The 461,373-nt window shown below is 59.5% G+C and carries 394 protein-coding genes, 2 tRNA genes and 2 pseudogenes (2 of these 398 only partly in view); 182 read left to right on the forward strand and 216 right to left on the reverse strand.

All coding sequences use genetic code 11. The annotated features are described in order from the left end of the window. Both P8K07_13060 and clpB read right to left on the reverse strand, forming a co-directional pair. Positions 1 to 529, reverse strand: partial view of a MerR family transcriptional regulator gene (locus P8K07_13060; GenBank protein MDG1959445.1) — the 5' portion only. Its footprint begins 218 nt before the window's first position; only the first 529 of its 747 coding nucleotides appear in the window; the start codon lies at positions 527 to 529; its stop codon lies beyond the left edge, outside the window. A gap of 84 nt (positions 530 to 613) precedes the next feature. Beyond that, positions 614 to 3,238: an ATP-dependent chaperone ClpB gene (gene clpB / locus P8K07_13065; GenBank protein MDG1959446.1), complete on the reverse strand. Its 2,625-nt coding sequence runs from the start codon at positions 3,236 to 3,238 to the stop codon at positions 614 to 616. Between the two features lie 111 nt (positions 3,239 to 3,349). Here clpB and P8K07_13070 point away from each other — a divergent pair, with 111 nt between their 5' ends. Next, positions 3,350 to 3,538 carry a hypothetical protein gene (locus P8K07_13070; GenBank protein ID MDG1959447.1) on the forward strand — a complete coding sequence of 63 codons (189 nt, stop codon included), beginning with the start codon at positions 3,350 to 3,352 and terminating at the stop codon, positions 3,536 to 3,538. 66 nt (positions 3,539 to 3,604) lie between these two features. Here P8K07_13070 and P8K07_13075 read toward each other — a convergent pair whose 3' ends face one another. Continuing rightward, a complete protein-coding gene (locus P8K07_13075) occupies positions 3,605 to 4,123 on the reverse strand; it encodes a hypothetical protein (protein ID MDG1959448.1) in 519 nt (172 codons plus the stop codon). Positions 4,124 to 4,284: 161 nt separating this feature from the next. On the opposite strand from P8K07_13075, the gene P8K07_13080 reads away from it, so the two are divergent. Further along, positions 4,285 to 4,716 (forward strand): hypothetical protein, encoded by a 432-nt coding sequence (locus tag P8K07_13080; protein ID MDG1959449.1) that lies wholly within the window; start codon positions 4,285 to 4,287, stop codon positions 4,714 to 4,716. 42 nt (positions 4,717 to 4,758) lie between these two features. Here the strand turns inward: P8K07_13080 and P8K07_13085 are convergent, their stop codons facing one another. From P8K07_13085 to hemL, 8 genes are all read right to left on the reverse strand, one after another. Then, positions 4,759 to 5,712 carry an alcohol dehydrogenase catalytic domain-containing protein gene (locus P8K07_13085; protein MDG1959450.1) on the reverse strand — a complete coding sequence of 318 codons (954 nt, stop codon included), beginning with the start codon at positions 5,710 to 5,712 and terminating at the stop codon, positions 4,759 to 4,761. A 26-nt stretch (positions 5,713 to 5,738) separates the two neighbouring features. Further along, complete coding sequence (locus P8K07_13090) at positions 5,739 to 6,299, reverse strand: hypothetical protein (protein MDG1959451.1); 561 nt, start codon at positions 6,297 to 6,299, stop codon at positions 5,739 to 5,741. A gap of 77 nt (positions 6,300 to 6,376) precedes the next feature. Beyond that, positions 6,377 to 7,390 carry a ParB/RepB/Spo0J family partition protein gene (locus tag P8K07_13095; GenBank protein MDG1959452.1) on the reverse strand — a complete coding sequence of 338 codons (1,014 nt, stop codon included), beginning with the start codon at positions 7,388 to 7,390 and terminating at the stop codon, positions 6,377 to 6,379. Positions 7,391 to 7,595: 205 nt separating this feature from the next. Beyond that, positions 7,596 to 7,922: an ATP synthase F0 subunit C gene (atpE, locus tag P8K07_13100; GenBank protein ID MDG1959453.1), complete on the reverse strand. Its 327-nt coding sequence runs from the start codon at positions 7,920 to 7,922 to the stop codon at positions 7,596 to 7,598. A 118-nt stretch (positions 7,923 to 8,040) separates the two neighbouring features. Further along, complete coding sequence (gene atpB / locus P8K07_13105; GenBank protein MDG1959454.1) at positions 8,041 to 8,754, reverse strand: F0F1 ATP synthase subunit A; 714 nt, start codon at positions 8,752 to 8,754, stop codon at positions 8,041 to 8,043. Positions 8,755 to 8,788: 34 nt separating this feature from the next. Beyond that, positions 8,789 to 9,211, reverse strand: a complete 423-nt coding sequence (locus P8K07_13110; protein ID MDG1959455.1) for a hypothetical protein — start codon at positions 9,209 to 9,211, stop codon at positions 8,789 to 8,791. Then, complete coding sequence (locus P8K07_13115; GenBank protein ID MDG1959456.1) at positions 9,195 to 9,455, reverse strand: AtpZ/AtpI family protein; 261 nt, start codon at positions 9,453 to 9,455, stop codon at positions 9,195 to 9,197. The genes P8K07_13110 and P8K07_13115 overlap by 17 nt, the downstream gene beginning before the upstream one ends. A 7-nt stretch (positions 9,456 to 9,462) precedes the next feature. Continuing rightward, positions 9,463 to 10,740, reverse strand: coding sequence for a glutamate-1-semialdehyde 2,1-aminomutase (hemL, locus tag P8K07_13120; protein MDG1959457.1), 1,278 nt, complete (start codon positions 10,738 to 10,740; stop codon positions 9,463 to 9,465). A gap of 328 nt (positions 10,741 to 11,068) precedes the next feature. On the opposite strand from hemL, the gene dnaA reads away from it, so the two are divergent. The 4 genes from dnaA to gyrA all read left to right on the forward strand — a co-directional run bounded on the left by dnaA (position 11,069) and on the right by gyrA (position 18,962). Then, positions 11,069 to 12,418 carry a chromosomal replication initiator protein DnaA gene (dnaA, locus tag P8K07_13125; GenBank protein MDG1959458.1) on the forward strand — a complete coding sequence of 450 codons (1,350 nt, stop codon included), beginning with the start codon at positions 11,069 to 11,071 and terminating at the stop codon, positions 12,416 to 12,418. Between the two features lie 313 nt (positions 12,419 to 12,731). Further along, on the forward strand, positions 12,732 to 13,847 hold the full coding sequence (dnaN, locus tag P8K07_13130) for a DNA polymerase III subunit beta (protein MDG1959459.1): 1,116 nt from the start codon (positions 12,732 to 12,734) through the stop codon (positions 13,845 to 13,847). 164 nt (positions 13,848 to 14,011) lie between these two features. After that, positions 14,012 to 16,450 carry a DNA topoisomerase (ATP-hydrolyzing) subunit B gene (gyrB, locus tag P8K07_13135; GenBank protein MDG1959460.1) on the forward strand — a complete coding sequence of 813 codons (2,439 nt, stop codon included), beginning with the start codon at positions 14,012 to 14,014 and terminating at the stop codon, positions 16,448 to 16,450. Positions 16,451 to 16,460: 10 nt separating this feature from the next. Next, a complete protein-coding gene (gene gyrA, locus P8K07_13140) occupies positions 16,461 to 18,962 on the forward strand; it encodes a DNA gyrase subunit A (GenBank protein MDG1959461.1) in 2,502 nt (833 codons plus the stop codon). 3 nt (positions 18,963 to 18,965) lie between these two features. Here gyrA and P8K07_13145 read toward each other — a convergent pair whose 3' ends face one another. Continuing rightward, entirely contained in the window at positions 18,966 to 20,033 is a 1,068-nt protein-coding gene (locus P8K07_13145; GenBank protein ID MDG1959462.1) for a tRNA-dihydrouridine synthase family protein, read from the reverse strand. A 120-nt stretch (positions 20,034 to 20,153) separates the two neighbouring features. On the opposite strand from P8K07_13145, the gene gloB reads away from it, so the two are divergent. After that, positions 20,154 to 20,921, forward strand: a complete 768-nt coding sequence (gene gloB / locus P8K07_13150; protein ID MDG1959463.1) for a hydroxyacylglutathione hydrolase — start codon at positions 20,154 to 20,156, stop codon at positions 20,919 to 20,921. A gap of 18 nt (positions 20,922 to 20,939) precedes the next feature. Here the strand turns inward: gloB and P8K07_13155 are convergent, their stop codons facing one another. After that, positions 20,940 to 23,006, reverse strand: coding sequence for a thioredoxin domain-containing protein (locus tag P8K07_13155; GenBank protein MDG1959464.1), 2,067 nt, complete (start codon positions 23,004 to 23,006; stop codon positions 20,940 to 20,942). 149 nt (positions 23,007 to 23,155) lie between these two features. Then, positions 23,156 to 23,395, reverse strand: a complete 240-nt coding sequence (locus tag P8K07_13160) for a hypothetical protein (GenBank protein ID MDG1959465.1) — start codon at positions 23,393 to 23,395, stop codon at positions 23,156 to 23,158. On the opposite strand from P8K07_13160, the gene P8K07_13165 reads away from it, so the two are divergent. The 3 genes from P8K07_13165 to P8K07_13175 all read left to right on the forward strand — a co-directional run bounded on the left by P8K07_13165 (position 23,394) and on the right by P8K07_13175 (position 27,407). After that, positions 23,394 to 23,729 (forward strand): hypothetical protein, encoded by a 336-nt coding sequence (locus tag P8K07_13165; GenBank protein ID MDG1959466.1) that lies wholly within the window; start codon positions 23,394 to 23,396, stop codon positions 23,727 to 23,729. The two genes, P8K07_13160 and P8K07_13165, sit on opposite strands and share 2 nt — an antisense overlap. A gap of 125 nt (positions 23,730 to 23,854) precedes the next feature. Further along, positions 23,855 to 25,030, forward strand: a complete 1,176-nt coding sequence (locus P8K07_13170; protein MDG1959467.1) for an amidohydrolase family protein — start codon at positions 23,855 to 23,857, stop codon at positions 25,028 to 25,030. A 1-nt stretch (position 25,031) separates the two neighbouring features. Then, positions 25,032 to 27,407, forward strand: coding sequence for a CoA transferase (locus P8K07_13175; protein ID MDG1959468.1), 2,376 nt, complete (start codon positions 25,032 to 25,034; stop codon positions 27,405 to 27,407). 58 nt (positions 27,408 to 27,465) lie between these two features. Here P8K07_13175 and P8K07_13180 read toward each other — a convergent pair whose 3' ends face one another. The 3 genes from P8K07_13180 to P8K07_13190 are packed head-to-tail and all read right to left on the reverse strand — an operon-like array spanning position 27,466 to position 30,438. Beyond that, positions 27,466 to 28,683: an acyl-CoA dehydrogenase family protein gene (locus tag P8K07_13180; protein MDG1959469.1), complete on the reverse strand. Its 1,218-nt coding sequence runs from the start codon at positions 28,681 to 28,683 to the stop codon at positions 27,466 to 27,468. 14 nt (positions 28,684 to 28,697) lie between these two features. Then, positions 28,698 to 29,789, reverse strand: coding sequence for an acyl-CoA dehydrogenase family protein (locus P8K07_13185; protein ID MDG1959470.1), 1,092 nt, complete (start codon positions 29,787 to 29,789; stop codon positions 28,698 to 28,700). A 1-nt stretch (position 29,790) separates the two neighbouring features. Further along, on the reverse strand, positions 29,791 to 30,438 hold the full coding sequence (locus P8K07_13190; protein ID MDG1959471.1) for a TetR/AcrR family transcriptional regulator: 648 nt from the start codon (positions 30,436 to 30,438) through the stop codon (positions 29,791 to 29,793). 75 nt (positions 30,439 to 30,513) lie between these two features. On the opposite strand from P8K07_13190, the gene P8K07_13195 reads away from it, so the two are divergent. Further along, complete coding sequence (locus tag P8K07_13195; protein MDG1959472.1) at positions 30,514 to 31,629, forward strand: AAA family ATPase; 1,116 nt, start codon at positions 30,514 to 30,516, stop codon at positions 31,627 to 31,629. Here P8K07_13195 and P8K07_13200 read toward each other — a convergent pair. From P8K07_13200 to P8K07_13290, 19 genes and pseudogenes are all read right to left on the reverse strand, one after another. Continuing rightward, the gene (locus P8K07_13200; protein ID MDG1959473.1) at positions 31,600 to 33,303 is read right to left on the reverse strand and encodes a S8 family serine peptidase; all 1,704 of its coding nucleotides are present in this window, start codon (positions 33,301 to 33,303) and stop codon (positions 31,600 to 31,602) included. The two genes, P8K07_13195 and P8K07_13200, sit on opposite strands and share 30 nt — an antisense overlap. A 57-nt stretch (positions 33,304 to 33,360) precedes the next feature. Beyond that, positions 33,361 to 33,762, reverse strand: coding sequence for a F0F1 ATP synthase subunit epsilon (locus tag P8K07_13205; GenBank protein MDG1959474.1), 402 nt, complete (start codon positions 33,760 to 33,762; stop codon positions 33,361 to 33,363). A gap of 12 nt (positions 33,763 to 33,774) precedes the next feature. Further along, entirely contained in the window at positions 33,775 to 35,190 is a 1,416-nt protein-coding gene (gene atpD / locus P8K07_13210; protein MDG1959475.1) for a F0F1 ATP synthase subunit beta, read from the reverse strand. 16 nt (positions 35,191 to 35,206) lie between these two features. Continuing rightward, positions 35,207 to 36,076 carry an ATP synthase F1 subunit gamma gene (gene atpG / locus P8K07_13215; protein MDG1959476.1) on the reverse strand — a complete coding sequence of 290 codons (870 nt, stop codon included), beginning with the start codon at positions 36,074 to 36,076 and terminating at the stop codon, positions 35,207 to 35,209. Next, positions 36,077 to 37,585 carry a F0F1 ATP synthase subunit alpha gene (atpA, locus tag P8K07_13220; GenBank protein ID MDG1959477.1) on the reverse strand — a complete coding sequence of 503 codons (1,509 nt, stop codon included), beginning with the start codon at positions 37,583 to 37,585 and terminating at the stop codon, positions 36,077 to 36,079. It lies immediately after the preceding gene. Positions 37,586 to 37,657: 72 nt separating this feature from the next. Continuing rightward, positions 37,658 to 38,206 carry an ATP synthase F1 subunit delta gene (gene atpH / locus P8K07_13225; GenBank protein MDG1959478.1) on the reverse strand — a complete coding sequence of 183 codons (549 nt, stop codon included), beginning with the start codon at positions 38,204 to 38,206 and terminating at the stop codon, positions 37,658 to 37,660. Further along, positions 38,203 to 38,781, reverse strand: coding sequence for an ATP synthase F0 subunit B (locus P8K07_13230; protein MDG1959479.1), 579 nt, complete (start codon positions 38,779 to 38,781; stop codon positions 38,203 to 38,205). The genes atpH and P8K07_13230 overlap by 4 nt, the downstream gene beginning before the upstream one ends. After that, a complete protein-coding gene (locus P8K07_13235) occupies positions 38,778 to 39,215 on the reverse strand; it encodes an ATP synthase F0 subunit B (protein MDG1959480.1) in 438 nt (145 codons plus the stop codon). The genes P8K07_13230 and P8K07_13235 overlap by 4 nt, the downstream gene beginning before the upstream one ends. Positions 39,216 to 39,254: 39 nt before the next feature. Continuing rightward, on the reverse strand, positions 39,255 to 39,704 hold the full coding sequence (locus P8K07_13240) for a polymer-forming cytoskeletal protein (protein ID MDG1959481.1): 450 nt from the start codon (positions 39,702 to 39,704) through the stop codon (positions 39,255 to 39,257). A 316-nt stretch (positions 39,705 to 40,020) separates the two neighbouring features. Continuing rightward, positions 40,021 to 40,962: a ParB/RepB/Spo0J family partition protein gene (locus tag P8K07_13245; protein MDG1959482.1), complete on the reverse strand. Its 942-nt coding sequence runs from the start codon at positions 40,960 to 40,962 to the stop codon at positions 40,021 to 40,023. A gap of 259 nt (positions 40,963 to 41,221) precedes the next feature. Next, positions 41,222 to 41,989 (reverse strand): annotated as a pseudogene (locus P8K07_13250) (ParA family protein). Between the two features lie 114 nt (positions 41,990 to 42,103). Beyond that, positions 42,104 to 42,817, reverse strand: a complete 714-nt coding sequence (locus P8K07_13255; protein ID MDG1959483.1) for a class I SAM-dependent methyltransferase — start codon at positions 42,815 to 42,817, stop codon at positions 42,104 to 42,106. A gap of 20 nt (positions 42,818 to 42,837) precedes the next feature. Further along, the gene (gene mnmG / locus P8K07_13260; GenBank protein MDG1959484.1) at positions 42,838 to 44,703 is read right to left on the reverse strand and encodes a tRNA uridine-5-carboxymethylaminomethyl(34) synthesis enzyme MnmG; all 1,866 of its coding nucleotides are present in this window, start codon (positions 44,701 to 44,703) and stop codon (positions 42,838 to 42,840) included. A 16-nt stretch (positions 44,704 to 44,719) separates the two neighbouring features. Further along, the gene (mnmE, locus tag P8K07_13265) at positions 44,720 to 46,102 is read right to left on the reverse strand and encodes a tRNA uridine-5-carboxymethylaminomethyl(34) synthesis GTPase MnmE (protein ID MDG1959485.1); all 1,383 of its coding nucleotides are present in this window, start codon (positions 46,100 to 46,102) and stop codon (positions 44,720 to 44,722) included. A gap of 25 nt (positions 46,103 to 46,127) precedes the next feature. Continuing rightward, positions 46,128 to 47,801 carry a membrane protein insertase YidC gene (yidC, locus tag P8K07_13270; protein MDG1959486.1) on the reverse strand — a complete coding sequence of 558 codons (1,674 nt, stop codon included), beginning with the start codon at positions 47,799 to 47,801 and terminating at the stop codon, positions 46,128 to 46,130. Positions 47,802 to 47,813: 12 nt separating this feature from the next. Next, positions 47,814 to 48,020, reverse strand: a complete 207-nt coding sequence (gene yidD, locus P8K07_13275) for a membrane protein insertion efficiency factor YidD (GenBank protein ID MDG1959487.1) — start codon at positions 48,018 to 48,020, stop codon at positions 47,814 to 47,816. 41 nt (positions 48,021 to 48,061) lie between these two features. Further along, entirely contained in the window at positions 48,062 to 48,439 is a 378-nt protein-coding gene (gene rnpA, locus P8K07_13280) for a ribonuclease P protein component (GenBank protein ID MDG1959488.1), read from the reverse strand. Between the two features lie 8 nt (positions 48,440 to 48,447). Continuing rightward, on the reverse strand, positions 48,448 to 48,606 hold the full coding sequence (gene rpmH, locus P8K07_13285) for a 50S ribosomal protein L34 (protein MDG1959489.1): 159 nt from the start codon (positions 48,604 to 48,606) through the stop codon (positions 48,448 to 48,450). Positions 48,607 to 48,763: 157 nt separating this feature from the next. Then, positions 48,764 to 49,762, reverse strand: a complete 999-nt coding sequence (locus P8K07_13290; GenBank protein ID MDG1959490.1) for an NAD(P)-dependent glycerol-3-phosphate dehydrogenase — start codon at positions 49,760 to 49,762, stop codon at positions 48,764 to 48,766. A 75-nt stretch (positions 49,763 to 49,837) separates the two neighbouring features. On the opposite strand from P8K07_13290, the gene P8K07_13295 reads away from it, so the two are divergent. Then, positions 49,838 to 50,761 (forward strand): GNAT family N-acetyltransferase, encoded by a 924-nt coding sequence (locus P8K07_13295; protein ID MDG1959491.1) that lies wholly within the window; start codon positions 49,838 to 49,840, stop codon positions 50,759 to 50,761. A gap of 63 nt (positions 50,762 to 50,824) precedes the next feature. Continuing rightward, entirely contained in the window at positions 50,825 to 51,310 is a 486-nt protein-coding gene (locus P8K07_13300; protein MDG1959492.1) for a hypothetical protein, read from the forward strand. A 13-nt stretch (positions 51,311 to 51,323) separates the two neighbouring features. On the opposite strand, the gene P8K07_13305 is transcribed toward P8K07_13300, so the two are convergent. The 3 genes from P8K07_13305 to ribB form a co-directional block, all read right to left on the reverse strand. After that, positions 51,324 to 53,171 carry a cytochrome c biogenesis protein CcdA gene (locus P8K07_13305; GenBank protein MDG1959493.1) on the reverse strand — a complete coding sequence of 616 codons (1,848 nt, stop codon included), beginning with the start codon at positions 53,169 to 53,171 and terminating at the stop codon, positions 51,324 to 51,326. After that, positions 53,168 to 53,785 (reverse strand): TetR/AcrR family transcriptional regulator, encoded by a 618-nt coding sequence (locus tag P8K07_13310; protein ID MDG1959494.1) that lies wholly within the window; start codon positions 53,783 to 53,785, stop codon positions 53,168 to 53,170. The genes P8K07_13305 and P8K07_13310 overlap by 4 nt, the downstream gene beginning before the upstream one ends. Before the next feature lie 129 nt (positions 53,786 to 53,914). Then, complete coding sequence (ribB, locus tag P8K07_13315) at positions 53,915 to 55,111, reverse strand: 3,4-dihydroxy-2-butanone-4-phosphate synthase (protein ID MDG1959495.1); 1,197 nt, start codon at positions 55,109 to 55,111, stop codon at positions 53,915 to 53,917. A gap of 102 nt (positions 55,112 to 55,213) precedes the next feature. On the opposite strand from ribB, the gene P8K07_13320 reads away from it, so the two are divergent. After that, a complete protein-coding gene (locus P8K07_13320; protein MDG1959496.1) occupies positions 55,214 to 56,416 on the forward strand; it encodes a CoA transferase in 1,203 nt (400 codons plus the stop codon). Between the two features lie 66 nt (positions 56,417 to 56,482). On the opposite strand, the gene P8K07_13325 is transcribed toward P8K07_13320, so the two are convergent. From P8K07_13325 to P8K07_13340, 4 genes are all read right to left on the reverse strand, one after another. Further along, positions 56,483 to 57,529 carry a nucleoside monophosphate kinase gene (locus tag P8K07_13325; protein MDG1959497.1) on the reverse strand — a complete coding sequence of 349 codons (1,047 nt, stop codon included), beginning with the start codon at positions 57,527 to 57,529 and terminating at the stop codon, positions 56,483 to 56,485. A gap of 378 nt (positions 57,530 to 57,907) precedes the next feature. Beyond that, the gene (gene glmS / locus P8K07_13330; GenBank protein MDG1959498.1) at positions 57,908 to 59,740 is read right to left on the reverse strand and encodes a glutamine--fructose-6-phosphate transaminase (isomerizing); all 1,833 of its coding nucleotides are present in this window, start codon (positions 59,738 to 59,740) and stop codon (positions 57,908 to 57,910) included. Between the two features lie 136 nt (positions 59,741 to 59,876). Continuing rightward, complete coding sequence (gene glmU, locus P8K07_13335; GenBank protein MDG1959499.1) at positions 59,877 to 61,271, reverse strand: bifunctional UDP-N-acetylglucosamine diphosphorylase/glucosamine-1-phosphate N-acetyltransferase GlmU; 1,395 nt, start codon at positions 61,269 to 61,271, stop codon at positions 59,877 to 59,879. Between the two features lie 139 nt (positions 61,272 to 61,410). Next, positions 61,411 to 61,887: a flavin reductase family protein gene (locus P8K07_13340; GenBank protein MDG1959500.1), complete on the reverse strand. Its 477-nt coding sequence runs from the start codon at positions 61,885 to 61,887 to the stop codon at positions 61,411 to 61,413. A 95-nt stretch (positions 61,888 to 61,982) separates the two neighbouring features. Here P8K07_13340 and P8K07_13345 point away from each other — a divergent pair, with 95 nt between their 5' ends. The 3 genes from P8K07_13345 (at position 61,983) to P8K07_13355 (ending at position 64,660) form a co-directional block, all read left to right on the forward strand. Continuing rightward, a complete protein-coding gene (locus P8K07_13345; GenBank protein MDG1959501.1) occupies positions 61,983 to 62,543 on the forward strand; it encodes a L,D-transpeptidase in 561 nt (186 codons plus the stop codon). Between the two features lie 55 nt (positions 62,544 to 62,598). Next, on the forward strand, positions 62,599 to 63,996 hold the full coding sequence (locus P8K07_13350; protein ID MDG1959502.1) for a glutamate-cysteine ligase family protein: 1,398 nt from the start codon (positions 62,599 to 62,601) through the stop codon (positions 63,994 to 63,996). Between the two features lie 295 nt (positions 63,997 to 64,291). Then, a complete protein-coding gene (locus tag P8K07_13355; GenBank protein ID MDG1959503.1) occupies positions 64,292 to 64,660 on the forward strand; it encodes a hypothetical protein in 369 nt (122 codons plus the stop codon). Between the two features lie 17 nt (positions 64,661 to 64,677). Here the strand turns inward: P8K07_13355 and P8K07_13360 are convergent, their stop codons facing one another. Further along, entirely contained in the window at positions 64,678 to 65,697 is a 1,020-nt protein-coding gene (locus tag P8K07_13360; protein MDG1959504.1) for a L,D-transpeptidase family protein, read from the reverse strand. A 125-nt stretch (positions 65,698 to 65,822) separates the two neighbouring features. On the opposite strand from P8K07_13360, the gene P8K07_13365 reads away from it, so the two are divergent. Further along, positions 65,823 to 66,956, forward strand: a complete 1,134-nt coding sequence (locus P8K07_13365) for a D-alanyl-D-alanine carboxypeptidase (protein MDG1959505.1) — start codon at positions 65,823 to 65,825, stop codon at positions 66,954 to 66,956. Here P8K07_13365 and P8K07_13370 read toward each other — a convergent pair. From P8K07_13370 to P8K07_13380, 3 genes are read right to left on the reverse strand one after another with little or no spacing between them, the layout of a single operon-like run. Further along, entirely contained in the window at positions 66,946 to 67,488 is a 543-nt protein-coding gene (locus P8K07_13370) for a periplasmic heavy metal sensor (protein MDG1959506.1), read from the reverse strand. The genes P8K07_13365 and P8K07_13370 overlap by 11 nt on opposite strands. Next, complete coding sequence (locus P8K07_13375; GenBank protein ID MDG1959507.1) at positions 67,485 to 68,051, reverse strand: hypothetical protein; 567 nt, start codon at positions 68,049 to 68,051, stop codon at positions 67,485 to 67,487. Before P8K07_13375 ends, P8K07_13370 begins: the two co-directional genes overlap by 4 nt. Continuing rightward, positions 68,048 to 68,608, reverse strand: coding sequence for an RNA polymerase sigma factor (locus P8K07_13380; protein ID MDG1959508.1), 561 nt, complete (start codon positions 68,606 to 68,608; stop codon positions 68,048 to 68,050). The genes P8K07_13375 and P8K07_13380 overlap by 4 nt, the downstream gene beginning before the upstream one ends. Positions 68,609 to 68,627: 19 nt before the next feature. Between P8K07_13380 and P8K07_13385 the strand changes: the two genes are divergently transcribed. The 3 genes from P8K07_13385 to P8K07_13395 all read left to right on the forward strand — a co-directional run bounded on the left by P8K07_13385 (position 68,628) and on the right by P8K07_13395 (position 70,511). Next, entirely contained in the window at positions 68,628 to 68,759 is a 132-nt protein-coding gene (locus P8K07_13385; protein MDG1959509.1) for a hypothetical protein, read from the forward strand. Between the two features lie 305 nt (positions 68,760 to 69,064). Beyond that, the gene (locus tag P8K07_13390) at positions 69,065 to 69,643 is read left to right on the forward strand and encodes a YqgE/AlgH family protein (protein MDG1959510.1); all 579 of its coding nucleotides are present in this window, start codon (positions 69,065 to 69,067) and stop codon (positions 69,641 to 69,643) included. Positions 69,644 to 69,698: 55 nt separating this feature from the next. Continuing rightward, positions 69,699 to 70,511, forward strand: a complete 813-nt coding sequence (locus P8K07_13395) for a CbbQ/NirQ/NorQ/GpvN family protein (GenBank protein MDG1959511.1) — start codon at positions 69,699 to 69,701, stop codon at positions 70,509 to 70,511. 15 nt (positions 70,512 to 70,526) lie between these two features. On the opposite strand, the gene P8K07_13400 is transcribed toward P8K07_13395, so the two are convergent. Next, complete coding sequence (locus P8K07_13400) at positions 70,527 to 71,057, reverse strand: hypothetical protein (GenBank protein ID MDG1959512.1); 531 nt, start codon at positions 71,055 to 71,057, stop codon at positions 70,527 to 70,529. Positions 71,058 to 71,172: 115 nt separating this feature from the next. Between P8K07_13400 and P8K07_13405 the strand changes: the two genes are divergently transcribed. After that, positions 71,173 to 71,925, forward strand: a complete 753-nt coding sequence (locus tag P8K07_13405; protein ID MDG1959513.1) for an SDR family NAD(P)-dependent oxidoreductase — start codon at positions 71,173 to 71,175, stop codon at positions 71,923 to 71,925. 39 nt (positions 71,926 to 71,964) lie between these two features. After that, the gene (locus P8K07_13410) at positions 71,965 to 75,018 is read left to right on the forward strand and encodes a VWA domain-containing protein (GenBank protein ID MDG1959514.1); all 3,054 of its coding nucleotides are present in this window, start codon (positions 71,965 to 71,967) and stop codon (positions 75,016 to 75,018) included. Here the strand turns inward: P8K07_13410 and P8K07_13415 are convergent. Then, entirely contained in the window at positions 74,991 to 76,574 is a 1,584-nt protein-coding gene (locus P8K07_13415) for a carboxylesterase family protein (protein ID MDG1959515.1), read from the reverse strand. The two genes, P8K07_13410 and P8K07_13415, sit on opposite strands and share 28 nt — an antisense overlap. Positions 76,575 to 76,620: 46 nt before the next feature. After that, a complete protein-coding gene (locus P8K07_13420) occupies positions 76,621 to 76,974 on the reverse strand; it encodes a ferredoxin family protein (GenBank protein ID MDG1959516.1) in 354 nt (117 codons plus the stop codon). 140 nt (positions 76,975 to 77,114) lie between these two features. On the opposite strand from P8K07_13420, the gene P8K07_13425 reads away from it, so the two are divergent. Beyond that, entirely contained in the window at positions 77,115 to 78,563 is a 1,449-nt protein-coding gene (locus P8K07_13425; protein ID MDG1959517.1) for an amidase, read from the forward strand. Then, entirely contained in the window at positions 78,560 to 79,849 is a 1,290-nt protein-coding gene (gene bioA, locus P8K07_13430; GenBank protein MDG1959518.1) for an adenosylmethionine--8-amino-7-oxononanoate transaminase, read from the forward strand. Before P8K07_13425 ends, bioA begins: the two co-directional genes overlap by 4 nt. Positions 79,850 to 79,851: 2 nt before the next feature. Here the strand turns inward: bioA and P8K07_13435 are convergent, their stop codons facing one another. Next, positions 79,852 to 81,039: a VWA domain-containing protein gene (locus tag P8K07_13435; protein ID MDG1959519.1), complete on the reverse strand. Its 1,188-nt coding sequence runs from the start codon at positions 81,037 to 81,039 to the stop codon at positions 79,852 to 79,854. A gap of 15 nt (positions 81,040 to 81,054) precedes the next feature. Further along, positions 81,055 to 81,936, reverse strand: coding sequence for a MoxR family ATPase (locus P8K07_13440; protein MDG1959520.1), 882 nt, complete (start codon positions 81,934 to 81,936; stop codon positions 81,055 to 81,057). Positions 81,937 to 82,118: 182 nt separating this feature from the next. On the opposite strand from P8K07_13440, the gene pyrE reads away from it, so the two are divergent. After that, complete coding sequence (pyrE, locus tag P8K07_13445; GenBank protein MDG1959521.1) at positions 82,119 to 82,793, forward strand: orotate phosphoribosyltransferase; 675 nt, start codon at positions 82,119 to 82,121, stop codon at positions 82,791 to 82,793. Here the strand turns inward: pyrE and P8K07_13450 are convergent. After that, positions 82,790 to 83,536 carry a fused MFS/spermidine synthase gene (locus P8K07_13450; GenBank protein MDG1959522.1) on the reverse strand — a complete coding sequence of 249 codons (747 nt, stop codon included), beginning with the start codon at positions 83,534 to 83,536 and terminating at the stop codon, positions 82,790 to 82,792. The genes pyrE and P8K07_13450 overlap by 4 nt on opposite strands. Positions 83,537 to 83,691: 155 nt before the next feature. On the opposite strand from P8K07_13450, the gene P8K07_13455 reads away from it, so the two are divergent. From P8K07_13455 to yghU, 3 genes are all read left to right on the forward strand, one after another. Then, positions 83,692 to 85,122 (forward strand): amidase, encoded by a 1,431-nt coding sequence (locus P8K07_13455; GenBank protein ID MDG1959523.1) that lies wholly within the window; start codon positions 83,692 to 83,694, stop codon positions 85,120 to 85,122. 37 nt (positions 85,123 to 85,159) lie between these two features. Then, positions 85,160 to 85,630: a PaaI family thioesterase gene (locus tag P8K07_13460; protein ID MDG1959524.1), complete on the forward strand. Its 471-nt coding sequence runs from the start codon at positions 85,160 to 85,162 to the stop codon at positions 85,628 to 85,630. A 62-nt stretch (positions 85,631 to 85,692) separates the two neighbouring features. Continuing rightward, positions 85,693 to 86,532, forward strand: coding sequence for a glutathione-dependent disulfide-bond oxidoreductase (gene yghU / locus P8K07_13465; GenBank protein MDG1959525.1), 840 nt, complete (start codon positions 85,693 to 85,695; stop codon positions 86,530 to 86,532). On the opposite strand, the gene P8K07_13470 is transcribed toward yghU, so the two are convergent. After that, a complete protein-coding gene (locus tag P8K07_13470; protein MDG1959526.1) occupies positions 86,529 to 88,253 on the reverse strand; it encodes a D-aminoacylase in 1,725 nt (574 codons plus the stop codon). The two genes, yghU and P8K07_13470, sit on opposite strands and share 4 nt — an antisense overlap. Positions 88,254 to 88,357: 104 nt before the next feature. Here P8K07_13470 and P8K07_13475 point away from each other — a divergent pair, with 104 nt between their 5' ends. The 3 genes from P8K07_13475 to P8K07_13485 all read left to right on the forward strand — a co-directional run bounded on the left by P8K07_13475 (position 88,358) and on the right by P8K07_13485 (position 95,998). Further along, a complete protein-coding gene (locus P8K07_13475) occupies positions 88,358 to 88,873 on the forward strand; it encodes a peptidylprolyl isomerase (protein MDG1959527.1) in 516 nt (171 codons plus the stop codon). A 121-nt stretch (positions 88,874 to 88,994) separates the two neighbouring features. After that, positions 88,995 to 93,869, forward strand: coding sequence for a carboxyl transferase domain-containing protein (locus P8K07_13480; protein ID MDG1959528.1), 4,875 nt, complete (start codon positions 88,995 to 88,997; stop codon positions 93,867 to 93,869). Between the two features lie 38 nt (positions 93,870 to 93,907). Continuing rightward, entirely contained in the window at positions 93,908 to 95,998 is a 2,091-nt protein-coding gene (locus P8K07_13485; GenBank protein MDG1959529.1) for a CehA/McbA family metallohydrolase, read from the forward strand. A gap of 2 nt (positions 95,999 to 96,000) precedes the next feature. Here the strand turns inward: P8K07_13485 and P8K07_13490 are convergent, their stop codons facing one another. The 4 genes from P8K07_13490 to P8K07_13505 form a co-directional block, all read right to left on the reverse strand. After that, positions 96,001 to 96,279, reverse strand: coding sequence for a hypothetical protein (locus P8K07_13490; GenBank protein MDG1959530.1), 279 nt, complete (start codon positions 96,277 to 96,279; stop codon positions 96,001 to 96,003). 83 nt (positions 96,280 to 96,362) lie between these two features. Further along, entirely contained in the window at positions 96,363 to 97,508 is a 1,146-nt protein-coding gene (locus P8K07_13495) for an acyl-CoA dehydrogenase family protein (GenBank protein ID MDG1959531.1), read from the reverse strand. 18 nt (positions 97,509 to 97,526) lie between these two features. Further along, positions 97,527 to 98,156: a cysteine hydrolase gene (locus tag P8K07_13500; protein MDG1959532.1), complete on the reverse strand. Its 630-nt coding sequence runs from the start codon at positions 98,154 to 98,156 to the stop codon at positions 97,527 to 97,529. Positions 98,157 to 98,172: 16 nt separating this feature from the next. Further along, positions 98,173 to 99,366 carry an acyl-CoA dehydrogenase family protein gene (locus P8K07_13505; GenBank protein MDG1959533.1) on the reverse strand — a complete coding sequence of 398 codons (1,194 nt, stop codon included), beginning with the start codon at positions 99,364 to 99,366 and terminating at the stop codon, positions 98,173 to 98,175. 148 nt (positions 99,367 to 99,514) lie between these two features. On the opposite strand from P8K07_13505, the gene P8K07_13510 reads away from it, so the two are divergent. Both P8K07_13510 and P8K07_13515 read left to right on the forward strand, forming a co-directional pair. Further along, positions 99,515 to 100,957, forward strand: a complete 1,443-nt coding sequence (locus P8K07_13510; GenBank protein MDG1959534.1) for an FGGY family carbohydrate kinase — start codon at positions 99,515 to 99,517, stop codon at positions 100,955 to 100,957. Positions 100,958 to 100,993: 36 nt separating this feature from the next. Next, a complete protein-coding gene (locus tag P8K07_13515) occupies positions 100,994 to 102,298 on the forward strand; it encodes a carbohydrate porin (protein ID MDG1959535.1) in 1,305 nt (434 codons plus the stop codon). Between the two features lie 390 nt (positions 102,299 to 102,688). Here P8K07_13515 and P8K07_13520 read toward each other — a convergent pair whose 3' ends face one another. From P8K07_13520 to P8K07_13530, 3 genes are all read right to left on the reverse strand, one after another. Then, positions 102,689 to 104,086 (reverse strand): sigma-54 dependent transcriptional regulator, encoded by a 1,398-nt coding sequence (locus P8K07_13520; protein ID MDG1959536.1) that lies wholly within the window; start codon positions 104,084 to 104,086, stop codon positions 102,689 to 102,691. Next, entirely contained in the window at positions 104,083 to 106,164 is a 2,082-nt protein-coding gene (locus P8K07_13525) for an ATP-binding protein (GenBank protein ID MDG1959537.1), read from the reverse strand. Before P8K07_13525 ends, P8K07_13520 begins: the two co-directional genes overlap by 4 nt. 147 nt (positions 106,165 to 106,311) lie before the next feature. After that, positions 106,312 to 107,295, reverse strand: a complete 984-nt coding sequence (locus P8K07_13530) for an NAD(P)-dependent oxidoreductase (protein MDG1959538.1) — start codon at positions 107,293 to 107,295, stop codon at positions 106,312 to 106,314. Positions 107,296 to 107,332: 37 nt separating this feature from the next. Here P8K07_13530 and P8K07_13535 point away from each other — a divergent pair, with 37 nt between their 5' ends. Both P8K07_13535 and P8K07_13540 read left to right on the forward strand, forming a co-directional pair. Next, positions 107,333 to 107,791, forward strand: a complete 459-nt coding sequence (locus P8K07_13535) for a nitroreductase/quinone reductase family protein (GenBank protein MDG1959539.1) — start codon at positions 107,333 to 107,335, stop codon at positions 107,789 to 107,791. Continuing rightward, positions 107,788 to 109,770, forward strand: a complete 1,983-nt coding sequence (locus tag P8K07_13540) for a DUF3604 domain-containing protein (GenBank protein MDG1959540.1) — start codon at positions 107,788 to 107,790, stop codon at positions 109,768 to 109,770. The genes P8K07_13535 and P8K07_13540 overlap by 4 nt, the downstream gene beginning before the upstream one ends. Before the next feature lie 31 nt (positions 109,771 to 109,801). Here the strand turns inward: P8K07_13540 and P8K07_13545 are convergent, their stop codons facing one another. From P8K07_13545 to P8K07_13575, 7 genes are all read right to left on the reverse strand, one after another. Further along, positions 109,802 to 110,578, reverse strand: coding sequence for an SDR family oxidoreductase (locus P8K07_13545; protein ID MDG1959541.1), 777 nt, complete (start codon positions 110,576 to 110,578; stop codon positions 109,802 to 109,804). A gap of 44 nt (positions 110,579 to 110,622) precedes the next feature. Beyond that, positions 110,623 to 111,519, reverse strand: coding sequence for a DUF922 domain-containing protein (locus P8K07_13550; GenBank protein MDG1959542.1), 897 nt, complete (start codon positions 111,517 to 111,519; stop codon positions 110,623 to 110,625). A gap of 110 nt (positions 111,520 to 111,629) precedes the next feature. Continuing rightward, the gene (rpe, locus tag P8K07_13555) at positions 111,630 to 112,301 is read right to left on the reverse strand and encodes a ribulose-phosphate 3-epimerase (protein ID MDG1959543.1); all 672 of its coding nucleotides are present in this window, start codon (positions 112,299 to 112,301) and stop codon (positions 111,630 to 111,632) included. Positions 112,302 to 112,310: 9 nt separating this feature from the next. Next, a complete protein-coding gene (locus P8K07_13560) occupies positions 112,311 to 113,741 on the reverse strand; it encodes an MATE family efflux transporter (GenBank protein ID MDG1959544.1) in 1,431 nt (476 codons plus the stop codon). A 41-nt stretch (positions 113,742 to 113,782) separates the two neighbouring features. Beyond that, positions 113,783 to 113,879: transfer RNA gene (locus tag P8K07_13565), tRNA-Sec, on the reverse strand. Between the two features lie 54 nt (positions 113,880 to 113,933). Continuing rightward, on the reverse strand, positions 113,934 to 114,773 hold the full coding sequence (locus P8K07_13570; GenBank protein MDG1959545.1) for an SMP-30/gluconolactonase/LRE family protein: 840 nt from the start codon (positions 114,771 to 114,773) through the stop codon (positions 113,934 to 113,936). Positions 114,774 to 114,822: 49 nt separating this feature from the next. Then, entirely contained in the window at positions 114,823 to 116,010 is a 1,188-nt protein-coding gene (locus P8K07_13575) for a cytochrome P450 (GenBank protein ID MDG1959546.1), read from the reverse strand. A gap of 128 nt (positions 116,011 to 116,138) precedes the next feature. Between P8K07_13575 and P8K07_13580 the strand changes: the two genes are divergently transcribed. The 4 genes from P8K07_13580 to P8K07_13595 all read left to right on the forward strand — a co-directional run bounded on the left by P8K07_13580 (position 116,139) and on the right by P8K07_13595 (position 120,175). Then, positions 116,139 to 116,591: a hypothetical protein gene (locus P8K07_13580; GenBank protein MDG1959547.1), complete on the forward strand. Its 453-nt coding sequence runs from the start codon at positions 116,139 to 116,141 to the stop codon at positions 116,589 to 116,591. A 246-nt stretch (positions 116,592 to 116,837) separates the two neighbouring features. Then, the gene (locus P8K07_13585) at positions 116,838 to 117,233 is read left to right on the forward strand and encodes a metallopeptidase family protein (protein ID MDG1959548.1); all 396 of its coding nucleotides are present in this window, start codon (positions 116,838 to 116,840) and stop codon (positions 117,231 to 117,233) included. After that, complete coding sequence (locus P8K07_13590) at positions 117,230 to 118,756, forward strand: glycerol-3-phosphate dehydrogenase/oxidase (GenBank protein MDG1959549.1); 1,527 nt, start codon at positions 117,230 to 117,232, stop codon at positions 118,754 to 118,756. The genes P8K07_13585 and P8K07_13590 overlap by 4 nt, the downstream gene beginning before the upstream one ends. 6 nt (positions 118,757 to 118,762) lie before the next feature. Beyond that, positions 118,763 to 120,175: an FAD-binding oxidoreductase gene (locus P8K07_13595; GenBank protein ID MDG1959550.1), complete on the forward strand. Its 1,413-nt coding sequence runs from the start codon at positions 118,763 to 118,765 to the stop codon at positions 120,173 to 120,175. Positions 120,176 to 120,201: 26 nt separating this feature from the next. Here P8K07_13595 and P8K07_13600 read toward each other — a convergent pair whose 3' ends face one another. The 5 genes from P8K07_13600 to asd form a co-directional block, all read right to left on the reverse strand. Then, positions 120,202 to 121,437: a hypothetical protein gene (locus P8K07_13600; GenBank protein MDG1959551.1), complete on the reverse strand. Its 1,236-nt coding sequence runs from the start codon at positions 121,435 to 121,437 to the stop codon at positions 120,202 to 120,204. Between the two features lie 108 nt (positions 121,438 to 121,545). After that, complete coding sequence (locus tag P8K07_13605; GenBank protein MDG1959552.1) at positions 121,546 to 122,214, reverse strand: hypothetical protein; 669 nt, start codon at positions 122,212 to 122,214, stop codon at positions 121,546 to 121,548. A 44-nt stretch (positions 122,215 to 122,258) separates the two neighbouring features. Continuing rightward, positions 122,259 to 124,535, reverse strand: a complete 2,277-nt coding sequence (clpA, locus tag P8K07_13610; protein ID MDG1959553.1) for an ATP-dependent Clp protease ATP-binding subunit ClpA — start codon at positions 124,533 to 124,535, stop codon at positions 122,259 to 122,261. Further along, complete coding sequence (locus P8K07_13615) at positions 124,532 to 124,846, reverse strand: ATP-dependent Clp protease adaptor ClpS (GenBank protein MDG1959554.1); 315 nt, start codon at positions 124,844 to 124,846, stop codon at positions 124,532 to 124,534. The genes clpA and P8K07_13615 overlap by 4 nt, the downstream gene beginning before the upstream one ends. Before the next feature lie 73 nt (positions 124,847 to 124,919). Continuing rightward, entirely contained in the window at positions 124,920 to 125,999 is a 1,080-nt protein-coding gene (gene asd, locus P8K07_13620; GenBank protein MDG1959555.1) for an aspartate-semialdehyde dehydrogenase, read from the reverse strand. A gap of 209 nt (positions 126,000 to 126,208) precedes the next feature. On the opposite strand from asd, the gene P8K07_13625 reads away from it, so the two are divergent. Further along, entirely contained in the window at positions 126,209 to 126,661 is a 453-nt protein-coding gene (locus P8K07_13625; GenBank protein ID MDG1959556.1) for a hypothetical protein, read from the forward strand. Here the strand turns inward: P8K07_13625 and P8K07_13630 are convergent. The 7 genes from P8K07_13630 to P8K07_13660 form a co-directional block, all read right to left on the reverse strand. Next, positions 126,630 to 127,514, reverse strand: coding sequence for a LysR family transcriptional regulator (locus P8K07_13630; protein MDG1959557.1), 885 nt, complete (start codon positions 127,512 to 127,514; stop codon positions 126,630 to 126,632). The two genes, P8K07_13625 and P8K07_13630, sit on opposite strands and share 32 nt — an antisense overlap. Before the next feature lie 253 nt (positions 127,515 to 127,767). Next, complete coding sequence (locus P8K07_13635) at positions 127,768 to 127,977, reverse strand: hypothetical protein (GenBank protein MDG1959558.1); 210 nt, start codon at positions 127,975 to 127,977, stop codon at positions 127,768 to 127,770. Between the two features lie 163 nt (positions 127,978 to 128,140). After that, positions 128,141 to 130,255, reverse strand: a complete 2,115-nt coding sequence (rpoD, locus tag P8K07_13640; protein MDG1959559.1) for an RNA polymerase sigma factor RpoD — start codon at positions 130,253 to 130,255, stop codon at positions 128,141 to 128,143. A gap of 151 nt (positions 130,256 to 130,406) precedes the next feature. Continuing rightward, complete coding sequence (locus P8K07_13645) at positions 130,407 to 131,735, reverse strand: pitrilysin family protein (GenBank protein MDG1959560.1); 1,329 nt, start codon at positions 131,733 to 131,735, stop codon at positions 130,407 to 130,409. Next, positions 131,732 to 133,090: a pitrilysin family protein gene (locus P8K07_13650; GenBank protein MDG1959561.1), complete on the reverse strand. Its 1,359-nt coding sequence runs from the start codon at positions 133,088 to 133,090 to the stop codon at positions 131,732 to 131,734. The genes P8K07_13645 and P8K07_13650 overlap by 4 nt, the downstream gene beginning before the upstream one ends. Further along, positions 133,087 to 133,848 carry an orotidine-5'-phosphate decarboxylase gene (gene pyrF, locus P8K07_13655; protein ID MDG1959562.1) on the reverse strand — a complete coding sequence of 254 codons (762 nt, stop codon included), beginning with the start codon at positions 133,846 to 133,848 and terminating at the stop codon, positions 133,087 to 133,089. The genes P8K07_13650 and pyrF overlap by 4 nt, the downstream gene beginning before the upstream one ends. Beyond that, positions 133,845 to 135,566, reverse strand: a complete 1,722-nt coding sequence (locus P8K07_13660; GenBank protein ID MDG1959563.1) for a proline--tRNA ligase — start codon at positions 135,564 to 135,566, stop codon at positions 133,845 to 133,847. The genes pyrF and P8K07_13660 overlap by 4 nt, the downstream gene beginning before the upstream one ends. 131 nt (positions 135,567 to 135,697) lie before the next feature. Between P8K07_13660 and P8K07_13665 the strand changes: the two genes are divergently transcribed. Both P8K07_13665 and P8K07_13670 read left to right on the forward strand, forming a co-directional pair. Beyond that, positions 135,698 to 135,976 (forward strand): hypothetical protein, encoded by a 279-nt coding sequence (locus tag P8K07_13665; GenBank protein MDG1959564.1) that lies wholly within the window; start codon positions 135,698 to 135,700, stop codon positions 135,974 to 135,976. A gap of 93 nt (positions 135,977 to 136,069) precedes the next feature. After that, positions 136,070 to 136,951: a thioredoxin domain-containing protein gene (locus P8K07_13670; protein MDG1959565.1), complete on the forward strand. Its 882-nt coding sequence runs from the start codon at positions 136,070 to 136,072 to the stop codon at positions 136,949 to 136,951. Here P8K07_13670 and P8K07_13675 read toward each other — a convergent pair. The 3 genes from P8K07_13675 to P8K07_13685 are packed head-to-tail and all read right to left on the reverse strand — an operon-like array spanning position 136,872 to position 139,623. Beyond that, positions 136,872 to 137,657 carry a class I SAM-dependent methyltransferase gene (locus P8K07_13675; protein MDG1959566.1) on the reverse strand — a complete coding sequence of 262 codons (786 nt, stop codon included), beginning with the start codon at positions 137,655 to 137,657 and terminating at the stop codon, positions 136,872 to 136,874. The genes P8K07_13670 and P8K07_13675 overlap by 80 nt on opposite strands. Before the next feature lie 8 nt (positions 137,658 to 137,665). Next, a complete protein-coding gene (locus P8K07_13680; GenBank protein MDG1959567.1) occupies positions 137,666 to 138,364 on the reverse strand; it encodes a glycosyltransferase family 2 protein in 699 nt (232 codons plus the stop codon). A 53-nt stretch (positions 138,365 to 138,417) separates the two neighbouring features. Continuing rightward, positions 138,418 to 139,623: a hypothetical protein gene (locus P8K07_13685; GenBank protein MDG1959568.1), complete on the reverse strand. Its 1,206-nt coding sequence runs from the start codon at positions 139,621 to 139,623 to the stop codon at positions 138,418 to 138,420. 44 nt (positions 139,624 to 139,667) lie between these two features. On the opposite strand from P8K07_13685, the gene P8K07_13690 reads away from it, so the two are divergent. From P8K07_13690 to P8K07_13700, 3 genes are read left to right on the forward strand one after another with little or no spacing between them, the layout of a single operon-like run. Continuing rightward, positions 139,668 to 140,396, forward strand: a complete 729-nt coding sequence (locus P8K07_13690) for a glycosyltransferase family 2 protein (protein MDG1959569.1) — start codon at positions 139,668 to 139,670, stop codon at positions 140,394 to 140,396. 31 nt (positions 140,397 to 140,427) lie between these two features. Continuing rightward, positions 140,428 to 141,231: a glycerophosphodiester phosphodiesterase gene (locus tag P8K07_13695; GenBank protein MDG1959570.1), complete on the forward strand. Its 804-nt coding sequence runs from the start codon at positions 140,428 to 140,430 to the stop codon at positions 141,229 to 141,231. Between the two features lie 14 nt (positions 141,232 to 141,245). After that, positions 141,246 to 142,364 carry a ferritin-like domain-containing protein gene (locus P8K07_13700; protein MDG1959571.1) on the forward strand — a complete coding sequence of 373 codons (1,119 nt, stop codon included), beginning with the start codon at positions 141,246 to 141,248 and terminating at the stop codon, positions 142,362 to 142,364. Positions 142,365 to 142,388: 24 nt separating this feature from the next. On the opposite strand, the gene P8K07_13705 is transcribed toward P8K07_13700, so the two are convergent. Both P8K07_13705 and P8K07_13710 read right to left on the reverse strand, forming a co-directional pair. Beyond that, positions 142,389 to 143,078, reverse strand: coding sequence for an HAD-IA family hydrolase (locus P8K07_13705; GenBank protein MDG1959572.1), 690 nt, complete (start codon positions 143,076 to 143,078; stop codon positions 142,389 to 142,391). A 125-nt stretch (positions 143,079 to 143,203) separates the two neighbouring features. After that, positions 143,204 to 144,286: a hypothetical protein gene (locus tag P8K07_13710; GenBank protein MDG1959573.1), complete on the reverse strand. Its 1,083-nt coding sequence runs from the start codon at positions 144,284 to 144,286 to the stop codon at positions 143,204 to 143,206. A 193-nt stretch (positions 144,287 to 144,479) separates the two neighbouring features. Here P8K07_13710 and P8K07_13715 point away from each other — a divergent pair, with 193 nt between their 5' ends. The 6 genes from P8K07_13715 to P8K07_13740 all read left to right on the forward strand — a co-directional run bounded on the left by P8K07_13715 (position 144,480) and on the right by P8K07_13740 (position 154,608). Further along, entirely contained in the window at positions 144,480 to 145,445 is a 966-nt protein-coding gene (locus P8K07_13715) for a peptidylprolyl isomerase (protein ID MDG1959574.1), read from the forward strand. Next, complete coding sequence (pdxA, locus tag P8K07_13720; GenBank protein ID MDG1959575.1) at positions 145,423 to 146,466, forward strand: 4-hydroxythreonine-4-phosphate dehydrogenase PdxA; 1,044 nt, start codon at positions 145,423 to 145,425, stop codon at positions 146,464 to 146,466. Before P8K07_13715 ends, pdxA begins: the two co-directional genes overlap by 23 nt. A 21-nt stretch (positions 146,467 to 146,487) precedes the next feature. Next, on the forward strand, positions 146,488 to 147,855 hold the full coding sequence (locus tag P8K07_13725; GenBank protein MDG1959576.1) for a phosphomannomutase/phosphoglucomutase: 1,368 nt from the start codon (positions 146,488 to 146,490) through the stop codon (positions 147,853 to 147,855). Between the two features lie 84 nt (positions 147,856 to 147,939). After that, the gene (locus P8K07_13730) at positions 147,940 to 148,539 is read left to right on the forward strand and encodes an Lrp/AsnC family transcriptional regulator (protein ID MDG1959577.1); all 600 of its coding nucleotides are present in this window, start codon (positions 147,940 to 147,942) and stop codon (positions 148,537 to 148,539) included. A gap of 43 nt (positions 148,540 to 148,582) precedes the next feature. Continuing rightward, positions 148,583 to 153,142 carry a glutamate synthase large subunit gene (gene gltB, locus P8K07_13735; protein MDG1959578.1) on the forward strand — a complete coding sequence of 1,520 codons (4,560 nt, stop codon included), beginning with the start codon at positions 148,583 to 148,585 and terminating at the stop codon, positions 153,140 to 153,142. Positions 153,143 to 153,153: 11 nt separating this feature from the next. Next, positions 153,154 to 154,608, forward strand: a complete 1,455-nt coding sequence (locus P8K07_13740) for a glutamate synthase subunit beta (GenBank protein MDG1959579.1) — start codon at positions 153,154 to 153,156, stop codon at positions 154,606 to 154,608. A 38-nt stretch (positions 154,609 to 154,646) separates the two neighbouring features. On the opposite strand, the gene P8K07_13745 is transcribed toward P8K07_13740, so the two are convergent. Both P8K07_13745 and P8K07_13750 read right to left on the reverse strand, forming a co-directional pair. Then, on the reverse strand, positions 154,647 to 155,657 hold the full coding sequence (locus P8K07_13745) for a zinc-binding dehydrogenase (protein MDG1959580.1): 1,011 nt from the start codon (positions 155,655 to 155,657) through the stop codon (positions 154,647 to 154,649). Between the two features lie 50 nt (positions 155,658 to 155,707). Then, complete coding sequence (locus P8K07_13750) at positions 155,708 to 156,184, reverse strand: nitroreductase/quinone reductase family protein (protein MDG1959581.1); 477 nt, start codon at positions 156,182 to 156,184, stop codon at positions 155,708 to 155,710. A gap of 90 nt (positions 156,185 to 156,274) precedes the next feature. Here P8K07_13750 and P8K07_13755 point away from each other — a divergent pair, with 90 nt between their 5' ends. Continuing rightward, positions 156,275 to 156,961 carry a haloacid dehalogenase-like hydrolase gene (locus P8K07_13755; protein MDG1959582.1) on the forward strand — a complete coding sequence of 229 codons (687 nt, stop codon included), beginning with the start codon at positions 156,275 to 156,277 and terminating at the stop codon, positions 156,959 to 156,961. A gap of 6 nt (positions 156,962 to 156,967) precedes the next feature. Here the strand turns inward: P8K07_13755 and P8K07_13760 are convergent, their stop codons facing one another. Continuing rightward, entirely contained in the window at positions 156,968 to 157,495 is a 528-nt protein-coding gene (locus P8K07_13760) for a hypothetical protein (GenBank protein ID MDG1959583.1), read from the reverse strand. Beyond that, positions 157,492 to 158,760, reverse strand: a complete 1,269-nt coding sequence (locus tag P8K07_13765) for an alkyl sulfatase dimerization domain-containing protein (protein ID MDG1959584.1) — start codon at positions 158,758 to 158,760, stop codon at positions 157,492 to 157,494. Before P8K07_13765 ends, P8K07_13760 begins: the two co-directional genes overlap by 4 nt. Before the next feature lie 221 nt (positions 158,761 to 158,981). Between P8K07_13765 and P8K07_13770 the strand changes: the two genes are divergently transcribed. The 3 genes from P8K07_13770 to P8K07_13780 are packed head-to-tail and all read left to right on the forward strand — an operon-like array spanning position 158,982 to position 161,418. Next, positions 158,982 to 159,863 (forward strand): CoA-transferase, encoded by an 882-nt coding sequence (locus tag P8K07_13770; GenBank protein ID MDG1959585.1) that lies wholly within the window; start codon positions 158,982 to 158,984, stop codon positions 159,861 to 159,863. 2 nt (positions 159,864 to 159,865) lie between these two features. After that, entirely contained in the window at positions 159,866 to 160,648 is a 783-nt protein-coding gene (locus P8K07_13775; protein ID MDG1959586.1) for a ketoacid CoA transferase, read from the forward strand. Positions 160,649 to 160,662: 14 nt separating this feature from the next. Continuing rightward, on the forward strand, positions 160,663 to 161,418 hold the full coding sequence (locus tag P8K07_13780; GenBank protein MDG1959587.1) for an enoyl-CoA hydratase family protein: 756 nt from the start codon (positions 160,663 to 160,665) through the stop codon (positions 161,416 to 161,418). Between the two features lie 6 nt (positions 161,419 to 161,424). Here the strand turns inward: P8K07_13780 and P8K07_13785 are convergent, their stop codons facing one another. Further along, on the reverse strand, positions 161,425 to 162,297 hold the full coding sequence (locus P8K07_13785; GenBank protein MDG1959588.1) for an MYG1 family protein: 873 nt from the start codon (positions 162,295 to 162,297) through the stop codon (positions 161,425 to 161,427). 145 nt (positions 162,298 to 162,442) lie between these two features. Then, positions 162,443 to 163,504 (reverse strand): hypothetical protein, encoded by a 1,062-nt coding sequence (locus tag P8K07_13790; GenBank protein MDG1959589.1) that lies wholly within the window; start codon positions 163,502 to 163,504, stop codon positions 162,443 to 162,445. Positions 163,505 to 163,721: 217 nt separating this feature from the next. On the opposite strand from P8K07_13790, the gene P8K07_13795 reads away from it, so the two are divergent. From P8K07_13795 to P8K07_13835, 9 genes are all read left to right on the forward strand, one after another. Then, positions 163,722 to 164,888: an acyl-CoA dehydrogenase family protein gene (locus tag P8K07_13795; GenBank protein MDG1959590.1), complete on the forward strand. Its 1,167-nt coding sequence runs from the start codon at positions 163,722 to 163,724 to the stop codon at positions 164,886 to 164,888. Continuing rightward, entirely contained in the window at positions 164,885 to 165,946 is a 1,062-nt protein-coding gene (locus P8K07_13800; protein MDG1959591.1) for an acyl-CoA/acyl-ACP dehydrogenase, read from the forward strand. Before P8K07_13795 ends, P8K07_13800 begins: the two co-directional genes overlap by 4 nt. A 14-nt stretch (positions 165,947 to 165,960) precedes the next feature. Continuing rightward, entirely contained in the window at positions 165,961 to 166,398 is a 438-nt protein-coding gene (locus tag P8K07_13805) for an OB-fold domain-containing protein (protein MDG1959592.1), read from the forward strand. Positions 166,399 to 166,410: 12 nt separating this feature from the next. Then, the gene (locus P8K07_13810) at positions 166,411 to 167,601 is read left to right on the forward strand and encodes a lipid-transfer protein (GenBank protein ID MDG1959593.1); all 1,191 of its coding nucleotides are present in this window, start codon (positions 166,411 to 166,413) and stop codon (positions 167,599 to 167,601) included. An 11-nt stretch (positions 167,602 to 167,612) separates the two neighbouring features. Further along, positions 167,613 to 168,764: an acetyl-CoA C-acetyltransferase gene (locus P8K07_13815; GenBank protein ID MDG1959594.1), complete on the forward strand. Its 1,152-nt coding sequence runs from the start codon at positions 167,613 to 167,615 to the stop codon at positions 168,762 to 168,764. Between the two features lie 9 nt (positions 168,765 to 168,773). Next, a complete protein-coding gene (locus P8K07_13820) occupies positions 168,774 to 169,679 on the forward strand; it encodes an SDR family oxidoreductase (protein MDG1959595.1) in 906 nt (301 codons plus the stop codon). An 8-nt stretch (positions 169,680 to 169,687) separates the two neighbouring features. Then, on the forward strand, positions 169,688 to 170,845 hold the full coding sequence (locus tag P8K07_13825; protein MDG1959596.1) for an acyl-CoA/acyl-ACP dehydrogenase: 1,158 nt from the start codon (positions 169,688 to 169,690) through the stop codon (positions 170,843 to 170,845). After that, complete coding sequence (locus P8K07_13830; GenBank protein MDG1959597.1) at positions 170,842 to 171,216, forward strand: glutathione S-transferase N-terminal domain-containing protein; 375 nt, start codon at positions 170,842 to 170,844, stop codon at positions 171,214 to 171,216. The genes P8K07_13825 and P8K07_13830 overlap by 4 nt, the downstream gene beginning before the upstream one ends. 69 nt (positions 171,217 to 171,285) lie before the next feature. After that, a complete protein-coding gene (locus P8K07_13835; GenBank protein MDG1959598.1) occupies positions 171,286 to 171,693 on the forward strand; it encodes a PPOX class F420-dependent oxidoreductase in 408 nt (135 codons plus the stop codon). Here the strand turns inward: P8K07_13835 and P8K07_13840 are convergent. Beyond that, positions 171,690 to 172,973, reverse strand: a complete 1,284-nt coding sequence (locus tag P8K07_13840) for an amidohydrolase family protein (GenBank protein ID MDG1959599.1) — start codon at positions 172,971 to 172,973, stop codon at positions 171,690 to 171,692. The genes P8K07_13835 and P8K07_13840 overlap by 4 nt on opposite strands. A 40-nt stretch (positions 172,974 to 173,013) precedes the next feature. Continuing rightward, positions 173,014 to 173,901 (reverse strand): hypothetical protein, encoded by an 888-nt coding sequence (locus P8K07_13845; protein ID MDG1959600.1) that lies wholly within the window; start codon positions 173,899 to 173,901, stop codon positions 173,014 to 173,016. A gap of 77 nt (positions 173,902 to 173,978) precedes the next feature. Between P8K07_13845 and P8K07_13850 the strand changes: the two genes are divergently transcribed. Beyond that, complete coding sequence (locus P8K07_13850; GenBank protein ID MDG1959601.1) at positions 173,979 to 175,319, forward strand: class I adenylate-forming enzyme family protein; 1,341 nt, start codon at positions 173,979 to 173,981, stop codon at positions 175,317 to 175,319. Positions 175,320 to 175,323: 4 nt separating this feature from the next. Here P8K07_13850 and P8K07_13855 read toward each other — a convergent pair whose 3' ends face one another. After that, positions 175,324 to 176,607 (reverse strand): tryptophan 7-halogenase, encoded by a 1,284-nt coding sequence (locus P8K07_13855; protein MDG1959602.1) that lies wholly within the window; start codon positions 176,605 to 176,607, stop codon positions 175,324 to 175,326. A gap of 107 nt (positions 176,608 to 176,714) precedes the next feature. On the opposite strand from P8K07_13855, the gene P8K07_13860 reads away from it, so the two are divergent. Together P8K07_13860 and P8K07_13865 are read left to right on the forward strand one after the other, a co-directional pair. Next, positions 176,715 to 177,497 carry an SDR family oxidoreductase gene (locus P8K07_13860; protein ID MDG1959603.1) on the forward strand — a complete coding sequence of 261 codons (783 nt, stop codon included), beginning with the start codon at positions 176,715 to 176,717 and terminating at the stop codon, positions 177,495 to 177,497. A gap of 2 nt (positions 177,498 to 177,499) precedes the next feature. Continuing rightward, complete coding sequence (locus P8K07_13865) at positions 177,500 to 177,961, forward strand: MaoC family dehydratase (GenBank protein MDG1959604.1); 462 nt, start codon at positions 177,500 to 177,502, stop codon at positions 177,959 to 177,961. A gap of 36 nt (positions 177,962 to 177,997) precedes the next feature. On the opposite strand, the gene P8K07_13870 is transcribed toward P8K07_13865, so the two are convergent. The 13 genes from P8K07_13870 to P8K07_13930 all read right to left on the reverse strand — a co-directional run bounded on the left by P8K07_13870 (position 177,998) and on the right by P8K07_13930 (position 192,624). Continuing rightward, entirely contained in the window at positions 177,998 to 179,320 is a 1,323-nt protein-coding gene (locus P8K07_13870; protein ID MDG1959605.1) for a PQQ-binding-like beta-propeller repeat protein, read from the reverse strand. Between the two features lie 253 nt (positions 179,321 to 179,573). After that, positions 179,574 to 180,356 (reverse strand): SDR family oxidoreductase, encoded by a 783-nt coding sequence (locus tag P8K07_13875; GenBank protein ID MDG1959606.1) that lies wholly within the window; start codon positions 180,354 to 180,356, stop codon positions 179,574 to 179,576. Positions 180,357 to 180,364: 8 nt separating this feature from the next. After that, a complete protein-coding gene (locus tag P8K07_13880) occupies positions 180,365 to 181,552 on the reverse strand; it encodes an acyl-CoA dehydrogenase family protein (GenBank protein ID MDG1959607.1) in 1,188 nt (395 codons plus the stop codon). An 81-nt stretch (positions 181,553 to 181,633) separates the two neighbouring features. Further along, positions 181,634 to 183,190: a class I adenylate-forming enzyme family protein gene (locus tag P8K07_13885; GenBank protein ID MDG1959608.1), complete on the reverse strand. Its 1,557-nt coding sequence runs from the start codon at positions 183,188 to 183,190 to the stop codon at positions 181,634 to 181,636. Between the two features lie 9 nt (positions 183,191 to 183,199). After that, positions 183,200 to 184,075: an SDR family oxidoreductase gene (locus P8K07_13890; protein ID MDG1959609.1), complete on the reverse strand. Its 876-nt coding sequence runs from the start codon at positions 184,073 to 184,075 to the stop codon at positions 183,200 to 183,202. 14 nt (positions 184,076 to 184,089) lie between these two features. Continuing rightward, on the reverse strand, positions 184,090 to 184,872 hold the full coding sequence (locus P8K07_13895) for an enoyl-CoA hydratase/isomerase family protein (protein ID MDG1959610.1): 783 nt from the start codon (positions 184,870 to 184,872) through the stop codon (positions 184,090 to 184,092). Positions 184,873 to 184,940: 68 nt separating this feature from the next. Beyond that, positions 184,941 to 185,606 carry a MarC family protein gene (locus P8K07_13900; GenBank protein MDG1959611.1) on the reverse strand — a complete coding sequence of 222 codons (666 nt, stop codon included), beginning with the start codon at positions 185,604 to 185,606 and terminating at the stop codon, positions 184,941 to 184,943. 93 nt (positions 185,607 to 185,699) lie between these two features. Further along, positions 185,700 to 187,415 carry a BatD family protein gene (locus tag P8K07_13905; GenBank protein ID MDG1959612.1) on the reverse strand — a complete coding sequence of 572 codons (1,716 nt, stop codon included), beginning with the start codon at positions 187,413 to 187,415 and terminating at the stop codon, positions 185,700 to 185,702. Between the two features lie 2 nt (positions 187,416 to 187,417). Continuing rightward, on the reverse strand, positions 187,418 to 189,172 hold the full coding sequence (locus tag P8K07_13910) for a VWA domain-containing protein (GenBank protein ID MDG1959613.1): 1,755 nt from the start codon (positions 189,170 to 189,172) through the stop codon (positions 187,418 to 187,420). After that, entirely contained in the window at positions 189,163 to 190,194 is a 1,032-nt protein-coding gene (locus P8K07_13915; protein ID MDG1959614.1) for a VWA domain-containing protein, read from the reverse strand. Before P8K07_13915 ends, P8K07_13910 begins: the two co-directional genes overlap by 10 nt. Next, positions 190,191 to 190,667, reverse strand: coding sequence for a DUF4381 domain-containing protein (locus P8K07_13920; protein MDG1959615.1), 477 nt, complete (start codon positions 190,665 to 190,667; stop codon positions 190,191 to 190,193). The genes P8K07_13915 and P8K07_13920 overlap by 4 nt, the downstream gene beginning before the upstream one ends. Further along, positions 190,664 to 191,611, reverse strand: coding sequence for a DUF58 domain-containing protein (locus P8K07_13925; GenBank protein MDG1959616.1), 948 nt, complete (start codon positions 191,609 to 191,611; stop codon positions 190,664 to 190,666). The genes P8K07_13920 and P8K07_13925 overlap by 4 nt, the downstream gene beginning before the upstream one ends. A gap of 17 nt (positions 191,612 to 191,628) precedes the next feature. After that, positions 191,629 to 192,624 carry an AAA family ATPase gene (locus tag P8K07_13930; protein MDG1959617.1) on the reverse strand — a complete coding sequence of 332 codons (996 nt, stop codon included), beginning with the start codon at positions 192,622 to 192,624 and terminating at the stop codon, positions 191,629 to 191,631. Positions 192,625 to 192,801: 177 nt separating this feature from the next. Between P8K07_13930 and P8K07_13935 the strand changes: the two genes are divergently transcribed. The 11 genes from P8K07_13935 to P8K07_13985 all read left to right on the forward strand — a co-directional run bounded on the left by P8K07_13935 (position 192,802) and on the right by P8K07_13985 (position 208,974). Further along, complete coding sequence (locus P8K07_13935) at positions 192,802 to 195,006, forward strand: hypothetical protein (GenBank protein MDG1959618.1); 2,205 nt, start codon at positions 192,802 to 192,804, stop codon at positions 195,004 to 195,006. 55 nt (positions 195,007 to 195,061) lie between these two features. Beyond that, complete coding sequence (locus tag P8K07_13940; GenBank protein ID MDG1959619.1) at positions 195,062 to 195,283, forward strand: FeoA family protein; 222 nt, start codon at positions 195,062 to 195,064, stop codon at positions 195,281 to 195,283. Then, the gene (locus tag P8K07_13945) at positions 195,280 to 197,196 is read left to right on the forward strand and encodes a ferrous iron transporter B (protein ID MDG1959620.1); all 1,917 of its coding nucleotides are present in this window, start codon (positions 195,280 to 195,282) and stop codon (positions 197,194 to 197,196) included. The genes P8K07_13940 and P8K07_13945 overlap by 4 nt, the downstream gene beginning before the upstream one ends. A gap of 3 nt (positions 197,197 to 197,199) precedes the next feature. Further along, positions 197,200 to 198,900 carry a radical SAM protein gene (locus P8K07_13950; GenBank protein ID MDG1959621.1) on the forward strand — a complete coding sequence of 567 codons (1,701 nt, stop codon included), beginning with the start codon at positions 197,200 to 197,202 and terminating at the stop codon, positions 198,898 to 198,900. Between the two features lie 73 nt (positions 198,901 to 198,973). After that, positions 198,974 to 199,351, forward strand: a complete 378-nt coding sequence (locus P8K07_13955; GenBank protein MDG1959622.1) for a hypothetical protein — start codon at positions 198,974 to 198,976, stop codon at positions 199,349 to 199,351. Positions 199,352 to 199,358: 7 nt separating this feature from the next. After that, entirely contained in the window at positions 199,359 to 200,927 is a 1,569-nt protein-coding gene (gene lnt, locus P8K07_13960) for an apolipoprotein N-acyltransferase (GenBank protein MDG1959623.1), read from the forward strand. 115 nt (positions 200,928 to 201,042) lie between these two features. Further along, positions 201,043 to 202,770: an amidohydrolase gene (locus tag P8K07_13965; GenBank protein ID MDG1959624.1), complete on the forward strand. Its 1,728-nt coding sequence runs from the start codon at positions 201,043 to 201,045 to the stop codon at positions 202,768 to 202,770. Beyond that, positions 202,770 to 205,208 carry a glycoside hydrolase family 3 C-terminal domain-containing protein gene (locus tag P8K07_13970; protein ID MDG1959625.1) on the forward strand — a complete coding sequence of 813 codons (2,439 nt, stop codon included), beginning with the start codon at positions 202,770 to 202,772 and terminating at the stop codon, positions 205,206 to 205,208. The genes P8K07_13965 and P8K07_13970 overlap by 1 nt, the downstream gene beginning before the upstream one ends. An 85-nt stretch (positions 205,209 to 205,293) precedes the next feature. After that, the gene (locus P8K07_13975) at positions 205,294 to 205,929 is read left to right on the forward strand and encodes a peroxiredoxin (GenBank protein MDG1959626.1); all 636 of its coding nucleotides are present in this window, start codon (positions 205,294 to 205,296) and stop codon (positions 205,927 to 205,929) included. A 14-nt stretch (positions 205,930 to 205,943) separates the two neighbouring features. Continuing rightward, complete coding sequence (locus P8K07_13980) at positions 205,944 to 207,998, forward strand: M3 family metallopeptidase (protein MDG1959627.1); 2,055 nt, start codon at positions 205,944 to 205,946, stop codon at positions 207,996 to 207,998. Positions 207,999 to 208,059: 61 nt separating this feature from the next. Next, positions 208,060 to 208,974 carry a sigma factor gene (locus P8K07_13985; GenBank protein MDG1959628.1) on the forward strand — a complete coding sequence of 305 codons (915 nt, stop codon included), beginning with the start codon at positions 208,060 to 208,062 and terminating at the stop codon, positions 208,972 to 208,974. Positions 208,975 to 208,977: 3 nt separating this feature from the next. Here P8K07_13985 and P8K07_13990 read toward each other — a convergent pair whose 3' ends face one another. Beyond that, positions 208,978 to 209,733 (reverse strand): SDR family oxidoreductase, encoded by a 756-nt coding sequence (locus P8K07_13990; GenBank protein ID MDG1959629.1) that lies wholly within the window; start codon positions 209,731 to 209,733, stop codon positions 208,978 to 208,980. A gap of 102 nt (positions 209,734 to 209,835) precedes the next feature. Here P8K07_13990 and P8K07_13995 point away from each other — a divergent pair, with 102 nt between their 5' ends. The 3 genes from P8K07_13995 (at position 209,836) to P8K07_14005 (ending at position 212,522) form a co-directional block, all read left to right on the forward strand. Then, a complete protein-coding gene (locus P8K07_13995; GenBank protein ID MDG1959630.1) occupies positions 209,836 to 210,561 on the forward strand; it encodes an acyltransferase in 726 nt (241 codons plus the stop codon). A gap of 63 nt (positions 210,562 to 210,624) precedes the next feature. Further along, entirely contained in the window at positions 210,625 to 211,698 is a 1,074-nt protein-coding gene (locus P8K07_14000) for a Zn-dependent alcohol dehydrogenase (GenBank protein MDG1959631.1), read from the forward strand. Positions 211,699 to 211,733: 35 nt separating this feature from the next. Further along, on the forward strand, positions 211,734 to 212,522 hold the full coding sequence (locus P8K07_14005; protein MDG1959632.1) for an SDR family NAD(P)-dependent oxidoreductase: 789 nt from the start codon (positions 211,734 to 211,736) through the stop codon (positions 212,520 to 212,522). On the opposite strand, the gene P8K07_14010 is transcribed toward P8K07_14005, so the two are convergent. The 5 genes from P8K07_14010 to P8K07_14030 form a co-directional block, all read right to left on the reverse strand. After that, the gene (locus P8K07_14010; protein ID MDG1959633.1) at positions 212,514 to 213,335 is read right to left on the reverse strand and encodes a rhomboid family intramembrane serine protease; all 822 of its coding nucleotides are present in this window, start codon (positions 213,333 to 213,335) and stop codon (positions 212,514 to 212,516) included. The two genes, P8K07_14005 and P8K07_14010, sit on opposite strands and share 9 nt — an antisense overlap. 61 nt (positions 213,336 to 213,396) lie before the next feature. Continuing rightward, positions 213,397 to 213,807, reverse strand: a complete 411-nt coding sequence (locus P8K07_14015; GenBank protein ID MDG1959634.1) for a zinc ribbon domain-containing protein — start codon at positions 213,805 to 213,807, stop codon at positions 213,397 to 213,399. A 12-nt stretch (positions 213,808 to 213,819) separates the two neighbouring features. Next, positions 213,820 to 214,332 carry a cytochrome c-type biogenesis protein CcmH gene (locus tag P8K07_14020; GenBank protein ID MDG1959635.1) on the reverse strand — a complete coding sequence of 171 codons (513 nt, stop codon included), beginning with the start codon at positions 214,330 to 214,332 and terminating at the stop codon, positions 213,820 to 213,822. Next, the gene (locus tag P8K07_14025) at positions 214,329 to 216,335 is read right to left on the reverse strand and encodes a heme lyase CcmF/NrfE family subunit (protein ID MDG1959636.1); all 2,007 of its coding nucleotides are present in this window, start codon (positions 216,333 to 216,335) and stop codon (positions 214,329 to 214,331) included. The genes P8K07_14020 and P8K07_14025 overlap by 4 nt, the downstream gene beginning before the upstream one ends. Positions 216,336 to 216,344: 9 nt before the next feature. After that, entirely contained in the window at positions 216,345 to 216,839 is a 495-nt protein-coding gene (locus tag P8K07_14030) for a cytochrome c maturation protein CcmE (protein ID MDG1959637.1), read from the reverse strand. Between the two features lie 59 nt (positions 216,840 to 216,898). Between P8K07_14030 and P8K07_14035 the strand changes: the two genes are divergently transcribed. Then, complete coding sequence (locus P8K07_14035; protein ID MDG1959638.1) at positions 216,899 to 217,708, forward strand: undecaprenyl-diphosphate phosphatase; 810 nt, start codon at positions 216,899 to 216,901, stop codon at positions 217,706 to 217,708. Positions 217,709 to 217,821: 113 nt separating this feature from the next. Beyond that, positions 217,822 to 218,199 carry a carboxymuconolactone decarboxylase family protein gene (locus tag P8K07_14040; GenBank protein ID MDG1959639.1) on the forward strand — a complete coding sequence of 126 codons (378 nt, stop codon included), beginning with the start codon at positions 217,822 to 217,824 and terminating at the stop codon, positions 218,197 to 218,199. Between the two features lie 47 nt (positions 218,200 to 218,246). Here P8K07_14040 and P8K07_14045 read toward each other — a convergent pair whose 3' ends face one another. Next, positions 218,247 to 220,019 (reverse strand): long-chain-acyl-CoA synthetase, encoded by a 1,773-nt coding sequence (locus P8K07_14045; protein MDG1959640.1) that lies wholly within the window; start codon positions 220,017 to 220,019, stop codon positions 218,247 to 218,249. Positions 220,020 to 220,135: 116 nt separating this feature from the next. Between P8K07_14045 and P8K07_14050 the strand changes: the two genes are divergently transcribed. Both P8K07_14050 and P8K07_14055 read left to right on the forward strand, forming a co-directional pair. Beyond that, the gene (locus P8K07_14050) at positions 220,136 to 220,981 is read left to right on the forward strand and encodes an inositol monophosphatase family protein (GenBank protein MDG1959641.1); all 846 of its coding nucleotides are present in this window, start codon (positions 220,136 to 220,138) and stop codon (positions 220,979 to 220,981) included. Further along, entirely contained in the window at positions 220,978 to 221,685 is a 708-nt protein-coding gene (locus tag P8K07_14055) for an enoyl-CoA hydratase/isomerase family protein (GenBank protein ID MDG1959642.1), read from the forward strand. Before P8K07_14050 ends, P8K07_14055 begins: the two co-directional genes overlap by 4 nt. 25 nt (positions 221,686 to 221,710) lie before the next feature. Here the strand turns inward: P8K07_14055 and murF are convergent, their stop codons facing one another. Further along, positions 221,711 to 223,015, reverse strand: a complete 1,305-nt coding sequence (gene murF / locus P8K07_14060; GenBank protein ID MDG1959643.1) for a UDP-N-acetylmuramoyl-tripeptide--D-alanyl-D-alanine ligase — start codon at positions 223,013 to 223,015, stop codon at positions 221,711 to 221,713. Positions 223,016 to 223,272: 257 nt separating this feature from the next. On the opposite strand from murF, the gene P8K07_14065 reads away from it, so the two are divergent. Together P8K07_14065 and P8K07_14070 are read left to right on the forward strand one after the other, a co-directional pair. Continuing rightward, the gene (locus P8K07_14065; protein MDG1959644.1) at positions 223,273 to 224,418 is read left to right on the forward strand and encodes a histidine kinase; all 1,146 of its coding nucleotides are present in this window, start codon (positions 223,273 to 223,275) and stop codon (positions 224,416 to 224,418) included. 2 nt (positions 224,419 to 224,420) lie between these two features. After that, positions 224,421 to 225,161, forward strand: a complete 741-nt coding sequence (locus P8K07_14070; protein ID MDG1959645.1) for a LytTR family DNA-binding domain-containing protein — start codon at positions 224,421 to 224,423, stop codon at positions 225,159 to 225,161. A 6-nt stretch (positions 225,162 to 225,167) separates the two neighbouring features. On the opposite strand, the gene nhaA is transcribed toward P8K07_14070, so the two are convergent. Continuing rightward, complete coding sequence (gene nhaA / locus P8K07_14075) at positions 225,168 to 226,514, reverse strand: Na+/H+ antiporter NhaA (GenBank protein MDG1959646.1); 1,347 nt, start codon at positions 226,512 to 226,514, stop codon at positions 225,168 to 225,170. A 7-nt stretch (positions 226,515 to 226,521) separates the two neighbouring features. Beyond that, a complete protein-coding gene (locus P8K07_14080; GenBank protein ID MDG1959647.1) occupies positions 226,522 to 227,736 on the reverse strand; it encodes a tetratricopeptide repeat protein in 1,215 nt (404 codons plus the stop codon). Positions 227,737 to 227,842: 106 nt separating this feature from the next. Between P8K07_14080 and P8K07_14085 the strand changes: the two genes are divergently transcribed. Further along, a complete protein-coding gene (locus P8K07_14085; GenBank protein ID MDG1959648.1) occupies positions 227,843 to 228,370 on the forward strand; it encodes a CDP-alcohol phosphatidyltransferase family protein in 528 nt (175 codons plus the stop codon). Here the strand turns inward: P8K07_14085 and P8K07_14090 are convergent. Further along, entirely contained in the window at positions 228,321 to 229,283 is a 963-nt protein-coding gene (locus tag P8K07_14090) for a hypothetical protein (protein ID MDG1959649.1), read from the reverse strand. The genes P8K07_14085 and P8K07_14090 overlap by 50 nt on opposite strands. 320 nt (positions 229,284 to 229,603) lie before the next feature. On the opposite strand from P8K07_14090, the gene P8K07_14095 reads away from it, so the two are divergent. Continuing rightward, a complete protein-coding gene (locus P8K07_14095) occupies positions 229,604 to 230,353 on the forward strand; it encodes a fatty acid desaturase (GenBank protein MDG1959650.1) in 750 nt (249 codons plus the stop codon). Between the two features lie 609 nt (positions 230,354 to 230,962). Here the strand turns inward: P8K07_14095 and P8K07_14100 are convergent. Next, a pseudogene (locus P8K07_14100) lies at positions 230,963 to 231,337 on the reverse strand (4Fe-4S dicluster domain-containing protein). Positions 231,338 to 231,356: 19 nt separating this feature from the next. Here P8K07_14100 and P8K07_14105 point away from each other — a divergent pair. Next, positions 231,357 to 234,299, forward strand: coding sequence for an alpha/beta fold hydrolase (locus P8K07_14105; protein ID MDG1959651.1), 2,943 nt, complete (start codon positions 231,357 to 231,359; stop codon positions 234,297 to 234,299). Next, positions 234,299 to 235,024 carry a phosphocholine cytidylyltransferase family protein gene (locus P8K07_14110; protein MDG1959652.1) on the forward strand — a complete coding sequence of 242 codons (726 nt, stop codon included), beginning with the start codon at positions 234,299 to 234,301 and terminating at the stop codon, positions 235,022 to 235,024. Before P8K07_14105 ends, P8K07_14110 begins: the two co-directional genes overlap by 1 nt. Here P8K07_14110 and P8K07_14115 read toward each other — a convergent pair. Beyond that, complete coding sequence (locus tag P8K07_14115) at positions 235,021 to 236,568, reverse strand: carboxyl transferase domain-containing protein (protein MDG1959653.1); 1,548 nt, start codon at positions 236,566 to 236,568, stop codon at positions 235,021 to 235,023. The genes P8K07_14110 and P8K07_14115 overlap by 4 nt on opposite strands. 115 nt (positions 236,569 to 236,683) lie before the next feature. On the opposite strand from P8K07_14115, the gene purL reads away from it, so the two are divergent. The 10 genes from purL (at position 236,684) to purB (ending at position 251,376) form a co-directional block, all read left to right on the forward strand. Continuing rightward, complete coding sequence (gene purL / locus P8K07_14120; protein ID MDG1959654.1) at positions 236,684 to 240,610, forward strand: phosphoribosylformylglycinamidine synthase; 3,927 nt, start codon at positions 236,684 to 236,686, stop codon at positions 240,608 to 240,610. 18 nt (positions 240,611 to 240,628) lie between these two features. Next, positions 240,629 to 241,078 carry a hypothetical protein gene (locus P8K07_14125; GenBank protein MDG1959655.1) on the forward strand — a complete coding sequence of 150 codons (450 nt, stop codon included), beginning with the start codon at positions 240,629 to 240,631 and terminating at the stop codon, positions 241,076 to 241,078. 4 nt (positions 241,079 to 241,082) lie between these two features. Then, on the forward strand, positions 241,083 to 242,213 hold the full coding sequence (locus P8K07_14130; GenBank protein ID MDG1959656.1) for a glycosyltransferase: 1,131 nt from the start codon (positions 241,083 to 241,085) through the stop codon (positions 242,211 to 242,213). A gap of 147 nt (positions 242,214 to 242,360) precedes the next feature. Next, positions 242,361 to 243,428 (forward strand): ATP-grasp domain-containing protein, encoded by a 1,068-nt coding sequence (locus tag P8K07_14135; GenBank protein ID MDG1959657.1) that lies wholly within the window; start codon positions 242,361 to 242,363, stop codon positions 243,426 to 243,428. 9 nt (positions 243,429 to 243,437) lie between these two features. Then, positions 243,438 to 244,157, forward strand: coding sequence for an HAD family hydrolase (locus tag P8K07_14140; GenBank protein ID MDG1959658.1), 720 nt, complete (start codon positions 243,438 to 243,440; stop codon positions 244,155 to 244,157). Positions 244,158 to 244,224: 67 nt separating this feature from the next. After that, a complete protein-coding gene (locus tag P8K07_14145; GenBank protein MDG1959659.1) occupies positions 244,225 to 245,649 on the forward strand; it encodes a glycosyltransferase in 1,425 nt (474 codons plus the stop codon). Then, the gene (locus tag P8K07_14150; GenBank protein ID MDG1959660.1) at positions 245,646 to 246,575 is read left to right on the forward strand and encodes an NAD(P)-dependent oxidoreductase; all 930 of its coding nucleotides are present in this window, start codon (positions 245,646 to 245,648) and stop codon (positions 246,573 to 246,575) included. Before P8K07_14145 ends, P8K07_14150 begins: the two co-directional genes overlap by 4 nt. Before the next feature lie 12 nt (positions 246,576 to 246,587). Continuing rightward, positions 246,588 to 247,709 (forward strand): DegT/DnrJ/EryC1/StrS aminotransferase family protein, encoded by a 1,122-nt coding sequence (locus P8K07_14155; GenBank protein ID MDG1959661.1) that lies wholly within the window; start codon positions 246,588 to 246,590, stop codon positions 247,707 to 247,709. A gap of 11 nt (positions 247,710 to 247,720) precedes the next feature. Then, positions 247,721 to 249,874 (forward strand): sulfatase, encoded by a 2,154-nt coding sequence (locus P8K07_14160; GenBank protein MDG1959662.1) that lies wholly within the window; start codon positions 247,721 to 247,723, stop codon positions 249,872 to 249,874. Positions 249,875 to 250,008: 134 nt separating this feature from the next. Continuing rightward, positions 250,009 to 251,376: an adenylosuccinate lyase gene (gene purB, locus P8K07_14165; GenBank protein ID MDG1959663.1), complete on the forward strand. Its 1,368-nt coding sequence runs from the start codon at positions 250,009 to 250,011 to the stop codon at positions 251,374 to 251,376. On the opposite strand, the gene P8K07_14170 is transcribed toward purB, so the two are convergent. Both P8K07_14170 and P8K07_14175 read right to left on the reverse strand, forming a co-directional pair. Further along, positions 251,373 to 252,563, reverse strand: a complete 1,191-nt coding sequence (locus P8K07_14170; protein MDG1959664.1) for a hypothetical protein — start codon at positions 252,561 to 252,563, stop codon at positions 251,373 to 251,375. The genes purB and P8K07_14170 overlap by 4 nt on opposite strands. Further along, complete coding sequence (locus P8K07_14175) at positions 252,560 to 254,602, reverse strand: TonB-dependent receptor (GenBank protein MDG1959665.1); 2,043 nt, start codon at positions 254,600 to 254,602, stop codon at positions 252,560 to 252,562. The genes P8K07_14170 and P8K07_14175 overlap by 4 nt, the downstream gene beginning before the upstream one ends. Before the next feature lie 81 nt (positions 254,603 to 254,683). Between P8K07_14175 and uvrA the strand changes: the two genes are divergently transcribed. Continuing rightward, positions 254,684 to 257,566 carry an excinuclease ABC subunit UvrA gene (gene uvrA / locus P8K07_14180; protein MDG1959666.1) on the forward strand — a complete coding sequence of 961 codons (2,883 nt, stop codon included), beginning with the start codon at positions 254,684 to 254,686 and terminating at the stop codon, positions 257,564 to 257,566. 39 nt (positions 257,567 to 257,605) lie between these two features. Continuing rightward, positions 257,606 to 258,010, forward strand: a complete 405-nt coding sequence (locus P8K07_14185; protein ID MDG1959667.1) for a hypothetical protein — start codon at positions 257,606 to 257,608, stop codon at positions 258,008 to 258,010. A 52-nt stretch (positions 258,011 to 258,062) separates the two neighbouring features. On the opposite strand, the gene P8K07_14190 is transcribed toward P8K07_14185, so the two are convergent. Further along, on the reverse strand, positions 258,063 to 259,508 hold the full coding sequence (locus tag P8K07_14190) for an amino acid carrier protein (GenBank protein ID MDG1959668.1): 1,446 nt from the start codon (positions 259,506 to 259,508) through the stop codon (positions 258,063 to 258,065). Positions 259,509 to 259,573: 65 nt separating this feature from the next. On the opposite strand from P8K07_14190, the gene P8K07_14195 reads away from it, so the two are divergent. Beyond that, positions 259,574 to 260,347 (forward strand): class II aldolase/adducin family protein, encoded by a 774-nt coding sequence (locus tag P8K07_14195; protein MDG1959669.1) that lies wholly within the window; start codon positions 259,574 to 259,576, stop codon positions 260,345 to 260,347. A 53-nt stretch (positions 260,348 to 260,400) separates the two neighbouring features. Here P8K07_14195 and P8K07_14200 read toward each other — a convergent pair whose 3' ends face one another. Genes P8K07_14200 through P8K07_14210 form a run of 3 tightly spaced genes read right to left on the reverse strand, consistent with a single transcriptional unit; the run spans position 260,401 to position 264,608 of the window. Further along, entirely contained in the window at positions 260,401 to 262,323 is a 1,923-nt protein-coding gene (locus P8K07_14200; protein MDG1959670.1) for an ABC-F family ATP-binding cassette domain-containing protein, read from the reverse strand. A 6-nt stretch (positions 262,324 to 262,329) separates the two neighbouring features. Beyond that, on the reverse strand, positions 262,330 to 263,217 hold the full coding sequence (locus tag P8K07_14205) for an aminotransferase class IV (GenBank protein ID MDG1959671.1): 888 nt from the start codon (positions 263,215 to 263,217) through the stop codon (positions 262,330 to 262,332). Further along, positions 263,214 to 264,608, reverse strand: a complete 1,395-nt coding sequence (locus P8K07_14210; protein ID MDG1959672.1) for an anthranilate synthase component I family protein — start codon at positions 264,606 to 264,608, stop codon at positions 263,214 to 263,216. The genes P8K07_14205 and P8K07_14210 overlap by 4 nt, the downstream gene beginning before the upstream one ends. A gap of 57 nt (positions 264,609 to 264,665) precedes the next feature. Between P8K07_14210 and P8K07_14215 the strand changes: the two genes are divergently transcribed. Beyond that, positions 264,666 to 265,565, forward strand: coding sequence for a S1C family serine protease (locus P8K07_14215; GenBank protein ID MDG1959673.1), 900 nt, complete (start codon positions 264,666 to 264,668; stop codon positions 265,563 to 265,565). A gap of 8 nt (positions 265,566 to 265,573) precedes the next feature. On the opposite strand, the gene P8K07_14220 is transcribed toward P8K07_14215, so the two are convergent. Then, the gene (locus P8K07_14220) at positions 265,574 to 266,674 is read right to left on the reverse strand and encodes a transglycosylase SLT domain-containing protein (protein ID MDG1959674.1); all 1,101 of its coding nucleotides are present in this window, start codon (positions 266,672 to 266,674) and stop codon (positions 265,574 to 265,576) included. Then, on the reverse strand, positions 266,674 to 267,900 hold the full coding sequence (locus tag P8K07_14225; GenBank protein ID MDG1959675.1) for a hypothetical protein: 1,227 nt from the start codon (positions 267,898 to 267,900) through the stop codon (positions 266,674 to 266,676). Before P8K07_14225 ends, P8K07_14220 begins: the two co-directional genes overlap by 1 nt. A gap of 187 nt (positions 267,901 to 268,087) precedes the next feature. On the opposite strand from P8K07_14225, the gene P8K07_14230 reads away from it, so the two are divergent. Together P8K07_14230 and aroC are read left to right on the forward strand one after the other, a co-directional pair. After that, entirely contained in the window at positions 268,088 to 268,438 is a 351-nt protein-coding gene (locus tag P8K07_14230) for a hypothetical protein (GenBank protein MDG1959676.1), read from the forward strand. Positions 268,439 to 268,462: 24 nt separating this feature from the next. Then, positions 268,463 to 269,542 (forward strand): chorismate synthase, encoded by a 1,080-nt coding sequence (gene aroC, locus P8K07_14235; protein MDG1959677.1) that lies wholly within the window; start codon positions 268,463 to 268,465, stop codon positions 269,540 to 269,542. Positions 269,543 to 269,548: 6 nt separating this feature from the next. On the opposite strand, the gene P8K07_14240 is transcribed toward aroC, so the two are convergent. After that, the gene (locus tag P8K07_14240) at positions 269,549 to 270,637 is read right to left on the reverse strand and encodes a P-loop NTPase (GenBank protein MDG1959678.1); all 1,089 of its coding nucleotides are present in this window, start codon (positions 270,635 to 270,637) and stop codon (positions 269,549 to 269,551) included. A gap of 289 nt (positions 270,638 to 270,926) precedes the next feature. Between P8K07_14240 and P8K07_14245 the strand changes: the two genes are divergently transcribed. Next, positions 270,927 to 271,193: a helix-turn-helix transcriptional regulator gene (locus P8K07_14245; protein ID MDG1959679.1), complete on the forward strand. Its 267-nt coding sequence runs from the start codon at positions 270,927 to 270,929 to the stop codon at positions 271,191 to 271,193. A 213-nt stretch (positions 271,194 to 271,406) separates the two neighbouring features. On the opposite strand, the gene P8K07_14250 is transcribed toward P8K07_14245, so the two are convergent. Beyond that, a complete protein-coding gene (locus P8K07_14250; protein ID MDG1959680.1) occupies positions 271,407 to 271,649 on the reverse strand; it encodes a helix-turn-helix transcriptional regulator in 243 nt (80 codons plus the stop codon). Positions 271,650 to 271,781: 132 nt separating this feature from the next. Next, the gene (locus P8K07_14255) at positions 271,782 to 271,982 is read right to left on the reverse strand and encodes a hypothetical protein (GenBank protein MDG1959681.1); all 201 of its coding nucleotides are present in this window, start codon (positions 271,980 to 271,982) and stop codon (positions 271,782 to 271,784) included. Positions 271,983 to 272,116: 134 nt separating this feature from the next. On the opposite strand from P8K07_14255, the gene P8K07_14260 reads away from it, so the two are divergent. Beyond that, positions 272,117 to 272,800, forward strand: coding sequence for an EthD domain-containing protein (locus tag P8K07_14260; protein ID MDG1959682.1), 684 nt, complete (start codon positions 272,117 to 272,119; stop codon positions 272,798 to 272,800). A gap of 27 nt (positions 272,801 to 272,827) precedes the next feature. Here the strand turns inward: P8K07_14260 and P8K07_14265 are convergent, their stop codons facing one another. After that, positions 272,828 to 273,448 carry an HAD family phosphatase gene (locus P8K07_14265; GenBank protein MDG1959683.1) on the reverse strand — a complete coding sequence of 207 codons (621 nt, stop codon included), beginning with the start codon at positions 273,446 to 273,448 and terminating at the stop codon, positions 272,828 to 272,830. A 118-nt stretch (positions 273,449 to 273,566) separates the two neighbouring features. Here P8K07_14265 and P8K07_14270 point away from each other — a divergent pair, with 118 nt between their 5' ends. Genes P8K07_14270 through P8K07_14280 form a run of 3 tightly spaced genes read left to right on the forward strand, consistent with a single transcriptional unit; the run spans position 273,567 to position 277,266 of the window. Next, positions 273,567 to 275,192 carry a glycosyltransferase gene (locus P8K07_14270; protein MDG1959684.1) on the forward strand — a complete coding sequence of 542 codons (1,626 nt, stop codon included), beginning with the start codon at positions 273,567 to 273,569 and terminating at the stop codon, positions 275,190 to 275,192. Beyond that, positions 275,170 to 275,781 (forward strand): NUDIX hydrolase, encoded by a 612-nt coding sequence (locus P8K07_14275; GenBank protein ID MDG1959685.1) that lies wholly within the window; start codon positions 275,170 to 275,172, stop codon positions 275,779 to 275,781. Before P8K07_14270 ends, P8K07_14275 begins: the two co-directional genes overlap by 23 nt. 9 nt (positions 275,782 to 275,790) lie before the next feature. Beyond that, entirely contained in the window at positions 275,791 to 277,266 is a 1,476-nt protein-coding gene (locus P8K07_14280) for an acetyl-CoA acetyltransferase (protein MDG1959686.1), read from the forward strand. A 42-nt stretch (positions 277,267 to 277,308) separates the two neighbouring features. Here the strand turns inward: P8K07_14280 and P8K07_14285 are convergent, their stop codons facing one another. The 7 genes from P8K07_14285 to P8K07_14315 all read right to left on the reverse strand — a co-directional run bounded on the left by P8K07_14285 (position 277,309) and on the right by P8K07_14315 (position 282,806). Then, positions 277,309 to 277,605 (reverse strand): hypothetical protein, encoded by a 297-nt coding sequence (locus P8K07_14285; protein ID MDG1959687.1) that lies wholly within the window; start codon positions 277,603 to 277,605, stop codon positions 277,309 to 277,311. Between the two features lie 70 nt (positions 277,606 to 277,675). Next, positions 277,676 to 279,067, reverse strand: coding sequence for a TIGR01777 family oxidoreductase (locus P8K07_14290; protein MDG1959688.1), 1,392 nt, complete (start codon positions 279,065 to 279,067; stop codon positions 277,676 to 277,678). A 47-nt stretch (positions 279,068 to 279,114) separates the two neighbouring features. Continuing rightward, a complete protein-coding gene (locus tag P8K07_14295) occupies positions 279,115 to 279,417 on the reverse strand; it encodes a hypothetical protein (GenBank protein MDG1959689.1) in 303 nt (100 codons plus the stop codon). A gap of 16 nt (positions 279,418 to 279,433) precedes the next feature. Continuing rightward, positions 279,434 to 279,994 (reverse strand): hypothetical protein, encoded by a 561-nt coding sequence (locus P8K07_14300; GenBank protein ID MDG1959690.1) that lies wholly within the window; start codon positions 279,992 to 279,994, stop codon positions 279,434 to 279,436. Continuing rightward, positions 279,991 to 280,566, reverse strand: coding sequence for a chalcone isomerase family protein (locus P8K07_14305; GenBank protein MDG1959691.1), 576 nt, complete (start codon positions 280,564 to 280,566; stop codon positions 279,991 to 279,993). The genes P8K07_14300 and P8K07_14305 overlap by 4 nt, the downstream gene beginning before the upstream one ends. A 112-nt stretch (positions 280,567 to 280,678) precedes the next feature. Further along, a complete protein-coding gene (locus P8K07_14310; protein MDG1959692.1) occupies positions 280,679 to 281,770 on the reverse strand; it encodes a ferrochelatase in 1,092 nt (363 codons plus the stop codon). After that, a complete protein-coding gene (locus P8K07_14315; protein ID MDG1959693.1) occupies positions 281,763 to 282,806 on the reverse strand; it encodes a 1-acyl-sn-glycerol-3-phosphate acyltransferase in 1,044 nt (347 codons plus the stop codon). The genes P8K07_14310 and P8K07_14315 overlap by 8 nt, the downstream gene beginning before the upstream one ends. A gap of 134 nt (positions 282,807 to 282,940) precedes the next feature. On the opposite strand from P8K07_14315, the gene P8K07_14320 reads away from it, so the two are divergent. Further along, positions 282,941 to 283,807, forward strand: coding sequence for a DUF1295 domain-containing protein (locus P8K07_14320; protein ID MDG1959694.1), 867 nt, complete (start codon positions 282,941 to 282,943; stop codon positions 283,805 to 283,807). 18 nt (positions 283,808 to 283,825) lie between these two features. Here the strand turns inward: P8K07_14320 and P8K07_14325 are convergent, their stop codons facing one another. After that, a complete protein-coding gene (locus P8K07_14325; protein ID MDG1959695.1) occupies positions 283,826 to 284,242 on the reverse strand; it encodes an SRPBCC family protein in 417 nt (138 codons plus the stop codon). Positions 284,243 to 284,356: 114 nt separating this feature from the next. On the opposite strand from P8K07_14325, the gene P8K07_14330 reads away from it, so the two are divergent. From P8K07_14330 to P8K07_14345, 4 genes are all read left to right on the forward strand, one after another. Continuing rightward, positions 284,357 to 285,394 (forward strand): Gfo/Idh/MocA family oxidoreductase, encoded by a 1,038-nt coding sequence (locus P8K07_14330; GenBank protein MDG1959696.1) that lies wholly within the window; start codon positions 284,357 to 284,359, stop codon positions 285,392 to 285,394. Further along, positions 285,357 to 285,650 carry a YciI family protein gene (locus tag P8K07_14335; protein MDG1959697.1) on the forward strand — a complete coding sequence of 98 codons (294 nt, stop codon included), beginning with the start codon at positions 285,357 to 285,359 and terminating at the stop codon, positions 285,648 to 285,650. Before P8K07_14330 ends, P8K07_14335 begins: the two co-directional genes overlap by 38 nt. Positions 285,651 to 285,656: 6 nt before the next feature. After that, the gene (locus tag P8K07_14340) at positions 285,657 to 286,601 is read left to right on the forward strand and encodes a hypothetical protein (protein MDG1959698.1); all 945 of its coding nucleotides are present in this window, start codon (positions 285,657 to 285,659) and stop codon (positions 286,599 to 286,601) included. 112 nt (positions 286,602 to 286,713) lie between these two features. Beyond that, positions 286,714 to 287,382, forward strand: coding sequence for a PadR family transcriptional regulator (locus P8K07_14345; GenBank protein MDG1959699.1), 669 nt, complete (start codon positions 286,714 to 286,716; stop codon positions 287,380 to 287,382). On the opposite strand, the gene P8K07_14350 is transcribed toward P8K07_14345, so the two are convergent. Continuing rightward, on the reverse strand, positions 287,321 to 287,662 hold the full coding sequence (locus P8K07_14350; protein ID MDG1959700.1) for a hypothetical protein: 342 nt from the start codon (positions 287,660 to 287,662) through the stop codon (positions 287,321 to 287,323). The two genes, P8K07_14345 and P8K07_14350, sit on opposite strands and share 62 nt — an antisense overlap. A gap of 68 nt (positions 287,663 to 287,730) precedes the next feature. Further along, on the reverse strand, positions 287,731 to 289,065 hold the full coding sequence (locus tag P8K07_14355) for a DsbA family protein (GenBank protein ID MDG1959701.1): 1,335 nt from the start codon (positions 289,063 to 289,065) through the stop codon (positions 287,731 to 287,733). Between the two features lie 64 nt (positions 289,066 to 289,129). Between P8K07_14355 and galK the strand changes: the two genes are divergently transcribed. From galK to P8K07_14370, 3 genes are all read left to right on the forward strand, one after another. Further along, the gene (gene galK / locus P8K07_14360) at positions 289,130 to 290,281 is read left to right on the forward strand and encodes a galactokinase (GenBank protein ID MDG1959702.1); all 1,152 of its coding nucleotides are present in this window, start codon (positions 289,130 to 289,132) and stop codon (positions 290,279 to 290,281) included. 156 nt (positions 290,282 to 290,437) lie between these two features. Continuing rightward, positions 290,438 to 290,560 carry a hypothetical protein gene (locus P8K07_14365; GenBank protein MDG1959703.1) on the forward strand — a complete coding sequence of 41 codons (123 nt, stop codon included), beginning with the start codon at positions 290,438 to 290,440 and terminating at the stop codon, positions 290,558 to 290,560. A gap of 59 nt (positions 290,561 to 290,619) precedes the next feature. Next, the gene (locus tag P8K07_14370; GenBank protein MDG1959704.1) at positions 290,620 to 291,540 is read left to right on the forward strand and encodes a TIGR03564 family F420-dependent LLM class oxidoreductase; all 921 of its coding nucleotides are present in this window, start codon (positions 290,620 to 290,622) and stop codon (positions 291,538 to 291,540) included. Here P8K07_14370 and P8K07_14375 read toward each other — a convergent pair. After that, positions 291,537 to 292,136, reverse strand: coding sequence for a shikimate kinase (locus P8K07_14375; protein ID MDG1959705.1), 600 nt, complete (start codon positions 292,134 to 292,136; stop codon positions 291,537 to 291,539). The genes P8K07_14370 and P8K07_14375 overlap by 4 nt on opposite strands. 126 nt (positions 292,137 to 292,262) lie before the next feature. On the opposite strand from P8K07_14375, the gene P8K07_14380 reads away from it, so the two are divergent. Next, positions 292,263 to 293,189, forward strand: coding sequence for an oxygenase MpaB family protein (locus tag P8K07_14380; protein MDG1959706.1), 927 nt, complete (start codon positions 292,263 to 292,265; stop codon positions 293,187 to 293,189). Positions 293,190 to 293,288: 99 nt separating this feature from the next. Beyond that, complete coding sequence (locus P8K07_14385) at positions 293,289 to 294,833, forward strand: acyl-CoA synthetase (GenBank protein ID MDG1959707.1); 1,545 nt, start codon at positions 293,289 to 293,291, stop codon at positions 294,831 to 294,833. A 10-nt stretch (positions 294,834 to 294,843) separates the two neighbouring features. Here P8K07_14385 and P8K07_14390 read toward each other — a convergent pair whose 3' ends face one another. The 4 genes from P8K07_14390 to acnA all read right to left on the reverse strand — a co-directional run bounded on the left by P8K07_14390 (position 294,844) and on the right by acnA (position 301,784). Continuing rightward, positions 294,844 to 296,010 carry a sulfotransferase gene (locus tag P8K07_14390; GenBank protein ID MDG1959708.1) on the reverse strand — a complete coding sequence of 389 codons (1,167 nt, stop codon included), beginning with the start codon at positions 296,008 to 296,010 and terminating at the stop codon, positions 294,844 to 294,846. Positions 296,011 to 296,023: 13 nt separating this feature from the next. Beyond that, positions 296,024 to 296,650, reverse strand: a complete 627-nt coding sequence (locus P8K07_14395) for a TetR/AcrR family transcriptional regulator (GenBank protein ID MDG1959709.1) — start codon at positions 296,648 to 296,650, stop codon at positions 296,024 to 296,026. Positions 296,651 to 296,752: 102 nt separating this feature from the next. Then, a complete protein-coding gene (locus P8K07_14400; GenBank protein MDG1959710.1) occupies positions 296,753 to 298,981 on the reverse strand; it encodes a DUF3604 domain-containing protein in 2,229 nt (742 codons plus the stop codon). Positions 298,982 to 299,081: 100 nt separating this feature from the next. After that, on the reverse strand, positions 299,082 to 301,784 hold the full coding sequence (gene acnA / locus P8K07_14405; GenBank protein MDG1959711.1) for an aconitate hydratase AcnA: 2,703 nt from the start codon (positions 301,782 to 301,784) through the stop codon (positions 299,082 to 299,084). 124 nt (positions 301,785 to 301,908) lie between these two features. On the opposite strand from acnA, the gene P8K07_14410 reads away from it, so the two are divergent. Genes P8K07_14410 through dinB form a run of 3 tightly spaced genes read left to right on the forward strand, consistent with a single transcriptional unit; the run spans position 301,909 to position 304,788 of the window. Next, a complete protein-coding gene (locus P8K07_14410; protein MDG1959712.1) occupies positions 301,909 to 302,373 on the forward strand; it encodes a cytochrome c in 465 nt (154 codons plus the stop codon). Positions 302,374 to 302,376: 3 nt separating this feature from the next. Then, positions 302,377 to 303,555, forward strand: coding sequence for a PatB family C-S lyase (locus P8K07_14415; GenBank protein ID MDG1959713.1), 1,179 nt, complete (start codon positions 302,377 to 302,379; stop codon positions 303,553 to 303,555). A 6-nt stretch (positions 303,556 to 303,561) separates the two neighbouring features. Next, positions 303,562 to 304,788, forward strand: a complete 1,227-nt coding sequence (gene dinB, locus P8K07_14420) for a DNA polymerase IV (GenBank protein ID MDG1959714.1) — start codon at positions 303,562 to 303,564, stop codon at positions 304,786 to 304,788. 37 nt (positions 304,789 to 304,825) lie between these two features. Here dinB and P8K07_14425 read toward each other — a convergent pair whose 3' ends face one another. From P8K07_14425 to P8K07_14455, 7 genes are all read right to left on the reverse strand, one after another. Beyond that, the gene (locus tag P8K07_14425) at positions 304,826 to 306,688 is read right to left on the reverse strand and encodes a hypothetical protein (protein ID MDG1959715.1); all 1,863 of its coding nucleotides are present in this window, start codon (positions 306,686 to 306,688) and stop codon (positions 304,826 to 304,828) included. A 33-nt stretch (positions 306,689 to 306,721) separates the two neighbouring features. Next, a complete protein-coding gene (locus P8K07_14430; protein MDG1959716.1) occupies positions 306,722 to 307,582 on the reverse strand; it encodes an SAM-dependent chlorinase/fluorinase in 861 nt (286 codons plus the stop codon). Between the two features lie 27 nt (positions 307,583 to 307,609). Then, the gene (locus tag P8K07_14435; GenBank protein MDG1959717.1) at positions 307,610 to 310,069 is read right to left on the reverse strand and encodes a TonB-dependent receptor; all 2,460 of its coding nucleotides are present in this window, start codon (positions 310,067 to 310,069) and stop codon (positions 307,610 to 307,612) included. Between the two features lie 85 nt (positions 310,070 to 310,154). Then, entirely contained in the window at positions 310,155 to 312,134 is a 1,980-nt protein-coding gene (locus P8K07_14440; GenBank protein MDG1959718.1) for an ATP-binding cassette domain-containing protein, read from the reverse strand. Continuing rightward, positions 312,131 to 314,146, reverse strand: coding sequence for a DUF3604 domain-containing protein (locus P8K07_14445; protein MDG1959719.1), 2,016 nt, complete (start codon positions 314,144 to 314,146; stop codon positions 312,131 to 312,133). Before P8K07_14445 ends, P8K07_14440 begins: the two co-directional genes overlap by 4 nt. 69 nt (positions 314,147 to 314,215) lie before the next feature. Further along, entirely contained in the window at positions 314,216 to 315,277 is a 1,062-nt protein-coding gene (locus P8K07_14450) for a biotin/lipoyl-binding protein (GenBank protein ID MDG1959720.1), read from the reverse strand. Positions 315,278 to 315,280: 3 nt separating this feature from the next. After that, complete coding sequence (locus P8K07_14455) at positions 315,281 to 315,571, reverse strand: YtcA family lipoprotein (protein MDG1959721.1); 291 nt, start codon at positions 315,569 to 315,571, stop codon at positions 315,281 to 315,283. 24 nt (positions 315,572 to 315,595) lie between these two features. Between P8K07_14455 and P8K07_14460 the strand changes: the two genes are divergently transcribed. Beyond that, positions 315,596 to 317,056 carry a TolC family protein gene (locus P8K07_14460; GenBank protein MDG1959722.1) on the forward strand — a complete coding sequence of 487 codons (1,461 nt, stop codon included), beginning with the start codon at positions 315,596 to 315,598 and terminating at the stop codon, positions 317,054 to 317,056. Between the two features lie 9 nt (positions 317,057 to 317,065). On the opposite strand, the gene P8K07_14465 is transcribed toward P8K07_14460, so the two are convergent. Beyond that, positions 317,066 to 318,076, reverse strand: a complete 1,011-nt coding sequence (locus tag P8K07_14465; GenBank protein ID MDG1959723.1) for an alcohol dehydrogenase catalytic domain-containing protein — start codon at positions 318,074 to 318,076, stop codon at positions 317,066 to 317,068. Between the two features lie 595 nt (positions 318,077 to 318,671). On the opposite strand from P8K07_14465, the gene P8K07_14470 reads away from it, so the two are divergent. The 5 genes from P8K07_14470 (at position 318,672) to P8K07_14490 (ending at position 324,174) form a co-directional block, all read left to right on the forward strand. Next, positions 318,672 to 319,556 (forward strand): FliA/WhiG family RNA polymerase sigma factor, encoded by an 885-nt coding sequence (locus P8K07_14470; protein ID MDG1959724.1) that lies wholly within the window; start codon positions 318,672 to 318,674, stop codon positions 319,554 to 319,556. Between the two features lie 141 nt (positions 319,557 to 319,697). Continuing rightward, complete coding sequence (locus P8K07_14475; GenBank protein ID MDG1959725.1) at positions 319,698 to 319,922, forward strand: flagellar biosynthesis anti-sigma factor FlgM; 225 nt, start codon at positions 319,698 to 319,700, stop codon at positions 319,920 to 319,922. 42 nt (positions 319,923 to 319,964) lie between these two features. Further along, entirely contained in the window at positions 319,965 to 320,804 is an 840-nt protein-coding gene (locus P8K07_14480) for a carbon-nitrogen hydrolase family protein (protein MDG1959726.1), read from the forward strand. Beyond that, positions 320,801 to 322,078, forward strand: coding sequence for a molybdopterin molybdotransferase MoeA (locus P8K07_14485; GenBank protein MDG1959727.1), 1,278 nt, complete (start codon positions 320,801 to 320,803; stop codon positions 322,076 to 322,078). The genes P8K07_14480 and P8K07_14485 overlap by 4 nt, the downstream gene beginning before the upstream one ends. Then, positions 322,078 to 324,174 carry a molybdopterin biosynthesis protein gene (locus P8K07_14490; protein ID MDG1959728.1) on the forward strand — a complete coding sequence of 699 codons (2,097 nt, stop codon included), beginning with the start codon at positions 322,078 to 322,080 and terminating at the stop codon, positions 324,172 to 324,174. Before P8K07_14485 ends, P8K07_14490 begins: the two co-directional genes overlap by 1 nt. A gap of 62 nt (positions 324,175 to 324,236) precedes the next feature. On the opposite strand, the gene P8K07_14495 is transcribed toward P8K07_14490, so the two are convergent. The 8 genes from P8K07_14495 to P8K07_14530 form a co-directional block, all read right to left on the reverse strand. Further along, positions 324,237 to 327,095, reverse strand: a complete 2,859-nt coding sequence (locus P8K07_14495; GenBank protein ID MDG1959729.1) for a DUF4215 domain-containing protein — start codon at positions 327,093 to 327,095, stop codon at positions 324,237 to 324,239. A gap of 174 nt (positions 327,096 to 327,269) precedes the next feature. After that, positions 327,270 to 327,848, reverse strand: a complete 579-nt coding sequence (miaE, locus tag P8K07_14500; protein ID MDG1959730.1) for a tRNA isopentenyl-2-thiomethyl-A-37 hydroxylase MiaE — start codon at positions 327,846 to 327,848, stop codon at positions 327,270 to 327,272. 29 nt (positions 327,849 to 327,877) lie between these two features. Further along, positions 327,878 to 328,591, reverse strand: a complete 714-nt coding sequence (locus tag P8K07_14505; protein MDG1959731.1) for an FKBP-type peptidyl-prolyl cis-trans isomerase — start codon at positions 328,589 to 328,591, stop codon at positions 327,878 to 327,880. A 279-nt stretch (positions 328,592 to 328,870) separates the two neighbouring features. Then, complete coding sequence (locus P8K07_14510; protein ID MDG1959732.1) at positions 328,871 to 329,968, reverse strand: hypothetical protein; 1,098 nt, start codon at positions 329,966 to 329,968, stop codon at positions 328,871 to 328,873. Positions 329,969 to 330,244: 276 nt separating this feature from the next. Continuing rightward, the gene (locus P8K07_14515; protein ID MDG1959733.1) at positions 330,245 to 331,831 is read right to left on the reverse strand and encodes a hypothetical protein; all 1,587 of its coding nucleotides are present in this window, start codon (positions 331,829 to 331,831) and stop codon (positions 330,245 to 330,247) included. Between the two features lie 186 nt (positions 331,832 to 332,017). Continuing rightward, positions 332,018 to 333,142 (reverse strand): cyclic nucleotide-binding domain-containing protein, encoded by a 1,125-nt coding sequence (locus P8K07_14520; GenBank protein ID MDG1959734.1) that lies wholly within the window; start codon positions 333,140 to 333,142, stop codon positions 332,018 to 332,020. After that, entirely contained in the window at positions 333,127 to 333,909 is a 783-nt protein-coding gene (locus P8K07_14525; protein MDG1959735.1) for an iron-containing redox enzyme family protein, read from the reverse strand. The genes P8K07_14520 and P8K07_14525 overlap by 16 nt, the downstream gene beginning before the upstream one ends. A 127-nt stretch (positions 333,910 to 334,036) precedes the next feature. Next, entirely contained in the window at positions 334,037 to 336,121 is a 2,085-nt protein-coding gene (locus P8K07_14530) for a TonB-dependent receptor (GenBank protein MDG1959736.1), read from the reverse strand. Between the two features lie 309 nt (positions 336,122 to 336,430). Between P8K07_14530 and P8K07_14535 the strand changes: the two genes are divergently transcribed. Further along, positions 336,431 to 337,600: a serine hydrolase gene (locus tag P8K07_14535; GenBank protein MDG1959737.1), complete on the forward strand. Its 1,170-nt coding sequence runs from the start codon at positions 336,431 to 336,433 to the stop codon at positions 337,598 to 337,600. A gap of 50 nt (positions 337,601 to 337,650) precedes the next feature. Here the strand turns inward: P8K07_14535 and P8K07_14540 are convergent, their stop codons facing one another. Continuing rightward, positions 337,651 to 338,103, reverse strand: coding sequence for a hypothetical protein (locus P8K07_14540; GenBank protein ID MDG1959738.1), 453 nt, complete (start codon positions 338,101 to 338,103; stop codon positions 337,651 to 337,653). A gap of 150 nt (positions 338,104 to 338,253) precedes the next feature. Between P8K07_14540 and P8K07_14545 the strand changes: the two genes are divergently transcribed. Then, the gene (locus P8K07_14545; GenBank protein MDG1959739.1) at positions 338,254 to 338,730 is read left to right on the forward strand and encodes a hypothetical protein; all 477 of its coding nucleotides are present in this window, start codon (positions 338,254 to 338,256) and stop codon (positions 338,728 to 338,730) included. A gap of 49 nt (positions 338,731 to 338,779) precedes the next feature. Here the strand turns inward: P8K07_14545 and P8K07_14550 are convergent, their stop codons facing one another. Further along, the gene (locus P8K07_14550; protein MDG1959740.1) at positions 338,780 to 339,871 is read right to left on the reverse strand and encodes a DUF2855 family protein; all 1,092 of its coding nucleotides are present in this window, start codon (positions 339,869 to 339,871) and stop codon (positions 338,780 to 338,782) included. A 168-nt stretch (positions 339,872 to 340,039) separates the two neighbouring features. Here P8K07_14550 and P8K07_14555 point away from each other — a divergent pair, with 168 nt between their 5' ends. From P8K07_14555 to P8K07_14585, 7 genes are all read left to right on the forward strand, one after another. Further along, on the forward strand, positions 340,040 to 340,684 hold the full coding sequence (locus P8K07_14555; protein ID MDG1959741.1) for a hypothetical protein: 645 nt from the start codon (positions 340,040 to 340,042) through the stop codon (positions 340,682 to 340,684). Positions 340,685 to 340,729: 45 nt separating this feature from the next. Next, on the forward strand, positions 340,730 to 342,412 hold the full coding sequence (locus P8K07_14560; GenBank protein MDG1959742.1) for a class I adenylate-forming enzyme family protein: 1,683 nt from the start codon (positions 340,730 to 340,732) through the stop codon (positions 342,410 to 342,412). Between the two features lie 33 nt (positions 342,413 to 342,445). Continuing rightward, the gene (locus tag P8K07_14565) at positions 342,446 to 343,327 is read left to right on the forward strand and encodes a VOC family protein (GenBank protein MDG1959743.1); all 882 of its coding nucleotides are present in this window, start codon (positions 342,446 to 342,448) and stop codon (positions 343,325 to 343,327) included. Positions 343,328 to 343,537: 210 nt separating this feature from the next. Next, positions 343,538 to 344,713, forward strand: a complete 1,176-nt coding sequence (locus tag P8K07_14570; protein MDG1959744.1) for a glycosyltransferase family 4 protein — start codon at positions 343,538 to 343,540, stop codon at positions 344,711 to 344,713. A gap of 31 nt (positions 344,714 to 344,744) precedes the next feature. Continuing rightward, entirely contained in the window at positions 344,745 to 345,527 is a 783-nt protein-coding gene (locus P8K07_14575; GenBank protein MDG1959745.1) for a class I SAM-dependent methyltransferase, read from the forward strand. 58 nt (positions 345,528 to 345,585) lie between these two features. Further along, on the forward strand, positions 345,586 to 346,812 hold the full coding sequence (locus tag P8K07_14580; GenBank protein ID MDG1959746.1) for a serine hydrolase: 1,227 nt from the start codon (positions 345,586 to 345,588) through the stop codon (positions 346,810 to 346,812). Positions 346,813 to 346,858: 46 nt separating this feature from the next. Beyond that, positions 346,859 to 347,785, forward strand: a complete 927-nt coding sequence (locus P8K07_14585; protein MDG1959747.1) for a hypothetical protein — start codon at positions 346,859 to 346,861, stop codon at positions 347,783 to 347,785. A 38-nt stretch (positions 347,786 to 347,823) separates the two neighbouring features. Here the strand turns inward: P8K07_14585 and P8K07_14590 are convergent, their stop codons facing one another. Further along, positions 347,824 to 348,381: a VTT domain-containing protein gene (locus tag P8K07_14590; GenBank protein ID MDG1959748.1), complete on the reverse strand. Its 558-nt coding sequence runs from the start codon at positions 348,379 to 348,381 to the stop codon at positions 347,824 to 347,826. 24 nt (positions 348,382 to 348,405) lie between these two features. Between P8K07_14590 and P8K07_14595 the strand changes: the two genes are divergently transcribed. Beyond that, entirely contained in the window at positions 348,406 to 349,287 is an 882-nt protein-coding gene (locus P8K07_14595; GenBank protein MDG1959749.1) for a DsbA family protein, read from the forward strand. After that, positions 349,284 to 349,661: a YceK/YidQ family lipoprotein gene (locus tag P8K07_14600; GenBank protein ID MDG1959750.1), complete on the forward strand. Its 378-nt coding sequence runs from the start codon at positions 349,284 to 349,286 to the stop codon at positions 349,659 to 349,661. Before P8K07_14595 ends, P8K07_14600 begins: the two co-directional genes overlap by 4 nt. On the opposite strand, the gene P8K07_14605 is transcribed toward P8K07_14600, so the two are convergent. Then, on the reverse strand, positions 349,658 to 350,959 hold the full coding sequence (locus P8K07_14605; GenBank protein ID MDG1959751.1) for a WS/DGAT domain-containing protein: 1,302 nt from the start codon (positions 350,957 to 350,959) through the stop codon (positions 349,658 to 349,660). The two genes, P8K07_14600 and P8K07_14605, sit on opposite strands and share 4 nt — an antisense overlap. After that, a complete protein-coding gene (locus tag P8K07_14610) occupies positions 350,956 to 352,617 on the reverse strand; it encodes a class I adenylate-forming enzyme family protein (protein MDG1959752.1) in 1,662 nt (553 codons plus the stop codon). Before P8K07_14610 ends, P8K07_14605 begins: the two co-directional genes overlap by 4 nt. 146 nt (positions 352,618 to 352,763) lie before the next feature. Between P8K07_14610 and P8K07_14615 the strand changes: the two genes are divergently transcribed. The 9 genes from P8K07_14615 to recD all read left to right on the forward strand — a co-directional run bounded on the left by P8K07_14615 (position 352,764) and on the right by recD (position 367,304). Continuing rightward, complete coding sequence (locus P8K07_14615) at positions 352,764 to 353,546, forward strand: SDR family oxidoreductase (protein ID MDG1959753.1); 783 nt, start codon at positions 352,764 to 352,766, stop codon at positions 353,544 to 353,546. Beyond that, the gene (locus tag P8K07_14620) at positions 353,543 to 354,763 is read left to right on the forward strand and encodes a sulfotransferase (GenBank protein MDG1959754.1); all 1,221 of its coding nucleotides are present in this window, start codon (positions 353,543 to 353,545) and stop codon (positions 354,761 to 354,763) included. The genes P8K07_14615 and P8K07_14620 overlap by 4 nt, the downstream gene beginning before the upstream one ends. A gap of 56 nt (positions 354,764 to 354,819) precedes the next feature. Further along, positions 354,820 to 355,917 (forward strand): hypothetical protein, encoded by a 1,098-nt coding sequence (locus tag P8K07_14625; protein MDG1959755.1) that lies wholly within the window; start codon positions 354,820 to 354,822, stop codon positions 355,915 to 355,917. A gap of 37 nt (positions 355,918 to 355,954) precedes the next feature. Then, positions 355,955 to 356,506 carry a rhodanese-like domain-containing protein gene (locus tag P8K07_14630; GenBank protein ID MDG1959756.1) on the forward strand — a complete coding sequence of 184 codons (552 nt, stop codon included), beginning with the start codon at positions 355,955 to 355,957 and terminating at the stop codon, positions 356,504 to 356,506. Between the two features lie 75 nt (positions 356,507 to 356,581). Next, positions 356,582 to 356,989, forward strand: a complete 408-nt coding sequence (locus tag P8K07_14635; protein MDG1959757.1) for an MmcQ/YjbR family DNA-binding protein — start codon at positions 356,582 to 356,584, stop codon at positions 356,987 to 356,989. Next, complete coding sequence (locus P8K07_14640; GenBank protein ID MDG1959758.1) at positions 356,989 to 358,500, forward strand: PQQ-dependent sugar dehydrogenase; 1,512 nt, start codon at positions 356,989 to 356,991, stop codon at positions 358,498 to 358,500. Before P8K07_14635 ends, P8K07_14640 begins: the two co-directional genes overlap by 1 nt. Positions 358,501 to 358,895: 395 nt before the next feature. Beyond that, positions 358,896 to 362,126: an exodeoxyribonuclease V subunit gamma gene (recC, locus tag P8K07_14645; GenBank protein MDG1959759.1), complete on the forward strand. Its 3,231-nt coding sequence runs from the start codon at positions 358,896 to 358,898 to the stop codon at positions 362,124 to 362,126. Continuing rightward, positions 362,123 to 365,416, forward strand: coding sequence for an exodeoxyribonuclease V subunit beta (gene recB / locus P8K07_14650; GenBank protein MDG1959760.1), 3,294 nt, complete (start codon positions 362,123 to 362,125; stop codon positions 365,414 to 365,416). Before recC ends, recB begins: the two co-directional genes overlap by 4 nt. Beyond that, positions 365,397 to 367,304 (forward strand): exodeoxyribonuclease V subunit alpha, encoded by a 1,908-nt coding sequence (gene recD, locus P8K07_14655; protein ID MDG1959761.1) that lies wholly within the window; start codon positions 365,397 to 365,399, stop codon positions 367,302 to 367,304. The genes recB and recD overlap by 20 nt, the downstream gene beginning before the upstream one ends. Here recD and P8K07_14660 read toward each other — a convergent pair. From P8K07_14660 to ychF, 3 genes are read right to left on the reverse strand one after another with little or no spacing between them, the layout of a single operon-like run. After that, a complete protein-coding gene (locus P8K07_14660) occupies positions 367,301 to 367,990 on the reverse strand; it encodes an alpha/beta hydrolase (protein ID MDG1959762.1) in 690 nt (229 codons plus the stop codon). The genes recD and P8K07_14660 overlap by 4 nt on opposite strands. Next, entirely contained in the window at positions 367,987 to 368,889 is a 903-nt protein-coding gene (locus P8K07_14665; GenBank protein MDG1959763.1) for an alpha/beta hydrolase, read from the reverse strand. The genes P8K07_14660 and P8K07_14665 overlap by 4 nt, the downstream gene beginning before the upstream one ends. Before the next feature lie 59 nt (positions 368,890 to 368,948). Next, positions 368,949 to 370,049: a redox-regulated ATPase YchF gene (ychF, locus tag P8K07_14670; GenBank protein ID MDG1959764.1), complete on the reverse strand. Its 1,101-nt coding sequence runs from the start codon at positions 370,047 to 370,049 to the stop codon at positions 368,949 to 368,951. 84 nt (positions 370,050 to 370,133) lie between these two features. On the opposite strand from ychF, the gene P8K07_14675 reads away from it, so the two are divergent. Beyond that, positions 370,134 to 372,506 carry an ATP-dependent RNA helicase gene (locus P8K07_14675; protein MDG1959765.1) on the forward strand — a complete coding sequence of 791 codons (2,373 nt, stop codon included), beginning with the start codon at positions 370,134 to 370,136 and terminating at the stop codon, positions 372,504 to 372,506. A 3-nt stretch (positions 372,507 to 372,509) separates the two neighbouring features. Here the strand turns inward: P8K07_14675 and P8K07_14680 are convergent, their stop codons facing one another. Then, positions 372,510 to 373,397 (reverse strand): SDR family oxidoreductase, encoded by an 888-nt coding sequence (locus P8K07_14680; protein MDG1959766.1) that lies wholly within the window; start codon positions 373,395 to 373,397, stop codon positions 372,510 to 372,512. A 156-nt stretch (positions 373,398 to 373,553) separates the two neighbouring features. On the opposite strand from P8K07_14680, the gene P8K07_14685 reads away from it, so the two are divergent. Beyond that, positions 373,554 to 374,327, forward strand: a complete 774-nt coding sequence (locus P8K07_14685; GenBank protein ID MDG1959767.1) for an enoyl-CoA hydratase-related protein — start codon at positions 373,554 to 373,556, stop codon at positions 374,325 to 374,327. 5 nt (positions 374,328 to 374,332) lie between these two features. Here the strand turns inward: P8K07_14685 and P8K07_14690 are convergent, their stop codons facing one another. Further along, positions 374,333 to 374,980, reverse strand: a complete 648-nt coding sequence (locus P8K07_14690) for a glutathione S-transferase family protein (protein MDG1959768.1) — start codon at positions 374,978 to 374,980, stop codon at positions 374,333 to 374,335. A 72-nt stretch (positions 374,981 to 375,052) separates the two neighbouring features. On the opposite strand from P8K07_14690, the gene P8K07_14695 reads away from it, so the two are divergent. Continuing rightward, a complete protein-coding gene (locus tag P8K07_14695) occupies positions 375,053 to 375,610 on the forward strand; it encodes a nuclear transport factor 2 family protein (protein MDG1959769.1) in 558 nt (185 codons plus the stop codon). 25 nt (positions 375,611 to 375,635) lie between these two features. Here P8K07_14695 and P8K07_14700 read toward each other — a convergent pair whose 3' ends face one another. Next, complete coding sequence (locus tag P8K07_14700) at positions 375,636 to 376,439, reverse strand: enoyl-CoA hydratase-related protein (protein ID MDG1959770.1); 804 nt, start codon at positions 376,437 to 376,439, stop codon at positions 375,636 to 375,638. A gap of 77 nt (positions 376,440 to 376,516) precedes the next feature. Between P8K07_14700 and P8K07_14705 the strand changes: the two genes are divergently transcribed. The 5 genes from P8K07_14705 to P8K07_14725 all read left to right on the forward strand — a co-directional run bounded on the left by P8K07_14705 (position 376,517) and on the right by P8K07_14725 (position 383,360). After that, positions 376,517 to 377,320 (forward strand): alpha/beta hydrolase, encoded by an 804-nt coding sequence (locus tag P8K07_14705; GenBank protein ID MDG1959771.1) that lies wholly within the window; start codon positions 376,517 to 376,519, stop codon positions 377,318 to 377,320. 135 nt (positions 377,321 to 377,455) lie between these two features. Continuing rightward, entirely contained in the window at positions 377,456 to 379,963 is a 2,508-nt protein-coding gene (locus P8K07_14710) for a DUF4215 domain-containing protein (protein ID MDG1959772.1), read from the forward strand. A gap of 237 nt (positions 379,964 to 380,200) precedes the next feature. Further along, entirely contained in the window at positions 380,201 to 381,313 is a 1,113-nt protein-coding gene (locus tag P8K07_14715; protein MDG1959773.1) for an acyl-CoA/acyl-ACP dehydrogenase, read from the forward strand. Positions 381,314 to 381,326: 13 nt separating this feature from the next. Then, a complete protein-coding gene (locus tag P8K07_14720; GenBank protein MDG1959774.1) occupies positions 381,327 to 382,562 on the forward strand; it encodes an acyl-CoA dehydrogenase family protein in 1,236 nt (411 codons plus the stop codon). An 84-nt stretch (positions 382,563 to 382,646) separates the two neighbouring features. Then, positions 382,647 to 383,360, forward strand: a complete 714-nt coding sequence (locus tag P8K07_14725; protein ID MDG1959775.1) for an ion channel — start codon at positions 382,647 to 382,649, stop codon at positions 383,358 to 383,360. Here P8K07_14725 and P8K07_14730 read toward each other — a convergent pair. Beyond that, on the reverse strand, positions 383,350 to 384,075 hold the full coding sequence (locus P8K07_14730) for a tetratricopeptide repeat protein (GenBank protein ID MDG1959776.1): 726 nt from the start codon (positions 384,073 to 384,075) through the stop codon (positions 383,350 to 383,352). The two genes, P8K07_14725 and P8K07_14730, sit on opposite strands and share 11 nt — an antisense overlap. A gap of 187 nt (positions 384,076 to 384,262) precedes the next feature. On the opposite strand from P8K07_14730, the gene ppk1 reads away from it, so the two are divergent. From ppk1 to P8K07_14750, 4 genes are all read left to right on the forward strand, one after another. Continuing rightward, positions 384,263 to 386,515 carry a polyphosphate kinase 1 gene (gene ppk1 / locus P8K07_14735; GenBank protein MDG1959777.1) on the forward strand — a complete coding sequence of 751 codons (2,253 nt, stop codon included), beginning with the start codon at positions 384,263 to 384,265 and terminating at the stop codon, positions 386,513 to 386,515. Between the two features lie 15 nt (positions 386,516 to 386,530). Next, the gene (gene mgtE, locus P8K07_14740) at positions 386,531 to 387,910 is read left to right on the forward strand and encodes a magnesium transporter (protein MDG1959778.1); all 1,380 of its coding nucleotides are present in this window, start codon (positions 386,531 to 386,533) and stop codon (positions 387,908 to 387,910) included. Between the two features lie 78 nt (positions 387,911 to 387,988). Beyond that, positions 387,989 to 388,969 (forward strand): hypothetical protein, encoded by a 981-nt coding sequence (locus P8K07_14745; protein ID MDG1959779.1) that lies wholly within the window; start codon positions 387,989 to 387,991, stop codon positions 388,967 to 388,969. Between the two features lie 67 nt (positions 388,970 to 389,036). Beyond that, positions 389,037 to 389,336: a hypothetical protein gene (locus P8K07_14750; GenBank protein ID MDG1959780.1), complete on the forward strand. Its 300-nt coding sequence runs from the start codon at positions 389,037 to 389,039 to the stop codon at positions 389,334 to 389,336. 6 nt (positions 389,337 to 389,342) lie between these two features. Here P8K07_14750 and P8K07_14755 read toward each other — a convergent pair whose 3' ends face one another. Continuing rightward, a complete protein-coding gene (locus P8K07_14755) occupies positions 389,343 to 390,653 on the reverse strand; it encodes a glycosyltransferase (protein ID MDG1959781.1) in 1,311 nt (436 codons plus the stop codon). 4 nt (positions 390,654 to 390,657) lie between these two features. Beyond that, positions 390,658 to 391,557 (reverse strand): glycosyltransferase, encoded by a 900-nt coding sequence (locus P8K07_14760; protein ID MDG1959782.1) that lies wholly within the window; start codon positions 391,555 to 391,557, stop codon positions 390,658 to 390,660. A gap of 118 nt (positions 391,558 to 391,675) precedes the next feature. Here P8K07_14760 and P8K07_14765 point away from each other — a divergent pair, with 118 nt between their 5' ends. The 3 genes from P8K07_14765 (at position 391,676) to P8K07_14775 (ending at position 397,496) form a co-directional block, all read left to right on the forward strand. Continuing rightward, on the forward strand, positions 391,676 to 392,626 hold the full coding sequence (locus P8K07_14765; GenBank protein ID MDG1959783.1) for a DMT family transporter: 951 nt from the start codon (positions 391,676 to 391,678) through the stop codon (positions 392,624 to 392,626). Between the two features lie 89 nt (positions 392,627 to 392,715). Further along, positions 392,716 to 394,326, forward strand: coding sequence for a long-chain fatty acid--CoA ligase (locus P8K07_14770; GenBank protein MDG1959784.1), 1,611 nt, complete (start codon positions 392,716 to 392,718; stop codon positions 394,324 to 394,326). Between the two features lie 389 nt (positions 394,327 to 394,715). Next, positions 394,716 to 397,496, forward strand: a complete 2,781-nt coding sequence (locus P8K07_14775; GenBank protein ID MDG1959785.1) for a sigma 54-interacting transcriptional regulator — start codon at positions 394,716 to 394,718, stop codon at positions 397,494 to 397,496. A gap of 35 nt (positions 397,497 to 397,531) precedes the next feature. On the opposite strand, the gene P8K07_14780 is transcribed toward P8K07_14775, so the two are convergent. The 11 genes from P8K07_14780 to P8K07_14830 form a co-directional block, all read right to left on the reverse strand. Further along, positions 397,532 to 397,870 (reverse strand): P-II family nitrogen regulator, encoded by a 339-nt coding sequence (locus P8K07_14780; GenBank protein MDG1959786.1) that lies wholly within the window; start codon positions 397,868 to 397,870, stop codon positions 397,532 to 397,534. 93 nt (positions 397,871 to 397,963) lie between these two features. Next, positions 397,964 to 399,136: an ammonium transporter gene (locus P8K07_14785; protein ID MDG1959787.1), complete on the reverse strand. Its 1,173-nt coding sequence runs from the start codon at positions 399,134 to 399,136 to the stop codon at positions 397,964 to 397,966. Between the two features lie 270 nt (positions 399,137 to 399,406). Continuing rightward, on the reverse strand, positions 399,407 to 400,009 hold the full coding sequence (gene plsY, locus P8K07_14790; protein ID MDG1959788.1) for a glycerol-3-phosphate 1-O-acyltransferase PlsY: 603 nt from the start codon (positions 400,007 to 400,009) through the stop codon (positions 399,407 to 399,409). A 16-nt stretch (positions 400,010 to 400,025) separates the two neighbouring features. Beyond that, on the reverse strand, positions 400,026 to 400,457 hold the full coding sequence (locus P8K07_14795; protein ID MDG1959789.1) for a hypothetical protein: 432 nt from the start codon (positions 400,455 to 400,457) through the stop codon (positions 400,026 to 400,028). Positions 400,458 to 400,538: 81 nt separating this feature from the next. Further along, positions 400,539 to 400,612 (reverse strand) — tRNA-Pro (locus P8K07_14800). 105 nt (positions 400,613 to 400,717) lie between these two features. Beyond that, entirely contained in the window at positions 400,718 to 402,055 is a 1,338-nt protein-coding gene (gene rsmB / locus P8K07_14805) for a 16S rRNA (cytosine(967)-C(5))-methyltransferase RsmB (protein MDG1959790.1), read from the reverse strand. Between the two features lie 3 nt (positions 402,056 to 402,058). Next, positions 402,059 to 403,021, reverse strand: coding sequence for a methionyl-tRNA formyltransferase (fmt, locus tag P8K07_14810; GenBank protein MDG1959791.1), 963 nt, complete (start codon positions 403,019 to 403,021; stop codon positions 402,059 to 402,061). Then, positions 403,018 to 403,563, reverse strand: a complete 546-nt coding sequence (gene def / locus P8K07_14815; GenBank protein MDG1959792.1) for a peptide deformylase — start codon at positions 403,561 to 403,563, stop codon at positions 403,018 to 403,020. Before def ends, fmt begins: the two co-directional genes overlap by 4 nt. Positions 403,564 to 403,681: 118 nt before the next feature. Continuing rightward, positions 403,682 to 406,144 (reverse strand): primosomal protein N', encoded by a 2,463-nt coding sequence (gene priA / locus P8K07_14820; protein ID MDG1959793.1) that lies wholly within the window; start codon positions 406,142 to 406,144, stop codon positions 403,682 to 403,684. A gap of 12 nt (positions 406,145 to 406,156) precedes the next feature. Beyond that, a complete protein-coding gene (locus tag P8K07_14825; protein ID MDG1959794.1) occupies positions 406,157 to 406,915 on the reverse strand; it encodes a nucleotidyltransferase family protein in 759 nt (252 codons plus the stop codon). Beyond that, a complete protein-coding gene (locus tag P8K07_14830) occupies positions 406,912 to 408,048 on the reverse strand; it encodes a galactokinase family protein (protein MDG1959795.1) in 1,137 nt (378 codons plus the stop codon). Before P8K07_14830 ends, P8K07_14825 begins: the two co-directional genes overlap by 4 nt. Before the next feature lie 79 nt (positions 408,049 to 408,127). Here P8K07_14830 and P8K07_14835 point away from each other — a divergent pair, with 79 nt between their 5' ends. Further along, positions 408,128 to 408,868 (forward strand): pyridoxine 5'-phosphate synthase, encoded by a 741-nt coding sequence (locus P8K07_14835; GenBank protein ID MDG1959796.1) that lies wholly within the window; start codon positions 408,128 to 408,130, stop codon positions 408,866 to 408,868. Positions 408,869 to 408,948: 80 nt separating this feature from the next. After that, positions 408,949 to 409,572: a hypothetical protein gene (locus P8K07_14840; protein MDG1959797.1), complete on the forward strand. Its 624-nt coding sequence runs from the start codon at positions 408,949 to 408,951 to the stop codon at positions 409,570 to 409,572. On the opposite strand, the gene P8K07_14845 is transcribed toward P8K07_14840, so the two are convergent. Continuing rightward, entirely contained in the window at positions 409,569 to 411,851 is a 2,283-nt protein-coding gene (locus P8K07_14845; protein MDG1959798.1) for a DUF3604 domain-containing protein, read from the reverse strand. The two genes, P8K07_14840 and P8K07_14845, sit on opposite strands and share 4 nt — an antisense overlap. 321 nt (positions 411,852 to 412,172) lie before the next feature. Here P8K07_14845 and pilM point away from each other — a divergent pair, with 321 nt between their 5' ends. The 6 genes from pilM (at position 412,173) to P8K07_14875 (ending at position 417,897) form a co-directional block, all read left to right on the forward strand. Further along, a complete protein-coding gene (gene pilM, locus P8K07_14850) occupies positions 412,173 to 413,234 on the forward strand; it encodes a type IV pilus assembly protein PilM (GenBank protein MDG1959799.1) in 1,062 nt (353 codons plus the stop codon). 14 nt (positions 413,235 to 413,248) lie between these two features. Then, positions 413,249 to 413,821: a PilN domain-containing protein gene (locus P8K07_14855; protein ID MDG1959800.1), complete on the forward strand. Its 573-nt coding sequence runs from the start codon at positions 413,249 to 413,251 to the stop codon at positions 413,819 to 413,821. After that, the gene (pilO, locus tag P8K07_14860) at positions 413,818 to 414,450 is read left to right on the forward strand and encodes a type 4a pilus biogenesis protein PilO (GenBank protein MDG1959801.1); all 633 of its coding nucleotides are present in this window, start codon (positions 413,818 to 413,820) and stop codon (positions 414,448 to 414,450) included. The genes P8K07_14855 and pilO overlap by 4 nt, the downstream gene beginning before the upstream one ends. Next, positions 414,447 to 414,872, forward strand: a complete 426-nt coding sequence (locus P8K07_14865; protein ID MDG1959802.1) for a pilus assembly protein PilP — start codon at positions 414,447 to 414,449, stop codon at positions 414,870 to 414,872. Before pilO ends, P8K07_14865 begins: the two co-directional genes overlap by 4 nt. Beyond that, a complete protein-coding gene (pilQ, locus tag P8K07_14870) occupies positions 414,869 to 417,172 on the forward strand; it encodes a type IV pilus secretin PilQ (protein ID MDG1959803.1) in 2,304 nt (767 codons plus the stop codon). The genes P8K07_14865 and pilQ overlap by 4 nt, the downstream gene beginning before the upstream one ends. 68 nt (positions 417,173 to 417,240) lie before the next feature. After that, a complete protein-coding gene (locus tag P8K07_14875) occupies positions 417,241 to 417,897 on the forward strand; it encodes a hypothetical protein (protein MDG1959804.1) in 657 nt (218 codons plus the stop codon). A 12-nt stretch (positions 417,898 to 417,909) separates the two neighbouring features. Here P8K07_14875 and P8K07_14880 read toward each other — a convergent pair whose 3' ends face one another. After that, a complete protein-coding gene (locus P8K07_14880; protein MDG1959805.1) occupies positions 417,910 to 419,418 on the reverse strand; it encodes a glutamate-5-semialdehyde dehydrogenase in 1,509 nt (502 codons plus the stop codon). Between the two features lie 82 nt (positions 419,419 to 419,500). Between P8K07_14880 and fghA the strand changes: the two genes are divergently transcribed. Then, entirely contained in the window at positions 419,501 to 420,346 is an 846-nt protein-coding gene (fghA, locus tag P8K07_14885; protein MDG1959806.1) for an S-formylglutathione hydrolase, read from the forward strand. 134 nt (positions 420,347 to 420,480) lie between these two features. Beyond that, complete coding sequence (locus P8K07_14890; GenBank protein ID MDG1959807.1) at positions 420,481 to 421,206, forward strand: SIMPL domain-containing protein; 726 nt, start codon at positions 420,481 to 420,483, stop codon at positions 421,204 to 421,206. A 128-nt stretch (positions 421,207 to 421,334) separates the two neighbouring features. On the opposite strand, the gene P8K07_14895 is transcribed toward P8K07_14890, so the two are convergent. After that, complete coding sequence (locus tag P8K07_14895) at positions 421,335 to 421,763, reverse strand: hypothetical protein (protein ID MDG1959808.1); 429 nt, start codon at positions 421,761 to 421,763, stop codon at positions 421,335 to 421,337. A 159-nt stretch (positions 421,764 to 421,922) separates the two neighbouring features. Here P8K07_14895 and P8K07_14900 point away from each other — a divergent pair, with 159 nt between their 5' ends. Both P8K07_14900 and P8K07_14905 read left to right on the forward strand, forming a co-directional pair. Continuing rightward, on the forward strand, positions 421,923 to 426,710 hold the full coding sequence (locus P8K07_14900; protein ID MDG1959809.1) for a choice-of-anchor B family protein: 4,788 nt from the start codon (positions 421,923 to 421,925) through the stop codon (positions 426,708 to 426,710). Next, positions 426,707 to 427,171, forward strand: a complete 465-nt coding sequence (locus tag P8K07_14905) for a hypothetical protein (protein ID MDG1959810.1) — start codon at positions 426,707 to 426,709, stop codon at positions 427,169 to 427,171. The genes P8K07_14900 and P8K07_14905 overlap by 4 nt, the downstream gene beginning before the upstream one ends. A gap of 15 nt (positions 427,172 to 427,186) precedes the next feature. Here the strand turns inward: P8K07_14905 and P8K07_14910 are convergent, their stop codons facing one another. The 14 genes from P8K07_14910 to P8K07_14975 form a co-directional block, all read right to left on the reverse strand. After that, positions 427,187 to 429,406, reverse strand: a complete 2,220-nt coding sequence (locus tag P8K07_14910) for an AAA family ATPase (protein ID MDG1959811.1) — start codon at positions 429,404 to 429,406, stop codon at positions 427,187 to 427,189. Continuing rightward, positions 429,403 to 430,515 (reverse strand): metallophosphoesterase, encoded by a 1,113-nt coding sequence (locus P8K07_14915; GenBank protein MDG1959812.1) that lies wholly within the window; start codon positions 430,513 to 430,515, stop codon positions 429,403 to 429,405. The genes P8K07_14910 and P8K07_14915 overlap by 4 nt, the downstream gene beginning before the upstream one ends. An 18-nt stretch (positions 430,516 to 430,533) precedes the next feature. Further along, positions 430,534 to 432,243 (reverse strand): ABC transporter substrate-binding protein, encoded by a 1,710-nt coding sequence (locus tag P8K07_14920; protein MDG1959813.1) that lies wholly within the window; start codon positions 432,241 to 432,243, stop codon positions 430,534 to 430,536. Next, on the reverse strand, positions 432,240 to 433,004 hold the full coding sequence (locus P8K07_14925) for a DUF4292 domain-containing protein (GenBank protein ID MDG1959814.1): 765 nt from the start codon (positions 433,002 to 433,004) through the stop codon (positions 432,240 to 432,242). The genes P8K07_14920 and P8K07_14925 overlap by 4 nt, the downstream gene beginning before the upstream one ends. A gap of 94 nt (positions 433,005 to 433,098) precedes the next feature. After that, entirely contained in the window at positions 433,099 to 434,838 is a 1,740-nt protein-coding gene (locus tag P8K07_14930; protein MDG1959815.1) for a tetratricopeptide repeat protein, read from the reverse strand. Between the two features lie 85 nt (positions 434,839 to 434,923). Next, positions 434,924 to 436,186 carry a nickel pincer cofactor biosynthesis protein LarC gene (gene larC, locus P8K07_14935; protein MDG1959816.1) on the reverse strand — a complete coding sequence of 421 codons (1,263 nt, stop codon included), beginning with the start codon at positions 436,184 to 436,186 and terminating at the stop codon, positions 434,924 to 434,926. Between the two features lie 33 nt (positions 436,187 to 436,219). Continuing rightward, positions 436,220 to 437,569: an AarF/ABC1/UbiB kinase family protein gene (locus tag P8K07_14940; GenBank protein ID MDG1959817.1), complete on the reverse strand. Its 1,350-nt coding sequence runs from the start codon at positions 437,567 to 437,569 to the stop codon at positions 436,220 to 436,222. Further along, positions 437,550 to 438,323 (reverse strand): nickel pincer cofactor biosynthesis protein LarB, encoded by a 774-nt coding sequence (gene larB / locus P8K07_14945; protein ID MDG1959818.1) that lies wholly within the window; start codon positions 438,321 to 438,323, stop codon positions 437,550 to 437,552. Before larB ends, P8K07_14940 begins: the two co-directional genes overlap by 20 nt. Continuing rightward, a complete protein-coding gene (locus P8K07_14950; GenBank protein ID MDG1959819.1) occupies positions 438,320 to 439,432 on the reverse strand; it encodes a hemolysin family protein in 1,113 nt (370 codons plus the stop codon). Before P8K07_14950 ends, larB begins: the two co-directional genes overlap by 4 nt. Continuing rightward, positions 439,429 to 440,616 carry a hemolysin family protein gene (locus P8K07_14955; GenBank protein MDG1959820.1) on the reverse strand — a complete coding sequence of 396 codons (1,188 nt, stop codon included), beginning with the start codon at positions 440,614 to 440,616 and terminating at the stop codon, positions 439,429 to 439,431. Before P8K07_14955 ends, P8K07_14950 begins: the two co-directional genes overlap by 4 nt. Continuing rightward, on the reverse strand, positions 440,613 to 441,611 hold the full coding sequence (gene thiL / locus P8K07_14960; protein MDG1959821.1) for a thiamine-phosphate kinase: 999 nt from the start codon (positions 441,609 to 441,611) through the stop codon (positions 440,613 to 440,615). Before thiL ends, P8K07_14955 begins: the two co-directional genes overlap by 4 nt. Continuing rightward, the gene (dnaJ, locus tag P8K07_14965) at positions 441,604 to 442,707 is read right to left on the reverse strand and encodes a molecular chaperone DnaJ (GenBank protein MDG1959822.1); all 1,104 of its coding nucleotides are present in this window, start codon (positions 442,705 to 442,707) and stop codon (positions 441,604 to 441,606) included. Before dnaJ ends, thiL begins: the two co-directional genes overlap by 8 nt. Positions 442,708 to 442,775: 68 nt before the next feature. Then, positions 442,776 to 444,707, reverse strand: a complete 1,932-nt coding sequence (dnaK, locus tag P8K07_14970) for a molecular chaperone DnaK (GenBank protein MDG1959823.1) — start codon at positions 444,705 to 444,707, stop codon at positions 442,776 to 442,778. Between the two features lie 149 nt (positions 444,708 to 444,856). Beyond that, complete coding sequence (locus P8K07_14975; GenBank protein MDG1959824.1) at positions 444,857 to 445,474, reverse strand: nucleotide exchange factor GrpE; 618 nt, start codon at positions 445,472 to 445,474, stop codon at positions 444,857 to 444,859. A gap of 167 nt (positions 445,475 to 445,641) precedes the next feature. Between P8K07_14975 and recO the strand changes: the two genes are divergently transcribed. After that, positions 445,642 to 446,454, forward strand: coding sequence for a DNA repair protein RecO (gene recO / locus P8K07_14980; protein ID MDG1959825.1), 813 nt, complete (start codon positions 445,642 to 445,644; stop codon positions 446,452 to 446,454). Here recO and P8K07_14985 read toward each other — a convergent pair. From P8K07_14985 to P8K07_15030, 10 genes are all read right to left on the reverse strand, one after another. After that, positions 446,437 to 447,318, reverse strand: coding sequence for a polysaccharide deacetylase family protein (locus P8K07_14985; protein MDG1959826.1), 882 nt, complete (start codon positions 447,316 to 447,318; stop codon positions 446,437 to 446,439). The two genes, recO and P8K07_14985, sit on opposite strands and share 18 nt — an antisense overlap. A 51-nt stretch (positions 447,319 to 447,369) precedes the next feature. Further along, positions 447,370 to 448,011 carry an isoprenylcysteine carboxylmethyltransferase family protein gene (locus P8K07_14990; GenBank protein MDG1959827.1) on the reverse strand — a complete coding sequence of 214 codons (642 nt, stop codon included), beginning with the start codon at positions 448,009 to 448,011 and terminating at the stop codon, positions 447,370 to 447,372. A gap of 40 nt (positions 448,012 to 448,051) precedes the next feature. Then, positions 448,052 to 449,053, reverse strand: a complete 1,002-nt coding sequence (locus tag P8K07_14995; GenBank protein MDG1959828.1) for a glycosyltransferase family 2 protein — start codon at positions 449,051 to 449,053, stop codon at positions 448,052 to 448,054. Continuing rightward, positions 449,041 to 450,060 (reverse strand): glycosyltransferase family 2 protein, encoded by a 1,020-nt coding sequence (locus P8K07_15000; protein MDG1959829.1) that lies wholly within the window; start codon positions 450,058 to 450,060, stop codon positions 449,041 to 449,043. The genes P8K07_14995 and P8K07_15000 overlap by 13 nt, the downstream gene beginning before the upstream one ends. After that, on the reverse strand, positions 450,057 to 451,259 hold the full coding sequence (locus tag P8K07_15005; protein ID MDG1959830.1) for a glycosyltransferase: 1,203 nt from the start codon (positions 451,257 to 451,259) through the stop codon (positions 450,057 to 450,059). The genes P8K07_15000 and P8K07_15005 overlap by 4 nt, the downstream gene beginning before the upstream one ends. A 77-nt stretch (positions 451,260 to 451,336) precedes the next feature. After that, entirely contained in the window at positions 451,337 to 454,120 is a 2,784-nt protein-coding gene (locus tag P8K07_15010; protein MDG1959831.1) for a response regulator, read from the reverse strand. Between the two features lie 22 nt (positions 454,121 to 454,142). Beyond that, on the reverse strand, positions 454,143 to 455,567 hold the full coding sequence (locus P8K07_15015; protein ID MDG1959832.1) for a methyl-accepting chemotaxis protein: 1,425 nt from the start codon (positions 455,565 to 455,567) through the stop codon (positions 454,143 to 454,145). Next, positions 455,546 to 456,049, reverse strand: a complete 504-nt coding sequence (locus tag P8K07_15020) for a chemotaxis protein CheW (GenBank protein MDG1959833.1) — start codon at positions 456,047 to 456,049, stop codon at positions 455,546 to 455,548. The genes P8K07_15015 and P8K07_15020 overlap by 22 nt, the downstream gene beginning before the upstream one ends. Beyond that, positions 456,046 to 457,146: a response regulator gene (locus tag P8K07_15025; GenBank protein ID MDG1959834.1), complete on the reverse strand. Its 1,101-nt coding sequence runs from the start codon at positions 457,144 to 457,146 to the stop codon at positions 456,046 to 456,048. Before P8K07_15025 ends, P8K07_15020 begins: the two co-directional genes overlap by 4 nt. Continuing rightward, positions 457,143 to 457,577: a hypothetical protein gene (locus P8K07_15030; GenBank protein ID MDG1959835.1), complete on the reverse strand. Its 435-nt coding sequence runs from the start codon at positions 457,575 to 457,577 to the stop codon at positions 457,143 to 457,145. The genes P8K07_15025 and P8K07_15030 overlap by 4 nt, the downstream gene beginning before the upstream one ends. Positions 457,578 to 457,764: 187 nt before the next feature. Between P8K07_15030 and P8K07_15035 the strand changes: the two genes are divergently transcribed. Both P8K07_15035 and P8K07_15040 read left to right on the forward strand, forming a co-directional pair. Then, entirely contained in the window at positions 457,765 to 459,546 is a 1,782-nt protein-coding gene (locus tag P8K07_15035) for a hypothetical protein (protein MDG1959836.1), read from the forward strand. A gap of 111 nt (positions 459,547 to 459,657) precedes the next feature. After that, on the forward strand, positions 459,658 to 461,001 hold the full coding sequence (locus P8K07_15040; protein MDG1959837.1) for a glycine--tRNA ligase: 1,344 nt from the start codon (positions 459,658 to 459,660) through the stop codon (positions 460,999 to 461,001). Here the strand turns inward: P8K07_15040 and P8K07_15045 are convergent. Continuing rightward, a protein-coding gene (locus tag P8K07_15045) for a UDP-N-acetylmuramate dehydrogenase (protein ID MDG1959838.1) crosses the window boundary here: on the reverse strand, positions 460,998 to 461,373 show its 3' end. 737 nt of this gene lie beyond the right edge of the window; 376 of the gene's 1,113 nt are visible here — the last part of the coding sequence; the start codon falls outside the window, past its right edge; it ends in the stop codon at positions 460,998 to 461,000. The genes P8K07_15040 and P8K07_15045 overlap by 4 nt on opposite strands.

The following is a 461,373-nucleotide window of genomic DNA, read 5'->3' on the forward strand; positions in this document are numbered from 1 at the left end:
GTTGGTCAAAGACATCGGCCGCACGTTCGCAGAGCCCATCGACATGTTTGGCATGGCCGAGAGCCAGGCCAATCAGTTCGCCGAGCGGCAGACCTTCCTGCAAAAGGGCCAACGCAGCTCGGCCCAATTCGATATCCTCTTCGGTATAGGGGCCCTGCTGATTGCCGGCGCCGGCACCCACAAGACCCACCTCTTCGACGGCGTGAATCAGTTCCTCGGAGACTCCGGACTCGGCGGCCACCTCTGCACGGCTGAGATTGGCCCGGCCAGTCCCCGCCGTGAGGGCTTCGATCAACGCCTTGTCAGCCTTTTTGCGAACGGGGCTGACCAGGCGCCGAATGACCTTGAGTGTATGACCCTCATCCTGCAATCGGCGAATCTGGTCGAGGCGTTCGAGATGCCCTTCCCCATAGATCGCATTGCGGCCTACCCGTCGAGGCGGCGGGAGCAGCCCCTGATTCTGATAATAGCGGATCGTATCGACCGGCAGCGTTGCCTCGGCCGCGAGCTCCTCTACACGATAATCCATGTGAATACTCTATGAGTGATTACTCACAAAGTACAAGGGGCAGCTCAGGAAATAAAACGCAAAGTATTGTTTTTACTTAGTTAATTATGCAGCCCGCTCGGCTGCCTCAACCCCGAAAACCAACTCTCCGTCTCGATAATCGACGACAACAGCGGAGCCATCGGTCACCTCAGCGGCCAGGATCCGCCGGCCAAGTTGCGTTTCCAGCTCTCGTTGCAGAACGCGCTTGAGTGGTCGGGCGCCGTAGACCGGATCATAACCCACCTCGGTCAGATGACGCCGGGCCGCCTCGGTAAGCTGCAGTGTGATTTCGCGATCGGCCAGACGGTTTCGCAAGCGCCCAAGCAAAATTTCCACAATCTCGCCGAGATGCTCCTCCGAGAGACCATGGAAGACAACGATATCGTCGACCCGGTTGAGAAACTCCGGGCGAAATTGCTCGCGCAAATCCTCGAGAACGCCCTCGCGCATGAGTGCATGCGCCGGCGCCTCGCGATCCCCGAGGCCGACGGTCTGGCTGAGAATGCGGCTGCTGCCAACGTTTGAGGTCATGATCACGACAACATTCTTGAAATCGACCGTTCTCCCATGACTGTCGGTCAGTCGGCCATCATCCAGAATCTGCAGCAACAGGTTGAACACATCCGGGTGGGCCTTCTCGATCTCGTCGAAGAGCACAACCGAAAAGGGCTTGCGGCGCACCGCTTCGGTCAACTGGCCACCTTCTTCAAAGCCAACATAGCCGGGAGGGGCGCCGATCAGTCGGGCAACCGCATGTTTCTCCATATACTCGGACATATCGATCCGGACCATCGCCTGTTCGTCGTCGAACAGGAACTCTGCCAGAGCTCTCGCCAGCTCGGTTTTACCGACACCTGTAGGTCCGAGAAAAATGAAGGAACCCACGGGCCGCTCCGGGTCGCCAAGCCCCGAACGGGCTCGAATCACAGCGTCCGAGACCGCGGCAACGGCCTCATTCTGGCCGATCACCCGCTGATGAAGTTGTTCTTCGAGTTGCAAAAGCTTCTCGGCTTCGCCTTCCATCAACTTGGCCACCGGGATTCCGGTCCAACGCGCAATAATCGCTGCGATATCGTCGGCATCGACATGATCCTTGATCAAGCAGCCGACCCCCGCGTCTGTAGCCTCCATCGTGGCCTCCTCCAGCGCAGGAATACTGCTGTACTGGAGTTCACTTGCGCGAGCGGGGTCGTAATCCGGGCCCGGTCGGGAGACTCTCTCAAATTCCAGCCGCGCAGCTTCAAGCTCCTGCTGCTTTTCGGCAACCCCGCTGAGTGCGAGTTTCTCCTGTTCCCACTGCGCCCGGAGGCGGGTTTCCTCTTCCTTGAGATCCGCCAGTTCCCGTTCCAGACGCTCCAGCCGGTCTCGAGAGGCCCGATCGGTTTCCTTGCGCAGTGCCTCGCGCTCGATCTCCAACTGCAGCGTGCGGCGGGCAGCCTCGTCGAGCTCGACGGGCATCGAGTCGATCTCGGTGCGCAGCCGAGCGGCGGCCTCATCCATGAGATCGATTGCCTTGTCCGGAAGAAAGCGATCGGAAATATAGCGATTGGAGAGAGTCGCCGCGCTGACCAAGGCCGCATCCTTGATGCGCACCTTGTGGTGCACTTCATAACGCTCGCGCAGCCCGCGCAGGATCGAGATGGTATCTTCCACCCCTGGTTGATCGACCATTACTGGCTGGAAACGTCTCTCCAATGCTGCGTCTTTTTCGATATAATTGCGGTACTCGTTGAGCGTCGTCGCACCCACACAATGCAGTTCACCGCGGGCCAACATGGGCTTGAGTAGGTTGGAGGCGTCCATCGCACCTTCGGTGGCACCCGCACCGACGACCGTATGAAGTTCGTCGATAAAGAGAATGATATTCCCCTCGGCGCGCTGCACTTCGCTCAGCACAGCCTTGAGGCGCTCCTCGAATTCGCCTCGGAATTTGGCTCCGGCGATCAGCGCACCCATATCCAGAGAAACGACCCGGCGGTGCAGCAAACCATCGGGGACATCACCATTGGCAATCCGTTGCGCCAGCCCCTCGGCGATCGCCGTCTTGCCTACGCCAGGCTCACCGATGAGCACGGGGTTATTCTTCGTCCGGCGCGAAAGCACCTGAATCACGCGCCGAATTTCGTCATCGCGACCGATGACCGGATCCAGTTGCCCTCCCCGGGCCGCCTCGGTCAAATCACGCCCGAACTTTTCGAGCGATTCATAGGTATCTTCCGGGTTCGGACCGGTCACGCGCTGGTGACCTCGGACCGCTTGCAGGGCAGACAGGAGGGCAGGGCGATCCAAACCGGCGCCCCGCAGACAGGTGCCTGCAGCTCCCTCGTCAGCGAGCAGAGCCAGAAGGAGATGCTCCACGCTGACGTAGTCGTCCTTGAGCGCTTCTGCCTCGCCCTCGGCCACCGAGAGCAACCGCAACAGCCTCTGGGTCAAATAGGAACGGGAGGCATCGTGGCCGGGGCCGCGGACCTCGGGAATCAACTCCAGGGCTTTTTGCAAAGCTCCGCCGAGCGAACTTTGGTCGATTTCCGCGCGAGCCAACAAGGCCACCGCCAGACCGTCCCCGTCCGCGAGCAGGGCCTGCAGCAAATGTTCCGCATCGACCCCTTGGTGGCCGCGCTCGGCGGCAATTTTCTGCGCATCTGCGAGCGCCTTTTGAGATTTTTCGGTCAGTTTTTGAGCATCCATATGATCACTTCCTCAGCATTGAGATAACCACGATTGCTGCTCTGACAAGGGTTTTCCCTGACATGGCAAGTGCCCTTGGCGGTGCCGTGCCCAAAATGGTAGAAGCGATGTATGGTCTTTATCCGCACATTCACCTCCGTAGCGATTCTCGCATGGGGGCTGATGACGCTCCTGATCGGTCTGGTGGCGTTCAACCTGACCTGGATCGGGATCGGTGGAATCCTTATGCTGGTCGGCCTGCCGTTCCTGGCCGGATTGCCCGCGGCAGCAAAATACCTCTACCCGCCGGCCGAGGGCTGACAACAGATCCGATTGGGTCGGCGTCAAACCGCACGCGGCGCAAAACCGGCCTTCGGCTTCCCCGCTTCAGACGATCTGGGCGAGGCTGCAAGCCCCGAACGTGAGGAAGTAGCTGGCCGTTTGTTTGACGGTGGCGCCATAGACAGGCCCGGTTCCCCCATCCTCGCGGCCCGCGATCCGGATCGTGTTGCGGAACGCCTTGCCCCGCAAATGCTCTGCATATTCAGGCGCATCGGGAACGATATAGCCCTCGGGGTAACTCCAACCCGAAGCGAGTTCGGTGCCTTCCTCGACCGATTCCGCGGCGATCGGTGACCCGTCGGCAGCGACGAAAAGATGATCGTGCCCGACTCGAAGGGTCTGCCCTTCTTCGTTTCGGAACTGCACGAGCGGGGCCTCGGCTGCGAGTTCGCGAATATTGATCATCATGCGAAATCCGATGGTGCCGTCGGCTAGTCGCGTCGTCACGGGCATGACTTTTCCAACCAGTGTCAAGATCTCGACAGGACCGTCGATAGTCTCGACAAGAGCGCTTCCGGAGAGTCGGCTATTGGTCGGGGGTGGCGGTTTTTTGGGTTTTTCCATCAGCTTTTAAAAGATCGGATGATCGTCCTATGTCGCAGAACAGCAACTCATCGCAATCCAGCATGTCCCCTGTGGGGATTCAACTGAATCGGCCGCAAAGTGCGCCGAAGCGGACGGCACGTGGCTTGCAGCGGTCTCCCTCCAGAAAGGGAGACTCGCCCATGGATACCTTGCGCCATTACAGCACCAGAGACTCGATAACGGATCTTTTTGCTCCGGATATGATCACGCCCGAGCAGCATCGCGATCAAGTCAGGCCCGAGCCGACAGATCAGCCGGAAATAAGGCTGATGCTGGCGGTGATGGAGGATGCAGTAGCCACTTTCCAACGCTACCTGAAGGAGCCTTCACGCGGGAATGAACGCGAGTATCAGGAGACTCGCGCCTGGTTGGAATCCGAGGATCTCGAATGGCCTTATTCCTTCTCGAATCTCTGCGAAGCTCTGGGAATGGACCCACAGTTGGTGCGCGAGAAAATGCTCAGTTGGGAAACCCGACCAGAGCAACTCCAAAGCGGTCTCTATCGCTTTCCCTTCCGTCGGGTGAATGGCAAGCGTCATTCGATCAGCTTGCGGGATCGGGAGTCGGCCTGAGCAAAAAGCACTCGACGGGCAGTCGACGCCGACGGATGACGATCAGAGGGACGGATCCAGAGCAATCTTGAGCGCACCGGGCAGGCTAGCCTCGCGGATGCCCCTTGCGGCTTCGGAGAGAGGTAGAACGGCGGCAAGCAGGGGAGCGACCTGCACCTGGCCTTTGGCCAAGGCCTCGATTGCCGGGGCAAATGGCCCACAGCGCGAACCGATCAACGACACTTCATGGATCACCAATGGTGCGATATCGATTTCGTGCCGAGCAGCGATCGTCGTTTTTTGCACAATGGCCCCCTCGGGACGCACGAGCTGCATGGCTGTCGCCAGACCATCCGGATGCCCCGTAGCCTCGACGACCAGAGCGTAGTTCCTCCCGACATCATCCATCGTGACCGCTTCGAGACCCACCGCCCGTGCCTTCGCCATCGCTTCATCGTGACGACAAAGAACAACCACATCGTCGCCCCGCAGAGCCAAAACCTGTCCACACAGAAGGCCGAGTTTACCCGCACCCAAGATCAAGGTGCGGCCCCCGCGATAAGCTCTCGACTGCACATCTGCCTCGAAGGCTGCGGCCAGGGGTTCAACAAAGACGGCCTCCCTGTCGCTGACCGTATCCGGTATGCGATGCAGGTTCTTCCAGGGGACTCGGACCCTCTGGGCAAAGGCACCATCGGATCCCAAAATCCCCATGACCGTCCGGTTCGGACAATGCCGTGTCTGCCCGCGCGCACAAAAGGAACATCGATGGCAGGCAAAGTTGATCTCGCCGGAGACTCGACTGCCGATCCATTCCGGTGGGCCTTCGAGAACCACACCCACGAACTCGTGCCCGAGAACGCCTCGGAAATCCATATAGCCCTGAAGGATCTGCAAGTCGGTTGAGCAGATCCCCGCGAGCTGGACCTCGACCAGAGCCATCGTATCGCTGGCCACCGGGTCAGGGTGGTCGGTTACGACCGAAGCTCCCCTGCCGTCCCATAGAAAGGCACGCATGCTTGCACCCGCCGCTTGAGCGCGGACTATTTCTTCATCAGACGCCGGGGAAATTGCTCACCGGCATCGTCCGCCAAGGCTTCTGCGAGCTGCGCTGTGCGCTCGGCCGCGGCTGCCGAACGCTCGGCAGCGGCCGCGGCCCGCTCGGCAGCCCCCTGAGCCGCGCGATCTGCGGCGGTTCCTCCGCCGCGAGCCATCTGCGTCCGGGGTATCCGCGACTCGTGGCGAAGAATCGTGATCACCGGCGACCCGAGAATATAGGCCCTGCCGTAGATGAACATCCGATCGAGGTCCTCATAATAGGTTCGCACCTCCCATGGAGACCAGGGTTCCCGAACGCGGACTTTCTGAATTTCGGCCCGATCGGGTTTTCCGAGCCGCGTCACGGTTTCACGGAGGGCCGAGTTTTTATCCAGTACTTCGGCAAATTCCCGCTTGGAGAGAACTCGCGGTGATCCGATATCGCAGACGTAAGGGCGCTCGGGGCTATTCTGGCACCCCTCACCCAAGTCTGTGGATGCCGCAAAAAGCGGGGGCACCGGTCCGAGAATCAGACATAAAAGTGCAATCCAGCTTGTTCTAAACATTCCCTATCTCCCCCTTCGGGCCGGACCCGCAGAATACGAGGCCCCCTCTGGAGTCTTCGGACATTCCGACCCCGGACTCAAGTCCCCGATGAATCGGATTGTGTCGCCGTCCCGGACGCACCGGCCGCAGCCTCTCGAGCCATCGGGGGCGCGGGCTTTGGCATGGATTCTTCCTCTGCGGGAAGAGATTCAAGGACTTTCTCGATTCGATTGCGCATCCGGACCAGACTGCGGCGCAGCGGTGCCACCTCGTCGGTGGCGAGCGCAAGGGGGTCGGAAAATCCCCGAATTGCTCGACTCAGACGACGCACGGCCCGCAGTACGGGCCGAGAACTTGCCTCGGGGTTCGCCGCCCGCTGCTCGTTGCGGAAACTGCGCACCGAGATCGCATCCAGCTTGACTCTGGTCCAGAGGGTCCGCATGGCCTCCTCGGAGCTCTGGCGGGCGATACTGATCATGATTTCCCGGGAGGCCGGAGCCTCCATCGCGAAATACTCTTTCTTGATATCATCCGGCAAACGCGTGAGGGCGAGCGTATTCGAGACATAAGGCCGACTTTTATTGATCACGGCTGCAAGGTCACCGTGCGAAAGGCCGCGCTCCGACGCGAGCAGCGAGAGCGCCTCGGCTTCTTCGAGCGGCGAAAGATCCTCGCGCTGAACATTCTCTTCCAGGGCGACTTCGAGAAGATCGTCCTCGCTCATCATCGCCGGGATCTGCTCCACACCAGCTCTCTGCGATGCGCGCAAACGCCGCTCGCCAGCAATCAGAGTATAACCGCCGTCTGGCTCGGGGCGAACGATTACCGGCTGGAGAACACCGCGCTTACGGATCGACTCCGCGAGATCCTCGAGTGCTTTTTCCTCGAAATGCTGTCGTGGCTGCTTCGGGTTGGTGCGAATATCCACGATCGGTATCGAGCTGAAGACCGTTCTTCTCTTCCCGAAAATACGGCCGGCCATCGCCAATGTCGGTGGTTTTGCCTGCGCTGCGGCTGCTGCGGCTGCGGCTGCCGATACGGCGGCAACGGATGGGCCTTCCAAATCCTCTTCAGTGGAACCTTTCGGCTCGACCCGTGGTTCGTTCTCCACGATTCCACCCCCTTCGACGAGTGTCCCTCGACACTCTTCGGGCAAATGCTCCCATCTGCCCATCCAGCCCGTGCTGGATGAATCCCACCTATCGACAAAAAGCGCCGCGAGTCAATCAGGAACTCCCAAACGGCCCCCGCTCCCCGGGCACAAAAAAACCCCATCCGCCGAGGCAGATGGGGTTTTTCGCCACAAAAAGCGTGGGTCAGGCCGGGATCTTGCCTTGCAGCAAGAAGGCGATGACCAGAGCGTAAATGGCCAAAGCTTCAATGAAGGCGAGACCCAGAATCATCGGGGTCTGGATCCGGTCAGCCGAATTCGGATTGCGGCCGATGGACTCCATCGCAGCCGTGAGGCCGCGACCCTGTCCGAGGGCGGCACCGATAGCAGCACCGGAAATCGCGATAGCCGAAGCCAGAGCGATCATGCCGTATTCACCTGCAGCAGCACCATCGGCTGCGAGAGCAGCTTCCGGGAAGACGACGGCCAAGGCCGTGACGATCACTGTAAGAATAGCAACTTGGATTTTCATTTGGATTGTTCTCCTCTCCCGCCGGGCTTGCTGATCCTGATGGACCCGATCCTCTATCTTCATCCTCACCACAGCGTGTGGGTCCGGACGCAAGCCTGCGTAAATTCCGAAGGGCGGCTTAATGCCCTTCGCCGTGCCCGTGGTCTGCAGACTGCACACCGAGGGCAATATAAATCATGCTCAGAAGCATGAAGACGAATGCCTGAATTACCGAAACCAGAGTTCCGAGGAAGTAGAATACGACCGGCACAACGACCTTGGTGAGATCGGTGAAGATCTCGAGGACCAGATGATCGCCGAACATATTGCCGAAAAGGCGCAAGCCCAGAGAAGCGGGGCGAACAAAGACGCCAATCATCTCGAGGGGGAAAATCAGCCAGGCCAGCCACCAGAATGGGCCGGCCATATGCTTGAGGTAACCGATACCGGCGACCTTGAATCCGTAATAGTTGAAAACGATGAATGAACAGACGCCCAGCGCGAAGGTGATATCGAAATCGCTTGTCGGGGGTCCGAACCCGGGCACCAAACCGAGCAGGTTGCACGAAATAATGAACAAGAAAAAGGTAGCGAGAATAGGGACATAGGTCGCTGAACCTTTGCCGATCACGGATTCGCACATACTGGCGATGAACTCGACGATGACCTCGAAGAAGTTCCGTGCCGACAGATTCTCGTCGGGAATCAGGACCTGATCGCCCCCAGTTGTGATCGCGCTTCTCGCGCGGGCGGCCAACAGCACCAGCAACCCCATGACAAAGAGGCCGGTGACAACAGATTTCCAAAGATCGGGGACGCCGAGAAGTCCTACCCAGGTGACCGGATGTTCCATTTTTTTCCTTTTCGCGAATAAGCAGCTTTTGCCACTACTGCCGCCCGATTGGGTAACATGTGTCAGCTACAATCGCCATGGGGAGCGTGGTTGCACCAGCCGCGAACGACATGGGACCGAGGAGCTGTCCGGAGAGGCCGAAGATTGCCAGACCGAGAAAAAGCGCGAGTTTCAGAAAAAAGAAAAACATCGCCAAAACAGGGCGCTTTTGGTTGCGGGTGGCGTAGGAGAACGCCTGACGGCTCAACACGAGGCTTCCTGTCATCAAAAAGGCGCCCAGAAACAGGCTCAGGGGCGCACCGCGAGCGACAGCGAGCTGGAACCCGACTCCGCAAAGGATCGCGAATACCTGCCACAGAAGGATGGATTGCAGGCGCAGAGGAGCCCCCGGAACCGTCGGTTCTTCGAGCAAAACCGGGTCCTCTGTGAATGCAGGTTCGTCAGGGCCCCTCGTCACGGGCCCTCTCGAATTGCCTGGAGAGTTGGATAATGCGGATGAACGAAGTAATCAGGCCCGCGAAAGTCCCGATCATGAAGAGCCAGGGACCGGTGTCGAAATAATTATCTGCGTACCAGCCCACGGCCATGCCCCCCAGAGTGGACGCCGAGAACTCCAGACCGAGTGCGGTCATCTGCACCCCGACCTGGCGCTTGGTCTGTCCGCGGCCCTCGGGGGCCGATTTCGGATTGGGTTCCTCCATGGTCAGCCTAGGCCCCGAAGGAAACTTCCGCGGCATCGAGCACCCGCTCAATCTGAGCCTCGCCGTGTGCCAGAGACACAAACCAGGCCTCGAACGAGGACGGGGGCAGATTCACTCCGGCGGCCGACATGGCCCGGAAGAAACGGGCGAAGGCTTCCGTGTCGTTGGACCGCGCCTGCGCAAAATTCCGGACCTCGGTCACACCGAAGAAAAGCGTGAGCAGGGAGCCGACTCGCTGAACGCATCCCGTCACACCCGCGGCTTGCATGCGCTCACGCAAGCCGGCTTCCAGTTGCGCGCCACTCTTTTCGAGACGTGCGTAGGCATCGGGCGTGAGCAACTTCATGGTCTCCTTGCCGGAGGTGCAGGCGACCGGATTTCCGGACAAGGTACCCGCCTGATAAACAGGTCCCTCGGGTGCGAGATAATCCATCAAGTCCGCGCGTCCACCCAAGGCTGCCAGCGGTAATCCTCCACCGATCACCTTGCCGAGTGCGGTCAGGTCAGCCTTGATCCCGAAGAGCTCCTGAGCGCCACCCCGAGCCACGCGCAAGCCCGTAATCACCTCATCGAAAATGACCAGACCACCAGCAGCGTGGGTCGCTGCCACCACCGCCTCGAGGTAACCGGGGTCGGGAGGAACCACCCCCATATTGGCAGCGATGGGCTCGATTATCACCGCAGCTACAGGGTTTTCTTCGGCCAGGGAGGCCTGCAGTGCCTCGAGGTCATTGTAGGGGACGACGCTGGTCAGAGCACCAATATCCGGTGGGACACCCGCGCTATCCGGTACGCCGAGTGTCGCCGCACCCGAACCGGCCTTCACCAGGAGGCCGTCGCTATGCCCGTGATAGCAGCCGTCCATCTTTATGATGCGATCCCGTCCCGTAGCCCCCCGGGCGAGTCGGATGGCGGTCATGGTTGCTTCCGTTCCGGAAGTGACCAGACGCACTTTCTCGATCGAGGGAAATGCTTCCACGATGCGCTCGCCCAATTCGATTTCAGGAGGCGTTGGCGCCCCGAAGCCTGTCCCTCGTTTCGCCACATGCAGCACCGCGTTGACCACATCGGGGTGGGCATGACCCGCGATCAACGGGCCCCAGGCGCAGACCATGTCGAGATAGCCATTCCCATCGGCATCGAAGACCTCGGCTCCACGCCCTCGAACCAGAACGAGCGGATCTCCACCAACCGCGTTCCAAGCCCGAACGGGACTGTTCACACCCGCGGGCGCGACCTTGCGCGCTCGCTCCATCAGCTTCTTCGATGTCTCCTGCAAACCAATTCTGACAATATCGAAATTTTTTCCTTTGCAAAATTGGTGGCCTAAGGAATTCATCGGAACGAGGTCTTGAATCTTCTCCAAGGTCGGCTTAAAAAGCGCCTTCCGCGGCAAACCGACGCGGTTCCAACATTCATTTTTTTGCTTTACATTTTCGACAGACTTCAGCTGTTTTCAGCAGATGAAGTGGGTCGGAAACACCTACGTTATACCCCAGTGGAAAACTTTGCGTCGGGAAACCTGTAACATCCCGAATCTTCTGCGGAATTTATACTTTCCCACACCCCCTGTGCGGCTGTGGAGAAGTAGGAGAAAGGTCGTTGGTATAGGCATGGAGAGCTGGCAAAGAGCTCAGCGGATACTCCGCCAGAACGTTGGTGAAGAGCACTACGATGCTTGGATCAAACCCCTGCGTTTGGGAAGCCTGGTGGCCGGTCGTGCGGTGATCCATGTACCAAGTAAATTTTACCGCGATTGGGTGAGCCGGAACTATCTCGAGCTCCTCCAGGCGTCACTTCGAGAAGGTGACGGGCCGGATCCCGAAATTGTTTTCGAGATCGACGGCGGCAAACAACACGAACTCTTCGCGGCCCGGCAGGCCGATCAACCGGCACCCGCACGCAAGCGTGCGCCCCGATCCCGCGCCCGCCGCGGCAATTTGGTCGAACGCTATACCTTTGAATCGTTTGTCGTCGGGCCGAGTAACCAATTCGCCCATGCGGCCGCGCTCGCTGTCGCCTCCAAACCCGGTGAACTTTATAATCCGCTCTTCATTTATGGATCCGTCGGCATCGGAAAGACTCATTTGGTCAATGCGATCGGGCATCGCGTTCTAGAAAAAAACCCGATGGCCAAAATCGCCTACCTGTCCAGTGAGTCCTTCGTAAATGATCTGATCACTTCGTTGCGACAGGACAAGATGGCAGATTTCAAGACTCGGTTCCGGAAGGTGGACCTCCTGATCCTCGACGACGCCCAGTTCCTGGCGGGCCGCGAGAGGACACAGGAAGAATTCTTCCATACCTTCAATTCCCTGCACGAATCTCATAAACAAATCGTCCTGACATCCGATAAATTCCCCAAGGATATTCCTGACTTGGAAGAACGTCTGCGAAATCGATTCGAATGGGGCCTCACCGCAGATATCCAGGCGCCCGAGATCGAGACCCGAGTCGCCATTGTGCAGGCCAAGGCGATTCAGGCCGGTCTCAAGCTCCCCAACGACGTCGGTGATTTTGTCGCCGAGTGCGTCGGTGACAACGTCCGAGAGATCGAAGGTGCCATCACCCGCCTCGGTGCCATGGCCTCCCTCACGGACCAGACAATCAATCTCGCGTTCGCGCGCGAAGTCCTTTCCCGCCAGACGCGCCGCGCGGTCACGCCGACCAGTATCGCTGAAATTCAGGATGCGGTTGCCAGTCATTTTCGTCTCTCGGTATCCGAAATTTGCTCCAAGAGGCGCACGCAGCATATCGCCCTGGCCCGCCAGATTGCGATGTATCTGGCCCGGGAGATCATCGGAACCTCCTACCCGGCGATCGGCGACGCTTTCGGCGGACGAGACCATTCCACGGTGATTCACGCCTGCGACAAGATTCGCAAGGGAATCCATCGGGATACGGGTTTGAGCCAGACGGTTCAGACGCTCGATCAAGCTGTCCGCCGTCCCGCGACCAACTGATTCCGGATTATCGGCCTTTTGGATGGTGCAGGGGCGATCCCGGGAAGGGCTTCGTGTTATCCCCTATGTGGAAAATCTGTTTGAAAGTTGAGTGCTACCCGGGGAAAGATTCTTCGGTTTGCTTCTGGACGCAATTCCGGGGATTTTCATGAACGGATTATGGACAGCCCTTTCCCCTTGGCAGTCTAGGTGATTCGTTAGTTTTCCACCGAATCCACAGCCTCTACTACTACTAGTTAATTAATTTAGACTCATAAGTAGTTTAGAGGGTGCAGGAGCTGAGGGAGCTTCCGACAAAGGAAATTACAAGATCATGGAATTCACAATCGACAGATCAGATCTCATGCAAAGTCTGGGACTCGCGCAGGGTGTCGTCGAGAGACGCAACACGATGCCGATTTTGGCTAACGTCCTTCTCGAAGCTGAAGGAGACAGCCTCTCGATCTCTGCCACCGACCTTGAGGTTCATTTAAAGCGAACCTGTGGAGCCAAGATCAAGAAGCCGGGATCGGCAACGGTAGGCGCTCGGAAACTTTTCGAGTTGATCCGCGAACTCGGTGCCGGCGAAGTAACAATCCGTTCGCTTGATAATGACTTCGTTGAGGTGACGTCCAATCGGTCGAAAGTAAAATTGGTTGGTCTCGCGCCGGCTGATTTCCCGACATTTCCAACCGGTAGCGCAAAGGGTGGAACCACCATCGAACTCGCCGTTGAGAGCCTTCAGTCGGCCATAGACAGGACTTTATTCGCTGTTTCGACCGACGATACACGATCACATTTAGGAGGCGTTCTCCTGACCCCGATCGATGGAGGATTCCGGTTTGTGGGGACAGACGGGCATCGATTGGCTCTAGCTGATGTCCAAACCGGGAAAAGCGAGAAGGATTCGGTTGAAAAAGGAATTATTCTGCCGCGAAAAGGTCTCGCGGAACTGCGAAAACTTCTCGATGAAGCCGAAGGGAAGGCGAATATTCGCTTGCTTGGAAACGCGATCCGCGTTGAGCAGAGCAACGTGGACCTGGTGATGCGGTTGGTGGACGGAGAATTTCCGAATTACGAACAGGTTGTCCCGGAAAGCACGAAGATATCGGTCGCTGTCGACAAGGGAGAGCTTTTTGCAGCGCTGAAACGCGTATCGGTCGTTGCCAGTGATCGGGCGCGCGGGGTTCGTCTGAATCTGGAAAAGGGAATGATGCAAGTTTCCGCCAGCAGTCCGGATTTCGGCGAGGCCAGTGAAGAACTGGCCGTTGAATACCAGGGAAGTGCTGTCGAGGTCGGTTTCAATGCCCGGTACCTCACAGATGTGCTTGGTGTTCTGGCTGAGGATCAGAGAGTTGTTCTGGGGCTTTCCGATGAAACCAGCGCCGGTGTCATTTCGACCGAAGAAGACGATTCCTACCGTTATGTCGTGATGCCGATGCGTCTCTGATGCTCTGAATTACGCCGGAAAAAGAAGATCCGGGAAGATCGGGGAGGATCCTCGGAGCGGAGCTTTGGAAACCCCGTAAAACCAGGCTCAATTCCCTTTGGATCGGGCTCTTCTTCTGCTAAGATTCGCTATGGAGAAGAACTCTCCAAGTAGCTGATTTTACTATGGAATCTAATCAAGTTGAAGCGAAGCCTGGCACCGAATACGGAGCCGACCAAATTAAAGTCCTGGAAGGGCTGGAAGCTGTGCGAAAGCGCCCCGGAATGTACATCGGGGATACAGCGGAAAGAGGCCTGCACCATCTCGTCTATGAGGTGGTCGACAATTCAGTCGACGAGGCCCTCGCAGGCCATTGCAGCCAGATTCAGGTAACGATCCATAGTGACGGTACGGTGCGCGTTACTGACGATGGACGCGGTATCCCGACAGAGATGCACCCCACGGAGGGTGTCTCGGCAGCAGAAGTCGTCCTGACCAAGCTTCACGCCGGCGGAAAGTTCGAAAAAGACGCCTACAAGGTTTCGGGCGGTCTGCACGGTGTCGGAATATCGGTCGTGAATGCCCTTTCCGAAAGCTTGGAGATGGAAATCAGTCGCGGTGGTAACCTTTACGTCCAACGCTACAGCCGCGGCGCACCTCTCGACAGTTTGACTGAAATCGGCAAGACGCAAAGCCGCGGGACACAGATCACTTTCAAGCCGGATTCTCTGATCTTTCCCTCAACCGAATTCAGTTTCGAGATTCTTTCTCAAAGGTTGCGAGAACTTGCGTTTCTCAATCGTGGTCTGAAGATCCACATCGAAGACAAGCGCTCCGACAAGGAGCATCACTTCCATTACCCGGGCGGGATCGCCTCGTTTGTCGAGCATCTGGGAAAAACCAAAAATACCATCCATCCAGAAGTGATCTTCATTGAAGGAGCTCGCGAGGGCGTCACGATGGAGATCGCCCTCCAATGGAATGAGAGCTACAGCGAGACGATTTTCAGCTTCGCCAACAACATCAATACGCACGAAGGTGGAACCCATCTGTCCGGATTCCGTGCTGCACTCACGCGAACGGTTAATTCTTATGCCTCGAAAAACGGCTTTCTGAAAAAAGAGGGCGATACGCTGGATGGTGAAGATGTCCGCGAGGGGATCACTGCCGTAATCGCAACTAAAATTCCCGAACCGCAGTTTGAAGGGCAAACCAAGACAAAGTTGGGCAATAGCGAGGTCAAGGGTTACGTCGAGTCCCTCATCAATGAAGGTCTGGCAACTTACCTGGAAGAACATCCCTCCGAAGCAAAGAAGATCATTACCAAATGTGTCGAAGCCTCTCGCGTACGTGAAGCTACCCGCAAGGCTAAAGATCTTGCACGCCGAAAGGGCGCTCTCGACTCGGGCGCTCTCCCCGGGAAGCTTGCCGATTGCCAGGAAAAAGACCCTGCGAAGTCCGAGATCTTTATTGTCGAGGGAGAGTCAGCAGGTGGGTCCGCCAAGCAGGGTCGCGAACGAAAGTTCCAGGCGATCTTGCCCCTCAAAGGGAAAATTCTGAACGTCGAGAAAGCACGATTCGATAAAATGCTTTCGTCTCAGGAAATCAAACTCCTGATCACGGCCATGGGAATGGGCATCGGCAGTGAAGAGAAGGATATCGAAAAACTCCGCTATCATCGGCTGATCATCATGACCGACGCCGACGTGGATGGAAGCCATATCCGAACACTGATCCTGACTTTCTTCTATCGCCAATACCCCGAGCTGATCGAGAACGGACACATCCTGATCGCACAACCGCCGTTGTTCAAGGTCAGGAAGGGAAAGAAGGAAATTTATCTCAAGGATGAGGCAGCTCTCGAAGATCATCTGATCCAGATCGGCAGTGATCAGACCGAAGTTGTCGGCACCGGGAGTTCCGTTGCTCTTCAGGGTGAGGCTCTCGCTAACGTGATTCGCCGTCACTCCCATCTCGAGAGAATGATCGAAGTCATCGAGCGCAGTCGTCGCAGCAGAGATGTTGTCGTGGCTGCGTCCCGTGACGATCGGCTTGATGCCGAGGCCTTCGGTGAACCGGATCGGCTGAGAGAAATCGCAGCCAGTCTGCAATCGGAACTTGAGAGTATGGAAAACGTCGAAGAAATTTCCATACAGGTGATCGAGAAGACCCCCGGGGAAATGCCGGTGATTCTTGTCGAGAATATCAACGAACAAAAAATGAAAATCAAGACAGAGTTGTCTCTCGATTTTTGCACCTCGCCCGAATTTATCGAAGTCCGCCGACTGGGACGCGAATTGGCGGATGCGGGTACCGCTCCTTTCGCCATCGTCAACGGTGACGAGCGTATGGAAAAGTCCTCACTCCCGGAAGCAGTCCGGAAGATCATGTCGGACGCTCGAAAGGGTCTCGATATCCAACGCTACAAAGGGTTGGGCGAGATGAACCCGGAGCAACTTTGGGAAACGACAATGGATCCCGAGAAGCGCACGCTGCTCGAAGTCCGGGTCGAGGATGTACCCGAGGCCGATCTCATTTTCTCGACATTGATGGGCGATGCGGTTGAACCACGTAAAGAATTTATCCAGTCTCATGCTTCCAGCGTGAAGAACCTGGACATCTAGGGGAATCTCGATGGCGCAGCGCATACCGGTAAGCATCGAAGACGAAATGCGTCAGTCCTATATGGACTACGCGATGAGCGTGATCATTGGGCGCGCACTGCCCGATGCACGCGATGGACTGAAACCGGTCCATCGACGTGTTCTCTTCGCGATGAACGAACTGGGCGTGCAGTGGAATCGCTCCTATAAAAAGTCCGCGCGAATCGTGGGCGATGTGATCGGCAAATATCACCCCCACGGGGATGCTGCGGCCTACGCAACATTGGTGCGAATGACTCAGGATTTCGCGATGCGTTATCCATTGGTCGATGGTCAGGGAAACTTTGGCTCCGTCGACGGAGACTCGGCAGCAGCCCAGCGTTATACCGAAGCTCGTCTTGAGCGAATCGCAAGTGAAATGCTCGAAGATATCGATCGGGAGACGGTCGATTTCATCGCGAACTACGATGAGAGCGAACATGAGCCAGCGGTTCTCCCGGCAAAAATCCCGAACCTTTTGCTCAACGGCGCCTCGGGGATCGCGGTCGGTATGGCGACCAATATCCCTCCCCATAATCTCAACGAGGTGGTGGATGGATGCGTAGCTCTCCTCGCGCAACCAGAGTTGAGCTCGCTCGATTTGATGGAGTATATTCCGGGCCCGGATTTTCCGACAGGCGGGTTTATCTGTGGGCGCGCGCCCATTCGTGAAGCCTATGCGACCGGCCGAGGAATTCTGCAGGTCCGTGCGAGCGCGGAGATCGAGGAAAACGAGAAGACCGGACGCGAGAAGATCGTCGTCGATGCCATTCCTTATCAGGTGAACAAGGCTCGCCTGATCGAGCGCATCGCCGAACTGGTCAACGACAAGAAGATCGAGGGGATTTCGGACCTTCGTGATGAGTCGGATCGCAGCGGGATGCGGATTGTTGTCGAACTGAAGCGCGACGCGAACTCGCAGGTCGTTCTGAACCAACTCTATCGTCACACTGCGATGCAGGATTCCTTTGGTGTGAATCTTCTTGCGATTGTCGAAGGGCGTCCCAAGCTTCTGAATTTACGAGAGGCACTGGTTGTCTTCCTCGATCACCGGCGTGAAGTCGTTACGCGGCGAACACTTTTTGATTTGCGCAAGGCAGAGGAACGGCTTCATATTCTCGAGGGTCTGAAAATTGCGCTGGATAATCTTGATGCCGTGATTGCCTTGATTCGAGCATCCAAAAGCCCGGTCGAAGCCAAGAACGATCTGATCGGGACCTTCGCTCTTTCCGACCGTCAAGCGCAGGCAATTCTGGATATGCGTCTGCAGCGTTTGACCAACCTCGAACGCGACAAGATTCTCGAAGAGCACCAGGAAATGGTCGAATTGATCGGCCGTCTCAAGCATATCCTCGCAACGCCATCCGAGATCGACGGCATCATTCGCGGCGAGCTCGAAGGCATCAAGGAGCGCTACGGGGACGAACGAAGGTGTACCATCATCGAGGCCGCCGGCGATCTCTCGATGGAAGATCTTACGCCGCGCGAAGACGTGGTCGTGACGGTCTCACACGCAGGCTATGTGAAGCGAATTGAGGCAACAGAGTATCGAGCCCAGAAACGAGGCGGGCGCGGGAAGAAGGGCGCGACCGCGCGAGACGAAGACTTCATCGAGCAGGTTTTTGTTGCCTCGACACATGATATCCTGCTGTTCCTCACCAACTCGGGAAAACTTCATTGGCGCAAGGTGTATGAGATCCCACCCGGAAGTCGAATCGCTCGCGGCAAGGCGATCGTCAATTTGTTGCAGTTGGAGTCTGGCGAGAAGGTCTCGACATTCCTTCCCATTCACGAGTTCAGCGAGGGCCCGCACGTTTTGTTTGCGACTCGAAAAGGGACGGTCAAGAAGACGCCCCTGATGGCTTATTCGAGGCGACGGACAGCCGGCATCATCGCAATCAACCTCGATGAGGACGACGAACTGATTGGTGCGTCCCTGGTCGATCCGGGGCAAGAGGTTCTGCTCTCGAGTCGCAACGGGATGGCTATTCGCTTCCCGCAGGAAGGCGTGCGCTCGATGGGTCGCTCGGCTGGTGGCGTTCGCGGTATTCATCTGAGCACGGGCGACCAGGTGGTCAGTCTCGAGATTCTTGCAGCCGAAGCTCGTCTTCTGACGGTTTCGGAGAAGGGGCAGGGAAAACGCAGCGCTCTGGAGGATTATCGAAGTCAGTCGCGCGGTGGCAAGGGCATCCGCACGATGAAGGTCGGTACCAAGACGGGTGACGTTGTCGCTGTCGTGCAAGTTTCGGACGATGACGAATTGATGCTGGTCACGGATCGTGGCCGCCTGATCCGCCTTCGTGTTGAAGATATTCGTGTGGTCGGAAGAAACACTCAGGGTGTGAAGCTGATTGAAATCGATGATGGCGAGAGGCTGGTAAGTCTCGCACGGGTCGATGACTCGAACGAATCCGAGGAGTCTTCCGAGAGTGGCACGGATGTCGAACCCGGGCCGACGAGCACAGGTCCGTCGACCGAGACATCCGGGGATTAAGTCCTAGCTGCGCAAGGTCGTTCTCTCGGTCATATGTTGGGGCTTGGCAAAGAAGTCGTCAGAGATTTCAGCCATGCTGTCGAGGTCCGGAGCCGAATTGACCCGACGCCAAAATTCGTGGCCGAAGGCGAGCCAACGTCCACCCCAATGAACAAAAAACCTCGATCGCCGACGAGCATCTTCGGGGGAGAAGAACTCCTCGGCGACCTCGCGAAATTTACGAAAGGCCTCGGGGTACTCCGCACCTTCAGCATACCGCCCCTTCGGGGCGCCACCGTCGCGTCCCGGGGGTGGCGCGAACCCTGCCATCTCGCCGATTTGCCATAAAATCCAGGGACGGGCTACCGCTGCGCGGCCGATCATCACGCCATCGCATCCGGTCCGGCGCAAGAGATCGAGAGCGTCATCGGCTGTCTGTACGTCGCCGTTACCGATGACGGGGATTTGCACAGCGTCGCGCACTCGAGCCAGATAGTCCCAACGGGCGAAGCCGCGTCTTTTTTGGGAGGCGATACGTGGATGGACAGTTAGCCACGACGCACCAGCACTCTCGAGCATGCGCGCGAAGTCCAATAGATAATCAGGGTCGTCTTTCAAGCCGGTTCTCAACTTGACGGACACCGGTCTCGTGGAGTGGCGAACGGTGGCGCGAACGACTTCCTCTGCGTATTTTGGGTCGCCCATCAGGGCGACTCCCCAGTTATGCTTCAGTGCCTTGTCCACGGGACAACCCATATTGATATCAATAGCCGCGGGTCGCATGGCCTCGAGTTTCTCGAGCGCGATTTCAATGAAGCGCTCTTCGTTGGCGAGCAACTGAGGAACCAGATTGGTCTCCTCGGCAGTATGGCGAGTTTCGGGTCGATCGCCCACACGCTCGGCTGACAGGCGTCTCGAAGAGAGCATTTCGGTGAACACCAATGATTTGGCGCCTTCAGGAGTATAGGAGCGCAGGGTCTCACGAAGCGCAACATGAGAAAGCCCAACCATCGGGGCGAGAAAGAAGGGAAAGTTGACCTGAATTCCCGAGTTCTCAAGCGCAGCCCAGCGTTCGCGCGGAAAGAGCGTCATTGGATCAAGTGTCGCGATCGCGGGCTACAGGCGCAAGACCTCGGTTGAAGCGGCTGCTTCGGTGGTGCAAGATGGCGGAGGTTCTTTGCAGAGACTCCAAGGAGGGAAAAGATCTTGCGAGTGATCCCGGTCCCCGTTCTTCAAGACAATTATAGCTACCTCATCGTTCCACCGGACGAACCGATCGCGGCGGTGGTCGACTGTGTTGAAGTTGCACCGGTCGTGGAGGCCGCCAGGGAGATCGGCGTCGAGATCACCGCCATCCTGTCGACGCACCATCACTGGGATCACGTAGGCGGTAACGCGGAGCTTGCCGAGGCGCGGAGTGTCGAGGTTTACGGTAGCGCCGACGATGCGGACCGTATCCCGGCAATTACGCATCAAGTTCGGGAGGGCGACCAGCTGCATATCGGTTCGCTGACGGCCGAGATTCTCTTGATACCGGCACATACCAGCGGGCATATCGCTTATTATTTTCCACAGGAGAGAACCGTGTTTACCGGCGATACGCTCTTCGCAGGGGGTTGTGGACGCTTGTTCGAGGGGGACGCCGGGCAGATGATGCGATCGCTCGAGAAGCTGAATCAGCTGCCGTCGGACACCAAGGTTTATTGTGGTCACGAATATACGATCCGAAATCTGGAGTTTGCCGAGACACTGGAACCGCGCAGCAAGGCAATCCAGGATAAACTTGTGTGGTCGCGAGCCCGCCGCCGGGAGGGGCAACCAACCGTACCGACCACCTTGGCCTCGGAGCGTGAGACGAACCCTTTTTTGCGCACAGGGAGTCCGGAACTACGCGCGACTCTCGAACGCCTTTTTCCCGATACCGAGGATCAGGATGAGACGCGCTTTGCACAAGCTCGACTTCTGAAAGACGAGTTCTGAGCGGGTCGGGCCAATCGGTCAAGAACTTCCGCGGAGAATCTCTTCCAGAGTCTCGGCTTGGGCAATAGGTGCTGAGCAGGTCTGATTCTGGCAGACGTAGGCAACGGGGGCCTCGGAAAGTTTTCCGCGAAGAATTTCAACAGGCTCACCTTCCGTTTTCTCCTGGCGGGCAACAATCACAACCTCGCCAGGTTGGGAGTGGGTAAAAGCAGCAAGGCGAAGATCTCTGGTTTCGTCGCGTTCGCCAACAATGACGATTTCTCTTGGTGCTTCGAGTTGGTCCTCGAGGACATTGATCATGGCTGCTGTTCCGAAGGGCTGTTTCTCCATCGGGTAGCCATGCGCTTCGAGGGTTTTTTGAGCCGCGTCCGTATATCGGCTGGAGCCGGTGAACCTTCCCAAACGCAAAAGAACTTCGGCCGCGACGGCGTTTCCGGAGGGCAGGGATCCGTCGAGGAACGATTTCGAACGATCGACGAGAACCTCATGGCGGGTGCCGGTGAGAAAGAAACCGCCATTTTCATCGTCCGGGAATTCCGAAAGTATCTCGTCAGCCAGCTTGCCCGCCTGGGTGATAAATCGAGAGGCACCCGTAGCTTGCCACAGGTCCAGGTTTGCGGCTGCCAGGTATGCGTAATCGTCGAGACACGCTTGGTGGCGCGCCAGGCCCTTCATCCAGGACCGCAGCAAACCGTCGGGTTGTCGCATTGCTTCATTGATGAAGTCGGCGCAGCCAATCGCTGTCTCCAACCACTCCTCGCGGTCGAAAATATTTGCGGCGTGAACAAATGCGCGGATGGTGAGAGCGTTCCACGAGGTCAGAACCTTTTCGTCTCGTCCCGGTTGCACTCGCCGTTCGCGAGTTTCGAGGAGGCTTTCGTCGGCGAGTCGGACTGATTCATGAACTTGATCCTGAGTCCGCCCGAAACCCTCGGCCAAAGCGCTGGCGCTTTCGCCGCGGTGGAGGATATTGCGCCGGATCGGGTCGTCAGGCTCGGCGAAATTCCCGGCCTCGGTGACGCCATAATATCGGCAGAGCAGTTCGGCGTCCTTGTCACCAACGACCTTCCGGAACTCCTCGGCCTCCCAGAGGTAGGTCATTCCCTCGGCACCTTCGGTATCCGCGTCCTGCGTCGAATAGAAACCGCCGGCCGGATCTCTCATTTCCCGCTCGAGATAGTCAAGGGTCTCATGCACGACGCGGGAGTATTCGGCTGATTGTGTCAGTCGGTAGCCATCAGCGTATAACGGGATGAGTTGCGCGTTATCGTAAAGCATTTTTTCAAAATGGGGAACGAGCCATCGGGCGTCCACTGAGTAGCGATGGAAGCCTCCACCGATCTGGTCATAGAGGCCACCTTTGCTCATCGCATCCAAAGCCTGAAGGAATGCTTCCCGAAAGCGCTCGCGCCCGCTGGCATGGTATCGGCGATGCAATAACTGGAGTGCGGGAACATTCGGGAACTTTGGTTTGTCTCCGAAGCCACCGTTCTCATCATCGATTTGCCCGAGGAGTTTTTCACCGGCTCGAGCGACCGTATCGGTATGTAGGGCGTCTGGTGCCGGCGGAATTGCCCTGAGTTGGGCAAACCCGTCAATGACTTTTCCGGCAGACTCTTCGATTTCGTCACGACTCTCTGCCCACGCCTTGGCAAGGGTCTCCAGGACTCGAGCGAAACCGGGCCGTCCGTAACGATCCTCCGGGGGAAAGTAGGTTCCCGTGTAGAAAGGTCGCCCGTTGGTGTCGAGGAATGCTGTGAGAGGCCAGCCTCCCGAGCCAGTCATCATCTGGAGAGCATTCATGTAGACGGCGTCGACGTCGGGGCGTTCCTCGCGGTCCACTTTGATGTTCACAAAGTGGGCGTTCATCAAGGCGGCGATTGCCTCGTTCTCAAACGATTCCCGCTCCATCACGTGGCACCAATGGCAGGCGGAATAGCCAACCGAGAGCAGAATGGGGCGGTCTTCGCGTCGGGCGAGGCTGAGAGCCTCGTCGCCCCATGGGTACCAGTCGACGGGGTTTCCCGCGTGCTGGAGAAGGTAGGGGCTTTGCTCCCGAGAGAGTCTGTTTCCGCTCGTATCCATCAGCGAAGGATACTGGACGGGGCGCCGAGAACCTAAATTCGGATTCAGGTTCTCGCGGCGGCATTCGGTGGAAGGAATATTTAGTTGGGTGAATGTTCCGTTGTTAGCGTTCGTCGCCGGTACTTTCGGAACGCTCCGGCGAGGCCTGTTCAGGCCTCCGTGGAGTGTTCGAGCGTGGCAGAGAGGACGAGCGCGTTGAAAAGAGATTCCCAGTCGCCGGAAGAGGCATATTCTTCGAGTTCTTCCTCGGACCACCCGAAGGGGATTTCCGCATTTTCCCACAACTCGACGGGTTCGCCCGAGACGTAGTAGAATTTGCGATCCTTGCGGGCCGACGAAAGGAGAGCCTGAAGATTCGGCGATAATTTACGGTTTTCAGGCGTACGCATGAGCTTGCTCCATGGGTTGGGCCTGTATTTCCGACCGGATCTCGACCTGACCGCTTTTGATCAGGTGAATGACGGTCGCGATGAGTTCGCTCTCTGTCTGAGCGAATTCGGATACGATCTCCACGAGATCGACGAGTGTGACGTATGGTTTCATGATTTTCTCCTTGCGCTGTTGCAAGAAGTTAATTGCAAGCCTCATGCCATTTGCGGCTGCTGGGGAGCGTCAGGCATGGCTATCCATAAGGCACGAAAAAAACTAAGGATTCTGGAAATGGACGAAACCAATATCAGAACGCATGTCGCGTGCGGTACAAAAATGGCGTTCGAGAAGTGACACTTGTGTACATTTGCACATAGGGGAATACCCCTATTCAGGGTCTGGCGGAGCATCGGTTCCGGTGGGAATTTCCCCAGCGACTGGTAGGTTCCCTGCATCCCTCTGACCGACAGGAGTGCTCATTGGAAACACCGCAGACACCACTTTTCGACCAATATCGCGTGATCGACATCGATACGCATGTGACCGAGCCGCCCGATGTCTGGGAGGGGCGCGTGGCCAAGCGTTGGGGGAATCGCGTTCCTCATATTCAACGGGTGGGTGACCTGGATTTATGGATGATCGGCGATCAGCCAATCGGGATGCCCGGTGCCTACTCGGCTGCCGGGTATCACGGGACTTTTCCGGACTTTCGGAAAACTTACGATGATATTCCGAACTCCATGTACGAAGCTTCGGCGCGTCTGGCGTTTTTGGATGAGGAAAAGATTCAGGCCTGCGTCCTCTATCCCAATGTCGGCGGTTTCGGGATGGGTGGTTTCCTCAAGATGGGGGAACCCGAGTTGATGCTGGATTGCGTTCGCGCCTATAACGATTGGCTGCTGGAGTGGTGCTCTGCGGATGGTTCCCGACTGGTCCCGGTTATGGCGAGCCCTTTCTGGGATGTTCCGGAAGCTGTTCGGGAGATCCAGAGGTGCGCTCTCCTCGGGTACCGCGCGGTTTTGATGTGTAACCAGCCTCAGGATCATGGCCAGCCGCTTTTGCGCGACAGGCATTGGGATCCAATCTGGGCGGCGGCCGAAGAAGCCGGGATGTCGATCAGTTTCCATGTCGGCGGTGGTGATATCTCCGATGTCTCAAACGATGTCGCCGGGATCGGCGCCAAGACCAATTTCGCGCGCGCGTCCGCAATGGCATTTCTGGACAACGGTCGTTGTCTCGCGGATATCATCATGGGTGGGATTCCCCATCGTTTTCCCCGACTGAAAATGGTTTCGGTGGAAAGCGGTGTGAGTTGGTTGCCCTTTGTCATCGAAGCTCTGGATTGGCAGTGGAAAAATAACGGGGTCGCCAAAGAGCACCCGGAATACGACCTTCTGCCAAGCGAATATTTCCGGCGCCAGATTTACGGCAGCTTCTGGTTCGAGGAGCGCGGGATCGCGACAGCCTTGGAAATGTTTCCGGACAATATCCTGTATGAAACCGATTTCCCCCACCCCACCTGTCAGGCACCCGGTCCGGCCAGCGCCGGCACCCACCCCCACCTCTATGCCAGTCGCGTTCTCGCGGATATTCCGTCCCCGACCGTGAGCAAAGTCCTGCACGATACGGCGGCTGAGCTTTACGGGCTTGCCTGAGATGCCGTTCGATAGTCTAGCCAAATTCCGAGTCATTGATTTCTCATCCAATATCGCTGGACCGTATGCCACAAAACTTTTTGCCGATGCGGGTGCGGATGTCATCAAGGTCGAGACTGCGTCTGGCGATCCGCTTCGCCGTTGGTCGTCGACCGGCGGTGATCTGGCAGGGCGCGACAGCGCGCTTTTTCGCTTCCTGAATGCATCCAAACGTTCGGTGGATGATGCGCCAACGACCGTTGACGAGTTGATTGCTTCTGCGGACCTCGTCGTCGAGGACCAGGTGGAGAGCTTTGGTTTTGATCGTGCGGGACTTTGCGCGCGCCATCCGCAACTAGTCATCCTCTCGATTTCACCTTTTGGTTTGACCGGACCTCTGGCCGAGCGAGCGAGTACGGAATTCACAATTCAGGCGGAAGCTGGCAGCCTGGCGATTCGTGGCTTGCCCGGAGCGGAGCCTTACCAGGCGGGCGCACGAACGACTGAGTGGATGGGGGGCACCTTCGCCGGCGTTGCCGCTTTGGGTGCACTGCGCCGCGCTCGGAGGACCGGTCTTGGCGAGCATATCGACTTCTCTTTGCAGGAAGTCATGGCTCTCGCTTCGACGACCTATCTGGATTTGATGTGGGGCCTCCTCGGGCGACCACCTGTCACCGGTTCGGTGCAGAATGTAGAAACGCCATCCATCCACCGCACCCGGGATGGCTTCGTTGGTTTCAATACGAATACCCAACAGCAGATTCAGGACTTTCTCGTGATGATCGAACGAGCGGATTTGATGGCGACGGGTGAATTCAACCAGGTGCCGGATCGCATGGCGCGGCTGGAGGAGTGGGAAGGTATCGTGAATGCCTGGACCGCGACCAGAGACACGGCCGAGATTGTCGAATTGGCTTCGGCCTTGCGGGTGCCGGTAGCACCCGTAGCCAATGGCAAGACCGTGCTCGAGCACGAGCATCTCGTGGCGCGCGGAATCTATACAGAAGATCCGTCGGGAGGGTTTCTTCGGCCGAGGCCGCCATACCGCGTCGACGGTGAAGAATTGCCGCCCGCACGGCCGGCACCGCGTCTTCACGAACACTCCGGCAAGATCGACGCGCGCATGCCCAAAAGGTCCGACGGTCAGGCAGTGGATGATCTTCCCTTGCGGGGGGTTCGCGTGCTCGATGTCTCCAACTGGTGGGCAGGCCCCTCGGCCAGCCATTTCCTTGGTTGCCTTGGTGCCGAGGTGATTCATGTCGAATCGACTCGCAAGCCGGATGGTGCGCGAATGATCGGTGGGATGTTTGCCGGACAACATGAGAAGTGGTGGGAGTGCAGCACCTTCTTCCTGTCGGCCAATACGAACAAGCAGGATCTTGCGTTGAACTTGAACGAGCCCCGTGGGCGCGAGATCTTTGGCGCATTGGTCGGCGAAGCGGACATCCTCCTCGAGAATTACAGTCCCCGCGTGATGGACGGTTTTGGTTTCTCTCGGGGAGAGGTCGCGGAGCTCAACCCGAGTTGTATTTACGCGCGAATGCCGGCGTTTGGTCTCGATGGTCCGTGGCGGGACCATGTGGGTTTTGCCCAGACGATGGAGCAGTTGGCGGGGTTGGCGTGGCTGACGGGTCATCAGGAGGATCAGCCCCGTATCCAGCGCGGACCTTGCGATCCGCTGGCTGGCGTTCACGCGGCGTTTGCGATTCTGGCGGCTTTGGAACGTCGCTCCGACACGGGGAGAGGCGCGTTTCTGGAGTGCGCGATGATCGAGGGTGCCCTGAATGTGGCTGCCGAGCAGGTGATCGAGTTCACGGCTTATGGAAACTTGATGGAACGTCAGGGCAACCAAACGGCGGAGGCAGCACCACAAGGCCTTTTCCGAACTCTTGAAGAAGAAGGTGCGACAGCCCCGAGTTGGATGGCGCTATCGATCGAAACAGTGGCGCAATGGGACGCGTTGCTCGATTTGCTTGGTGATTCGCGTTTGTCGCGCGGTTGGAAAGGGGCCGATCTGCCGCGCCGGAAGGCCGACGAGAAGGCGCTGGTGGGGTTGCTCGCGGATTTATTTGCCGAGCGCGACCGAGAATCGCTGGTGGAGCAATTACAGCAAGCAGGTGTCCCGGCTGCGGTGCCGGCAGATCCGAGATGCTTGTCTTCCCATCCGCAATTTATGCATCGCGGCACCTATGAGGAACTCGTTCATTCCGTTGTAGGGCAACAGAAATTTATCGGAATGCCGTTTCGTTTCGCCGGCGTCGAGCGTTGGCTGCGTGAACCTGCGCCCTTGTTGGGCGAGCATAATGAGTTGATTTTAAAAGATCTCGGCAGGAGCTCCGAGGAAATAGACGAGCTGGCGGCAAGTGGCGTGATCGGCAATTTGCCAGACGGTCTCTAGACCGCAGACGAGAAAAAGGGGGCCACGCCCTGAGGCGGGGCCCCCCGATCGATCACCCTCAGGAGAGTTCTTTGCTCGAATAACCGAGGATGCGTCTGGCAACGATCAGCATATTGATCTGCTGCGTGCCCTCAAAGATATCGTTGATTTTTGCGTCTCGCATCCATTTCTCGAGAAGCAGTTCTCTCGAGTACCCCTGCGGTCCGAGAAATTCGACCGCTTTTTGTGTGGCGCGAGTCACAGCCAGGCCCGCCTTGGCCTTGGACATGGAAGCTTCCAGACTGTTTCTTTTGCCACGGTCCATCATCCAGGCTGCGCGCCAGGTGAGGAGGCGTGCCGCATGAAGGTCGCTTTCGGCCTGCATGAAATCAGATTCCAGAACAGTCAATTGCGAGTCGGCCAGACCATAACGGATCTTGACGCCCCGCTTTTCGAGTTCTTCGCGCGCCATATCCAACGCGGCCTGCCCGATTCCCAGAGCACTCGCAGCGACTAGAGGTCGAGTGGCATCGAAGGTGGCCATCGCCCCCTTGAAGCCTTCGGTGGTCTTGGCGACCGCGGGATCACCAAGGACGTTGTCCGCCGGTATTCGACAGTCCTCGAAAACAATCATTGCGGTATCCGATGCACGGATCCCCATCTTGTCCTCGATCTTGATGACCTTCATGCCCGGTGTGTTGTTTTCGACGACAAACGATTTGATCCCGGCGCGGCCGGCTGTCTTGTCGACGGTCGCCCATACCACGACAAAGCCGTCAGATTTTTCACCGGCCATCAGTCCGGCGGTGCAATAGATCTTGGTACCGTTGATGATCCACTCGTCGCCCTCTCGGGTGGCGGTGGTGCGCAGAGCAGCCGAATCAGAACCGCAATGTGGCTCCGTAATGGCCATGGCCGCCCATTTGGGATCGCCACCGCTGAAGCGAGCGAGGAAACGTTTTTTCTGCTCGGGAGTACCGGCGGCTGCGACGGCTGCGCCCCCGAGGCCGGGATTTGGCACCGAGAGGTAGAGCCCGGCGTCACCCCAGGAAAGTTCTTCTACGGTAATACAGGCAGCGACGTTGCTTTCCTTGGGTCCACTTTTGGCATCGCCGGAATCATCGATTCCCATCGGCTTGCCCCCGCTAACTTGCCACATGAATTTCCAGAATTCCTCCGGCATGGCGTGCTCGTTTTCATCGTACTCACGGGAAATCGGGCGCATGGCATCGACAGCGACGCTGTGAATCAGTTCTTTTGAAGCTTTGACTTTATCGGAGTGTTGAAAGCTGATCATGAGATGAATCCTTTCTAAACGAGAGCCATGCCTTCGAAGCTGGAGAAACCGCGCGCGTTGCGCAGCCACAGTTCGACGGGAAAGTCGCGGATATAGCCATGGCCGCCAAGGACCTGAACCGCGTTATCAGTAATTTTCAGACAGGCCTGCGCGGCATAGCGTTTGGCGAGAAAGCATTCTCGGGAGGCGTCTTCGCCGCTATCGAGTTTATGCGCGGCTTCCCAAAGAAGGAGTCGTGCAGCATCGACTTCGATCGCCATGTCGGCGAGCATGAAGGCCACGGCCTGCTTCTGTGCGATTGCGACGCCAAATGCCGTGCGATCCTTGGCATAGTCGAGCGCAAATTCGTACGCGCCTCGTGAGACACCAACGGCCAACGCGGCGAGTGCCAGACGAGCCTGATTCGTCATACGCTGCAAGTCAAAATTCGATCCCTCGCCCAGCTCGGCACTCAGAGGGACCTGAACATTTTCGAGGAGGACTTCATGAGTGGCCAGCGCCTTGATCCCCATGTTTTTCTCGCGTTCCCGAACGGTCACGCCGGGAGTATCGCGGTTGACCAGAAACGCGGCGACACGGCCACCAGCGTTCGCGGTAACCAGCAGGACGTCGGCGTCCGCGGCAAGGGGTACGAAACATTTTTCACCGTTGATGACCCACGACCCGTCTTCCTGGCGGGCTGTGGTGTCCGGGCATGCAGGGTCGAAGTCGAAGCGTGGTTCGACGACAGCCGCTGTAGCGGCGCGAAATTTTTCGCTGAACCCGGGAAGGTATTGCGCCTGCTGGGCATCGGTGCCGCCGTCGATCAAGGGGTAGGCCACGAGACGAGGGCTGAGCAGGTGAAGTGCGATCGAAAGGTCTCCGCACGCGAGCTCTTCGGCAACGATACAGCCGGTGACGGCGGAGCGTTCTTCGCCGAACCCGCCGTGTTGCTCGGGGATTGCTGATTGGATCAATCCCAGCTCGAAGCCCTTTTGCACAACGGCGTCGGGGATTGAACCGTTTTCATCGCAGTCTCGTGCAATCGGGCGAATTTGCTCGCTGGCAAAGCTTGAGACAGTTTCGCGGATGAGCTCTTGCTCTTCCGTCAGTCCGAGGTCGAACATTTTAGGAACCTCCCTTATGGCTCGCGGCTTTCACGCCCGAAGTGGGGCGCAACCAGGCGAGCTGCTGGTCGACCAGCGTGGCGAGAGCTCGATCCAGATCGAAGTTCTCGCGGTCCTGGTAAAATTGAACTTCTGCACCGAGGATGCTGCCGACCATCAGTTCGGCGCCGGCTTGTGCATCGCAGTCGTCGCGAAACGTGCCAGCCTCCTGACCGGTGCGGATCAGGTACTTCAGAAAGCTGCGGAAGCGCCGCAGCATTGCTTCGAACTCTTGAGATAGTTCGTCGTTGGTATCGATGGCTTCGACCATCATGGTGAGGATAAATTGTCGCTGGCTATCGGTCTGCGCATTGCTTGCGCAGAGGGCGGCCACCTGACGAAGCGCGTCGGCTGGGTCGTCGGCCGGGTCGATGCGATCGGCGACAGAAGTCTCGAAGTCCTGAATCCGCTCCTTGACGGCGGCAAACAGGAGTTCGTCCTTGTCGCGAAAATGATAATAGAGCGCCCCCTTGGTGACGCCGGCTGCGCGCGCAATTCGATCGATCGATGTGCCCGCGAAACCGTACCGGGCAAAGCAGTCGATGGCGGTGCGTAGAAGCCCCTCCTTTCCGGGTACATTCCGGCGAGAGACGGTGGCGGCCGTGGACATACTAAACGTTTAGTACCCGGCGTGATCGACCGCAACCGGCTAAGGCTACCAAGGGATCGGTCGATAATTCCTCTGATGAATGATCAGGGATCCATGACAGGCACCGCTCCGGCGGTGGAGCAGGATAAGCGTGCGGACGTTTCGCCGCAGACGTCGACAGCCAAGGTTCTCCGTCCAGATCGTCTCGGGCCGGAAATCGAAGGTTTTCGGGCTTCTTTGGCGGAAATGGTCATTGGCCAGGAGCCAGCGGTCGAGGCCGTAACGCAAGCCTTCCAGATTTATCGGGCGGGTTTGGCAAGCTCGGAGCGACCCTTGGGATCGTTTCTCTTTCTGGGACCTACCGGCACAGGCAAGACCAATCTGGTGGAGTCGATCGTGGAAACTTGCTTCGGAGATCGCAAAGCGATGCTCAAGATTGATTGTGCCGAGTTCAGCCACAGTCACGAAGTCGCCCGACTGATCGGCTCACCGCCGGGGTATCTGGGGCATCAGGAGACGAACCCCTACCTTTCGACGGCGAATATTACCCGGAATCAGACGCCGGAATGTCCGTTTACGGTGATCCTTTTTGATGAGATCGAAAAGGCGAACGATTCTCTCTGGCAATTGCTCCTGGGCATTCTCGACAAGGGTCGTCTGACGCTTGGAACCAACAAGGAAGTCGACCTCTCGCGATGTTTCATTTTCCTGACCAGCAATATTGGTAGTCGTTCGGTCAGCGATATTCTGGCACCCGGAATGGGTTTCGTGAGCGAGGCCAAAGAGCCGGATGAAAAGATTCACCAAAGAATCGAGGATGCGGTTCTTTGGAGCGCGAAGCGGACCTTCGCACCGGAGTTCCTGAACCGTCTTGATCATAAAGTGGTCTTTCAGAGACTGACGACTCCCGAAATGCGGAAGATTCTCGATCTGGAACTCTGCAAGATCGAGAACCGGCTGGGCCAACGCGGTGAAGCGATCCAGTTCATATACTCGGATCGGGCGATCGACCGTTTGATGGAAGCGGGCACGGACCCCGAATTGGGGGCGCGACCGATGAAGCGAATCCTCGAACAGCACCTCGTGTTTCCGCTCGCCCGACTTTATGCCTCAGAGCAGCTTCTCGGCGGAGAGACGGTTTGTGTTGATTGGCCGGAAGGCGGCGAAGAAATCGAGTTTTCGCTAGCGGAACCGACGAGAGCGACTGGTTGATCCCGGCTCGATCGATCGAAGGGCACGGCCGGCGTCCAGAATTCCCGCTCCGCAAGAATGAGGTCCGAAGTTCGTGCACGCAGCGACTGCGTCTGCAGGGAAGTCACGGGCCGAGAGAGTTAATACGTTGAAAAGCTCTCCGGGTTCCAGGTCGGGGCTTGCCGCCAGAATTAACGCTGCAACGCCGCTCACATGGGGCGCCGCCATACTGGTTCCCAGTTTGTATCCGTAATGATCCTTCATCGGGCGAGTGACGCCCTCATTGATTGTGGAAAGGATCGCATTCTCTGGCGCTCCGCCGGCGCTTCCGCCGGGCGCGGCGAGATGAACCCGTCCGTAGTTGGAGTATGCTGATCGAGCGCCGCGTCGGTTGGTCGCATAGACCGAGAGGACGCCGGAACAATTCGCCGGATAGTATTGCTCGGCTGACGTCGCGTGGTTTCCGGCGGCAGCAACGACCAAGGCGCCGGCTGCCAGCGCGTCACTGATCGCATCCTGAACGTAGGGTGGGCACGCTCCGGCGAAGCCGATGCTGAGATTGATGATATCCGCCGGGTAAGGGTTGGCAGGGAGACTTTCATGCGAGGGTACCGTGCCGGCGGCCCAGCGAATGCCGTCTGCCAGATCGATTGGGTCAATCCCACATTTGCCACCGATTCGTATGGGAAGCAGCCTTGCCGACCAGTCCACACCTGTGATTCCGAGCTGATTATCGGCTGCAGCGCCGATCGTTCCGGCGACATGAGTGCCGTGCCAACTCGAAGGGGAGGGCGGGGCTCCGGGAGCACACTCGGCATTTCGCGCGGCGTCTCCGGGGTCGGCGGCATCGGGGTCGCGACCGTCATAGTCGCCCGACCGCCAGACATCACTCACGAAGTCGTACCCCGGCAAAACGCGCGACTTCAGGTCGGGGTGTTGGGCGCGCAAGCCGGAGTCCAGAACGGCGACGGTGATATCAGACGATCCAGTCGTGATTTCCCATGCTTGAGGCGCTTGAATTCCGGCGACAGGATCATGCAGCGGCCATTGGTCGGCGTAGAGCGGATCGTCGGGATCGTTTTGAAATCGGCCCCGAACAGCGGGCACGACCCAACTCACGGAATCGTCAGCCCCGATTCGTTCGGCGATTGCCTGGACGGAAGCAACGGGCATCCGCTGGAAGAGTCGGATCACCCAGGCACCTCCCGACATCGGTCGTTCGATATAGAGAGGAACCCCGGCTCGACGGATCAGAGATTTTTTATCTTGAGCGGGGAAGTCGTTGTTGCGGTCGGAAAGGTCCCGCAGTCGGGGGCTTCGGAAGAGGATGACCAGCCTGTCGAGAGTCTGGCTGCCCTCGGTTGTCGGGTCGTAAATGGATGGTGGTGGCCGGTCGACGTACAAGACGTCCGGGTGCGCGCGGAGTCTGGTCAGAATCGTTTCGCGTGTCGGTCCATCGTCGGCGCTCTCGGGAAGGTGGATCAGGTGAGAGCCATCGCGTTGTATCGGACCGGCGACGAGTCTGACGCCGGCGGTCGTCTGGAGAGCTTCCAGCTGCTCGGGGTCAAGTGCGATCCGTCGCAGGTCGGCGTCGCGATGGGAATGGCCTCGCATCAGCAGAACAATGCTGTCTTCGTCTGCGGCAGAAGCTGGCGCGGCGCAAAGAAGGAAGCACAAAAAGAAAAGGATCCACACAAGTGAATCCTTCCTCTTCCGGCGCTGCTTGTCGAGTTGGCTTTTTCGAAGCCGCGATCAGTTTGCGGAAATACCCGCCACGCTTGCGCGGTTTTGGGCCCTTCTCAGCGAGGCCAGGCAGTCATCGTGCTCCGGTGTTCCCGGAAGCAATTCTTCGATTCCTTCCAGAGCGGCTTCCTCGGCGACCCGGGCGCGGTCGACATCAATATCGTCGCGACGCTCGGCTGCATCGGCGAGAACGGTTATGGAATCGTCCAGAACTTCGGTGAGCCCGCCGGAAATCGCCACAAAATCATCCTTGCCCTCGGCACGATAGCGCAGGACGCCGACGTCGAGCGAGGTGAGGAAAGTAATATGTTGCGGAAGAATGCCGAATTCCCCATTGGTGCCCGGCGCATAGACCTCCTCGACTTCCTGATCGAGAACGGCCCTGTCCGGTGTGACGATCTGCAAACGCATGATGATTTCCGGTTACCCTTCGGTGAGAGTTTTTGCCTTCTCGATGGCTTCTTCGATGGTACCAACCATGTAGAAGGCCTGTTCGGGGATATCGTCGTACTTGCCCGAGCAGAGCTCCTTGAAGCCGGAGATGGTATCGGCCAGCTTGACGTATTTGCCACCGAAGCCAGTGAAGCTTTCCGCGACAAAGAAGGGCTGGGAAAGAAAACGCTCGACCTTGCGAGCACGAGAAACGACAAGCTTGTCTTCCTCGGAGAGCTCGTCCATTCCCAAAATGGCGATGATGTCCTGGAGATCCTTGTAACGCTGCAGGATTTCCTGAACATCACGTGCGACCTGATAGTGCTCTTCGCCGAGAATATTGGGGTCGAGAATTCGTGAGGTGGAATCGAGAGGATCGACGGCCGGATAAATTCCACGCTCGGAGATGGCACGCGAGAGAACGGTTGTTGCGTCGAGGTGAGCGAAAGTGGTCGCCGGCGCCGGGTCGGTCAGATCATCGGCGGGGACGTAAATCGCCTGCACGGAAGTGATCGAGCCTTTACGGGTCGTGGTGATTCGTTCCTGCAGTTCACCCAAATCGGTGGCGAGAGTCGGCTGGTAGCCGACGGCGCTGGGCATGCGACCGAGCAGGGCCGATACCTCGGAGTTGGCCTGGGTGAAACGGAAGATATTATCAATGAAGAGAAGTACGTCCTTGCCTTCTTCGTCACGGAAATGCTCGGCCACGGTGAGGGCCGAGAGTGCGACACGGGCGCGAGCACCCGGAGGCTCGTTCATCTGGCCGTAGACCAAAGCGGTTCGGTCGATGACTCCGGACTCCTTCATCTCCAGCCAGAGGTCGTTACCTTCGCGAGTTCTTTCGCCGACGCCGCCAAACACGGAGTAACCACCGTGTTGCTTGGCAACGTTGTTGATGAGCTCCATGATCAGAACGGTCTTGCCGACTCCAGCGCCACCAAACAATCCGATCTTTCCGCCTCGTGAGTAAGGTGCGAGAAGGTCGACAACCTTGATGCCGGTTTCAAAAGCCTGCACCTCGGTGGCCTGATCGATGAACTCGGGGGCGGGTTGGTGAATGTCGCGGTGGATGGTTGCCGCGACAGGGCCAGCCTCGTCCACGGGCTTTCCGAGGACGTTCAGAATGCGACCGAGGGTACCCTCGCCTACGGGAACCGAAATCCCCGAGCCGGTATCCTTGGCCTCAATGCCTCGAGTCAGACCTTCCGTCTCGTCCATCGCAATGCAGCGGACGGTGCGTTCGCCCAAATGCTGTGCGACTTCGACAATGAGGTTCCCCTCTTCATCACCGAGAGCCGGGTTGGTAATGGCCAGAGCGTTGAAGATTTGGGGCAAGGTGCCCTCGGGGAACTCAACGTCCACCACGGGACCGACGACCTGTGTAATGCGACCAATGTTGTTCGACATTTGTTTTTCCTGATTCCTAACCGTTTAGAGCCTCGGCTCCGCTGATGATCTCCATGAGTTCGGTTGTGATCTGCGCCTGACGCGCACGGTTCATTTCCAGAGTGAGCCGTTCGATCACTTCCGAGGCGTTTCGGGTGGCCGAGTCCATCGCCGTCATTCTCGCGGCGAGTTCACTGGCACCCGCTTCGAGGAGTGCGTGGAGAACACGCACTTCAATCAAGCGGGGGAGAAGAGTTGCGATGATTTCCAGAGGGTTGGGTTCGAAGATGTAATCGTGTCCACTCTGTGAACCGGGTTCGTCTTCTGCTGCAGCCCGCAAGGGAAGAAGTTCTTCCACTGCAGGTGTTTGGGTCATCGTCGATTTAAAAGCTGAGTAGACAATGCGGACATCGTCTATCTCGCCTTCGAGAAACATTCGTTGTGCTTGCCGGGCGATATCGCGAGCGACGGTCGGTGCGTCCTGGACGGCGGGCATCCCCACGGACTCGCGAGCCGTCACCCCGGTATTCTTCAATGCGTCCACACCTTTGCGGCCCACCACATAGTACGAGAGCTCTTCCTCTCGGGTTGCGGTGAACTTTTCCAGATCGCGAAACAAGTTGGCGTTGTAGCCGCCGCATAAACCGCGGTCGCTCGTCACAAAAATGATCATCAGCCGCTTGCTCTGCTCGGGAAGCTGCATCAAGGGATGCTGGGTCTCTCCCGCTGCCCGACCGAGAAGGTGGTGCACCATCCCCTCCAACTTTTCCCCGTAGGGTCGGGAAGAGAGAGCGGCAGCCTGAGCGCGACGCAGCTTGGCCGCCGCAACCATCTTCATGGCCTTGGTGATCTTCTGCGTGTTCTTGACCGTAGCTACGCGCTTACGGATGGCCTTCAGATTCGCCATTTATTTCACGAAAACGTTCTTGAAGTCAGCGATGACTTTTTCGAGGCGACCCTCGAGCGCATCATCGAGTTTGCTCTGTTCCCGAATATCATTCAGGAGCGACTCGTCCTTGGTCTCCGTGTAGGCGTAGAGCTCGCTTTCGAATGCAGCCAGATCCGATTCGTTGATATCATCGAGGAAACCGCCGTTGGCGGCGAAGATGATCATGATCTGTTTCTCGACCGGGAGAGGCTCGTATTGCTTTTGCTTCAGGATCTCGATCAGTCGGCTACCACGCACCAATTGTTGCTGCGTGGCTGCGTCGAGATCGGATCCGAATTGCGCAAAGGATTCCAACTCACGAAACTGGGCCAGATCGAGTCGCAGGGAGCCGGCGACTTGCCGCATACCCTTCACCTGCGCCGAACCACCGACGCGAGAAACCGAGATACCCGGGTTCACAGCGGGTCGCACGCCTGAGTTGAAGAGATCAGTTTCGAGGAAGATCTGACCATCGGTGATCGAAATCACGTTGGTCGGGATATAGGCAGCGACATCACCTTCCTGGGTTTCAATAATCGGAAGAGCTGTCAGCGAGCCACCGCCCTCGGCGTCGGACATTTTGGCGGCGCGTTCGAGGAGACGGGAGTGAAGATAGAACACATCTCCCGGGTAGGCTTCGCGGCCCGGAGGACGTCGGAGCAGAAGGGAGAGCTGGCGGTAGGCAACGGCCTGCTTGGAGAGATCATCGTAAATGACCAGTGCGTGCTGACCATTGTCTCGGAAGTATTCGCCCATCGTGCATCCCGTATAGGGTGCGATGAACTGAAGTGGTGCTGACTCCGAGGCGGTGGCGGCGACAACGATGGTGTACTCCATCGCGCCTTCTTTGGTCAGACGGTCCACAACCTGCGCTACGGTGGACCGTTTCTGGCCGACAGCAACGTAGATACAGGTAACGTCTCCACCCTTCTGGTTCAGAATGGTGTCGATCGCGACAGCGGTCTTGCCGGTCTGGCGATCGCCAATGATCAGCTCGCGCTGGCCCCGACCGATGGGAATCAAGGCATCGATTGCCTTCAAGCCGGTCTGCATGGGCTCGGTTACAGGCTGGCGCTTGACGATGCCTGGCGCCTTGATTTCAATTCGGCGATTCTGGCCCGAAGAGATCTCGCCCTTGCCATCGATGGGTTGACCGAGAGCATTGACCACACGGCCACGCAGCTCCGGACCGACGGGTACCTCGGCAATGCGGCCGGTTCGTTTGACTTCATTGCCCTCCCCGACTTCGTGAGCTTCTCCAAAGAGAGCGGCACCGACGTTGTCTTCGTCAAGGTTCAGAACCATGCCGTAGATATTGTTGGGGAATTCCAGCAGCTCACCCACAGCTGCGCGTTCGAGCCCGTAAATACGAGCAATGCCGTCACCGGTCGAGAGAACGGTTCCGGTTTCCCGCACTTCGAGGGACTTTCCGTATTCCTCAAGCTGCTGGCGGAGGATGTCGCTGATTTCTGCGGCGCGAATCGCCATCTCGTGATTCTCCTTAACTTGTCCTGAATTCAGGCTTCCCGGCAAATTGCTCCGGGACCCCATGCATTTGGTTCAGCTGGCGCCCTCTCCTCGGGTGAGGGCACGTGCGAGCTCGACAAGCTGCGTGCGTACGCTGCCGTCATAGACTCGACCTTCGATTTCTACCGTAAGTCCGCCGACCAGGGATGCATCGGTTTCGGTGTTGAGGAGGACCTCCAGGCCGTGTGCCTTGGAGAGTCCGGAACGAATTTCTTCTGTACTCGCATCGGGAAGCGGGCGAGCGGTTCGAAGCTCACCGCGGACGCGACCGAGCTCCTTGTCGACAAGGTCTCGATAGGAACGATCGATGCCGACAATTTCATTGATGCGATGGTTCGCGACCAGCAGGGCGAGAAAATTTTGCGTCAGTTCCGAGAGCTTCAGGGAAGCAGAGAGCTCGGCGAGAAGTTTGTCTCGGGCATCGGCGGCGATAATCGGGGATGCGAGAGCCGCTCCGAGTTCCGGATCCTGAAGCCATTCAGAGGCGGACGCGAGTTCTCCGGCGACTTCCTCGAGGCGATTCGCGCTCCGGGCTGCCCCGGCCAGTGCGCGCGCATAGCGCTTGTCGAGAGCACCATTCATGATCCGGCCTCCGTGTCCTTCAGGAATTCGCCAACGAAGCGCTTCTGGTCGTCGTCGGACATTTCGCGGGTCACGATTTCGCCGGCAACCTTGGTGATGAGATGCGCGCTTTCTTCTTGCAGGGATCGCTTTGCTCGCGCGACCTCCTGGTCGGCCAGGAGGCGGGCATCCTTCCGCAGGCGATCTGCCGTTGCCTCTGCGTGAGCGAGAGCCTTGGCTGCCTCGCGTCGGGCGATTTCCAGAAGCTCCTCACGGGCCTTGGCTGCTTCGGTCTCGAGTGAGGCCATCTTGCTTTCGAAGTCGGCCTTCAAGGCTTCGGCCTCGCTCTTGGCGGTTGCTGCTGCTTCCAGCGCCTGAATCGTTTCCAGGCGGCGGGTCTGCAGGTACTCGACAACGAAGGGCCAGGCGAACTTCCAGAGAATGAGTACGAAGATCCCGAAGTTGGCGAAGCCCCAAAGGGTCATCGACCAGCTGGCTTCGTGGCCCCCGCCCCCACCGGCAGCGCCTGCCGACGAGACCCAACTCGAGTCCAGGCTGGCCTGAAGGGCAAGGAATCCTGCGATCAGCTTTTTCATGCGCTCACCTGACGTCCGAGGATCTTGTTTGCGGCGACTTTGGCGAGGTCGTTTGATTGTGAATTCAGGGAGTTGCGCGCTTCGTCGGTCTCGGACGCGATCTCGGCGCGAATGGATTCCAGAGTTTGCAGGGCATCCTTGCGAGCAGCATCGAGCATTTGCCGTTCCGAGGCTTCGGCTTCGCGACGGATCTGATCTCCGCCACTGGCGCCAGCGAGTCGAGCATCATTCAATGATTTCTCGAAGGCCTCTCCCATCGCCGTGACCTCGTCGCGCATGGCGAGAGCTTCGGCCTGCGCGCCGCTGGTCTTTTCGGCCCGGCGGGCAAGGACTTCAAGCGTCGGGCGGAGAATCAGCGGAATCATGATCCAGGCGAAGGCGAAGAAGACTACGATTTCGACGTAGAACCCAAGCTTTGGGGGTAGTTCGAGCATTTCTTCGGTTGCCTCCTGTCGCTTCCTGAACCGGGAGCCCTAGCTCTGTCCCTTGGCGCGCGCGGTTTCTGTCGCGGCGGGTTTGTCGTCGCCTGCGAGGAGAGTGACCTTCTTGCCACGTTCCTCGGCGGCACCCATCGAGCAATGTCCCTCGAACACGACACCTTCTTCGATAACCACACTGGGGGTGATCACGTTTCCGAAAAGCTTCCCGGGGGAGCGGATCTCGAGTTTCTTGGTGGCACGGATATCCCCGGTCACATTGCCGTGAATGACGACGTGGGTGGCCGAGATCTGGGCGTTTACAACCGCCGAGGCCCCGATCATCAGGGTGCCGTTGGCGATGATCTCACCCTCGACCTCCCCCTCGATGCGCGCCATTCCTTCAAACGAGAGCTTGCCGGAAATACGCGTGCCCTTGCCCAAAAGGGCGGTTTCGCGCCCTCCTCCGAGCTCGGATCTCTGTTCTGCCGCGCCTGTTCCTGCCATTCCGTCCCTCTCTCGACCCGAAGACTCCTGATTTTTCTGGGGAATTTGGTCCCCGCCGTTTCGAGAAGGCAATGCAGGATCGTTTTCTGCGTTGCTACGGTCCTTCTTGAAGAGAGCCATCGGGTTCCGTTTCCAGTTCGATATCTTTGGGTGTTGCTCTGGCCGGGAGCCTATCAAGCAACCTCCACGACGTTTAAAAGCCGCAGGAAGAGTGCTTTTCCCGACCCAAAGTTGGTACCAATCAGCAGAAGTGATGTCAAAAACCGTCCATGGTTATTAGGACTTCGCATACTGCCTTGGATTCAGGCGGGAAAAATCAGGTCAAGGGTTGGGAGCGGCGACCGGCGGCCAGCAGGATATCGCTCAAGCGGCCGAGGTCGTCATTCGAGAAAAACGCAATCTCGACCCGGCCTTTACCGGCATCGCCACGCAGTTGAATCCCGACTTTCGTGCCCAGGGTCCGGCTCAGATCCTCTTCGAGCCGGACGACGTCTGGGTCGCGCCGTTGGCTGGTTTTGGTTCCGCGGGCTGTTTTGGCTGCTTTCTCCGTGTCGCGGACCGAGAGGTTCCGGCGCAGAATTTCAGCTGTCAGTGATTCGCGGGCCTGCTCGCTTTCCAAAGCGAGGATCGCGCGCGCATGGCCGGCGCTGATTCGACCTGCAGTGATCTCGGTTTGGGTGCTCTCGGGCAGGTTCAGGAGCCGGAGAGTGTTGGCGATCGCCGAGCGACTCTTGCCGACCCGATCGGAAACCTCTTCCTGAGTCAGGGCGAATTCAGCGATCAGCGCACGGAAAGCTCGAGCCTCCTCGATCGGACCGAGGTCGGCACGCTGCACGTTCTCGACCAGAGCCACGACGAGGCTTTCCTCATCGGCGAACTCTCGCACGAGCGCCGGGATTTCGGTCTTCCCGGCACGCTGGCTTGCGCGCCATCGACGTTCACCCGCAATCAGCTCATAGGTGCCATTGGTGCCGGTCCGGACGAGAATTGGCTGCAGCACACCCTGTTCGCGGATGGATCGGGTGAGGTCCTCGAGGTGCTCTTCGGTAAAGAGTGTCCGTGGCTGCCTTGGGTTGGGTACGATCCGCTCAATGGAGATCGATCGCACTTGATCCTGAGGATCGCTTTCGGCGACCGTCGCAGGCGCTGTCGCCACCGCCGCGGCTGCACCCGAGGCCGTGGGGAGACCATCGGTCGAACCCCTTGTCCCTGCTGTCGGAATCAATGCTCCGATTCCCTTTCCTAAAGCCCTTCGCATGTTCGTACGCTCCGATGAAACTCAGTCAGTTCTATTTTTCTGTATTGACGTTGCCGGTGGCATTGCCGGCGGCGGCCGCAGCCACTGCCGTTCCTGTCTCGGTGCCTGTCTCGGTGCCTGTCTCGGTGCTTGTCTCGGTGCTCGCCTCGAGCGGCGCGGGTGAGGACTGGGGGTAGGCTTCAGCGACGGTCGCTTCTTTCGTGTCGATCGAGGGTGCGGGAGCCGCTGGAGTTGAGGGGGTCTCGGCCGCGGCTTCTGCGCTGCCTTCGAGACGTTTGATCAGTTCTTTCGCGATGGCTGCGTAGGCCTGCGCACCTTTGGAGGATGGGTCGTAGAGCAGAGCGGGCAAGCCGTGACTGGGGCTTTCGCTCAAGCGCACATTCCGAGGAACGACGGCGTCAAATACCTTGTCGGGGAAATGTGTCTTGACGTCGTCAGCGACCTGCCGGCAGAGGGTATTGCGACCATCGAACATGGTGAGAATCAGGCCGTCAATCGCGAGAGCTCCGTTCAGGTTGTCGCGAACAAGAGATACTGTCGAGAGAAGCGAGCTGAGTCCCTCGAGGGCGTAATATTCGCACTGCAGAGGGATCAGCAGGGAGTCGCAGGCGGTGAGCGCGTTCAGAGTCACCAAGCCGAGCGAAGGTGGGCAATCCATGATGATGAAATCGTAGCGATAACGAAGGGTTGCGAGAGCATCGCGGAGACGACTCTCGCGATTTTCCAATTGCACGAGCTCAATCTCTGCTCCGATGAGGTCCTGGCTGGCACCGATGACCTGCAGCTTTGGCAGCATGGTGCGGCGCAGCGCCCGGTCGGCCGTCGAATTGCCCAGAAGAACGTCATAGGTAGAAGCCTCAGTACTTGTAAGGCGAATCCCTAATCCGCTGGTGCCGCTGCACTGCGGGTCCATATCGATCATCAGCGTTGAACGATTGTTCATCGCGAGTCCGGCGCTGAGGTTTACGGCCGTGGTCGTTTTCCCCACGCCGCCCTTCTGGTTTACGATCGCAATCACCCGTCCCATGAGACTTTTTCCTAACAGATGAATGCTCGCGGGTTAAACGTTGCCAGCGAAATAAGGGCGCTTTTTGCGTTTTAATCGTAAAATCGGGCGACATGTTTCACGTGAAACAATCGCCTATGCGGAATCCGGGAACCTTCGCCAAAACCGCAACTCATGTTCCCGGTCGCTTTCGGGCAGTACGTAACGAAACGGCGACAGATCCTCGAAATGCTCGAGCCCCGCTCGCAGTTCGACTTTCGGCGCGGATGCCGAGCAGAGGACCATGACCAGGCCTCCAGGGCGGAGGAGGGGCAGGCTGCCCTCGAGAAGATCGCCGACGTCCGAGAAGGTGGCGCGGGAGACGAGAACATCCACGTTCATCAAGCCGGCGGTCGCCTCAAGTCGGAGATTTTCCACGCGGACGTCGTCACGCTTCCATCGCCGTAAAACCGACCTGAGAAAATGCGCCCTGCGCTGGCGGGGCTCGACGAGCACCGTCTCCTCAGGACGAAGTGCTGCGGCCAGAGGCAGGCCCGGGAAACCCGCCCCGCTGCCGATATCCATCAAGCGACCGATCGAGCTGCCAAACCGCTCGCGTAGCGGCTCGACAGCCAAAAGACTGTCGAGGAAGTGGCGGCGCAGCCATTCATCTCGAGTCCCCTCGCCCACCAGATTCAGTCGCGGTGCCCACAGCGAGAGCTCGTCGAGGTGATGTGAAAGCAGTGGAGCGATCTGGGTGAGGTCCGCGTTGAGGGATGCCGGAAGGTGCCGGGCGAGGAAATCCCGCTCTGAGAGCGAGAATCCTGAGTTTTCCGGCCTTGCAGCCTGCTTTTCGTCCAATTGTTTCACGTGAAACACTGGCCTGAGCCTCAGGCCCTCGAGCTCTGGCGCTTGAGGTGGATACCGAGAAGGTTTACGGCAGCCGGGGTCACGCCCGGGATCCGCAAGGCCTGGCCCAGCGTTTCCGGGCGAACTCGCTCAAGCTTTTCCTGGACTTCCGCTGACAGACCTTTGACGGCTGCGAAGTCTGTAGCCATCGGCAAGCGAGTCTTCTCGAGCCGGGCGCTCCGTTTGGCGACTAAAGTCTGCTGCCGCAGGTAGCCGGCGTATTTCAGGTCCAGCATCAGGGTGATATGACGATTGGCGTTGGGCGGAAGGCTGACACCAGCCAGCTCCAGCATCTCCCAATCGACGTGGGGCCGGCTCAGGAAATGGTCCGCCGGGACGGAATCCCGAAGCCTGTCGACCCCGTGACTGGCGAGAAGACGGTTCAAGGCCTCTCCCGTCCTGACCATTTTGCCGGCCAGGTACTGTCCGAGTTCCTCGGCCTCCCGTTCGTCCTCCTGGAATCCATTCCAGCGAGAATCGTCAAGAAGTCCAGCCTCGCGGCCCAGCTGACTCAGGCGATGTCGGGCATTGTCCTCCCGAAGGAGAAGTCGGTGCTCTGCCCGCGAGGTGAACATCCGGTAGGGTTCGCCTCCGACACCCTTGGTCACGAGATCGTCAATCAGGACCCCGATATAGGCCTGATCTCGACCCAGCCGGAAGGGTTCTCTACCGCGAAGGCGGGCAACCGCGTTCATGCCGGCCATCAGGCCCTGCGCTGCGGCCTCCTCGTAACCGGTCGTCCCATTGATCTGACCTGCCAGAAAGAGCCCCGGCATCCGACGAGTCTCGAGCGAGTGACCGAGCTCGAGCGGGTCGATATAATCATACTCGATCGCATAGCCCGGTCGGACAATCTCCGCGTTTTCGAGGCCCGCAATCGAGCGCACCATCGGGATCTGTACCTCGAGGGGAAGCGCTGTGGAAAGACCATTTGGATAGATCTCGAATGTGTCGAGGCCCTCGGGTTCGAGGAAGATTTGATGGCGATCTCGGTCGGCAAACCGGACGATCTTATCCTCGATGGACGGGCAGTAGCGCGGTCCTCGGCTTTGGATTCCACCACCGTAAATCGGCGAAGATTTTAAATTTTCCCTAATGATATTATGGGTTTGTGGGTTAGTATACGTGATATGGCAGGAGATTTGCGTCAGGGGAATCGAGCGCGAACCGAAGGAGAAGGGAACCGGCTTCGGGTCGCCGGGCTGTTCGGTCAACTGGGTGAAATCGATCGTGCGGGCATCCAGTCGCGGGCAAGTCCCTGTCTTCAGACGTCCGATCGGAAAGCCGAGTTCGGCAAGGTGCGCGCTCAGGCCCTGCGATGCTGTGTCGCCGGCCCGTCCGCCTGCCTCCTGATGGCTGCCGATATGCATCAGGCCTCGCATGAAAGTGCCTGTCGTCAAGATCGTGGCCGATGCCCGGTAGGAGTCGCCGTCGCGAGTTTCGACGCCTACCGTCGATCCGTTCTCGACCAGAAGCCTCTCCACCATCGCCTCGCGAACCACCAAATTGCCGGTATTCAGCACAACCTGGGTCATCTGGCGTCGGTAAGCCTCCTTGTCCGCCTGCGCTCGGCTGGCTCGGACCGCGGGCCCCTTCCGCGTGTTGAGGGTCCGAAACTGGATTCCCGAGGCGTCGATGGCGCGCGCCATTTCGCCACCAAGAGCATCGATTTCCTTGACCAGATGTCCCTTGCCCACCCCGCCGATTGCCGGGTTGCAGGACATCTGCCCGATATGATCGATATTCGAGGTCAGCAGCAGCGTTTGCGCACCCATGCGGGCCGCCGAAAGCGCAGCTTCAATTCCGGCATGGCCGGCACCAACCACAATTATATCTAGACTTTTCAATTATTTACGATCTTTTCTACTTGCCGATGCAGAACTTTTCGAAAATTCGGTCGAGAACATCCTCGGGCGAGGAGAGCCCCACCAGCGCGTCCAGAGCTGCAGTTGCGGTCTGGAGTTCGCAAGCAACCAGATCCAGCCCCTCGTCGTTCTCGAGCAGCAGGCTCGCGGCGATAACGGCTTTGCGGGCGTCTTTCAGGGCTGCCTGATGTCGCTCTCGGGTGACCAGCACTTCTTCGCTCTTGTCTTCTGTCTTCCACGATAGCATTTCGAGCGCCTTCTGGCACAGGCCTTCCAGGCCGATCCCCTCGGTCGCGGAGACCGTCACGACCGCGTGGCGCCCAAGCGCATCGCTTTCCCAGGCCAGCGGTTGATCGCATTTATTGCGTACGATCAGGAATTTTCTCTCGGGCAAACTGTCGAGAAGCGCCCGATCCTGGTCGGTCAGGGGGTTCGAACCGTCGGTCACAACAAGGAGGAGGTCGGCGGCGTCGATCTGGCTTCGGCTCCGCTCGACGCCCGCTTTTTCCAAAGCGTCGGTGGTTTCGCGCAGCCCTGCTGTATCCGAGAGCAAGGCCTGCAGATTGCCCAGCGCCAGTGGTTCTTCCAGATAATCTCTCGTTGTTCCGGCGACATTGCTGACCAGAGCCCGGCTGCGTCCCAAAAGCGCGTTCATCAGGGACGATTTCCCGACGTTCGGCTTCCCGACCAACGCCAATCGGACGCCGTCGCGAGCCAGGCGACCCCGGTTGAAACTCTCGGCCAGGCGCTGGAGCTCCCGGCTGACCGTCTCGAGTCCCAGTACGAGCTCTCGGGCCGTTGCGGCAGGAATCTCGTCATCGGGGAAGTCGAGGTGGGCTTCGAGCAGAGCGCGGTTATCCAGCAATGCATCCCTTTGTGCGAGGACTTTGCGGGATAGATTCCCCTCCAAAAGCTGCCAGGCAGCCTTCAGACCCGCTTCACTGGTCGCTTGAGCGAGATCGGCGACCGCCTCTGCCTGACAAAGGTCGAGACGCCCATTGAGGAAGGCTCGTTCGGTGAATTCGCCGGGTCGGGCTGCGCGAGCACCGGCGGAGAGCGCCGCGGCGAGTGCTCGCTGGCTAAGTAGCTGCCCTCCATGGCAGTGAATTTCCACAACATTTTCGCCAGTTGGGGACCGATCCGCATGCATGGGCAGGAACAGAACGTCGTCAATGGGGCTCCCATCGTCGGGAGACCGGAGAACCGCTCGACGTGCCCGGTGCGAAGCGCTGAAGTTTGGGGGAACCTCCTCGCGTCGCCCGCGGAGCATTGCGGCGGCGACTTCGAAGGACTCGCGTCCGCTCAGACGGAGAATCGCTATCGCGGCGGGGCCGGTGGCCGTGGCGATTGCCGCGATCGTATCTTCGGGATAGCCCGCCACCTGTTCTTTCCTGCCTCAGTCGTCCTCAGGTTTCCGGAGTTCGTAAATTCAGCCATTGCTGGCCAATCGTGAGGATATTTTGGGTCAGCCAATAGAGGGTCAGTCCCGCCGGGAAGTTGATGAACATGAAGGTGAATACGACTGGCATCAGCATCATGATCTTTTGCTGGGTGGGGTCCGCCGCGCTGGGGGTCATCTTCTGCTGGAGGAACATCGAAGCACCCAGCAGCAACGTCAGGACCGGGATCCCGTAGCCGGCAATCATCAACCTTTCGGGCGCAGCCAAGTCCGTGATCCAGAGGGCGAAGGGAGCGTGTCTTAATTCGATGGTGTTCTGTAGAAGCTGATAAAGTCCAAAGAAAACAGGCATTTGGAGAAGCATCGGGAGGCAGCCGCCGAGTGGATTGACCTTGTGGCGCTTGTAGAGCTCCATCGTCTCCTGAGAGAGCTTTTGTTGGTCGTCGGCGTAGCGTTCCTTGATTTTCTCCATCTCGGGCTGGAGTTTCTGCATTGCCTTCATCGAATCGAAACTCTTCTTGGAGAGAGGCCAGAAGACAGCTTTCACGAGGACGGTGAGTAGAATGATGTCCACGCCCCAGTTGCCGAAGATCCGATGCAGGAATTGCAGGATGTCCAGCAGCAGCAGGGAGATCGGACCGAACCAGCCGAGATTCAGGGCCTTTTCGTATTGATGGCCTGCGCCCTCGAGCAGAGATCGCTCTTTTGGCCCAAAATAGAGCGTGTAGCCGGTTTCGGTGGGACCGCTGGCGTTGCGGGTGGTCACAATTCCCGCTTGCAGAGCTTTCGCGCCTCGTCTTCGCAGACGCAGGGCATCGGCACGCTCAGGGGCCGCTGCCGTCAGAAAGTAATGATCTTCGAAACCGGCCCAGCCGATTGTGCCAGTGATGGTTTCGGGTTCCTCGAAGTCTTCGCGAGGCGTGGACTCCAGTTTTCCGTCGATAAGCGCGGAAACGCCTTCGTATACGGTGCCATCTTCCTTCGGCTTGGCGCCGCGGCTCAGGGTCAAGGCGACCGCTGGCGGAGAACCATCGGGGCCATCCTGCGCGAGGGATACAGGAAGGGCGCTACTGCCGGGGACCCGCGTTGTCAGATCAATCGTATAGAGTCCGGCGTGGAACGTGAATTCCTTCTCGATCGGTTGGCCGCCGATCGTGGCCCGCAGAACCAGACGTCCCGTTTCGCCCGGGTTCACCGAAACGGAATTCTGGCTGGCGTTATAAAGGGTCGTCTGGTCACTCCATACGCGAGCGCCGCGCAATTCGATCCCCAGCGGATTCTCGATTTCAGGAGCGGGAACAACGAGCTCCAATTCGGGGCTCTCGGCGGATGAGTCCTCGCGGAAGTTTTTCAGAACGAAGCTCTCGAGGCGTCCACCGCGGGTATTCAAGGTCGCACGATAGAGATCGGTCTCGACCTGAATGCGTCGGCCCTGGATTATCGGCGCTTTCGGCTCTTCCTGTGCGGTTCCCAGGGGCTGGATCGATTCCGGCGCCAGTGGTGCCGCTTCACTGACGGTGATGGGAAGATCCTCGGAAACCGTCTCGCCAGGGGTGACCGTCTGCTCGGCAACATCACCCACAGCGACGGGTGCCGGCATCTGTGGATTGATCACAAACTCCTGATAAACCAGAAGAATTGTGGCTGAAATGACAAAGAATAAAAGTGTGCGACGGTCCATGGTTTGGAAGCCCTATGGTTTCTCGGGGGGAACCGGGTCGTACCCGTGATCGCCCCAGGGGTGGCAGCGCAGAAGGCGCCGCAGCCCGAGTCGAGTCCCTCGGATCGGTCCATGGAGCGCTATGGCCTCATGGCAGAAGACGGAGCAACTGGGTGCGAAGCGGCAATGCGCGCCCAGAAGCGGCGAAAGGGCGATCTGGTAGATTCGAATCAAACCCATCAGAATCCTTGCGGAAACGGTCGCGACTTTTTGCCCGAGGCTCAAGAGCGGGCCTCGGCAAGCAAAATGGCCTGAATTTCCGCCTGAATCTCGCGGGGCAAAAGGTCAGCAGAGCCTCTCTGGGCGATAACCAGAACTTTGCCTCCCAGCGGCATCTTCTCCCGGATATGCCGGAAGCCTTCGCGAACGCCGCGCTTGATTCGATTGCGTGCGACGGCGCCTCCGATTTTCTTGGTCACCGTGATCCCCAACTGCACGGGGACTTCACCTGCGAGATGGCGTACGAACAAAAAGTTCTTACTCCGCATACGTTTTCCCGTATGGCGTAGGGCCAGAAACTCGCGCCTTTTCCGCAGCCGTACCTCTTTGGGGAAGGAATGCGACCGGGGAAAGCGGGAAGCTCCGTCGGTAGGCCGCACGGCCAACCTCAGCGGGCTTGCTTCGGAGGAATCGAGACGGTGAGACGCTTGCGTCCCTTGCGGCGACGACGTTTGATCACCTGTCGTCCCGTAGGAGTGGCCATACGGGCACGGAAACCATGGGTGCGTTTTCTGCGGCGATTGCTTGGCTGATACGTGCGCTTCATCGATCTTTTCCGTCGTTTCTCAGAGCTGGGCTGTTCCCGTCGGGCATGGAACGGCCAAGCGGAAAGGGAACCATTCGAAAGGCCCGGTGTCAATGCCGTCCGGGCGGCTTTTTCTGGTGGAGGTGACGGGGCTCATGTGGATGGGTCTGGGTCGGTTCTAGGAGAATTCAGGCTTTAATTGTCGACTCATCAGGTCGACCATCGCAGCAGATGCGGTTTTATTCTCGAAGAGAAGTGCCCTCATCTGGCTGGTAATCGGGAGTTCAACTGCGAGGTCTCGGGCAAGGTCATCGATCGCAAGGGTATTGCGAACGCCCTCGGCGACTTGCTGCATATCGCCAAGGATTTCTTTCAGGCTTTCGCCCTCGCCCAATCGCAGGCCCACCGAGCGGTTGCGAGAAAGGGAGCCCGTGCAGGTCAGGACCAGGTCGCCCATCCCCGAGAGACCGGAGACCGTCAGGGGATCGCCGCCCAACCGAGCGGCGAGGCGACTGATTTCCGTCAGGCCTCGGGTGATGAGTGCGGCACGAGCGTTATGTCCCAGCCCCAGACCATCACTTACCCCGGTTGCGATCGCGATCACGTTCTTCACCGCACCGCCAACCTCGACTCCGATGACATCATCAAGGGCGTAAACGCGAAACATCGCTGATGCGAAATAGTGCTGCACGAATTCGGCATGCGCCATATTGCTCGCAGCGGCCGTAAGCGCCGTAGGCATCGCTTCAGCGACTTCGCGGGCAAAGCTCGGCCCCGAGAGGACGGCGACCCGTTCTCCGGCGCCGGTCGCCTGCGAGATCACCTCGCTCATCCGCTGTGCGGTCTCCTCCTCGATTCCCTTTGAGGCGCTGACAATGATCGCTGTGTCGGCAATCCAGGGCCTGGCCCGCTCGAGGGTTTCGCGAACGGCATGTGAGGGAACGGCGCACACCAGAAGTTCGTCGGCTGCGCGGACGACCGCCTCGAGATCCGCGCTCGCGTGCACCCCTTCGGGAAACGGACATCCGTTCAGGTACCGCTTGTTCTCCCCGGTCCGCTGTATCTCTCCGATATGAGCGGCGTCACGAGCCCAGAGCGACACGGAATGGCCCGCTCGGGCCAGCTGCATCGCCAGCGCTGTTCCCCAAGATCCTGCACCGATCACCGAAGCACCCATCTCGACAGGCTGGCATGGGATCGATGGATACATCAAGCCCACGCGCCATTTGTTCGCGCATGATAGAGTCAGGCAATGTCCGTGGACGTCTCTCCCAAGGCTGCGGAAAGCGGTCACGATCGCGCACCACGGGTGCGCGTACTGCGGTCCGCTGATTTGCCGGCGGTCGGGGATATTTTCCGGGAAGCCTTCAACCAGATTTATATTCGGCGGGGTTTCGAAAAAGTTGTGAGGGACCCGGATACCGGCCTCGCGATCGCACGAGCGTATCTGGCCCATGATCCCGAGCATTGTCTCGTCGTGGAATCAGAAGGCGTCGTCGCCGGTAGTGCCTTTCTCCACCCGCGCGGGAATGTTGCCGGTGCAGGACCGATTACCGTAGCGCCAGCATTGCAGGGTTCCGGACTGGGATCGCTTCTTGTGGATGAGTTGTGTCGGCGAAGCGATGCGCTCGGTGTGCCATCGCTTCGTTTGATTCAGGATGCGTTTAACGAAGAAGCCTATGCTCTCTATAGCTCCCGAGGTTTCGTGGTTCGCACCGTTTTTGCCCGCGCCAGTTTTCGTTCGGAGGGTGCGGCGAAACCGATCCTCTCGCGGGGTGCCCGTTTCTCGGATCTCCCCCGGATAGGCTCTCTGGAACAGGATATGCTTGGGTTTGCGCGCAGGCGTGACTATGAATTGCTTCGCCGCCTTGGCGAGATTCGTGTTCTCGAGGGTCGCGATGGCCTCGAGGGCTGGATTGCCAGAATGGTACAAGGTCGAGCCGCGGCCATCGGTCCGGTTCTGAGTCGCTCGAAGGCAGGTCTCGAGCAGCTCTTGCTTGACGCCACGTCAGACCTGGCGGCGGGGACTGAAGTCCGGTTTCTGCTCCCGTCAGGCTGCCGGGTATCGGTGCCCGGTCGAGTCCGGCTGCACTCCTTGTGCAACTATATGGTACGAGGTTCGTTCGCGGGTCTGGCCCCGAATTATATTCCCACACTTTTTCCCGAGTCAGGATGAGCCTGATCCGGTGGCGTTCCAACTTCGGCGAACACCAGTTGTTCCTGGCCGTAAGAGAATTCAATGTCAAAACAAAATACTTTGTTGCTGCTTATGGTGCTGTCATTTTTTCCTGGCTGTGCCGGCGGCCCACAGGGACCGATCGCAGGAGGGCGCTTGGTTGGGCTCCCGGCTTCGGGTGCGATCCATGACTGGAACTTTGCGTCGCCCGAGGAGTACGTCGACCTCGAGGTTCGCGGGACAGACCCCTACTCCGTGACGATTCATTACTACGTTGTCGATGGTGCGCTTTATGTGGAGGCGGGTGATAATTATTGGAGTCGCTGGCGTCCCATGCTCTGGGCGGATCCAATCGCTCGGGTTCGCTTTGACGGCAGGGTCTACCCGGTGCGAGCCGTGGAGGTCACGGCACCTGCAGAGGTCGCGCGCGTGCTTCCCGAGTTCTACAAAAAAGATCGTGATGAGCCGAGTGCAGCATGTCGGGTGAACTGGGACCCCGATGTTTGCGCGTTCAAGGGGCGGTTCTACAGACTCGATTCACGGGGCTGAGGAGACCTGCGCGTTACTGGGCCACGACGATCTCTGCGTCCGTCTTCTCGGTGGCTGTCGGAATCAGTTCGGTTGTTGGTTGTCTCCGTTCTCGGAATTCGGGTGCCGGTGCCGTCGGGCGGCTCGGAATGGATTGCATCATCTCGAGCATTTGTTTCGCGCTGACATAACCCACAAGCCGCTTCCTCTCGCGTCCGCTGGCATCGTAGAAGATAATCGTCGGAACTCCGGAGACTCCGAACTCCTCGAGGAGTTCGGTATTCTCGGTACTTTCCTCGGTGACATCGGCTTGCAGCATCGAGAAGCGCTGTGATTCTCTCGCTACGATCGGATCACGAAAGGTGGTGTTCTCCATCTCGACACAAGGCAGGCACCATTCGGCACCGAACTCGACGACCGCGGGGCGTCCGTTGTCGATGGCGCTGGAGAGCGAGTTCGGAGAGAGAGGCGTCCATTGGAGGCTCGCGGCCATCGGTGCGCCAGGAAGGGCCAGCCAGATCCCGAGGGCTAGCCCGGCGACGCCGAGTGCTCGCTTGGCGCGCCGGAAAGCGCCCAGCCCATTGCCTGCGGGTTCCAGAAAGCCCAGATAGATACTGCCGGCAGCGACCAGCAAGGGAAGGGCAATTTCTTCGATTTCCTGAGGAATCAGAGGCGTCAGAAAATAATAAGCCATTCCGAGTAAAAGTACGCCAAAAAGTCGGTTGGTCCAACGCAACCATTCGCCCGAGCGTGGCAGGTTCGAGATGGAGCCCGCCGCCGAAGCCAGACCGATATAAGGCAGACCCATGCCAAGTCCCATGGCCGCAAAGAGCGAGAGCCCGAGCACCAGATCTTTTTGGCTGCCGACGTATACCAGCAGACCAAGCACCACGGGTCCGATGCAGGGGGCCGCGACAATGCCCATCGTCAGACCCATCAGAAAAGCGCCACCCTGACCTGTTTGTGCGGAGCCGACGCGGTTGACCAGACCCGATGGGGCTCGGAGCTCGTATAGACCGAAGCACGACCCCGAGAGCGCCAGAAGGACGCCGGCCAGTCCGAGCAGGACCAATGGGTTTTGGAGGGGTGCACCGAACAACCCGCCAGCAAGCGCGGCCGAGGTGCCGAGCAGGGCAAAGCTCAGAGTGATGCCCAGCACGTAGAAGATCGAAAGCCGGAAGCTGGAGGTGCCGGAATCGCTCTGGCCGCCAAAATAGGCGAGCGTGACCGAGATCAGCGGATAGACACATGGCGTGAGGTTCAGCCCGAGACCGAGCAGCAGCATCATCCCCAACTTCGCGGGCATGCTCGCACCAGTCAGCCACTGTTCCAACCAGCTTGGGTCGCTTGGATTCATTCCGGATGGCGCGGCTTTCGGGGCCGGCGCGGCTTCGGAGCCGATCGTGATCCGCACCGTTTTTGGCGGCAAGCAGTTCTGGTCATCGCAGGCCTGGTAGCGCAATGCGACTTCAATCGGCTGTGACGCAGGCGGCGAGGCGAGAGCGGTCATGAAAAAGGTACCCTCGTAAACCAGAAGTGTCTTCCCCGGAGCAAAGGCGAACTCTGCCTCGAGGGGATCGGGGTATTCGAAGTCTGCGAAGGAAACCCCCGGGCTCACCAGAGAGAGAGTTGTGGGGATCAGCCATTTTTCAGCCGGGAGGTGAGCGTTGACGTGAAAGCCGTGTGCAATGGTCGCGCGCACCTGCACCAGGGAGGAACCGTCCCTTGCCGGTGCGAGGGTCCCGCTAATCTCGACGATCGGTTCTCGAGCCGAACTCGGGGAGGCAGAGCCCAGGGAAAAAACCAGAAGCAGCCCGATCCAAAGCCGGACAAGCACCCGATTCGATAAGGCCACGCGCTGGACGATGTCGGCATTGCTCATTTCGTGCTCTCTCTTGTCAGGATCGCCTCGACACCTCGCACCCAGGCGCGTTGCGTCTGTTGGGGACTGCGATCGAAGGCTCGCCGAAAATGCTCCCAGGATTCAACTGAAGTCACGCTGGCAATGAGGGCGACGGTATCCTCGGCTTCTGCCTCGGTCAGCGTCGAGATCTCCGGGGCAAAGTGCTTTCGTGCTTCCTGGGCCATCACTCTTCGAACGGTGTCAATCATCTCGGCTGCGCCCGGGTCGCGCAAGGCCAGGCTGCGTTGGAGTTGCGCCAGAAGATGGAGTTTCTCGGTCGCCGCAAACCGACTGGCGACAAAGCGATCGACGCGTTCTTTTCGCGTACCATGCCCCGGATCTGCAATCGGGATCAGCGGAAAGCGCTCAATCATGCGCAGAAAGGCCGCCGCACGAAGTTGGTCCAAAGTGTCAAAATAACGAAAAAGAGTCGCTGCGGAGATCTCGGACCGCTCGGCGACCAGGGCTGTGGTCGGCGGCAGATGGCCCTCGAGAACCAGATCGATGAACGCATCGATGGCCTTCGCTCGCCGAGGGCTTTTGTCGTCGTCGGGTTTTGCGTTGACGAGTTCGTTGATCGCGGATTCGTACATTGCGCCTGCTGATACCTGATGAGAGTACCACTCTCATCTTGATTTGAGAGTCTCACTCTCACTCCGTGATGTCAAGATTTTTGGTCGGGAGGCGGTCTTCGGAGGTCCCCGCGGGGCCTGTCCCCGGTTCTATTTGCTCGAGTCCAGAGGGACATGCTCGACGATTTCGAGTCCATAGCCGGGGAGATTTACGAGCCTTCGTGGATAATTCGAAAGCAGACGGATTTTGCCCAGGCCCAGATCGCGCATGATTTGTGCCCCGATCCCGTACTCCCGAAACTCCTGGAGAGTGGCACCCGCCATGGTGCTCGGTCCCGATGTGTCGTTGTCCCCATCCGTTCCGGCGGAAGCCGCTGAGCTACCACGCGGCGCGAGCATATCGCTGCCGTGCTCTCGTTTGAGATAGAGAATCACGCCGCAGCCCTCTTCGGCGATTCTTTCCATCGCGCGATGCAGCAAATTACCCGTGTTCCGACTGGCCGAGGCAAAGACATCCCCGGGGAGATATTCCGAATGAGCGCGGACCAAAGTGGGTTGGTCGGGCTGAATATCTCCCTTGACCAGAGCCATATGCTCCCCGCCGTTCACGTCACTGCGGTACACGCAGGCTCGGAACTCGCCCCCGTAGCGGCTCTCGATCGGAGCTTCGGCGACCTTATGAACCAGAGAATCATGCCGCAGTCGGTATTGGATCAGGTCGGCAATGGTCACGAGTTTCAAATTGTGGAGAGCTGCAAATTCTCGTAATTCCGGAAGGCGCGCCATGGTGCCGTCCTTGTTCATGATCTCGCAGATCACGCCGGCGGGACGAAGTCCGGCCAGCCGCGCCAGATCGACGGCGGCTTCGGTTTGTCCGGTTCGTACCAGAACTCCCCCATCGCGTGCCCGGAGAGGAAAGATGTGGCCGGGTGTTTTCAGATCACTGGGTTGTGCCTGGTCAGCACAGGCGGCGAGAATTGTTGTCGCCCGATCACTGGCAGATACGCCACTTTGAATCCCGACGCGTGCATCAATCGATGCGGTGAAGGCGGTTTCCAGTGGTGCGGTGTTTTCGGTGGCCATCATGGGCAGGCCCAGAGTTGCCAATTTATGTCCCGTCACGGGCATGCAGATCAGCCCGCAGCCTTCGGTCGCCATGAAATTGATGGCTTCGGTCGTGACCTTTTCGGCGGCCATGCAGAGATCGCCCTCGTTTTCGCGGTCCTCATCATCCATGACGATGACCATGCGGCCCGCGCGGTACTCGGCGATGGCCTCCTCGATGGTGGCAATTTCACCAGGCGCGGTCACCTGATCGGTCAAAGTGTCGGATGAGTTTGTGGACATTCTTACTCGAATGAACCTGCAGCGTGCCCGTCTTGCAAGGGGGAAAATCCATCGAAACTGCAGGACTTGATCTTCTGGCCGGAACCGGGCACCGACTGCGGGATGGCTGGACCATTGGAAGGTATTCAAATCGTGGAGTTGGGTTTCTGGGTAGCGGGTCCCGCGACCAGCGGGATTCTTGGAGATTGGGGGGCGTCGGTGATCAAAATCGAGCCCCCGGTCGGTGATCCGATGCGGGCGGTTCTCTCGACCGCAGTCGGCATCGATGTCCCGATCAACCCCGCTTTTGAACTCGACAACCGTGGCAAGCGCTCCATCGTCCTCGATCTGAAAAAAGAACAGGGCCGAGCGATTGCCGGCGATTTGATTGAGCAGGCGGATATTTTTGTGACGAACCTTCGTGCGGGTGCCCTCGCCGGTTTTGGGTTGGACTACGAATCGCTTTCGGCACGAAATCCCCGCCTGATCTACGGGGCGGTGACCGGTTATGGCAGTGGGGGGCCCGACAGTGATCGCGCCGCATACGACATCGGAGCGTATTGGGCTCGCGGTGGCGTCGCCGCCATGCTCACGCCCGAGGGCCATGAGCCGCCCGTGCAGCGCGGTGGCATGGGCGATCATACCACCGCGATGACAGCGGCTGCAGCGATCAACGCGGCGTTGGTTGCCCGGGAGAGGACCGGCAAGGGGCAGTACCTCGAGACCTCACTTTTGCGGACCGGCGCCTATACCGTTGGCTGGGACCTGGCGACGCGTTTGCGCTTTGGTCGCTTGCAACCGCCGAGCGACCGAAGCGAAGCGCCGAACCCGATTGCGAATTCTTATCGCGCATCCTGCGGGAAATGGTTCTGGTTGATCGGCCTCCAGGCAGATCGGCATTGGCCGGATGTTTGCCGGGCGATGGGACGCGAGGATTTGATCGACAGCGAACGGACGAAAGATATCGTCAGGCGTCGAGAGAATGCAGGCTACGTGGTCGGTCTTCTGGACGAGATCTTTGCTACGCGCACCCGGGCCGAATGGGGCGAGCTTTTCGATGCGGCGGGGGTCTGGTGGGCGCCGGTCCAGGATTGCAATGATCTGGCGCAGGATGCGCAGCTTAGAGCCACGGGAGGCGTTGTTCCGTTCGAGAGTGGCGAGGGTCTCCCCGAGCAAGTTGCGACGCCGGTCGATTTCGCCGGGACACCGAATGTCTTCGCGACCACGGCACCCGAATTGGGGCAAAATACCGAGGAAATCCTTCTCGAGATGGGTCAGGGTTGGGAAGAGATCTCGGTTCTCAAGGAACGCGGGGTCATCCCCTAGTCGGGTCGGCGGGGGGCTTCCAGCAGAGGTTTTCGGACCATCGAAGGGAGAGTTTCGTTCCCTGCTCTATCCGCGGTTGCCCGGGTACGGGCGCAGGCCCAAAAGAGTCTCCGCTCTTTCGGTCAGCGGCTTGGCTGCCAACCCGGTGTCGGTGAACTCGGAGAGGTGGCCAACCACCGAGGCGTAGACAGCTTCTCTGGTCTGACCCGTGTCGATTTCAATGCATAGCCCCATGCTCTGGAAGAGCTCGACCGTCGGTAGAGTTTCGGCTTTGAACGTATCGAATCGCAGCTTCATGCTCGCGACGTTATCGTCGCTGCGACCAGAGTATTTCGCACGGCCCATGATGCGCTTCTCGAGGATATCGTAGGGACATTCGAGGTAGAGCATTTTGGGTAGCTCGGTCTCGCGGCCGAAGATTGCGTACCAGGCCTCGAGGTTGTCCAGCGAGCGCGGGAAACCATCGAGCAGAAAATTCGTTTTGCCGGTGGTTCTGGTGATCGATTCCATGGCGTCCTGCAGCAGGGTGACGACGATTTCGTTGGGCACTAATTTCCCATCGGTAATGAACTCCTCGATGGTTGTGCCGGTTGGCCCTCCGGCCTCTCGTGCGGTGCGCAGCAGATCGCCGGTGGACAAATGAGTCCAACCAAGTTGTGACTCCGCGAGTTCACACATGGTTCCTTTTCCCGCGCCGGGACCTCCCAGAACAAAAACAACGTTGGGCTTCGGGCAAGCCTCTCGGGGATCGCAGTGGTGGACGACTAATTTGGGTGCCGGAGCGACGCCCATTTTATAAACGTGCCACTCCGTTTGCGTGGGCGGGAGTTCGTCCTCGCAGGTCATATCGTACGCGAGGTGCCCATCCAGACGGCAGATTCTCCACGATTTGTAGCTGTCGGAATAGGAGATGGCCGGGCTTCGGGAGGATTTCCCATCCGCTCGATCCCATGCCATCCGGCCATTCCAGTAGCCGGGGCTGGATACGGTTCCGGATTCGGATTTCTTCGCGGGTGCTGTGGAAGGCACGAAGAGGCCGTCGACCTCGGGAAGACCGGAGCCAGACACCTCGATAAAAAACGTATTCGGCTTCAACGTGTTCATTTCAAGCATTCTCAAAATTTTCGGTAGTTGAACGGATTCGAAATAGCATTCTGCAGATCCGTCCGAAAGGCTGTTTTCAGGCGACCTCTGTGTTGGAATCGGAAAAGGGCGAGGGCGAATATCAGGACATGCAACGGGATCCCGAGAGGGGCAGGCTCATGAAGGCCCTCTCCGATCGCGAGGCCTCGGTACCAGGGCATCGTTATGGCCGTCGTCTCGAAGCCCGGAAGAAGACAGAGCCCGTGAAACGCCCCCCCCCCAATTGCGATCGTCGTTAGAAACCTGTTCATTTTCTGACCACTGATTGCCGCAACGCCGGAATATCGACTTGACGGCCAGGGATTCGCGAGCGATCGAAGCGGAAATATGACGATTCCTTCCATCACCTCATTCTACAGTGACGCTTTTGGCGAGGTTGCGGGGCTGGTCGACGTCGGTACCGCGATAGCAGGCGATCTCGTAGGCGAGCAGCTGCATGGGGATCGTCAGCAGGATCGGAGCGAGCAGGTGATGCGCTTGGGGGATGGTCACGACCTCCCAGGCAATCTCTTCGAGCTCGGGTGTCGGCGCATCGGTGATCGCGATGATGCGTCCGCCGCGCGCCTCGACCTCCTTCAAATTTGAAAGTGTCTTGGGATACATCGGGTCCCGCGGCAGGAGAACGACCACAGGTAATTGCTCGTCAATCAGGGCAATGGGTCCGTGTTTCATCTCACCCGCAGGATAGCCTTCGGCGTGGATGTAGGAGATCTCCTTCAACTTCAGGGCTCCTTCGAGCGCGACTGGATAGTTGACGCCGCGACCGAGGTAGAGAAAGTCCTCCGCATGACCATATTTCCGGGCGATCTTCGAGATCTGCTTGGAGCACTGCATGGACTCGGTAACGAGTTGCGGCAGGTTCACCAGATTGTGAACGAGCGCCCTGCCCTTCTCTTCATCGAGTCGACCGAGGTGTCGTCCGACGTGCAGGGACAGTAAATAAAGGGCAGTGAGCTGCGTGGTAAACGCTTTGGTGCTGGCGACCGAGATTTCGGGTCCGGCGTGCGTGTAGAGCACGGCATCGGATTTTCGCGCGATCGACGAATCGACGGCGTTGCAGATCGAAAGAACATGGGCGCCCTGCTCTTTCGCTTCTTCGACAGCGGCAAGTGTGTCCGCGGTCTCGCCGGACTGCGAGATGGCCAGCAAGAGTGTGTCCGGCCCGAGAATGGGGTTTCGGTATCGGAACTCACTGGCGTAATCGACGTCGACCGGAATGCGGGTCATTTCTTCGAGAACGAATTTTCCGACCAGGCCGGCATGCCAGGATGTGCCGCAGGCGGTCAGGTAGATTCGTTTGATCTTGGACCAATCGGTTCCCAGGGCTTCGATCTCGGGAAGCGCGACGTCGCCCTTTTCCTGACGAATGCGTCCCAGCATCGTATCGATCAGGGCCTGAGGTTGTTCGTCGATCTCCTTGCGCAAGAAGTGCTTGAAGCCGCCTTTTTGTGCGGTCACCGGATCCCAGCTGATATGCGTGGCCTCGCGCTCGACAGGTGTTCCGTCAAAGGTACTGACCACGACACCTTCGCGGGTAACCTCCGCCATTTCGCCGTCCTCGAGGTAAAGGACTCGACGGGTATGCTCGAGAATCGCCGGCACGTCCGAAGCGACGAAGTTTTCTCCTTCGCCCAGGCCAATCACGATCGGCGTCGCAGTTTTTGCTGTCAGCAGGCGGCTGCGGTCGTCGTCGGACAACACCACGATGGCAAAGGATCCTTCGAGTTCCTGCACGGCGGTGCGCGCCGCTGTCATGAACTCCATCCCTTCGTCCATATGATGGTCGATCAATTGCGAGATGACCTCGGTGTCGGTTTCCGAATGGAATGTCCGGCCGCGATCTTCGAGAGACTTTTTCAACTCGAGAAAGTTCTCGATGATGCCGTTGTGGATCACAACGACCTTCCCCGCGCGGTGCGGGTGGGCGTTTTCTTCACTAGGCGGGCCATGTGTTGCCCAGCGCGTATGCCCGATGCCGATGTGGCCGGCCAGCGGCTTCTCGGACAAGGCATCCTCGAGGTTGGCCAATTTTCCGACGGTGCGCCGCATATCGATGCTGCCGCTTCCGTTGAGGGTGGCGACGCCGGCCGAGTCGTAGCCTCGATATTCCAACTTCCTGAGGCCGTCGACCAGAATGCGGCTGGCATCCTGATCACCGATATAACCCATGATACCGCACATGAACCGGGAATCCTTCTTTCTGAACGAATCTTCGCCCCCAAGCGGGTCGAAGAGTTTTGCTGAACTGGAGAGAGACTACCCTGAGTTCTTCGACACGGGCAACGCGCTAGTTTAGTCGGGCTTTCGGACCTCGGATCTATTTTCGCTTGCGGGCCCGGAAAGTTTCGACCCACCCTTCTCTCTTCTTGTCAGGTTTGGGATTGAAGGCGAGCGCGCCTGCGGGCACATCGTGGCGGACGGTTGTCCCCGTCGCGACGTAAGCATCGTCGCCGATAGTGACAGGAGCGACCAATTGGCTATCACTGCCGATCTGGACCCGATCACCGATGGTGGTCTGATGCTTGCCGAACCCGTCGTAATTGCAGGTGATGGTCCCCGCGCCGATATTGGACTCGCTTCCGATTTGAGCATCGCCCAAATAGGCCAGATGATTGGCTTTGGTGCCTCGACCGAGCGTAGACTTCTTGACTTCAACGAAATTCCCGACATGGACATCTTGTTCGAGGTGAGCGCCTGGCCTCAGGTGCGAGAAGGGGCCGAGAACAGCGCCGCTTTCGATCTCTGCATCGTCGACGACGACGTTTTGTCGAATCAGGACTCGATCGCCGACACGGGCGTTCCTTAGATGAGCATTCCCCAGAAATTCGCAGTCGACCCCGATTTGCGTCGCGCCTCGGAGTTGGACCTGAGGTCCGATCACGGTGTCAGCGCCGATTGTGACCTCGGTTTCGATCAGAACGCTGGTCGGATCGAGGAAGGTGACGCCGGCATCCATGTGTTTGGCCACGGTCCTGTCGCGCAGCACGGCCTCGAGTCGGGCCAGGTCGGCCCGTGAGTTGATCCCCTCGACTTCGGCTGCCGGGACGATCTGGGTAGCGACTTTCAGCCCCTGTTCGACGGCGAACGCAACAATATCGGTGACGTATAGCTCTCCCTGAGCATTATTGGTCTCAAGGGCCTCCAGCGCGGGAAAAAGCAGGTCGCTGGAGACGCAGTAGATTCCCCCGTTCGCCTCGCCGATGGCCAACTCTTCTGGCGAACAGTCGCGAGCTTCCACGATTCGTTGCACGGCACCCTCGGGGTCGCGCACGATCCGCCCGTAACCCATGGCGTCGTCCAACTCCATGGTGAGCATTGTCAGTGCCGCTTGCTCGTTCCGGTGCATTTCAAGGAAACCCGTCAGGGTTTCGGTCGTGAGCAACGGCGTATCTCCGTAGGTAATCAGCACATCGCCAACGAAATCCTGCAGGCAGGTTTCCCGGGCGATCTGCACGGCGTGACCAGTTCCGTTCTGTTCTTCCTGCAATGCAAATTCGGGCCCCTGCTCGTCCACCACTGCCCGCACAGCGTCTGCTTGGTGCCCGATGACGACGACTGTGCGCGCCGCGCCGAGCGGACGAAGAGCCTCGAGAACGTGGAGCAAGAGCGCCTTACCCCCAAGAGGGTGAAGAACCTTGGCTTTTTCGGAACGCATGCGCGTTCCCTTTCCTGCCGCCAGAACGACCGCGGCGATGGGTTTTTCCTGCTTCACGCCTGCATCTCCCCTAGTTGACCACAAACCGGGTTTTCGGTCGGGTTCGGATAAACCTTTATCGGCAAGGAAACCCTGCAGGTTTCCGTGCTGGCTGGTTCTCGGATGCCTGTTTGGACACCTTGAAACAAAGCATGCATCAAGCGAGGTCCCGGTAGCCACCCCGGAAATAGATCAGGGGATTGGCCTCATGGTCCATCTGCAGATCCTTCACTTCGCCGAGGAAGATCGTATGGTCACCCGCATCGAAGGATTCCCGGACCTCACAAACCATATGCGCGACCGAATCCCCTAGGATCGGGGCGCCATTTTCGGCAAGGTGGTAGGCTACACCGGCAAATTTGTCCGGACTTGATTTTGCGAAGGTACGGGACAGCGATTCCTGCTCCTTGGTGAGAATATTTACGTTGTATACGCCGGAGGCGAGCAGGGCAGGATGGCTTTCCGCTTTTTTGTCGACACAGACCAGGACCAATGGGGGGTCGAGAGAGACGGAACTGAAGGCATTGGCGGTCAGGCCGAAAAAGGCACCTTTGTCGTCGTGGGTGGTGATCACGGTCACCCCGGTGGCGAAATGCCCCATGACGGTGCGAAATTCGTTGGAATCAAATGACATTCTCGGACTCTCCTTGGGCGAGTGGTTGGCCTCTGCAGCGGTTGTAGCTGCGCTTTCCCTCGCTTCGCAACGAAGGAACCTGTAAGCGCGAAACTGTGAGGCGGTTTTTCGCACTTTTCCGGCTTTTCTGCCTGTTGGCGTTGGCCGCACCGACGATGGCGGCCGACATCGCGGCGGCGGGCCTGATTCCTGCCGAAGACAGGCGACCTCTCGCCTGGGCTGCCGAGGAGCCTGTCTTTGTTGTGGTCGAGCGTAGTTGCCGAACGGTCACCGTGTATCGGAAAGGTCTCTGGCACCGAACCTATCGCGGGGCCGTTTTTGGCCGCGGCGACGGCTCCAAGGTGCATGAAGGAGACCGGCGCACACCGAACGGATTGTATCGGATTCAGAGCCGCCGGCTGCACGGTCGCTGGTCCCGGTTTTTGCTGCTGGATTATCCGAACAGTAATGATCTTCGCACGAATCAGGCGGCTCGGGCTGCCGGCGCAACCGATCAGGGCCCCGGAGGTGAGATCGGGATCCACGGCAGCGATGAGCCCACCCTGAACCGATCTGACGTCGACTGGACGTTGGGGTGCATCTCGCTCCTCGATTCTGACGTCGAGGATTTGTATCGATGGGTGCCTGTGGGGACGCCCGTTTGGATTCGTCCATGAACTTCGCCGGTCAGACCTTGTTTCGCGGCTAGGGGACTCATAGGGTTTCGCCACCATGAGCGATTATATCGCCGATGAGCAGGGCCCCGATGCCGAGCCGATTTCCGGCCTCGATCAACTCGTGGCTCACATCCTGAGGGGTTCCAAGCCCGAGGCCGATTGGGTCGTTGGGACCGAAGTCGAGCGGGTGGGGCTCGACCCGACCACGGGCGCAGCACTTCCGTTTTCGGGTGATCGCGGAGTTGAGGCTATTCTGCGGGGGATGTGCGAGCGGTTTGGCTGGGAGCCGAACCAGGAGGGGGACCGAATTATCGGCCTTTCGCGCGGAGATTCGTCCATCACGCTCGAACCCGGTGGTCAGGTAGAGCTGGCTGGGAGACCCTTCCGATCGCTCCTCGACGGGGCTGCTGAATTGCAGGCGAATGGCGAGGAACTATCGAATATTGCAGAGGAAATTGGTGCTGTATTCGTGGGATTGGGTGTTCAGCCCGTGACGCCTGTGGAGGAGATCGAATGGGTTCCCAAGGGCCGCTACGGAATTATGGGCCCTTATATGAAGCAAGTCGGTGCACTCGGTCAGCGAATGATGAAGCAGACCGCCACTGTTCAGGTGAATCTCGATTTCAGCAGTGAGGCCGATGCGATCGAGAAAATGCGGGTAGCGACGGGCATCGGCCCGATTCTGAACGCAATTTTTGCGAATAGTGCCATCAGTGAAGGCCAGCCGAATGGGTATCTCTCCTACCGGGCGCACGTATGGACAGATACGGACCGGGCACGGTGCGGGATCCTGCCGTTTCTCTTCACCGAGAGTGCCGGCATCGTGGACTATGTTGAATGGGCACTCGACGCACCCATGTACTTCATCCGACGCGCCGATACCTACCTCGACCTGAGCGGGCTTCCCTTTCGCGAGTTCTGGGAAAAGGGCGCGAGCGGAACACGGGCAACCGTGGGGGATTTCGCCCTTCATCTATCAACTCTTTTCCCGGAAGTACGGTTGAAGACCTGGATCGAATTGCGCATGGCGGACAGCCCGCCACCCGACTCCGTCCTGGCGCTTTCGGCAATGGCCAAGGGGGTCCTCTACGAGCCGGATTGCCGAATGGGGGCCTGGGACCTGGTCAAGGAATGGCCTCTCGAAGAGCGACACGCACTTCTCGAAACAGTGGCCCGCGGTGGCTTTGCGGCTCGAGCCGGCCGTCACAGCATCGCCGATCTGGCGCGGGAACTGGTTGTGATCGCCGAGGAGGGCTTGAACCGACTCGCACGGGCTGCGGGAGAGTCGGGGGGTGAGGCTGCCCTTCTCGAGCATACGATCGATCGAGTCCGCCGGGGGCGTACGTCAGCCGAGGAGACTCTCGACATCTGGAAGCTCGGCGGCGCCAACCGAGTGACTGATCTCGTGCGGCACACGGCCTATTCCGCCAGCCGGAGCGATCAGGCCGGCTGAGTCCCGCGGATGCCCGCGATCAATGTCCCGCATAGTGGGAATTCGCGGATGCTTAAAGGGAAGCACCTATTGTTGGCTCGTGCGATAATTTGCAGGCGCTACCGAACTTTTTTCAAAAAAAGGATTAGCCACAGTTATTCGTCATGATAGGTTAATTCATTTATTGGTGGTGGAGTGCGCGGGGTAACTTCCGCGCTTCCTGAGGGTTGTCGTTTCGGAGCCTTTAGAAACGGGAAAACCTTCAGTTGGGAGGATGAGGCACATGGGTGGGACTATGCGTGTAAGAGGTGGGGGAATGCAGGATCGATCGGGAGGACTCTTTGAGCCAGACGTGCTCTTGCCAACGCAGTTCTCGTCGTACTTCCGAAAGGAAGTTGGTTTTGACCGGGAGCGTCGTCTGATGCTCGCGGTTCTCGAAGATGCCATCGACTGCTTTCAGAAATACGCGCACACCGAAGACGTGCGCGGCAAGCAACTATTTGATGAATCCTGGGAATGGATCGTTTCCGACGATACTCGTTGGCTCTTTTCGTTCGAGAATATCTGCCAGATCGTCGACATGAACCCGGACTATATTCGGCAGGGGCTCAAGACCTGGCGTAGTACGAATTCTGTCGAACAGTTGGCAGCCCAAGGCCCGGTCGCCGCGGGCCTCGGCCACTAAGTTTTCGGTTGCGATCGTCAGCGATCCTCACTGCTTGCGGGGGTCGCTGACGGCAGACTTTGTCGTGGGGAAGCCGAGCGGCTGATGTCGATCGGATAGCCCCGTTGTTCCTCGAGTGCGACCAGAAGTTTGGCCGCGTCGATCTTTTCTTCGATCCCACGCTCGCGCAAAATTTTTGTTGCCCGGCGCCATCGTCCCGGTTGGAGACCGTACAGGTCGGGGTGCACCTCGACGAAGATGCGTCCGGACTTCTCGCCGAATTTGATCGTCTCATAGACAAAAGCGCCAGCTGCATTTTTGGGAACGAGCGGGAAGAGTTCGCGAATGTCCTCGGGGTACATCCGCACACAACCATGACTCACCGACATGCCGACACCCCAGGGAATGTTTGTTCCATGGATAGCGTAGGAGGGCATCGAGAGACGCAGCCGAAACTCTCCAAGCGGGTTGTCCGGGCTCCCGCCTTCGATGAATTTTTCGCTCGAACCCGATTCCCGCATGCGCTCTTCCCGAATGGATTCCGGAATCACCCACCGCGGGTTACGCGCCTTTTCGATCACGCGGAAATCACCCTGAGGAGTTCGCCACTCCTGGCGTCCCAGACCGACGGGGAAGGTAAGCACGGTCGGGGCCGCATCGGCGACTTTGGGGGGGTACCAATAAAGCCGCATTTCGGGCAGGTTCACAACGAGCCCTTCGTACTCGCAGCAGGGTAGAATCCAGAAAGTCGGGATTGTCAGCGGTTCCTTGGCGGTGTGCGGGATCCAGCCATCGACGCCCGGGTTGGCTGCCTCCATGGAGTTCAGGCCAAGGTCGAAATGCCGGCCGATATCGAGGAAGGTATCACCCCGTTCGGAGTTCCAGGTTTGCAGCTCCCCGATCACGGTACTGGTTCGGCGCTCGGGTATCCCGTCTTGCGGCGGCTGGAAGGAATAGGGCCGAAGATCACGTTTCTCGAAGTCTGCTTCGGACCACTCCTTGGCGGCAACCGGAGTCGCGATCAATACGATCAAAAGGGTAAGCCAGCCAAGGATCATTCCTCATGATATCGACGCCGTCCGATATCGACAACTCGGCCTTCCGTCGAGCAGCCGAAACCGGTACAAGGTGGTTCGGGCCGCAGGGGCGGCCGTAAAGCTGGATCGAGTACGGGGTGGTTGTGGTGAGGGTGATACAAGCGAGATTCGTATTTTGTTTTGTGTGGTTCGGGCTGATGCTCGCTACGGGACTCCCCGCCGAGGCCCGCGCCCCCAAGGTAACGGCATCAGCTGCTGTAGTCATGGACGCCAGGACGGGTGAGTTGCTCTGGTCCAAGAACCCCGACAAGAAGAGAGCGCCGGCGAGTACTACCAAGATTTTGACGACGGTTCTCGGTCTCGAAGCTGAACGCATGAACGATTATTTTCGGGTCAGCAAACGAGCGCAGCGACAGCAGCCGTCCAAGCTCTATCTCAGTTCAGGCCAAAAAGTTCAGCTTCGCGAGTTGCTCTATTCCCTGATGCTGAAGTCGGCGAACGATTCTGCGGTGGTTGTTGCCGAAGGCGTGGATGGAAGTGTCGAGAAGTTCGCAAAGAGGATGAACGCGCGAGCGCGCAAGGTGGGTGCTCGCAACACCCATTTTCGGAATCCGAACGGGTTGCCGAACAGACGTCATTTGTCGACCGCACGCGACATGGGTCTCATCTTGCGAGATGCGCTTGATGTCGACGGCTTTCGCCGTATTGCCGGCACCACCAAACGGAAGATTCGCGTCAATCGGGGATCGAAGACCAAACAGATCTCGGTGCGTAACAAGAATCGACTTCTGAATGGTTATTTCGCCAAAGTCATTGGCAAGACCGGCTACACACGCGCGGCGGGCAAATGCTTTGCCGGCGCCGCAGAGTGGCGGGGTCGGGAAGTCATCGTGGTGGTTCTCGGATCTCGCGACCTCTGGGGGGATACGAGAACTCTGGTGAAATGGGCCTTCAAGGGGGACGGACGCCACGGCTTGCCGAAGACTCGCATGGCAAAGGCATCCACGTCGGCCGGAAAAGTTGCGGCGAATCCAAAGCCCGTAGCGAGGAAAACGGCACCGGTGGTGGCGCGCAAGGCCCCGGTGAAAGCGGCAGCCCCGAAACGGACCGAGGTTGTTCGCGTTGCTTCAGCTCGAACCTCCACGCGGACCTCTCCGCCAGCTCAGGTGGCGCAACCCGGAGTGCATCAGGTCCGCCACGCATCCAGTTCCGGAGTGATTCGCCGGGGCTGCACCGGCACGGGCTGTGACCGGTGGCTTCGCTACGGACTCAGTCGCTGAGGCCGGCTTCAGGTCCTCTTGTCGGATCGGGTCGCACCCGTCGCCGAGAAAATCCTCCTCGGTCCTTCATGCTGCGCTTCTGGATACGACGAGCCTTTTTGAGCTGATCGGGCTCGAGAACGTTGGTGATCTCGATCAGCATCTGAAGGTGCTGTGTCTTGATCGTCGTTTCAAGCCGAAAGAGCCTTTCCGTCGCTTGCAGGGTTTCGATCTGATCGATGGGAGTTGCCGTCAGTAGCTTTCGGATCGTTTCGGTTTGCGCGGCCAACTCCCAGCGGGTGTCCTGAATTGTGCTCCGCGTTTTTCGAAGCACCTTCTGGACCGATTTTCGCTGCGACTCGGAAAGCTCGAGGCGGGCCTGGTGGCGCATGATCGTTTCGGGCTGGATCAGAGACCGGGTAAACAGAGGTGCGACTTTTGGTCCGCGCGCCGCTCCCCCTGATCCACCTTCGGGTCCATGCGGTGGGCGTGCGCCTGCTGACGTCGTGATTGCGAGAAGCAGGCACAGAGAAATCAGAAAGGTTTTTTTCATGTCAGTTTCCCGGACTCGATCTCAAGGAACGATTCACGATTTTCCATCGAGCCCAAACAGTCTTGGTCGTCGTAAAGGCATTCGAAAGCAGGGACGTTATTGATGGGGTCGAGCGAAACGACGTTCAGCAAGACGTCACTCGGCATATCCCAAACGAACGAAGAGTCATCCAGATTCAAGCCGGGGGCGGCCGCGAAGTTGGTCATTTGTCCGGAATCGGGCGGTGTTGCGGGGGCGATCCAGAGCGCCAGAAGCGCGGCCGCCGCAAGCGGAAGTATCCATAGGGGGCGAGGCCTGAGCGTGGCCGGGCCCTTTCTGAGCTGCGGGGCGGGCCTCTCGGGTAATTCGGCGATAATCCGGGCTGCGAGCGCAGGGTCCGGATTGGGCTCCGGCAATTGGTCCAGCCAGCGGTCCAGTTCAGCGGCCTCAGCGACAGCTGCCCGCGCTTCGGGCGAGTTGGCGACAAAGCTCTCCATCGCGTCTCGGGACTCTGCAGGCCAATTCCGCGGATCGGAGCCGCAGGTTTCGAGAATCGAGATCAGATTTTCCAGCTTTGCTTTCATGTCTCTCCCTGCAGAAGGTCGGGTCCGATGCCGGACAGTTTCTTTTTCAAACCGCGACGCCCTCGGGCGAGCAGGGATTCGACGGCTTCAAGGCTGAGATTCATGATCGAGGCGGCCTCACTGTTTTTCCATCCTTGATAGTGGCAGAGGTTGATCGCGATCCGTTGTTTTTCGGGCAACTCCTGCAGAGCACGGTTCACGTGCCAGCTCAATTCCTTTTGCGCAATTTGCGTCGCTGGCAAGGCTTGGTCGCTAGCCGGCTCGGCTCTTCCCTCGAGCGTGGTTTCGCGATGTTTTGCAATTCGGTTCAGACAGAGATTCATCGCGATACGAAACAGCCAGGTCGTTACTTTTGCCTCGGTAGGTTTCCAACGAGAGGCATGCAGCCAGACGCGAGTGAAGACTTCTTGCGACACCTCCTCGGCCTCGCTGCGGTTTCCCAAGGTCCTCTCCGAAAATGCGAGGATGCGGTCGAGATGTCGCTCGACAAGCAGCTGACAGGCGTCCCGGTCGCCTTGTCCAATTCGCTGCATCAGTTCCTGATCGGAATCGACCACCGCGCCTACCTTGGCCGGGGTGCTCGTCGAGCGCAACCGTGCGACCCGGGTTCCCGATTTGGTGGGCCTTTCCGAGGACTTGCCGACCATGGCCAGCGCCGTTGCTCCCCATCTCGGGAGTATCGGTGAAGTCGTCGTCATCGGCCCTTGAACCGCCACCGGCCGAAAACCTGTCGAAGAATTTCATCCGGGACCTTTCCACCTGGTCGCTACGGCTGATAGGCTCGGGATTGCTGGGTGCGGCTCCGACGTTCCGCCTACAATTTTGTGGCAGGGAATCACCACTGATCGCCTGAGGGCAGGCCCGATTCACGGGAAGTCCATGGCGAGCAAGCGGTTCCCCCCTTTCGTTCAGTATGGCTTCGGACGAGGAGGGGTTCGCACCCAGCTTTTGCCCTTTCCCCCGAAAGATTGTGGGATGGATTGCTCCAAGATATCCTCAGGTCAGGAGGCCTGATGGAAGAGATGGAGACGGGACCGACGCTGTTGCTGGCGATGCCCCAAATGACGGACCCGAATTTCAATCGTTCGGTCATCCTTCTCTGCCGGCATGATGACGAAGGTGCTCTCGGCTTCGTGATCAATCGGCCCATGCGGATTGATGTCGCTGAATTGCTCGAAGGGGACTTTACGTTGCCGGAAAAAGTTCTTCTGACGGCTTGGGAGGGGGGTCCCGTCAGTCCGGAACGGGGTTGGCTGATTTGTCGGGAGGCCCCGCTTCTTGCCGAGAGCGACGAAGAGGAATTTCTCGAGGTTTGTCAGGGCATCTATATGTCCAGTTCCCAGGCTCATTTGCGCAATATTCTGTCCCGCGAGTCGAGCGACGGCGATGTGGATCGAAGCCGACTGCTGCTCGGATACGCAGGTTGGGGGCCAGGTCAGTTGGAGGCAGAGTTGATCGCTTCCGCCTGGCTGCAGATACCGGTCGACAATACGCTGATTTTCGAGACAGAGGCCGATGAGGTTTGGGACAAGGGTATTCGGTCTCTGGGCGTGGACCCCTTGTCAATTGCGCCCGGTCCCGGTCTCCACTGAAACAAGCGGCTCTCCTCGACGTTGCGCTTTTTTTCGAGACGTCTAGCCTCATGGCATGAGTGCAACCGACGACAAGGCTCCCTACTATCTGCCCATTCAGGATGAGGTCGAGATTTTTACCCAGGCGCATAATTCTCGCCTGCCGGTTCTGCTCAAAGGTCCGACGGGGTGTGGGAAGACCCGATTCGTCGAGTATATGGCACATAAGCTCAAGGGGCCTCGCACGGGCGAGGGAGACTCTCTGGTGACCGTGGCCTGTCACGAAGACCTGACCGGTTCCGATCTTGTCGGTCGATATCTGATTCAGGGAGATGATACGGTATGGATGGATGGCCCGCTGACGCAGGCCGTTCGTCGTGGCGCGATTTGCTATCTCGACGAAGTCGTCGAAGCTCGCAAGGATACCATCGTCCTGATTCACCCGTTGACGGACCACCGCCGCATGTTGCCGATCGATCGGCGGGGTGAGGTTGTCGAGGCAGATCCGAGCTTTCTTTTGGTGGTGTCCTACAATCCCGGATACCAAAGCGTTCTCAAGGATCTCAAACATTCCACGCGACAGCGCTTTGTCAGCCTGGAGTTTGATTATCCACCGCGGGATCGCGAAGCAGAAATCATTGCCCACGAAAGCGGATTGGACGCCGATACCGCGCTGACCCTTGCCACTCTTGGTGAAAAGGTTCGTGCATTGCGCGGATCGGGCTTGGGGGAGGGGGTCAGTACCCGCCTTCTGGTCTATGCAGGCCAGCTGATGGCGCGGGGCGTTCCCGCGAGAAGAGCTTGTACGGTAGCCGTGACGAACTCACTGACCGACGACCCGGAAATGCTGCGCGCCGTCGGAGAGGTTGTGACCGCACTTTTTGCCTAAGTGCGGTGCCCAAGTTTACCAGAAGATATGGCGCCAGTTCGTCTTGCGGCGGTTCCAGGTACTATCGTCGAAGAAAGAATCGTTGCCGATGACAAAAGATGTCGTCATCTGGGGGTCTGTTGCCGCCGACATATCTGCGTAGGCGCGAACGTAGATCACGTAGCCCCCGGCAAGCCCACTCGCTTGCTGTATAGTCACCGAGTGAATCCCGCCGTTGACCGGCGCGAGGGGGTCCTTGTAGGTCCAGCGACGACCATTGGCTGACTCGGTCATGGTGAAAGCGGGCAAGCTTTGATTGAAGAGACTGCCGCTGCTGTTCTGCAGCCCGAAGGTGAAACCATCATCAAAGGGGTTCATCGCGCTGGTGGGCTGAACCCGTGTGCCGATGCGGATCAGATCCGGCTTGCTTCCGGCCCGGTATTTGATGTTGCCGTTGCAACCGCAGCAGTTTCCATTGAAGGGTTGCGGGGCTTCCTGAGCCTCGACAGCCACGGTTCCGAAACTCCATGAGAATAAAGCTAGAAAAACAAACGTTTTCAGGATCATAACCCTCTCCCTCGTGCGGTGTCCCGCAGCTTCCCCGAGCCTCGCTCGTACCCCCGAGCGCGCCCTTCCTCTTCCCGCCATCGACCTTTGCTTGGAATCTCTTTAGAGAAAGCGCATGAACCTAAGTCGATCCATCAAGGGAAGTCGAGCTATCGTCACTGGTGCAGCGAGCGGAATCGGGCATGCGACAGCAGCGCTTTTAGCCGAGGAGGGGGCATTTGTCGGGGCTTTGGACCGTCCCGGCAGCGGTCTGGAAGCATCTCTCGCATCCCTGCCGGATAACGCCAAGGTCGAGACCCGTCTGGTTGATGTGACTGATGACGCGCTGGTCTGTGCGGCCGTCAACGATCTGGCCGGAAAGTTTGGTGGCCTCGATATCGTGATCAATTGTGCGGGGGTCAGTCTGCCCGCGGCGATTGGCGATGAGGAGGCCTGGGAGCGGACCATGCAGGTCAACCTTTACGGGGTTCATCGGGTCGTTCGGGCAAGCCTTCCCTATCTGGAAAAAAGTACGGCCGCCCGGATTGTGAATGTGGCCTCTACCGAAGCCTTGGGGGCCCAACCCTTTGTCAGCGCCTACACTGCAAGCAAGCATGGGGTGCTCGGGTTCACACGGGCGCTCGCCGTGGAGTTGGGTCGCCGAGGGATCACGGCGAATGCGATCTGCCCCGGACCGATTCATACCGGGATGACGGCGAACATTCCCGACGAAGCCAAGGAGAAATTTGCACGCAGAAGGGTTCCTTTGGGGCGATATGGGCAGCCGGAAGAAGTGGCCCATGCGATCCTCGGTCTGGTCTTGCCCTCGTCCTCATTCATCACCGGAGCGTGTCTGAGCGTGGACGGCGGCATGTCGATTCAGAACTGATGCATGGCAACACCCCTCAAATTAGATACCGTAGGGGTGATGGACGAAATGACGCGCGGAGAAAGGATGGGGGCCCTCGAGGACCTCGCGACCGAACTGGAGTCTACCAGTCCCGGTTTTGCCACCCGCCTGCGTCAGTTTGGTGCGAAGGTTCAACCGCAGCAGAGTCCTGAGGCCTTCCGGGATCTGTCCGAAAGCCTGGCCCGGGTGGTGCGTCTGGAGGGGGTCGCTCGCGAGGCCGGTTTGGCGCTCCTGACTCTGGACACCGGGGACGTTCTGCGCTTGCAGGGGCCGGTTCTGCGGGGCTGGGCAGACGCCATTTGCGAGATCGGTTCGGTTTCCGTGCGTGCGGGGCAATCGTTCGGGGCCGCGGTGCTCCCCGCCTTGCCCGGCGCGGCTCCGGATCTTGCGGACCGTCTGGCGACCACCGCCACGGCGCTGCGAGAATTCGTGGGCGCTCACCCGGGGGAACCGATCGTGAACCGTTGCGCGACTTTCCTCGGGGAAGCTTTCATTCACCACCCGACGCTCGTCCATCAGGCGTGGCTTCGCTACGCGACCGCGGTCGCGTTTACGCCGCGACGGCCGCTCGATGTCCTTCGAGAATTGCCGAAGTCGATCGCGTTGAATCCGGAAGAGCTCGCAGCAATCCTCAATGTCGTGGCTCGTTGCGCCAGCTGGGATGTTCGTGAAGCACCCGCATGGTTTGTCGAAGCGCCGCATCTCTTGACCGGATTGCCCGGAGATAGTCGCGCCGGGTTGCTGGAAATTCTCGACACATTAAAGGACGACGCGGTTTCGGTTCTGGATCTCCTTCGTGGGGCAGGCCCTGTGCTCCGCAGACTTTCGGCAGACGAGCGTGCACTCGTGCTGACGCACACCCTCGCAGTAGCAGTCGTTGCCCCGAAGGCGGCGCCGCGTTTTCTGCGAGGGGTGCTTCGAGTGGTTGAAGCTGTCGGCTTCGGGGAGGAACTGGAAGTCTTCGTGCAGGAAGGACTCTCCCTGGCGGAGATTCAGGAAGTCGCGGCCGAAGCGTTCTTCTCCCTCGAGTCCCGCGGCGCGAAGGCTTTTCTTGCGCGCCACGATACGGCCGTGCGCTTTGAGGATATCGAGACCACCCTTCGAGGTTATCTTCGGATCCTCGAACGGAGAGCACCGAACCTGGTAGCCGTCGATCTTGGGGGATTGTTTCCCTTTCTGGACAATCGCAAGATCATCCCGGTGAGTGCCCGGTCGGGGACGTTTCCGACCTGGGAAGAAAACTTCATACTTCTGAAATTACAGGCAACACTGGCAACTCTCTGGGACGAGGCCGGGACTCGATCTTTCGATCTGGGTCAATGGCTTGGGGAGGAGGCGGACGGCGGGTTCCGGGAACTCTATGCCCGTTTCGAGCTTCCGGAGGCGGCCGCCGGAATTCTGGCCCATGTGGAAGCAGCGCGGCTCGCGCCCTGGGTCAAGGAGAGGTTCCCCGGGCTGGCCGGGGATCTCGCCGACCTGCGCGCCCATGCCTTTCGCGGAGACTGCGTCCCTGCCGATGCGAGCGAACCCGAGGCGTTGCTCTTCCTTGCCCTGGGGGGATCATCCGAGCACATTGATTTCTCCTCGGAGGGAGCGGGGCTCGAAGGTTTCGCACGAATCGCGGCCGATCGGACGGCGACGATCTACGATAGTGTGAATGAAACGGTCCGAATGACGCGTCTTCTCGAGGCCGGCGAACTCATTCGCGTCACCAACCTCGAGGACCTTTTCCTCGAGGATCCGACGATGTCGTATTTGCTCGACGATGCCGACGAGGATGGAGGCCCCCCGCCGCCGGCGCCACCAAACCCGGACAACCAGCCGATGGATGAGGCGAATATTCCGCAGGGCGAGCGATCGGAAGATACATCACCCGCGTCCGCCGTGGACCCGGAGCTACTGAAGGCCTACCTCGAACAAAACCCCCGGGTGAAGGTCATGCGGTCCGAGGAGGCGCTGGATGCGACCGGATTGTTCGTCGCGGGGCTGACCGGTGGAGGCGGGGAACGACCCGACCAGATTTCAAACGCGGAGAGGGAGCATGTCTTTGCCTTGTCGCGGGGTGCACGCGAAGCACGGGGCGTCTTCCTCTATGATGAGTGGGACCATGAGATCGGTGATTATCGGGTCTCCTGGTGCCAGGTGCATGAGTTGGGTCTGGGCGATGATGATCCCGGATTTTTCTCGGAGACGCTGCAGCGATATCAAGACGTTCTTCCGGAAGTGCGACGACAATTTCAGCGGGTCAAGCCGCAGGGCTATCGGACCATCCGTGGCCTCCTTGATGGTGAGGATTTCGACCTCGACGCGGTCGTTCTCGCCCGGAGTGACCTCCGGGCAAAGTTGAATCCGGCAACACGCCTCTACACCCAACGACAACGGGAAGAGCGCGATGTGGCGACGTTGTTTCTGCTGGATATGTCAGCCTCGACCGACGAAGAGGTCGAAAAACCGGACCTCGTCGAGAACTCGCAGGAATTGCCGGAAGATTTGTCAGACACCTTCTTGCCCCTTGAATCTCTTGAAAAAGAACGCGGTCGACGCGTCATCGATATTCAGAAGGAAGCTTTGACAATTATGTCACAAGCTCTCGAAGAGATCGGTGATTTGTTTTCGATCTATGGTTTTTCCGGACACGGCCGGGAGCGGGTAGAACTTTTTGACGTGAAGAGTTTCGATGAGGCGCTCTCTTTGGCGGTGAAGAGTCGGTTGAGCGCGATCGAGCCGCAACGTTCGACACGCATGGGGCCGGCGATTCGGCATTCGATCCGCCGGCTGGCCTCGGTGTCCTCGCGGTCGAAGCATCTGATTTTGCTCTCGGATGGCTTTCCGCAAGATTTTGATTACGGTCGCGACCGGCGGTCCAATCTCTACGGCCTGCGGGATACTGCGCAGGCGTTGCGCGAGGCGGAGCAGGCAGGCATTTCCACTTTCTGCATTACGGTCGATCGTGCCGGTAACGATTATCTTCGCGAGATGTGCGACAAGGATCGATATCTCGTCATCGAAGATATTGCCGAGTTACCGCTCGAGCTTCCGAAGATCTATTCGCGGGCGACGCGCGACGGCTGAGCGTCGATCGACGAGAGAACCGGGGTCGGCGACAGCAGGGGACCCCAAAGCTTCCGGGCCGCCGCATGAGGGTCCTCCAGCACCCCGGGTTTTGCCGCCAGTCGCAGCGCCTGCCGGGTGGTGGGCTGCCAATGCGGCCAGCTGGGCAGACCATCGTGGCCGGGAACTTCACCGTGAGCAAAACGCGCCCAGGATTTTTGCATACGTCGGGAAAGAGTTCTGATGTCGGAGGACCATCCCATGGTCGCGGCGAGCGGGCCTTTGCGCACGGTTCCGAAGACAAAGGGGATATCGAGCCCGTGAAATGCTCCCGTATAGGAGCCAACCAGCGGCAGCTGCCCGTCGAATCGGTAAAAATATACCTCGCCACCGGCGCGGCTCAGAGTGTCGGCGAGAATTCCGGCCGGTGCGTGAAAGACCATGTCGGACATGAACCGGCTCCATCGATAGCGGGGTGCACCGAGAGATTCGTTGTACGTTTCATGAAACCGGTCGAGGAGGTTTGGATCGATGCTGTTGGCCGAGAGCACTCGGAGGATCCTGCGCTCGAGACCGGCTTCGTCGAGGCTTCGTCCCGAGCTATCGGCTGCCATGAACAGCGCCCACTCGTCCTGATTGCTCCCCATCAGAACCGGTACGGGAGTTTTGCCCGAATTGCGGATCCTTTGCAGCGGTTGCTCGGAAAGAAGCTGTCCGTCGATCGATGGCTGCCACGGAAGGTTGGCCACGCCTACGGAAAGCTCGCGGGTCGTCGCTGTTTGCGCTGTGAGCAGGCGGCCGACGGGCACTCGACGCAGTTGCGCCGGGTTGGCTCGCGGCAAGCCGACGTAACGTAAAAAGGCACGCCCAACTCTTTCGGAGATCTCGTGTTCGGAGACATTTGAAGCCGCACCGCTTTGCAGAATGGCACGGTGAAAGAGTCCTTCCGCAGCCGGTGTACCCAGGAGGGTTCCAACGCTCATTGCACCTGCGGATTCACCAAAGATGGTGACGTTGCCCGGGTCGCCGCCGAAACAGGCGATATGGTCGCGCACCCAGCGCAGCGCGGCGATCTGATCCTTGATGCCCAGATTGGGTTCAATCTCATCCGGACGGCCTCGCAGCGCGTCCATATTGAGCGATCCGAGAACGCCGAGCCGATAGTTTGCCGAAACCACAACGACATCACCGCGTTGCGAAAGTCGGGAACCGCTGTAGAGGGCTGTCGACCCTGAGCCCAGAAGGAAAGCACCGCCGTGGATCCAGACCATGACGGGGCGAGGGCGGCTGTCGGCCGCGGGGGTCCATACGTTGAGGTAGAGACAATCCTCACTATTATCGTCAACCGTTCCGAGCAGTCGGCGGGCGGCCAGAAGTGTTTGCGGTGTCTGCTGGGCGGAGGGACCAAAGTGCGTTGCCTGTCGCACGCCCTGCCACGCGGGCATCGGTTCGGGCGATCGGAAACGTCCCGGGCCTACAGGCGGTGACGCAAAGGGGATCCCTCGAAAAACGAGGCCACGCTTTTGCTGCTTTCCCTCGAGGGAACCCGAGGGTGTATGCACGACAATCCGAGCCATCCGGTTTGGGGAAGAAAAGGAATCCGAGGTGAGCCTACGGACTTCCTCAGTTCGTCAGACCCCACTTCTTCTTGTTTTCTTCGATCGCGTCCTCGGAGGGATGGTCGGTCTTTTCCTGCTCCTTGACCTCGAAATTATCCATATCGTCGATCATCTTGTAATTCAGAGGTGTATCGTCGGTGAAGACTTCAGGCACAGCCACTTCTTCGTAGATCGCCTGCCAGGGGCATTCGGGCTCACAGGCCCCGCAGTCGATGCATTCGTCCGGGTTTATATAGAGCTGGTTCGGGAAGGAGTCCTTGTCACTGCCTTTGTATTCATAAATGCAATCGACGGGGCATACGGCGACACAGCCAGTATCCACACAATCGCGGCAGAGCCGTGTAACGATGTAGGACATATTTTCTCCTTCGGTCATCGCGTTGTAAGCGATAGTGACAAAAATTTTGGTAGCGTATCCGGGATAGCGAAGCAAAGCGCCGGTTGGCCTCGCGGATGGCGGGTTTCAGGCAGGCCGGCAGATCAGTTAGAGAGGTTTCCATGACAGAAAAGAGCATGATTCCGGATGCCTCAACTCTGGCGGAATCCGTCCGTTCCCAAGCCCGGACTCCGGAGGAACTCCTCGATGAGGCGATTCTTTCCATCGAGAGAGAAAACCCTGAACTGAACGCTGTTGTCCATACCCTTTATGACGAGGCTCGGGCACGAATCGCGGCAGGGTTGCCGGACGGGCCCTTTCGCGGGGTGCCCATCCTGCTCAAGGATCTCGATGCGCCACTAGCGGGTGCACCTTTTCACTGCGGGACACGATTTCTTCGTGATCTGGAATTTCGTGCGGATACCAACGCGTATTTTGTCGATCGGCTTCTGGCTGCCGGGTTTGTCCCGATCGGCAAGACAAACACGCCCGAGTTGGGGCTCGCAGTGACCACAGAACCGCTTTCCTGCGGAGCCAGCCGAAATCCCTGGAACCCCGCGCACTCTACCGGTGGGTCGAGTGGAGGTGCTGCGGCAGCGGTCGCAGGGGGGCTGATCTCGATTGCCCATGCCAGTGATGGCGGTGGATCGATTCGTATCCCGGCCAGCGCCTGCGGGTTGGTCGGGCTGAAGCCCTCTCGCGGTCGAGTTTCTCTGGGCCCGGATTACGGTTCTTATTGGCAAGGCTTTGTGACCAACCATGTCGTCACCCGCAGTGTGCGTGATACCGCCGCCGTTCTGGATGTCGTTTCCGGGTTGGAGCCGGGCGATCCCTATACAGCGCCGCTACCCGCGGGTCCCTTTCTGAACGAAACCTCGAAGTCTCCCGGGCGGTTGCGAATCGGCCTGATGATGCAGGCCCCGGGCGCTCGGAGCGCGCTGGATCCTGCGTGCGTGGAAGCCGTCCGTCGCGCCGGGCAGGCTCTGGAAAGTCTTGGGCATCAAGTGGATGAGTCACACCCGGAGGCCATCGATCAGGTAGACGAACGCAACGGGCATTTCACAACGGTCGTAGTGTCGTGGACGGCAGCCGCCCTTGCGCATTGGGAGGCTCGGACCGGCGAACCCATCCCGGCTGAAGGGCTCGAGCCACTGACCGTCAACCTCGCCGAGATCGGGAAGTCGATTTCAGCGGTTGACTATCTGGCGACGGTTCGCTGGTGCGAGTCCTTTACCCGGCAGATGGCCGCTTGGTGGGAGAATGGATATGATTTGCTGGTGACGCCGACTTTGGGAACGCCTCCGCCACCTCTGGGAACATTGACATCGCCGGATGGTGACCTCGCTGCCGTTATCGAATCTCTCGAGAAATTCAGTCCCTTTGTCGCGCCCTTCAACATGACCGGCCAGCCAGCGGTTTCGCTGCCCCTTCATCAAAGTCATGCCGGGTTGCCAATCGGCGTCCAATGTATCGCGCCTTATGCTCGGGAAGATCTTCTCCTGCAGGTAGCAGCGCAACTCGAGACGGCGATGCCCTGGGCGGATCGTCGACCTGCGGCCCTCGCGTCATGAAGTCCGATCAACCCGTAGATCTTGCGTTCGATCGAGATCATCTCTGGCATCCATATACATCAATGAAGAATCCCCTGCCGGTGCAGCCGGTGGTTGCGGCGCGCGGTGTACGATTGGAGCTCGCAGACGGTCGTCATTTGATTGACGGGATGTCGTCATGGTGGGCGGCTATCCACGGATACGGCGTGTCCGCGATCGACGAGGCTGTTCGCGATCAGCAAGACCGGATGTCGCATATGATGTTTGGCGGTCTGACACATGCCTCGGCAATTGAATTGGCTCGGCAGTTGATCAGATGGACCCCCGATGATCTCCAGCACGTTTTTCTGGCGGACTCCGGGTCGGTTGCTGTCGAGGTCGCGATCAAGATGGCGCTCCAGTACTGGCGAAGCGCGGGCGTGCCTCGCCGCGAGAAGTTGGTCACGGTGCGAGGCGGGTACCATGGAGATACTTTCGGGGCGATGGCGGTATGTGATCCCGTTACGGGCATGCACGGACTTTTTTCAGGGTCGCTGGCTCAACATCATTTCGCTCCGCGGCCGCAGACCGCTTTTGGTGCGTCCTGGGATCCGATGGACCTCGACGCGATGCGAGACTTGTTGCAGCGCTCCGAGCACGAAATTGCTGCCGTGATCCTCGAACCGATCGTGCAGGGCGCGGGGGGTATGTGGTTTTACCACCCGGAGTATCTGCGTGGTCTGCGCGCGCTCTGCGACCAGCATGGGATCTTGCTGATCTTCGACGAGATTGCGACAGGGTTCGGGCGGACCGGCAAGATGTTCGCTCTGGAGCACGCTGGCGTCACGCCCGATATCTTGTGCGTGGGCAAAGCCTTGACGGGTGGAACCATGACATTGGCAGCGACTCTGGCGTCGCGGCGGGTTGCTGCCGGTATTTCCGAGGGCGAGCATCCCGAGTTGATGCACGGCCCGACGTTTATGGGGAATCCACTGGCATGTGCGGCCGCTGTCGCGAGCCTGCGACTGCTTGAGGAGAGCCCATGGGAGGATCGCGTCAGCGGAATCGAGGCCCAATTGCGGTCCGAACTCGAGCCTCTCGGCGGCGCGCCGGCGGTCGCCGACGTGCGTGTTTTGGGGGCGATCGGGGTGGTGGAAATGTGCGAGCCGGTGGTGATGCGCGAGATACAGAGCTACTTTGTCGAGCAAGGTGTCTGGATTCGGCCCTTCGGACGCCTCGTCTATTTGATGCCACCTTTTGTGATCGAGACCGAGGACCTGTCCCGACTTACGGGCGCGATTGGTTCGTGGATTGAAAAGGGTTCCTGAATCTACTGTCGGGATCCGACCAGAGATTGAACGGCCTCGCCCATGCCATCGATCGAGAGATGGTACATCGGGAAAATTTTCCGAACCGTGCGGGTCGTGTGGTAGTTATCCCAGAAGCGTGATTCTTCCGGATTGATCCACACAGACCGATCAAAATGTGTCTCGATGCGTTGCAGCCATTCAATGCCGGGCGTAGCGGAGCCACGCCAAGGGTCGATCGAACCATTCGGTTCAAATAGTTCGGCGGGGTGCATACCGGCATCGCCGACGATCATGACTTTCCATCGGTCATCAAGACGGCGGAAAAGATCAGCGGTGGGGACAGCCTGATCTCGTGTCATACGAGCCCCGTTATAAACTTCATCATAGACGCAGTTGTGGAAATAATAGGCCTGGAATTCCCGCAAACCGCGCTCCTCGTGGAGGGCCGTCAGCAACTGGCTCACCGGTTCGAAGAACGGGTCCATGGTGCCCCCGACATCCATGAGCAGGAGGAGGCGGATGTCGTTTTTTCGGGGGGCTCGGAATACCAATTCGATCTCGCCTGCGTTCTTGCAGGTCTCATCAATTGTTTCGTCGAGAGCGAGTTCGGATTGTGCACCCCGTCGCGTCAGTTGGCGCAGTCGACGGAGAGCCATGCGAAGCTGCCGGATATCGATCGTCCGGTCAGTTCGATAATCAGAGAAGCGACGCTCTTCGGCGACTTTCATCGCCGATCGCGACTTTCCGGGTCCACCGACGCGAACGCCGGTCGGGTGCGTGCCGCCGTGGCCGAAGGGCGATCGACCACCGGTACCGACCCATTTGTTCCCGCCATCATGTTGCTCGGTCTGCTCCTCGAGGCGCTCGAGGAATTTCTTCATCAACTCGTCACTGGATAGTTCTTCGAGTTCGGCAAGTTGCTCCGGGGTGAGTTCGGGGAGATCCTTGGCTTCTTCGAGCCACTTCAGGACCTCGTCGGTGATCCCTTCGAGACTTCCTTCGATACCGCGGAAGACTTTGAGAAAGACCCGATCATAGGCATCGAACTGAGTCTCCGTCTTGATCAGACAAGTCCGACCGAGATGGTAGAAGCGCTCGAGGCTGGAGCCATGCAGGCCCTTCTGCATGGCGTCCAGAAGCCCTTGCCATTCCTGCAGGGAAACAGGAACGCCTTCTTTGCGAAGGCCGTAGAATAAATCCAGAAACATAATCCGAGGTTCGCCTTATTGCTGGTAACGCGGTCCGAGTTCGCTCCAGTCCTTGGGGTACTTGCCGCCCTTTTCGTCGTAGCTCTGAAGGGCTTCGATATCCTGCTCCTTCTTCAGCAGGGCCCCGAGGAACGGAATGTGCGACTCGATCTTCTCCAGGGGCATTCCGGAGCTGAGCAGGGCGCTGATCCAGTCCACCAACTCCGAGGTGGAGGGCTTTTTGCGCAACTCGCTTTGCTCGCGGAGCCAGTAGAATTTGACCAGAACCTGATCGAGAAGTGCGGCATCGAGGTGCGGGTGGTGGACATCCACAATCTGCCGCATCAAATCGGGTTCCGGGAACTCGATGAAATGGAAGACGCACCGTCGCAGAAAGGCGTCCGGGAGTTCTTTTTCGTTGTTCGACGTGATCAGAATCAGTGGACGCTTCCGAGCTGCGATTTCTTCGCCGGTCTCGGTGATGGTGAATCGCATTTCGTCGAGTTCGCGCAACAGATCATTCGGGAACTCGAGATCGGCCTTGTCGATTTCGTCAACCAAAACGACCTGTCGCTCGTCGGCGGCAAAAGCCTGCCCGAGCGGACCATGCTTGATGTACTTCCGGATATCGGAGACATCTCCGCCGCCGAAGCGACTATCGTTCAACCGCTGGACCGTATCGTAAACGTAGAGGCCATCGACCGCCTTGCTGGTCGATTTGATATGCCACTGCAGCAGCGGCATTTTCAGACCTTCGGCGACGTGGCGCGCGAGCATCGTTTTCCCGGTTCCGGGTTCGCCCTTGATCAGCAAGGGGCGCTCGAGTGCAATGGCGCAGTTCACGGCATCTACCAACGGGCCCGAGGCAATATAGCCTTCGGTCCCCTGGAATTTCTGAAAATCGTTCTTTTCGGACATGCTCTTTTTTCTCCCTTTGGATCGCGTGCTGTCCAAATCCCTAGCCCTCCCTCAGGAGGGTCGCAATGCCGGGGATTTTTCATCCCGAGAGCCTTCAGGGTGGGTTTTCTCGAATCCGACAGGGTAGATTTGACTGTGCAATCGTCGCAGGCGCCGTCTATATTGCGTCAATGGCAGGCGAGATTTCTCCCTATAAATGTGAGTTCATCGAGTTCATGGTCCGCTCCAAGGTTTTGACCTTCGGAGATTTTGTAACCAAGAGCGGACGAAAAACCCCCTATTTCGTAAATACGGGACGTTATCGGACGGGCGGCCAGCTGACGCGGCTATCGGAGTTTTATGCCCGCGCGATCCGCGACCAACTCGGGAGCGACTTCGACATTCTTTTTGGCCCGGCTTACAAGGGTATCCCTCTGGCTTCGGCTACCGCAATGACTCTGGTTCGGGATCACGGGCACGATGTGGGTTTCTGCTTCAATCGCAAGGAAGCCAAAGATCATGGTGAAGGCGGGGCGCTGGTTGGGTGCGTCCCCGAGGACGGCGACCGGATCGTGATCATCGAGGACGTCACCACTGCGGGCACCTCGATTCGAGAAACGGTCCCGGCCTTGCGTGCCGCAGCAAATATCAAGCTTTCGGGTCTGGTCGTTTCAGTGGATCGGATGGAGCGAGGGACCGGGGACGTGACCGCCCTGGCCGAGATCGCGTCGACCTGGGAGATGCCGACGTTTGCCATTGTCACGGTCGAGGAGATCATGGACCACCTTCGGGGGCGCGAGGTCGATGGTGAGGTTGTGCTTGGTGAGGACAGCTACGAACGCATGGTCGCTTATCGAGAAGAGTTCGGCCCTCGTTAAGTCCTCTTTCCCTTTGGTACGCTGAGAACGCGTGCGTTCCTGGCGAACGGAGCCAGAGGGAATGGGAAGTGCTTGTCCCGATCCATGCTTCGGGCGTGAGCGCGAAGATTCGCCGTGCGCCCGAGCGTTTTCAGACCGCCGACAAGAAGTCTGTTCCAATCGGAAGGCATCTCGACCTCGAGACTCGCGGCGGGGAAAGCGCGCGCGAAGGATTGGCGTGTGGCCGCTTCCTCTCGTCGGGTGCGCAGAGAAACGTTGGCGGCGCAGATTCCTCCGGCGGTCAGGGATGCGGCCGCCAGAGAAAAGAAATCCGTCGAAGCGAAGCGGTCCGAGAGAGTCGGCCCATCGTATGCGTCGAGCAAGATGAAGTCATGGAGGTCGCGGTTGGATACGAGGTGAAGGATTGCGTCTGTGGTATGAATCCGAGTTTTCCTGCTCTCACGGATCCGAAAATGGGATTTCGCCAGCCCGACCACGCAGGGATCGATTTCGACGATATCGATCTCTATCCGCGGGTAGCGTTTGCGCAGAAAGCGCACGAAACCGCCTCCGCCAAGACCGACGAGCAGGGCTCGTTTGGGCGGCGTGGCCAAAGAGAGTGCCCATCCCGCGGCGCGCAAATAGGCCGGGATCGGGCGTTCCGGCCTCGCCAGATCGACCCGACTTTGCTCGACTTCATCCCGGGAGCCGAAGCGCATCGAGCGACGCGTCCCGCAGGCTTCCACGAAAATCGGACCGAACATTCCTGATTCGGTCGCGAGCAGACGTTTATTCTTGGTTGGCGAGGGCATCGGAATCGGAGGGCAGCCTCGGTATGCCTATGCCGGGAGAACTTCGCAAGATTACGGATATCTCCTTTTGATTGCGAGAGCCCTGCAGGTTTCGATAAGCGTTGGGTATGACGTCGCAAGATCTGGAGTTTCTCGACATGGTCAGTCAGGCCGCCCTGGTTCGTTCGGGCGAAGTTTCCCCACTGGAGTTGGTCGATGCGACGATCGCGCGCGCGGAAGCACGCAATGAGTCCCTGAATGCGATCGTCCTTCCTTTTTACGAAGAGGCGCGGAAGCAGGCTGTCGGAGATCTTCCTGACGGTCCGCTTCGTGGCGTGCCTTTCCTGCTCAAGGATCTCGGCGGGCAGCTCGCGGGCGCTCCTCTGACGTGCGGAATGCGAGCCTTGCGTGATGCAGGTTGGCATGAGCCCGCCGACTCCTATTTCACAGCGAAACTCCGCGCGGCGGGCGTCTGTTTTATTGGCCGGAGCAATTCACCGGAGCTGGGCCTCTATCCCGGGACTGAACCTGAGGCATGGGGTCCGACGCATAATCCCTGGAAGCGAGGCTACTCACCCGGCGGTTCGAGCGGCGGCTCGGCCGCGGCTGTTGCGGCGGGTATCGTATCCGCTGCGCATGCGAGTGACGGCGGCGGTTCGATCCGAATTCCCGCCAGCCATTGTGGTCTGGTGGGCCTGAAACCGACGCGTGGACGATCCTCGTTCGGGCCCTCTGCCGGAGACCGGTGGTCGGGTTTCTCCTGCGAAGGGTTTGTCACACGAACGGTCCGGGATACCGCAACACTTCTGGATGCTGTTTCCGGTGCGATGCCGGGTGATCCACACGCCGCCCCGCGACCCGCGCGCCCCTTTGCCGAATCACTGGAGCCGGGACGGCGTTTGCGAGTCGGGTTCATGACGACCGGACCTCGCGGAACGGAGGTGCATCCGGATGTTTTGCCGGCAGTTGAGGTTTGCGCAGCAGCACTTGAGGACCTGGGCCATCAAGTGGAACCGGCGTACCCCGACGCACTGGACGATCCACAAGCGATCCAGGCTTTCGTTGCCATTGTTGCCGCCAATATCGCGCATACCGTCGACGTCTGGGGCGAGAAGCTGGGCCGAGTTCTCGGCGAAGATGATCTGGAGCCGCTGACTTGGGCCCTGGCGAATTCGGCGCGCAAGCGGACGACTCTGGACTACCTGGAATCCCTCGATACCTTGAATGTGGTGTCTCGCGACCTGGCGGCTTGGTGGGATCAGGGTTTCGATCTTCTGCTCACACCATGCTCGGCCGAGCCACCGCCGCCCCATGGAACTTTTATTGCCACACCAGAGGAACCCTTCAGCGGGTTTACCCGCGCCGCCCCGTTCAGTATCTACACGGCGCCTTTCAATATGTCGGGACAGCCGGGGATCTCCCTTCCCTTGCATTGGACACCGTCCGGATTGCCGATCGGGAGTCACCTTGTGGCGAGATTTGGCGAAGAGGCTACCCTACTTTCGGTGGCGGCCGAATTGGAAGTTGCGATTCCCTGGGCGAACAAAAGACCGTCGTAACCGTGAAGCTGGACTCTTCGCGGGGTAAGGAAACTTTATGGATTTGAAACTCATCGCGCCCAACCGTGATCGTTTTCCGGACCTGCCCGAGGAGCGCAAGAAGTGGTGGGTCAAATTCCCGAACTTCAAGAAACCGGTTTTTCCGAGTTATCTGGGGATTGAACTCGAAGAACTGCGCGAGGACTACGCCCGACTGAAACTCGGCTTTCGCGAGGAATGGACCCAACCCGCAGGTGTGGTGCATGGCGGCGTAATCGCTTCCTTGATTGATACCGTCGTCGTTCCGGCGATCGGTGCTGGTTACGAGGATCGCCCCGATCTTCTGACGATCAACATGCAAGTGCAATATATGGGTGCCGTTGTGGAAAAGGATCTCTACGCGGAGGGGTGGGTTACGAAACGAGGTCGGACGGTCGTATTCGCCGAGGCTGCTGTTCGCGGCGCTGACGGCCGAATTGCGGCCACGGGGACTCTTGCGTACGCCATCCGGCATCGCCCCAAGTCCTGATTCTCATATCTGTCGGCGCGGGATGCGCTGGTCGCGGAAGACAGCGAACGAAAGGAAGTTTGATGAGTGATTCGACCTACACGCCCCCTGAAGTCTGGAAATGGGATGCCGAGAGCGGGGGGCGGTTCGCGAATATCAACCGGCCGATCGCCGGTTCGATGGAGGACAAGGAGCTGCCGGTCGGCGAGCACCCTCTGCAGCTTTATTCATTGGGTACACCCAATGGTGTGAAGGTGACGGTGTTGCTCGAGGAGCTTTTGGCTTTGGGGCATGACGGGGCCGAGTACGACGCCTACCTGATCAATATTGGAAAGGGAGATCAATTCGGCAGCGGGTTTGTCGCGGCAAATCCGAACTCCAAAATCCCCGCACTGGTCGATCGGAGCACTTCTCCGCCGACGCGAGTTTTCGAGTCGGGCGCCATCTTGATGTATCTCGCGGAAAAGTTTGATGCCTTTTTGCCGGTTGCGGCGTCGGCACGAGCCGAAGTTCTTTCGTGGCTCTTCTGGCAAATGGGAAGTACGCCGTATCTCGGTGGAGGCTTCGGACATTTCTACGCCTATGCCCCCGAAAAGTTCGAGTACCCGATCGATCGATTCGCCATGGAGGTAAAGCGCCAGCTCGATGTGCTGGATCGCAATCTGGCGGATCGTCGGTTTCTTGGTGGCGACGATTATACGATTGCGGATATCGCGACCTGCCCCTGGTACGGCAGCCTTGTTTTGCACGACCTCTATAAAGCCGAGGTTTTCCTCGAAACGAAGTCGTATGTGAACGTCGTGCGTTGGGCAACGGAGGTCGAAGCCAGGCCGGGTTACCAGCGTGGGCAGTTGGTGAACCGACCTTGGGCACCTGAGGGCAAGGGTCTGGCCGAGCGCCATAGCGCCAGCGATTTCGATTAGTCGAGAGGTGTCACTGTCCGAGTGTCGCGTCCCGAGCGCAGGAGTTGTCCGGGGATCGCTCCAGTTTCCTGACCGTCGCGGACAATTTCGCGCCCATTGACAAAGACGTGCCGGATGCCTTCGGATGCGGCAAATAGGCGGTCGCAGTTACCCGGCAAATCTGTCCGGTTTTTGATCGGCCCCGAGGCGATAGTCGCGGGGTCAAAAACCACGATATCGGCATGCCAGCCTTCCTCGAGTCGGCCGCGCTCGCGCAGTCCGAAGAGTCGAGCGGGCTTGTCGGTCATGAGTTGAATGGCTTCCTCCAAAGGAAAGAGGCCACGGTCGCGAACAATATCCCCGAGGAATCCGGTCGGATAGGAAGCACCACACATGCGGTCGAGGTGGGCCCCGGCATCCGATCCTCCGATCAAGGCGCGCTCGTCACGCCAGACTTCCGCGCGCATTTTCCAGCTGGCCTCATCGTCGTCGGGGGGAAGTGGCCAGAGGCCTGTCTCCAATCCGTCCGCGCATACGATATCGAAAAGCGTATCCTGCTCGCTTTGTCCGCGGGTTTTGGCGATCTCCTCGATCGTCTTTCCGAAGAGTCCTTCATTTTCCGCAGAGACAGTATCACCGATCACATAGGCGCCCCAGCGTGACAGTGCGGTCAGGACGCCGGCCCGTGGATCTCTTGCCATCTCGTCCATCTGTCGGCGTGTTTCGGGATCGCGCAGGCGCTCGATTCTCTCGGGAACCGGCAACTGCATGATCGGCTCCCATCCCGGAATCAGGAAGAGGGCACAATGGTCGAGAAAGCTCATTTTCAGGCCGCCGATGGTCGGCATTGTGAGCGCCATGATCCGTGCGCCCTTCGCCTTGGCCTTGCTTCCGGCTTCAAGTTGATGCTGATGACGATCCGGATCCGTAGCCCCCACGCCCATCACATTCCAGTTGATCGGACGGTTGGCGGCCAGCGACATATCGATCAGGAGATCGGTTTCGCGATCGGTGAATTTCCCCAGACAACCATCCACGATCACCTCGAGGGTTGTCCCTTCATGGTCTCGGCAAACGCCGGCAAGCGCTATGATTTCCTCGGCCGAAGCAAACCGGGAAGCCACGTAGTTCCCGTCGCCGTCCTGGTGAGTATGCGCCTGAGTGGTGGAAAATCCGATTCCGCCCGCCGTGATGGCCTCACGGAGCAGGGCTTTCATCTCCTCGACTTGGGCAGGCGTTGCCTCATTGCCCGTGGCGGCGGTCCCCATGACCAGCCGACGAATCTGGCAATGGCCCACAAGGAAGGCTGCATTACAGGCAATTTTTCCGTCGAGGCGATCGAGGTACTCCCCGAAGGTTTTCCAATTCCAGTCGATGCCTTCCTCGAGAGTCTTGAGAGGCATGCCCTCGACTTTGGCCATCATGCGACGCGTATAGTCAGCACCTTCCTCGCCGAGAGGGGCGAGACCGAAACCGCAATTGCCTCCGATCACGGTGGTCACGCCGTGGAGCGTCGAGGGGGTGGCGAAGGGGTCCCAGAGAAGCTGAGCATCGTAATGGGTGTGGGGGTCCACAAAGCCGGGAGCAACGACGCAGTCGGACGCGTCGATCGTTTCGGCTGCGGTTTCGGTAATTTTGCCGATCTGGACAATTCTGCCCGTTCGGATCCCCAAATCAGCAGCGAAGCGCGGGGCGCCACTTCCATCGACAACCATTCCGTTTTTGATCAGCAAATCCAGCATGGGGCCGATTCGAGCAAATCCCCGCCCCAACTGCCAGCGGGGCCCGGGAAAATCTGATCCGGGGCGTGCAATTATGCGCGAGTAAATGTTAACGCGAAGGTACAATGAGTAATCCAATAGCGACTTGTGAGACGACCTTGGGCACCTTCGAAGTGGAGCTTTTTCTCGAAGAGATGCCGATTACGGCCCAGAACTGGATCGATTTGGCGAAAAGCGGGTTTTACGACGGCCTGCATTTCCATCGAGTGATCAATGGCTTCATGTGCCAGTTCGGCTGCCCGCACAGCCGGGATCCGCAGAGCCCGAGTGCCGGGACCGGTGGCCCGCCGCATGGAACCATCGAGGACGAGCACCCCGAGGCCTATAAATTCTCGAATGAGCCGGGGACACTTTCGATGGCGAACACCGGACGTCCCAATAGCGGCGGTTCGCAGTTCTTCATCAACACAGCGAACAACGCATACCTGGACTTTTTCTCCCCGGGTGCGTCCAAGCACCCCGTCTTTGCCCGGATTTCCTCCGGGATGGATGTGATCCAGAAAATCGAAAAGACCCCGACCGACGGTTCGGATCGTCCGACCACGCCGGTCGAGATGATCAAAGTGACCATCGCCGAGTAGCGCGCATCTCCCGAACTCCGGCGATCCGCTGGAGTTCGGGAGCGTTTACTCTGCTGGATCTGTTGGTCCAGATCGAGTACCGATTCCCTAGGTTGGAACGCGAGACTGGGGAGGAGGTCCGATGATCCGTCGGTTGGCGATTGTAAACCGCGGCGAGGCGGCCGTGCGCTGTTTGCGGACTGTCCGTGCCTGGTCGGGGAGGACGGGGCAATCGCTATCTTCGGTCGCCCTTTTTACGGATGCTGAACGAGACGCTCCTTTTGTCCGTCAGGCGGATGTTGCTGTCGAATTGGCTTCGCCCTCGACACCGGTGGGGTCTTATCTCGATCACGATGGCTTGATCGCCGCGATTCAGGCGGCGGAGGCCGACGCTGTTTGGCCCGGTTGGGGTTTTGTCTCGGAGGATGCAGACTTCGTCGACCGCCTCGAAGCCGAAGGGCTGACTTTTCTCGGCCCTCGTGCAGCGACCATGCGACGTTTGGGCGACAAGATCGCGGCCAAGCAATTGGCGGAATCCGCGGGCGTCTCGATCGCTGCCTGGAACGGTGGCGTCCTGAAGGGCCCGGAGGAGGCTCGCAACGTGGCTTCCCGGATCGGGTTTCCCGTGGCGATCAAGGCGTCAGCAGGTGGCGGCGGTCGCGGGATTCGCATGGTCCATTCCGATCAGGATATCGAGGAAGCCTACCGCTCTGCAGCGTCCGAGGCCGAGGCGGCTTTTGGTGACGGAAGACTTTTTATCGAGGCTTGCATCACAAATGGGCGGCATATCGAGGTCCAGATCGCCGGCGATCATTTCGGCAATATCTTTGCTTTGGGGTGTCGCGACTGTTCGGTGCAGAGACGGCATCAAAAAGTTCTCGAGGAGGCGCCGCCCCCGGGGCTTTCCGCGGGGACCATGAAATCCTTGCAGGAGGCTGCGGTGCGATTGGCGCAGGCGGTCGGCTATCAGGGGGTCGGAACCGTTGAATTTCTGGTTCAGGGCGCGACGCCGTTTTTTCTCGAGGTGAATCCGCGGCTTCAGGTTGAACACGGTTTGACCGAGAGTCTGACCGGTCTGGATCTGGTGGAGTTGCAAATACGAATTGCGCAGGGAGAAAATCTCTCCGGTCTGAAGATCCGCGAGACGGGTGCGGCGATCGAGGCTCGGGTGTGCGCGGAGGACCCCTCGGCAGGGTTCCTCCCCGCCCCGGGACGCGTGGAGCGGTTTGATGTGGCCTTTGGCCCGGGTGTTCGAGTGGATAGCGGGATTGTTGTCGGTAGCGAAATCTCGCCGTATTTTGATTCGCTGATCGCAAAAGTGATTGCCTATGCACCCGACCGAGCGGGCGCGCTGTCCCGCTTGCAAGGTGCGTTATTTGCGACCGACCTTGTCGTTTCCGGTGGCGCGACCAATAAAGGTTTTTTGTTGGAAATCTTGCAGGACGCCGATTTTCAGGCTGGCGGCGTGGACACCACGTGGTTGGAGAGGCGTCTGGCGTCCGGATTTCCGGTCGATGAAAAAACCCAGCGCGATGCGATGGTCCTTGCGGCGATCCTTGGCTATCAGCGAAACCGCAAGTCGGCACGAGGTAACTTCTTTGGGGATACCTCTTCGCTGGAACTTGAGCGGGTTCCGCGCTCGACGGGTCAGACTGTCGAGTTGGGCTATCGGGGTGGCGACTATGAGTTGGACGTTCTGGGCGTTGGCTCCTGGCGATATCGCGTCCGTCTTGGCGGTAACGAGGTGTCCGCGGCGTTACGTTCGCTCGATGATTATACCGGACTCCTCGAGGTCGACGGCGAGCGCTGCCGGGTCGCTTACGCGGCCGACGATGCAGGCCTGCGTGTAGAGGTCGACGGGCTTCCTTTTGCATTCTCCTGGTATGGTGCGGGCCGAGTGCGTGCCGCGACGCCGGCTTTGGTGGTCTCCCTGAGCGTGGCTGTCGGTGATCGCGTTCATGCCGACGATGCGCTCGGAATCCTGGAAGCGATGAAAATGGAAATCGCCTTTCGCGCACCGGTTTCCGGGCTCGTTCGAGAAGTCGCGGTGCGCGCGGGGCAGCAAGTGAGAGCCGGGGACCTTCTTGCGGTTCTGGAAACGGGCGAAGCAGATTTGGATGCAGCGGAGGCGGTTCGAGTCGTCTTCCCGGCGGTATCAACCGCCGATGTTTCGCTGCGGGAAGAAGTTCAGGCCGTGTTTTTGGGCTACGATTCCGCGCCGTCCGGGCTGGAGCAGCTGGTGTCGGCGATGGAGCCAGGGACTTCGTCCTCGATCGGCTTTGCCGAAGACGAGGCTGAGAGCCTGCGCCGCGAGTTGCGCCTCTATATGGAGACCGAAGAGTTATTTCTACGGACACCGACTCGCGGGCGCGAAGGATCGGTTTCCAACCACGCTCTTTTGCACCGCTATGTGCGGCGAATCGGCGCGGGCGGGGAGGGCCTGGATCCGGAATTCCTCGAACGAGTGGCGCGGATTCTCCAATGGTACGGACTCTCTAGGCCCGAACCGGGTCCTGTCCTGGAGAGAGCGATCTTTCGTCTCTTTGCCGCGCGTCGGTCGGCTGAACTTCGTCATCGATTGGCCTTGGCTCTGGTGCATCGGCTGGAGGCATGGGTTTCTGACGGACACGGACTCCGCCGCCATGATGAGCTCTCCGATACCCTGACACGAATGGCTGCGATGCGAGGGCATTTGCCCGAAGCGCTCGCGGATGCGGCCATCGAAGCGCATCACGAGATTTTCGCAGCCCCCAGGCTACGGCGCCGCCTCGCCCGGGCGGAACGAGACGCAGAGGATAGCCCGGAATTGCGAGCGGCTCTATCGCGGATGGAAGCCTTCGATCTGGAGAGACTCGAGGCACCGCCGGGGTTGGCTTGCCTGCATGCACGAGCCCGGAACCACTCGGGCGACGAGCGAATATTCGTGGTTGCCGAGGTTCGCGGCCGCCGGCATAGGGCGGGGAGATTGACTCGCTTGCACCTGGCCGCCTTCGAGAGTGCCTTTCATGATGCGACCCGACTGTTGCGAACCGTCCTCGCCGAGAGGGATCCGCGAGACCGTCTGCAATGGAATCGAATCTTTCTGATGGTGCAGCCGGAGGTTTTGCTCGGTGCGGGTGTCGTCGATGAATTGGTCGCTCGATTGGCACCGGCAACACGTCGACTTGGTCTCGAGAAAGTCATCGTGCGCTTCTCTCGTCTCGATTCGGAAGATCCCGAAGCTGGGAGCGAGCAGTGCGAATTAGTCGTTTCTGATTTGACGGGCAATCGTCTGGATATCGAACTGCGGGCACCGAGAGATAAAGTTCTTGAACCACAGACGCCCTACGAAAGGCGAGTCGCTGAAGCGCGCCGACGAAACCTGCTCCCGCCACATGAAGTGATTCCATTATTTGGTGATTCCTTCGAAGAGTTCGACATTGATTCGGGGGCACCATCCCCAAAGTTGATTAGTGTCAGGGGTCGAGCATCGGGAGAGCATGAGGCTGGCTTGGTCGTAGGAGTGATTGGCTCGTCGACGGATGAAGTTCCCGAGGGGATGTTTCGTGTCGCGATCGTCAGTGATCCGACACGCGATATGGGTGCCTTGGGTCCAGCGGAATGTGATCGAGTTGTGGCGGCTATCGACCTTGCGGAAGAGCGTGGTTTGCCGGTGGAGTGGATTCCCATATCGGCAGGTGCGCGAATCTCGATGGAAAGTGGCACGGAAAACCTGGATGCGACCGCTCGGGTGGTTCGAAGGCTCGTCACCTTCACTCAGAACGGCGGTATGATTCATGTTGTCGTAGCCGGCGTAAACGTTGGCGCCCAGAGTTATTGGGACGCACTGGCGACGATGCAGGCGCATTGTCGAGGGGCTTTGATCATGACGCCGGAGGGCTCGATGGTCCTCACCGGTCGTGCCGCGTTGGAGGCAGCAGGCTCGGTCGCAGCCGAGGACGAGGTCGCGATTGGGGGCTATGAGCGAGTCGCGGGTCCGAACGGAGAGGCTCATTATTTCGCGCGAGATCTGGCAGATGCGAGTCGCATTCTGCACCGACACTACAAGTTCACTTACGTAGTGCCCGGAGAGTTGATGCCACGATCGTTGCAGACCGAGGATCGCAAGGATCGAGACGTTCGCGCCACGGATTACGAGTGCGAGGATTCGGAGTTTTTGTCAGTTGGCGATCTTTTTGACGACGCCAAAAACCCCGGCCGGAAGAAGCCCTTTGCGATGCGGCAACTCATGGCGGCAACAGCAGATGCCGATATTGAACCCCTCGAACGCTGGCGCGACTGGGAAGGCGCCGAGACAGCGATTGTTTGGGATACATCGTTGGGAGGACATCCGGTCTCCTTGCTGGGCATCGAAAGCCGCAACATTCCGCGCCTTGGTCACCGCCCTCTGGACGGGCCGGCGGAGTGGACCGGGGGCACGCTTTTCCCGCAGTCCTCGAGGAAGGTCGCCCGCGCCCTGCAAGCATCGAGCGGGAATCGTCCGGTCGTCGTTCTGGCAAACCTTTCGGGTTTCGATGGCTCGCCGGAATCGATGCGGAACCTGCAGCTGGAATTCGGCGCAGATATTGCCCGCGCTGTCGTGAACTTCACGGGCCCGATCCTCTTTGTCGTCGTGTCTCGCTACCATGGTGGCGCTTATGTCGTCTTTTCGCAGGAACTTAATTCGCGACTGCGCGCAGCAGCACTCGAGGGTTCGCATGCTTCGGTGATCGGTGGTGCGGCGGCGGCGCAAGTCGTATTTTCCCGAGAAGTCGAGAACCGCGCTCGCCAGGCGAAGGCGGTTCTCGCTGCCGAAGCGGAGGGTCGAGGGTCTCCCGGTGCAGCTGCCCAGGCGGTTCTGGATCAAGTTCTGTCCGAGGCTCGTCTCGAGGCGCGCCTCGCGGTTGCTGCCGAATTTGATGCCATTCATTCAGTGGATCGCGCGAGAGAGGTGGGCTCTTTGCACGAGATTGTTTCTCCGGGGGACCTCAGGCGTTATCTTATTGAAACCTTGTTTGGTGAGGCCGGAAAAAACTGAAGGTCGCACCAGACCCCGAAGGCAGGTAGGCGTTGGACATGGGATTGCTTCTCAGGGATTTGCGGAGTCTTTTTCTGTGCGCTTGCATCGGGGCCCTTGCTCCGGGATGTGCTTCGGTTCCGGAAGAGATCGTCGAAGTCAACGAGGATTCGTCTGCGGCGCCGGGGGCGACACCTTACGCCCAAAATCCATGGTCGCACCCGGAGATCAAGGCAGAGCTTCTGCTCGACCGCCAAGTGGCTCGCGACCCCTCGGATGGGGGTGGAACCGCTCGGTTGCTCGACTTGCCGCCGGAGGGGCCGCGCCCGATCCCGGCCAGTTCTCGGCAAAGCTTTGTCATTGAATATGAAGCAGGACCTTTGGGGATCGCGCCCGGGGGCACCATTTTCTTTCAGGTCTCTCCCTTTTGGGGTTGGGAGTTACCGCAGACCGGGACCGACCAGCGGGGCGGTTTCCTGCGTGCGACGACCTCGGTTGCGGGAGTGAACCTTTCCACGACACCGCTGACGCAAGGACTGGTGGCGATTGAGGTGAATGGCCCGGGCCTGCGTGCCGGCGAAACGGTTCGAATCGAATTCGGGGCAGGCGCCAGCGGCACTCGAGTGGATCGCTTTGCGGAGACCGGCGAACGTTTGTGGTTGGCAGTTGACGGCAACGGTGACGGCATTCGCAAACTGATCGAGGAGTCGCCATCGGTCGACATCATGGCTCGCGAAGCTTCCCGTCTGCACCTCGCATTACCCGGATCAGCTGCGGCCGGTGCCATCGTCCCTCTGACGATTGCGCTGCTTGATCGAGCCGGGAATAGCGGGATGCCATGGGTTGGCCAGATCGATCTTGCTGTGGAGGGCGCCGAGGCTGGCATTACGATGCCGGCCGCCGTTTCGCTTGCTCCGGAGGATCAAGGTCGCAAGACGATCGACCTTCGAGTGCCTGCTCCGGGTGTTTACCGGATTTCTGCTGTCGCTCGGCCTTCGGGCACGGAGGAGGCAGGCCCGGCAGCGCAAAGTAACCCGCTTGTCGTGCAGGAGTCGCCGACGCAAACGCTTCTCTGGGGCGATTTGCAGGTTCATACGCAACTCTCGGATGGTTCCGGTTCCACTCTCGAGAATCTGGTCTATGCGAGAGACGCCGCTGGTATCGATGTGGTTGCACTAACCGACCATGATCATTGGGGCCTGAAAGCCCTCGACGATTTCCCCGAGGTCTGGCAAGAGCAGCTCGGCGAGGTGCAGGCATTCAATGAGCCCGGTCGATTTGTGACGGTCCCCGCATTTGAATGGACGAATTGGGTTGAAGGACATCGCCATGTTCTCTTCTTTGGGTCGGAGTCCCCCGAACTTCTGAGTTCGCTGGACGAGCGTTACGATACGCCTCCAGAGCTTTGGGCCGCATTGGCTGGAAAGAATGCCATGACGATCGCCCATCATTCTGCCGGGGGGCCGGTTCCAACAGATTGGTCGATTCCACCCGACCCCGACCTTGAGCCTCTGACGGAAATTGTTTCGGTTCATGGCTCGAGCGAATCTCCGGATTCACCGATGCCGATCTACAAGGCGAAGCCGGGAAATTATGTTCGTGATGCTCTCGATCGCGGGTATCGTCTCGGTTTTCTGGGCAGTAGCGACGGTCACGACGGGCATCCTGGTTTGGCGGGAATTGCGAGCGGTGGCAAAAGCGGTCTTGCCGGTATCTGGGTCGACGGTAAGGAGCCGAGGACACGCCGGGCCATCGCGAGGGCTCTGCGGGCCCGCTCGGTATATGCGACCAGCGGTCCGCGAATCTACCTCCGGGTCGACCTCGATGGTTTGCCTATGGGTAGTGTTCTCGACGCGCCGATCGGTGGCGAGGCTGACCGCACGCAGGTTCTTTCGTGGGAGATCGCGGCCGAGACAAGTCTCGAGCGACTCGATATCATTCGTCGGGGAGCCAGGGTCATGTCGATCCGCCTCGACGGCGAACGCGATCTTGCCGGAAGCATCGAGGTGCCGGTTCTCGGCCCCGGCGACTGGCTCTATTTGCGCGCCGTCCAGCGCGATGGTGGCGCGGCCTGGTCGAGTCCCTTCTTCGTTCTTCGCTTGCAGGAAGTGGATGCCCGGACCGAGGTTGGTTCGAGCCCGCAACCTTGACTTCAAGGTTGCGCGAGATCAGTTTCGCGACTGGCGGCATCCTGAATGGTTTTTTGCTCTTCCAGATAGCTTCGACAGTCCAACAAGGTGCAGGCTCCTCGTGCGGTCAGAATGACCGCCGTCCCAAGGCCCAGAAAGCTTCCCAGAAAGACCACAAGAACCAGGAGCCCCTTGCGTGGTTTTCCGGCGAGCCGACTCGCCTCCAGTTGTCTCCAGGACGTGACGACCGCGATCACGATGGCCACCAGAGCGAGCGCAAGAATCAGAGCCGAACTGGTCATGGTTGTCCGATCTTCGCCCGCGCACCAAGTTGCTCTTGGCATTGCAAGGCGATGTTTTTTTGTTGGGGTTCAGTCACGCGTGCTCAGTAACCGCTCAGCGCGGCCCAGCGATTCCGATGGAATACGGCGTCGCCGAAAAGAAGTTCCGTACTGCGGGCGCGCTTGAGGAAGAAACCGATATCGTGTTCGTCGGTCATGCCGATTCCCCCGTGCATCTGGACAGCCTCGTTGGCGATTTCGACGTAGGACGCGGACAGCAACCCCTTGGCCAGTGAGGCCATTTCGGGAATATTCTTGTCGCCCTCGTCGATGGCGCGAGCGGCAGCCATCACCGTCGAGCGAGCGAGTTCGACCTGCACGAACATACGCGCCGCGCGATGCTTGAGCGCCTGAAAGCTGCCGATCTTGACCCCGAATTGTTCCCGGTCGCGAAGATAAGAGGTGGTCATTTCGAAGGCCGTGCGCATCCCGCCAAGCATTTCGGCCGATAGTCCCACCAGGGCGCGGTCGATCACGGGATCAAGAATATCGGCGCCGTGCCCTACTTGGCCGACGACGGCAGATGCGCCGAGTCTCACGCCACTCATGTTGAGAAGCGAGGCCCCGCGGGTATCGATCAAATGCTGGTTGGTCCGCGAAAGACCCGGAGTTCCAGCTTCCACCAGGAAGAGGGTGATCCCATCGCGATCACCATCTGCGCCGCTGGTCCGGGCCGATACGATTATTTTTTCCGCGGCCGGTCCGTCCAGCACCAGATCTTTCTCGCCGTCGAGCACGAAGTCTTCGCCATTGGCCACCGCTCGCGTGCTCACCCGATACATCTGGTGACGCACGCCGGGTTCGTGGTGGGCAAGCGCGAGAAACCTTTCACCGGAAGCAACGGCGGGAAGCACTTCTTGCTTCTGGGCCTCGCTGCCACCGAGGAGCAGGGTATTGGCGCCGAGCAAAACAGTCCCCAGGAAGGGTTCCGGCGCGAGAGCGCATCCAAGTTCCTCGAGGACGACGACCATTTCTGCGTAACCAAGGCCAAGGCCGCCATAAGCCTCGGGAATCAGGATCCCTGGCCAGCCGAGGTCGGCCATCTCCTTCCATACGACCGGATCGAAGCCGATCGCCTCGCCGGCATCTCGGAGAGCGCGCATGCGCGCGACAGGCGATCGTTGGGCGACAAAATCGACAGCACTGTCGCGGAGCAGGGATTGTTCTTCGTTCAATATCAGTGGTTGCATGAAATTTTCTCCGTAGGCTCAGTTCGCGGTTCGCGTGAAGGATGCGACCAGAGACTGACAATCGGTAATAGTCGCGACCATGGGCAGCGAGTGTTCGAGGACCGCTTGGGCGTACGCGGGCGGAGTCGCGGCAGTTCCATCGTGGGGAACGACGACTTGATAGCCGGAATTCACAGCCTCGATAGCACTCCCCAAAATGGCGATGTTCAGGCTCACTCCGAGAAGTACGACGGTCTTGACGTTGAGGTTTCGTAGCAGGGCATCCATTTCGGTCCCATGGAAAATGGTGACCCCATGAATCCGCGGCACGATAAAATCGCTATCGGCCGGTCCGAACTCGGGAATGATCCGGGCATTATCGGAGCCCGGCAGGAGTCCCTCTCCCGGCGCCTTCATCGCCATGGCCAGCAGCCGACAATTCGCGGTCTGGCCGCCACGGTCTTCGCGACGATGGGCGACCCCATGCAGGACAGGAGAACCGGCCTTGCGAGCGGCTGCAAGAACGGATTGTCCGTTCGCAATCATCCCCGACTCGTTGACGGCATCGACCAGAGCGGGGAAAATCGCGCCGGCACCGATGACGCCGCGCTGGCATTCAACGGTGATGACCGCCGTGCTGGGCGGGTCTATGATTTGCGCGAGGTTCATGGGTGCAAGACTTTCTTCAGTCGGGTAATCCGAGAACGCGCTTGGCGATAATATTCAGTTGGACCTCCGAGGTGCCGCCTTCGATCGAGTTGCCGCGAGACCGCAGCCAGGATCGGGCCGTGCCCAATTCTCGGTCATCAAACCCTTCGCCCTCCCAGCCAATCGCTTGCGGGCCTGCAATCTGCATTTCGAGTTCGTTCCGGCGCATATTGATTTCGGTGCCGTGAAGTTTGAAAAACGAGGTTTCGGGCCCCGGCTTGTGGCCGGCCTTCATGCCGTCGCGTGAGCGCATCATGGTGAGTTCGAAAGCGCGCTGATCCATTTCGCCAGCGGCAATCTTGTCCCGCAATACGGCATCGGCGAGGCGACCATTTTCCTCTCCGGCATAGCGCTTGGCCCGAGCCGAGATGCTCTCGCCCTTACTGTTACCGCCGCCGGTACCAAACCCGGCAATCATGGTCCGTTCGTGGCCGAGCAAAGCTTTGGCCAGACGCCAACCGTCGTTTTCCGTGCCAACGAGGTTGGTCGCAGGGACGCGCACATCAGAGAGGAAGGTTTCGCAAAAGGGCGAGTAGCCACTGATCAACTGAATGGGCTTGGCCTCGACGCCCGGACTACGCATATCCATCAGGAGGAAGCTGATCCCGGTATGCTTGGTCGCGTCAGGGTCGGTCCGCACCAGAATAAACATCCAATCTGCCTGGTCGGCATACGAGGTCCAGACTTTTTGGCCATTAAGGACAAAATCATCCCCGTCTCGATCTGCTCGTGTGCGCAGGCTGGCGAGATCCGAACCTGAGCCGGGCTCCGAGTACCCCTGACACCAGCGGATCTCTCCGCGAATGATCTTGGGCAAGTGTTCGGCACAGAGTTCCTCGCTCCCCTCCTGCAGCAGAAGGGGTCCAATCATGCTGAGTCCGAAACCGATCAATGGCGGGCGCAGGCGGCGTTTGCGCATTTCCTGCGCGAGGATCTTGTCCTCCTCCTTGCTGAGACCACCACCGCCGTACTTTGTGGGCCACTGGGGCGCGGTCCAACCTTTCGCGGCCATGCGATCGAGCCATTCTTTTTCGCCCGGATCAGCGAATTGCCAATGGGAACCGCCCCAGCAGATTTCGTCGTTGTCTTTGACCGGCTTTTTGGCGAATTCCGGGGCATTCGCGTCGAGCCACTCGGCGGTTTCGTTTCTGAAATTTTCCAGTTCGGACATCAGCAGTACTCCTTCGTTGCCCCTATTTAACGCCGGGAAGGGAGGGTTCACAAGGTGTCCGAAAAACCCGCCTCCGGTAGGGGTCTACATTGACCTGCAGGGCGGATCTGACTTATGAAGGCGTCGAGAAACGAGGCGAATCGAGAAAATGTCCAAGGCAGCCAGTCATACGATCGGAATCGACGAAGGAACTACAGGAGTGCGGGCGATCGTCCTCGATGCGGGGGGAACCCTTGTCGGACATGCCTACCAGCCCGTTCGCGCGGACTACCCGCATCCCGGCTGGGTGGAGCATCCCGCCGAGGAACTTTGGCAGACCACCAAGGGGGTCCTCGATCGGGCCCTCGCCGATGCCGGATTACGCGCTCCGGATATTGCCACGATCGGGATTGCGAACCAGCGAGGTGCTGCCGCAATTTTCGATCAGATAGGTCAGCCCCTCGGTCCGATTTTGGGTTGGCAGGATCAACGCACGGCGACCCGCTGTGTCGAACTTCTGGAGCAGGGTTTCTTCATCATTCCGAATACAGCCGCTTCCAAATACGAGTGGCTCCTCCGGGAGCACGGTGGCGCGGGGCCGAAAGTACGCCTTGGGACGATCGATGCCTATCTCGCTTGCCGACTTTCGGAAGGTGATATCTTTGCCAGCGATCATTCCAACTACTCGGTCAGCGGTGTTTACGAGTTCTTCGGGGGGACGCTCGATCAGCGGACGATTGACCATTTGCAGATTGATGCGGATGCTCTGCCGACGCTTGTGGATTCGAGCAGCATCCTTGGTCATACCAGCGCGCGTGTCTTCGGAGCAGAGGTCCCGATCGCTGCCCTCGCGGGCGATCAGCATGCCGCGATGTACGCACAGGGGTGTCATGAGGTCGGGACGATTGAAATCGAGATCGGCACATCAGCGATGGTCAAGAGAAACGAAGGTGAAGCCCTGGGCGAGGCACCGGCTGGCTCGTATCCTCTGGTACTCTGGTCCCTCGATGGGTCGCGGACCTTTTGCGTGGAGTCGCCGGTTTTGACAGCGGGAGCCGCGGCAGGCTGGTTGCTGGAAGGCCTCGGTCTGGTGGCTGATATCGAGAGTCTGGAACCCCTCGCACGCTCGGTTACAGATGCTGGCGGCGTATGGGCCGTTCCCGCTCTCGCGGGTCTCGGTGGACCCCATCTGGACCTCGAGGCACGGGGGATGATCGGGGGGATCTCGCGCGCAACCTCAAAGGCGCATATCGCGCGCGCGATGTTGGAAGGAATTGCATGGAGGTGTGCCGAGGCAGCTGTCGCTTTGGGCGGGGAAAATGGGGCAGAGCGCATTCGGGTTGCTGGAGGCGCAGCGGCCAACGACCTTCTTCTGCAATTGGTGGCAGACGCCTCCGGGGCAGAGGTTCAGCGGCCTGCGTTACTGGATCGAGCTGCCTTGGGAGCAGCGTACCTCGCGCAGCGGGCTCTCGGCTTGACCACCGATCAGGAAATTTCGGAGCGTTGGCGAGCGGATCAAAGCTTTACGCCAAGCTGGTCACAGGATGAGCGCGCCACTCGGCGAGAAAAATGGCTTAGCCGGATCGCACTCTCTCGCGCTGCCGGCACCTGACTTCTCTTAGGCACTCAGCTAAGATGCGAGGTCGCGATGGAGCAAATATCTTCGGATAAAAAACAGCTTTGCGGAAGGCTGGTCGCGCTTCTCGCAATCTTTTGGAGTTGTGTCGGCCCGCTCTCGGCCGACGCCGCCAAAGTCCCCGAATTGCTGGGCAGCGAACCGGTGGTGGGCGATCTCAGGTCTCTCGCGGAACCCCGGCCTCGACCCCTTGACGATCTGAATGCGGAGCTGAGCCCCTATGGTGTCCGATTGGGGCTCGGTTATACGACAACGGTTCTGGGTAATCCTGTTGGCGGAGCGAACCAGGGCGTGAGCTATGCGGGTTTGATGGCCTTCGGCGTGTTCCTTGATCTGGAGGAATGGTGGGGGTGGAGCGATACGGAGTTCCATATTTCAGGCTCCTGGGCCACAGGGTCCAGCTTGACTGCGGACCATATCCACAACACGGTCAATGTCTCCAATGTCTTCAGCGGGCAGGCCGCGCGGCTTTATGAATTGACATTGCAATCCAAATTTTTCGATGAGCAGTTCGAAATTCGTATCGGAAAAATTTCGGCGGGCGAATATTTTGCGGTGAACCCGCTTGGTTCCTATTTCCTCAATCTATCCTTTGATGACAACCCGGCTGCCGTCGCATATAACGACCCTGCTTTTGCAATTGACCCCGTCGCACTCTGGGGCATCATGGGCAGTCTGAAGTTGACCAACGAGCGATGGAACCTTCGGGCGGCGGTTTATGATGCCTCCAACCCGACGCAGTGGAATGAGTATAACAGTGGCTTGAATTTCAGATTCAATCCCGCCAACGGCATGCTGTTTACGGGGCAACTCGACTACCATCTCCCGAGCATTGAGGGCGCGGGCCGCGGGGGCAGTCAGATGTCTATCGGCATGTTTGTCGACACGGGGAAGCGCCCGCTTTTGACAAACGCCCAAGCCTCTCAGGAAGGCAACACCAATTTCTGGTTGACGGTACAGCATGATTTCGGAGAGATCGTGAATACAGGAGATCAGCTGGCCGGATTTTTGACAATGACGGGCGCGCCTCAGACGAACCTGAATATGTTTCCGTTCTCCGTCGCTTCCGGGTTCGTCTGGAACGGGCTGCTCGCTCAGAGGCCATCAGACGCTGTGGCGCTGGCCGCCTCCTATTATCGGTTCAGCTCCAAGCTCCCCGGGCAGACGCACGAGATTGCTCTGGAGCTTGCCTATACCCTGAGGCTGACTCCATGGATGACCATACAGCCAGACCTGCAGGGCGTGCTCCGCCCTTCGGGTACGGGGAAAATCCCCAGTGCTCTGGTGATGGGTTTTTCTACCGAAGTCGTTTTCTGATTCCGGGCATTTTCCCGTATTCTGCGCTCGGCCTGTTCAGAATCCACGCAATTCCGTCGAGGGTAGAAGCAAGGGAAACAATAGGCGGGGTTCTGATTCGGAACGCTCCTTCAGCCAAGCGGAGGCATTCTCTGGTGTCGCCCTGGAAGCAAAAAAATCTCACTCGATTGATCGTATACGGTCTGCTCTGCGCGGCGACCGGAGCCTACGTGTATTTTGGCTACGGCAAATGGATCGACACCTCAGTAGATTCTCTCTTTCACTGGAGGAGTGCGGCTGTAGATTCTGCCCGCGATTATCGAGGCGGGTCGGATCGCTCCGAAGAAAATCCGTGAAGCTGATTGTCGACAGGAGCGGCGACGAGCTGTCGGGCCAGCAGTCTCGATGAGCCTATCTCACCGGGCGAAAGGAGGAGGCTTCGATCCCGTACTCGGCGAGCTTTCCCTGCAGGTGCTGGCGGTACATGCCAATTGCTTCTGCTGTCCTCGAGATATTTCCCTCGTGGCGAGCGAGGGCGGCTTCCAGAAAGGAGCGCTCGAACTCCGCAACGACAATTTGTTTGGCTTCCTTGAAGGGAAGCGTGTGGTCGACAGCCACGCCGACAGTCCCTGCTGTCGACTGTCGGACAGTATCCGGGAGGCCTTCGATATCGATCTCGATCCCGTCGGCCAAAACGACAGATTGTTCGATTACATGCTCCAGTTCCCGAACGTTTCCCTTCCACTCTGCGTCGGCCAGGGCGCGCATTGCCGCTGGGGTGAATCGAGCTCGCTCGCGGCCGAGGCGTTCGGCAATGCCGTCAAGGAAATAATCTATCAGAATAGGCAGGTCGCCTTCGCGCTCCCGGAGGGGAGGTAAGGATATCGGGACGACGTTGAGCCGGTAGAAGAGGTCTTCTCGAAAAGTCCCATCGGCCACCTTGGCTTCCAGATCGTGATTGGTAGCCGCAATGATCCGAACATCGACCTTCAGGGTGATGTCGCCGCCGACGCGTTGAATTTCCTTTTCCTGCAGTGCGCGCAGGATTTTCGCTTGTGTCTCGAGAGCCATATCGCCGATCTCATCGAGAAAGAGTGTGCCCCCGTCCGCAAGTTCGAACTTGCCCTCGCGCGCGCGAACCGCCCCGGTAAAAGCCCCCTTCTCGTGGCCGAAGAGTTCGCTTTCGACGAGCTCGCGAGTGAAGGCCGCACAGTTCACCTTGACCAATGGTCGTTGTTTCCGGGGACTCCCGAGGTGGATCGCGTTGGCCACCAGTTCTTTGCCCGTCCCGCTGGGCCCCCGAACCAGGACCGTGAGGTCCGAGTCAGCCACTTTGCGAATCACTTCGAAAACGCGCTGCATGCTCGGGCTTCGACCTACAAAATTATCAAGCCCGAGGGATGCTCCGATCTGTTCCCGAAGAAGTTGGTTTTCGACTCGGGTCGTACGCGTGTCGAGAACTCGCGAGACTTTGAGGAGCAACTCGTCATTATCGAACGGTTTGGGCACATAGTCCGACGCACCCAGTTTCATGGCGTCGACAGCGGTTTTTTCGGAGCCATAGGCTGTGATCATGATCAGGGCTGTTTCGGAGGCGTTCTTCCGGGTCCAGGCAAGAAGCTCCATGCCGCTCATTCCCTGCATGCTGAGATCGCTGATGATGAGATGGTACGGGGTTTGCCCGATCGCCTCGATCGCCTCTTCACCCGAGGTGCAGACATCAACTCGGTAGCCCTTTTTTTTGAGCAACCTTTGAATCGCAATGCCGATGGCGGCTTCGTCGTCGACGACGAGAATCGAATGTTTCACGCGTAGATCTCCTCGGAGTTCATGGGTAAATCAATTTGAAAAGAGAGACCGCTACCCGGAACCTGAGAGGCGCGAATCTCGCCGCCATGCGCTTCGATCGTTCTTTTTGAAATAGCCAGTCCAAGCCCGGTGCCTGTTTCCTTGGTTGTGAAAAAAGACTCGAAAAGGTTGTCCAGATCCTGCGCCGGCACGCCGGGCCCTGTGTCGGTGACCTCGATGGAGACCTTGTTGAGGGCCGAGCTGACAGCGACGCGAATCTCCTTGGTCCCTTCGCTGTCGGCGAGAGCATCGCGGGCATTTTCGATCAGGTTGACCATGACGAGACGGAGTTTTTCGGCATCGGCTTTGGTGGAGAGTGCCGCCGGCGATTGTACAATCAACTCGATTCCGGCAGAGCGCAGGCTGGGGCGTAATTCTTCGGCTGTACGCCGGGTAAGAGCGGCGAGATCGACCGATACCAGGGTAGGATCGTCGCGCTTGGCGTACCGGAGAAGGAGCGCGACCTGATTTTCGATTCGGTCGAGAGACTCAACGATCAGCGTATGTTCCTGTTGGTAGGGCGAGTCGGGTTCCTCCACGAGCTGCTGGGCCAGACTGCGCGCCGCGGTGGCGGGGTTTCGGATCTCATGGGCCACTCGAGCCGTGAGTTCGCCGATCGCGGAGAGCTTCTCCGCGTGGGCAAGAGAGCGCTCGACCTCCAGGGTGCGTCCGAGCATATCGGCCCCGTCGAGAAGTAAACCGAGCTGGTCGGCGAAGCCTTCGATGGCCGACAACTCTTCACTTCCGAAACTTGAGCCAACGAGATCCGTGCGCATCAGGATATGTCCCCATAGACGGCGCGAGCCACGGACGCAGACGACGCCTACGACATGAGCTTGATTGCGCGGACCACGCAACTCTTCCGGGAGGTGGGTGAGCTCGCCTCCTGCCAGCGTGCGCTTGGCGAGAGCATCTGCAGCCTCGCCGCGCGGCCAGATCTCTTCGAGTTTCTCGATGCGAAATTTCCCGAACGTCTGCGCGCCACCATCGCGCCAGATCAGGCCGGCACCCTCGAGTTGGAAGGCGTGAGTCAGAGCTGCCAATGCGCGGACGGAACATTGCTGCGTCCCCAGCGCCGGAGAAAGAGCATGAAGCGCTTCGCGCAAGACGCCTTGCTTGTTGTGGGCGCGCCTGAAAATGATGCGATCGAAGAGCGCCCAGCAAGCCTGCAGGCCTGCGCCGGCGATCAGGAGTCCATACACGGACCCGAGAAAGATCTGCATCCAGAAGCGCTCGTTTTCCGGAAGGAAGGAAGTCTCCCAATAAACGAGAAACGCACCGGCAATACCGGTTCCCACAAAGCAGAGCGCGACGAGTGTATCGCGCAAGACTGCGCCGAGGTTCCGGATCGCAAAGGGCGCCGCGACCAGTGCACCGAAGAGAGCCATGGTCCACGCGGCGGTGAAGATCTTGGCGTCGCTGCTCTGGGTGAGGACGACACCGCTTACCGTGATCAGCAGAACGACGGCGGCACTGGAAACGACGCGAAGTGGTCGTTCGGTTGCACCAAATGGAGTCTTCCAGCTGGAGGTCTCGTTCTTTCGCAGACCCTGAATTGAAAGAAAGAACATCAGGGCCATATAGCCATATGTGATCCCGCCGTAGAGACGGCTGCCGAGACTTTGGTCGTAGGGCTGCGTGGATCCTGCCATCGCAATCAGACTGACAATGGTCGCAGAGCCATAGTTCAGGAGTAACCAGCGCCGACGCAAGATTGGCGCGCCCGGCTCGAAATAATGAGCCATATGGCGAAAGAGTGCGACCGCGGCGAAGCCCGCGAGATCATTCGCCATGACCATATAGGTGCCCAGGATCGAGTTGTCCGGATCGAGAGCGTCGGGAGCCAGAGTGGAGAGGGCTGCTGTAAAGTAGGCGATGCAGGTCGCAATGCCGAGCAGTGGGTGCAGGCGTGAGATCGGACCTTGCGCGCGGCCGGTGCGCAGGGCAATCCAGCCGGTCCGCGCGATGACCGCCCAGACCAGCATAACCAGAAAAAAGGCTCCGCTGACCAGAAGGTTGGAGAGTGGGATTACGTGCATAGTCGGTTCCTGTCGCAAGAAGCGAGCCAGACCAGCGGGCCATTGGACCAGCGGGTTCTCTGGGCCCTCGGGAGGACCGTCGACATTCGGATCGCCACACTGCCTAATTCCCTATGCAGTGGGCTGCCGTAAAGAGTTTGGGGCGAGTTATTTTGGATCGGCGTCTGCCGCAAAGGTTTCTCTCAGGCAGGTTACCATATCGCGTGGTTTCCAGCCGAGTTCGTCGAAGATTTTTCGGTTCTCCAGCAGGGGTGGGACAGGGACCGGAATCGGGATCAGAAGGCGGGCGCGTGGCCCGCCGGCCTGGGACCAGGCTTCGGCAAATTCCCATAAGCTCTCGCCACCACCGCATACGTTATACGCTTCCCCGATCGATCGTTCGTTCTCGAGGCAGAGCAGCAGGGCTTCAGCGACGTCGGCGCCATGGACCAATTGAAGATGGGTGCCAGCCGGCCAGAGGGTGATCGGTGGTCGCAACACGAGGCGAACCCAGTGCATGAAGTTGAAGTCGTTGGCGCCGTAGATGCCTGTCGGTCGCAAGATCGTCAGTGAAAGATTCCGGTCCGCGGCGATAGCGCAGGCGCGTCGCTCGGCTGCGGCTTTGGATATGCTGTAATTATTGTTCAGCAAGCCGATCTCGTCGAGATCATGCAGGGGGGAGTCTTCGCGCAACGGAGCTTTCCGGTCGCGGTAGACATTCGCGCTCGATACGTGGACGATCCGCCGAACACCGCAGGCATCGGCAGCCTCCAGCACGCGCTCGATTCCACCGACGTTGGTCTGGATATAGGCGTCACGCTGCTTTTTGCGGATGCTGTACATGCTGCCGACACTGATCATTGCGGCAACCGAAGCGACGGCATCGCATTCCACGAAGCTTTCCTTGAGCGCCTCGAGATCGCCGAGGTCCGCGCGGCGAAGCTCCACGCCCGCGGCGCGAAGCTCGGGTACACGATCCGGGTTGCGCACAACTCCGATCGGAATAGCACCCCTCTGCAGCAAGGCGTCCACTACGTAGCGACCGAGAAAGCCGGTTGCGCCGGTGACAGCGATTTTCTTTCCCGAAAGATTGTCCACGGAAGGTTCGTACTGTGCGGAGGGAAGGCAGGCAAATTCCGCCGTCGCGGGCATTGGACCCTCCGAGCGCTTCTATGAGAGAAGGTCAGGAATGGTGAGAACAATGGTGCGACTTTGCCTGCCTCTGATTACAGGCATTCATCGATTCATTTTCGAGAAAAGCGGTCACCGCATGGGTTGGGGAGCCGCCGGATTCGAGTTTCTGGTGCTGGAAAATATCGGGCGCAAAAGCGGTCTGGTGCGCCAGACGCCGCTGCTTTTCGTGGCTCATCACGGGACCTGGCTGATCGCGGCATCGAATGCAGGTCAGGACAAGGATCCGGTCTGGTGGTTGAATCTCTGCGCGAGTCCGGATGTGCATATTCGCACCAAGCAGGGTCGGACGGCCGTTCACGCCCGGAGAGCCGAGCCGCCCGAAGAGGAAAAGCTATGGGCGGTGATGATCGAGGTGATGCCGTGGTTCCAGAACTATCGCGCAGGGACGAATCGAACGATACCGCTGGTGATTCTGGAGCCCCGAGAGATCTCCCCCGGGGAGGCAACGATATGAGGATCCATTATCATCTACTTTCTTTTCTGCTGATCGCCTTGCTCCCACATCAGGCTTCCGCGGAGCTCCGACCCTATTCCGTGACCGAGGAGCGAGAACCTTGTACGGATTACGATCCGCTCAAGAGGCCGTTTTTTGGCGACACTCATATTCATACGGCATTCTCCTTCGATGCGAGCACGCAGGATACGAGAAATCGGCCGAGGGATGCCTATCGGTTTGCGCGCGGCGAGGAGTTGGGCATCCAGCCTTATGATGCCAGGGGGGAGCCGGCTCGACGGGTCCAGTTGGATCGGCCACTGGACTTCACTTCACTTTCGGACCACGCCGAGTTTCTCGGTGACGTGCGGATTTGTCGCACGCCGGGGGAATGGTCGTACTGGCATCCGGTTTGTGTCGCCTTCCGCCATTCGCCGCCTTTGGGGCTCACGCTGCTCGCAGCGCCTGGCCTGATCTATGGTTATCGCTGGGGCTTTTGCGGCGAGGAGGGTGAGGCTTGTGACCGGGTCGCCGGCAGCGTCTGGGAAGAAATTCAGGCGGCGGCGGAGGAGGCCTACGACCGGAGCTCGCGCTGCGAATTCACCTCCTTTGTCGGCTATGAGTGGACCGGGAGTGTGGGTGAGGGGCAAAATCTGCACCGGAACGTCATTTTCCGCAACGCTCTGGTGCCGGCATTACCGCCGAGTTGGCGCGATACGGAGTCGGCCTGGGCCCTCTGGGACCGTCTCGAGAGCGAATGTGTCGAGGGATTGCCGGGCTGCGACGCCCTGACGATTCCGCACAACTCAAACCTCAGCGGCGGTTTGATGTTTGAATCGGCCCGCGCCTCGCGGGAAAATGTCGACGGACTTTTCTACGGAAAAGGAGAACCGGTCCCGTCCATCGATGCCGAAGAGGCGGCGCGACGCAGCCGTTGGGAACCGCTGGTTGAAATCATGCAGCATAAGGGGGACTCCGAGTGTGATCGCCGCGCGGGCTGGGGCTCTGATGAGTTTTGCGATTTCGAGAAGCTTCCCTATGACCGATTCGGTGCCAAGACGGGAGGGAGTGTTGGGGAAATTGCCCCCCGCCGTTCGTTCACCCGCGCGGCGCTGTCGCAGGGGCTGGCCATTCGCGAAGCTGAGGGAGCGAACCCGTTCCAATTCGGACAAATCGCAGCGACCGATACGCATCTGGGAACGCCGGGTCTGGTAGCCGAGAAGGACCACCCGGGCCATGGCGGCGCTGGAATGCATTCAGGTGGTGGGAGCGAGGTTGTGGGATTGCCGGACGATATCGAATTCGGCCCGGGGGGATTGGCTGTGCTTTGGGCCGAGGAGAATACGCGTGATTCCCTGTTTCACGCGATGCAGCGCCGGGAAGCCTACGGGACAAGCGGTACGCGACCCATCGTGCGGTTTTTTGGAGGTTGGGATCTGCCCGAGGATCTATGCGCTCGCTCGGACCTTGTTGCGACCGGCTATGCGCGCGGGGTTGCGATGGGATCGGTCCTGCCTGCATCTGGCAAGGGGAATACCAGGGGCCCCCGTTTTGTCGTCCATGCGACAAGGGATTCGGGCACCGGAAAAGATGCCGGAGGCCCGCTACAGCGTATCCAGATTATCAAGGGATGGCGGGAGAATGGAGAGCCCCAAGAAAAAGTACTTGACGTTGCCGGTGGGGATAATGGAGTGACCGTCGACCCACGAACCTGCGAGCCCAGCGGGGGCGGTGCGGCGGTTCTGTGTGCGGTTTGGGAGGATCCGGAATTCGATGCGGGTGCGGATGCTTTTTACTATGCTCGGGTGATTGAAAACCCGAGTTGTCGCTGGAGTCAGTACGCTTGCAACAAGGCGCAAATAAGTTGTGCTGGTGATGTAATGGCCTTGCCCGAAGGGTTGCGGCCCTGCTGTGATCCTGAGTACCCGGGAATTCAGCAGGAGCGAGCGTGGACTTCTCCGATCTGGTTCGAGCCTGCCGAAGGCACCAAGGACGGCTGACGGGCCCGCAGGGATCCCTGCGAAACCGGGCTCAGGGCATATGTTCGCCGGCGTTGACCAGCAGGTGTTGGCCGGTGATCATTCGGGCGCGGTCGGACGCAAGGAAGAGCACAGCTTCGGCAACGTCTTCGTCTTTGGGGATTTCGCCCAAAGGCATATCCTTTGTGATCCCCGCAATGATCTCTTCTTCCGAGACCTTCTCCTTGTGCGACATCAATTTCACATAGCCCTGGACCGGAGGGCCCCACATCCAGGTCGGTACGACGGTATTGACCCGAATTCGATCCGGCCCCAGCTCCTGCGCCATATAGTACATCGCCGTAATCATGGCGCCCTTGGAGGAGGCATACCCAATCTGCGGCATCTGGGGCACAAAGCTGGATTGGGATCCGATCAGAATGATGCTGCCGCCACCGCGCGAGCGCATCTGCGGCACGAGAGCTCGGACGGCGAGCGAGGCACCGATGACATTTGTCTCCAATGCGTTTCGCCAGGTCTCGATATCGGCATCCATCACATTGCCGAAGGTATTATCGACGGCGGCCACGAGTGCCAAGGCATCCACGCCACCGAAGCGGTCGTGCGCGATCCCGGCAAGTTTTTTGCAGTCGTCTTCTTCGCGAATATCGGTCACTGCAATTGCGATGCGATCGGGTGCCTGCAGTTCGTCAGCGAGAGCCTGTAGTTTTTTTTCGGTTCGCGCAGCGAGAACGAGATTCGCTCCATCCCGAAGCGCGCCGCGGGCGATTTCCGAACCCAGTCCCGGCCCGGAGCCGCAGACGACGAGAGTTTTATCCTTGAGCATCATGCTGCCGGTTTAACCGGAACCGGTCGGTAGGGGAAGTCGATTCGTCAGCGGATCCATTGCAAATCTTCGACCAGCCGCTTGCGGGCCTCCAGTTGCCCTTGGCGTTCTTCCCGCAGGACGTGGTGCCGGTCGATGGCTGCATTGAGCTCCTCCGCCAGTTCCCGAGCGATGGACCAGGAGTCGGCTCTCAGCCCCGGGGCACTCAGGGGAATCGACTCCAGTAAATCGTCATATTCGTCACGGACCTCGCCGATCATTTCCGCCAATTCGTTCAAGGCACGTTGATCGCGCTCCAACTGCTCGTCAAAAGTATCCAGCCGCGCTCGGCCCGCGGCTTGCAGATCACGCACCTCCTGCGACGCCTCGACATGAAAATCCTCATGCCGGCGTTTGGTCAGACTTCTTTGTTGGCGAAGTAGTTCGTCGACGTAATTCGCACACGCCGATTGTCCTGCAGCGGTGATTTTGCCGTCCGTGATGCCCCGGCGCAGGCGTTGCGTGAGCTCTTCGAGCCCGCGCAATTCAATTTCGACATGCCGGTACTCATGCGCCTCCACCGCCGTTTCGTAAATCTCCCAATTACGCTGAGCATCAGGGTCCAGATTTCTCGAGCTCGCGTGTCGTGGCAGCGTGATCACGAGGTTGAGGTCGAGTTTCAGGGAGAGAACTCGACAGGGCTTGTTGCCGCCATAGGTGGACTCGAGCGAATAGCTCAATTTACTTTCCGTCAAGCCACTGGCCGATCGCCCGGGAATATTCCCGATTTTTTGTTTGCCGATGGATGAAAAAACTTCCGCGGCTGTCGCTCCGCGTACCTCATAAAAGCGATCTCGACTCCGGGATGAAGCTTCGATGGTCGGGGTCGGAATTTCAGGCGCCGCGGAGAGGGCCGGGCTGCTCAGCAGCAGGCCGAGAAGCGGAATGAGAATCAAGGCTTTCATGAGCTCTAGCTTCTCAGCCTTGAGGACAACGCCCCCGGGGTCAAGACCGCGATTTGTGCCGGGCAGTTTCCCCAGATGAAGCGAGACAAGGAACTTCGGGAAAGAGGTCGTCAGGCGTCGCTGGTTGCGTGATTACGGAGCGCCGTGATCGAGGTTTGATAGTCATCGGCGTCGAAGACCGCGGAACCCGCCACAAAGACCTCAACACCTGCGGCGGCGCACGCAGCCGCGTTATGGGCCTTGATGCCGCCGTCGATCTCGATGTCGTAATGGTGTCCCTCGGCGTCGCGCCAATCGACCAGCGTGCGGACTTTGTCGAGTTGGTCGGGCATGAAACTTTGCCCGCCAAAACCAGGTTCCACGCTCATGATCAAAACTCTCTCGACCATTCCTGCGACAGCTTGAATCGATTCGATCGGTGTTCGCGGGCAAAGGGTGATCCCGGCGCGTTTGTCGAGATCGTGAATCTGTTGGATGACGTCGATGGGATCCGGGCAGGTCTCGATATGAACGGTGATCGAATCGGCCCCGGCTTTGGCGAATTCCGGGATATAGTCCCAGGGCTTCTCGATCATCAAATGAACGTCCAGTTCCAGATCGGTGACCGGTCGAAGCGAGTTGACCACCAGAGGCCCGATCGTCAGGTTGGGCACGAAATGGCCGTCCATCACATCGACATGAATGATATCGGCACCGCCGGCTTCGACACGGCGGACTTCGTCCCCCAGAATGCTGAAATCGGCAGAGAGAATCGACGGGGCAATGCGCGCGCTGGAGGCCATGAGAAGGTTCTAGCCAGCAGGTTGCCCGGGGTCGAGTCCAGTGGTGTTCGATGTCGTAATTCGATGCTGCAGGGGGTTTCTTGCCTGACGGTTCCACACCCAGAGCAAGGCGACGGCGGCCACAGCCAGGCCGGCGATAAAGCCATACCAGAGGCCGAGTACGCCCAAATTCTGGTGGAAAGCCAAGATCGTCGCCAAGGAGATCCCGACGACCCAATAGGCAAAGGCACCGATCACGACCGGGATCCGCGTTTCTCCGAGTCCGCGCAGGGCACCGACGGCGATCACCTGAAGTCCATCGAAGAGTTGGAAGGCCCCGGCGACGACGAAGATGCTGGCGGCGATGGCGATTACCTCCGTATCGGACGTGAAGATAGCGGCAATTTCCCGCCCGAGGGTCAGGAAGATCACGGCAAAGCCGAGCATCAAAACCCCGCCCGAGGTCAGGGCCGTCCGGCCGGCGAGTCTGGCACCGGGGGCATCTCCTCGCCCGACAGCCTGCCCTACACGAACGGCGGTTGCCGAGGAAATGCCCAGAGGCGCCATAAAGGAAAAGGCGGCAACGGTGATGGCGACTTGATGCGCCGCCAGCGGTAATGGGCCCAGCCGTGCGGCCATGAGCGCCGCGATATTGAAAAAACCTGTTTCCAGAAGGAATTGACCACCGGCGGGTAGTCCGATCCGGGTGATCCGGAGGAGCAGAGGCATCTCCACTCGCAGAGGTGTCTGGAGAAGTCCGGTCTGCTTGTGGCGCGCGTGGGCGATTGTGTAGATCGCGAGTGCGATCATCATGAAGGCTCGTGAGATCACCGTTGCCCAAGCGGATCCACTGGCTTCCATTGCAGGAAAACCCCAGTGACCGAAGACAAGAACCCAATTGACCAGAGCATTGAGGATATTGGCGACCAACACGATCACCATAAAGGCGCCGACGAGATTCATGGCTTGCAAATAGCGCCTTAGGGCCATGAAGATCGAAAGCGCCGGCATGCTCAAGGCGGTGATCCATAAATAGGATTGGGCGTAAGGCAGGACCTCTGCCGGGATGCCGACATACTCCAGGTTCATTGCCGACACGAACATGCACAGGGTCAGGAGCAAGGAGGAAACCAGCGCCAGAATGAGCCCCTGAATCAGGGACCGATGGGCTTCCTGGATGCGACCCGCGCCGATCGCCTGAGCCACGACCGTGTCGAGGCCGAAAAGAAACCCGAGTCCGCCTCCCATGAAAAGAAAAAAGACGTTGCTTCCAACAGCCACAGCACCCATCGCGATCGGAGATACCTGGCCGACCATGGCCGTATCGACCAAGCCCATGCCCATCCACCCCAATTCGGCGATCACAACCGGGGTTGCCAGACGCGCGAGGCCGGTAAACTCCTCTCGGACCGAAGGCATTGGCGGCGGAGTGGCCGCCGGGGTTTGTGGGTCGTTCGACATGGTTTCTCGGCTCGAGCCGATCCTTCCCGATCAGGTACGTTTGGCGGAGGAGGGATGGAGTCGAACCATCCAGCCCCATGTATATGGCGCTCTAACGGTTTTGAAGACCGCGGCGGGCACCGGCCCGCATCCCCCTCCATTCAAAACGAATAGCTCTAGGGTATGGGTCTCCCCGGCCGGGGCGCAAGCGCGTCAGGGACTATTGCCGCTGGGGACCTGAACTCGATGCTCCTCGATGCGCGCACTTTTCGCCCTGCGAGCCTCGGCACTCTCGGTCGTTTTGGAGGTGAGGAGAAAGAGGGACCGCCCATCGGGACCGCCGAGAGTGCAGGCGATCGCCATGCGGTCGACCTCGATTCTATCCAGAATCTCGCCACCCTCGCGCACTCGGACGAAATCATTGGTGGTGGGGCTGGCTACCCAGACCGCCCCTTCGTCGTCCAGGCAGCAACCATCGGGTGCCCGGCCCGTCATCTCCGCCCATATGCGGCGGTTTTCCAGACTTCCGTCGGACCGAATATCAAAAGCTGTCATTCGTCCGGCGAAGGTCTCGCCGACGATCAGTGTTTTGCCATCGGGTGTAATCACCGAGCCATTGGGAAAGAGGAGATCTTCGGCGACCACCCGGGCCTGTCCGTCGGGGGAGACGTAGGCGAGTTTTGCTGGATCGGGGAAAACCGTTCCCTCTCCCTCGATGCTCGAGCCGAAGTTCCCGATATACGCGCCGCCGCGCGCGTCCACGACCATATCGTTGGTATCGAAAGTGGCGATTGAGGAAAGGTCGGCCACGGTTTCCAGCTGCGAACCGTCCCAGCGCAGCAGCGAGCGATTTCTCATCGAGACGATCAGGAGTCTCCCCTGAGGATCCCATCCCAATCCGGAAGGGCGTTCCCTGACTTCGACGACTTTCTCGACGCCTTTGCCTTCGCACCAGCGAAAAACTGCTTCGCTATGCATATCCGAAAAATAGAGGGAATCTTCGCGCCACCGCGGTCCCTCCAGAAAAGCAAAGCCCTCGGCGATCACATTCATGCGAATCACCATACGCAAACCGACGTCGGTTCGGGAAGGGGTGCCTAGGTCAGGGGGCCGTCGTCAGAGGAAGGGCTTCGTGGCGACGCACGACCGCACCGCGCGCGAATTCTCCTGCGGCCACGTCGGCGGAGAAGTTCGGGCATCGCTGTAGGAGTTCCTCGAGAACGATCTGGCCCTGCATTCGTGCGGCCGCAGCCCCGAGACAATAATGGGGGCCGATGGTGAAGGTGAGAATTCTGTCAATTTTACGATCAACGTCGAAATCGCTCGCGGTGGGTCCGAATTCACGTTCGTCACGATTGCCGGATCCGTAATGCAGCAGCACCTTGCGACCCGCAGGAATTTTCTGGCCATCGATCTCAACGTCACGGGTGAGGGTCCGCGCGAGTCCCTGGACGGGGGATGTGAGGCGAAGCAGTTCCTCGACCGCATTGGCAATTTTACCCGGATCATCAATCAGCTTCTGGCGCTGCTCGGGGTAGGTGGTCAGAAGTTCAGCGGCGCCCGCGAGCAAGCCGGTGGCGGTGTCGTTGCCGCCGGTGATCATGACGAAGGCGTAGCCCAGGATTTCGAGGATCCCCAGCGGGTTTCCTTCCAACTTCGAAGCAATCAGCTCCGAGACCATATCGTCTCCGGGGTGGCTCCGTTTCTGCTCGACCAACGCGGTGAAATATTCATAGAGCTCGCCTACAGCTGCAGCGCCGCCGCCGGCATCCAGAAGATTCCCTTCGGCGCTGCCGCCGACAATTGCATGGGTCCAGTCGTCGAAGAGAGGCCGATCTTCAATGGGCACGCCGAGATAGTTGGCCACGACCCAGCAGGGGAGAGGGCGCGCGAGCCCTTCGACAAAATCACAGGAGCCCTTGCCGCGCATTTCCTCAATTTTTTCAACTACATACGACCGCATCGCAGGTTCGAGCGCCTGTACCTTGCGAGGCGTGAAGCCGGCGCTGACCAATTTGCGAAAATCAGTATGACGGGGCGGGTCCATCATGACCATCGTCGGCGCCAGGTTCATCGCTTCCATATCGCCGTAAGTTGTTGTCAGGCCGGAGGCTGATGAAAAGGTTTCGGTGTCGCGAGCCGCCTGCCAGATCTCCTCAAAGCGGGATAAAACCCAGTAATCTCCCTTGGGTACGTGGAGAATGGGGCCATGATCTCGCATCGCCTTGTACATCGGGAATGGATCTCTCCAGCTTGGGCCGCTGCGCGGCTCGAAGGTCACCGTTGCCATAGCCTCCTTGCCTATGGCAATTCCGCGGTGTTGTCGTCCGGAAATCAAAAAATCGGAGTCAAAGTGCAGAAGGTTCACAAATGATATTGATATTGATATTCATATTCAAATAGGATAGAAACAATACCATGAGTGTTTGTGGCCACGGCGAATCTGAAGAAAACAGCACCAAGGACGGGCGTTATATCGAAGACCTCGTCGAGGAAATGCGGTTTCTTGGTCAGGCGAGGATTATCCTGCGGAACGCCCTTGGTGCCTCGGAGCTTTTTGCCGACCTCGCCGACCTGCAGGTGCGGGACGGCTGGATTCATATCGTAAACAAGAAATTCCACATTCATTTATGCTGCGCGGATATCGCTCGTGTGCGCTTCTGCGAGCGTCATCAATACGCTCATGAGGCCCCGACGATCAGCTTTTTGGCAGACCAGGGCGGTCCCTCCGTCGTTCTGACCTTTGACCAACTGGCCGGCGCCGAAGCGCAGGAGCAGGCCAACGAAGTCCGCGGGATCGCGCGACGGCACGAGGATGAGACTCATCTGGTGTCGGAGCATACGCGACCCGCGATGGAAGATTTGCATTAACCCGAGGGCCATCTGCGAGGAAGGGATTTGGCTTTTTTTACGGTAGAAGGGGCGCCGCCCCCCGGCGCCCCTGACTTCCTCATCTTTACCGACCGATTCTTCGGGTCCAGCCGGGGTGGATCGTTCCGATATCTGGTCGATGGTGCCGCGCTTGGGTTCTTGTCCGAGCATTTCGACCTCAGATCGAGCGGTGGCGTACTTTCTCGATAGCGGCAGCACCGACCCATTCTGTGCTAGACTGAGAACGTGGAAGAGACAGCACGAGCCACATCCTGGATTTCACGATCCCGCTTTCGAGCGCTGGTGACGCAGGCACTGGACGGGATTCCGTCCTCTGTGCAGGAGTCCATTCGCAATGTCGAAATCGTTATCGAGGACGCACCCTCCGACGAGGTTCTGAAATCCTTGGGACTGGCGCGCCGGGAAGGCAGCCTGTTTGGTCTTTACGAGGGTGTCCCGCCGATCGAACGCGGCAGCGATTTTCCGATGCTGCCAGATCGTATCGTACTTTATTATGAAACGCTGACAGACGCGCATCGAGATGAGTATCATCTTCGGCGGGAAGTGAGGCGGACACTGATTCATGAACTCGGGCATCATTTCGGGTTCGATGATCGCCACCTGCGAGGGAGAGGATATTGAGTTTTTCAGTTGATACCAGAATTTCGGATCTTGATGCCATGGAAGCGGAGGGCGTCGACCTTCTCGTCGTTGGGGGTGGAATTACCGGTGCCGGTATCGCCCGAGATGCCGCGATGCGGGGACTCTCCGTCGGGTTGGTTGAGCGAGGAGATTTTGCCTCCGGCACCTCGAGTCGCTCGTCCAAATTGATTCACGGCGGCCTGCGTTATCTGGAGCAGGGAGAGATCAATCTGGTTCTCGAAGCCAACCGGGAGCGGAAATGCCTCACCGAGATTGCTCCGCACCTCGCAATGCACGCACGGCTGGCGTTTCCGGTTCACGGCCGGACAAGTGCCGGCTTGATGAAGCTGCGGGCTGGACTTTGGGCCTTCGAGAAGATGGCGAAAATACCAGCTGAAGAATTGCATGAAGTCTGGGATCGCGACGAATCGGTCGCGCGAATCCCCGGATTACTCAAGGACCGACTGCAGGGATCGGCTGTCTACACGGAGTATATTACCGACGATGCCCGCCTGACACTGGAAACTCTGAAATCGGCCAAGCGCTATGGAGCGAGGGTCGTCAACCGAGCCCCTGCAACTGCGCTGCGAGAACAGGAGTCCGCGCTGACGGTATCCGGCGATGGACAGAGCCGGAGGGCGGGCCTTGTCGTTGGTCTGCGCGATGACCTTTCGGGACGCTCGCTGGATGTGAATGCGGCTGTCGTGGTGAATGCAGCCGGCCCGTGGGTCGATTCGGTCCGCCGTCTTGGCGGTGCCGCAAATGATCGCATGCAATTGACCAAGGGAATCCATCTGGTGGTCGAGCGAGAGCGTCTTCCCGTCGATGATATTGTCGTGATGCGAGCGCAGGACAAGCGTATTCTTTTCGTCGTTCCCTTTGAGGATATCTGCTGGATCGGTACCACCGATACATTCTATCCAGAGGCGGTAGAGCGACCGGAGATCACCCGCGAGGATGTCGACTATCTACTCGAGGCCACCAACCGGAACTGGCCTGATCAGCCCATCGATCCAAGCGAGGTCCGGGGCGCCTGGGCTGGCGTGCGACCGCTTTTGCGACAGGAGGGAAAAAACCCCTCGGAGATCTCGCGAAAGGATGAAGTTCTCATCGAGCCTAACGGTCTTCTTTCGATTGCTGGTGGCAAGCTCACCACATACCGCCAGATGGCGGAGCGAGTGGTGGATGCCGTTGTGGAGCGATTGGGCGGGGCGGGAACGCCATGCCGCACCGGCGAAGTTCCTCTGGTGGAAGGCGAGGAGCCAATCTCGATGGTGCGCACGCGTCTCTCGGATGAGGAGATCCGCTTCGCGATCGAAGAAGAGAGCGCATCTTCGGTGACCGACGTTCTCGAGCGTCGGGCCCGTGCAAACTTTTTCGCAGCGGATAATGGTCTGGGTGCCGTGGAGAGCGTGGCGTCCACGCTGGCCGGACGGATGGGTTGGACAGATGAAGAGACGGATCAGGAGATTCGCCTCTATCAAGCGAGGATCCGTGAGGATCTGGCCTGGCGGCAGGAGTAGTTGAACGTGGATATCATCAAAATGCTGGAGGAGGGACTTCCTGCGGGGAGAGTCGTCGTCACGGAAGACGATCGTCAGGCACACGCTCATGATTATTGGGCGCTTGAAGCGATTCGTGATCTCGGCGGGACCCCTGCTGCGGGGCCGCTTTGCGTGGTCTATCCCGAGAGCACGGAGGAAGTTTCCAAAGCGCTGCAGCTGGCGTCGCAAAGCGGGACTGCGGTGGTGCCCTACGGCCTGGGGTCCGGAGTTTGCGGCGGTGTCCGGCCCGGAGCGGCGGCCATTGTCGTCGACCTGTCGCGCATGAACAAGGTTCTGGAACTCTCGGATGAAGCTCTGACCTGCCGCGTGCAGCCGGGGATGAGGGGCTCGGAGTTTGAAGAGCATCTCGAATCCCATGGTCTGACCTTGGGCCATTTCCCGCAGTCGATCGCCGTATCGAGTGTTGGGGGCTGGGTGGCTACGAGAGCATCAGGCCAGTTTTCCACGCGTTATGGGAACACGGAAGATATGGTGCTCTCCCTTGAGTGTGTGCTGCCCGATGGGACGGTCGTTCGGACGTTTCCGTCGCCCCGCAGTGCGACCGGGCCCGACCTCAAGGCCCTTCTTCTGGGTTCTGAGGGAACCTTGGGCATCCTCACCGAGGTCACTTTCAAGTGCTGGCCAAAGCATGCTTTTCGTTCCGGGACGGCCTACCGCCTGCCCACCTGGGATGATGGTCTCGAGATTACGCGGAAAGTCCTGCGAGATGGTTGGCGCCCAGCCGTTCTCCGTCTCTACGACGGAGTGGAGGCGCAGCGCAATTTCGGAGAGTGGGTTCCCGAGCCCGAACCACTCCTGTTGGTCATGACCGAGGGCAGCGAGTCCATGCAACCCGCACTGGAACTGGAATTGGCGGCGGTCGAGAAATCCTGCCTGGCTCACGGCGGCGAGGACCTTGGATCGGCTCCTCTCGATCAATGGATGGGGCATCGGAATTCGGTTCCCTCATGGGAGGAATTGCTCAAGGCGGGTCTGGTCGTCGACACCATTGAGGTCGCGGCGACCTGGGATCGGATCACGCCACTCTACGAAGCTGTGACAGCGGCCATTATGGCGGTACCGGGTGTTTTGATTGCCAGTGGTCACACTTCGCATGCCTATACGACAGGGGTGAATATCTATTTCACCTTCGTGGGTCAGTCCGAGGATGCAGCGGAGCAGGAGAGAATCTATTCCGCCTCCTGGAATGCCGCCATGCAGGCAACGATCGATGCCGGCGCCACGATTGCACATCATCATGGCATCGGCCGGGTGCGCCGAGACCATCTCCCGCGCGAGCATGGAGCTGGCGGCATGGCACTCTTGCGGGCGCTGAAAGCCGCGATGGACCCGGATGGTATCCTGAACCCTGAGGTCCTGATCGCGAAAGAAGACTGATTGCCGCTCGGTCGGGAAGCGGAGTTTCAGGACATCGCGAGTGCGGGTTGCAGTTCGAGCAGGCGGGGCAGGTAAACCGGATCGGGCACCAACCCCGTGCGCCGGAAGGCAGACGCGAGAAGGTCGCGAACCTCTCGCTCCATCAGGAACGAGACGTGACCGCCCCGATACCAAACCATTTTGGGCCGCCCCCAATGGCGCCACAAGGCTCGCGCCTGTTCGGGGGGTGCTACCTGGTCGTACAAGCCGGCGAAAATGAAACATTTGGAATTGTCAGTTTTCAATGACAATTCCAGAGGGGAGACGACCCGGAGCATCTCGCAGATGCTGTCCCAGGGAAATCCCAGCAGCCCGGTGACGCGCAGGGCCCATCCGGCTGTGTTGGATTGGACGAGGTCTACAAAGTCGATTGTCGGAATACCGGCGACGACGCAGTCGAGATCGTCTTCCAGAGAAGCAATCATCGCTGTCGTATAGGCTCCCAGCGAAAGTCCGTAAATACCGAGCGCGGGCGCACCTTGTTCTCGAATCCATGCCAGCAGCTTCCGGATATCCCAAATAGCCTGCGTTTCGGCGTGGAGAGTATCGATAAAATCGCCAGCGAGGAAGTGATCGCCGCTCCGTCTTCCAACCGTGCGTGGGCCGTGCAGGGGAAGCGTGGGAATGGCTACGTTCAGGCCGAGGTCGCGATGCAGCCATTGCACCCGGAAGGCTACCGAATCCGCAAGGTCCTGGCCCATCCGGTATCCGGGGATACATACGACCCAAGGACGATCTTCTCCGGGATGTCGGAAAATCTTCGCATGGGCCTGATGGTTTTCTTCATATCCCAGCCAACGCTCCCGCCCTGGCTCACCTTTCCAGGGGGCATAACCGCTGTGGAACGAGATCCGTTCGGCGTCCAGGCCGGCGATCTCGGCCGACTCCAGATGGACATGCGTCGGCGCCTCGGGGGTTCGATGGTATTTCTCGGGATTTTCCAGCCAACCGTTTTCCCGGAAGAAGATAATAGCCTCTTTGGTTTCGGTGGCGATTCGTTTGGCGTCCATCAGCGGCAGGGGCGCTCCGCCCAGAACCTCGGACGCGAAGAAAAGTTCGTCGACGGCGGCTTTGGCTCGAACGGCAAGGCTTGCGGTACCGGGTCCTCGTGGCACCAAATCTCTTCCGGAGTCGCCGCTCAGCCATCTTGCGGCAAGGATCCAGGGCAATGCCATGAGTCGGGTGGCGGCTTCTGCCGCCTGAAATACGCTTTCTTGGACCATAAAATTACTTGTCCGTTCTTGCTGAGAAACCCGGCTTATCAAGTTTTCGCGAGACGGGGAAGTCACAGAAAGAAAATCGCTCTGTAAAGTGATGGTTACCGAGAAGCATTACGGGGTCTCATCCGCGGGGGCAGCTTCCGCAATGCCCATGAGCACAGCACATCGATGCAGGCAGTCGATCGTCGAGGCCTCGTCGGCAACGATCAGTTCCAGAAGCAGGCGGCTTTCGAGGTCGTCCTCAATCTGATCGATGACCTCGCGAAGCGGTGCGGTCGCGGCCTCGGCATTCGGGAGTCGCGACAGGACTTCACGCAATTTTTCTACATCAGAGATTCGTGTCGAGGCGAGTCTTGCCTGAGTCGCCTCGGCGAAACTCGCAGGGAGGCAGGCCGTCTCGGTTCCTCCGATCTCGCGCAGTCGGGCGGCGAGAATTCTGCCGTGCATCGCTTCTCGACCGCTGATGGCTCGCAGGGTTCCGCGGAGACCGGGGTGACTGGCTACTTCTTGCCATCGCTGGAAGATTTCCCCGCCGAAAGACTCCCCGGCACGAAGCTCATCCAGGAAATGGCGGAGCAGGGATTGTTCCGACGAAAACAATTTCCCCTGACTATGCCATTGGCGCGCCGGGGGTGTCGGTGCGGAGGACGGGCTGGTCTCGCCGGATTCTCCCGACTCCAGATCGCGGAGCTGTTCCTCGAAAATTTCGTCCGAAATCAGGCCCTTGCGATAGGCTTTCAGGAGCTGGCGGAGCTCGAAGTTGCGGTCGACGGTAGACATCAGGGGTTCCAAAGAAGAATCAACGTCAGATTCTTCCGATCACTTTACTCCCCTGAGTGAATGTCGAGCGATAGTTTTCCTTTCGAAACCTGTATTTTGACTTTTCCGCCCAGCGCCAGGCGCCCAAAGAGGATTTCGTCGGCCAGCGGGCGCTTGATTTCACGCTCGATGAGGCGAGCCATAGGGCGAGCGCCATAGAGCTTGTCAAAGCCTTCCTTCGCCAGCCATTCTCGAGCCCCCTTGGTCAGTTCGAGCCGAACCGACTTTTCGGCCAATTGCTCGCGGACCTCGACCAGATTCTTCTCGACCACCTTTAGAATCGCATCGGGGTCGAGGGGGTCGAACATGATCGTCGCATCGAGTCGGTTTCGGAATTCGGGGCTGAAAGTTTTCTCGATCGCCTGTCGAGCGGAGCCGGTTGAATGGTCACCGGTAAAGCCGATCGCGGTGGAGGTCATCTCGCGGGCCCCGGCGTTGGTCGTCAGGATCAGCACAATATTGCGGAAGTCGGCTTTGCGACCCGTATTGTCGGTGAGAGTTGCGTGATCCATCACCTGCAAAAGAATGTTGAAGAGGTCGGGATGCGCCTTCTCGATTTCGTCGAGGACGACCACCGAATGCGGGGTTTTACGAACGGCATCGGTCAGGAGACCGCCCTGATCAAACCCGACATAGCCCGGAGGGGCGCCGATCAGTCGCGAGACGGTATGCTTCTCCATATACTCACTCATATCGAAGCGATGCAGTTCGACGCCGAGGACAGAGGCTAGTTGGCGCGCAAGTTCCGTCTTGCCCACGCCGGTCGGCCCCGCGAAGAGAAAGGATCCGACCGGCCTCTCGGTATGTCCCAGGCCTGAGCGCTGGAGCTTGATGACGGACGCCAGTTGATCGATCGCATGGTCTTGGCCGTATATGACAGCCTTCAGGTCGGGTTCGATCTTTTCGAGAAGCTCGCGAGCATCCGTCGAGACTTTTTTCTCGGGTATTTTCGCAATCCGCGCGACGGTAATCTCGATTTCGGCCTCGGTGATTTCGCGACGCTTCTTGTCGTCCGGCAGGATGCTGTCGGCGGCGCCCGTCTCATCGATGACATCGATGGCCTTGTCGGGCAGGTGTCGATCGCTGATATAGCGAGCCGATAGATCGGCGGCTGTGCAGATAGCTTCGTCGGTGTAGGTCACGCCGTGATGTTCTTCGTAGCGGCTCTTCAGGCCGCGCAGGATTTCGACGGTCTCGTCGACGGAAGGCTCGGGAACATCGATTTTCTGGAATCGTCGCTCGAGAGCACGGTCCTTGTCGAAGGATTTCTTGTATTCGCCAAATGTGGTGGCACCGATGCAGCGTAGCTCGCCATTGGCCAGAGCCGGCTTCAGCAGGTTGGAGGCATCCATGGTCCCGCCGCTAGTGGCGCCCGCGCCGACAATCGTATGGATCTCATCGATAAAGAGAATGGAGTGGTCGCGTTCGTTCAGCGCCTTGATGACGCTTTTCAGCCGCTCTTCGAATTGGCCGCGAAATTTTGTTCCGGCGATTAGCGCTCCCATATCGAGCGCGAATATATTCGCTTCCTTGAGGGTATCGGGAACATCTCCGGTGTGAAGCTTGCGAGCCAGACCTTCGACGATCGCGGTTTTACCAACCCCGGCCTCGCCGACGAAAATCGGGTTGTTTTTGCGGCGGCGTGCGAGGATATGAATGGCTCGCTCCAGCTCCTGATGGCGTCCGATCAGAGGATCGATATCGCCGGCTTCCGCGCGTGCGCGCAGGTCGGTCGTCCATGCGGCCAGAGGATCGGTCGCCGGGGCTTCATCGTCTTCGTCGGAGGGAGAGATCTCCTCCCGAGATGCCCCTTCTTCGCCGCCAGCACCGGAGGTGCCACCATCCTTGAGGTTATGTGAGATGATGCGCACCACATCCAGACGACTGACGCCCTGGCTTTCGAGCGCCCAGAGGGCGTGGCAACTCGGCTCGCGAAACAGAGCGACGATCAGGCCCGGGCCGTCGATGGTCGCTCTCTCTGCATTCACTGCGTGCAGTGCTGCCCGCTGCAGCACCCGTTGCAATGCCGGAGTCTCCTGCGGTGCCTGATCCATTCCCTCGGGCAGCGCCTCGACGGTATGCTGGAGGTGCAATTCGAGTTCACTCCGGACCTGTTCGAGGTCGACGTTGAGAAGCTCCAGGAGTAACTGCACCTCCTCGTTGTCGAGCAAGGCCAGCAATACATGCTCGAGAGTCAGGTATTCGTGCCGGCGCTCTCGAGCCGACTCGAAAGCGGCGCGCAGGGAGGTCTGAAGATCGTTGGTGACCTGTGGCGGTGTCATTCTGGCTCCATCGTCGTCAGCAGAGGGAACTCGTACTCCTCGGCCAGTGTTGTGGTGCGCTGGATCTTGGCTTCGGCAACCTCGAATGGATAGACCCCCGCCACACCAATTCCGTTATTATGTACATGCATCATGATCTGCACAGATTCCGATTCGCTTCTTTGGAACACCATGCGCAGGATCCACACCACGAACTCCCGCGTCGTATAGTCATCATTATGGAGAAGCACCTTGTAGAGCTTGGGACGCTCTACCTTGCGCTTGGCCTTGGTGATGACGGCTTCTTCTGAATCGCGATCCGGACCTGCCATTGCTTCCGCTCCGATTATACCGCTGGTCGATCGGCCACGCCATCGCTTTGGCGCGGAAGGCCCGAAAATCCACTCACAGCTGGCCGGAATCCGCCATATGTTCGGCCACCAGAACAGCACCTTTGGCGGCGCCCATTTTGGTATTATGAGAGACGAGCATGTAGCGGAGACCAGCCTCGTCGACGCGGAGCCGCCCTACCGACGTGGTCATTCCACCGCCGGCTTCCCGGTCGAGCTTCGGCTGTGGTCGGAAAGGGTCGTCATGCACGTGAATCAGGGCCTCGGGCGCCGAGGGGAGACGGCGAGCGCAGAATTCCTTTCCGAAATCCTGGAGCACGGACTGCACTTCGGCGGCATCCGGGGTTTGCGTGAGGCGGACGGTCACGGCTTCGGTATGACCTTCGCTGACATTCGCGCGGGTGCAGGTTGCACTGACCAAAGCCTGATGGTGGTCAAAGCCGCTGCTGCCGACCGAACCCAGAACCTTGCCGGTCTCCCAGGCCACTTTTTCCTCTTCGCCGGAGATGAAGGGGATGATGTTGTCGAGAATATCCATCGCACCGACGCCCGGTGTTCGGCCGGCCCCCGAGAGGCCCTGCATGGAGGTGAGGATAACCTGCTCGAGCCCAAAGGCATCGGCGAGAGGTTTCAGCGTCACCACAAGTCCCATGGTGGTGCAGTTCGGTAGGGGAACCACGAAGCCCTCCCAGCCGCGATTCTTTCGTTGTGCGTCGAGCACCGAGAGCTGATCGAGGTTGACCCCGGGGACGGCGATCGGCACGTCGGATTCGCGACGGAAGGCAGAGGCGGTGGAAAATACCGGGATCTTCACGGCGAGTCGGGGTTCGACTTCCTTGGCGGCATCGCTTTCGATGGCCGCAAAGACCAGATCGACCGAATCCGGGTCGAGATCCATCGCGTTCTGTACCTCGAGATCGAGGACATGGTCGTCAGGCTCGTGGGCGCAGTACCATTTGCGCGCTCCATTCTCGTCGAGCAGCGCTTTTCGGAAGCTCTTGCCCGCGGAACGGGGAGAGGCCGCAACCGCGGTTACGTTGAACCAGGGGTGTCCCCGCAGCGATTCGAGAAATTGTTGGCCCGCGACACCTGTCGCACCGACTACCGCGACGTTCCATGTCCGAGAGGGCGCCATTAGAAAGAGCTCCGCGCGTGAATATCCATGAAATAATGTTCGGGACCGGACGCGGGAAAGTCAATATGGCGATGTCTTTGGCGTCGGCACGATTGTGCGAAGGCACATCTATTCATGGGGCTGATCTTCCAGATGCAGTGAGGTTGGGCATCCTTGGGCCGGGAGGTCGAGCAAATATGAGGGCTTTTGAGCACATAATTTTGAGTTGCATGAGCTCCTCGGTGCAGACGGGCCGGGAAATCGCGAACGTCTACGCATCCCGTCTGGGAGTTGATCCCAGCCCGCGGGTGCGGGTGTATACGATTCTGCCCGGGTTGGCGCATCGCGGATGGATTGTCAGCCTGGGTAAATCCGGACGCGCCAATCGCTGGGCCTTGTCAGCCGCCGGCCGGACGGAACTCGAATGCTGGCTGCATGGGCCCGGAGGGCGCCCCCCGGGAGGGCGTTCCATCGAATTGATGGTCACGCTTGGCTGCCTCTCGGTACCGCGAGAAGACACGGGCTTCCTTCTTCGACGCGAGATTTCCCGTCTGAACCGTCCGGCAGAGGATCCTTTATTCGGAGGAGAGGCTCTGCGGAGGAGGCTGCGGCGGCGGCAGAATCTGGCAGATGAGGTCCTCGGGAAATGGCTCAGATCTGTCCAGGCGTCAGGGTGTCGATGAACTTCTCGGCCGCGGGCGAAAAATGACGCCCTTCCTTATGGATAATACCCAGTTGCCGGACAAAATGTTCGTCGGAAAAGGGAATGGCCACCAGAGACTGGCTCCGGATTTCGGGCCCGACAGCCGGGGCGGGCGCGATCGAGATCCCGGTACCAACCTCGACGATGCGTTTGATCACCTCAATATTGTCGACTTCGGCGACATAATTGACCCGCACCTGATGCTTTTGGAGGACCTTGTCGATTGCCTTATGGGTCGGGATGTCCTTCTCGAAGCCCACAAAATTCTGCCCTTCCAGCTTTTTTACCGAGATCGTCTTGTGCCGGGCGAGAGCATGAGTCGGATCGCAGATCATGACTAGCTGATCCTCGCGAAAGGGGATCAGTCGAATCTGGGGTCTTTTATGTGGGTAGGCGATGACGCCGACATCGAGCGTCCCGGCCAGAACGTCTTCGTAAATCTGGCTGGATTTTTTATATTCGAGCCGGACGTTTACGCTCGGGTAGGCCTTCACATAACGCTTTAGCTCGTCGGAAAATTCATAGAGTCCCACAGAATGCACCGTGGCAACGCGGACAGTGCCGGCCACGATATTGGAGAAAGCCTGCAAGCGGGCTTCGAGGTCCTGGTGCCGGGCCACAATCTCGCGGCTGATTTCATAGAAGATCTCGCCCGCGGGGGTCGGTCGCACCCGTCGTTTGGCCCGCTCCACCAATTTGCGGCCATAGCGAGTTTCCAGGGTGCGGATCTGCTGGCTCACCGCGGATTGCGTGACGTAGTTCTGGGCGGCGGCGACGGAGAAACTGCCCGTGTCCACAAGGTCGCAGAATACTTTCAGGGTTTCGATATGCATGGGTCTTATTCAGCTGTTCTAATCCAACTGGCCTGTCGGATTAGGCTAGCACGCATTAAGAACCCCGCAATCCTGAAATCAGTAGGTTTTTTAGGGATTTCCTGAATTCGTCTCGATTCGCGGGTGGAGATCGGCACCACGGGCTTTGGGATACCGGTTACTTTGGGGCGGGTTTTGGCTGCCGGCTGTGATCCGGGCCCGCTGCGAATGGCAGGAATCGTTGGCCAAAACCGCTCGGCCAAAGAAATCCGGTTCAGGAGGAAAGAGGACGCTTCCTCTTTGCGACGACGACGACGTCCTGGCCTTTGACGCGCACCCGCCGACCGCCGGGAGCTTGCCAGGCCGAGGGCTTGGCCGACGCACTCTTCTCAAAAAGCTGCGAGCTCAACGATGCCATCGTGTCTGCTTCGCGCGCCCGATTCTCTCGCCACTGACGGAGATCCCGCTCCAGACTTGTTTCCATGAGACCACTCCTCCACACAACACCACAACCGACGCCTCCCGTGAGGCACTCTCGTCGTCGGCCAGTAACGCCGACAAACCTTGTTCTACAGGAAAACGCAGGCAAGGCGAAGCGAGAATCGGAAAAACTTGTGGGCCGCGCGATGGGCGGGCGGGGCGATGGATCAGCCGCCGCTGAAAGTCTCGAGGGTTTTGGCCCGCGCGGGATTGCGCAGTTTGCGCAGAGCTTTGGCCTCGATCTGCCGGATACGTTCGCGCGTGACGGCAAACCGTTGACCGACTTCTTCGAGGGTGAAGTCGGAGCGCTCGCCGATTCCGAAACGCATCCGCAGGATTTGTTCCTCGCGCGGCGTGAGAGTCGCCAATACCTTGCGCGTCTGCTCCTCGAGACTGATCGCCATTGCGGCGTCGGCCGGGGAAACGCCTTGGCGATCCTCGACGAAATCGCCCAAGGCGCTCTCTTCATCGTCGCCGATCGGAGTTTCGAGCGAGACGGGTTCTTTGACGATCTTCAGAACCTTGCGCACCTTGTCGGCCGGCATTTCCATTTGCTGGGCGATTTCATCCGGCGTTGGTTCTCGGCCGAGTTGCTGGACAAGGTAGCGTGAGGTTCGCAGGACCTTGTTGATCGTCTCGATCATATGAACCGGAATACGAATCGTACGGGCCTGGTCAGCGATTGCGCGAGATACGGACTGCCGGATCCACCAGGTGGCATAGGTCGAGAATTTGTAGCCGCGCTGATACTCGAACTTCTCCACGGCGCGCATCAGTCCGATATTGCCTTCCTGAATCAGGTCGAGGAAGCCGAGTCCGCGGTTTGTGTAGCGTTTGGCGATCGATACGACGAGGCGTAAATTGGCCTCGATCAGCGCGCGCTTACCTTCCTGCGCGTGCCATTCTCCTCGTTGAATCCTGTCGGCTGCGGTGATGAGTTCTTCGGCCGTCATTCCGACTTCGCGTTCAACCTGAGCGGCGTCCTTGCGAACTTCTCGCAGATTGATCACATGGCTCATGATCCGATCGGCGCTCATCCGGAGGGTTCGAGCGACTGCCGTCGCGCTGGCCTTGTCTCCGGGCTTCACCTTCTTGAGAATCGTGAGCACGTCAGCTTCGTTTTTACCGCTTCGCTGACGCACCTTGCGCACGATCCGGGCAGGAGCTTTCGCCAATTCTGCGGCTTCGGCGATCTTCGATGCGATATCGTTGATATGCTTGGGGCTCAGGTTCATGGCCCGTAGTGTGGCGATTGTCTTGTCGGCGAATGTGGCGAGCTTTTTTCCGTGTTTGGTGGTTTCGGCGGCTGTTTTGCGTCCCTTGCCGGCCTCTTCCAGTTTGACGCTCTCGACCGCGAGTCGGTTCAGGGAGGGAAGGTGCTTGACGAAGGCAGCAACTTTCTTTTCGTAGCGGTCGTCGGGCGTCTCGTCGTCGGACCGGTCTTCCTGAGGCGCTTCGTCATCGCCGAAGACTTCCCGAGGCGTCAACTCCTCGCTTTTGAGCTTTTCACAGACGGTGATCGCATACTGCAGGGCGAGAGGCGTCGAGAAGACCGCGACCTCAACTTCGTTCTCGCCGGATTCGATCTGCTTGGCGATGGTGACTTCTTCTTCTCGAGACAGCAGCGGTACGCCGCCCATCTCTTGCAGATACATCCGCACAGGATCGGAAGTGTCGGAGGCATTCGTCGTCGATGCCGGGGTGCGCGTGCGGGCCCGGGTGCCCGTGCTCGGTTCTGCGGGGGTTGCTTCCTCGGCCTCGGGTTCAGGCGAATCGAATTCCGGACCCTCGGTGTCGGCCTGCTCGACAACCTCGATGTCCAGCTGTCCCAGCATGGTCATCACATCTTCGATGGCTTCCGGTGTGCCGGCCTGCTTTGCGAAACTCTTGCTGACTTCCTCGGTCGTCAGAAAGCCACGCTCCTTGCCGAGTTCGATCAGCTTTTCCAGCCTGGCCTCAGCTTTGGCCTGAGCAGCTGTTTGCGCCTTGGTGGCGGTCTTGCCAGAAGCAGCGACCTTTTGGGTGCCTGCCTTTTTCGCCCGAGTCGAAGTTTTTCCTCCGGGAGCACTCTTGAGGACGATCGGCTTGGTTGCCGTCTTTGGCGATGCCGGTTTTTTTGCAGCCGTTTTCTTCTTGGCTGCCGTCTTGGTCGCCTTCTTGGCCGTGGCCGCCGTCTGCTTTGGCGCAGTTTTGGCGGCTCGTTTCTTGGCCGCGGCCACCTTTGGAGAGGTGGTTTTTCGGGCTCCAGCTTTCTTCGCGACAGCGCTCGGGGTCTTTTTCACGGCTATACCTTTCGCAGCGAACCGGGCTGGTTCCTCGTATGAAACGGGTTGCTCAAGACATGATGGGTAGTTTCGCACTGGAGGGGAGTCAAGGGAGGGCCCGGATCTCGAATTTTCGCGAGATTCCGGGTGTGGGTCGAGAAGAGGCTTGTCATGGGGCTTGCGTCGATTCTGTCGCGGGGCCGTTTTCCGGACCTACGGTGATGACGATCAGGCCTTCGGGTCGCAGATACTTCCGGGCGACCGCTCGAACTTCGTCGACCGTGACCTCGCGAACCCGACCCGCGTACTTGGCGATATAGTCAGTGCCAAGGTCGAAATACTCGATTTGGGCAAGCAGGCCGGAGAGCTTTCCCGTGGAGTCGAGACGCAGAGGGAAGCTGCCTGTCAGGTAGTCCTTGGCCGCCTGTAGTTCTTCCTGTGTCGCACCGTCCTGGTGCATATTGGTGATTTCTTCCCGTACAATGCGGATGGCTTTCTCGGCATTTTCAGCTTTTGTCTGCAGCCCGATCCGGAAAGATCCCGGAAGTCGGGTGGACGAAAGCCGGCTGTAGATCGAGTAGACCAGACCCTCCCGGGTGCGGACGCGCTCGACCAGCCGCGAGGAGAAGCCGCCCCCTCCGAAAATATGGTTCATCAGAAGTAGCGGGAAATAATCCGGGTTGTCGCGCGCAATGCCCAGTTGGCCAATGATGATGCTCGCTTGGGTTGTCTGCTGGAAAACAGCGATTTCGCGGGAGTTCGGTGGGGTTGCCCCGGTGGCGTTCTCGGCGGCGGCGACGCCTTGCCAGTCTCCGAAAAAAGTCTTCATCTGCGCAAGAGCTTCGACTTCAGGCACATCTCCCACAATCGCGCAGATCGTTTGGTTGGGTCTCAGATTTCGTGCGTGAAAGTCGACGATGTCCTGACGGGAAATTGCGCGGACGGATTCAGGGGTTCCGATGATGGGGTGGCCATAGGGTGAGTCACCGAACAGGGCGGCACGGAAGGTCCGTGAGGCGATCGCGGCGGGGTTTTCATCGGAGGCCGTGATCGAACCCAGGGTTTCGCGCCGGATACGCTCGATCTCCGCTTCGGGAAAGGTGGGCGATCGGAGGCTGGCGGCCAGCAGTTCAAGCCCGGTTTGGAAGTCGCGGGACAGCAGAGATGCGCCTGCGTGAATCCAATCCTGTCCGGCGCCCATGCTCAGAGAGCCTCCGAGGGAGTCAATTTTTCGCGCAATCTCGGGCCCGGTCGCCTGGGAAGTACCCTCGTCAAGAAGGTCGGCGGTAAAGCTGGCCAACCCCGGCTTCAGCCGGGGGTCCACTCGAGCACCACCATCAACCAGACAGTCGATGGTCACAATAGGTACTGTTGTTTGCTCAAGGATGATCAGACGAAGCCCGTTGTCGAACGTGTGGCGAGAGGCCTCGAGGGCATGGCTGTTGTCGACGGCACCCAACAAGAACAGGGGAAGCAGGAAGTGAAGGCGGCGCATCATGATTCATCTCCTGAGACCGGCGAAGGATCCTCGGGGTGCAGGATGCCCGTCGTGCGCTTTTGGGGATCGAGCCATCGTTGTGCGGCTTTTTGCACATCGGCAGGCGTGACCGCTTCGATCGCGGCCAGATAATCATCAACGCGCTGCCAGTCGCCGGCCATCGCATAATGCCCGAGGAGCATGGCCCGTGAGAAAACAGAGTCTTGCGAGAATACAAAACTGGATTCGATTTGTCGCCGAGCCCGACGCATTTCCTCTTCGGTTGGCGGAGCGTTGCGTACCTTCTCGACTTCGGCGATCAAGGCGGCCTCGACGGCCACAGCGGAAGTTTCTGGCTGAGCCTGCGCGGACAGAGTGAAGGTGCGATCGTCGACGGAGGTGGGCCGATAGGATGCGCCGGCATAAAGAGCCACCTGTTGTTCACGGACGAGCGACTCGCGCATGCGGGAACTTTTTCCGGCAGAGAGGATCACGCTCAACATCTCGAGTGCTGCATAATCAGGATTGCTCAAGTTCGGTGCCGGATAACTCAAGATGATGAATGGCAGCTTGGCGGGTCGAGTCACCTCGATGCGCCGAGGGCCCCGTGGCGGCTCTTCACGGATGATCATGGGGGGTGCGGCCGGGCCGGCGGGGATGGTGCCGAAGAAATGCTCGATCCGGGCAGCGAGCTCCTCCGGCTCGAAATCACCGACGGCCACAATCACGGCATTGCCCGGCTGGTAGAATTGATCGTAGTGGCTTTGTAGATCAGCGAGCGTCCAGTTCTCGATATCCTCGCTCCAGCCGATCACGGGCTGTCGGTACGGATGAATGGCAAAGGCGGTGGCGGTGAGACTTTCGCGCAAATAAGAGATCGGATCGTCGTCGACACGCATGCGACGCTCTTCGGCGACGACCTGCCGCTCGGGCTCAAATTCATCGGCGCGGAGGGCGAGACCGCGCATCCGGTCAGCTTCCAATTCGAGAAGAATATCCAGCCGGTCCGAAGCGAGTTTGGCGAAGTAGGTTGTTGCATCCGCCGAGGTGAAGGCATTTTCGTTACCGCCCTGCCGCGCAATGATCCTCGAATACTCCTCGGCGGCGTGGCGCTCGGTGCCCTTGAACATCATATGTTCGAGCATATGGGACAGACCAGTTTTCCCCGGGACCTCATTGCGGGAGCCGACGCGGTACCAGACCTGAATTACGGCAACCGGTGCTTTATGGTCCGGTAGAAGAAGCATCTCGAGCCCGTTCGGGAGAGTCTTGGCGAAGACCTGTTCGCGATAATCGGTGGCGGCTGACGCGCTCATCGCCTGGACGAGGGCGGTGAAAACGCAGGCCAGAACAAGGGAGCGGTTTTGAAGATTCATTCTTTTTTGTCTCGCAGGCGCAGGCCTTCGTTGATCTCCAGAGTGATCTCTCTGGCGACTTCTGCGGGGATTTTTGCGTCGCGGATGGGTCGACCCACCACGAGGAAATCAGCTCCGGATGCAATGGCCTCGGTGGGGGTCCGAACGCGTTTTTGATCCCCCCAGTCGGCTGCGAGCGGTCGCACGCCGGGCGTTACCAGGCTGGGTCGGGTTCCGCATTCCGCGCGGATTCGTTCGACCTCCATCGGGGAGGCGACCAGTCCATCAATCCCGCTATCGCAGGCGAGCCGGGCAAGTCGCACGACCTGATCTTCGATCGAGTCCGTGATGCCCAGAGAGGCGAGGTCTTCGGGAGACGAGCTGGTGAGTACGGTGACGCCGAGCAGTATGGGGCGACGGTGGCCTTCGGTCTCGCACGCGGCGTCGACAGCCTCGCGCGCGGCGCGCAGCATCTCTCCCCCGCCGGAGGTGTGCAGGGTGAACATCTTGACCCCGAGGCGGGTGGCCTCGACGCTCGCGAGGGCGGTGGTCTGCGGGATGTCGTGGAATTTGAGGTCGAGGAATACGTCGCACCCACGATTCTGAATCGCGTGCACGATTGCCGGACCCGATTTTACAAATAGTTGCTTGCCAACCTTGAAAATCCCGACATCCTGATGCAGTTCCTCGACCAGGCCAAGCGCAGTCTCGCTGTCGGGAACGTCAAGGGGAAAAATCAATCGTTCCCGAGCACTGAGAGTCGGCGCGGCTGCTGTCATCGACCGATACCGGCCCGCTCGGCAATCACCGCACCCGCTGCCTCCAGGGGCAGTTCTTCGGTTTCGCCTCCGGCACGCGGGCGCACCTCGACAAGCCCATTTTCCAGACCACGAGGCCCGATCGTCACTCGCAATGGAGTGCCCATCAAATCTGCGTCCTTGAATTTGACTCCCGGCCTCTCGTCGCGGTCATCGAGAAGGACGTCGACCCGTCGTTCGCAGAGATCGGCATAGAGGTTTTCGGCCGCGCTACGCACGGCGTCGTCCTTCATTTTGGTGGGGACGATCTGCACCGTAAAGGGGGCCAGCGGTACCGGCCAGATGATTCCGTTCTCGTCGTGGCTCTGCTCGACGGCGGCAGCCAGAGTGCGGGAAATGCCGATGCCGTAGCACCCCATCTCCAGCGGTCGTTCCTTGCCCTGATTGTCGAGAAAGGTGGCGCCCATCGATTCGGAGTATTTGGTGCCGAGGTAGAAGACCTGGCCGGATTCGATGCCGCGGTGGATCGCGTATCGGCCGTTCTCGCAACGGGGGCAACTCTGGCCTGCTTGCGCTTCCCGCAGGTCTGCGAAGCGCGTGCCTTCAGGAAGATCGCGTGACGGCCGGATCCCCTGAATATGATGGTCGGCCTTGTTGGCGCCGGCGACGGCCGCGGACATCTCCTGGAGGGCGAAGTCGGCGATCACCGGCAGTGACAAACCGATTGGCCCGGCGAATCCGACCGGGGCACCGGTGACCTCCCGGACGACCTCGGGGCCTGCCAGTGTCAGCGCTTCGGTTCCCAGGAGGTTCCGAAGTTTGGCTTCCGAGATTTGGTGGTCGCCGCGTACCAGCGCGGCTACCGGTTCTCCGTTGGCCTGAACGTAGATCAAGGTTTTCAGGAAGTCCGTCGCAGGGAGGTCGAGAAAAGCCGAGACTTCCTCGATGGTGCGCTTTCCCGGAGTTTCGACAAGTTGCGGGGTTTGGTCAACGGCCTCTGGTGCAAGGGTGTCTGCCGGTGCCGCGATTTCCGCCTTCTCGATATTTGCGGCGTAGGAGCATTGGTCGCAGGCCGCGATCTCGTCTTCGCCCGAAGAGGCCAGAACCTGAAACTCGTGGCTCAAACTGCCGCCGATGGCTCCGGTATCCGCTTCCACAGCGCGGAAGTCGAGTCCACATCGTGTGAAGATTCGCTCATAGACCGCGTACATCTCATGATATTCCCGCTCGGCGTCCTCGCGATCCGCGTGGAAGGAGTAGCCGTCTTTCATGAGGAACTCGCGACCGCGCATCAATCCGAATCGGGGGCGCACCTCGTCCCGAAATTTTGTCTGGACCTGATAGAGGTTCTTGGGAAGGTTCCGATAGGATCGAATCTCACCGCGAACCAGGTCTGTCACGACTTCTTCGTGTGTCGGCCCGAAACAGAAATCGCGATCATTTCGGTCACGGATTCGCAGTAATTCCTTGCCATAATGGCCCCAACGCCCGCTTTCCTCCCAGAGTTCGGCAGGGCAGATGGCCGGCATGAGGATTTCTTGACATCCGGCGCGGTCGAGTTCCTCGCGGACGATCGCCTCGATCCGGCGCAGGACCCTGAGCCCCAGAGGCAGATAGTCGTAGATGCCCCGCGCTACCTGCCGGATCATCCCGGCGCGCACGAGCAGCTTATGGCTGATCACATCCGCATCAGCTGGGTCGTCCTTGAGGGTCGGAGCAAAAAATTTCGTCAGGCGCACGGTCCAGTCACTGTAGACAACCACCGCGGCTCTTGCATCCTTATTTCTGCCCGTATGCGAAACTCTTCAAGCGTGAAGTTTTTCTGTTCAATCGGCTGACTTTCAAGCTTGAATAGGATCTACTGATAGCGGTGGCTGATTCGGTCGATATCCCAGATGATTTGCTCCGCTTGATGGATGCAAAAGCCAAATCTCGGGGACTTACCAGAGACCGATTGATTGTGGAGGTTTTACGGCGGTCCTGCAGTCACTCTCCGACAGGCGTGAATCCGTCCGCGGGTGGCTCCGATGTTCACGTGGCCGACCAACTCCGCAAGGCGGAGAATCAGAGTACCGAGGCCCAGCGCGCCGTCGAAGATCTCGCGCTGGCCTTGCGAAAGCGTCATCGGTCGGAATTAACCACCGGCTGAATTTACGACGGCGAGCTTCCGGCGTGGAGATCGTGCCTGTCAGGGTCGCAAGCCACCCGTGAATCCCGAGTGTTCCAGGAGTTAATCAGAATCATGTTTCGAAAAATTGTCGCCGTTTTGCTGATAGGTGGTTTGGCGGGCTGCAGTCCGGCACCGGAGCCAACCGGGGAGTTCGCCGTGGATGGCGAAGCATTGGCCCCACGCGCTCGCAGGTATCTTTTGGGTGGGGGGCAAATTCCGGAGGACGTCCAGGTGACGGTCGCCAATCTGGCCGCTTTTGGCAGCACCGGTCTGCATCGCGGAGATCTGATGCTCGCCAAGGAGGGCCAGTCCCAAAGGGTATCATTCTATGTCACGGCGGACGGGCGATGGTTGTTTCTGAACGATCCGATCGATTTGGATGTCAATCCGGTAGCAACATCGCTGGCCGGGATTTCCATCTCTCCGGACGATCCGACGCTTGGTTCACCGGACGCCAAGGTTACGATTGTGGAATATTCGGATTTCCAATGTCCCTTTTGCGCGCGGGCGGACAGTATCGTGCACGGCGAAGTATTGTCTCGCTACGAAGATCAGGTGCGGTTTGTCTATAAACAGATGCCGATGGTTTCGCTTCACCCATGGGCTCAGGCGGCTTCGGAGATGGGTATTTGCGTTCTTTTCGGAGCCGGACAGGACGCCTATTGGCGATTCCATGCCGAGGTGTTCGCCAACCAGCGAACCATAGCTCCGGACCCGCTGGCTGCCGCGGACGAAATTCGCAGAATGGCGATCGCTGCGGGCGAAACCTCCGAGGCTTTGACAGAATGTATGGCCTCGGGTCGAGCGGCTCAGGTGGTTGCGGATACGGTAGCCGAGGCAAACGCCTTGGGGATCAATGCAACCCCAACCTTCTTCATAAACGGCCGGAAGTTGTCGGGCGCCCAGCCACCGGAAGTCTTCGCGGCGATGATTGATGCGGAATTGGAGCGCTGAAGGAACCATCCTGACTTTTTTCCAGAACCAGCAATTGCGAGATTCCGGCAAGCGGGACGCGGTAGGGTAGCCTGCCAAAAACTTTTGCCAGAAATAGCGGCGTAATATTCGGAAAAAGGAGGCCGCATCGCTCCTGTCGACTCGGGTGCAGACCTGTCGCCTTGCTTACCAGGCGCCGCAGATGGCCCGGAGAAAAGAGCAGCGAGCGCCGCTCCTCCTGCCGGGTCAGCCCGAGCACGATATGCCCCGGGTGGATTCTGTTCGGTTCAAATAGAACGATGCGCCTTCGTGCCACACGCCACATTTCGCGAATCGCCCCGACCGGGTCATCGAGGTGGTGCAGGAGTTCCCAGCAGGTTGCGATATCAAAGCTTCCGTCGGCGAAAGGAAGCTTGTCGCCGGAGCATTGAATACGATCCCGGACCGGATTGGCTCGCAACATGCCGCCGGCAAAATCACAGGCGACGGCGTGGATGGAATCTGGATAGTAACGGCTGGAAAAGCCGCTGCCGGCGCCGACATCGAGGAGTGACGAAACGCCATCGAGTGCCCCGGTGGAGCTTAGATAGTCCAGACGCTGGCGGGCAAAGATCTCCACGACGGGGTGATCGGTTGGCCGGTAGGAGCCGCCCTCTTCCCAGAAACGATCCTCATTGGTGCGAGTGATGTCTCCTCTTTGGGCGTGGTTCGCATTGCCGGATGCCATTTTCCTGCCTAACCGAGTCGCCAGTTACGGAAAGTGGAGAGCAGCATTTTATAAGGATAGTAAAGAGTCGTCAGGCCGGTATGCATCGGAGTGCGCCCCTCGGGGCTGGCACCCATCTCGACCGGAACTTCCTCGATGCGAAAGCCTCTTTTATGCGCGAGCAGGAGAACATCGATGTCGGGAAAGTCGAAAGGAAAAAAGTCCTCGCTGTAAAAGGCGAAGGTGCGACGGGAGAGGGCCTGTAATCCGGATGTCGGATCTTCGATGGCGGGTCCCCCGAACCATTGGAGCAGGAGCCGGAAAAAGCGGCGCCCGGCGGAACGCGCGGCGCCCATCTCGTAGCCGGAAGGCTTCTTGAACCGTGAGCCGATGCTCAGATCGGCCCGGCCGGAGAGCACGGGCGCGATCAGATCTCCGATCCAGACGGGGTCATGCTGACCGTCGGCGTCCAACTGTACCAGGACCTCGTAATCGTGATCGAGCGCATATTTGTATCCGGTTTGCAGGGCGGATCCGTATCCGAGATTGAAAGGATGGGAAGCGACAAGGGCACCAGCGGCCAGAGCAACTTCGCGGGTTTCGTCAGCCGAGCCGTCATCGATTACGAGCACCGGATAGTTCCCGGCGGCCAGAACGCGCCGGACTGTCTCGCCGACAAAGCGCGCCTCATTGTAGGCGGGAATAATTACCAGCGGGGAACTCACCATCGGATCGGGATGAAGCCTATCGGAATTTGCCGCATCAGGGGAAGGGCTTCGATTCAATTCAGAAAGGTTTGCCAATACCAGATGCCCCATATGTTGATGGCGCAGGAAATTGCGATCGCGGCTGGCCAGATCCACGGTCGAAGGCCGGGCCGCGGGTCGTTGCGGAGAGCCAATGCCACGATCAGAAATGGGGTAAAGTCGAGGGTGTAGCGGCTGCCGAATTGCCGCCAGCCATCCCAGAAATACAAGAGGTACATGGAAAAGATCATGGCGGCTCCGGCCAGGGAGGCCCGGCCGAGGAGCGCGGCATCGGGAGCCCCGGAACTCCACCCCCGCCGCAGGAGAAGCAGGAGAGCGGGGGTTGTGGCGATCAGGCTCAATCCATGATCGGTCAGCTTGAGGTACGGCCAGGTCTTTTCCACTGTCGGGAGGAGGAGGAAATAATGTCGAAGGTTCTGGCCGAGATAGCGCCAGCTGAACGATCCGTGCTCGGGGGCCAGGAGTGCCTGGTTGGCCACGATATAACCGTTGTCGAGAGGGTCTCCGAAGCGAGCAATATTGTAGGCTGCGAGCAGGGCTGCAGTCAGGGCGAAGGGCAAACCGAACTCGAAGATCGTGCGGAGAGATTTCTCGCGCTGCCAGAGCAGAAAGAGGAATACGGGCGCTCCCAGCAAGCTTGGAGAGCGGCTGGTTGCCGCGACAGCGCAGAAAACTCCGGTCAGGAAGGCATTGGCGCGACCGGTTGCTTCGAGGAACGCCAGAGTCAGACCGGCACAGGCGAGCAGGTGGGCGAGTAGCCACGTGTTTCCGAACTCGGCGGCAAAGAAGTGAACGGTTCCGAATGCGAAGAGAAGGCAAGTCAGGTTCGCGTTGCCCCGAGCCACGCGCAACTGGCCCAGCAGAAGCCGCATCAGACCGATATTGGCAGCGCCGACACCGATCGATACATAGGCCAGATTGACAGCGAGCCCTCCTGCCTGAGCGAAGGGAATCAAAAAAATCGCCGGGAAAGGGTCGAAGTAGACGTAGGGACGCCCCCCCGACCAGGCGAATTCAGTCAGCCAGGACGGCGGATCGGCGATCCAGGTGCGGCCCTCCAGAAACGAGACGGCCAAATGCAGATGGTAGTTGAAGAACATGAAAGTGCCGTCGTTGGTCGCCCAGTATACGGCGAGGGCCCCAAGGGTCAGCCATAGGGCATCGCGGGGATGGGTTCGCGAGGGCGGTCCTGCGTCGGAATTGGGAATTGTCGCGGTCATCTGCAAAACTAGCGGTACCTTCCTTCGAAGGGGGGGTCCATTCCATGATGCATCGTTTGCCAGAACTCTCGGCGTCTTTCCCGGCGCATAATGAGGAAGCCAATGTCGAGGCCATGCTGCATGATATGCTCGAGGGTTTGCCGGAATTTGCCGAAGTCTTCGAAATTATTGTCGTAGACGATGGTTCAACCGACGCCACCTTTGCCCGCGCTCAGGCAGTTGCCGACCGTGATTCTCGCGTGCGCGTCATCCGACATGAGGCGAATCGAGGCTACGGCGCGGCGGTTTGGACGGGGTTGCAGGCGGGTACGATGGAGTTCGCCTTTTTCACCGACGGAGATCGCCAATTCGAGATTCAGAGTCTGCAGGGTCTCGTCGAGGAGATAGCTGATCATGATGTGGTGGTCGGATACCGCGTGGGACGTCAGGACAACGCTCTGCGTCGAGCAAATGCCCACGCGTGGAATCTATTGATTCGGAGTCTCCTCGATGTCCCGGTTCGGGACATCGATTGTGCGTTCAAGCTCTTTCGTCGAGAGGCCCTTCAGGGACTCGAAGTGCAGGCAACCGGCGCCATGTTCTCCGCGGAGTTGCTGGCTCGCATCGTTTCGCGCGGATCACGCCTGATGGAATGCCCGGTCGGACATCTGCCCCGGGAGGCGGGGGTTTCCTCCGGGGGGGACCTGCGCGTGATCTTGCGGGCTTTCCAGGAACTCTTCGGACTCTATTGGGAACTGCGACGCGAGGGCCGCCGCAAGCCAGCATCGACTTGACACGCGGGCGATCGCTGTATTTCTGAGAAGCATGGACTACGCTGGACACCCACGCCCTCGCTTTTTTGCTCATCGCGGGGGTTCGCTTGAATCCCCGGAGAATACACTCGAAGCCTTTCGTCACGGGATCGCTGCAGGAGCCGACCACCTGGAACTCGATGTGCACGCTTCCTCGGATGGAACAATCGTGGTCTTTCATGACCCGACCCTTGAACGCACAACCAATGGTTCGGGTGAGTTGCGGCAACATACCTTTGCCCAGCTCCGGGAATTGGATGCCGGCTACCAATTTGTGGACGAAAAGGGCACCAACTCCTTTCGCGGTCGAGGACTGCAAATTCCGACTCTGGCGGAGGTTTGTCAGGAATTTCCCGACGTGCCCCTCAATATGGAGATCAAGCAAGCCGAGCCGGATATTGTTCAGGACGTGATGGCCGTTCTGGCTGGCGAAGGGGCACTGGGCCGGAGCCTGGTGGCCGCCGAGCATAAAAGCTTGATGGATCGAATTCGCCTCGAGTCAAGCGGAGTTCTTCTGGGGTATGCGACCGAGGACGTCGTCTCCTTTCTGGAGGCGATGGAGGCCGGTGAACTGGACTCCTACGAGCCGGTCGGATTCGCGCTGCAGGTTCCCAGCACATTTCTGGGAACACCGCTGGTGACCGCAGAATTTGTGGCCGGGGCACATAGTCGAGGTTTGGAAGTTCACGTTTGGACCGTCGACGATCGTGACGAGATGGAGCAACTGCTCGCACTCGGCGTGGATGGACTCATGACGGACCGACCGACGCTGCTGGCGGAAGTTCTGTCGACTTGGGAGAGCCCGAGTCGGGGATAGGGAGAGCGGGGATAATGACAAAATTTGCGCTGACGACAGACACACAGGACCCCGGACTCGAAACGGCAATGGAAGCCGTCTACCAGTGGAATTACGGTTCCGAGGTAGAAGAGCTGCGCCGCCTTTATATCAAGGCTGCCGAAAACCAATGGATTTCCGAGCGAGATCTCGACTGGGATCGGGAAATTGACCACGAGCTTTTCCAAACGACGCCTCTGGGATTCGGGATCCCGTTCGAGAAATGTTCCTATTGGCAGTCTCTGCACGAGGACGTCCGCTGGGAGGTGATGCGCCGGACAGCATCCTTCCGACTGAGCAACTTTTTGCACGGAGAGCAGGGGGCACTTCTGGTGGCCTCGCAATTGGTCAACTGCGTGCCGCATACCGACGCGAAGTTCTACGCCGCAACCCAGACCATGGACGAGGCACGACACGTCGAGGTCTTCGCGCGCTACATTGAAAAACTGGATGAAGTGCAACCGGTCGCCAAGCCGCTCAAGCAGATTCTGGATGCAACGCTCTCGACCGGGGATTGGTTGGAGAAATTAGTCGGCATGCAGATCGTGATTGAGGGACTCGCCCTGCACAGCTTCAAGGAGATGAGGAACCTCACCCAGGAGCCTTTGCTCAAGGATCTGTTGACCTATGTCGCGCGCGACGAGGCCCGACACCATGCCTATGGGGTTCTCTATGTCTCGCAGGCGGTTCCGTTGCTCACAAAAGAAAAGCGCGAATCTCTGGAAGACTTCGCCCTCAGCTGTGCGTCGGCGCTGGTCGATCGGCGTAACGATGCGACGCTCGCGACCGAAGTTTTCGCGCTCTGGCAGGCCGCGGGTGTCGATCTCGAGGCGTTATTGGAATCGGTGCGCAAGGAAGTGCCTGCGGGCCCTTCGCTCGACGAGAAGGGCAACCGCAAGTTCGGCGCGATTCAGGGGTTTGTGATTCCGACGCTGAAGAGATTGAACCTCTTCGGCGAGCGGGTCGCTCGTGATTTCCATCAGGTGCTTGCCGCCAACCTTCAAAGGAACCTCGCCGGCGACACCTACGAGGAGTTCATCACCAACCTTCCTGATTTGCCGGAAGATACCAGTCGGTGGGCCCTTGAGGAGATTGGATCTACGGCACCGCATTAAGGGCCACGGTATCCCGTTGCTTCATCAGGCGTCGGGTGCCGGTGTGTCGGTGAGGCCGAGAGCGCCCAAATCGATCTCGGTCAGGCTGTCGACAATCAGATCGGCATGTTCGAGTTTACCGCGATCCATACCGGTGTGCGGGACCGCGAGGGTCTGGGCCCCGGCGGCAGCGCCGGCGGTTACTCCGGCAGGTGAGTCCTCGATCACGAGAGCTTTCGTCGGATCCGCCTCAATCGCGGCGGCTGCGAGCAGGAAGATATCGGGTGCGGGTTTTCCTTTGCCGATTCTGGAATCGTCACCTGTGATGATGGCATCGAAGAGGGAGAACCAGGCCGCGTGGTGTCCTGTTTTTCTCTCGAAGAATTTGCGCGGCGAGCTGGTCGCGACCGCAATGGGTACCCCTGCCTCGTGAAGGGCCCGTGTGAGTTCTTCAGCTCCGGGGAGCGCCTTGGCGGATCCCATTCGCTCGAGAAGATGCTCTTCGCGGTCGGCTAGATAGTCCGCAGGAGAGATCGGCAAATCGAGGGCCTCAACGAGGTAGGTGGCAGCCTCGATCGCGGGTCGACCGACCATATGAGATTTGATGGACCAGTCGAAAGTCTTGCCCCACTGAGCGACGTAATCCTGGGTGACCTCGGTGTAGATCGTTTCCGTATCCAGCAGGATGCCATCCATATCGAAGAGAACGGCGTGAATTGGGCGAGGGAATCTCATGGCTGCATTCTAATGGAAGCTGGCCGAAGTGCACCCGCAGGTCCCCGAACCCTCGTCCAGCTCTTGCCGGGGTTTCGGGGTCTGCGGTGATGCATCGGGGTTCGTGATCCCCGGCCGCCAAAGTTTCAGAAGCAGGCGTTGATCAGGAGGGTATCGGCAGCAGCAACATTCCCGGAGGCCGGAGCGCCGGCCTCAATCCAATCGCCCAACGCCTGAAGACAATCGGAGCTGACCGGGTCAGCGTAGGGCATTCCGGCTCCGCCCGGGTTTGCATATGCACCGCCGAGGGTTCGAGCGGCGATCTTCCGGAAGAGGTAGCTGTCGTCACGGGTCACCCCCGGATCGATCCGGAGCGGCACGACGGCCTGGGGGTTGAACGAGTCGATGTTGACCAGATTCCCCAGAGAAACTCCGGTTTCCAGCCCCAGATTTCCCTGCTCGGACCCGCTGCCATGGCAACCGGCGAGGGCACAGCCGGGATTGAAGATCTTGTCCTGAATTGTCTCGAAGGTACTGGGGACCACTGGCTCGAAAAGACAGTTCTGGTTGCATCCGTCGGCGCCGGCCGCCGTGCCCGAGTCACATTCCTCGCCGCTTTCCACGCGGCCGTTGCCGCAGATCGCATCAGCGCAGGTGCCCGGCGCGTCGAAGTCCTTGACCAGGAAGAAGCCGGCCGGATCATTCTTTTTCACGTCCCCGGTCGAGCCATCCCATGTCGCGCAATATTGGTCGTCTCCAATATAGAGGTCAAGATGAGTAGCGGTAAGCGAACCACTCGGAACGCCGGTCCAGGCCGCACCTTTGGCGAGAATCTTGAGAAGGCCGCCCTTGGCACCGGGTTTGATCAACAAGACCTTCACGCCACCTTCGGTCGCGTCCCGATCGCTGTATTTCCAACCGCTGCTCCCGGCGGGCTTACCGAGACCTTTCCATAAATTGCTGTCGAGATTGATGGCATCCGTGCGGCCGGCACTATCGCTGGTCTCCCAACGGAGCAGCAGTGTCGTGTCGACTGTGGGGTCCGGAATGGCCTGAATGTCGGGCTGTTTGACTGCCTTGAAGAGAAAAAGGTTTTTTGAGGGGCCCTTGTCCGTCTTGAGTTTCAGAAGTTTGCCGTCGATCGGTCGTGGGTCTGCCAGAGCGGTGCCTGCCCCGAGCAATCCGGCCAAAACAGCGATGGTCCCAAGCTTGAAAAAATCCGCGCGCATACACCCCCCCTTGCGGAGCATTGAACTTGCTCCGTGATCTCTGACGAAACTATCCACCCCGAATTCGGCTTGGGTCAAGAGAAAGCTTCGTTTGCGGAAGATAAAGCTCGGGATCAGCGGCGTGCCGTGTCCGAGGACATGGCAAATGGGCAGAGTTTGTTCCCGGCAGGATCTCTCGGGTAAGGAAAGAGATATGGGACTTTTACAAAGGGGAAAAAGCCTGAGCGGCCTGGTGGTCGTAATGCTCGTGTTGGGCATCAGTACGCCGGCATCGGCTCGATTGGTGAACCGCGTCATCGCGGTGGTCGACGGCTTTCCGATTACACTCTACCAATATGAACAGTATATTGTTCACAATACGGGTGGCCAGAAACTGGGGGCACTCAGCGAGGAACAAAAAACCGATATTCTCGACGGTCTGATTACGGATACCCTGATCTCGATGCAGGCGCAGCAGTTGGGCCTCAATGTCACAGGTCAGGACGTGCAGGCCTATATGGACCAGATCATGCAGGCCAACGATCTCGATCAGGCGACTCTTTTGGCGGCCCTCGCCCAGCAGGGTCTCGATGAACAGGGCTATCGACGCCAAGTCCGGCGTGAATTGCTGAAGAATCAGCTGGTTTCGCGGGATATTCGTCAGAAAGTGAATATCACGGACGAGGATGTTGCTCGCTTTTACAAGGAAAACCCGGAGCAATTCTCCGTTCCGGCGGCCGTCGAACTGAGTCATATCCTGTTTCTGGTTCCCCCGGGAGCAACCGGGGATGCGGCGGATGCGGTTGCGGAAAAGGCACGCCGAGCGCATCTGCGATTGGTGTCGGGGGAGAGTTTTGCCAAGGTCGCGCGCGAAGTTTCCGAGGCTCCGGATGCCCCAGACGGCGGCAAGCTGGGCACCATCAAGAAGGGTCAGATGATGCCCGAGATCGAAAGGGTCGCCTTTGTTCTGCCCGCGGGTGATATCAGCCATCCGGTGCGGAGCCCGGTGGGCCTGCACATCTTGAAAGTCGATTCTCGCGATCAGGCAGATCTCGTCCCTCTGGATCAGATCCAGGAGCAGATCCGTGACAGGCTCTATGCCGAGGCCATTCAGGAGCGATTCGATAGCTGGGCAGACGAGGATCTCCGCGAGGACCATGTCATCGATATCCGCATCTAAGCTCGCATCGGCCCGGATTGCGGTGACCCTCGGCGATCCGGCGGGTGTTGGTGCCGAGGTGACCCTCCGCGCCCTGACCTCGCGACCGCGGCCCAAGGGCTCGTTTTTGTTGGTGGGAGATCCCGGTTCGGTCGAGGATGCAGCGGCTCGTATCGGTTTGGCGATGGATTTTCCGCTGGTCGACTCCGAGGCAGCGGCCGCCGGGGAAATACCGACCCGAGGCTTTCCCATTTTGCTTCCCGCGGGGGTGGCCCCGCTGAAGCGTTCCGAGCGCAAGCCGGGAAAGCCGACTCTTGCGGGGGCACGGATGGCGTATGCCTCCCTGTTGGCGGCGACCGGGCTGGCTTTGGCACGCCGTGCTGATGCGATTGTGACGGCGCCGCTGAGCAAGGAGTGGTTGGCCCGTGCTCAACTGGCGCGCACGGGCCATACGGAGATTCTGGCCAAATTGACGGGTGCCAAAGGCGTTCGTCTGATGATGGTCGCAGGCGATCTGCGCGTTGTTCTGGTCACATCCCATATGGCTTTGCGCGATGTTCCCGCCGCTCTCGATATTGCCGGCGTTCGGGAGACGATCGCGATCACACACCGCCATTTGAAGCTTTGGTGGGATCTGCAGCGGCCCAAGGTGGCGGTGGCCGCCTTGAACCCGCATGCCGGGGATGGGGGCGTCTATGGCGACGAAGAGGACAGAATTCTTGCTCCCGCGATTCGGAAGGCGCGTGCGTCGAGAATCAATGCTTTCGGTCCGGTCCCGGCAGATGCTCTATTTTCCGCGATGGGTCCCGAACATGATGCGGTGGTCGCCCTTTACCACGACCAGGGATTGATCCCGATCAAGCAGAGGGACGTACACGGAGCGGTCAACGTGACATTGGGGCTTCCCTTTGTGCGGACTTCTCCCGACCACGGAACCGCTTTCGATCGAGCCGGAAAGGCTCCGGCCGACCCACGGAGCATGCGGGCGGCCATCCAGTTGGCGATGGAGCTCGCACCTCGACATCGCCCACCCCATGCCTGAGGATAACTCCTAGAGATGAAACTGAATCCGAAGATTTTTCGAGAATACGATATCCGCGGGATTGCCGATGAGGATTTCGATGCAGATTTCGCTCGTGCTCTGGGTTGCGCGCTGGGGACACGCGCGCGGCGCGCCCACCCGGCCAAGACGCCATCGCTGACGGTCGGTCGCGATTGCCGCGCGACATCGGATGCTTACGCGGAGGCAGTCATCTCCGGTATCCTGAGCACCGGCACCAATGTGATGGATATCGGCATGGTGCCAACTCCCTTATTGTATTTCTCCCTGTTTGAATTGGGGGTGGACGGGGGTGTCGAAATCACGGCAAGCCACAACCCCGGGGAGTTCAACGGCTTCAAGATCTGCCAGGGGCAGGAAGCGATTCACGGAGAGGCGATCTACCAACTCCGAGAGGAGGTTCTCGCCGGTGATTTCGAAATCGGTGCGGGCGAGGCCCGCAAGCACGATATCCTCCCTTCCTATATCGCTTTCTGCGAGGGGGAGATCGGGACCCTGTCCCGCCCATTGAAGGTCGTCGTGGATGCGGGCAATGCCGCTGCCGGACCGGCTGCGCCGCAGGTTTTGGGTGCATTGGGTTGCGAGGTCATTCCTCTGCACTGCGAGCCTGATGGGCGCTTCCCGAACCACCACCCCGATCCGACCGTTGCCGAGAACCTCGTCGATTTGCAGGCGGCCGTGGAACGCGAGCGAGCGGACCTCGGTGTTGCTCTGGATGGGGATGGGGACCGTATCGGAGTCGTTGCCCCGGGAGGCCAGATCATTTGGGGCGATGAACTGCTGGTGATTTTCGCCCGGGAAATTCTCGCCCGAAAGCCGGGCGCGGTGATTATCAGCGAGGTCAAATGCTCCCGGCGCCTTTATGACGAAATCGATCGACTGGGCGGCCAGGGGATCATGTGGAAGGCCGGGCACTCCCTGATCAAGGCCAAGATGAAGGAAACTGGAGCGGCGATCGGCGGCGAGATGAGCGGGCATATGTTTTTTGCCGACCGATTTTTCGGCTACGACGATGCCCTCTACGCCGCGGCCCGCCTGCTGGAAATTCTCGCGTCGACCGAAGGCGACGTCCTCGATCTGCTCGCCGGATTACCACCCTCCTTCACGACTCCCGAAATCCGGGTGGATTGTGAGGACGATATCAAGTTCGCGGTAGCCGAACGAGCCAAGGAATATCTCCGAAAAGAGAGAGAAATCAATGACATAGATGGAGTTCGGGCCGACTTCGGAGACGGTTGGGGCCTGGTCCGAGCCTCAAATACCCAGCCGGCACTGGTGTTGCGTTTCGAGGCGCAAAGCGAAGTCCGATTGGCTGAGATCCGCCGCCACGTAGAGGAAATTGTGGCCAAGGCAAGAGCCGAAGTGAGCTAGACCGAGAGGCTGTATAACCTTAGGAAAGGTTGACAGAGGCGAATTTGGTTCGTTATCCATAAGGCTTCCCCCCTTAGGAGCCTTATGAAATTCGGAAACGGTGAAGACCCGGGTCTCGACGCTACGGATGTCGCGATCTTGCAAACGCTGCAGCAGGACTGCAAGAGTCCGCTCGCCAGAATTGGCGACTTGGTAGGACTGTCCGCGCCGTCGGTAAGTGAGCGAATCGAGAAGCTGGAACAATCCGGCGTGATCCGCGGCTATTCAGCCGTTCTCGGCTCCAGAGAACTCGGTCTCGATGTCACAGCTTTTATCGGCGTCGTTGTGGAGACGCCAGGTGGCTTGAGTGTGTTCGAGGAAACCGTGGTCTCGATCGAGGGCGTCTTGGAATGCCATCACGTCACCGGCCATCATACCTTGCTTCTCAAGGTGAAGGCTCCGACCACGGAAGGGTTGGAAAATCTGATCAGCAGAATCCGCGGCCTCGCCGGAGTGGTGCGCACCGAGACTACCGTCGTCCTCTCCACCCATACCGAACGTTCCCAGTTGCCGATCGGGGAGCACGTCACTCGGCGCGATGGTGGTTCGAGGCGGAGAAATGGGCGGAGTTCGAATTCGCCACGCAAGCTGCCCGCCCGCAAGACGGCGCAGGAACGGCAGGAAAGGCAAAACCATGAAAATTGAGAAATCCAGTCCGCCTGAAAACCAGCGTGTCAGCTACGAGGAAATGAAGCAGCGATTCAAGGACGGAGCCGCCTCCGGTTTGTACCGCCCGGAATCCGAATCAGACGCTTGCGGGGTTGGCTTTGTCGTCAAGATGAACGGCGAGCAGACCCACGATATCATCGGTAAAGGTCTCGAGATTCTCGACAAGCTCACCCACCGCGGGGCCTGTGGCTGCGACCCGGAAACCGGAGACGGATGTGGAATTCTGACCCAGATTCCGCACGGTTTCTTCGACCGTGAGGCAGCGAGCATTCAGATGCCTCTGCCTCCGCAGGGCCGATATGCGATTGGCATGGTGTTTCTGCCCCGCGATGTCTTTCAGCTCAACACCTGTCTCGAACTGTTCGAAAAAGCAGTTCATGAAGAAGGCCAGAAATTTCTTGGATGGCGTCGTGTCCCGGTGGATGACTCCCAATGTGGTTGGTTGGGCCGCGAGTCGATGCCCGAGATTCGCCAGATTTTCATTGGCGCGCCGGAAGGAACAGAAGCGGGTCAGGACTTCGAGCGAAAACTCTATGTCATTCGCAAAAGCGTCGAGGAAGCGGTCCGGCAGTCCGGGATCCCCGATAGCGAGCGCTTCTATGTGTCGAGTCTTTCCTCGACGACAATCGTCTACAAGGGACTGCTGTTGCCGGAGCGAGTTGGGGAATTCTATCTCGATTTGAAGGATCCCGAATTCAAGAGCTGCATGGCGCTGGTCCACCAGCGATTCAGCACAAATACGCTTCCGACCTGGGATCGTTCCCACCCGTATCGTCTGATGGCGCATAACGGCGAGATCAATACTCTGCGCGGGAATGCGAATTGGATGCGTGCGCGTGAGAGCATGTTTTCCTCGCCTTCGTTTGGCGAAGATGTCCGGAAAATTTCGCCCGTGATCGAAGAGATGGGTTCAGATTCGGCCTGCTTCGACAACGGACTCGAGCTTTTGCTGCGAACCGGGCGATCTCTGCCGCATGCTGTCATGATGATGATCCCCGAAGCTTGGCAGAAGCATGAGGGGATGAGCGACGAGAAGAAAGCTTTCTACGAATATCATGCCTGCCTGATGGAACCTTGGGACGGGCCGGCGTCAGTGGCCTTCACCGATGGAAAAGTGATCGGTGCGATCCTCGACCGCAACGGATTGCGCCCCTCCCGCTACGTGGTGACCAAGGATGGAATGGTGGTCATGGCCTCGGAGGTCGGTGTTCTCGAAATCGAACCCGAAAACGTTGCCCAGAAAAGCCGGCTGCAGCCGGGTCGCATGTTTCTTGTGGATACCGAAGCGGGTCGCATCATTGACGATGAGGAGATCAAGACCGAGATGATGCAGCGCCACCCCTACCGGGAGTGGCTTGACAATAATCTCGTGCAACTGAAAGACCTGCCGGAGGTAGACGCGACGGCTGTGCCGACCGGGCACGAAGAAGGCGAGCTGGTCTCTCTGCAGCAAGCCTTCGGCTACACGAATGAGGATCTGAAGATTCTCATGATGCCGATGGCCAGAGATGGCATCGAGGCAACCGGTTCGATGGGAACCGACACGCCGCTCGCCGCACTATCGGATCGTCCGCAGCTTCTCTACGGCTACTTCAAACAACTTTTTGCTCAAGTCACCAACCCGCCAATCGACCCGATTCGGGGAGAGATGGTCATGTCGCTGAAGACGACCATTGGCTCGGAGCAAAACCTCTTTGAGGAGACTCCGAAACATTGTCGGCAGTTGGCTCTGGAGCAGCCGATTCTCACCAACGAAGAGCTCGCGCGCCTGAAGTCCTTCTCGCATCCCGGGTTTTTCTCGACAACCTTGTCGACTCTCTATCTGGCGAAGGACGGAACAGCCGGTCTCGAGAAGGCTCTCGATGCTCTCAGCGAAGCTGCGGAGACTGCCGTCGATAATGGAGCAACCATCCTCGTCCTTTCGGATCGTGGTGTGGACGAGACGCATGCTCCGATTCCGGCGTTGCTCGCCTGCGGGGCCGTCCATCAGCACTTGATTCGAAAAGGAACTCGAACGCATTGTGGTCTGGTTATCGAATCGGGAGAGCCACGCGAAGTGCAGCATTACGCTTTGCTCGCAGGCTACGGGGCTGGAGCCATCAACCCTTACCTGGCGTTCGAAACTCTCGAGAAAATGATCCGGGATGGCCTGATGTCTGATTGGACCGGGCGAGAGATCTCCTACGAGGAGGCTGTCGAGAACTATCTCAAGGCCCTCGGCAAAGGCCTGATGAAGGTGATGTCGAAGATGGGAATCTCGACCTTGCAGTCTTATCGAGGTGCCCAGATCTATGAGGCGGTTGGTGTAGCGACTTCGGTGATCGACAAATACTTTACGCGCACGGCCAGCCGGATCGAAGGCATTGATATCGGCGTTATCGCTCGCGAAACAGGGATGCGTCACCACCATGCCTTTGCGGTGGCACCGGCACTCGATGGTGAACTCGATGTTGGCGGCCAATACCAGTGGCGTCGTCGCGGTGAGCACCATATGTACAACCCGGAGACGGTCGCGAAACTCCAGCACGCCGTTCGTGCTGGTAACTACAAGATGTTCAAGCAGTTCAGCGACTTGGCGACAGACGAAGACAAGCGGTTCTGCACGATTCGTGGGCTGTTGAAGTTCCGTCAGGGGCGCCCGGTTCCTCTCGACGAGGTCGAGCCCGCATCGGAAATCGTAAAGCGTTTCAAAACCGGCGCGATGTCGCTTGGTTCGATCAGTCGCGAAGCCCATGAGAATCTGGCGATCGCGATGAACCGTTTGGGTGGTCGCTCGAACACCGGCGAAGGTGGGGAAGACCCCGTACGCTACACCCCCGAGGAAAACGGAGACTCGCGGCGGAGTTCCATCAAGCAGGTGGCTTCGGGCCGTTTCGGCGTGACAAGTCACTACCTCGTCAACTCCGACGAGCTCCAGATCAAGATGGCGCAAGGTGCGAAGCCGGGCGAAGGTGGACAGCTTCCCGGACATAAGGTGGACGACTATATCGCGAGCATTCGGTACTCGACCCCGGGTGTCGGTCTGATTTCACCCCCACCGCATCATGATATTTATTCGATCGAGGACCTCTCGCAGCTGATTCACGATCTCAAGAACTCCAACAAGCATGCGCGGGTCAGCGTGAAGCTGGTGAGCGAGATCGGTGTCGGCACAGTGGCGGCCGGTGTCTCGAAAGCCAAAGCCGATGTGGTTCTGGTTTCGGGTTTTTCAGGTGGGACCGGGGCTTCACCCCTTACCTCGGTGAAGCATGCCGGTGGACCGTGGGAGCTCGGCCTGGCCGAAACGCAGCAAGTGTTGGTGATGAATGATCTGCGCGGAAGAATTCGCGTGGAGACGGACGGCCAGCTCAAGACCGGTCGTGACGTTGCGATCGCGGCGCTTCTCGGGGCCGAGGAATTCGGCTTTGCCAGTGCGGCGCTGATCGCCTCGGGCTGCATCATGATGCGGGTTTGTCATTTGAACACGTGTCCCGTCGGAATCGCGACTCAGAATCCCGTGCTGCGTGAGAAGTTTGCCGGCAAGCCTGAGCATGTGGTCAATCTGATGACTTTCATCGCGGAGGAGATCCGCGAGATCATGGCCGAGCTTGGCTTCCGGACTCTTCAGGAGATGGTCGGCCGGGTGGATTTGCTGGACGCGCGCGAGGCGATCGATCATTGGAAAGCAAGCGGGATTGATCTGACCCAGATTCTCCACAAGCCCGAGGTTCCCGATTCGGTCGCGATCTCGTGCATTGAAGATCAGGACCATGGTCTTGCCGGAGCTTTGGACAATCAGATTATCGAATTGGCTCGCGATGCTCTCGAGCGGCGAGAGCGGGTGGAGTTCGCTTTGCCCATCCGCAACGTGAACCGGACGGCCTGCACGATGCTCTCCGCCGAAATTTCCCGCCGGCATGGGGTTGAGGGTTTACCGCCCGAGACCGTCAACATTCATTTTAGCGGATCTGCCGGTCAAAGTTTTGGCTGTTTCCTTGCCAACGGTGTGGCCATTCGGCTCGAGGGTGATGCCAACGATTATTTCGGCAAGGGGATGTCCGGCGGCCGCATGGTGGTCCATCCGCCGGCCGCTTCGACTTTTGTCCCGGAAGAAAACAGCATTGTCGGAAACGTGTCTCTATATGGAGCCACCGGCGGTGAGGTTTTCCTGCGAGGTCTCGCTGGAGAGCGTTTCTGTGTTCGAAATTCGGGCGTCACAGCGATCGTGGAGGGTATCGGCGATCACGGCTGTGAGTATATGACGGGCGGTCGGGTGGTCGTACTTGGCCCCACGGGTCGGAACTTCGCGGCGGGTATGAGCGGGGGGATCGCGTATATCTTCGACCCGAAGAAAAAGTTTTCCGACAACCTGAATGCAGGTATGGTGGAGTTGGAATCTTTGGACTCCGAGGACAGCGAGTTTGTCTTCGATCTGATCCGGCGTCACCAGACCTATACGCAGAGCACGGTCGCGGCCGAGATTTTGGCAGATTGGGATGAGCAGGTACACGCCTTCCGGAAAGTGATGCCCACGGACTATCGACGGGTTCTGGAAGAGCGTAAACGCAAGGCCGCCGAAATACCGGCGGCGACGGTTTAAGGGAGAGTATCATGGGTAAGGCGACAGGTTTTCTCGAGGTCACAAGAGAACTTCCCGGCCGGCGTCCCGTCGAGGACCGGTTGAAGGATTATCGCGAGCTGGAAGGCAAGCATGCGGAAGGCGAGATGCGCGAGCAGGCTTCGCGTTGCATGGATTGCGGCATTCCGTTTTGCCACACCGGCTGTCCTCTCGGGAATATTATTCCGGACTGGAACGACCTGGTTTTCCGCGGTCGATGGGAGGATGCGATTGACCGCCTGCATTCCACCAACAACTTCCCGGAATTCACCGGACGGATCTGTCCCGCACCCTGCGAAGAAGCTTGTGTGCTCAACATCAATAGTGATCCGGTCACAATCAAGCAGGTCGAGAAACAGATCATCGAACGAGCCTGGGAGGAGGGGTGGGTCAAGCCCTGTCCGCCGGAGAACAAGACGGGCAAGCAAATTGCGATTATTGGTTCCGGGCCCGCCGGGCTGGCATCGGCTCAGCAGCTGGCGCGCGCCGGCCATGACGTAACCGTCTTCGAGCGAGAGAGTCGCGCGGGTGGTCTGCTCCGATATGGAATTCCCGATTTCAAAATGGAGAAACACCTGATCGACCGACGCGTCGAGCAGATGGAAGCGGAGGGCGTTACCTTTCGCACCCATACGGCTGTTGGCGTCGATATCACGGCAGAAGAAATTTCAGAGCAATTCGATGCGGTAATGATTGCTGCCGGTTCGACATCTCCCCGAGACCTCGAGGTGCCGGGCCGTGAACTCAATGGAGTTCACTTCGCGATGGACTTTCTGCCCCAGCAGAACAAGGTTGTTGCCGGTGACGAAGTGGCTGGTCAGATCATGGCGACGGGGAAGCACGTTGTCATCATTGGTGGCGGCGATACCGGCTCGGATTGTCTGGGCACGTCAAACCGGCACGGTGCCGAGTCCGTGACCCAATTCGAGCTTTTGCCGCAACCGCCGGAGGGTCGCGAGGAAGGGATCGCGCCCTGGCCCTATTGGCCAATGATCATGCGCACTTCGTCTTCGCATGAGGAGGGTGTCGAGCGGCAGTGGAGTATCAATACCAAAAAGCTCACTGGCGACGCTGACGGTAACGTCAACGAGTTGCACGGCATCCGTTTGGAGTGGACACCTGCCGAAGACGGAGGCCGTCCGCAAATGAAGGAAGTGCCAGACAGCGAATTTGTCCTCAAAGCTGATCTGGTGCTTCTGGCGATGGGCTTTTTGGGACCGGAAAAACCGCTCCTGGAACAATTCGGCGTCGAACTCGATGGACGTGGCAACGTGGTTGCGGACAGCGATTATGCGACCAGCGTTCCCGGCGTCTTTGCTTGCGGGGATGCCCGGCGAGGCCAGTCGTTGGTGGTCTGGGCGATCTGGGAGGGTCGTGAGGCTGCCCGTGGCGTCGATGCATTTTTGATGGGTGCTACCGAACTTCCGGCGAGTCCGCTCGCCGTCTGAGGCAGGCGGGGCCGGCCCTGATAGCTTGAAGGCTCTGATTAGCTTTCAAACTCGATCATGACCTTGCCCCCGGCCTCGGGGTCTTGCGAGACCTGCAGGGCTTCGGAGAATTTCTGAAGCGGAAATCGATGCGTGATCGCGGGTGTGAGGTCAACTTCGCGGAGCATCGAGATCATGTCGGTATAATTCTCGGGGTAGGCGATCGAGCCGATCAGAGTCAGTCCCTTGGCCATCACCGACATGAAGTCGATGGGAATGGGTGTCCGGTGGAGTGCGACAATGGCGATCCGCGCATTCTCCTTTGCGTTTGCGACGATATCGGGAAGCACCGGGCCGGCACCAGACGCCTCGATGAAGGCATCTGCCCCGGCCATGATCGGCATCTGCAGCCAACTGCCCTTTCCCTGAATTTCGGCGAGCTCTTTCCACAGAGTTCCATTGGCCGGCGAGAGCGTCGCGCGCGCACCAAGGTCTCGGGCGAGTGCGAGACGCTTGTCCGAAAGGTCCACAACAACAACATCGTCGATGCCGCGGTACCTGCAGGTGGCGAGCGCCATCAATCCGATCGGACCGGCACCGAAAATGACGGCTTTTTCGCCCGGTTGCAGTCCGGCTCGATTGACGGCCTGCATCCCGACCCCGAGCGGTTCGGCCAGGGCAGCCTGTGCGTCCGAGAGATCATCCGGGATGGGAAAAAGAACGTCGCCGGCGGCGACGTTGGGTACCAGAAGTTCGGGGGTGAATCCGCCTTGCGGGCCCCCATTGCCGATCTGGTTTCCGCCGCCCATCGGATTCAGAATCACGCGCGTTCCCGGCGGGAGGCCTTGTACCTCAGCACCGGTCTTCAGAACGACGCCGGCGAGTTCGTGACCGATCGGCGTAGGTTCCGATGCGGGCCCTGCGACGCCGCCGAGTTTCACGTAACCGACATCGCTGCCGCAAATGCCGCAGGCGCGTACCGAAATAAGGGCGTCTCGCGGGCCCGGTTCCTGAGGCTCCCGCTGGTCCATGCGAACGTCGTCCGGTCCATGAATACGAATTTGTTCCATGTCCTATCGTCCGATTTGCGCTCGCCGGCGTCAAACTGAATCCGGAAAAGCTACGCCTCGGGTTCGATCAGGCGAATCAGCGGGATGGACGTGCGCTTGGTTTTGGCGAGATAGTCGAGGTACCAGGGGCGATCGCTGGTCAGGCCGTCCCATACTGTCCGGTAGTCCTCATCGACCAGAAGATCGGCGCGCAGGTGTCCTTCGAAGCTGCGTTCCTTGACCCAGATGGTCGGGTTGGCCTGGCGATCCGCGAGGTTATGATACCAGGCGGGATTGACCGGCCCTCCGGCGTAGGATGCAGCCAGAATACGATGGCCGCCGGCGTCCGCCCAATAGGGCAGTACGACTTTATGAGCCTTTCCTGATTTCCGGCCAACGGTCTGGATGATGACGCTTTTCATGCCGGCGCTGAGCCAGGCCTCCTCATCATTGGTGGACTCGAGGAAGGCAACATGACTTCGGGTGATCGCCGGGATTTCGTCGTAGGGTGGCGTCTCGAAAGTGTCTGCTTTTTGGTCACTGGCCATTCCGAATCCTAGGACGGAATAGTTCTCAGTTCCAGCAAAACCGAACCCGCGCTGGCTGCACCTCTTCTCGGGATGCGCTATCGATAGACAATGGTCGTCGTACTTCTCGATATCGATGGAACTTTGCTGACTGCCGGGGGTGCCGGGCGAGCCGCGCTGGTCGCGGCGATGCGGCAGGAGCTGGGGCCTGATATTCCGGAGGCGAAAGTGGAGATCGCCGGCCGTACGGATCGCGGTATTCTTGGCGATTTACTTGTGGCGTACGAGCTCCCAGTTGATGAAGAAAATTTCTTGCGGCTGCTGCAGATGTACCTCGATCATTTACCCGCGGAGCTGGAGCGAGCAACCGGACACGTTTTGCCCGGAGTGCCCGAACTGTTGTCGGAGTTGGCCGAGATGGACGAGGCCTATCTCGGGTTATTGACCGGGAATGTCGCGGTCGCCGCCCGGGCCAAGCTTGCGCACTATCAGATTCACACGCCGTTTCTCTTTGGTGGCTATGGCGACGATCACGCGGACCGTGGGGATGTCGCCGCCGCCGCGATTGCAGATGCCGAACGGCACCTTGGCCGGGAAGTTTCTCCGAAGAACGTCGTGGTGATCGGTGATACGCGCAACGATATTCGATGCGCGCGTGCGGTCGGAGCGGCCGCCGTTGCTGTCGAAACCGGCTTGGCGTCGCCCGAGGAATTGCGCGACGAGGGTGCTGACCTTCAAGTGGAGAACTTCAAGGACCCAGCGCCGGTATTGGCCTTCATCCGCGAGCGCAACGGCTGATCGACCTCAATCGGTCAGTTGAACGGATTTAAGAAACGCTTCTCTCTGCGGGGCATCCTTGGCGATCCCGTGGCTGGCGAAGAGATACATTTTCTTGCCCATGCGAAAGAACTCGGCCTTGCCGAGATGCTTCGGTTTGCCCGGAGGGCTCATCTCGTAAACGAGTAATTTCCCTTCGTGGCCATCGACTTCAAAATCTTCGAAGGAGATCTGGGTTCCTTTGACGTCATCGAGCATGCCGTCGCGGGTCTGGTTGAAGAGAACGCTGTCCGGCGTGAAGGTGCTGGCGAAGCCGGGGATGGTGACCACGCTGACGAAGTAGGTGCTGGCAGGATTTTGCACGATGTAGTTCTCCGAGGTGACCGTTCCGATCCCGATGCTGCGAGATTGCTCCTTGTGGGTGGGGGTTCCGGGCAGTTCTACGCGGAAAGTATGTTCTTTGGGTTCCAGGGTTTCCGCTCCTGCCGGCGAGGATGCCAGCAATAAAGCGAGGACTGCCGGAAGCGTTCGCTGCAGAATGATGAATTTTTTCATGGTTTCCTCTTGGGTATTTTTTTCTCACTATCCCGGGCCGCCGCGCGGAAGACACCCTGAGACATCAGGCTGATCTCGGCTTTGGTTCGGCTTCGATAGATTCTGGCGCGCGCTTCATGGAGACGGATATTTTCAGGTTCGGCCTGAGTCGCCAACTCGATGAGATGACACGCCAGATCCAGACGTTCGTTTTCTGCTTCTCGCTCCGCTCTGGCAAGCAGATTCTCCGGGCCGCCGGCAAGTTCACTGAGTGTTTTGGCGAGGTCGCTGGCTGGAGCCGGCAGAAGGTTGGCTGGATTCCCGTCATACCAGCCCCCGTAGAGACGCCAAAGGTTGCGGACGATGAACCGCGGATCGTCGTATACTGGCCGCAAATAAGGCCGCGCCAGAAGTGCTTCGGGCATTACGACGTTATGCAGTACTTCGTCCAGACACGCCCCCTGATTCATCAGGGTCAGAGTTTGTTCCAGGATGGTTTCAAGCAATTCTGCTGTTTCGGACAGAGCCAGGCGAACGCGGTCCGCGCCCAGGATGACCGGGCCATGGCCCGGCAGCAAAGTTGTGGCGCCCAGATCGGCCATCTTCCGCAGGGCCATGGCCCATTCCCGCGGGTAGCGCTGCACCTTTTGGGGGTTTCCGCAGTTGGGAGCAGCCCAAATGAAGAGGTCTCCGGTATAGAGAACTTTTTGTGCGGGCAAGAAGATCCATAGATGATCGTCGGTCTCGCCCTTGTCGTGAAAGAGCCGAATCTCCGTTCCTCCGACATGAATCGTTTCGCCAAGACCGACCATATGGTCAGGAAAGCGAAACTTGCGGGGGAATACCGGCTCGGGGAATCCGAACTGTCGTTGGTTGACGATGCCATTGTAGCCGTTGGTCATGCGGTATCGTTCGAATCGGGCGGGGCACGCTTCGTGCGCGATCACGCGAGTCGGAGGGTGACCCTGATCGCGGGCTTCCTCCTCGAACGCGGCCAGACCAAATACGTGGTCCACATGCCCGTGCGTATAGACCGCTGTATGCACGCGCTTGTCGGTCCAGGCGCGGATGGAGGTATGGAGGGCCTTTGCATGAAAGAGGCTGGAAGTGTCGAGGAAGACCAGTCCTTCTTCGGTACGGATGACGCCGACGTTCGAGAAGGCGGACATGAAACCGATCTCGGGATCGAGTTCTTCGAAGCCCACCAGAGCTTGCCCCGGATGTGTATGTTGCCGCGCAAGCTCCCCCTGCCATGCCCGCTCGGCGAGATCCAGAACCTCTCCCATGCACTTGTTCTACGTTGCTTTCTGCCGAGATGGAAAGCGCAATGTTGAGGGCCTTCTTGCGAAAACAGCCCGGTCACGGCCAAGGGCGATTCGACCTCTGAGTGAACGCGTGTCTATCGTTCTTTACGGCTTGACCGGTCATTGTTATTCAAGACCGGGCATCTCCGTGTTCCCGCCAGTGAGGAATGCATGGGAAATGGCCCGAAGAAACGAGGCTTTGGATGGATAAGCGAATGACCGCAACCGAAGTTGTCGGCCGTCTTTCAGACGGAATGACAATCGGCATTGGCGGATGGGGGGCCCGGCGCAAGCCGATGGCATTGGTCCGAGAGCTGGTTCGCTCGGACCTGAAAGATTTGACGATTGTTGCCTACGGCGGTCCCGATGTCGGGATGCTCTGTGCCGCCGGAAAGGTCTCTCGATTGATCTTCGGATTTGTCTCCCTGGATCTGATCCCTCTGGATGCTCATTTCCGCGCCGCTCGTCAGGCGGGGTCCATGAAAAATATCATGGAACTCGATGAAGGGATGCTGCAGTGGGGATTGCGAGCCGCTGCCTTGCGGCTTCCTTTCCTGCCCACCCGCGCCGGATTGGCCACGGATGTCGAGACCTCGAACCCGGAGTTGCGCACGGTGACCTCGCCCTATGACGATGGCGAAGTGTTGATGGCCATGCCCGCGTTGAAATTGGATGCGGCACTCTGCCATGTCGACCACTGTGACGAGCGCGGCAACGGACAGATTCTTGGTCCGGACCCCTACTTTGACGACCTTTTCTGCGCGGCTGCCGAGCAGCGATTCGTGAGCTGCGAGCAGATCCTGCCGACGTCCGAGATGACGGCCGCCGGGAGTATCCAATCGATGGTGCTGAATCGCACCTTGGTCGATGGTGTCATCGAAGCCCCGTTTGGAGCGCATCCGACGAGTTGTGTGCCGAAATACGGTATCGATGTCGACCATCTGAAAGTCTATTCTGCCGCGGCAAAGGAAGCGGGCGGCTTTGCAGACTACGTCAACTCCTTTGTCAGCATCGATCCGGATGCGTATCTCGAAGCTGTCGGCGGTGCCGACAAGGTGGGCGCGATTCCGGCGCCGGTATTCTGATCATGACTCCGATTGAAGGAAAAGATTATTCGCTCGCGGAACTCTGTATTGCGGCTTGTGCCGAGGCTTTTCGGGGGGACGGTGAAATTCTGGCTTCGGGCATGGGCTTGGTGCCACGTCTGGGGGCAGGGCTGGCGAAGCTGACGTTCAGCCCTGATTTATTGCTCAATGACGGGGAGTGTACTCTGGTATCGGAGCCGATTCCTCCGGGACCTCGAGGTTCCTATCAGCCCAAGGTGGAGGGGTGGTTGCCCTTTCGAGCGGTCTTTGACCTGCTCTGGGGTGGGCGACGGCATTGCATGAATACCCCGACGCAACTCGACCGCTTCGGGCAGCAGAATATTTCTCTGATCGGTGACCCCGACCAGCCCAAGGTGCAGCTGCTCGGCGTGCGCGGGATTCCCGGAAATTCGATCAATCATCCGTCGAGTTTCTTTGTGCCGAATCACGGTAAGCGCACTCTGGTTGAGCAGGTCGATCGGGTCTCGGGCGTGGGCTACGACCCGGACCGCTGGAAGAAGGGTATGAACGCGGGCCTGATGGAACTTCGTCGCTGCATCACAAACCTTGCGGTTCTGGACTGGGGCGGACCGGACCATCAGATGCGCGTTCTCAGCCTGCACCCGGGTGTGAGCTTCGAGGATGTTCAGGAGGCGACCTCCTTCCCGCTGGCGCAGGTCGATAGTCTCGGCGAAACCGCCGGGCCGGACGCCGAGAGCCTGCGGATCCTGCGCGATGTCCTCGACGTGAACAACCTTCGCGCGAGCGTATTTCCCGAAAAATAAGAGAGGCTGTTTTCATGGGTATCGAGACGACAATTTCCGACGGCGTGGCGCATGTCGTGATGAATGTACCGCCTGTCAATGCCTTTGATAGCGCGACCTGGGCCGAGCTGGCGGCACTTTTCCAGAATCTCAGCACCAATGAGGATGCGCGCGTGGTGCTTTTATCAGCCGAGGGACGCGGCTTTCAGGCAGGCGTTGATATCAAGGAATTGGCAGAGGACTCCACGGCCATCACGAAGGTCAACAAGGGTTGCTACGATACCTTTGCGGCAATCTACGATTGTCAGGTGCCGGTGGTGACCGCGGTGCATGGCTTTTGTCTCGGAGGAGGGATCGGCATGTCCGGTGCCTCCGATATTGTCTTTGCCTCCGAGGACGCCACGTTCGGTTTGCCGGAAATCGACCGGGGAGCGCTCGGTGCGGCCACCCATCTCTACCGGATGTTCGGCATGGCCAAGGCTCGCAAGATGCTGCTTACGGGGGAGTCGATTCCGGCTTCCGAGGCTTATCGCCTCGGTGCACTTGAAGCGGTGACCTCCCGCGATGGTCTCTTGCCGGCGGCGCGCGCAGTCGCCGAATCGATTGCTGCCAAAAGCCCGAAGGCTGTCCGTCTGGCGAAGGAATCGCTGAATGGAATCGAGCTGATGGATGTGAAGAAGAGCTATCGCTTCGAGCAGGGCTTTACTCTGGAGCTCTACACATCGCCCGACTCGCAAGAGGCAAGGGACGCGTTTGTGCAGAAACGCGACGTGGATTTCAAGAAAAGCTGAAGTCTCTCAAGCTCCCTGAGTCTTCCATGCCTTCTGCACCAGTTCCTGCAATCTGGCGGGTTCTGTGGCGTCGGTTTTGCACATGAAGCCGCTTTTATGGGCGAACCGAATATCGGCTTCGTCCTCGAGCACCGAAAAGTCCAGTTGGGGATGGTCCTCGTAGCGGCCGATCCCGTAGCCCTCGCCGCGGCGGTCCGGATATACCGTCGCAGCAATCGTGTCCGCGAGACCTTGCGCCCGCACGTAGCTGCCAACGGCGGCACTCGGCTCGTCGGGCATGGGGTCTGTTCGGGGGAGAAAAAGAACCTCGATTGCTTCTTCGCCTGCGGGAACCGTCCAGCGCTCGGCGTGGGCGGCTACAAAGTCGATTCGCTCTCGCGCGAGGCGCAGATGTTCCAGCAGATCTTCGCCGACGAAGCGCATATATTCGTATAAGGTCTCTCCCGGCTCGAGACGTTCCTGCTGCGCAAACCGGCGCAGCAGGGTGATATCGATCGGTGAATTGAGCTGCGATACCGCGCGCCTTGGTACCCCGAGCCATGCGGCGGTCTTGTTCGGGCCGCGTGAATCGAACCACTCGGCAGTTTCGAGCCAGTCACAGAATTGCAGAGCATCCTCGTAGAGTCCCAGGGATTCGAGAACCAGACTCAGAGCGCATGTTGGCGGATGCTCTCGCGGGAAGTGGTGATGGTCGAAATTCATTCGATCAGGATCATGGCTTGCTCCGATATCGACGACCGCGATGCCGGAATCCTCGAGTTCTTCGGGAGTCGGATCTTTTCGAAGGACAGGGGCACCTGATTGAGCGATCAGCACGCATACGGCGAGCAGGTCGTCTTTATGTGCGCCACCAGGGTGCGTCAGAATCGTATGAATCATTGCGTGACTTTAGCGGAGTTGGGGCAGAAGTCTCGCGACACGGCTGATTCCTTCAGGTTCTGATCGGCAGATCCTCAAAGCTCGCATGGCTGGAGTCGAAAGATCCGGACCGTCGGAGGCGGAGCCGGTCAGATTGAATCAGCCCTCAGCAATGACGTTTATGTTCGCACACACAGATTTCACGGTGCCAGAAATAACCGTCCGAACAATCGCTGCTGTCACGCAGTCGGACGACCTCCAGACATAGGTCCTTGACGATTTGCAGCGTGGGTTTGGCGAGGTCGAGATGGGTGGCGGAGAGCCCGGCTCCCGCCTGGTGGAGAGCGTTCCATATTCCCGGAAGACTTCCACCGGCGAAGAAGATTCCGTCGGGGTTCACATCCTGCCCGAGGGCGGGCCAGACGCAGGGTGCAGGCACGCAGGTCTCCTGGCGCGTATCGTAGAGAAATCCATCTTCGCATACGGGATGTTCTCTCTCGGGAAGGCAGGTGTTTTCACTCCAGACAGTCCCGGATCCGCAGAAGGTCGGCCCGGCAGGGGGCAGGGTCGCCGCAACGCAGGCGGATCCGTTCCAGACTGACGTTGCAGGATCGCAGAATTCCGAGCCACTGGATATCGGACAGGCAGGCGCCACGCAGGTGGTGCCGCTCCAGAGGGTGGTCGCGGGGTCGCAGAAGTCAGCGCCCCGGCATTCGGGTATTTCCGGGACGTCGGCGCGACAAGCCTCGAGCAATTCGAGACATTCGTCGAGAGGTGCTTCACAGGTCGCTGGTGGTGTCGGGGTCGCGGCGCAGACACCGCCGTTGATCTCGGTGCCGGCACCACAAAAATCGCTCGATCCTGCCGGGATCCTCTGACCTTCCCCGGCCCAGAAGCTCTCGGGGAGGTCGATGGTTGCGAGAAAGATCCATTCGCCAGCGGCATCCGTGCTGAAGCAATCGTGTCGGGTTTGTCCGTCGGCACGTTCTTCAAGTCGGCACGCGAGAAATACCGGCGCCTCTCCCTCCCGAAAGACGTTCCCTGTGACGTAGCCGTCGCGCAGTCGGTAGGTGATGGCCCACTGCTCTTCGGCGATCGTTTTTTGCACCAGCAGGAGTGACTCATCCGGGGAGGTCTCGCGCTCGGAAGCCGGAGCGGGCGCATGGAAGAGCAGAATCAAAAGGCTGAGGCCCAGAAGCCTGCGCACGGAATTCAGGAAGAACCGCATCTCTCGACAGAGTATCCGAATTGAGCGCTGTATCCGAGCCGGAATTTTCGGCTTTTCGCGCGAATTTGCTCTCGGAACCAGTGACTGAACGCGTGTCCAGTCTTCTTTACGGCTCGAAGCCGCATTGTTACGAAAACAGGAGGGTGTCCGCTCGGGCATCTCATCACAAGGGGCCTCGGGTGCTGGTCGCACCGGGTCTCGAAAGCAGAGAGCAATCATGGATCTCGTCTACACGGAGAAAGAACAGAACTTTCGTCGTGAAGTGCGCACGTGGCTGGAAGCGAACGTGCCCACCGAACGACTGCCTACCTTTGACCGCCGCGAAGGCTTCGAGGCGCATCGCGCCTGGGAACAAAAGCTGAACGCGGGTGGATACGCGATGGTTTCCTGGCCGCGGGAGTTTGGTGGGCTGGGCGTAAACCTTCTGGAATGGCTGATCTTCGAAGAAGAATATTGGCGTGCCGAGGCTCCTCTGCGGGTCAACCAGAATGGAATCTTCCTTCTTGGGCCGACCCTGATGGAGTACGGGACCGATGAGCAGAAGGCGCGCTTCCTGCCGAGCATGGCAGCGAGCGAGGACATCTGGGCGCAAGCATGGTCCGAACCTGGTGCCGGAAGCGATATGGCCGCGATCCGATCGACCGGACGTATCGACGGCGACGAATTTGTACTCAACGGTCAAAAGACGTGGTCGACGCGTGCCGCTTTCGCGGATTGGGGTTTCGGGATCTTTCGTACAGATCCGGATTCGTCGAGGCACAAGGGCTTGACCTTCATCCTCTTCCCGCTCGACGCCGAGGGAATCACCGTCCGACCGATCGCGCAGCTCGATGGCGAGACGGGGTTTGCCGAGATCTTTTTCGATGAGGTTCGGGTACCCCTGTGGAACCAACTTGGCGAGTTGGGGGGCGGTTGGGGTGTTGCCATGGCAACGGCCGGATTCGAACGCGGACTGATGCTGCGAAGCCCGGCGCGCTTTCAGGCGACTGCCAAACGATTGGTGCACCTCTATCGAGCGCACGCAGACGAGGTAGACCCGTCGGTGCAGGACAAGGTTATCGATGCCTGGACTCGCGCGGAGGCCTATTGCGTCAATACCTACCGAACCGCTTCCTTGATTGAAGATGGCGGTAAAATTGGTGCCGAGGCGAGTCTGAACAAGATTTTCTGGTCGGAGCTGGATGTGGAAATGCACGAAACCGCTCTGGCTATTCTGGCGGCAAGGGCCGAGCTGCTTCCGGTCGCATCCGAGGCGGGTGATGTCGGCGGGTGGTTGGATGGATTTTATTTTTCGTTGGCCGGACCCATCTACGCTGGAACCAACGAGATCCAGCGGAATGTAATCGCCGAGCGCTTGCTGGGATTACCGAGGGCCGGGAAATGAATTTTCTTTACAGCGAAGACCAAAGAAGTTTTCAGGAGAGCATTGGCGCCTTCCTGGCACAGGAATGCACTCCCGAAACGATTCGCGCTTCTTGGGAAACCGAGACGGCACGATCGCCTCAATTGTGGGCGAAGCTGGCTGAAATGGGGATTCCCGGAATGCTGGCGCCCGAGGTCGATGGTGGGCTTGGGCTGAGCGAGATGGAATTGGTACTGCCTCTCGAAGAAACAGGGCGAGTCGCGCTGGCAGAACCGATCCTCGAGACAGCCGCCTTGGCGGTGCCGCTGTTACGCGATTGCGGGAATGCGCCTCTGCAAGAAAAATGGATGGCTCGATTGGTATCGGGCGAGGCGATAGCCACAGTCGGTCTGTTGATCAATCCGGTAATCGCGGATGCGCATATTGCGGACCTGCTCTTCCTGCAGCACGGGGATGACGAGATTCATGCCGTCGAAAAGGATCAAATCACCCTGACGGCCCAACCGGCAACCGACCCCTCCCGAAAGCTCTTTACGGTAGAATGGGAACCGAGCGCCACCACCTGCGTTCTGGCAGGCGAGAAAGGGCGGGCGCTGTTGGCCACGACACTGGACCGGGCTGCTTTGGGCCTTTCGGCGCAGTTGGTTGGTGCGGCGCAGCAGTTGGTGGATATCGCGGTAGATTATGCGAAGGATCGTCAGCAATTCGGCGTCGCGATTGGTTCCTTTCAAGCGGTGAAGCATATGCTCGCGAGCGTGCAGGTAGCGATTGAATTTGCACGAGCTCCGCTGGCACGCGCGGCCTGGTCGGTCGCGCATGGAACAGCGACGCGGGCCACCGATGTCTCTCAAGCCAAGCTGCTCGCCAGCGATGCGGCTTTGGAGGCCGCGCGTGTTGCCCTGCAGGTGCATGGCGGGATCGGTTATACCTGGGAAGTGCATCTGCACATCTGGATGAAGCGAGTTTGGGCACTGGAGGCCTCGTATGGAACCCGCGCCTGGCACCGTCGTCGAATCGGTGCGGCTCTGTTTGGTGCGGGAGCGTCTCTGCCGAGTTTCGGTTTCGACTCGGAAGTTTGAAGGAGGTCATGGTCATGAGTGGAAAGAATCGAGTCCCTGCCGTCGAAGGATGGTTTGTTGCGGACGGGGAAGCCATCAACCTGATTGGCAGCCAATGCCGCCAATGCCAGAGCTACTTCTTTCCGAAGGAGACCTTTTTCTGTCGGAACCCGGACTGCCAGAGCAAGGAGCTCGACGAGGTTCCGTTCGGTCGCAAGGGAACTCTCTGGTCCTACACCAATAATTGTTATCCACCGCCGAAGCCCTATATGGCGCCGGACCCTTTTGTGCCCTACATCGTTGCGGCGGTGCAGCTCGACGAAGAGAAGATGGTGGTCCTCGGGCAATGTGTTGCCGAGACGGAGATCGAAAAGCTCAAGGTCGGCATGGAGATGGAACTCGCGTTGGACGTCCTCTACGAGGATGACGATAACGAATATCTCGTTTGGAAATGGAAGCCCGTCGGGGCCTGAGGAGACGAACTCATGGCGAAAGAAGACATCGCAATTCTCGGCGTCGGCATGCACCCCTGGGGTAAATGGGGACGCAACTTTACGGAATACGGAATCGAAGCAGCCAACGCAGCTCTTGCGGACGCTGATCTGGGCTGGCGCGATATTCAATTGGTCTGCGGTGGCGAGACCATCAGGAACGGGTATCCGGGTTTTGTGTCCGGGTCTGCGTTCAGTCAGGCTTTGGGTTGGACAGGAATTCCCGTTGCGAGCTCCTACGGGGCCTGTGCTTCCGGTACTCAGGCGATCCAGACCGCACGTGCGCAAATTCTTGCGGGGATGATCGATGTTGCGCTGGTCGTCGGTGCCGATGCCGCGCCCAAGGGGTTTTTTGCTCCTACCGGAAACGCGACCAGCAATGATCCGGATTGGCTCCGGTTTCACCTCGTGGGTGCCACCAACCCGATCTACTTCGGGCTTTACGCACGTCGGCGCATGGATCTTTACGGCGCGACGCAAGAAGATTTTGCTCGGGTGAAGGTGAAGAATGCGGCTGCTGGCGTGCACAACCCCTACGCTCGCTACCGGAAGGAAGTCGCGATCGAAGATGTGATGAAGTCCAAGATGGTGTCGGACCCACTGCGCCTTCTGGATATCTGCGCGACCAGTGATGGGGGCGCCTCGATGGTTCTTTCGAGTATGGAATTTGCGCGCAAGCATGCGATTGATCCGGTGCGGATTCGTGGTGTTTCGACGGTGACGCCGCGTTATCCCAATGACGTGATCGAGATGCCGAACTTTGCCACCGACTCCTCCGCGGCGGTACCCGTGCCGGCAACGCCCTTTCGCGATTCGATCGCCAAACGCGCCTATGAAGATTCGGGTTTGGGGCCAGACGAGATGGACCTCGCCGAGGTCTACGATCTTTCGACGGCTCTGGAACTCGACTGGTATGAAAATATCGGACTTTGTGGAGAGGGCGAAGCCGAGAAGATCCTCCGCGACGGCGAAACAACGATCGGAGGCCGTTGTCCGGTCAACCCCAGCGGTGGTCTCGGTTCGTTCGGGGAAGCGATTCCCGCTCAAGCGATTGCGCAGGTTTGTGAGCTGACCTGGCAGATTCGTGGACAGGCAGGGGGTCGGCAGGTCGAGGGTGCTCGGGCCGGTGTCACTGCGAATCAAGGATTGTTCGGCCATGGCTCGTCCGTGGTCGTCAGCGCCTAGGAGAGATGAAAATGCCTGAAGCATATATTGTTGACGCCATCCGAACGCCGGTTGGGAAAAAGAAGGGCTCCCTCAGTGGCATTCATCCTGCGGATCTTGGCGCTCACCCTCTGCAAGCGCTCTTCGAGCGGACGGATATGGACCCGGCGGTGGTCGAGGACGTCGTTTATGGATGTGTCGATACCATCGGTGGCCAGGCGGGTGATATTGCGCGTTCCTGCTGGTTGGTAGCGGGTCTCCCCGAGGAGGTCCCCGGGACGACCATCGACCGACAGTGCGGCTCCTCGCAGCAGGCGGTGCATTTCGCAGCGCAGGCCGTGATGAGCGGGACCATGGACGTTGTGGTCGCAGGCGGGGTTCAGCAGATGAACCAGATCCCGATTTCGTCTGCGATGCTCGCCGGGTCTCTGCTCGGTTTTCCCGACCCGTTTCGCACCTCGCCCGGTTGGCAGCGTCGTTACGGCAATCAGGAGGTATCCCAGTTTCGTTCGGCCGAGATGATCGCCGAGAAGTGGGATTGCTCACGTGAAGAGATGGAAGTCTTTGGTCTGGAGTCCAACAACAGGGCTTTGCGTGCGATCGAGGAAGGCCGCTTCGAGCGCGAGATCGTGCCCTTCGGTACTTTCGAAAAAGATGAGACTCCGCGTCAATCGAGCCTCGAGAAAATGGCCAGACTCCGGACGCTGGAAGAGGGCGGTCGGGTAACCGCGGGCGTTTCGAGCCAGATTGCCGATGCCGCTTCCGCGATGTTGATCGTGTCGGAGAGTGCATTGAAGGAGCATGGCCTCAAACCGCGCGCGCGGATCCATCACCTCAGTGTTCGCGCCGCTGATCCGGTCTGGATGTTGACCGCTCCAATGCCGGCGACGCGCTATGCTCTCGAGAAAACAGGCCTGTCGATGAACGATATCGATCTTGTCGAGATCAACGAAGCTTTCGCCCCTGTCGTCATGGCTTGGGAGAAGGAACTGGACGTTGACCATGACAAGGTAAACGTCAACGGAGGCGCCATTGCTCTTGGTCACCCCCTGGGGGCCACCGGGGCTCGCCTGATGACCACCTTGCTCCATGAACTCGAGCGCACGGGTGGGCGCTATGGTCTGCAGACCATGTGTGAGGGCGGTGGTCAGGCCAACGTCACCATCATCGAAAGGCTCGGTTAGGATAAAGCTATGGGAATTCTCGACGGAAGAGTCGCAATTGTCACTGGTGCTGCGCGTGGCTTGGGTCGCGCGCATGCTCTCGAACTGGCCCGCCAGGGCGCGTCGGTTGTCGTCAACGACGTGGGTGTTTCGCTTGCCGGCGATGATGCCGGCTCGGAAGGGCCGGCAGCCGAGGTGGTTCGAGAAATCGAGGCCATGGGGGCGCGTGCGATTGTGAACGGTGATGATGTTTCGGATTGGGATGCCTCCGGGCATTTGATCGAATCTGCCGTCGAAGCGTTTGGCGACCTGCATATCCTGGTGAACAACGCCGGCATCGTTCGTGATCGCATGTTCATGAATGCAACGGAGGACGAGTTCGACGCGGTCACCCGGGTTCATCTGAAAGGACATTTTTGCACGGGCCGCCATGCGGCAAAGTATTGGCGCGGGCAGGCCAAGGCGGGCAAACCGGTATCGGGGCGGATCATCAATACGTCCTCGGGTGCGGGCTTGCAGGGGAGTATAGCGCAAGCGGTTTACTCCTCGGCCAAGGCGGGCATTGCAGCGATGACCTTGGTGCAGGCGGCCGAACTCGGCCGATACGGAATCACCGCGAATGCTCTTGCTCCTTCGGCGCGCACAAGGATGACCGAAGAAGCCTTTGCCGACATGATGAAGAAACCGGACGAAGGTTTCGATAAAATGGATCCTGATAATATCTCGCCGTTGGTTGCCTACCTGGGCAGCGAAGACGCAGGCGATATCAGTGGCCGCGTTCTCGAGATCGCCGGCGGGATGGTCAGTATTTGCGACGGCTGGCGGACCGGTCCTTCTCGGGACAAGCAGGCACGCTGGGATGCAGCAGAACTCGGTGATGTCCTCCGCGGTTTGATCGCCGAGGGCGAAGCCCCGCAAAAGGTTCATGGAACCTGAACAGAAGAATGAATCTTAATTTTAACGAAGATCAGGAAGAATTACGCCGCTCGGCCAAGGCTTTCCTTGCCGAACACTCTTCGTCGGAGCGCGTGCGCGAGGCGATGGTGACCGAGGCGGGATTTTCGACCGAGGTATGGGCCAAGATCTCGGGAGAGATGGGGTGGCCTGCCCTTCTTTTTGCCGAGGAGTATGGGGGCTTCGGGCTCACTCAGGTCGATTTGGTAGCCTTGCTCGAGGAGATGGGTGGGCGATTACTCTGTTCCCCGTTCTTCTCCAGCATCGTCCTGGCAGGGCAAGCGATCCAGTTTACGGGGAATGAAGATCAGAAGTCGCGATGGCTCCCGGCGCTTGCCAGCGGCGAGACCCTTGCGACACTCGCCTTGACCGAGTCTTCCGGCCGTTACGATCCAGACGGGATTCAATTGACGGCCCGCCGGGACGGAGGGCATCTGATTCTGGATGGGGTCAAGACGTATGTGCCGGATGGCGGGGGCGCCGACCTCTTTGTCGTGGCAGCGAGAGACCCCGGTACGTCCGGAGCCGACGGGATTCGCCTGGTACTGGTGCCGGCTGGAACCGAGGGCGTTTCCGCCCGCACCCTGCCCACGGTCGATCAGACGCGCCGTCAGGGGGAGATCCGTTTTTCCTCGGCCCGCGTGCCGGCAGAGAATCTTCTGGATGCCCCGGATGCGGGCTGGGATGCGCTTTCTCATATTCTGGATCTGGCAGCGATCGCTTTGGCGGCCGAACAAATCGGGGGCGCTCAGGCGATTCTCGACCAGACAGTGGCCTACGCGAAGGAACGAGTTCAGTTCGGCCGACCAATCGGTTCCTTTCAGGCGGTGAAGCACAAATGCGCAGATATGTGTGTTGCCGTCGAGTCGGCACGTTCGGCGGTCTATTATGCGGCTGCGGCTGCGGCCACCGGCAGTGACGAACTGCCCGAGTTGGCATCGATGGCCAAGGCGTATTGCTCGGAGGCTTTTTTTGCCTGCGCGGCGGATGCCATTCAGGTCCATGGTGGCGTAGGCTTCACATGGGAGTATGATTGTCATCTCTACTTTAAACGAGCGAAGTCGACCGAGACGTTTCTTGGCGACCCGGTCTGGCACCGGGAGCAAGTGGCTCAGCGCATCGGAATTGGCAGGCAAAAATCATCATGAAATGGATCATGCGAATCATCCGGGCGATTGTCGGCCCGATCCTCCTTTTGCTCGACGCGGTTTTTGCTCCGAAGGCGCTGGTTCGTGCCCCAGAGGCCCAGGCGGAGGTCGACGCCGCGACCCAGACTCTGAAATTATACCAGTTTCTGGCCTGCCCCTTCTGTGTTCGCGTGCGACGCGGAATGAAAAGGCTGGCGCTGCCAATCGAGACACGAGACACGAAACGCAATGAGGAATGGCGCGAAGAACTGCTGCGGGAAGGCGGATCGCCGAAAGTCCCTTGCCTCCGCATCGAAGAGGCTGATGGCGTCCGCTGGCTCTACGAATCCAAGGCGATCAACGAGTATCTGGAATCTCGCTTTGCCGTCTGAGGCTTGAACCGAGACCCGAGCCGAGACCTGCCGGGGTGCCTCCAGCGAAGTTGTGCGCTAAGAAACGGGATGTCATCGGTCGGGGAAGAAGCTTACGTCCAACTCACCACGTTTACACGGGACGGCCGCCCGAAGCCGGCACCCGTCTGGATTGCCGCTTTGGCCGATGGTCGAGTCGGATTTACGACCGGCGGAGCTTCCTGGAAAGTACGGCGGATTCGCCAGACGGCCCGTGTGGAGTTGCGCCCCTGCGATCGCAGCGGCAACGTGCTTCCGGATGCTCCCTTGCTGACCGGCGAGGCAGCAGTCGCAAAACCGGCAGATGAGCAAGCGGTTCGTTCAGCAATTCACGCTAAATATGGTTGGCAGGTTCGTCTGATCGAGGCTTTCGGGGCTTTGGCGAAGCTGCTGGGCAGCAGTGTTGGTAGCAGCGGTGTGGCCATCGTCATTGAACTCGCAGGCGAGGATTCGGCTTAGGGCGCAAGCGAGGCGAAGGCCGGGCACTTCTGAGCTTCGATGGGGACTTCGGAGGCGGTGATCGGTTTTGCGATTTCACCGGGCGTTGGACCCACGCGTTCGGCCAGAGCCGCCAGCTTGTCGAGGTCGAACCCATAAACGGAAGCCGCGTTCTGGCCGAGCATGGAACGAATCTCCGCTTCGGGCACGTCGTGGAAGGTGAGGCGCAGGTGTTCTCGTGTCCAGGGGTGCGAGCCTTCGACATGGGGGTAGTCCGATCCCCACATGATCTTGTGGACACCGACCTTCTCGCGGAGCGGACAATGAGCCGGAGAAAGAAAGCTGGCACCGATCCAGATCTGACGTTCGAAGTATTCCGACGGCGTAAGCGAGAGGTTCGCCACCGTAGGACCGCCGAAGATATGCTCGGAGCATTGCGTGTTCGTTTTCATGCGATGATAGAATGCATCCAGTTGTTCGAGCACGGGCGGTACCCATTCGAGACCGGTCTCGGTGAGAACGAAGCGAAGGTCGGGATGGCGTTCGAATACGCCCGAAAACATCAGATGCCAGATCGAGCGATAGGCCCACCACTGGACTTCGAGAATGAACATCGCCAACGATTGGGGCAAGTAGTTACCAAACTCTGGTGTGGAGCCACCTGAGTGATGGTTGATCGGCATGCCGAGTTCCGCGCAGGTGGCCCAGATCGGCTCGTAGCAAGGCGCGTAGAGTGGCTCGATTCCCGACCCCGGAGGCGCTCCTGGCAGGAGGATTCCACCGCGCAATCCATGGGCATGGGCCCAACGGATTTCCTTTACCGATTCCTCGACAAAGGGCAGAAAGATCTGCGCAATGCCCGCTCGACGATCAGGAGCCTCTGCGCAGAAATCTGCCAGCCAGCGGTTATGGGCTCGAATCCCGGCCCATCGACGCTGGTAGTCCGCGCCCAGTTCAGCTTCGCCAAACTCGCTCAGCATCGATGGTGCGAAAGGTGGAGACGTATTGGGAAAGACGACTTCGCCAACGACGCCTTCGCGCTCGCATTCGGTGAGTCGCTTGGAGCTATCCCAGTTGCGCCAGCCGACCTCGTCGGGGTCACCATCTACGCCGATGCTCCGGTCTCCCATCACCTCGCGCATCAATTGCGCGACCTGCTCTGCCTGCTTGAGCCAATCCTGGTACTCGGATTGCCATTTCTTTTCCAGAAAGGGGCCGTAGAGTTCGGGAGCAGCACCGGCATGGCTGTCCGCGGTGATCAGCAGGTAGGGATGATTTGAGTGACTGGCAGCGGAAATCATGAGAATCCTCGTCGTCAAGTTTGACTGTCGCAGGGGTGGCTCAGTCCAGCCGCGCGGTACCTTCGACTTCTACCAGAAGCTCGGTTCGGCATAGAGTCGCGAGGCGGTGTTCGATCGGGAGGTCAGGGGGCAGAAAGGGGCGTAGCGAAGACTCCATCCGGCGCTCACCGATCGTTGTCGATCGATACACTCGAAGAGATGTCAGGCGCGTGAGTGGGTTCGCGCTATCGCCAGCCGCATTCGCAATCAATTCGCTGAGATTGCGGATGGTTTCCTGAATCTGCTTGGCCAGATCTTCAAGGTGGCGGGAGGCCTCGCCGCGAATGCTTGCTGTTCCCCCGATCAGGAGTTGCGGTTCCTCGTCGCGTCCCAGACGAGCGATGCTGGCACGGGAAAAGCTCGGCGGCTTCGGGCCGTAAGCGTTGGAATAACGCCAGGCGGGAATCTGGCGAGGGTTCTCGACAGCTTCACAGGGGAATTCTCCGGCGAGGCAGTGAATGAACAAATCCGGTTCGTCGTGCCCGATCGCGGTCGCTGTGCGCAGGTTGCGGCCCAGCGCCTCCTCGGTCCCGTAAAGGTCGAGAAAGGCATTATGTCGTGCAGCGTTGAAGACCATGTAGCGATCGAGTTCTGCGGCTTCGACGCGAGCAATATCGGGAATGAAATTCCAGAAACGCATGGGGTGAAAACCCTGCAATTCTCGAAAGATCCGGTGGTACCCCTCTCGGACTTCGCGGCGAAGGTCTTCGGACGCAAATTCTCGACAGCCGCGCAGGGCGACGCTGATCAAGCGCATGCCGTTATGCTCGGAAATCTGCAGATCGGCCGCGTTTCCCAGCTCATCAGCCTCGTAACCTGCAACTTCCCTCGCCCAGGGAGGTGGTTCGGGCGCAGCGATCTTTCGTTGGGTGATGGGCAACAGCTTCACGCCTCTTTTCTTAGCGGAAAAGTCCCCTCGAGTTCCATTTAATGGAGCCGGCGGCCCGAAATGTTTAAAAGGAGTGGGTGTTTTGGGAATCCTTCGATCGCTGGGCGCTTCGGGACGGGGCGCATCCGGCCTATATCGACACCGATGGTGGTCGAATCTGGTCGCGGGAGGAGCTGTCGCGGCTGGTCGAGGGTGCGAGTCGCGATTTGCGGCCCTACGCGGGCGGGCTCGTAGCGATTCATTTGCGAAACGGTCCGGAATTCGTCGCCAATGTTCTGGCCGCGTGGCATCAGGGTTGCTCGGTTCTGCCGGTTGACGGAGAAGCCGACGACGCTGTCGCCGAGAGCCTATGTGGCTCGCTGAAGGCAGCAGTCCTGATCAATGCCGAGGGGGTTTGGCCTCGAGAGGGTACACGATCTGCAGCGCTCGGACCCGGTCTGATCAAGTTGACGTCGGGTTCCAGCGGGGCTCCCCGCGGTGTTCGCCTAAGCCTCGGTGCTCTGTATAAGGGGGCTGAACAGATTGCCGAGACCATGCAGATCTGTGGCGCAGATCGAACGCTCCTGACTCTGCCGCTCAGCCATTCCTATGGTTTTGACAACGGGCTGCTGATGCTCTCGCTTCTGGGTGTTCCGATTGTGGCGGCGAGAGATCTCACCCCGAACAGGCTCTGTCGGGTTGTGCGGGAGCACCAGCCTACAGTATGGCCGTCGATTCCCTTCCTCCTCGATGTGCTTTCCCGATCCCGGGGAGTCGAAGCCAGTGATCTATCCTCGTTGCGTCTGGTGGTCTCGGCCGGGGCACCCTTGCCGCCGCGAACCCGGGCGATGTACGCGCAGCGGTTCGGCGTCACGCCGCGGACTTTTTATGGATCGACCGAATGCGGGGGGATCACTTTCGATCGTGAGGGTGCGACAGAGTTCCCCGAGGGGTCGGTGGGGACACCGCTTGAAGGTGTACGCGTGACGCTTGACGAAGCTGGTCCCTCGGGGGTCGGACGTGTGCGCGTACATTCCCCATCGGTCGGCGATAGCTACGTTCCCGAGCCATCGCACGAGTTATCTACGGGTAGTTTTTTGACATCGGATATCGGTCGCATCGATGAGGCAGGTCGGTTGATCCTGTTGGGGCGGGTGACCGATATGATCAACGTTGGTGCTCGGAAGGTCTACCCGGCGGAAATTGAGTCGGTGATTCGTGAGGTCGCTGGAGTCGAGGATGTCGTTGTCATGGCCGCAGACCGTGAGACCGCGAGCGAATCTCTTCGGGCGATTGTGGTCGCGGCGGACCCGAACGCACGCGCGATTCAGGAGTTTTGCGCCGGGAGGCTTCCTGCGTGGAAGGTCCCGCGACGCATAGAGTTCCGAAAAGCTCTGCCGCGAAATGCGCGGGGCAAGTTGGACCGACGACTCCTTTGAGCCGTCAAGGCGTTGATGGTGCCAGGGTCTGCGGCAGGATGACGCGGGGGACCAGTCCGAGCCGAGGTTGGAGTCTGGCGACGGTCAGGACGATCTCGAGTCGCAGGCGCGGCCCGAGTCGCTGCGGCAGTGCGCCCGAAACATAGGTGCCCACCGCGCGGCGAAGTCCGAAGGCATTGACCGGACGGAGAAAGACATCGGTAAAGCCCGGGTCGTAGAAGTATTGAATGAGTCGTCGGAAATGTCGTTGCACTCGCTCTTCACGCTTCGAGAACCTTCGGAGATAGCGATCCGTTCGTGCAGGACGCCGGAGGCATTTTGCGACGGTCTCGGCGGCCCCGGCACCACCGCGCATCGCCAGCCACACGCCCGTCGAGAAGATCGGGTCCAGAAAGGAGTAAGCGTCGCCAGCCGTGATGAAGCCTGGTCCGGTCATATCTCCTGTGCGGTAGGAGAAATCGCTGGTGCCCTGAACTTCGGTCGCACGCACGGCTGACTGCATTCTGCGAGCCATTTCAGGCGCGCGTTCGATCGCTTGCTCGAGCAGTGCTTCGGGTCGCAAGCCGGATCGGCGGACTTCCGAGGCCGGCAGAACCACGCCGACGCTGGTTCTGGTGGCGCTGACCGGAATCAGCCAGAACCAACCATCGGCCGTCCGGACCAGAACAGTGTTGCCCTGAGCATCCCCCTCAGCTCGCCAGACGTGATCGAAGTGGGCAAAGAAGCTGACTCGCTTGTGCTGCGCGAGCATTTCCTTGGATCGATTCTGATTAGCGAGAAAGGTGTCACGGCCGCTGCCGTCGATGATCCATTTACAAATCTTTTCGGTGGTGCCGGAATCGTCTTCAAGGACGACCTTCCAGTGGTCTTTTTCCCTCACGCAGGATTTGACCAAAGTTCCTTCGCGAACCTCGGCTCCCGCCTTGTCGGCAGCTCGCAGCAATATATTGTCGAATTTGGCTCGCTCAACCTGAAACGTGGTTTCGGGCAGAGGGCACATCGCCTGGCGGAAGTAGATTGCCGTCCGCGCCTCGCCATCGGCAGAGATGACCTCGGCGCCGTGTTTGGTGACACTTCCGGCCGCGCGGATCTCCTCTTCGACGCCGAGTTCTTGCAGGAGCGGCACATTGGTCGGGAGAAGTGATTCGCCAACGTGAAATCTCGGGAAGGTGGCTTTCTCGCACACCAGGACGCTCGCCCCGGTGCGGGCCAACTTGTTGGCGGCCGTAGCACCCGCAGGTCCCCCGCCGACGACGATGGCGTCGAGTACGTTCTCCGCAGTGCTCACACCTGTATTGTTGGTCGAGGAAGGTGCCTCTGGCAAGAGGCCGGAGGGGCAAATGTCCATTTTTGGTTGCAAATGCTTATCGAACGAGAAAACGCTAGATCCCCTGTATGTCTTTATCTCTCGATTTTTCCGGACAAGTCGCGCTGGTGACGGGCGGTGGCAAGGGCGTTGGCCGGGGTATCACCGAAACCTTCCTGTCGGCCGGTGCAAATGTCGTGATCTGTGGCCGAAACGCCCCGGAGGAAACGCCGGAAGTCGCAGGCCGCGTGGCCGAATTCATACCGACAGACTTGCGCGATCTTGAGCAGCAGCAGAAACTCGTCGATCAGGTAGTCGCGCACCACGGCCGGTTGGATATTCTCATCAACAATGCGGGGGGAGCACCCGAGGCCGAAGCGGCCAGTGCTTCGCCGCGATTTCACGAAAAAATTGTCCACCTCAATATGCTCGCCCCGATGCATCTCTCGCAGATGGTCAACCGGGTGATGCAGGACCAGGCCGATGGCGGGTCGATCGTCAGCATCACCAGCGTGAGCGGACACCGGCCTTCGCCCGGGACAGCCGCCTATGGGGCCGCCAAGGCAGGGCTGATCAGTTGGACTCAATCCACCGCAGTCGAGTGGGCGCCCAAAGTGCGAGTGAATACGGTTTCTGCGGGCATGGTTCTGACCGAGCAGGCAGAGCAGCATTTTGGAACGGGCAAACTCCTCGCACGGGTGGAGGATACAGTCCCCCTGGGCAGGCTTGCCTCCCCAGGGGAGATTGGGCAGGCGTGCGCCTACCTGGCCTCCCCGATGGCATCCTACGTCACAGGGACGGATCTTCTCATTCACGGTGGCGGCGAGTGGCCCTCATTCTACAGCGTGACCCACGACAAGCAGGAGAATTAATCATGGCGAGAATTTTCAAGACACCCGCGGAAATGTTGACCTGCATTGGCGAAGAACTGGGGCCGACGGATTGGCTTTTGATCGATCAGGCTCGCGTCGATCTTTTCGCGGAAGCGACTGGCGACCACCAGTGGATTCACGTCGACCCGGAGCGCGCCAAGGATGGACCCTTTGGCGGCACGATCGCGCACGGTTACCTGACGCTATCGCTGGTCAACTTCTTCCTGCCGCAGATGATCGAGGTTCAGGGTATCTCGATGGGCGTGAACTATGGCTGCGAGAAAGTTCGTTTTCCCGCGGCGGTCCCCGTCGGATCCCGGGTGCGCGGTCACGGTACGTTGGCTCACGTCGAGGAGGTCAAAGGGGGCGCTATTCAGGCCACCGTGCGCGTATCGATCGCGGTAGATGGCTCCGAGAGACCCGGTTGTGTTGTGGATACGATCAGCCGATTTGTACCGGCCTGATCCCATGATCAGACCGGTACGTCATTGGTCAGGGGCTTAGTCAGCGACTTTGAAAACCGTTTTGCCGTTGACCACGTAGAGAACGTTCTCGGCTCCGATCGAGACCGGGTTTTTGAAGTTGCGGGGGAACTCCATATTCCAGATCAATTGCCCCTGATCCGGCGTAGTCGCATTCGTATCGTGGTCGGTGCCGTCAGCATCAAACGCCATCAACTGCTTGCGGTAGGTCACGTAGAAGCGTCCTTCAGCATCGATAGCGCCTCCGTTATTGGTGAACGTGCCTCGATCCTGCATGTTGTAGCGCCAGCTGGTCTCTCCTTCGCACGGCCAATCCGCTTCGAGGCAAGTGGTCGGGGGTGAGATGGCGACGACGAAGGACGGTTTGCCCGACACGCCAACATAGAGACGGCCATCGGCACCAAGAGCCGGGTTCGATCCAATCGATTCCCGACCCTGAGTCGACCATTTCCACATGGTTTTTCCGGTCGCCGGATCGAGGGCAAAGATGCCGTCACGGGACCCAAAGTAAACGGTATCGTCCGGGCCGACCACAGGGGAGTGATCGGCGACCGAGCCGCCCCGACCACGTCTACTCGGTGTGACCCGCCACAACTCGGCTTTGGTCTCGGAGTTGATGGCCACGACTTTTTGACGGTCGAGGCTGATATAGGTCACTGTCTCATCGATACTGGCTGCGGGCGCGACATTCAGAATCGATCCCCGCAGGGCGGTCGACCAGTAGTAGGGATCTTCCGGCGTATCCTCGGCGTCCGGTTTCAGTGATTTGCACCAACCGTTACCAAGAGCGCCGCTGCAATAGATGATGCATCCATCGCTGAGGATCAGTGGCGATGTCCGAACATCTCCGTCATGTTTGATTTTTTTCTTCAGAACGACGTCGCCGGTGAGCATGTCGGCGACGATCATATTATTGCCGCGTTCACCCATATATGCGCGGCCATTGGCCCCGAGGGTCGGTGTGGATTTATCCGCTTGCCCTTCAAAATACCCGGGGCTGGAATTCCACACGACGGCACCGGAGGTCGGGTCGAGGCGGGTGATCGGCTGTCGTCCGTCGCCGCTATACACACCGACATTGCCATCCTGGTCCTCGCCGATCGTCACACCTGTGCGGCCAAAGGCGTTTCGATATTGCCAGACAACCTGCGGGTTCGGTCCCAGCGGACCGTTCAGATCATCTGAGCGGGAAGTATTTTGTATATCGTGATGCACCGTCGGCCAGGCACCGGTCGCAAGGCCGCCTGATGCCTCCGCGATGGTGGCTGAACCAGAAACCAGAGAGAACCCGACGAAAAGGGCGAAAGCGCCGATTGCCGGCAGGTAATTACTTTTTTTCATGGTGGTTCGGTCTCCGAAAGTGTTTGCACCAGACCTGCGATCGAGGGGCTGGCTTGATTCTGCGAGAGTTGGCTCTCGACCCTCTATTCATGACGGTTGGGAAAGGGTCCGGTCAACGTCTTTTTTGGGCAAGATTCGCCGTTGCGGGCCTATTTCAACGCAAGTGCCATAGGATGTCCCATGAATACCTCGTTTTTCAGGAAATTCGGGTCGCATGTTGATGTGTTGGGGGTTCGGGAAGGGTGTCTGATCGTCAGGCCCGTTGCGAGGAAACCGAGATAGTTTCGCCCGTCATATAAGACGAATAGTCGCTGGCGAGAAAGACGATGACGTTGGCGACTTCCCAAACCTCGGCGGCGCGGCCGAAGGCCTCTTTCGAGGTCAACTCTTCGAGGAGGCCATCGGGCGTTACCTTCGACAAGAAAGCGTGCATGGCGATGCTCGGAGCCACACAGTTGATCCGCACATTGGCCTCGGCCGCTTCGAGCGCCGCGCAGCGCGTCAGCGCCATCACACCCGCTTTCGCGGCGGCGTAATGCGCTTGCAGCTTCTGGGCTCGCCAGCCGAGTACGGAAGCGTTGTTGACGATGACGCCCTGGCCGCGCGGCATCATGTGTCGCATCGCGGCGCGAGTCATACGGAAAGTCCCGTTCAGCGTCACGTCCATGACGAGGTTCCATTGCTCGTCGGTCATTTCGACGACAGCTGCATTTCCGCCCATACCTGCATTGTTGACGAGGATATCGATCTCTCCGAGCTCGGACGTGGCTGCGTTCAGGAGTGCTTCAACGTCTTCTTCCTGCGTGACATTGCAGATGGCGGTGGCAGGCCTTTGCCCGGTTTCCGCTTCGAGTCGTTCGGCGGCCTCGGCGAGGCGTCGTTCGTGAATATCCGAAATCAGGACCCGAGCCCCTTCTTCAGCGCAGCGTTTGGCCGTGGCGTAGCCGATGCCGGTGCCTGCGGCTGCAGTGACGACCACCTTCTTTTCTCGCAAGAGCCCGTGTCCGGGAACGTAATCAGGTGGCTGGTTTGGCATGGGGTCCTCTATTTCGCGGGCCGCGGTTCGCGCGGCAGTCCGAGCGCTCGCTCGCTAATGATATTGCGTTGGATCTGATTGGTGCCAGCGTAAATCGTATCGGAGCGCGTGAAGAGATACATTTGCTGCAGCATCGAGAGCTCGTAAGGAGCACCTTCGGCGAGTTCGGCGTCGGGGCCGAGGATATCCATCGCTAGTTTGCCGAGATCTCGATGCCAGGTAGCCCAGTAGATCTTGGTAATCATCGCCTCGGGGGAAGGCGCTGCATTCTCGTCAGCGCTCAGGCAGCGTAGTGCGTTGGCGCGCATGACGCGTAGCCCGATCCAGGCATCGGCCAGTCGCTGCCGCATCACCGGGTCGTCGGCTTTTCCATTTTCTCGCGCGATCTCCATGATATGCGCAAGTTCGTTTTCGAAGTGTGCTTGTTGACCGAGGGTCGAAGCACCGCGTTCGATTGCCAGAGTCCCCATGGCGACGCGCCAGCCATCGCCGGCATCGCCAACGATATGTCGGGCTTCGGTGCGTGCGCCGTCGAAAAAGACTTCGCAAAATTCCGAGGTGCCGGTCATCTGTACGATGGGTCTCACCTCGACACCCTCCTGGCGCATGGGCACCAGCAAGCAGGAAAGGGCCGCATGATTTTTTGCATCAGGTTCGGTGCGACACATCACAAAGCACCAGTCTGCGAAGGCCCCACCGGAGGTCCACACTTTCTGGCCATCGATGATCCATTGATCGCCGTCGAGGCGCGCGCGGGTCTGGACGTTGGCGAGATCGCTGCCGGCGTTGGGCTCGGAATAGCCCTGACACCAGAGTTGCTCTCCGGAAATAATCCCCGGAAGAAATTCCTTCCGCTGAGCGTCGGTGCCGAACATCATCAGCGTGGGGCCGAGAAGAGTTTCTCCGACGTGATTGACCCGCCCCGGGCCACCCGCACGCGCATATTCTTCGAAGTAGATGACTTGCTGGCTGAAGGAGAGGCCTCGCCCTCCGAGCTCTTTGGGCCAGGCAGCGCAGGTCCAACCGGACTTTCCGAGGTGGCGCTCCCAGGCGCAGCGTTCCTCAAACAGGGAATGTTCGTCGCCGGGCCCGCCGCGACCGCGGACGGCTCGGAACTCGCCGGAGAGCTCCTGGTCAATCCATGAGCGGAATTGGCCGCGAAATTCTTCGTCTTCTTTGCTGAAATCAAGATCCATATAAATAACCCCGTCCTGTCTGCGGCAGGCGTCGTCCTTCTTGTATTAAGGCACGCCTGCGGCAGGCTGCAAGCATGGGGATCAGGTGTCCCCTGCCCGTGCGGCTGCATCCCGACGAAGTTCGTTTTTGGCGACCTTTCCTCCGGAGGAAATAGGCAGGGGGTGGTTGGTGATCAAGACCTCCGGCCAGCACTCTTTGGTGGTGCCCTGCCGCGCGAGATGAGTGGTCAGCTCCGGTAAGTCCAGAGAGGCACCTTGGTGTAACTCCACATAGAGGCAGACTCTTTCGCCGAAGATCGGATCCGGAATCGCGACAGCGGCGGCGAGGCGAATCGAGGAAAGGGTGAGGCAGGCGGCCTCGACGGCAGGGCCGCTGATATTTTTCCCGCCGCGAATGATCAGGTCGGCGGTCCGCCCAACGACCGAGAGATAACCATCCTCGTCGATCGACGCGATATCCCCGGTCAACATCCAGCCGTCCTTGCGGAAGAGCTGGGCGTTCGCGGCGGGATCTCGCCAATAGCCATGACTGCATTGAGGCCCCTTGCACCCAGGCTGTCCTTTTCGATCCGAGGTGGTGTCGTTTCCTTCGGCATCAAATAACCGCACCTGCATTTCCGGGAGAGGGCGTCCCGCGGTGCGGAGTCGCTTTTCCTGCGTGTCGTGAATCGAGGTCCCGGACAAGGCTCCGGCCTCGTTGGATCCATAGAATTGCAGGACCTTGGCACCGGTGCGTTCCTCAAAGCTGGCGGCACGAGTGTAGGGTACGGCTTCGCCCCCGGTGAAGAGAATCCGCAACGAGGAAAGGTCGAAGGAATCGAAATCGGGATGTTCGAGCATGAGGATGAATTGCGTACTGACAGCAGCAAGGATTGTGACGCGTTCTCGCTCGATGGTGGCGAGAATTTTGGCTGCATCAAAATCTTCCGGGACAATGCACGTGGCACCGAGGATGGTGGGTGTGAAATGGGCTGTCCATAGCCCGAATCCAAAAGGGCTGGGCAGAGCGCTGCAGAATATATCCGAGCGGCTCAGGTCTCCATTCCGCACGGCGGGTTCATGGAAGGCAAACCAGCGAGCTTGATGGTGGGCCACACATTTGGGCAAGCCGGTAGTGCCGGAGGTGGAGTTGAGGAGGAAAGTTTCGTCCGCGCCAAGAGCGCGCATTGCAGGGAGTGACGAATCGGCGGGGATTTCTTCCCAGATGGGGTCGCCGGATTCGAGAGCCTGCTCCACCGGCACCACGACACGCAGGGGATGTTGGCGCCCGGCCAGGGTCTCGCAGAGTTCGCGCAGCTCTAGTTCTCGGTGCCGGGGTGGCGCGAGCAGAGCGCACGCTCCCGACTTCTCCATCAGATGAAGGAACTCCTCGGCGCCGGCTCTCGGGCCGATACCCACAACGATCAGACCTGCCTTTTCGCAAGCCAGATAGGCGATATGGACGCCAATCCCATCGGGAAGAAGCACCGCGACCCTCTCGCCAGCTTCGAGCCCACGGCCGAGCAAATGACGGGCGAGGCGATTGGCGCGCTCCTCGTAGGATGCCCAACTCAGGTCTTCATGCTCGCCTCTGAAGGCGATGGCCTCGGGTCGCTGCCGAACGTGTCGTTCGATCAGGCCCGCGAGAGTTCGTTCCACGCGGGCCTTTCAGCTCTCTCCGAAAGGCCCTTTGCCCATTTGTTCACGGATGGACACGACAGGTGGGTTGGTCATGGCTCGGCGTTGCCAATTCGCGCCATCGACGACCAGCGTATGCCCCGAGATGAACTGGCCCCAGGGGGAGGCGAGAAATGTGGCGGCCCAGCCCAGTTCGCGGGGTTGGCCCACTCGCAGCGCCGGTTGGCATGGATCCTTGTCATTCGTGCGTTTCAGGTTCCCCTGAATATCGGCAGTCATATCTTCATGCGGGAAGAGCCCGGGCACCAGTCCGTTTACCTGAATCCCGTAAGGGCCCCATTCCACCGCGAGAGTCTCGACCATATTTTTCACGCCCGCCTTGGCTGCAGCGGAGTGTGCGAACCCCGGCCCGCCTGTCCAGGCATAGGAGGCGCCGACGTTGATGATCGAACCCGGTGTCTCGGCTGCGAGGTGGCGCCTGCCAAATTCTCTCGCACAGAAGTAGGTGCCATTGAGAGTGATATCCACGACGGTGCGCCAGGCATTGGGACTCATATCCTCAGCAGGAACCGGAAAGTTCGCGGCCGCGTTATTGATCAGGACATCAGGCAGGCCGAGTGCTTCCGAGATCTCATCGAAGGCCGTGGCGATCGATTCGGGATCACGAATATCGCAGGCTGTGACGAGAACCTCCCCGCCAAGCGCTTCAATCGCTTCCTTTCCGGCGGCGAGGTGGTCGGGCTTGCGGCTCATGATGGCGATTCGGGCGCCGCATCGGGCGAATTCCTGAGCGATGGCCTTGCCGAGCCCGGTTCCACCGCCTGTCACGAGAACCGTTTTGCCGGCATAAGAATCCGAGGCGAGCGCTTGCGAGCCGATGGCGGGTGCTTTGGGAAGTCCTTGCATGGGGGTCTTTTCCTTCAGGCGTTTTTATAGCCGGGTTTGCGCTTTTCCTGATAAGCCGCTCGCCACTCGGCAAAGTCATGGGAAGCATTGATTACCGATTGGGTCAGGTTCTCATCACCGATCGAGGCGATCGTTTCGGCATCGCCCAGACGTTTCAGGATCCGTCGTGCGAGTTTCACCGAAAGTTGTGGGCTCTTCACGATGGCCTCTGCCATTTCCTGTGCGGTTTCCTCAAGTGTTTCGGGGCTGACGATCCGCGAGATGACGCCGTGGCGGAGAGCTTCTTCTGCTTCCATCACACGCCCGGTGAGGATCATGTCGCTGGCAATGCCGTGTCCGCACATCTGGAAGAGACGCGCGGGTCCACCGAGATCCGGGACGACGCCATAGGTCAATTCGGGCAGTCGAAAACGAGTGTCCGGCGCAGCAATGCGAATGTCGCAGAGCAGGGCGCGCTGGAACGATCCGCCCATCACCCATCCGTGCAGGGCGCAGATGATCGGGATATCGAGTTCCAGAAGTTGCAGGCTGCCCTTTTGGCCTCGGTCCATGAGGCCGTGATGAGGGAGGTCGAATTTCCGATCTTTCAGAGCACCGGTATCGCGGCCCGAAGACCAGCTTTTTCCGTCGCCCTTCCAGAGAACGACGCGGAGTTCGGGATTGTCCCGGATCTCTCGCAAGGCGGCGAAAAGTTCCGCATCCATCGCGTCATCGAAAGCATTATGCTTGCCGGCATTATTGTTGGTGATGGTGGCAATACCACCATCGATCTCGAGAAGAATCTTCGCTGCTCCCATGGACGGCAATTAACCGTACCTCGACTACGCGGGCAATCGTATTCGTGGTGTTTTCGGTGGGCGGCGAATCACGAACTGCGGAAGACGCCGGCCTTGATCACCGAGGCCTCGATTCCGCCAAGCATCATGTCCATCCCGATCGCGACCAGAATCAGGCCCATGAAGCGCATGATGATCTCTTGCGCGTGCTCGCTCATATAGCGGCTGAGGAATCCGCTGAGAGCAAACGAGAGCCCGAGCAGGAAGACCATGGCCGCGGTTCCGGCTGCGGCGCCGATCTTGCCTTCCATGGTCGGGAAGGCGGCCGCGACCGTGACCACAGTGGTGATGGCACCCGGGCCGCCCAACATGGGCATGGCGAGAGGTACGATGAGCTTGTCGTTGACAGTTTCTTCCTTGTCCTTGACCGATTGGATGGCTTTTTTGGCGCCTTCGGTTTCATGGCTGCTGTTGCCGCCACCGCTCATCATGCTCATACCGATGCCGAGGACGATCAGGCCACCTGCGGCCTGAAACGCGGGAATGGAAATCCCGAAGACTTCGAGAAGAGCCATGCCGCCAAAAATCGACAACTCGAGAATGATCAGAACAGCCATGCTGGTCTTCAGCGCTGCCCGAAGTTTGAAGCTGGTGGGTACGTCGCCGGTAATGCCGATGAAGATTCCGGCATTGCCAATCGGGTTGATCATCGCAAAGAGTCCGAGGAAGGCTTTCATGAAGGCAGCTGTGCTCATGGCGAAAATATGCCCGAGTCTCGCCTCAAGTGCCAGTCAGGTCGGAATTCTCCGAGCCGCTGTGCTGTCCGGGAGTCCCAGGGCCCCGGAAACTCAGGAACTCGGATACAAGGAGGGAAGCGGTGCCGAACCACTTTCGGGCCGCCCGGCACTTTTTGTTCGGGCGACTGATCGAAAAGCTGCGGCCATGGCCTTTCCCGACCAGGGCTCAGCATCCTGACCATAGAGTGATTGGTTCAGCTCGCGCAGGGCGGCTGAAAGGGGCTCGTCCCCGAGTCCTTTCCCGATCTCGATCAGGCTGTTGCAACCTGTCCGCGGCATAACCGCCTCCGCCCACTTCAGGAAGGCGGTTCTTGCTCCTTGCGCGTCGGATATTCGACAGGCCGACAGAACATCTCGCCGCAGAAGCCTGGGGGATCGGATCCCGGATTGCCGACGTTGACGCAATCGCAGGAGGACCAGGGTCACCAGGCCTATCCCCCCAAGCATCAAGGCGATCGCCATGGCCGCAGTTCTCCCGGGTAGTGCGAGAGCCGTTGTTTTCGGCAGCGGATTGTTCGGTGGGATTGGAGCTTTCGCCATTGCTTCGGCCGGAGCGGATGGAACGCCGGCCTGACCGATCGGTGGCAGAATTTCGAAGCTTCGGGCGGGCAGCCGTGCGACCTTGGCTTCCTCCGCATCGATATCGAACCATTTTATTTCCACCGCCGGAAATTCCAGGGTGCCGGCGGCGGTGGGTACAATGGAGACGCTCTCTTCACGGACCGAGATCGTTCCATCGGCTGTGGGGCGTGTTCCCTGCCGGGTCCCTTCCGCATATTGACGTGCTCCGGTCGGGCCCGGAATGACGAAGGCGGGGAGCTGCTCGGAAGTGGCGCCGAGAACGCGCAGCGTTACCGTGCGCGTCAGCGCGTCACCCAGGCGAAGGTCGCCACTTTCGGCACTCCAGACTTCACCCAGCTGAACAAGTTTGGCCGGCAGAAACCAACCCTCGGTCGAATCCGGTCGAGCACGAACCTCGAATGTGATCGGATTGGAGGCGACACGGCGCAGCGGGCCACTCAGGCTGGCACGATCGAAGAAATCGTTGAAAAAGCCTCTGGTGCGCCGGCGGTTGGCCCCGGGTTTCGGTTGCATGCGTGCTTCGAGGATCGCCGGTGCGATCTGCAGCGTACCCGGTTCCTCGGGAGTAATCCGGAACTGCTGCTCGTGGAGATTGTAGCGCTGGCCATCAAGGATGACTTCGCTGGAGGTGCTATCGCCGGAGGATTCTATTTCTGCGCCGGGGACTTCCGGAGGGCGCAGCGTTCCGCTCTGCATCTTCCCCTGATCGTAGACCCGGACGGTATAAAGAACCTCGGCGCCGACAAAACCCTCAGCGGTCTCGATTTCGGCTTCGACAAAAAGCTCCGGCCGGGAGTCGGTTTCACCCTGAGGGAGCGCGACCATCCTGATCGCAATCGGGGCGGTGGTCTCGGCACCGACTCGCAGGGAGGGAATCGCGGATACGCCCGCGTCATTGGGCAAAAGAACGACGACCCAGTCCATGCTCTCGCTGCGGTCGCCATTGATAATCTGAACTTGCTGGCTCCGCCGGACATCGAGCACCTGAAAATCCTTTTCCAGAACTCGAAAATCGGGCTCTCGCGCCGAGGAAAGATCATCCTGCCGGATGGTGAGCGTGATCGTTTCGCCAGGCAGAACCTCCTGACGGTCAACATTGGCCTGAAGTGCGGCGTCTGCTGGAGAGGCAAAGGCAAGAATCGCGGTAAGGAGTGCCATCGCCAGAGATTTTCGATCAAGGGTCATGACTAGTATCCCTCCGTGGCATAGCGCCGTTCTGCGTAGCGGCGTCTGATCTTGGCACGAAGGAGGCCGGCCGGGTCCTGCGGAATTTGGCGTAGTTTCTGTTCACGGGCCTGCGCTTCTTCGGTGATCTCTTCGTTCATGCGGGCCATCTGTTGTTCCCGCATGCTTCCTTGCTGGGCAGGTTCGGGTTCCGCTTCGGCGAGTGCCTTGTCGACCTCGTCGCCAAGGTCCTCTTCTTCACGGGCGGCTTCCTCGACACTATCCTCGGATCCATCCTGTGGTTCGTCCTCGCCTTCGGCGGGGGAGCCCTCCGAGGGCTGTTCACCGCTTTCACCGTTCTGCTGCGAGTCGGCATTCTCGCCTTCCGAACCTTCCTGCGGTTCGCCCTCCTGCCCGGAGCCTTCTTCATCCTTGGGTTCTCCGTCTTCCTGCCCTTCGGATTCCTGCTCCTGCTCCTGCTGTTGCTCCTCGAGAATACTCTTCACAAGATCTCGATTAAATGTTGCATCCTCGTGTTCGGGTTGGCTGGCGAGAACGTCTTCGTAGGTGGCCAGAGCCGTCTCCAAATCCCCCTGGCGCGCAAGAGCATTGGCACGATTATAGAGGTTCTCGTCGCCTTCGAGTGCCGCATAGCCCTCGGCGGCTGCCTCGAAATCGCCGGCGCCATAAAGAGATGCCGCTCGCCAATCAGCAGCGTCAAAGAGTTCGGCGGCTTGCGCTTTTCGCTCCTCCTCGAATGCGACGGCCCCCTGTTCGTCTCGGCTCGCCCATAGGTCGTCCCAGAGCGATGCTTCGGCACGGTCAGGTGCCGCGAGGGAGATTCCAAGCAGGAGAGCAATCAGCCACCCGCGTCGGAAGGCGAGTGGGGCAAAAAGCAGGGGTACGAAAACCAACCAGATTCCTGCATCGTTCCAGACCTCGAGAGTCAGTTGCGTGTCCTGTTCGCCAAACCCGTAGGTCACCGGGTCGACCAGGACCGTATCGATATCCTGGCTGTCGACCCGTGTTTGGACGAACGATCCGCCACCGGCCGCGGCAATGGCGCGTAAGCCACCATCCTCTTCTCCAAAGCCGATCGCCGAAACCCGAAAACCCTGGTCGCGTGCCCGTTCTGCGGCCCGCAATTCGGCCGGCTTTGCTTCGCCGCGATCCGAGAGCAGGATGATGCGGCCCGTGCCGGTCTCGGTCTGGGCCAGAAGGTCAGCGGCTGCAGCAATCGCCCGGTCCGGACGGCTGCTCGCTCCGGGCATCAGGTCGGTTGCCAATAGAGGCACCATCTCTTCAATGACTTGAATATCCTCGGTGAGCGGAACGGCGACGAATGGCTCCTCGGCGTAGACGATGAGACCGTTTTGCTGGTCTGCATTGGCGGCGAGAAGGTCAAAGATCTCATAACGAGCGCGTGCCAGCCGAGACGGGCTGAGGTCGGTCCGGTCCATGGAGCCGGACATATCAAGTGCGATCACTGTGGGGTTGCGACCAATTTCTCCGGGGATCGAGATCTTGTCCCAAGTGGGTCCGGCGAGCGCCACGGCAGTAGCCAGCCATGTGATTGCGGCCAGATATAAGGGCCACCGATGACGTCCATGCCCTCCATCGATGACCAGATGTTTGAGGAGGTGCGCATCAACCAAAGCTCGCCAGGAACTGCCGTTTTTTTCGCGGCGGAAGGCCAGCCCGACCAAAAGGGCCGCGGGCAGAATCGCCCCAAGCCAGAGGGGGCGAAGGAAGTGGAAGCTCTCCGGAATCAGGTCCATGTCTGGTCCTCCGTCTCGGCAGCAGATCCTGTCGATGAGAACATGCCTGGCCGGGTGGCGGCGATCCCGAAACTCAGCACCATGGTCAGTCCGAGCGGCCAGGCGAAAAGATCCTTGCGGGGGCGGGTGGTGCGGGGATCCCCGTCGGTCGGTTCAATGCGATCAATCTCCCGGTAGACCTGAGCGAGAGCTTCGGCATTGCGCGCGCGAAAATATTCGCCGCCAGTCGCATCCGCGATGTCTTGCAGAAGTTGCTCGTCGAGGTCCGCTGATGGGTTGACGATTCGTCGGCCAAAGAGACCCTGACGGGAGCCGGTGTCGGCGCCTACGCCGATCGTATGAACTCGAATCCCTTCGGCGGCAGCCAGAGCGGCCGCTTCCCGTGGATCGAGGGCACCGGCATTGTTGGCGCCGTCGGTGAGGAGGATCAGCACACGACTATCCTCCGGTCTTTCTCTGAGTCGCAGGATCGATGTGCCCAAAGCATCTCCGATTGCGGTTTCCTGGCCGGGCAAGCCGACCTCCGCTTCGGCGAGAAATTCGCTGACGGTTTTACGGTCAAACGTAAGGGGCGCCTGCAGGTAGGCGCGCGTTCCGAAGAGGACGAGCCCGACCCGATCGCCTTTTCTCCGCGTCAGAAAGTCTTCCGCGACATGTTTGACGACGGTCAAGCGGTCCGCCCGACGTCCTCCCATGGTGAAATCTTCGCGGGCCATGCTGCCGGAAAGATCGATGGCCAGCATGAGGTCACGACCGGCAGCCGGGAGGCTCCGCGGCGCACCCACATGGACAGGCCTTGCCGCCGCCGTCACCAGAAGAATCCAGGCCAGGCTGGCGGCGAGCAGAAGCACCAAATTGGCCCCTCGCACTCGGCCGGAAAGAGTGCGCGTTTCGGCAAGGTCATCGAAGAAGGGCACCCGAAGCGATCCCGTCCGCGTCAACGGCGCGGGGGAAAGAAAACGACGCACGAGAAATGGCAAGGGGAGCAAGAGGAAGATCCATGGCCAGTTGAATTCGATCATAGATTCCTCCGAATCCACCTGCGTGTGGCGGTAATCAGCTGCTCTCGAGTTGCGTCGTTTGATGCGACGGGGTCTGCTTGCGGTGCATAGGGAGCCTCTGCGAGCAGGGCGAAAACAGGTTCCGGCGAGTTTTCGCCGTGCGCTCGCAGGAATTGTTCCCAGGCTTGTCCGTGCAGGCTCGCGACATCGCTTGCGCCGAAGCGCAGGATGGCCGCTCGTCGCAAGAGTTCCGAAAACCCGGTGGCGAGCTCTTGCAGTCCCGAAGCGTCCGCTACCAACTGATCAAGTTCGCGCAGGGCCATTCGCTGCGCGCTGCGTTGCCGTTGCCGTCGAACGTAAACGACCAACAGGCAGGCGGCGACGGCTAGAAGGGCGAGAATCCACCATCCGGGCGCCGGAATCCAGGAGGAGATCGGGGCCGGCAAGTGGATGTCGCGCAGGCTGGCGAGAGGGTCTGTCGCGGGCGCGTTCATCGTCGCAGCCTTCCCCCACTCGTGGGTGCTGCGTGCTGAAAGATTCTTTTTCGTGCGATGAGATCTCGCGGGGCATCGTTGGTGCCCAAAAGAAATATGCCGATCCGACGGTTACGACAGACCCGTGCGAGGTAGTCCTTCCGTTTTGCGAAACGTTCGGCCCAGGCCTCGCGCAGGCTGTGGTCGCGACCGCCGACCGTCAGAACCTTTTCTCCATCACTGACCTTGAGTCCGTCGGCATCGGGTAAATGACTTTCCAGCGGATCGTGAAGCAGGACGCAGCGAAGATCGGCTCGCATGGAGAGCCGCCCCAATGCCTTCTCTGCGCCGATACCGAAATCCTGAAAGTCGCTGAGAATAAATACGAGTGCGCCAGAGGAGATGATTCGCTCGAGCCGCTCGAGACCATCTTGCAGGGACAAACTGCCGCCAAGATTTTCTTCTGCAGTCGCGTCAGCGACGCGACGCAGGAACTCGTGTAGTTGGGCAGCGCTCCTGGCGGGGCGAATCTCGCGGGTTCCGTTGACCCCGAGAATCAGACCGCCGACGCGGTCGCCGGCGTCCTTGGCTGCCCAGGCGAGAGAAGCGGTGGCGCGGGCTGCCTGTACTGATTTGAATGCGCCTCGTGTGCCGAAACGCATATCGGATCTCTGGTCGATCAGGAAATATACGGGTCGTTCGCGCTCTTCTTCAAAAAGTTTGGTGTGGACCTGACCCGTGCGGGCGGTGACGCGCCAGTCGATGGCTCGGATATCGTCGCCCGCCTGGTAGAGACGGGTTTCGTCGAATTCCATGCCGCGACCGCGAAAACTGGATTCGTAGGGGCCTGCCTGGCGACTCCGAACCCGTAGCGACGGTTTGGCAGTGCCGCTGCCGGGCTGGTTGCGAAATCGCGACAACTCCGCGGGAGTTGCCTGAACGCCGGTGAGATCATTCTTTTGCACGGTGAGCTTTCCGGGTCTCAGGCGAGAGGAACCTTCTGGATCAGGGTGTCGAGCAACCCGTCGGTGGTTTGTCCGTCTGCTTCTGCTTCAAATGTGAGCAGGATGCGGTGGCGCAGAACATCTTTTGCGACGGCTTGCACATGGTCGGGGGTGACAAACTCGGCGCCTTCGAGCCAGGCATGCGCGCGTGCGCAGCGATCGAGAGAAATCGTGCCTCGGGGGCTCGCCCCGCATCGTACGGCTTGTCCCAGAGCCGCGTCGTAGGCACCCGGGTTTCGCGTCGCAAGAACCAACTGCACCATATATTCTTCAAGGGCCGGTGATACGAAAAGGTCGAGCGCTTCACGTCGCGCAGCGAAAATCGTCTTTTGCGAGACGTGATCGAATGCGGGCTGGTCGTTTCCGCGGGCTTCCTCCCGCACCAGCGAGAGGATCTTTCGCTCGGCATCGGCGTCCGGGTAGCCAATTTGCACATACATCAGGAACCGGTCGAGTTGCGCTTCGGGCAAGGGATAGGTCCCTTCCTGCTCGATAGGGTTCTGTGTCGCCATCACCAGAAATAATTCCGGAAGTGGGTAGGTCTTTCGTCCGACGGTGACCTGCCGCTCGGCCATGGCTTCGAGCAGGGCACTCTGGACCTTGGCTGGGGCACGGTTGATCTCGTCGGCGAGGACCAGATTATGAAAGAGCGGTCCTTGCTCGAAGCGGAAGCTCCCATCCTCGGGGCGGTAGACATCGGTGCCCGTCAGGTCTGCGGGAAGCAGATCCGGAGTGAATTGAATGCGATGGTCGCCCGCATCGATGGCGCGGGATAGTTCGCGGATTGCCTTGGTTTTTGCCAATCCCGGAGCTCCTTCAACCAGGAGGTGTCCATCGGCGATCAGGGCCTCGATCAAACGGTCCGTGAGAACCTTTTGCCCGACGATGCGGTCCTGCAGGTGGGTTCGCAGGTCGCGGATTTCTCTCCACGGCTCGCTGGTTTTGCTGTCGATGTCCAGGACCTTTTCACTCATGCTCGTTTCCTCTCGTGGCAACTGCCGTCTTGACTGGCTGTGTTCGGACTTCGACGACGGCGCTGGGAAAAGTACCATGCCGGAGCCTTGCCGCATCATGAATAATTGTTCATGTCCGTCGCCGAATGTCCCGACTCCGGGTTTTGTCCGCGGCTTCAGCTTCGCTAGGTTCGGGACATGTCCCAGCCAGCAGCGTCCGACAGCCGGATACGATTATGTCTGAAGAGCCTTTTGGCCTTGATCGTTTTTGCGGCTGCCACGCCATGGCTTTTGCGCCCCTGGTTTCTCGGCGACGATCTGCTGCCGGATAGTTCGCTGGCGCTGGGGTTGATGGAGGACACCGACCTCTATCTGAACATCTGGATTCTCACCTGGGTTGCTCGGGCGGTGAGCGAGTTCCCCGAATTGATTTTTGGGGGCAATATATTTTTTCCGAGTCATAATGCGATCGCCGGGTCGGAGAATATGCTGGCTCATGTGCCGGTAACGGCGCCCGTCTGGATGTTTTCGGGGCAGGCCCTCACAGTCTTCAAGGCAATGGTGCTGGAGAGCTTCGCTCTTTCGGGTCTCGCGATGTGGGCTTTCGTCTATTTTCATACCCGCAGTTTTTCGGCAGCACTTCTGGCGGGAGCGGCTTTCACTTTCGCTCCATGGCGCGTGCAAAATCTTCCCCATCCCCAATACCTTGGCTTTCAATACCTCCCACTGGCCCTGCTGGGCGTGGATCTCTGGCTGGCGCAACGCCGCTGGCCGGGGCTGGTTGTGCTTGCGTTCGGTTTGGCATTGCAGGCACTCGCATGCCTCTATCTCGGCTATTTCACGTTCTTGCTGGTCCCGCTCTACGTGGTGGTTCGGCTCGCCCAGACGCCGGATGCGAGGATCCAAGCCGCTCTCGGCCTTCTGCTGGCGGGTCTGATCGGCGTGGCAGCGACCTTGCCGGTCGCATTTCCCTACCTGGCAGCTCGGGATAGCGGCATGATCGACGCCTGGAGTCTGGCGGCATCGGGCGACTGGTCCTTCGAGTGGTGGTGGTATGCAGGCGCACCGTTCGTCTTTCGGGTGGGTTGGCCTCTGCTGATCTTGCTGGGCGTCGATGCCCTGCTGCGAGGGGCTTCGCGATGGACTGCTGCACGACGCCGATTGGAGCCTGTCGAAGTGGCGCTCTGGTGGATGATTCTGGGTGCGGCGTGGCTGTCGACCGGACCTGCACCGCAGCTCTGGGGGGCGTGGTCTCTGCCAACGCCCTACGCGATCCTGCAGGACTGGATTCCCGGGTTTGCTCAACTCCGCGGTCCGGGACGCTTCTTCATGGTGGTCGCAGCAGGATTGGCTGCACTGGCAGGCTTCGCGGTGCAGCGCTTGCTCACGCACGCCGCCGGTTGGATGCACCTTGTGGTTCCGGTCGTCGGGTTGGGCGCGTTTTTGCTCGCGGGAGCGCCGCAACCCGCCCCGGTGTCGGCTGCCGGACTCTCCGCAGATTCGATGCGACCAGCCTACAAGCTCCTGCGAAACCGACCGCGCGCCGGGGGGACCCTCGAGTTGCCGGCATCCGTGACGCCGAACGATATCCTCGGCAATTATCGGAATGCACGCTACATGATGGCGAGCACCCTGCATTGGCAACCACTGCTCAATGGTGTGACCGGTCATCCACCAGCTTTGGCAGATTTTTACGACTCTCTGACGCGAAGGTTACCTGATCCGCGGGCCTGGGAGGTGTTGATGGAGGTCGTCGACATCGACTTCCTCGTCATTCATGACAACGAGAAGAAGCCCTATCGCCCCTATGAAGCTCAGATCTGGCGCCCCTTGCCGAGAGGTCTGCATCGGGTCGCGCGTCTTGATCATACCGATATTTTTTCGGTCGGATTGTCCCCGCCCGCGGGTTGGTATGAAAAACTCATGCGGCAAGTTTCCGGGGAGGATCCTCTGACTTTTGGTGGGCTCTCCCGGGAGGTGCTATCGACAGAGTGTCGGCCTGCGGCAATTGATTCCGTCAATCTGCCTGAGGTCATCGCGATGGCGCCGGTCCCGTTGATCCTGCCGGTAGTTTTCCGCAACCAAAGTGCCTGCGATTGGCCTGCCTCCGCGGTCCACGATCGAGGTCTCGTCGGCCTGAGCTATCGTTGGCTTCGACCCGACGGCACCGATGTCACGTACCCGGGACCTGCATTTTCCCGGTTGATTCAGGATGTTGCAGCGGGGGCGACCGTGGCGAGTTCTGTCGTTGTTCAACCGGCTTCGGGCCCGGAAGGTCTTTGGACTCTCGAGGTGCAACTGGTGCAAAAAGGGGTGGACGAACCGCTGGCCGTTTCCCGTCATGAAGTGGAGCTTCGAGCTTTTTCGACGGCAAAGGCCTCCGGAGATCCTTTGCCCTCGTGACGGCGGCGATTTGGCATGGCAAGTTGAAAGCCCAAGGATTAGGCAAAGAACCATTATGTTGAGTTTGGCGGATTTGGGACCGGGTTCCGTGGTGAAGATCGCAACCGGCGTAGAGACGGGCAGGAGACTTTCCTCGTTGGGGCTGGTCGCGGGGACCGAGGTCCGCGTGGTTCGCCGTGCACCTATGGGCGATCCTCTCGAGCTGGAAGTGCGAGGATGCCGGATTTGCTTGCGTGCCGAGCAGCTGCGGCAGGTGGTCGTGGAGCGTGTTTCGTGACCGCCGCTCCGAAAATCCCCTCGGCAACCGAGGGCTTGTCGACGATTGCGTTGGTGGGTTCACCAAATGCCGGCAAGACAACGCTGTTCAATGCCCTGACCGGATCTTCGGCAAAGATCGGAAACTACGCCGGCGTCACGGTCGAGCGGCGTGAGGGAACCTTCCGCAGTGGGGACGTGGCACGGAGGATTCTGGATCTGCCAGGGACCTACGCGCTCGAAGGTGAGACACCGGACGAGAAAATCGTTCACCAGGTTCTGCAGGGAGAAATTGCCGGGGAGCCGCTTCCGGACGCCTTGTTGGTGGTAGCGGATGCCACCACTCTGCAGCGCAGTTTGGGACTGGTACTGGAGGCAATCGAACACGGATTGCCGACTCTGCTCGTGCTTACGATGATCGATGAGGTCAAAGCACGAGGCGGCCGACTCGACCCGATGGCTCTGTCCCGAGAACTGGGCGTACACGTTCTCGGCGTCGTCGGACACCGGGGTGTGGGCCTGGCGCCGCTGCGCAAATTTCTCGAGGACCCTGCAAGTTGGCCGCGACCTTCTGCCGCAGACGCCGTCAACATCGAGAATTCACAGGAGCGTTTTGCTCGCGTGGATGCCTTGTGTGCGGCCGCGGCCGCAGCGGATCTGGAGCCGGATCGTCGAAGCGATCGAATCGATCGGGTCCTGCTGCATCCATGGATCGGGCTGGGTGTTTTCGGGCTCGTCATGGTGCTGCTCTTTCAAAGTATCTTTGCCTGGGCCGTGCCGGCCATGGATGTGATCGATGAGGGTTTTGGGTGGCTCGCCGGGGCTTCGCGGGAGGTGTTGCCGGCAGGACTCTTCGCCGATCTGATTGCTGACGGTGTGATCGCGGGCGTGGGTGGGGTGGTGATCTTCCTTCCACAAATCGTGATCCTCTTTACCTTTCTGCATCTGCTTCAGGATGTCGGATATATGGCCCGTGCCGCCTTTGTCATCGATCGGGTGATGGGGTGGGCCGGGCTGCAGGGCCGAAGCTTTGTGCCCTTGTTGTCCTGTTTTGCCTGCGCGATTCCGGGCATGATGGCGGCACGAACCATCGCGTCGCCGCGCGAGCGACTGGCGACGATTCTCGTGGCACCGTTCATGACGTGCTCGGCGCGGTTACCGGTTTACGCCTTGCTCATCGCAGCCTTTGTGCCGGCAACGTCGGTCGGGCCTTTGGGGCTGCAGGGCCTGGTGATGCTGGGGCTTTATCTTCTCGGCGCGCTGACGGCCTTTGGTACCGCCTGGCTCCTGACATCCACGCTGCTGCGTGGGCAAGTGTCCGTTTTTTACATGGAACTCCCCCCCTATCGATGGCCCACGTGGCGCTTGCTGGGTCGGCAGGTCTGGCAAAGCGCCTCCGCATTTTTGAAGCGAGCCGGTACGATCATTCTCGCCTCTTCGATTGTTCTGTGGGTGCTGATGACCTTCCCGACGGCGCCTGAAAATCCTGCATTCACGCCCGACCAGCAGGCTCAGGCGAACCTCGAGGCCAGCGCGGCTTCCAGTTTGGGGCATTTTATCGAACCCGTCATCCAACCGCTCGGTTTCGATTGGAAAATCGGCGTGGGCCTTGTCGCCAGCCTGGCGGCTCGTGAGGTGATCGTTTCGACCTTGGCGCAACTCTACGCGGTTGCGGATACGGAAAGTGGTAGGCCACTTCGCGAGGCTCTGAAGAATGATATCGATCCGCGCACAGGAGAGCGTGTCTTCGATCTGCCGACGGCGCTTTCGTTGCTCGTCTTTTTCGTCTTTGCGCTCCAATGCACATCAACGGTTGTTGTGATGGCTCGCGAGACCGGAGGGTGGGGTTGGCCAACACTTGCCTTTACCTACATGCTCGGGCTGGCTTGGTTGGGGAGCTTTGTCACGTATCAGGTGGCCACAAGGTTGCTGTAAATCATGATGGCGTCGGAACTGCATATTTTCCTTGTCCGACCCACAAAATATGATGATGAAGGATATCTTCTTCGCCACTGGCGAGGGGTGCTTCCTTCGAACACCCTCGCATGCCTGCGCGGACTGACAGAGCGAGTCGCGACCGATGGGGATTTGCCGGGCGTCTCGGTCCGGATCTCCTGTTGTGACGAATCGGTAGAGGCGATCCCCGAGAAGAAGATCTACGAGGAGCAGCAGAGGTCGGGCGTGAAGGTGCTCGTCGGTCTGGTCGGCGTGCAGACCAACCAGATGCCACGAGCAAGGGACCTTGCGCTTCGGCTGCGCGATCGAGGCGTGGATGTTCTGCTCGGGGGCTTTCATGTTTCCGGGACACGTTGCGGAGCGGGTGCCCCCGCCGAGATCACGGAACTTCTGGCCGCGGGGGTCACCTTGGTGCGTGGCGAGGTTGAGGAAGCCTGGTCGAGAATTCTCCGAGATGCCCTGCGCGATGAATTGGAGCCGATCTACGATCTTCTCGGGACCCTGCCGGATTTGTCTCGCGCTGCCTTGCCGTCCCCGGACCGGCGCCTGATGCAAAAATTCGTCCACTCCTCCTTTGTCACCATGGATTCGAGTCGGGGGTGTCCGTTTTCCTGTTCCTTCTGCACAATCATCCAGATTCAGGGTCGAAAGATGCGGACGCGCTCGCCCTCGAGGATCGCGGAAATGGTTGAGGCGCGACACCACCCGGGGGGCATTGACCAATATTTCTTCACCGATGATGATTTCGCGAGGAATCCTCATTGGCGCGAGATTCTGCTCGAGCTGATCCGCTTGCGGGAGGAAGAGGGGAAGCCGATCCGTTTCCTGATGCAAAGTGATCTTCTCGCACACCGGCAGAAAGATTTTATCGAACTCGCTCGTCGAGCCGGCTGCTTTCAGGTGTTCCTCGGCATGGAGAGTCTGGATGCCGAGGCGCTCGCCGGGGCTGGCAAACGCCAAAACCGAATTGCCGATTATGCGGCAACCGTGCGGGCCTGGCAGGACGCCGGAATCTTCGTGCACGCAGGCTATATTGTCGGCTTCCCCCACGACACGATGGAGTCCGTTCGGGAAAGTGTTCGGCGTTTGCGCGACGAGATTGGTGTCGATGTCGCATCCTTCTTCCTGCTGACACCACTTGCGGGTTCCTCCGATCATACAGCGGCGCTCGCTGCAGGCGTGGATATTGATGAGGACTTGAACCGACACGATACATTCCATGCGGTCACGGATCCCGGCGGGATGTCTCGCACGGATGCCGAGGCTGCCTACCATGCGGCTTGGCGTGAGTTCTATTCCTTCGAGCATCGTCGGCGCCGGCTCGCGGCATGGCCGGAAGATCAGCGAGCAACCCTCTTGCAGAACTATTTATGGTACAGCTGTGCCACGCGAGTCGAGCACTTCCATCCGATGATGACAGGCTTTGTGCGACTCAAGCCGCGGAGGGATCGGCGTCCCGGCCTTGCGATCGAGAGTCTCCCGAGGCATCTCGTCCGGCGAGTACCTGAAGTGACGCGTATGGCCGGAGGTTATTTCCGACAGATCCGGGTCGCTCAGCGTTTGTGGAGGGCTGCGGGTGAAGGCCGCAAGAACCGCGGCTGGCGTGATTTCCTCCGACATCTTCTCGCAGGAGAGGCACGGGAAGCAGGAAGCCTCGGGCCGGCAGGAAGCTCGCAGGCCTGAGCCCGGCCGTCCGAGGGCGGGCTTTCTCGATTCGCTGGTTGTTGCAAGGGCCGTGGTCGGTCATGGTATCCCTGTGCGAAAGCTTCCCTATATTTGGACCTGTGCCATTTTGGGCCTGATCCTTGGTTGGTTGCCGATGCTCTTTCATGGACCGATTCCCGAGAAGTTTGACCAGTTCTATATTTCGGGATCATGGGCAGTTTGGGCCTGGTATCTCTCGCGGATGTCGATCGGCCTGCTTCTGGGGGTGACGGTGCGCCCGCGAACCTTCTGGTTGCGTGGCCTCGTCGTAGGCGGCCTGGTGATGCTCCCTCTCGGGTTCGTATCTCTGGCGGTGCCAACCTGTGGGCCGGTTTGTATGGGGGCAAATATTCTGACCGGCGCTGTCGAGGGTTTGCTGATCGTCGTCGTGGCCTGGTGGATCACGGGGCGGGAGCGTATCGAGGACTGATGCGCCGGTGAGTGACGAACTTTCCAGGGTGCCATCCTCCAGGTGGTGGAACGACTGGGTACTGGTTTCGCTGTCGATTGCGTTGCACGCGGTAGCTTTTCCTCCGTGGGACCAGCCGCTTGCTGCCTGGGTCGCGCTGGCACCGTTACTACTGGCCCTTCGTCAAAAAGCGCCGGCCCGGGCTTTCCTGCTTGGCTTTGTCTGGGGGACTGGTTCGATTTGGGCGCAGGGCTATTGGGTGCCTCTGGGGATTGCCTATTACTACGACCAGACCTTGCTCTTTGGCCTGTTGTTTTCGCTCGTCGCCTCGATTGTTTTCTATGCCACCTACGCGGCTGCTTTTGCTCTCGCCGCCGCGCGCTTGCCCATCGGCTGGTCAGCGTTTCCGCGGGCGTGCGGTTTGGGCATGATCTTCGTGACGGCAGAATGGGCGCGCGCCAGTCTTTTGACCGGCGACCCCTGGTTGCTCCTGGGCTATGCGCTGGTCCCGGGTCTTGGTTTCGCGCAGATCGCGGACTTGGGTGGCGTTTATATCCTGAGCTTTTTTCTGGTTCTTGCGAATGCAGCTCTGGTGGAATGTTGGGTTGGCTTCCCGCAGCGCTCGGGGGTGCGTTTGAAGGAAGCCCTGTCCACGCTCGCCCTCGCGGTTCTCATTCCCGGCGTATACGGCGTATGGCGCCTTTTGAACCCGGTCGTGGCTACCGAAACAATACCGGTCGCAATTGTTCAGACGAACCAGGACCTCGGATCGCATTGGCAGGAAGAGTTTTACGGACGAGGACTGCGCGACTATTTTTCTCTTTCGGAAAAAGCGGTCCGCGCAGGTGCCGAGTTTCTTTTCTGGCCGGAAGGCTCTGTCAATTTTTTCGTAGCCGATGACCCGAACTACCGGGCCGCGGTGGAAGCTCAGGTTGCCGCTTGGGATGTGGATCTGATTTTGGGCGGACCCTTTCGCGATCTGGATGATTCCGGGGTTCCGTCCTATCGGAACTCGGCGTTTTACCTTGAGCCCGAAAATGGTCTGGTCGATCGCTACGACAAGCATCGGCTACTTCCCTTCGGCGAATATTTTCCGCTGGAGATGATTCGCCTTTTGCGTCGCTTCGAAAGGGTACGTTCATTTACGCCCGGCGAGGGGCCCTCCTGGGTGGATACGGATCGAGGTCGAATGGCGATCTCGATTTGTTTCGAAGCTATATTCCCCGATGAAGTCCGCCGGCAGATGAACGCCGGGGCAAAATTATTGGTCAATCTCTCGAACGATGCATGGCTTGGGCCAGGCGCCGGTCCGTCGCAGCATCTCCTGATGGTCCGCTTGCGTGCCATCGAGAATCGGACCTGGGTGGTGCGCGCCACGCCGACCGGGATATCGGCCTTGATCAACCCCTATGGATCGGTCGCGCGTGAGCTCGAGCGCGGTGAGGCCGGATTTTTGAGTGGGGATGTCGGGCTGCTTTCGGTAGCGACACCCTACCAGCGATATGGGGATGTATTTGCGCTTGTGTGCGCGCTGGGCAGCGGGGCTTTTCTGCTGAACGCGCGCTTCCGGCGTTTCCAGCGCCGCGGGTCGGCTTGAGCGCGAATAGTCGCGGGAACTGCCGTGCAGCGTATACGCCTTCCGGGTGGTTCTGATGATCGATGCTTGCGAATTGCTTTGCAGGACGAGGACGAATCGGTGACGTTGGGTGGGCATGAAGAAATTGATTCGCCAAGTTCTTGTTGCCGCGTGCTTGCTCGTTCTGCCGCTCGTGCGCGGGGCTGTTGCCGAGGAGAAACTGAAGGTCTTTGTTGCTCGCAAGATCATCACGATGGACCTGGCGTTGCCCGAGGCGACTGCGGTAGCCGTGCGAGGGGATACCATCGTATCGGTCGGCTCTCTGGAATCCTTGTCGCCGTGGCTGGCGAAATATCCCCATCAAATTGACAGGACCTTTGCGGATGCCGTCCTCATGCCGGGATTGATCGATCCCCACCTCCATCCGATGATGGCAGCGGTGATCCTGTCGATGAACTTCGCTACGCCGGATGGTTGGAATTTGCCGGACCGGACGGTTCGAGCGGTACGCGGAGCGGAGGCCTACCAGCAGCGATTACGGGAATTGGAAGCCGGAACACCACAGGACGAGATTCTTTTCGTATGGGGTTTCCAGCCTGAGTTTCATGGTGCGATCAACCGCGCGATCCTCGATGGCATTTCTCCCGATCGACCGGCCCTTCTCTGGCACCGCTCCTTTTACGAAGTTTATATGAATACGGCCGCGCTTGAGTTGCTGGAAATTTCGGCAGAGGAGGTGAAGGACCTGCCGGCAGCCAACTGGGAGGAGGGTCATTTTTACGAAACCGGTCTGGCGGCCATTCAGAAGAAATTGATGCCGGTGGTCGCTTCGCCTGCGAGGGTGGCTTCGGGCTTGAGGCAACTCCGCGACATCCTGCATGCCGGCGGGATTACGACTGTCGGTGATATGGCCTCGGGCGGGCTTGATCTCAATCTCGAGTTTGCGCTGATGCAGACGGTTTTCGAGAATGACGAGACCCCTTTTCGCGTCTTTCTGATTCCCAAAGCATACGGACTCGGTACCAAATTGGGTGACACGAAAGCCCTTGCCGAGATTCAGGCCTTGCCGAAGAAAAATACCCCGCGCCTGCAGTATATTCCCAACATCAAACTCTTTGCTGATGGCGCCTTCTTTTCGCAGCGAATGCAGTTGGGGCCCCCCGGCTATATCGACGGGCATGTCGGTGACTGGTTGATGACGCCCGCGGAGTTGGAAGACGCCGCTCGTGTGTATTGGAATGCGGGGTATCAGATTCATGTGCATGCGAACGGGGACGCCGGTATCGATGCGACGCTGGATGTCCTAGCGGCTCTGTTGCAGGAAAATCCGCGAAGGAACCATCGTTTCACGATTGAGCATTTTGGATATTCGACTCCCGCCCAGGTCGAGAGGATCGCGCGTCTTGGCGCGCAAATCTCCGCGAATCCCTATTATCTCTTCGCACTTGGCGATCTTTACGCCGAGGTCGGTCTGGGGACAGATCGTGCGGAGGTGATTTCCAGAATTGGTACTGCGGTGCGGCGTAGCATTCCGGTCGCTCTGCATTCTGATTTCCCCATGGCGCCCGCTCGTCCGTTGCAGTTGGCGTGGAACGCTGCTTCACGGCGAACCTCGAGCGGAAAGATTTTTTCTCCGGAAGAGCAATTGACGCTGGACCAGGCGTTGCGTGCGGTGACCATCGATGCCGCTTATATTCTGGGCAAGGAAGATCAGATTGGCAGCATTGTGGCCGGCAAGAAGGCAGACTTTACAGCCGTGGGTGTGGACCCTTACGAAGTCGGTGTTCGCGGTCTGGACAAAATTACAATTCGGGGCACTGTGTTCGAAGGCGAAGCGCACCCGGCAGCAGGAGTAGGTGAGTGATGAGTGGTCCGGGCGACAAGTTGATGGAGCAATTAACGCGGGAAGAAAAAGTGAGCCTGGTCGCGGGCCACGATATGTGGACGACGACCGCCATTCCGCGATTGGGGATTCCGCCCCTGAAGGTTACGGATGGCCCCAACGGGGCGCGAGGGGGGTCGTTTTCGGGAAAGGCCTCGGCCTGTTTCCCTTGCGGGAGTGCTCTCGCTGCCAGCTGGGATATCGACCTCGTGGAAGAGGTCGGCGAGGCTCTGGCGGACGAGGTCCGGACCAAGGGCGCCCGGATGCTGCTCGCGCCAACCGTCAACATTCATCGAACGGTTTTGGCCGGAAGAAACTTCGAATGCTTCTCCGAAGATCCACATCTGGCGGCCCGCATGGCTGTCGCCTACGTTCGCGGCGTCCAGAGTCGGCGGGTTTCGGTCTGCATCAAGCATTTCGTCTGCAACGATCAGGAATATGAACGGATGACGATTTCGTCGGAGTTGGGCGATCGCGCACTCCGCGAAATTTATTTACGCCCTTTTGAGGCCGCGGTGAAGGAGGCGGGTGCCCGTGGGGTGATGTCCGCCTATAACCGCATCCGCGGGACTTATGCCTGCGAGAACGAGCCACTTCTGCGTGATGTTCTTCGGAACGAATACGGATTCGCCGGGGTCGTTGTCTCTGACTGGTTTGGCACGCAATCGACCGCGGAAGCGCTGACTGCGGGCCTCGATCTCGAGATGCCGGGCCCGTCCCAGCGTCGAGGCGAGCATCTCGTCGCGGCACTCGAGGAAGGCGCAGTGGCGGAAGGTGCTCTGGATGCGGCCGTCCGCAATATTCTCGACCTTCTCGAGTGGACGGGTGCTCTCGAGGAGGGCGGACCTGAGGAGGAGGCCAGCAGCGATGCTGCCCGGCATCGTGATCTTTTGCATCGGGCGTCCGTGAATTCGATCGTTCTTCTTCGGAACGAGGGAAATCGACTTCCTCTGGCTGCGGAAAAGTTGTCGCGGATCGCGGTCATCGGCCCGAACGCGGATGAGATTGAACCGCAGGGCGGCGGGAGTGCACAGGTCGCGTTGGGCGAGATTCAATCACCCTTGCGGGCGATTCGAGAGCGCTTCGAGTCCTCGGCGGAGATCGCCTTTGAACGTGGCTGCGACATCCATCGCACGATCCCGGCATTGCGCTGCGCTGCGGTGATTGAATACTTTGAAGGGCGTGAACTCGAGGGTGCGGCTCTGGCGACCGAGGAAATTCGACGGCTTCATTTCACCTGGCTGGGTGTGCCGGCCAAGGAAGTTTCGACCATCTTTTCGGCGCGGGTGCGCTGCACCTATACGGCTGAGGAAACAGGAGCCTATGCTTTCGGGCTCGTGAGTGCAGGGCGCAGCCGTTTGAGCGTTGATGGCAAGATTCTTGTCGATAACTGGACAAAGCAGGAGACCGGCAGCTCGTTTTTCGGAATCGGATCGACGGAGGTCTCCGAGGAACTCCATCTCGAAGCTGGACGTTCCTACGAGATCGTTGTCGAGTATAGTTCCTTGCCGATGGGTGGGTTGGGAGGTGTCACGATAGGGTGCCTCGCACCTCGACCGGAGAATATGATGGAGCGGGCTGTAGCAGCCGCCACGAATGCTGACGCGGCGATCGTATTTCTGGGCTCCAATCCGGATTGGGAGTCCGAGGGTCGGGACCGCAAAAGTATGCAGCTGCCCGGGGATCAGGAGGAGCTGATCCGGCGGGTGGCGGCCGCCAATCCGAATACGATTGCCGTGGTCAACGCCGGTTCGCCAACGGCAATGGAATGGGCGGAGCAGGTGCCTGGGGTGCTGCAGCTCTGGTATCCGGGCCAGGAAGGGGGGCGGGCGATTGTCGACGTTCTCTTCGGCGATGCCGAGCCCGGAGGTCGTCTTCCGACGACGTTCCCCCGGCGTATCGAGGATGATCCCGCGTTCCTGCACTATCCGGGGGAGCGGGGGCATGTTGCCTACGGGGAAGGTGTCTTTGTCGGGTACCGTGGTTACGAGAAGAAGAAAGTGGACCCGCGATTCTGCTTTGGTCACGGACTCTCCTATGCCGAGTTTTCTTTCGGACCCCTCGAGTTGTCGTCGGCGGAGATGTCCGAGGCGTCACCGCTTACGGTATCGGTCTCGTTGGAAAATATCGGGAATCGGACGGGTAGTGAAGTCGTGCAGGTTTATATTGCCGACCCCGAGGCAAGCGTCGCCCGTCCGGAAAAAGAGCTCGTGGCGTTTCGCAAGGTTTTTCTCGAGCCCGGCCAGTCGAGCGAGCTATCGTTTACGATTACGCCTCGGGATCTTTCCTTCTGGGATCCGCAGCAAGGAGGGTGGCTGGCTGAAGCCGGGTCGTTTGAAGTCCGGGTCGGGCGTTCCTCGGGCGATATACGGGGGGTAGCGTCCTTTTCGCTCGCGCAAGATATCCGCGATGAATGCTGAGTCTCGTCTTGCCGGTTTGCCGAGGTAGCGTTAGTGGAGAACGGAGGGGTTTTGGCGCCCCTCGAGAATTGAAAGGATGATGACGATGGCAGTAAGGCTTGGCGATATCGCCCCTGATTTCACGGCAGAAACGACCGAGGGTACGATTCAATTTCACGACTGGATTGGCGACGGTTGGGCAGTTTTGTTCTCCCACCCGAAGGATTTCACCCCGGTCTGCACAACCGAACTTGGCTATATGGCTCGCATCAAGCCCGAGTTTGACAAGCGCGGCGTGAAAATCATCGGTTTGAGTGTCGACTCGGCAGATTCTCATACCGAGTGGTCCAAAGATATCGAAGAGACCCAGGGTACCGCGCCGAACTATCCCCTGATTGCCGATTCCGAGCGCAAAGTCGCGGACCTCTATGACATGATTCATCCCAACGCTCTGGATACGCTGACCGTGCGTTCGGTATTCGTGATCGGCCCCGACAAAAAAGTGAAGATGTCCTTGACCTACCCCGCGAGTACCGGCCGTAATTTCGATGAACTCCTGCGGGTGATTGATTCCCTGCAACTGACGGCCAAACACCAGGTCGCCACACCTGTGAATTGGAAGGACGGCGATCGCTGCATCATTGTTCCTGCTCTTTCCAATGATGAAGCACGCGAGAAGTTTCCGGATGGCTGGGAGGAGCAAAAGCCCTATCTCCGCCTCGTGAAACAACCGAAATCATAAGGTCCGGTTCCTCGATGTCTCAGAATCCACTTCTTTTCCCCGGTGGTTTGCCGCCTTTTGACAAGATCGACCCCACGCATATCCGCGCAGGCATGCGGGAACTCCTTGCTGAAATGGCGTCCGAGCTCGAGACGTTGGAGGGGGCGGCTGGTCCAACTTGGGATGCAGCGGTCGAGGCACCGTCTGCGTTGGGTGAACGACTGGGTCGAGCGTGGGGCGTTGTCGGTCATTTGATGGGCGTCCGAAATTCGGATGAACTGCGCGCGGCCTATGAAGAAGTGCAGCCGGAAATTGTCGCCTTCGGTCTGCGGATCGCGCAGAGCCCGGCTCTGTTCGAAGCGCTGGAGGGCCTCGCGAGCAGCGATTCGTTTTCGGCGATGGATCAAGCGCAGAAGCGGATCATCGAGTCGTCACTGCGGGATGCGCGCCTTTCGGGTGTCGCTCTGCGCGGCGCGGAGAAGGAACGTTTCAACGCGATTCAGTCGGAAATGGCGGAGTGCGCGACCAAATTTTCGAACCATGTTCTCGATGCAACCAAGGCCTTCGCACTGACGTTGACTGCGGCAGAAGATGTCGAGGGGTTGCCGGATGGCCTGAAACAGTTGGCGTCGCAAGCTGCGCAGGAAGCTGGCGCCGGGGAGAGCACTCCGGAGGCTGGACCGTGGCGGATGACACTCGACGCGCCGAGCATGGGCCCTTTCTTGCAATATTCACCTCGGCGTGAGTTGCGCGAGAAAATTTACCGAGCCTTCATCACGAGGGCGAGTTCCGGTGAAAATGATAACCAACCCTTGATCGCCCGCATTCTGGAACTGCGACGCGAAGAAGCCCAGCTGTTGGGTTTCGAGGATTTCGCCGCGATGAGTCTCTCGACCAAGATGGCGCCCGATGTGGCGACAGTCGAGAGCATGTTGGAGGATCTCCGAGGTTCGTCCTTTGACGCGGCCGCAAGCGACCTTGCCGATTTGCGTGAGTTGGCCGCGACACGAGGAGCCCCTGAAAAAGAAGGTCTCCAGCCTTGGGATCTTGGGTATTGGTCGGAGCGACTACGCGAAGAGCGTTACGATTACAGTGAGGAGGCGCTCCGCCCCTACTTCCCGTTCCCCCGGGTTTTGGAAGGGCTTTTTGCTCTCGCCGAGCGTCTCTTTGGCATTCGGATTACCGCTGCCGACGGGGAAGCTCCGGTCTGGAATCCCGAGGTTCGGTTTTTCCGTGTTCAGAATGAGGCAGGGGAAGAGGTCGCGGCTTTTTATCTCGATGCCTATAGTCGCCCGGCAGAAAAGCGCGGCGGGGCCTGGATGGATGAGTGCATTGGACGGGCACCGGGCAAGAAGCCGGTCGCCTATCTGGTCTGTAATCAGGCTCCCCCGGTCGGTGATCAACCATCTCTGATGAGTTTCCTCGAGATCACCACACTCTTTCATGAATTCGGCCACGGATTGCAGCATATGCTCACACGCGTCGAGCGGCCGATGGTCTCGGGAATTCGAAATATTGAATGGGATGCCGTGGAGCTCCCAAGTCAATTCATGGAGAACTGGTGTTACGAGCGTGAGGTGTTGTTGGGCCTCTCCGAGCATATCGAAACCGGGGAGCGTCTCCCCGTCGAAGTATTCGAGAAGATTCGTGCGGCACGGACATTCCGCGCTGGCTCGGATATGTTGCGACAGCTGTACTTTGGCCTGACGGATCTGGCCTTGCACCATAGTTTCGACCCACAGGGTGAACGAAGCGCCTTTGATATCCAACGGGAAGTGGCATCGAAGACGACGGTCCTTCCACCCTTGCCGGAAGATCGTTTCCTTTGTTCCTTCGGACATATCTTCGCAGGCGGGTATGCGGCTGGCTATTACAGCTATAAATGGGCCGAGGTTCTCTCGGCAGATGCTTTTGCCGCATTCGAAGAAGTGGGGCTCGAGGACGAAGCGGCCGTGCGTGAGACGGGCCGACGTTTCCGGGATACGGTGCTGGGTCTCGGTGGGAGTCGTCCGCCGATGGAAGTTTTTTCCGAGTTTCGTGGGCGAGAGCCTTCGACCGAGGCCTTGCTGCGTCACGCCGGTCTGCGATAGCGAGGCAGGGCCTCGATCAGCTGAGGCGTTCGGTCGGATTTGAGACAAGGAGGCCTCAGCGGTGGATTTGGATCAGGTTTATAGAGAGAGTGCCCCCTTTCTCCGAGGGGTTGGCTATCGGGTGTGTGGCGACGTGTCGGTTGCCGAAGATCTTTTGCAGGAAACCTTCCTGCGAGCGCTGGAGCAGATGACCTCGGCGCCGCCCGAGCGCGACGACCTCCTCGGGATTTTCATCCGGCTTGCGGTGCCGGCTTTGCAGAGCCGACGGTCCCGCAGCTACGCTGGTCGTTGGCTACCGATGCCTGTCCAGACGGATCTCGGCGGCGTGGGAGTTCCCGATGCTGTCTCGGCAAATGCCACGCTCGGTTTCGACTCCCTTCTGGCGCTCGAAGAGCTTGAGGCTCAAGCCAGAGCTATTTTTGTTCTTGGCGAGATTGCCGGTCACTCGCTTCCCGCAATCGCAGAAATTTTCGCGCTACCCCTCGAGGCCGTAGAGCTCTCGCTGGTAGATTCGCGGTTGGCTCTGGAGCGCGACGGTCGCTATCCCACCAACCTTGCGGGCTCATCGGGGATTCGAACTCTGGTCGAAGGCCTGGCCACGCTTTCGGGGTCGGGCGCATTCAGCTTTCCTCGCGACGTGGTTGCCCCCCGGCTGGCAGTGGCTTTCGACCACGGTGGGACCTGTAACGCGCCGGACAATCAATCATGCTCTCCGGGAGCTGCCGCAAACCTCCTGCAGGGCCTCCTGAACCACGGCAAGGCGAAGCCGGAAGTCCAAACGGCCGAGGTGAACTTCGAGCCGGCTCTGCTCGCAGAAATTGGCGAAAGCCCGGAAGGCGAGGCGGAGAGATTGGCGATTCTCTTTGGCCGCGAGCCCAGTGGAATGCTTTCCCGGATCCATGTAGTTCTCGCGCCAGCCAAGCTCCGCGCCCTCTCCTTTGATGGTCTGCGCCCAAGCCTCGGTGAGCTTCTCTAGCGCTTAGAGATTGCCCTTATGTTGGGCCAGATCGATGGAGAGCACCGCCCCGGTCATCCCCGAAGCGCGCGCAGAAGATGCGAAAATAATCGCGTCCGCGACTTCCTCGTCGGTGACCATCCGACCCGCAGGAATCGTGGAGAGCATGCTTTGGTAGAATTCGGGGTTGTTTTTTCGTGCATCGTCCCAAATGCCGCCGGGAAATTCTACAGCACCGGGAGTCACGCAGTTGACGCGAATTTTGTGGGCCGCATGGGCAACCGAAATATTCTTGGCATGGCTCAGGAGGGCAGCCTTGAGTGCGGAATAAGCGGGTGGGCCGGGTGCCTCGAGTGCCGCGGTGGAAGAGACATGCACAATAGCTCCGCCTCCAGACTGCTCCATCCAGGGCAGGACATGTTCGGTGGCATGGACTGCGGCCATCAGGTCGATCGCAAAACTTTTTTCCCAGTCGTCGGCGCCGCCCCCGAAAGCAAAGGCCGAGGCGTTATTGATGAGAATATCAACGGCGCCGAGATTCTTTTTCGTCCGGTCCAGGAAACCTCGCAGCGCATCGAGGTCAGCCACATCACATCTTTCGCTGAAGACGCGCACGCCGAGAGACTCGGCCTCCTTGTGTGCGAGAGCGAGATTTTCGGCCCCGCGCGCACAGATCGCAATATTACAGCCCTCTCGAGCCAAACCGAGTGCGGTAGCCTTCCCGATTCCACGACTCGCGGCGATCACCACCGCGACCTTGTTCCTGATTCCCAGATCCATTCAGAGTCCTCCTTCCTACTGGCTACCGAAAGAGAAGCCGTTTCGAAAATAGGGCGTGGATCGATATGAATTCATCCGCTGCTCAGGCTAGTTTGCGGGGACGTGAGACACGACCACAGACCCTTTCTTTTGCTCCGCGCCATCCTTGCCTTTGAGGGGTTCTGGGTGCGTCAATTTCTCAGTCCGCGGATGGACGGACTGGGAGAGGGTCATTTGATTCGAAAACCCTGGTACGTCCAGATTCGCGGTTTCGCTGTTTCGGCCGGGCCCTTTTTTCATATCGTGGCAGATCGAGCGCGACCTGTGGAAATCTGTGGCTGGGGAACAGCCGAGCAGCATGGCGAGGTGCAATTGGGCGCGCATTGCCTGATCCTTCCGGGTGTCAGGATCCAATCGGCCATCCGGATCGAGATTGGTGATGACTGCATGGTGGCCGCTGGCGCGTATATCACGGATGCGGATTGGCATGGTCTCTATGACCGCACTCATGAAGGCGGCGCGCGCGCCCCGGTGACTTTGGGGAATAACGTCTGGATCGGAGAAGGCGCTTGCGTTCTCAAAGGCGTCACGATTGGCGAAAACTCCGTGGTGGGAGCACGAGCTGTTGTCGCCGAGGATGTGCCAGCGAATGTCGTCGTTGCGGGGAACCCGGCGAGGGTGGTCAAGGAGCTCGATCCCGAGGAGCCGAGAAAGACCATGGGTTCGCTTTTTCCGGATAGCCCGGCAGAAGTGAAAGCACGGCAAAAATACATTCAGCACCTGGCACTCAGCAAGAACGGCTGGTCGAGTTGGTTCCGCACGCTTCTCTTTCCGCGCCGAGGAGATTAGTTTCCTACCAATCGCGAACGGGTTACCGTCGCGACACGCACTTAAACTAGCGAGGTTTTTTCCATGAAGGCGGCAATTCTCAGAGAGCGACAAAAAGCACTGGAAGTTCATAACGACGTGGAGGTGTTGGATCTCGGTCCTGGCGATGTACATGTCCGGCTCGTGGCAAGCGGAGTTTGTCACTCGGATTTATCCGCACAGAACGGGACCCTTCCGGGGCCCTTGCCCTGCGTGCTCGGGCATGAGGGCGCGGGGATCGTGCTGGAGGTGGGTTCCGGGGTCCAGGGATTGAGTAGTGGCGATCATGTGATCGCCTCCTTTACCCCTGCCTGCGGCACATGCCGTCGTTGCTTGGGTGCACAGCCTTATCTGTGCGAGATGATGCATCGTATTTCGCAGGCGACACGCTTTCGCATCGGCACCGAAGAGATCGCCGGCTTCTGCGGTTTGGGGACTTTTGCGGAGGAGATGGTCGTGCCGGCAGCTTCGTTGGTCGCGATCCCCGCGGATATTCCACTGCACGTCGCGGCTCTGATCGGCTGCGGGGTGACCACGGGGGTAGGCGCATCGATGTGGACGGCCGAGATTCGTCCGGGCTCGTCGGTATTGGTGATCGGCGCCGGCGGCGTCGGCATTGCTGCGATTCAAGGCGCAAGAATCGCGGGGGCAGCTGAAATCCTGGCCGTGGATATGGTCGAGGCGAAGTTGGAACAAGCGAAAACCTTCGGGGCGACGCATGCTGTAACTCCGGACCAACTCGATGATGCCAAGGCGACGCTGACCGGGGGTGACGGATTTGATTACGCGCTGGAATGCATCGGTCGCTCGGACACGGTCCGTCAGGCCTACGATGCGACTCGGCGCGGTGGGACTACGGTCGTCGTCGGTATGGGCAGTTTCAAGGACAGCCTTTCCTTGAACGGTTTTGAATTGGCCTATCAGGCCAAGACGCTCAAGGGCTCGATGTACGGCAGCGCGGATGTGCGTACGGACTTCGCCAAACTCCTTCGCCTGTGGCGCCAGGGGAAGCTGGATCTCGAGGGTATGATCAGTCGTCGAATTGCTCTCGATGACGTGAATGACGCTTTTCGGGCAATGGAAGCAGGCGAGGTGATTCGCTCCGTGATCGATTATTGAGTGTCCGTTTCCAAAGCGGCTCAGGGGAAAACGCTATGGGTAGGCTGGAAGGCAGGTCGGCAGTGGTTACGGGTGCCGGGGACGGGATTGGTCGGGGCATTGCTCGGCGTTTCGCTCGCGAGGGGGCCCATCTGCTCCTTGCCGAGAAGGACGAAGCTCGCGGCCTGCGCACAGCCGAGGAGATTCGCGAGGAAATCGGAACCGAGGTCGAGTTTCTGCTGACCGACGTTGCGGATAAAAGCGCAGTTGAAGCGGCTGTCGATAATTGCGCGAGTCGCTGGGGCCGCGTGGACATCGTTGTGAATAATGCATGGGGTGGGGGCACGACGAGCCGGCTCGAGGAGAAAACCGACGAGCTTCTCCGACATGGTTTTTCGGTCGGCGTCATGGCTTCTTTTTGGTCGATGCAGGCTGCCTTTCCGCATATGAAAAGCCAGGGCTACGGGAGGTTTATCAATTTATGCTCCCTGAATGGTGTCAACGCTCATATGTTCACGGTCGAGTATAATATTGCCAAGGAAGGATTGCGGGCCCTCACGCGCACAGCCGCCCGAGAGTGGGCGTGCCATGGGATCGTGGCCAATATTATTTGCCCCGCGGCAGCAACGGCCGCCTACAAGGCCTTTGCCGAATGGAGTCCCGAAAATGCCGCCGATCTTCTGCGGCAAAATCCGATGGGCTATATGGGCGACCCCGAAGAGGATATCGCTCCGGTCGCGGTATTTTTAGCGAGCGAAGACGCGCGCTATATGACGGGGAATACTCTCTTTGTCGACGGAGGCGGTCATATTAACGGAGTGTCCTGGGCACCCGAACTACCCTGAGGTTACCGCAACCGGCTCCTTGCTGCGGGGTGCGAGAAGCCATCCGAGAGCCCAGCCAGCGGCGAGTCCGCCCGCATGCGCGAGGTGATCGCTTCGTGGACCGGCGCCGATCAGCAGGGCGTAGGCGCCAATAACACCGGCGACCATTTGCCATGCCCGATATCGACTTTGGTGGCGATTCGCGATGGCATGTCCGGCGCAAGCGCCGAGGATACCGGCAACGCCGCCGGAAGCCCCGGCTTTAAGAGCTCCGCTGGGCGACAGAACATGGCTGACGATATTGCCGCCGACTCCGCTGAGAAGAAAAATCGTCAGGAAGCGAAATCCGCCGAAAGCTCTGGTCACCAGAGGGCCGATCAACGTAAGGGTCAAAAGGTTCGCTGCGAGGTGAACGAAATCGAAATGAACGAAGACCGCTGTAGCAAAGCGCCACACCTCGCCTTGGTCAATCTTCTCCCAGGTGAGAGCACCGTTGCGCAGAAAGTCGGCTCGTTGCGGGCGCGGACTTTGTTGGTAGAGACGAAAGAAATTCAAGCCTTCAAGAAGAAACAGGTAGACCAGAACTTGAATCTTGAAAGGCTCGGGCTCTGTCCGGACAGGTTTTCGGGTGGGTACGGGCGTCTGCAGTCGCTCTTCGTCATACTCTTCGGCGAGCAAGCGCTCGACACGAGCGACATCTCGATCGTCGACCAACAGCTCAGCCTGGCCGCCGGCGATCGATTGAACCTCGGCATCGATACCCATCGAGCCAAGAAGCGCAATCACTTCATTGGTGCGTGTTGCATGCAGGGTCGTGAGGGCGAGCCGGGGCATGGGGCAAGACTGGCCGCCCCCGCGGCAGGATGCAAGTGGGGACAATCGTTCGGGGAGCGGTTCAGATGGAGATCGCGGGCAACTGCAGGCCACATTGTCCGCAAAAAGCATCCGTCTCGTTGCGACGGGCCCCGCAAGCGGGACAGAAACCGAAGTCGGCATCCTCCCCGGTTTCCGAAGGCCCCTCGAGAACGTCCAACTTCCGAATCGCTTCCATGGCTTCGGTTTCGAGTTCGTTGCGGATGGTCTCGTAGTCCATTTCGGAAAGCTTCCCGGTCGCATGATCCATCTCGGCATCGCGCAAGCTGCTCAGGGCATTATCCCTTTGCTTTGCGAGACTGAGAAACGCTTCTTCGTCCGGGGTCTCTCCGGGGATCGCACCGGTGTCCGCGGCGGAACCAAAAAGAAGCGGCCAGCTGATGAAGGTCGCGGCAACGAGGACGATTGCTCCTCCGATAATTGTGATCAGCATAGGAGTCCTCGATTAACTTCGATCGTCGAATTTTTTGAGTTCGTCTTCCAGACGTGCCCGAAGTTCAGGGTCGGTTTTCACCGACGTGCCACCTGCGCCCGCGGGGCCTCGATCGTTGCGGCGCCACCGCCAAAGAATATAGGCAACGCCCAAGGTACCGAAGCCAAGCATGATGAAAGGCACCGTCCAGGCCGCGAGATTGAAGCCACGCGAGGTGGGCGACGAGAGGATGATCTCGCCATATTTGGTTTCGAAATGGGACAGAATTTGGGGCAGGTCCCGACCCTCCGCGATTTGGCTCGCGATCTCGAGTTTGAGAGGTTCTCCCGAACTGCAGCTCAGGTGGTTGCACGAATGGACGGTGAGTCCGCAACCACATTGGCATGTCAGGGAACTCTCGACCTGACCCTGCGTCGGTAGCCGGTTGTCCGAGGCGATGGGATTCAGAGCTTCGCAGCCGCCCAAAAGAAAGATCAGGGCGAGACTCGCACAAAATCTCAGGGCCAGACGGACGGTCGATCTCATGCGGTTCGCCCGCCAGTCGGTGCTCCATCAGCCTTGGCGCGTTCTGCGGCGAGGGCGGTTCGTTCAGCGTAAGAAGGCCACATGCAAATGCCGGTACCGAGCGTCAGAACCCAGCCCCCAATCCACATCCAGGCGATCAAGGGATTCACGAAAACCTGGAATATTCCGAGTCCACTCTTTGGATCGTAGCTTGCGAGGACCACATAAAGATCCTCGGCGAGCGTGGATCGTATGGATACTTCGGTGGTTGGCTGCTCCGGTTTTTTGTAGAATCTCTTTTCCGGGTAGACCATGCCCAGCGCTTCGCCGGAGTCGCTATAGACAGCAACCCGCGCGCGCAAGACTTCGACATGTTCGTCCGAGTGGTCTTCCACGCCCTCGTAGCGCAGGACATAGCCGGCAATCGGAAGCTCTTGCCCGACTTCCAGCGGCTCCTGTTTTTCCACCCGGAAAATTGATGAAGCGACGATGCCGACAAAGATCATCACGATACCGACGTGTACGATATAGCCGCCATAGCGCCGCCGATTTTTTCCGATCAGGCGAGACAGCGCGGTCCAGGGGCGTTCGCCCATGATCCGCTGTCGGACCCGCATCCCCCTCCAGAATTCCACCCAGACGGCCGCCAACGCGAATGCAGCGATCGAGAAGGCCACCGTCGAGTAGAAGTTGCCCCCATCCAGAAAGATCGAGAGCGCACCGATCAGAAGACCGAAGCCGCCTGACCAGGCGAAGCTTCTTTTCAGGCTGGACCATGTGGCGCGACGCCACGCGATAACGGGTCCGATCCCCATCAGGAAGACCAGCGCGAGTGCCAGAGGTGCATTGACTCGATTGAAGAACGGGGGCCCGACGGTGATTTTCACACCGCGCACCCACTCGGTGATGACCGGGAACATCGTTCCCCAAAATACGGTGAAGGCGATGCTGACGAAAATGAGGTTATTGAGCAGAAAGGCAGCTTCCCGCGAGAAGACGCTTTCCAGCTCGTTGCGGCTCTTGAGCAAGGGCAGGCGCCAAATCAGAAGACCTACGGAGATCACGACCATCGCGAGGAGGAAATAGAGGAAGAAGGGGCCCAGGCCGGATTGCGTGAAGGAGTGCACGGAGGAGATGACGCCCGATCGGGTCAGGAAAGTGCCGAAGATCGTGAGAGAGAAGGTCAGAATGACCAGCGACATATTCCAGACCTTCAACATGCCCTTTTTTTCCTGAATCACGACCGAGTGCAGGAATGCGGTTGAGGTCAGCCACGGCATGAACGCAGCGTTCTCGACCGGATCCCACGCCCAATAGCCTCCCCAGCCGAGCACGACATACGCCCAGGCAGCGCCGAAAAGATTACCCAGGGAGAGAAAGAACCACGAGAATAGCGACCAGCGTCGAGTGGTGCGGATCCAGGTTTCGCCAAGTTGGCCTGTGACCAGCGCGCCGATGGCGAAGGCGAAGGGGATCGTTGTGGAGACAAAGCCAAGGTAGAGCGAGGGAGGATGAATCGTCATCCAGTAATTTTGGAGGAGTGGGTTGAGGTCCGATCCCTCTTGCGGCACGAAGGCCAGCCTCTCGAATGGATCGGTCACAAACACCAATAATGAGAGAAAGAAGGCTCCGGTCGTCAGGACCGTGGCCGTCACCCACGGCATCAATGCCTGATTTTGGTGCCGGTTCTGCAAGAGAACAATTCCATTGAACAGGCAGAGAATGAAGGTCCAGAAGAGCAGAGAACCTTTCATGCCCCCCCAGAGCGCCGAGAAGGTGTACCAGAGAGGCAGAGTCGAGGAACTGTAGCTGGCGACATACTCGACGTTGAAGTCGCGGGCGAAGAGTAGTTGCAGGAGGCAACCCGTGGCGATCGAGGTGAGGGCGGTAAAGGCCCATGCGGCGTTGCGCCCGCTACGTGTCCAATTCTCGTTGTGCTTCAGGCCCCCTGCAATACTGGCGATGACACCCCAGATGGCCACAATGAAGCCCAGCACGACCGCCAAGCGTCCGATTTCTGTCATGCCTCTATCCTAGAGCGTTGTGCTCGAGGGCGCCACTGCGCCGGCCGGAACTTCGTCAGGTTGGAGTTCGGCTTCGTATTTGGACGGGCAAGTGGTCAGCAATGTGTCAGCTTCCAGAACTCCGCCTGCCACGGTCCCTTCGACGATCACATCGCGCCCCTCGGCAAACATATCGGGTAAAATGCCGTTGTATCGTACTTCAAGAATGCGAACGGTACCCGGTGCCAAGTCCACTACGGGACGGTCCTCGTGCATGCCTTCGCGGGGCGGGATGGGTTCCATCTGGAAAGCGAGATTCAGCGACATCGGATCCCAATCGACACTATCGCCGGCAACCCGGCCCGCGAGGCGCAACGATTTTCCGTCGTGCTCGCCTGCGGCAGCGGCATATTCCTCCATGGTGAGAAAATATGCCGAGGTTTCCTGCACGGCTGAGTAGATCAAGGTCGCTACAGCGGCGACGATGAGAAAGGATCCGAGAAGGAATTTGGATTTTCGATGCATGAGAGTCCTTGGCTTTCAGGTTACTGGATGTAAAAACGCCCCGCAATGTGGAGGTCGATATGAGTGAGACTCTGACAACAATCTGGAAGGCGACGGTACTCGGAATTGTCGAAGGTTTGACGGAGTTTCTTCCCGTTTCTTCGACTGGGCACCTGATTCTGGTTTCACACTATCTGGAATTCGGTTCGGCGGAATTCGAGATAATTATTCAGTTGGGGGCCATGCTGGCTCTGACCTGGGTCTACAGGGAGCGCCTGCTGGGCATCGCGAAAGACCTTCCGGAACGGCCTGAAACCCGCGCCTTTGTTGGCAAAGTGGCGTTGGCGTTTATGCCGGCGGCGGTGATCGGGCTACTTTTTCACGATTGGATCGAGGCCTGGCTTTTCCGGCCGGGCTTCGTGTCGTCCATGCTGGTGATCGGCGGATTGCTGATCCTCTGGATTGACGCACCGGGTCGTCGGGCTTCGACGGCCGATCTCGAGGAGGTTAGCTGGAATCAGGCGCTGGCCATCGGATTCGGCCAATGTCTTGCTCTCATGCCCGGCGTCTCCCGGTCGGGTTCGACCATTATTACTGGCCTGGTCGCCGGCCTGGAGCGTCGAGTGGCAACAGATTTCTCGTTCTTGCTCGCGCTGCCGACCATGTATGGCGCCTGTCTCTATACGATTTTCAAGGCGCGGGATCGACTCACCGATGAGCTCGGCCTGGGGATGGTCGTCGGCCTTGTAGCGGCGTACGTAAGCTCGCTGGTCGTCATTCATGTTTTCCTTCGCTTTGTGCAGACCAACTCGCTTCGACCATTTGGCTGGTACCGTATTGTCGTAGGCGGAGTACTGGTCATCGTCTTCTGGTCGGGGTGGGGGAATTAAGTATCGAGGGGCGCCTCGCCCGCCTTCGGATTGTCAAACCTGTCCAGCGACGATAGATCGCGAGAGGAATGCCTCGACAATGAGGCTGCTTTCAAAAGACAAGGAACAGAATTATGAGCGAGACCAAACGAGAGAAAGGCCTCCGGTTGATGGAGGATGTCTGCGGAATTGCCATCGATCCGGGCAATACGAGTCGGTTTTTGGAGCTGACGGTCGATAATCTTTTTGCCGACGTCTGGGGCAATGAATCTCTGGCGATTCGAGATCGCCGACTGGTGGTTCTCGGGATCCTCGCGGCCATGGGCGATGGCAGCAACCTCGGCGTTCATATGACGCAGGCTTTGAGTCGCGGAGACCTCTCGCCGGAAGAATTGGAAGAGATTCCTGTTCAGGTCGCTCATTATGCGGGGTGGCCCCGCGCGACCACGGCGCTTGGCGCCGCCGCGCAGGCGATTGCGACTCACCGCGAAAAGTCGGACGAAGCCGAGTAGGGTTTCCTCGGTCGGTCCATCCCTCACAGGATCAGGGGCGCGCAGGCTCAGCGTAGTTTGCGCGTCCCCTCCTGGAGGGAAGAAAACACATCCTGATCCACCGTCAGGTATTGAGATCCATCGAGAAAGAAAAGCGGGTCCTTGATCAGCGAGGGGTCAAATCCCTCTTTCCGATAGTCGACTTTCTGATGTTTGAAAGTGCCGGTGATCCGCATATCCTGCTGCAGACGCAGGAAGTAGGGCCGTTGGTAGCCGGGCAACTTCTCGATGACGAAACTTGTGAAATCCTCGAGGGAGAAGTCTTCCCGGCAATTCAGGCTGGCCATGCCTGCCCGACCATCAGCGCCCGGGACCAGAACGCCGTAGACATTGCTTTCGAGGACGCCGGGCGCATCATTGAGGATCTCCGCGACTTCGTTGGTGGATACGTTTTCTCCCTTCCAGCGGAAGGTATCCCCCACCCGATCGGCAAATGAGATCCACCAGTTTTCATGCAGGGTGATCAAATCTCCGGAATTAAAGGAGCGGTCCCCCTTGGCGAAGGCATCGTGCAGGATTTTCTTTTCAGTGGCTGCCTTGTCGGCATAACCGTCGAACGGCGTGGTCGTCGAGATCTGCGCGACCAGCAGGCCGGTTTCGCCGACGGCGACTTTTTCGCAGAACCCATCAGAGTTGCGCAGGACGTCGCCTGTCGCGAGATCGCACCGCAGAATGGATTGCCCCGGGCCGAGGCGACCGACCATCCCTGGCCGATTTTCGAGGTTGACGGTCGGTGCATTGCCTTCGGTGGCGCCATAGAATTCTCTGATCTCGCTGATCTGAAAGCGCTTGGCAAAAGTTGTCCAGATATCCGGGCGAAGGCCGTTTCCCGTAATCACGCGGATCTTGTGGTTGGTGTCTTCAGGAGATGCGGGTTGGTTGAGCAAATAGCGAAGCAGCTCTCCGATATAGACAAAGGCAGTCGCTTCGAATTGGCGAATATCTGACCAGAAATTCGAAGCAGAAAACTTCGTGCGCAACGCCAGCGTCGCGCCGGTCAGGAGGGAACTGCCCAAGCCGGCGAACATTCCTGTGGAGTGATAAAGGGGCAGCGGAACGTAGTTGACATCCCCGGGGTGCAGCTCCAGAAGACCGCGCCCGAACAGGCAGGATGCGGAAAACCAGCGAGAGTTCTTGATGATGGCCGCCTTCGGCAGTCCGGTCGTCCCGGAGGTATAAATATAGCACATCGGTGCATCGCCGCGTGGGAGTGCCGGGGGCTGCGGTCGATCGCCAGGGAAATTGGCAAGAAGTAGATTCGCCGAGGGAAAGGTTTCGGTAGGCACGCTTTCGGCTTGCTCGAAGATCATCTCCGATGGGATATTTTCCAATGTTTCGCGGACTTCGTGTAGTTTTTCCGCATGCTCGGAACCGACAATGCAGGCGCAAGCATTCGAGATCTGGATTGCGTGGGTAAGTCCCTTGCCGCTGATATTGGTGTTGATCAGAGCAGCGACCGCATGAATTCGGCCCAGACCAAGGAGCGCAAATATATATTCGGGGCGGTTGTCCATCAGCAACGCGACGGAATCTCCTGGCCCGATGCCACGGCTTTCAAAGAAGTTGGCCCAGCGGTCGGTCTCGGCGTTCGCCTGTCTCCATGTGTATCGCCGCTCCTTGAAGACCACCGCCAAATGATCGGCGTGATCGCGAGCCCGCTGCTCCATCAATCGAGCCGCACTCCATTTGCCCGAGGGGAGAAAGCCCGGCGCGTAGGGTGCCAGGCGGAGATAAAAGCATAATTGTTTCCATGCGGTGATCAGCTTTTCGCGAAAGTCCATGTTTGCCTCGTTGTTAATGTCTGGGGACAGATGTTCTTTTGGCACTGTAGGGGTGCCTGCGCCAGTTCGGTTGATGCGGGCTGCTTTCGCCGGAGATGCGCGCTAGAACATCGAGGATGTTGCGGGAAACTTCGGAGGAATTACTGCGTGTGGGCGGGCGCGTGGCGCGGGAGGCGGGCGCCTTGATCCGCGAACGTATGCCGCAATCGCGACAGATCGAAACCAAGGCGAATGCGGTCGATCTCGTGACCGACACCGATCAGGCGGCTGATCAGCTGATCCGCGGCCGTCTCAAGGAAGCTTTTCCCGACCATGGTTGGCTCACCGAGGAGAGCGGCGCTGCGCCCAAGTCGAGCGCCTCGGAGATTTGTTGGGTTGTGGACCCTCTCGACGGGACGGTGAACTTCGCGCATGGTGTTCCGCAATTTGCAGTCTCGCTTGCCGCTGTGAAGGGATTTTCTCCCGGCGAGGATTTCTCGCATGCGGAAGGCGAGACACTGGCGGGCGTTGTCTACGACCCGATGCGCGATGAATTATTTACCGCAGCACACGATGGAGTCGCATGCCTTAACGGTGAGCCAATCGCCGTCGCCAACTGTCGGTCTTTGGAGGAGGCGCTGGTTGCGACGGGTTTTCCCTATGATCGTCGGGAACGCGCCGATGAATATTTGCAGGACTGGCATCATATACTTCCGCGCTGTCGCGATTTGCGGCGCGCAGGTGCAGCCGCTCTGGATTTGGTTTGGGTGGCCATGGGTCGCGTGGATGCCTACTGGGAGCGCGGGCTGCAGCCATGGGATATTGCGGCAGGGGCCCTGATCGCGCGTCGGGCGGGTGCGCTATCGACAGATTTCTCCGGGAAGGATCTGTTTCTGGATGCGCGCGAGGTGATCGCGGCTGCACCCGTTGTGCATGATGAATTGCGGAGCTTCCTCGCACCGCAGAAAGGATCGGTCAGATGATTCGATTGGAGCGTCACGAAGAAGTTTTTGTGTTGCAAATGGATAACGGTGAAAATCGGTTCAATTGCGAGAGCGTCAGGGCCATGAGCAGCTTTCTCGATGAAGTCGAGGCAGTCAAAGGGCCGGCTGCGCTGGTGACCACCGGCAGTGGAAAGTTCTACTCCAACGGTTTTGATCTAGTCGAAATGATGGCAGACGACGGAGCTAATCTGGATCCTCTGCTGGGGGGAGCCTTGCGGGTCCTCGCCCGAATCCTGACCTTCCCGGCACCTACGGTAGCGGCAATCAACGGGCATGCTTTTGGTGCCGGGGCCCAATTCGGTGTTGCGCATGACTTTCAGGTCATGCGGTCGGACAGGGGCTATTGGTGCATGCCGGAGGTGGATATGCCGGCCCCATTGCATCCCGGGATGGTCGCTTTGCTGCAGGCCCGAATTCCGACGCGTACGGTCGCAGAGTTGATCACTACGGGTCGACGCTATGGCGGTCCGGAAGCGCTTGAGGCAGGGATCGTGGACGAGGTGGCGAATGAAACTCAGGTCCTTGAGCGAGCGATTCAAATTGCCGCACCCCTGGCGGCAAAGGCGGACCCGGTGATGTGCACCCTCAAGACCAGCCTCTACGGGCCTGCTCTTTCGGCGCTGGCATTGCCGCCATCGGCCACACCGGGGGTGGACCCCTCCCGGCCAATTCAGCCGCGATGATGCCAAGGGGCAAGCCGCGCCGAATCTAGATATTCAATAAAGCTTCGAGGCCGATGCCTCGGGATGCTTTCAGCAGCATCGTTGTAGAAGTCGCTTTGCCGAGGAGCGGGAGAAGCAGTCTTCGCGCCTCTTCGGTATCGCTGGCTTCCATGACCGAAAGTCCTCGGTCCCGAATTTCTGCCGCGATGGTTCTCGATAGGGGCCCCACGGTGATGATCCGGGTGTCGGCTGCGAGATCTGCGGTGAGTTTTGCGGCTTGTTCGCCGACTTCACGATGGGCCGCCTCGGTCTCATCGCCCAACTCCAGCATATCTCCGAGGACCAGGATCAGTTCCTTGCGTCCTCGGTGGAGTGCCAGAGCGGTTTCGAGCGCCGCGATGCAGGCAGCCGGGTTGGAGTTGTAGCAATCATCGAGAATCAAGAGAGGGCGGGTCGGATGTTCAGAGGCGACCAGTCGATGATCTGCGGGAATGACGCGAGCGAGACCCGTGTCGATCGTTGCGTCGGACACGCCAAGCTCACGGGCGACGATCGCGGAGAAGGCGGCGGCCCATGCAGCTGGCGCGCCGAGAAGCGGAGTGTGCAGGTTTCGCTCGCCGCTGTGGTGACTCAACGTAAAGCGAGTTCCGTCGATCGACATTTCGATGGAGCCGAGGTGCCAATCGTCCTCAGATCGCGTTCCCAGCGATTCGATGCGCAGGTGTTGACGCTTGCGGGCAGCCTCCACGAGTTTGGGTTCGGCAGAACCCACAACGGCCAAAGCGCCCCGGGGAAGAGAATCCAGGATTGTGGTTTCCTCCTCGACGACGCCATCGATTGTCTTCAGAAATTCAAGATGCTCACCGAAAGCAGCCGTGATGATGGCGATATCGGGTGCGGCCATTGCCGAGATTCTCGCAAGCTCCCCTGGCATGCTCGTGCCCAGCTCGAGGACCATGAGCTGGCTCCCTTCGGGCGTATGGAGAATCGCCAGAGGCGACCCCACCTGACTATTGGCATTGCCCGGGGTCGCGTGGGTTGGGGCGTGGGCTCCGAGAACGGCGAGCAAAGTTTCTTTTGTGGTTGTCTTTCCATTGCTCCCGGCCACCCCGATGACCGGAAGTCCGAGCATCTTGCGCCAGGCCGCGGCGAGCGCCTGGAGGCTCCGGGTCGAGTCCTCGACCAGAATCAGACATGCGTCTCCCGAGGGCACTTCCGAGGGCCGATGCATCACCAAGGCTCCCGCTGCCCCGTTCCGCAGAGCGGAGTCAAGAAAGTCATGCCCGTCGTGGTGCTGTCCGGGCAATGCCACAAAAAGCGAACCTTCCGGTACATCTCTCGAGTCGAGCACCGCCCGGGTGAATATCCTCTCCGGATTTCCGCAGAGAAGCTCACCGCGGCAGAGCTCCGCGATCAATTTGGCTGAAAGCCTCACAGGGAGCGGAGCTACCGGATGTTTTGCTGGAGTACAATTCCCCTCCCCCAAACCGGAATTGGGCAGGGCGCGGGAGGCGGGGGTCTCGGGGTAGACCAATCAACCCGGGTGAAGCAGGACCGGGTTTTCGGCGACTTGCCAGCCAAGCCGATTTAATGGCAGAGGTCAGGTGAATGCCCGTTGATGGAATTACGCGTCGCGACGAACCGGCCACCCTGCCGGCAAGTCAAAGCCGTTTGCTTTTGGGTGCCGCGCTGGCCTTGGGGCTGCAGTTGGGTCTATTTCAGGTGTTTATCTTCCGGAGCATTTGGCCCCTGATCATCTCTCTTCTGGGCAGCCTCGCTTTTGCTCTGACTGCGATGCTTCTTTGGCAGGTCATCTTTCCTCGCTTGCGCTGGCTGGATTCGCGCCGTCGACTCTTCTATCAGGTTCTGATCGCGGTGCCGGCGATTGCAGCCACCTCATTTCTCGTCACGAACGCTCGTGGATTTCTGCAAGGGCAAGCTACAATCTTTGATCCCTATATGGGCGATGATATCGCCGTGACGATTGCCGCCTCGCAACTACGTGCCGCGCCGACGGTTTTCTTTCTACTGCCAATTATTCCCATCGTGCTGCTGGTCGTGGTGGGCTTCAATCAGAGCTGGTGGCAGATTTTTCTTTATCGACGCCGGGAGAGCGAAGCGCGGGCGCTTGCCTCCGCAGCCCAGCTCAATGCACTGCGAACGCAGATCAATCCACATTTTCTTTTCAATAGTTTGAATTCCATCGCCCAACTAATTTCGGTCGATCCGGCTCGTGCGGAAGTTTGCGTCGAGAGGCTTGCGGAAATCTTCCGATACCTTTTGCAGAGCGAAAATCGGTCGTTCGTGACTCTGTCCGAGGAGTTGGCCATCGCAGATGCATATCTGGATATCGAGAGGGCTCGTTTTGGCTCGAGGCTGCGCGTCGAATTCCGTATCGAGGAAAGCGCTCGCTCGGGAAGGGTGCCGACCCTCATTCTGCAACCATTGATCGAGAATGCCGTCCGGCATGGCATCTCCAAAAAGCCTGGAGGCGGCATGGTTTCGGTGCACGCGACTCTCGCTGAGGATATGATTCACCTGGTAGTCTCCGACACGGGTGTCGGACTGGATCGGAGCCCGGATGAATGTCTTCTGGCGGGTGTCGGCCTGAGCAATGTGCATAAAAGGATTACGGTCCTGTTTGGCGAAGAATACGCACCGACAATGGAAAGCCGCGACGGGGGGGGAACGCGCGTTGAGATGCGTATTCCTCAGGATTCGGGACATTTCACAGAACAGAGGTCGGAGACGTGAAGGTGACAGCGATTCGGACAGCGGTTGTCGATGACGAGGATCTTGCCCGGGAGCGACTCAAGGGCTTCCTCGGAAATATCAAGGATGTCGAGATTGTGGGCGAGGCTTCTGACGGTAAGGAAGCGCTGGCGCTTATCGAGAAGGAGCAACCGGATCTGATTTTTCTCGATGTCGAAATGCCGGGACAAGATGGCTTCAGCGTTTACAAATCTCTCGAGGATCCACCGCACGTAATTTTTGCGACGGCCTATGACTCATATGCGATCAAGGCATTTGAAGTCGATGCGGTCGACTATCTGCTGAAACCATTCTCACAGAAGAGGGTGGAGGAGGCTGTCTGCCGGATCCGGGAACGTCTGCAAACGGATGTGAACCTCGGTGGAAGCACTGCTTCGGAGCGTCCGAGTTATGCTGTCCAGATTCCGGTCCATACGGCAAAAAAGATCGTCATCTTGCCGGTGGAAGATATACTCTGGTTCGCGGTCGAATCGAGGTTGGTCTACGCCTACGTCAACGGTCGATCGTATATGACCAATTTTACGCTTCGCGATCTGGAAGAAAGACTGGATCCGGAGGTTTTCTTTCGAGCGCATAAATCGCGCCTGGTAAATCTCCGACAGGTCAAGGAAGTCACCCGCTGGTTCGGTGGCCGCTTCCGTCTCTTGATGGCCGATGACGAAGGAAGTGAAGTCGAACTCTCCCGAGTACAGGCACGCACGCTGCGTGCCCGACTCGGTTGGTAGTTCGGGTTAGGCGGAGGGGAGCGATCGTCGCAAGGCGATAATTCCCAGGATCGCGGCGAGGACAGATCCCACAAAAATCCCGATTTTGGAACCAGCAATCAGGATTGGATCCGCGAACGCGAGATTCGTCACGAAAAGCGACATCGTAAAGCCGATGCCGGCAAGAAGGCCGACCCCAATAAGACTGCCCCAATTGACCCCGGTCGGCATGGCGGCAATCTTGCACTTGACGGCAAAGTAGCTGAACAGGCCGATGCCCAGAGGCTTGCCGAGGAGCAGGCCGCTGGCAACGGCGACGCCGACCATTTGGCTTGTCGGGTTAGTGAACACCGCCATATCGAAGGCCACCCCTGCGTTGGCGAGGGCGAATACCGGCATGATGAAGAAAGCGACCCATTTCTCGAGCAGGTTGGTCAGGTAGTCCAGCGGAGACTGCGAGCCCACATAAAGTCCCTGAATCTTTTCGAAAACATGAGCCTTTTTGTGACCGCCATAGTCGGCTTGTTGGTCCGGCCGCAGAGTATCTGTGAGGCTTTCGAAATGAGCGGCGGCCTTGTCCATCAGAGTTTCGTGCTCGCCGGTGTCTGCACTGGCCGGCGTAAGAAGGCCGAGCAGAACGCCCGCAATGGTCGCGTGAACACCGGACTCGTGCATGAAGAACCACGCAATGGCGCCGGCAATCCAGTAGGCCATGAACGATCGCACGCCGATCAGGTTCAGCGCGAGAACGCCACCAAGCGTCACGAAGCAGAGGACCAGCGACTGCATGTCGATATGCGCCGTATAGAAGACTGCGATCACGAGGACGGCTCCGAGATCATCCGCAATGGCAAGCGCGAGCAGGAAGATCTTCAGGGGAGCGGGGACGCGTGACCCGAGAGCCGTGAGAGCCGCTACTGCGAATGCAATATCGGTCGCCATCGGGACGCCCCAGCCGGAAGCGGCGGGCCCCCCCTGATGGAATCCGATATAGATCAGGGCAGGAACGACCATTCCTCCGATCGCACCGAAAAGAGGCAGCATGGCTCGCTGCAGGGATGATAATTCCCCGAGCACGACTTCCCGCTTGATCTCCATTCCGACGACAAAGAAGAAGATGGCCATCAGACCGTCGTTCACCCAATGAGCGAGAGATAGTTCGAGAAGATGATGACCGACGCCGATACTGATCGGCGTATGCCAGAAGTGATCATAGCTGGCTGCCCAGGGGGAGTTCGCCCAGACCAGCGCGACCACCGTCATCAGAAGGAGAAGGATGGCACCCCCGGTTTCCAACTCGATCAGGCGTTGGAAGGGATCACTGATAATTTGTACCGGACGGTTGCGGCGCTGCTTGGAGTTTTGATTCGCCATGGGAACCTCAGTTGTCGATGCGGGCCATTACCTGACCCGAAGCCCGGTCCACGATTTCAACGCGGACGTTTTTCTCGATGGAAAACTTCTTCTCTGCTTCGCGGATCCCGGCTTCCATTTTACCCAGAAAGGAAATTCTCATCACTTCGGGCATCTGGTCCATCGGGAAGCCGGCCATTTCCACGCGCAGAAGATCATCCGTTGGCCATTGGAGGCCGACGACTTTGGGTCCGGCGACCTTGGCATTGCGGAAAAGCCCGGCGACGGTGTTGCGGAATGTATCGTTCGCGGGCGCCGCCACCGCTCGCGGCGGGTGTGGGGAGTTTGGCTGGGTGGGAGAGGCCTTCAGCTTTTCGGCAGCAATGGCCGCTGCTTCTTCGAGACTCCCCCCACTTTCATTGGCTGCATCGATCAAGGTGCTCAGGCGTTCCTGCACGACGGGATCGCTGGCGAACTGGCGGGCTTTGGAGAGCTCGGCGAGAGCCTCGTCGCGCCGATCCAGCTTGTCGTAGACGATGCCGCGGTTGAAATAAGCCTGATAGAACTCCGGGTTGTTCTCGATGGCGAGGTCCCATTCAGCCAAGGCAGCATCGGAATCGCCCAACTCGTAGCGCATGGTGCCGAGGTCGGTTCGTACGGCGGCGTTTTCCGGCTCGATGAGCAGAAATTTTTCGTAATAGTCGACGGATGTATCACGGGCGCCCTGGTCATAGGCGAGATTCCCCAGACCACGCAGCCCGGTCAGGTTCTTCTCGTTACGATCGAGCAGGTGCTGATAGGCAGCGCCTGCTTTGGCCACGTAGGTGGGGTCGAGCCGGGAGGCTCGGTAATAAACCCCGGCTAATCTCTCCCAGGCTTCTGTATCGTCAGGAGTTTTCTCGGCTTCTGCGGCTTGTTTGCCAATGAATTCGCGAATATCCGGCGGCAGCTCGAATGTCTGGGGCGCGGGAGCCTGCACGGGGACGACCGCGCCGCTCTCGGTGCGGCGTTCGCCCGGTTTGAGGGCGCGCTCTTCCGCCCGGGATCTTTCCCAACCCCAGAAGCCTCCGCCGGCCACAAGCAGAAGAGCCAGCACGACAAAGCCGCCAACGCGGAAAGCCCCCGATGCGGGAGCAGCCACTGCGTCGGGCGTCGGGGCGTCCAGGGAGGCGCCACAGCTGGCACAGAAGCGATTATCAGATACGGCTTCGGCACCGCATTCGGGACAGAATTTGAACGACATGCTCCTTTTCTTAACGACCTGTTGCGTCAACGTCACGAGACCGAGTTAGAAAACAGTTCGTCATCGATGGTTGACAACCGGCCGGAACCGGAGATCGATAGGAGTCGTGTTGTCTTCGGTCCCTGATCTGCTGAGTTTTTCCAGAATATTGCTGGGGTTTATCCTGGTATTTTCTGTGGGGGAGCATCCATTTGCCCCAATGCTGATTGTGATGGTCGCGATGGCGACCGACTTTGTCGACGGGAAGATCGCCCGGGCACTGGGCGTAGCGTCGCGACGGGGGCTCTATCTTGATGTTGCCTCGGACGGTTTTTTTCTGCTCGCCGGTCTAGGAATGGCGTCCTGGCACGGTTGGACGAGTCCCTTGCTGCCGATCGCCATCAGCATCGCGCTGATGGACCTGATGCTGCAATGGCGCCGTCAGCAGCCGGGCAAGGCACCCGTTCGCGGTTTTGCCGACCGCGCCGGCCATCTCGCCGGCACGCTTAATTTTTTCGCACTTCTGTTCGCGACAGCTGTCCCTGCGGGGTGGCTGTCCCCGACTTGGAGTCAGGGAATCGCGGTCAGCGTGGCACTGCTGAACCTCAGTCCCGTTCTGCTTCGCCGTCTGCTTCCTGTTTCGCCACAGCCATAAGCTCTTCACGTTTCTCGGCCAGTTCCCAGATCTCCCTTCCCTTGAAGGGAAGAAAACAGACGCCCAGAAATGCATTCATCACAAGAAACATCAGATGAGCACAGAGGCTGTAGGCAAGCAGGTTGGCTTCGGGCGCATAGCTTCCGAGGAGAAAAACCCACGCGGCCTGCGCGGTGCCGAGTTTGGCAACGGTCAGGGGCACGGCGGATGCCAGATAAATCAGGGGGAGGTTCGCGAGCATCGCGAAAAAGGGAATGTCCATGCCGAAAAACCCGACGGCGGCCCAGTTGAGAACAGCCGCCAGCAGGAGTGCGGTGGCCTTGAAGCTGAGGATGGCGAGGTAGTCGACGATCCGAGCCTTGTCGAAAGTCGAGAGGAGACCGGGCGCCGGTCGCTGGACGCCGAGCAGCTTGAGCCCTCGAAAGTAAAAGACAATGCCGGCGAGGACAGCATAAAGCACGAAGTAGGACTCGCTCAGTCCGGGCACCGCGGTTCCCGCGATGCCGGCGCCGATCGAAGAGACCAGAATCAGATCGCTGATTTCGAGAAATGCGAGAAAGACCATCGTGCTTGCGATCCCGAGAAAGGGGATGTTTTCCTTGCGCCAAAGCCAGAGCGCCAGTCCGCCCTGTGCCACGTTGTGATTGACCAGGGACAGAACGTAGGTGACGGCGCGGACGGGGATCATCTCGGTGTATTTGACCGGGGCATGGAACCGCCGCACGGCTATCGTCACGGCTGCGGTATCGAGGAGGAGGTAGAGACACGAGTAGGGGAAAAGGACGGCGAGATAGAGTCCCCACTGTGCCTGCTGCAGGGTCGCGATCACCTGGTCGACAGGAATGCGAGAGAACAAAAAGACGAAGAGGAGAATCGTCAGGGCCCAAGGAATAATGATTTTGAGAACTTTCATTCGGCGATTTTCTCCATCGTAATGTCCTAACAGGGCCCAGAAGTCCGGCAAGGAAGCCCGCCACCATGAACCCCGCCGGGGATCCCGCCCCCGCCGATTGTGGCCGGCACCACTGGCAAGAGGAACCTTTCGCGTTCAGGGGCCCCTGTGCTCCCGGCAGGTTTATCGCAAGAATCCTCAAAAGGATCGATAAATCAGGTATATCGAGCCAATTTCAGGGCGGGGCTCGGGTGAAGTTTCCGATTCCGCGAGCGTCCAAGGAGTAAATCCGCTTGTGTCAGGATGGAACATGGATAGCTTTACGGGAATAAGGAACCGCTATGCCGCAATTTTTGCAGTTTACGACCAATGATCTGATTTTGGCTGCCGTCTGGATTTTTCTGGGAGCGCAGCTCTCGACCCTGGCGACGACCGTCTACCTCCATCGGGCACTGACCCATAAGGCGGTCAAGCTGCACCCCGCCGTGGTCTGGGCCAATCGTCTCGTCGTTTGGCTGACGACCGGAATTGCGCCTCGGGATTGGGCGGGGATTCACCGCAAACATCACCGCTTCTCGGACCTGCCCGGAGACCCGCATTCCCCTTATGTGCACGGTTTCTGGAACATCCAACTCCGGAACGTCCAGTACTACCGCGCCGAAGCGCGAGACACCGAGACGATTGCGAAATACACAAAAGACATCGTGGATGATCGCTGGGAGCGAATCTTTTCGCGAACGACGGCAGGTCTGGTTCTGTATGCAGCCCTCATGATGTGGGTCCTGACCCCGCTCGTCGGATTCGTGGCAGCCGTTCTGCAATTTACACTCTACATCTGGCTGAACGCATCCATCAATGGAGCGGCGCATTGGATCGGGTACCAGAACTTCGCCAACAGCGCGCGAAACCTCTGGCTTCTGTCGCTCTTTACGGCCGGCGAAGCCCTGCATAATAACCATCATGAGTACCCCGGGAGCCCCCGATTTTCGCAGAAGAAATGGGAGATCGATTTCGGCTGGTGGTTTATCGCCGCGTTGACGAAAGTCGGCTTGGCCGAGCCGGTGCAATCAGCCGCATTTGCCCGAAACTGATTTAGTTGAATCAAAAAAAAGCCCCGCAGCGCAGCTGCAGGGCTTTTGATCCATTCCGGTGCAGGTTCAGCCAAACATGCCGCGGTTCCGCTGCGGAGCTCCTGCGAGCTCCCGGCTGTCGGTTTCCTTGCTGACATCTTCTTCCAACTTGCTGAAGCTCTTGCGCAGGCTGTCCTCGAAGCTGTCGAGTTCCTTCTGACGACGTGCCTTCAACGCCTCGAAGCTGGCCCCGAACGATTCGTAGAAGGCGTCCATCCGTCGCCGAACCGCTTGGTACATGTCGGTTCGGGGAACGTAGGAGCCATTGCAATGCGGGCAGTGCAGGACGGTTCCGGGCGTGAGGAACTGGAAGGGAACGGTAAAGCGACCGCCGCAACGGAAGCAGGACAAGGGCACTGGCCAGTCGTCGGGGCTGGGAATGCCGGCGGCGATGGCATCCTCGGCGGAGATCGCCGGAGGGGGCGGGCCACCCGCGGCTCCCGGGGCGGCGGGCACTGCTCCTGCGGGCGCGGCATCTCCTGCAGCGGGGCCAGCCTCCGGAGCAGCGGCTGCAGCGGCCTCTTCCTTGAATCGGGAGGGGAAGTCCTCGGGGAAATCCTCGGTCGGGTGGATTTCCTTGGCGCGTTGGAAGAGGAGCTCCTCGGCCTCAGGGATGTCCGGATTCGGGATACAGCAGTCGACGGGGCAGACGGCGGCGCAGGCCTCGCTATCGAAAAAACCTACGCATTCCGTGCATTTTTCCGGAACGATGTAAAAGAAATCGTCACTGATGGCAGCTGTCTTCGAGCCATCCAATGCGTCGAATTCAATGCCACCCTGGTAGATGGCCGTATTGGGACACTCCGGTTCGCAGGCGCCGCAGTTAATGCACTCATCCGTGATCATCGTTGCCATTGAGGGGACTTTAGCCACGAGTTTCCGAGCTCTCAAGGCAATCGCATCGGCTATCTTTTTCGGACGGTTCGAGCGGGCGCTTTCCCGCAAGCTTCGGTAGACTTCGAGCGTGCCCAACGCCCGACGATCGACGATGCCCGGATTTGCGAATCGGTTTCTTTCTGCAATCAGAAATGGGGTCGAAATTGCACGGTTCGGCGGTTTGGGTGAGCGTCAATCCCATCCCTATGAGGTGATCGCTCGCGGCCCCCATCACCGTTTGCGGCGCTATTTCCCGGATGAGCCCAAAGCGTCTGCGGTTCCGGTCATTCTGGTGCCGCCCCTGATGCTGACTGCTGAAGTTTGGGATGTCGCTCCCGGCGCCAGTGCTGTGGAGAAATTGAGCCTCGATGGAGCGGATCCGTGGGTGGTCGATTTTGGCTCACCGGAGAAGGAGAAAGGCGGCCTCAAGCGCACGCTGAGCGACCACGTGCTCGCGATCGCCGCCAGCGTCGAGGCCGTGGTCGAGACGACCGGGCGGGATGTTCACCTGATGGGCTACTCGCAGGGAGGCATGTTTGCGTATCAGGCGGCCGCTTACTGCCAATCCGACAAGATTTCTTCGCTGGTGACCTTCGGGGCTCCGGTGGACCTGCACAGTGCCCTGCTCGATCGGGTGCCGATGGAATTTGTTCTGGAGCTGGTAGAGCAGGCGGGGCGAGTCGAATCCTCGCTTCTTCCCGCGGGAATTCCGCGCTGGGCAACTCGACTCGGTTTTCAGCTGCTGGACCCGATCAAGACCCTCCAGCAGCGTTTCGATTTTCTCTCCAAGCTGGCCGATCGCGAGGCGCTTCTGGAGCGTGACGGCATGCGTCGCTTCATGGAAGATGAGGGCTGGACGGCTTTTCCCGGCCCGGCGCTGCGAGATGCGCTGCGCGAATTGGTAGCCCATAACCGCCTTCTGCGCGGCGGGGTTGTGATCGGTGATCGGACGGTGACGCTCGCCGATATCAGTTGCCCGATTCTGGCTTTCTCCGGGGCCTCGGATACGATTGCGCCGCCACCGAGCGTCCGTGCGATTCGCTCGGCAGCACCGCGAGCTTCGTCGTACGAGATCCGTTTGCAGACCGGCCATTTCGGGTTGGTGGCTGGTTCGCGGGCGCAGCGCGATACCTGGCCTGCGGTGGCCACCTGGTTGGGCGCAAGAGAAGGCCGCAATCCGCTACCGACCAATGCCTACCAGCTTGCCGAGACAGACGGACATGCCAAACCGCCGGAAGGTTTTCTCGTGGATTTACAGCGCGGGACGGAAACGGCCTGGCATTTGGGCGTGGACCTCGTCGGTGGTGCGGCCGAAGTGGCGGGAGGCCGCCTCGGCGGCGTCGGCCGCATGTTCGCTGCCGTGCTCCCGCAGGTCGCGCGAATTTCTCGGCTGGAATCCATTCGCTCCGACACCCGGATCAGCCCGTCGCTGGCAATGGCGGACAAGGCACGCGAGGCTCCCGCCGACACATTTTTCCTCTTCGGCGGTCGGGCCTACAGCTACCGGGACGCCAATACCCGCGTCGATAATGTGGTGCTCGGATTGCTCAAATGCGGTGTCCGTCAGGGCCAATATGTCGGTGTTCTGATGGAGACCCGCCCAAGTGCGCTGGCGGCCACCGTGGCCCTTTCCCGAATCGGCGCGGTGCCAGTGCTGCTGCGGCCGGATATGCCGCTGGCGGTCCAACTGCAGGTGGCTCCGGTGGATCATCTGCTGGCAGACCCCGAGCGTGGATCGGAAGCCTACAAGATTTTTGGTAGGGAAGTTTTGGTCCTTGGTGGCGGCGGTGGGCCGCGATCTCTCGGGGCAGGGGTTCTGGATATGGAAGCGATTGATCCGGCCGAGGTGGTCCCACCGGACTGGTACGTTCCCGATCCCGGTCTGGCGGGGGAATTGGCGATGATTCTGATCACCGGTTCGGCCAGGCATCCGGGGATCAGTCGAGTCACCAACCGTCGATGGAGTACCTCGGCATACGGCGCCGCTTCGGCAACAGCCTTGTCCAAGGACGATACGGTCTATTGCTGCTCGCCGACACACCACGCGACCGGCATTCTGGTGGGCGTCGGCGCGGCGCTGGTCAGTGGTGCTCGCCTGGCCGTGACTCGCGACTTCTCGGTGGATTCGTTCTGGGAGGATGTTCGCCGCTACGGGGTGGATGTTGTCTTCTACTCGGGTGGCCTCTGTCGCGCCCTGGTCAACGCACCCACTGACGCCCGAGAGCAGGATCATCCGATTCGGATTTTTGCGGGCAGCGGCATGCCACGCGGCGTTTGGACGCGCCTGGTAGAGCGTTTACGGCCGGTGCTGGCGATCGAATTTTTTGCCTCGAGTGAAGGCAATGCGGTTCTGGTCAACTTGACTGGCGAGAAGATTGGATCTGTAGGTCGTCCCTTGCCCGGCGGTGCGGAAATCGCGGTGGCGGCCTGGGACCTGGAGCGCGATCGCATGGTGGAGTTGGGGAGTGGGTTTGCCGAGCCTTGTGGTCGGGGGCGAATGGGTCTGCTTCTCTCGCGCGTGGCGCCGGAGCGCGGTGAAGTGGAAGGCCGTCCTCTTCGCGGAGTTTTTCATGCCGGTGATGCATGGCTCGATACCGGGGATCTTGTTCGTTGCGACCCCGAGGGTGATTTCTGGTTGCTCGACCATCGCAAGGATCTGATTCATACGAGCACGGGGGTCGTTGCGACGATACCCATCGAAGACACACTGGCGACGGAACTGGATTTTGTGGACCTTGCTGCCGTCTATGGCGTGCAGAGAGACGGCGATGCCCATCAGACCGTGGTGGCAGCGATTACCTTGCGTCGGGGGAGTACCTTCGACCTTCATGCCTTTGGTGAGCTTGTCGAGACCAGGCTATCGAAAGTCGAGCGTCCGCGATTCGTTCGCGTTCTCGATGAACTCCCCATGACTTCCGGACATCGACTGCAGAAAAGCGTGCTGCGTGCCGCCGGCCTCGATTCCACCCACGAAACGGATTTCGAGGTTCCATCGACGATCGCGGAATCGCGTTCGGGAGAAATGATTTGATGCGCAAGCCCATCGCAATTATTTTGGCTGCGGGTGTTGGTCGGCGATTTGGCGAGGCTTCGACGGGACAGCCCAAGGCGCTTCTCGAAGTTGAGGGAGAGACTCTTCTTGCCCGATTGATTCGGCAGTTGCGTCTCGCGGGAGTGGACGAGATCGTTGTGGTGGCAGGATTCGGGATCGACGCGATTCGTGAGGCGGTGGGTTCAGGTGTCGAAGTTCTCTGGAACCCGGACTTTGAGCGCGGCGCTATTCTCTCGCTCTATACCGCTCGCGATTTTTTCGACCGAGATCTACTCGTGATGGATGCTGATGTTTTCGGCCCGGATGTGATGTTGTCGCGACTGGTCAACTCTCCGCAGGAGAGTTGTTTTCTCCTCGATGCGCGCGCCGAGGCGAGTGGGGAAGAGCAGATGCTTCACGTCCGCGGTGATCGGGTTTGGGATATCGCGCGCCAACCGCGGGGGTCCTACGACCTCCTCGGGGAATCCGTCGGATTTTTGAAAGTCAGCGTCGAGGCAGCGCCGCTGTTGCTGGAACTCCTGTCGGCCCGTGTCGCTCGAGGCGAGATCGATCTCGAGCACGAGGAAGTCTATCCGGACTTTCTCGAGCGCACGCATGTAGGGTTCGAACGGGTGGATGATCTGGACTGGACCGAAGTCGATTTCCCCGAGGATCTGGAACGGGCGCGCGCGATCGGACGACAGGCTCGAGGAGATTCAGCCTAGGCGGATCTACCGCCGACGCGGTGGCGCAAAAGCGGTCGATGGCGTTCCAGCCAGCGACAGAGCACCGGTCGGGTCTGGCGCGGGTCGATCAGGTCATGGACGCCGAAAGACTCGGCCCCCGGGAAAGCACTTCTTCCTTTGGCAAGCTTTTCTTCCAGGGCCGTTCGGTAGGCCTCGGGATCAGGCGCCGCCGCAATTTCGCGGCGAAAGGCGACGGCCACGCCTCCTTCGAGAGGCAAGGCGCCCCTCTCGGCCGAAGGCCAGGCGTAGACGGTCGCGCCAGGGCCGAAGTGCGCCGCGGCCGCCACCCCATAGGCCTTGCGGATGATCACGCTGACCCACGGGACAGTTGTTTCGACGGTAGCGCGAATGGCTTCGAGTCCGTGGCGAATTGTCGCCTGCGATTCGGCTTCCGATCCAATCATGAAGCCGGGTTCGTCGACGAGGCTGACCACCGGCAGGTGGAAGGTATTGCATAGCTCGAGAAAGCGCCTCATTTTCTGCGCCGCGGCTGCCGTCATCGAGCCACCGACAAAATGCGGGTCGTTGGCAAGAATGGCCACTGGTGTCGCGTCCAGTCGGGCCAGCCCCGTGATCAGGGAGGAACCGAAGTCGCGACTCATTTCGAAAAAGGAATCTCGATCAACGATACTCTGGATGACCTTGCGCATGGCATAGACGCGACGACGGTTGCGCGGCACCAGGGCGAGAAGTTTTTCGTCGGTCCGTTGGGGGTCATCGGTTATGGGGCCTTGTGGCGGCAACTCGTGCCGGTTGGGCGGCAAGTAGGACAGAAATGCCTGTACGATGCCGATTGCATCGGCTTCGTCAGTCGCGATGCGGTCGACAACTCCGCTGCGACGATGGACCTCGGCGCCTCCCAGTTCCTCTTTGGTTTTGATCTCTCCAAGCGCTCTTTCGACGAGAGCCGGGCCCGCCACAAGAACTTGTGCGGTTTTTTCGGTGATCACCGAAAGATGTGAACCTGCGAGCCGGGCCGCAGGCAGCCCGGCAACCGCGCCGACACCTGCGGAGACAACAGGCACTTCGCGCAGGACCTGTGCCATGGAAACAAATCGGTGCCGGGCGTAGACAGGGTCGCCGCGCGCAGCCCCCCCCTTTTTGCCCGAAGTGCCGGCGACACTACCACCGCCTCCCTCGAGGAAACGAACCAGAGGCAAGCGAAGCTCGAGCGCCAGATCTTCCGAATAGACGCTTTTTCGGAGTCCGGCGGGAGTTGGAGATCCTCCGCGTTGGGTGAAATCCTCCCCGCCGATCACGCAGAGTCGCCCGTCCACCCGCCCCGTCCCGAGGACGAAGTTGCCGGGGGCAAACGAGACCAGATGCCCCTCCTCGTCGACATCGGCGTGGCCGGCGATGGGGCCGATTTCGTCGAAGCTTTCCGGATCCGTGATCCCGGCAATCCGCTCCCGGATCGTCAGGCGACCGCGTTCATGCTGTCGGGCAACGGCCTCCGTACCACCGAGTTCCTTTGCCAGACGCCGTTGTTCTTCGATCCGATCGACTTCCTTCTGCCAGCTCACAAAATGGTTGTAGCCGCCCGCTGCACTCCCGGGAAGTGGTCCGGGGGTCGGAGCGCCGAAAATTAGGCCTGCGAGCTTCTGGCAGGCTGCTGTCGGTTTGATAATACAAGTGCAGATGCTCACCCTCCGAGGTTCGTCGGCTTTTTCGCCGGCCCGACTGGCAAGCCGCAATGCGGCCCTCGCTGATAGTTTGCCCGGGGTCCGCATTCGAGAAGCTGCCTTTGTGCATTTCGTCGATGTTGAGGGCGAGCTCTCGGCCCGCGACGAGGAAGTCCTGACCGCTCTGCTGCGCTATGGCCCTCGCTCCGACGGAGCGGGCAGCAGTGCTCATGCTTCGGGCGAGCCGACCGCAGATGCGAGCGAGTTGCTGCTCGTAGTGCCGCGCCCGGGCACAATCTCGCCCTGGTCCTCGAAGGCCACCGATATCGCTCATATTTGCGGGTTGGCGCAGGTCCGCCGACTGGAGCGCGGGGTGGCCTATTTTATCGAATCCACGGAGCCCGTTTCCGTTGCGGCTGTTGCTGTTCACCTTCATGACCGCATGACGGAGGCCGTCTTTGACCGTCTCGATGCCGCGACTGCACTTTTCGAACAGGGCGCGCCGGCGCCTGTCGGAACGGTCGATCTGATCGGGGAGGGCCGGGAGGCTCTGGTTCGGGCGAATGGCTCTCTGGGGCTCGCGCTGGCGGATGACGAGATTGATTATCTGGTCGACAGCTTTGCCGGCCTTGCGCGCAATCCGACGGATGTCGAACTGATGATGTTTGCGCAGGCCAATTCGGAACATTGCCGGCATAAAATCTTCAATGCGGATTGGGTGATTGACGGTGAGGCGCAAGAGGAATCACTCTTTGCGATGATTCGGAATACCACCAAACAATCGCCCGAGGGAATTTTGTCGGCCTATTCCGATAATGCGGCGGTGATGGTGGGCGCCACGGGGGGGCGCTTCTTTGCCGACCCGAGCGATCACGTCTATCGCGCGCACGAGGAACCGGTCTCGATTTTGATGAAGGTCGAGACGCATAATCATCCGACCGCGATCGCACCCTTTTCGGGCGCCGCTACTGGTTCGGGTGGAGAGATTCGTGACGAAGGTGCAACCGGTCTGGGCGCCCGACCGAAGGCCGGACTGACCGGATTCTCGGTCTCTCATCTTCGGATCCCGGGGGCCGAACAGCCATGGGAGAAGGATTTCGGCCGCCCCCACCGGATGGCGTCTCCTTTGGAAATCATGCTGGAAGGTCCGATCGGAGGCGCTGCTTTCAATAATGAGTTCGGTCGCCCGAATGTGGCCGGTTATTTTCGTACTTTTTGCGAGGAGGCACCGGGCCCTGCGGGACGCGAGGTCAGGGGCTATCACAAGCCGATCATGTTGGCGGGCGGTCTCGGGAATGTTCGTCCGGGCCACGAAACCAAGGAGAGCTTTCCGGCCGGGTCGCGGATTGTGGTGCTTGGTGGCCCCGCAATGCTGATCGGCCTGGGTGGGGGCGCCGCCTCGTCGATGGCTCAGGGCACGAGTGCGGCAGACCTCGATTTTGCATCCGTGCAGCGCGGCAATCCCGAGATGGAACGGCGCTGCCAGGAAGTGATCGATCGCTGCACCGCATACGGTGCCGAGAACCCGATCCTCTTCATTCACGATGTCGGTGCTGGCGGGCTTTCCAATGCGCTCCCGGAGTTGGTTCATGACGGGGGTCGTGGAGGCGTTTTCGAGCTTCGCGAAGTGCCCAATGCGGAGCCCGGTCTCTCGCCTCTGGAGATCTGGTGTAATGAGGCTCAGGAGAGATACGTGCTGGCGATCGCCGAAGATCGTTTCGCGGAGTTCGCGAAAATCTGCGAGCGAGAGAGAGCGCCATTTGCCGCAGTAGGGCACGCCACCGTGGCGGAACATCTGCAACTGACCGATCGACATTTCGGCGATACGCCCATCGACCTTCCGCTCTCGGTCTTGTTGGGGAAACCGCCGCGCATGCGCCGGGAAGCTCATAGACTGCCTTTCCGGCCGGACGATTTCGAGACAGAGGAACGCGACCTCGAGGAGACATTGTTGCGGGTGCTCCGGCATCCTGCGGTTGGCGACAAGACTTTCCTGATCAGTATCGGTGATCGCACGGTCGGTGGACTGATTGTGCGCGATCAAATGGTCGGCCGCTGGCAGGTGCCCGTCGGGGATGCCGCCGTGACTGCCACCAGTTTCGATACCTTCACCGGGGAAGCGATGGCCTGTGGGGAGAGAACCCCTGTCGCGCTTCTGGACCCGGCAGCCTCCGTTCGGCTGGCGATCGGTGAGGTGGTGACCAATCTGGCCAGTTGCGCAATGCTTTCGCTCGGTGAGATTCGACTCTCCTGCAACTGGATGGCACCGGCAGGGCATCCGGGTGAGGACGCCGGTCTCCATGATGCGGTTCGGGCCGTCGGGCTTGAGCTCTGCCCCGCATTGGGAATCGCAGTCCCGGTGGGCAAAGATTCGATGTCGATGCGGACGGTCTGGGAGGAAGAGGGTGAGCCGCGCAGCGTCACCGCACCGTTATCGCTGATCGCGACCGGATTCGTGCGGGTTCTCGATGTCCGGCGCAGCTTGACCCCTGAGCTGAATTCCGGACTCGAAGACTCGGTTTTGCTGCTGATTGATTTGGGCGGTGGCCGCAACCGGCTTGGTGGTTCGATCGCCGCGCAGGTCTACGAGACGTTGGGTGCGGATCCGGCGGATCTGGATGACCCCGAGAATTTGCTGCGGTTTTTCCGCTTGATTCAAGAGCTTGCCGGCGAAGAAATTCTCGAGGCGTACCATGACCGCTCGGACGGCGGACTTGCGGCCACTCTGCTGGAGATGTCGTTTGCGGGCGGCGTTGGTCTCGAGATTGATCTTGCCGGCCTTGGCTTGGACTCGTTTGCAGCGCTGTTCAACGAAGAGCTTGGCGCTGTGGTGCAGGTCCGCCGGAGCGACCTGGCGCGGGTGCGGGCAGTGGCTGCTCGCGAAGGAATTGACGAACTTGTCCACGAGTTGGGTGGCCTCCGGTCGGATGATCAGGTCGTGATCCGTAAGGATGCCGAGGCGTTGGTGGCGATGTCGAGATTCGAGCTTCGTGATGCATGGTCCGAAACCACCCACCGTATGCAGGCCCTTCGCGATGACAAGACTTGCGCCGAGGAAGAACATGCCGCGCGTCTGGATGCGGCTGACCCCGGTCTTTCCGCCGAGTTGTCTTTCTCCATGCGGGACGACGTAGCCGCGCCGTGGATTGCTTCGGGCTCCCGGCCGAGGCTGGCCGTTCTGCGAGAACAGGGAGTCAACGGCCAGATCGAAATGGCGGCGGCCTTTGATCGCGCGGGCTTTGAGGCCGTCGACGTTCATATGAGTGATCTTCTGTCAGGGGATGTCTCGCTCGCAGAGATGCACGGCCTGGTTGCTTGTGGCGGATTTTCCTACGGTGACGTTCTCGGTGCAGGGGAAGGCTGGGCAAAATCGATTCTTTTTCAGCCGCGAGTTCGCGAGATGGTCGCAGAGTTCTTTGCGCGCCCTGATACTTTTTCGCTGGGTGTTTGTAATGGTTGTCAGATGCTCTCGAATTTACATTCGATTATCCCCGGAGCAGAGCATTGGCCGCGCTTTGTGCGCAACCGGTCGGAGCAATTCGAGGCGCGTCTTTCGCTGGTCAAAATTCTGCCCAGCCCCTCCATCCTGCTCTCCGGAATGGAGGGCTCGCGGATACCGATCGCTGTCGCGCATGGTGAGGGCCGTGCGGAGTTCGACTCAGCCAACGCGTGCGAGAGGTTTGTGGAGTCAGGCCTTGTGGGGATGCAGTATGTCGATGGTGCAGGCCAACTGACAGCCCGGTATCCTGCCAATCCGAACGGTTCGCCTGCCGGTATTGCTGGTCTGACGAGTGGCGACGGTCGCGTCACGATCATGATGCCGCACCCCGAGCGAGTGTTCCGGAAGGTCCAACACTCGTGGATGCCTCCAGAGTGGCGCGATGGTCATGACGAGGCTCCCTGGATGCGTTTATTTCGCAATGCTCGGACCTGGCTGGCTTGAGAAGGGAGAGGGATCGAGATGGACAACCAGAATGAGGAACGGCCGGGGGGACGGCTTCCGTTGTCGGAGAGACCTCTATGGCTGAATGCGTTGCTAGCCTTTTGCGTTTACGTAACGTTTATCTATTCGCCCTGGGACTATTTCTCGAAGCCGGTAGCCGAGGCCGAGGATGTCTGGCTGGGCTATATGTTTCGTGGCGAGGCCGCGCGCCTCACCGAGCCGATCCACTTTCTCCTCTACCTCGCTCTGACTTGGGGCCTCTGGCAGATGCGCCCATGGATGCGGTTTTGGGGTACGGCTTATATGGTCCAACTGACGATTGCCTTCGCGGTTTGGGGGATTTTGGACGAGCGCGGGCATTGGCTGATGGCCCCGGCGAGTCTGGTGATCTGGGGCTTGCTGACCTGGGCCTATTGGCGTGCAGCTGTGATCTTCTTGCCGGCCGAAGATCGTCTCCCTTCTGGCTAACGCGATGCGAATCGCCCTGGTGCATCATTGGTTGTTGACCTGGCGAGGGGGGGAGCGAGTACTTGCGGAAATCGCTCGCCTGTATCCGGACGCCCCGATCTACACACTCTTTGGCTCTGCCGAGCATTTGCCCGGTGGCCTCGCCGATCATACCAGTCACTCCAGCCTGTTAGCCCGGGGAGCGCGTTTTCGAGAGGCGCTGCTGCCGCTCTATCCAGTCGGAGTTCGTACCCTTGATTTGCGAGGATTCGATCTGGTGATTTCAAGCGATGCGTCCGTGATCAAGGGCGTGCGCGTCGACCCGGGTGCGGTCCACCTATGTTATTGTCACGCGCCACCGCGTTATGCATGGGATTTTCCCAAGCAGTATGTCGACGCTCAAATACCTGCCCTGCTCCGGCCACTTGCCCATGCAGGACTCCGTTGGATTCGCTGGTACGACTCTCGCGCTGCAAGGCGGGTCAACGAGTTCGCGACCAATTCGCGGGCTGTCGAATCGAGAATCCAGCGACATTACGGTCGGGCGGCGACGGTGATCCCACCACCGGCGGAGCTCGAATTTTTTACGCCCGCGCCGGAGGTGCCGCGCGAGAATTTTTATCTTTTCGTGGGCCAATTGGTGCCCTACAAACGTGCGGATCTTGCGATTGAGGTTTGTCAGCAGACCGGCCGAAAGTTGGTCGTGGTGGGCGAGGGGCCTCTGCTCAAGGAATTGCGCAGGCGCGCGGGCGACGGTGTCGAAGTGGTCGGGGCGCAGTCCGCGGAGGATTTACGAGATCTCTATCGGCGTTGTCGGGCGTTGGTCTTTCCCGGAGAGGAAGACTTCGGCATTGTTCCCCTGGAAGCGATGGCCTGCGGCGCACCGGTTGTGGCTTTGGGCAAAGGAGGGGCTCTGGAGACGGTGGTGGGAGCATCGTCCGGAAGCTCCGCGCCGGCTCCGACCGGCATCTTCTTTCCCGAGCCATCGGTGGCGTCGCTCGCGAGGGCGCTGGATGATCTCGAGCGCGGCGAACCCTTTCGGGAAGAAGATTGTGTCGCGCGGGCGGCGGGTTTCTCCCCGGAATTTTTTCGCCGATCTTTTCAAAGCTGGGTTCAATCCTGCGTCTCTTCTGCGAAATTAACTCCAGATCCGTAGGAAATTCCTAAACTTTTCTTGGAACGGCGTCGTTAGACTTAGGGGTCCGACAGGTTCGGGTGGCTGCGTATGCCGTTGCGATTTTAAGGTTATGCGGGGGTCCGGGTTCTGATAATCGCGAAGTGTTCCCGTTCACAGGAGGTTGTTTTGAAAGATATTCGTATTCTCGTTCCCTCGATTGGTCACCCGACCCGTCCCTCACTCGCCGAAGCGATGCGCGGTCCCGGTGATCGCCATGTGACGATTGTAGGGGCAGATATGGACGCAGGCGGGATTGCGCCGCATGTTCCCGACGAGTTTGTGCAGGTCCCCGGTCGTAACGACCCCGGCTATATCGATCGTGTGCTCGAGATCTGTCGCGACTACGAAATCGATGTCTATTACGCGCTCGGCGAAGAAGAGGCGATTGGTTCTGCCGAGCGCCTTGATGAATTTCGCAGCGCTGGCGTGGGTGTGATCACCCCGGGCAACCCCGAGATGCTTCGTCTTTCCTCGAACAAATCGCGGTACCATGAATTTTTTGCCGAGCAGGGAATTCCAGCTGCCGGGTTCCGTACGATCGCCACGTTTGGTGAACTCGAAGAGGGCCTGAAGGAAATGGGCTTCCCCGAGATCGACGTGTTTTTGAAGCCGACCCAGTCCAAGGGCGGCCGCGGCGCGAGATTGGTCACAGCCAGTGACGACCCGAGTGTGGGACAGGATGTTCGTGCAGCCGGCCAGCCGGTGATGTCTCTGGAGACCTGCCTCGAGGAATTTCGTCGCCAGGACGGTCCCGACTTCCCCGAACTGATCGCCATGGAGTACCTGCCCGGCACCTACTACAGTTGCGATGTCCTCTCGCAGGAAGGTGAAGTCCTTTATGCCGTCCCCAAAATCCGCGTCCGCGGAACGGCATCGAATACGACTGTGGGCCAGGTGGATATGAACCCGGCCGTTCTGGATATGGCGCGACAGGCCTGCAAGGCCTTCGGCTACAACTTCATGCAGAACTACGAGATGAAGTTGGACAAAAATGGTGAACCCCGCATCTATGATATCAATCCGCGCGGGGGAACCTCGCTGATCTTGTGCAAGGCTGCAGGCGCAAATATCGCCTGGTTCTCCGTATTGATGGCATTGGGTGAGGATATCCCGAAGGCCGAGATCAAGGACGGCGTGCGGATGCTGCGGCATTTTCGAGAGTACTTCGACGACGGCACGCCACCCCAGCGTTGAGGGCGGGTCATGGGAAATCTCGCCAGCAGACTCGAGGGCATGCAACTGCTCGCTTTCGATCTCGACAATACGCTCTACGATGAAGGATTGTACTTTGCGGCGGCCCTCGACCGGATAGCACCTCGAGTCGCGGGTTTGTCCGATGGGGACCCGGAACAGATTCGTCGACGCTTCGATGAAATTCTCATCTCGGAGGGCAAGCACTACCACCACCTCTTCGATGATATACTTACCGAAAACGGACTTTCCGTTGCGGAGCATTTGAAGGATCTATTGACCGAATTCTCGGCCGTGAAGGGAGGGATTGATCTTTTCCCCGGAGTCGCAGAATTTCTCGCGGCACTGCGCGATCGATACAAGCTTGGCCTGATTACATCGGGGCGGGAGGCGGTTCAGGCGAACAAGCTGCGACTCCTCGGCTTGGCGGATTCTTTCGACCATATCATTTTCTCGTCGACGCTGACCGAGAACAAGCCCGGGCAGATGCCATTTCGACTGCTTTGCGAAGCAGCGGATGTGCTACCGAGCGAGGCTGTCTATCTCGGCGATAACCCTCTTTTTGATTTCAAGGGCTCGTCCGAAATCGGGATGACGACGATCCGTGTCGCGAATCCCGAGTTCGACGATCATGTCTGCGATCCGGGCTGGGATGCTCATTTTCGGCTTTCCAGAGTGACGGAGTTGAGCGGATTCCTGCCCAAGGCGGAAAAGGCGGTTGCCCGATCGTGATCGCATCCCGTAAGCTTCGTTCTCCCGGTTTCCGTCTGCGACCCGCAGAAAGTTCGCTCCCTTCCGCATGAAGAAGGCATTCCTCATCAGCTACCGTTTCCCACCCCAAGGGGGGGGCGGTGTTCAACGAACCCTCAAATATACGCGATATTTGCGTGATTTCGGTTGGGAACCCGTGGTGCATACGGCTCGGAACCCGTTTTGGGATGTCTGGGACGAGAGCTTGTTGGCCGAGATTCCCCCGAATGTCGAGGTCTGCAAGACGAGTACTTTTGAGATCGAGAAAGTAGAGAATGCGATCCGCGAAGGGATTCGCGCGATTCGCGGGGGTAAATCTGCAGCGACGGTTTCCGAGGAGAAAGAGAGCCCGGCGCATAGCGACTCGGTTACGCAGGTGCGAAAAGCAGGTGCGCGGGGTCGCTTGGGGCAACTCAACGAATTTCTCCACAAGCGCTTGATGATCCCCGACCAGCAAATCTTCTGGGTTTTGCCCGCGCTATGGGCTGGCATTCGTCAGGTGCGCCGGACGCAGGCGACGCTCATCCATACATCGTCGCCCCCCAATTCCCTGCATCTCTATGGCGGCCTGCTGGCGCGCACGACGGGATTGCCGTGGGTGGCCGATTTTCGTGACCCCTGGACGGATGGCCCCCGGCGTCGTCGAAATTACGTCAATAATCGACTTCGTGAGAAAATCGAAAAGGCTATGGAGCGATGGGTGGTTCGGAACGCCGATCACGTTGTCGTAACGGCGCCTCCGCTGCGCGATCGATTCCTGAAAAAGTATCCCTTTCTCGACGAGAGGGATATTTCCGTCATCACCAACGGCTATGATGTTCACGATTTTCAGGCGGCTTCTGATTTGCCCCGGCAAATGCTTCCCCGGGATGGTTTCCATCTGACCGGCACCGGCAATATCGAGAATATGTTCCCCGCAGAACACCTCTTTGGCGCGATTGCTTCCGCCTGTGCGAAGCATGAGGGATTGCGCCGTGATCTTTCGGTACATCTGGTCGGAGCGAAGCGTGGTCCTTACGATCAACTTCTCGCTGATCTCGGTCTTGAGGATCGCGTTCGTTACGAAGGCTGGGTTCCGCATGTCGAATCCATACGCTACCTGCAGGAAAGCTCGGCACTCCTGATGTGCATGATTCCACAGGCAGGAGGCGGCAACGAGAAACTTTCCGGCAAAGGTTTTGAATACCTTTTCACGCGCAAGCCATTTCTATGTCTGGCCAAGCCGGGCCTCACCGCCGATCTCTTCTCGCAAACGGACCTCGCGCATATTGTCGACCCGCACGATGCGGCCGGGATCGAGAGGGAGTTGATCGTGCTCTATGAAGCCCGCGCGGAGGACCCGGTAGCCAATGAGGACCTGGTGCGTAAATTCGATCGAAAAAACCTGACAGGTGAACTCGCCACGATCTTTGACGGATTGATAGCCGCAGACGACGGGACGCGAGGCGCTGGAACTCGGGAGGTGGCGGCATGAGTGGACGAGTATTGGTGACAGGAGCTGGCGGTTATATCGGATCGGCGATCGTCGCTCATCTTGCCTCGACAGGCCTTGGCGTGCGCGCCTTTGGTCATGAGACACGATTTGCCGAGTTGGCGAATATCGCCAATGGTGATGTCGACTTTCGTGCAGGTGATCTGCTGGACGCTGATGCTCTGGCAGAAGCGCTCGCAGGGGTTTCGGCGGTGGTTCATACGGCATCATTTGCCGGTGAGCGGGCTTGTCGAGCAGACATCCCGGGCGCGATTCGGACAATCGTGCGCGGGACACGACTGTTGGTCGATCAGATGCAGGATGCCGGCATCGATAATCTGGTCCACCTCTCGACCTACGCTGTCTACTCGACCTTTGCGACCCGGGAAATGCCCTTGAGCGAAACCTCGGAGTTGCTTCCTGATGATCTCTACGGAAGTCTGAAGGCTGAGGCCGAATGGGAGGCTGCGCGGGCAAACGCGGCGATCTTGCGGCTGACAAATGTTTTTGGACCCGGGTCCGGGTTGGTCGTCAAGACCGATGTGATGGGGCATTTTCGCAACGCTGTTGAGGCGCAGACGCCGATCAAGACTCAGGGCGGTGGTGGCCAGGCGATCGAATTCGTTCATGTTGATGATGTATGCAGGGTGGTGGCCGGCTTGGTGGCGACACCGCGGACCGAGTCTCTGGTTCTGAACGTCGGCGCGGGCAAGGCGACGCCAATTCGAGAGCTGGCGTTATTGTTCCAGGAAAATGCAAAAGAAATTCTGGGGCGGACCATCGATATTGTGGACACCCCGGCGGTCGGGGATAAAACGTGGCCCGATCGATTTACGACGATCGAGCGGGCACAAAGCCTTTTTCCGTGGTTCCCCGAGAAGTCACTCGCGGATGGTGTACGGGAAATTGTTGTCAAAATAGAAGGATGAACGGGAGTTCTCATGGAAATGATTCAGGTCGCCAAACCCTATTTCACCGACGATGATATTGACTTCATCACGGAAAATACGCGCGACGTTCTGAAAAGCGGGATGTTGATGCAGGGGAAATGGGTCCGCGAGTTCGAAGAAACATTCGCCGCCTATTGTGGGGTTCGCTATGCGCGTGCAGTCAACTCCGGCACCTCGGCTCTGATTTCGGCCCTCAACTTCTTCGAAATTGAGGGGAAGGAAGTTCTGGTGCCGACCAATACGTTTCTCGCATCGGCCAACGCGGTGATCTTCGCCGGCGGAACCCCCGTCTTCTGCGATATCGTCCCTGAAACCCTGCTGATTGATTTTGATGAGATCGTACGCCGCACCAACGAGAAAACGGCAGGTCTGGTTCTGGTGCATCAAGCCGGGCTGATTCCGCCGGACCTGGCGCGGATCCGAGACTATTGCCGGGACAACAACCTCTTTCTCCTCGAGGATAGCGCGCATGCGGCCGGCTCCAGCAGTGCAGAGGGTCGCGCCGGAGGACTCGGCGACGCGTCGGCATTCTCGATGCTGGCAACCAAGATCATTACGGCGGGTGGCGAAGGCGGTATGGTGACGACGAACTCGGAGGCGTTGGCACATCGTGCGACCAGCCTGCGGTTCCATGGCGAGGATCATAAGCGGGGAATCCAGGATCGGGTGGGATATTCCTGGCGAATGACTGAAATTCAGGCGATCGCTGGATTGACGCAGGTCCGCCGACTGGACGAGATTGTTTCGCTGCGGATGAGTGTAGCCGCCCGTTATGATGAAGGTTTCCGTGATCTGGAGAGCGCAAACGCATTGCCGCTGCCGGAGGGTTGTCGCAATGCCTACTACAAATACCCGCTGATTCTCGGCGACCATCTCAGCCGCCCGGACGTCAAGGAACGTTTGGAGAAAGAGTTCGCGGTGAAGTCGGGGACGTCCTACTGGCCGACCTGTCATCTGCAGCCTGCTTATCGAGAAAAATATGGTTATGCCGAAGGTGATTTCCCGAAGGCGGAGCATACCCTGAATCAAACGATTGCCTTGCCTATGCATTGCCATCTTACGGAGGAAGAAGTGGACCGCGTGATCGCTGCTGTAAGAGCGATTGCTGGTTGATGGAGTTCGAAATGAAGAAAAATTCAATCGGAAAAGATCTTTTGGAATCGGCGAGTCTCGGCGCGCTCAGCTGGGCTGTCGGGATGGTGGCTTTCAGTTGTGCCGAGATCCTCACGAACGCTTTTCTGGATCTCTATCAACCGTGGTCTGTTTGGCGCGTGGTGCTGCTGACCTACGCCGTTTTCGGAGCCTTGCTCGGCCTCGGTGCGGGGTTGGGGATTTGGGTGCTGCGTGTCTTGAGCGGTTGGCGCGAGACTTCAGCCGTGCCGCTGTTGATGGGGGCCTTCCTTGGCGTCTTCTTGCTGATGGTGATTGGTGTCCCCCTGAATGATCGCTACCTGCCCGGTTTCTTTGCCCCCATCAGCCTCGCTACAAATGCGGGCGCTATCGCTGTCTGCACGGGGCTGGCACTGGCAGCATTTGCTCATCTTCGGACGCGCTCAGGCGGGCTGCTCTGGCTCTCTTTTATCAACTTGGGCCTGGCCTTCGGCTTTGTTTTGGCGCTTTATCGGTATCTCGACATGTACGTTCTCCAAACGGAGCCTGTGCTGGAGTCGGTGCTCAGCTTCGGGAGCGTAGCCATTGTCGGTCTCCTGCTCTGGCGTTGCGGTGTGCGCATTCTCGAGATCTTCACGGGCGAGAAGGTTCTGGCGAAGGCAGCTGTCAGCGGCCTGATTGCGATTGCCCTGATTTGGAGTGTTGGTCTTTATCTCGAGCGTGAAATTCGCCCCCATGGGAAAGCGGCAGCGGCGACCGACGGCAAGCCGAATTTGCTCTGGATCGTCATGGATACGACGCGCGCTGATCATCTGGGTTCCTATGGATACGAGAAAGGAACCAGTCCCAATCTTGATGAGATGGCCAAGCAAAGTGTTGTGTTCGAAAAAGCGATCTCCCAGGCGTCATGGACGATGCCGAGCCATTTTCAGATGGTGACCTCTCGGTTCGATAGCGGCAAGGAGAATGCCCTGCCGGATGACTACGAAACGGTCGCCGAGATTCTGCGTGACGAAGGATACGACACAGCCTCGGTCCTGGGGAACTATTCTCTGGGCCGCCGTTCCGGCTTCGACCAGGGCTTCGCGGACGTCATGGACGGTCCGGTCAATATCTTCTACCTGAAGTTCTTCGATAAATTACCCGTTGTGAAATGGATGGTACGCTCCGGTTTGATCGCTCCGGACACCGCGGTTCGTTGGTACCACCGCCATACTTTTCTCGAGGGCGTGGGTGCCCGCGGGGCCGACTTGACGGATCGCTCGATCGATTGGATCAATGGTCGTGATGGAGATCGTCCGTTTTTCCTCTTCCTGAACTATATGGACGTCCACGACGCTTTTGACCCCCCCGAGCCCTACCGCAGCCAATTCGCACCGGGTGTCGATCCGATGTTGGGCTTCGTCCGGTTCGACGCAGAGGAGGGCGAAGCGATCGACAGCAATACGTTTGTTCGTGACGTTCTGCCTACGATGGAGCCGGGAGACTGGGGCGAACTGGTGGATCTCTACGACGGCGAGATCGCTTATCTCGATGAACATATCGGGCGACTGCTTGCCGACCTCGAGGCGCAGGGAGAACTCGATAATACGATCGTCGTGGTCACATCCGATCACGGCGAACTCTTTGGCGAGCACGACCTTGCCTATCATTTCAAGGCCCTGACCGAGGAGGAAACGCACGTCCCCTTGATCATCCGCTATCCTTCGGGGATGCCTGCGGGGGCCCGCGTGCCGGGTGCGGTAGAGTTGAACGATATCTTGCCGACGGTACTCGAACTCGCCGAGATCGAGTCGGATGCGCCCATGGATGGCAGCAGCCTGGTGGCCGCTGCCCGCACAGGCAACGCAGATACAGGTCCGGTCTTCACCTACCTCTTGCGGGATCCGAGGGCCAAATTCCCTCACACGCTGGCAGGACACCTTTTAGGTGTGCGCAAAGATGGTCAGAAATATGTTTGGTCGTCGGGCGGCGAGCATGAATTCTATGTTCTCGAGAACGACCCGAAGGCCCATGACAATCTTTATATCAGCCGGGGCGGGGCTCCTATGGAGCTTGAAGAGGAACTGGCTCGTTGGCGCGACTCGGTTGGTTTGAACGAGATCTCCAAAGAGAAGCTCGACCCGATTACCCGCGATCGCCTTCGCGCTCTTGGCTATATCGACTGACAGAGAAAGGCGCACCGGCGGTACTCCCGTTAAACGGGGTGCGGCCGGGGCGCTCTGTCAGGGCTTCTCGGCGGAATCCGAGGTTTCTGGAGCGAGCAATTGAAGGTTGGCGGCAGGCCTCGTAAAGAACCTGTGTGGAATTCTCGAGCCTGACAGCAATTTCCCCGGTCGACGGCCGGTACGCCAACAAGGTCGAGGGGCTTCGGCGCCTCGTTAGCGAGTTCGGTCTCATTCGCCATCGGGTGGAGGTCGAAGTGCGCTGGCTGGAGGCTCTCGCGGCCCATCCCGGCATACCCGAGGTCCCGCGCTTTGGTGAGGCCGAGAAGCAAATTCTCGAGCCGCTGATTCGCGATTTTGGCCTGGAACAAGCGTCTCGGGTGAAGGAGATCGAATCGACGACCAACCACGATGTCAAGGCTGTCGAATATTTCCTCAAGGAGGAAATCAACGGCGTCCCGGAACTCGATGCTGTTTCGGAGTTCATTCATTTCGCGTGCACATCAGAAGATATCAACAACCTTTCGTACGGACTGATGTTGCTCCGTGCTCGGGATGAGATCCTGATGCCGGCGATGGACGAGGTGATTGGTGACCTTCGACGTCTGGCAGAGGAGCATGCTGATCGTCCGATGCTCTCGCGCACCCATGGTCAACCCGCGACGCCGACGACGGTGGGCAAGGAGTTTGCCAATGTGGTTGCCCGACTGCAGCGCCAGAGAGAACAAGTCGCCGCAGTCGAATTGCTTGGTAAAATCAACGGGGCGGTTGGCAATTATAATGCGCATTTGATCGCCTACCCGGAAGTGGACTGGGAGGCTCTGGCGAAAAATTTGGTGGAGTCGCTCGGTTTGGTCTGGAATCCCTTCACGACGCAGATCGAACCCCATGATTGTATTGCGGAGCTTTTCGATGCCGTGCGCCGATTCAATATTATCCTGCTCGACCTTGATCGGGATCTGTGGAGCTATATTTCGATAGGCTATTTCAAACAGAGAACGGTTGCGGGGGAGGTCGGCTCATCGACGATGCCCCATAAGGTCAACCCGATCGATTTTGAGAACTCCGAAGGGAACCTCGGGATTGCAAACGCGTTGCTGGGGCATCTCGCCGAAAAGCTGCCGCTATCGCGTTGGCAACGTGATTTGACCGACTCGACGGTTTTGCGGAATCTGGGGACGGGTCTTGCACATTCGCTCATCGCCTATGGGGCGACCCGCAAGGGACTCGCCAAACTCGAAGCTGACGATGCTCGATTGGCGGCAGATCTGGACCGCAGCTGGGAGGTTCTCGCGGAGCCTATCCAGACCGTGATGCGGCGCTATGGTGTTGACCAGCCGTACGAGAAGCTGAAGGCGCTCACGCGGGGCAAGGCCATTGACGCGGCGACTTTGGCCGAGTTTATCGACGGCCTCGACGTTCCGGAAGAAGCGAAGGTGGAACTGCGCCAGCTCACACCGGCGACGTATTTGGGAAATGCTCGCGAGCAGGCGCGGCGACTCTAGCTGCCGGTTTTGGGAGCCAGAAAAAGAATATCGACAGGTGGCAACCCCGTCGATATCGGCGGATTCTCAATGCCGCTTCCATCGGTCGCCGAGAAAATCCGCAATCCGGAATCCTGAAAGCTGCGGTCGCTCAGCCAGATCGAATTATCTCTTGCCGAAAATTCGATATCGGTCAGAAAGGCATCGCTCTCGAAGATCGCTCGGCGCTCTTCACGCAGAGTCGTATCGATCTGCAGGACGAAATTGCGAAAATCTTCGTCCGTCGCAAGGGCCCACGCATTTCGACCATCGACGAGCACGAAGTCGTTGATATTTCGTTGGATATCATCTTCCGTGATCAGGATTCGGCTGCGGGCGAAGGTGTAGGGGTTGATGGTCTCGACACCCCCATCGCCAATGACCGAAAAACTACCGACCTGAGCGACGATAATATCTCCGGTGGATGGATCGAGAGGAAGTCCCCGGCTGGCGCCCAGGGGGTTTGTCCAAGTCAACCGAATCGGATCGATCCCGGGCGTCTCGGGGCGAGTGTCCACGGGCTGATCGGTTCGAGTATCGAAAACCACCAGAAGGCTTTCGTTGGTCGGTTCGAAGAAACGGTTTCTGTCCAGAAGCTGCAGGCTGACAAATAGCCGATCGTCGACCAGCGCCATCTGGTCCATTTCGGGTATGCCGTCGGCATCGGCGAACGAGGCGAGATCAATTTCACCAATCAGAAAGCCTTCGCAGTCGGGTCCGACCGAGGGGTTCACGATAGCGATCGAGGTCTCTTCGTATCGCGTCACATAGGCCTTGGTGGGCGAAACAAAAGCCATATCGTGGGGGTTGCTGCCGTTGCCCACGGAGCATTGAAAGGTCGTGGTCCAGCCCAGTGAAGGGTCGATCTTCTGGATATTGTCCGCACCGAAGCGATTGATCACAAACACTTCGCCCTGATAGGAGCGCGCAACCGCATCGCCATGGACCGGGCCGAGATCCGGCGCCACCTCGTTGGGGTTCTCGTTGGAGACGACCGCATAGGAGCCGGTCTCGAAGTCACCCGTGACGATGAAAGCAGACGGAGCACCCGAGGGAAGCACAGGGCCGGGTGCGATGCTGTCGTTGGCACCGCAACCTGCCCAAAGGCCGGAGACAAGCAGCATCCAGCAGGAGGCTCGATGCCACCAGAGGCCTCGTCTTGATTTCAATCCGAAGATTCCCATGACCAGTTTACTGTACCGAGAAAGGTGCGGCCGGGTAGGGGAAAACCGGAAACATCTTCGGTTTGGTTGTCGCTCAAATTACGCACCTCGAAGGTCGCTGTGAGCGGAGTCCATGGCAGAGTCCATGCGATCCCCAAGGAGTGGAGGAGGCGAGAAGCGACAAGGTCCTCGGGGCGATTGGCTCGCTTCAAATAGTTGCTGCCGATGAAGTTGAGCTCATAGAAAGGTTCCCAGTCTCGCCACCGGTAGCTGCTCCGAAAATATAGATCATCCCGGGGACGCCCCGGTAATTGATTGCCATCGATCCCCGTCGCGCCGCTGCGGTCGCGTGCATCCTGATAGGTGTAGTTCAGAGTGAGGCGGAGCTTCTCGAACAGGGTCGCTCGCATGGCAATTTCCGCGCCCAGTGTTTTGGCGCGTCCGACATTCTGCGGTACGGATCGATCCTGCGCCGTTCGGACCAAAACAATCAGGTCGTCGATATCGCTGAAGAATACCGCAGACTCGAAAGCAAGTTGGTCGAGAAAAGCCAGATCATAGAGGGACCATGCGAGACCGAAGTCTGTCTGCAACCCCTCTTCAGGTCGTAGCGACGGGTTGCCCGTGATGGAGCCGCGCTGACCGAAAAGCTCGATAAAGCTGGGGACTCGCCCGTAGTGACCGATATTGGCGCGGGCATCGAGACCGGGCAGAATTTGGAAGGCAACCCCGAGTTGGGGGGTGAAGAGGTTGAAAGTATCCGCGTCCGAGGGCTGGCTATAAGGGCCGAAGCCGGGCACGCTTCCGGCAAAGAAATTGCGGATAAATTCGTATCGCAATTGTACATCGAGAAGCAGGCGGTCCGAAAAGAATCCGAGAGTATCTCCAATCGCCAGGTTCATATGCAGGCGGCTTTGCCGATCATCACTGGCGTCGGGCTGAAGCTTGTTGTCGGGAGAAAAAGTTTCTCCGCTCAAGTCCACGCGGGCACCCAAATCATGGATATCCACGCGTCGTGTCGCGAAGAACTGGAGCCCCGAGGAAAGCGTTTGATTGTCCGTCTCAAGACGACTGCCGGCAACCTCGCCGAATGGATCCGAGAGCCCTTCTTTTTCGTAGACGAAATATCCGGTGGTGCGTAGATCGAATCCGCTTCCTGCGAGATCGGGTGCATCCAGACGGAGATAGTTCAGGCTTCGGAGGTCTTTGAGACGAACGGAGTCCGATTGGTGCGAGCCAATACCCGGCACGCCCTGCTCGTTGAAAAAGAACTCGCTGAGAAGGCTCAACTGGCCGATGGAGAGGCCATCGTAGGTCGCTTTGAGAAGAAGATCGCCAGAGTTGAAATCATTGTTTTTTCGGCGCGTCGTCTCGTCATCAAATGGGTTCAGGGGCGTCCCGTTATTATCGGGGAAAGGGAAATCACCCTCGGATCCAAGATAGGATCCGGTGATGAGTGCTCCCCAATCGCCGAAGCTCCCTGAGGCTGTCGCATTCGCTTTTCGGGTGCCGAAAGAACCTCCTCCGACCAGAGTCGAGAACGTCGATTTCTTGCCCGGTTCCCGGGTGAGCAAGTTTACGGTTCCACCAAGGGAGGCTGCACTGAAGGCCAGTGGTGTCGTACCGCGAAATACCTCGATCGCTTCGAGTGGGTCCAGCGGTAGATCGGCGAGGTTTACGGTTTCGCTACGGGCCCGGGTGAGGGGGATGCCATCCATGTAGATTCGCACCTGGCTTGGGGAGGATCCGCGAATGGAAACGGTCGAGAAGTCCCCCAGGCCGCCGTAGCGACGAACCTGAACGCCGACGGCATCTTCAAGGACGTCGGCGAGCGTTTTCATTTCCTCGACTTCAGTGGTGATTTCGATGATCGAGGCAAAGGCCGTGAGGTCAGGCAATCGGATCATGCGAGGTCCCGTGACCTCGATCGTTTCTATGTTTTCCTCGATCGATTCGCGTCGGCTGGCGCTATCCTGCGGGTCCACAGCGCCTGCGAGGGCGGGGAGGGCCAACAAAAGGATAGTGGATGCAAGGAAACCTCTCACGGACTGCCCGATCTACCAAGGGACTCCCGCAGTCGCAAAATCGAGAATGATCTTGCGGTGATTTCTCGCTAAACCACATCCATGGCTGACGAGATTGTGATCCGAGGGGCGCGCGAGCATAATCTCGCCGGCGTCGATTTGACGATACCGCGCAACCAACTCGTGGTCGTCACAGGGCTTTCGGGCTCGGGGAAGTCCTCGCTCGCTTTCGATACGATTTACGCGGAGGGGCAGCGCCGTTACGTCGAATCATTATCGGCCTATGCTCGGCAGTTTCTCGAGCAGATGCAGAAACCGGATGTCGACTCGATCGACGGCCTTTCGCCGGCGATTTCGATCGAGCAAAAGACAACTTCTCGTAACCCGCGTTCGACGGTGGGCACGGTCACCGAGATCTATGATTATTTGCGCCTGCTTTTTGCGAGGGTGGGCGTGCCGCATTGCTATGAATGCGAGAAACCGATCGCGTCGCAGACCGTCCAGCAAATCGTCGATCGTGTCCTCGACTGGGAGCCCGGAAGTCGGATTCATATTCTCGCGCCATTGGTACGTGATCGAAAAGGAGAATATCGAAAAGAACTTGCGGATCTTCAAAAGGCAGGATTTGCGCGAGTGCGTGTTGATGGTGAGATGCGCGAACTGGCCGAAGAAATTGTTCTCAAGAAGACGCACAAGCATACAATCGATGTGGTCGTGGACCGGCTTGTCGTCAAGAAGGGAATTGCGCAGCGCCTCGCCGATTCTCTGGAAACCGCATTGGGCTACGGTGGTGATGTTGTCACAGTCGAGCAGCAGGTTGAGAAAAACGGCCCGGTAGAAGAACACGTTTTTTCGCAGAAGCTCGCTTGTCCCGATTGCGGCATCTCCTATCCGGAGATCGAGCCGAGGACGTTCTCGTTCAACAGCCCGCACGGGGCTTGCCCCGATTGTTCGGGGTTGGGTGTGGAGTGGGTTTTCGACGAGGATCGTGTGGTTCCTGACGAGACGCTTTCGCTGAACAAGGGCGCTATCGCTCCGTGGGCTCGCAAGGCGGAGACCTACAAATCTCTACTGACGGCTTTGGCCAAGCATTTGAAGATTTCCCTCGATACGCCGTGGGAAGATCTGCCGGCAGCGGCTCGTGAGAAGATCCTTCGTGGCACGGGCAAGACGCCGATCGATGTCACCTATGCTCGTCGCCGCACGAGCCGTCCGTTCGAAGGGGTTCTCCGGAATCTGGAGCGGCTTTATCTGCAGACCGAATCCAACTTGCGCCGTGAAGAGCTGGGCACCTATCGCAGCGAGCGGCCCTGTCAGGGCTGTAGCGGGGCGCGGCTGAAGCGTCATGCTCTGTTTATTCGATTGGGGGAAAAGTCGATTGCGGATTTGACCTCGCTCTCGATTGACGAAGCGCGAGTTTTTTTCCGGGATATCAAACTCGACAAACAGCAAATGCAGATCGCGCGGCTGATTCTCAAGGAGATTCAGGAGCGTCTCGGCTTCCTGTGTGATGTGGGCCTGACCTATCTCAGCCTGGATCGTGGTGCGGGGACATTATCGGGTGGTGAAGGGCAACGAATCCGACTGGCAACCCAGATTGGTTCTTCTCTCGTCGGCGTTCTCTATGTTCTGGACGAGCCCTCAATCGGCCTTCACCAAAGAGATAACGCGCGCCTGCTCACAACCCTGCAGCGGCTGCGCGACTTGGGGAATTCGGTTCTCGTAGTCGAGCACGATCGGGACACCATGGAAGCTGCCGACCATCTGATCGATATGGGGCCCGGAGCCGGCCGTCTCGGCGGTCTGGTGGTCGCGCAAGGCTCGCCGCCGGAAGTGGCGGCGATTCCTGAAAGTCTCACGGGACAATATCTGCGAGGCGATCGCGAGGTGCCGGTACCGATCGTTCGCCGTCCCGGGACCGGTCTCTTTCTGAAGATTTGCGGTGCTCGGCAGAATAACCTGCATAATCTCGATGTGGAGATTCCTCTCGGGACGTTGACCTGTGTGACCGGTGTATCGGGTTCGGGAAAATCGTCACTGGTGATCGATACACTCTGGGCCTCTCTGTCGCGACGCCTCTACAAGAGCAAGGAGACAGTGGGCGAGCATGATTCGGTCGAGGGCTGGCAGTGGTTGGACAAGGTCGTGGATATCGACCAGGCGCCGATCGGTCGTACCCCGAGGTCCAACCCTGCGACCTATACCGGGCTCTTCGGGCCGATTCGAGACCTCTTTGCCCAGCTTCCAGAGGCTCGGATGCGGGGCTATGAGCCGGGGCGCTTCTCGTTCAATGTGAAAGGCGGCCGATGCGAGGCCTGCGCTGGCGATGGTCTGATCAAGATCGAGATGCACTTTCTCCCCGACGTCTACGTGACCTGCGAAGTTTGTCAGGGACGGCGGTATAATCGCGAGACGTTGGAGGTTCTCTACAAGGGAAAGTCGATCGCCGACGTTCTCGAGATGACCGTGGCGGAGGCCCTCGATTTTCTGCAGGCTGTGCCGGCGTGCCGCAAGAAGCTCGAAACCCTTCGGGATGTCGGTTTGGATTATATCCATCTGGGCCAGTCGGCGACGACGCTCTCGGGCGGAGAGGCGCAACGGATCAAGCTATCCAAGGAGCTCTCGCGCCGTGCGACAGGAAAGACGCTTTATATTCTCGACGAGCCGACCACCGGGATGCATTTTGAAGATATTCGTCGCTTGCTCGAGGTCTTGCATCGTCTCGTCGGTGACGGAAATACCGTGGTGGTTATCGAGCACAATCTGGATGTCATCAAGACAGCCGACCATCTGGTCGATCTCGGCCCGGAAGGCGGCAACGGGGGGGGGCAGATCGTGGCCGTCGGAACACCGGAGGAGGTGGCCGCGTGTGCTGCTTCGTTCACCGGACAACATCTCGCGCCCCTTTTGCCCGCGGTCGCGAAGAAAAAAGCCCCTCGCAAGGCAAAGAAGAAGCGTGCTCCCAAAAAACCGGCTTCTGCCTGAAGGGTTTTATCGACTCGTCGGCAATGGTAGCGTCATCCCATGAGGCGCTCCCTGACACCAGTCTATGCGGTACTGACGACGATTTTGGTGTCGGCATTTCTGGTCGCCTGCAGCGCCGAGAAGAGTCGCCGAAGCTCGGATCCTTTCGATGATCCTTTTTTCAGTAGCGGGTTTGCGGGCGAGAGCGGGTTGGACAGCTTTCTTGCGGAGCCGGCGCCGAATGTTGGATGGCTTTCCGAGGGTGGCGAGCAGTCGCCCGAGGAGCGCATGATTCGAATGCATGGGGATCCGATCTGGGGTTCCGAGGAACAACCAGAATCGGATTTCGTTTCGACCAAGGAACGTCCCTTCATGGAGAAGGCTCAGGAAGCCACCATGGCTACGATGAGCGTTCTGGTCGGCGTGGGTATGGCTGCCTTGCCGTTTTTGCTCGCCGCGCTCTGATTGGTCGCCGGATCTCTTTACTGCAACTCCTTGCGCAAAAAGATCGTCGCGCTCAGGACTCGGTGGGGCGGATGATCCCGCCGCGCAGTCTCTCCAGATACGCATCTTTTTGGCGATTCACGACGCCTGCGAGCAGCAGCATTCCGACGAGGTTCGGGAAGGCCAATGCGAGCAGCATCAAGTCGGAAAAATCGAGGACATTGGCGACGCTGACCACCGGACCGATCGCTGCAAAAAAAACGTAGACCACCCGGTAGGGCAAAATACCTGCTTTTCCGAACAGGAACTCGCTCGCCCGTTCCCCATAATAGCTCCAGGCAATCATGGTCGAATAGGCGAAGACAAAGACGGCGAGGACCAGAAGATATTCGGCAGCCTGGCTCAGGGTTCCGAAAGCTCGCGCTGTCAGGACCGCGCCCTCCGTCCAGTTCATTGCCTGACCAGGTTCGGCGACACCGGTCAGCAAAATCGTGAGTGCGGTCAGGGTACAGATGAAAATCGTATCGATAAAAGGACCGATCATCGCGACGACGCCCTCTCGCACGGGCTCATCGGTGCGAGCTGCCGCATGTGCGATCGAGGCTGAGCCCATGCCGGCTTCGTTGGAGAAGGCCGCACGCCGGACCCCTTGAATAAAGACGCCAAGAAATCCTCCGTAGGCTGCTGCCGGGGTGAAGGCCTGGGTTACGATGTCCCCGAGCAAGCCGGGTACGGCTGACAGGTTCAGCAGGATGATCAAGACACAGACGCCCGCGTAGGAAAGGCACATGGCAGGAACAAGTCGCGAGGTGACGTCCCCAATTCGGCGGATCCCTCCAATAATGACCGCACCGACAAGAACGGCGTAGAAGGCCCCTGCGAACCAGGGCGCCATGGGCGAGTTCGACAGGCTGGGGATAACTTCGCCGGCGATCGCGAAGCTCATTTTCCCCTGAAATAAATTCCCGCCGCCGAAGGAAGCGAGAATACAGAGGACGGCGTAAAGAGCGCCGAGAAAGGTACCGACCCATCCCAGCTTGGGGAAGTTCTCCCGGATGCCGACTCGCAGGTAGACCATGGGTCCACCCAGAACATGGCCGCGATCGTCGACGTTGCGGTAGATCTGGGCGAGTGTGCTCGAGGAGAATTTCAAGCTCATGCCGAAGAAAGCAACGACCCACATCCACAGGATGGCGCCAGGGCCACCGGCGGCAATCGCGACAGCAACCCCGGCGATATTGCCCAAGCCAACGGTCGCCGAAAGTGCGGAGGTCAGCGCACTGAAATGACTGATCTCGCCCGGATCATCCGGGTCATCATAGCGGCCTCGAATACAGTCGATACTATGTTTGAAGAGCCTTACGTGGATGAATCCGTAGCGCACGGTGAAAAAGACCCCTCCGGCGATCAGAACCAGAAGAATCAGGGGAATGCCCAGAATGAAATCGGCAAACAGGACCGGAGAGACGATCTGGTTGAAGATGCCGAATACGCTGTCGAGACGATCTTGGAAGCCCATGGCGAAGGCCTAGCCGGTTTTCGAATCTGCTTCCAGAAGAGCGCGATTCTGGTACATATTTAAGAATGCTCGATAATAGCGAAGCGATCGGTGTTCCCGAACAGCCAGTTGAGGCCCCTGCCGAGGAGCGGCAACTGCAGGAAAAGCAGCGTCTGGCAGCCTCTTTCCGAATCTTTGCCCGGCGTGGTTTCGACGAGGGGGCCGCGGGACATATTACGGTTCGTGACCCGGTGGCCCCGGAAACTTTCTGGGTGAACCCCTTTGGACTCCACTTCTCGAAAATTCGAGTTTCGGATTTGATTCGTGTCGATCACGCGGGCGAAATTGTCGAAGGGCAGGGTTTCCTCAATCAGGCAGCCTTCGCGATCCACTCGCGCATCCATGCCGCGCGCCCGGATGTTCATGCGGCCGCGCATTCTCACTCGATGTTCGGCAAGACGTGGTCGTCCCTCGGTCGACTGCTGGACCCCATCAGTCAGGACTCCTGCGCCTTCTACGAGGATCATGCGCTTTTCGACGACTTCAGGGGCGTGGTTCTTGACCCGGCGGAGGGAGATCGGATCGGCGCTGCCTTGGGGGATTGCAAGGCTGTCATTCTCCAGAACCATGGTCTTCTTACCGTTGGTGGGCACGTCGGCTCGGCTGTCTTCTGGTATCTTCTGCTGGAGCGCAGTTGTGAGTCGCAACTCATGGCCGAGGCGGCGGGCACGCCGACGTTGATTCGCCCTGAGGCTGCACGCCTCACCTGCGAACAAATCGGCAGTGAGACAGCGGGGGTATTCAGTTTCGAGGGGCTCTACCAGCAACTGGCCACAGAAGAGCCGGACCTGCTCGACTGATTTTTTTGCGGCGACGGAGCGAGATTTGATCCGGCCCGATCTTGGGGTCCGCCTCAGCCGGCCGGCTTCTCGGAGTTCTTCCGGGATTCGAGCTCTTCCCATCGGTTCATCTTCTCGAGCAAGCGTTCCTGCTCCTCGGCGAGTTCGGCTTGAAGAATTTTGATCGCCTCTCCGCCTTTTTTATAGGTCTCGGGGTCGGCCAGTCGGGCCTCGAGGTCATGGATGCGACCTTCGTCAATCTCGACCGAGGCTAGAATTGCTTCAAGTTCCCGTTCTTCCTTGAAGCTTAATTTTTTGGCTCGGGTTGGTGTTTTGGCGATCGCAGGCTTGGGGCTGGACGCGCCGGATTTCGCCTTGGCCCGCGTCGGCAGCGCCGCCTTCCTTTCCCGATATTCGGAGTAGTTTCCTGCGTGTAATTCCACCCGGCCGTTCCCCTCGAAAGCGAGGATCGATGTCGCAATTCGGTCGAGGAACCAGCGGTCATGGCTCACCACCAGAGCGCTCCCGGCATAGTTGAGCAGCATTTCTTCGAGAGCCGCCAGTGTCGTTGTATCAAGATCGTTGGTCGGTTCATCGAGAAGAAGCAAGTTGGATTCATCGGCGAGCAGGCGAGCCAGACAAACACGTGCGCGTTCGCCTCCGGAAAGAGTCCCGATCCGGGAGCGCTGCTGGTGCCGATCGAAGAGAAAGCGCTCGAGGTAGGCGGCAATTCCCAGAGATTCGCTTCCCAGCTTCACCTGCTGGCGGTCGTTGCTGAGGGTTTCGTAGATCGTTTCGGCAGGTTCGAGGCCACCGCGATTCTGATCCAGGTAGCCGATGCGGGTATTGGTGCCGATCGTCAGCGATCCCGAGGCTGGCGAGATTTCCTCGAGGATGGTGAGAAAGAGAGAGGTTTTTCCGGTACCATTTGGTCCCACAATTCCGATACGTTCACCCGCACCCAGGGCGAAGGTGAGATCCGACACCAGATCCTTGCCGTCGCGATGGATATCCATCGCGGCGACTTCGAGAATGGTTTTGCCCAAACGTCGACTCTGCGCCTGCATTTCGATTTTCTTCTGCTTTTCAGGACCGGCCTGATCGCGGATATTTTCGACTCGATCGATACGAGCTTTTTGCTTTGTGGTCCGGGCCTGCGGAGAGCGGCGCAGCCATTCCAGCTCGCGTCGGAGAAAGTTTTGCCGATTTTTTTCTGTACGTTCCTCGTGCGCGGCGCGCTCGGCGCGAGCTTCGAGATATGCGACATAGCCTCCGGCGTAGCTGTTGATCTTGCCGGCATGAATTTCCAGAGTCCGGTCGGTCACATTCTCGAGGACTCGGCGATCGTGAGTGATCAGGAGCAAGGCCCCGCGAAAGCGATTACGGAGATAGTCCTCGAGCCACTCGATGGTGGTGATATCGAGATGGTTGGTTGGTTCGTCAAGAATTGCGAGATCGGGAGCATCGACCAGAATTCGTGCGAGTGCCACACGTCGGCGCTCACCTCCACTCAGGGTATCTACCCTGCGGCTGGAATCGTCGATTCCGAGGTTCCCGAGAATGGCCTCGGCCTCATGCAGGCGTTCCCAGCCCCCCTCACGTTCGATCTCGTCGGCGGCTGAGGCCTGCTGACGGATCAGGTCCTCGATTTTGTCGGCGGCATCGGGGTGGGCCATCGCCTCGGTGACGGCATCGTGTCGATTCCTCGCCGCCGTCCATCGAACGAGACTTTCCGATACGACTTCCAGGACAGTGCTTCCCGCAGTCAGAACCGGTTCCTGCTCGAGATAATCAATCCGCGTTCCTCGGGATTGGGCCAAGGTCCCGCTATCGGGTTTCTCCCGGCCGGAAAGAATACGTCCGAGAGTACTTTTCCCGCTACCGTTGTTGCCCACCAAGCCGACTCGCTCGCCTTCGTCGATAGTCATTGCGGCGTTGGCCAAAATGGTTTGTTGGTCGTAGCTCCGATCGATCTCGCGGGCATCCAGTACGGGCATCAGGCCTCAGCTTCTAGCGGAATCGCGGCGAGATTGCCGGAGGTGTCGCTGAACGCGTTGCCGATACCCGCGCGACAACTGCGTGGTGATCGGACCCGGGGCTATTTTTGTCAGGGCTTTCCCGTCAAGGCTGGCAACCGGCAGGATCTCGATCACGCTTCCGGTCAGGAAGATCTCGGATGCTCGGTCCAGCCGGTCGGCTTCGATCGGAACCTCGCGGATGCGAAGTTCGGCCTTTTTCGCCAATTCGAGTACAATTTGGCGCGTAATGCCCGGCAGGCAACCAGCTTCCAGTGGTGGGGTGTGGAGGGTTCGTCCGAATATGGCAAAGACATTGCTCGTGGTCGCTTCACTGATCCGACCGTCCGCCTCGACATAGATCGCCTCATAGGCTCCAGTTCGAGCCGCCGCCATCCGCCCTTGAACCGCCGCGGCATAGCTGGTGGTTTTATGGCCCGTGACCACACTTTGCCCGCCGTTTCCGAAGGGCAGGCGAATGACGGAGACCCCCGTCCTGCGCTGGACGACCAGTTCCTCGGGGATGGTTCGCGCGGTAACGAGCAAGGTGGGGGACAGGTCGTTCGGGGGGATCAAGCCTTCGCCCACTCCGCGAGTCACCGTGATCCGAACGGCGGCGTCGGTGAGTGCACAGGCGTCGGAGAGTTCGGCGATCGCGTCCTCCAGCCTGTTTTCCGGGTGAGGTAGCCCGAGTCGATCGAGGCTATGTTGCAAGCGCTTGCGATGCCGTCGCCAAAGAAAGGGTCGTCCTCCATAAAGTCGCACGGTCTCGAATACGGCGTCACCGTATAAAAAGCCTCGGTCAAAAATCGATAGGCGGGCATCGCGGGCGCGTATGATTTTCCCGTTCAGCCAGACGCGGGCGGAGGTTTTCAAGAGTTGGCTCCGCTGGCGGGCTTCGCCGTCTTGAGATCGATCGCTCGAAGAAATGCCTCAGCTTTGACCCACATTTCTTCGTACTCATTTTCAGGAACAGAGTCGGCGACGATCCCGCAACCAGCGTGGTAGGTGAATCGACCGTCCCGAGCCCATGCGGTCCGAATCAGGATACTCGAATCGAAATCTCGGGGGGAGCGAAAGGCGAAGAAGGATCCAGTGAAAACTTCGCGAGGCTGTTCTTCGAGTTCGGCGATAATTTCCGTTGCTCGAATTTTGGGCGTTCCGGTAATTGAGCCGCCCGGGAAAGTCGCCCTCAGGATGGCTGCCAAATTCGCATCGGGGCGGAGTTGGCCTTCGACTGTCGACACCAGATGGTGGACGGTCGTCCAGGATTCGACGCGCAGAAGCGAGGGGACGTCGATGCTGCCTCGAGCACAGATGCGGCCCAGATCGTTCCGCTCCAGATCGACCACCATGATATTCTCGGCGCGCTCCTTGGGATCTTCCCGAAGCTCTTTGGCGAGAGCTCGGTCGCGCGATTTGTCGAGAGAGCGAGGCCGCGTTCCCTTGATTGGCTCGGTCAGAATCGTGTCGCCTCGGACCCTGAGAAACCTCTCGGGAGAGTTGGAGAGAAGTTCGAATTCGGGTGTTGCGAAATAAAGGCCGAAGGGCACTGGCTGAGCATTCTGCAGCCGCTCGAAGACTTCGAGACCGGACAGGGTGCTTTCGACGACGAAGCGACTCGCAAGGTTCATCTGGTAGATGTCTCCGGCGGCGATGTAGTCGAGTGCTCGCGAAACGGCTCTGAGGTATCGGGTTTTATCCGGCCATTCGCATAGTTCGCTCTCGAAGATTTGGCCCGCAGCGTCCTCCTCGGAGGATGGCTCCTGAAGAGCTGCTTCCAGCTCGGCCACGATCGGAGCGAGGTTGTCGCCAAAGGCGGTGATGGTGCAGAGATCGTTGGTGGCTCTCGGGTCTTGTCGGCAGACGAGAACGCATGCGAATTGTGCAAAATGGGCAAGCGGCAACGGATCTTCCGTAGCCGCCCCACAGGCTAGCCGCGCTTCTATCCGGGAGGCGAAATCGAAAGCGAGAAATCCGAAGGTCCGCGGCGGGGCCGAGGGCAACTCTTCGGTGACAGACCCCTCGCGCACGAACTCGGAGATGAGCTCCAGAGGGTGCTCGGAAAAACGAGAAGCTTCACGCCCTCGGCGGATCTCTGTTCGCCCATCTTGTCGGACCGTCAGTTGCGCGGTCGGCCGGAAGGCCATAAGACTCTCTCGGTCGCTCCCCTGATTCAGCCATAATGCACGACGCCCGTGCTGTTTCTGAATCAAACGAAACAGTCGAGAGGCGGGAAATTTTTCTTTGAGTCGGATTTTATCCATGAGCACGTGCTCGCCAGCTTCAGAAAAGCCGGATCCTTCCTGTTTTGGGATAGCGCTTTGAACGCTTCGGTTCATCTCCTGCGCAAAGCGCTCCCTGCCGTGGTGCATCTGGAGACTCGGATTGACCCCAATCACAGGTCGGCAGCGATATTGGGGACAGAGCGGGCAGGTACCGGAGTGGTTCTGACCTCCTGTGGCGGGCTGATTCTGACCGCGTATTATCTGCTTATCGGAGCCGACCGGGTCCAGGTCCAATGCCCTGATGGGCGCCGCGTGGAAGGACGTGTTTTCGGAATCGACTACGCTTCGGGGCTGGGGATCGTTGCTCCCGAGGAGAGCGGTCTCGATGCCCTCTCGCTGTCCCCGGGAGGTCTCGCACAACGTGGGAGCGAAGCCTTTGTCGTCGCGAGTGTGGGAGAGGAGCGTCGGGTGGCCTCCGGGTTCGTCACCAGCACCAGCCCCTTTGACGCCTTATGGGAGTTTGCTCTCGATCCCGCGATATATTTCTCGGCTCCGAACCCGGGTCTCGGTGGGGGACCGCTGCTGGATCGTCAGGGCGGCGTTCTGGGTATTGCCGCTCTCTCCATGGCTCATGCCGGCCGGCCTACGGTGGTCTTCCCGGGTGCGGGTTCTCTGGCGATGATCGATGCTATCGAGAGAGACGGTGTCTATCGAACACCGCAGTCACAAGGGTGGCTCGGGATGACCTGTTTGATGGTAGGAAATCATCTTGCTGTGGCCGGGATCTTCCCGGAAAGTCCTGCCGCGGCAGGGGGCTTGATCCCGGGTGATTCGATCCTGCTTCTTCAGGGCCATGCGGTTGCGAATAGGATCGATTTGTATCAGCGCCTTCGCGCCGAGCGCCCCGGTGCCGCACTGCGTTTTCGGGTCCGGCGAGGCGGGGAGGTCGTCGAACTGTCGATCGAGGCGGGCGCGGTGGAGACCTACTTCGCCTGAAGGGGGAATTATCCCTCGACGAGGAGCCGAACTCCCGGCTTCAGATACTTCGAGCGCGCCAGTTGGTGGGCATTGGATCGCTTGAGGGCCCGAAGGCTGATTCCGTAGCGTCGTGCGATTCCCCACAGGGTGTCTCCACGTCGGACGGTATGGGTCACGATCTCGTTCATGTCGATGTCGGGGAAATAGTAGTCCGCGTTTTCCCCGAGGTGCGCCGCGGCGAGGAATTTCGCATAAAAATTCTCGCCTGCGAATCCGAAGCGACGATTCTCGTTCCGATAGATGAGCTCACCCAGGTCTGTCGTGCTGTGCCGATGGATCGCCCGCGCGACGGCTGACGGCCCATGGTTGTATGCGGTAAGCGCCAGGGGCCAGCTGCGCAGAGAGCGGTGGGTTGCGTGCAGGAACTGCGCGGCGGCGTAAGTGGATCGCTCCGGATCGCGTCTTTCATCGGCGCGGCCGCCCACCCGGATATACTGGCGGGCCGTATTGGGCATGAGTTGCCACAGGCCGAGGGCACCCGCATGGGATCGTGCGCTCGGGTCGTACGAGGATTCGATATGGGGCAAGTAGATCAGAAGTGGTGGTAGCCCGGCTTGAGCCAACGCCCCTCGCACCGTCCGCGAATAGTAACGGGACCGCTTCAGACTTTTGCTGAATGTCTCCGACTGTCCTCGGAAAACGCGCAGGTCCTCGGGCGGGATCTGCAGCCAACGGGGATCCACCGGGCCGTTGAATTGATTCAGGATGGCGCGTCGCTCGACAGGCGAGCTGGCTTGCTGGATTTCTCGCAGCAGGTCCGCATAGCGCGCCTGTATTTGGCGTCGTTCACGCTGGTTTCCTCGACGCATCGAGAGGGTTGCCACGATTCGATGCGGGTGATTGCGGTCGTGAACGATGGCGTCGCGGACCGAGTATCTTCCAAAGATATCGACCCAGAACTGCACCCGGGCCTCCATGCCGGCAGGGATGGAGAACTCGGGCGGAAATGCCAGTCGAGGAGGGCGTGGCTCCGCGCGAACGGGTGTCACCAGCAGGGTCAGAACCAAATGCAGGACGAGGAGTCCTGCCAGGGCGGCACGCCCGCCAAGTTTTGGAAGTCCGCTCACTAAAAGAATAGATGCAGCTCGAAGATCAGCCGATTCTGGTTGGTTTCGGGTCGATCCTTCGGTCCGTTGGCGACGGTATAAAAAATTCGCGGCTGCAGGAATTTTCCGATGAAGGGCTCGATGCCGAAACCGAAGCGATTTTGCGCCGTATCGGCTGTTTCCCATCGGCCATCATTATCTGCGTATTCGCCGAAGAATTTCGTATTGATCCAGCCGAGGAGCAAGTAGTTCAACTCGCCATAAGCGACGAAGGTACCCTTGGATATCCCGAGCGTATCGTTTCGCGCCTGAATGAAGTCGACCTCGGCCTGATATTCCAGTGGACCGAAATTGGACCCGGCGTAGACGCCCCAATTGTACGTGTCGCCGTTGTCGCTGGGGACCCACATGAAGGAACCACCGGCGAGAATATTGTCGACCACGGGGATGTCGCGGAAAACGCCGTAGGCGTTAGCGGTGATGCGGGGGTCCGTGGTCGCGCCGGCAGCATCCGTGATCGACAAGGAGGTCGCAAACGGTCCCGGCTGGAAACCGATTTCGATGCCGGGATGGTAGGCATCAAAATCGCTGCCGGTCCGAGCCCGGACAAACTGATTCTGCGAAGATATGCCGATACTGGCCAGGTCGTCATTCTCCGTGCGCAGGCCGTAGTCGAGGAAGAATTTACCTGCCTTGATATAGCCATTGCCGGGCAGAACGCCCTTGAGGAGCCCGAAGATTTCCTTGGTGCTGGTGCCCCCCGGCGCGAAGCTCTGGTCCAGATAGATTTCGAGAAAATCGGGGACAGGAGCAAAGAGAAAATAGATATCGGCCTGGCGGAGGTCGAGTATATTCTCGTCGACCCGGCCGCGGAACACTTCGTTGTTGGAGACCTGTCCCTGCGCGTTCGGCTCGTCCTGAAAAACAAGCGAATTATCGACGCGAATGTCGGCGCCGAGAGAGAAGAAGCTGGTGACCTGACCGTTCCAGGTGTCCTCGACCGATTCGAACTCGGGAAAGAGTTCGCGGTAGTGTGTGATCTCCTCGAGATGCGTATTGGCAAGCAGGGTCCGCATGCCGCTGCCGGTCATATTCACATGGCAGGTCGAACATTTTCGTCCCTCTCGAACCGCCATATAGGGCTCTGCGGCGACGCGCTCCGCGAGACCGAGAGCCAAGGCGACAGCGGCGGGCGCAAGGAAGCCGAGTCTTCTTAGAAAGTTTCCATTCCGAGGTGCCTGCAACATTTTCTCCTTCGAATCCGGGGCGCAACGTCTGGGTGGCCGGTTTAGCGACGGTGGCTCAGGGAGTCAAAGCCAACAGAGCGGGGCGAGGTCTTGATAAGAGGATGGCGCTGGGGAGGCGGAATCGGGTATAATTCCACTTTTGAGCCGCTTTCTGACCTTTCTAGCCCCCTCGCGAAGGAAATTCACCATGCGTACCCTCATTTCTTTCCTGTTTCTGGTGCTGGCGAGCCCCCATGGCGCTTCCGCCGCCTGGGAAGATTTTCCCGATTGCCCGGCCCGGATGGCGACAACCCGTGATGCGACGCGCGATTTTTATCGCCTCTTTGCGGCGCCGGGTGCCGACTCCGCCCGGGTCCTCGAACTTCTCGAGCGGGCACAAAAGACCATCGGGCCCAGCCGTCTCGCCTGTGCAAGCGAAGCCGAACAGGTCTCGCTTGATTTTCAAATGCTCGAATTGCACCAGATCGCCCAGGAAATTCGTCAAACCCGCCAGAAATCGACGATCGGCCCAGCCCCTGTCGTCGCTCGCGACGGGTAGGCTCCTTTTGCTAGGCTACCCTCTGTGAGTTCCCATTTCGGTCATCAATTCCGTATTTCCACGTTCGGCGAGTCTCATGGCGGCGGTGTCGGCGTCATTGTGGACGGTTGCCCTCCGAGGATTCCCTTGTCGGTCGAGGAGATTCAGCTGGAACTGGATCGACGTCGCCCGGGCCAAAGCCGATTGACGACACCACGTCAGGAAGCGGATCGAGCCGAGATTCTTTCCGGGGTTTTCGAAGGACAGACCCTGGGAACATCGATCGGCATCCTGGTGCGCAATTCCGATGCGCGTCCTCAGGCCTATGAAGATATGAAGGATACCTTTCGGCCTTCGCACGCTGATTATACCTATGAAGCCAAATACGGTGTGCGAAATTGGCAGGGTGGTGGCCGGGCCAGTGCTCGAGAAACAATCGGCCGCGTGGCTGCCGGAGCCATCGCCCGCAAGGTTCTGGCCACAGCGGGGATGGGGGCAATTACTGGCTGGGTCAGTTCGGTCCGGGACATCCATGCCGATGTCGATCCGGTGGCTGTCGATCGTGCTGCGGTCGAGGCGGGGCCGACTCGGTGCCCGGATCCGCAGGCCGCCGAAAAGATGATTGAGGCGATTGATGCCGCGCGCCGCGATGGAGACTCTCTCGGAGGTGTTGTGACTTGCGTGGCTCATGGTGTGCCGCCGGGTCTTGGGGAACCGGTTTTTGATAAACTCGATGCGGATTTGGCCAAGGCGATGCTGTCTTTGCCTGCATGCAAGGGCTTCGAGATTGGATCAGGATTCGCGGGCACCTTGTTGTCCGGATTGGCGCATAATGATGCTTTTTATGCCGAAGGCGATCGGGTCCGAACTCGCACCAACCGTTCCGGAGGCGTGCAGGGTGGAATCTCGAACGGAGAGGCGCTGGTTCTCCGGGCGGCGTTCAAGCCAACTGCAACGATTCGGCAGGCGCAGGAAACGGTGAACCGAGACCTGGAAAGCCGTCAGTTGGAGGCGCAGGGGCGCCACGACCCTTGTGTTCTGCCGCGAGCCGTTCCCATGGTCGAGGCGATGGTGGCTCTGGTCATCTGCGACCATTGGTTGCGGCAGAAGTCCATCACCGATTGAGGGAGTTCAGCCGGCGACAACCTGTGCCGTGATCTGCCGAAATCGTTCGGCAACTGGTTCATCAGGGAGGGCCGCGACGACTGGATCCCCGGCGTCCCCCTGTTCTCGGATGACCGGGGTGAGAGGGATTTCGCCGAGGAAGGGGAGGCTCAGTTCCTCCGCGATGCGAGCACCACCGCCCCGCCCGAAGATATTGCTCTCCTCGCCGCATTTTCGACAGATAATTCCCGCCATATTCTCGATGACACCGAGGACAGGGACATGCATCTGTTTGAACATGCGCACACCACGGCGGACGTCGGCCAGAGCAACATCCTGCGGTGTCGTCACGATCACGCCGCCATCGATGCGCAGAGTCTGGGAAAGGGTCAATTGCACGTCTCCCGTGCCCGGAGGAAGGTCCAGGACGAGGTAGTCGAGGTCGCCCCACTCGGTATTGCGAATGAACTCATTGACCAATTTGGTCAACATGGGCCCACGCCAGATAATCGGTCTTTCGCGCTCGACAAAGAGGGCCATCGAGACCATTGCGATCCCGTGGGTCTGGACGGGAACGATTCGCTTTTCTTGGGTGACCTGCGCTTTTTCCTCTTCGGCCGCCAGGAGCACCGGGGCGCTAGGCCCATAGATATCGGTATCCATCAGGCCCACGCTGCCGTGCTCGCGCAGGGCCATGGCAAGATTCACGGCGACCGTGGATTTACCGACGCCCCCTTTGCCGCTCGCTACAGCAATGATTTTCTTCACTCCATCGATCGGTTGGGGGCCTGATGGTTTTGGAGCTTGCGCGTGGCTGTGGCCATGGTCGTCGGCCGGTCCGGCGGGTTGTCGAGCCTGCGCCGGATTTGGCTTGGCTTCGACAAGCGCAATCTTGAGGGGGGCTGCTCCCGGCAGACTCGCCACGATGGCTTCAATCTCGGGGGTGATCTTGTCGACCAGATCGGGAGTTCCGGCCGGCGGCGCCAGCGTGACGATGGTGTGGCCATCGAGGACTTCCACCTTCTGCACGACACCAAATGAAACGATATCGCGAGAGAAGCCCGGAAATTTCACTTTGCGAAGGGCGTCGAATATTTCATCGGAACTGGCGGCCATCCTTGTCTCCTAGCGAAAGGTCCCCGGCAGGCAAGCCGGGCGCCGCGATAAGGACAGGGCACAGCGCTGGAAGAAAAAATATCCTGCACAGCGCAAGCGCTATTTTCGACGCTCTGGCTTACGATAAAGGGCCGTTTTTACTGGTCTTCGCTGATTGGAGTGGCCTTGAGTCACGATCTCCGGCGTTCCTGCGGGTGCTGGTTTCTCCCGGCATGAGCGAAAACCCTAATGTGAGCGAGGAAATTGTCGATGATTACACCATAGACCGTGGCATATGGAGGATTGGAAGATGAATTTGAGCGATCAGCTAAATGGTGTGCAGATCAAGGAGCTTCGCAAGGGCCTGGGCCTGACGCAGGAGGAGTTTGCCCATGCTGTGGCGGTGACATTCTCGACCGTAAATCGGTGGGAGAATGGACATGCCAAGCCGAGCAAGCTCGCGCGTCGCGCGATTGAACAATTGGGTAACTCACAAGAGCAGACGACTCTGGTGCAGCCGAGTCAGTCGATCGAGGAACTCGTTTCGCATCGCCCCACCGGAACCGGCAATTTCTGAGACTTCAGCGGATCGCATAGGCGGTTCGCTGTGGTATTTGCATCGGATATGCGCCTGAATGACTTCGGTCATTCGGGCGTATTCGTTTGGTAAGGGCGAAAAAAAGCAGGGCCCCGTTTTCCTCGGAAGACTCGGGGCCCGTTTTGTTCGGGTCGAGTCCCTCAGATTTCGGGGGCCCTGCCATGGACAGGAGGTCTGCTTCGCGCCTCTGCTTCAAGCCGCCTCAGCGCGCGGTACAAACGCATCGACCTCCCTGGTCAGGAACCATTCCATGGGTTGGCCGGAATACCTCGCGATGCGGAAGAGGACATCGGTCGTCGGTACTCTACCGTTCATATAATTGTAGACCGCCGACAGGCTGAGGCCCAGATCATAAGCGAAAGCCTTGGGCTCATCCCGCACAATTTCCCGGATACGGTCGCCGAAGACGCCGGGATCGAACTCTTCATTTTCCATTTTTTCTCTCCTATGGGCCCGTTCGGGGCCGGTTGGGGTGCCTTGAAAGTCGGAACGACACCACAAAAAAAGGCCGCTGGGGTGAACCCAACGGCCTAGCTTCCTTTCGGAGTCTTTTTCTTCCTGATCTTCTCAGGAGACTCCTTCCGGATGGCCGTTGCGCCCACCGACGTCTTTGCGCGTAATTCGGGCGCAAAGAGGGGTGGTCCACATTACGGTGTCGGTGACGGTACCGAGCACCGTCTGCGGGCAGGCATGCGGGGCGATCGCAGACATAGGGGCGACTGCGTTCCCGGCCTGCAATCGCAGGTTATTTTTCGACTGGATGATCATGCTGAAATTTTCCTCTACGGCCGTAGGATCTCATGTGAGGCCCGCGATGGCAAGGTGCTTTTCCGCCCGGGAATCCACGCCTGTGGAATTGTCTGGAGTTTGACCTCCGCGCCGGCTCGGGCGAAGGCATGGGGATGCGCAAGATGATTTTTCTTTGCACGCGAAAAAAGGGCCTCTCGCCAGCGGAGTATGGCCAAAGAATTCTGACCAACCATGTGCCTCTGGCCCTCGCACACCATCCCACCATGCAGCACTATCGTGTGAATCTCGTCGAGCGGCCGCGCGGGGAGCCGCTGGTGCCAGTTGACTCGATTGCGGAATTATCCTTTGCGACGAACGAGGATTTTCGCGATCGCCTTTACGCATCGGACGAGGGACGGCGAATTGTGACCGCGGATACGAATACCTTTCTGGGATCAGCAGCAGCCTATGAAACAACCGAGTTTGTGCAAAAGGAGCCTGAGGTGCCTGATCAGCCGGCGGGGCCCAGTGGTCGATTCAAGATGATCGCGATCCTGCAGCGTCCGGAGGGCCAGTCGCGCGAGGAGTTTCGCCGATGCTGGATCGAGGAGCACAAGCCTCTCGCGCTCGAGCATCATCAGGGTTTGGTGAAATATGTGGCCAATATTGTGGATGCGCAGCTCTCGCCATCCGATTTCCCGATCGATGGAATCAGCGAGCTCCATTTCGCGGATGCGGAGGCTTTTCGGACACAGATGTATACGCATCCGGAAAGTCGCGAAATCATCGCAGCCGACACGAAGCGATTTATCGGGAAATCCTGTGCCTGGTTTGTCCAGGAGCATCACTTCCGTTGAACCGAATGCTCCGGCAACCGCGGGCGCTCAGCTGAGTGGAAAGCCGAGATGCTCTTCGAGGGCCGCCAGTGCGACGGCGGGATCATCGACCTTGATCGTGGTCATCCCCATCTCCCGAGCCGTTTTCAGATTTCTACCGATATCATCCAGGAAGACCGCGGCGTCGGCGGGGACATTCAGGCGCCCCAGAACCAAATCGTAGATGCGTGGATCCGGCTTTTGCAGGCCCTCGATGGCCGACTCGACAAATTCATCGAAGAAGGGGCGCAGGGGATTGGGTCCAGGGTCGCCGGTGGCCCAGTTGTTGGTCAGGGCTGCGGTGCGAAGACCTTCTTCCCGGATGCGTTCGATCGCCCGCATCATCATGGGTCGCGGCGCGGATTCCGCTCCCATGCGCTCAAACATCGTGCTGGCTGAAATCGTGAACCCGGCTGCGGCACAGTCTTTTTCAAAAGCAGGAAAGAATTGCTCCAGATTGAAAAGCCCACGCTCGAGTTTGCTCCACGCTCCTGCTTCGCCTGTGCTCCCCACGACGCGGTTGACCGACCCGGCAGCAATCCCGAGTTCCTTTTCATAATGAGCAATGGCGTGAAGCGGGGAGCCGAGGACGACTCCGCCAAGATCAAAGATGACCGCTTGGAAAGGCATAGGAAAGCCTTAGCGACTCTGGCGCAGGCCTGCACCGGTTGGTTTTCGGGGGGATTCCTGACTAGGACTTTCAAATCGAGATGATGCGTCGTGCGAGAACAGGCAGGGGGCTTCGGGAGTGAAGCCCCGTCAGGCTCTTTTCGTCAGTGGAATTGACGGGTTTTGTCATCGCTATGCGGTGTCTCATCGCGTTCGCCATCTGCGCTCCTATGGATGGCAGGTCTCTGTCCTCTCGTATCGGCACCCGGACCTGAGCGAAGTCGCCTCACGCGCAGATCTTTTATTTCTGTATCGAGTGCCGGCGAATGTCGTGGTGATGCAACTGCTGGATCGGGCGGTCGCCGCCGGTACCGGGCGGATCGGACTGGTAGATGATCTGATCTTCCGCAGCGAGGCGGACTGCCTTCCCTCTTTTCTGACCCAGCCGCAACAACGAGCGCTCTGGCGTGAGGGTGCCGATCGCTATGCAAATGTGCTCGCTTTGTGCGACGAAGTTCTGGCGAGTTCGTCGGAGTTGGTAGCGGAGATCGAAAGCCTCGGGATCGAAAGCCACCTCTACCGGGATGCTTTGAGCGGGGATGAATTGGACCTCGCTCGAACGGCCAGAGAGTTGGCTGGCGAGAATGCGAAGAACGAAGTCTTCCGTGTCGGCTACTTCAGTGGGACGGCAACGCATGACGCTGATTTTTCTCGAGCGGCGACCGGGTTGGCAAGGGCCATGCAGGAGGATCCTCGGATCACGTTGGCGGTTTTGGGTCCTTTGGCACTTCCATCAGAGCTGGCTCGGTTTGCGGCGCGGATCACGCGGAGTCCGCTGATTCCCTGGGTGGAGTTGCCGGTCGCGATTGCCGCTGTGGATCTGAATTTGGCGCCTCTGGATACGGAAAGCCGTTTTTCGCGCGCCAAAGGAGCGACCAAGGTGATGGAAGCCTCTGCTTGTGGCGTCCCTTCGATCGCCAGTCCGACATCCAGCAATCGCGCCGCCACGAGCAAGGGCGGCGGTTGGCTTGCCGACACGGTAGAGGAATGGCGGGATACGATTCTCGCCTCGGTCGAGCAACGGCCCGCGATGGCGTCTGCAGGACAGCAGGCTCGAGAGCATATCGTCGGAGCTTATGGTCCAGATTCTCGGCTGCCCGAAATGAAAGACCTTCTCGCACGTGTTGAATCCCGCAGGAGCCAAACGACGTCGGCCGGGCGAGTCGCCATTGCACCGCTTGCGGTTTTGCCGGAAGAGCCGTTCTGGCCCGGGGCGCTCACGCCGGATGCCTTTCCGGTTCTGCCTGAGAAATTGCCTCTGGATACCAGTCCACCTCTTGGTGAGGGCGACCTTCTTTGTCAGGAGTTTTTCCTGACCTCGCCGGGCCTCTTTCGGGTGGATATTTTCACATGGACGTATGGCCAGAGATTCGCCCACACGATCGGGTTTCGTCTGCGGAGCCGTGCGGGTGAGGTTCTGGAAGGACAAAGCTGGGACGCGGTTCGCTTGCCGGATCGCGGCTTCTTCGCGTGGGACCTCGAGTCCCCTTTGGCTGCGGGTTCTTTTATACTGGAAGTGGAAGCACGAGGTACTGGGCCGGGGAACGCGGCGTCCTTCGGGTTGGTGCAAGCCGGTCCCGATCGGTCTCTGGCGAAGATCAACGGCAAGGAGATTGCGGGGGCCCTCGGTATCCGCGGGTTTTCTTCCTGGGATCAGGTAGGCTCGAGGGGAGATTTGCCCTATGCACCGAAAACATCTGCTTGAGATCCTCCGCCGTTACGAGGCGGTTTACCCCCGGGAGATCGCAACGATCGAGAGAATGCGTGCGTTTGCGGTGGCGCATGAAGATTGCTTTTCGCGATCCTGCCTTCCGGGCCATATCACGGCTTCCTGCTGGATTGTTTCCTCCGACGGAAATAGGGCCTTGCTGACGCATCACGCGAAGTTGGATCGCTGGCTCCAACTCGGAGGGCATGCCGATGGCGATTCTGATCCCTTTGCTGTCGCGCTTCGTGAAGCGCGCGAAGAATCCGGAATGGCGGACTTCATCGAGGCCTCTGGTGACGAATTTCCGGTGCCTCTGGACATCGATATCCATGGGATTCCGGCGCGCCGGAAGGAGCCCGCCCATTTCCATTACGATCTTCGGTACTTCCTGATTGCCGGCGCGGAGCAATCCCTCCAGATCAGTGAAGAATCCAAGGATTTGCGATGGGTTCCCCGGGCTCGAATAACCGACCTCACAGACGAAGAAAGCGTCTTGCGGCTTGAGCGCAAGACACGCGAGCGGCCCGCAAAAAACGATCCGGGCACAGGCCTCGGAGAAGGTGCGTCCGACGGCGAAAGGGGTTAAGAGTCTCGCATGTCTCTGAATGATCGTACGCCGGTATTAGTGGGTGCAGGAGCTGTCACTCAGCGGGAGAAGGACCCCCGGAAGTCGATGGAGGCCGCAGCGTTGATGGTCGAGGCGGCTCGTCGCGCAGCCTCGGATGCTGGCAGTGAGGAACTCTTGTCCCGTGCTTCATCGATTCGCGTCACCAACGGCATTTGGGATTACCCGAATCCGGCAAGGATCCTCGCCGATCAATTTGGTGCCGACAGTGCGCGGACGGATCTCGTCGAGGTCGGTATCCTGCAGAGCACACTTCTTGCGGATGCGGCTCGGGCGATTGCGGACGGCTCGGAAGATATTTCTCTGGTGGTCGGTGGGGAAGCCAAGTTTCGTTCCCTCCGCTCGATGATCACGGGCGAGGCTGTGGAGGATACAACGCAGGCGCCGGGCGAAAAACCCGACCGATTTCTCGAGCCATCCAAGGAGATCCTCAACCCCCTGGAGCTGGAATTTGGTCTGGGGATGCCGGTAAACCAGTATGCGCTTTTGGAAAGCGCCTTGCGTCATGCCCAAGGTGAGAGCGTCGAGGAGAACCGCCGGGCGCTTGGGGAACTGTATTCCGGCATGAGCAAGGTTGCCTCGGGTAATCCCGAAGCCTGGGTGCAGGAAGAGCTCTCGCCAGAAGAAATTTCCACGCCCTCCGCGAAGAACCGGATGCTCGCGTTTCCCTATACGAAGCGTCACAATTCGCAGTGGAACGTGGATCAAGCGGCTTGCCTGATCCTTTGTTCCCTCAAAGTGGCGCGAGAGCTGGGCCTTGCGGAGGATCGGTTTCTGTTTCCTCTGGCGGCGGCCGAGTCGAATCATATGGTTTCTCTGGTCGAGCGCGGGGCACTCGACCGTTGCTTCGGCTTTCAACTGGCGGGTGCTGCTGCACTGCGTTCCGCCGGATTGTCGATCGAGGACGTGCAACGCTTCGAACTCTACAGCTGCTTCCCCGTGGCGGTTCGGAGCCAGATGCGTGAGCTCGAAGTTCCGTCCGGTGCCGAGGTCACTCAATGTGGTGGCATGGCCTATGCCGGCGGGCCGTTGAACAATTTCACATTTCAGGGCCTGGTCCGGATGGTCGCCCAATTACGCGAAAACCCCGGCGAGATCGGTCTGGTTACGTCCGTGAGCGGTATGCTGACCAAGCAGGGCGTGACCTTATGGTCGACCAAGGCACCCGAACGCCCCTTCGAGTTCACGGATGTGTCGGAGGAAGTTGCCTCGCAGATGCCCGTCTACGAAGTTGTCAGGGACTACAAGGGCCCGGCGATCATTTCCGCAGCCACCGTGCAGTTCTCCGGCGAAGCCGGCGGGAATGCAATCTTCGTATGTGATTTGCCGGATCAACGACGGACTCTCGCGATCTCATCGGACGAGGCGGTGATGGCGACCGTCCAGCACGAAGAGGTCTGCGGTCGTCCCATCGAAATTTCGGGAAACGTTGCGACCTTTTCCTGAAAGTCGTTCGTGAAGCGTCGCAATCGCTTCGTCAGGAAAAAACTACTCGCCCAGGGGTGATGTGAGCATCTGCCAGGGTGTCGTCACAAAACGATCCCGGGCGTCTCGCTCGGCGCCGCTGGCCAAGGTTATGGGAAGCGATACCCCATAGAAAATGGCACCCGAGATCGTGGCGAGCAGCAGGGTCGGTCGTCCGACGAGCAGGTCGAGAGCGATTCCTCCTGCTCTGGAACCTTCGCTGGTGGCGCTGGAATCGTCGGCAAGGGCTGCCGAAGGCGCGAACGCGAGGGCGAGGGCGAAGAGAGATGCGGCAAAGATTCTTGTCAATTTCTTGAACATATCGTTTCCTCCAAGTCGGTGGGTATCAGGTTACCGGAGAGAGGTCGACAGCATCTCTGCCTGAGAGCAATCAGGCAGCCGAGGAAAGCTTCCCGGAAGGGTGATTCAGAATCTCGTCCATGGCCTCGTGCCGGAATGCAAAAATCTTGGCGAGGTCGGCTCGAACCAGCCAGCCGGCGACAATTTCGCCGAGACCCCCGAGCGGCAATCGATAACGAATATGATCGCGAACAATCGTACCGCCCGGTACCTCCTCGAATTGATGAGTATGGTGCCAGAGGGAGTATGGACCGCTCTCCTGCACGTCGGAGAATTCAGTTTCGGGAGACCACCCGCGGATGACCGTGCGCCATTTCACAGGGATACCGTGGAGCGTCAGTTGGTAGCGAATCCGGCTTCCCGAATCGAGACTGCCCTCAGGACATTCGAGAATCTTGAAATTGAGGAATTTCGGAGTCAGCTTCTCCAGATTGCCCGGATCCGCGAAGAATTCGAAGACTTCTGTTCGCGGTTTCTCGATAAATTGCTCCCGAAGAATCTCGTAGCTATCCGCGGATACAATCTCGGCCAGAGCGGTCTCCAGTGTCGGGTAGCGGAAGCTGAAACCGGTCTCGGCGATGGCCTTGCTGTCAACGCGTGTACTGGCGAGCATCAAGTTCGCGAGCTCTCCGAACACGGCTCGCATCGCAATGGCAGGCACCGGGACAACGGCGGGGCGATGCAAAACTCGCCCCAAAGTTTTGGTGAACTCCAGATTGCGAACAGGATTGGGCGCGGTCGCGTTCCATGAGCCTTCGATCTCCTCATGCTCGACGACGTGCTTGAGCATTGCCACGACATCGTCGAGATGAATCCAGCTCATCCATTGCCGGCCAGATCCCAGTCGCCCACCGGCTCCCATCCGGAAGATCGGCAGAATCGGTCCCAGCATCCCGCCATCGGGGGCGAGCACGAGGCCGATTCGCAATGTGGCTACGCGCAAGCCATGCTTTTGCGCACCAAACGCCTCGGCTTCCCAATCGGCGCAGAGTTTGTCGAGGAACCCGGTGCCGGCGGCCGCTGTTTCGGAGAGAGTTTCCTCGCCCCGATCGCCGTAAAATCCTATGGCCGAGGCGTTGATCAAATTCCTTGGTCGTTGCTCTTCGGGGACCTCGGCAATCGCTTTGACCAGAGCCCTCGTCGTCTCGATTCGGGAGTCCACGAGGTCTTTTTTTCGGCTTTCGGACCAGCGTTTGCCTGCAATATTCTCTCCGGCCAAATGAATGACGGTATCGAACCCTGCGAGCGTATTGCTTTCGATCGCTTCCGGGTTCCAGCCGGCGATATGGCAACGAGCGGAAATGCGTCCGCCCACCGCGGCGGGGCGCCGTGTCCAGCAGGTGACCTCATGTCCGGAGATGGACAGGAGACGGGAAAGAGGGTTGCCGATTTGGCCGGTGGCTCCGGTGATGAGAATTTTCATGGAGGATTGTCTTTCTTGCGGACCCAGCCGTTGCGGGCCGGTTGCTGCTAGTGAACGGTTTCTTCGCCTCGCGCCAGGATCTCGGAAATATGGCTGGAGGTCTCGAGGACTTCGTCAAGGATCGCGATGGATTCCCAATTCATCGCGAATCCACGGAAGGCGCTCGTCGACAAGGCCATGAAGGGTTCCAGAAGTTCGTCGACGGAATGCGCTTTCTCGATACGAACTCGAATTTCATCGAAGAAAACCAATTGATCTTTTTCTCCCGCGTCGCGCACCGCGTCGCAGAGCATCTGCAACCGTGGCACGATATCGCGGTGTGCGGATTCCAGCGCGTCGAATGATGTCATCAAAGGCTCCTTTGGCTCAGTAGGGGAAGTAAGCGGGCCAGATGAGGGCATCCAGAACCACGGTCTGGAGGCCAAAGCCGAGGGCCCCCGCTATGGCCCACGTTCGTCCCCGATCGTTTGGTTTGGCGCCCAGCAGGGCAAAGAAGAGAAAGATCGTGCCGATGGCGACCGAATAGAGGCTCGCGCAGATCAGCGCCCACAGGACCGGCCCCGGGTTTTCGACCATGGCATTCGTGAGAGGGAGCCAAAGAGCGGAAGGAATCAGTATGGCTGCGTAGATCCAGTTGAACCCCGCGTAGCTGAAGCGCCCGAAGAGTCGGGTTTCTGCAGGATCCATCCGACGGTAGATATAGTGAGAGAAAAGGAAGTAGCCGGTTGCCGCCACGAACATATTTGCTGTGTAGATGGGCTGCAGGTGGCTGGGGACCCCGCCCCACACAGAGCCTGTTGCGGGCGCATCAAGCGCGCCAAGGACGTAGCTCAATAGAACAGCCGTGCCCCCCACGAGGTTCAGTCGCAGGAGATTTTTGCGCGCGGCGAAGGCCTCGGCAATTGGATCAGCATCGTCACAGATCATGAGGTTTCCTCGCCCAGAAGTTTCTTTTTGAGTGATTCATCGAGTGGTTGGTCTCCGAGCCAGATCCCGAAGAGAGCGGTGGCGAAATTTTGACCGGGCATGGTGCCAAGAGGCTCCCCGTTGAGGGCGAGTTCTGTGCCCCGGTCCGGAAGATACGTCAGGGAATACCGATCCCCACTTTCGACGTCTCGATAGAATTGATTGAACGTATCAATCTGGTCACGGAGACTCTCAAACTTTTCTGCGTCGGTATTTTTACGGATCCCCTCGACGGTCGCTTTTTGAAATTCGTTCGCTGGAATATCCCAGAAATATTCTATTTCGAGACGTCGAGCCTTGTCCTGCGAACCGTTGGTGTCGGGCGAAATGGGGGCCTGCTGGTAGAGCGCTGCCACGTAGCCGCGAAAGATCACCTTGTAGCGCAGGAGTCCTGCACCCTGAAGGTTCATCTCGCGGGGGCCGGCGCGCAGGGACTCCGGGAATTGAACGCCCTCGATCGTTCGGGCAGCAGCTTGGCTGACCGGAAGGATCGCCAGGCCGATCACCAGAGACCACGTTATAAGTCGCGACAAGAACATCTACTCCAACAGACTAGACACGGACTCGCTCCTGTCAATGTGTCGCTTGTCGTACGGCGGAGCATCTTGAAAACGTAGATAAAAAAAGGCTTTTTTCTAATCACCCTCAGGGCGCCGGGCGGCCCCCCGGGCGTGCGCCGCCGGCGGGTCGAGTGGGTCGCCTCGGGGCCGGACAGCAACCGGGTCGGCAGAAGTCCGGCGCTGCCGGAAATTGGCCCATGCTCGCTGGAGAATGGCCTTCGATTCTTTCGAGAATCAGCTTGCGAATCATGCCGACGAAGCCGGCGTCGGTTCCTACCGTTCGCGCCCGCACCATTTGCAGACCAATTTCCTCGCAGGTGTCGGCCGCCTCGTGGTCCAGGTCGTAGAGAACCTCCATATGATCGGAGACAAAACCGATCGGCATGACGATCACATCGCTTGTGCCGTCCTCTTTCAACGATCGGAGATGGTCGCAAATGTCCGGGTCGAGCCATGGGATCTGGGGTGGGCCGCTCCGGCTCTGATAGACCAGGTCCCAATGCGAGGAGTCGTATCCGTTCTGCGCCGCGACCAGGCCCGACAGCTCCGTGAGCTGTTGTTTGTAGTCCGACGAATCGCTCATGGAGACGGGAATACTATGGGCGGTGAACGCAATCCTCAGGTCTGTCCGACGCTCCTCGGGGATCTTGGCGATTGCCTCTGCGAGGCCGCGTCCGTTCGCGTCGACGAAATCCGGGTGATTGTAGAACAGACGTAGTTTGTCGATGACCGGGGCCCCGGGGCCGACGACCTCTCGGGCTTTTTCAATATCCTCGCGATATTGTCGGCAACTGGAATAGGAACCGGTCGAAGCGGTGACGAACGCGAGGGCGCGCTGTACGCCATCCGCTTTCATCTCGCCGATGGTATCCGCGAGCATCGGGTGCCAGTTTCGATTGCCCCAATAAATCGGCAAGTCGAGGCCATTTGCGGCAAAGTCCTCTCGCATGGCGGCCAGCAGGTGCCGGCATTGTTCATTGATCGGGCTGACCCCGCCAAAGGCATTGTAATGCTCGGAGACTTCCAGCATTCGCTCCCGGGGCACATTGCGACCCCGCAGGACATTTTCGAGAAAGGGCATCACATCGTCCGGCCCCTCGGGGCCACCGAACGACACCAAAAGGATGGCATCATAGGCGCCGTCGGGCGCAGGGCTGCGTTCATCTGAGTCAGTCATGGGGTCGTCCGCCGGCGTTTTGGGTGCAGAAATCGTCCACCTTTTTCCATTCCGTAAAGAACCATTCGATTCGATCTTCTTCCTTCTCGGGCAGGTCAGCAACGGGTACCGACCAGAATTTCGCATGCACGACCTTGTCCATCAGCATGCCGTTGGAGAACTCGCGGAAGCTGCGCACGCCGTCGAATCCGGTATGCGCGCAGAACACGATGGTCCCCGAGGGGTTTTCGTCGATGCAGGCCAAAGCGCCGCCGATTCGGGGCGGCAGGACGGATTTGAATTGCTGCGCGCGTCGTAACTTCTCCGGATCGCTCTCGGCTGCGAGCTTCTCGTGAAGGCGGTCGCGCGTGCGTTCGGAGAATCGAGTCCCTTCCGGATACAGAAGAATGCCATCGCCGATTTCGAGATGGCGGCTGAGTTCTCGCACCCGGGCTATTTCGCGGGCGGGGTCGCTGGAGCCGCGACGGATGAAGGTATTGGGCAGACGTTGTCCGTAAAGGTCAAGACAGGGGTCCCAGAGAAGGTCGCGTTTCATCACGTAGCGGAGGAGAATATCATAGGGCCCGGAAACGAGCGCCACGGGGAGAACCGTGTCTGCGGTCGAGGAGTGTCGCAGAAAAACGAGCACAGGGCCGTCGCTTCGCGCTCGCGTAATCGCCTCGGTGCCCTCAAGGCGCACGCGGAGATGGAAGAGGGCACGGCCAGTTCCGAAGAGCGCTCCCGCCCATTGTTGTTGCACCAGAAAGCATGCTCGGATGAATTGGCCGGCCGACAGGAGGCGAGTCGCCCGGAGGATCCAGAGGAAGAAGCCGACCAGCAGCCCGAGGATTTCGCACCAGAGGTAGACTGTCAGAAATACGAGTGTTCGGGTAAATATGAAGCGATTGCGGCAGACCAGATCCACGCCAACCGCGATCAGCGCCAGCAGGGGCAGAACGGCCGACACAAAGGCCGTCATCAGGACATATGCCGGAAATGTCATCAGGCGACGTTTCCAGCGCTCCAGAAGGCTCTCCTGTTCGCGGGGCTGGTCCATCAAGCGCTGGGCTTCCCGGGCCAAAGCTGAAGGTTGTCGATGTTGTGGGCGAAGGTAAGAGCCATTGGATCCAAAAGAATATATAGTGGTCCGCAGGGGGTGTCGACAGGGCCCCGAGCAAGGAGACGACAAGCATGCAGGGTTATTTGGGGATTCTGATCATTCTGGTGTTGGGATCGGGATTGGCATGGGCCGGGAGCCAGGGAAGCGGTGCGGCATTCGGAATTCCGGTATTCGCAATATGCGCTGCCGTCGCCTTCGGTCTGAATTGGCTGATCTTTGTGCACGCCTGGCGGCGTCAAACCGAGGTGTATTTTGATCTCTCGGGTTCGTGCACATATTTGCTGGTCATCGCGCTGGCTGTCGCTCTTTCTCCGGAGGTCGGTCTGCGGGGCTGGTTGCTCGCGTCGATGGTGGTGGTCTGGGCTGTGCGGTTGGGATCCTTCCTCTTCGTGCGAGTGCGCCGGGACGGGGGCGATGGGCGCTTTGATTCCATCAAACCGAATTTCTCCCGATTTCTGTTTGCCTGGACGCTCCAGGGACTCTGGGTTCTGCTGACCGCGGCATGCGCTCTGGCCGCGATCACGGGCAGCTCGGCGCCTGCGATCGGCATCGTTGGTGCGCTCGGTGTGTTGCTCTGGGTCCTGGGTTTTTCGATCGAGGTGATTGCCGATCGACAAAAAACAGCCTTTCGCCAACGCGAGGAGAACCGGGGGCAGTTTATCACGGGCGGGCTATGGTCGTGGTCGAGGCACCCGAACTACGTGGGAGAGATCCTCTTGTGGGTGGGAGTCGCGTGCCTCGCTCTGCCGGCTCTCGAGGGTTGGAGTTATCTGATGCTCATCTCGCCGGTGTTTGTGTACGTGCTTCTGTCCCGAATCAGCGGTGTACCGATGCTCGAGGCGCGAGGGCTCAAGAAATGGGGCGAAGACGCGTCTTATCGCGAGCACCTCGAGAAGACCCCCGTACTCTTCCCCTGGCCGCGGGCAAGCGGCGAGTAGCCGAGGGGGCGTTGTCGATCAGCTTTTCAGAGCGTCGCCCAGCCAGCCGACCATCATGGTGTACATCCCGGTCACGGCAGCCTCGGCCTCTTCTTCGGTCCCGGTCGGGTTGGCTTCACAGCTCCATTCGATCTGTGTTTGTCCACCGCCGAGGTCGGTCAGCTTCACCGTCGCGAGGTATTGGTCGAGGGGCAGAGGCAGATTGTTGGGAATCTCGTAGGAGAAGGTCTTTGCCTGCTCGTCAAAAGCGACCAAGGTCTCCTGAATCTCGGCCCCGGGAGCGCCAAAGAACCGGGACATGCCAACTCCTTCGCCTTCGACTCGGACGGAATCGCCGAGTCCCGGAACCCAGCTGACGTTGCCAAAATCTCCCAATACCGCCCAAACGGTGTCCAGGGGGAATTCCAATGTTTCCGTTACGCCAAATTTTCCCATCTGCATCTCCTCACGAGCACCGGCCCGCATCCATCTATTCCAACCAGATTCAGGTCGATTGCTCCAGTCCGGCTCTTCTGCTGGCTCGGGGACTTCTGGTAGACTGCGGGGAGAATGGTCAATCCGATCGGAATCGGGGTTCTGGGGCTCGGCAAGCATGGGGAGCGTTATGTCGGTCATCTCGAACGGGATTTGCCGGGATTACGGGTCGTCGCCGTTTCTCGACGCGACGACCGTCAGGGAAGATCGCGAGCTGCCAGTCTGGACGCCCACTATCACGCGGATGTCTGGGGGTTGGCTGCGGACCGGGCGGTAGATGCCGTAGTTTCGGTAGTTCCCCCCGCGTTGCACCCTGAGGTCGTCCGAGCCTGCGCGGCCGAAGGAAAGCCGCTCCTTCTCGAAAAACCCTTTGCCATACATGCCGAAGATGCGGCCTCGATGGCCGGGCAGATTCAGGATGCCGGAATCCCCGTGATGGTCGCCCAGACGCTGCGGTTCTCGTCGGCCGCCCGGCGGGCCCGCGATTGGTTGGGCGAGGTTGGATCTCTGCATCAGATCATTTTGGGCCAGAGCTTCGAGCCCTCCCGCCTGAGCTGGCTGGATGACCCCGAAATTTCCGGTGGTGGAAATATTCTTCATACCGGCATCCATGAATTTGACCTGGCACGGTACCTCACCGGAGCGGAGGTTCTTGAGGTCCACTGTATGGCCGGACGTGTGGCGACGGAGAAAACTGAGGACAGCTTTGTGGCTTCTCTCTTCATGGGGGACGCTTCCGGTTGTCGGATTCTCGGGTCCGTGACCGCCTCTCGCGGCACGCGGAGTCGTTACGGTGAAATCCGCCTGATCGGTTCGCGGGGGCAAATCTTCTGTGACCATGCCCTGCATCGGGCAATGTTGCTGCAGGAGGGCCGGGTGGTTGCCGAGGAGGTCCTGCCGGACATTCCGACCGTCCGAGAAGCTCTGGCCGCTTTCGAGAAAGTGGTTCGCGGGACGGAGCCGCCGCCGATTACGGTCGAGGATGGTTTACAGGCGGTAGGAATCGCAGATGCATGTTATCAATCTTTGCGAAGCGGTCGTCGAGTGACGTTACCGCAGGATCAGGAGAATACGAATGCCTATCTTCGTCATGCGCGGCCTCGACGGCCCTGAGGGCCTTGCGCGTCGGCCCGCGGTTCGTCCATCACACCTCGAACATTTGCGGGAGCTCGAAAGGTTGGCGAAAATCATGTTCGCCGGCCCGATTTTTGCCGAGGATGGCTCGACGCCGATTGGTTCGATCGTGATTTTCGAGTCCGATGATCTGACCACCGCGCAATCTTTTTGCGCCCGAGACCCCTATGTACTGGAAGGTGTCTTCGGTCAGTGGGATGTGAACGCTGCGATGCAGGTTTTTCCGGAGAACTAGGCGCCCATGCTGATCGATACTGCCAAATCGGCTGATCAAAGACACCCCGCAGATGACGACATCGGCTTTTGCGAATCCCTCGGATTTCGCCTGGTGCAACCGGGCGAGACCATGGCCTTGATGGCCCGTTTCAACCAGCGACCGAACCAGGCGGTTATGGACGTCGGCATCGATATCCTGCTTCACGATGGTGGTTTTCTCGCAGCACGTCATGTGAATGCGATGGAAGGGCCGGACGCTGCATTGGAAATTCAGGGAGCGACCTTGTCTCTCGAGGGCGATATCTGGCGACTGAATTACGACGGCCCGGCGCATGCCCTCGACTCTTCCCGGAACGCCAATGACCATGAATTTTGGCATAAGAGCCGCCTCGAGCGATTAATTATCGAGTTGGAGTTTCATCCGGCAGGAGATCCTGTGCAATCCGATGCACAGCCGGGCAGCCTCGCGGCGGTTGTGGCGGCGCGCGGCGAAGTTTGGGTTTCCGGGGACCAGTATCTGGTGGAGGTCCCGGCTCTGCGCGATCGCACCTGGGGGACGGCGTCCATTCCCAAAGCGCGCCGCCGCGTGGACGCCTGTTTTGCCGACGGGCGAGCGTTTGCTCTCGAGCGTCTCTGGACATCGGAGGGACCTCACCTGAGCGGCTGGCTACGTCTCGATGGAGAAACCCGAGAAATCATGAGCGGTCGAATCGAAACGGAACCGGAGACCGACCACCCCTACCCGAAGGCATTGGCTCTTTCGCTGGTTGATTCGGCGCGCCAGCGGCATCGTCTGACAGCGGAGGTCCTGCATACGGCCCCGTTGGTGGGGAGCACGAATAATATCAAGTACCTGTCCTGTCAGAGTCTGGCGATGTTCTCCTGGGACGACCACCAGGGGCATGGATTTGCCGAATATCTGCACTGTCTCGACGACGAAGGCCAGCCATTGATCCCCATCGACGTTTGATCGAATCGCCACACGGCCACCTGCACTCAGCACAATTTGTCGTAAGAATTTCTGGTCATCTCGCTGGATGATCGCATACGTATTCGGAGTTCCCTCAAACAGGAGGTGCTCCATGTCCATCAAATACGCGATCCTGGCGTTGATTGTAGAGAAGCCCCAGCACGGCTACGCGGTGCGCAACGCGTTTGAAGCTCGATTGTCGGATGTCCGCGAAATTGGCTACGGGCAGGTCTATCAAGTTCTTGCCAGCCTGGAGAAGGACGGATTTGTGCGGGGGGTCAGTACCTCCGCAGGGATTCGCCGCATCGTCTACACGGCGACTCGGCGCGGACGGGCCGCACTGCGTGCATGGCTGTTTGGCTCGGGGTTGGAGCGTCGTGGTTTTCAGGACGACGTCTTCCTGCGACTTCTATTTGCGAGACCAGAGGAGGTGGAGGGAATGATTCGTTTCCTTGCCGGACAGATCTTGCAGGTAAAGGAGGATCTCAAAATTTTGCGCAGCCAACAGAGTGAACTCCTGCCAGCTTCAGAACCTGATATCCGCATGCGATGTGTCTACATCGAGGCCGAAGTCCTGCATCGGGAAGCCGATCTGGCGGCCCTTGGTCTGGCGGTTCAGGAAATCAATATCCTGTGGCCGCAGACGGGCCGGCGTCGAGTGCAGGCGGCCAAGGTGCCACCTTCTCGGGAAATCGTGCCCGAGCCCCCGGAGCAGGTTCTCACGGGGCGCAAGCAGGCTTCCATGTCCGGCGTCCGTCCGTGGAAATCTCATTTCGGCTGAGCAGCTTCCATGGGATCACTCGCGGGAAGCGAGATTGCTTGTTCTGGACCAGAACGCCGTCGGGGCGAATCCCGAAAATCAGAAGTTCCGATTGGATGTCCATCGAGGTGTCGAGCGAGGTCTCCGGAGCTTTTTTTTCCGGGTTCGGCGTCAGGCGGAACCATACGCTTCCGGGCGGAAACGAGTCCTTGTCGAAGTTGGGGCAGGGACTGGAGGCCAGCGAAAGGGGCGCCGATCCCATAGTCAGAACGAGAAGGCCGATACCAAGCAGGATACGCATGGTTTCTTGTCTACCCGGTGGCTGCTCCACATCCAACGGTTTGAAGATTTTGCGAGATACCCAGAGGTTCAGTCGGAGCGAGGTCGCTGGAGTCGTCGACGGATTTCCTCCTCGACCAACCAGAGTCGATCCTGACCCCAGATTGCAAAGTCCGGCTCGCCTTCGCTTCGGATGCGGTAGCTGGGTACCCCCCAGATACCGGCGGCAAGCATCTCCTCGCGATTCGCCTCCAGTTCCTTCTCCCAACCGGGATGGCTCAGGTGAGGGAGAGCTTCTTCCCAGGAGAGGCCGGCTTCTATCACTACCTGGCGTAATCCTTCGTTGGTGCCTGTATCGACCCCTCGGGCGAATGAGTTGGTCATGAAAGATGCCAGGTACTCGGCCGCTCGCCCCTGAGACTTGGCGAACGGGTAGAGCGAAAAGGCACGCTCGACAGGTTCGCCGACTGGATCGAAGATATCGCCGAAGGGAAGTCCCTGTCGGGTGGCTTCCCGCTTGGTATCGCGCATGATGTAGAGTTGCTTGCTCAAGGGGACGGGCAGGCCACGCATGACCATCGGCAGGACGGGCTTGAGAACGAGTTTCACAGGAAGTTGTTGTGCCAATGCGTAGGTGCGCTCGGTGCTGATTGCGGAATAGGGGCTTCGGAGAGACGGGAAATATTCCAGGACGATGGAAGCATCGGGCGCCTCGATGGATTCGCCGCTGATTTCTCGTGGTGGGATAATGGGTCCGGCGTCGGACTCGGAGCGGAGGCCTTCGTCGCGAAGCCGTTCCTCCAGATAATGCAGACGATCGACTCCCCAGTACCATTCCCCCTCGAAGTAGAAGGTGGCACCATTATAGTGGCCCAGTTTTTGGCGACGCCTGGTTCCTGCCTTCCGGTCGGCGAGCATCTCCTCTTCGCTCGCTGTGGCGAATTCGTTGGCGAGATTGAGGATCTCGTCGCTGTCGTCGGCCCAGAGAGCCGCACCCACGCGGGGCGCGATTTCGCTGAATCGACCGGGCGCAAGGTTTGCTGCGAGAATTTCGCTCGCGCGACGATGGTTTTCCGGGGAGGGCTGTTCGCCGAGGTCCGTAAAGGACAACCCGAGAGCGGGGGCGATGGCGGCCGCATCCATTCGCGCGTACGGAATCAACCGATCTCGATCGGCAGCGGCATTGTCGGAAGGGGCGTCGACGAGGTGAATTTTTAATTCGACCGTGTAGCGGCGGAGGAATTCGCCGAGAACCTGACATGCGAGGTGGGAATAGGGATCATCGACCTGATGAAAATATTCCACGCAACGTGCTTTGCCGGAGATTTTTCCGCGAAGGCGTGCGAGGGATCTTCGTCGATCGCGCGTGCGGTCCGAGGTGATCGTACGCACGAATATATTCTGCAGGTTTCTTTTCAGCGACATGGGGAGATCCTTTGCTCGGTAGCGAAGTTCCTTTGAAAGCAGATTCTCTGCTACATCTCGATCGATGTCGATCGTCGCCAAATTCCGCGAACGGTTTGCCGCTCCGGCCGGGGTCTGGCGCGCCCCCGGCCGGGTCAATTTGATAGGCGAACACACGGACTATACCGGCGGCCTGGTCCTGCCGATCGCCTTGCCCTGGGAGACTCAGGTGGCGGCCGCCGCGCGTGCGGATGGGACTCTTCGCGTTTTTGCCGAGGCTTATCAGGAGACCGTCGAGTTCTCGCTGTCCACCATGCCCGAGCAACGGCAGGGACATTGGAGCGACTATGTGCTGGGTGTGGCCCACCAATTGCGCCGGCGCAAGATGCTTTCGACAGGCGCTGATTTATTGATTGAGAGCACGCTTCCGCCCGGTGCAGGGCTTTCCTCCTCCGCAGCACTTGAAGTCGCTGTCGCGTCCGCACTGCTGAGCTTATCGGAGGAGACGCTCTCGAACCTCGAATTGGCCAAGCTCTGTCAGGAGGCGGAGGCCGGTTTCGTCGGCACAGCATGTGGGATCATGGATATGTTCGTGTCCATCACCGCGCGCGAAAGGCATGCCACGCTGATCGATTGCCAGCAGTTGACCTCACGGTTTGTGCCCTTGCCGGAGGATTTGACGATTCTGGTCGTGGACACCGGGGTCCGCCATCAGTTGGCTTCTGGTGAATATAACCAGCGCCGCGCTTCTTGCGAGGAAGGCCTCCGGCGCCTGCGGGCCGAGGGTCTGGCCCTTGTGGCGTTGGCGGATCTTCCGCTTGCTGACCTCGAGCGTCATGAGGCGGTTCTGGGAACGTTGCTCTATCGTCGTCTTCGACACGTGGTGTCGGAGAATGCACGAGTGCGAGCCACAGTAGCGGCGCTCGAAGCGGGGAACCTCGACGCGCTGCGACCATTATTTGCCCAGTCGCAGGCGAGCCTTCGCGACGATTATGAGGTGAGTTGCCCCGAGTTGGACCTCCTCTGCGAAATTGCGACCAATCAACCCGGAGTTTTAGGGGCGCGCATGACAGGTGGTGGCTTTGGCGGATCGGTGGTGGTCCTTACACGTTCTCCGGGGGGCCTGGGGGACGCCATTCTCAAAGCCTATAGAGAGTCGGCAGGCCTTCCCGGATCTGTTCTCGAAGTTGTCGCCTCCCCGGGCGCCAGTCGATTGCCACTCACGGCAAAAAACTGACGCTGCGAGCGAGACTTTCCTTCGTGAAAGCGAGGAAAATCAAGCCATTCTCGTGCGCGATCGATGGTCTGATATTTGCTCCCTATCTCCAGCACACCTGTTGTAAACGGCGGCCCGACAATCGGGCCTGCATCGCAGGGGGCAAGGGAGATCGGGATGAAAAAAGTGAAATTGGAAACGAAGCGTTTTCTTCGCCGCTGGACCGTAACGGGGACTGTCCCGGTGACTCGAGTTGCCCTGCTGGGAATGGCATTTCTGGTCGGCATGGTCGCTGCCTAGTTCTCCGTCGGCTTGTAAATCATCTCGTGATCTGGTGCATCCATCCCAGGGGGCACGGGATGAAAATTGGTATCGGTATTGGAGAGCTTTCGGGGAAACCCGTTGACTTGTCGCAGGCAATTGAACAGGCCCGACAGGCCGAAGCTGATGGCTTCGCCTCGGCTTGGGCGCCGAATATCTTCGGGCTCGACGGGATCACCGTCTGTGCGCTCGCGGGGCAGGTCACCGAGCGTATCGAGTTGGGAACGGCGGTGGTGCCCTCCTATCCAAGGCACCCGACGACGATGGCGCAGCAGGCACTGACAGCCAACGCGGCCTGCCAGGGACGTTTCACTCTCGGGATCGGACTTTCCCATCCGATCGTGGTCGAGCAGATACTCGGAATGTCCTACGACAAACCGTTCAGCCATATGCGTGAGTACGTCGAGGCGATCGGGCCTCTCCTTCGCGGGGACGTTCTGGCCCACCAGGGGGAAGAGTTTCGCATTCAGGCACAACTGGGATTCCCCGGGAGTCAGCCGACCTCCCTGATGATTGCGGCACTGGCGCCCCGGATGCTGGGCCTGGCGGGTGCGCAAACCGATGGCACCATCACATGGATGACCGGTGTCAAAACGATTCGAGAACATGTGGTGCCGAAGATCAATCAGGCCGCGGAAAAGTCGGGTCGGCCGGCGCCGAGGACCGTTTGTGGCCTGCCGATCGCGGTGTGCGATGACGTGGATCGAGCGCGGGCCATCGCGGCAAAACTGTTTGTGGTCTACGGCACATTGCCCTCCTACAAGGCAATGCTGGACCTCGAGGGTGTGGACAGCCCGGGGGGCGTTGCCCTGGTCGGGAACGAGGAGTCGCTGCGAGAGCAGTTGGGTTCGTTGGCCGAGGCCGGCGCTACGGATTTTCTGGCGGCACCCTTCCCGGCGGATGAGGATAGCCAGGCGTCGATGGCGCGGACCCGGGAGTTTTTGAAGAGCCTTCTCTAGTTGGCGTCGGGATGCCCGGGGGGCAGGATGCCCGTGGCTGCGTAGTATTTCTCCAAAACGGCACCTGCGATCTGGTGCTTGCGGAGGTCGCGCGCGTCGATCACGTCGTGAGCGGCCTCGCGATACCAGGGATCCCGCCGTTGCATGATCTGACTGAAGGATTTTTCTTCCGAAAGGTCTGGTCGATTTTGATCGCCTCGTATTTTTTGTTCGAGGAACCCAACGTCGCGCTGCAGGTAGAGAACCACCGAATCTTTTCGCAGTGCCTCGACTTTGCTGGCAGAGAAGATCTCCTGCCCTTCGCTGTCGAGGTCGACGACCACTCCGCCTCCGCAATCGATCAGCTGCCATTCGGTAAATTGCGTGACGCGATGTACGACCGCCGTTTCGATTTCCCGAAACTCATGCCATCCGCGAGCAGCTACAATCTCCGGAATGGGCAGTCCGCCAGCCTCATACCGGATGAGGGCATCGAGAGACCATAGAGTGAAGCGTTTTTCCTTGCCCAGAATTCTTCGGGCGACCGAACTCTTGCCGCAGCCGCGACCGCCGATCAGAGCTAGATTCTTCGCCTGAGGTTTTGTGGGGAGGCCCATAGGCGTTCCTTACACCATAAATGTCACGTGTTCTGCGAAAGCCGCCGAGTTCTTGCAAAAAAGGTTTCGGATTCGTTCGGGGCAGCGCTGGTATCGATCAGGGCCAGGCGGTAGTCTGCGGCAGCCATGAGCCAGCAGACGGCCAAATCCGCTCGGACGCGCGGACGACTTTCCTGGGAAGCCCCATTGGCGAGGATTGTGCAAAGTCGCAGTGGTCCTCTGCCGGACCTGTCCACTCCTCCCGGAGAGAGTGGATTGGTGGAACCCGACTCGGTTTCATGGCGTGTGTTCAAGAACCCCGTTAGCCTTTTTATCGGTGGGGTTTCTGCGGTCCTCCTCGAGTTGGCCGAGCCCCGAGTCCGCTCGGGGGTCTGGGACTTCACCAGTTTTCGCACCGACCCGATGGCGCGGATGCAGAGGACCGGTGCTGCGGCGATGCTCACGGTGTACGGCGCCCGGAGCATGGCCGAGAAGCGGATCGCCGGAGTCCGGCGGATGCACGACGGGGTCGCGGGGATCACCCCCGATGGAATCGCCTACCAGGCGAATGATCCTCATTTGCTGAATTGGGTCCATGCAACCGCGGCCTTTGGGTTTCTCGAGGCTTATGATCAGTTCGTCAGGCCCGTTTCTCCGCAGGATCGCGATCGCTATTGGGCGGAAGGGCAAATCGCGGCCGGGCTGTACGGCGCGGATGCTCCTCCGGTCTCGCAGGCCGAATGGGAGAATCGCCTTGCCGGGATGCTTCCGGAGTTGGAGCCATCAGCGATTGTTTTCGATTTTCTGGCGATCCTTCAGGCGGCACCCATTTTCCCTCGCCTTTTTCGACCGTGTCAGCATTCGATGATTCGTGCCGCGGTGACCATGACGCCGTCGGCGGTGCGCGATCGTTTGGGTCTGGATGCAACGTGGGATCTTTCGCCCCGGGAACGTCGTTGGATCTGTCGGGGTGGTCTTTGGAGTGATCGGGTATTTCTGACCTCCTCGCCCCCGGCGCAAGCCTGCCTGCGGATGGGGTTGCCTGCCAATTATCTATACCGCTCGGCGGTATAGTCAGAGGGCCGCTTTACGAGTCCGGGGCGGTTGCCGTTGCCTGAAGACCATCTGCCGTAGTACGGAGAGAGCTGGTTTTCTGAACTGGAGGAATTGTACGTGCATCTCTACCAATGGACCGAAAAAAACCCGGAACAAGCAGCGCTGATTTTCGCCGAGCGCGATCTGGAGATTTCCTATGGGGAACTCGAGGCCGCCTCGAATCGCGTGGCGCACGCCCTGCGCTCGTGGGGACTTGGTCCCGGGGACGGTGTTTCTGTTGTCCTGAAAAATGAACCGGCTTTTTTCGAACTCTATTGGGGTGCGATGCGGGCGGGCTGTTATTTCACGCCCATCAACTGGCATCTGGCAGCGGACGAGGTTCGTTATATCGTCGAGAATTCTGATGCGAAGGCATTTTTCGCCTCGGCGGACCTCGGGGGTCTTGTACAGTCGCTCGGGGATGCGTCGGGGGACCTTCGCGCGCGTGTCGCTGTCGGTGGCAAGATCGATGGGTTTCTAGGCTATGAAGAGACCATGCAGGCGATGCCGACCGAGCCTATTGCGGACGGTTGCGAGGGCGCGAATATGCTCTACTCCTCGGGAACGACGGGACGTCCCAAGGGGGTACGACCCCCATTGCCGGCAACACCTCTGGGCGAAGGCCCCGGAGCCGCGCTGGCTTTCGGGTTCCAGATGCTCTTCGGGCTTCAGGAAGGCGATCGTTATCTGTGTCCGGGGCCGCTCTACCACGCAGCGCCTCTTCAATTTTCGACTTTGCAGCATCGAATTGGCGGCACGGTTGTGGTGATGGAAAAGTTCGATGCGGAGAATGCACTCCGCTTTCTCGAAAAATATCATGTGACCACGAGCCAATGGGTGCCGACGCATTTCAGTCGGATGCTGGCTTTGTCCGACGAGGTTAGAGCTCGCTACAGCCAGCCTGATTTGCGCGTAGCGATTCATGCCGCGGCTCCCTGCCCGGTGCCGGTAAAGCAGAGGATGATCGATTGGTGGGGTCCGAAAATTCTCGAATATTATGCAGGGACCGAGGGTGGTGGCACCCTGATCCAGTCTGAGGATTGGTTGACCCATCAAGGTTCGGTGGGACGCCATTGGTCTGGTGGTACCGTGCATATTCTCGATGAGAACTACCAGCCGATTCTCGAGCCCGATGTGGATGGGATGGTTTATTTTGACGCCCCTGAGGATCCCAAATCACGCTTTCGCTATCATAAGGATGAGGAGAAAACGGCCGAGAGCTATCACGAGAGCCGGTTTACGCTTGGGGATATCGGGCACCTCGATGCCGAGGGCTTCCTGTATCTGACCGATCGCAAATCTCATATGATCATCTCGGGAGGCGTGAATATCTATCCCCAAGAAACCGAGAATTGCCTGAGCGACCACCCGGCGGTGGCAGATGTCGCTGTTATCGGCGTCCCGCATGAGGATATGGGGGAAGAGGTGAAAGCGGTGGTACAGTTGCGGGATGGTTTTGAACCCGGTGAGGAACTGGCCGAAGAAATGATCGGATGGGTGCGCGAGAGGATCGCTCGCTACAAGGCCCCGCGATCGATTTCATTTGTTGCCCAGCTGCCGCGTCAGGAGAACGGCAAGATCTACAAGCGATTGCTGCGGGATCAGTTCGGGTCCGCCAGTTGAGCCGGCCGTCTTATAGATCTTCAGGCTCGGGCTGAGCAGGGACGGCCCCCGCCAGATTCCAGCCGTAGTCTCGAAAGAGCTCCGGCAGGGCCCGCTCGATGGTTTCTCCATCCAGACCGAACTCCTCGAGGTCATAGGTATGTCCTGTCTTGTGGCTGCCTCTGCGTGCACCAGCCTGCTCGAGTGCCTGCTGCAGCGAGTCACTCATCTCGAGGTCGAGGTTGGAGTAGATCTTCTCGACGGCCGTCTTGGGGTCCGACGTGAGTTCCCGGTAATCGACTTCACACCAGGCTGTATTCGGACGGCCTGAGAGGACTTCGCGCGGATGTCGGTAGCTATGGAGGCTCTGTTCGATCAATTTCTCGATCGAGGCCTCTATCCGTTCTTCGCCCCAGCCGAGGCTTTTCCAAGTTTGCTTGAGCATTTTGAGCAAGCTGGGAATCGATTCCCGTGGATCTCGCATGCAGACCACGAAGCGCGCATCCGGAAATTCCTCGAGCAGGCTCTCCACCCGCCCGTTGAACGTCGGGTTTTTGCTCAGAAGAATTTGCTTCTCGCTTCCGAGGGCCATCTGGCGTTTCAGGGAGTTATGATAGCCACGCATCGCGCGCCGCCTTCGGCGGGTGGGCCAGCGGTCCCAATAATAAAAGTCGAGCTTGTCCATATAGGGGAAGAGCACGATCCAGAACCCCGAGGTGCAGGAGAAGGTCTGGCAGAAGTCATCCTCTTCCGGCGCGAAGAGGCCTGTATCGTGAACGTCGCGAGTTTTTGCGAGCTTGCTGTCTTCGGTGGCGCGCAGTTTCTTCTCGAGAAAGGAGCCCAGCATAGCCCGGTCGAACCGGCCCAGAGCGCGGATGCACTTTTTTTCCAGCAGCGAGGGAAAGGCCATTTCCCACGCTCGGAAAAACGCATAGCGCCCCTCGTCGGCCAACATCAGTCGATGCAGGAGGGTGGTGCCGCTGCGGGCGTGGCCAATGATGAAGATCGGCTTCCGAACCTCGGTCCGGCGGAGCTTCGGGCTCAAGTTGTCGAGCAGGTAGCAGGTTGCATGGACGATGGCTGCGATCGGAATGACGAGAAAGACGGCGAGGCGAGCCAGCGTTCGGGCCCGATCGGTCTCCTGCCAGGCGAGTCGAAGCATTTTGCCATAGAAGTGGAAGCTGAAGTGCATCTGCATGGTTCCCGGCCTTTCAGTGATCTTGCTCGGAAGGATCGGTCGTATCGGGTCCGATGGCAATTTGGCCCAAATATTGACGGAGGGCGGCTCGCAGCGAATTTTGCGGGAACAGGTCCGGTGCGAAATGATGACTGGTCGCGAGCCCGGTCACCAGCCCGGCGAGAACGATCGCCTGATCCCTCGGGATCAGGCTCGACCGCAATTCGCCGAGTTTGCGGGCGCGGGCGAGGAGCTTCTCGATCTGGGCGATCAGAGCACTCTGCGAGCTCTCCTCGATGGCGATTAGGTCATCGGCGGTCTCGCCCTGGCGGGGAAGAGCCAACCGGATCTGCCAATCCAGAGCCCTCTCTTCATCGAGAGGTAAAAGGGCGCCGAGGGCACGCTCGAGGGTGCTGATACCGCCACCTGTCCCGACGGCGACCAGAAAGCGTCCCGCCTGCCGTCGGTGCACCCAGCGGCAGGCCTCGACGAGGAGATCGCTCTGGTTCTCGAAATAATGCCGAATCAGACCCGCGGAGTAGCCAGCCTCACGAGCCACCTCGCGCAGCGTCATCCGGGCGAGCCCATGGCGCCCCAATGTGCGCGCGGCGGCCGCTGCGAAATCGGCTCGGCGGCTGGCTGTGTCGATGATTTTGGGCAAGAAGCTTTCCTCTTTAATTATTATTATGCACAGGAATAATAAAAAAGTAAATGAGTTTAGGGTCGCAAGCTGATATTCGCGATGCGGTCACGAGGTTTGGGGCTAGGGCTGATCGATGAAAATCGGTGAGGACCAGGCGCGGTGGGCAGCATCCGCCAGACAATTATCGTCCCAGGGCCGCCCGAAACAGGGGCTTACACTGGCGCAGGTCACGCCATCTTCCTTCTGGCAATGCAGGGGGTTCGCGCCCACGGTCGGGGTCGGTTCCTCGATTGCGCGCGCGTAGTAGAGGACATCGCGGCCTGAGCCGAGAAACTCCGGATCGCTGAAGGTGACCTTGCAGCCAGAGCTGTCGTTTGGGCAGGGCAGCTGTTTCCAGGGGTCTTCGATCAGGGGGGCGACGTTCTCACCGGCGAACCTCTGCGGGCGAATCCGCACAATATCGATGTGCGTAATCACGTTGCGCTCGTCGGAGGGAAAGTAGCACTCTCCCTGACAAAGGCGCTCGAGTCGGTCTCCAGCCATGGATCCGAGGGCATCCGGAGGGCATCCGGGCTTCTGGCGGAAGGAACCGACCGCGCGAACCTCGAATGCCGGGTTTTCGCTGAGTTTGGTCTCGGCGCCCATGGGCAGGGTTTTTCCCTCAGGTCCATTGGTGAGGTCGAACCAGAGGAGAATGCGGGGCCCGCTGGTTCCATAGACTTCGCGGCGCTGCATCGCGTCCCAGATCGCGCCCCGGTCCCGGCCGCTTGCGTGCACCGCCGTGAGTCCGCCGTTGAGGAAAAAGGAAGCCTGCCTCTCGGTCTCGAAATTCGCAAAAGGGACATCGATCGCATCCATTTCGATCGCCACAGACTCGCCGATCGGGTCGCGGGTATCCCTCGATCCGAGTTGAGTATCGAGGAAATTACCGAAGCGAGCTTCGGTGAACTCCTGACGGGAAATGGGCTTGTAGCCGGTTCCCGGGCGGGCCGAGTGGTTGTCGCTGGCGGCAAGGAAACCGAAGCGGAAGCGGTCCCGACCGGCGTCGTTTTCGGGCCGGTTGAGCGCCATAATGTACTGCGCGGAGCTTTTCGGCCGATAGTTGAAGGCCGGGATGAAGCAATCCTTGCACTGACCGGCATCCTGCCAGTCGGCGATCGTCGTGCTCGGTACCGTCGAATATCCCCCATTGAAGGAGGCGTCGATATAACGGCGGCGCGCGAGTGCCGCCTTGTCCGCGCAATCCTGAGCGGAGTTGCCCTCGGCAACGCAGCGCGCGGCAACAATTTCTCCGGCACGCCAGCAGGAAGGTTTGTAGAGGTCGCTTTGTGGCGGCGGGCAGGCCTTTTCATTGTTGGCACCCAGAAGAACTTCTTCCCAATCACGATATTCCTCGGAGTTGCCGTGTCCGGAGTAGACCTCGATCAGGCGTTGCCAGCGCGGGCTATGCTGGGTGTTGGTCAGCTGCTTGTCCCAGGAGGAGCCCAACGGTGTGTAGAAACCCCAACTGGTCCCGTGCGGAATGACCAGAGAATCGAGGTTCCAATCATCGAGCCGGTCGAAAAGTTCTGCGGGTGTGGGTGCCGTATCCCGACAATTATCCGGGAGTTCTCGCACCGGGATGCCTTTCGGGCATGCAGGTACGCTGGAGAGTTCGGTGAAAAAGCGGGCCAATTCGGGGCCGCCGGAATCAGCTTCGGCGATGGCCAGAAGGCCCATGACCAGCGCGGGAGGAGCAGCTTCGGTCAACGGCGGAAGTCCCGGAGGCGTTCCGGCCGTGATGGGGTGCGTCGGAATACGCGCGTCGTCAAGATCCCGAAAAATCACGTTTTTGTGGCCCCAATGGTTGGTGGGCTCGGTGCCGACCTGCGTCCACTCCCAGCCGAGATAGGAAACCAGATCGGGATTGGTATCGCCTCCGATCTGCTGGCATTGACGCATCGAGTCAATGGTTTCTTCCCAACGTCGAGGGGTCAGGCTGAGGGCGTGGTCGTTGATCGACCAGAAGTCCAAACCGCTGCAATGACGAGCGAAATCGCAGGCATCAGCGACCGGATAGGCTCCTGATCCGCCCGCCATGGGCAAGCTCATCTGAAAGGCGTCGAAGGAGAAAGTGGTGTGGACATGCAGATCGCCAAACAAGATCTGCTTTGGCGCCTCGACGCCGACCGATTTTGCGGCTTTCTCGATCGCGGCGGCTCGCTCGGCGATGACCGCGGGTGCGACTACTTTCCCCTGCGGGACGCCGCCGATCATGCTCTCGGCAAAATAGCCCTTGCCGAGAATGAAAAGCGTCACCAGGGACAGGCCCACGAGGCCGGCCAATACGATCAGGATCTTGTTTCGCATCCTGACTCCTTAGCCCGCTAGTGCCTGCTGGTGCAAAATGAATCAACGGATGGCAGCAGGGCGCGGGCCGCTGGCGCAGACCACCGTCTCGCTGGCGGAATCATCCCTCCAGGAGTTGTCGCAACACATAGGGGAGAATTCCGCCGTGACGGTAGTACTCGATCTCGATCGGCGTATCGATACGGACGGTGACGGCGAGGTTCTGGCTGGTTCCGTCCGCACGGTGAATGGTCAGGGAGAGGTCTTGCTGGGGAGCGAAGTCCTCGGCTTCCACGCCGATGAGGTCAAAGGTCTCTGTCCCGTCGAGTCCCAGAGAATCGATGGTATCCCCGTCCTTGAACTGGCAGGGCAGCACGCCCATGCCGACAAGGTTGGATCGGTGGATTCTTTCGAAACTGGCAGCGACTACGGCTCGAACTCCCTGAAGTCGGGTTCCTTTGGCCGCCCAGTCGCGAGAACTCCCGGTCCCGTATTCCTGACCTGCCAAAATCACCAGCGGGACACCTGCGTCGGCGTAACGCATCGCTGCGTCATAGATATCCATCTGCACGCCATCGGGTTGCAGCATGGTCACGCCGCCTTCGACACCCGGAACCATCCGGTTCTTGATCCGCACGTTTCCAAACGTGCCGCGGGTCATGACTTGATCGTTACCCCTGCGAGAGCCGAAGCTGTTGAAGTCCTTTTTGGCGACACCGTGCTCCTGCAGGTAGCGACCGGCGGGAGAGTCTTCCTTGATGGCACCGGCTGGGCTGATGTGATCGGTCGTCACAGAGTCGCCGAAGAGGGCTAGAGGGCGTGCTCCCTTTACATCAGCCAATGTTCCCGGTGTCAGAGAGAAATTCTCAAAGAAGGGAGGGTCCTGAATATAGGTCGAATCCCCTTCCCATTCGTAGACGTTGCCGACAGACGAAGGAATTTCGTTCCATAAAGGGTTACCTGCGGCGAAGTCGGCGTAGAGGCGCCGAAAGGTCTCGGGGTCGGTGGCGGCATGCATCTGGGCCTGAATTTCGCTCGCCGGAGGCCAGAGATCTCGCAGGAAGACGTCCTTGCCGTCGGTGTCCTGGCCGAGGGGATCGGTCGTCATATCGATATCGATGGTGCCAGCCAGAGCGAATGCCACGACGAGGGGCGGGCTCATCAGGAAGTTGGCGCGAACCTGTTGATGCACTCGAGCTTCGAAATTTCGATTGCCCGACAAGACGCTCGCGGCCACCAGCTCGTTGTCAACGATTGCGGACTCGATCGCCGGGGCCAGCGGACCGGAGTTGCCGATACAGGTGGTGCAGCCATAACCAACGGTCTCGAACCCGAGCGTATCCAGACTTTTCTGGAGCCCCGTCTTCTCCAGATACTCGGTGACGACGCGCGATCCGGGGCCCAGTGAGGTCTTGACGGTCGGTCGCACCTGCAAGCCCCGTTGCACGGCTTTTTGGGCGAGGAGTCCAGCCGCGAGCATGACGCTCGGGTTGGAGGTATTGGTGCAGGAGGTGATGGCGGCAATGACGACATCGCCATTCCCCAGAGTGGTTTTGCCTGCAGGAAGTTCGAGCTCGACCTGGTGGCCGATTGCCGATGATTCGCGGCCAAAGCCACCGGCATCGACGTCCTCTTCCATCAATCCCCGGTAAGCGCTGCCGAGTTCACTCAGATTAATCCGATCCTGCGGTCTTTTGGGTCCGGCTACACCTGGTCGGATCGAGCCGAGATCGAGGTCGATGACCTTGGAATAGTCAATCGTTCCGGCCTCGGGGATGCCGAACATGCCCTGAGCCCGATAGTAGTTGCCCACGGTTTGGATATCGTCGGGACTGCGACCGGTTTGGGCCAGATATTCAAGAGTCTGGTCGTCCGTTCCGAAGAAGCCCATGGTCGCGCCGTACTCCGGTGCCATGTTGGCCACGGTCGCACGATCGGTCAGGGGCAGGGCGGTCGCACCCTCCCCATGGAACTCGACAAATTTTCCGACCACCTTCGCGGCACGCAGCAATTCGGTCACGCGGAGGACCAGATCCGTCGCGGTCACTCCCGCGGGCAGAGATCCCGTGAGGTTGACGCCCACAACGTCGGGCGTGAGGAAATACACAGGTTGTCCCAGCATGCCGGCTTCCGCCTCGATGCCGCCGACGCCCCAGCCGACGATTCCCAATCCATTGATCATCGTGGTGTGGGAATCGGTTCCCACCAGCGTGTCAGGATAGTAGACGTCGTCGCGGTTCAGGACGCCGCGCGCGAGATATTCCAGATTGACCTGATGAACGATCCCGATCCCCGGCGGCACGACTTTGAATGTATCAAAGGCCTGCATCCCCCATTTGAGGAACTGGTAACGCTCGCGGTTGCGCTGGAACTCGATTTCCATGTTTTTTTCCAGCGCGGTCGCCACTCCAGCGACATCGACCTGCACCGAGTGGTCGACGACCAGGTCCACCGGGACGAGCGGCTCGATGAGCTTGGGATCACGTCCGATCTTGTCGACCGCGCTGCGCATGGCGGCCAAATCCACGAGCAGCGGGACTCCGGTAAAGTCCTGCAGGACAATGCGTGACACGACGAAAGGGATCTCGGCGGTCCGATTGGTTTGTGGCTGCCATTGAGCCAGAGCCCTGACGTCCTCTTCCCGGATGCGCTGGGCGTCGCAGTTTCGCAAAACGGATTCCAGAACAATCCGGATACTGACGGGCAGGCGTGCGATGTCACCGAAGCCAGCGGCTTCCAGTTTCAGCAGAGAGTAGAACTTGCCGGTTTCGCCATTTCCCAGAGTGAAGTTGTCGATCGTATTCGCGAGAGGATTGTCCTGCATGGAAAAGCTTTAGCGGCCCGACGCGGATGGAGAAAGGGATTGGCTTGCCTCTTCTTCCAACTTTGGGTTGGGTAAGAGTATCGATGGGCGTTTGCTCGCCATACTCTCGGGGGGATTATCTGAAATGTTGTCGAAATTTCGCGTAGTGACGGGTTTTTTGATTTTGGTCGGGCTATTTTTGGCGCCCACTGTCCATTCCGAAACCGATCTGGCAAGTCTGCCTGCTGGGCCGATTCGTGATCGAGTCGAATTGATGGAAGAGATTGGCGCGGCCGCAAAGAAAATCAATGAAGCCGCCAAAGCCGGCGATACGCAGGCGGTGATCGCCCCGGCCGAGGAGATTGCTCGCTTGACGCCGAAATTTGCCGAGCTGTTCCCTGCGGGGAGCACGCATCCCAATTCTCGAGCGAAGGCCAGCATTTGGACCAATCCCGACGAATTCGAAGCCTATAACGACTATATGGCCAAATACGCGCTCGCGATCGCTGCGACCGCCAAAGATGGCGGTAATGTAAAAAAAGCCGTGAAGAAAATGTTCAAGAGCTGCAAGAGTTGTCATAAAAAGTATCGAATTCCCGACGAAGATTGACCCATGGGACCGAGTAGTTTGGTACTCCCTGATCTCGACGCGCTGACGATGGCCGCGCTTGCGGGGCGGCGTGGTGAGAAGTGGTCGACCTACCCGTCTGACGTTCTGCCCGCCTGGGTCGCCGAGATGGATTACCCCGTTGCATCGCCTGTTCACGAGGTTCTGTCGGCGATGGTCGCCGGACATGACGTCGGCTACCCGAGGGATGCCCTGAGCGAAGGGGTGCGGGAAGTATTCGCGACGCGCATGGCCGAGAAATTCGACTGGAAGGTCGACCCCGCCCGGGTGGAGCTTTTGTCGGACGTGGTGCAGGGGATTTACCTTGCGGTCGGTACATTGACGACGCCGGGAAGTGGGCTGGTGATTCAAACGCCGATCTACCCTCCCTTTCTGCAGTCAGCGACAGAGAACGGGCGGGAGATTGTCGAAAATCGCCTGCGTCACGAATCGCGTGGGTACGCAATTGATTTCGAGGCGTTGGAGGAGGCGATTGGTCCGCGCACGGAGATGCTCCTCTTCTGCAATCCCCACAACCCGACGGGGCGTGTTTTCAGTCGCGAGGAACTGGAGGCTTTGGCGGAAATCGTTTTGCGCCATGACCTGCTTGTGGTGAGCGACGAAATCCATGCGGACCTTCTCCATGACGGGAGGTCGCATCTTCCGCTGGCCTCTCTCGGCCCCGAGATCGCCGCACGAACGATCACATTGACCTCGGCCACCAAGGCTTTCAATATACCCGGATTGCGGCTGGCCGTAGCGCATTTTGGCTCCCATAGGTTGCAGGAAAAGTTCGCCGGGGTGCCCGTGCATGCGCGTGGCGGGATCGGTCTGCTCGGGATTCATGCAACGATCGCGGCCTGGCGCGATAGTCAGCCCTGGCTGGACCATGTGCGCGGCTATCTCGAGGAACGGCGGAACCAGCTGGGCGGTCTCCTGCAGGAGCGGTTTCCGGAACTGATTTTCCGAGTCCCCGACGCCACCTATCTGGCGTGGGTCGATTGCGCGGCCCTGCAGTTGGATGCCGACCCGGCAGAGTTTTTTCTTGCGAAAGGTCGCGTGGCGTTTTCCTCAGGTCCGAACTTCGGCGCGGGCTACTCCTCGTATATGCGAATGAATTTCGCCACCTCGGCAGGGCTGGTGACGGAGGCTGTCGACAGGATGGCCATCGCCCTGGGGCGCTGAGGCGCGATGGAATTCAGGCGAGACCGGATCATTTTCCATGCAGATATGGATGCTTTCTATGCCTCGGTGGAACAGCGAGATCGCCCCTCGCTCCGCGGGCGTCCGGTTGCGGTTGGAGGCCTCCCCCCGCGCGGCGTGGTAACCGCGGCTTCCTACGAGGCTCGCGCGTTTGGGGTACGCTCGGCGATGCCGACATCCGAGGCCCTGCAGCGTTGCCCGCATCTCGAGGTGGTCCCGGGCAATATGAAGCTCTATGCGAGCGAGTCCCGCAAAATACGCAAGGTATTTGATGAGTTCTCGCCAGAGGTCGAACCGATCTCGCTCGATGAGGCGTTCCTCGATCTGACGGCATCGATGCGTGTTCTGGGTGGCCACAAGGAAGAGATCGCGCAGCGACTCAAGGATCGCGTGCGTGCCGAGACGGGCCTCTGCATTTCCGTCGGGATTGGGCCGGTCAAAATGGTTGCAAAGATCGCCAGTGATTTATCCAAGCCCGATGGCCTGTTGGTTGTGGAGCCGAGCGACTGCCGCGACTTCCTGGCGCCTTTGCCGATTCGTCGGCTCTGGGGTGTCGGGCCGGTACAGGAGGAGAAACTGCTGCGAAAGGGCATCCGCACCATCGGTGATCTGGCCGGGTTGGTTGATGTGGCTCCCGGAAGTGAACTGGCGCGGCTCTGCACGCTGGCACGCGGCGAAGACGATCGACCGGTCGAGAACACGCGCGAAGCTCGATCGATCGGCGAAGAACAGACCTTTGCGACCGATGTAAGGGACCGCGTCCGATTACGCGAGATGATTGGTCAGCACGCCGAAGCGGTCGCACGTCGGCTGCGGCGGGAAAACCTGGAGGCTCGGGTGGTCCGGTTGAAGATCAAATCCAACGAGAAGCTGGATCGACCGGGAAAGTATCGGATCTACACGCGCCAATTGACCCTGCCGGAACCAACCCAGGATGGGCGTCGGCTCCGCATCGCTGGCCATGAGTTGTTGTCCGACGACTCCTTGCCCCCGCAGGTTCGGTTGTTGGGACTGACGGCCGCCGGCTTGCAAGAGGTCGGTGTGTCGGCGACAGGGCAGATCGATATGTTTGCCGGGGCGCCGCGCGAGGACCAGAGTCTGAACGAGGCGCTGGACAAGATTCAGGATCGGTTTGGACTCGAGGTGATCCAGCGCGGGGGAGGTGCAAGGGTCAGCAAGGCATCCCCGAGTCTTGGGATCAAAAAGGGCGAGTAGGCCCCTTATGGGGCCTGCTCGCTGCCTCTTTTTAGCGTTATTCTTCTCCGATATAGTAGGCGCCCAGGATCAGGAACATCTCGTCTTCGGTGCTGACGCCTCCGTTGACAGGGCACGCATCACATAGCCCGTCGCCCTCTCCGGGGGTGGAGTCGCAAGTCGCATCATCGCCCAAGCCGTTGCAGGGCTTCCCAACCTGGCCCGACCAACAATTGGTTGGCGTACATCGACCGAAAATCGAATTCTGCGGGGTTTCCGAAGCTCGCTTCACGACGCTCGGGTCCGGCTCACCGTTTTCGCCGTAGCCATTATTATAAGTCGCGCAATAACGGAAGGTGCGATCCTCAACGTCCGGTGAGTCCATCTCCAATGGTGGATCAAAGTATTTGTTCAGAGGGTCGTTGTAGCTGAAGTTCTGATAGACCAGTTCACCATCAGGGTCGTAGACGAGGAACTCCTTGCCGCGCTGATGGTAGTGCGAGAGAAGGTTGTAGACGCGTGACCCTTGGGGTGCGACCCAGCTTTGGCAGAAGGTTTTTTCCTCATATGCGGGGATCGAGATGCTCAGGATTTGATCGGCATCGAAGATCTGGAGGGAGCGTATCTGCGCATCTTCGGCAAAAGTCCAGTTCAGTCGCCCATTCATTTCGAGATCGCTGCCGGTGAGATTGAACGCATGGGAGTTCCAGTAGAAAATTCCCTCACAGGGCATTTCGTCGAAGACGCCCTCCGGCATGCTTCTTTTCTCGGAAGTTTGCTGCACGGTCAAAAGATTTGTCGAACTAAGGGGGCTGGGGCCACCAGGGGGGCCAAAGCCGGTGCACCCGGGAGTATCCACGATGCGGCTGATACAGAAACCATCATCACAAGCGCCTTGTTCCTTGGGGTCGCAGGATTCGCCGGACTTCGAGCCCAGACTGCAGGTCCAATCGCCGAATTCAGGAGCATCGACGTCTGCGTATCCTGTGTACTCCATCAAGATGGCATGGTGGCTTTGTGCATCCTGTCGGAGATTGTATTCCTCGATCCGGAATCTCTGGCCGTATTGCCTTGGTTGTCCTTGGTTCGGGGAGGTGTCTCTCTCGGTCAGATATTCTTCAGGGATCTGTCCGCAGAAATCGTAGTATGTCGCGAAGCAGACCTCACGCTCGCTTGCGGCCGGCAGCAGGTAGGAAGGCATGATCAACTGAACGCCTTCACTCGGGTCCGGGGCGTCCAGGGGCCGAATCGATTGCGGAAGTTCTTCGGGGAGGCAAGCCCCGAGTAGCTCGGCTGTACCCGCAACGGTGCCGTCTTCCTGTGCACCATTCTTGATCCATAGGCGCAGAAGTTCGATATCGTCCGTGCTCAAAGTACCATTGCCCGTGGGCATCGCGCCGCCGGCAATCTCGACTCCTTCGGGATCCAGTTTGGCGAGAACTTTCAGATAGAGATAGCTGTCCATCGGTGTTCCGGGTTCGATCAAGTCGAGGTCGAAAGTTTGCGACGGGATCTCATGAATATTCGCCCACGCGACTTCCGGGCTCAGGTCGAGTCCCGCGGCTGCATTGGATCCGTGACAGGGCCCGTCGGCACACTGCTGCTGCACGAAGATTTGCTCGTAGATGCCTTCCCAAGTGCTTTCGTAGGTGTTGATCTCGTCACACTCTTCAGGACTGTCGGTAGGCTCAGGCTCAGGCGTCGGCTCGGGTGTGGATTCTCCGGTTGGTTCCGGGGTGGGCATCGGGAGGAGCGGCATCCCGTTGTCCGAGGACCCCCCACCGCAACCGCTGATGATCAGCAGCAAGGCGATGAGAGCGCCTGCAGTAACTCTTGCGATGGGAGTTTTCTGTGGATGAGCCATCCAGAGATCATGTACAATGCCGACTACGGTGGCAAGCCCTAACTCAAGTGACGTCAAATCAAGGTTTTTCTCCGATTATGGGTCACGAATTCAGGATTCGCTCACCTGAATTTTATCGTCGACGTGAAGCCTGAGGCCTTTTTCGGCATGGCCGTTGCGGATCGCGATTTCGAGGTAGCCATCACTGCCGATCAAGGCGAGCGGTTCACCTTCAGCGACCTCCCCGTAAGTGCGGCACAGGGCAACGACGGTTTCGCTCCGAGGAAGTTGCGCCGCGCAGGCATCGGGAAGGTCCTCTCTGCGAAGATTCGTGATGGCGTTTCCGAAATGATCGAAGAGCAGGATGGTGCCCTCGATGCGGTTGCCGCGGCGCAAGGGATGCGGTCGCGGCAAGGGTAGGGGCTCGTATCGTGGACCTGTTTGATGCGGGGAAAGCGAACCGCTGGCAAGGGCGGCGGCGATCGGGGCAAAGAGATCGCGGCCGTGAAACGTTGGCGCGAGATCTACCGGCAAAAAGGGTTCCGTGTCGGGATTTCTCTCGATCTGATGGCAATGGAATGGTCCCAGCCTATCCAGAGTTGGGCCGAGAACGCCATTATCAGGAGCCACGAAGCATTGGCCACCAGCCACAGCCACCAGGGCGCGTCGATCGGTTCCGACGCCCGGGTCCACGACCACCATATGGACGGTCCCCTTCGGCCAATAGGGCGCTGCTGCCGACATTGTGGTGGCGCCGTGAATGATGTTCTGCGGCGGTATCCCGTGCGCGATATTCTCGATCCGAAGTCGAGCATCGTGATTCAGAATCATGCCCTTCATCGCGCCCACATAGCCATCGGTCGTGCCGAAGTCCGTGGTCATGGTGACCAGGCCGCAGGGATGAAAGAGAGATGGCGGGTCGGTGGAGGCGGTCATGGCTTCAGCTTCAGCCGTGCGGCGGCTCTCTGTCAACCACCATTCCCTGGCGCCGGGCCCGCCTCAGAAGCGGTAGGAGAGTTCCGCGCCCCAGGTCGCGGGTTGGCCCCAGAAGCGAATGGCAGTTCCCCAGGAGGACACTGTCGCCGGCATCGACCATTGCAGATATTCCGTCCCGGTGACGTTCTGTCCCCAGAAGGCAAACTGGGCTCGATCGTCGAGGAAATCGTAGCTGAGCCGGAGGTGCAGCAGGTGGTAGGCCGGTTGATTCGAGCTCCAGACCTCAGGCCCTTCGAAATGGAAGGCACTCTGGTAGCTCCAATCGAAGCGCGGGGTAATCCAGCCGTCCAGCCAGGCTGGTCCGGGAAGATCGATCGGTAGCGCATATTGCATCGATAGATGGGTTTGCAGGTGAGGGCTGAAAGGGAAGGTCTCGCCCGCGCGACTGATCGGCTGGCCATCCAATTGACTGGGTGCGTCGGGGAAGTCGGCATAGACAGCATCGAGCAGTCCCATCGAGCCGCTCACGCGGAATCCGTCGATGGGTAGCGCCATGAACTCCCATTCGATTCCGCGGGTGGTTGCTCGCGCCGCATTCATCGTCACCTGCACGATATTCGGAATAATCTCACCCTCTTCGCTGAGATCCTGCAATTGCGTGACCTGGATATCATCATAGAGGCCGACGAAGCCCGCGATATTCATGGTCAGCCGCTGATCCCAGAGAATCGATTTGAAACCGATTTCGAACGAGTCGAGAGTTTCGGGGGCGAAGTCCGTCAGATTGATATCGGCCGGATTCAGGACCCCATTGAAGCCGCCACCCTTGAAGCCGCGCGCGTAGGTAAAATACGAGAGGAGAGAGTCCAAGGGCGTATCCTCGAGCAAGGCTTCGGGCATCAATACGGAGATGGTTCCCATCGGGGTCCAGGACGGGAACAGGGCGGACTTCGGGGGCTCGCTATCCGCGGGTTGGTCGGGAAAGAAGGGGTCGATATTGGACTGTTGGATGCCCTTGCGATCCTCGCTATAGCGCAGGCCACCAGTGAAGCTGAGCCATTCACGGGCGCGGAAAGTGGCTTGCGAGAAGAGTGCCCAGGTGAAGTTGTCGATCGCCGTGATGTTTTCTTTCCCGAAGCGAATGGCGGTCTCGTAGCCGGAGAGGACGACGCGGTTGTCCGAGCCGTTCTCCCAAAGACTGAAATAGCCGACGATGAAATCAAGACGATCGTCGATCGCTGTGCCGCTGAGTTGGAATTCCTGCTGGATCTGTCGCTGATGTCCCGGCTTGCCATCGAAGGGGCTGCCGCCGCCTGCATCCGATATTTGCACGATCGTCAGATCGGTTCCGTCGAAGTCCTGGCGAAAGCGAAAGTCCTGCTCGCGCCAGGAAGTGATCGATTTTGCCCGGAGATCGATGCCCGCGATTTCGCCGATATCCCAATCAATGGTTCCCCAAGTCCCGTAGGAGATGGTTTCCTGCAGTTGCGAGGTATTTGACCAGTTGCGAAATGGCTCACTCCGATCACAGGCCTCTTGTACGTCGTATCCGGCCTGAGTGAAAAGACCCGCCAGGCCGGTATCCTGAATAAAGACGCATTGGCCTCCGGCGGCATAGCTATGATCCTGCGACCAGGAGCCGCTCACGTCGACCGTCAATGAATCGGTGGGCAACCAGCGAAGCGAGCCGAGAAAGGCGAGCGTGTTTCGATTGGACCAGTCCTGCTTCCGAGGCACGTTGCGGACCCAGCCACCATCCTGCACGGAGGCAAACGAAAATCGTGTGAAGAGTTTGTCCTCAAAGGGCCCGAAATCGATCGGCAGGTTGAGCATCGCCCGAGCGAGCATCGTCTTGCGGCTCCCGGGCCGCACGAGAGCAAAGCCCTCCACGGAATCCTTTGGCTTGGTTGTGGTGATATTGACGGCTCCCCCAACGGTATTTTTGCCAAAGAGGGTTCCCTGAGGTCCGCGCAAGATTTCGATTTGTTCAATATCGATCACATCGAGAAGCGCACCGACCGACCGCGGCAGAAAGACTCCATCAATGAAGACGCCGACGCCGGGGTCGAAGGCCATATCGGTATTGGAAGTCCCCACGCCACGGATGACAAAGTTGGCTTCCGCGCCGCTATCGGCCCCGTGGATCTGGAGGTTGGGGACAAGGTCCTGAATCTCGTCAAGCCGCGTGATCCCTGCCTCGCGGAGCGTGCTCTCGCTGAGTGCGGTCACGGCGACAGGAGTTTCTTCCAGACGTTCACTCCGCTTGCGTGCGGACACCACAATTTCTTCGATGGTCTTTCGCCTCGAAGCGGAGCTCTCTTCCGAGGCTTGCTCGGGTTCGCCGGAGGAGTTCTCAACCAGACTTTCGGGGGAGCTCTCTGTCGCTTCCGCACCCGGATTCTGTACGGAGATCGTTTCAACCGCTGGCGTCACGTCTTCAGCCTGAGCGAAGGCATAGCCTGTCGCGCAAGCAACCCATGAAAACAGAACGAGAAAAAAACCAGCCTTACCTCGAACGGCCATAGCGGATGTTCCTCCATCACTGGTATGACGCTTGAGGCGGTGTCGGGTCAAGCGGACGGAAGTGCATGACGGGGCGGCTGATCGCCTATTCGTCCAGCAAGGATTCCAATGCGGTCTGGCGATCCAGCCAGAGTTCTTCGCATTCTTCCAATTCTCGACTGATTTCCGCGTGACGCTGCTGGCTTTCGCGGACATTGTCGCTGCCGGCTTCGTACGTCGAAGGGTCGGCGAGTCGTGCTTCGAGTTCCTTCCGCTCCCCTTCAAGACGCGCCATATCCTTGTCGAGTCGTGCGATTTCGGCGCGCACGACCTTCGTTTTGGCAGCGTTCTGGTTGCGAGTTTCCGCGGCGAGCCTTTTTTCCTCCTTGCGGGCGCGCCCGCTGCGCTCGAGAGGAGGCGCCGTTATGTCCTTGGGCGCGTTCGCCGTCTTCTTTGCAGATGCCGGAAGGTTTTCCGGGGTCAGGCTTTCCTGCTTGCGTCGCCAGAGATAGTGGTCCCAATCACCCGGGTAGTCGCGGACCTCGCCATGCTCGATCCGGACCACCCGCTGCGCGATTTTCTGGATAAAGTGGACATCGTGGCTCACGAAGCCGATCGCTCCCTCGAAACGTTCCAGGGCGCTTACGAGCGCATCGACCGACGGCATATCGAGATGAATTGTCGGTTCGTCCATCAGGAGGACGCTGGGCGGATTGAGAAGAACCATCGCCATGGCCAGACGACTCTTTTCACCGCCGCTTAAAACTCGGGCTTGTTTGTCGACATCGGTTCCGCGGAAAAGGAAAGCGCCGAGCAGGCTGCGGACTTCCGTCTCCCCGGCATCACGGGAGGAGTCCATCGCGTTCTGCAGCACCGTATTGTCGAGCGCCAACATTTCCTGGCGATGTTGGCCGTAGTAGCCCACTGTGGCTCGCAAGCCGACTTCCCGGTCGCCATGGTCGGGCTTTAAAACTCCGCCCAGAAGTTTCAGCAGGGTGGACTTCCCGGCGCCGTTGGGGCCGACGAGTACGGTCTTTTCGCCGCGTTCAAGTCGGAAGTCGAGATCCTTGTAGACATGCGTTTCCTCGTAGGATTTCGAGACATTCTGGAGCGCGAGGGCGAGACGCCCGGTCCGCGGCGGTTGCGGAAATTGGAAGGAGACTTTGCGCGCATCCTTCTCGACGACGATTCGAGTTTCCTTTTCCAGCGCCTTGATCCGGCTCTGCACCTGTCGTGCCTTGGTTGCCTTGGCGCGGAAGCGTTCGATGAATTTCTCTGTTTCCCGGATCCGGCGCGCTTGTGCGTCGGCCGAGGCCTCGAGCTGGGCGCGGCGCTCGTCGCGTTGTCGGAGGTAGCTCCGGAACCCCCCTGCGTATCGGGTCACGATGCCGCGATCGATCTCGACAATCGATTGGGTCAAAGCCTCGAGAAACGCGCGGTCATGGGAGATGACGACCAATGTGATATCGGACCCCGCCAGATGGTCCTGCAGCCAGAGGACGGATTCCAGGTCGAGGTGGTTGGTGGGTTCGTCCAGAAGCAGCACGTCCGGCGGTGTTGTCAGAAGTCGGCCCAGCTCGGCACGCATCGCCCAGCCTCCTGAAAGGGTGCGCAGGGCGCGCTCCTCATCTCCCGGAGGGAATCCGAGCCCCGCGAGAACTTTCCGGGCGCGTGCTTCCCGATCGTGACCGCCGAGTTGGGCGAATCGTTCATGGGCCTCGGCAAGTTCGGCGGATAGTCGAGCCTGCTCTTCGGCAGTGGCGTTCTCGATGCGGTCGGGGAGCGTTTCGAGGGCTGCCTCCAGCCGAGCGAATTCCGGGTCGGGGCGGAGCGCGGCTGAAAGTGCCGTTTCCTCCGACTGGGAATCGAGCTCCTGTCGCAGCATGCCGATCCGTATGCCCGAGTTGTGACCGACCCGGCCGGCATCAGGCTCCTCGTCGCCTACGATGAGTTTGAGGAGGGTGGACTTGCCGGCCCCGTTGGCGCCTACGATGCCGGTCCGTTCGCCGCGCTCGAAACGCAGCTGGAGGCCTTCGAAAAGCGTTCTTCCGCCAACTGCCTTATGAATGTCTTCCAGCCAAATCACGTACTGGGAGGTACGTACCAGATGGGAGACGTCCAGGCGCGTTCCTGAATGACACGCGCGATTTCAGGGTCCTGACAGCCGCCCGGTCGATTTTCGGGCTCGAATTCGAGGCATTGCCAGGCGTTCCAGCGGCAAGAGGGGTTCTCCAGAATCCGAGCGTAATATACGGCTCGCTGATGCGGATCGAAATCGGGATCGCGCCATCCCCCGCAGAGCTCTCGGTGCCCGGGGCCGGATACGGCGCAGGTATCGAGGTCGACGGTCGCGCCATTTTCGGCCCCGCCGGCGACCTCATGCACCGATTGGTGGAAGGTATCGTCGGGCCCGTACCACCCCTTCACGATTTGAATATGCTGCAGCAAGCCTCCGGGATTTTTCGCTGTGCCCGGATCCGCGAGTGCCTGCACGACGAACGTCGGGGCCACACCGATGTCGGGCGCGTCCGGGAGGGTGCCTCCCATGGGAACACCGAGTTCGTAGCCCAGTTCGGCCAGATTGCTCCGTTCACAGAGGTCCGGCGGCAAGTTCCAGCCGGCGAAGAGGCGGGGGCGGATGCGGGGGCCGCTGGTGGCAAAGGTTTCGCGTCGTCGCAGGGCATCAAAGACGGCTTCTCGGGAATTCTCTTCCGCCCAGACGCCCGCAAGCCCGCCGGGGTTTCTGGCGAGATTGCTGCCGATCCCCGCGGCGCCGTTTCCGCTTGTGAGGCGTTTGCGCGCTGTATCGTCCATGATGCCGGACGTCCCGGGATAGCTCTTTTCGACGACGACACCGGGTGCAGCATTATGAGTATCCGTGCTGCCGATAAAACCCACTTCAAAGGGGTTGATACCGAGGCGCTCCTCTTCGCGCATCCCCTCGATGATGGCATAGCGTGCGTAGTCCAGCCTCTGGACGCATCCCTTGCGGGCCATGGCCCCGAGAGAGCGCTCGGTGCCGATACAATTCTCGGGGCCGAGTTCGCCAAGACCGCGCATCTTTTCGAAATTGCAAAGCTCATCGACGCCGCCAAGCACTTTCCATAAGTCGTTGCGGCACTCGGACTCGCCCTTGATCTGCATCATCTCGACCAGCGGCTCGAGTCGTGCCCGGAGCGCGACTCTTTTTTTCTGTTCGGCAAGCGGCAGGTCCTGATAGTCCAGCGTGAAGATATGCCCCCCGGAGAGATTGGGATTATGGGGAATTGTCAGGGCATCGCACGGTGTGCCCGTGTCGAGGCAGCGGCTGACCAGCTTCTCCCATAAATCCACCTCGGTGGCAGCGTCGATCCAGGAGATCGGGAGCTCGGGAACGACATTGTTTCGGAAGAAGACATTGCGGTGAATTTTCGTGCGGCCAGGAGAGCGACTGTATTCCCACGCAACCAGAGTCGTGAATTTGCACGAGGAAGACCGGTCATAGAATTCCTCGGCCGCACGCTGGGTTTCTTGCCAGCGAGATTTTGCCGCAGCGCGACAGGGGCGAGCCTCGTCCCCGCAAATGGTTGCGCCGCGACCTTCCAATGTCATGATCCCGAGCATCCGAGAGGGCCAACCCTTGAGGCCCAGCATCCACGCTATCCAGGAGTCTTCTTCGCCCCGGAAAATACGACAGTCGCCGGTGTCGTAGACTGCCGAACCGGGTGTGGTGCAGAGACTGACTTCGCCCAGCCACTCGGCATGGTCGGTGACGGCGGCAAAATCCAGTGGTCGATCAATCTTCAGCCCACGAGTGCCCTGGCCGTCCGGACCAAGCGGCGGAACGAAAATCTCCTCGCCCCGTGCATAACGATAGGCGTCGCCGGGTTGGTTGATGACATCTCGGCCTCGGGCATCCATGGAGAGCCCGGTATGGACATGAAGATCGCCAAAAAGAGCTTGCCTGGTTTCGCGTCGATCCAGGCAGGGCTCGCGCGGCAGGACTTCGATTTGTGGAGCGGCCCCGCCAGGTGGGGACCATTCGGGATGTTCTGGTTCAAAGTTCCCGAAATCGCATCCGGAGAGGAGGGTCAGAAAGAGAGCGCATCGGAGTCGCATGATCGGTCTTTTCGCATTCGCAGGAACCTCGGTGCAACTTCTGCGATTTGAGTTGCTCCACCGGCCGGCTCAATCGATTCGATTCGATCGGTCGCTCGGAGTTTCTTCGGCAAAGCCTTTGACGGTTACCACAGCGGTCGCGCCCATGCGGAAGGGTTTCTTTGGATTGCGTTGGTCGAGAGTAATACGTACCGGGAATCTCTGCGCGAGTCGCACCCAATTCAATGTTGGCGCGACGTCGGGCAGCGTTCCGACCGAGGCGCCATTTGTCTGGTAAAGCGCCCAGCCGACTCCCTGAACTGTCCCTGAAAATTTCTCCTCCGGATAGGCCATCAAATACACCTCAGCCTGCATGCCCGGCTGGATGGAAGACAGGAACGTCTCGCGAAAATTGGCCATCACATACCAGACGCGATCGTCGATCAGGGCGAATATTTCCTGACCTTGATTGGCATACTCGCCGACAGCGAGATTGAGATTGGTGATCCAGCCCGAGAAGGGCGCGTGCACGGAGGCATAGCCTACGTTCAATTGTGCTTGGGCAACAGCTGCTTCCGCGGCGGCTCGGTAGGCGTTGGTGTCGTCGATCTCGCCCAGCGCCTCGATTGCCTGATCGAGGCGTTGGCGTGCTTGCCGCACGGCGGCCTTGGAGGCTGCTACTCTGGTGCGGGCCTCGGCGACATCATTCGCGGTCACGAACTCCTGGGCCAGCAGTGGCTCGATCCGCGCGAGATATTGTCGGTCGTACTCATCCTGCGCGGAAATCTTCTCCAACTCGGCGGCCGCGGCTTCAATCGCGCGACGACGCCCGCGAATCTCGAAATCGGTGACGGCGAGGTCAGCTTCGGCGAGAGCGAGGGTTGCCTCATAGGGGCGAGGATCGATTACGAAGAGAAGTTCGCCCTTCTCCACATATTGGTTGTCCCGAATCGGCAACTCGACGATCGGCCCGCTCACATGGGGTGCGATGCCGATCCAATTGGCCCGCACGGAGGCATCATCTGTCCGAGGATTCTCGAAGATCAGACGACCTGCGACCAGACAAACGACAATCGTGGAGATGATGATCGCCACGGACAAAAAAGTGCCGATCCATTGTCGTCGTTGATCTTCTTTCGTCAGTTCGTCCATGCCTTATTGCCGATAGAGAAGCAGCCAGAGGCTGACTGTGATCAGCAGGGCGAGGCTGGGATAGACGAGGACCCGGGGTTTCACGTAGGGGTCAATGGATAATCGAATCAGGCCCTGTCGGACGATGGCCGCGCCGGCGATGCCGGTGATCAGGCTGACCATCCAGGCGGGGAAGAAAGCCCCATCGATGCTCACGATCGGATCACAGGCCTGCAGGGAAAGGGCCGTTGCCGCACCAATCGCCTGAAGCGCCAAGCTGTGCCCGTTAGATCGGGGTATCTTTGAGATCTGCATTCCGATAGCGGCCTATGGAGCAGGATGAGATACCAACATCGAGCCCTTGTAAAGCAGCTGACGGTCCTCGGGGTCCTGACGCTCCAGATGGCGTGCGCCGGTGGGCGAGCTCCGACATTTCTGGAACCGGAAAATCGCGTGGTCGCCCGACCCGGGATGGTCTGGTCCGGAGGGCCCGAAGTGTCGGCCTCGGCGGGCGTGGGTTTGCCCCTGACTCCGGATGATCTGATCGAGCATCCGCAGGGATTGTTGGAGCTGGTCGATCTCGCGTTGCTGAAAAACCCGGCGACCAGGCAAGCGTGGCAGTTGGCGCAGGCTGCCGCGGCCAGAACGGCGCGGGCGCAGTCGGCTTATTTTCCGGAGCTGGAGGCCGGCGTGGATGCCGGTTACGAAAGTTTTTTGTTCCAACAGAAGGAAGCGCCGATTCGGGTGGATCAGTGGGAAGTTCTGCCGCAGGCGACCCTGACCTGGACATTGCTCGATTTTGGCCGCCGTGCGGGAGCGCTCGAGGCTGCGGAGTCGAGGCTGCAAGCCGCGAATCTGACTTCGAATCGGGTGATTCAGGACGTGATCTTCGCCGTGGCGCGGAGCTACTATGCTCTGGACGCAGCCTGGGCGATGGTGGCTGCGGCTGAAGGGAACCTGGCCCGTGCGGTTTCGGTGAATGAGGCCGCGGAGCAACGCCGAGCCCGAGGACTGGAGACACTTCCTGATGTCCTCCTGACCCGACAAACACGGGCCAAGGCGATTTACGATCTGGAAAGCGCACGTGTCGGGGTGAGTCACGGCCAGGCCGAGCTGGCGATGGCCATCGGAATTCCGGCCAATCAACCGGTCGAGATTGTTCGACTCGGAGATCTCCCTCTGCCGGCCGCTCTGGAAACCTCCGTCGATGATTTGATCGCGAAGGCATTGGTGGATCGTCCGGATCTCCTCGCGCAGATGGCGCGCGTTCGCGCTCGCGAGGCGGCCGCCGAGGAGGCGCAGGCTGACCTTCTGCCGGAGGTCTATCTCGATGCGGGCTGGGGTCAGGATCTTTGGTGGTACACGATCAACTCGAGCGCGACCGACGCCGCTGATGAACCTGCTTACCGGGCGCTGCTCAGCGTCAGGTGGCGGCTTTTTCAGGGCTTCGATCGCTGGAACGCCATTCGGGAGGCCCGAGCCGAGGCCGCTGGTGAACAAGCGGCACTGGAGACCGCTCGCCTCGAGGCCGTGGCGGCCATCTGGCGGGTCTATCATGACTTTCGAGCCGCCCGGAAAAAATGGGAATACGCGCAGGCGCTCGAAGCCGCGGCTACCGAGGCCTATGGCTCCAATCGGGACAGCTACAAGCAGGGGCTGGCGACGATCGTCGAGTTGCTCACTGCGGAGCGCGACCTCGCAGAGGCTTTGTACGTCGGAATTGATGCACGTGCACAACTACTGTCCACCGCAGCCGAACTGGATTGGGTTGTCGGCGCGGGGACCTCGCCGGTACCGTGAAGGCTGCTTTCAGCTGCCCGGGCTGATCAAAAGCTTGATCTGGTCGGTCTGCACCCGGAAACTCGCAAAGACTTCGTTGATCTCGTCCAGTCGATGCACGCTCGAGACCAGGCGGGACACGTCGATAGCCCGACTGGCAACCATGGCGACGGCCTCGTCGAATTGCTGCGGGGTGTAGGCAATCGAGGGTAGCAGCGAGATACCACGGTCGACCCAATGACCGGGCTCGATCTTGGAATGCGCGTGGTAGCTGGCGACCATGACCACGCGACCCCCAATGCGGGCGATGCCGCCCGCGCGGTCAATGGCGTCCTCCTTGCCACTGGCTTCGATCACGACTTCCGGTCCACCCAGAGTCAGATCGCGCAGGCGTTCGTCGGCCAGCTCGTCAGCGACAAAGGCGCCGAGTCCCAGAGAGTGAGCGGTTCGGACTCGATCCGAGCGATGATCGATCCCGAATACCAGTGCGCCGCGTTCCTTGGCGATCAGGCCCGCAAAAAGCCCCAAAGGGCCCAGGCCGAGAATTCCGACGCGCGTGCCCGCGGCGATGCGGCCCAGATCAACCGCTGCTTGCGCTACCGCAAGGGGTTCCACGAGGGCGAAACTTGCCGGGTCGAGATCCCCGGGGATTCGGCGCAGTTGCACTGCGGGTACGGTAATTCTTTCGGCGAGGGCGCCCGGCGTGCTGCCGCATCCCATCATCGCGCGCAGGCCGCTGCGGCAGAGATTCGGTCGGTGATCGGTGCATAATTCGCATCGACCGCAGTAGGGAATCGGCAGAACCGCGGCCGCATCCCCTTCTTCCCACTCTCGGACGGATCTGCCGATTTGCAGGACCCGTCCGGCGAATTCGTGGCCCAGAATGGTATCTGGTGCGAGTCCGGGAGCTTGCCAGAGGCTATGGTCGGTGCCGCAAATTCCGCAGGCATCCACGCTCAGGACCACCTGATCTTCAGCGGGAACGGGTTCGGGAAGTTCCTCAATCCGGAACTTTCCCTCGGAGAGTAAAGCGGCTCGCATGATTCCTTTGGCACGGGTGCAGGATTTCGGCCCGAACTGCAAATGAAACCGCGGATGCAGGAACCCCCTGTTCCAAGGAAGGGGTGGGAAATTGGCCCCTTGCCCTGCAGTTCGACGTCGAACTTGCGGCCCTTGGGGCGTCGCCGGCAAGACTGCCGTCTCGGGACAATCCAACCGGGGGAGGGCCTTTTCCGGCGACCGGCTATTTCTTTTTGGTGCGAGAGGCCGCGATGGCCTCCTTTTTACGTGCGCGGGCGACTTCTTTCCGACGTTTCCGGCGGCGTTTGATTTCCTTCGTGCGTTCACTGGCCATGGCGGTGTCTGTACGCAAGCCCGGCAAGGCCCGCAATGCAATATGAGAAGTTTTCCGCAGCCCCGGGGGATCTTTGCGCCGGGGGGCTATCGGACAATTTCGAACAATGGTGGACAATTCTGCGCGGCAAAATTGTACCATTTCAGTTCCGTAGATTTCAGGAAACCCTTATTTTTATTGATTTTTCTTGAATCGCGGTGGCCGATAAGGCTTGGCAAGGTTCTCGCTATAAAGCTTCGCATCACAGGATCCACGGTTGGATCGAGAGGGGATAAAAGAGTCATGGGTGCACAGGCAGCGGTGAGGAAGATGGTGGCGGGGGCCGAGTTGGCAGCGGAGACCTCGTTTGATGCGGAATTGGAATTGAACTCGGAGGTCATGGACGCCGATGTCGAGCAGCAAAGACTATTTTGCGGGGAACTGCTCGGCACCGAACAGAGTCCATATGACGAGGAGATCGTCCGAAGTCATTTACCCCTGGTTCGTCAGGTAGTTCAGCGGATGTTGCCGCGAAAGCCGCCTGAAGTCGCGGCCGAGGACCTCATTTCCTGGGGCACCCTGGGCTTGCTTGATGCCATGCGCAAATTCGATTCGGACCGAGAGGCCTCGTTTTCGACCTATGCGCAATATCGCATCAAGGGGACGATTCTCGACTATCTGCGCCGATGTGACTGGTTGCCGAGAAGCATGCGTCAGCGCGCCCACGAGATCGATTCGGCTGTTGGCCGACTCGAGGGGGAATTGGGTCGGTCGCCGGTAGCTGAGGAAATTGCTGCCGAATTGGGCCTCAGTCTGCAGGATTATAATCGCACGACGACGGATCTTAGTACCCAGGCACCGATTGCCACAGGGGATTTATCCTTTGGGCGCGGCGAGGAAATGCTTTGCGGGGACGATGTCCTCTCGGATGCGTCCGAAGCTGGACCGATGAAGAAGGTTTTGCGCAAGGAACGTGTCGAAATTCTGGCGGAAGCCATCGAAAAGCTCCCGGAAAAGGAGCGAATTGTCGTTTCCTGTTATTATTTCGAAGGGCTGACCATGCGCGAAATGGCTGAAGTGCTCAGCCTCACCGAAGGTCGGATCTCCCAGCTGCACAGCCAGGCGATGGGCCGGATGCGGGGATTGCTGGCGGATTGTCGGGAGGAGATCCGGCTCGGCGAAGAATAAATTTCAACTGCCCGAAAATTATAAAAGTCCCTGAGATTACAGAGGCTTAATCAATTTATCCCGGCGAAGGGGGTCGCATGACTGCGACTTTTTTTCGCAGAACCCTAAAGCTGCGCCTTGTGGCGGTCGATAGCTGTTCCAATGAGTGCATTTGATTTTCTCGGGCGGGGGCATGGGGATCACACGGGTCTGGACGCATTATTGGCGACCTCTTTCGGGTCGCGGGCACGCTGCCAAAGGCTTCGGGCTGCCGTGGAAGCGGGCACCTATCGGCCGGATGCCCGCCGGGTTGCCGAGGCGATGCTTTCGGGGCCGTGTGCGGACTTCTTTCAGGTTCAGATGGGAGAGATCCCTCTGGCTTCCTGAGGGGCTGTTGCACCTGCGCGGGGGGGTCGGTAGCCCGAAAGGGTGACTTCGAAGGCCCCGGTTGGCGAGGATTCCGTTCTGGCGGCTTGCGTGCAGATGCGCGTGGGATCGGACAAGGAGAGAAACCTGCGCACGGCATTTGACCTGGTGCGTAAAGCCGCTGATCAAGGCGTGCGTCTCGTCGTCCTGCCCGAGCTCTTCTCCTGGAGAGGCGCAACGGCACAGATGGCTGCCGCTGCCGAGTCTCTCGAGGGTCGCACCGTCGAGTTGCTCAGCGAGGTGGCTGCCGAAATGCGGGTGACCCTGGTCGCGGGCTCGATTCTGGAAGCTGCCGGGACGGCCGACGCTCTTCCCTTCAATACCATGGTGGTTCTTGGTCCCGATGGCGCGCGGTTGGGGGTCTACCGAAAGATGCATCTCTTCGATCTTGAAGTGCCCGGGGGGCCGGTTGAAAAAGAATCAGCAAGGTTCCAGGCGGGTCACCAACCCGTTTGTGTTTCGACGCCGGTGGGCAAGATCGGTCTCTCGATCTGCTATGATCTGCGATTTCCGGAACTCTACCGAGAGCTGGTGCGCGAGGGCGCGGAAATTCTCGTCACCCCTGCGGCCTTTACAGCGCATACGGGCCCGGCACATTGGGAGGTCCTTCTTCGCGCCCGTGCGATTGAAAATCAATGCTGGATGTTGGCTGCGGCTCAAGTCGGTCCGGTGACTTCCGGAACAGAGGTTTGGGGGCATTCCGCGCTGATCGACCCCTGGGGATCGATTCTGGACCTTCGCGCCGAGGGTGAAGGGTTGGCCATGGCGGTTCTGGACCGGTCGTTGGGTCGGGCGGTTCGCCAGCAACTTCCGTGTCTGCAGCACCGTCGGATTTCGCTATGAGAAACAACGAGAAAATCAAACCTTTTTTTCGGGTGGTCCCCCCGGCGGAGGCGCGGGAGGCGATCGGTCGGATCAACTCGCTCGGTTCCGAGTTTGTTCCGGTAGAATCTGCGAGTGGCCGCGTTCTGGCCGCGGCCCTGCTGGTTCCCGGCGACCTGCCGACATTCGATCGCGCCCATATGGATGGTTATGCGGTGCGGGCCCGGGACACTTTTGGTGCGTCGGACTCCCTGCCTGCGTATTTGAAGCTTTCGGGTGTGGTCGAGATGGGTCAGGCACCCAAAGAACCATTGCCGCGCGGTTGCGCGATGAGGATTGCTACCGGGGGCATGCTCCCGGAAGGCGCCGATTCTGTGGTCATGATCGAGTACACGGAAGAAGTGGCGGGGGGGCAGGTCGAGGTCAGTCGGAGCGTGTCGCCCTGGGAGCATGTGATCCGTATCGGTGAGGATATCGCAGCCGGCGCAGAGATTTTGCCGGCGGGGAGGCGTCTTCGCCCCCATGATCTGGGCGCATTGACCGGGGTGGGCATCCTCGAGGTTTCGGTGGTTCGACGCCCCCGATTGGCCTTGATCGGCACTGGCGACGAAATCGTGGATCCTCGAACCGAGCCAGCACCGGGCCAGGTCCGGAATATCAATCAGATCTCCCTGCGCGCGATGGCCGAGGCGGCCGGGGCAGAGGTCCTGGACTTCGGGATCTGCAAGGACGACCCGGAGGCGTTCGCGAGCGTTCTGGCGCGTGCTCTGGCGAGTGCGGATACGGTATTTGTTTCGGGCGGCAGCTCGGTGGGCGTCAAGGATATGACTCTCGATGTCATTGCCGGAGTCCCGGAGACGGAACTTCTTTTCCATGGTATCTCGGTCGCCCCGGGGAAGCCGACCATTCTGGCGATGACCGGAAACGGATCGGAACGAAAGGCGATTGTCGGTTTGCCCGGCCATCCTGTGAGTGCGTTGGTGATTTTTGCCGTCTTCGGAGGCCCGTTGGTGCGGATCCTCTCGGGCGAGGCGCCCGCGCTCGCCTTTGCGCCGCAGAACCGTACCCGGGCGAAATTGGGGCGGAATATCGATTCGGCACCGGGTCGCGAAGATTACGTTCGCGTCCGCGTCGTGGAAGGCCCGCAAGGGATGGTGGCCGAGCCATTGCCCGGTAAATCGGCGGCCATTTTTTCTCTGGTATACGCCGACGGGTACGTTGTCGTGGATCTGCATCGCGAGGGCCTGGAAGCTGGCAGCGAAGTGGATGTGATCCTGTTCGCAGGGGGGATCTGATGTCGAGAAAGCGCTATTTGAACAAAAAGCCACTGCAGGAGGCTCGGGCCGATATGTTGGCCAGCGCGAGCCCTCTATCCACGCACGAGGTGGTTGGGGTCGAGGGGTCTCTGGGCCGGATAACCGCGGATGCCGTATATGCCGCGCAATCGGTGCCGCATTATCACGGCGCTGCCATGGACGGCATTGCGATTCGCGCGGAAGATAGTTTCGGCGCAAGCGAAGGGCGAGCGGTTACCTTTGAACGAGGCGACCCGGAATCTGTCGATCATCCTTTCTCGTACGTCGACACGGGCAACGCCCTGCCGACCTGGGCCAATGCAGTCGTCATGATCGAGAGAGTGTTCTCCGGAGAGGCCCCGGCGGATGGCCGTCCGATGTTGCCAACCACCGAGACCGCCGTGGGCGTCGATGATGGTTGTTGCGGGCCCGACGAGGAACCGAACCACCAGCATCCGGAGACCACAGGTTCGGAGCCGGTGAGCGGTACGGATTGGGAACAGATTCATGTGCGGACGTCGAGCACTCCCTGGCAGCATGTCCGCCTGGTGGGGGAGGATGTGGTGGCGAGCGAACCGCTGCTTCCTCGGGGACATCGAATTCGACCGTTTGATGTAGCTGCCTTGCTCGCCGCAGGTCGCCAGGAAGTTGCGGTGCGCCCGCGCCCACGCGTTGCGATCTTGCCGACGGGAACCGAGCTGATCCAGCCTGGCGATAGTCTCGAACCAGGTCGCGTTGTCGAGTTCAATTCCCGGATGATCGCAGCCTTTGTCGATGAATGGGGGGGAGATCCGGTCAGGCTGCCGCCGGTGGTCGATGATCCGGAAAAATTGCGGCAGCGATTACTTGCAGCCCTCGAAGAAGCCGATGTGGTTTGCGTCATCGCGGGTTCGTCAGCAGGTGAGCACGATTTTACGGCGTCCACACTCGCCGGCATGGGCTCTCTGCTGGCACACGGGGTCGATGTGATGCCTGGAAAGCCTGCCATTGTCGCGAGTCTCGATCCGCCGGCAGGCCGTCCGCAAATGGGGACGCGGATTGCTCTGGGGATGCCTGGCTATCCAGTTTCTTCGGCGATCATTTGTCGAGAGCTGTTGGAGCCCTTGTTGGCGCATCTCCTCGGCACAGCAATCGCGGATCGGGTGACGCTTGCGGCGATCGCACCTCGTAAATTGCCCTCGCGTCTCGGACAGGAGGAGTTCATTCGAGTGACGCTCGGCCGGGTGGGTGGGCGCTTGCTGGTCAGCCCTCTGCCGCGGGGTGCTGGCGCGATTACCACCATGGTCAAGGCGGACGGTTTTTTGCGCGTATCCCCTCTGGTCGAGGGGATCAATGCGGGGGAAGAGGTCGAGATCGAATTGTTACGCCCTCGCGCGGAGGTTGAGGGGACCGTTCTGGTCACGGGCAGCCATGACCCGATGCTGGGTGTTCTGGAGAATGTCTTCAAAAAGAATTTCCCCGCCGGAAAGTTGGCGACCAGCTCGGTCGGCAGCCTCGCGGGATTGCTCGCTCTGGGGCGCGGGGAAGCTCATATGGCGGCGACACATCTCCTCGACCCGGAGACCGGAGTTTACAATCTGCCCGATATCGAAAGACTGATTCCCGAGGTGCCGGTGCGGATCCTTACCCTCGCCGTGCGGGAGCAGGGCTTGCTGGTGCCCAGAGGCAATCCGCGAGAGTTGTCCGGCATTGCGGATCTGGCAACGACGGACGTCCGTTTCGTGAATCGCCAGAGGGGTGCTGGTACGCGTGTTCTACTCGATTTTCATTTGGATCGCGCCGGCATCGATCCGGATGAAATCGACGGCTACGACCACGAAGTCTTTACGCATACTGCGGCTGCGGTGGCTGTTTCCAGTGGCCTTGTGGATGTCGGATTAGGAGTCCGCTCAGCTGCTGTCGCTTTGGGCCTGGACTTCATTCCGGTCGACCAGGAGGATTATGATCTGGTCTTGCGAGAGGACTTCGCGGCATCGCCGGTGGGCGAGGCTCTCTGCGAAGTGTTGCGGAGCGAAGATCTTCGTCGCGAGATCGGCGCGGTACCCGGTTATCAGACCTCCAGTACGGGGACCGAGAAGAAACTGACCGCACTGTAGCTCCGGATCCGGAGCTACAGTGCGGGGCTTGCTCCGGATCCGGAGCTACCTTGTGGTGCTTGCTACTTCAGGCACTGCAGCTTGAGACGGTCTCCGTCCCGCTTCTTGGAACCCGCTACGGAGACTTTGGATGCGATCACCAGTTTTGATCCGCGTGGGACATCCACCAGCATCGCCTTCGTGCAGCTTTCTTCGCTGGTGTTCAGCAGCGTGCCGTCGTTGAGTCCCTCGAGCAAGCTGGCTCTCGCGGCCAGATCGATCGCCTTTCGGGAACGTGCGGCCGGACGTTTGAGATCGATCTCGCTGACCGCTTGTGCGGGGCAGCTGATGCGCTCATCGGCACCACCGAAGCAGCCCCAGAGCCGGAACTGGCAACCCGGCGCGGCAAGATCAAAGTCGCAGGTTGCATCGCCCTGAGCGCAGATAGCGATAGGTCTGGGGAGCCCATTCCGCGCGATGGGGACCCCACCGGGTCCGGTTTCCACGACCCATTCGGCAGCGCAGTCAGTTTTGCTCGAGCCACCGCCGGGGATTCTCAGGTCGGTGGGTGCGATCTCGCAAGTGAGGTTACAGCGACTGCTCTCGGTGCCGTTCAGGTCGCCGTCATCGCATTGCTCCCCGCACTCGAGGGTACCGTTGCCGCAAACCTCGACGTTGCAGGTATTGGAACAACCATCGCAGGAGTCGAGATTACCATCATCGCAACGTTCGCCAATCTCGAACGCGCCGTTGCCGCATACAGCATCATTTCGCAGACAGGCGAGATTGATCTTGTTGCCGACCACCGAGCGGCCGCCGGCATCCCGGGCACCTACACTCAGCGGTTTGGCCGCCAGGGAGCGACCGCCAACCGGGACTACGAACTCGAACGAATTCGTGCAGAGGCCGTCCTCGGGCAGATTGGGTCCATTCTGCAAAGTGGTCGTTCCGGATTTCACGGTCCCACCCAGACCGGTGAGTGCTGACGCGACCACAGCGGCATTGCTCAGGTCGACGGGATCCCGGCCGAAGCCGACTCGCGGCTTACGCAACTTGGCAAAGACAATGGGCTCTGCGTCGCAGAGCGGTTTCTCGGGATTATTGACACCGAGGCAGGCACTGACCTCCCAGGCACAGGAATTGTTGATCACGCCATCCTGATCGCAAATGGGATCCCCGTCGGTACACGACTGTTCGTTATCGGGGTTGCCGTTGCGATCCAGTGCCGGGTCCGCTGTGACGAGGTCCCACTGGACCAGGCAGCCGTTGCGGGCCTTGGTCCCGGGGATGCGAATCCCGTCTACGCCGGTTGGCTGACACGTGTCTTCGCAGCCATCATCATTGTCGAGATTCCCATCGTCGCAGGATTCGTTGCATTCAAGAATACCATCGCCGCAGAGATCGTCGATTCGACTACAGTCGGAACTGCAACCGTCACAGTTCCGGATGTTGCCATCGTCGCAAACCTCGCCCTCATCGGTCGTGCCGTCGCCACACGCACTCGCGCATTCCGGGAGCACGACCGGCGGCTGCGCCCCATCGAGAGAGGGGTCGGAGACGGGTGTAATTATCGGATCCGAGCCGTTGTCGGCGCTGATATTGCCGGTGATGGTCGGTTCCACGGTGTCGTAGATCAAAACATTTGCATACGAGGCCAGCATGGTGCCGGCAATCGTGATGGCTCCCCGGGCCCGGATCTCGTTGACGCCAAGTCCTTGGTAGACAAAGCCGGCCCGGGTATCGATCTCGGCGCCTGCCGCCACATTGACGGAACAGCCGGAGAGAAGGACCATACCGCCGAGGCCATCGCGCCCAGTGCCTTCGGCATCGAGCTCTCCAAGGATCTCTGTGCCTCCACCCGAGAAAATTTCCACAAATCCGCCACCTCCCGGGGAGGTCAGATCGGCATCCCGGATGATGCTGTTTCCGGTCGCTGCGATGGAGATGCCACCGCCACTTCCGTAGCTGCCGCCAGCGCGCAGGGAGAGTGAACTGCCGGGATGCATGGTGACACTGCCGCTGGTAGTGATATCGACTTCACCGCCAAAGCACTGGGTGCCGCCCTGGAATCGTAGCTCGGAGCGTAGATCGATATCTCCGCCCGATTCAATCGTGAGTGGTGAGCCGTCCCCGCAATTTTCGTCGGCACCAGCCCCGCCCTTGCCGTTCATGATCCCGGAAATATCGACAAAGCCTGCGGGAGCGGAAAAGTCGATGGAACCGGCTTCGCCGTCAGGACCGCCGCCGGAGGCCTCGATCTCTCCGTTGAAAATGATGTTCCCGCCCGTGCTGCTGAAGAAGATCGGTCCGCCGCCGTATGCGCCGCCTTGTGTGGTGATCTCGCTACTCACAACGAGGTCGCCGCCCGCATATGCGGAGAAGTCTCCGCCTGCGGAGTCCGCGCCAGAGGCATTGAGAATCATCTCGCCGGATAGTGTGATCGGCCCGGAGGCATCGATTGAAATCACCCCTCCCTGCGCATCGGCGCCGGTGGCGGAGGAGCGCAGCTCGCCGGCTGCGGTCACGGCGCTGCCGGGAGTTTCCAGAGCCTTGATGTAGATCGAGCCCGCGTAATTGTCACGGACGTCAATGATACTCCCGACCTCAAGGGAGATGTCTCCCGCGAGGGCCTCCAGGTCGACACGAGATTGCGCCCCATTGCCGTCAATTTCAGCACCGCTGCGCATCGTAATCGTTCCGGCTTTGAAGGTGATGCGCCGGAGGACCGGATCAGGCAGAGACTCGATCGTGACTTTGGCCGAAGCCGCGAAGACCAGGTCGGTCTCTGCGCCAAATTCCAGAACGGAGCCGGCATCGATGGTGACGGCGCTGCTGATTGTACAGGGGTTCCCCGTGCACAGTTCGCTGGCTTCCGTGGCCAAGCCGGTTCGTGGCAGCAGGACAAATAGAGAAAGAAGGCAAATTTGAGCAAATGATTTCAAGGGAACCCCTCCCAGGGATAAATTTTGGGGATTTTGTGTGCGATCCAACCGGATCTGGTTTGCCTGATTCAAGTTTCTGTCCGGGGCCACAAGCCAAGCCAACCCTGAAATTATCATGGGTTCCAAAAAAAGCACAAGGCTTTAATTCGCAGCCCTGTAGAGGGTGCTATGTGCTCAGGTATGCATCCGGGGCAAGTGCTTCGGCATCCGGGAAAGCACCTCAGCCTCATGCTCTGCCAAAGTGCGGAGTCGTTCGGAAACGTCGTGATCTCCGGCGATTTCCTCAGCCAGAGTCACATAAGATCTGTGATGTCGGGCCTCGCTGGCCAGGAGGCCACGATAAAGATCTCGCAACTCCGGGTCGTCGAGATGATCGGCGAGCAATTTCATGCGCTCGCAGCTTCGTGCCTCGATCAAGGCGAGACAGAGCAGGGTGTCGAGGAGCCGATCCGGCTCGCGGGTGCGGACGGCGGCCAGTAATTCCCCGGCGTAAGGGCTCGCTTTTTGCCTCTGAAAAGTCATGCCGAGACGAGATAGATGGCCCAGAACTGTCTCGAAATGAGCGAGTTCTTCGCGCGCCAGACGTGCGAGAGGAATTTGCAGCGGTTCCAGATGAGGGTAGCGAAAGAGCAGCCTGATGGCGGTCGAGGCCGCCTTCTTTTCGCAATGCGCGTGGTCGACCAGAACCTCTTCCATTTGGAGAGAGGCCCGGTCGACCCAGGCGCGATCGGTTGCGGATGCCAGATTCAGCATCGTGTCGTGTCGGCTTTCATGCCGACATCTTACTTGGTGGGATCGGGAGTCACCACCTTCTCCGGCGCGACAATTTCGATCAGCTCGACATCGAAGATCAGCGTCGCTCCGGGCTGAATGCTGGGCGGCGCGCCACGGTCGCCATAAGCAATATCCGAGGGACAGACCAGCGTCGCTTTGCCCCCAGCCTTCATCTTCTGCACACCCTCGGTCCAGCAAGGAATCACGCCGTTGAGAGGGAAGGTTGCCGGAGTCCCTCTCTCGACCGAGCTGTCAAATACGGTTCCGTCGAGAAGTTTCCCGGTGTAGTGAACCTTGACGCGGTCGGTGGCGGCAGGCTGAGCTCCCGTCCCGGCCTCGACGCTGGTGAAGATCAACCCGGAATCTGTTGTCTCGGCGCCGGGTGCTTTTGCGGCTTTGGCAAGATACGCCTTCCCGGCGTCCTTCTCCTTTGCGGCACGCGCGGTGCTGCGCTCCTGCGAAATTGTTCGCAACTGGTCACGGAACGCATTGGGATCCACGGCGGGCTCCTTCCCGCTGGCGCCATCGGCTAGGCCCTCCTGCACGAATTTGAGTTCTGCGGGGGTCAAATCGAAAGCTTTCAAATTGCCACTCATCAAAAAGCCCAAAGCGTAAAACGTCTTCTGATTGTCGTCAGCCGGAGCGGCTTCTTCCGCGGATGAAAACGTGGGGCTGACGATCAGGGCGAATGCCATGGCTGTGGTGAGGATAAACTTCATCATATGCTTTTCTCGATTCCTTTTCGGGACAGTTGGTTGAACGATGTTTTTTTGACGGGAATCCCCGCGAGATCTTCAAGACTTGCCCAAACACGTTTGCGGCCGCAAATCGCGCGGCCAAACCAGGACGGAAAAGCCCATTTTCATGGGCTTTTCCAAAATCAGGAGGTTGCCGCAAAAGGAAAAGGGCCGGAGCGGTCATCGCTCCGGCCCTCCTCGGTTCTTTTTGGAAGCTGGTGTCCTGCCTCTTGGGCTATGGCCGCAAGCAGCTTCCGGAAAATGCTAGCGATCGAAAAGTTCGGACCAGCGATGCAGTCTCTGGAAGGTTTCCAGAAAATATTCACGGTACATCGGCGGGCAGAGAAGATCATCAGCCACCTTGGTGAAATTGTTCACCAGGAAGCCGAATACGTCCTGATACATGGCCGCATAGGTTCCGGGCTGCGCCGCGTCCACTCCCGCATCGATCATGCCGTAGAAGTAGGGTGACATCAGGTGACCGTAATGCTCGCCGTGAACTTCCTTGAGAAGATCGCCTTCTTTGAGGTGAGTACCGACGGGCTCGCCAACTGCAATCAGGTCCTGGCCGCCGCGCTTATGCACCAGCGCTTCGATCACATAACCGGCCCAGATATCGTCAAATCTCCAGATCGGATAGCCCTTGGCAATCTCTCGATCCATGGGCATCTGGTAGGCTGCCGGCAACATGTCGCGATGGAAAGCGAAGTTCATTGCACAGAAAGAGAACTTGGTGGGAACCTTTGGCGTTCCGACTGTGAGGAGCGGCTCGACAAGCTTCACATCGTTTCGCAGCGAGCGATAATCCTCGAACAGATATTTATCCAGTCCGTCATAGTCGAGAACGTTTTTCCAAAGCCCCATGATGCAGGTCATGCGTCCGGAGACTTCAGTGAATTTCTCTTCGAGGGGATGACGGAGCCAATATGGGAAGCCGCGCGGATAGATGGTGCGCCCATCGTCGCCGAACTCATTGAGGAAGGAGATGGTGTTGTACCAGCCATCGACCTCCACGTTGGGCCAGGTGCCTTCTGTGCCGACACAGGAGTACGCGTCCATAAAATTGGGTGGGCAAAACACATCATCGTCGAGAGTAATCACGACGTCATGGTCGGTGTGTTTGTAGACGTAATAGAACGCGAAGTTGCGGCACGCCGCAGTCTTGTGGGGGATTAGATCATAATCCTTACCCATGACTTCCCGCTGGTCGTCGTAGGTGAAGACCGTCATTTTGTCGCGAGATTTCTTGATATTGCCGTCCGAGTCATCGACGACAAAAATATCGACATCCTCGGGAATCGCGGCGATGCGGTCGGCCTCGATCGTGCGGATCGAGGGAATAATGACGACGGGTTTTTTCATTTTACGGAACCTCCGGGGAACATACTTGAACAGTGATACCTGCGACGCAGGTTTAAGAGCCCACAAGATTCCCTATCGGCAGGGCTGCGGGAAAGTCTATTTTTTCTATTGCCGACGATCTGGGCAAAATTCTCTCGAATTTGGCCGGTTTTTCGTCGGGGCTATCCTTCAAGCAATTGTTTTCACAACGGTTTTGCAATCGCTGTCGCAAACAAAGATCGAGCGGCCGCAAGCAGATTTTTTTTTCACAGCTGTCTCCATAAGCTGAAATTTTCTCTAATCGGCTCGTCCCGTCCTCCCTTGCTCGATGGGGGGCGAGCGCAAATTCCGGATAATCTCCTCGATCTCCGCTCCGGAGAGTCCGGCCGCAGATGGCTGGTCGAGAATTGATAATCTTGGTTCGCGCCAGGTCTCGGCGCGCTCAATTTGCGCAAAGATTCTTCCAAAAGCTTCCGGAAGAATCGCCTCTCCGCCGAGGACGGCGACCGTCCAGTCGTCAGATGTTGCCGCAGCGAAGCCGAAATGGCTGCTGGGTTTTTGCGCGGTTCGTGCGGGAAGCTCCGCGGCGCTGGTCCCCTTTTTCCGGAAGGTTTCGGTGAATTTCTGCACTTTCGTTCGTGGCATCAGGAAGTCGGCAAGAAGGTGAAATGGCGTCGGGCGCCCGGCGGCGCGCAGACTCGCACCGGTTTTCGGGTTCCGCCAAAACGCGCGCAAGGAAGCGAGGGTCACGCTCTGTGGCTGTTTACTGGCAATGGCGATCCATCGCGAGGCTGGCTGGCCGGCCCAGATCGTCACGTCGAGGAACTCCGTTGTCAGCTCCGACATAACCAGAGCCAATTCCTCGACGGGTAGGGTCCCCGGATCAATTTTCACGGCGTAGAGCCCGTCGGGAGCCAGAGCTTCAGCGATCGAGTCGAGAAACGATTGCGAGAGACACGCGGCAAAGGCTTGCGAGGTGACCATCGGCGGTTGGAGGAGAATGACGTCGAAAGGGCCTCCCGAGACGGGAGAGCATGCCGCTGCGGTCTCTGTCCGGGGCGTGATTGGCGCCGCCGACTTGTCGGTAAACCAACTCGTCAAATGGGCGGGTTCGCCGAGTCGGTCGCGAACGAAGATTTCGAGATCCGAATGCGTGCCCGCGGCGGCGATTGGTTGGCCGCTGCCTCGGCCGAGAAAGAGCATTCGCTTTGGCTGGCCTTGGAGGATCAATGGCAGATGGGCCAAAAATCGATCCTCTTGCGCCAGAGCTTCCGCGTATATCGCGCGGCCGTCGGGTCCGCGCAGGAGCCGTCCCCGATTGGCATCATCGGTGACCATCGCTATCCCGGGCGCCTCGTCCGCGAGCGCGAGAAGCGTACCGAATCGATCTTGCAGGCTCCCGCTGAGCAGCGAGCGGGGCCATAAGGCGCTGAGCCCGACGCAAAGCAGGAGGAAAATCAGCGTGCGCTTGCGTGGGGGAAGGGTTGTCTCGATGGCCAACGCAATGGCGGCTGTCGCCGGAAAGATTTGGAGAGTCCCAAATTGCCAGGCAAAGGCTGCTTGCAGCCAAGGCATCGCGGCCAGAGCGCCGACAAGAAAACCTGCGAAAACGGGCCCGCTGGATTCGGCCTCTCGTCTGGTCCGGGAAAGGGTCGCCCCCAGAAGGGGCGCCACCGGCAGCAGGAGGAGGGTATGAACGCCGAAGATCCAGAGCAGGGTGCTGGGCCAGCTATCGAGTTTCGGGAGATAGGGCGCGGCTCGGGGGAGCACCCATCCAAGAAAGAGCCAGAGGAGAGGCAGGCTGAGAGTTGCTGCGATCGCGCCGAATAGCAGTCGTTTGGATGAGCCCGTCAGGCGCCGCCAGTCAAGCAGGGATCCGATCACGAAGAGGGCCGCGAAGCTGGCGGCGAACGAGATTTCCGACCAGAGCGTATTTTGCGACAGGAGAGTCGCCAGCCGGGCCAGGAGAAAAAACAGACATGCGGTAAGCAGCCCGATCGAAAAGGGGCGTACCCCGGCCCTCAGGCGAAACGCTCGGGCGGAGCCTCTGCTTTCCTCCGAGCCCAGCGCTCAGGCTCCGGTGCCGGCAGCAAAGAGATTTTCTCGCTTTCGCTGAGCGGTCAGTGGCTGTCCGAGATTTTTCTCCAGTCGGGCGGCTGCAGCAGGTGCCTGGCGACGCATTTTTCCGAAAACTTCCGCGGGAATCGCCACAGCAACGCACGGCATATCGGCAATGACGGTTTCCGAATGGCGGTACTTTTCAAACGATCCATTCTGTCCAAAATGATCGCCGGGCTGAACGGGAAATTTTCGGTCCCCCTGGATCGATGTTGCCTCACCTGCGACGAGGAGGAACGTTGATTTGGCGGGCTCTCCGCGTCTGGCGACCCGGTCGCCGGTGCAGATCCGAAAGATTGTGGACTGGTCGAGAATCTGGTCTATCTCGCGATCTCCCATGCCACGAAAAATAGCGCAACTGTTCGCGACCCCGGAGCCCAGCCGCTGTTCCACCCGAGGTCTCATGCCGCCGGGTCCGAGCTCTGTCCCGGTTAGCGCCGGTCCCGCTCCCGGGTACATTTCGTGGAACCACGCGATGACCTCATTGTCGTCGAGGTAGTTTGCAGCAGCTCGAGCGAGCGGCGTCCGACGCCGCAAAAGTTCCTGTCGATCGCCGAGCAGCATGAGGAGTGGCAACTTGTAACCGTAAGCCGGATCATCAAACCCTCTCTCGTAATTGCGGAAGCCCAAATGCTGATAAAAGGGGAGCTGGTGAGGGCTGCAGTCCCCGAAATTCAGCCGGATTTCGCGTTGGCGCATATAGTCGTACACGACCTTCATCAAAGGATAGATCAATCGTCCATTGCGATTCCGGGGATCGAGCATGAATCGGCTCGTCGTGCAGAGGGCGTCCATGCCGAAGCCGGCCAGAGCCGGGTGCATATGGAGGCGCGATAGAATCTTCTGCGGTTCCGGAAGGTCGGCAAGGCAGGTCACCCGCAGAGAGCCGATCGCTTCCCCATTTTTCCAGGCACCGAAGGAGAGGCTGTTCTCCTCGATCACATCCCGGATAGATCGGGACTCGTGATCGGCCTCGGGGGTCGGGATTTGCAACTCCTCGACGTAGACGCGGTAGCGGAGTTCGCAGATTTCCGAAATCTCTCGGGGCGTCTTCGCTGGACCTATGACCACGCCCATCCGGCCTGCTCGTTTCCCACTTGTCGGAACATTGTCGTGTACAGATACGAGACTACGCGAGCCGCTTCGCAGACGTCTCTCCGATCTTCAGGAGTCTGGATATGACCCTCGATGGCTCGGCTTATATCCTCGAAATGGCTCGCATCAGCCGCTCCATGCCCCGCTACAAATTGTACGGGAGCCGATACGCCCCCTCGGTTTTCGCTCAGCTTCGCGCCCACCTCGGAGCCGATATCCGCCCCGACAGCCTCGAGGATATACATCCAACCCATGATAGCGGCGGGGTTTCCGGACGTCGCCAAATCGTGGACGTAGCCAACCAGTGCCGCACAGGCGAGGGTGGGGCGCGCCCGGACGACGGTTTCCCCGGAGACGCCGAGTTTCTCGAGGTCTGCGAGAGCCCATTTTTCATGCCCCTGCTCTTCAAGGGAATGCCGCAGCAAATACGTTGCAAGGCCTTCGTTCTCCGTACAGCAGCGGGCTGCCGCAGCCGCCATGATAACGGGGCTGAAACGGGCATAATGGTATACGTTGGTCAGGTAGTTGGCGTAGTCCTCATTGCTCAGGCTGCCGGCCAAAGCCTCGGAAACGATCCGACATCCCTTGAGGTTTGCCATGGTCGACAGGCGTATTTCGCCGAGCGCCTCCATCGGCTTTTGCTCATCTTTGCTCTGCTGGTCAGCTTGCTTGACGCGAGCAATTCCCAAACCACCCATCATCCACCCCACATACGCCCGACCCACATCGTTCGGCGCGTTCTTCGTCATGATCACCCTGATTCTCAGGGTGTGCAAGACAACATCTTACCGTGTTGATCATAGCAAATGCAGCATGACGAGTAAATTTGTCGAGATATATGACAATCGGGAGGCTGGTTGGTGGTGCGAAAACGGTTCAGGAGGTCCAGCTGGCCTCGAAACCCGCATACCAGTTCAGGCGCGCGGCCGGTTCATAGAAGCGTCCTCCGCGGGCGTTGATCCGCAGGGTTCCATCATAGGTTGCACCATTGAGATTCCGGACGCCTGCGAACGGCTGGACTTGCCAATGTTTGCCGATCATCCCTGTCCAGGCCATGCGGAGGCCGAGCGTGACGTATGCCGGGCTTTTGGCCAGATTTGCGTCATCCACGGGGATGGCTCCCACCCCCTGGACCTCGGCGGCCAGATACAAGCCGGAATCGCCGCGCCAGGAAAGTTCCCCGAACGCCTGCCAGGGCGGGATTCCGGGCTCGGCGTTCCCGTCGAATTGTCCATTATCCGTCGTATACGAGATATATTTTGCATCGAGGGCGGCGGCGGCCAGAGTCCATCCAAAGCCCATCGGCAGCTTGCCGCTTCCTTCGAGTTCGACTCCCCGGCGTTGCGATCGACCGGCATTTCGAAACGCCACTCTTCCCGACAGGGTTTCATAGGGAATCAGTTCGTCCTGCAGGTCGATCAGGAAAAAAGCGAGACCCAGAGTCAGGGATTCGTGTTCATATCGGGAGCCTACCTCCCAGCTTTGGGCGGTTTGGGGTTTGATTTCGTCGTTGAAGCCCGGCCTATTGGGGTTCACCAATTCTGTCGTGGTTGGGACCTGAAAAGCGGTGCTGAACGAGGCGAAGACGGAGAGATCGCTGTCCGGCGTCCAGAGGATTCCGGCCGAGGGGCTCCAACGGTCCATGGTTCGATTGCCCGAGTCTCCGCTGTCGGCAGGGAAGCGGACGTCGACCGCATAGAAAAAGGCGTCGTAGCGAATGCCGCCTGTGAGCTCGACCTCGGGAAGAATTTCAAAGTCCTCTCGAAGGAAAACGCCGATGCCGGTAACCTCCTCGACTTGATGGAGTCCGAGCGCACCCTGATTCCCCTCCTCGTTGGCCCAGCGCCGGCGATCGTCGTTCTGGTGTTGCACCTCGAGACCGGTGGTGATGCGTTGTGTCCACCCCCATAGCGGACCGTTCCATTGGTACTGGAGCCCACCGGACGGGGAGATGCGATCGAATCCGACGACCCCGTCACCGAATTGGGGAAGGATGGGCAGGCGAGCAAAAAAGCTGCGGTAGAGCAGGCTGATATTGCCATCGACGCTATGTGGGCCGTCCTGATACGAACCGACCAGACCCAGCCGGACTTGCTGGACCTCTTCGCCTGCCCGCAACAGAACATTTCGCTCTCGAGCGCTGCGCCGATCCTCCTCGACCTCCTCGATCGTCAATCCACCGGGGTCCTGCGCCTGCGGCGCATCCACCGCCTGAAGGAGCAACGTCAGATCAATCGTGTCGGATAAATCCCATTTCGCCTTGCCGCTCAGGTTGGCACTTCTGGTCCGCGCATGATCGCGATAGCCGTCCTGCTGCATCCAGGTCGCCCCGAGATAACCGCCGCCGGACTCCCAACGAGTATCAGCCTGAGCAGATGCTCGCAGCAGCCCGAAGGATCCGCCGAGAACCCGGGCCGTGACCCCGGGATTTTCCGGAGGTTCGCGCGTGAAAATTTGTACGACCCCTCCTGCCGCATTCCCGTAAAGGGAAGCGGATGCGCCGCGCAGGACTTCGACCCGGTCGGTCATCGCGAGATCGAGGTCGTCGATCTGGGTTTGGCCGTCGGCGAGAGTAGCGGGCAGTCCGTCAACAAGAACTTTGATCTCTCGAATTCCGAATGCCGCTCGCGTTCCAAAGCCACGAATCTGGATTCGTGCATCCTGCGCAAAGTTTCCGCTTTCCTGCACGAGAAGGCCGGGCACGCGGGCCAGGGATTCCCCGAGGGAGACGCCCGGGCGAGCCAGAGTCAGTGCGTCGGGCCCGACGATACTGATACTCGCGGCGTTCTTCTGGAGTGGCCGCGGTGATCGAGTGCCCGTCACGACCAAGGATTCAATGGAGGCCGGAGGGGTCTCGCCGGTGCTTGTTGGCGCTTCCTCTTGGGCAACAGTTGCCGCATATGCCATGCTCGGGCCTGCAAGTAAAAACAGAATTCCCGTAAGCCATCGTTGCCAGTTCATGCATAGGGTCCAAGGTTTTTCTGATCAGGAAGTCAAGGTATGCCAGGGATTCTATTGCAGGAATTGCAACGAGATGGAGATCCGGATACCGCAGGATCAGGAGGCTTTTTGACACCGAGTGCTGGCTGCTCGGCGACGGAGGTCGTCCTGAAGTCCCGTCGGGCGGTCGGGATGAATGCTCGGGTGTTGAATTCGAATTCGGGGCGAGGTGTGATGCACCTCGTCCCGAGCCGCATATCAGGCCTGGTATTAAACCCCATATCTCGCCGCGGGCGTCTCTCTGACAGCACTCCGGAATGGAACCTCGAAATGCTCCCCCGATCTATCGACGCAAGGAAAACTCTCCTGAAGCAAGTTTGGACGGTTGGCCAACTTGCCGGCATACTCATGTTGCTTGCAGGCTGCGGTGGCAGTCGTTCATCTCCCTCCGCACCGACGTTTGATTTTGCAGTCACGGATGCCGTTGTGGAGGATTTTCTTGCGGAAGCTCCAGGCCTCGATGGCGCGAGCCTGATTATCGTCCATCGCGAATGGGGGGTTCTCCACCACCGGGCTTTCGGATCCTTCGATCAGGATCGGATTTCGCTGGTAGCCTCGTCCTCGAAGGTCATCACGGCAGGCATTCTGAACCGATTGGCGGATGACGGGCTGCTGGACCTGCAGCAACCACTGGAGGATTTTCTGGGTTGGGAGAGTACCTTCTCCGGTGTCACGACAGCTGATCTGATTTCCAATAGCTCGGGGCTGGTCGGCCTCCTGCCCAATCTCACCTTCGAGCCCTATATGTGCCAGTGGCGCGCGACCGGGACTTTGCTGGATTGCGGAAAGTCGATTTTCACCGCAACGGAGGCGGCACCGGAAGTGATTCCACGGCAGACGGCATTTCGGTATGGCGGGGGGCAATGGCAGGTTGCTGGTGCGGTGGCGGAAGCGGTCAGCGGGAAGAGTTGGGAGCGACTTTTCGAGGAGATCTACGAGGTGCCCTGTGGCCTGACAGCATCCGGGTTCAGCAACCCGTTTGATGGGGACCCACTGTCGAATCTGCTGAGTTATCCCGCGCAGTTCGATGGAGATCCGGGCAATTTGCCGCAGACTCGAAACCCCAGCATGGAAGCGGGCCTCTACACCACCTCCGGCGACTACGGAAAGCTGCTTTTGATGCAGCTTCGAGGGGGGCGCTGCGGGGAAAATTTCGTGATGTCGGCAAATGCCGTCGAGCAGATGCAGGCGAACCAAATCGATCTGGCGTGGGGCGGAAAGACGGAGTCTCTCTGGGCGGGCTATGGATACGGCTGGTGGGTGGATACGGAGCGCGATGGTTGGTTGACCGACCCGGGTGCCTTTGGTGCCGTACCCTGGCTGGACCTGCCCCGCGGCTATGGGGCGATGATCATCGTCGAGGCCAATATCGGTCTGGGCTCTGCCCTCGGCGACGCGGTATTACCCTCGATCGAAGCCGCGATTGACAACCCGAGTTGAAGTCCGGTCGGACCTTGACGAAAGTTTTTCCCCTCGGGAGCGGCCCTTGTTCAGGTGAGCGCGGCGATGGCGATCTTCATCTCGGCGCATTGCTTGGCACACTGTCGGCAGATCTTGTGGTGCGCTTCGTGCTTTTCGCAAATTTTCTGGCAATTGTCGTAAACACTGACGGTGGCCTTGGCGACCTCCATGAGACGGGGCGAGTCCATCGCCGCCAGTTGCTCGATGGCTCCGTTGACCGCGAGCATTTCTTTCGCGGTCCGCGCACAATCGACAAGTGACGGATCCTCGGGGATGTTGTCGAGGCAGAAGGCGATACACATCTCGCCCAGAGCCCGGAGTGCAATCGCATTATCGAAGACGATGGTTCTCGGCGTTGGGCTAGTTTTTTTGGCGGCATGATTCCCGTGCCCCGCATGTTCCGAGGCAAGAGCCCGTCCTGCCGTCGCCGTTGCAATTGCCGCGCCCGCACCAATCAGAAGTTCTCTTCTTTGCATCGCCATGCCAGCGACCCTCGCACGAATCCGGGATTCTGACCAGACGAAACCCGTCGATGAAATTTGCGAGCCTTCTGGGGGCGTCCCGGGGACCATGCCGCGCTGCGGTAAGGAATACTTTTGGCGAACCCTCGCTCAGAGGGTAAGGTTAACTCCATGTTGCAGCGTTATCTCGTCCGGGATCTGGTGATTATCGCTTTGTCGGTGGGCCTTTGGTGGCTTTTGGCGGCTCGTTCCGCGGGGACTGGCGTCGGGGCTGATTTTTCGGGGTGGATCGTGGGGGCGATGCTCTTTTTCTGTGCGCATATCGTCCACGAATGGGGCCATTATCTCGGTGCCGTGGCGACCGGAAGTCGGGTCGGCATCCACAAAAAACTCTCGTCGCCCTTTTTTTTCCGCTTTGAAGCGGAGGGAAATACGCTCAAGCAGTTTATCGCCATGTCCGTGGGCGGTTTTATCGCAACCGGTTCCATGATCGCCCTGTATTACCTCGGCCTGCCCGATGAGTACCTCGCCTCACGCATTGCTCGCGGCGGAGCCCTGTTCGGGGCCTTTCTGGGGGTGACCCTCGAGGTGCCGCTACTCCTGACCGGGATTTTCCAGGGGCAAGTTCCCGCCAAAGCGGCCGTCTGAGCTGATTCGCAGGTCACCTCATGGCTCTGTGCGAAGGGGCCTGTCTCTGTCAGTCCTCCCGGAGGGTGACGATATGTCCGGAGGCCGGATCGCTGCGACCCTCCAGCACTTCTCGATAGACGTCGGGCAAAGAGCCCGGACCACTGTGCAGGCGAACCTGCAGCCACGACTCGCTGAAACTTCGAAATTCACGCCACGCGTCCCCGAGACGTTTCTGAAATTCGCCGGGCCCCCATTCGGCTGACCGTTTCGCGATCTGGGACGGGGCGAAGAAAAACTCGGGAGCGGGCCCGGGTAGTGCGCCGCTCGCTCCGCCGGCCTCCCAATGGGTGGCGCCGATTGCCATCGAGAACTTCAGAGCATCCCCCCAGTGCGTGTGAATTGTGCGGGTCACATTTCCGTTACCGGCCATATCGACGAACCCCACGGGCCTGGACGCGTCCAGCGATTCGATTTCATCGTACGTCAGAACCTGATCGTAGCATCCGAGGCTTTCGACAAATGCGCGGTTGCGCGCGGAGGTCAGTCCGATGGTTTCGACCGCATCTCTCTGAGAGACGCAGTGCGCAAGGGCAATTGAGGTTTTGCTCGAGGCACTGGAGATCAGAACCGATTTCGCGCCGGCATAGTGGGTCTCGCCCAGCGCATCGTCGGCAAGAAACGAGGTCAGGAAAAGACCCCGCAGCAGTGCCATCGCATCCTCGTGGGCGGGGTCGTAGAGACCATCGAACAGGACCGGGCTGTATTGGTTGTAGGCGGCTGCGAGTTCGGATCTGTGAGCCGCACCGTCCATGATCTGGGTCGCCGATACCCGACCCGGTTCGATGCGGAGGTACCTCGACATCGGAAAGAACCCGAAGCAACGGGTTCCCGTTTCGATTTCGGGGTGCCTGGACTCGATGACATCGCCATAGCCCATGACGGGAATGCGCCCCATGCCATCGGGGGCGGGAAAGAACTTCCAATAGCCGAGCATATCGCCGGATAGAGCATAGGAAATATTGTTGGCGGTCAGCGCGAAGCGATCCACCGAAAAGAGGATCTCGCCCTCCTCGAGAGTGGGGCGGGGGCTGGTGGTTATCTCGAATTTTGACCAGTCCTGTTTTTGAACCAGAAAGTCGACTCCGTCGCTGTTTTGCATCGTGACGCTCCTCTTGTGCCTGTGTAAATTGGGGCGATTGAAATGGCGCTTCTGCTTGAGGGCAGCGCCGAACACCAGTTACTTGCTCTCGCATGAGGAAGGTCCTATCTGCAAGGAGCAGCGGTCCGCGGTTCGAGATTCTCGCGGCCAGGAAGAGTGACGTTCGGCATGATCTACTTGAGACAAATTTTCAATCTTCATCCAGCCTCGCCGCGCACGCGGGATTCTTTTTGCGCTGCGGCTGTGGAAAAATTCTTGCCAGCTCTGCCGGCCAGCGGGGGGGCCCTGGTCGCCGCATGGTTTTCCCACGACGAATGGTATTCGCAGATCGAGCACGTCCTGGCTTTCGAGAATCTGGAGCGATTCGGGCTCTTCCGTGAGGCCGCATCAGCCTCGAGCGCCTTGGGCGAGGGGCTCGCCGAACTTGGAAATCTGGCCTTCGAGCGTCGCGAGGAGTTGCTGGAGGACCTTGGCCCGATCCCGACCGAAGCGCTCGCGGCAGCAGCCGAGGCAAGCCAAGCGCAGCCAGCCGCGGTCTTCTCCTACGCGATTCTGGAAGTCGCCCCGGGCCGATTGGCCGATTTTCAGGCTTTGCTGGGCATGGCAGGGGGCTCCTTGCCGATCCTCGCCTGTTGGACGGACGTGGCCGGGAATCCGGATCGTGTGATCGATCTTTGGAAAGGAGACCCCGGCGGAGCGGGCTTTGCGCCGTCCAACGAAATGACGGATGCGTTTTTTGAGCCTCTTCGCGAGATCGCCCCGCGAGAGCGCATCATTCGGCTGCACCCGTTGCCATATTCTCCCCTTCGGTGAGCGTCTCCGCTTGCGAGAGCGGGTCGAGGGGAGATAGGTGGCGGCATGGCTCTTAGCTACGAGGCAGTTCTTGCCAAACTGACCGGCCCCGGTGCCCCCTTTGAATTGGCGGAGCATGACTTCGCTGGACAAACCTTGCGCTGCTTCAAAAACCGCGAGCGTTCGATGCGAGAGAAAATCGCGAACGCGGCAGCCCACGGGGAGAAGCCAGCCCTGGTTCAGGGAAGTCGGCGGATCAGTTACGCCGAATTCGCCCGGCTGATTTGGGGTTTCGGAAGTGCCTTGAAAGCCGACCATGATTTTCAGCCAGGCGATCGTCTCGCGATTCTGGCCTATAATTGCCCGGAATGGCCGGTAGCTGCATTCGGGGCCACGTCCATAGGTGGTGTTGGCGTGGCTCTCAACGGGTGGTGGCAGACCGAGGAGCTCGAGTACGCGCTGGAAGACTCCGGATCGCGTTATCTGGTGGTCGACGAGAGACTCTACCCGCGGGTGGCCAGCTTGCTCTCGAGCCTGCCGCAGCTCGAAAAGGTTTTCTATATCGGCGAGAAGCCGCCCGCCGGGACAGTTTCGATCGACGACTTGCTGGTGCCGACGGCCGCGATTCCCACAGATCCTATCGCGGAAACCGACCCGTTCATGATCCTCTATACGTCGGGGACGACAGGTCGCTCGAAGGGATGTATCACGACCCATACGGGCACGATCCAACAGGTCTCGGAGATTCTCTTCGCCACGGTGGCAGCGGCGCAACTTAAAGATGCCCCCGTGCAGCCCCCCAGTGCCAATCCTCCCTCGGCTCTGGTGTCCTCGCCGCTGTTTCATGTCGGCGGGTTTCATTCGGGCATGTGCACCCAGCTCACCGTTGGGTCAAAAATCGTTTTTCTGGAGGGAAAGTTTGACCCCGAGAAAGTGATGCAGGTCATTCAGGACGAAAAAATTGTCGCATGGCCTGCAATCCCGACCATGTTGCACCGGGTCGTCCATCACGAACGGATCGGGGACTACGATTTGAGCAGCTTGCGAACGGTCTCTTTCGGTGGCGCGCCAACCGCGCCCGAAACCATCGACAAGGCGCGTGAAGTCATGCCGATCAAGCCTTCGATGACCAATGCCTATGGGCTGACCGAAACCCACGGGGTCGCCACCGTGAATGCCGGCGGCGACCTTCTTGGCCGCAAGACTGCAGCGGGGCGCGTCGCGCCGATTCTTGACTGTCGGATTCTGGACGAAGCGGGCGAGGTCTTGCCCGCCGGGGAGTTGGGGGAGATTACCTTCCGAGGGCCGACCGTTACTCCGGGATATTGGAACCGACCAGAGGCCACGGCCGAGGCGGTGCGTGATGGTTGGCTCCATACCGGAGACCTCGGTTATCTCGACGAAGAGGGGTTTCTGTTCATTGTCGATCGAGCCAAGGACATGATTCTTCGCGGTGGTGAGAATGTTTATTGCGCCGAGATTGAAAATATTCTCGCGGAGCATCCGGCTGTTGATGAAGCGGCGGTGATTGGTCGCAAGGATCCGGAGTTGGGGGAGCGCGTCATGGCGATCCTCAGACCCACCATGGGAATGTCTCCGCAAGTCGACGAAATTCAGGCGCATGTCGCGCGACATCTCGCCGGCTTCAAGGTGCCGGAATTTATTGTCTTCGTGACAGAGCCCTTGCCCAGAAATCCTTCGGGCAAGTTACTGAAAAATGAATTGCGAGAGCAATATGCTGCGGAATGAACTCCCGGCTCCCTGTGTGCGGAGTTGATGCCGGTGTCGTTGTGGGTAGATCATTTCGGGATCGCGCTGCGATCCCTGGACGCGGGTGAAGATTTCTTCTCGCGCTATCTGCCCCTCCAACCGATTGGCGGTGTGACGCCGGGGGCATCGGGGGATGCTCGTTCCCGATTCTACCAACTTGGTCATGTCAGGCTCGCCTTGTTCGAGAGCGCTCGTCCCGACAGTTTTATCGAGAACTTTCTGAACAAACGTGGCGAGGGCATTCATCATCTATCCTTCCGTTGTGCGGATCTGGATCTCCTCGAGTCGAACCTTCGTGCAGGCGGACTAGCGCCGACCGAGGGTCCCTTCCTCGCAGAGCAGGGGCGGACGCTGGTACTCCCGCCAAGCGACCTGTTCGGCATGTTCTTTCTGATCGTCGAGACCCCGGAGGATCCGCCGCCGATTGCCGATCCCCGAGATCGTATTGTCCAACTGCCGGGTGGGGGCGCCATGCTCTTCGATCATATGGCGGCGGCTGTGCCCGATCTGGATGTGGCAAAGCGCGTTCTGACGGATAATTTCCCGATTACCAAGGATGGTGGTCGGCACCGGGGTTATGCCGGCGACTTCGATCTCAGCCAGTTCGAATTGGCGGGGTTTCGGTTCGAGCTCGTTGCCGATGCGAGCGGATCCAGTTTTGTGAAATCCTTTTTGCATAAACGCGGTCCCGGTTTTCATCATCTCTCAATCGACGTCGAGGAATTGGATCCGATCCTCGAGAAGATGCGATCAGATGGTTTACGGATTGTGGATGAGTCCGATCTCGGGAACGGGTACAAGACGGCCTTCATTTCGCCGCGGTCGGCCCATGGTGTCCTGGTTCAGTTCTGGCAAGTCCCGGAGTTGGCGGGGGAAGCTCTCGCCGTTCGTTAAATCGCACCGGGTAGCGCAACCTATAGCTCTGTACTCGTTTTCGGGGTGCGAAATCGAAGGTTCCCCGGAGGTCGCCCGTCCTGCTATGACGGTTCTCAACGAACGCGACCCTCGAATCTTATAAAAAATGCTTCGGACCTTCTAAAACATTCCCTCGAAGGGCCGATGCCCATTCATTCAAATTCAGCTTCCTCAAGGAGCCCTTTCCTCATGAAAATTAGTATTCTCGTACCCGGCCTTTCGACCAATGGGATCGCACGGGCATGGATTCTTGCCAAACTTCTCGAACGACATTACGAGGTCGAAACCCTCGGCTTCCTGCGCCCTGGTGAAGAAGTCTGTCCCTGGTTTGCCGATTACCCCTGGGGTGTCGTCGAGGCTTCGAATATGCGCGAGGGCATGCGAAAAATGGAAGCCCGGGCCACGGGGGATATCAATCTCGCGTACAGTGTCTCGATGACCAGTTTCGGGGTCGGCCTCAATCTGCGTCGCAAGCGAGGCACGCCATTGATTCTCGATATGCCGGAATGGGAAGTGCACGACCATTGGAAACGCGAGAACCCCCTCGATCGCGCTCTGATGATCTCGAAGAATTTGATCGGTCCCGGCTGGGATAATGGCCATAGCTTCAAGTATCGCTACGTGCTCGATCACCTGACGCGTTTCGCGGATGAGAAGCTTGTCTGCTGTCGTTTCCTCGAAGATCGTTACGGGGGCGTTCTGCTTCCCCAGGGGCCCGAGATCGAGAAGTTTGATCCGAAGGCTTTTGATAAAAAAGAGATTCGTCGCAAATGGGGGATTCCCGAAGATGCGACGATCGTCTTTTTTGGTGGAAACCCGATGGCCAACAAGGGTGTGGATGAAACTATCGGCGCCATCAACGCACTCGGGGATCGCGTCAATGCGAAGCTGGTGATCGTCGGGCGGGACGATAGCCACCCCTATACAAAGAAGATGATTGACCTCTCCCCGGGCAACGTGATTGCGCTGGGGCCACAGCCCTTCGATTTGATGCCGGAACTTCTGTCCACGGCAGACCTGGTAGCTCTTCCCCAAACACGACGAGAGCCAAAATCTTTGGGCTATGTGCCGTGCAAGGTCTATGAAGCCATGGCGATGGAGATTCCGGTGATCTCCTCGGATATGTGCGATCTCCCGGAGATTCTGTCCGGTTGCGGCTATATTGTTCCACCGGACGATAACGCAGCCTTGCAGTCCAAGATCGAATACGTGCTCACGCATCCGGAGGAAGCCCGCGCGACCGGACGCAAGGCAAGGCAACGAATTATCGATACCTATAGCTGGGATCAGATGGATGAAATTCTTCATGATGCCGTGGAATCGGTGATTCAGCGCAAGGGTTTACGCGCCCGAAAAGCCGCCTGAGCCAGAGGCTCTCGAAGGGGGTTGGGCAAACGTGAGGGAGAAGCTTTCTCGGGCAGATGCCTGGTGGGAGGACCCTGATCCGGCTTCGGGGGATCGGCGCTACCGGCAGATGTACGCGAGCCCGACGAACCTAGCCAAAGCTGCTGTCATCGAGAAGCTTTTATCCGCTTATAATTGGCGGGGCCAGCGCGTGCTGGAGTACGGTTGCGGAGGTGGACAGTTTACTCTGTGGATGGCCGCGCAAGGTGCCGAGGTATGGGCGGTCGACCGGAACCCCCACGCCCTGGCGATTCTGGCTCATGCAGCCGCGCGAGAAAATCTTGGCGAGAGGGTGCATCTCTGCCAGGGAGATGCCGAAAGTTTGAAGATCGAGGGCAGGTTTGACTTCGTTTTTGCGAAAGATCTGCTCGAGCATCTCGTCGAAGATCAGGCGTTCCTCGAGCGAGTCGCGTTGCAGCTTCGACCCGGAGGTCATATTTTTCTGGCGACGCAGAATGACCACTCCCTGAATTACTGGACCGAAGGATTTTTCCAGCGTCATATCCGCGGGCAGGCGGAGTGGATGGGCTGGAACCGCGAGCACCTGCGTTTTTATAATGCTCGTACGCTCACGGAAAAACTTCGACGTGCCGGGTTTTCTCCGGAGAGGTGGGGGGCAAGCTACCTCGTGCCCTGGAGATTTCTGACGCGCAGACTCACAGGGAAACTACGCCCTTGGTCTGGCTGGCAGTGGTTGGACCGAACTTTGGGCACGCACGGCCCCTGGAGTCGGTGGGGCTGGTCGATTCTGGTGATCGGCCGTCGATCGGAATGACAGTTTCTTGCGCGGGGCCGTTCCCAGCCGGAGCGCTGCGTGATTGAGTAGGGCCCGCATGGAAACAGTGACACCAGAGGAAATTGGACTCTCGGCCGACCGCCTGGCGCGGGTCGATCAATTTATTACCGATAGGTATCTCTCCACCGATCGGATTGCGGGGGCTCAATTATTGGTCGCACGCCACGGTCAGGTGGGGCATTTATCCACGTTGGGCCGGATGGCTTTTGAGGCACCCGAGGCGCTGCGGGAAGACTCGATCTTCCGCATCTATTCGATGACCAAGCCGATTACGACGGTGGCGGCGATGATGCTCTACGAGCGAGGCCTCTTTCAACTCAAGGACCCGGTCCATGCCCATATCCCGGAGTTCCGGAAGCTGCGCGTGTATGAGCAGGGGACACATCCGAACTATCTGACTTCACGGCCGGAGCGCCCGATGCGCATCAAGGACCTGCTCATGCATACCTCCGGCCTCACCTATGGGTTTGTGCGTCGGTCGAATGTGGATCATGGCTACCGAAAACTCGGATTGGGCGCGTCTCATGGCGAATATGATCTGGCGGGTTTCACTCGGGCGCTGGCCGACCTTCCGCTGGAATTCTCCCCGGGTACGGCATGGAATTATGGTGTATCGACAGACGTTCTCGGCTACCTCGTCGAGGTTCTCTCGGGTCGCCCGTTTGCCGAATTTCTGCAGGAGGAAATTTTCGCTCCTCTGGGCATGAGCGACACCGGATTTTTTGTCCCCGAGAGCGAGGGATCGCGCTTGCCGGGTTGTTATGAGTTGCAGGCCGACGGCAGCACGCGGTTGACCGATGCCGCGCCGACGACGCCCTATATGGTCCCTCCCAAATTCACTTCCGGTGGCGGTGGGTTGGTCTCGACAACCGCAGATTATTTTCGTTTCTCCGAAATGCTCCGCCAGGGCGGGGCTCTGGGTGGGGTTCGGCTGCTTTCGCCCAAGACGATTGACCTCATGACCATCAACCATCTTCCCGGGGACCGAGATCTGACCCAATATGCTGCTGGCGGTTCCTTCTCGGAGACGCCCTATGAGGGGGTCGGTTTTGGTCTCGGGTTTTCGATCAATTTAGGCGGTGCCCGCACCAGTAATACGGGCAGCTTTGGAGAATTCGCCTGGGGTGGCATGGCGAGCACGGCGTTCTGGATCGACCCTGCCGAAGAGCTGGTCGTGATTTTCATGACCCAATTGATCCCGAGCGGCGCCTATAATTTCCGGGCTGAATTGCGCTCGCAGATATACGCCGCTCTCATCGATTGATCCCGCGGCTATGGACCGTTCTCGCATGAGCACGTAGTCTCGAATCATGCTGACAAGATCAAAGGGTTTCGCTCTCGGATTTCTCGCGCTGTTCTTTTTCGTCGCGTGCGGCGACTCGGCCAATACGACAGCGGAAGTTCCACTGCCGGCGACCGTACCCATCAACGCTCCGGTCGCCGATGACTGTCTCACCGACGTTGGCCCCGGAGCATATGAGCTGCGTTGCGAAGGACTGGATTTCAATTTGAATATTCCCGAGGTTTGCACGGAGTATGCGTGCGGCCTGATCGTCGATGTCCATGGTTTCGGGATGACCGCGGACCTTCAGGAAATTCACTCCGAGATTGCAGTGAGAGGCGGCGAGGCTGGCTATATTGTTTTGCAGCCCACCGCGCCCTTGACTGATCGAGGAAATAGCTGGTCAAACTCGGGTGGGCAGGACGAACAAGTCGAAGCCCTTCTGCGACGAACGATGGAGGCATTTCACGTTCTGGAGGACCGGGTTCATATGACGGGTTATTCGCAGGGCGGGTTCATGACCTGGCGATTCCTGTGCAACCGCTCCGAGATTTTCGGTTCGGTGGCACCGATGGGGGCGGGGACACGATGTCTGGATGAATCTTTTCCCGAGAACCCGGTGGATATTCTTTACGGACACGGGACGACCGACGGGTTGGTTTCTTTCTCCAGTTCGGTTCCTGTGCGCGAGTGGATTCAGGAAGGCTATGCCCTGAACGAGGGTGTTCTTCTGGCAGGGGATTCGGAATATGAGTGGACTCGATTCGAGGGTGCGGACGGGACGATTTTCGAATTCATGCAGTGGGATTGGGAGACCCCATTCGCTCTGGGGAGCCAACCGCTGCGAGCGCATTGTTTTCCGGGGAGTGGACTCTTTTTGGGCTGTGGCGCCGACAACCCGGTGCACTGGGGTGAGGTGGTTGTGGAATTCTTCCGGAGTCATCCCCGCCAATAGTTTGGTACGCGGGGAGGCGGCCCTGAACCGGAAAATATTTATCGGGGAAAGAGTCCGTTGGCCAATCCCGAGATGATGAGGGCTACAGGCAGGATTCCGATCGCGGCAAAGAGCAGAAAACGTCCCGGGGGGACGCCGCGAACGCCGGCGGTCGTGTTCACAATATGAGGGCCCATCGGAAACCAGCGCACGCAGATCTGAAATGCGGGATGAGCGATATCCAACCTTTGGAGTCGTTGGGGCAGGCGCGAGGTGAACTTCGTGACAGCGAGATCAGCGGTGGCTCGCTTGGCCAGACTATATTGTATCCAGGCAGCCAGCATCCATCCCAACCAGATCAGGGCCGTCCCAACCCAGAACCCATGCATCAGGGCGAGGGCGAACCCGACGAAGTCACTTGGCAAGGGAGAGAGCGACAGGGAGATCAGAGTTTGCAGGGGAAGGAGAATCAGCGTCGCCCGCCAACCGTATTCGTCGGACAAGCGGGTCAGCCCTTCGGGGTCCTGAAAAGCGAGGACCGCAAGGAAGCCGCTGGTGGCGAGGCCGACCAGTGCCAGAATTGGGCCGAACCGGATTGATTGCGTTTCCAAACTCATCGTCTTCGTCGTACGGTATACCCTATGCGCCCCAAGCTCACCCTCACCGAGTATACGGACCCGCTGAGTGGCTGGGCGTGGGGTACTGAACCCAAGCTTCGATTGTTGCAGTGGCGATATGGACATCTTTTGCGCTGGCGCCAAGTGATGGCCGGGATTATTGGCGAGGGAACTGCCAACAGGCCTTATCCGGAGGGCGCTTCCCTCGCATGGGCGAATGTTTCGCGGCATACCCGGATGCCCTTCGCCGAGAATCAGCGTTGGTGCGAGACCTCCAGCGTTCTCGCCTGCCGCGCCGTCAAGGCGGCGGGGCTGCAAGGGGGCAAGATTGCGGCCCGGGTGCTTCGCTGTCTTCGTGAGGCAGCTTTTCTCGATGGACGGCCCTTGATGGAGGTCAATGAGATTTGTTCCGTTCTCGCGGCGGTGCCGGGTCTTGATCCGAGAAACTTCCGCGAAGATTTGCAAAGTGAGGTATCGGCCGCTCTTTTTCGCGAAGACTGGGCGGAGGTTCGTCGACCGAGTGCCTTTGTCCGTACTTTGGTGGAGATCGGTGAAGGGAACGGCATCGCGCTTCCCTGCGAGGCGGGGCAGCGCTACTCGGTGCCGACGGTAATTGTCGCTGGGAACGGCAGGGAAGTAACGGTCGCAGGTTGGAAGCCCTTCGAGGACTACGAGGAGGCTCTGGGTGATATCTTCGGGCAGTCTCTGAACCCTCGCCCGGACCCGACACCATCGGAGGCACTGACCTATTTCGGAACCCTGACGGCTGCCGAACTCGAAATGCTCTGCGGTGTGGAGGCCCGTTTGCCGGAGAGTACCGCGCGCGTCTGGGGTGAGGAATCTGTCTTCTTTGCACCCGGGCATCTGGGTATGGAAGCCGCGCGTGATCAGGGAGCGTCGCGATGAAGTCATGGCTGTGCGGATTGGTTGGCGTTGGACTGATCCTCCTGCAGGTAACGGGTTGCGCCACCATCATTTCGAAAGCCGAGATGGACCAGTTCGGACAACCGTTCTCCGGCGTAAAGCTCGATGCAGGTGTCGCCCTCTGCCTCGGGGAAGCGGCCATTTCATCGGAGACGCAACCTCCCTATCTTGGAAATATCATCTACTTCTTTACGGCTTGGGGGCCCGTTGGGGATATGCCACTTTCTCTGGTCCTGGACACCCTCTTGTATCCGGTCGATCGGATCGTGGGGCCTCGGTCTCGGGAACTGACCGTCTTGTCGACGCCGGCGGTCTTGCCGGTTTGCGGAACGGGTAAGCCGCTCTCGGTTCCCTAGCCGGCGAGCCGCATCAGATTTTCAAGCTCCGCACGGATCTTGTTCACAAGTGTTTCGGGCTGGGGGAAGGCACGGCTGTCGAGGGTGAGGCCTATGGACAAATCCTCAAGTGAGCGAATCAGAGAGACGGCGATGCGATGGCCCCGGGTGGTCTGGAAACTGCGGAGCGATGCAACGCGCGCACCTGCAAGGAAGGCGGTTGTGGGCAATCCGGGTTGCAGTTCGCAGCGGAAATCGCCGGAGGCGAAACATTCATCCGCGGCGGCCTCGAGCAGGGGTTGGGGCAGTCGATCGAGGAACTCGGCGGTGTCCGGGAGGAAGGTCCGTTCGGCTTCCGCGGCGGCGGGTCGCGTTCGATGTTGGAGTTCGCGAATACGCCTTCGTGGATCTCCGGCCGTCGTTGCCAGCGAGACTTGCTTCGCGATCCATGGGAATTCGGGATCCTCGAGGCTGCAGGTCACAGTTCCCCTCTGAAAGTCACTGATGGCACGGGCCAGAGCGGCCATGATGACCTCACGGATTGTGCTCCGTGTGACGCGAGCACATTCTGCGACGTCGTCCCAGGGCAGTCGAATGGATGCAAGAAAGGGTGCTTGCGACGGTCTGGTATCCGGGAGTCGCTTCCCCTTGCCGAACAGAGCAGCAGTCGCCCGCGTGTTTTCGAAAAAATCCTGCAAGGATTGCCGTGGCGCGCGCGCATAATCTGGAGCCTTGGAGATTCGCCGGCGAATCCGTGTGGCGTGTCGACCTGCCTCGTCCATTGCGGCCGCGGAGAGGTCGGTAAGCCAATGCTCCTGCTGGAGTTGGCGCACGTTTGGCGGGAGCGACGGTTCAGGTTGTCGACCGGGTTCCAGCAAAAGACTCAGCCAGTCGAGATTGCCGGCGACAAGGGGATGAACCTTGAGCAGAACGGCCGCTTCACCTCCCCCCACATCTTCGATTCCCCACAAATTCCAGAGTGGTTGTTCGGGATCAAAGGCCTGCAGGAGCAAGGGTGCGAATTCCTGCAAGCGCAATTGCGGTTCCGCATTTGAGGAAGAGGGTAGGGAGGCCAGCCCTTGTCGGGGTGTTCTCGCGCCATCGGCGACCCACCTGGGCGGAAGGATATCGCAGGGATAGGTGTGAAGAACCGACCGCAGCGGCTCCCAGGTTGCGCTCGCTCGCCGCAGAGATGCCTGCAGGTGGCGCAGGTCCGGCATGCGGTCCAGATGAAAGACGAGCAGAAGGTTTCGCCTGAATCGTGGGTTGCGATCGAGGCGCCACCCGATCGCTTCTGCTCGCCGAAGTCGGTGCATCATTCCTCGACAAAACGGTTGGCAGCTTCTCCTGTGAGAACGTTCTTGAGGACTTTGCCCGTTGGGTTTCGCGGCAAGAGGCTGGTCCCGATTTCCCAATGTGCGGGAACCTTGAAGTAGGCCAGCTTGGCCGCCACGAAATCTGCGAGATCCTTCTCGGCGATGGAGATTCCCTCGTCAATCACGACAAAGGCCTTCACTTCCTGACCGAGTTCCTCATGAGGCACACCGACCACCGCAGCTTCGATCACCGCAGGGTGCTCGACGAGTCGGTTTTCGATTTCGCCGGGATAGACATTTTCCGAGGCGCGCAGGATCAAATCCCGCCGGCGAGAAGCAAGATAAAGCCGCCCATCTTTGAGGTGGCCCCAGTCGCCCATGCGTAACCATCGACCCGCCAGAAGCGTTTCCTCAGTTTCCTCGGGTCGTCGCCAATAGCCCAACATATTCAGCGGGCTGCGCACGAAGACCTCGCCTTCTTCGCCCTCGGGCAAGGACTGGCCGTCGTCGTTGCGGATCTCGATGGCGACAGTGGGTTGCGGTGCTCCCACGGAAGTCGGGTGCTCTTGCCATTCGGTGCCACCGATCACAGTCGCGAGTGCGCCGGATTCGGTGCTGCCATAACCGTGGCCGAGGTTTCCTTCGCGGAGGGCAGGAAAGGCTTCTCGAATTTTGCGTTGCATCTCGGGCGCCGTGGGTGCGCCGCCGCCCCCGACCTGCTTGAGCGAGCTCAAGTCGTAATCTGCGAATGCCGGGCTTGTGATGATGCGATGCAGGACCGTATTCATGGCACCCCAGCTCGTGCAGCTCTCGGCCTGGATTTGCGCCATGGTCCGTTCCGGATCAAATCGTCCGGAGTTCCAGACTGTCTTCAGCCCCGCGGAGAGGCCCATGATGGCGGCCGCCTGAAGTCCCGATACGTGAAAGAGTGGATTGGTGACGTACATGCAATTGGCGGGTGCGTCGGGTGCGGGCGGGTTCAGGAGGAAATTACGAAAGCCCGCAGATTGGTTGATGGCGATGAAGCCGATGACGCTGCGATGGCTTGTAACGGCTCCCTTGGGACGCCCGGTTGTGCCGCTGGTATAGAGAATGAAGGCGGGATCATCTTCATGGATCTCGACTTCGGGGAATGTCGTGTCGCCCGCGGCAGCCTCGAGTGCTGCGAATCCTGTTTCCATCTCGATTACCGGAACGCCGTGCTCATGCCCGGCCAGGCGCTCGAGCCTCTTGGCATCCGCGACGAGAACTTTTGGTTCGGCATCCTCCAGGCCGTAGAGAATCTCGTCACTGGTCCACCAGCCATTCAGGCCGACAGCGATGGCACCCAGCCCCACCACCGCCCAGAATGTGAGAATCCATTCAGGTCGATTTGCGGCGAGAATCGCTACGCGATCGCCCTTTCGGACTCCGAAATCCTCCTGCAGGGAGCGTGCGATTGCGGCAACCAGTTCGTGGTGGCGGGCGTATGTGATGCGCCGGGTATCGAACACCAGATAGGGCTGGTCCCCGTGGGCGGCCGAAGCATCCAGCATGGCACGCAGTGAGGGCAGGCGGTTTCGGAACACCGGCATGGGTGTTCCGAGCACGGACTCGGTGTGAATCTCGAAGGGAGCACCCTTCCCGAAAATTTGCTCGTGAATTTCAGCTTCGGTCGGCATGCCTTGGGTATAGCCCCCCCGGCCCGTTGCCTCCAACCCCGACCCGCAGAATCGGATGCACTTCCTCTCCTGTCAGGATACGAGAAAGGAGCATGGCGTATGCTGGCCAAACTGCGGCAACGGGTGCCTTGCGGGAGGAGAAAGAGATGGGTCTTCTGAAAGGAAAAGTGGCGATCGTCTCGGGAATCGGTCCCGGATTGGGTCGCGCAACAGCGCTGAAACTGGCGGAAGCCGGCGCGAATGTGGTTCTCGCGGCACGCACCGAGGCGCGGTTGGCCGAGGTCGCTGACGAGGTGCGCGCCCTCGGTGTTCAGGCTCTGGCGGTTCCGACAGACCTTGCCGAGCCACAGGATTGCGAGGCGTTGGTCGAGAAGTCGATTGCGGAATTCGGTCGGGTGGACGTTCTGGTCAATAATGCGTTCATGATGCCGCCTTTTCGGCGTCTCGACGAATATAACGTGGCAAAGATCCAGCAGAGCTTCGAGGTGAATCTCTTCGCACCTCTGAGGCTCTCTCAGGCAGTGATTCCTCATATGCGTGCCGCCGGTGAAGGGTCGATCGTGATGATCGGGTCGGTGATTCTGCGCAAGCAAACTGTGAACTACGGCCCCTATAAAGTGGCCAAGCACGCCCTGCTGGGACTGACCCGGAGTCTGGCTGCAGAGAATGGCCCCGACGGGATCCGCGTCAATATGGTGGCTCCCGGCTATATCGGGGCCGCCGTGGTCGGGTTGGTCGCGCAGATGGATGCAGCGGCCCGCGGGATTCCGGAAGCTCAGGCTCGGCAATCCATCCTCGACACGCTGATGTTGCGTCGCGCGGCTGAGCCCGAGGAGATCGCTGACGCGATCCTGTTTTTTGCCAGCGGGATGTCACGTTCGATTACGGCACAATGTCTGGATGTGACAGCGGGAGAGTTTGCCCATTGAGCAAGCGCCCGCCGCGCCGATCGCATGGCGAGACATCCGGCCCGAGTGCGTTTCGAGCTCCCCAGATTTTGCCCCATGGTACGGGCCTGGTCGCCGGGGAGCCGATTCTGCGCGAGATCGCAGTCGCTCTGGCCGGAGCCAGCGATTTCGGGGACGAGGAGTACGAGGCAGGTCTCGGAACTCTGCTGGCCAGCCTGGATCAGGACGCGGACTTGTCCGAGGTGGGTCGGCAGGTGCAGGCCGGTATGATTCTGACTGCACTTGCGGGCCGTCTGCTCTCGGAGAAGGCGATGCAAGAGCACCCGCGATTCCGTGATGTTGATCTGGGTGCGCCAATCATCATCATCGGACTACCGCGCACCGGGACTACCGCCCTGCAGTCGATGCTTTGCGCGGACCCGGCGCATCAGGGACTCGAACTCTTCCTCGGACAGAGCCCGGAGCCTCGTCCGGAACGTGCACGATGGCACGAGGTCGCGGGCTACCGGCGCTGCCTCGCCATGCTCGAACAGATGCCCCCCGAAATGCGGGCAATTCATCCGATGCAAGCCGATCAACCGGATGAGTGCTGGCATCTTCTCCGCCAGAGCTTTGCCAGTGTGACTTTCCAATGCGCTGCCGGCGTCCAATCTTATTCGGATTGGTGGGCCAGTCACGATATGCGACCCGCCTATCAGCGCTGGGCAAATAATCTACGCATGATTGGGTTGAACGATCCGGGTCGAGCATGGGTTCTGAAAGATCCCAGTCATCTTTTCGCCTGCGATGCGTTGCTCGAAGCTGTACCCGAAGCACGAATTATCATGACCCATCGGGACCCTGCATGCTCGATTCCCTCTGTCGCCAGTCTGAACGCCTACCCGCGGGGGATGAACGATCGAGTGCCGAACGAAACCAGGTTGGGCGCTGAGCAATTGGATCTATGGGCGCGGGGAATCGAGAGGATGATGGCGGTTCGGGACACCCGTCCCGAGCAATTTCAGGATGTCTACTTCGAAGAACTCCGGACGAACCCTCTGGGTGTTGCCCAAAATATTCTTGCCGGAGCCGGAAGGAGCCTTTCGGATGAAGGTGCTGCGGCAATGACGGAGTGGTCCAGGCGGAACCAGCCTCATCCACATCGCTACGAGACCCAGCGGTTCGGTTTGCGCGCTGACGCGATTCGCGATCGATTTGCGCGCTATATCGAGGTTTTCGATGTGCCCCGGGAGGGCTAGGCCCGGGCCCGAGCGATCTTGCTCGAGAGTGCGATCAGCGGGGAAAGGACCAATGGATGGGAGTGGATAAGGAAACCGGAGCGGGGCGGGAGATCGAAGTCTGGGAGCAGCTCTGCGAGGAACTCAAGGGCGTTGGACGTCGGGTGCTCGAGACCGCCCCTGCAGACCCACTCGACCGCGCCGAGGGGCTGCGGTACGTGGCGCGGCTCACGTCGGTATTCCTGCGCATGATGACTTCAGATCCGGTTCCGGCCCGACAACCTCTGCTCTCGCAAGCGATGAAGGTAGGGCTGGACAACCCGGACTATGCCTACTGCCGCGCGGGTCTGGATCCTCGTTTTGCCTACGTGCTCTCCGGTGACCTCGGAGATGCCAGTTCGCTGGGCATCGGGACCTTCTCCGGCAATCTCGGATCTCCCGAAGGATTGATTCGCGATGGTTACGTGGAGACCGGGGGTCTGAGGGTTTCACCGGGCGGTCAGTTCGAGCTGTCGATCAGCCTTCAGGAGCAGGATGGAAACTGGCTTCCGATGAAGCAGGGGACCAACTCCTTGCAGGTCCGCCAGGTTTTGCCGCGGCGGCGTGAGCAGCGCCCCGCAAACCTCGAACTGCGGAAGCTGGATGACCATCGGACGCCGTCGCCTCTCGACCCGGATCGCTTTCTGGCGTCGCTGGGGGGCACGCCGACGATTCTTGGCGGGACGATCGAGCAATTCCTCGGCTGGACCGCCCATTTTCAGAGCCATCTCCACGAGATTCAACCGATTCCCGAGTCGCTGATTGCTTTCGCACAAGGAGATCCCTCGACCTCTTATAATTATTCCTACTGGGAGCTGAATGAAGACGAGGCCCTGGTCATCAACTTCACACCCCCGCCCTGCGACTACTGGAACTTGCAGATCGGTAATCATTGGCTTGAATCTCTCGACTACTTCCATCGCGACACGCATGTGAATCAGGAGACAGTGGTTCTTGCTGCAGACGGTTCTGCGCAGGTCGTGGTGGCAAGGCAGGATCCCGGTTTACCCAATTGGCTCGATACCGCCGGCCACGTGCGCGGTGGACTCGCCCTTCGCTGGGTGGGGGCATCAGAGATTCCGGGCACGAAATGCGAGGTGGTGTCGCTGGCATCGCTCGCGGGATTGGCGACCTGATTGGAATGGTCATCGATTCCTGTGCATCTTCTATTTCATGAAGAGCAAGGCCGCATGGCGAAATACGGTTTGGCGCCGGGTCTGGGCCCTGCCGTTGTTGCTTCTGACCGCCTGCGAGGCACCGCTCGAGTCGGTGGCCTGGGCTGTCCGGACGGTCTTTCCTCAGGTGACACAGCATTCGGTATCGTGGCTGGTCGACCAGCGGCAGGCCCACGGAGACGAGATTCTCCTGCTGGATGTCAGGACTCCGGAGGAGTTTGGCATCAGCCATATCGAAGGTGCCCGCCGCGCGGCGACTCTGGAGGAGGCTCGGGCGCTTCTCGGTGGTCGTCCCAAGGATCAGTTGATCGTTGTCTATTGCTCGGTAGGCTACCGCAGCTCTCAGCTCGCCGCCCTCCTGCTCGAGGGAGGTTATACGCAAGTCGTCAATCTGGAGGGTTCGATCTTTGCGTGGGCGAATGCGGGAGAGCCTGTTGTGCGCGACGGTAGAGAGGTTCGCGCCGTTCATCCCTACGGTCCGATCTGGGAGAGATTTCTGGCGCCGAAGTATCGTGAGTATCCCGCGGACAGACTGGAGAAAAACCGTTAACTCGAGTTGGCTGGCCTCGATTAGGGCGAGCATTTCATATGCATTCCGGACCTTTTGGAGCTAGACGGGAAGAGCATGTCGAAGCCGAAAAGTGTGGCGCATTCGCGACTGATCGAACGTTTACGGCAAGTTTGTCTTGCCTTCCCCGAAACCTTTGAGAAAATAGCGTGGAAGACGCCGACGTTTCGGGTCGATCAGAAGAAGGGCAAGATGTTTGTGCTCTACAGCGATCCGGAGGCCGGTCGCCCCGCACTTTGGTGCAAGGGGGAGGAAGGCGCGCAGGAAGCGTTGGTCGGGGTGGATCCAGAGCGCTTTTTTCGGCCACCCTACCTGGGTGTGAAGGGCTGGATAGGGATCTATCTGGACCGACGTGTTTCATGGAAAGAAGTTCGAAGTCTTGTTGAAGCCAGTTACCGACTGGTGGCGCCGGCACGGCTGGCGGGGCAGTTGGATGCACCGGCCGATCTGGAGGTAGAGGAATAATGATCAAGCGATTGCTTCGTTGGGGATTCTTTTTGGGCGCCAGCCTGGTGCTGGTGGTCGTGGTCAGCGCATCGTCGTGTGGTTATATCGCGCTTCCTGGCGGCTTGATCATCAACTTCTCGAACCTTCCGGGGTCGCAGGTTGAGCCGATGGCCGAGTCCGATCTGCAAACACGACTCAAGCTCCCCGAAGGCTTCCGCATCGAGACCTGGGCCAGCGAGATCCCGAACGCACGCCTTCTGCTGCGGACTCCGGCGGACGATCTTCTGGTGAGTTCGCCGCGCGAAGGAAAGATTTTCCTGATTCGCAAGGATGCGAACGGCGATCGCCAAAATGATGGGGTCGAGGTCCTTGTCGAGAATCTGGACCGGCCCCATGGAATCGCGTGGCATCAAGGAGAACTATTCGTGGCGGAAGGGAGCGCGGTTGTTCGTATGCCTTTCGACCCCGAGACGCGCGAGGTCGGCGCGCCGGAGCGAATCATCACGGGCCTCCCGGACGGCGGCAACCATTGGACGCGGACCGTGCACGTGGGGCCCGATGAAAAGCTCTACGTGTCGATCGGTTCGAGCTGTAATGTCTGCGAAGAAGAAGACCCGCGCCGGGCGGCGATCGTTCGCTATGAGCTCGATGGCTCCGGCGAGAAGATCTTCGCGACGGGTTTGCGAAATGCAGTCGATTTCACGTGGCGTCCCGAGACCGGAGGTCTCTACAGCACCGGGAATGGTCGGGATCTTCTGGGTGATGATTTCCCGTCAGAAGAAATCAATCTCGTTGTCGAAGATGGATTCTACGGATGGCCCTACGCCAACCCGCCTCGCCAACCGGATCCGGACTTTGGTGCGCTGCGCCCGGACAAGGTCGCCATGTCCATCCCCCCGGTGCATGAGTTGCCTGCGCACTCGGCACCGATGGGAATTGTTTTTTATGAGGGGGATTCTTTCCCGGCTCGCTACCGAGGGGCCGCTTTTGTCGCACTTCACGGCTCCTGGAATCGGCGCAAGAAGCAAGGCTACGAAGTGGTAACTCTGTTTTTCCGGGAGAACGGTGAAATCGACCGGGAGCCTTTTCTGCAGGGGTTCGAAGTCGACGAAGATGTGTCCGGGCGACCGGTCGGGCTTGCTGTTGGCGCCGATGGAGCGCTTTTTGTGGCCGACGATTATACCGGCTCGGTCTATCGAATCAGCTACGGTGAAACGGCACGGCCCGTGGCGCGCGCCTCTGCGGTACCGCTCGTCCGCGAAGATCCCCTGGCGGGACTGACACCGGTCGATTTGGCGCGAGCAAACCAGCAAGGAGAGAGCCTGTGGGCGGCGAGCGATTGCGCGAGTTGCCATATCGAGGGAGCGGGAACTGCCCCGGTGCACCTCCTGCGCAACCTGGATCAGAAGTTCACCAGACTTTCTCTCGATAAATTCCTGCAGGCGCCGCAGCCTCCGATGCCATTATACCCCTTTTCTGACCCCCAGCGTTCCGATCTGGCGATTTATTTACTCGACCGCTTCAGCTGAGCTTGCAGTCGGCAACAGATTTGGGCACCGTCTCTCCGGGGTTGCCGGCTTCGGTGACCGCGAGCGTGGCTGGTGGGGGGATGTCTGGATGATCTGGGTTCGAACCTTTCGATGGATTCTTGGCGCAGGCTTCCTCCTCTTTGTCGGCCTGACACTGACTCGCGCCCTGGCGCCTGATCTTGCCAACGCGATCCTGACGCTGGCTTAGCCCTCGGAACGATTCTCGTTTCGACCTGCAGATTGGTCGATGCCGCCGTCCGAGAATCAATCGACGGCACCGGCCCGTGCGGGTCCCTGCAGAGTCGTATGCGGAGGCAACGGTTGTCCGCGCCGTATGCTTTCCTGAGTCTGTTAATTGGGGCACGGTAGCCGGAAGAAGTTGAATTGAAGACTGCATGCTGATCGTTCATCAAAGTAATCGGCTCGAGGAACTCGCGGATGCCCTGGCCGAGTTTTGTCGACCACCCTTGTCGAGCGCTTTCGCCACCGAGCAGGTGGTGGTCCCGAACAACGGAATGGCACGCTGGCTTTCCCTGCAACTCGCCGATCGGCTGGGTGTTTGCATGAATTTCGAGTTCTCGCTTCCCGCAGCGTTGGTTTGGGAGTTGTGGTCGGCAGTCCTGCCAGGCACGCCTGCTCGGAATGCGTTCAGCGTCGAGGCGATGACCTGGCGATTGTTTGTGGCGCTGGGACAGCTGCCGCTGCAGTCCTCTCCCGCACTGGGGTCCTATCTTTCTGACGCAACCGATTGGCGCCGTTTCGATCTGGCCCGCCGCATCGCGGCCTCCTTCGATCAATATATGGTCTATCGACCGGATATGTTGCTTGGATGGGAGGCTGGTCGCGAGGTTACCGGCCAACCGGATGAGGGCTGGCAGGCCGGCCTTTGGCGGGGCCTGGTCGCCTCCAACGGCGACCAGCATCGTGCTCGACTTCATGAGAGTTTCCTCCGAGCATTATCTTCGGCGGATGGTTTGCCCGAGAGGCTTTCGGTTTTCGGCCTGCCTGCCTTGCCGCCCGCAGTCTTTGACGTCCTGCGCGCGACTGCTGACTGGGTCGATGTGCATATTTTTCTGGTGAACCCCTGCCGGGCCTACTGGCTGGAATCCTTGCCGGACCGCACAATCGCAAAAATTGCGGGTGATCGAGATCCGGCAGAGCTTTATCTGGAATCGGGCAACGCGCTGCTGGCATCCCTGGGGGGGCAGGGCCGCGATTTTCTGGCCATGGTCCTCGAGCAGGAGTGTCCCCAGAGTGATACTTTCCGTGACCCGGAATCACACTCGCTTCTCGGATTTCTCCAAGCGGATATTCTCGATCTCCAGCAGCCGGGAAACGATGGTTTGCCGCAACATGAGGTCGCGGTCTCGGATACCAGCGTCCAGGTGCGGGGCTCCTACAGCCGGATGAGAGAGGTCGAGGCCTTGCAGGATTATTTGCTGCAATGCTTTGCCGACAATCCCGATCTCGACCCTTCGGATGTCCGAGTCATGGTCCCGACGATCGATGAGTATGCACCGATGATCGAGGCGGTTTTCGGGAATGTACCCGAGGCGCGTCGGATTCCCTTTGCGATTGCCGACCTCGGCGCACGTTTGGAAAGTCCGATCATCGATGCCTTTGTCGGCCTGCTCGAGCTTCCCGGCGGCAGATTCGATGCGCCCTCGGTTCTTGCCCTGCTTGAGGTGGAGGCGATTCGCGAGCGGTTCGATCTTGCCGAGGACGACCTGCCGCAGGTCACGTCGTGGATTCGGGAGGCGGGTATTCGCTGGGGAATTGATGAGGTGGATCGAGCGACGCGCGACCTTCCCGCGGTGCCCGAAAACACGTGGCGTTTCGGCCTGGACCGCATGATGCTCGGATACGCGATGGCTGGCTCCGGGCGCGAGCTTTTCGCCGGGGTGCTTCCCGCGGAGGGGGTCGAGGGAAACGATGCGCGGGCCATGGGACAGGTGCAGGCCTTTGCTGCCGCGGTCATGGCACTCGCGGATGACTTGAAGGGCGAGCGATCACTGGCGTCGTGGTGCGATCAATTGGAAGTCCTTCTGGAAGATTTTTTCACAGCGGACGAGAATTCGGATGAAATGAGCGCGATCCGGGAAGCCATCGAATGCGTGCGCAAGCAAGCAGTCGATGCGGCTTTCAGTGATGCGATCTCGCTGGATGTGGTTCGCGAGGCCCTCGGGAGCCAGTTGGCCGCACCTGGAGCGGCATGGGCATTTTTCAGCGGCCGGGTGACTTTTTGCACGCTGGTTCCAATGCGAAGCGTTCCGGCGCGAATCGTCTGCCTTCTGGGGCTTAATGATGGTGAGTTTCCCCGCTCCGATCGGCCACCGAGTTTTGATTTGATGGCAGATGATTTTCGGCGCGGTGATCGCGCCCGGCGCGAAGATGATCGCTATCTTTTTCTCGAGGCCGTTCTGTCGGCGCGCGATGCGATTTACCTCAGCCACGTCTCTCGATCTCCGCGAGACAATTCGGAGTTACCTCCATCCGTTCTGCTCGCAGAATTCGAAGATGCGATCGCTGCCGGATTTCTTGTCGAAGGAAGCGACAAGCCGCCGGTGGTTCGGAAAGAGCATCGCTTGCAGGCCTTCAGCCCTCGCTATTTCTCGCCGGCGGGCGGATATTTCAGTTATCGCGAGGACCTTGCGGCGGCACTGAACGAGCATCAGGAGTTGCCGACAGCGAAGCGGTTTCTGACCGAGTCGCTGCCGGAACCCGACTCCGAATGGCGCACCGTCAGCGTGGCCCGACTGGCGAGATTTTTTCGCTCTCCGGGAAAGTTTTTTTTGCAGGAACGTTTGGGCATTCGTCTGGACGAGGCAGAGGCTTCGGTGCCGTCAACGGAGACCTTCGTGTTTGATGCTCTGCAAAAATGGCAACTCCGCGCACGGGTGGTTGCCGAAGGTGCATCGGATGAGAGTGCCGATGGCCTTGCGCGTTTGATGCGTGCCTCCGGTGAGTTGCCGCATGGAGCGGCGGGCCCGGTGATTGTGACGGGTATGCACCAGGACCTTTCGAGCTTTCTGAGTCGCGTCGACGAGGCCCGGCCTGCAGGCGTGCCGGTTGCTCGGTCGGTGGATCTCCGTATCGGTGAATTTCGCGTGTTGGGTGAAGTCGAGCAGGTTTATGGAAGCGAATATTTCGTGGTTACCGCTGGGCGCTCGAACGGTAGCGGCAAGTTCAAATTCGACGAACGCGATCTGATTGAGGTCTGGATTCGCCATCTCGTTCTTTCTGCGAGTGGCCTCCCCCTGCGTACTCGCTGCATGGCACCCGATGAGGATTTCTGGCTGGGTGAGGAGCCCGAAGCCAAAGAGCTGCTTGAGGATCTATTGGGATTTTATTGGGAAGGTCTGCGACAACCAAAGACGCTGTTCCCGCGATTGGCCCCCAAGTTCTTCAGCAATAGAATCAAGGATCCTGTGAAGAGCTCACGCACGGCTTTCGTGAATAGTTTCGGGAAAAGCGGCGAATGGGATCGTTCGCCCGAGTATCAACTGCTCTGGCCCGAGGGTGCTGATGCCCTGAATGATGAATTTGCGGAAAACTCTTGCCGCCTTTGGGGACCGATCCTCGCCAGGCGCGAAGAAATCAAGAAGCCGCGAGGCGGGAAGAAATGAATCAGTCGACCAATAGACTGGATCTATTTTCTGTTCCCTTGCGCGGCACACAGGCCATCGAAGCCAGCGCGGGTACAGGAAAGACATGGACCATCACCGGGCTGTATATCCGTCTTTTGCTCGAAGAGAGCCTCGAGGTTTCCCAAATCCTGGTTGTGACTTATACCAAGGCAGCGACGGCCGAGTTACGGACACGCATACGTGGGCGATTGGTCGAGGTAGCTGCTGCGTTGGCCGGGGGGACAATCTCTGACGAGTTCTGCCGACGTCTTGTCGAGAGTATCTCCGATCCTCGCCGAGCACGACTTCTTTGTGAGCGAGCCTTGCGCCAGCTTGATGAGGCCTCGGTATTTACGATCCACGGTTTTTGCCAACGTGCACTGGAGGATGCGGCTTTCGAGAGCGGCTCGCCCTTCGCTTCGGAAATGATTCAGGATCAATCCGTCTGGATTCGGGAATGTGTCGAGGATTTCTGGAGGCGTTCCGTACAGAATCGCGATCCCTCGTTTCTCCAATACCTGCTGGAGGAGAAGAAATACTCTCCTGAAAAGTTGGCTCAGGACGTCAGGCAGTGGATGGGACGGCCTTATTTCGAGATTCTTCTTCCCGAGAAAGGCGACGGTTCGGATGAGGCTGACGGCACTGATGGCTCTGGGGATTCCCGGGAGTTTGAGTTGCGGACTCTGCGGGCAGAGCTTCTTGCCTGGCTGGAAAAGGAATTACCTCGACGTAAAGCTGAGCATCGCCAACTGTATTTTGACGACCTTTTGTTGAATTTACGCAAAGCGCTGGTCGAGGGGCCGCGCAGCGGTCCTTTGGCCAAGCGCATTCGCCATCGGTTTCGGGCAGCTCTGATTGATGAGTTTCAGGATACAGATCCGATCCAGTACGAGATATTCTCGCAAGTTTATGGCGGCCGCGAGGAACCTGTATTTCTTGTGGGGGACCCGAAGCAGGCCATCTATGGTTTTCGCGGGGCTGATATTTTCGCCTATCTCGGCGCTCGTGAAGCAGCTGCAGCTCGGCATTCGCTGGAGGAAAACTGGCGGACAGATCCGGCGCTGATTCGCGGTGTGAACACTCTTTTTTCGGCTGTTGAGAATCCCTTTGTTTTCCCCGAAATCGAATTTCATCCGGCGAGCCCTGCAGCCCGTCCGCATCCGGAGGTTCGGTTGGGTGGCCTGGAAGAAAACCCGCTGCGAATCTGGTTTGCAGACCGGGAAGAGGGGGCTACGAAGTTGCTGACCGCGGGGGAGACGGAACGTCAGGTTGTCGATGCGACGGCTGATGAGATCGCACGACTCCTTTCGCTTGGTGCCGAAGGGAAAGCTCGAATCGGGACAGAGAGTGTTCGGGGTCGTAACATCGCGGTTCTGGTCCAGAATCATATGCAGGCCGAGCTGATTCGTGCAGCTCTTGCGCGAAGGCGTATCGCGAGTGTTCGCAAGGGGAGTGGAAGTGTCTTTGATACGCGGGAGGCAGCTGATCTCGAGCGGGTGCTCCTGGCGATCGCCGACCCGACACGGGAGCGGCGCATTCGAGCCGCATTGGCGACCGTCTATCATGGGTTTGATGCCGCCAGAATCTACGCAATCGCACAGACCGAAACTGAGTGGGACGAGCTTCAGGAACATTTTCGGCAACTGCGGGAGCAATATTCTCGCGACGGAGTCGCGGCCATGCTGGCATCCTGGCTGGAGGAGAACCGGGTCGTAGCCCGACTTCTGTCCGGCGAGGATGGTGATCGTGCGCTGACAAATCTTTTTCATCTGCTGGAATTGCTTCGGACGGAAGGGCGTCGCCAGCGCCAGGGTATGGACCGGTTGCTTGCCTGGTTCGCGGACCATCGCCAGCAGGCCACCGACAAGGAAAAGGGAGGACAGCCATCGGACGAGCTGATTCTGCGCCTGGAGTCGGATGAGAACCTGGTCGAGATTTCGACAATTCACGCGTGCAAGGGGCTCGAGTACGATATCGTCTTTTGTCCATTCACCTACAAGGTGCCGGCACGGAAAATCGAGGAGGTTTTCGACTTTCATGATCCGGAGTCCGACTGGCGGCCAACGCTGGATCTGGGTAGTCCGGCGCGAGAAGCGAATGGATTGCAACATGTACGAGAGGAATTGGCGAATCGTCTCCGACTGCTTTACGTGGCGCTGACACGGGCACGACATCTTTGTGTCTGCACATGGGGCGCGGTGAAAAACGGCGATGAGTCGGCTCTCGGCTGGCTTCTTTTGCCGCATGATGACGATGGTGTTTCTTCGGGTGCGCTTGACCGCTCCGACGAGGAATTCCTGTCCGACCTGACCAACCTGGAAAGTGCCTCGGATGGCGCGATCGCGATCGAACGGCTCTCGGGGCGAGAGGCCACCGGTGCAGTTCCCCTGACGCGATTGCCGCAGGGGCAAACCTTCACTGCCCGGCATTTATCGCGTTCGGTCAGAGCGACGAGGTGGACGACCAGCTTCTCCGCACTGACCGCTGGCCGTGCCGCAGAGCGCAGGGACTATGACCCCCTTTTGCCGGGCGAGCGACCCGTATCGCCGGCTGATGGCAAGGATATCTTTTCCTTTCCCAGAGGCGCGACGCCCGGAGTCTGTCTCCATCAGATCTTTGAAACCATTGATTTTCGAGAGCAGGATCCGCAGGTCCGGGGTGCCGTGATCGAGAAGGCGCTGGAGACCTTCCACTTTTCCTCGGAATGGCGCGATCCTGTAATGAGCATGGTCCGCGATGTTTTGGGGACCGCTCTCGAGCCTGACGGGCATGTCCGCCTTGTCGATGTGCCGCGTTCCCGGCGCCTCGATGAAGTCGAGTTCTATTATCCGGCGAAAACCATGACGCTTCCGGACTTGAATGCTCTTTTGCAGAGGCACGACCAGCCTCGCCTGGGGCGTAGTGCACGCGATGGTGATTTACCGACACCGCTCACACAGGGATACGTCAAGGGATTTATCGATCTGGTGTTCGAAGCGGAGGGGCGCTTCTATCTGGTGGACTATAAATCAAACTGGTTGGGGGGAAGCCTTGAGGATTACGCTCAGGAGCGTCTCCCGTCGGCGATGGAGGAGCACCTCTATACCTTCCAGTATCTGACCTATGCGATCGCGGTCCACCGGATGCTGCAGCAGCGGATTCCGGGCTACGACTACGATCGGCATTTCGGCGGCGTCCGGTATTTATTCTTGCGCGGCATTCGTCCGGAAGCCGGTCTGCAATCCGGAATCTTTGCCACCAGGCCTGCGCGTGGTCTGATTGAGGAATTCGATGAACTTCTCGGACACTGATCAGGAGAAGGCGGCAACGGAAAGTCGGGAAGAGTTTATCCTGCCATCTGGTTGTTCGGATTTTGATCGACGGTTTGCAGCGACGCTGCAGGCATTTGAGAACCAACCACGCCCGGAGGTCTTTGCCGCGGCTGCGTTGGCCAGCGCAGCTACCGCTCAGGGGCGTATTTGCGTTGCCCTCGCCGAGTTTGCGGAGGAGCGGGGCTGGGTTGGGCCCGAGGCCGAATTGCTTGTGGCGGAGCGCTGGCAAGCACCGCCGCTCGATCATTGGACGAAGGTACTGCGGGAAAGCGACGTGGTAGGTGAGCCGGGTTCCTTTCACCCACTGATCCTCGATGCGGAAGGACGCCTGTATCTGCAACGGTACTGGCGTTACGAGCATCAGCTCGCCTCACGGCTGCATGAGATGTCCCGGGGGGAAGTCCCCCGGGTGGCAACCGCGGATATTTTGCAAAGCCTGACCGAGATCGAAGAGCGGGGGATGCAGCTGGCTGTGGGGCAGCGGGCGGCGGTCGCGACCGCATTGCTGCGCCAGCTCACGGTCATCGCCGGAGGCGCCGGGACCGGGAAGACGACCATCGTCGCCTGCATTCTTCGCTTGATGGGCGAGCATTGTGGTTCTCCGGGCTTTCGCGTCCGGCTGGCCGCTCCTACCGGTAAGGCGGCCAATCGTCTGGCCGAACAATTGCACCACGCGCGCAACACGATTGATCCCGATGGTCGTATCGATACCATCCTGGACCAGGAGCCAGCGACCCTGCATCGTCTATTGGGCGGGGCGCCGAATGGGGTGCACTTCCGCCACGACCGACAGAACCCCCTGCCGCTGGATGTTCTGGTGGTGGACGAGAGCTCGATGGTCGACGCCGCATTGATGGCGAAGGTGGTCGAGGCGATGCCCGCGCAGTCGCGGCTGATCCTCGTTGGGGACCCCGAGCAGTTGCCTCCGGTCGAAGTCGGCTCGGTCTTTGGGGAATTGGTCGGGGATGGGGCCAACTTCTCTGCGGCCGGGGCGAACCTTCTTGAGGAGGCTACGGGGGTTCCGGTACCTCCGGTCCCGCCTCAACCCGGGAGGCCGGGGGCACCGGTTCGGGACTGCGTGATTCTTCTTGACGAGTCCTTCCGATTCTCGACCGACTCGGGGATCGCCGCGTTGGCGAATGCCTTGCGTGAGGGCGACGCTCCGAGGACCTTCGCCGTCCTTGATGGCGATTATGCCGATATCGAAGGCATTGGCGACGGGGAGCAGATGGATGCCGAGGCGCGCCGACGGATTCGGCGCGGCTACCAGCCTTTTGTCGAGGCTCTTGCTGCCGGAGCCGATCCCCGGGATGTCCTGCAGGCAGCAGCGGACTTTCGCGTTCTTGCGGTGCGGCGCGAGGGGGCCCATGGGGTGGTTGCCCTCAACGAAATGATTGAAGGCGAGTTGCGCGCCCATGGCGGCTTACCCCCTGCCGCGCCCTGGTATGCCGGCCGCTTGGTAATGGTGACCCGGAACAATCGAACTCTGCGCCTTTTCAATGGAGATATCGGCGTGGCACTTCCCGACGCGGACGGTCGGCTGAAGGTTTTCTTTGAGGGGAGCGGCCAACTGCGTCAGGTCGCGCCAGGGCGCCTCTCTCACGTAGAGACAGTCTTTGCGATGACGGTTCACAAGAGCCAGGGCTCCGAGTACCGGGAGACTTGTCTGGTTTTGCCCGAGACTCCATCGCGTCTTTTGACCCGCGAATTGCTTTATACGGCCGTCACTCGCGCTCGAACGCATCTGCTGCTCGCCGGCCCTCGCGACCGGTTTGCCGAGGGTTTGGCAAGACGGCTGCCACGGAGCTCGGTTCTGGCGGAGGTGATCCGAGGGCTTGAGAACAAGGCGGAGAAGGAATCCGTCTAACGAAAGCGGCTGAGTGCCTCGAATGCCTTGGCCCGATCGATGGAGGTCTCATGAACCTTGGGCAGTTCGCGCAGGACCTCCCACCAGCCCGGCCGCGTCTTGCCGTCCTCGGCCAGAAGAAGCGCCTGGCTTCGAGCGCCGAAACTTGCTGCGTAGTCGGGGGGACGGATATCGTCCTGTGCAAGGACCACGCGAGGGTCGGTAGCGATCTCCTCCGGGGTGTTGGTATCTGCGTGAGCCTGTTCCAGCTCATCGAGTTTGCTGGCGTCCGGTTCGCACGACGGCTCGTCACCGCCGCCGATCAGGCCGGCACCGGGAAAAAGTAGGGCTCCGGGAATCTTTTCGGTCCGAGCGCCGGCGACCAGAAGTGCGACGTAGGCACCGAGGCCGGCACCGGCGACGCAGGTGGGGCCTATTTCTTCGAGAGCGCTATCGACATCGGTGGCAAAGAGTTCCGGGTAGTAGGCACCGCCGGCGCGCCAGTCCGAGGACCCATGCCCGCCGAAGTCGAGTGCCCAGACGGGACCCTCCCAGAGAATTTCCTGCTCGCTCCAGCGATCGCTGGAGGTGAATAACTCGTGCAACAAAAGCAAGGGCGTGCCCGTACCTTCGCGGAGATGACTCAAATGCAAGGAGGTTCTGCCGTTGAGCAGCTTGTGATTTTCTTGGGGCGTTGAACCTTTCATCGCTCGACCCAGGATTCGACGAGGTCGAGGAAGGCGTCGGGTTCCTCCATATGCACAAAATGACCGGACTTCGGAATACTGGCACGGGTGACGTCAGGAATCGCGTCCAGACGCGGCCCGATGACCGACTCGGGCAAGGGGCCCCAGGTATCTTGTTCTTCTCCGATCACCGCCAGCATGGGCACCTTCAGGTGTTTCCATTGGCGCGCGATCCAGTTTGATCGAAAGGGCCCGAAGCCACGCGTGACCAACGGGTCAGCTTGCCATACAAACCCTTCTGCGGTTTCGCGTACGCCGAGAGCCACAAAATGCTTCAGCCACTCGACACCCAGTCGGGGGTTTTGTTTTTGGCGTCGAACCACCACATCGTCCAATGTCGGGTAGGCCCGCCAGCCGAGATTCTGGTGACTCTTGCGCCGCTGGTCGAGCCAACCTCCCATTCTCTCGGCCGGTGTGCGGTCATCGACGGGAAACCCCGGAGGGGCAAAGCCTTCCGGGGGCGGTCCGAAGCCGTCGATATTGACCAGGCGACGAAAGAGTTCCGGCCGATTGGTTGCCGCATCAGTGGCCAATGCGCCACCACGACTATGGCCGATCACCAGGCACGGCGGTCCCGCCCAGCGCATGATTGCGTGCAACTCGGCCACATCCAGAGGCCATGCGTAACCATCCGTCCATCCGGAGTTTCCGTGGCCGCGGGCATCGTAGGCAATGACTCGATAGTCTCGCGCCAGTCGCGCAACGATCGGATCAAATCCGCGGGCATGGTCGAGAAAACCGTGCACCAGGACCACGGGCGCGGCATCGGGGTCGCCCCATTCGTGGACTTGAAGTGCGACGCCGAGCGGTGCGAGTGTATGACTGCGCTCTGGCGGTGCGTACATGGATATCGGGGTCATTCAGTGGAAGCATAGCCAATGCTTGGGGTGAAACCAGTGGGCTTCTCTGCCGCGATTCCTCAGACGTTGAATCGGAAATGCATCACGTCACCATCCGATACTTCATAGTCCTTGCCCTCGACGCGAAGCTTTCCGGCGGCCTTGCAGGCCGCTTCGGAGCCGAGGCCCACCAAAGTATCCCAGGGGACAACTTCAGCACGAATGAAGCCGCGCTCGAAATCGGTGTGAATTTTGCCGGCGGCTCCCGGAGCAAGGGTGCCGCGCTCGATCGTCCACGCCCGAACTTCCTTTTCGCCGGCGGTAAAATAGGTGATCAGGTCGAGAAGCGCATAGCCGCCCCGAATTAGACGATCGAGACCGGCTTCGGCAAGTCCGAGGCTCTCGAGAAACTCGGATCGTTCCTCAGCCTCGAGAGCGATCAATTCGGCTTCGATTTGCGCGGAAAGGACGACGATCTCCGCGCCTTCTTCTGCTGCCATTGCGGCGAGCGGTTGTACGACGGGATCCTCCAGGCCGGCTTCGAGCTGCTCTTCACTGACATTTGCCGCGTACATCGCAGGCTTGGCGGTCAGCAGATCGAGCGGCTCGAGCAACTCTTTTTCCTCGAGGTCGAGAGGAATCCGCCGGATAAGAGTTCCGTCCTCCATGGGCCCCTGGATTTTTTCCAGAACGGCGACAAGTTTCTGCTCGTCCTTGTTGCCGCCTTTCGCTGCCTTTCGACCCTTGTCGAGACGCTGCTCGACGGATTGCAGGTCGCGAAGCACCAATTCGGTGTGAATCGTGGCGACATCGTCGAGCGGGTCGATCCGGTTGGCGACATGAGTGATGTCCTCACTCTCGAAACAGCGCACGACGTTGAGGATCGCATCGACGCTGCGAATGTGGCTGAGAAATTGATTGCCAAGCCCTTCGCCCTGACTCGCGCCTGCGACCAGGCCCGCAATATCGACAAACTCCACGGTGGTGGGAACGATGCTTTTCGGCACGACTACCCGACAGATCTCGTCCATTCGCGGATCAGGAACGGGGACTGTGCCCACATTCGGGTCGATCGTGCAGAACGGATAGTTTGCAGCCTCCGCACCGCCTCCCGCCAGGGCGTTGAAGAGAGTGGATTTGCCCACATTGGGGAGGCCGACGATACCAATGGAAAGTGCCATAGACCGATGTTTCTAGCACCTCATTAGAGTTCCGGCATTGGCACTCTTGTCCGGGGAATCGTATGAATCCGACAGGGGTACCGGATGTCGTCCAGATCGAAAATTTCGCTACCGGTGGATGAACGGATCGATGAAATCCGGAAAGCGCTGCAGCGGTCGCCCGCGCTGGTGGTCACGGCGCCGCCGGGGGCGGGCAAGACAACTCGAATTCCGCCGGCGCTCATCGGAGATGGGCCTGTTCTGCTTGTCCAGCCCCGGCGCGTGGCGGCGCGCGGTGTCGCTCGCCGGATCGCACAGGAGAATGAATGGGCGGTCGGCGAAGAAGTTGGCTGGCAAATCCGATTCGAGCGCAAGTTTGGTCCTCGTACGAAAATCCTGGTGGTGACCGAAGGAATTCTTCTGGCGCGCCTGCAGGAAGATCCATTGCTCTCGGAATTCCGTACATTGGTCCTCGACGAAGTTCATGAGCGTAGCACTGCCATGGACCTCGGTCTCGCCTTTGCGCGGCAAGTGACCTTGGCGCGGCCTGACTTTCGGTTGGTCGTGATGTCGGCGACGTTGGATACGGAACTATACGCGACCTTTCTCGACGGCTGCCCGATCGTTGATGTGCCGGTTCGCCAGCATCCGATAGACACGGTGTACCGGCCGGGGCAGTCTCCAGCGGAGGCCGTTCGTGAGGCTCTTGCCCGGGACTCGGGTCACGTCCTCTGCTTTCTGCCGGGGATGCGGGAGATCGAGGAAGTCGCCGCGGCTCTGGCGGGCGAGTCCAGGGATACCGAGATCCATCGGTTACACAGCTCCCTGCCGGCCGAACAGCAAGACGCGGCCTTGGCGCCTACTGCTCGTCGCAAGGTGATCCTGGCGACGAATATTGCGGAAACCTCGATCACCGTAGACGGCGTGCGGACGGTCGTGGATTCCGGACTGGCGCGGGTCATGAGGTATGACCGTCGACGCGAGGTGGATGCTCTCCTGCCCGAGCAGATCTCCGTAGACTCGGCAGATCAGCGCGCTGGTCGCGCCGGTCGAACGGGACCGGGGACCGCGGTGCGGCTATGGCACCCGGGCCAGGATCTCCGGGAGCATCGCGAGCCCGAGATTTTCCGCACGGAACTCTCGCCTGCACTCCTCGAGATTCTCGCCTGGTCGGAGGATCCGCGATCGTTTCGTTGGCTGGAGGCCCCGTTGCCCGGCGCTATCGATTCCGGCATGGAGTTGCTCGAAAAATTGGGAGCTGTCGACGCGGGGAGGCTCACGAAAGAAGGCGAGAGAATGCGTCGTTTGCGGCTGCCTCCGAGGCTCGGCCGTTTTCTGATTGCGGCCGGGCCCACACGCGCGGCCGCCGAGATTTGCGCGATTCTTGCGGAAGGCCGCGAGCGGAGTGGTCGCGGGGCGGTTGCGATGACCGATTCGGATGTCTTTTCCTTGAGGGAGAATTTCTCGCGTGCACCTCAGGCTCTGCAGCGAGTCGCGGCACAGATTCACCGCACCGCAGGAAAAATCCTTGGACCGGAAAAGCCCGAGGCGGCGACTCGGCCGGGCGCGCAAATCAGCGGGGTGGACGCGACTCACCTCCGCCGGGCCCTTCTGGCGGGCTACCGGGATCGGCTGGCCCATCGGCGGGAAGCAGGCATGGATCGGTTGGTGCTCGCTTCGGGACACGGTGCGCATCTGGGGCCGGGTAGTGGCGTTCGGGATGCCGAGTGGTTGGTGGCTATCGGTGTTCGGTCGGCGCGGGGGAGGCAGGGCGCAGAAGCTCGAATCGAAATTGCGAGCCGTGTCGAGCGCGAGTGGATCAAAGCCGACGAGGAAATCGTTCTCCATCGTCTGGACGCGCGGACGCACAAGGTCCGCGCTGTCGCTCAAGGGCGGGTTGGGGCGCTTGTTCTGACGGAGAGGCCGACCGCAGTTGTGCCCGAGGAGGCGGCTCGCCTGCTGTCGGAGGCCTGGGAAAAGAGAGTTCCCGGTTCAGCGGAGATTCATTTGCAGGCCCGTGCTCGTGTGGCGGGGGTGCTGATTCCTCTCGAGGCACTCGCCGAACAGTTTTGGAATGCTGGGGAGATGCCCCCGGACGATTTCCTGCCTCTCCTGCCGCACCGCCTTCGCCAGCAACTCGAGCGGGGCGCGCCGGAGAGTCTGGCGGTGCCTAGCGGTCGATCGATACGACTTGAGTACCGGAGCGATGGGGAGGTTGTTCTCGCCGTCAAGCTGCAGGAACTCTTCGGTCTGTCCGAGACGCCGACAGTTGGGGCGGGGCAGCCGGTCACGCTCTCTTTGCTGGCGCCCAACCGACGACCCGTGCAGACGACCCAAGATCTACGGAATTTCTGGGAGCAGACTTACCCGGAAGTCCGTCGGGAAATGCGCGGCCGTTATCCACGGCATCCGTGGCCGGAGGATCCTCTCGCCGCTCCGGCGACTGCGCGTACCAAGCGCCGGAGCGGAAAGAGATAAGGTTCACCCGAAAATCTTGGCGACCACGTCACCGCCCGCGTTCATCGGGACAGCATCTTTAAGATCAGAAATCGCTTCAAAATTTTCGGCGATATCATCTACGGTCGCACCCGCACCCAGCTTGGCGCCGGTCGCTTCCACGATCGCGACCTTCGCATAATAGCCTGCACCGGCTTGGATAATGGTTCCGGTGGGCGCATCTTCGCTCGCCAGATAGAGCACTGCAGGTGAGACCAGTTCGGGGGTGAGTGCATCGAAAGCCTCTTTCGGGAAGCCGATATTTTCGGTCATGCGAGTCCCGGCCGTCGGAGCGATGGTGTTGATATGGACGTTGGACTTCTGACCCTCGAGCTTCAGAACATTCATCAGGCCGACAACGCCCATCTTGGCGGCGCCGTAATTCGACTGGCCGAAGTTGCCATAGAGGCCCGAGGAAGAGGTCGTGTTGACGATACGACCGTAACCTTGCCCAAGCATCTTTTCCCACGCGAAGTGCGTGCAGTAGACGGTTCCCATCAAATGGACATCCACGACCAGGTGGAAGTCGTCGAGCGTCATCTTCTTGAAGGTCCGGTCCCGCAGGATGCCGGCGTTGTTGATCAAGATATCGATGCGTCCAAAAGCTGAAACGGCGTCGTCGATCAATTTTTCGGCACCGGCGCGGTCACTGACCGAACTGCCGTTGGCGACAGCCTGCCCTCCGGCCGCCTTGATCTCCGCGACCACTTTTTCGGCGGCCTCGCTGGAACCTCCAGAGCCATCCACCGCTCCGCCGAGGTCGTTGACGACAACGAGGGCGCCGCGTTCGGCGAGTTGCAGTGCGTGCGAGCGACCGAGACCGCCTCCGGCACCTGTGACAATGGCTACTTTTCCGTCAAAGCGAATGGGCATGATTTCTCCTTTGGGGGCGTGGGTACCAAGATGGTTTGGCCAGCCGCCTGCTTGAGGAGGGTAAGCAACAGGCTCTGCCGGTGCCACTTTCTTGAATCGAGGGATCGTTCTCTCGCGCGGATCGGTGTTAAGCAAAGCGCGAGAAAGGTGAACTTCATGAACGATAGAATTGATCTTGAAACCCAATACCTCCACGCCCATCTGGACCGCGGCGTCCTCCACGTCAGGATTGACCGGTTGGCCAAGCGGAACTCGATGACCCAGGATATGTACCGCGGTCTGAAGAAAGCTTTGGTGATGACCGACGAGACCCCCGAAATTGATGCCATGTGCATCAAGGGTATGGACGGCTGGTTCTGCGTTGGGGGGGATATGTCCGGCGAGATGGAGAACCGCGATGCCTTGATGTCCGAACCTGATCCGACGGACCATCATCCATTTCGCCACCTCGAACGATGCCGCAAGATTGTCGTCTGCTCGGTCGCGGGAAAATGCCATGCGGGCGGCTTGAACCTGGTCCTCTTCAGCGACATCACGATTGCCGGCAAAAGTGCGACCTTTCGCGTCCCGGAATTGCTGCGCGGCATCCCGGACCCGCATATGAGCGCGCGCCTGCCGTACTTTGTCGGACTGGCCAAGGCGAAATACATGATGTTGACCGCCGCTGAAATTTCGGCTGACGAAGCAGATGCCTGGGGGATCGTTGCGAAAACGGTCGAGGATGACGAATTGGAGGCCGAGACCGAGCGCGTTCTGGACATCGTTCGACAAACCGGTCCACGAGCTCGGATGCTGGCGAAGGACGATATCAATCGCCGCTTGCCAGCCTACGATGTTCGCTTGCTGCAAAGGGAGATCATGTCCCCCGAGATGACCGAAGGCATGATGGCGTTTCTGGAAAAACGTGCGCCCAAATGGCCCCCTGTCTGATGCTTTTATCCGATCGTGCCGCCGTCGGCCGCAGGCTCGAGGCTGGCGGCGGCACTCGGCCTCTCCGACATCCGTTTGAAGTGAGCGCCGATATTCTTCAGCTCGGGATCGAGCGGCTGTCCGACGAGGACTCCGAAATCGAGGAAGGAAAAAAGCAGAAGGTCGGCCATGGTCAGCCGATCCCCGCAGACGTATTCCAGCCCGGCCATCCATTGATCGAGCTTGGCTAGGTTGTCGTGCTTGAGGGCCTTGAGTCCCTCGGCGGCCTCGGGGATCGTGCGCATGCGCTCCTGAAAGAGTCCCAATCCTTCCGCGTAGCGAAAGCCGTTGGCCAATGGCTCGCAGATGTTGAGATCGATCCGACGGGTCCACATTCGAGTTTCGGCGCGTTCAGCGGCGTTGTTCCCGATGAGTGCCGGCGTTGGTTGCATCTCTTCGAGGTACTCCGCAATCGCCGTGATCTCCGATACCATCGCGCCCGTATCCGTTTCGAGGCAGGGGAGCTGGCCTGCCGGATTGCGGGCGAGGTGGCTGTCCTTGCGGTTCTCGCCAGCCATCAAATCGACAGTCTCAGCCGGAATGGAGAGTCCTTTCTCGATCACAAACATACGCACGAAGCGCGGGTTGGGTCCCATGCTGTCAAAAATCTTCATTGGTTTTCCGATCCTTTGTTGGGGAAACGCACACATTGATTTCTAACCCTTCGCGAAATTCCTCGTCAATGGTTGGCGCGAGGAATCGACTCGGACGACACCGCGGCGTATTTATGGGAAGGGTTCGGGATGGAACTCGAAGAGATGATCACCCGCCAGCGAATTCTGGATGCATTGGCCTCTTACTGCCGTGCGCTGGACCGGATGGACGAGGAGATTTTTGACGGACTTTGGCATGCGGAGGCAGTGATCGATTATGCAGGCCTCTATCGGGGCGATGCCGTCGGACTGCGGAAATACCTCTGGGAGACCCATGCCTTGATGGCAATCCATTCCCATCAGATTGCCAATGTGCAGATCGAGTGCGATGGCGAGCACGTAGCGAGCGAAGCCTATGTGACGGTCAATCTCTGGACTCTTCCGGACGAGCTGGGTGCTCAAGTCGAAGTGGTCTCGAGAGGCCGATACCTCGATCGTTGGGTCCGAGAGGGTAGCTCGTTGAGAATTAGGGAACGGGTCCATATCGCCGATATGCAGAGCTTTCGCACCCTCGATTCAGGACGAACGGATTCGGGAGTTGCGCGGGATCGTTCGGATCGGTCCTATCAATTTCTCCCGCCAGGGGCTTGAGGTCGGAAGGCATTCGCTCTCGAGGTCAGTCCTTGTAGTCGGGTTTGCGACCTTCCCGGCGTGCCCGAATCGCTTCCGCGAGATTCTCGGTGGTCAACCTGACGAGCAACTGGTTCCGGTTCTCGCAGTCGATCGCATTGGTCAGACTGCCCGCTTCCAGATTGGACCAGAGAATTTTCTTGGTCATGGCCACTCCGTGGGCACTCCACCCGGTAATCTGCTCGGCCAGAGCCAGAGCCGCCGGCAAAAGTTCTTCGTCGGGCACGACGCGCGAAACCAGGCCGGATTCGAGCGCTTCGGCCGACTCGATGACGCGTCCACTGAGGATCATTTCGAAAGCACGCGAGGCGCCAATCAAACGCGGCAGTAGGTAGCTGACCCCGAGTTCGGTCCCCGCCAATCCGTTGGTGACACCAGCCGAGCGGAAGCGGGCCGAGGAGGAAGCGATTCGGATATCGGCCCCCAGTGGAAGGCACATACCGCCGCCGTAGGCCGGGCCGTTGATCGCCGCAATGACGGGTTGGGGCATGGCTCGCATCGTAGGCACCAAATCCGACATATATTCCATGGCGCGGATGGCAATGCGTGACATGGTCAATCCCTCGGCGTTGGGCGGTACGCCATGGTCCTCGAGGTCCAATCCGGCACAAAACCCTTTTCCGGCACCAGTGAGGATCACGCAGTGAGTATCATTGTCGGCGGCCACCGAGGCGAAGGCTTCGTAGAGCGGCCCGACGGTATCAAATGACATCGCATTCATGCGTTCGGGTCGATTGAGAGTGATCAGAGAGACGTGGTCGATCGGTTTTTCAATTGTCACGTATGCCATGGGGCCAACCTATCGCAGGAAGTCTTTGCCGCACCAAGAGGTTGACGTCCTTCTTTGCTCAGGGGACACCTTGATCCATGGATGACACCACCCGCATTGGTGAAGTGAATATCGCCTGGGAAGAACATGGCCGGGGACCGGACACTCTGGTTTTGGTCCATGGCTTCACGGGTGCCCGGATTGATTTCGAGGATCATCTGGTCGGGCTTTCCGAGTCTCGCCGTGTGATCGCAGCCGATCACCGCGGGCATGGCGACTCGACGAACTTCGGGACCACCGAGGCCTACTCTCTGGAGATTCTGGCCAATGATCTGTTGGCATTTCTCGAGGAGGTGGCCGAGGGCCCGGTGGATCTTCTCGGACATTCGATGGGTGGCATGGTGGCTCTTCGCTGCGCTCTGCTTCGTCCCGCGATGTTTCGCTCGCTGGTGTTGATGGATACGGCCGCCGAGAGTCTGGGAGGTGACGGGCTCCCATCGGGCCTGGATCGATTGGTCCGGTCGCAAGGGCTTCTCGCGATGAACCGTAAAATGCCCCCCTTGCCGGAATCACGTCGGATGCGCGAGATATTTGGAGACGCGTGGTTCGAGGCGAATCAGGAGTCGCGCCTGAGCCGGATGGATCCGGAAGCCTTTATTGCTCTCTTTCCCGAGGTTTTTGGAGGTCCTTCTCTTTTGGACCGACTCGGCGAAATCCGGATTCCGACCACCGTGATGGTTGGTGCTGAAGATACGGCCTTCGTTCCGGCGGCAGTGCACCTCGCCGAAGGGATCGCCGGGGCGCGCCTCGAGCGGATCGAGGGCGCATGGCATAGCCCCCAGAGAACCCACCCCGAGATCTGGAGATCGCTCGTGGAAAGGCACCTTCGGGAGCGCGCCTGATAGGGAAAACGCTATGTTTTCCTTTTCCGGCGGCCGTGAATTCCCCAATTTCTCTGTTGCGTAATTAGCGGAGGATCTGCTTTTTTATATAGATACCGGCGTGATTTTTGCGCCCGCAGCTCTCAGGAAAACCCCATGAAAACGATCTTTTGCAAGCGCGTCCGGATGACTTTGTGTTTCGCCCTCCTCGCGGTCGGCCTCTCGCCGGCCCTTGCTGCCGCCACATGCGGTGACGGGATCGTCACCGTCGGCGAGACTTGCGATGATGGGGATCTATTTTCCGGGGACGGCTGTGACAGTGCCTGCCAGGTCGAAGCACAGAGGGTTTGTTTCGGTGAGCCCAGCACCTGTCCGGTGACCCAGAACGATCGGATTTCGCTTGGTGGGAATCACGGCTGCTTGCTGGATGGAGACTCCGATATTCAGTGCTGGGGGAACAATACGCACGACCAGCTGCTGGCCCCGCAGGGGAGTAATTTCAAGAAAGTCGTATCTGGTTATCGACACTCGTGTGCGCAGCGGTTGGACAACTCACTTTCTTGCTGGGGCAACGACGGGAGCGGCCGCGCAACCCCACCTCTGGGAGCTTTCGCCGATATTCAGGTTGGCTCCGAGCATTCCTGTGCGCTCGAGCGTCCCGAGGATGGCGGGGAGATTGTGTGTTGGGGGAGCAATACCAGCGGCAAGGCGACACCACCGGCCGGTTCATTTATCAGTATGGGGATTGGCCACTCGCACGGCTGTGCGATTCGCGCTGATCAGACAATCGAGTGCTGGGGTTCTGCTCTTTACGGCAGGACGGATGCCCCGACCGAGGGCAGCTTTGTGCAGGTCGCTGCCGGAGGCCGCAGCAGCTGCGCTCTTTTGGAGAACGATGACGCCATTTGCTGGGGGGCCGATGGCGATGGCCAGCTACAAGTCCCGTCGGGCGAGAAATTTTCCTCGATTACAGTGGGCGACAAGCATACCTGCGGTCTGACTCTGGACGGCCGCATTCGTTGCTTCGGGTCGGCGAGCTATCAACAGAATGAAGATCCGGAAGGCTTGTTCGTTGCTTTGGCCGCGGGTTGGCAGACCAACTGTGGCTTTCGCGAGAGTGGAATCGCATATTGTTGGGGTCGCAATAATAATAATGTTGGGGAGCCACCCAGCGGCGTGATGTTGCCCGAAGTCTGTGGCGACAACCTTCTCGTCGGAGAGGAGCAATGCGACGATGGGAATCTGGTCCCCGGAGACGGCTGTCGAGCCGATTGCACCGAGGAGCGCTGCGGCGACGGGATTCTCGATGAATTCGAAGCCTGCGAAAGTGGGCCCGACGGTTTTGAGGTTTGCTGCAATGAGGATTGCAGCTTTCGTGGTTCGGGCGTCGCTTGTCGAATATCGGAGGGCATTTGTGATCCGGCGGAATACTGTTCGGGGACCGCCGAGAGCTGTCCTGCGGATGCAAAGAGCGAGTCGAGTTGCCGATCGGCTGTGGGCAGTTGCGATGTCGAGGAATTTTGTGATGGGTCTTCAAACGATTGCCCGGTCGATGCCCTCGAGTTGCCAGGCAGCCTTTGCCGGGGGTTGCAGGGGAATTGCGATTTGGCCGAAGTCTGTTCGGGCGATAGCGGTCTTTGTCCTGCCGATATGAAGCGAACGGATACGTGCCGGATCGCGGGCGGGATTTGCGACGTGGCGGAGGTCTGCGATGGCGTGGGTAACCAATGTCCGAGCGATCAAAAATATGGAAGCGAGACAAGCTGTCGTTCCAGTGCCTATGATTGTGATGCCGAAGAATTCTGTGACGGTCTGAACCATGCATGCCCCGCGGATCTGGAAGCTGCCGCAGGTGATCCGTGTCCGGACGATGGTATTTTCTGCACCGAAGATCGCTGCGACGGTTCCGGTTCCTGCACTCACTTGCCGGGCCGCGCCGGTGTCGAATGTCGTGCCTCGTCGGGTGCCTGCGATGTCGCCGAGGTTTGCGACGGCGCGAACGCATCGTGTCCGGATGACTCGGGTCTCCCCGACGCAGATGAAGATGGTACTTGTGACGCTCAGGATCTTTGCCCGGACATTTTCGATCCGGACCAGACCGACAGCGACGGTGACGGTGATGGTGATTTCTGCGATATCTGCACCGCGTCCGGCGAGCCGATCTCTCCTCAGGTCAAAATCTCGAAGCTGACAACCGGCGACGGCGACGACAAGTTCCTCCTCAAAGGGTTCATGGTCTTCGATGCCCCGCCTGTTTTTGATCCGCGTGACAATGGCGTCAGACTCCTTGTCGAGGATGCCAATGGGGCATCGGTGGTCGATGCCACGATCCCGGGCGGCGCCTTCAGTCCTGTTACGCGAAGCGGTTGGATTCCCTTGAAAAACGGCGGCTATCGTTTTCGTTCCAGAGAGCTGATTGCCGGAGCAGTTCAGAAAGTGATTCTGAAGCGTACAGGGCGAGATCCGAACGCAATCGCTTTCAAGGTCACGGGTGCAAAGGGAAGCTTTGCCTTCCCCGAAATGCAGCTGCCGCTCATGGCGACGCTCACTCTTGACCCCGACCCCGAGATGGCCGCTGTTTGCGCGGAGATGGCTTTTTCGGCCGCAAAGCCCGGTCCTTATTGCTCGCTGCGGAACGGGAATTCAGTCGTCCTCTGCCGCTAGATTCTCATCAAAGGTATTCCCTGGCCCCGGATTCCGGTCGCTTTTCCGGGCTGCGGCCGCCCGGAAACCGCGTCGCACGCCATTCGGGAGCCTTTGTTGAGCGGATAACGGCTGAACAGTCAGAAATCTCCTCTCAGACAACGTGCGCTCCGAGATTTCTCAGATAAACTCCTTTCGGTAATCCAACTTGCGTACTTGCGGTCTCCGGACAGCGGTCGCTGTCGAGGGAGAGAAGAAATGAATCTGGAATTCTCGGACGATCAGAAGTTCGTGCAGACAACAGCGCGCGAATTCTTGACGGCAAATGCGACTTTGCAGGTCGACCGTGCCGTCTTCGAATCAGACGCGTCCTACGACGAAGGTCTATGGAAGAAGGTAGCCGAGATGGGATGGCTGGGCACGACGGTGCCCGAATCTTACGGCGGTACCGGACTTGGCTACCTGGAGCTTGTTTTGCTCGCTCAGGAAATGGGTCGTTCGCTCGCACCAATCCCATTTGCTTCTTCCGTTTATGGAGCCACCGAAGCGATTCTTCTTTGCGGGACCGAGGAGCAAAAACAGAAATGGTTGCCGTTACTGAGCTCCGGTGAACGCATTGGATGCGTCGCTTTTTCCGAGGCTCTCGGAGACAGCGATGCCAAGAGCCTCGAGGTTCGCGTGAGCGGCGATACGATCAGCGGAACCAAAACGCCGGTTCTCGATGGTGATATTGCCGATTTGGCAGTCGTTCTGGTCGGCGAAGGGGAGGGCGCTTCTCTGGTGCTGGTCGATCTCGCAGGCGACGGTATCGAGCGCAAGAAACTCAACTCTCTGGACGCCAGCCGCTCGCAGGCCGAGATCGTTTTCTCTTCGGCTTCGTTCGAGCGATTGGGTGCGGCGGGCGAAGGCGAGGCGACCTTCGAGCGATTGATGGATCGCATGGCGATCCTGTTGGCATTCGAGCAGATTGGTGGCGCGGAACGCGCTTTGGAAATCTCTGTCGAGTACGTCAAGGAAAGGTTTGCTTTCGGTCGTGCCATTGGATCTTTTCAGGCGGTCAAGCATCGCCTCGCAGACTTCTATGCACGCAATCAAATTGCGGTTTCCAATGGATATTGGGCGGCATGGGCACTTTCGACCGACGATCCGGAGTTGCCAATGGCCGCTTGTAACCTGCGGGTCGCTTCGAGCGACGCCTTTGTCCTCGGCGCCGAAGACATGATCCAGGTGCACGGTGGCGTAGGCTTCACCTGGGAGTTCGATTGCCATTTATTCTATCGCCGCGCAAAGGTTCTCGCGGCGACGTTGGGTTCTCCGGGAACCTGGCGTGAAAAACTTATTACGCGCATTGAAGCGTCAGAAGCAGCTTGAGACGGAGGTTCCCATGAATTTTGAAGATTCCCCAGAAGAAAGTCTTTTTCGTGATCGATGCCGCGAGTGGCTGTCCGCGAACGCGGAGCCTCTGGTCGAGGGTAGCAAATCCTCGGCAGCGGAAAGGACAGATGAAGAGTATGTCGCCATGGCCAAGGAATGGCAGGCGAAAAAATATGATGCGGGATGGGCCTGCCTGACGTGGCCGAAGGATTGTGGCGGTCAGGGAATGGGGCGCATGGAACAGATCATCTGGAACCAGGAAGAGAGCAAGTTCCGCGCGGTTATGGATGTCTACCTGATCGGGCACGGGATGCTGGGACCCACGATCATGGCGCATGGGACCCCGGAACAAAAGGAGCGCTTCCTCCCCAATATGGCGCGGGGTAGCGAGATCTGGTGCCAGCTCTTCAGTGAGCCCTCGGCCGGATCGGATCTCGCCGGCCTGCGTATGTCGGCGGTCCGCGATGGCGACGACTGGGTGATCAACGGTCAGAAGATCTGGACCAGCGGTGCGCAGTATTCGGACTGGGGCATGATCGTGACCCGGACCGACCCGGATGCGCCCAAACATAAGGGTTTGACGTATTTCATCGTGAATATGAAATCGCCCGGCGTCGAAATTCGTCCCATCAAGCAGATCAACGGGGGAGAGGCTTTCAATGAAGTCTTTTTCACCGATGTTCGTGTTTCGGATGCCCAGCGCCTTGGTGAGGTTGGCCAGGGTTGGGGTGTCGCCCTGACGACATTGATGAACGAGCGTGTCGCTATCGGCGGTGGCGGTGGTGGCGGCCAGTTCAAGAAATTGCTGGATTTGGCGCGCAGGTCGCGTCGCCACGGTAAAGCAGCCATCGAAGATGGGAGCGTCCGCGCCCGATTGGCAGATATTTATATCGCCCAGAAAGGGATCCAATATACCGGATACCGAACCCTGTCGGCCCTGCTCAGTGGCGCGACACCCGGGCCTGAGGGTTCTATTGCGAAGGCCATCGGTGCCCCCTTGGGGCAGCAGACAGCCTCTTTCGCAATGGAATTGCAGGGTGAGTCCGGAGCATTGCTGGACGAGTCGGCTGAAGACGACGGTATCTGGCAGCAGGCCTATCTCGGTTCGCCGGGCCTGCGGATCGCCGGCGGCACGGATGAAGTGTTGCGCAACATTATTGCCGAGCGAGTTCTCGGGCTGCCCCCCGAATTGCGGATCGACAAGACGGTCCCCTTCCGGGAACTTCCCACCGGACCGAAAAGCTGAAGATCCTTTTCTTGAGCTTCAGGGGCCGCTTCCTTCGGGAGGTGGCCCCTTTTGTTTTTGAGGGGACAGGCAGTAAGAGCTTGTATGGCTGAAAATCAAATAATCGAGACAAAAGATACGAATTCGTTCGGAGTTCTACTTCTGGCGATTTGTGTGCTCATTTTCTTGATGCCCATGGCAGCGGTGCAGCATCCGCAGGCAGAGATTCTCCGTGCGTTGATTGCCTTGGTGTTGCTCGGTGGAGTTTTTGCGAGCACCCGGCGCAAAGGAGTCCTGACCGTCTCTGTGGTGCTCGCGGTTGGAGCTTCCGGGACAGGGTGGGCCGCAGACGCGCTCAACAACCAGGCAGTTTCGGTCGCTTCGTATATTCTTGCGCTGCTGAATATTATCTTCGTCATCGTTGTTGTATCTCGTGATGTCCTGCAGCGCTCGCATATCACGACAGACGCCGTCTTTGGCGGCTTGAGTGTCTTTCTGCTGATCGGTCTGGCGTTCATGATCCTCTACGGATTGGTGGAGTACGCGAAACCCGGTTCCTTTCTGATTCGAGGGGATATGATCGCAGGCAGTGATTCTCTGACTCGAAACCCGGCGTCCTTTGTCCACTTCCTCTATTTCAGTCTGATCACGCTCTCGACTGTCGGCTATGGAGATATTCTGGCTGTCCACCCGCTGGCGCAGATGTTGGCGGCAACCGAAGGGATTCTGGGACAGTTATTTATTGCCGTTGTCGTGGCTCGACTTGTCGGCATGCAAATGATGGCCTCTCAGGAGGCTTCTGCTGAGGCTAACGAATAGGTATGCCGCGTGAGATTGCCTTGCGAAGAGCATCGGCTTTCCAGGGGTCCGCAGGCTCCAGAATGAGCAGCTGCTCTTCGGCCTTGCCGGTTTCTCCGAGGGCGGCATATAGCTGGCCCAGATTGAAAATTGCGTTGATATCGTCGGGTCGGATCCGAAGGGCGCGTTGGTATGCATCTTCCGCTTCGCGAAAGAGCGCGAGATTCGCGTAAGCGACCCCCAAATTATTATAGGCATCGCCGTAGCCCGGATCGATCTCGATCGCTTGCTTGAAGGTCAGGATTGCCTTCGAATGATCTCCGTTCGCATCGTAAGCCGAGCCGAGGCTGTTCCAGGCTCGCGCATAGTTCGGGTTCATGCCGGTGGCGCGCCTCAAGACAACAATTGCTTTTGAGGCCTCGCCATTGGCGGTATAAGCAAGGCCCAGATTGTTGTATGCCTTGATCATTGTCGAGTCTTTCTGGATGGCTCTTTTGTAGGCCGAGATCGCTGGTTCAAAGCGCCCGAGCTTCGCGTACTGATTTCCCAGATCGTAGTAGGCCATCGAGAAGTCCGGAGCGGCGCGGATGGCCGCATGATACGCATCGATCGCTTCATGGGCGCGGCCCTCATCGGCGAGTCTTTCGCCCAGAAGAAAGTATTTCTCGGCGGCCAGAGGGCCCAGATTCGGATTGTCGGGTTTTGCGGCAGTACATGAGGCGATTCCGAGGGCCATCGCAAATCCGATAGCGGTTGATATAGGAAAACGGCGAAAAGGCTCTCGGGAATTCAGGGTCATAAGCAAATACTTCCGTTCTCCGAGCCAGTTGTCGAGCGAGCGGGCAGATCGACTCTCGACAGGTGGCGAGCGGGGGGCGATACTTCCGAAGGGCCTGCGTCCCTCTCGGACAGCAGATGATCATATGAATCCTTCGAAAACAGAGAATTCCAAGTCAATTCCGGAGACGAGCACCCGGCCTTCGGGGTCCGGCCCGAACCGGGAACTGGTTTTGCCCGAGGATCCGGTAGGTGCATCTCTCGAGGGGCCGTCGCCGCCCTCGCTAGGTTCCGCCGAGCTCTATCTGAATCGCGAGTTGACGTGGCTCGCCTTCTGCTGGCGCGTTCTGGCCGAGGCGGAAGACGCACGGAACCCTCTGCTCGAACGTGTGAAGTTTCTCGCGATCGTGAGCGGAAACCTCGACGAGTTTTTCATGAAAAGGATCGGTGGTCTCAAGCAGCAGTTGGCTGCTGGCGTGCGGGAACCGACCGTCGATGGTCGAACACCTGGTCAGCAGATTGAGGAGGCCTATGCGTTCATCGAGAAATTGGACGAGCGGCGGGTGGCGCTCTTCGAGCAGCTCCGAAGACTCCTCAAACAGGCGGATGTTCAACTTCTGCGCATTCGCGACCTGAAAGAAGAGCAACGGCTCAAGATGCGAGACGAGTACCTGCGGAATGTTTTTCCTCTGGTGACACCGCAAGCGATGGACCCCGCGCACCCCTTTCCGTTCGTCTCGAACCTTTCGCTGAATCTCCTCGTGACAGTTCGTTATCCCGGGGACCCCGCCACGATGATGTCGCGGGTGAAGGTGCCGATCGGTTCCGGGATTCCTCGATGGATGAGGGTTGACGACCAGCAGACTTTCGTGGCTCTGGAAGAAGTCATGGCGGAGAACCTCGATATTCTTTTCCCGGGGATGGAAGTTGTTGCCTGCGAGCTTTTCCGTGTGACGAGAAATGCGAACACGGAACTCGATGAAGAAGAGGCCGACGACCTGCTCGCGATGATCGAGACCGAGTTGCGAGACCGTCGATTTGCGCCAATTGTACGCCTCGAGGTTGGGTCGGAGATGTCTCTTGCGCGTCGCTCGATGCTCGCAGCCGAACTGGGTCTCGATGCGGATGCCGAAGTGCGGGCGGTCCATCGTCGATTTGCCCTGATCGACCTTCTCGAGATCGCTGCGATTGATCGACCGGATTTGCGCGACCCGTCGCATCGACCGATCGACAACGTGTCGCTTACCCCGGAGCGAAATATCTTTCATGTTTTGCGAGATGCCGGTGGAATCCTTCTGCACCATCCCTACGAGTCCTTTTCGACTTCGGTGGAGCGATTTCTTCTCGAAGCGGCCCGAGATTCGAAGGTGCGCGCCATCAAGATGACGCTCTATCGTACCTCGGCCGAAACCAAAGTGATTGATCATCTGCTGGAGGCCGTTCGTAACGGGAAGCAGGTGGCTGTCGTGGTCGAACTGAAGGCTCGCTTTGACGAAGACGCGAATATTCTTTGGGCGAGTCGGCTTGAGGAGATGGGGATTCACGTGACCTACGGGGTGGTTGGTCTCAAAACCCATTGCAAGACGATTCTCGTGGTCCGTCAGGACCACGACGGATTACGGCGCTATGCTCATATCGGGACGGGCAATTATCATTCGGGGACGGCGCGAGTTTATTCCGATCTTGGCTTGATGACCTCCGATGAGGAAATTGGTGGCGACCTCACGGAACTCTTCAATTACCTGACGACTGGGTACAAGCCTCGTCGGAAATATAAACATCTTCTGGTCGCACCCGTTTCCCTGAAGTCTGCTTTGATCGAGAAGATCGAACGAGAGGTCGACCATCTCGAGCAGCATCGGTTTGCGCATATCCAGATGAAGATGAATGCGTTGGAAGATGCGGACATCACCCGAGCCCTGTATCGCGCTGCCCGGGCCGGCGTTCGTATCGACCTCTTGATTCGTGATACGTGTCGTCTGCGACCAAAGATTTCCGGTCTTACCGAAAACGTACGGGTGGTCAGTATTGTGGGGCAGTTTCTCGAGCATGCCCGACTCTATTATTTCGCAAACGGGAACCAGCCGGAATATTGGATTGGCTCTGCTGATTGCATGAAGAGAAATTTGGAAAGTCGAGTCGAGGTTCTGGTGCCCGTTCTCGAGGAGTCCCTTCAGCTCGAACTACGATCCTATCTCGACTTGCAATTGGAGGACCGTGAGGACGCATGGGAAATGATGGCGGACGGTCGCTACGAGCGGTTGTCGGCCTTGAAGGGGTCTGGGCGCAAGTCGAGCTCACAGGCGAGATTGATTGAACTCGCGGACAAGCGAAGGAAGGCCGCGGGACGGCTGAAGAAGCGTAAAACCAGGGGAATCGCGCGACGAACTCTTTCCTGAGTCGCAGGGACGATCATGAACGCACCGCCACCGCAGCCTCAGATCACCGAATTTCTCGAAAGACGAGACCTCTCCGGGCTTCGCGAGGCGCTCTCCTCCTGGGAGTCCCCTGATATCGCCGTGCTGGTGGGCGAGTTGCCGGCTGACCAACGTGGTCTGGTGTTTCGTATTCTGCCGCGAGCACTCGCGGCTGAAACCTTCGAGTGTCTGGACCCTGAAGCCCGTCGGGAGCTTGTCGATACCTTTGCTCAAGACGATCTGGTCCGCCTGCTCGAGGATATGGCACCGGATGATCGGACCGCGCTTTTCGAGGAGTTGCCGGCCGTTGTCTCCCGCGCCCTGCTGGCCCAGCTTTCGAGCAAGGAGCGCCGGGTCGCGGCATGGCTTCTCGGATATCCCGAAGACTCGATCGGCCGTTTGATGACCCCTGAGTATATTCGAGTCCGGCAGGATTGGACGGTTGAGCGTGTGCTCGAACATATTCGACGTCACGGTCAGGATCGCGAAACTCTGAACGTTCTCTACGTTGTCGATGACACTGGTCGTTTGATTGACGATTTGCGCATTCGTGAAATTCTTCTGTCCCGTCCGGAGGCCAGTATCGAGGAGCTTTGCGACCACCGATATGTGGCGCTCAAGGCGACCGACGATCAGGAAACAGCGATCGAGGTATTTCGGGAATATGACCGGGTGGCTCTGCCCGTGACCGATAGTGAAGGGTTTCTGATCGGCATCGTCACCGTGGACGACGTTCTTGATGTTGCTGAAGAAGAGGCCACCGAGGATATTCATAAAATCGGGGGTTCCGAGGCTCTGGATGAGCCCTATCTGGTCATGTCCGTTCGGGGATTGATCAAAAAACGCGCAAGTTGGTTGGTCCTCCTCTTCCTTGGGGAGCTGCTGACCGCCAGCGCTCTGGCCCGCTTCGAGGGTGATCTGGCACGTGCGGTTGTGCTGGCGCTCTTCATCCCCCTGATTATTTCCAGCGGGGGCAACAGCGGCTCGCAGGCGACCACTTTCGTGATTCGAGCCATGGCGCTTGGCGAAGTGGGCCTCAAGGATTGGTGGAAGGTTCTCTGGCGGGAACTCCGTTCGGGCGTTGCTCTTGGTTTGATCCTCGGCGTCCTCGGCTTCCTGCGGGTTTGGCTCTGGGCAGAAGTTTTCGGGCTCTACGGGGAGCATGCGATTCTCATTGGAATTACCGTCGGCATCGCCCTGATGGGCGTTGTTCTGGTGGGGACGACCGCTGGCTCCATGTTGCCTTTTCTGATGCGCCGTATAGGTGCGGATCCGGCCGCAGCGTCAGCGCCTTTTGTGGCGACTCTGGTCGATGTGGCCGGGATCGTCATCTATTTCACATTTGCCTCCTTCCTTCTCGCCGGCACAATTCTCTGAACCGGTTCCGTGCGAGACGGGATCGAAATTCGTCGAGAGCGGAGAGCAGGACCGTCGGGGACCGAGCTTGTATGGACCGTGTTGATCATCGAGCCACAGATCCGGCCGCGACTTTGTCTCGATCCGCGATTCTCTGATCAAGGGATTGTGCGGGGCGGCCCGCTACTGGATCTCGCAGCAACGGAATCGCTTTGGGGCGAGGCTCCGGGCATCCGTCCGGAAGATTGGTTGGCCGCGGAGGATCCCGGCACGATCGGATTTTGTCCTACCAACTGGGGTTGGCAGTTCGGCGCGTGGCTCGTGGAAGGACATCGCCTGCGCGGTCTCCGTGATGATGCGCCGCCGAGTGATCCCTTATGGATGCTCTCTTGGTCTCCCGACCGCGGCTGGCATCAATCGATCAAGGAACTCGGCAGTCCGCTCGAGTTACCTTACCTCGGTCTGGAAATGCCTCAGATTCTTGACGCCGGTGCATGCCTTCCGCTCGAGGCTTTCCTGTCGCATCCCCGCATGCTTGCCGACCTGCGCAACGTTTTCGATTTTGCGGACGGTTGTGGTCCCGATCTCGACCCAAAATTCTGGGTCGAGTTGCGGCGGCGGCTGCCGGCGACATCGGAGGCTGCATATACTCTGCTGGCGGGAGGTTCGTTGCGCGTGAATGTGGACTCGGCAGTTACCGGGGTCGGAGAATTATTCAGGTTGGTCGAGGAAGCGAATCTCCCTGGCGTGCAGGCGAGGGCTGGTGCCTTGATCTTCACCGGTCCCCTGCCGAAGGCTCGCTTGCCCCTGTTCGCGATTGGCGCCCGGCAAGAGGGCGCGTTGGTGGTTGTCGCCATCGATGGCCGGCAGACCGGCGTGCCGGGGGGCACGATCGAAGAGGCCGCAGCGCTCCTGCGCGATCATGGCGCATATACCGGAGGGCTGGGCAGTGCGGGAGGGGACGTCTGTCTGGTGGAACGAACGAGTGGAGGGATGGATTATCTGAACACGCCCTCCACGCTTGGCGAGGGGCCGGCGGAAAGAGTCTCTCGCCGGGTGCCTTCTCTCATATTGATTTGAGAGAGAATTAGGCGAGAATAGAATGATCATGTTGGACACCACAAGGAATTCGTGAGGGCTGGAAGTCGTGAGTGGTTTTTCAGAACTTCTTCTTGCCGCCGGCTATCTCCGTGACCCTGATACTTTCGGGATCATCGGGGCGTTGGACCGCCCGGACGTCGAGACAGTCGAGAAATTCGGGGATCGGCTCACGGAAAAACTGGAGCTTGATCCGGAAGCACTGATTCTGGAGTTCGTCCCGCAGGCGGTAACGGCACGTGGGGAAGCCTTTCTTGTTGTCGCGTGGTGGGATGGCGATTTGACGCCGGAGGAGCGCGAGGCCCTCTCGGATGCCTACCGAGAAGAGTTTCTCTGGTCCGGCCTCTAGTCCCTTTCATGCATAGAGGAAGCCTTCGATCGCGTCGGCGTAATGCTCCATGCTCGCGATCGGAGCACTTCGCGCACCTTCACTGAGGCGAGCCAGCAAACCTTCTTCCTCGACCAGGCGCCGCAAAGCCCCAGCGAGTGCCTTGGGGTCCTCTCCCGGAACCAGAAGTCCGTCCTGTTCCTGCCGGATCGACTCGGGGAGCGCGCCACAATTGGTGCTGATTACGGGCCGCCCGGCGAGCATCGCCTCCCGTGTGGCCAGTCCGAAACTTTCAGGGCAGGTCGAGGGCACAACCAAAGCATCCGTTCTTGCCAGAATTTCCGGCAGGGCTTCGTCCGCAAAGATCCCGTAAGCCCGCGCCCGTGGCTCCTCGCGAAGGAGGGGGCCCAATTGTGCCTCATAGGGGTGTTGTTCCCAGCGTCGACCGTGAAGTGCGAGTCGGAGCGGCAGGTCGTGCAACTCCTGCAGCGCCTCGAGGAGAATATGCGGTCCCTTGTGCGGCAGGAGGTGGCCGATGAAGGTGATCCGGAGAGGATGGCTTTCCGAGATCGGCTCGGTTCGTGAAAGGGTAGCCTCCTTGGATGGTGTGGGCAGCCCGAGAGCGATCGCGCGAGTGGATAGCGTAGGCATGGGCATACCCTGCCGGTGGAGCTCCTCGATAACGAATTTTGAGGGTGTGACGATACGATCGTAGGTATCGAGCGCTTGGCGCAGCGTTTGAAATCGTTCATCCGCGACAAGCGGGCCGGCGGCTCTGGCCGGACTCCAGGGGAGAAGCTGCGCGAGTCTCGTACGAATTCGACCGGCCTCGGAAGGTTCGGCAGCAGAGGCCGCCTCTCCGGATACGCAAGCTACACAGTCCCGCTGCAGCGGACCTTCACAGGGTGTCAGATCTTCGCGTTGCAGCATCACGCGGTGGCAGGCGTACCAGTATTCATGGACGGTGGCGACGCAGCGGATCCCCGCGTCCCGGGCGATCATGGGCAGATCGCCCGACAATCCGATCAGGTGCTGGAAGTGTACGATATCGGGTCGTGTTTTTCGGATTTCCTGACGAAACGCCGTGGCGACGGCCGTCGAAAGGAAGTGATCGCGGAATTGACCGCCTCGAGCGTCGTTGACCACGCTGGTGACAGCCAGATCGTCGACGACCTCCTCAAGGATATCCCCATCGCTGCCCTCGGGGTCACTATGGCGAGTGAAAATACGGACGGTATGGCCTTTTCGGTGCAGAACCCGCGCCAATCGCTGGGTGTGGGTCTCCACCCCGCCAAAGGCGCGTGGCGGGTAGCCGTTGCTTACCTGAAGAATCCGCATGGAATCAGCTCTCGCTCTGCCCTTCGCTCGCTTTGATCTGGCGGACGATATTTTTCTGAAGTTCCTTCAGAGGGTTCTCGCGGATAAACTTCTGCACGTCGCGGTGGTAGCTGGGGTGCATCTGACCAATCTTCAGGTTGTGGCTCTCCCGCTGCTCCGCGGCTGTTTCACCAAAAGAGGCGCTGCCTGCGTGAAAGACAAAAAGATCGTCACAGAGGCGGATCTTCCATTGCGCCGCTTTGGCTCGCTCGCAGAAATCGTTCTCCTCACCGTAGCCCGTGCCGAAATTAGCTTCGTCGAAGAAGCCGACTTCGCGGATCGTGGTGCAGCGAATGTACATGCAGAACCCGACGGCGGTGACGAGTTCGGGCCTTGTCTGCATGCTCGCTTTCCGAACGAGTCGATCGAAGGAGTCCGGAGTAAAGCCCCGGGGAAGCGGATTTTCCTTCATGAATTCAGGAATGCTGCAGATCGTCCCATTATTGGTGAAGGGACTGGCGACTCCTGTCAAAGGATCTTCGTAGACGGAATCGGCCAGTCTCTGATTGAAGCTTTTCGGGACGAGAGTATCGCTGTTGAGAAGCAAGGAGTCGCGATTATCTCTGGTCGCGCGATGCATGCCGATATTTGCCGTGGCGACAAACCCCCGGTTTTCCCGGGCCTGATGGATGCAGACCTGCGGGTGCTGTCCCGCAAGATCGCGTAGCATCGGCTGCATCTGCGGATCCGGACTGGCGTCGTCGATCAGAAAGAGCCGCCAATCGCCGGAGGCATGCGTCAGCACACTTTCGATGCACGCCCGCGTTGCTTCCCGTGCTCCGAAAATCGGGACGATGATGTCGACGCCGCGACGCCCGCGCCAGCGGGAAAAGATCCGCTCGCCAAGTTTCTGAAGAAACGGCACTTTTTCTTATTACCGTGTCTCGCGTCAGGGTGCATATGGGGCGCCTCGGGCCCAAAATGACGATGCTTGTGGGAAAAGAACGGATGAAGTCAGATCCCGGGGGGGCTATCCTGCAAGGATGCACCCGCCCGAGATCGAGGCTTCTCTGCCGCCGGCAAAGAAGCGAACAGGCCTTGGTCTGTTCGCAGTCGCTGTGGCGGTGGCCTCGTGGGGCTATAGTGCCGTGGCGATCAAGGCGGTTTCGACGACCGGTCCGGTAACCGCTTTTTATCGTCTCTGGTTGGCCATTCCGATCCTCTGGGTCTTCATTTTGAGCGTACCCCGCCTGCGAGCCTCCTTGGGGCGGGACTGGCTGTTCGGCTCGATGGCCGGCGGCGTTCTCTTTGCCACGCACCAGCTGTTTTTCTTCACGGCTGTGAACTTCACGACGATCGCCAACGTCACGATCATCGGCGCTCTGCAACCGGTCCTCGTTCTTTTGGTGGCCGCGAGACTCTTTGCCGAGCCAGCATCCCCGCGTGTTCTCGGAGCCAGTCTCGTCGCGATCGCAGGGACCGTTCTGGTTGTATGGGGGTCGCTCGGCGAAGCTGCGGCCGGGTTCGGCGACCTTCTCGGCGTCGGGAACCTGTTTGCCTTCACCGGATATTTTCTGATTTCCAAACGAGTTCGGGAAGGCGTGGGGACGGCAGAATACGTGGTCGGCATGACGACGGTAGCAGGTGTTTGCATGGGAGGAGCCTGCCTTTTCCTCGGCGAAGATCTGGGCTCTCCCTCGGACACGGACCTCATCGTGATTGCCTCTCTGGCCCTGCTTCCGGGGACTCTGGGGCATGTGCTTACCAACTGGGCACACGCACATGTTTCGGCGTTGCAGATTTCGATTGTGCTTTTGGCAGCCCCGGTGGTGGCCACAGCCGGCGCGGCATTTTTTCTCGGCGAGGAGATTACCGGCGTCCAGCTGGCCGGCTTTATCATTGTTTTGAGCTCCATCGGTTTTGTCGTGCTGGCACAGGAACCCGATGAGGCCGAGGCTCTTGCGGAGGGGGTTGCGGGGACAGAAGCTCCCTAGACACTCCCTCGTCGACCTCTGGCACGCTTGAGAAAAAGCCGATAGGCCCGGGCGAGATTATTCACTCTCTGAAGGAAAGGTTCTTGAAAATGATCAGTACGATGCAGGATTGCCCACTGACGATCACGGAGATCATGCGCCATGGAGCGACGGTTTACGGCGCCAGCGAGGTGGTGACGTTTCAGGGAGAATCGAGCCGGCGTGCTACCTTTGCCGAGGTCGAGTTTCGTGCACGGAAGCTCGCACAGGCCCTGGAGAGCCTCGGCGTCAAGCCGGGGGATCGAGTGGGCACCTTCATGTGGAACGACCAGGAGCACCTGGAGGCTTATTTTGCCGTCCCATGCATGGGAGCGGTTCTGCATACCCTCAATATCCGTTTGTTCCCCGAGCAACTTCTTTACGTCATCGAACATGCAGAGGATGACGTCATCCTGGTCGACGATTCGCTGGTACCCTTGTTGGCCCGGATCGTCGGAGACCTGAAGAAGCGACCGAAGTTTATCCTGGTCGGTGACGGGGACGGTTCGCCGCTGGGGGAGACTCTTGCTTACGAGGAGCTGCTGGCCGCTGAGTCGGGCGACTATATCTGGCCGCAAATCGAGGAGAATCAGGCAGCCGCAATGTGTTATACCAGCGGCACCACGGGGAACCCGAAAGGGGTGGTCTACAGTCACCGATCCAGCGTGCTGCACGCGATGGCTTCTGTGTCGGGGAACGGATTTGCTCTCAGCGAGCAGGACAGGGTGCTGATGATCGTGCCGATGTTCCACGCCAACGCCTGGGGCTTGCCGCATTCCTCCTGGATGAGTGGGGCCGATTTCATTCTGCCGGAGCGTCATCTTCAGGGGGAGCCCCTGGCGGCACTGATTGCCGCCGAAAAGCCGACCTTTTCGGGCGCGGTGCCGACCGTATGGAACGATATTCTCCGCTACGGCGATTCGGAGGAGCTCGACCTGTCCTCGCTCCGGATGGTCGTCTGCGGCGGTTCTGCGGTCCCGCGGACCTTGATGGAGAAATTGGATCAGAAGTACGGCGTGCGCATGATTCAGGCCTGGGGCATGACCGAGACGAGCCCGCTCGGGGCCATAGCTCATCCTCCCCGCTCCGCCGCTCCCGGCACGGATCTGGATTGGCGGACCAAGACCGGTCGGATTTTTGCGGGTGTGGAGCTTCGCATCGTGGACGACGCGGGTCAGCCGCTGCCATGGGACGGGGAGGCTTTTGGCGAAATGCAAATCCGCGGCCCCTGGATCACCGGGAGCTATTACAAGGACGCTTCCGAGGACAAGTTTCAAGATGGATGGCTCCGGACAGGGGATGTGGGCAACGTCGACCCCTTGGGCTTTGTTCAGATCACAGACCGGGCCAAGGATGTGATCAAATCGGGCGGCGAGTGGATCTCCTCGGTGGAACTGGAAAACGAGATCATGGCACATCCTGCTGTCGTGGAAGCAGCGGTCGTCGCGGTTCCTGATGATCGTTGGGATGAGCGGCCGCTGGCGTGCGTGGTTCTGGAATCCGGTGCCTCGGAATCTGCAAGCGATTTGAGAGACTTTCTGGCCGGCCGGGTGGCCAAATGGTGGTTGCCGGAGAGATGGGCCTTTATCCCGGAAGTGCCGAAAACCAGCGTGGGTAAATTCGACAAGAAGGTCCTGCGCGCCCAGCACGAATCCGGCACACTGCAGGTGGAAACGATCTGATCCAGAGTCGGCGCAGCCTCGGGGAGGGAGGACGGCAGAACAAGAAAAGGCCCCACCGACAGCTGCCGGCAGGGCCCTTCCCTTTTCTTCACGGCGAGTGCCCCCACAGACATGCCGCAAAGCTTTGCAATCACTGTTATCACAGCAGGTATCGTGCCATGCCTTCAGCGAGGTTCGGATCTTCGATGCGCCAGTCGGATATTCTTCCAAGATACTGTATTTTCAGCAATAAATATAGATTTTGGATTTCGAGTCCGTGCGGCCTCGGCGTCGTGAAAAAGATAACAAATTACGAGGTTCACAATTTGACTCGTGGGGTGTATGAAAAAGCCAACACTGCCGCGGGCTCTCTGGCGTGATTGCACGTTCGATTCCCGGAAGGAGCCTCCATGCAGGCGTTCGATAAACGTATCCGTTCCCTCTGCTCGATCGGGTTGATCGCTTCGGCGATGATGGCGATCGCGGGATACGGCGCCGTGTTCCAGTTTGAGGACTCGATCTGGCCGGGTTTCCCCATGCGTACTAACGGAGCCGTCGCCTTGAAACTCTTCGCGGCGCCGGAGGTGCAGGACGAGTTGCAAGGGCTGGAGGCAGGGATGCGGGTGACCCATGTCGACGGGGTTGCAGTGTCCTCGGGAAGCTCTGTCTACGAGATGGTGGCTGGGCTCACCCCGGGAGAGCCAGTCCGGTACCGGATGGAGAACGTACTTACAGGGCGGCAAAAAACCTTCGTTGTGCCCGTCCAGGAATTTTCTCAGGCGATCGCCTACCGAGTCTGGATGCCTCTTCTAGGGGTCGGGCTGATTTTCATGGGAGCACTCGCGCTCCCTGTTTTCGTACGCACGGACTCGCCCAGTACGCGGGCGCTTTTCATGGTCGGTGTGGGGGTTACCAACCAATTTTGCTTCGCATTGCCGATCCTTTATTTCGCGCATCACTACTCGTGGGTCCCGCAAGTCTTTGGCATCCCGACGGTGGCAGGGGTCCTGATTCTGGCTTTCGTATTTCCCGTGGCTCGCAATCCTCTGCGTTCGTTCCCTCGAGCGACTCTCGGCTTGATCTGGGCGATCGCCGTGGCGTTTGTGGTCGGCGAGATGGTCTGGATGCAGTCGCAGTCTCCGAACTTTTACTGGATGGAATTTTTGCGCGTCAGGCTCCTTTTGCTCGGCTTCGCCCTCTTGTTCTGCAATGTCGCCTTCACGGCATTCACGCACGCGAACACTGGGGTTCGGGGGCAGGCAAAGCTTTTTCTCCGCGGTATCATTCTGGGCGGATTTACGATGTGCGGACTTCTTGTCCTGAATCTCTATGGCGGCGAGCAGTTCTCCTATCTGGAGCCGCTCGTCTGGGCGAATCCGCTCCTGATTTTCTCCTCGACCATTTCCATCGGCATGTTGCGCTATGGGCTTTTCGGTTTTGGTCGCGAGGCCCGGCGCTCTCTGGGGCGGTTGAGCCTTTTTCTGGTTACCCTCAGTGTTGGATATAACGGCTTCGCCTTTTTGGAGATCTTTCTGGATACCGCTCAGGCGTGGGGGGTCATTTTTGCGACCAGCCTGATTGTGATCGCGATGCTCGCCATATGGCCGCGAGCCTATCGTATGCTGGAGGGGCTCCTGCAGGCGGTCTTGATCCCCGAGAGGCAACGATCTCGAGTCACATTGGAGGCGGCGGCCGTCGAGATGTCCGGTATCAGAGATCCCGCAAAAATTGCCGAATATATGGAGAAGATACTGGGTGATGCGCTTGGCGCCTCGTGGGTTCGTTGTGTCCTTGGCTCCGTCGGGCAGCCTCTGCTCGAATTTTCCGACCGGGAGAACGGACGTTTCATCGAGCCCGGGAGCAGCCTCTACCAACTGATTCTCACCGGGGGCAGCCTGGTGACCCAGCCTGCGGCCGCTCCGGGCGGCGCCCTGTCGGGTGCGGTCGTGGATGCGCGCCGGGAAGGGATCAGCTTGATGGCGGCGATGCCGGCACGGGAGGATCTTATCGGGGCGCTTCTATGCGGCCCGCCTGCTTCGGGTGCGCCCTACACGGCCTCGGATTTCGCTTTGGTCAAATTATTGGCGACTTCCGTCGCAGTGGCGCTGGAGAATGCTCGGTCGTGGACCGAGGTTCATGAACTCCGAGCGAGGTTGGAGCAGGAGAACCTGTTCCTGCGCGCCGAAGCTCGCTCGGATCAGGGTACAAGCGAGTTGATCGGAAGCAGCCCCCTGTTGCGGGAGGCCCTCTCTCAGGTCGAGGCTGTTGCGGGTACCTCGGCCTCCGTCCTGGTAATCGGCGAGACTGGGGTGGGCAAGGAACTCGCAGTGCGACAGCTCCATCAGTCCAGCCTTCGAGCCGAGCAGCCGTTGGTCAAGGTTGCGTGTGCCGCGCTTCCGGAAAGTCTCCTCGAAAGTGAGCTGTTCGGTTTCGAGCCCGGAGCCTTCACGGGAGCCACAAAACGTCGGCTCGGTCGATTTGAAGTCGCAGATGGCGGGACGTTGTTTCTCGATGACGTCGATACGCTCCCGTTGACTGTGCAGGCCAAATTGCTTCGCGCGCTCCAGGAGGGCGAGATCCAGAGGCTGGGAAGTAACGTCGTCCTTCAGGTAGATGTCCGACTTGTCGCAGCGACCAACAGGGACCTTCTCGGTGAGGTGCGTGCGGGCCGTTTTCGCGAGGATTTATTCTATCGATTGAATGTGGTGCCCATTCAGTTGCCTCCCTTGCGCGAGCGAAAGGAGGACATCGTTGGGCTTGTCGCTCATTTCGCGGACACTCTTGGTCCGGGACTCGGACGTGAGATCGAGGAAATTTCGTCCGGAGCACTCGACATCCTTCAGCGCTATGATTGGCCGGGGAATATTCGCGAGCTGCGCAACACGATCGAGCGTGCCCTGGTGATGGGTCGCGGCCCCATCTTGCAACTGCCCGGGGGGGCGCTTGATACTCCCCTGTCCGAAAGCAAGGGCCGGGAGACGTCGGTTGAGGTTTCCCCAAAGACCGAAGCGCGGGGTGGGGTTGTCGGTTCGGCTTCTCTCAAGGAACTCCTGTTGGCCCATAAAAAGGGCCTGATCATTGAGGCTCTGGCCGCCAATCAAGGCAACCAGGCGGCCGCGGCGAAGGTTCTCGGTGTTCATCGCTCCAACTTGAACCGCATGATCAAGGATCTGGATCTTTCGATGCCCTGATTCGCGGTGCCTTGTTGGTCGAGCGACCGCGAGTCTTAGAGGGCTTCTTCTCCATGCTCGCCGGTGCGAATGCGTACGACGTCATCCACCGGGAGAACGAAGATCTTGCCGTCGCCAATCCGACCCGTCTTGGCGGCCTTTTCAATGGCATCGACGACATCGGCGAGTCGGTCATCGGCGACGATGATTTCGAGCTTCACCTTGGGCAGAAAGTCCACCACATATTCGGCTCCGCGATAGAGTTCCGTGTGCCCTTTTTGGCGTCCGAAACCCTTGACCTCGGTGACGGTGAGTCCCTGTGTGCCAATGGCTCCCAGACTCTCTTTCACTTCGTCCAATTTGAACGGCTTGATGATGGCTTCGACCTTTTTCATGGATGACCTCAATTTCGGGAAGAATGGACTTCTATCAGGCCCGCGCCTGTCGGCAAGTCCTGCCGCAGGATTCGCGCAGATTGATGCTGTGCATCAATCTGCTGAGGATCCGAGCACATAACCGCGTTCGCTATGCTCCGCGAGGTCAAGCCCGAGTTGCTCCTCTTCTTCTTCTACCCGGAGCCCAACCAACGCATCGGTGATTTTGAGAAGAATCCAGGATCCGATGCCGGCGAACAAAATGGTGATGACAACGCCTTCCAGCTGGATGAGGAATTGGCCCATCCCGCCGACCTCGAGCGCAAAAATCCCTGTCGCCAGAGCTCCCCATGTTCCGCCGACGCCGTGGATCCCGACAACATCAAGGGCATCATCCGCCCCGAGCCGCTCCTTGAGGCGAATCCCGTAAAAGCAGAGAATCCCCGCCGCCAGCCCGATGACCAACGCGGCCATAGGGGTCACGAAACCGCATGCGGGGGTGATCGCGACGAGACCGGCGACCAATCCGGAGGCAGCGCCCAGCGCGGTCGGCTTTCCAAGGGTCACCCATTCGATGAGGACCCAGCTGACCAACGCTGCTGCCGCGGCGGTATTGGTGGTCGCGAAGGCCAGGACGGCGTCCTCGTTCGCGCCGAGTGCGCTTCCGGCGTTGAAACCGAACCAGCCCACCCAGAGCAGTGCGGCGCCTGCCACCGTGAAGGGCAGGTTATGCGGTGGCATCGGCTCGTGACCATACCCAAGTCGTTTTCCGATCAGCAGCGCGGCCACCAGGGCCGCGGTGCCCGAGGAGACGTGGACTACGGTGCCGCCGGCAAAGTCGAGATCGCCCTGCGCTCCCAACCAGCCGCCGCCCCAAACCCAGTGGCAGAGAGGCGAATAGATGAAAATGGACCAGAGGACCGAGAAGATCAGAAAGGCGCTGAACTTCATGCGCTCGGCGAACGCTCCAACGATCAAGGCCGGCGTAATCACCGCAAAAGTTCCCTGAAAAACTGCGAAAAGAAGTGGTGGAATGGTTTCGCCTTCTCCCGGCTTGAGGCCGATTCCCGCGAGCCCGATGTGGTCGAGTCCGCCGATGACGCCGCCGATATCCGGGCCGAATGCCAGAGTATAGCCGATCACGATCCATACGAGTGTGAGCACGCCCATGCAGGTGAGGCATTGCATGAGGACACTGAGGATATTGGCACGTCGCACAAGTCCGCCGTAGAAGAGCGCCAGGCCGGGCGCGGTCATCATGATGACGAAGGCCGTGGAGACCATCATCCAGGCCGTATCTCCGGAGTCGAGAACACCTTCCTGTGCTTGCGCGACGCTGGGGACCAGCCCCAGCAGCAGTCCGGCCAGAGCCTTCGGGAAGAAATTCGCCATTATCGATCGATCGCTTGGATGCCTCATGCACGGCGAACAATGCAAAGGCGATGCCGCGAAATCATGCAGCAATCTCCGTCGCGGCGATCATAAATGCGGCATACGGCGGCCTAAAGTTTAAGCATCGCATCAATATTGAGCAGGTGCGATTGGTTGAGGCGGTTCTTAAAACCGCGGCTCTTCGCCAGCGCGAAGGCGGCTCAGGTTTTCCTTGTGGCGAATCAGGATGGCAGCCCCAAGGACAGCCATCAGGACCACGATGGGTGCCGGGTAGCCTGCCATTTGAGCAGCGATCGGGCCGATGAGGGCAGCGGCTACCGACCCCAGCGATACCTGCCGGGTGATGCCGACCAGGAAGGCAAACAAAATCAGGGGCACAATCAAGGCGCCCGGGGCCAGGGCGGCGATGACCCCCAGCGCGGTTGCGACCCCTTTCCCGCCGCGAAACCCGAGGGCAGGGGGGAAGAGGTGGCCCGCAAACGCCGCTGCACCAGCCACGATCCCGGGATCAGCCAGCGAGGTGATCGGCTGCGTTGAAGAGGCGAGCATCTGGGCCAACGCGACCGGTAAGGCTCCTTTGGCAATATCGAGGAGCAAGGTCAGCCCGCCCAGCCATCGCCCCGCGGTTCGTGCGACATTGGTGGCGCCGATATTGCCACTGCCGGAAGTCCGGATTTCGATATGGGCGATTCTGGCAGCAAGAACGCCGGCGGGAAACGAGCCAATAAAATAGGCACCCAAAGCGATTGCGAACAACTCGAGGTTCATCTCGGGTCTCCGAAGATCACAGCAGGCCTCGACGGTCTCGACTGCGTCGATTGCCGAGAACACGGCCGCCGATGAAACCAAGCACGAGCATGCAAAGACCGACGCTGAACAAGACCATGGGTTCGCTGAGTCTGGGTGCTGGATTCTCCAGAGCGGCAAGGGCCCTTTCCTGATAACGAGCGAGGCGCTCGATGCGGCGGTCGATCTCGGCGAAGCCCTCGACGGCCCAGATCGGCGATTGAGCGCTCGCGGCTTGAGCGGCGGCCGTTTCCTCGAGGAGCCTCAGCCGTGTGCTCAGCTCGTCGATTGCTGCCACGAGGCGCTTGTCTTCCGCAGTCGATGCCGACGGGGTCGGTGTTGGTTCGACGGCGAACGCGAGTGAGGGGCCCCGTCCGGCGGATGGAAGGCACAGCGAAACCAGAGTCGCCAGAAGAAGAAGTGCTCGCACCAGTCCCAGCTTGTATCATCGGGTCGCCGCTCCGCAAAGAGGCTCGGGATCCGGCGCCAGGTGACACCATCCGCACTCGAGTCGGGGTGACAGGATTTGAACCTACGACCCCTGCGTCCCGAACGCAGTGCTCTACCAGGCTGAGCTACACCCCGTGTTGTGCGGGGGATGCCACCGGCAACCGGAAGAACTGGAATTAGCAGAGTCGCTTCCGCGCGCAAGCAGATCCCGGGCAAGCCTGGTTACCGCGAGGCCGGGGATCATCTGGCTCTGCGTCGCAGCCGGGCCGCGAAAAAACCATCCAGGCCGCCGCCGAGAGGCGAGGTTTCCAGAAAACCGTTCCGCGTGACGCCCGCATGCATGCCTGCTTCGAGAATTTCGTTTGCGGGTTCGAGACAGAATTCGGGGTGTTCGGCGAGAAAGCGCTGGACGACAGCCTCATTTTCCTCGCGGACGAAGGTGCAGGTGGCGTAGACCATCCGGCCGCCGGAGCGCACCAAAGAGGCCCCACCGTTGAGGATATCGCCTTGTTTTCGGGCCAATTTTGCCAGGTCTCGGGGTTCGCGGCGCCACCGAATCTCGGGATGACCACGCAAGGTGCCGAGTCCCGAACAGGGTGCGTCGACAAGGACAGCATCGAAGCTCTCGGCCGGGAAGGGGGGATGAGCGGCGTCGCATCGCGCAAGGGGCGAGAGCCCGCGGCCCTGCAGCCGAAGCAGCCCACTGGGCGCTTTGTCGGTTGCGACGACGAGTCCTCCGGGGCCGACGCCCTCTCGCAGCAGTTCTGTTTTCCCCCCCGGTGCCGCACAGAGGTCCGCAATCGCTTCGCCCGACTTTGCGGCCATCAATTCGGCGACGAGGAGGGATGCCTCGCTTTGGGGGATGAGGTTCGCAAAGTTCGGATCGGCGCGAACGGCACCGAGGGGGCCGTCGAGGCGGATCGCCCGGCTACTGAACTCCCCGGCGCGGGCGGCGATATTTTGCTCGAGAAGAGACTCGATCACGCTTTCCCGGTTTTGATCCAGAGGCACGCGGAGACAGGTCGGTGCCGCGTTCTGGTTGGCGGCGAGGAGTTCACGGGTGGTGTCCCAACCGAGTTCGCTTCCCCAGAGTTTCACCAACCATGCGGGGTGAGAGTATTCGATCGCCAATCGCGCGTGGGTGGGCCCTTTGGGCAACCGCCTCTCGCCTTCACGCTGGATTCGGCGGAGGATGGCATTGACCAGACCGCCAGCGCCTTTCCCGGCGGCGCCCCGAGCGAGGTCCACACTGGTCGATACAGCCGCGTGCTCGGGGATCCGGTCGAGAAAGAGGAGCTGGAGAAGACCCAGGCGAAGGGTTCCCCGTACCTCGGGGTCCAATTTGTCGAAACCTTTGCGGGCGAGGGGGGCGAGCGTCCAGTCGAGACGATCTCGCCAGGCAAAGACGCCATAGGCCATACGGGTGAGGAGAGCTGCATCGCGCGGGGCAAGGTTGGCGTGAGCCAGGGTATTGCCAAGAATCACATCGCAGTATCCGCCGGCCTCCACCTCACAGATGATGTCCAGAGCGATTCGCCGGACGCTGGGTGGTCGAGAGGATTTGTTTGTGGCGGCCATCGTTCAGGAACCCAGACGCATGCCGGCCGTCAGCCTTGCACCGCGTGCCCAATCGGCTGCCAGCATCCGCTTTTTACCTGCAGGCTGAATCTCGATGAGGCGGAGGGCCCCCGTGCCGGTAGCGACCAGCAGGCCGTTTTTATCGACAGCAATCAACTCTCCGGGCGCAGTCTTGGTGGAGGTCTCCTCGAGGTCGGCCTGCCAAATTCGCAAAGTTTGTTCTGCGAACTGCGAGGTTGCGCCGGGCCAGGGAGAAAAAGCCCGGATGCGGCGCTCGATCGCCGATGCCGAATCGGTCCACGCGATTTTCCCGTCGGCCTTGCGGCAGAGCGGTGCCATGGTCACCCGCGAGGAATCCTGCGCTGTGGCCCGAAGATCACCCGCCCGCCACAGCTTCAGTGCCTCCGTGAGGGTGCTCCCTCCGAGCGAGGCCATCCGACTCTCCAGGCTCGCCAGAGTATCGTGGTCGGCAATCGTGAGCTTCCTCTGCCAAAGCGCATCGCCGGCATCCATCTCGAGTACCATCTCCATGATCGTGATCCCCGTCTCGGCGTCGCCGGCCAGAATGGCTTGTCGGATCGGGTCGGCGCCGCGCCAGCGAGGCAGCAGGGAAGCATGCACATTCAGGCAGCCGAACTTCGGGATTTCGAGTGCGGCCTGCGGCAGGATTCTGCCGTAAGCTGCGGTAATCGCGAGGTCGGGTTTCAGGGAACGCAGGGTGTCCAGGGTGGCGGAGTCGCGCCAATTCTCGGGTTGGTAGACAGGAATGCCGAACTCCTCGGCAACGTCCTTGACGGGAGGAGCCAACCATTGGAGGCCGCGCCCCTTCCGGGCGTCAGGCTTTGTGAATGCGCCGACTATGGTGTCGGGACCTTTTCGTAATTCTCTCAGGACGCTAGCTGCCAGATCGGGCGTCCCGAGAAAGACGATCCGTAACGGCCCTGCGGGCAAAGCCGAGAGGTTCAATCGTCTTCCCGCGAGATGGGTTTTCCCTCTCGCAAGGCTTTCTTTACGCGCTTGGCGTACATGCTTCGCTTCAGCCGGCTGAGCCGATCGAGAAAGAGAGTCCCATCGAGGTGGTCGATTTCGTGCTGCAGGCACACCGAAAGAAGCCCATCGGCCTCGATCTGGATTTCTTTCTGGTCACGCGTCCATCCCACGACCAGAATCTGCTCGGGGCGGGTGACTTCGGCACGATAGTCAATGACGGATAGACAACCCTCTTCGTAGGTAATCCAGTCGTCGCCGCGTTCGCGAACTTCCGGATTGATCAACTCGATCAGATTCGGCTTATGCTCCCCGCCGGAATCTTCCTGCCCAATATCGAGTACGATCATGCGCTCGGCAACACCGATCTGGGGAGCGGCGAGTCCGATACCGGGGGCCGCGTACATGGTTTCGGCCATATCGTCGATCGCCTGAATCGTCTCCCCGGTGATATTGCTGACGTCCTCGGCCATGTCTTTCAACGAGGCTTCGGGATAGGTCAGGATGCGGCGAACTCCCATCCGTAAAATCCTACCACGCCAGCCGAAATTGCTCCACGCGTGACTTTGGGCGACCGGCAGCCCCGGCGGCGGCAGGACAGCGTTGAACTTTTACGTTCTGTCGCAAGGCTCGGGAGAATCAGAGCATACCGGCCGGATCGACATCGATGATGGTGCGGGTTTTGTCTGTGGTGCCTGACGCGAGGCGGGCTCGGGCGAGCGTCTGCGTAATTTGAGGGGCGTCCTTGCCCTTGATCAGGATTTGATGGCGGTCACGTCCTCGAAGTCGTTCAATCGGTGCTGGCGCCGGTCCGAGCACCATGACCTCGCCCGGCTCCACGCCTTCCAGGCTGCCGGCGGCCCGTCGCAAATGATGGGCCACTCGTTCGGCGTGCTGAGCGGACTCTTCGGCGGGGCCCTCGATGATCACTCGTACCAGACGGCCGAAGGGTGGATAGGCGAGTGCGGCTCGTGACGTGAGTTCACCGGCAGCAAACCCTCGAAAATCGTGTTCGAGGGCAAAGTTCAGCGAAGGATGCTCTGGTTGACGAGTCTGGATCAGCACCCGTCCGGGGCGGTCCCCTCGCCCGGCGCGTCCGGCGACCTGTGCCAGCAGCTGGAACGTTTTCTCCGCGGCGCGGAAGTCGGGAAAATGCAGCGACGCGTCGGCGAGAAGGACTCCGATCAGAGTCACACCTGGTGCGTCATGTCCCTTGGCAATCATCTGCGTGCCGATCAGGACGTCCAGAGAACCAGCGCGCCAGGCATCGACGGTTTTCTGCAGGAACCCGGGCTTGGCGCCGGTATCCTTGTCGAGGCGGGCGATTCGCGCGCCGGGTAGTAATTTATGCAATGAAGCCTCGATTTGCTCAGTACCGAAGCTGCGCGATGCGAGCGGTTGTCGGCATTCCGGACAACGGCTCTGGGGGGGGCGAGCAAAGCCGCAGTGGTGACAGATCGCCGCGCGTTGGCGCCGATGGATCGTGAGGCTCACGCTGCAGTCAGGGCAGATATCCACGTAGCCACAACCATCGCACTGCAGGAAGCGCGACCATCCTCGACGATTGAGGAAAAGCAGCGACTGTTCTCCGGCAGCATGCGTTTCGAGAAGGGCCTGCTCGAGTTCCGGAGAAAATGCTCCCGCGGCGGGAGTTTCCAGAGGGTTCTCCGGGGCGGATTGCGTTTGGGGCGGTTTCTTCCCTGACACCCTCATATCGACCAGTCGAACGACGGGCAGGGGTCCTTCGTTGGCGCGAGTGGTCAATTCGAGGAGTTGATAGCGGCCGGATTGCGCATTTTGCCAAGATTCGAGAGAGGGTGTCGCCGAGGCGAGAACCACCGGGCAGTCGGCCAGCTTGGCACGCATCACGGCGACATCGCGGCCTTGGTAGCGCGGCAGTTCTTCCTGCTTGTAGGCAGCATCGTGCTCTTCATCGACAACGATCAAGCCGAGGTTTCGTACCGGCGCAAATACAGCGGAGCGTGGCCCGATGACCACCGAGAGATCTCCGGCCGCGACCGCATGCCAGGTGCGGGCTCGTTCGTTGTCGCTCAGCGCGCTGTGCAGAACAGCGACCTCCCCGGGGAAGCGGGCATTGGCTTGCGCGACCAGTTGCGGCGTCAAGCCAATTTCCGGAACAAGCAGGAGCACGCTCTCGCCACGGGCGCGCACGGCCTGCGCGGCGCGGAGGTGGACTTCTGTTTTGCCGCTCCCGGTGATGCCAAAAAGCAGAAAGGGTTCGAAGCGCCCGAGGGCATTCTCGAGGGCCTCGACGGCGACTTGCTGCTCGCGACGAAGCGTCGGCCCGATCTCTGGTTCTTGCACCAGCGCGGTCTCCGGAACTTCGACAATCGCACCTCGTGCCAGCAGCGCCGTAACGGAACGATTCACTCCGGGATCGTCGAGCAGGAGTTCGGTGCGCGATACGGCATGAGGATATCGACTCTGCAGAAGCTTAAAAAGGGCCTGCTGTCGTGGGGCACGCTTGAGGTCTCCCGCAAATTCCGGGCAGGACCGAACGGGTAAGGCGGGCTGGCGGTGGGCGATCTCGCGCTCCTCGACGCGAATTCTTTTTTGCCGTTTGAGCTTCTGGATCGCAGCATTCGTTTCGCTTCCCCACGTCGAGCGCAGACTCTGGATCGAGAGTCCGCTGGTCGGCAGGCTGGCCCAGAGCCGATCCTCGATCGGGCCCATCGCGATTGTTTGATCGAAGAGCCCTGCTTCGGGAGGCGTCGATTGCAGCGGGAGGATATGCTGGCGAGTGTGGCGTCGGGCATCGGGGGGGAGTAGCGCCCTGCGCAGCAGAGCCTCGGGTGCGCGGTAGTAGCGCGAAGCCCAACTTGCCAACTCGATGATATGAGGAGGGATCGCCGCACGTCCGATCTGGTTGCGAATCTTTCGCAACCGACCGGAACCGGCGGGATCCTCGGGGTCGGCCGGACCAAGCACGATGCCGGAGACCAGTCGACTGCCGAGGGGGACCGTGACTACGGTGCCGGGGGCACCGCATTCGGGAAGGTCCTCGGGGACGGCATAGGTCAGCGTGTCAGGCGCTCGTCCGCCGGCAACAAGGGCGACGCGGACTTTTTGCTCGAGAGCCATGATCGGTCTGCTTTAGGGTTCCCGGCTTCGAGACGCGAGCCAGTCGGCAGCGGCATGGTAATTCTCCAGATTGCCGACGTCGAAACGTGCCCCCTGCATTCGGTGTGCCCAGACCAGTTTGCGCTCGGCCAGCCAGGCCACGAAGTTCCCCGGGGCATCCGTATCGGGTGCCTGATCGAGGAAGGTCGGCAGCTCGGCAAGTGCGTCCTGCTCGAAAAGGTAGACCGGCGGGCAAATCCATTGTCCCCGGGGCTGTGGTGGTTTCTCCACCAGGGCAAGGATGCGTCCATCGCTGTCGAGCGTTGCGACACCGGAACGAGCGAGCTTCACAGGGTCGCTCTCGGGGTAGGCGAGGACCAGCGAGCGCGGATGCCCTGCATGGTCTTGCAGAAAATGATCGAAGTTGAAATCGAAGAGGTTATCGCCTGCGGCGACAAGGAGCGGGCCGGCCAGCTGCCAATGGGCGACGGCGCTTCCGAGATCCCGAACGGCGCCAAGGCGGTTCTCGTTGCTGGTGGCGCCGTCATCGAGGATCTTGATCGGAAGACGAGGATCCTCGTGGCACCGCCGGTCACGCCATTCGAGGAAGGCGTGGTGATGAGAATGGTTTGTGACGAGGAAAACCTCATGGATCGCTCCGGTCGCTGCGAGATCATCCAGCATGCGGTCGAGAATGGTCCGGCCGGCAACCTCGAGAAGGGGCTTCGGGGTCTTGTCGGTGAGGGGGCGAAGGCGTGTGGCAAAACCTGCAGCGAGAACGAGCACTTTCATGAGAATCGAACTCCATCATCGCTGGTTACGATAAAGAACCTTGCGCGGGCGCTCAGAGCCGGGCAGGCCCGCGCATAGGCCTCGCGGACCGACTCCAGACAAGCCTCGGCCGTAACTGCATCGACCAGCGCGAGCACGCAGCCGGCGAAACCGGCACCGCTGAAGCGCGAACCCAGAACACCGGGGGTTGCATCGAGGATCTCCTGCAGCGTCAGTAATTCGGGCGAGCCTACTTCGAAATTACGAATCGAACTTTCGCATGAGCCCCGCATGGCGGCACCGAAGGAGGTCAGGTCGCCAGCTTTCCATGCGCGAGTTCCTTGCGCGACACGTTCGCGTTCGGTGAAGAAATGCGTCGCGCGTTTGCGCAGCTCCCCCGGTAACTGATCACCATATCGGGCGAAAACTGCATCATCATGAGCGCCGAGAGTTGTCGTGGCCGAGCTTCCGGAAAGGCGCGAGAGTTCGGCCGCGGCCTCGCGACATTGTGCCACGCGATCGTTGAACCCGCTGGTGGCGAGCTGGCGCTCGGCCCCGGAAAAGCAGACGAGGAATTTGGCGCGAGAGACGCCGGGCCCCGGTGCGATGGGCTCCCAGGTTTCCCGGTTGGCGTCGATCGAAAGGAGGTGGCCTTTGCTGGCACCAAGAATGGAGGCCTGATCGAGAATGCCACACGCAAGCCCGACAAACTCGTTTTCGGCACGCCGTGCCATATGGACGCGCTGCAGCGAAGACAGTTCGATATCGTTGACCGATAATAACGCGGTCTGCAGGGCGATCAGAAAAGAGGCCGAGGAACTGAGACCACCGCCGGGAAGCGAACCTTCGACGGCACCTTGCAGACCCCGGGCGGAGCGGGGCAGCTGGTCTTCGCAGGCGCGTGCGGCCGCCCAGGCATAGCGGCCCCAAAGAGTGGCCGGCGGTTCCTTCTGGCGGAGGTTTACGTGAACTTCGTCAGGGTAGTTGGCACTGCGCAAGCGTAGGGACGGGCGGTCGTCAGGAACAAAGGCGAGTGTCGTCCCGACATCGATGGCCTGACCGAGCACGGTTCCCCCCTGATGATCGATATGCGCACCAATCGGACAAATCCGATACGGCGCAAAAAGAACCCGTAGGGGCCCTTCTTGCGTCATTTGCCGAAGTTGGGTGCGACAACGGTCAGAAGTTTTCTCGAGCTGGAGACTCATCGGTAAGCCGGTTAGTCTGAGTCCGATGCCTCAGCTGAGTGTGAATATCAACAAGATCGCGACCCTGCGGAATTCTCGTGGTGGCCAGGTGCCCAGCGTGGTGGGCGCGGCCCGGGTCTGTGTCGAGGCGGGGGCCCCGGGGATTACCGTGCATCCGCGACAGGATGAGCGTCATATTACGCGGCAGGATGCCCTCGACCTCGCGGCCTTTCTGAAGCCGCATCGGGAAAACGTCGAGTTGAACCTGGAGGGCGACCTCCGTCCCGACTTTTTGTCTCTATTGCGCGAAATCCGCCCCCATCAGGCGACTCTGGTGCCGGTTCTGCCCGGCGAGATCACCAGTCAGGGCGGTTGGCCGGTGGATACTCCGCGGGAAGAGCTCGCGGGTGCGATCGCCGAACTCCAGAGTCTCGGGATGCGAGTTTCCGTCTTTGTGGACCCCACTCGGGATGCGATCGAGTGGGCGGCCGGGATCGGTACGGATCGAGTCGAGCTCTATACGGAGCCGTTTGCGGCGGCATTTGCCGCAGATCGGGCAGCCGGAGCTCACCAGTTCGGCATTTACTCCGAGGCCGCCGAGCAGGCCCATGCGTTGGGCCTGGGGATCAATGCCGGCCACGATCTCGATCTGGCGAATCTGGAATTATTTGCCGGCCTGCCGCACCTCGATGAGGTCTCCATCGGCCATGCCTTGATCAGCGAGGCGGTCTTTCACGGTCTGGCGACGGTCGTGCGGGCGTACCTCGAGAAACTTCAGGTTTCCTGAGGGTTCTCGCGGGCCGGAGTGCGGCGCTGCAAATTCTCTCTTCTGCAGTCGGCGACGGTTGGGCTAAAGTCGTGGCGATCATGAATCGAATATTTCTGGTACTTTCTCTTCTAATTGTAATCGCCGCCCCCCCCGTATTCGCTGACGACGGGGTAGGCATGGATGCGATCAAGTTGCGGCTCAACCAGCGGCGCGGCTCGGTGCAAAAACTTATATTCGTGGCCAAGGGAGAACAGCTCCCCTTTCCTGCGATCGGCGGGCCGGATGATCCACGCACGGCAGGCGTGACCTTCGAGATCTTCACCGCGGCCGGTCAGCAAAACTCCTTTACGATTCGCACGGGGCCCTATGAGGGGGCCTATTGGCGTGCGCGCGATAGCAAGTCCCCGTTCTACAAATACAAGAATAAACTGGCTCCAGCGGGGCAGAGCTTCGTCCATAAATTTCTGCTCAAGAAAAACAAGGTCATCTTTGTCAGCCGCACTCACGAGATCGACCTTCTGCCCGCCCAGAGAGCCATGGTGGTCCGCCTCACGATGGGCCAAAAGGTACTGTGTTCGTTCTTCGACCAGCCGATCTTTGATGGAATTATTCCCGGTCGTGATTCGGATGCGACCAGTTTTTTCTCCAAAAGAGGCAGCGCCCCGAGCGACTGTCATGACGATACCATCGAGGCGATGCTCGCCGCGGTGCCTCTGGACTAGTTTTCAGCAGAGCCCTCGCCCCCGTGTCTGACAAAGATCGGGGAGGACCAGGCTCTCTCGCGCACCAGAGAGAGACAGGGGTCGTCGGGGTCGGCATCGGGACCTGCGGCGGGGCAGAGATTCCCCTGCAGGCAAGTGCCGTCATCGTCCCGGTCGCAGCGCATCGGGTCGCCGTTGACCGCGAGCGTGGGTTCCTGCAACGCGCGGACATAGTAGACCGTCTCTCGTGCCTCGTCCGTAAATTCCGAATCCTCGAAGCTGATAACGCATCCCGCCTCATCGGGCGGGCAGGGGAAAACGCGCCAGGGGTCTTCCACGAGATCCTGAAGCGGTTCTTCGGGATATTGCTGTGGTCGAATGCGAACCACTTCGATCCGGTCGACAAGATGACGCTCGTCGGAAGGGTGGTAGCACTCGTCAAGGCAAAGGTCGCGGAGCCTTGCGGCGGTCAGGCGATCGCGGGTGATTTCGGGACATCCCGGGAGTTGACGAAAATCTCCCACCGCTCGCACGGTAAATCGCGGCGTATCGCGCAAGGAGACATCGCTACCCATCGGCGTCAGGCCATCGGGTCCGTTCTCGAGATCGAAGTGGAGCAGAATACGCGGGCCGCTGGTACCGTATGTGCGGCGGGCTTCGAGGGCGTTGAAAATCGAGCCTCGATCGCGACCGTCGGCATGAACCGCGACCAGGCCGGCTGTATAATAATACGAGGCATTTCTCTCGGCCCCGGGATCGGCAAACGGCATGCTGCCGCGAATTTCCTCCGGCGGCACGGGGCGACTGCTGGGCGCTTCGGGTTCCGGCTTGAGACGGTTATGCCAGTCATCGCGGAGCCCGTAGGCATCGCCAAAGGCTTTTCGGCCGATCTCCTTGTAGCCGGCCCCTGCGCGGGCCTTGTGGTTGTCGCTGGAGCCGATGAGGCCGAAGCGAAAGGCCTCCGCGTCGGTAGACGCGGCCCCCGCGGGCCGTCGTGCCAGCCCGTACTGGGCACTCATTTTTGGTCGGTATTCCATCGCAGGCAGGAAGGTCCCCGCGAGCTGTCCACATTCTCCCCAATCGTTCGGAACCGCACCCGGGACGACCTCCTTGGCCAGGTTCCCGGGCAGTTCCAGGTACCAACGTCGTGCCTGTTGGATCCGTTCCTCGCAGGTGATTTCCGAGAGGCCTTCGCAGCGGGAGCGAATGATCTCGCCGGCTCGCCAGCAACAGGGCTCGTAGCCATTACGCGGCTCAGCACAGCTGACCTGGCCGTCTGCATCAATCTCGGTGTCTCGCAGGTCGCGCCATAATTCGCTGTTGCCGTGGCCCGAATAGACCTCAAAAAGTCGTTGCCGTGTCGGGTCATGCTGACCGTTTTTCAGCTGCTCTCCCAGGTCGGCGTCCGGCGGCGCGTGGATGCCCCACGCGGTGCCGTGCGGAATCACCAATGCCGGGTAGCCCCAGTCGTCGAGCTTGGCGAAAAGGTCGGCAGGATCTGGGGCCCCTTCAAGGCAGTCCGGGGGCAGTTCGCGGACGGGCACGTCCTGCGGGCAGGCCTCGAGGCCCCGGACTTCCCGGGCCCACTGATTGAAATCTAGATAAGGCCCGAGATTATTGGGGAAATCCCCCGCGGCCAGTCCGGCGCGGATGACCGCCCAGACAAATCCGGGAATCTCGACTTGCGAAAAGAGCCCACCGGCACCGGCCCCGATAGGGCGGGTAGGTGTCTCGTCGTCCTCGATTCCGGCCAGAAGAATATTTTTATGACCCCAATGCGTCCCTGCAAATGATTCCGGGCTGCTCTGGGTCCACTCCCAGCCGAGAAAGGCGACGGTATCCGGGTTTTGCGAATCTCCGGCGACGGCATTGCATTCGCGGATCGACTCGCGGGTCTCGGTCCATTGGCGCGGGGTGATCGATTCCGCGTGGTCATTGATGCTCCAGAAATCGAGTTCGGCGCAGAAGCGGGCAAAATCGCAGGCATCCGCTGGGGGGTGAGCACCCTCGCCCTGCATCAGGGGAAGGCTGAAAACGAAAGCATCGGCGGAAAAAGTCGTGTGGACGTGGAGATCTCCGAACAAGATCTGGCGAGAGTTCTCTGCGTCGAGTTCCTCGTTCGCCAGCACGCGGGCCTGCGCCCGCGCGGCGACGTGTTCGGGCGGCAGCGGGCTCTGCCCCGGCGTTCCGCGGGGATGCAGCTTCCCGGTAACCCCTTCGGAGAGAAATAGCGTCAGCCCGACGAGAGCCATTGCGAGCAGGCCCATGGGGAGGACGATATAGCGGAGAATTTTTCTCACCAGCCGTGTCTATGGCGTTCCGTGCGTCCCCGCAAGATTGCGCGGGCGGAAAGCCGGAAAGGCAGGGCGGAAAGCGCAATTGCCATGCGGATTGCTGGCGGGAAAAGTCTCGGATTTTTCTGGGAAATTTATCGGCCGCGCATTGACACCCCTCGGCCGCAAGGCCATCCTGCGTGGGCTGCGGTTGGCACGTAGCGATCCAGCAGATGAGGAAGCGGCGAGCTCGTCGCCTTGGTGGCGAGCGGCCGGGTCAGGTGGGGTGCTTTGGTAGAGAGGGAACCTTCGCGACAATCGGGACTTCTGGCAGGAGTCCGGCAGAGCTTGTCGCGGTTGACAGCGAGCAGTGGCAGTTTGGTGGTCGTCGATATCGGCTCGAGCGCCGTGAAGTTGCTGGAGGTGCGGGGCTCAGCGGATGCCTTTGAAGTCGTGCGCGCCGGCCTCGCGCCCGTGCCGGAAGGTGCCCTGGCCAACAATACGATTCAGGATAGCGTGGCGATCTCGGACGTGATCCGTCGCCTTGTCGAGAACCTGAAGGTTTCTTCACGGCAGGTGATCACGGCGGTTCCGGGGCCGGCGGTGATTATCAAAAAAGCCTTGCTCGAGTTACGTCCCGACGAAGATCTCGAAACGCTTTTGATGATCGAGGCCCAGAATTTCATTCCCGAAAGTCTCGAGAACGTGAATCTTGACTATCAGGTCCTGCGCCATGAGGATGCTCAGGCCGAGGTTCTGTTGGTCGCGGTTCGCAAGGATATCCTCGACGGTTTCACCGGAGCCATCCGACAGGCGGGTTTGGAGCCATCGATCGTGGATGTCGATTATTTCGCTCTCGAGAATATGTTCCTGCTCAACTACGGCTCGCCAACAGCCGATCAGAATCGAACGGTGGCTCTGGTCAATATAGGCGCGCGGTACTCGTCGATCAATATTCTTCATAATGGAACTTCGACGACCACCGGTGATGTGCAGGCCGGTGGCGGCGCGATTACGGATGATCTCGTCAGTTCGCTCGGAATCTCCTACGCAGAAGCGGAGCGCCTGCAAACCGGAGAAGATCTCGGGGCGGCCGTTGCGGAACGTGCCTTGCCCATTTTGGAACGCGGGGCGAACGACCTCGGCGAAGGTATTGTTCAGGCGCTGAATTTCCTCTGCCGTACCGGCAGCGATGATCCTCTGGCGGCGGTCTATCTGGCTGGTGGCGGTGCCCGCACGCCGGGCTTGCTCGAGGGGCTGACCCAGCAACTCGATATTCCGGTAGAGATGGTCGATCCGTTTGCTCGCGTTCAGATCGGTCGGAATCTGGACCCGGATGTGCTGCAGGAGATGGCGCCCGCGCTTGCGGTCGCCGTCGGGTTGGGTGCCCGAAGGCCGGGCGACGCGTGATTCGGATCAATCTCATGCCTCGGGAAGAGGCGCGCCGAGCGGCGACGCGCCAGCGCGATCAGGGCTTTGTCGTGTTCGCTCTGGTGGGACTCCTGGCGGTGATTCTTCTGGCCGAGATCTGGACCCGCACTCAGGCTGCCGACGTACAGGCGGAGGTGCGCCAAAATCGCGCCGAACTGACCGAACTCGACAAACGTTATCAGGAGTCGCTGCGGACGGAGGCCCGGCTGCGCGAACTTTCGGCGAAACGGGACACGATCGATCTTCTCGAACGGCAACGTCGGGGGCCGGTATATGTTCTGGAGGATCTGGGTGCAGCCACGCCGGATGCCCTGTGGCTTACCGAAATGAGTGAAAGTGACGGGTCTGTGGTTCTGAAAGGTCAGGGCCTGGATAACCAGACAATCGCGCTTTTCATGCGTCAATTGGAAACATCACCGTATTTTTCCCGCGTTGATCTTGTCGAGACGAAACACCTCGAGAAAGGTCAGGCCGAGTTGAAGGAATTTACGATTCGGGCGCAGGTCGCCTATGCGGGTGTCGGGCCCGGACCGACGGCCGAGTCCGCCGAGGGGGCTTCCTCGTGACGGATTGGATCGAGCGTTTCCTTGGGCTGGAGCCTCGCCAGAAGGTTGGTTTGATCCTCGGTCTGCCGCTGCTGATCCTGGTCTTTTATTATGTCTTTGTTGTCGGCCCGCGAATCGTCGAGACTCGGGAACTCCGCCAGAGGGTGTCCGATATGCGGGAGGATCGGATTCGGAAAGAGGCCCGGACCGCGGATCGAGAGAAAAAGGACGCCGAGTTGCGTAACGTCGAGACCGCCTTGGCGACCGCCATGGCCCAGCTTCCCGACCGCAAGGAGATTCCGGACCTGCTGAGTTCGATTTCACTTCTCGGTCGCGATTCAGGTCTGGATATTCTTGTTTTTCGCCAACGTCCCGAGGTCTATCGCGAGTTTTATGCGGAAGTCCCCGTCGAAATGGAAGTGCGGGGTACCTATCATCAGGTCGCTGCGTTTCTTGACGAGGTCGGCCGGCTCGATCGCATCGTGAATGTCTCCAATATTGCAGTCACGAATCCCGAGATCGACAGCGGAGAACTTCTGCTCAAGGCACGATCCCGCGTCACCACATTCCGATTCTTGAGTGAGGATGAGCGCGAGAAGTTGGCCGAAGAGGGGAAAATCGAAGGCGGGAAAGCGGGGAAAAGGTCATGATGAGGGGCCTGTTTCTGATTGTGGCTTGTCTGGCTCTGGTGCCATTGAGTGCCTCGGGTGCAGCCGCCGAATACGAGAGCGAAGGCAAAAGAGATCCCTTCCGCCCTCTGTCGATGATGCGAACGGCCAAGCCGGATCCGATTACGCCCCTCACGCCATTGCAACGGTATGAGATCGGCCAGTTGAAATTGGTCGGAATCATTTCTCGGGTGGAGCCGCCACGTGCGATGGTGGAAGACAGTTCGGGTTTGGGCTTCATTTTGACGCCCGGAACGCCGATTGGTCGAAACGGTGGCGTTGTTAAGGATATTCGGGAGCGGGGCGTGGTTGTGGAGGAGTGGCATACCGACATCATCGGCGAGCGGCACCGGAAGGAAATTGTGATGGTGCTGGCGTCCGACGAGAGCGAGTTTCAGCCATGATGGGCAAAGAAATAATCTATTATAGCCTGGCCGCGATGGTCGCGATGGGCTGCAGCGCCCAGCAGACCTCTTCGGTGCCGCGCGAGTATCGCACCGAGGTTTCGGGCGCCGGCGTGGTGTCAGCCGATCCCGGCGACGGACGCATGGCCTCTTCGGTAGGGACAGCCCCGGTTGTCCCTCGCCCCTTCGCTCCGGAAGGCGGTCTGCGTGTGGTCGATATGCGGGCGGCCGGCGATCGGGAGGGTGCCAGAGTGGTTGTCCAGTTCTCCCGCACGCCCGATGAAATTCGGTCTTTTTCGCTGGAGAATCCTCCTCGTTGCGTCGCGGATATCGCCGGAGAAGTTTGGGATTCGGCCGGACAGGACCAGGGAGAGACCGGCGTCGCCATGGTGCCTCGTTTCCGTATTGGTCGTTATAGCGAAAAGCTTCGGGTCGTTTTCGAACTGTCTCCTGATTCGAAAGAAACTTGTCTCTGGGAAGATCAGGGCAGCTCTCTGGTAATGGGTGTCGGTGCGAAGCCGATCGGGGCCCCGTCGCGCACGGTATTTGCCGTCACGGACCCACCACCGGGAGCCAGCGCTCGTGCGGCTCTGGTGCTCGCCATTGCAACCGACGGGCAGGTTGCCCCCGAGCCGGTTCTCTTGCGCGCTGTCGAGGAAACACCTCCGGTGGTTCCGACAGACGTGGATCCGCAGCTTGCCGCGATTCGGGAAATCGAAAAAGAGGCTTTACGGCCGGCTGCCGCTCCGGCGCCGGCGGCTACGACTGCGCCGCCGCGCGCACTTCCGGTGCCGCGTAATGTGGCCAGTTTGGCGCCTGATCCCGAACCCGTACCTCAATACAGAGGAAAGCGAATTACCCTCGAGTTCAAGGATGCGGACATCCTGAATGTCATGCGCATCATTGCCGACGTGGCGCAGCGGAATATCGTGGCAACGGATGATGTTTCCGGACGGGTGACGATTGTTTTGCACGACGTCCCCTGGGACCAGGCCCTTGATATTCTGCTGAAATCAACTGGACTGGAGATGGTCTCCTACGACGATGTGCTGGTGGTCTCGACTGCCAAGCGACTGGAGCAGGAGCGCAAGGCGCGGTTGGCCGCTCGGCAGGCCGGTCGTGAACTCGAACCATTGAAGACTGCTTACCTTCGCGTCAATTATGTGAACCCCAATGAAATCGCCCGTATCTTGCGGGGGGGGCGGAGCTCCGCAGCATCCTCAAATGAAGCGAACGCGCGGAATCGCCGCGGCATGCTTTCGGGCCGCGGCCTGGTGATGGTGAACGAAGCGACCAATACAATTATTGTTCGTGATGTGGCCGATGGTGTGGCGAGCGCTGCAGAGTTGGTGCGCCGACTCGATGTCCAGACCGCGCAGGTGGCCATTCAGGGTTTGATCTTTGAGGCGGACTCCGAGACGGCTCGTGAGTTGGGTGTCCGTTGGGGTGCTTCCTATGTTGCGAGCCCGGAAACCGGAAATCCGACCGGAAAGAATTTCCCCGGTCGCATCGGTGTTGGTGGAGCAGGCCCGGCGGGTTCCGCCGCAAACGGGGCGCCGATTCTGGTCGATTTTCCCGCCAAGGGGATCGCAGCGGGAGCCGGCAGCACTTTGGGGCTGGTCCTGGGCTCGCTCGATGGCACCTCGAAGCTCGACGCAGAAATCACCGCAATCGAGAATGACGGCAAAGGCAAGGTCATTTCTCGGCCCAAGGTGATTACGCTGAACAATCGCGAGGCACAGATTCAGAGCCTCGAGATTCTTCGTGTGAAACTCCCCAGTACCGGGACTGTCATCAATACCGGCCCGGGTGGCTCGGCTGGATCCAATACGACAGCAACTCAGGCGATCGATACCGGGATTATCCTGCGCGTGACACCGCAGGTCTCGAGCGATGGTTATGTGCTGCTCCAGCTATTTGTGAAATCCAGCGTCCCGAGTTCTGCCGAGACGGACGGGATTCCCAACGAGATCAGCCGACAGGCGACCTCGCAGGTTCTGGTGCGCGACGGGGAAACCGTCGTGATCGGTGGCGTATACCGCCAGCGGGCGAAGAAAGTTGAGGGTGGTGTTCCCTGGCTCAAGGATATCCCGGTTCTGGGATGGCTCTTCAAGAATCAGGCGACTCAGGATACTCGGCAGGAACTGCTGGTTTTCATCACACCTCGCGTGGTCTGGCGTAAGGATGCACCGGCAGAACTTCCGTCCGCTGCGGATCTCTGGCGTGAGCGCGACCGAAGCGCTTATGAAATCTTCGCACCTGAAATGCAGGGGACATCGCCGCTCTCGACGATCCCCTAGCCGACCCACAGGCGATATCGCCGGGCTCGGAATCGCGCTTTCGGTGAGCGTTTGCCGGGCAGGAGTTCATGATGAGAAATACGAGAAAGAAGAAATTTTCGGGGGCTTTTCTGGCATTGATCGCCAGCGGTTTGTTGGCAGCGTCCTGTGGCGGGGGGGGCGATGGCGACAATGGCCTGGTCCTGAATGCGACGGGCATCTGGCGTGGTCCCGAGTCGATCTCCGGGTCGACGATCACCTGTGTGGAAGTCAGCCTGTCGAACGCGATCGTCGATAATTCCTATACTCTTTACCTTGACCAGCTCAGGTTCTTCCCCGATCGCAATCGGTCAATGGGTGATCCTTGTGGTGCTTATCTGGGGGTAGAGAACAATCTGACCGAACTGGCGATGAACCTCCGTACCATCGATATTCGCTACGAAGCACCGGGATCATCCGTGCAAATTCCCTCCCATCAGATCGTCACCGGTTTTCAGGTTCCGGCGGCATCTTCGACTCTGCCGGGACCGAGCGGCCAGCCGAATCTCGTCTACGTGGAAATGGTCGGACAGTTTGTACCGGCGACGATCATGGATTTTCTTCGCGAGAACGAATCAGTCCTGCCGGCCCTACCCTACCAGTTGAATGTTTATACGACCGCGAATGGCCGGTCGGAGGTGGGCAAGCAGTATCGCTCCAATGAAGTGGGCTATACGTTCACCGTTGATCAGTTGGTTCCGGGGTGATCGCCGCGCAGTTCAGCGCCTGAGATTAGGGTCGCGCTGGGTAACGCGCGCCCGCACTGTATAGACGCTGTCTCCCGAGAGGACGGCGGCCCGCCCCAGCAGTCGTCCGTTCTCCCAGTTCGAGAGTCCCAATTCGGGCTGGTTCAGAGCGTATTGCCCATCGACCCAACGGGTGAACCCGTTGCCCACAAATGGCGCGTTGATGCTTTGGAAGAATCGAGCATGCTCGGCGGGTTCTTCGCTGATCAGGCTGGCGACGAATTGTGGACTATGGCGATTGAAAAGCTCGATCGCGTGCGGCAATCCGGAGACTATCTTGAGAGTGACTTCCGGTGTTTCTTCCCATTCCCACTCGTGTCCTATAGATGCTTCCGGCAAGGCCTCGATTTGAGACTCGGTTTGATCGCCTGTGGCCCGTCGCACGGAAATTTTTCTGGTGAGCATCTCGGCGGGGAGCCATTTTTCATCGCCGGCGACCACGTGCAATTTGAAGGATTGGTCTCGGGCGCTTCCAGCCCGTTCCAAAGCTTCGAGAAAGCACGGGAGCAGATCGGGGATGCAGTTTTCGGGAATGCAGCAAACATTCAGGGTGTTGCAGACCTTTCGATCAAGGGATGCCTCGATCGCGGCCGCGAAGGAGGTCGGGGTCGCTGTCTTGCTGCCGACAATCCAGGCGCCACCCGTGCCGTGCAGACTTGCAGGCACACCTGCCTGTCGGGCCAGAGATCCCAGAGTCGCCACAGCAGGCCCGGAGCCTCGGGCGACCGCGAGAGAGACATCACGGTTCGAGAACAAGGCCCAACCCGCAGCATGCGCTGCACTTTCGATCAGTACGACGGCTCCTTCGGGCAGACCGCTGGCCAGCAGGGCGGGCGACAACGCCTCCGACATCAGGCATTGTGCGGTTTGCAGTGCATCACTGCCGATGCGGAAGACGACCGTGTTCCCGCTGCGCAAAACACCGGTGGCATCGGCGAGAACGTTCGGGCGGCCCTCGAAAACAAACCCGACGACGCCGAGCTCGGCGCCCACGAGGTCCACATTCCATCCTTCATGCTCGATCGTCTCCAGGATGGTGCCCCGACGGCTCGTGGCGTGGCACCATCCTCGGAGTCCCTCGATCATGCCCTGTCGAAGTTTGTCATCGGCGATAAGCCGAGTCGTTGAGCGACCACGTTGTTGCGCACGCTCGAGATCCCGCGCATTGACTTTCAGGACGCGCTCCCAGACGGCGGGGTCCTCGAGACGGTTGGCGAACTCCTCAAAGAACGCGGTAATCCGTTCATCGGTGATCGTGCCCATTTGCGCGAAAGCGTTTCTCGCGCGCTGCACCGCATTGTCAGCGATCGCTCTTTCGGCCTGCGGCAGGTGCAGGACTTCACCGCTCGATTCGACCACCAGGATCGAGTCTCCCGGTTGGAAGGCGGCGGCAAGTTCCTCGGAGATGGTTGCAAATCGATCGCCACCGACGAGGAGACGCTCGCCGGCGGTCACCTTTTCCAGTTGCTGCAGTTCAGCCATGTGCCAGCTTCGTGATGGTGGTGGCCCGCGTCAAGCGCTCCGGGGGCTGGCGCGCCGGCTTTCTCATGCTTAGAACCCCTTCATGGCTGCATTGGAAGTGGTTTCAAGTGAGCAAATGGCCGGTGGAGAACAGCAATACCTTCGCCATCTTTCTGACGAGACGGGCACACAGATGACTTTTTCGGCATTTCTGCCCCCGCAGGTGAAAGACGGCCCCGTGCCGGTTCTTTTCTGGCTTTCGGGCCTGACCTGCACCGCCGAGAATTTCACGGTGAAAGCGGAAGCTCAGCAATATGCCGCCGAACACGGGCTTCTCGTGGTGGCTCCGGATACGAGCCCGCGGGAGGCGGGGATCGCGGGTGAGGAGGATTCCTGGGACCTCGGCACGGGCGCCAGTTTCTATCTCGATGCCACCGAAATGCCATGGATCATGAACTATCGGATGTATTCCTATCTAATGGACGAGCTTCCTCGGTTGGTTGGGGAGGAATTGCCTGCGGATATGGGTCGGCAAGGGATTGCCGGTCATTCGATGGGCGGCCACGGAGCTCTGATGTGCGCTCTGCGAAATCCGGGCAGGTTTCGGTCCGTTTCCGCTTTTGCGCCCATCTGTGCGCCCAGCGAGGTGCCCTGGGGACAGAAGGCGTTTACGGCCTACCTTGGCGACGATCGTGCGGCATGGGCCGAGTGGGATAGCTGCGAGTTGATCGCGAATGCGAAGGAAAGACTTCCTCTGTTGATCGATCAGGGGGACGCCGACGAGTATCTGGATGAACAATTGAAGCCGGAGCTTCTCGAGGCAGCATGTGCCGCAGCGGGGCATCCGCTGGAACTGCGGCGCCACCCGGGGCACGGTCATGGATACGATTTCATCAAGACCTTGATCGGGGATCATATCCGGCACCATGCGGAGGCGCTGCGGGCCTGAGCTATTGGATGCGGGTTCGCTAGACGCAAAACGGATCGAATAAGTTCGTGCCACAGGCGTCCGAGATCGAGTCCGCCGGGGCATGGCTGTTCCTCCGTCGACAGCTCGGGCAAACCTCGATAGGAGATAGTTTGATGGTCAAAAGCAGTTTTCGACACCTTTCCGGCTGGCTGATGGGCGCATTCCTTTTTGCGGGATGCGGGACCGCGGTCACCAACACCGGGGGTTCGGAACCCTCGATCCAGACCAGAGGCGAAGCAGTCATTTCCGTCGCACCGGATCGGGCGTTCATCACGCTGGCTATCGAAGCGCGCGACCCTCGTCCCAACGCCGCTCAGACAGCTGTTGCCAAAGCATCCAGGACCGCGATGCAGGCGCTTGAAGGCGCCCGTCTGGGGGACGATGCCTTGCAGACATTATCGTACTCGTTGCAGGAAGAATACGATTGGCAGGATCGGAAACGCACCCTGCGCGGTTATGTGGCGAGAAACACCATCGAGGTCCGGATCGATGAGGTGGCGCGGGTCGGCGAAGTCCTCGGGCTTGCCGTCAGCACGGGGGTCACCTCGGTGTCGGGCTTGCGTTTCGATACCAGCAAGCGCGCCGACCTCGAGCAGCAGGCCTTGACGCAGGCTGTGGCTCAGGCGCGTGCCTATGCCACGGCGGCCGCCGCCGGCGCCGGCATTGGCTTGGGTGAGGTTATCGAGATTCAGCAAGAAGGGGGCGGATCACCGGCGCCGCGGATTGCGTACTCGCGCTCGATGGCCGCGGAGGCCAAAACCGGCGCCCCACCGATCGAGTCGGGTGATATCGAGATTCGAGCCTCTGCACGGATCCGCGTGGCGATCAGCGCTGACTGAGCGCTCAGGCTGCAAGCTTTGGTTCAGGGTCTGTGTTTGGCGACGATCTTTGGCCCTTGCGCCGGTGACCTCGGTTTTCGGCTTGGTTCGGTAGCATTGGTCGTAAACCGAGTTTCTGCGGTGGGTTCTCAGTTGGCGTTCTCGGGTGTATCCGCGGCCTCAAACAGCGCTCGGTAGCCTGTCAGCAGCAGAAGGAGAAGGAACGCGAGGGTCAGGAACCCGCCAGCCATGACCACCATCTTGCCGACGACCCTCCAGGTCTCGAGGTATCCGTAAAATACGAAGTGCCAAAGGACGAGGGTGGTCGCGAGGCACTCGGTCATCGCAGCGATCAGGCCCCCTTTGCGACGCGCCGGATCAAAGCTCGACCAGGCTTGGGTAACCACCAGCGCGAAATACGTTGCGCCGAGAAGGCGAATGAAGAACTCGGCCGGAGGGGCGTAGGTCGGAAAGCCGATCAGCTGAAACCCGCTGAGGGGCAGGAAAAGTAGGGGAAGGCAGAGGAAAAAGAACGAAAAAAGGACCTTGGCTCCGAGAACCTGACGTAAAGTGGGCATGCAAAAGACCTAAAAGGTTCGCTCGGAAAGTGCAATGGAAATTAGACCGCGATGGGAGGGGGGGCTCCTCGGCCGGGATTGGGGCCAGAATCAGGGATTTTTCCACCTGAAGAAATTCGCTAGGCGGCACTCCGTAACCATGCTTTGTTGGCGAAATCTATGCGCAATCATACAAAGGTCGGCCGCCCCTTGTCTTCAAACTTTATCCGCTGCCTGTGTGTGGTCGGCTTTCTGACACTGGCCTTGCCGCCTGTTGCCTCGGCCCAACGTCATCCCGGAGACAATTTGCGACTGCCCTGCGCGGGTCAGCCCAACCAGAAGACGCTCGATCTCGAGGCCCGGCGGGATTATCGGAGTTGTCGGTATCAAGGGAATCTCGCGCAGCCGGAACTCTCCGCGCGGGGCTTTTTGAAGCACTATGCGGGTGCCCTCGGAATGGAGGCGAACCTGGCCGATGTCGAGACTGTCGATACGCGCCGCGGCCTTGCCTCTGCCCATACGCGTTTCCGCCAATTGCATCGTGGAATCCCGATCTTTGGCGCCCGCCTCTCGGTGCATCAGGGCAAGAATGGGTCGGTGAATGCTTTTCATACCAATTACAAAGTTCGCCCAACGGCAGGTCCGATCGCCGCACCGATCGTCAAACGCGAAGCGGTCTCCATCGCGGAAGCGGCCGTCGAGATGACCGAGAAACGGTTACCACACAAGAGTCGTCGAGTGTGGTTTCCGCAGGCGGGGCGAGGGTTGCGCATTGCTCACGAAGTATGGGTCTATGCGGCTGAGCCGCTGGGCGACTTTCTTGTCGTCGTCGATGCGCATACCGGCAAGATCCTCTTTCAGGAAAACCGACTGGTCTTCGCTTCGGGTGAGGGTTTCGTTTACCGGCCCAATCCCTATCAGACCAGCGGCACGACGACCGAGTCTGATAATGGTGACGCGACCAACGCGTTCCTCGATGGCGAGCGCGTCTCTGTCATATTGGAACGCCTCGATGACGGAACCGGACGTCTCAAGGGCGAATTTGTCGACGTGACGCACACGGGTGGCAAAGACTGGAACTTCGCCAATGAACCGAGCCGGATCTACAATTACTCGCGCGACGATAAGCGCTTTGAGGAAGTTACGGTTTACTTCACGGTCGACAAGATTCAGGAGTATATGCACAGTCTGGGTTTTGATGACGATACCCCTCCGGCCAATGGCATCCGGGACTTTCCAAGCCTGGCGAACGCGCATTGGGATGATGAAGACCAGTCGTTTTACTCCACCGCGGACGACGCGATCCATATGGGTGACGGGGGAGTCGATGACGCCGAGGACACCGACATCGTTGCTCACGAATACGGTCATGCCATCCAGCACAACCAGAACGGCTGCTGGGGCGGGGGCGATATGGGCGCTATGGGTGAAGGTTTCGGCGACTATCTGGCGGGCAGCTTCTACCACGATGTCGGGGATGCGACCTATCAGGCCGCGCACGCGGCTTGTATCGGAGAGTGGGATGGGGCGAGCTACTCCAGCACTTCCCCTCCATGCTTGCGTCGGATCGATGGCGACAAGAAATACCCCGATGACCTTGTCGGGCAGGTGCATGCTGATGGCGAAATCTGGTCGACTTTTCTCTGGGGAATGCATCCCGTTCTCGGCGCGGCCGTCCTCGATAAATTGGTTCTCGAACATCATTTCTCCCTGCCCTGTAATGCGACGATGATCGATGCCGCCAATGCACTGTTGCAGGCCGACGTCGAGATCAATGGCGGCGCAAATAACGGAGTGATCCGCAGTGCGGCCTGCGAACGCGGTTTTTTCAGCGGTTCGGATTGTGGTGGTTTGACTCTCGCCTATGGGGGCACGCCCGATCCAGCTGAGAGTGGCGAGGAGCTGGAACTATCGTTGCTCATCGGGAACGAAACTGCCGGCACGGCGGTCGATGTTCTGGCAACCGCCGAGGTCCCGGCAGGGACAGCTTACGTGGCCGGGTCTGCGTCGAATGGAGGCAGTTTGTCCGGCGGCAGCATCACCTGGCCGACCTTTGATCTCTCGGCGGCGAGCTCGGCAGGGCGCAGTTTCAGCGTCGACGTACTGGTGCCGGGGGGCGGCGGAGTTCTTTTCGATGATGATATGGAAGTTGGTCCTGCGCTATGGTCGACGGCGCATGGCGTTGGCACTGCGGATTGGGAGCTGAGCAGCGCAAAACCGTTCGGGGGAGGCGGCTCCAAATCCAAGGTGCCCACGACCACGGTCCCGGCGACGCCCTGCGTGGGCGGCAAGGCCGGCGTATTTAGTTGTAATCATATTGATCTGGAATATTTTTTCCCGATGAGTGCCATCGGCGGCGGCGATGGCAATGATGGTTGGGGTTGGACAGATCCCGTGACCATGCAGGAATATGTTCTGATGGGGCGTGCCGGTGGTACCAGCTTTATCGATATCAGCACGCCTTCTGCACCTGTATATCTCGGGGATTTACCGACGCATACGAGCAACAGCGATTGGCGCGATATCCGGGTTTATCAAGATCATGCCTTCATCGTCAGTGAGGCATCGAATCACGGATTGCAGGTTTTTGATCTGAAGCAGCTTCGTTCGGTGACAAACCCGCCCGTGCAATTCTCGGAAACCGCACATCTAAGTACCTTCGGAAACGCGCATAATATCGCGATCAATGAGGAGACCGGCTTCGCTTATGTCGTTGGTGCGAATATCTGCGCAGGTGGTTTGTATATGGTCGATCTGCAGGACCCGGCCAACCCGACCGGGGCCGGGTGTTTTGCCGATGATGGCTATACTCACGATGTACAATGCGTGGTGTATAACGGACCGGATACGGATTATACCGGACGCGAAATCTGTTTTGCCTACAACGAAGATACGCTCACGATTGTGGATGTGACCGACAAATCGGCTCCGACGCAAATCTCGAGATTTTCCTATTCGGGCGTCGCGTATTCGCATCAGGGTGGTTTGGCGAAATCGCAGCGTTTTATCTTGTTGGATGACGAACTCGATGAGCAGCAGGCCGGCCATAAGACCAAGACCTATATTCTGAACGTCGCGGATCTGGAGAACCCCGCGCTCACGGGTGAGTTTCTGGGCAACAGCAATGCGATTGATCATAACCTCTACGTCGAGGGTGATTTTGCCTATTTGGCGAACTACACCTCTGGTCTGAGGATTTTGCGGTTGGGCGATCTGGCGACAATGGATCTTTGCGAAGTAGCCTCGTTTGACGTCTATCCGGATTCGGATAGCGCGATTTTTTCAGGGGCCTGGAGTAATTATCCTTATTTCAAAAGCGGCATCGTGGCAGTGATGGCGATCGAAGGACTTGCTTTGCTGCGCCCCGACCTGGCCAATCCCGGCTGCGTGGGTACAGGGGAAGGTTCCGGACAGTCCTGGTTTGCAACGGCGCCAGATGGGCTCAGCGACCAGTACCTGCAAATCAATTCTGTCCTGTCGTTGCCGGTCGGAGCTACTTTGCGTTTCTGGCACGACTATAATTTTGAACAGACTTACGATGGCGGTGTCGTGGAAGTCTCGATTGATGGCGGACCATGGCTCGATGTTGCCGAGAAGTTCACAGCGAGCGGATATACCCACGAGATTTCGGGGGCCTATCAGAGCGCGATCGGCGGCCGGCGGGCATTTTCCGGAGCCAGTAACGGCTACGTTCTTTCGGAATTGGATTTGAGTGATTGGAACGGCCAGTCGGCGCGTATTCGATTCCGCGCGGTTACGGACACCAGCATGTCGGGTGAGGGTTGGTATATCGACGATGTCTCCGTTTCCAGCGGTGTGATCTTGCAGACGACGGCTGCCGTATCCGCGCGAGATGAGGCCACAAGAACCGCCGCACTCACGCTTTCCATTGTGGGCGAAGGTGAGGAAGCTGTCTGCGGTGATGGAGAATTGGGCTTTGGCGAGGGCTGCGATGATGGTGGTGAAAGCGCCACCTGTGATGCGGATTGCACGCTGGCTGCCTGCGGCGACGGCTTGGTCAATGCAACGGCAGGCGAGGCATGCGACGATGTTGGTCCGAGCGCGAGCTGTGATGTCGATTGCACATTGGCCGTCTGTGGCGATGGCGTGCTCAATACGCTTTCGGGCGAATCCTGTGATGACGGTAACACGGCGAGTTTCGATGGTTGTTCGACCAACTGTACAATCGAAGAACCGCTGACCAAGGCCGCCAGAAAGTGCTTGTCGCAGAGCGCCATCTGGGCGAGCAAACTCGCGATAGCTCAGTCCAAGGAGAATCAGAGTTGCACCAAGGATCTTTCGCGGGAGAAGATCGACGCTGGGGTGATCGACACCTGCCTATTGCAGGATCGACGGCTGAAGATAGCCAAACTGCAAGCTGGACTCGATGCCGTGCAGGCTGCGAAATGCACGGATATCCCGACATTTGGATACCGCGAGGCTGACGAGTTGGTGGCGGCCGGTGCGGCAGAAGTGGCGCAGGCGATGGCATCGGTGTTTGGACCGGATGCCGGTTCGCTAATTGCAAGTGCTCGTGACTCCGCGACCAAGGCACGTTCGGTATGTCAGCTGACGACTCAGAAGTTTGCCGACAAGATTTTGCAGATGAATGTGAAGGAGTTTACCAGCTGCGTAAAAAAAGAAACTGCTGATCGCGAAAATCCAATGGCCGCACAGACGCGGATTTCCGGATGTCTGGGCAACGTGCAGGAAGACGCGCGAGGTCGCGTGGCCGCATCGGTCGACAAGCTGGAATTGCAGCTGATTAAGAAGTGCAACACGGCAGGCGCCCTTGTCGAGGATTCTCTGGGGGGCAGTTGTGCAACTGCCGGAGACGAAGGCGCGGTGGCCAGTTGTCTGGCCAAGAAGATGGCCTGTCATAGTTGTCAGATGATGGAGGGGGTTTTCGATCTCGAGATGGTTTGCGACCAGTTTGATGATCAGCAGATCAATGCGAGCTGTTCGTGACGGCGCAGGGGGTTCTGAATGGCATTGTCTTCGTAGCGATTTTCGTGGGTATGTCTCTCGGCGGCGCGGATCCGGCAAGGCAACTCTCCGCTTATATGGTTTTCGCCGTCGGGACCCTGGGACTCGTGAGTGCTCTTCGTCATATCGTTTTCGCGGGATCGCTGACCGGCGAGCCCGGCGAATTGGGATTTGCCAACCGGAAGTTTTTCGAATGGGAAGCAGGGTTCGCCAACTTGTCCTTTGGTGTCATGGCTCTGGTCACGTCGCTAGGAGGCTGGGGGGTCCCGGCGATGTCGGCGGTGGCGATCGGCTACGCGATCTATTTGCTTGGTGCTTCGATCACCCATCTGATCGCCGGATGGAAGATCGGCTCGATGCGTCGATCGCTGATCTACGCAGCCATGACTGGATTGCTGATCGCGACTGGCGGTTTTCGTGTGCTTCCGGCCTGGAACTTCTAAGGGCTCGCTTGCGGTCTAATCGACCCGGTTCGGCGGCGGTAGTTCGATGACCTTGGCGTCGAGCTGCCCGAGGCGGTCGCGCAAGGTCGGGTCGAAGGTGAAGTAGAGAATTTGCCAGCCCTCCGAGGCGAGTTCGGCAAGCGATGCTGTGAGCGCTTCGCGCCTGCCCGCATCGCTGGTGAGAAACGCGTCGTCGAGAACCAGAAACCCGGGTTCACCAAGAAGGCGGCGCACCAGGGAAAGCCGAATTGCGAGGGCTAGTTGGTCGCGGGCACCGCGAGATAGAGCCTCGACGGGAAACCGGGAGCCGTCGTCTCTCTCCACGGAGAGGTCTTGCGCGCCTTCGAGGGCGATCGCGCGATAACGGCCTCCAGTGAGTTTGGCGAGATAGCGCCCTGCTGCCTCGGGACCGTCGCCGAGTGCCTCGCGCAGCGGGCGGTCGATATCCGATGAAAGCTCCCGAAGTCCCTGAAGGGCGAGGCTTGCTCCCTGCGTTTGGTTGTCGATCTGCTCGACGGCTTCGCGTAGTCGGCTTCGTTCCGCACGCAGTTTCCCGATATCGTCGAGCCCTATGGCCGCCAGGGATCGATCCCGACGCTCCGTCAGTTGGGATCGCAATATGAGCAAGCGGGCATCAAAACCCTCCAGCTCGCTTTCGAGATCAGCGAGCCTCTGGGGGTTGGGCTCGATTCCGGGGTCTTCAACTCGTAATCCGTCGAGCTGGTCTTCGATTGGCTGGGTTTCGTCAAGCGAGCCAAGAAGGCTCTCGAGCGTTCTCTGGGCCTCGATGTGCAAGGCCTTGGTTTCCCCGCGCTCGCGCGTCTTTTCCTCGAGTTGCTCGATGGAGGAGAGGTTCACGCGGTTGCGAATTTCGGCGATCTGCCGCTGGGCAGCATCGAGTGTTCGGTTGCGGCCGTCTTCGATTTTGCGAGCTGCCAGTTCCTTTTCCTCGAGGGAATCGGTAACCGACTTCGCGGCGACAAGTTCGCCCTCGAGGCGCTCTTGCAGAATCAGGGCTTTCTGAAGTTGTACCGAGCAATCCGCAAGTGATTGGACTTCGCCGAGGTGCGCTCTGGCTCGCGCGAGCAGGTCTTCGCTGACTGCGGCCGCGTGACGAATCCGACTGCTGGCGGTGATCGCGAGTCCTGCTGCGATCAGGCCAAAGGTAGCGGCTGTGCCCGCGGCAAGCCCCATGGAGGCGGCATGCGTTCCGGCCGCATTTGTCGCCTGCGTGATCAACGCAATGGAAAGAAGCAGAAGGAGGGCGCCACCGGCGCCGAGCGGAATTTTCCACAATGCCCAGGTCCCGGCACTGGCAGCCGTCGTGCGCGCTTCCTCCAGATTTTCTTCGAGCCGGGCATTCTGAATGTCTTCTGCTCTGGTGAGCCCTCGGTCACGTGCCAAGCGTCGCTTTTTCGATTCTTCGTCAGAAAGCTCGATCTCTCCACGCAATCGAGAAGACTCGTTTTCGGCAGTTTTGGCGATCGCGGCGGCTTCCCGCAGAGAACCAATAGCCTCGCGCCATTCCCGAAGATCGCCATCCCCGAAGCGTTCCAGCTCGCGCAGTCGGCGCTCGTTCTCGCGAACGGCTCCTGCGGCTCGCTCTGCTGTTCGGAAGCGCTCGAATCTTTCGGCACCGCGAAGCTTCTCGCCGTAGCTCCGGGAGGCCGTTCGCTGCAGCTCTATTTGATGGATCTCTTCCTGTAATTTGCCGACTCCGGGTAAATCTTCCAGAAAGGCCTCGATGCGAGCGACCCTCTCGGTCAACCGCTGTCGTTCATCCGCTCTCGCGTCTCGCAGGGTGCCGTTGCGCGTGAGCCCGGCTCGTTTGCGAATAAGCTCGGAGATCCAAACGAGGTCGATGCCGACGAGGCGGTCGCGGATAGAATTGAGCCACGAACGACCGGTCTGCAGGGAGGGGTCGGCATCCCTGACGATAAAGAGTCGAGCCAACGAAGGGTGCTCCCGCAGGAGTTCGAGAACGCTGCCGCCGTCTTCCGGGTCCAGCAGGAGATCGATTTCACCCTGGAATCCCGGTCCCTCGCGGGTCTGCTCGATCAGCCGTTCTTGTCCCGGTCGCACGCGGTCCCGAAGGGCTCGGACCAGAGCGTCGATGCACGAGGTTTTACCGGCCTCATTTTTTCCATAGACGACGGTGACCGGTCCCGGCATCAAGACGAGGTCCCGCAGAGGGCCAAAGTTGCGGATCGACAGGCGTTGGATGCGAACGCTCACGGCAGAGCCTCGCGGAAAGAGTGCAGACCGATCTCCAAAGCCGCACGAAGGACGTTTTCGGATGCTCCGTGCGGATTCTCCGGCGAGACGCGCATCTTTTCAATGAATTCAGCCACTACCGGTATATCGGCCAATCCGGAGAAGTCAGTGATATCCACCTCGATCCGGACGTTGGGCTCCGATAGCTCATCCCCGTCCAGATTGTTTTGGGAGTTCTGTCGGATCGCATCCTCCAAGGAGGCTCGGAGGCTCGGCGCAGAGAGCAGGGCAATCCCGCTCAGGCGTGCCCGAATACAGACGCCGGGCATGCGGGACTCATTCGTGCGCCGGACGATTCTGTTGATAGCGGCGGCTTCTTCGCCGGGAAGGCAGTTTTCCTCCACGAGGGCATAGCTCCGTGTGGGCAGAGGCACGAAGGTATGATCGACGACGCCGATCGAGCTCTCGAAATCGACAAGGAGAACGCCACGTTGGCCCAACTCTCGGGGGCTGTGTGCGATCGGCGATCCTGAATAGGCGACCAGTCGCTCTCCTTCTCGATAGATCAGGTTCTCGCCGGCATGGACATGACCGAGGGCGGCATAGGTGCATCGACGGAAAAGGTCGTCCGCAAAGGCTGGCATGAAGGCGCCTTCGGCGCCTTCTCCACAAAATGCATTGGTCAACCCGGTAGCGAGAGTGGCATGAGCGACCAGTACCGTATGGCGGGGATCCATGGCGACGCCGATCAGGCATTCGGCAAGTGTGCGACCGCGTTGCCAGGGCACACCGACAATATCCAGGCCACAGACAGTCGCCTTATGGACAGGCATTTGGTGCAGTCGGACGGCATTGGCCCCCAGGTCGGTGGTTTCATCAAAGGCGGCGTGATCGTCGTGGCCGGGTAGAATGACGACGGGCAGGGGTGCGGATCTTTCCAGAGCGCTCCGAATGATCGGGGCCATCAGGGAGGGATCTGCGTTTCGATCGATCAGATCGCCGGCAATAATCACCATATCGGCGGCGCGTTCGCGGGCCGTGGCCAGGATCAGATCGAGCGCCCGAAGGCTTTCGGGTCGATCGGGACTCATTTGAAGGTCCGAGGTTTGGAGCACGCGGATGCGGGGCATTTTTTCGGAATAACTCGCTCAGGGGTTGATGTCGATTTGATTCGGTTTCCAGAGCCCCCAGACCAGCGGATTGAAATTCTCGAGATCTCGGGACCAGGCGAAGGCTTTTCGTTGGCGAACCAAACCGATGAAAGGAAGTTCCCTATGGATTATGGTCTGGATTCGCCAATAGAAAAGCTTTCTTTTTTCCAAATCAAGCTCGGCAGCGCCTTGATCGAGCAGATCGTCGATTTCGGCCTCCCACGGTGTGGCCGGGGTCTTCTGGGCAGGATTCCAAATATGGAGATTTCCGCTCGAACGCAGGAAGTTTGCGCCGTTGTTGGGGTCCAGACTGCCGGTGAATCCGATCATGACCACATCCCAGTCGTGGGTCACATTCAGTCGCTCGACGAGCGACTGAAAAGTCTGTGGACGGTAGTGAATTTTCAGACCCAGCGATTGCCAGTCCTGCAGCAGGATTGAGCAAAGACGCTCTCGAAGGGTGTTTCCCGCATTGGTCGTCAGCCCGAAAACAATCGGATTCCCATGACGATCTTCGCGAATTCCGTCGCCATCTCGGTCAATATATCCAGAGGTTTCCAGAAGGCGCCGCGAGAGCTCAAGATCGTATTGGTAATCTTCGAGATTCGGGTTGTGAAAGATATGATTCGACGGCGAGATGTTCGCGACCGAGGGGACCCCAAATCCGTAATAGACGGTATTGACCATACCGGGTTTGTCGACTGCGTGTGCGAGCGCTCGGAGGAAGTCTCGGTCCGAGAACCACTCCAGTTTCGGGTCAGGTCGACCATCGGCGCCCAGCTCGTTCCAATGGTTCGGGTTTCGATTGAAAACAACAAATTGATTACCCGTGTCGATCCCGATCTCATTTACATGAATCTCCAATTCGTCGGCCCGATCCTCGAGATTGGGAATTTCCTCCGGTCGCGGCTCATAATAATGAGTTTGCCCGGCAAGGAAGCGCAGGGCGATGGTGTTCTGCTCGGGGACGATCAGCGTGGCTCGCTTGGCCAGGAATGGCAGCGGGGCGCCCTCGGGGGTGCGCTCCCAGTAGTTGTCATTGCGGCTGAATTCCATGACTTGCGAGGCAACATAGCGGGTCATCCGGTAAGGGCCGGTGCCTACGATTTTCTCCGGCGCGGTGTCGATGCCCCATTTGCGGGTAAACTCACCCTCGTCGAGGCTCGCTCGCAGGAGATGCGCGGGTAGAATCCATACATCCATGGCATAGAGAAAAGGAGCAAACGCCTGGCTCATCTCAAACCTGACGCGATGGGGGCCATCGCTTTTCACCCGAATGGGCTCCCCGGCGACGGTCAGCGAGTAGCGCGCGCTATTGGGAACAGCGTCATTGAAGATCGTTTCAAACGTGAAGACGACGTCCGCGGAGGTGAAGGGCCGCCCGTCATGCCAGACAACATCCTGGCGTAATTCGAAGACCCAGACCCGCCCCTCATCCATCGATCGCCACGTTCGGGCCAGAGCGGGCGCCGGGCGTGTCGTTTTGGGATCGATGCGCACCAAACCTTCGAAAATCGGCGCGAGCGCTTGCCGGGAAGTATCATCGGTCACCAGAACCGGATTGAAAGTCTTGGGGTCGCTGAAAATAGAGTGGGCGAGGATTTCGTTGGAACGCTCGCGGGCGGCCCTTTCGGTCGAGAGCCATTCGCAGCTTCCGAGAAGAACGAGGCTTGCGCAAATTGCAGCAAGGGCCTTGGGCCACCTCATCGCGGGCTCGGGCGGAGAGACTCTTCGGTGGCGCCCGGAGGGGTAGGAATCAGAAATGTCGCCCGGGGCAGTAGCTTGTTGGCTTGGACTTCCGAATACTCGATGACGGCATCTGTGGCCGCGGCATGAATACGAATACGTTGCGGTATGAGGGCTTTGTCGACCTCGGTGAAATCCTCAAATGTCGCTCTTAGAAGTTGTTGGCCATTGCGGGCAATTCGTTGAAAGGAGACCGGGACGATCTTGGGCTCCCGGCGCAGACTCATTCGAGTGAATCCGATCACGATGCTGGTGTTCGCCCCATCCGCAGCGTGGAGAAAAACCAGCGGGCTGTCCGCGCCCGGCGGTGCATCGCCGAGGGGGCGGTTGGATGTCCAGGAACTTGCCAATGTTTCCGCACGAACTGGAGGTCGTCCGAGAAGAAGGCTGGTCATGTCCCGCGGGGATAGCGCGATTCCGATGACTTCGGCGATGGTTTGCTCGTCGGGAGGACCGCGAAACAGGATATTTTCTTGCGTCGAGAGCGCTGCGAGAGTTTCTCCGTCGGTGGCGACGGCGTAGCTGATGCCGAAGGGCGCGAGGACCTCGATACGGAAGGCGTCCGGGGCTCGCGCCATAACCACCTGCGATGCACGAAGCCGGTTCTCGGGAGTCGCGATCCGGACTTTTCCCAGAGCATCGATGCTGCGTAAATCCTTCTCCGCCACGCGGAGCGCTTCGATCAGATCGCTGGTCGCGATTCCCGAAAAGGAGCCCGCCACTCCGGAGTCCGTGGTTGGCCGGATGCTCGCGGCACTGCATCCGAGGGCGCAGATCAGAGGAAAAATTAAGGCAAGTCGTCGCACGGTTGGCCACTCAGAGGTTTTGATCTTGGGATCGATTGGCACTCTCATTGGTGCGAAGCTTGTCTTGAATCCGCAGCCTCTGTTGCTCGGACGGGGCACTATCGCCGGCTGTCTGATAGATGCGCCTCGCTTCGGCCTCTCGGCCCATTCGTCGATAGGCATCGCCGAGGTGCTCCTGAATCGTGGGGTCATTCCCGGTCAGCTCCACAGCGAGTTCCAGCTTTTCTACGGCACGAGCGTACCGGCCCTGTTGGAAGTAGACCCAACCCAGGCTGTCGAGATAGAAACCATCTTCGGGCTGGACTGCGAGTGCTCGCAAGATCAGGGACTCAGCTTCTTCGAGATGGATCCCCTGCTCGGCAAAGGTATAGCCGAGATAGTTCAATGCTTCGGAATTTCGCGGGTTCAGCGCGATGGCGCGGCGCATCGTGACCACGGCCTCGTCGCGATCGCCGGAAGCGTCGAGGAGCGCGCCAAGGGTAAATTGATAGCGGTCGTTTTCGGGATGCTGGTCGCTCAGTTGTTGGGCCAGGGCGATAGCCGTCGGCAAATTGCCGCGATCCCTTTCGATGGCAATTCGGTAGGTCATCAATCCGGGGGCATCGGGCCGCGCGGCTACAGCGGCCTCGGCATGGATGGCGGCCTCCTCGATTTCGCCTTGCTGTTGGGCGAGGTAGGCAAGTTGCAACTGCGCATCCGCAAAAATAGTCGCTTCCTTCGGGATCGCTCGGAGGTTCTCCCGGGCCGTGTCGACCTCGCCTAGCTCGGAGTATGTGATGCCGAGATAATAATGCACTTCGGGCCTTCCCGGGGAGGCCCGAAGCACAAGCTCCAGCTCGGTGGCGGCCCTGTCGTAATCCCCTTGATCCAGGTAGACGAGAGCAATTTTAACTCGAGTTTCGGTGGGATCATCTTCGATACGCTCGAGAGCGCGAAAATGTTCGAGTGCTTCGTCGAACTTTTTCTGATCGATGAGAAGAGCGGCGAGCCTTTCGCGCGCGATCGCGTTTTCGGGGTCCAGAATAAGGACGCGCCGATAGATATTGGCGGCGGCCTGAGGGCGCTGTTGCATCTCTTCCACCAAGCCAAGGTCGATAAGTACGATTGTGGAACGAGGATTCTTGCGAAGAGCTTCGCGGAAATGATCCTCGGAATCTGGCAGGCGCCCCGCGGCCGCGTGGAGCCTGCCCAGATAATAATGACCCATGATCGAATCGGGGTCGGCCAGAAGCAGCGCTTCAAGCGTTTGTTGTGCGGCTTCCTCGTTCCCGGTTTTTCTGTGGAGAGCGGAGAGGATCAGATAGGGCTCGGGGATCTCGGGCGAACGCCGGATGATTTCGCGATAGTGCACGGCCGCTTCGTCGTGAGCTCCCATCCCCTCAAGAGCACCGGCGAGCAGGGTGCGGCTGAATTCATCGTCGGGATTTCCCGCTACGGCGGCCTGGGCGTGGGGGAGGGCTTTCTCGAGTTCTCCGCGGCGAATCAGCAAGTGCGCCAGACGGGCATGTAGTCGCGGTTCTGCGGGGTCGAGGGTCGACGCCTTCTCGAAAGCCCGCCGCGCTGTATCGGTATCTCCATTCCGCAGAGCCACCTCACCTTTGAGAAATTCGCCGAGAGCTTCTTCCTGTGGTGAGAGTTGGAGATCTACAGGCCCCCACGAGGGTGACGAGCCCGGCAGTCCGCGGTGAGCGCTGCAGGCAGAGAGGGCCACAATCAAAAAGAGGGCCGGTATGGATTGGACGATCTTCACCGTATTTCAACTTAGCATGAAGGTCGCTGCGGAATAAGAGATTCTTGTCGATCGCAGGGTCGAATTTGTGACAAAAGAGGGCGTTTCAGCCTTCCTGATCCAGTGCCGCCTGAAGGGCTGCTGCATAGATCCGGCTCACGGGAATCTTTTTTTCCGCCGCAATGCGCTGACAGTCCGCATACTCCGGGGTGACCCTCTGCTCACCGCCCGGCAGCGTCACGACTTTCGCTTCGATCGTGCCAAAGCTTGTTGCCACATGGATCTGCCTGCGGGGCAGGATTTTGCGGGCCGCCATCCAGCTTCGGACCCCGATGGTCGAGGTTTCGCTGAGAAGGATGGTTTCCAGCCTTTCCTGCAGTCGGGGTGGCGCCAGAACCGTGATGCAGGTACCCGGGCGCCCTCGTTTCATGGTTTGCGGCTGGAGGGTGACATCGAGGGCGCCTGCGGCAAAGAGGTTCGCCATCGCCGCCTCGAAAAATTCTGGATTCATATCGTCGATATTGGCCTCGAGAACCAGGACCTGATCGGTTTGCAGCGATCCATCGTCAGGGGGCAGTGCCAGCGGCTGAGAGGGGGGAGACGTTTCGGCAACGACCAGCCGGAGCAGGTTCGGCCGATCTTTGAAATCCAGGTCGCCCGCACCGTAGCCGATTTCCAGAGGGCACAGGGGTGGGGCCGGCGTGGTTTCAGCAAGCGCCTGAATGATGGCGGCTCCCGTCGGCGTCACCATTTCATGATTTCCATCCCCGGGAACCGTCGGGTGGCCTCGCAGGAGTTCGAGTGTCGCAGGTGCGGGAACGGGCATCCGGCCATGGTCGGTCCGGACGAAGCCGCTTCCCGCTGGTACCGGGGATACGAAGATTTTCTCGAAACCAAAGTGAACCAGCCCGGCAGAGACGCCGACGATGTCCACGATCGCATCAAATGCGCCGACTTCATGAAAATGAACATCGTCGAGTTCCTTGCCATGGACGCGACTCTCGGCCACCGCGAGCGCACGAAAGATGCGGGTTGCATACTCGGTGGTCTGCTCTCCCAGATTGGCCGCGACGATGCGCTCGTGAATCTCCCGATAGGAATGGTGGTTGGTATGCGCATGCTCATGAGAATGTGAATGCGCGCCACGGTCTGTGCCAGGCTCTTCTTTTTGATCGCCAATCCAGACGTCTGCTTTCGTGGCGCGAATTCCGTTCTTATGAACCTCGCGGCACCGAACTTCCACGCCGGGCATTTCGAGCTTCTGGATCTGTTCGTCAAGGACGCTCGGCGGCAAGCCGAGATCCAGCAGGCTCCCGAGCACCATGTCGCCTGCGATTCCGGAAAAGGCATCGAAGTAAGCAATCCTCATGATGACGACCTACCAACGATCGGCCCCATGACGCTAGTCCAACTCGCTGAGGCTCTCGGCGCGTTCGACAGCTTCGAGAAAGAGGCGGTGGAAATTGGCTCGCGTACCTAGGATCTGGATGAAGGAGTCCAAGCCCACCAGCGCACGCCCGAGAAAAACGCTATGCGGCGGGGGAGACCGGAACACGCCGCTCTCGATTCTCAGCTGGGCTGACTTCATGGCTCGGGAGATGGAGCCGTATTCCTGAGGATCGTACTCTCGGTCGAGGGTCGCGGGTTCAAAGATCAAATCAACAACCTCGATCGTTGAGGTGGGGTCGTCGGAGGCCTCGAGGTAGCCCAGTGCAACGAGGGCGGCAATCTTTTCATCACGGCGATTATCCAGAATCCCGCGAGCAAGCCGGACGTAGCTTTGCCGGGTCTCTTCTTCCAGCACCCGGATTGACCCAAAGTCGAGGATGCCCATATGCGGATGATAGGTGATCAGATAATTTCCGGGATGAGGGTCGGTATGGATGACGCCGAACTCGAGAATTTGCTGCCATAGCGTCTGCTGAAACTTGATGGCCACCCAATCCTTGATGTCCTGATCAATGCCCGGCTTCATGATGTCGGCCAATTTGTAGCCGTCGATATAGCTTAGGGTGAGAACGCGGCGCGAGGAGAGTTCGTGGAAGACCTGCGGAATCAGAATCTCGTCATCGTCAGCAAACATCTCCGCAAACCAGTCGGTGTTTCGGGCCTCGTTTTCGTAGTCGAGTTCTTCGCCAAGGCGCTCTTCCATTTCCTGATGAAGAGCGTCGGCATCGATGGGTTGCCGAAAAAGGTCACGGCCGATCATGGTGAAGGTGTGCAACAAAGTCTTGAGGTTGCGCAGATCCTGCTCGACAGTCTTTTCCACTCCCGGATACTGCACTTTCACGACGATCGGGGTGCCGTCGGTGAGAGTGCCTCGATGAACTTGACCGAGCGAGGCAGCGGCGAAGGCCTCAGCTTCGAAGGATCCAAAAAGATCGTCGATCTTCCCGCCCAATTCCGCTTCGACGCGTTCGCGAATCATGTCGAATGGCATGGGAGGAACATCGGACTGTACAACTGACAAAACCTCAAGGACTTCTGTCGGGAGGATATCGTTTCTCATGCTGAGCATCTGCATCAGCTTGAGGAAGGTGCCGCGGAGTTCCTGAGAGCCTTCGACGATCAGCATCGCATTCCGCAGATGGGTGTCGAGGATTCCCTCGGCGCGTTCGTCGCCGCTCTGGAAAGGGCGTTTGAGAGCATTCACGAGGTAGTTGCCACTGACCTGTGTCGTCATCGTGCCCATTTTGAGCGCACGGCGGGCTCTTCCCGTCGTGAGTCCGGCTTTATCCTTCCGTGTGGCCATCGTTCCTCGGTGTATTAATCTGGGCGGCTGCCATTGCTGCCCCGAACCCGTTGTCGATATTGACGACACTGATCCCGGCCGCGCAAGAAGTCAGCATGCCGAACAGAGCGGTGAGCCCGTTCATGGCGGCGCCATAACCCACGCTTGTAGGCACGCCGATTACGGGACGCTCGACCAGTCCCGCAACTACGCTGGGCAGCGCTCCCTCCATGCCGGCGGCGACAATCAGGACATTGGCATCGGCAATTGTTTGGTGGGATGCGAGGAGACGGTGCAGGCCGGCGACACCGACATCGAAGAGGCGCTCGACAGGGTGCCCGAGGACTTCGAGTGTTGCGATGGCTTCCTCGGCAACCGGGAGATCTGTGGTGCCGGCGGCCATGACGAGGATCTTTCCGATGGGGGCTGGGTCCGGCCGGTAGTTCTGGATGCGCACGATTCTCGGTGTTGGCAAAAACTCCGCCTCGGGAATTTCCTCCTGAACAGCTCGCGCAGCTTCGTCGGAGATCCGGGTGACGAGGACGTTCTGCTTCGTCGCGTGCAGGCTCTTCGAGATTGCCACAATTTGTTCAGGGGTCTTGCCCTCGCCGAAGATGACTTCGGGAGCCCCTGTGCGAAGAGCACGGTGGTGGTCGACGCGAGCAAACTCGAGGTCTTCGAAGGGGAGAGATTTCAAGTTCTGGAGCGCCTCGGCGGGATCGAGTTTGCCGTCGCGCACGTCCTCGAGAAGCGCTTGTAGTTTTTGCGGGCTCACGTTTCGACTCCTTTGCTCTCGACCTCAATCTCCTCGATAGATCGATCGCGCGTTTTCAGAATACGAAGTCTTGCATAAGGGAGTTCGCAGATCTCGTCGACCGATGGCACCCGCTCGAAGTGATTCAGCAAGAGACCGCCCAGAGTTTCATAATCCCCTTCGGGTAGCCGCCATGGAAAACGTTCGTTCAATTCCTTGACTTCGGCCCTGGCTCGAACGCGGCAGGTGCCATTCGTTTGAACCTGTACGGGGTCGTTTTCGCGATCATACTCGTCAGCGATTTCGCCGACGACTTCTTCGAGGAGATCTTCCATCGCCACGATGCCGACGGCGCCGCCATATTCGTCGATCACGACCGCGAGATTCACTCCCTCGGCTTGCATGCGTCGTAGAACGTCGTTGGCCAGAATCATGTCCGGAACAAATGTCACGGGCTTCATGATCTCCTTCACCCGCTGCTGGTTCTGCGCGGTGAGAAGGTCGAATGCGTGAATCATTCCGGTGATATTTGGCATCCGCTCATGGAAGATGGGCAGCCGGGAAAGACCTTGGTGCTTCACTACACGAATCGCCTGCGCCACAGAAGAATCTTCGCGTAGCGCCGTGATATCGACCAGGGGCACCATCACATCCTTGACCTGAACATCAGCGAAGTCGAAGACCCGACGGATCATTTGTCGTTCTTCGCCAACATCTTCGGAGGCGTCCTTGGCGAGGAGGGTGGACATTTGGGAACGGCTCCATGCAGGGCCATCCGGCTCACGGGCACCTCCCGTCCAGGCACCGAGGGCGCGGAAGATTTGATCTCCCTGCAGGCCGTCGCGGGTAAATGCACGGGGGAGGCCATCGCCGATCAAGAGGGTCAGCGGTGTCATCAGGATCGTGATGATCAAACCAGTAGACCCCAGTGCCGTAAAGGCGAGGAGACCCAGTCCCAAAGCGACGGAGGCGGTCGCAACCTCGGCAATCAGGAAAGAACCCTGAAGGATGTCGTTCCACGATTCGGTTCGCGGGCCACGCAGGCAGGCGGTCTCCTTGGAGACCGCAAGAGTTCGAGCGATGAAGCCGCCGAGCACAAGCGAGGCAGAGATCCACAGCATCATGTTCATTCGACAGGCTCCACACGGACACGCCGCAGGACGGTGCCTTCGCGACGTTCCACCGTGAATCGGAGTTGCGCCATTTCGACCGTCTCGGCGACGCGCGGTATTCGACCAAGTTCTGCCATCAGCAGCCCGCCTACCGTGCTGGCCGAGCCATCGGATTCAATCGGCCTGTCGATCAATTCCGCCAACTCCTGAATCGGGAGCCGGCCAGAGACGAGGAGGTTGTGCCCGGATCGGATGTAGTCGGGGATTTCCTGATCGTCACCTTCGTCGCGAATCTCGCCGAAGAGTTCTTCGAGAAGATCCTCCATTGTAACCAGCCCGATCAGACTCCCAAGATCATCGAAGACCATTGCGAGATGAGTTTTCCGGCGCTTGAATTCGCGAAAGGCCGTATCGACTTGAGTATCCGGTGCCACGATTTCGACTGGGTGCAAAAATGATTCGAGATCGAAATCATTTTCCAGCTTTCGTCCGAGTAAATCCTTTACATAGAGGATCCCTGCGATCTCTTCGTCATTGTCGCGACGGATCGGGATCCGTGCAAAACGCGCTTCGTCGACTTTGGCGATCAAATCATCTGCCGAGATATCGATGGGCAGCGAGAAGATATCGACCCGCGGTGTCATGACTTCATGGACGGAGCGGCTACCGAAGGACCGGACATTGGCGAGAAGATCGCGCTCGTCGGGCTCAAGCTCGTGTGCCCAGGCAACGGTTTCTTCGTCCTCGGCATAGTTCCCGTCTTCACCGGTGGTTTGGCTGCGCGCAGCGTCTTGTCCCATGACGCGGAGGGTGCGGCTTAGCGGGAGGAGCAATCCGACCAGTGCCCAAATGCGCCCCTGCATCGGTGGCGGACGTTTTTGAGATCGCTTTCGGGTGATCATCGATGAGGTCCAGGCGAGAAATACCAGAATAGCGGCACCCCAGGCTGTGCCGGGGGTGAGGAGCAACCCGGCCGCGACAGCCGCTGCCAGAATCGTGTCGCGGCAAAGCCAGAGAGCCGTCAGGGCCGCGCGAGGAAAGACGCGGGCGTCGCGCACGGCGGCCGGATCTTCGCGCTCCGGGGTTCGGCGAATATTCAGAAGAAGCGCGCTCTCGGCGCGTGCGACCTGTGCGGCTGAAAATACGACCAGGCCTGCGGTTGCTACCTGCGTCAGCGGTAGAATCCAGAGGGAGAGGCTCATGAGGTTTCTCTCGCGAAGTGATCGAAGCCATGGCGGGTCGGCCGATGCGGGGCCCCCATGCCATCCATGAGGGAGATCGAACCGATTTGATCCGTGGTGCTTCCGATGACGCTCAGGCCAATCCCGCATTGGCCAGCCAGTTTGGCGAGATCGCGGTCGAGGCTTCGGGGCAAGGTGACCAGCAGTTCGTAGTCTTCGCCGCCGTTGGCCGCGAAATCGGCGCCGGACTGATCCTTTTTGTCTACGGCCGAGCTACGCGGCAACGACTCGCGTTCGACGACCGCGCCGACCCCGCTGGCTCGGCAGAGGTGCCCAAGATCAGCGAGGAGACCATCCGAGATATCGATCGCGGAAGTGGCTCCCGCGCGGGCTAGGACCTGACCGGCACGAAGCCGGGGTTTGGGGCGGGTAAATTTCTCACGCAGTGCGGGCCCGGGAATTTCACCGGATTCCCATAGGTGGACCGCAAGGGCCGCATCGCCAAGGTTGCCCGTGACGACGAGAAGTTCGTCGGGAGACGCTCCCGATCGCAGCAGGGCGGGCCCGTCCAACCTGCCCAAAGCAGTGATGGTGATCGAGAGCTCTGCGCCTCGACTCAGGTTACCCCCAGCAAGGATTGCTCCCTGATTGCGTGCCTCGTGCGCGACCGCCATGGTCAAGGCCTCGGTGGTCGTCTCTGAGATGGTCTCCGGGAGAATCAGTGAGAGCAGGATGCGCGTGGGGGTCGCGCCCATCGCGGCGAGGTCGCTGAGATTAGCGGCCACCGCCCGGCATCCCAATTCTTCAGGGGAGACCCAACCCGAGCGGAAATGCACGTTCTCCACCAACGCATCGGTGGTGGCGACCATCGAGCCGTCCTGCGGAGCGAAAACCGCGCCATCATCTCCCGGTCCGATTTCTCCCGCAGAGAGCGGGGTCTCCGCTTGAAGACGATCGCAGAGATTTTTCAGGAAGGCGTGCTCTCGGCCTTCGGCTATAGAGTCCCCGTCAGGCAAATCGTTCGCGAACCTTGTCGAAAAAGCTTTTGTGTTGCGGATGAACTTCCTCGCCGAAAGTATCAGCGAGTTCGGCCAGCAATTCGCGCTGACGTTCGTCGAGCCGGCGAGGTGTTTCGACAATCACGCGAACCAGTTGGTCGCCGCGGCCGTAACCGTGCAGGTCTGTAACCCCACGGCCACGCAGTCGGAAGACGCTTCCCGACTGCGTGCCTTCCTTGATTTTCATCGTCACCGATCCTTCGATGGTCGGGACTTCAAGCTCGGTTCCCAGCGAAGCTTGCGGGAAGGTGATTGTGACCTCGCAAAGAACGTCATTGCCTTCGCGTCGGAAAAGATCGTGTTCCTTGACCTGAACGACGACAAATAGATCACCGGCCGCGCCACCTGGGCCGGGCTCGCCTTCGCCGCGCAGCTTCAGGCGGGTTCCATGGTCAACGCCGCCCGGGATTTTGACATCCAGTGATTGCTGTTTGCGAACCTGACCTGATCCCCGGCACGGGTCGCATGGGTTCTCGACAACGCTTCCCCGGCCGTTGCAGGTCGAGCAGGTCTTGGCGACCGAGAAGAATCCCTGTTGGAAGCGAACCTGCCCGGCTCCCCGACATGTCCTGCAATTGACCGGCTTCGCGCCGTCTTTCCCGCCGGTTCCATCGCATGTCTGGCAATTGATATGCCGCGGGATGTCGATCTTTTTCTCGACACCGAAGCAGGCTTCCTCAAAGGAGATCTCGAGGGAATAGCTGAGGTCGTCGCCCCGGCGCCGGCGCCCGCCGCGACGTGAACCGCCGCCGAAGAAGTCACCGAAGATATCGCCAAAGATGTCCTCAAATCCTTCGGAATTGAATCCGAATCCGGAGCCGCCACCTTCGAACGCCGCGTGACCAAATCGATCGTATTGCGCGCGCTGATCGTCGTCCGACAGGATCTGGTAGGCTTCCGAGGCCTCGCGAAATTTGGCTTCTGCCTGCGGATTATCCGGATTTCGATCCGGGTGGTACTTCAGAGCGAGTTTCCGAAACGATTTTTTGATCGTTTCGCCGTCGGCCGTTCGTTCGATGCCGAGTACTTCGTAGTAATCAATCTTGGAGGCCACGCTCGCTCCCGATCCTCCAGCAAGAAGGGGCACGACCGAAGTCGCGCCCCTTTCCACAAGAGATTTGGTTAGTTTTTGACTTCTTCGAAGTCGGCGTCGACGACATCTTCGTCTTCAGGCGGTTGCGTCGAATCTCCTGATTCGCCCCCGGCCCCATTCATGTCGGGACCAGCCTCGCCAGCCTCCGCGGCCGTCTTGGCATATATTGCCTCGGCCAATTTATGAGCCGATTGGGTCAGTGTTGCGGCTGCGGCCTGCAGTGCGTCGGCGTCGGCGTCCGTATCTTCCTGAACCTTCTTGGCATCGGCGATGGCCGTTTCGATTGCGGCCTTGTCTTCATCCGCCAGAGACTCGCCATTGTCGGCCAGTGATTTCTCGGTCTGGTAGATCAGCGAATCGAGCTGGTTCCGTGCCTCGATCGATGCACGCCGCTTTTGATCTTCTTCGGCGTGGGTCTCGGCATCATCAACCATCTTCTGGATTTCTTCTTCCGAGAGACCCGATGAAGCGGTGATTTGAATGGATTGTTCCTTCCCGGTTCCGAGATCCTTGGCGCTGACCGCGACGATGCCGTTAGCATCAATATCGAACGAAACCTCGATCTGGGGCAATCCACGAGGAGCTGCGGGAATGCCGACGAGATCGAATTGGCCGAGCAATTTATTGTGCTCCGCCATCTCGCGTTCGCCCTGAAAGACTCGAATCGTCACGGCCGTCTGGTTATCCGAGGCGGTCGAGAAAGTTTGGCCTTTCTTGGTCGGGATGGTGGTGTTCTTCTCGATCAGTCGGGTGCAGACGCCGCCCAGAGTTTCGATCCCCAGCGACAAAGGCGTCACATCAAGAAGGAGTACATCCTTGACGTCTCCTTGCAGGACACCGCCCTGGATGGCCGCGCCGACCGCGACAACTTCATCCGGGTTCACTCCCTTATGGGGCTCCTTGCCGAAGAGCTTGCGGACGCGCTCCTGAACCGCCGGCATCCGGATCATGCCGCCCACGAGGACGACTTCGTCGATGTCGGAGGTGGACAAGCCGGCATCCTTGAGCGCGGTAATGCACGGGGCGTCGAGGCGGTCGAGGAGGTCCGAGCAGAGCGCTTCGAGTTTGGCCCGGGAGAGTTTCAGATTAAGGTGCTTCGGGCCCGAGGCATCCGCCGTAACGAAGGGAAGGTTGATATCCGTCTCGGAAGAGCTCGAGAGTTCGATCTTGGCTTTTTCGGCCGCTTCCTTCAGACGCTGCAGAGCCATGCGGTCCTGCCGCAGATCGATGCCCTGATCTTTCTGGAATTCCTCGGCCAGGTAGTCGATGATGCGTTGGTCGAAATCTTCTCCACCGAGAAAGGTGTCACCGTGGGTCGATTTAACCTCGAACACGCCATCGCCGACTTCGAGAATCGAGATATCGAAGGTGCCGCCGCCGAGATCGAAAACGGCGATCTTTTCGTCCGCCTTCTTGTCGAGACCATAGGCCAAGGCAGCGGCCGTGGGCTCGTTGATGATACGTTTGACCTCCAAACCGGCGATCTTGCCGGCATCCTTGGTCGCCTGACGCTGACTGTCATTGAAATACGCCGGCACCGTAACGACGGCCTCGGTGACTTCTTCGCCGAGATAGTCTTCAGCGGTCTGCTTCATTTTTTGGAGAATAAATGCCGAAATTTCGGCGGGGTTGTAACTCGTTCCGCGGCTTTCGACCCACGCGTCGCCGTTATCGCTTCGGACGACCTTGTAGGGGAGCAGGGCGCTGGCGGCCTGAACATCGGAGTCATCAAAGCGTCGCCCGATCAATCTCTTGATCGCGAAGACTGTATTCTCCGGGTTGGTGACGGCCTGTCGACGGGCGACCTGGCCAGTCAGTCGCTCGCCATTTTCCGCGAAAGCGACGGTGGACGGAGTGGTTCGTGCGCCTTCGGAGTTCGTGATGACCTGAGGGTCGCCGCCTTCGACGACCGCGACACAAGAGTTGGTGGTTCCCAGATCGATACCAATGACCTTGCCCATTTTGGATAATTCCCCTTATTGCGGAGTCGATAAGGTCCTCTCAAACGGCATCAGGGACGCAAAAGACGACGATCGACTCTAAATTTTGGATTTTTGGTGGTTCCCCGGAAAGATAAGCACGATTTCCCGGGCGACAAGGTCCAAGTGACCTATTTTCTCGGTGCTTCGGACTCTGCGGTGGGGGCTTGGGCGACGGTCACCTGAGAAGCTCTGAGGAGCCGGTCGTGGAGCCGGTAGCCGGGAAGATGCTCATCGATGACGTGCCCCGGCATTTCTTGCGTCGTGGGGATTTGGGCCAGAGCCTCGTGTTCCGCCGGATCAAACGGCCGTCCGACTGACTCGAGGCGTGTCACTCCGTGGCGTTCGAGCGTGCTTTTGAGCCCGGTCAGGACCATTGTGACGCCTTCCTGCAGGCCTTGCAGGGCGGACCCCTCTTCTGCTGCGCTGGCAGCCCTTTCGAGGTTGTCCACGCTGCTCAAAAGGTCCCGGAGCAGCCCTTCGGCTGCGAAGCGCAGGGATTCGGTCTTGTCCCGGAGCATGCGCTTTTTGAAATTTTCGACTTCGGCGCGGTCCCGCAAATGTTCATCTCGGGCCACGGCAACGGCGTCGGTTTTTTCGGCGAGAGACTGGCGCAGCTCACTGATCAACGCGAGCGCCTCTTCGAGAGTCTCGGGCTGTGCGATTTCGGTCGGGGCCTGGCCATCGAGGCCTTCCGGTAAATCTTGATTTTCCTCGTGTTTTTCAGATTCTTTTTCAATATCGCTCATCGAGAGGGTGCCTCGGAAAGGGGGCCCGTCAGGGGATTCCCATGTCAATTCAGGTCGCGCGCACGGCGAAAACCTAAGCACGGCATCAGCGTCTGTCAACGCGGCGGGGCGGATCAAGCCAAATGCGAAGCCTCGGTCCGAGCGGGGATGCGTGATAGACTCGGCGAGTGCGCGGTTCCACCTCACCTGCGATTGTCCTCCGGACAATTCCCTTCGGCGAATCGGATAAAATCGTGACGCTTTTGTCGCAAGATGCGGGAAAGATCACTGGTATCGCCAAGGGAGCGAAGCGCTCACGGAAACGCTTTGGTGCCGCACTCGAGCTCTTTTGCCACATTCGCCTCGATTACCGGGAGCGCCGGGGTTCCGACCTCGCATTTCTCGAACGCGCCGTGATTCTGCGTCCCTGGAGCGGATTGGTCTCTTCTCTCGAGCGCTATGTCGCGGCGACTCATATCGTCGAAGTTGCTGATAAAATGTCCGCGGAACGCGAGGTTGGTAGTGACCTCTATGATGTCGTGGTGGCGGCGCTGGAGCGTCTGGAACGGGCAGAGCCCTGCGCTGCGACGCTGCGGATTTTCGAATTGGCCGTGCTGGCCGTGTCCGGTTACGGCCCTGATTTCTCGGTTTGCGTTGGCTGTTCCAGCGAATTTCAGGCGTTTGATCGGGGGGCCCGGTTGCACGTCGCTGGTGGGGGCCTGCTGTGCAGCCAGTGTGCGGGTCCGGAGGCCTCGGGCCTTCTTCTCGGACCCGATAGCGTAGATTGCCTGCACCGCCTGACGGGCCTGGTCGCCGTGGGGTTACCGAACGAAACACGGGATACCTTCTGCGGAACCTCGCTTTTTTCGGTGGACGAACATTTGGAGATCGACTCGGCCCGGCACCGTGTCGCCAGTGAGCTCCGGCTGGCGGTCGCGGCGCTGATCGAACCCCATTTGCGCTCGCCCCTGCGCTCCCTCGATCTAATGAGCGGTATCTGACGGGCCCGAGCCAGGACCCAGTTTGTCGGCGTGGGCGTCCCGGATCGTGGTCAGGGAAAATTGCTCGCAGAGCCGCTTCAATTTGCTCGACATTTTTTGCCGGCCCAGCCGATTGAAGAATCGAATATAGCCCGGAGTTCCGGGCAGTTTGGGGGATTTCGGGTCGATTTCCCAAGGATGGGTGTAGACAATCGCCGGCCCGGATTCTCGGTTATATCGTTGCAGAAAGTGCGCGGTTACTGCGAAGGGAAGTGCCCGGAGGGTGAAACCGCCGCCGGCCAGAGGAAGAGTATGCCCTGTCGGGAGTTGAGACAGGGGCAGTGGAAACTCCCAAAGGCCCGACGCGAGGCGCCCGGGCAGACCTTCGGGGGTGATATACTCGGCTGCTGCTGGTTGGTAACGCAGCGGAAGCCAGCTGGAGTCCCATTGGAAGCCTGCCTCGGCGACACAATCCAGCGCCCATAGGTCCGCTGCTTCGCGGAGGAAAAACGGTGCCCGAAAACCGGCTACCGGACTGCCGACAAGGTTCTCGAGGGTTTCCCGCGACCGGCGAAGGTCTTCGCGGACCTCGTCGGGTTTCCGGTCGCCAAGAGGAAGATGTCGCGTGCCGTGGGAGGCAATTTCATGCCCGCGTGCGTGCGCTTCGCGCAGTAATTCCGGATGTTTTCCGGCCAGAGAGGCGAGGCAGAAGAGTGTGGCCCGCGTGTCGGTCTCCTCGAGAATCTCCAGCATTCTCCGGAGGTTTTCCTCGACTCGTGGGCCGTGCAGGGCAATTTCCGCGTCGGTCGCGGGGCCGGAGCCACGAGATTCATCATGGTACCAGTCCTCCACATCGATGGTGAGAGCGTTACGAACCGGATTCATGGGCATTTACTAGCAGACTTCGGCCGACCCGGGGGAGCGGGTCGGTCCCGGCTAAAAAATCCCCGGGATCAGGCGCCAGGAATGTGCCTGATAGTCTCGATAAGCGCTGCCGAATTTGGTTTCGAGCACGGCTTCCTCATTGGCCATGCGCAAAAGGGTCAACGGCAACCAGACACCGAGGGCAACGCCGAGTGCGAGGGGGCTTCGGACGGCCAAAGCCGTTCCGACGGCGATCAAAAGCAGACTTGCGTAGCTGGGATGGCGAATCCACGCGAACGGACCTTCCTCGACGAGCCGGTGCTCGTTGGCAACCAGAAGCTTGACCGTGAAATGTTCGCCCATAACGCGCGCGACCCACTGCCGAAGAACGAGGCCCCCGGTGATCAGAAGAGCGCCGCTGATCTCGATCAGACTCGGCCACCGGAGGTGCATGATCGGCTCACGGTTCTGGAAGGCGCCTGTTGCGAGAATGGCGAGAAACCCGAGCTGCATGCCCCAACCGGTCCAATCCCCACCATTGGCCGACTCACCGGCTTCGCGGCGACCCAGATCGAAGGAGGTGAAGCCGGCGGCCAACGCAAGGATGATGGCCTCGGGTGAAGCCATTTGTCCCGCCCAACCCACAAGGAGGGCGGCAAGCCCCCCTCGGACCCAGGGGATCATGGTCGCGAGGTTTGAAGTAGAAGAAGACACATACCCCTCATAGCCGAAAACGGCACCCGCAATCGAGTCCTCAGCCGACTCGGAGGCTGGAGGCGCTCGACCCCGGGCGTCTGCCGAATCGACCGGGGATCGTGAGATGCTGCGCGGAACCGGGACGCCAGGCGCGGCGTTGGCGCGCCACGCGCTCGCGACTGGACCGGTCGAGCCAGGGCCATAAAAGTCCCGCTCCGAGCAGATTCAGGTAACGCAGCACAAGGTAGAGGAGGTAGCCTCCACCCCCGAGGCGCTTCCAGACAAATAGGTCTTCGGAGATGGCGGCCTGTTGTTGTCGGGCCGGAGATTGTCGCCGAACGTCGCCACCATGGGTGACGGTGGCCTCCGCACAGAACAGAACGGAGCCCCCGGCCTGCTGCATGCGATGACAAAAGTCGAGCTCTTCACAGTAGAGGAAATAGTCGTCATCAAAGCCCCCGATCTCTTGCGCCTTCCGGCGTCGAGTCATGAGAAAAGAGCCTTGTACGGCATCGGTGATATGGGTCACGCTCTGCTGCTTCCGGGCCGTCTCCGGAAATTTTTCGGCCAGCACCTGCGGTGCCAGTCGCCGCAGAAAGGGGCGCGCCAGGGGTTGGTTGGCCAGCGCAGCCATCGGACCCGGCCAACTGGGTCGGGGGAAGGCACTTCTTTGGAAAGATCCATCACGATCCCGGTGCGCACAGCCGACGATATCGATCGGCGTTGGCCAATCTCGGGCAGCAGACAGGCAGGTTTCAATCGCGGCATTCTGCAGCCGGGTATCGGGGTTGAGCAGAAGCACCCAGTCGTGTCCGGCAATATCCAACCCGAAGTTTACTGCAGCAGCAAACCCCGGATTGTCGGGTGCGGTCCGCCAATGAACGTCGGGGTGCGCTTCCAGCACTCGATTTCGAGCGTCGGGGTTTCCTTCGTTGTCGATGACGATCAATTCCAATTCGAGATTGGGGCTTCTGCGCCGCACGCAGCTCAAGGCACCGAGAACTTCGTCGGTGTCTCGGTAGTGGACGAGAATGACGCTGACGGTGTTCACGGCCGACATATCGGACACCTTGCCGGTCGTGGTTGGCCGGTGGCGAACCTTAGCGAATTCCACCAGACACCGGCTCCCCAGAAGAGATGAATGGTGGGAAAGATAATCAGCAACCGTCCGAGGTGGGCTGTCGAACTCGGAAATGCAGTGATCATGGCTGCGACGACTACAAGCGAGCAATAGCTCGCAATCAGCAGATAGCAGGCCGAGGCCGCGAGGGGCAGGAATACCCCGAGGCTCGCCGTGACCATCAGTGCCGCCAAAAACAGAGGTGGCACAAGTTGGCGCCATTTCATCGAGGCCGGATGTTTCCAGAGGGTATAAGCTCGCCAGCGCCCGTAGCGAAGATATTGATGGCGCAAGGCCGCCCAGTTGGACCGGGGTGTGTAGGTGGAATGAATGCGCGGCGAGAGCAGAATCCGCCCCCCCGACTCGCTCAGACGAATATTGAGTTCGGAATCTTCGTTGGCGTGGGCTTGCTCGTCAAACCCGTCCAGGCCGCGCAAGGTCCCCGTGCGCCAGGCTCCGAGATAGACCGTATCGACGAACTTCTCCTGATCGGAATAATGAAAATGGGAATTGCCCAGACCGAAGGGCGTACTCGTCGCCAGCGAAATCGCTTCGCCCATCGGACTTGTCCCCCGGGGGTTCATCCGACCGCCGACATTTTCGGCACGCCCCTCGCCCAGGAGTTGAATGCAAGTCTCCACATAGTCGGCGGCAATCGTCGTACGCGCATCGACCCGGATGAAGAATTCCCCACGCGCTTCCTTGAGGGCGAGGTTCAACGCGGGTGCCTGGTAGCGCGCCGGATTCCGGAGCAGGCGCAGGCGAGGTTCGTTGCTCGAGATGCTCTCCACGATCAAGCAGGTCTTGTCCCGGGAGCCTCCGTCGACCACGAGAATCTCGATTTCGTGAGCCGGCATGGTTTGCGTGCATATGGCCTCGAGCGTTTGTCGGATGGAGGGTTCCTCGTCGAGAACCGGAATCGCGATCGTGACTCGAGGGGCGCTCATGCGTTGGCTCTTTTTGTTTCGACGACTTCCGCATAGGTCTGGGCGAGTTGGTCCCCGAGAGCATCCCATCCGTAGTGGCGTCGGACGAGGTCGAGTCCGGCCGCACCCATTTTTTCGCGGGCGTTGCGATCTTGCAGGAGTGCCGCGATTGCTCGCACGAGTTCATCCGGGGTGTCCGCGATCTGCAAATCTCTGCCGTCGACGGCCTCGATGCCCTCCGCTCCGACGGTCGTGGAGACCACGGGGCGCCCCAAAGCCATCGCCTCGAGAATTTTGATGCGGATTCCGGATCCTACGCGGGTGGGTGCCAGAAAGACAGCACCGCGAAGAATCTCGGGTCGCACGTCGTTTACGTAGCCGGCAATATCGATGCCCTTGTTTGCGGCATCTTCTCGAGCTTCGGCCGGAATCTCCTTACCGACGATGGTAAGCCGCGCCTCGGGCTGCACCCTCCGCATCTCCGGCCAAACCTCCCGGCACAGAAAGAGCAGTCCGTCGCGGGTAGGCCCCCAGGAGTAGTCACCTGTGGTGACGACACGTTGCTCGTCGGGCAAGCAGTCGGGGTCGGGTTGGAAAAACTCGAGATCGACGCCATCCGGCAATACTTTCACGGAGGCTTGAGGTGCAAGTTGATGGAGCTGCGCGGCATCGACTGCTGTGACCGCGAGGCATTGGTCGAATCGCGCACACGATATTGCCTCATATCGAGCAACAGCGCGGGACTGAGCGCGGATCAGGGGTCGAAGAAAGGGTCGAGCCGCTGTTTCGGCGTATCTCTCGAGAATCCTGCTTTCGACATTATGTTGGCGAAGGATCGTAGGGAGCTGAGGTGGGATAGCCTGGACGTAGGCGGCCGTATGCAGATGGTCGAAGTGGACGATATCTATGTCGCGGCTTTCGCAGAGATCGGCGGCCCGTTTTGCAACGGCGCGCGAATGAAAGCGCGACATAGCCAGGGGGCGTTCGGAGGTGGCAGCATCCAGCAGCGAGAAGATGGATCCGGTCCGGTCCTCGACAGTGACGATATGATCGCAGAGGGGTGCCAAGGCGGGAATGCCTTCGCGCGGATCTTCCTGGCAGAGACTCAGCAAGGTCAATTCATGGTGGCGGCCGATCTGGCGCACCAACTGGTAGAGCGCCATCCGACCACCGTTGTCGGGCGGCCAGGGGAGCTGAGGCGTGATTTGCAGAACATGCATGATTTGGTCGGAGGGACTCGAAGTCCCTCCTTACTTCTTGCATGTCGTGGTGGAAATTTCTGCCAGTGGCGTCGATTTCAGAGTTCGGGAAGGACCGCCTCAAGTGCGGCGATGACGGCCTCCTGTGTGAAGGGTTTGGTGAGATAACCGCTTGCCCCTGATTGTTGCGCCAATTGGCGGTGTTTTTCACTGCCGCGTGAACTGCAGATAATGACGGGAATTTCCTTGAGCTGAGGATCGTTTCGGACCGCATGAAGGAGCTCGTATCCATGCATTCGCGGCATCTCCAGATCGGTAATCAGAACACGGTATTGCCCACTGCGCAGCCGGTCGAGAGCCTCGCGGCCGTCGACAGCGGTGTCCCCGGAAACGCCGGCGCCTTCCAGAAAATGATGCGCGAGTTTACGGACACTGATCGAATCTTCCGCCCACAGGACGGCTGCTTCGGAGATTTCGGTTCGTTTCTCGAGTGGACGGTCCGCACCCGAGGGGTGTTCCCGCCAAGCGGCATGAAGTCGGCTGGCGTCGAGGGCAAAGACGACATTTCCATCCCCTCGCAGCGTCGCACTGCTGATGAACGGATGATTATGGAAAAGAGGGCCGAGCGGCCGAATTACCGCTTCCCGCTGCGACTCGATCTTCTCCACGAGCAGAGCGACCCGAGTGTCGCCACAGCGCAGGATCACGGCGGTTTGTGGGTCGGCACCGGGCGGGCATCCCAGGAGACGGTGCAGCGGCAGTGCCGGAAGCCAATCGTTTTCGAAGGCAACGAGATAGCGTTCTTCCTGCTCCTGCAGATCCTCGGGATTGATATTGATCACGGTTTCGACCGGGCCCTGTGTCAGGGCGATGGTCTCCGTCCCCGCCCGCAACAGGAGGATTTGCTCAATCATCGAGGTCAGGGGGATATGAATTCGAATTTCGGTGCCCTGCTCGCGCTCGGCTTGAATCGTGACCGAACCTCTAAGTCGGGCAACCTCGGATGCGACGACATCCATGCCAACGCCGCGACCCGATACCGTGTCGGCTGTTTCCTGCGTCGAGAATCCCGGCTCGAAGATCAGGCCGGAGAGGTAATCAGGGTCGGACGAGCGGCTCTCGTCGAGGATTTTACGCTCTCGGGCGCGGTTCCGGATCGAATTGAAATCCAGACCGGCGCCGTCATCCTGAACACGAATCTCGACATGGCCGTGGCTTTGTTTCGCATCCAGTGTGATTCGCCCTGCAGCCGATTTGCCCTGCTGGCGACGTTCCTCAGGCCGCTGAATTCCGTGGGCGACGGCGTTGCGGACGAGGTGGAGCAAGGGGCCGTATAGAGACTCGATCAGAGATCGATCGAGTTGAACGTCCCCCCCATGGCATTCAAAAAGGACTTCTTTTCCGGACTGACGTGCCGCATCTCTTGCGGCATGGGCGAGTCGGCGGTGCAAGGAGTCCAGCGAAACCAGACGCATATCGCTCACAGTGCGTTGCAGGCTGGAGGTCACTTTGGAGATCTGACGCGACTCGTCGCCAAGAGAGTCAAGAAGCAGCCCCACCTGTTCGACGACCTCCGAGGTATCCGATGCGAGTTCGACCAGAGTACGGGTCAGGACGTTGAAGTCGTCATATTTATCAAATTCGAGATCCGTAAAAGCATCGAGGTGTGTAGGCCCGCGGGCCTCGCCTGTGGGTGTTGGTGTTGCCGCGGGTTTTGGCTGATGGAATTCAAAACTTCGAAACCCCTCAATCGTTTCCCCCAGTCGCATCCGGTCGACGCTGAGCTTCTCCCGCATTTCCTGAATGGCCGACATTCCATCGTCGAGTTGTGTCCGGCTGACCACCAATTCGCTGATGCGGCTCATTAGAAGATCCAGTCGGCTGCTGTGCACCCGAATCACGCCACCATCGGTATCTTTGGCCGGGGCGATGGGGGGCGGTCGTTGCGGCTGGGAAGCCGACTCCCCGGCCGTTCGAAGCGTGTTCTCCGCAGGGGGGGGCTGCGCGGTCATCTTCGCCAGGGCCGTCTCGACAAGATCTTTCGGATTCCGCAGGATCAGACTTTGGTGCTGTTGTTGTCTGGATTCGGCAATCAACCCGGCGGCCGAGTCGAGGATCTGCAGAAGACAATCGTGCAGATCCGTGGCGGGGACGGATTTGCGCTTTTCCAGAACTTCTTCGAGCAGCGTCTCGCCGGCCTCCATCTGGGCGACAATCCCGGCTAGCTCCACGGCCGCCGCCGCACCTTTCAGCGTATGGAATTGGCGAAAAAGAGTCCGCAAAGGAGCGGGGTCACCGGGCTCCGCTTCCAGAAGAACCATTGCATTTTCCGCAGCCTCGAGCGCGGCATCTGCGTCGAGGCGGAAGGCGTCGAGCATCTCCCTGTCAAAGGCTTCCCTTTCGGGGTCGGGAGGCGCGGCAGGTGCGGTCTCGGTTGGCCCGTCGGATTCGCCTTGCCGAGCTGCCGTCGCCGCTATTTCGAGGGCTTCCTCGGGTGAGGGGAGACCGGCTTCAGCGCATAATTTGCACAGGCTGGGACTGATTTCAGAGAAAAAGGCATGGCTCAGAGGTAGTTCCGGACCCTGTTCCTCCGGGCCTTCGAATGCGGTCTGCAAATTGCGGCCGAGTTCACTCAAGTCCTCCATGCCGACAGTTGCCGCACTTCCCTTCACCGTATGGAATTGACTCCCAAGGGCAGCACAGGCTTCTTCCTGCTGGCCCGGATCGGCAAGGGCCGCGAGATATTGCTCAAGGCTCTGAAGGATTTCGGGGAGCTCTTCGCGAAATGTTTCTCGCAGGTCCTCAGCGAGAGAGCTCTCAAAGCTGTCCAGTTCCGGCGATATGGGCAGGGATTTACTATGCGTTTCGTTTTCGGAATCCATGCAAAGCCCCTTTCGAGTCCGTTCAGACAGAAGGTGCGACCGAGTTTGGTTGCTGGATCGTCAGGCATAATTCGAGAAGCGCCTCGCTCCGATGACGAGTCGTTTCCTCGGCGACTTCCAGCTTGCGGGCGACGTTTTCGATTTGTTCGAGGGCAGATTCAATCTGGTCGGCCGCGGCGCATTGTGACGTCGCCGTATGGGTGACCGCATCGACAGCGGCATGCGCGCTTTCGGCTTCCTGTCGCAGCTTCTGGATCGAGCGCTCGGCCGCCGCCGCTGCAGCCGAGTGCATTTCAATCCGCTCGCCTTGCCGGTCCATTCCACCGACGGCTTCGCCAATATCATTCTGAATTCCGCGAATCAGCCGATCGACTTCCTTGGCTGCCTGAGAGGCTTTCTCCGCAAGCTTGCGCACCTCCTCGGCGACGACGGTAAAACCGTGGCCCTGCTCTCCGGCCCTCGAGGCTTCGATGGCTGCGTTCAGCGCGAGCATATCGGTCTGTGCCGACATTTTGGAGATGGTGCCGGTGATCGCGGCTATCTGCATGGAACGCTCACCCAGCCGTTTGATCTTGACGGTCGCAGCCCGGGTTTCCCGCTGGAGTCCCTCCATGCCCGCATTGAGGTCGGAGATAGCGGACTGGCTCTGCTTGCCGGCCTGCTCGGCGAGGCTGCTGGAGTCGATGGCCTCCTGGCATAAACTCGTGAGTCGCTGGTTCTGGACCTTGAGTTGATCGGCATCCTCCGAGGTGGCGGCACAGACCTCCCTTTGGGCCAGAGCATCGCCGTGCGCAGCATGGGCCGCCAGCCGAACCTGCTCAGCCGAATGTCCGATCCCCTGTGATATATTCGCGAGGTCCTCATCGCGAGCACCGAGCTCCTCGAGGGTCTGGTTGAGCCGTAGCCCCAGCTCTGCAAAATCTCCCTTGAGATCGCATCGAGAGTCCCGTTCACCGGCCTGATGCCGAGACAGGGTGTTTGTCATGGATTTGATGGCTCTCTCGACAACGATTCGATGCTCGACGAGGTGCTGGTGCTGGAGATCCCAGCTGTCCAGAATACGATTGACCGCCCGACAGGATTCAGCTGCAGGCCCGGAGCCCTCGGCGGGTAGTCGGGTTTCATAATGTCCGCGTTGCATCTTGCGCAGAGCGGCCGGTAGATCCCGCAGGCCTCCCGCGAAGGACTGCCAGAGGTGTCGGCCGAGAACCCAGCCGAAAACGCTAGCCAGGATTGCCGAGATCCCCGTCGCCAAACTCAGGGAGAGGACGCCCGGCTCCATCAGAAACCCTTCGAGCACGAGGAAGGCCAATATCCCCTGCATGCCTGCAATGATCATGGCCAGGAGGGCGATTTTCCCCGCGCCTTCTCGACTCCAATCGTGATCCTTGCGTGAGGCAGACGCGACTCCTGGAGCCAGGGGGGTTAATTTCTCTGCAGTGGCCATGGCTCACCTCTCTCGTCTGTCGTGATTGCCGCAAAGTCGGCCCGAATAACCTCCGCCACCTCGCGGAGAAAAAGCTGTCCGTCCAAAATAATGGTCTGGCTGTCGCCTCGGCGCACCACACCCCGAATCAGGTGCTGTGGCATCCCGAGTTCGTGAGGGGGTAGGGAGTGAATCTCCCAGGGCGCGAAATGTTGTACGGCAAGAACTTCGTCGACACCGGCTGCGACTCGCAGGTCGCCTTCGGCGAGAACGATCAGGCTCCGGGGACATTCGTCGCCCGAAGGTTGGCGGTGGAGGAAAGTCGCCAGTGAGATCAGTGGCAGGATTTCTCCACGCAGATTGAAGGCACCCAGAAGTCCGGCGGGCGCACGTGGAATTTCCGTATACCGCCGTCGCTCGACGACTTCGCCTGCGACCTCGGTAGAGAACGCGAATTGGGTCTGGTTGCTGCGAAAGAGGCAATGGTCGCCGTGCGCATTCATAGCTCGATGACCTCGGGCAGACCCGCTTCCGTCGGAGGAGAGGCTGTTCCTGTCAGGGCGGGAATGGTGTTCAGCGACTCATGGCAGGGCAGATCGGCATCGGCGGGATCCTCGTTCTCGTTGGATCCCAGACGACAGAGGCAACTGCGTTCCGGAAGTCTCTGCAGGGCCCGGGTCAGCGTTTCATCCGGAGGTCCGTCGAGAAGAAGGACTTCCGGTTGCAGAATCGCGGCGAGGTGGGGCAGGAGTTCGAAATGGCGGTAGAGGAAAATCCATCTGGATTTTTCGGCCTCGGAGATCTCGCTCTCGAGGGCCTCTGTCACGGATGCTGCCGAGGTCGAGACCAGAATGCGAGAGGGAACCACTGGAACTCGAAGATATTGTCCCTGCGTGCGGGCGAGGAGCAGGCTCGCCTGACAAAGCGCGGTATGCGCCGCGACGAGTTCGGCCCCGGGATCGATAATTTGCCCTTGGGGGTTCAGGTGGATGTTCCGAGGGATCCTCTCACGCCGCCGGCGAAGTGTCAGGACTTCAGAGGTCGCCTTGTCGAGCAGTTCGAGAATGGACTGGTTATCGGTTGTGACGCTTCGTTGGCTGGCCAGCGAGGCGGTCTCCTCCAGCGATTGGAGGAGGTGGCGAAACCCGACTTCGACGGACTGCAATCCGCCGCGTTGTGGCGCCGATCTTCCCGGCGCAGGGCGATCGACCCGAGGAGGTGCTGTGTGGCGATTTTCTGCCAATGCATGGGAGACAACACTCAGAACAACCTTGGGCTTGAAAGGCTTCGTGATGTAGCTGACGACATTCTGCGCATCCTCGTACGCCTGTCGAATCGAGGTTCCCTTGGCGGATACCAGCACAACAGGTGTGGATTGCGTGAGCGGAATTTCTTCCAATGCCGCGCAGACGTCGGGCCCCCTCATATCGGGCAGGACGTAGTCGAGAAGGATGAGCTGCGGATCGAAATTGGCCGCAGCCTCGAGCGCATCTTTCCCGGTAGCCGCGAGTTGAAGATCGTAGCCCTCGGGTTTGAGGATCATCTCCAACGCGCGTCGAATTGTCAGTGAATCGTCGACGATCAGAATACGAGCGCTCATGAATGGCGCTCTCGTACACGCTGCGCAAGGAGGTCGGGAGAAAAGATCATCAATGGTGTTTCCTCACGAAATTGCAGATGGATTCCGAACGAACCATCGTCCAATCGGGCGAGCGGGACGATCGGGTACGCGCCCAGGTCCTCAATGCCGACAAATGTCTCGGCTCCGACAGCGACGGTGCCGATCGTGGTCTGGACCAGCGCGGTCCAACCGTGGGTGCGTGGCCCGGGAGCCGGACGAGCACCGCTGATCTCCGTCAGTTCCAGTCGGGGAAAATCTGCAGGGGGCGGCGGTCCATCGGATCGACTCTCGGTATCCGTATGATGAAAAATCCGCGTAACGGTCCCCATCGCGAGCCCGACCGGGCAGCCTTCGCTTTCCAGGATTACCAACAGATTGTCGGTGGCCAGTTGTTCATCTGCCTCATGCACGCTCACGATTCCCCCGTGGAAGTTGCCCTGACTGCTTCTTTCCCACTCGCCCTGCGATGCTGGATCGGAAGTCCCCGGCAAGGACTTGAGCGCTTTCTCGTCTCCGCCGGGATGGTCAAGAAGCAGGTCGGGGCGTCCGATGGGAATTTTGTCGGCGTCGGGCCGATGCGGAACGGTTGGAGAATTTATGTACGGAGACCAGGTTGGAGAGGTTGTTGAGGGCGGCGGGGGCTCGGAGTCGACCAGATTTTTGGTGATCTCGCTCCTGCAGACTCTGGTGCAACTGCCATCGGGGTTTAACGATTCATCCCGCGATTCGGCTTTCGATTCGGCTCTGTCGGTCCTGCAGGATCGGTTGGGTCTTTCCGGCGTCTATCTTTTGGGGCCGCGCTGCCGCTCGGGACTGGCCGCAGGAGGGATTCCCGCAGAAGTCGAGGATATTCTTTTTGAGGGGGAAGCTACGGGGGAGTCGCTGTTGGGGCGGGTCTCCAGAGAGCAGCGTATTTTCCTGCTCGGTCGACGCAGCACCGAGCCCTGCATGAATCGAATCCGCCAGCTGGATCTGGATTGGCAGGCCGTCGCGCTGGTTCCTCTTCGACCAGCATCCGGCGCGTCGGTAATTTTGGTGCTTGCCGCATCTGACGGCACGCTCCTCTCTCCTGAAATTCTTGCGACCTTGCACCCGGTCTTTCGCTTTATCGCGGGGTCTCTGAATCTTTCCGATTCAGGCGAGCCATCGCCCGAGGGAGCGATGCCAGGGGTCGAGGACCTCGAGGTCGAACTCGAGGCGCTTCGATCACGCAACACCGAGGTGGAGGATCTCCTCCGCGTGGCGGGCGAGGCAACCGCTGCCGGCGAAGCAGGGATGCGGCTCGAGATCGAGGATGCGCGCGTCCAGATCGCGGAGCTGGAGACCTCCCTTGCCAGCGCGACAGCGAAGCCCGCGGAGGTTCCCTGCGAAGATTGTATGGTTCTGCGCCGCAAGGCCGCGGCGAACGAGTTACGCATGCAGACTCTGGAGCAGGATCTGGCCGAGCTTCGCCTGCTCGCCGATGTCGCGGAAGTCGCTTCTGTTGCGATCGATGCGCCCGCGAACAAGGTGGCGCTCTCTCCGGTGATTGCTCTCGAGGACGAGCCGGTAGAAGCGGTGGCCCTTGGCGCCATGGCCGAAGCTGCGGTCGCCGAGTTGGCGAGTGTCGCTGAACCCGAGAGGATGGATCCGCCAGACGAACTGCCGGGGCCGGTTCTGGTTCCCGAGGCGGCGAAGGTCGCTGGCGCTCCGGAGCCCTGGGTTCTCTGTTGTGCCGAGGGTTCGCGTCCGATGTTTGAAGAACTCGCCAGATTTGCCGGTGATCAAGCGATGCCGATCTTTTCATCGGAGGATCTCGAAATATCGCCGGGCCGACGCCTCCTGCTGGTGAACCTGCTCGTGGATGATCCTGCCGAGATAGTTGCGGCGATGGAGGAATCTCACCTTGATCTGCGGCTTCTCGCCTATGCCGCCCGAGGCAAGAGTGGCGCTGCATTGGGAGAAATTGGATGGTTGGCCTCATCGCTTCCCGCGGAGGAGGCGCTGGCCGAGATCCGAAACCATCATGGGCTGCCGGAACGAACACTGCTGGTCAGCGCGCGACTACGCGAAATGGCGCCCCTGCGAGAAGCTCTGACCAATGAAGGGAGTTCGGTGGCCATGGCTTGTGATGCGCGGCAGGCTCTCGACCTCCTCGAGATTGTCCAGCAACCCGATGCGGTGATCCTCGATTTGGCAGTGGAGGGAGCGGTGACGCTCGCTCTCGCCGCACGCCTCTATCGGGAAAACCCTTCGACAGGGTTGCAGATTTTCCTCCTCGCGCCGGAGAAGTCGAGGCTGCCGGAGTTTCGCGCCGATACTGCATGGGCCGAGGTTTTGCGCCCTTTCGGGATCCCCGACCTGCAGCGTTTGATCGCGCCCTGGGCCCGATTGCCCTGAAAGAGTTTACGGCTCCGGACCGGGTATCCCTTTGCGCAAGGGCCTGCCGTTGGTAACCACACCTGAGAGTCTCTGCCGATCCACGGTGGCGACCGAGCAAGTGGGGATCCAATGGCCCAGTCCAAGAAAACGTCCAAAGGCACACCATCTGAAGATCGGATGGAGCGAATCGTCAATCTCTGCAAGCGCCGGGGCCTGGTATTCCCCTCCAGCGATATTTACGGGGGGTTGTCGAGTTGCTGGGACTACGGTCCGATCGGCGTCGAGCTGAAGCGCAACGTCAAAGAGGCGTGGTGGCGTGATATGGTGTGGGGCCGTGGCGATATTCTGGGGCTCGATTGTTCGATTCTGATGCACCCCAAGGTGTGGGAGGCCTCGGGCCATATCGACGGATTTACGGACCCTTTGGTGGATTGTCGCAAATGCAAGAAGCGCTACCGCGAAGACCATCTGGAGGACACGGCGAAATGTCCTGACCCGAAATGTGGCGGGGAACTGACGCCGGCACGCAATTTCAATCTCATGTTCAAGACGTTCATGGGCCCCGTCGAAGACACCGCCAGTACGGTATTTATGCGACCGGAGACGGCGCAGGGGATGTTCGTGAACTTCTCCAACGTCCTGGACACCCAGCGCGTAAAACTACCATTCGGTGTAGCGCAGGTCGGCAAGTCCTTCCGCAACGAAATCACTCCGGGCAACTTCCTTTTCCGCACCCGTGAATTCGAGCAGATGGAGATGGAGTTCTTCATTGCCCCCGAGGAAGAGGCGCAGTGGTACGAGTATTGGAAGAATGAGAGGTACGATTGGTACCTGCGGAACGGGATCAAGAAAGACAAGCTTCGCCTTCGGGAACATGAAGCCGACGAGCTGGCGCACTACGCACGTGGGTGCGCGGACGTCGAGTATGAATTCCCTTTCGGTTGGTCCGAACTCGAAGGGATTGCCAGCCGAACCGATTATGATCTGGGCAAGCACGCTGAACATAGCGGCAAGGACCTGAGCTATTTCGACGAAGAAAAAAAGGAACGCTACCGTCCTTTCGTGATTGAGCCCGCCGCCGGAGCGGATCGCGCGACTCTGGCCTTCCTGGTCGATGCCTATGATGAGGACGAGGTCGACGGCGATATTCGCGTCGTTTTACGCCTGCATCCCCGTTTGGCGCCGGTGAAAGTGGCGATTCTCCCTCTGTTGCGCAAGCTCGGCCAGCCGGAGAAAGCACGCGAGATCCATGCCCGCCTGCGGCCGAATATGGTCACGCAATATGATCAATCCGGATCCATCGGGCGCCGCTACCGCCGTCAGGACGAGATTGGCACACCCTTTTGCGTCACCGTCGACCACCAATCGATGGAGGACGGTACGGTCACTCTGCGCGATCGAGACGCCCTGACGCAAGACCGGGTTCACGAAGACGATTTGCAGGGCGAGCTGATGAAGCGGCTCTTCGGCTAGATTTCCGCATCCGCCGATTCCAGCGGCGGGACCGGGAAGCCGAGCATGACAGGTTCGGCCTCGAGTCGGACGCCGAACTGATTTTCCACGCCGTCACGGATCGTGCGGGCAAAGGCTAGCAGCTCGTCGGTGCTGCTTCCGCCGTGGTTGATCAACGCCAGAGTATGACGTGAGGAGAGGCCGACTCTGCCCTCGGTCTGGCCACGTGAAAACCCGCTATGTTCAATCAACCAGGCGGCCGGGATTTTTCGACACCCCGGTGTGGCGGGGAAGGTCGGGATTGTGGACGTCGGGGCGAGGACCCCCTGCGTGCGAGCATCGACTTCCAGAGCCGCCACCTGCGCCTCCGGCAGGATCGGATTGAGGAAAAAC

It is taken from the genome of Candidatus Binatia bacterium (genome assembly GCA_029248525.1).
Lineage (GTDB): Bacteria > Desulfobacterota > Binatia > UBA12015 > UBA12015 > UBA12015.

Bases quoted from the DNA above. Each gene is read 5' to 3' on its own strand.
- clpB (MDG1959446.1), bottom strand. From the start codon at position 3,238: ATGGATGCTCAAAAACTGACCGAAAAATCTCAAAAGGCGCTCGCAGAT.
- P8K07_13070 (MDG1959447.1), top strand. From the start codon at position 3,350: ATGGTCTTTATCCGCACATTCACCTCCGTAGCGATTCTCGCATGGGGG.
- P8K07_13075 (MDG1959448.1), bottom strand. From the start codon at position 4,123: ATGGAAAAACCCAAAAAACCGCCACCCCCGACCAATAGCCGACTCTCC.
- P8K07_13080 (MDG1959449.1), top strand. From the start codon at position 4,285: ATGGATACCTTGCGCCATTACAGCACCAGAGACTCGATAACGGATCTT.
- P8K07_13085 (MDG1959450.1), bottom strand. From the start codon at position 5,712: ATGCGTGCCTTTCTATGGGACGGCAGGGGAGCTTCGGTCGTAACCGAC.
- P8K07_13090 (MDG1959451.1), bottom strand. From the start codon at position 6,299: ATGTTTAGAACAAGCTGGATTGCACTTTTATGTCTGATTCTCGGACCG.
- atpE (MDG1959453.1), bottom strand. From the start codon at position 7,922: ATGAAAATCCAAGTTGCTATTCTTACAGTGATCGTCACGGCCTTGGCC.
- atpB (MDG1959454.1), bottom strand. From the start codon at position 8,754: ATGGAACATCCGGTCACCTGGGTAGGACTTCTCGGCGTCCCCGATCTT.
- P8K07_13115 (MDG1959456.1), bottom strand. From the start codon at position 9,455: ATGGAGGAACCCAATCCGAAATCGGCCCCCGAGGGCCGCGGACAGACC.
- dnaA (MDG1959458.1), top strand. From the start codon at position 11,069: ATGGAGAGCTGGCAAAGAGCTCAGCGGATACTCCGCCAGAACGTTGGT.
- dnaN (MDG1959459.1), top strand. From the start codon at position 12,732: ATGGAATTCACAATCGACAGATCAGATCTCATGCAAAGTCTGGGACTC.
- gyrB (MDG1959460.1), top strand. From the start codon at position 14,012: ATGGAATCTAATCAAGTTGAAGCGAAGCCTGGCACCGAATACGGAGCC.
- gyrA (MDG1959461.1), top strand. From the start codon at position 16,461: ATGGCGCAGCGCATACCGGTAAGCATCGAAGACGAAATGCGTCAGTCC.
- P8K07_13145 (MDG1959462.1), bottom strand. From the start codon at position 20,033: ATGACGCTCTTTCCGCGCGAACGCTGGGCTGCGCTTGAGAACTCGGGA.
- P8K07_13155 (MDG1959464.1), bottom strand. From the start codon at position 23,006: ATGGATACGAGCGGAAACAGACTCTCTCGGGAGCAAAGCCCCTACCTT.
- P8K07_13165 (MDG1959466.1), top strand. From the start codon at position 23,394: ATGAGCTTGCTCCATGGGTTGGGCCTGTATTTCCGACCGGATCTCGAC.
- P8K07_13160 (MDG1959465.1), bottom strand. From the start codon at position 23,395: ATGCGTACGCCTGAAAACCGTAAATTATCGCCGAATCTTCAGGCTCTC.
- P8K07_13175 (MDG1959468.1), top strand. From the start codon at position 25,032: ATGCCGTTCGATAGTCTAGCCAAATTCCGAGTCATTGATTTCTCATCC.
- P8K07_13180 (MDG1959469.1), bottom strand. From the start codon at position 28,683: ATGATCAGCTTTCAACACTCCGATAAAGTCAAAGCTTCAAAAGAACTG.
- P8K07_13185 (MDG1959470.1), bottom strand. From the start codon at position 29,789: ATGTTCGACCTCGGACTGACGGAAGAGCAAGAGCTCATCCGCGAAACT.
- P8K07_13190 (MDG1959471.1), bottom strand. From the start codon at position 30,438: ATGTCCACGGCCGCCACCGTCTCTCGCCGGAATGTACCCGGAAAGGAG.
- P8K07_13195 (MDG1959472.1), top strand. From the start codon at position 30,514: ATGAATGATCAGGGATCCATGACAGGCACCGCTCCGGCGGTGGAGCAG.
- P8K07_13205 (MDG1959474.1), bottom strand. From the start codon at position 33,762: ATGCGTTTGCAGATCGTCACACCGGACAGGGCCGTTCTCGATCAGGAA.
- atpD (MDG1959475.1), bottom strand. From the start codon at position 35,190: ATGTCGAACAACATTGGTCGCATTACACAGGTCGTCGGTCCCGTGGTG.
- atpG (MDG1959476.1), bottom strand. From the start codon at position 36,076: ATGGCGAATCTGAAGGCCATCCGTAAGCGCGTAGCTACGGTCAAGAAC.
- atpA (MDG1959477.1), bottom strand. From the start codon at position 37,585: ATGGCGATTCGCGCCGCAGAAATCAGCGACATCCTCCGCCAGCAGCTT.
- atpH (MDG1959478.1), bottom strand. From the start codon at position 38,206: ATGAATGGTGCTCTCGACAAGCGCTATGCGCGCGCACTGGCCGGGGCA.
- P8K07_13230 (MDG1959479.1), bottom strand. From the start codon at position 38,781: ATGAAAAAGCTGATCGCAGGATTCCTTGCCCTTCAGGCCAGCCTGGAC.
- P8K07_13235 (MDG1959480.1), bottom strand. From the start codon at position 39,215: ATGCTCGAACTACCCCCAAAGCTTGGGTTCTACGTCGAAATCGTAGTC.
- P8K07_13240 (MDG1959481.1), bottom strand. From the start codon at position 39,704: ATGGCAGGAACAGGCGCGGCAGAACAGAGATCCGAGCTCGGAGGAGGG.
- P8K07_13245 (MDG1959482.1), bottom strand. From the start codon at position 40,962: ATGCGAAGGGCTTTAGGAAAGGGAATCGGAGCATTGATTCCGACAGCA.
- yidC (MDG1959486.1), bottom strand. From the start codon at position 47,801: ATGGACCGTCGCACACTTTTATTCTTTGTCATTTCAGCCACAATTCTT.
- yidD (MDG1959487.1), bottom strand. From the start codon at position 48,020: ATGGGTTTGATTCGAATCTACCAGATCGCCCTTTCGCCGCTTCTGGGC.
- rpmH (MDG1959489.1), bottom strand. From the start codon at position 48,606: ATGAAGCGCACGTATCAGCCAAGCAATCGCCGCAGAAAACGCACCCAT.
- P8K07_13290 (MDG1959490.1), bottom strand. From the start codon at position 49,762: ATGGGTGCTTCGGTGATCGGTGCAGGATCTTGGGGAACAGCGCTGGCG.
- P8K07_13295 (MDG1959491.1), top strand. From the start codon at position 49,838: ATGTCCGTGGACGTCTCTCCCAAGGCTGCGGAAAGCGGTCACGATCGC.
- P8K07_13300 (MDG1959492.1), top strand. From the start codon at position 50,825: ATGTCAAAACAAAATACTTTGTTGCTGCTTATGGTGCTGTCATTTTTT.
- P8K07_13305 (MDG1959493.1), bottom strand. From the start codon at position 53,171: ATGAGCAATGCCGACATCGTCCAGCGCGTGGCCTTATCGAATCGGGTG.
- P8K07_13310 (MDG1959494.1), bottom strand. From the start codon at position 53,785: ATGTACGAATCCGCGATCAACGAACTCGTCAACGCAAAACCCGACGAC.
- ribB (MDG1959495.1), bottom strand. From the start codon at position 55,111: ATGTCCACAAACTCATCCGACACTTTGACCGATCAGGTGACCGCGCCT.
- P8K07_13320 (MDG1959496.1), top strand. From the start codon at position 55,214: ATGGCTGGACCATTGGAAGGTATTCAAATCGTGGAGTTGGGTTTCTGG.
- P8K07_13325 (MDG1959497.1), bottom strand. From the start codon at position 57,529: ATGCTTGAAATGAACACGTTGAAGCCGAATACGTTTTTTATCGAGGTG.
- glmS (MDG1959498.1), bottom strand. From the start codon at position 59,740: ATGTGCGGTATCATGGGTTATATCGGTGATCAGGATGCCAGCCGCATT.
- P8K07_13340 (MDG1959500.1), bottom strand. From the start codon at position 61,887: ATGTCATTTGATTCCAACGAATTTCGCACCGTCATGGGGCATTTCGCC.
- P8K07_13350 (MDG1959502.1), top strand. From the start codon at position 62,599: ATGAGCGATTATATCGCCGATGAGCAGGGCCCCGATGCCGAGCCGATT.
- P8K07_13355 (MDG1959503.1), top strand. From the start codon at position 64,292: ATGCAGGATCGATCGGGAGGACTCTTTGAGCCAGACGTGCTCTTGCCA.
- P8K07_13360 (MDG1959504.1), bottom strand. From the start codon at position 65,697: ATGATCCTTGGCTGGCTTACCCTTTTGATCGTATTGATCGCGACTCCG.
- P8K07_13370 (MDG1959506.1), bottom strand. From the start codon at position 67,488: ATGAAAAAAACCTTTCTGATTTCTCTGTGCCTGCTTCTCGCAATCACG.
- P8K07_13375 (MDG1959507.1), bottom strand. From the start codon at position 68,051: ATGAAAGCAAAGCTGGAAAATCTGATCTCGATTCTCGAAACCTGCGGC.
- P8K07_13390 (MDG1959510.1), top strand. From the start codon at position 69,065: ATGGAAGAGATGGAGACGGGACCGACGCTGTTGCTGGCGATGCCCCAA.
- P8K07_13395 (MDG1959511.1), top strand. From the start codon at position 69,699: ATGAGTGCAACCGACGACAAGGCTCCCTACTATCTGCCCATTCAGGAT.
- P8K07_13400 (MDG1959512.1), bottom strand. From the start codon at position 71,057: ATGATCCTGAAAACGTTTGTTTTTCTAGCTTTATTCTCATGGAGTTTC.
- P8K07_13405 (MDG1959513.1), top strand. From the start codon at position 71,173: ATGAACCTAAGTCGATCCATCAAGGGAAGTCGAGCTATCGTCACTGGT.
- P8K07_13410 (MDG1959514.1), top strand. From the start codon at position 71,965: ATGGACGAAATGACGCGCGGAGAAAGGATGGGGGCCCTCGAGGACCTC.
- P8K07_13415 (MDG1959515.1), bottom strand. From the start codon at position 76,574: ATGGCTCGGATTGTCGTGCATACACCCTCGGGTTCCCTCGAGGGAAAG.
- P8K07_13420 (MDG1959516.1), bottom strand. From the start codon at position 76,974: ATGTCCTACATCGTTACACGGCTCTGCCGCGATTGTGTGGATACTGGC.
- P8K07_13425 (MDG1959517.1), top strand. From the start codon at position 77,115: ATGACAGAAAAGAGCATGATTCCGGATGCCTCAACTCTGGCGGAATCC.
- bioA (MDG1959518.1), top strand. From the start codon at position 78,560: ATGAAGTCCGATCAACCCGTAGATCTTGCGTTCGATCGAGATCATCTC.
- P8K07_13435 (MDG1959519.1), bottom strand. From the start codon at position 81,039: ATGTTTCTGGATTTATTCTACGGCCTTCGCAAAGAAGGCGTTCCTGTT.
- P8K07_13440 (MDG1959520.1), bottom strand. From the start codon at position 81,936: ATGTCCGAAAAGAACGATTTTCAGAAATTCCAGGGGACCGAAGGCTAT.
- P8K07_13450 (MDG1959522.1), bottom strand. From the start codon at position 83,536: ATGTTCGGTCCGATTTTCGTGGAAGCCTGCGGGACGCGTCGCTCGATG.
- P8K07_13455 (MDG1959523.1), top strand. From the start codon at position 83,692: ATGACGTCGCAAGATCTGGAGTTTCTCGACATGGTCAGTCAGGCCGCC.
- P8K07_13460 (MDG1959524.1), top strand. From the start codon at position 85,160: ATGGATTTGAAACTCATCGCGCCCAACCGTGATCGTTTTCCGGACCTG.
- yghU (MDG1959525.1), top strand. From the start codon at position 85,693: ATGAGTGATTCGACCTACACGCCCCCTGAAGTCTGGAAATGGGATGCC.
- P8K07_13470 (MDG1959526.1), bottom strand. From the start codon at position 88,253: ATGCTGGATTTGCTGATCAAAAACGGAATGGTTGTCGATGGAAGTGGC.
- P8K07_13475 (MDG1959527.1), top strand. From the start codon at position 88,358: ATGAGTAATCCAATAGCGACTTGTGAGACGACCTTGGGCACCTTCGAA.
- P8K07_13480 (MDG1959528.1), top strand. From the start codon at position 88,995: ATGATCCGTCGGTTGGCGATTGTAAACCGCGGCGAGGCGGCCGTGCGC.
- P8K07_13485 (MDG1959529.1), top strand. From the start codon at position 93,908: ATGGGATTGCTTCTCAGGGATTTGCGGAGTCTTTTTCTGTGCGCTTGC.
- P8K07_13490 (MDG1959530.1), bottom strand. From the start codon at position 96,279: ATGACCAGTTCGGCTCTGATTCTTGCGCTCGCTCTGGTGGCCATCGTG.
- P8K07_13495 (MDG1959531.1), bottom strand. From the start codon at position 97,508: ATGCAACCACTGATATTGAACGAAGAACAATCCCTGCTCCGCGACAGT.
- P8K07_13500 (MDG1959532.1), bottom strand. From the start codon at position 98,156: ATGAACCTCGCGCAAATCATAGACCCGCCCAGCACGGCGGTCATCACC.
- P8K07_13505 (MDG1959533.1), bottom strand. From the start codon at position 99,366: ATGTCCGAACTGGAAAATTTCAGAAACGAAACCGCCGAGTGGCTCGAC.
- P8K07_13510 (MDG1959534.1), top strand. From the start codon at position 99,515: ATGTCCAAGGCAGCCAGTCATACGATCGGAATCGACGAAGGAACTACA.
- P8K07_13515 (MDG1959535.1), top strand. From the start codon at position 100,994: ATGGAGCAAATATCTTCGGATAAAAAACAGCTTTGCGGAAGGCTGGTC.
- P8K07_13525 (MDG1959537.1), bottom strand. From the start codon at position 106,164: ATGCACGTAATCCCACTCTCCAACCTTCTGGTCAGCGGAGCCTTTTTT.
- P8K07_13530 (MDG1959538.1), bottom strand. From the start codon at position 107,295: ATGCCCGCGACGGCGGAATTTGCCTGCCTTCCCTCCGCACAGTACGAA.
- P8K07_13535 (MDG1959539.1), top strand. From the start codon at position 107,333: ATGGTGAGAACAATGGTGCGACTTTGCCTGCCTCTGATTACAGGCATT.
- P8K07_13540 (MDG1959540.1), top strand. From the start codon at position 107,788: ATGAGGATCCATTATCATCTACTTTCTTTTCTGCTGATCGCCTTGCTC.
- P8K07_13545 (MDG1959541.1), bottom strand. From the start codon at position 110,578: ATGATGCTCAAGGATAAAACTCTCGTCGTCTGCGGCTCCGGGCCGGGA.
- P8K07_13550 (MDG1959542.1), bottom strand. From the start codon at position 111,519: ATGAAAGCCTTGATTCTCATTCCGCTTCTCGGCCTGCTGCTGAGCAGC.
- rpe (MDG1959543.1), bottom strand. From the start codon at position 112,301: ATGGCCTCCAGCGCGCGCATTGCCCCGTCGATTCTCTCTGCCGATTTC.
- P8K07_13560 (MDG1959544.1), bottom strand. From the start codon at position 113,741: ATGTCGAACGACCCACAAACCCCGGCGGCCACTCCGCCGCCAATGCCT.
- P8K07_13570 (MDG1959545.1), bottom strand. From the start codon at position 114,773: ATGAATGTGATCGCCGAGGGCTTTGCTTTTCTGGAGGGACCGCGGTGG.
- P8K07_13575 (MDG1959546.1), bottom strand. From the start codon at position 116,010: ATGGCAACGGTGACCTTCGAGCCGCGCAGCGGCCCAAGCTGGAGAGAT.
- P8K07_13580 (MDG1959547.1), top strand. From the start codon at position 116,139: ATGAGTGTTTGTGGCCACGGCGAATCTGAAGAAAACAGCACCAAGGAC.
- P8K07_13600 (MDG1959551.1), bottom strand. From the start codon at position 121,437: ATGGTCCAAGAAAGCGTATTTCAGGCGGCAGAAGCCGCCACCCGACTC.
- P8K07_13605 (MDG1959552.1), bottom strand. From the start codon at position 122,214: ATGTCTACCGTCGACCGCAACTTCGAGCTCCGCCAGCTCCTGAAAGCC.
- clpA (MDG1959553.1), bottom strand. From the start codon at position 124,535: ATGACACCGCCACAGGTCACCAACGATCTTCAGACCTCCCTGCGCGCC.
- P8K07_13615 (MDG1959554.1), bottom strand. From the start codon at position 124,846: ATGGCAGGTCCGGATCGCGATTCAGAAGAAGCCGTCATCACCAAGGCC.
- asd (MDG1959555.1), bottom strand. From the start codon at position 125,999: ATGGCGCCCTCTCGGACATGGAACGTCGCGGTAGTCGGTGCGACAGGT.
- P8K07_13625 (MDG1959556.1), top strand. From the start codon at position 126,209: ATGAGCTCCTCGGTGCAGACGGGCCGGGAAATCGCGAACGTCTACGCA.
- P8K07_13630 (MDG1959557.1), bottom strand. From the start codon at position 127,514: ATGCATATCGAAACCCTGAAAGTATTCTGCGACCTTGTGGACACGGGC.
- P8K07_13635 (MDG1959558.1), bottom strand. From the start codon at position 127,977: ATGGAAACAAGTCTGGAGCGGGATCTCCGTCAGTGGCGAGAGAATCGG.
- P8K07_13645 (MDG1959560.1), bottom strand. From the start codon at position 131,735: ATGATGCGCCGCCTTCACTTCCTGCTTCCCCTGTTCTTGTTGGGTGCC.
- P8K07_13650 (MDG1959561.1), bottom strand. From the start codon at position 133,090: ATGAATCTTCAAAACCGCTCCCTTGTTCTGGCCTGCGTTTTCACCGCC.
- pyrF (MDG1959562.1), bottom strand. From the start codon at position 133,848: ATGACAGCAGCCGCGCCGACTCTCAGTGCTCGGGAACGATTGATTTTT.
- P8K07_13670 (MDG1959565.1), top strand. From the start codon at position 136,070: ATGTTTCGAAAAATTGTCGCCGTTTTGCTGATAGGTGGTTTGGCGGGC.
- P8K07_13675 (MDG1959566.1), bottom strand. From the start codon at position 137,657: ATGGCATCCGGCAATGCGAACCACGCCCAAAGAGGAGACATCACTCGC.
- P8K07_13680 (MDG1959567.1), bottom strand. From the start codon at position 138,364: ATGGTGAGTTCCCCGCTGGTAATTATTCCCGCCTACAATGAGGCGCGC.
- P8K07_13685 (MDG1959568.1), bottom strand. From the start codon at position 139,623: ATGACCGCGACAATTCCCAATTCCGACGCAGGACCGCCCTCGCGAACC.
- P8K07_13690 (MDG1959569.1), top strand. From the start codon at position 139,668: ATGATGCATCGTTTGCCAGAACTCTCGGCGTCTTTCCCGGCGCATAAT.
- P8K07_13695 (MDG1959570.1), top strand. From the start codon at position 140,428: ATGGACTACGCTGGACACCCACGCCCTCGCTTTTTTGCTCATCGCGGG.
- P8K07_13700 (MDG1959571.1), top strand. From the start codon at position 141,246: ATGACAAAATTTGCGCTGACGACAGACACACAGGACCCCGGACTCGAA.
- P8K07_13705 (MDG1959572.1), bottom strand. From the start codon at position 143,078: ATGAGATTCCCTCGCCCAATTCACGCCGTTCTCTTCGATATGGATGGC.
- P8K07_13710 (MDG1959573.1), bottom strand. From the start codon at position 144,286: ATGCGCGCGGATTTTTTCAAGCTTGGGACCATCGCTGTTTTGGCCGGA.
- P8K07_13715 (MDG1959574.1), top strand. From the start codon at position 144,480: ATGGGACTTTTACAAAGGGGAAAAAGCCTGAGCGGCCTGGTGGTCGTA.
- pdxA (MDG1959575.1), top strand. From the start codon at position 145,423: ATGTCATCGATATCCGCATCTAAGCTCGCATCGGCCCGGATTGCGGTG.
- P8K07_13730 (MDG1959577.1), top strand. From the start codon at position 147,940: ATGAAATTCGGAAACGGTGAAGACCCGGGTCTCGACGCTACGGATGTC.
- gltB (MDG1959578.1), top strand. From the start codon at position 148,583: ATGAAGCAGCGATTCAAGGACGGAGCCGCCTCCGGTTTGTACCGCCCG.
- P8K07_13740 (MDG1959579.1), top strand. From the start codon at position 153,154: ATGGGTAAGGCGACAGGTTTTCTCGAGGTCACAAGAGAACTTCCCGGC.
- P8K07_13745 (MDG1959580.1), bottom strand. From the start codon at position 155,657: ATGGAACAAATTCGTATTCATGGACCGGACGACGTTCGCATGGACCAG.
- P8K07_13750 (MDG1959581.1), bottom strand. From the start codon at position 156,184: ATGGCCAGTGACCAAAAAGCAGACACTTTCGAGACGCCACCCTACGAC.
- P8K07_13755 (MDG1959582.1), top strand. From the start codon at position 156,275: ATGGTCGTCGTACTTCTCGATATCGATGGAACTTTGCTGACTGCCGGG.
- P8K07_13760 (MDG1959583.1), bottom strand. From the start codon at position 157,495: ATGAAAAAATTCATCATTCTGCAGCGAACGCTTCCGGCAGTCCTCGCT.
- P8K07_13765 (MDG1959584.1), bottom strand. From the start codon at position 158,760: ATGGGAGAGGTTCTGGATCTCGCCGAGCGGGCATGGCAGGGGGAGCTT.
- P8K07_13770 (MDG1959585.1), top strand. From the start codon at position 158,982: ATGGATAAGCGAATGACCGCAACCGAAGTTGTCGGCCGTCTTTCAGAC.
- P8K07_13775 (MDG1959586.1), top strand. From the start codon at position 159,866: ATGACTCCGATTGAAGGAAAAGATTATTCGCTCGCGGAACTCTGTATT.
- P8K07_13780 (MDG1959587.1), top strand. From the start codon at position 160,663: ATGGGTATCGAGACGACAATTTCCGACGGCGTGGCGCATGTCGTGATG.
- P8K07_13785 (MDG1959588.1), bottom strand. From the start codon at position 162,297: ATGATTCATACGATTCTGACGCACCCTGGTGGCGCACATAAAGACGAC.
- P8K07_13790 (MDG1959589.1), bottom strand. From the start codon at position 163,504: ATGCGGTTCTTCCTGAATTCCGTGCGCAGGCTTCTGGGCCTCAGCCTT.
- P8K07_13795 (MDG1959590.1), top strand. From the start codon at position 163,722: ATGGATCTCGTCTACACGGAGAAAGAACAGAACTTTCGTCGTGAAGTG.
- P8K07_13800 (MDG1959591.1), top strand. From the start codon at position 164,885: ATGAATTTTCTTTACAGCGAAGACCAAAGAAGTTTTCAGGAGAGCATT.
- P8K07_13805 (MDG1959592.1), top strand. From the start codon at position 165,961: ATGAGTGGAAAGAATCGAGTCCCTGCCGTCGAAGGATGGTTTGTTGCG.
- P8K07_13810 (MDG1959593.1), top strand. From the start codon at position 166,411: ATGGCGAAAGAAGACATCGCAATTCTCGGCGTCGGCATGCACCCCTGG.
- P8K07_13815 (MDG1959594.1), top strand. From the start codon at position 167,613: ATGCCTGAAGCATATATTGTTGACGCCATCCGAACGCCGGTTGGGAAA.
- P8K07_13820 (MDG1959595.1), top strand. From the start codon at position 168,774: ATGGGAATTCTCGACGGAAGAGTCGCAATTGTCACTGGTGCTGCGCGT.
- P8K07_13825 (MDG1959596.1), top strand. From the start codon at position 169,688: ATGAATCTTAATTTTAACGAAGATCAGGAAGAATTACGCCGCTCGGCC.
- P8K07_13830 (MDG1959597.1), top strand. From the start codon at position 170,842: ATGAAATGGATCATGCGAATCATCCGGGCGATTGTCGGCCCGATCCTC.
- P8K07_13835 (MDG1959598.1), top strand. From the start codon at position 171,286: ATGTCATCGGTCGGGGAAGAAGCTTACGTCCAACTCACCACGTTTACA.
- P8K07_13840 (MDG1959599.1), bottom strand. From the start codon at position 172,973: ATGATTTCCGCTGCCAGTCACTCAAATCATCCCTACCTGCTGATCACC.
- P8K07_13860 (MDG1959603.1), top strand. From the start codon at position 176,715: ATGTCTTTATCTCTCGATTTTTCCGGACAAGTCGCGCTGGTGACGGGC.
- P8K07_13865 (MDG1959604.1), top strand. From the start codon at position 177,500: ATGGCGAGAATTTTCAAGACACCCGCGGAAATGTTGACCTGCATTGGC.
- P8K07_13870 (MDG1959605.1), bottom strand. From the start codon at position 179,320: ATGAAAAAAAGTAATTACCTGCCGGCAATCGGCGCTTTCGCCCTTTTC.
- P8K07_13875 (MDG1959606.1), bottom strand. From the start codon at position 180,356: ATGCCAAACCAGCCACCTGATTACGTTCCCGGACACGGGCTCTTGCGA.
- P8K07_13880 (MDG1959607.1), bottom strand. From the start codon at position 181,552: ATGGATCTTGATTTCAGCAAAGAAGACGAAGAATTTCGCGGCCAATTC.
- P8K07_13890 (MDG1959609.1), bottom strand. From the start codon at position 184,075: ATGCAAGGACTTCCCAAAGCACCCGCCATCGGCTCGCAAGCGCTCGCC.
- P8K07_13895 (MDG1959610.1), bottom strand. From the start codon at position 184,872: ATGGGAGCAGCGAAGATTCTTCTCGAGATCGATGGTGGTATTGCCACC.
- P8K07_13900 (MDG1959611.1), bottom strand. From the start codon at position 185,606: ATGAGCACAGCTGCCTTCATGAAAGCCTTCCTCGGACTCTTTGCGATG.
- P8K07_13905 (MDG1959612.1), bottom strand. From the start codon at position 187,415: ATGACCCTTGATCGAAAATCTCTGGCGATGGCACTCCTTACCGCGATT.
- P8K07_13910 (MDG1959613.1), bottom strand. From the start codon at position 189,172: ATGGACCTGATTCCGGAGAGCTTCCACTTCCTTCGCCCCCTCTGGCTT.
- P8K07_13915 (MDG1959614.1), bottom strand. From the start codon at position 190,194: ATGATCGAATTCAACTGGCCATGGATCTTCCTCTTGCTCCCCTTGCCA.
- P8K07_13920 (MDG1959615.1), bottom strand. From the start codon at position 190,667: ATGAACGCGCCCGCGACAGACCCTCTCGCCAGCCTGCGCGACATCCAC.
- P8K07_13930 (MDG1959617.1), bottom strand. From the start codon at position 192,624: ATGAGTGAAAAGGTCCTGGACATCGACAGCAAAACCAGCGAGCCGTGG.
- P8K07_13935 (MDG1959618.1), top strand. From the start codon at position 192,802: ATGTCCCAGCCAGCAGCGTCCGACAGCCGGATACGATTATGTCTGAAG.
- P8K07_13940 (MDG1959619.1), top strand. From the start codon at position 195,062: ATGTTGAGTTTGGCGGATTTGGGACCGGGTTCCGTGGTGAAGATCGCA.
- P8K07_13950 (MDG1959621.1), top strand. From the start codon at position 197,200: ATGATGGCGTCGGAACTGCATATTTTCCTTGTCCGACCCACAAAATAT.
- P8K07_13965 (MDG1959624.1), top strand. From the start codon at position 201,043: ATGAAGAAATTGATTCGCCAAGTTCTTGTTGCCGCGTGCTTGCTCGTT.
- P8K07_13970 (MDG1959625.1), top strand. From the start codon at position 202,770: ATGAGTGGTCCGGGCGACAAGTTGATGGAGCAATTAACGCGGGAAGAA.
- P8K07_13975 (MDG1959626.1), top strand. From the start codon at position 205,294: ATGGCAGTAAGGCTTGGCGATATCGCCCCTGATTTCACGGCAGAAACG.
- P8K07_13980 (MDG1959627.1), top strand. From the start codon at position 205,944: ATGTCTCAGAATCCACTTCTTTTCCCCGGTGGTTTGCCGCCTTTTGAC.
- P8K07_13990 (MDG1959629.1), bottom strand. From the start codon at position 209,733: ATGGATCTGGGAATCAGGAACAAGGTCGCGGTGGTGATCGCCGCGAGT.
- P8K07_14000 (MDG1959631.1), top strand. From the start codon at position 210,625: ATGAAGGCGGCAATTCTCAGAGAGCGACAAAAAGCACTGGAAGTTCAT.
- P8K07_14005 (MDG1959632.1), top strand. From the start codon at position 211,734: ATGGGTAGGCTGGAAGGCAGGTCGGCAGTGGTTACGGGTGCCGGGGAC.
- P8K07_14010 (MDG1959633.1), bottom strand. From the start codon at position 213,335: ATGCCCCGGCTCGCCCTCACGACCCTGCATGCAACACGCACCAATGAA.
- P8K07_14015 (MDG1959634.1), bottom strand. From the start codon at position 213,807: ATGCTGATCACAATTATCGGAGGAGCAATCGTCCTCGTTGCCGCGACC.
- P8K07_14020 (MDG1959635.1), bottom strand. From the start codon at position 214,332: ATGAGATCGACCGTCCGTCTGGCCCTGAGATTTTGTGCGAGTCTCGCC.
- P8K07_14025 (MDG1959636.1), bottom strand. From the start codon at position 216,335: ATGACAGAAATCGGACGCTTGGCGGTCGTGCTGGGCTTCATTGTGGCC.
- P8K07_14030 (MDG1959637.1), bottom strand. From the start codon at position 216,839: ATGCATCGAAAATCCAAATTCCTTCTCGGATCCTTTCTCATCGTCGCC.
- P8K07_14035 (MDG1959638.1), top strand. From the start codon at position 216,899: ATGAGTGAGACTCTGACAACAATCTGGAAGGCGACGGTACTCGGAATT.
- P8K07_14040 (MDG1959639.1), top strand. From the start codon at position 217,822: ATGAGCGAGACCAAACGAGAGAAAGGCCTCCGGTTGATGGAGGATGTC.
- P8K07_14045 (MDG1959640.1), bottom strand. From the start codon at position 220,019: ATGGACTTTCGCGAAAAGCTGATCACCGCATGGAAACAATTATGCTTT.
- P8K07_14050 (MDG1959641.1), top strand. From the start codon at position 220,136: ATGTTGCGGGAAACTTCGGAGGAATTACTGCGTGTGGGCGGGCGCGTG.
- P8K07_14055 (MDG1959642.1), top strand. From the start codon at position 220,978: ATGATTCGATTGGAGCGTCACGAAGAAGTTTTTGTGTTGCAAATGGAT.
- P8K07_14065 (MDG1959644.1), top strand. From the start codon at position 223,273: ATGCCCGTTGATGGAATTACGCGTCGCGACGAACCGGCCACCCTGCCG.
- nhaA (MDG1959646.1), bottom strand. From the start codon at position 226,514: ATGGCGAATCAAAACTCCAAGCAGCGCCGCAACCGTCCGGTACAAATT.
- P8K07_14080 (MDG1959647.1), bottom strand. From the start codon at position 227,736: ATGTCGTTCAAATTCTGTCCCGAATGCGGTGCCGAAGCCGTATCTGAT.
- P8K07_14090 (MDG1959649.1), bottom strand. From the start codon at position 229,283: ATGAAAGTTCTCAAAATCATTATTCCTTGGGCCCTGACGATTCTCCTC.
- P8K07_14095 (MDG1959650.1), top strand. From the start codon at position 229,604: ATGCCGCAATTTTTGCAGTTTACGACCAATGATCTGATTTTGGCTGCC.
- P8K07_14110 (MDG1959652.1), top strand. From the start codon at position 234,299: ATGCGCAAGCCCATCGCAATTATTTTGGCTGCGGGTGTTGGTCGGCGA.
- purL (MDG1959654.1), top strand. From the start codon at position 236,684: ATGCTCACCCTCCGAGGTTCGTCGGCTTTTTCGCCGGCCCGACTGGCA.
- P8K07_14125 (MDG1959655.1), top strand. From the start codon at position 240,629: ATGGACAACCAGAATGAGGAACGGCCGGGGGGACGGCTTCCGTTGTCG.
- P8K07_14130 (MDG1959656.1), top strand. From the start codon at position 241,083: ATGCGAATCGCCCTGGTGCATCATTGGTTGTTGACCTGGCGAGGGGGG.
- P8K07_14140 (MDG1959658.1), top strand. From the start codon at position 243,438: ATGGGAAATCTCGCCAGCAGACTCGAGGGCATGCAACTGCTCGCTTTC.
- P8K07_14145 (MDG1959659.1), top strand. From the start codon at position 244,225: ATGAAGAAGGCATTCCTCATCAGCTACCGTTTCCCACCCCAAGGGGGG.
- P8K07_14150 (MDG1959660.1), top strand. From the start codon at position 245,646: ATGAGTGGACGAGTATTGGTGACAGGAGCTGGCGGTTATATCGGATCG.
- P8K07_14155 (MDG1959661.1), top strand. From the start codon at position 246,588: ATGGAAATGATTCAGGTCGCCAAACCCTATTTCACCGACGATGATATT.
- P8K07_14160 (MDG1959662.1), top strand. From the start codon at position 247,721: ATGAAGAAAAATTCAATCGGAAAAGATCTTTTGGAATCGGCGAGTCTC.
- uvrA (MDG1959666.1), top strand. From the start codon at position 254,684: ATGGCTGACGAGATTGTGATCCGAGGGGCGCGCGAGCATAATCTCGCC.
- P8K07_14185 (MDG1959667.1), top strand. From the start codon at position 257,606: ATGAGGCGCTCCCTGACACCAGTCTATGCGGTACTGACGACGATTTTG.
- P8K07_14190 (MDG1959668.1), bottom strand. From the start codon at position 259,508: ATGGGCTTCCAAGATCGTCTCGACAGCGTATTCGGCATCTTCAACCAG.
- P8K07_14195 (MDG1959669.1), top strand. From the start codon at position 259,574: ATGCTCGATAATAGCGAAGCGATCGGTGTTCCCGAACAGCCAGTTGAG.
- P8K07_14200 (MDG1959670.1), bottom strand. From the start codon at position 262,323: ATGCCCGTACTGGATGCCCGCGAGATCGATCGGAGCTACGACCAACAA.
- P8K07_14210 (MDG1959672.1), bottom strand. From the start codon at position 264,608: ATGGATAAAATCCGACTCAAAGAAAAATTTCCCGCCTCTCGACTGTTT.
- P8K07_14225 (MDG1959675.1), bottom strand. From the start codon at position 267,900: ATGTTGCAGGCACCTCGGAATGGAAACTTTCTAAGAAGACTCGGCTTC.
- P8K07_14230 (MDG1959676.1), top strand. From the start codon at position 268,088: ATGCGTACCCTCATTTCTTTCCTGTTTCTGGTGCTGGCGAGCCCCCAT.
- P8K07_14240 (MDG1959678.1), bottom strand. From the start codon at position 270,637: ATGGCCGCCAGTTCCGATGAAATATTCGACGCCCTTCGCAAAGTGAAA.
- P8K07_14245 (MDG1959679.1), top strand. From the start codon at position 270,927: ATGAATTTGAGCGATCAGCTAAATGGTGTGCAGATCAAGGAGCTTCGC.
- P8K07_14250 (MDG1959680.1), bottom strand. From the start codon at position 271,649: ATGGAAAATGAAGAGTTCGATCCCGGCGTCTTCGGCGACCGTATCCGG.
- P8K07_14255 (MDG1959681.1), bottom strand. From the start codon at position 271,982: ATGATCATCCAGTCGAAAAATAACCTGCGATTGCAGGCCGGGAACGCA.
- P8K07_14260 (MDG1959682.1), top strand. From the start codon at position 272,117: ATGCGCAAGATGATTTTTCTTTGCACGCGAAAAAAGGGCCTCTCGCCA.
- P8K07_14265 (MDG1959683.1), bottom strand. From the start codon at position 273,448: ATGCCTTTCCAAGCGGTCATCTTTGATCTTGGCGGAGTCGTCCTCGGC.
- P8K07_14275 (MDG1959685.1), top strand. From the start codon at position 275,170: ATGCACCGAAAACATCTGCTTGAGATCCTCCGCCGTTACGAGGCGGTT.
- P8K07_14280 (MDG1959686.1), top strand. From the start codon at position 275,791: ATGTCTCTGAATGATCGTACGCCGGTATTAGTGGGTGCAGGAGCTGTC.
- P8K07_14285 (MDG1959687.1), bottom strand. From the start codon at position 277,605: ATGTTCAAGAAATTGACAAGAATCTTTGCCGCATCTCTCTTCGCCCTC.
- P8K07_14290 (MDG1959688.1), bottom strand. From the start codon at position 279,067: ATGAAAATTCTCATCACCGGAGCCACCGGCCAAATCGGCAACCCTCTT.
- P8K07_14295 (MDG1959689.1), bottom strand. From the start codon at position 279,417: ATGACATCATTCGACGCGCTGGAATCCGCACACCGCGATATCGTGCCA.
- P8K07_14300 (MDG1959690.1), bottom strand. From the start codon at position 279,994: ATGATCTGTGACGATGCTGATCCAATTGCCGAGGCCTTCGCCGCGCGC.
- P8K07_14310 (MDG1959692.1), bottom strand. From the start codon at position 281,770: ATGACTGACTCAGATGAACGCAGCCCTGCGCCCGACGGCGCCTATGAT.
- P8K07_14315 (MDG1959693.1), bottom strand. From the start codon at position 282,806: ATGGACCAGCCCCGCGAACAGGAGAGCCTTCTGGAGCGCTGGAAACGT.
- P8K07_14320 (MDG1959694.1), top strand. From the start codon at position 282,941: ATGCAGGGTTATTTGGGGATTCTGATCATTCTGGTGTTGGGATCGGGA.
- P8K07_14325 (MDG1959695.1), bottom strand. From the start codon at position 284,242: ATGGGAAAATTTGGCGTAACGGAAACATTGGAATTCCCCCTGGACACC.
- P8K07_14330 (MDG1959696.1), top strand. From the start codon at position 284,357: ATGGTCAATCCGATCGGAATCGGGGTTCTGGGGCTCGGCAAGCATGGG.
- P8K07_14335 (MDG1959697.1), top strand. From the start codon at position 285,357: ATGCCTATCTTCGTCATGCGCGGCCTCGACGGCCCTGAGGGCCTTGCG.
- P8K07_14340 (MDG1959698.1), top strand. From the start codon at position 285,657: ATGCTGATCGATACTGCCAAATCGGCTGATCAAAGACACCCCGCAGAT.
- P8K07_14345 (MDG1959699.1), top strand. From the start codon at position 286,714: ATGTCCATCAAATACGCGATCCTGGCGTTGATTGTAGAGAAGCCCCAG.
- P8K07_14350 (MDG1959700.1), bottom strand. From the start codon at position 287,662: ATGCGTATCCTGCTTGGTATCGGCCTTCTCGTTCTGACTATGGGATCG.
- P8K07_14355 (MDG1959701.1), bottom strand. From the start codon at position 289,065: ATGTCGCTGAAAAGAAACCTGCAGAATATATTCGTGCGTACGATCACC.
- galK (MDG1959702.1), top strand. From the start codon at position 289,130: ATGTCGATCGTCGCCAAATTCCGCGAACGGTTTGCCGCTCCGGCCGGG.
- P8K07_14365 (MDG1959703.1), top strand. From the start codon at position 290,438: ATGAAAAAAGTGAAATTGGAAACGAAGCGTTTTCTTCGCCGCTGGACC.
- P8K07_14370 (MDG1959704.1), top strand. From the start codon at position 290,620: ATGAAAATTGGTATCGGTATTGGAGAGCTTTCGGGGAAACCCGTTGAC.
- P8K07_14375 (MDG1959705.1), bottom strand. From the start codon at position 292,136: ATGGGCCTCCCCACAAAACCTCAGGCGAAGAATCTAGCTCTGATCGGC.
- P8K07_14380 (MDG1959706.1), top strand. From the start codon at position 292,263: ATGAGCCAGCAGACGGCCAAATCCGCTCGGACGCGCGGACGACTTTCC.
- P8K07_14390 (MDG1959708.1), bottom strand. From the start codon at position 296,010: ATGCAGATGCACTTCAGCTTCCACTTCTATGGCAAAATGCTTCGACTC.
- P8K07_14400 (MDG1959710.1), bottom strand. From the start codon at position 298,981: ATGCGAAACAAGATCCTGATCGTATTGGCCGGCCTCGTGGGCCTGTCC.
- acnA (MDG1959711.1), bottom strand. From the start codon at position 301,784: ATGCAGGACAATCCTCTCGCGAATACGATCGACAACTTCACTCTGGGA.
- P8K07_14410 (MDG1959712.1), top strand. From the start codon at position 301,909: ATGTTGTCGAAATTTCGCGTAGTGACGGGTTTTTTGATTTTGGTCGGG.
- P8K07_14415 (MDG1959713.1), top strand. From the start codon at position 302,377: ATGGGACCGAGTAGTTTGGTACTCCCTGATCTCGACGCGCTGACGATG.
- dinB (MDG1959714.1), top strand. From the start codon at position 303,562: ATGGAATTCAGGCGAGACCGGATCATTTTCCATGCAGATATGGATGCT.
- P8K07_14435 (MDG1959717.1), bottom strand. From the start codon at position 310,069: ATGGCCGTTCGAGGTAAGGCTGGTTTTTTTCTCGTTCTGTTTTCATGG.
- P8K07_14445 (MDG1959719.1), bottom strand. From the start codon at position 314,146: ATGCGACTCCGATGCGCTCTCTTTCTGACCCTCCTCTCCGGATGCGAT.
- P8K07_14450 (MDG1959720.1), bottom strand. From the start codon at position 315,277: ATGGACGAACTGACGAAAGAAGATCAACGACGACAATGGATCGGCACT.
- P8K07_14455 (MDG1959721.1), bottom strand. From the start codon at position 315,571: ATGCAGATCTCAAAGATACCCCGATCTAACGGGCACAGCTTGGCGCTT.
- P8K07_14460 (MDG1959722.1), top strand. From the start codon at position 315,596: ATGAGATACCAACATCGAGCCCTTGTAAAGCAGCTGACGGTCCTCGGG.
- P8K07_14465 (MDG1959723.1), bottom strand. From the start codon at position 318,076: ATGCGAGCCGCTTTACTCTCCGAGGGAAAGTTCCGGATTGAGGAACTT.
- P8K07_14470 (MDG1959724.1), top strand. From the start codon at position 318,672: ATGGGTGCACAGGCAGCGGTGAGGAAGATGGTGGCGGGGGCCGAGTTG.
- P8K07_14475 (MDG1959725.1), top strand. From the start codon at position 319,698: ATGAGTGCATTTGATTTTCTCGGGCGGGGGCATGGGGATCACACGGGT.
- P8K07_14485 (MDG1959727.1), top strand. From the start codon at position 320,801: ATGAGAAACAACGAGAAAATCAAACCTTTTTTTCGGGTGGTCCCCCCG.
- P8K07_14490 (MDG1959728.1), top strand. From the start codon at position 322,078: ATGTCGAGAAAGCGCTATTTGAACAAAAAGCCACTGCAGGAGGCTCGG.
- miaE (MDG1959730.1), bottom strand. From the start codon at position 327,848: ATGCTGAATCTGGCATCCGCAACCGATCGCGCCTGGGTCGACCGGGCC.
- P8K07_14505 (MDG1959731.1), bottom strand. From the start codon at position 328,591: ATGATGAAGTTTATCCTCACCACAGCCATGGCATTCGCCCTGATCGTC.
- P8K07_14510 (MDG1959732.1), bottom strand. From the start codon at position 329,968: ATGAAAAAACCCGTCGTCATTATTCCCTCGATCCGCACGATCGAGGCC.
- P8K07_14520 (MDG1959734.1), bottom strand. From the start codon at position 333,142: ATGGGCGTGGTCATAGGTCCAGCGAAGACGCCCCGAGAGATTTCGGAA.
- P8K07_14525 (MDG1959735.1), bottom strand. From the start codon at position 333,909: ATGACGAAGAACGCGCCGAACGATGTGGGTCGGGCGTATGTGGGGTGG.
- P8K07_14530 (MDG1959736.1), bottom strand. From the start codon at position 336,121: ATGAACTGGCAACGATGGCTTACGGGAATTCTGTTTTTACTTGCAGGC.
- P8K07_14535 (MDG1959737.1), top strand. From the start codon at position 336,431: ATGCTCCCCCGATCTATCGACGCAAGGAAAACTCTCCTGAAGCAAGTT.
- P8K07_14540 (MDG1959738.1), bottom strand. From the start codon at position 338,103: ATGGCGATGCAAAGAAGAGAACTTCTGATTGGTGCGGGCGCGGCAATT.
- P8K07_14545 (MDG1959739.1), top strand. From the start codon at position 338,254: ATGTTGCAGCGTTATCTCGTCCGGGATCTGGTGATTATCGCTTTGTCG.
- P8K07_14550 (MDG1959740.1), bottom strand. From the start codon at position 339,871: ATGCAAAACAGCGACGGAGTCGACTTTCTGGTTCAAAAACAGGACTGG.
- P8K07_14555 (MDG1959741.1), top strand. From the start codon at position 340,040: ATGATCTACTTGAGACAAATTTTCAATCTTCATCCAGCCTCGCCGCGC.
- P8K07_14560 (MDG1959742.1), top strand. From the start codon at position 340,730: ATGGCTCTTAGCTACGAGGCAGTTCTTGCCAAACTGACCGGCCCCGGT.
- P8K07_14570 (MDG1959744.1), top strand. From the start codon at position 343,538: ATGAAAATTAGTATTCTCGTACCCGGCCTTTCGACCAATGGGATCGCA.
- P8K07_14580 (MDG1959746.1), top strand. From the start codon at position 345,586: ATGGAAACAGTGACACCAGAGGAAATTGGACTCTCGGCCGACCGCCTG.
- P8K07_14585 (MDG1959747.1), top strand. From the start codon at position 346,859: ATGCTGACAAGATCAAAGGGTTTCGCTCTCGGATTTCTCGCGCTGTTC.
- P8K07_14590 (MDG1959748.1), bottom strand. From the start codon at position 348,381: ATGAGTTTGGAAACGCAATCAATCCGGTTCGGCCCAATTCTGGCACTG.
- P8K07_14595 (MDG1959749.1), top strand. From the start codon at position 348,406: ATGCGCCCCAAGCTCACCCTCACCGAGTATACGGACCCGCTGAGTGGC.
- P8K07_14600 (MDG1959750.1), top strand. From the start codon at position 349,284: ATGAAGTCATGGCTGTGCGGATTGGTTGGCGTTGGACTGATCCTCCTG.
- P8K07_14605 (MDG1959751.1), bottom strand. From the start codon at position 350,959: ATGATGCACCGACTTCGGCGAGCAGAAGCGATCGGGTGGCGCCTCGAT.
- P8K07_14610 (MDG1959752.1), bottom strand. From the start codon at position 352,617: ATGCCGACCGAAGCTGAAATTCACGAGCAAATTTTCGGGAAGGGTGCT.
- P8K07_14615 (MDG1959753.1), top strand. From the start codon at position 352,764: ATGGGTCTTCTGAAAGGAAAAGTGGCGATCGTCTCGGGAATCGGTCCC.
- P8K07_14625 (MDG1959755.1), top strand. From the start codon at position 354,820: ATGGGAGTGGATAAGGAAACCGGAGCGGGGCGGGAGATCGAAGTCTGG.
- P8K07_14630 (MDG1959756.1), top strand. From the start codon at position 355,955: ATGAAGAGCAAGGCCGCATGGCGAAATACGGTTTGGCGCCGGGTCTGG.
- P8K07_14635 (MDG1959757.1), top strand. From the start codon at position 356,582: ATGTCGAAGCCGAAAAGTGTGGCGCATTCGCGACTGATCGAACGTTTA.
- P8K07_14640 (MDG1959758.1), top strand. From the start codon at position 356,989: ATGATCAAGCGATTGCTTCGTTGGGGATTCTTTTTGGGCGCCAGCCTG.
- recC (MDG1959759.1), top strand. From the start codon at position 358,896: ATGCTGATCGTTCATCAAAGTAATCGGCTCGAGGAACTCGCGGATGCC.
- recB (MDG1959760.1), top strand. From the start codon at position 362,123: ATGAATCAGTCGACCAATAGACTGGATCTATTTTCTGTTCCCTTGCGC.
- recD (MDG1959761.1), top strand. From the start codon at position 365,397: ATGAACTTCTCGGACACTGATCAGGAGAAGGCGGCAACGGAAAGTCGG.
- P8K07_14660 (MDG1959762.1), bottom strand. From the start codon at position 367,990: ATGAAAGGTTCAACGCCCCAAGAAAATCACAAGCTGCTCAACGGCAGA.
- P8K07_14665 (MDG1959763.1), bottom strand. From the start codon at position 368,889: ATGACCCCGATATCCATGTACGCACCGCCAGAGCGCAGTCATACACTC.
- ychF (MDG1959764.1), bottom strand. From the start codon at position 370,049: ATGGCACTTTCCATTGGTATCGTCGGCCTCCCCAATGTGGGCAAATCC.
- P8K07_14675 (MDG1959765.1), top strand. From the start codon at position 370,134: ATGTCGTCCAGATCGAAAATTTCGCTACCGGTGGATGAACGGATCGAT.
- P8K07_14680 (MDG1959766.1), bottom strand. From the start codon at position 373,397: ATGCCCATTCGCTTTGACGGAAAAGTAGCCATTGTCACAGGTGCCGGA.
- P8K07_14685 (MDG1959767.1), top strand. From the start codon at position 373,554: ATGAACGATAGAATTGATCTTGAAACCCAATACCTCCACGCCCATCTG.
- P8K07_14690 (MDG1959768.1), bottom strand. From the start codon at position 374,980: ATGAAGATTTTTGACAGCATGGGACCCAACCCGCGCTTCGTGCGTATG.
- P8K07_14700 (MDG1959770.1), bottom strand. From the start codon at position 376,439: ATGGCATACGTGACAATTGAAAAACCGATCGACCACGTCTCTCTGATC.
- P8K07_14705 (MDG1959771.1), top strand. From the start codon at position 376,517: ATGGATGACACCACCCGCATTGGTGAAGTGAATATCGCCTGGGAAGAA.
- P8K07_14710 (MDG1959772.1), top strand. From the start codon at position 377,456: ATGAAAACGATCTTTTGCAAGCGCGTCCGGATGACTTTGTGTTTCGCC.
- P8K07_14715 (MDG1959773.1), top strand. From the start codon at position 380,201: ATGAATCTGGAATTCTCGGACGATCAGAAGTTCGTGCAGACAACAGCG.
- P8K07_14720 (MDG1959774.1), top strand. From the start codon at position 381,327: ATGAATTTTGAAGATTCCCCAGAAGAAAGTCTTTTTCGTGATCGATGC.
- P8K07_14725 (MDG1959775.1), top strand. From the start codon at position 382,647: ATGGCTGAAAATCAAATAATCGAGACAAAAGATACGAATTCGTTCGGA.
- P8K07_14730 (MDG1959776.1), bottom strand. From the start codon at position 384,075: ATGGCCCTCGGAATCGCCTCATGTACTGCCGCAAAACCCGACAATCCG.
- ppk1 (MDG1959777.1), top strand. From the start codon at position 384,263: ATGAATCCTTCGAAAACAGAGAATTCCAAGTCAATTCCGGAGACGAGC.
- mgtE (MDG1959778.1), top strand. From the start codon at position 386,531: ATGAACGCACCGCCACCGCAGCCTCAGATCACCGAATTTCTCGAAAGA.
- P8K07_14755 (MDG1959781.1), bottom strand. From the start codon at position 390,653: ATGCGGATTCTTCAGGTAAGCAACGGCTACCCGCCACGCGCCTTTGGC.
- P8K07_14765 (MDG1959783.1), top strand. From the start codon at position 391,676: ATGCACCCGCCCGAGATCGAGGCTTCTCTGCCGCCGGCAAAGAAGCGA.
- P8K07_14770 (MDG1959784.1), top strand. From the start codon at position 392,716: ATGATCAGTACGATGCAGGATTGCCCACTGACGATCACGGAGATCATG.
- P8K07_14775 (MDG1959785.1), top strand. From the start codon at position 394,716: ATGCAGGCGTTCGATAAACGTATCCGTTCCCTCTGCTCGATCGGGTTG.
- P8K07_14780 (MDG1959786.1), bottom strand. From the start codon at position 397,870: ATGAAAAAGGTCGAAGCCATCATCAAGCCGTTCAAATTGGACGAAGTG.
- P8K07_14785 (MDG1959787.1), bottom strand. From the start codon at position 399,136: ATGATGGTCTCCACGGCCTTCGTCATCATGATGACCGCGCCCGGCCTG.
- plsY (MDG1959788.1), bottom strand. From the start codon at position 400,009: ATGAACCTCGAGTTGTTCGCAATCGCTTTGGGTGCCTATTTTATTGGC.
- rsmB (MDG1959790.1), bottom strand. From the start codon at position 402,055: ATGGCCGCCACAAACAAATCCTCTCGACCACCCAGCGTCCGGCGAATC.
- def (MDG1959792.1), bottom strand. From the start codon at position 403,563: ATGGGAGTTCGCCGCATCCTGACCTATCCCGAAGCCTCGTTGAAAGAC.
- priA (MDG1959793.1), bottom strand. From the start codon at position 406,144: ATGGCTCTCGAGCAAAAAGTCCGCGTCGCCCTTGTTGCCGGCGGACGA.
- P8K07_14825 (MDG1959794.1), bottom strand. From the start codon at position 406,915: ATGAAAGTGCTCGTTCTCGCTGCAGGTTTTGCCACACGCCTTCGCCCC.
- P8K07_14830 (MDG1959795.1), bottom strand. From the start codon at position 408,048: ATGACGCAAGAAGGGCCCCTACGGGTTCTTTTTGCGCCGTATCGGATT.
- P8K07_14835 (MDG1959796.1), top strand. From the start codon at position 408,128: ATGCCTCAGCTGAGTGTGAATATCAACAAGATCGCGACCCTGCGGAAT.
- P8K07_14840 (MDG1959797.1), top strand. From the start codon at position 408,949: ATGAATCGAATATTTCTGGTACTTTCTCTTCTAATTGTAATCGCCGCC.
- P8K07_14855 (MDG1959800.1), top strand. From the start codon at position 413,249: ATGCCTCGGGAAGAGGCGCGCCGAGCGGCGACGCGCCAGCGCGATCAG.
- P8K07_14865 (MDG1959802.1), top strand. From the start codon at position 414,447: ATGATGAGGGGCCTGTTTCTGATTGTGGCTTGTCTGGCTCTGGTGCCA.
- pilQ (MDG1959803.1), top strand. From the start codon at position 414,869: ATGATGGGCAAAGAAATAATCTATTATAGCCTGGCCGCGATGGTCGCG.
- P8K07_14875 (MDG1959804.1), top strand. From the start codon at position 417,241: ATGATGAGAAATACGAGAAAGAAGAAATTTTCGGGGGCTTTTCTGGCA.
- P8K07_14880 (MDG1959805.1), bottom strand. From the start codon at position 419,418: ATGGCTGAACTGCAGCAACTGGAAAAGGTGACCGCCGGCGAGCGTCTC.
- fghA (MDG1959806.1), top strand. From the start codon at position 419,501: ATGGCTGCATTGGAAGTGGTTTCAAGTGAGCAAATGGCCGGTGGAGAA.
- P8K07_14890 (MDG1959807.1), top strand. From the start codon at position 420,481: ATGGTCAAAAGCAGTTTTCGACACCTTTCCGGCTGGCTGATGGGCGCA.
- P8K07_14895 (MDG1959808.1), bottom strand. From the start codon at position 421,763: ATGCCCACTTTACGTCAGGTTCTCGGAGCCAAGGTCCTTTTTTCGTTC.
- P8K07_14900 (MDG1959809.1), top strand. From the start codon at position 421,923: ATGCGCAATCATACAAAGGTCGGCCGCCCCTTGTCTTCAAACTTTATC.
- P8K07_14915 (MDG1959812.1), bottom strand. From the start codon at position 430,515: ATGCCCCGCATCCGCGTGCTCCAAACCTCGGACCTTCAAATGAGTCCC.
- P8K07_14920 (MDG1959813.1), bottom strand. From the start codon at position 432,243: ATGAGGTGGCCCAAGGCCCTTGCTGCAATTTGCGCAAGCCTCGTTCTT.
- larC (MDG1959816.1), bottom strand. From the start codon at position 436,186: ATGAGGATTGCTTACTTCGATGCCTTTTCCGGAATCGCAGGCGACATG.
- P8K07_14940 (MDG1959817.1), bottom strand. From the start codon at position 437,569: ATGGCCACACGGAAGGATAAAGCCGGACTCACGACGGGAAGAGCCCGC.
- P8K07_14950 (MDG1959819.1), bottom strand. From the start codon at position 439,432: ATGAACATGATGCTGTGGATCTCTGCCTCGCTTGTGCTCGGCGGCTTC.
- P8K07_14955 (MDG1959820.1), bottom strand. From the start codon at position 440,616: ATGAGCCTCTCCCTCTGGATTCTACCGCTGACGCAGGTAGCAACCGCA.
- dnaK (MDG1959823.1), bottom strand. From the start codon at position 444,707: ATGGGCAAGGTCATTGGTATCGATCTGGGAACCACCAACTCTTGTGTC.
- P8K07_14975 (MDG1959824.1), bottom strand. From the start codon at position 445,474: ATGAGCGATATTGAAAAAGAATCTGAAAAACACGAGGAAAATCAAGAT.
- P8K07_14985 (MDG1959826.1), bottom strand. From the start codon at position 447,318: ATGAATCCGGTTCGTAACGCTCTCACCATCGATGTGGAGGACTGGTAC.
- P8K07_14995 (MDG1959828.1), bottom strand. From the start codon at position 449,053: ATGTCGGCCGTGAACACCGTCAGCGTCATTCTCGTCCACTACCGAGAC.
- P8K07_15000 (MDG1959829.1), bottom strand. From the start codon at position 450,060: ATGAGCGCCCCTCGAGTCACGATCGCGATTCCGGTTCTCGACGAGGAA.
- P8K07_15005 (MDG1959830.1), bottom strand. From the start codon at position 451,259: ATGCATGTTCTGCAAATCACGCCTCAGCTCCCCTGGCCGCCCGACAAC.
- P8K07_15010 (MDG1959831.1), bottom strand. From the start codon at position 454,120: ATGGATTCCGAAAACGAAACGCATAGTAAATCCCTGCCCATATCGCCG.
- P8K07_15015 (MDG1959832.1), bottom strand. From the start codon at position 455,567: ATGGCCACTGCAGAGAAATTAACCCCCCTGGCTCCAGGAGTCGCGTCT.
- P8K07_15020 (MDG1959833.1), bottom strand. From the start codon at position 456,049: ATGAATGCGCACGGCGACCATTGCCTCTTTCGCAGCAACCAGACCCAA.
- P8K07_15025 (MDG1959834.1), bottom strand. From the start codon at position 457,146: ATGAGCGCTCGTATTCTGATCGTCGACGATTCACTGACAATTCGACGC.
- P8K07_15035 (MDG1959836.1), top strand. From the start codon at position 457,765: ATGTACGGAGACCAGGTTGGAGAGGTTGTTGAGGGCGGCGGGGGCTCG.
- P8K07_15040 (MDG1959837.1), top strand. From the start codon at position 459,658: ATGGCCCAGTCCAAGAAAACGTCCAAAGGCACACCATCTGAAGATCGG.